The organism is Rossellomorea sp. QJM3NY_18, assembly GCF_056173145.1.
In genome coordinates this window covers 2335287-2796659 of the sequence record NZ_CM149659.1, presented here as the reverse complement: position 1 = coordinate 2796659, position 461373 = coordinate 2335287, and the positions used below count along the sequence as shown (strand labels likewise).

The following is a 461373-nucleotide window of genomic DNA, read 5'->3' as shown; positions in this document are numbered from 1 at the left end:
TTTACAAGTTCCATAAATATCTATTGTAGAAAACGAAAATCAGGAGTAAAATTAATCATCATCCTATTGAATAGTAACCTCTTGTGGTGACCCTAATGATGTGTGTCTGAACATCTGGTCATCACTTTTTTGAATTTTTGTAATGTTTTTTTAATCTTATTGAAACATTTTTACGTTTGAAACGTACTAATTAATATGGAATACAGGAGAAGGGGGAAGTGGATGAAAAAGAAAAAAAGTAGTGTGTTGATATTTTTCATAATGTGCATTCTGTGGTTAACGGCATGTCAGCCGGAAGAAACACAATCTTCCCCCTCAGAGAAAGAAAAGGCTCATAAGAAAGAAATGATGGTCAATATCCTTCCTGCAGAAGGATTTATAGAAAATGTCGGCTGGCTGTCCAGTTCAGAAATCCTTTCTGTACGGGAAAAGGATGGTATGACGTCCTTTTATATCTACAATGTGTATGACGGAAGCAATCAAAAAATTTATGATGTACAACCCTCTTATGTGAGCGCAAGCATCTCACCTGATAAGAAAAAAATACTCATTCATTCCTCTCCGGCATCCTATTCAGCCCAACTGACGATCATCAATAGATCAGGGGAAGTGCAATTTCAAAAGGACGTTCCTTCCTACGACTTGACTCATTCCTGGAATCCGTTCAATGATGATACTTTGTTAATCACGACTTTCAATGAAGATTGGAGCTTTCAGGTCTTTGAAATGAATATCGGGGACAGGACCATGGATCCCATTGAGGTAGAACAGCCGTTTGTTCAGTGGCAATCAGCATCCTCCGTCCTTTATCAGGATTGGAGCAAAGATGAAGTGAGCGTATCGGCACCCCTGATCGCTCAAAATATCCTCGATGGTAAGAAGGAAACGATCGTGGAGGATAGTATCCATTTCAATCAATTCAACGATTCTCTGTTAGCGGTCTTCCCACGAGAAGAAAATGGGCCTTTTACGTATCAGTTCATTCATTCCACCGGGGAAGTTCAGTCCGAATTTACAGTTGACCTCTTAAGCCGTTACTCTGATTGGTTAATCCCTTACTATGATATGATAGAAGGGACGGGGCGGTTGATTACGTTCGTTGCCAATGAACCAGGTTCCTTTGATACGTACTCGGGCACGTTTTCTTTAAAGGGGTGGGACACGAATTCCGGAAAGGAAGATGTCCTGTTTGATGATCTTCCTTTAGAACCCATAAAGTGTTCTCCTGATGGAGAATCCTGTTTATATGGAAATCAACTTGAAAAAGTAATCAATTTGAAGAACCCAAGTATCATCCAACTATTAAAAGAAGAAGGAGCAGATATGTAATGGCGATAGTCGATGTAACAGTAATACCAATCGGAACGGAATCTCCCAGCGTAAGTTCATATGTTGCGGATCTGCATGGGATCCTTAAGGGGTATGAAGAGGAAGGGAAGATCCGTTTTCAACTTACTCCCATGAATACTATTATAGAGGGGGAACTCCCCGTTCTTTTCCAAGTGATTCAAGATATTCATGAGTCCCCATTCCAACAAGGGATCCAGCGTGTGGCAACCAATATCAGAATTGATGACCGCAGGGATAAGCCATCCACCATGGAAGGAAAACTTTCTTCCGTCCAGCGTAAATTAGAAAAATAACGGATATAAAAAGAGTGGGCATCCATGCCCACTCTTTTTATAGGAACCGATCAAACTTCTTCACTTTCCAAAAGGACTTCACTTTTGTCGGGATAGGTTTTTTCGATGTGCTGCTCACCCCATGCACATAACATATCCAGAGGCTCTTTTAACGACCATCCGTACTCTGTCAGTTCGTACTCCACCTTTGGAGGGACCTGATTATAAATGATCCGGTTTATGACGCCATCTGCTTCAAGTTCCCTCAATTGCTGGGTCAGCATTTTCTGTGTTATTCCAGGCATCAAACGTTTTAGTTCACTGGTTCTTCGCTTGCTTTTAATCAAATGACAGAGGATGACGACCTTCCACTTGCCACCGATCACTTCCAAGGAAGCTTCTACGGGTATATTGTATTTTTTCATATCATTGCCTCCACATCTAAAGTCAAATATTATATAGAATCAGCTGCAAGGATAGGGAATATCCCATTTCCTTGAAGATATATTTCACCATTATTATAACGTACACATCCAAAAGGTCCATAGGGTACTTTTGGGTACCTATAGCGGGAGTGGGGAAAATTAAAAAGCCTTCCAAAACAAATTGGAAGGCTTTTTAATGTGTAACATTTTTTAATTAATGGCCACCTGGGTATCCAGAGTGAAGGACAGTCATAATTGTAAACCATCCAAAGACACCTAATGTCGCCAATGAGAAAAGGATTCCCATTGCATTCTTGTTTTTGAACGTGCTTACTACTGCGAATAAAGCTAATAATGTAACCAGTGAAGTAATAATTACAAGACCCATTTATATGACCCCTTTCATTAAAATGCGTTTTACTGATTCTATTGTAACACTATGTACATAAATGCACCCATTAACATTTTATAGGTTTTTCTCCTGTTTGTCGAGGTCAAAAAGTTTGACACTTCTATGTCGACCTCATTTTTATGATGACGGAAGTTCTGATACAATAAAAGTATCACAAATGGAGGTGGAAACGTTGCAATGGAAACAAATGCCCTTAGGCCCTCTGCAAACCAACTGTTATATCCTATGGAACGCCAATAATGATTGCCTGGTGATTGATCCCGGTGGAGAAGGGGATAAACTCATTCAATGGTTGGAGAATCAATCATTGTCTCCTTTAGCCATTCTTCTCACTCATGCTCATTTTGATCATATTGGAGCGGTTGATCAAATGAGGGACCACTTCAGCATCCCTGTATATGTACATGAAAAAGAGGCACAGTGGTTATTAGATCCTTCATTGAATGGATCACAGCTATTCATGATGGGCGAGCCCGTCAGACTGAAGCCAGCGGATTACATACTGACAAATGAAAAGAACTTGAAAATTGGTGACTTTCAACTGCAATTATTCGAAACACCTGGTCATTCACCCGGTAGTATTTCTTATTATGTACAAGAATGTGGAATCGTATTAGCAGGAGATACTTTATTTATGGGCAGTATCGGGAGATCTGATTTGCCGGGTGGAAACCAGAAAGAATTATTAACAAGTATTCATGATAAGTTATTGACCCTGCCGGAGGATACCACAGTCCTACCAGGTCACGGTCCTGAAACATCGATTGAAGCGGAAATGGATTCCAATCCTTTCTTGAACGGCTTCTAAATAAAAAAATCCCTTCAGCTACAAGCTGAAGGGATTTTTTCTAGTGTCCTCCTGCACCAGGAGTCATCATAAAGGTCGTCCAATAAGTAAAACCTGCAAAGAACACTGTTAAGTAGGCACCGAAAACATAAATATACATGCGTTCGGACAGTTTTAAATAGCTAAGCATAATGAAGAATCCGGTTTGGCCTAAAAAGATTAATGATGTCGTGGTCATATCACCAAGATAGAACATAACGGCAAAAATACCAGTCCAAAACCCAAGAACTCTAAACATACGATCCATATGTAACCCTCCTTTGCACCCTAAGTCCATCACTCAATATTATAAATGAATACTACCATAAAAGTAAATATGTGTTTGAAGTTAGTTTGTGACGAATGCTTGTTAACTAAACATGAAACTTTCATTTTCTCTATAACTTACGAATTATTTTAGATTAACTCATTTAATGTAAAAAAATAATCACAAATTCCCAAGTGATATTACTGTACAAAAGTTATACAATTAATATACAATATGTTTAATGAATAAGAAAGTTCAATTTAAAGGAGGTCAATAAAGTGAACAACCTGACATTTTTTACTTATCCAAGCTGTACCTCTTGCCGAAAAGCCAAAAAGTGGTTAACCGCACATTCCGTCGATTTTGATGAGAGACACCTATTTAGAGAGACTCCTACACATAAAGAGCTGATGGATCTACTATCCTTAACGACTGATGGACTTGATGAAATACTTGCCACAAGAAGCCAAACGTTCAAAGACTTGGGTAAAAACGTGGACGATCTGCCATTATCAGAAGTGATTAAACTAATCATCGATGAACCGAAACTTCTTCGCAGGCCCCTTTTGACAGACGGAAAAAAACTGGTCGTCGGCTACAATCCAGATGGCCTTCAGAGTTTGGCGAACAAAAACAGATCACTGAAGAAAAGCAGCTAGACGGTAATTGAAAAAGGCAGGCACTTGAAATTCAAGTGCCTGCCTTTTTCAATGGTTATAAGTTATCGGGGCTGAACGAGCCGTTTCCGCTTTTCGATTATCCAGCTGCGGGGCTTAGAGGCTCGAGGTCATAAGCTAAGGAACCCAAAAAGGCAAAGAACGCCTTTCCGGGTTCCTCATCTTATGCTTGTCGCCTCTGGGCAAAGCCCCTCCGCTGTTCGAGATGTCCAGCTGCAGGGGCTTGGGGCTCGAGGTCATAAGCCAAGTAACCTAAAAAGGCAAAAGGCGCCTTTTTTGGTTACTCGTCTTATGCTTGTCGCCCCAGTGCGAGCCCCTTCCGCTTTTCTTACTGGGCTAGCTGGATTCGAACCAACGCATGTCGCAGTCAAAGTGCGATGCCTTACCGCTTGGCTATAGCCCATTGAATCGTCTTTACAAAATATAGTATGGATGTATTTTGACGATCTATTCATGTATTGTTAAAAGTTATTAAAATGTTTTCGGAATGCATTGTCTGTTGTAATAATGGTTTGGTTGATATTGATAATAGTATCGGGGGCAACTGAAAGAGACTTTTAATTAAAAATTCTTTCAAAAAAAGAAGGATTTTGCCAATTAATGTCGTATATATACTTTAAGAAAACAGAAAGGTGGTGCCAATCCATATTTCACTCAGTCGAATCATTATCGGAAGTGATGATCGGAGAAGCGTTCAGCAATGATGCAACAGATGTTCATTTGATTCCCAGAACGAAAGATTACTTGATTCAATTCAGAAAGCTCGGGGTACTGGTTCCGTTCCAGACCATAGACCCGGATCAGGCAGACCGCTTGATTGCCCATCTGAAGTTCATGGCCTCCATGGATATCGGTGAAAAGCGTAAACCCCAAAGCGGCTCCTTCAGCCTTACCGTAAAAAACACACCCCTATCTCTCAGGATTTCCACCCTGCCAACCACCCATTTAAAAGAAAGTCTCGTCATTCGGATACTCCCACAAAAATACCAGATTCCCATTGAAAAAATGTCACTATACCCGTCATCAGCTAAAAAACTTCTTGCACTTCTTATGCATTCCCATGGGCTCATTCTGTTTACAGGACCGACCGGAAGTGGTAAAACGACCACTTTGTATTCCCTCGTGCACCATTGCTCCGTCGCCTTGAACCGGAATGTGATCACCCTTGAGGATCCCGTGGAGAAGCAGCATGATGAAATGGTGCAGATCCAGGTAAATGAAAAAGCAGGGATTACGTATTCCACGGGATTAAAAGCTATTTTGCGGCATGATCCCGATATCATCATGGTGGGGGAAATCCGGGACCGGGAGACGGCAGAGATTGCGATACGGGCGTCCCTGACAGGTCACCCAGTCATATTAATAGGACCATGCAAAAAAAGAATCAGTATTTGATTGTTAAAATATCTTTAATTTTAAGCAGGTTTTTTTATTAGTAAGTCACGATAAAAATTTACTTTTGCTCGATGTAATGTATAGGATTTTTTACGAAATAAATAGGCCCATCTATGATAGGCCCATTAAAAAAATAGGAAGGAATTTTGTATACTTGTGAAAAAGAAGGCTTTAAGACATTTCCCAATACTATATTATGCACCCAATGATTTAATGATTGGGTTTAAAATCAAAAACTTTTTTTAGGCACTTCGAAAGTATACTGTGTTTTGAATGATAATTATTAATAAAATTCCACTTCTTTAATCTCCAAACAATCGGGTTTCAACTGATCACTAACTCGATCCACAATGATTTTTTTTGTAAACATCTGTAGAAGCATTTTTTTCTCTAGAGCATCAAGTTGATTCCAGTTTGTTTTTATGTCCAGAAGAATTTCAGTAAGTTCCCCAGTATTCATTTTTTCTCCAGAAGGGTGGAGGGAGCTCAGCTGCTTATTTACATCTTCTTCTTTAGTATTTTCCTCTTCCATTCGAATAGAAAAATCTTCGTCACTGATCATTTCATTTACCCAAGCATATTGCCATTTTTTCCTTCGCTTCTCAATTTCCTTTAGTTCTTTATTTAACAAATTTAACTTATCTTTGGATTCGTCAATTTCATCCATTTTCGTAAGGTCATTAATGATTTCTGGATTTATTTCAAATGTATCCAGATACTTAATAAATTGAGTTTCTAAATAACGCTCAGACATTTGTCTCTGATCACATTCACCTACTCTACTATTGGAGCAATAATATGACCTTATTTTATATTCTGTAGAACCTCTTTTATAATTGCCATACTTCCCTGTAAGAGGAGAGCCACAACGGGCACATTTAGCAGTACCTGAGAATATAAATTTACTGGTAGCAGCTCTTGGGTGAATAACCCTTCTACTTTTTATAATACTTTGAACATTATTAAATACCTCTTTTGTGACGATAGGAGGATGTGTGTTTTCGACTTCAAAATAATTTTCTTTATTTACTCTATAGTTATATCTCATGGTCCCAATATATGTGGGGTTAGTAAGGACATATCTTATTTTAAAATCGTTCCATGGCGTATTTGTTTTCGTGCGGATTTGCAATCGATTTAATTCAACAGCGATACTTCTTGCACCTTTACCCTCAATGTAATAATTAAAGATCCTTTGCACAGTTAAAGCTTCTTCCTCATTTATTTTAAGTGACTTGTTTTCTTTATCTAGGTCGTATCCATATGGCGCCTGGTTAATCACCCAGTTCCCCTCACGAGCCTTTTGTTCCATACCCATGCGTATTCTTTCCCCGGTATTTTCTCGTTCCCATTGAGCTAATGCAGCTACTATCGTTATGAACATTCTACCCATTGCAGTGGTCGTATCGTATACTTCAGTGGCTGATTTGAATTTGCAATCATATTTATCGAAGGTCTCCAAAATGTTATATAGATCACGTACTGATCTAGTCAATCGGTCCAGGCGGTAAACCAAGACACAATCAATCAAATTTTGCTCAATGTGCTTCATCATTCGTTCCAGGTTTGGCCTGTTCGTGTCTTTTGCACTGTAACCATCATCAATATAGATTTCGAATATATCCCATCCCTGAGATACACAGTAGGCTTTCAGACGGTCTGTTTGGGCACGTATAGAATATCCTTCGGCGGCTTGTTCGGTAGTACTAACACGGACATATACAGCTGCTTTCATTCAATCACTTCCTTTAAAACTAAAATACTTGTAATTTAAGAACAATAAAATAGAGAGATTGGTAAATCAGTAAATGCTTCTTTGAATGTGATTCCTTCTAATGATTTGTTCTAATCGTTCTTCACATAGTTCTGGAGATACCAAGAACATATCTGACATTTGTTTAATCACATCTCGATCATTGATAGGAATGTATTTAATCATGTGGTAGGGGATAGCTGCATACTGAGTAAAGTGATGTGCATCCCATTCCTGGAGCTCTCTAAACGAAGCAGGCATAATGGTTTGAACGCCTGAATGTCTAAGGATATGGCACAACTCATGAAAGAAAATCTCCCTGTGTTTTTCTATCGGTTCCCTACTATCAATTACAATGTCTTGGTATCTACCAATCACGTGAAAGCTGCTTGGTATAGGCTTCTTCTTTACATAAATACCTAGGAACCTAGATATTCGTTCCTCACTAATTGAATTCGGATTTGTTATTCCGATCCTAGAATAGAACCGAGATACCCAATCTTCTAAACCGGTGGTCCTGTATGATAATTGGTACATTTTGCTCACCTCGGTAACATTATACAAACATACGTTCGTATTTACAACGATTTTAAACCCCTTCCAATATGGTAAGGGGTTTAAAATTAGTTTATTAGTCATGAAAAAATATCAGTTATCTAAAAGGTTTTCTACTTTCTCTTTACACTTCGAACAAGAAAGCTCATTCACATCTCTAAAATAAATTGCCTTCATTGCCTCTTTATCATCTTCATAAAAATCAGGAAAAGGAATTCCGCATTCTGTCACTTTAGAGTTTTTTATAGCATGTTTTTTGTTAGAAACAGGTCCTTCAATTACGGGGAAAAGCAAATTAAAACCTCCGAAATGATAAGAATAAGTATAGTAATAATTTTATCATGAGGCTATTAAATATTGGATTAAAATAGACAAAATGGTAATTAATGATCAGAGAAAATTAATAATTTATTTAATGGAATATTAAACTAATTACAATTCACTAAACTAAACAAGATAATATTAATGAAAATATGAAAATTTGCATCATTTTAGTAGAGAAACTTCGAATTCTCATAGGGCTTTTAACCCTACCTTTCCCAACTTCTGATTAAAAGGTATTAGGAAGAATCCCCCGAATTTGTTAAGTATACCAAAAAAGGAGGGTTCTCTATGAACTTGAAGAAAATTGTTTCAACTACTCTAGCTTTATCAATTTGTGTCGCACCAGCCATCGGATTAGCAAAGGTACAACCAACAGATTTTAACCACCACGATCATGACCACGCATCAGCAACAACTACTTACATTGACTCTTTACCAAAAGCTAAGGAATACGCACCTGACAAAGGTCCTGCTAAAGTTGAAAAGTCTACTAAAGTAGTAGAATTAGACGAGAAGGGTAAAGTGAAGAAATCATCGAATACCAAAAATACACTTTCAAATGAGAAGCAATCCATTCAAAAAGCAACAGCGGCAGCTAATAGAACAGTAACGGTCCTTGCAGTAGCAGATGAGGAGTATCGTGCTGCATATAGCGACTGGCAAAGTAGAGTACAACAGATCGTTGAAAATGCAGATGATGCATTTATTAGAGACCATGGAATTGACTTCCAAGTACAAGCAGTAGGAAATTGGACTTCGCAAGGTGGGAATAGCTCACAAATCTTATCAGATTTAAGTAGGGATTGGTCAGGATATAATTATGACTTTGTTGTAGGTTTCTCAAGAGATGCAAACTTTGAAGCCGGTGGAATTGCTTACGTCTATTCTTCTGATCCAGGGACAGCATTCAGCGTTAACTTAGATCAAGGTGTAACAAACACTTCTAAAGCAGCTCAACATGAATTCTCTCATAATTATGGGTTAGGCCATGATGCACAAGGTAGTGGAATTCGATGCATAATGAACTATGATTATTCATATTCAGTAGATTACTGGCACCCAGCTCATAATACACAGATTCAGAATAATAAAGTTTGGTATGGTCAGTAATTATTCATCAACCTTCCTCTTTTGAGGGAGGTTATTTTGTTTCAAAAGTTAATTTATATTTTAGATATGAATAAAAGAGGAATTAACCATAATTCTTAAATTTTTCGTAGAACCTAGATACATACTCTATTATTCAGTGATTCTGTATGTGAATTGGTACATTTTACTCACCTCGAAAACATCATTCAAACATACGTTCGAATTTTCGGTAAAAAAACCCCCAGCAATCTCTGGGGGTTTAAATTGAATCTTTATAAACTTTCGAATAATCTATTATCTTCTTTAATGAAACTTCAATATATTCTGGAACCGATTGTGTGTTGATAAAGTCTGTTGTTTTTATTATTTTGTCTAGTGTATCAATGCTTTTTAAAAGGTCAATATTCTCATCACTTATCAAGGCAGATCGAAGTTGATGAAGAATCGTAATCTCAATTTGATTTGAAAAAATAATTATACCTTCCAAAATTTCCTTATTTCCTTGTGTTATTTCATCAGCAATTGTTCCTAAATCATCTGAAAACTGAGTCAGTAATAAATAAATTTTTTCTACAGGAATTAAATTACTTTTTAACTCATCTTTAATTCTTGCTACTACAGAATTCAAATACTTTTCTTCTTTTTCAACGAGTTTGTCGTTTTGCATATTTATTTGGACTAAAGCAACATTATATGCAATAATCCCTCCAATAAGACTTCCTAAAACAGAACCAGTAATAGATCCGACTGAAGCCCACAAGGTATCCCAAGGTTTATCAAAATACGGAGTTAAGTAGTTTACTGTTAGAAAAAATGTTAAAAAGATACCAATACTAAATCCTAAACTTATTCCGGACCAAATCATTAATTTATTATTCATTATTTATAAGGTCCAATACTGTTCTTTTGAATAGTTCAATTTTATGAGAGATTGGTTGACCCTTAGAGTTTTCATTTTCATTAAGAACAATTTCAAGATCAATGCTTTTTACATCCCCTTCATCAGTGAAACAACTTTCTTTATCTTTAGTGGAAGATGAAGGGGATAGTTGCTTTAAATGTTCTGGTAACTCCTGCAGAGCCTCAAAAGTTGAGTTAGGATCTTTTTTATCAATTTTAGAAATTTCAGAAGGGATTTCTAATTGGTCTTTCACCTTGAAAAGAACCTTAATATGTCTTTGGACTTGATTGATACTATAGGTTTTACCACACTCTTCACAAAATAAACTGTCTCCAATATTATCAGGATCTAAATAAATCTTTGAATCTGTGCAAGATGTTCTAGAACATTCGAAAAAATAAATGACTTCAAGAATACCTTCCTCACCTGAAAAATAAATAAAAAATTTCACACTCTCGTTTACTTTTAATCCTTGCTCATAAGCAAATTTATAAGGACTTAGGTAACCTTTACTTTGAAGGGCGTGTCTTCTTATAAATAAATCAAACTCATCTACAGAAATATTAGGGAATATATATTGGACGTCGGTATTATTGTAAATATTCATTAATCTTCTGTAATACATATTCCTCCTTCTCCTTTCTATCTGGGGTTCGCATCCTATAATAATAGTGTACGATCAAAGTATCATGTCTAGACTCTAATCTAACTTGGACAAACTCCGGGTCTTCATTTTCAGTTGGATCTGAGATATACCAATGAAATCCGGCTTCTTGCATATCGTCACTCTTAAAAATTAATTCTTTAAGGTGCCAATAAACCTTTGAACCATATATCGGACTCTTGTCATCAGTTCTTGAGGACGCTTTTGTTAAGCGTCCTTCTCTAAAAATAAACCTAAATACCCATCCGTTACTAAAAAGAGTGTCAGCGCATGTTTGGGATATTTCCTGATATATCACACTTTTGATTTGTTGTATATAATCTTCCTCAGAAGGCAACCCTTTACCTTCTAGAAATTCCCTAATATCATTTTCTGTGTTTTCATGAACTTGGGCATTTAATATTTCTTCTGCTTCTGAACTTAAATCCTTAAAGAGACTAGAGATGGTCTCTTTGGGGTTTTCTTCATTTAAACCATTTATATTTAATCCTAATTCTTCAAAAAATGAGTAATTATTTTTTACCCCATTTAAGATATCCTTTAAATTAGATAAGACATCTAAAGGATCGTCATGGAATGAATCTAATAGCTTTTGATCAAATCTAAAAAGCACGATATTATTTTCTAAATTAATTGTAACACCTGAAAAGAAGTTATAGTATTCCCCATTGTTTTCCACCACACCAATTTTAAACAAAAAATGAATCGCTTTTACCTTATTGTCCCACTCAATGCGAGTACTGCACAATTCGTAATCGTTGGATCCTAGATTATTAATTAGTAGTTTATTAAAATTTAATTCACTTATATAGTGAAAAAAATCTTCCACTTCTTTAGGATTTTCAGATTTTAGTATTGGACTTAAACTTTCATTCTTGTAGATATAATGCCAATTGTTAATGGAATAAAAAAGCTGTGAAAATAGAAATTCATCAATTGCTTCTTTTGTGAAGGATGCAGTCGAACGCAACTCTTCTTTTATAATTCTTGAAATCGGGGTGTATCTATCTTCACCCGCATTTGGTATTATTCTTTTACTTCTTAACTTCACCTGGTTTTCTCTAAAGAACGTTTCAAAATCTTTTTTATGAATATTTCTCAAACTATTTTTAGCTAACATTTTAACAAACAATCCTTCCTTACTTAAGGTATATATGTAATGAGTTTAAGAAACGAGTAAACTTATCCTAACAATCCCAAATTAATAATCTTTAATCTACATGGGAGTTTTAATAAACCTCATCCCAAAAGTCATTCTCATGAACAATGAGTATCCCTGATCCTTCTCTTCTCATCTGCACAGCTTTTTCTACTTTCCTACCGTAACAAGAAAATGCCCAACAAGGATTTCCGTCTCCACCAACAATAAGGTAATCAGTCTTCTTAGTAATGCCTTTATTAAACGTACCACCTTTGGTAGTGATAAGTTCAGCTATTTCATTTCGAGTTGCCTGAGAAGAAGTACCGGTGAAGCAGAAGTTCTTTCCTGCAAACTCTATCTCAGGGCATACTGCACAGATCCCACTTACAGAATACTTTCCTTGCAATGTTTTAATTTCAAATTCATTTACATTGTAAGAAATTTTTGTATCAACGAAGTTGCCAAAGAAAGCCTTGAGCATGTGTCTTTCGTCTTCACTAATAACCCCATCTTCCCCAGCGCTAGTGAGCAGGCTGTCTATTTCATCAAATGGATAAGTACCTTTAAGGAAATCATGATCCTCTACCCAATTTGACAACTGATTGATTTCGATTTCAGTCAATTCGTTGTCTGCTAATAGTCCATGAAGGATACCTTCGAGTTGCTGAATTGAAGAAGTGATGAGATTATAATATTCTTTGAAATCGTCTTCTTTAATAACCTTGTGGCAAAGCCATAGGATGTCCTCGACTTCATCAGGTTCTAAAATGTTATCTTCCAGTGCATGATCAATAACAGGGATGATTTCAGAGAATGGAGATTTCTTTTGTAAATGCCTGTGCATACTGCACCAATGAATGACCTCCTCAAGCTCATCCAGATTTATTGCCTGATCTAACCGTATACCTTCAATCATGCCAATTAGAGTATTAATAGCCTTATGTACCTCTGCCTTCGAGGTGTATTTTCGATACTCGTGTATTTCCTTATAACTATTACTCATGACACTACCTCCTATTTTTTGAGATTTTATTTTTCTTAGCAGTTCAACGATACAAGGTGGTTATAGCTAAAGATGTATTAGTGAGAATTTATTTAATCGGGTGGAAAACTGTAGAAATGTAACACAAAATAATACTATATATACTATTTAACCAAATTACACCACATTTTTACAGGAGAATATTAGATTAATAGTAATTTTATGCTATATTTACATAGGTATTTAGAATGTAGTTTACGGAGGTTTAGATGTTTATTCAAATAGTTTCAACGTTATTTAGGGTTAATACTACATTTTTATTAGTATTTTTGGGTGTTTGCTCAATTATTTTTATTTACACTTATCTTACTAATACAAAGCATCAAAAGAAGCTGTATTCAAAAGAGATCACCTTACTACCTGATCTTTTAAAATGGATAACAATCATTATTGTGTATGCATTCATTATGTATAACTTAGTAGATTTAGAAATTAATTTAGAAAAAGATCAATCAGAAAGAATTTCTTTGATTAGCTTTTGGCTCATTATTATCACCGCCTTTATTGTTTTTCTTACAAGTTTAATAATTGAATTTGATGAAAATCGATTTAAAAAAATTCCTAGATTTATTTCAGGAATTTTATCGCAATGGTCGAAAATTACTTTTAGTATGCTTGCAATGGTGGTAGTAGCTGTTGCTTATGGATTCCTAACCAATGCAATAATGTACCTCTACTTTTTCTCCGCTAAAGCGCCAGAAGTTTCATCTACAAAACAAATATTATATGAATTTTATGATTTAGGAGTATCGGGTCCTTTTGTTACGATTTTTTTAGGATTTGGTTTGGTAGCGGTGCAAATTACAAATAAATTCTGGAATTTTATTATTGAGAATATTATTGCAGAGAAAGAATCAGTAGATATTCGACTTACTAGCGGAAACATAATTCGAGGAGTACATTTATACAAATCACCAATTGGTAAGTACATTTACGTAGGAAACAACAAGCACCATGCCTCTTCTTCACAGATTATTGCTATAAGTAAGAAAGAAATAGAAACAATTCTATTTAAGAAGGAATATAAAAATTACAGAGAAAAAAATAACATTATTATTCAAAATACCAAGAGGTGATCCAGAAAAGATGTGTTCATTCCAATCGATAAAGAATTTACTAAATATAGTAAGGATATGAAGAAAATAAAACTGTTTTAGGGGAATCCAAAAATGAAAAAGAAAAACAACTATCTATTTTTACTGTTAACCACCATTTTTATGGTGGGTTGTGCCGACGTAGAAAATGTACCTACTACTAAGGAAAAAACAGATCAAGAAGTACCCGCAGCAAATACAATTGAAAATAGTGAGAAAGCAGAAACCACTGCGGTTGAGGAAGAACCAGTAGAAGAGGAACCAACCAAAGAAGAAACACCAACTGAAACAAATGATGACCTGTTTTCAGGTTACAACCTTATAGAAGTTGATGGTGGTGATCTGTCTGGAAATCGTGAAGCTAATGTCGTAGTTGACATTGGTTTTGGGGCCCGTATATATTGGGCATTTACGAATGAATACGGCCAACTAGTACGTGTCATTGCTGACAAAATCATTATACAAGATGACAGTAACGAACCAGTATTGTCGTCTGGCAGATACTACTCTGATGAGGCAAAGGTACCTGGTGTTGAAAGTGACGTTTTAGATGAAGGCCATGTCATTGCCGATTCTCTTGGAGGAGTATCGAATGTTTATAATATTACACCCCAAGAAAGTACGCTCAACCGCCATGGTAATCAAGCCTATATGGAAGACGTAATCCGTAAAGCTGGAGGAGTCACTAATTTCGAAGCAATTATCACGTATCCAGATACTGAAACACAAATCCCTTCAAGTTATCAGTATACCTATACTTTAAACGGTGATGAGGTTGTTGATTCCTTTGACAATGTGAACCCTGATGAAGTAAATGAATCACTCGGACTAACAGAGAGTGAGCCTTCAGATTCAACTCCAACTAGTTCAGACACTAGCGGTGATATCTCAAGCGTTGATACAAACGGTAATGGCCAGGTTACAATTAAAGAAGCAGAAGATGCAGGTTTTACTATGCCAATAATGAGTGATCACTGGTTATATCCTTATATGCGGGATAATGATAATGACGGTATGGTAGGGGAGTAGGCTATATAGCCCGAAAGCCGTACCAGGAGCTATAAATGGTAGGTATCAAAGGGAATCTATGAAAGTGATGAGAGGAATTTGTACCATAAAAGTGATGAAAATCCATTGAATGAGGGATGACTTCAAAGCAACAGGTGAGAAGACTATGCTTCTTTAAAAGATAATATACTATTATTGAAGGTCAGGCGAACCTTACCATTTTCTCCACGCGCAATTGCCGATTAGTAGGAAGGGTATAAAATTGATTGCTTTCTTGGTGGAACATCAATGGAAAGCAAGGAAGTTTCTCGTTTACACGTACTACTTTTACAACTTGTCCTGTAGACAAAACTACTACAGAATCCAAAGGGAAAATCTCTAGCAGGAGACAGAATTCTTGAATGACCCCTTCATTAAACAAGTCCAAATCATTTGATAAGATAACTAAGGCTTCAGACGCATTAAATGCTGATCGATATGGGCGATTCAAGGTTAAAGCTGAATAGACATCCACAATTCCAAGGATTTGTGCTTCTAGTTTTATTTGCTCCTCAATTAGTCCTTCTGGATATCCCGACCCGTCATTTCTTTCATGATGGTATAATGCAAGTTCTGATACATTTAAGGAGAATTTATGATCTTTAAGTAGTTCAGACCCATTGATTGTATGAAATTTTATTATGTCAAACTGCTCTTCAGTGAGTTTCGATGGCTTTAGTAAAATATCCAACGGGGTCTGTAATTTCCCTATATCATGTAATAGGCAACCAGTTGCAAAATCCTCTTTATTAGGGATATTAAGCTTTTTCCCTAATAAAGCCCCAAGGATAAACACGTCCATAGAATGGTAAAAGGTATATAAATCATAGTTCATTAATTCTTCCATTAACCCACTTGTTTTAACTTGTCCCATGATTTTTAGAAAAAGTCTCTCTATCCATTCGTACGTCTCATTATTATTCAAAGCTGTTCCGTACCTGGACTCCTGACCACAGTGTATAAGACTGTTAAACAAAATTCTCTTATATTCAATTTCATCTTTCGATAAAATATCAGGTGTTATGTTAGAATCACCTACAATATTCACTTCATGAATATGAAACTTGTTCAACCTTTTAATCAGTTGGGAATCAATAATCTTTCCTTTCTTTACAATTAGAGAATTATCCCTGAATACATCCAAAGCTAAGACGTCACCTTCTCTTAACTCTTCAATTTTTTTCTGTTCAACTATTTTATTCATTAATCCACCTCTTATAATGGAAATTTAGGTATTATTACCCAGGTAATAATAACCATAAAAGGAGTATAGCACCAAAAATACAAAAATACAAATATAATGTTATAAAATAACAATATATTTACAAATGCCTTATTTGCTTAAGTGAATTATGTGCTAGGAACCCATTAGCAGCTTCGAGCAAAATTCTTATGTTGGTGGAGTATGCTTATTTGAAAGTACTACTCCTTAATCGTTTTATTCAAAAAAGCTCAGAGGAGATTCTCTGGGCCATTTTTGTACATTATTTGTCTTCTTTATTCCTTTGTTTCGCCTGAAACACTACATATTCAAAATGCTTCTTAATTTCTTCAATATCCTCCTGAGAAAGATCCTTCCATTTCTCAATATTAAAGAAACCAAATTGTTCTATGCCGTATTCTTTAACAAGCTTGTTTACTTCCTCAAGTGTATCTTCTTTGCCTATTGCTTTTTCTTCACGACCAAGTAGGAAATCAATCGAAACCTCAAAGTAATCAGCAATTTTCTTTAACATGTCATAATCTGGTTTTCGCTCATCCTTTTCGTAACGTGACAAGACAACATTTGAAACTCCTAATTTTTGAGCAAAGTCTTTTTGTGAAATATTTTCTCGTTCTCTCAACTGTTTTATATTACTTCCTAATGAAGACATCAGCTTCATTCCTTTACCGGTGTATTTATGTATATAGATTACCATTTACCAATGCGGTAAGAAATAAAGTTGACAAAATGGTAATATATTTGTTGACATTACCAAAAAGGTAATTTATTATATAGTTAAAGTTACCGATTCGGTAACAAGAGGAGGTGATTAAATGAAATTTCAAAGAAGGCTAATAAACTTTGAAAAGATAAAATCTTTAAGAGTAAATCAAAACCTTACTATTGACCATATGTCCAAGGTTCTTGGGTACGATGGGTACAACGCTTATTACTACAAAGAAAACGGAAAAAGAAAAATAAGTGCTGAAGAGATAGCGATCATCGCCAAAGTTTTAGGTGTACCAATCGAAACGCTTTTTTTTGAAAATGAAATTACCAATTCGGTAATTAAATTCAAGGAGGTAATTTAAATGAACCAACCATCAGAAGAAACAATCAAAAAAATCCTACGTTACTTTTTAAAAACATCAGTCCCAAGAATCATCGAAGAACGAAAACAAAAATCTGAAAAAGCAAGTTAACTTCATTTTATGAACTAAGCCTGAACATTGAAATCCATAAATAGGTAAAGGAAGGAGCAACCCTTATGAAAGTCATGGAAGGGGAGGAGCTTGCTAGTGCGAGAAGGCGCAAAGGTATAACACAACAACAGCTATCACTTAAGCTTCCAATTTCAAGAGAAAGCATTGCAAAGTATGAAACGGGGAGGCAGCGCTTCCCTAAAGATTTAAGAGCTCTAACAGCCGAAGCAATCGACGATGAAGAATATTACTTTGTCAGATGGAACGAGTCAGCCGGGGATGTATCAATACCCTATCTAAACGGAGAATTTATTGAACATCATCCTACAGCCATGATGCTCCTGGTCAAAAAAGAATCACTAGAAGCTTTGGATCATCTTGAAAAAGCATGTTGGTACAAGCCGGTGAGATCTCAAAGTGATTCAGAGCGAGAGGACATGAGAAAGGTTGCATTTGAAGTATTGGATGCTGCAGCCAGTATGATCAACTTGGTCGCTCTGATATCCAAAGAATATCAATTCTCCATGATACAGATTTTTAAACAATGGAGACTAACACTAAAGGCACGGAGGTTACAAAAATGATTACCCAAACATTCAAGAAAGAAGATTTACGCCAGGCAGCTCAACATCAAAGAGGGTCCTGGAACTCTATTCAGGCGATTGAAGAAAATATCCAAGAAGGAAAATATAAGGATGCCTTGTTATCTACAGTGGATCTACTCAACTCCATTAAAGAGCTTGATAGATTGGCAGAGAAAAAGGTAAAGCAGGATGAATTGCATCATATCACTCAAACATTTGTAAATGTCATGATGAACCGAAGCTAGGAAGGGGTGGAGGACATGAAAATCAAAGCAGGGGAATGGTTAAAGCTTTCAACATTTGAAAAAACACTTTTACTTAGAAACAAAACAAAAAAGCAGCAAGCTAAGGCAGGCACCAAAGCTTACTGCGTCTCACTATTTATGCGCAATTAGGATTATATAACGTGATTTAATGTACATGCAAATTTAATGCATTACCAATTTAAGGAGGTGAAGCAAATGCTTGAACATCCGGATATCACGAGAGTAGAGAAACATGGATACACCAATATGGTTTCTCAGCCGGAACACAATGGAATTGATTATTTCGGAAACGAAATTTTGGTTGGAGATTCAATTATAACGGATCCAGATAATGGAGAAGTCATCTTGGAAGAAAATTTAGAGGATTACTTGATTGAAAAATGTAAGTTCCATTTCTCAATAGCAGAGTAAAGACCTGTGCTGGCACACAGGTCTAGTTGGAAAGAGGGGTTGAATCCTCTTAAATGGAATTAAATTTATTTTACTGCACTTTGAAAACGAAATCAAATGGAGGGGAAAAAATGGCATCTGTATTAGCTACTACAACAGATATAGAACATAAAGAATGGCTGGAATTGAGAAGAAAAGGAATTGGGGGATCGGATGCCTCAATCATCCTTGGACTTAACAAGTATAAAACACCCTTTGAATTATGGCTTGAGAAGACTGGCCAGGTAGTTGTAGAGGAATCCTCAAGTGAGGCAGCCTATTTCGGGAATTTATTCGAGGATATGGTCGCAAAAGAATTTGAGGTTCGAATGGGAAAGAAAGTACGGAAACGAAATGCCATTCTGCAACACCCTGATCATTATTTTATTATCGCCAATATCGACCGTAAGGTGGTCGGAGAAGATGCTCTCCTGGAGTGTAAAACAGCTAATCAGTTTCTACTGAAGGAATGGGAAAGTGAAGAGATACCGGAGTCCTACTTGGTACAGGTACAACACTATTTAGGAGTACTGGGTTATCCAAAAGCATATATCGCGGTACTCATCGGCGGAAACAAATTTATCTGCAAGGAAGTTGAACGTGACGAGGAACTAATTAACATCATATTTGAAGCGGAAAAACACTTCTGGCAGTACCATGTGATCGAAGGAAACCCACCTGCATTAGATGGATCGAGTGCTGCTGAAAAGTATTTGAAAGATAAATACTCATCTGCAGAAAAAGGAAAGACGGTTGAACTGAAGGGAAGTCACAAAGATCGAATCCTTCAATACTTCGATCTAAAGAAAACAATTAGTGAACTCGAAAAGCAAAAGAAACATATCCAACATGACCTGCAGCATGAGTTAAAAGAAGCAGAATTAGGCTTCTGCTCAAACTACGAAGTAGCCTGGAAGCCGATTGAATCATATAGAGTAGATTCAAAGCTATTAAAAGAGAAGTTTCCGAATATATATAAAGAAGTAACCAAAAAGAGTGCTTATAGACGATTTGATATTAAGGAGGCTAAATAATGGCCACCAATCAATCTCTAAAAACGCAACTAGCGAACAAGAGTGGACAAGCTCCTTCTACCCAAGGATCCACTATGAAAGGGTTACTAGCGAGTCCCAGTGTAATTAAGCGCTTTGAAGAGGTATTAGGTAAACGAGCAACACAGTTTACCGCCTCGATCCTTAGTCTTTACAACAATGAAAAGATGCTACAGAAAGCTGAACCAATGTCGGTTATCTCTTCAGCGATGATTGCAGCTACATTAGACCTTCCAGTAGATAAGAATCTAGGATATGCCTGGATCGTCCCATATGGGGGCAAGGCGCAATTTCAACTTGGTTATAAAGGTTATATTCAATTAGCTCTTAGAACCGGACAGTACCGGTATATAAACGTCACACCGATTCATGAAGGGGAGTTGATTAAATGGAATCCCCTTACAGAGGAAATCGACATCGATTTTGAACGAAGAGAATCAGAAGCCGTCATTGGGTATGCAGCATATTTTGAACTACTAAATGGATTTAGAAAAACCGTCTACTGGACCAGAGAGCAAGTAGAAAAGCATCGGAAGAAGTTCAGCAAATCAGATTTTGGTTGGAAGAATGACTGGGATGCTATGGCCATGAAAACGGTACTGAAGAACCTCTTATCTAAATGGGGCATTCTATCAGTCGAAATGCAAAAGGCAGTAATTGAAGATAACGAGGATCGTGAACTAAAAGATGTTACTCCTGAAGAGGATGATAACACAATTGAATATGAGGTACAGGAAGAACAAACGAAAGAACCCGTAAAAGCATCTAAAGAGAAAAATGGCACGAAAGATTCAGCACAAGACACGATGGACATGAATTTTGATTAACCAAGAAGTGCCTTACAAAGTCCTTCTTCCAAGATGGATTTGGGAGAAGGCTCAAAGTAAGGAAGAGTTGAAACGACTTGTATTGGACTATATGAAGCGATATCCCCACTATCACGTAAAAGGTATTCAAGAGGGGAAAGCGATATGTGAGAGGAAGGAAGAGGAATTATGAAAGCAACTGGAATCGTGAGAAAGATTGATGAATTAGGTAGAGTGGTTATTCCAAAGGAGATTAGGAGAACACAGGGGTTGAATAGTGGAACACCATTAGAAATGTTTTTGGATCATGGCGGTATTGTCTTCAGACCTTATCAATCGGATGTAACCAAGAACAATACGCTCACATGGTTAGAAAACGCTTTGTCAGACGCAACGAACCACGAAGATAGGGAATCTATTTCAGCAGCAATTTCATACGTAAGACAAGCATAGAGGTGATTGTTTGAATTATCTAAAGGAACTCAAAGCTTTTAAGGATTGGTTGCTACTGAACGATCTTAATACCAGCGCAATTGCGTTATGGCACACACTGATGGCTATAAACAATATGGCTGGCTGGAAAGAACGATTCAATGCTCCCAACTCCACAGTAGAGAAATTGACTGGCCTTTCAAAGCAAGGGCTGGTCAATGCTCGAATAAAGCTTATCGAAAATGAACTGATTGAGTACGAAAAAGGTAAGAAAGGGAAAGCTCCCATCTATAAGGTAAAGTCATTGGTCAACTCAGTTGACCAATCGCTATACCAATCCGATACCCAATCCGTATACCAATATGGATACCAATCCGAGGACCAACAGTTGACCATACCTAAACATAAACAAAACAAAACGAAACTAAAAGAAGATGTAGTAGATGATGCCCCTGCATCACTTAATCCGTTTCAGTTTTACGAGCAAGAGGGGTTTGGGATCCTGGGTGGGTATATACCTCAAAAGATTGTCTCTTGGTGTGATGATCTCTGTGAGGAGTTAGTACTTGAAGCTATGAAGATTGCTGTAGAACAAGGGACGAAGAAATGGGGCTACGTTGAGGCCATTCTTAACAACTGGTCCCAAAAGGGGATTAAAACCCTGGATCAGTCTCGAGCTGAACAACAGAAATTTAAAGAGCAGAGGACCAAGCGAACGCCTGCAAGGAATGGCAAGGTGCGACCAATTCGCACTGAGAGATTGCCAGATTGGTTTGAGGAAAATAAGACTTCCACACAGAATCAACAAAGCGACTCTAGTGACTATGATTTTGAGAAAGAAAAGGCAAAGCTTGAAGCTGAGCTTTTAGCGTTTAAGAGGGGGTAATGAAATGGGTGTATTATATGATTCAATTAAGATTAGTCAGGAAAAGAAGTCCCAGGGGATGATCAGTGAGCTCTTAACCTTAGGAGTTACTGAAACCAAGAGAGGGACCAGCATTTATGACCTGAATTATTATGATTTAAGGCAAGAATTAGCCATCGCTAAATTTAGAAACAGGAATGTTGAGAGTTCTGAGAATGGGTGGTTTTGAGTAATGAAGATGATTCAGTTTACGGTCTATGGAACTCCCGTAGCCCAGGGGAGGCCAAGGTTTAGTTCTCAAGGAGGATATACCAGGGCTTATGATCCTAAGAAGTCTAAGGACTTTAAGAAGTATGTAAAATTGGTGGCTGCAGAACATCGTCCGAGGGAGATACTGGATGGGCCCATTCAATTGTTTATCAGAGTGTACAAGCCCACGCTAAAGAACTTCAGCAAAAAGAAATTAGCTGCAGCTGAAGCTGGTGAATTAAGGCCAGTGACAAAGCCTGACGTAGACAACTACGTGAAAGGAATCAAGGATGCTTGTAACCAGATTCTCTGGAAGGACGATAGCCAGGTAGTTGAGTTATTAGCAAGCAAGTGGTATAGCGAGACACCTCGAATTGAGATCATGGTTGTGCCAATTGGAGAATAAAAAAAGGGAGAAGCGACTTTTAATATCGTTTCTCCTTCCAATGAATTAGAAATTCTAAGATTTCTATGTACTAATTAATTGATGTAAGCATGCATTTGCTTTGAGTCAATCTTTTGTTGTAGCGCATCTTCAACCATTCTTATGAAATCTAGGGAAGTTCCAACTCTCTTTGAATCAATCAAAATATCTTGAAGCGTTTCTTCTGATAAAACAATTAATGAGTTCAAAAAAATCACCCTTTCCTACGGATGTCGAAATAACTATTTAAAATTATTTTACTGTTATTTACAGAATAATGGAATAGAATTGGATGATTTTATTTGTGATAAATGAACTATTTTACTTTTTGGATTTCTGATTTATGAACAAGTTCTATATTGGAGTAACCTTTAGCAATTTCAATGTATTCACTATCGTAAATCCAATGAACGGTATATTCTTCATCCTGGTACAGAACCTTATCGCCTATATTGAATATCATTTTAGTACCTCACAATTTTATTTATGGGTATATAATACCATTGCTATATTTTGGCCATTATATCGAAAATAGGCAGAATAGCATGGTGAGGTAGTATTTATCATAGTGGGACACAGTGGTTTGAAGAAAATATTCTTTTAGGCATTTTTGCACATTGCTCTTTATTTATCGTTACTCGGATGAACTTTTTCACTGAGGGTTGTGATTTCTTTAATAATAGTTTCTTTATATTTTGGACAGTTACAAGATTGATACTCTTTAAATAATGATCCTAGCTTTTTTATATATGTAAGGATTTCATATTCTTTCAATTGATATCACCCTCCACCAGTATAATTGGAAAAGGAGTGAAGAGTAAATTATTTACAAGAAGTAAATGTATTTTGAATTAAATAAAAAAAGCTAGGATCTCTCCCGGCAGTTTGGAATAGATTATTTCAGAGATGAATCTTAATTGTACCTTCTGCAATAAGTTTATCCAGATGATTCCTCAATTTAGTATAACTCTCAACTGCTTTTTCGATGGCAAGCAAAAGTGTCACACATGCAAATGGGAAATCAGTTGAAAAGAAGTTTTGGAGTTTAATATTATATAGGTCATTTACTACAAAGCTAAATGTTAAAAGTGCAGATATACTCCATAATAAGAAAGTTCGCTTAAGTTTAATAAATTTTTGTATATCATTTTTATCTTCTAATATGAGTATTCGAACTGTTAAATAAATAGTAATAGATATTGTAAATAGTACCAATGCAGAAGATTTGTTCTCTAATATTGAATTTAAAACATTAACATCTAGTATATTAAACATGCTTAACATAAGAATGATTGAGTAAAAAATACCAAACATTAAAAATGAGAAAATTTCAATTGCTATATGAACTTGGCTTAATCGAAAGGTGTATAACAACGTTTCTAACACTTCAATACACCTTTCAATAAATGAATAAGTACGATCGTTAAAACAGGTGAAAATTCGTAAAATTAATGGGATTGCAAATAAAGAAGGAACTGCCCAAAGATAGTCACCAGAGGGATAAATAGTATCGGTTTGTTGTATGAAGCCATTCACAAGAATTCCACCAAAAACATAAAAAAGAGCGCTTAAGATATAAACAATAATCAAAACACCTAACATAGTGAAGAGTCTAGCTACTAAAAGGTTTCCAACTCCTGGCTTTCTAAGAGCCTTAAGTTCAAATTCTTTAAAAGGTGACAAAATGTTTATTAGCAATAAAAGTATTCTGTTACTCATGTCAAGCCCCCAATCTTAATCAGTAATTTGTATATCGGCATTATAAAGGCAATATAAAGTGTGATAGTCACATTAATTGTGGAAATAAAAAAGAATTAATTTCGAGTGGAAAATATAAATCATATAGGAGGTAATTTGTGAGACTCTCAAACTTGAATATTAACCCTAGTACTTTAAAACTAGAAATTGATATAATGGATAAAGAAGGAAGTTTTGCTGTGGTGGTGTGTGATGGGAAAGCGAAATTAACTGCCTTACCTATTCATGGGGAAACAAAGATAGTAACCCACCAGGGAAAGGTGAAACGGGTTAAGTTTGATGAGGGGGAAGAGTTTTGATTAGCAAGGCAATAGAAGTGAGGCATAAAATATGTGCGAAAAAGTAACTTGTATCAATTGTTTAAACATAGAAGAACAATTAACTTCAAATAATATAACTTTTTACGATTTAGACACTCCTCCTATATCTATTATTGGATTTAATGAAGAGTTAATTTGTTCAGTATGTGAAGAATACCTTGAACCTGAAAGTTTTTATGTGTTCAATGAATATCTTGATGAATTATTTGAAAAAGCTGGTGAAAAGCTGGGAGAGGTTTTATCAGATGAAATAAATTATTGCTCTAGTTGTGAGGGAGCAGAAATCGAATATAGGAAACATGTATTTGAAAGAGAATTTGGAGAAGCGGAGGAAACAGGGTTAGATATTTATGATTTTCTATTTGAAAAAAATATATTTGAAGATGAACTGCGAAAAATTGTTATTAAAAACTTAGTTTGTAATTGCGGGTATGGAATACCAGATAGAGATGCCTTATCATTTTATTTTGATTTTACAGATAAAATTTATACGAGTAAGGATATAGACGAATTTTATGGAGTTGACATTGAAGAATTAAACTTACTAGGAGATATATACAATATTCATTTTTCAAAACAAGAGTTAGATGATTTTGTTGAATGTCTGTATAATTTACCATGGTTAGCTATGAAACATGAAACTGGAAAAAAAATATATAATTTACTTTTGCAACATTTTACTGCACCTAATTATGTTCTAGAAAAAGGTTCTATTGTTTATAGAGGAAGAAAAAGATTTACTGATCAAGTAAAATATACTAAAAAACAACTTTGGAATCCACCTCAAGGTCATGCTTCCCATGGGAGATATAATTCAATTGGCTTATCAGTATTTTATTGCTCGAATAAGTATAATGGGCTACCCTATGAGTTACTCCCTTCAAGAAATGAAAGAATAGACTTTGGTCATTTTGTTATAAACTCCGATTTAAAGTTATTAGATATTACAAATTTATTTCCAGAAGAGTTTGGTTCATATGTTTCATCCTCGAATAATGAAAGCAAACTATTAAAAAAGACATATTTATTTACAAATTTCATCAGTAATTGTTGCAATGAAATAGGCTATTCTGGAATTAAATATCAAAGTATAAGTAAACATGAAGATTACATCAACTTTGCAATTTTTGACATTGTACCCGAAAGAGAGCTTTCGATAGTAGAAGTGAAGAGTATTGGAACAGATGTAAATTATAAAATATTTTCGGACTAAATAACTTATGTTCTACCAGCCAACTGGAGGACACTAATCACTCACCAAGTTACTGGTGTTTTGATTGGTGTCCTTTTTATATTTAAAAGAGGTGATTGTATGGAAAACCTTCTTTTAAGCTATAGAGAGAATTTATCAAAAGCTAAAAAGATGATTAAAGAAGCTTCTGATAGAGATAAATCACTGCTTAATGGAATGATTAGAGACATGCAGTATGCTATTGAGTGGATGGAAACAGGTCGGCAGCCAGGAAATAAAAGAGGGGTGGAAAGGTTGGCTGCATATCAAAGAGAAAGATCTTTTGATCCATTATTAATGCAGAGATTTTTTAGGAGCCAAGATGAGACTTATATATGGGATGAAGGAGAAAATGAGAGTGTAATTTCATCTGCAGAACAAGAAATGATAGAAGATGCTTTATCTGTTCTTACGCCAAAAGAAAAAGAAGTTTACCTGATGTCTCGTGGACACTGCTTATCATTTAGTCAAATTGCTAACTACTTGTGCATTAGCTCGAGTAGTGTTCAAACAATGATTGAACGATCTGAAAAGAAAATTGCCAAAAGAAGATATGATAGTCTCTTCTGCTTAAGCAGTTGAGCCTATTTTTTTACATTGTTAAACGAACGTATGTTCTTTTATATTTATTGAAGTGAGAATGGAGTTGAAGTTTATGAGGACAAAGGACTTACATAATACAATTATATTAGGAGATTGCTTAGAGCAGATGAATCTAATTGAAGACAAGAGCATCGATATGATCTTATGTGATTTACCGTACGGAACCACCCGGTGTTCCTGGGACGAAATTATCTCGTTCGATAAACTTTGGGAGCAATATGAACGAGTTATAAAAGATAACGGAGCGATTGTCTTAACTGCTTCACAACCATTTACGACTAAACTAATTAGCAGCAACATGAAGTTATTTAGATATGAATGGATCTGGAAGAAAGGAAAGCACGTTACCGGTTTTCCGAATGCTAAGAGGATGCCAATGAAGAATCATGAAAATATTTGTGTGTTTTACAAACGTTTACCTACATATAATCCTCAAGGGATAATTCCTCTAGTACAAACAACGAGGAAAAAACGAAAGAGAGTATCAGATATAATGGCGAATACAGATTCATTGAAGAATGAGTATGTTACGACACATAAGAATTATCCTAGAAGCATTCTGGATTATTCTAGAGACTCAAAAACCAAACATCCAACACAGAAGCCGGTTGCTCTGTTTGAATATTTGATAAAGACATATACCCATAGAGGTGAAGTAGTTTTAGATAATTGCATGGGGAGTGGGACTACTGCTATTGCTTGTTTAAATACTGATAGGAAGTTTATTGGGATTGAGAAGAATGAGTTTTGGTATGTTGAAACTCTTGAGAGAATAAAATCGATGAATTTGTCGTAGGAAAGCCACTAACTTATATAAATAATAAATGAAAATGAGAGCTGCCTATACCGATATTAATAAAGAGAGGAGGAGAATATGGATTTTACTAACCAGCTTGGAAATTTAATCTCAAATGAAGTTAAGAAAATTAATTTATACTCATTACCACAGTACTCTTGGCTGATATTATTGTATTTTTTATCGATTAACTCTATATGGAATATGGTAGAGATTATTGCCACAAACTCCGGTCAGAAAGTAAACTTTATTCCACAACGAGTTTTAGAACTTAATGATATCATTATGAGGACAATAAACGAATGGTTGCCCTTTTTACTATTTTTAGGCATTGCATTTATGATAAGTGGAGTTTGTATAGCGGTGATACAATTTTTACCTTTTATTGAGGGGCAAAACTTTACATTTCACGGGGCATATGGATTAATAATAGGAATATGGATGATGGTAATAGGTTTTTCATTTCAAGTTTATTTAAACTTTCCTTTGGCATTTCCATTTATTATTCCTTTATCATTTTTAGTGATAGATTTTATTAGAAAAAAAGCAAAGATAGTTTACAACAAATAACTAATACTAAGCACCCTTTAGGGTGTTTTTCTTTTTGTTTTTTGTAGGAGGTGGTAGGTGAGATGGAGATGGCACGGATGACCGAAAAGCAGAGACGGTTTGCAGATGAGTACGTCCTAACTGGGAATATCTCAGCTTCTTATAAAATCGCCTACCCTAATGTAAAAAAGGATTCAGCTGCAAGAGCATCAGGAAGTAGGCTGCTAACAAAGGCTAACGTGAGATTTTATATTGATGAGCGATTAGAAGAATTGAAAAAGAAATCAATTGCTGAACAGGATGAGATCCTTCAATTTCTCACAGCTGTCATGAGGGGAGAGCATACAGAACAAATCCCGATAGGAATTGGTGAAGGAGCTCAACAACTAGAAGACAAGGATCCTTTCCTTAAAGATCGAGTAAAAGCAGCAGAGCTCTTAGGTAAAAGGTATGTCATGTGGACCGATAAGCAGCAGGTCGAAACCATTACTCCTGTTTTTGTAGAGGATGTACCTGATGAAGACTAAGCAACATAAAATCTCTATGAAAAAGAAGATAGGTGGAGGTTACAACCGGTTTTGGAATAACAAGCAGTTCTACCGGGTAGTTAAAGGTTCACGTGGTAGTAAGAAATCAAAGAATACTGCATTAAACTTCATCCACCGGATCATGAAGTACTCTTGGGCGAATCTCTTAGTTGTCAGGCGGTATTCCAATACCAACAAACAATCCACCTATACTGATTTAAAATGGGCAGCCACGCAATTAGGGGTTGCTCATTTATTTAAGTTCAATGAATCGATGCCAGAAATCACATATATGCCCACTGGCCAGAAAATCTTGTTCAGGGGTTTAGATGATGAATTGAAAATTACATCGATTACCGTTGATGTTGGGATATTGAGTTGGGCCTGGTTTGAGGAAGCTTATCAAATTGAAACCGAAGCTAAATTTCGTACTGTTGTTGAATCAATCCGTGGTAAATATGATGATCCGAACTTCTTTAAACAGATAACAGTTACTTTTAATCCTTGGTCTGAACGACACTGGCTTAAGAAAGTCTTCTTTGATGAAGAGACCCGGGAGAAAGATACATTTGCCATTACGACAACATTCCGTGTAAATGAATGGCTGGATGATGTTGACCGTGCCAGATATGAGGATCTTTATCGAACCAACCCTCGACGTGCGAGAATAGTCTGTGACGGCGATTGGGGAGTGGCTGAAGGGCTTGTATTTGATAACTTCCATGTGGTTGATTTTAATATTCAACAAAAGATCAAAGAGATTCAAGAAACGGCTCACGGAATGGACTTTGGTTTTACCAATGATCCTACATCCTTACCGAGCTCTGTTGTGGATCTTAAGAAGAAAGAGCTTTGGATCTACGATGAACATTATGAGAAAGCGATGTTAACCGAAGAAATATACAAGATGATCGTGAGTAAAGGACTTCTTAAATCAGTCATCACAGCTGACTCTGCTGAGAGGCGTTTGATACAGGAATTAATCAATAAAGGTGTTCGAAGGATGAGGGCTTCAGTTAAAGGGAAAGGTAGCGTGAATCAGGGGATATTGTTCATTCAAGGATTTAAGGTGTACATTCATCCAACATGTGAACACACCATTGAAGAATTCAATACGTACACGTTTGATCAAGATAAGGACGGTAAGTGGCTAAATACTCCGGTTGATGCAAATAACCATATTATCGATGCCCTCCGTTATAGCCTGGAGCAATACCATTTAGGAGTGGCAAAGAAAGACGATACTTATAATGCTTTAAAAGGATTAGGTTTATAGGAGGTTGAACATGAATCACGTTAATGATTTTGAGCTAGGAGTAGGAACGAGTGGTAATGCCGGAAAGAAGAGACGGTTTAGTAAAGAATCAAACATACAGTATACGTTTGATTCTGCAGAAGAGCTGGTGCAAGACACAAAAGAACTGTCTGCTATATTAAAACATCATATTGAACACCAACGTCCAAGGCTCACTGTCTTGGACGATTATTATCTCGGGGATAACACAACGATCTCTGCAGCCAACCGTCGGAAAGAAGATGACAAGGCCGATCACCGGGCCAAGCACAATTATGCGAAGTATGTTTCTAACTTCATGCAGGGCTTCTTTGTAGGTGCTCCTGTATCAGTTCGTCATAAGGATAAGTCCACTCAGGAAAAAATTAATGAAATCAACGAAACAATAGAAGATGCTGCACTGAATGCAGATATTGTTCTGGATTTATCAATCTATGGTCGGGCATATGAACTAATACATCGGAATCATCTGGATCAAACCAAAGTATATTTGTCTTCACCGTTAGAAACCTTCTTAATCTATGACACAACGATTGAGAAGAATGTTATTGCTGGGGTCCGGTACTTCTCTGTTGGTTATGGTGGCCAACGGAAAATTAAAGTCATCCTCTATACAAACAAGAAGATCCACACGTATTTCACCTCGAACATGGGTGACTATAATCTGACGCTTGATACTGAGGTTGATCATCCGTTCGCGGAAGTCCCGATTAATGAGCACAGTAACAATCGATTCCGGCAGGGGGATTTTGAGAATGTCCTGGACTTGATTGATTTATATGATGCAGCCCAATCTGATACAGCAAACTATATGACCGATCTAAATGATGCCATGCTAAAAATTCTAGGGAATGTAGATTTAGATCCTACTGAAGCGAAGAAGATGAAGGAGGCAAATATCATCTTCCTTAAGCCAACACAAAACGCTGACGGGGCTGAAGGACGAGTGGAAGCTGACTATATCTATAAACAGTATGATGTATCAGGAAGTGAGGCATATAAAGGCAGGCTACAAACGGACATTCATAAATTCACAAATACGCCAGACCTGAATGACGAAAACTTTGCCGGCCAACAAACCGGTGAAGCGATGAAGTACAAGTTATTCGGTCTGGAGCAAATACGAATCAATAAAGAACGATTATTTAAAAGGTCTCTTAATCGTCGTTACAAGTTGATAAACAATGTCATGCACCTAGCGAGCGAAGCAGGTAATGGTGAATTTGAAGGGTTGACCTATAAATTCACTCCTAACCTTCCTAAGAGCACTAAAGAGGCAGTAGATATGTTTAATGCACTTGGAGGAGAGCTGTCCCAGGAAACGAAACTGAAGATAATACCTATGATTGTAGAAAATCCAGAAGAGGAAGAAAAGAGAATTACAAGTGAAAGGGCAAAACAAAGACAATCGATGTCCTCCGAGTACATGAGGAATTGAGGTGGTTAAATGTCTGAAGAAGAAAGTTACTGGATAAAGCGTGAAAGAGAAAACATCAAGCGTGAACAAATGAAAGATGAAGAGGTATCAATAAAATTAAAAGAAATCATCGATCACGCTCTCCGCGAGGTAGAAAAAGAAATCAATGCCTATTACTCTCGATATGCAGAAAAAAATACGATCTCATTAATTGAAGCGAAGAAGAGAGTGTCCGAATTTGATGTTCAATCATTTGAAAGAACGGCTGCACGATATGTGAGGGAGAAGGACTTCTCTCCGAAGGCAAATAAGGAGCTCTACACCTACAATACAAAGATGAGGATAAACCGGCAGGAGCTTCTCATGATGTATTTAAATGCTCACCTGGTATCGATGACGAATGAGCAGGAAAAGACCTTTCAAGATTATTTGGAGCAGGCTGGAATATCTGAGGTACTGCGGCAAGCTGGAATCTTAGGAGTCAACATGGCGATCACCACACCAACTCTTAAATCGATTGTAGGAGCTTCGTTTTATGGTGCTAAATGGTCTTCAAGGATATGGGGAGATATGAAGGCTCTCAGAGAAGAGTTGGCCAGTATCATAAACAGTGCAATCGTCCGTGGTGTCCATCCAAATAGGTACATCAGAAATATTCGAGAACGATTTGATGTCAGTTCATTTGAGGCTAAAAGGCTATTAATCACTGAAACTGCCAGGGTTCAGGTAGAAGCACAAAAGCTATCCTATCAGGCAGTTTCTAATGATAATGAAGCTGAATATGAATATGTTGCTGTAATGGATGGGAAGACCACAAAGAAATGTAAACTCTTGAATAAGAAAAAATTCAAGGTGAAGGAAATGAAGCCAGGATTTAATGCTCCTCCCATGCATCCGTTTTGCAGGAGTTCAACGGCTCTTATTTTGGGAGACTGGAGAGAGGAGTTTTTCGCAAATGTGAAAGAGAAATACACCTTATAAGAATTTGTGTGAGCGCGTCTTTGAGCACCAGACGTTATAAACAGGCTTATTTGTTTTGACTAAAAACGTGTGAGGACGTTAACGGTGGGCACCTGCGTGTTGTTACGTGTTCATGGGTTAGGAGGAAATGAAAGTGACAGGACCAATTAATGTGTTTAATCCAGCAGCCTTTAAGAAACAGTTTGAACCTTTGAAACTAAACTTGCAGTACTTTGCCGAGCCGAATGAACCGCCAGTGGATCCGCCGAATCCAGATGATCCACCAAACGATCCACCGGCAAAGATTGAGCTTTCTGCAGAGGAACTTCAAAAGAAGATTGAGGCTGAATCAGATCGTAAGCTTGCAAAGGCTCTTGATAAAAAGCAGAAAGAATGGGAAATACAACTTGACCAAAAACTTGCTGATGCAAAAAAGGATGCAGAACAATATGCAAAGCTGTCTCAGAAGGAAAAAGAAGATGCTGATTATAAAAAGCGACTCGAGGCACTCGATAACCGAGAGCGTGAATTAAATACGAAGCAGCTTCGTTCTGAAGTTGAAACAGATTTAAAAGATGAGGGACTGCCGACTGCGTTTGCTGAATCTCTTATCAAGCTTGAGGACAACGAGAAAATTAAGGAAGCAGTAACCAGTATCAAAAAGGAATTCGATGCTGCAGTTAATAATGCAGTGAAGGAAAAGCTTCGTCAGGATCCTCCTGAAACAGGCGGTTCAAAAATAAACAATAGAAGCAATACTTCAAAAGCAGAAATGGCCAGGAAGAACAGAATCATTAAATAAGAGGAGAGAAATCATATGGGACCAAATCTATTAAAACTTAATCTACAGTACTTTGCACAAACATTTAGCCCAGATAACGTGATGGTTCACGAAGCGAAAGATGGGACAATTCCGGATAAGTACAACACCATGATCTTGAACGATGTAATGGAAAACTCCAAGATCATGCAGCTTGGTGTTTATGAGGAAATGACGGATAAAGAAAAGACATTCGAATACTTTGCTGAGGGACCAGGAGCTTACTGGGTAGGTGAGACTGAGAAGATTCAAACTTCAAAACCCACCTTGCTGCAAGTAAAGATGACGGCCAAAAAGCTAGGTGTCATTCTACCAGTTTCCCGTGAATATCTGCAGTACAGGGTTTCGAATTTCTTTGAAATTATGCGTCCAAAGATTGCAGAAGCATTCTATAAAAAGTTTGATGAAGCAGGAATTCTGAATGTGGCTAATCCATTCACTCAATCGATTGAACAATCAGTAACAACTGCAGAAAATATCGTTTATGACGGAATCACTTACGATAATATCCTGGCCGTAGAGGATGAGCTTTTCGAGAATGATGTAGAGCCTAATGCATGGATTTCAAAAGTACAAAATCATACTGCCTTACGCAATGCCCAAAAAGCTGAAAACGGAACATTACAATCATTGTATGATCGTTCAAACAACACGATTGATGGGATGCCAGCAGTAGATTTGAAATCTGCTAATCTTTCAAAAGGTACTCTTTACGCAGGTGATTTCGATCAATTGCGTTATGGGATTCCTTTTAACATTGATTACGCAATTTCTGAGGAAGCTCAACTATCGACCATTACCAATGCAGACGGGTCACCTATCAACTTATTTGAGCAAGAGATGGTTGCTCTACGTGCCACAATGGATGTGGGTCTAATGATCATTAAAGATGAAGCGTTTGCTAAATTAGTCTCGGGACCTGCCCCAACAGCATAATAACCATTTATCAAAGAGAGGATGATTAGGAATGTCTTACAAAGTAATCAGAGCTTTTAGAGATAAAGAAGATGATCACCGTGTTTATCGTAAGGGAGATACCTTCCCTGCTAAGGCTAAAGTGAGCAAGGAACGGATCTCGGAATTATTAAGCACAGAAAATAATGTAGGGAAGCCATTGATTGAGCAATTGGGAGTGGAGTCTGAAGAAGCTGACCAGGAGCCTGAAGAATCAAAACCATCTTCTGAAGAAAGTGAGTTTCCCAAACATACAGGCGGCCCATGGTACGTGTTGTCTAACGGAGAAAAGATTCAGGGGAAAGAAGAAGCTCTTGCCGCAGAAGCAGAATTGAAGTGATTGTATGTCTATCAGAGATAACGTAAAAGTCGTTGTTGGTGTTCAAGACAGCCTGCAGGATAGTGTAATCGATCGCCTTATCGCTAATGTTGAATCCCGGTTGAAGGTATGGCTAAAACAAAATGCAGGTCTGACAGCGATCCCTGAAGAGTTAATGTTCATTGTTGAGGAGCTGGTGGTGAATCGGTATAACAAAGTTGGAAGTGAAGGGATGAAATCAGAATCGATTGAAGGAAGGTCTGTTTCCTTTACGGAAGACGACTTTAAACCCTATCAGGCCATCTTAGAAACGTATATACCTAAAACTCAGGATGTAGGAAAGGTCATGTTTTTCTGATGCGGTACTCCGATCGGGTTACGCTTCATAAAGTTAATGGCCGTGCATATGATCCTTCTGTCGGAAAGACAGTTGTTAGAGTGGATGAAGGTGTTACATTACCCTGCAACACGTCTCCAATCAGCCTAGAAAGAGTTAAAGTTATTTTTGGTTCATTAGATAAACAAATCACCACAGTTAGGCTACAGAGACCGTACACGCTTGAAGTCGATAAAGCCATCATAAACGAGAAGAAATATAACGTTCTCGGACATGTTCCATACAAGTCTGAGAGCGTTTTATTTTTGGAAGGGGTGAGCGAGTGGACTTAGAGGGACTGGATGCCCTGCTTGCGAAACTTGATCGACTGGATAGGGATATTGAAGATGATGTCGGGAAAATCGTGAAGAACAATACGATTGAAATGACCGAGAAGGTAGTAAAGAATGCTGAATTTACTCAAGGTTATCAAACAGGCTACACCAAGAGAAATATTGAAACGAAGATAGTAAGTAATCTTGTCGGAAAGACAATTAGTAAATCAGAACACTCCGGCTATCTCGAATTTGGAACACGCTTCATGGATGCACAACCATTCGTATTCCCCGGATTCTATAATCAGAATAAACAATACCTTGATGACCTAAATAGACTTGTAAGGTAGGTGAGTAGATGAAGTCACCAAAGATTCAACTGTTCAATGCGGTATTCAACAAATCTCTTAACCTGGGATATGGCACATACGATTATCTTCCAGGCAAAGAGGAGGAAGTTCCTTATCCCTTTGTGCATGTAGCAGGTTCGATAGGTTCTGATGTCTTCAACAATAAAGAAGTGATCACTGGTAATCTATCGCAAACCATTCACGTTTGGGAAGTGGCAAATAATCGTATAAACTTTGCCGAAATGATTTACAATCTCGAAATGGCCTTACGCAGGTTGACGCAACTCGATAATTACTACGTAAGACTGGTTTCGCTTGATTCAAATGAAATTTTCGATAATACAACGACTGATAATCTGCTGCACGGAGTTATCCAGGCAGAATACAGAATTACCTAATAAGGAGGTAGAGGCATGGGCAACATTGCAAAAGGAGTACACAAGGTACTCTATTTTCGAAAACTTGGTGAGGCTGCAGAAGGAGCTAAGCTTGTTTTTCAAACGGAGCATTCAAAGTCTTATTCCCGGGATCGGGAGTCGACAGTAACCAAAGATGGAAGTGTTTCAGGCTCGGGAGCACTTGAGGATGAAGTAAGTATTTCGGCACTTCAAGCTGAAACAGATCCTACATTTACAATGCTGAGTGATTCCATTGTTGATGACTATCCAGTGGAGATGTGGGAAGTAGATTTGGCGGATAAAGTAGAGGATGAGACTAATCCCGGAACTTTTACTTTTGGGGCAGAATATCGGCAAGGTTACATTACTGAATGGGAAACTACGAATCCTGCAGAGGATGATCCGGAAGTCAGTGGAACATTTGTCACTCAATTTAAAAGACAAAAAGGGCGTGTCAATGTTCCGGAGAGCGATATTGAAACTTTAGGATACGTATTTCATGATGTGCTTGCTGAGGATCCTGCAGATGATGGATTGGGCACACCACCAGAAGCATAAAACTACCAAGGGGGGATAATCCCCTCTTTTTATTTTGACCATTTGAGGAGGAATAGATTTTGCATATAACTTTTAATGGAAGAGACATTGAATTATCATTCGGACTTCGCACCTTAACAACAATCGATCGGTCATTGGGATTGGAAGTAGAAAATGTGAGTCTTGGCCAGGGACTTGAAACGATGTTAGTGCCAGGGCTTCAGTCCGGAAATATCATTTGTTTGTATAAATTAATTCAGGCAGCCACAGCCCATGATAAGAAAAAGCCAACGTCAGATTCGGATTTTGAATCAATTCTGAACGACATAGCTGAAAGTGAGGGTCTGGAGGAATTCGCTCAGCAAGTTATGTTTGAATTGGGAAAGCAACCTATGACCCGAAAGCTCGTTCCAGAAGAGTTTCAAGAAGTGAAGGGTACGAACAGAATGAGCATGCAGAAAGAGGATTAACCTACGACGAGGTTGTCATCTACTCACTTCGAAAGTTGGGAATGGAACGATTGGTTGATGTAGAAGAAATGACATTGACTGAGTTTCATTATAAGCGCTATGCACAAGAATATAAGGAAATTGATGAGGAATACAGGTTGCACAAATTAGCATTCCTTATAAGGAACGCTAAAGCAAAAGTAAACAAAGGAACTGATAGGAAGCCCAAAGAAGAGTATGCCTTTAAAGAATTTGATGATTTCTTTGATTACGAATCGGTATTAAAATCCGTTGACAATGATTTCGAAATCAAAAGGTCTGTTGAAAAACCAACTAAGAAGTTATCACCTGCACAAATCGCTCTTTTAAGAAATTCTAGAAAGTGGTGAGGATTTGTCCAACTATTCCGTAGAGGCAGAATTGAAAGCGAATGTCACGAAATATAGGAACGCCATTCAGAAGGCAAGGGAAATAACTAAGCGATTTAAAATTGAGGCTGATAGTGCAGAAGACACGACTTTAAAGGCCGATATTAATCCACTTAAGCGAAACATTAAAAAAGCAAAAAAAATGATGGAGTCATTTACAAGGAAGAAAGCCGAAAAAGAAGTAGATGCTGATACAGTTAGCTTCTTCAAGAAGATAAACAATTTACAGGCGAAAGCAAAAGCACTGGTTCGAAATAAAATAATAGTTCGAGTGGAAGCCAGAGTAGACAAGTTTCAAAGTAGGATAGATAGAATAGCCAAAACAATGAGTTCCGTTGGTATAGTGGCTGGTAATGCACTACAGGGAGGATTGTTATCTGTTCTACCAGCAATAGTCCCGGTAATCGCTAGTTTAGCAGGGGGGTTAGGAGGACTTACAACCTCTTTTGCGGCAGCGGGAACAGGAGCTATTCTATTTGGTTCAGTTGCTACTTCAGCTTTAAATGATGTTTTTGAGGCTAACAAAACTATCAAGGATCTACGGAAGGAACTTGCCAACACAACCGATCTAGAGAAGCGTGCTGAGATTTTGAAAGAAATTGAGCAGGCTCAAGCAAGTTTATCTAAAGAACAGCAACGTGGTTTAAAAGCAGTCCAGTCCTTCAGTAAATTTTGGAGCAAGTTCTCCAAGCAATTTGAGAAACCAGTGATGGACATTTTTATCCGTAGCTTAGAACAATTGGAAACCTTGATTAAGAATCTAAAGCCGGCATTTGATGGTGCAATAAGTGCAGCTAATTCTCTATCTAAAAGCCTTGGTTTTTCAATGGAATCACAGGAATTTAAGGAGTTTATTGGTTTCTTGAACGATAATGTAGGACCTTCTATGACAGCACTTGGTAAGACCTTTGGGAATGTCATGAAGGGGATTATGAATTTAATGATTGCTTTCTCTCCACTTTCTCAAGATATGCAAGGAGGGTTAGTAGGTCTTACTGAAAAATTCGCGGCTTGGTCGGCTAAATTAAATGAGTCTAAGGGATTCCAAAACTTTATTAACTATGTAAAAGAAAACGGACCAAAGGTTATTGCACTTATAGGAAATTTGATTAGTTTCTTGATTCAGCTTGGTATTGGAATGGCACCACTCGGTTCTAAAATACTTGATTTAGTAAATGGCTTTTTGAGTTGGTCATCAGCGATGATGAAGGCTTACCCACTTATTGGTCAACTGATCGGTTGGGCAATTTCTCTGACTGGAGTACTTATCGCTGTTGTTCCAGCTGTGATTCTTTTAAGAACAGCCTTCGGTGGCTTTGTTGGAAAGATGATAGGTTGGTTACTCAAACTAAGCACTCGTGCATTAATCTGGGCAGCACGGATGGCTCTATCTTGGGTAATAGCCATGGGACCAATTGGCTGGGTAACTGCAGCAGTAATAGGATTGGTTGTATTAGTGATAGCAAACTGGGATAAAGTGAAGCAGTGGACATTGAAAATTTGGTCCTGGGTTTCAAATTTCATTCTGAAATCTTCACTAAAAATCCTAGGGTACATCAAGGGGAATTTCCCTGAACTGTATAACATTATTCAGTCGTATATGCAGATGGCACTTTCAATCATCCAAAATATATGGGGATTTATAGTAAACAGCTTCAAAAATACACTTAGTTTTTTGAAGGGGCTGGTTACTGGAGATTTTCGAGCGATGAAACAAGCGATATCAGATCAAATGCAAAATATGTTTAGAACGGTGTCTAATATATGGGGGAACATTACTGACTTCTTTGACAGTATCAATCTCTATGATTCTGGTAAAGCAATCATCCAGAGTGCAATTGATGGCTTGTCTGCAATGAAGGGGAAAATCCTTGGAGTGGTAGATAACATAGTTGGAGCCGTCCGGGACTTCTGGCCATTCTCTCCTGCTAAACGAGGGCCATTAAGTGATATTCACCGAATGGATTTTAAAGGACCGATAAGAACATCGATTGAAAGAGCAAAGTCACCACTGGTTCGTTCGACTGCAAAACTTGCTAATGGTGTAAGAGATGCATTTAGCCCGGACTTATCCGTAAATTCTTCACAAGTAAAATCAAGTTTAAAAGGTCTGAAAAGAAGTAGCACTGCTGAAGTTAGCAGCGCAGTTAATGCTCAAGTTCAAGTAACAACGAAGCAGCCTGTTACGATTAGTCTGAAATTAGGACGCCAAGTTTTCAAAGCTTTTGTAAGTGATATTACAGAAGTTCAAGAAAGAGAATTACACTCCGGAAATTAAAGGAGGTACTTTATGTATGAGTTTGTTGACCTAACGGAGCCTGGTACTTTAAGTACCTCTCTATCTATTCAAACCATTTTTAACGGAACAAATATTGATGAGGCACTGTCTGACCATTATGGAAGCTTTACAACGTTAACTGTATCAGGAAGAAGCAACGTGAATAATCGAATCAATGCGTTTGAAATACCAGGACGAGACGGACTTATGGAATCAAGCGAACTAACAAGTAATGAAAAAGAAATCACAGTTAAATATAAAATTACTGACAGGACAAATGAAGGCTTTCGTCAAAGGTATAACCGTTTAAATGCCTTCTTACAAGGATCAAAAAAAGAACTGGTATTTACAGATGAAAATGCTAGCTTTAATGCAACTATGTCTTCAAATGATGTTCCAGAAGAAGATTCAAATATTTTAATAGGGAGTATTACGTTCTTATGTTCGGATCCCAATAAATATGGAGGAGTAAAAAATCCTATCTTCACAAATTTAGACATTCCAATCATTCTTCATAATGGGGGGAATGTCTTGACTCCACCTACATTCCGATTTGTTCTTTCTAAACCAACTACGTTCCTGGACATCATTGGTGATGAAGACTACATGAGAATCGGTCGCCCGGTCACGGTAGACCAAACACCATTCCAAAAATACACAAAGATCATGACGGCAAACGGTGAAAATATGACAGGATGGGCCAATGCCTTATTCGCGCCTGATGGAGGAACCAATGGAGGAACATTGGTAGCAGATGGGCTAGACTACTATGCAACTAGTTATGGTTCAGGAAGCGCTTGGCACGGACCAACTAAAGCACGCTCTGTGAGCACAACGGCTACTGATTATTTAATCAGGGCTTTTTTTAATGTTGGAAATAATCCTTCCCAGCGAGCACGTACAGAAGTTTACTTATTAAATGCATCCAGTCAAGTGATGGGAAAGGTTTCAGTTGTTTTACGAAAATCTACAGGAGGTGTAGATGTAGAGATTAATCTCAGGAATGGAGCGAATTCAAAATACATCGTTTCGATGGACTGGACCTATTCCGATTTCTTTGGATATATGGATATTGAGAAAGAGGGAACAGAGTTTAAATTCTCGATTGCACAGCAAGGACTTCGAGAGGACGGTTCAAATTATACCAGACATAAACAAACGTTCAGTTATAACGATTTGAACAACGAATTCCAACAGGATTTGGCTGCTGTAGGGATGCATATTGGGACTCACGGCAATTCTCCTACACCATCAAAAGCCAGAATTCGCTTGATTGAAGTATATAAAATCAATACTCAAACTGAAGGAATCCCATATATCGGAGAAGCCGGGGATGTCTTTGAATTTAACCATAAGGAATCAAGAATCTATAAAAATGGTGATCGATTCACAGGGAAGGACTTTGGAGCGCGCTTCTTCCATCTGCAGAAGGGGGATAACGTATTTGTAGTGAACCCTTCGGATGTAGTTTCGGAAGTCCAGGCAATATGGAGGGATGCGTACCGATGAGCATCATACACATTCTTGATCATCAAAATAGCGAAATTGTAGGCTGGATTACGAATGTATCCTACGACAGTCATCAGAATTCCCTTGATAATAACGAGAAGTACGAATTTATCGCACCTGTGACAGAAGAAGATCTAGATAAGATTCAAGGGCGATCGCGACTCCTCATCCCGTCTGACGAAGGAGATTACAGGGAATTTATAGTATACGAGAAAGATGACTTAACCAAACAGGGAGAGATCGAAGTATATTCAGAAGCTTCCTATTACGATCTTCGAAAGCTAAAAACCATTCATCCAGAGGTAAGAGATGGTCAAACCGTAGAAGCTGCAGCGGCATTTGTCTTGCAGGGGATAAACGGGTGGGAGCTAGGAATAACTGAATATAGTGGGATTCGCAAGTGGACCATTGAGAAAGACCTGGATGCTTACGAAGCTTTAAAAGCGATTGCTTCTTTATTCAATTGTGAGATGCGCTTTCGTGTCGTTATATCCGGAAACAAGGTTATCGGTCGATTCGTCGATTTTGTGAAAAAGGTTGGCCAGGACTCTGGAAAAGAAATCGTGGAAGGCAAAGACCTCCTTGGCATTAAACGTAGACTTTTGGCTAAGCGAGTTGTTACCGCCCTGATCTGTCTTGGACCTAAAAGAGAAGACGGTAGCCAATTAAAAGTGACAGTAACGGATGAAGCTGCCTTCCAAAACTGGAATTGGCAGGGGCAACACCTTGTAGAAGTTTATGAACCACAATCTACTGACACAGAAATGACCGAGGAACGTCTGACTCAATTGGGAAAAGCTGAACTCAAGAAGAGAATCACCGCAGCTGTCGAGTATGAAGCGGAAGGCGCTGCCCTGGATCACATTTTTGGCTACGATCATGAAGTGGTCCATTTAGGGGACTCCGCCAAAATCAAAGATGAAAAATTTAATCCTCCTATGTACTTAGATTCGAGGGTTGTTTTTGTTGAACGTTCTATCTTCAATAAGTCAAAGAAGAAGTACAAGCTCGGTGAGGTCATTGAGTTTAAAAAAGAGGATGTATTTCGTGTCTGGAAAGACCTTCAAGCACTTTACGCCACTAAGGTTATTAAGTCTCACACACCTCCAGAAGGCAAAACAAATGTTATCTGGATTAAAACCGGGGGAAGTGTTGAGATTGCTCACACCTGGAATCCTGAAATCAATAAATGGGTTCCGACCGGTGGGAGCTTATATACATGGGTGATGTATGCAGATGACCAAAATGGAGCAGGAGTATCCTCTTCTCCAATGGGAAAATCCTATGTTGGTTTTGCCTACAATAAAACAGTAGAATTACCTTCTATGGATCCAACTGTTTACGAATGGATGTTGCTGAAGGGTGAACAAGGGGTACCGGGGCCTCCTGGAGAAGACGGTAATCCAACGTATACATGGATAAAGTATGCGGATGATCCAAATGGTACTGGCATGAGTGACAATCCATCGGGTAAAAAGTATGTTGGCTTGTCTCCTAATCAATCAACTGACGTGGAGAGTAATGTTCCCACTGATTATAAGTGGGTTCTGTTTAAAGGGGATAAAGGGGACAAAGGAGATCCAGGGGAACGTGGACTCCAAGGTTTACAAGGTCCTCAAGGAGACCAGGGAATCCCTGGAGTAAAGGGAGACACGGGGAAGTCCTCTTACACTCACGTTGCTTATGCTACCAACAGTACAGGAACAAGTGGTTTCTCTTTAAGCGACCCTGTCAACAAAACGTATATTGGTATCTATGTGGATCAGATAGCCACCGATTCAGGTGACCCCTCTAAGTACAGATGGACGCTCATCAAAGGAGAAAAAGGAGACCAAGGAACGCCTGGCCCAACCGGTGAGGATGGCTTAACGCCTTACCTTCATATCGCCTATGCAACTAATAGTATTGGAACAAGTGGGTTTTCGGTGAGTGAATCAACAGGAAAAACCTATATCGGCACCTACACGGATTATGAACAAAATGATTCCACCAGCCCTGCCGACTACAAATGGACGCTGATTAAAGGCGAAAAAGGGGATAAAGGAGATACGGGACCCCAGGGGCCGACAGGCCTCCAAGGTATTCAAGGACCTAAAGGAGAGCAGGGAATAAAAGGGGCTACCGGAGCTGATGGGAGAACGTCTTACACTCACATCGCCTATGCGAATAATTCTACTGGATCAAGCGGATTTTCTGTAGGTGATTCAAATGGGAAAACTTATATCGGTATGTATACAGACTTCACGGAAGCAGATTCTACCACACCAAGCCGATACAAATGGACTTTAATTAAAGGGGCAGACGGGAACCAGGGAATTCAAGGACCACCTGGATCTAATGGAAAGACCCCATACTTCCATACAGCTTGGTCAAACAATTCTACTGGAACAAGTGGTTTTTCTACCACAAGTGCTTCTGGAAGAACATATATAGGTACCTATACGGATTTCACTTCTGCTGATTCATCAGACCCTTCCAAATATACCTGGGCTCTTCTAAAAGGTGAAAAAGGGGATACTGGCGATCGTGGCCCTACTGGTCCAACAGGACCTGGGGGATCTCAAGGGGAGCCAGGGTTTAAATTGGATTGGGTAACTTCAGCTTATGGCAAAGTTGATGATCAAGGCAGGATTTATAAAAATGGCGGATCTTCTTGGTATGAAGGAGCTTATACAAAAGAAACGTACACAGATGGTGTGTTTTTAAGTTTCAAACCGAGGTATACTACACAATCTCTTATGTTTGGTATCCATGACGATGCCCCAAATGCAAACTATTATTATTATACGTCTGGTTATTTTATGTTTTATTTAGCATCTGACGGTACGGCAAGGTCTAGATATTCAGGGACAAATGAAATTAATCATGGAGCATTTTCTCCTGGAGATTCATTTGTGCTTGTTTATGATGGTGACTCCGTTAAGTATTACAAGAATGGAACATTACTTAGAACAGTCAGCACGATACCAGGCAGAAAGTTTAGTGCCATGTTATCAGGTTCTGGAAACAATTCTTCTTATCAACTTTACGATATTTATTTTGCTCCATCGGGGGGGAGAGGTCCTAATGTAGTCGATAACCATACGACTTTTGGAGTAGATTGGTTAGAGGCAAACATGATAAAGTCGCTGTATGGTTTAAATATAAATAATCAGTTTGTAGTTGATGGCTCGGGCAATGTAACATTAAAGGGGAAATTACAAGGTGTTACCGGTACATTTAGCGGAACCTTAACAACAAGCGATTCTTCTGGAGACGTAATAATTACGGGATCTAAGATAAAGTCCATTTTATCTAGGGAAGCTGTTGAGATAGCTTCTGGTCAGGCGTTATTCTATGGTGATGGTACATCCTATGATTCAGCGACTAAAAAATCACAAATACACAGCCAAGGATATTTTTTACAGTTTGGATCTAGGAACACTTCATTCACATATGACAGTATTTACAGTAATCAAAACTTTGATATTTCAGTAGGGAGTAGAAACTTCGAATTCTCTACTTCTGGTGCGCTTAATTTCTATGGTGGAGTGCAAATTGATCCATCTAGTGGGCATGGAAGATGGAAATCTGGGAATGGAAACTATATTTATCAGAATGGGGATGCATCAGGTAACAGAAGAGGATTAATTGATTTCTATATGGATGACACCATACCTTTTGAATTCTATTCAAAGTGGGATGATTACGGTCATGCTGCCATAAGGATGGGGAAAACAACCATCCAAGGATTGAACGGAAGCACCCCGGCTCTTCAAATCAGGAATGAATATAATACGTCTTATGCACGAATCGATGCTTCTGATTTTAGGACGGTTTCAGATGAGCGACTAAAAGAGAACATGATTGAGTTCGAAAAAAATGAGATCCTTCAAGAATTTTTAAACATCGCTCCGAAGCAATACAGCCTTATCTCAGACGATACTCACACCATGAGAATAGGACTGTCTGCACAGGAAGCTCCAGAAGAGCTAAGAAGTGATTTTGGAGATGAATTAGGCATCGACTTATATGCCATGAACACGTACCTGTGGAAAGTCTTGCAGGAAGCTGTCAGAGAAATCCATATGTTGAAACAAGGCTGGCACAGTCACATGAATTAGAGAAGGAGTGAACTGATGGAACAAAAACCATTAAGTTTAGAGGAAAAAGTGATTCTTCAGCTGCAAGCAAAGGTTGGCCAACTTGAAGGAAACTTAGCCTTTGTAAGAGCCGAGCTGCAAGAGTTTCAACAAAAGAACCAAGCCTTATCCCATGAGGTTGCTAAGTATCAAGGGAGAACATCCAATTCAGAAGAACCTACAGAACAAGATTAAGTCTAAGAAGGTTTATTTATTTTACTGACTGCTTTTAGAAGAATTCACAGATTTAATAATGATGGTGGTTTGTAAAGTGGAATAAATCAATCCTAGTAAAGTCAATATTATCCCACTAATTATGAATCGTTTTCTGTTTATTTCTTGACCAAGATGTGTGAAGTAATAATGAACTATTGAGCAGAACATCATTAAAATTAAGGAAGGTATGGTTTTTTTCATTGTTATCTCTCCTTTGATAAATGTTTTTGTTATTTTTCCCGATAACCCTGAAAATATTCGAAAGATGAAAGGAGGTGACCCCACTCATGATAAATAGAGAAGGGGGCAATGTCCATGTCAAATACGGTGGAGGTACATCATGAAATGAATCATTACGAGAAGGATATAGTGGAAATGAAGAGTGACATTAAAATCCTTGAAAAAGAAGTTAGTGATCTGAAAAGCACGACTACCCGGCATGAGGAGCAGATCACCACACTCAATAAAACACTTAACAAAATTGATGAAAACACGACCTGGATTAAAAGGAAAATAACTGGCGCGATCATAACGGCAATTAGCTCTGGGGTTATTGGAGGAGCAATTGCTATTTTTTATGGACTCATTCAGAAATAGAGGAGGAAAAGGAAATGAAAAAGGATATTTTCACATTGCTCGGAGGGTTCTTAACTTCCGTGTTTTTATTTCTTGGAACAATAGGGGTTAGTTTGGACTGGTTCAACCAGACAAGTATTGATGCTTTTGTATTCATGGCAGCGGCGGCAGCTTCACTTGTTTTGAACGTTTATGCCGTATGGAAGAACACTCATGTGCGCGATCGATTAAAAGAGAACGCACTTAAGAAACAAAATTTGATTAAGAAATGAGAGCTGCCTTTCAGGTGGCTCTTTTAATTTGAAAGGAGAGAATGTAAATGTCAACAATAGGTAACGACACGGGGCATGGAAGCGATACGTTTGATAGAACTGGCGGAAAAGGTGTCATTGTGAACGGAAAGGTCTATGAAGAGCACTCGTTTAATTCAAGGGTAACTGTAGCATTAGCAGCTCATTTAAAGAGGTGTGGTATTGGAGAAAAGAGAATCCAACAGCCAAATAAACCAGAAGTATCACTAACCAGGCGTACTGACTTTTACAATGCGGAAAATGTGGATGCAGTTATATCAAACCACGCAAACGCAAATAGAAATAAATCGATAAAGGGAATATGCGTCTTTGCTTGGCATAATCATCCTGAATCTCAGCGACTCCAAAAGCTTTTAATTGAAGAATACGAAAAGATGGGATTCGAAACTCATGGAAACGGAGATCACGAAAGTGAACTCGGTAGCTGGACGGACTTACACATTGTCAGAGAAACCAAGATGACAGCATGTTTAATTGAAAATGGCTTTATGACCAACCCGGATGACTTTAAAAAGATATTCTTAGATCCAGGTTACGCCGAGCGATGCGCTGAAGCACAAGCAAGAGCCTTATGCAGATTTTTCAAAAGGAAATACGTAGAAGTGGTTGCAAAGCCACAGCAAAAGGAGGAAGAAGAAATGATTAAAATGGCAGTAGTAGTCTATTCGGATGCAGACTTAAGCGTGGGGTACGATTTAGCGAATGAGAAGAAATGTGGTCTTTATAACCGAAAGTCTCTTGCGAATGAAAAACTGAAGATCAATGAACTCATGGTAGTCGGTGGACCTACTGAAGGATTGGAGAAAAAGACAAATCGTGTCATTGATCTTTCTGGTGTCAATCGATGGGATACCCGTAAGAAAGTTATCTCTTATTTAGGAAAATAATGATTATGTTACTTTATCATTGGTGAAAATATGAAAGAGCGCCTGTACAAACCTTCATAGCTTTTTTGTAGCCCTCTTCTTGCTGGAGAGGGCCTTTTATTTTCTAAGGCTCAATACCTTTTCAGTAATGTCTTTTTTGTTATCTATCGTTACACTAATAATTTCAACTTCAGGTAATCCCCTCTCATTTTTAATCTCTTTGATCCATTTATCAATCCAATAAGGAATGTGATTTATGGCCCGGGTGTGAAACTCCTTCCTTTTATGAACTTGTTTCTCGTCAATCACCAATCTTATTTCTGCAACGTGCTTCATTTTATTTCACCACCTCTAATGTACTATTTCTATATAAGGGGAAATTTCCCTTTTTTCTGGTAGGTTTAATATGAATAAAAAGTGCAGACTGGAGAATAATGATAATCAACATGAATTACAATGGCTCATAAGAAAAGCCCTTCTCAATTGAGGAGGGCACTTTTTATTTTCAACAACATTATCTAAGTTTCAATTAATATATGAATATTATCACTTAGTATTTTGGTGTTTTTGCCTTTTGCTTTATCCCTAAATTTCAATTACTAACAATTATCGACAAATATAACTAAAAGAATATATTATGGTCAATTTGAAAGGATTTTATAGTTTATTAACATATAAGTCTCTTAATTAATGGTTTTTCTAAAAATGTAAATTTTTTCTTTTGGAAATTTTATGATACTTTTTAACTATTCTTATGAAATGGGGGAAAAGAATTTGAGAAAAAAATATTTAACTGGAATTGGTATACTTGGGGTCGCTGCTACAATTGGCTTTTCAGGAATGGCATTTTCATCATCAGATGAAGTTGTATCTAAAAAAAATGCTAACGAAACTGATTTGGAAATAATTCAACATGATGAAATTCAGGCACAACTATTATCGTATAATTTTGAGGAGTCAGTTAAAGAGGCAGATTTAATAGTTAAACTTAAGATTAAAGATGTAGTAGGAGAATCTCATCCTGAAGGAGGAGTGCCAAAAACCATTTTCAATTCAGAAATTTTAAAAACATATAAATCTGATAATAAGGCTAAAGATAATATTAAAATTCTTCAAGAAGGTACCAAAGACGTTGTCTTTAATAAACAAGAACTCTATAAAGATGGAGAGGAGTTAATTCTATTCTTAAAGCAAGCTGTTGGTGAAGAGTTTGAGAATACATATTGGAGTATAGGGTCATATGGTACAGCTTATTTAGTTAAGAATAAAGAAGTTATAAAACAGGGGTTTAAAGATAAAACGTTAGAAAACATTGAAACAAATGTAGTTAATGATAAAGAAGCTAAAACTAATGCTAATGAACTCCATAGTAATTCTGGGGCAGCTAAACAACATTTTAAAGAGGATACATTTGGTAAAAAAATCGAACAAGAAGTTAAAAAATTAGAGAAAAATTAAGGAGGAATTAATCATATGAAAATTAGAAAAATTTTGTTATATTCATTTGTAGGAACAGCTTTAACGTTTACTCTACCAATGTCTACCTATGCACATAACCCCCCAAGAGGAAGCGAAACTGCAGGATACATAGTCAATGCTGACAAGCATGCTGGTGTGTCGAGCGATAGTTATTATATTTCAGATAATGGAGCAATGACTGTTAGTTCTGAACTAAGATCATATATTAGACAAGGAGAAGATATGTGGGATGGTTCAGCAGTTAGTTTTTATGAAAATTCATCTAGTGGTACTGGAAGAGTAACAGCTCATAGTGATCCTAATGTTGGTTACGTAGCTTATCATCGTACTCTTAGCACAAACTCAAGTGGACATATTTTGTCCTGGCTTATGGGTGTTAATTATTATAACTGGAAAGACCTGGATAATTCTAAAAAGAGAGTTTCAATTGGACATGAGTTTGGACATGCAGTAGGATTGCATGACTTAGAATTGGCGGAAAATCAACGATTATTGATGTATGGAAAGATAGGTAATACAACTAAACAATACGCTGTAACTTCATATGATAAAAAAGGTGCAACATATTGTGACGAATAAATAATCTATTAAGGGGTTTTATAATGAAGAAAGTATTTCTGCTTTCCATCATTTGTTTAAGTCTTGTTGGATGCAACTCAGAAGAGAAAAATCTTTATAAATATGACAATGATGAACTTCAAAGTAAGTTAATAAAACTGGATAAAGTAGACTACGATATTAAAACCCCTTCATTAATGCCTTTTAATGTAAAAGAAGAAACTATAGATACCAGTGATCGTAGGCTAATAACTATTACGTTCAAGGGAGAAAACGAAGAAAAATTAGATATTCAAGTGGCTAAACAACCGGATCCAGTTTATAAAGCAAGCGATGATGAGGAAATGGTAATGGTTGGTGATGAACAAGGTAAATATTTAATTCCTTCTGGTCGAAAAAGTATTATGGTACTAAAATGGAATATTAAAAATGTTGCATATGACATGGGGTATTATAATTTGGAATCTAACAAAGAAATCTCAAAAAAAGATTTCATCAAAATTGCTGAGTCATTTGAGGATTGATTTTTCACATTAATATAGCGACTTTATCTCTGTCGATATTCTAAGAGATAAAGTCGTTTTATTTTTGTTATTAATTCTTTTTGTTGTATTTGTACGTAATCTAATCCATTAATAATAATTAGGGGGGCCAATAAGGGGATCCCCTGCAGCTAAAGTCATCATTATTCATCTCACATTATTATTATAACCGTAACTTTCCCATCGAAAAAAATTTCCTGAATTCTCAGCTTAGTAAGTGGAGAAATTATTTATTTTTGATCCAGGAAATTAGCAATACTTCGTTTTATAAAGCTCTATTAAATAGTTCTAACTCAAATATTTTCAGTTAAGTAAAGTGTCACTAAAAAATGAATACTTCCTTACAATCTCCTCAAAAGTTCCTTCATCAATAATTGGAAGGTTTTCGGTATCAGGGCAATCAAAGTGTAAAATAGTGTTTGCATAGTTTAATGCTACTTTATCTTGTGGTTGGTAGAACTCCTTGCAGTGTTTACATCTAATTTTTTTTTTCATTACATACCTCCTCTCTATTAATTAGTAATTCTTGATACCAAACTCAAAACCCTTCAATGATTACAAATATATATGTAAAAAAGATTCTGAATAAATAATGCATGGTTCTATTATTATGACGAGTCACTTGGTGATTTCCACCTTGCATACAAGGGACGCAAAAGGAGCGATATACCGCTTGATGGAACTGGGGATTGAGTGGCATGACATCGAACAGACGCTTCTCGCGGTATCTGCTCAGAGGTTGTTGAAGCTCCTCTGTCCGATCTGCAAATCAGAATGTGGCGGTCAATGCCTTAGAGGGAAAAACCGTAACAGGGCATCTGTCTATGAAATCATTACGGGAAGTGCTTTGAAGGACGTACTGAAGGAGGCGAAGGGTGAGAGGGTAAAGCATCAGTACCGCACATTGCAGGCATTGATTTGTAAGGGGGTGGCACTCGGCTTTGTTTCAGAACATGAATATAGGAAATGGGTTCATGAAGAAAAACGATGATCAAGGTAAATTTCTGAAGAGGCTTGGGGATCTCCTTCAAAAAGGGTATTCCTTTACTGAAGCCATCGACTTTCTCTTGCTTCCCAAAGAAAAGAAAACCATCAAATTAAAAAAGAGATTGATCGGTTCCCTCCAAAAAGGAGAGTCCATCTCCTCCGTGATGAATAAACACCTTAACATCCCCGCTCATGTCAGCGCACAGATTTTTTTCGCGGAGCATCATGGCAAAATGGGCCACACCTTGTCAGAGGCAGGAAGCTATCTCATAAAGAGAAGAAAAAATCAGGAGCAATTGCAAAAGGTCTTTCAATACCCGCTCATGTTAATTTTTATGTCCATCATCATGATGGTCTTGCTTCGAAAGGTATTATTTCCAAGATTTCAGTCCCTTTATTCCTCGATGGGCTATGAACCTTCAGCCAAACTTACGTATCTTCTACACTTCATTGAGAACTTCCCCATGATTTTCTGTGCAGGTTTATTGTTTCTCCTTATCCTTACAATCGTTCTTTTCCTTTTCAAGAATAGAATTTCCCCTGTGAAACTCTCGGTTGTCTTATGTCGTATACCATTGATCTCCACTTACATGAAGCTTGGTCATTCCCACTTTTTTTCGAGGGAAATAAGCTTCCTGCTCTCAAGCGGAGTATCCATCACGGAATCCCTCCTCATCATCGAAAGACAATCATTCCGTCCGACCTTACAATACATTTCCAGCCATTGCATTAAACAACTTAAAGCCGGGAGTCCGTTTCATGATTGTTTTTTAACTATGCCTTTTTTTCAAGAAGAGCTGTCATTCGTTGTCCAGCATGGGCAGACGAACGGAAGATTGGCAGAGGAACTTCGTATTTACAGTGATATCTGCTTTCAGGAATTAGAGGAGAAAACACATGCCTGGCTCAAGTATATCCAGCCTGCAATCTTTACTTTTGTCGGTCTATTCATCATGGCGATCTATTTTTCCATCATGATGCCTCTCTTTCAGATGATGCAGGGAATCTAAAAAGAAATCCATAACCAGGAGGGGAAATATGCTTAAAAATGAAAAAGGATTCACCCTAATCGAAATGATGATCGTTTTGCTGGTCATTTCCGTTTTACTTTTCATTACGATCCCGAATGTCACGAATCAGAGTAATTCCATTAATTCTAAGGGGTGTGAAGCGTTTGTGCATATGGTGGAAGGGCAGATTGAAGCATATAAAATGGATGGGAATACTGATGCAGTGACCATTGATACCCTGGTTGCCGATGGCTATCTGAACGATGACTATAAAGCTTGTCCCGACGGAAGGGCCATCTCCATCGATACTGAGGGGAAGGTGGTGACAGCTGATTAATGATGGCATAAAAGCTGAAGCGGGATATACCCTGGTTGAAATGCTCATCGTCTTATTGATCTTTACCATATTATTATCATGGGTTGGTTTCTCCATCGTTCCTTTAAAAGATCATACTCAAAAGGATCTGTTCGTTTCTCAGCTTGAATCGGACCTTTACCAGGTCCAAAGTTACAGTATCAATCATCAAACACCACTCTTCCTCACTTTTTATCCATTTACAAATAAATATGTTGCTAAAACGGACGCTAGACAAACAATTGTTTCGAGAGAGCTTCCTGACGGTATACAGATAAATTCTACGAACAGCTTGGAAGAAATCACTTTTTATCCTGATGGAAATACAAGCCAATTTGGCAGGGTGAATTTCAAAATGGGAGATATCACCATGTCCCTGATGTTCCAAATTGGTCAAGGAAGATTTTATGTACAAGAATACTAAGGGTTTTTCATTACCGGAAACACTAGTAGCGTTTAGTTGTGTCCTCATGGTTTGCGGCTTGTTTATCCCCTTCCTCATGCATTATGCTTCCCGCCTTCAACAGCTCCAACGTGAAGTGGAGGCATTGAAATTTCTTCGTGAAGGGGTGGAGGAGGCAATCGTTACACATGAGTTTGTTGACCATGCAAGAACCTATAAGGGGGTCAGGTATGAGCTCGTTTGGGAAAGTGGGGGGAGTGGTGAAGCATGTGTGCGCTATGATGAAAAGACTGAGACGTTCCATGAAGTTTGTGTCGGGGCGGATGGATGAGAAGGGGTTCACATTGATTGAAGCACTGTTAAGCTTTAGTTTGTTTTGTATGATTTCCCTCAGTATTCCTCTGATGATGAAAGGTTTTTCGACAATCAAGCATGATTTGGTCCCTCCCCGTTATTATGAATGGAATTTATTTCATGAAAGTGTGAGAAATGAATTAAGGAAGGCAAATGATGTAAATGTATTGTCCAATCAGATCTCCTTCGTCATCGATGGAGAAACAATACTGTATGAAAAATATAATCAGTCCATTAGAAGGAGGGTGAATAATAGGGGTCATGAAATTGTCCTTCAGTCAGTGGACCATTTTACGTTTGATGTCATCCAACAGGGGGTGCATTTGAATCTTGAATTTGAAGGTGGAGAAAAAGTGGAAGGGAATTTCTTTTACTTTTCAGGGAATGAGGGGGGATCCTCTCCTTAACAATAGCGGGTTTATTCTCCCGTATACGCTGCTTCTATTGATGATTGTCCTGCTTTTAGCACTTGCATCAAAAGATTTGTTTATAAGTAAGTATCAGTATCTCTCTAATATGAAGAGTATCCAAGAAAGAAATGTAAGTGTCTCCCATGCCGTCTTATTGGAAATCAAGAATGGGTCCAACCCTTCAGGGCATGTGAAAACCAAATTTGGTGAGGTGTTGACCACCAGTCAGCTGCTAAACCCTCAAGAAGTACAATTGGAAGTGACATTTTCACGGGATAAGAAGGTTTTTCTTCCTGCGACGGTTGTGTATAATAGGGAAACAAAACAAATCATACGTTGGGAGTAGAATATGAAACCGATTTTCTTCATTGGCTTTATGGGGGTAGGAAAGACGACGATAGGAAAACGTATTGGAGACGTATTGAATCTTCCGGTCATTGATATGGACCAATACATTGAAAGAATTGAACAAAAGGCGATTAAAGACATCTTTCATCAGCATGGTGAAGCGTATTTCAGGGATCTGGAAACGAAGGTGCTCTTTGAATTACAAAGTGAAGAAGCCATTATCACGACTGGCGGGGGAGTGGTGGAAAGAAGGGCGAATCGGGATATATTACGGCAGAACGGCTCTGTGTTCCATTTAACATGCTCTTTTGATGCACTATGGGATAGGCTTGAGGGGGATGAGGATCGTCCTCTGGTACAAAATAATTCAAAGGACAAATTATTGGCCCTTTTCGAGCGCCGGTTTCCCCTGTATGAAAAAGGGAGCTCTGTAACCATTCAAACAGATTATAAATCAGTCGATGAAGTGGTTCAAGCGATATTGCCCTATATTGAGAGTTAGGTCGTATAATTTCCAGTCTAATGGTGATACTGATAAAAGCGGAAGGTGGTGCTTTTATGTCAGTAAATGATTATGTTAAGTTCATAACACAAACATTTGTCCAACATTATGAAAAATCACCCCATGAACGTAAAACATTAAAAAAGCAGAGGAAGAATGAGCGGGAACCATTCCTCTTCAGGTGGTTCGGCATCATTCCATATGCTTTCATGATCATGTTCAAGAAAAATAAATAGTGGATAAGGATTACCTTTATGGTAGTCCTTTTTTTGTAGTGGAAGGGGTATCAAACAAAGTTTGTTCCCCCTTGAATCCTCACTTTGACTGCTGTAGATAAAAAATACCGCCGTTTATGACCTCAATGATGATTTTCGGTTCGTACTGCTCCTTTAACGCCTGTTGTTCAAGAAAATAAGATTCAGGCTTTTCTTCCTGATCTCCATAAAAATGATCCAGAAGTTGAAGGTCCTCCTCCCAGGTTTTCCTTGCTTGTTCCGCCCATTCGACGGGCTCCCTTTTGATTTCTTCATAAAGATACGCCTGAATCCGGTTCACTCCGCTTTTCGGTTTGATGATCGGTGTCAAAGTGAATGAGAAGTCAGGAATCTTCGGCGTCAGATTTTTGGATAATAATGAGGAGTGAAAGTCCTCTTCTATGACGCCGTTGATCAGATTCAATCCGATACTCTTAATGCTGTCTTTCTTTCGATTGGATTGATAGGATATTTTAATATTCAGCCCGAGCCAAGGGTGCAGAGGGGTCTGCTGCCCACTCGGCGTGTACCGGTTCTCGTACAGTCGGATATACCCTGCCAAGTTCCGCGTTGAGTGAAAGATCTGATGTAGTCGCGGTGAACCAAAGTGAATGGGTTCTCCTTTCATATCTTCCGGTGCATGGTCAGGAATTGTGACGAGAGATAATGTCATAGGATTTGGGGTACCACCTGTTTTTTCGAGATAATGCCAGTAGAACGGACGGTTCATAAGCTCTTTATCCAAGTCGATGGTAAGCTGTACGGTCATATATCCATTCCCGTTCGCCACCATGTCACAGCCGTTGGCAAGGAAGTACCTCTCAAGAAATCGATGAATTTCGTGCTGCTGCATTGGATTTCTCCTCCTTTAATTGTTCTGCAAATTGAATCATACTCGTCAAATTTTCCATTTTGATCTTCATTTCCCCTTCTGTACGGGAGGAGGAGAGGATGTCTGTCACATGCTCTTCAAAATCCCTGAAATCAAGTCGCGTCAGGATTTCGTCCAATTGACCGATTACACGCTCAAAAAGATTGATCTTTTCATACAGAAGCTTCAGAATATGTTCTTCAACGGTGTTCTTTGTTGCGAAGTTATAGATGTGAACATCTTCCGTCTGGCCAAGTCGGTGCACACGGCCTATTCGCTGCTCAAGCCTCATAGGGTTCCAAGGAAGGTCGAAATTGATCACGTGATGGCAGAATTGTAGGTTGATTCCTTCCCCGCCGGCTTCGGTGGCGATCAGCACCTGGCCATGCTTCTGGAATAATTCACGCATCCAGTCTTTTTTACCACGTTTAAATCCACCCCTGAATGGGACTGAGCTGATTCCATGCTGTTTCAAAAACCATTGAAGATAGAGCTGTGTCGCCCGGTACTCGGTAAAAATGATTACTTTATCATTAATGGACTGCACGATTTCCAATGCTTTCTGAGCCTTGGAGTTCATTGTGACATTTTCTACCTTCTTCATCAGTGCACCAATTACCTGTTCAAAGGCTGGTGTAGGGGATTCCTTCTTTTCAAGCATATTCTTCAGGGTGTAAAAAACAGCTTCACGTGAGCTGCATGCTTCTCTTTGTAAAGTCAAAAGGGAGAAGGAGCTCGAATTGGCCCAGTCATCATATCGCCCCTTTAGCATATCTATACTGTCATACAAGTCCCTTTCGGCTTCATTGAAATCGATCAACACCGTCTTCACATGCCGCTTCGTCCATTCGATACCTGTATCACCACGTCTGTTACGGATCATCACTTTGTTGATGAGGCTTTTTAAATGTTCATCCTCCTGAAGCGAACGATCTCCTTTTTTATATCTGTCTGTAAATCCTGATTCATTCCCAAGATGACCCGGTTTCAATAAGGAAACTAGATGAAAGATTTCCTCTACACGATTTTGGATGGGAGTTGCAGTCAAAAGCAGGCAGAACTTTTTCTTTAGATTCTGCACAAATTCATAGTTTTTTGTTTTATGATTTTTCAGTTTGTGAGCTTCATCAATGATCACCAAGTCATAATCCTGCTCATACACTTTTTCACGGTGAGGACTTCTCTTCGCTGTGTCCATGGAAGAAACCACGATGTCACATTGATCCCACACATAGCTCTTTCGCTGGGGGACAGCGGGAATGAAGAACTTACTGTTCAATTCATAAGCCCACTGAGAAACAAGGGAGGCGGGAACAAGTATCAATACTTTTTTTACTAATCCCCTAATCATGTACTCTTTTAATATCAACCCTGCCTCGATTGTCTTTCCGAGTCCGACTTCATCTGCAAGGATGGCTTTTCCATTCATCGTTTCCACAACCTGTTTCGCTGCTTCCAGCTGATGAGGGAGCGGAGTGACGTTTGCCAAATGTTTCGGAGCCTGCAGGCCTTCAAAGTTCGGAATTGCAAGATGTTGCTCGAATTCGATGGCGAGCTTATAAAGTTCCCAGTTCCCCCATGGGCCATCGTTTTCGATTAAATTCTCGAGACCTTCTCCCCACTCTTCATCAAATATAACTTCAACATTCATCTGAAAAACATCTCCTTAATTCTTATAAAAATGATTGCTCAAAACTCGTATTTAATGGTAGGATGAAAATAGATTTTCAATTGTTAGAAAAACTCGAAAATCCGAACATTCACATTTACAACATTTCTTCTGTATATTTCTAGTATGACCAATTGTTTCAAGGAATATTGGCGAATGATGACAAGGGGAGAGACTGTGCATTCAGCGCCGAAGGAGCAAGCACGTTTAAGTGTGAATCTCTCAGGCAAAAAGACTCTTGTTGGACGCAACTCTGGAGAGTGTTTCCGTTATCAGGAAACCACCAAAGGGGAAAGCCGTTCTTCGGTAAACTTTCAGGTGCAAGGACAGAGAAAACTTCTTTATGAAAAGGGGTTTTTCTGTCCTTTTTTCATGGGATAAAACGTGGTTAAGGATTATGCATGTAAGAAAGATAAAGGGGGAAAAGTCATGTCAGAGTTAAAACAAACACCTTTATACGAAGTGTACAAAGAGTATGGAGGAAAGACCATCGACTTCGGTGGCTGGGCTTTACCAGTGCAATTCTCAAGTATTAAGGAAGAACATGAAGCGGTACGATCCCGGGCAGGACTATTCGACGTTTCTCATATGGGAGAAATTGAAGTGAAGGGTGAAGGGGCTCTTGACTACTTACAAAAAATGATGACAAATGATGTCTCCAAAGTGAAAGACGGAGGCGCTCAGTATACGGCTATGTGCTACGAAAACGGTGGGACGGTCGATGATTTACTTGTTTATAAGATAAAAGATAATGATTATTTGCTTGTTGTCAATGCAGCAAATATAGATAAAGATTTCAAATGGTTGAAAGAACATCAGACAGAAGAAGTTGAAATTAACAATATCTCGGAACAAATGGCACAATTGGCACTTCAAGGTCCGATTGCCGAAGAGGTGTTACAAACAATCACAAATGAACATACATTGGGTGACATCGGATTTTTTAAATTTCAGACTGAAGTGAACATAGATGGGAAGCACGCACTCGTTTCCCGTACAGGTTACACAGGGGAAGACGGGTTTGAGATTTACTGTGATGCAGGAGATGCGGCTGCGATCTGGAAGGCGATCCTGGCTGCCGGCAAGGAGCAGGGCGTCCTTCCATGCGGACTAGGTGCGCGTGACACCTTACGTTTTGAAGCGAACCTTGCCCTTTACGGACAAGAATTATCTCAATCGATCACACCGATCGAGGCGGGAATCGGTTTCGCTGTAAAAGTGAATAAAGAGATTCCATTCATCGGTCAGGAAGTACTGAAACGACAAAAAGAAGAAGGTGCCCCGCGAAAGATCGTCGGTATTGAAATGATCGACCGCGGCATCCCCCGTCATGGTTATAAAGTATTTTCAGGTGAAGAAGAAATAGGGGAAGTCACAACAGGGACACAATCGCCTACATTAAAGAAAAATATTGGATTGGCATTGCTTGATAAAGAATTCACTTCACTGGATACAGAAGTACAGGTTGAAATCAGAGGGAAAAAGCTTAAAGCGAAAGTGGCATCAACACCTTTTTATAAAAGACCAAAGAAATAGGGGAGGAATGACGGTCATGAAGCATCGTTATTTACCGATGACAGAGCAGGATCAAAGGGAAATGTTAGAACAAATAGGAGTAGACAGCGTTAACGATCTATTTGAAGATATTCCTGAACAGGTTCGTTTCAAAGGGGATTACAGAATCAAAGAAGCGAAGTCAGAAACGGAACTGGTAAAAGAACTGACTAAAATGGCAGCGAAGAATGCTGACCTGAAAAGTCATACATCGTTTCTCGGGGCAGGGGTCTATGATCACTACATGCCGATCATCGTGGATCACGTATTATCACGTTCAGAGTTTTATACAGCTTATACGCCATATCAGCCTGAAATTTCCCAAGGGGAGCTTCAAGCGATTTTTGAATTCCAGACGATGATTTGTGAGCTGACAGGTATGGATGTAGCGAACTCCTCTATGTATGATGGGGGAACGGCTCTTGCAGAAGCAGCAATGCTGAGCGCAGGCCAGACCCGTCGCAAGAAGGTCCTTGTTTCAAGCACAGTCCATCCCGAATCACGTGATGTTTTGCGCTCATATGCAAAAGGTCAGTATATCGAAGTGGTGGAGATTCCGCACACAGATGGTGTAACCGATGTGGAAGAACTTAAGAAATTAATGAGTGATGAGATTGCAGCGGTCATCGTTCAATATCCTAACTTCTTCGGGCGGGTCGAGGAGCTGAAAGCGATCGAAGAAGTGGCACACGGGGAAAAAGCGATGTTCGTCGTATCCTCAAACCCCCTTGCACTCGGGGCACTTACACCTCCAGGGGAATTAGGGGCTGACATTGTCATTGGGGATGCACAGCCATTCGGTATCCCGAGTGCCTTCGGTGGGCCTCACTGCGGATACTTCGCCGTGAATAAGAAGCTTATGCGTAAGGTACCTGGCCGCCTGGTCGGTCAAACTGTCGATGAAGACGGCATCCGTGGTTTCGTTTTGACTCTCCAAGCTCGTGAACAACATATCCGTCGTGACAAAGCGACATCGAATATCTGTTCCAATCAGGCATTGAATGCACTCGCGGCATCCGTCGCGATGACCGCACTCGGAAAACAGGGTGTCAAAGAAATGGCCATTCAAAATATCCAAAAAGCTCATTACGCCAAGGAAGCGTTGAAAGCGAAAGGATTCCTCGTCGCGTTTGAAGGACCATCTTTCAATGAGTTTGTCGTAAAAGTAAATAGGCCGGTCAAAGACATCAATCAAAAGCTACTGGGAAAAGACATGATTGGTGGATATGATCTTGGACTAATGGACGACAGCTTGACACAGCATATGCTGGTGGCTGTCACAGAACTTCGCAGCAAAGATGAAATCGATGCATTCGCAGCAGAATTGGGGGATTGTCATGAATAAGCAAGATCAACCTCTTATTTTTGAATTATCAAAAGAAGGCCGAATTGGTTACAGCTTACCTGAAATGGATGTACCTCAGGTAGATCTATCCGAGCTCCTTCCACCTGAGTATATACGCACAGAAGCACCGGAACTCCCGGAGGTCTCTGAACTCGATATCATGCGCCATTATACGGCCTTATCCAAACGTAATCACGGTGTGGACTCCGGATTCTATCCACTTGGATCCTGTACGATGAAGTATAATCCGAAAGTGAACGAAAACGTTGCACGCTTGAATGGATTTGCCCATATCAACCCGCTACAGGAAGCAGAAAGCGTTCAAGGTGCCCTTGAACTGATGTATGACCTGCAGGAGCATTTGAAAGAAATCACCGGTATGGATGAAGTCACACTTCAACCTGCTGCGGGGGCACATGGCGAATGGACAGGTCTTATGATGATCCGTGCCTATCATGAAGCGAATGGTGATACACACCGTACGAAGGTCATCGTACCCGATTCCGCTCATGGCACGAATCCTGCCAGTGCAACGGTTGCCGGCTTTGAAACCATTACCGTTAAGTCCAACGAGAATGGGCTCGTCGATTTAGACGATCTTAAGCGCGTCGTCGGGGATGACACGGCTGCCCTGATGTTGACAAACCCGAACACCCTTGGATTATTCGAAGAGAACATCATGGAAATGGCTTCCATCATTCATGAAGCTGGCGGTAAGCTGTATTATGACGGTGCCAATCTAAATGCGGTTCTATCGAAAGCAAGACCGGGGGATATGGGATTTGATGTCGTACATTTAAATCTCCATAAGACATTCACTGGCCCTCACGGAGGCGGTGGTCCGGGAAGCGGTCCTGTCGGAGTAAAGGAAGACTTGATTAAATACCTTCCTAAACCGGTACTTGTGAAAAATGGTGAAACATTCGAATTCGATTACAACAGACCTGAATCCATCGGCCGGGTAAAACCTTACTATGGAAACTTTGGTATCAATGTCCGTGCTTATACGTATATCAGGACGATGGGTCCGGACGGACTGAGAGCCGTAACGGAAAACGCGGTTCTGAATGCCAATTACATGATGCGTCGACTCGCACCTCACTTTGACCTTCCTTACGACCGTCATTGTAAGCATGAGTTTGTCATCAGCGGGAAACGTCAGAAGAAGCTCGGCGTCCGTACATTGGATATTGCGAAGCGACTACTGGACTTCGGATATCACCCACCGACCATCTACTTCCCATTGAACGTGGAAGAGTGCATGATGATCGAACCGACGGAAACAGAATCAAAAGAAACCCTTGATTCATTCATTGATGCCATGATCCAAATTGCCAAAGAAGCAGAAGAAACACCGGAAATCGTCCAGGAAGCCCCTCACACAACCATCGTGAAGCGTATGGATGAAACACTGGCAGCAAGAAAACCGGTACTGCGTTATACAAAAGAGAGCTAAACATACTATTTACATTGAAAGCCCTGCAGAAAAATCTCTGCAGGGCTTTTATTTGAGGGTCGGACCTTCGATATGTAGTGGTTGTGGAGGGGAATCCGGCCGATTTGGGTGATAATCCAGCCGGAAAATCAATGAAACCAGCCGTTTTGGTCGATAATCCGGCCGGTTAATCTGAAAATCCAGCCGTTTTCAGGAGAAAACCAGCCTAATACCATTTAATTCCATTAGCAGCACTAGAACAGTATCATCTCTTAAATGGTTCATGCACGAACACCCATCCCACCCAATAAAAAAAGATCGCCCCAGGGCGATCTCTCTGCATTATTTTTTATGCTTTACTTTCCCTGTCCACTTTTTGAATCCACCCTGTAATTGGTGAAGATTGCGGTAGCCTTTTTTGTGCAGCATTTGTGCTGCTCTTCCGCTGCGGAGTCCGCTTTGGCAATAAAGGTATACAGGTTGATCTGAGCGGATTTCCTTTTGTCTCATTTTGATCTGTGACAATGGAATATTCCGTGCACCGAGGACGTGACCGTTTTCAAATTCATTCGCTTCACGAACATCTATCAATTGAGCTTTACGATATCCTGCTCGAAATTCTTCCTCATTCAATGTATTCACGATTCTCTTTTGATAGAAGAACGTAAAAAGTGAATAGATGATGATTCCACCAAGTACGACTAAAAGAATATATAATCCTTCCATCATTCATGCTCCTTTCTACAAATGCGCTATCTTCTATTATATTCATGAAGTGAGTAAGAATCAAAACAAATTTATTATTTTACAGCAAACACTTTCCAATCTGTTTTTCTTTGTTTTTTCGATTGGATTTGATAGACTAGTAACGGACTTGAATGAAGATGGATTTTTACATATCAATATTAAACAGAAGACGTAAATGAGGTATGCTGCATGAAAAAGGAAACGTGGAGATTCATTGACTCCGGTAATTGTTCTCCCTCTTATAATATGGCTCTTGATGAGGCATTGCTTGATTGGCACAGTGAAGGGAAGATCCCTCCTACGATCCGGTTTTACGGGTGGGATCCAGCGACACTTTCCATCGGTTATTTTCAAAAAGTGAAAAAGGAAATCAATCTTGACGCCGTCAAAGAGCATGGACTTGGTTTTGTGAGACGGCCGACGGGAGGCAGAGGGGTTCTTCATGAACATGAATTGACGTACAGCGTCATCGTTTCAGAAGAACATCCGGAAATGCCGAGAACCGTCACAGAAGCGTACCGTGTCATTTCCGAAGGGATTCTGAAGGGATTTCAAGGTCTTGGTCTCGAAGCCTACTTTGCTGTACCAAGAACGGCGGAAGAGCGGGAAGGATTAAAAAACCCGCGTTCAGCGGTTTGCTTTGATGCTCCGAGCTGGTATGAGCTTGTCGTTGAAGGACGAAAAGTGGCAGGAAGTGCACAGACCAGGCAAAAAGGTGTCATCCTTCAGCACGGTTCGATTCTATTGGATCTTGACGAGGATAAACTGTTCAGCCTGTTTAACTACCCATCTGACAGGGTAAAAGAGCGTATGCAGCGGGCATTTAAAAGCAAGGCTGTTGCGATGAATGAAATCAGTTCCGTACCGGTCACGATGGATATGGCGAAAGAAGCATTCAAAAAAGGTTTTGAGAAAGGATTGAACATCCATCTCGAGCCTTATGAGCTCTCTGAAGAGGAAACACAATATGTTGTGGATCTTGCCGAGTCCCGATACGAATCTGATGAGTGGAATTTTAAACGTTAAAAAATTTTTTGTAGAAAAAAAGCGATGCTTGTCGCTTTTTTCCTATTTTACCAACGATAACGGTGCTTTATTTTATATCAAGTTCTAAATTAATAGAAATGGACGGAGTATTATATGATTTTCTATTCTTTTCTCCCGTTTTCTATTTTTATTGGCATATTAACCGTTTGACAAACAAATGACCTATTGACCCGAAACACAATATATGGTGTGTCGAATAATTTTTCGTACACAATATGTTGTGTTTATTTATTGCTTTTCCAGAATGGCTATGATATCTTAATAATTGATATAATACATCAGTGAAGAAAGCAGAAACTGAAACATTTGAGATAGAAGGAGTTGTCTTTATGACTGTTGCGTCGAAAAATACGATGAAATTAAACACCGAGAGATTAAATAAGGATATTGGATTGTTTCCTCAAGTACATCCCATTACACCGGATATGAAAACTACACACAAAGGTGTATCCCGTCTTGTCATGATCGATCGTTATTCGTTCAAAGACACGGAAAAGATCACTCTTTCCGAAGGAGATTTCGTGGTCCTCACCATCAAGGAAGATCCGAAGTTCCCTGCAAGGGGATTGGGCTACATATCAAGCATCGATTGGGAAACAAAAAAAGCATCTGTCTGGATCGAAGAAGAGTACAGAAGTGCCATCGATAAACCGGAGGAAATGGAGACGGGGATTGTCTCGAGGACACTCGATGTCATTGAAAAACCACTTGAAGTCTACTATGAACAAATTGCGAAGCGTAACGCAACAGGCTTGGCAGAAGTGGAAGAAACTCCTGAAAAGAGACAGGTTTGGTTTGAAAAATTCTATCATGAACTAGTGAACCTGCATTTTGTTCCTGCCGGACGGGTCCTGTACGGAGCGGGTGCAGGCACGGACGTAACATACTTCAACTGTTACGTGATGCCATTCGTACAGGATTCCCGCGAAGGTATTTCAGAACACCGCAAGCAGGTGATGGAGATCATGAGCCGAGGCGGCGGAGTCGGAACGAATGGATCGACGCTTCGTCCACGCAATACACTGGCGAAAGGCGTCAACGGTAAATCATCAGGCTCCGTTTCCTGGCTGGACGATATTGCGAAATTGACTCATTTGGTTGAGCAGGGCGGATCAAGACGTGGGGCCCAAATGATTATGTTAACCGATTGGCATCCGGATATTATCGAATTCATTACTTCTAAAATGCAAAACCCGCGTATCCTGCGTTATCTTCTGGAAAACACGGAAGATGAAACCATTAAAAAGGCGGCTCAGGAAAAGTTGAAATTCACCCCTCTTACAGAGCAAGAGGAAGCGATGTATCAAGGAATCCTGAACTACAGACAAATCCCCGGCTATGGTGGATTTGATGCGAAGATCCTTAAGAATGCAGAAGAAAAACTGCGCACAGGCGGAACGTACAGCGTCCATAATTCAGAATTCCTGACAGGGGCGAACATCTCCGTCTGCCTGACAAGCGACTTTATGGAAGCAGTGGAAAACGATCGTGATTATGAACTGCGCTTCCCAGATGTGGAAAGCTATAATGAAGAGCAAATGAAGTACTATAATGAAGAGTGGCACAATGTAGGCGATGTACGTGAGTGGGAAAAGCTCGGATATAAAGTGCGTACCTACCGCAAAATCAAGGCGAAGGAACTGTGGAACCTGATCAATGTGTGTGCAACGTACTCGGCTGAACCTGGAATCTTCTTTATCGATAACGCAAATGATATGACGAATGCGAAAGCATATGGGCAGAAAGTAGTCGCTACGAACCCTTGTGGCGAGCAGCCGCTTGCACCATATTCAGTATGTAACCTGGCAGCTGTCAACCTTGCCCGATTCGCCGATAAAGAAACGAAAACAGTTGATTTTGAAAAATTGAAGCGGACGGTGGAAGTAGGCGTCCGCATGCAGGACAATGTCATCGACGCGACTCCATACTTCCTGGATGAAAATAAGAAGCAGGCTCTCGGAGAGCGACGCGTAGGCCTTGGTGTAATGGGTCTTGCCGACTTATTGATCTACTGTGAAAAAGAATACGGTTCAGAAGAGGGCAACAGGCTTGTGGATGAAGTATTTGAAGTCATCGCGACAACCGCTTATCGTGCTTCTGTGGAATTATCGAAGGAAAAAGGAAGTTTCCCATTCCTGACTGGAAGCACCGATGAAGAAACGAAGGCCCTGCGTAAGGCATTCGTGGAAACAGGCTTTATGAAGAAAATGCCTGAAGACGTACGTCATGACATTGAAGAGTACGGGATCCGGAACTCCCATCTGCTGACGGTGGCCCCAACAGGTTCAACAGGTACGATGGTCGGGGTCTCGACGGGTCTTGAGCCATACTTCTCCTTCACCTATTACAGAAGTGGACGTCTCGGTAAATTCATTGAAGTAAAGGCGGATATTGTAGAGGATTACTTGAAGAGAAATCCGGATGCGGATGCAGACAATTTTCCGGAATGGTTCGTTTCTTCCATGAGCCTGGCTCCACAAGCACATGCCGACGTTCAATGCGTTATCCAGAATTGGATCGACAGCTCCATTTCGAAAACCGTTAATGCCCCTCGTGGTTATACGGTAGAACAAGTAGAAAAAGTATATGAGCGACTTTATAAAGGTGGAGCAAAAGGCGGTACCGTGTATGTGGACGGAAGCCGTGATTCTCAGGTGCTCACCCTTAAAGCGGAAGAAAACAGCTTTGATGATGAGAATGAACAGGATCAACATGATATTCCGACTGCCAAAAAGCCGATCGTCTTACTGGATACAATCCAGGACGTGCGTTCAACGGACGTGACCATCGGTTCTGAAGTGGGGAATACGTGCCCGGTCTGCCGTAAAGGTACGGTAAAAGATATGGGTGGATGCAATACTTGTACAAACTGCGGCGCTCAGCTGAAGTGTGGACTATAATCATTTAGATGCGCAGGAGGGGACTGGTTCCCCTCCTGTTTTTTTAGTCTAAAATCCTTCCAGGTGAATTAAAGATGTAGTAATACACTAAAAGGAGGGGAGCACTTGGACATAGATGGCGTATTTTCCGGTGGAGGTATAAAGGGGCTCGCCATGATAGGAGCATACCAGGCGGTTGAAGAGAAAGGATACACATTCAAGAGGCTGGCAGGAACCAGTGCAGGGGCTGTGATTGCTGCATTTATTGCTGCAGGATACTCAAGCCGTGAATTACTCAAAATCATGGACGATGTTGACTTGAAGAATCTGTTGGATTCAAACGCGGTCATTTCCCTGCCGATCCTTAAGTGGTTTCGGGTTTACTATCGTTTGGGATTATATAAAGGAGTGGCGCTTGAAAGCTGGGTGGAAGAAAAGCTAAAAGCAAGGGGTATTTATACGTTTGCCGATCTGCCCCCCGGGTCCCTCCGTGTCATTGCATCGGATTTATCAAACGGAAGAATGCTTGTCCTCCCCGATGACCTTGAGAAGTACGGAATACCGAAAGAAACCTTTCCTGTTGCCCGGGCGATACGGATGAGTGCGAGCCTTCCTTATTTCTTTGAACCTGTGAAATTACGTTCACTGGAAGGGACCAGTTTTATGGTGGACGGGGGAGTGCTCAGTAATTTCCCCATGTGGCTCTTTGACAGGGAAAACGTGAAGAAAATAAGGCCGGTACTCGGAGTGAAGCTTAGTCACGATTTGATAAGTAAGCCGAAAAAACCGATCAAAAATGCCATTGATTTATATGGAGCCCTCTTTACGACCATGAAAGACGCTCATGATTCAAGATATATTTCCAGAAAACTTGAAAAGAACATTATCTTTATTCCGACAGAAGGCGTCCTCACCACCGAATTCGAATTGACTCCTGAGCGGAAGATTGAACTCGTTCAATACGGGAAATCAAAGGCTGCAGCCTTTTTGCAAACATGGCCCCATTAATAAAACAATCGAGCTCCTAAAACGAAGCTCGATTGTTTTTTTTATTCTTTTTTCCTTCAATTACGGTTAGTTTGGCATTGGATTTTTTTCGTATCGAACGTTTTTTCGAAACACTGGATACTTGAGGCTTACTTGTAGACTTCTTCTTATGTCGCTTCTTTGATTGCTTGGCTGCTTTAACAAACGCTCTCTGTTCATTGCTATTTCCAGTCCGTCTTCCACTGAACCATTTTTTGTAAATGAAATAGATGATCCCGATGACGGCTGCTGTAATCAGCAATTGTCTTGCAAGACCTAAAGGATTTCCGAACAGGGAAGTTCCGAGCCCGATCATAGCCAACAATATGAGTGTGAAAACAAAGATATTACGAGCGTTCAACAAAGCCACCTCCTTACATCACTATCCATCTTAGATATTATCTATACTATTATTCTAGACCATTTCGGTCTTCTTTAACCGTATAAATTGTTTTTTTATTAGGGAATGAATGTGACAAACCCACTTCTTTTTTCTGAAACTTTAAAAGATATTATCTATTTTACTAAATATTGAAGAAAATCACTAGAGGGAGCGTTTCCTGAATGTTATTTCTCTACGTTCCTTGTCCCCGATCAATGAAATAAAAATAAACAATTCCATGCAAATGTTTCATACTATGGGACATACTACGAATGGAGGTGTTACAGATGGCAGAACAGAAAGGGCAACATGAGAAGGTCCAGGACGGGACGGAAGAGAGTAAAGAAAATCCACGGTTGGAGCAGAATCAAAGTGAAAAACCGCTTTCCTTCACGGCGATGGTGGTCGTGACGGGCTTTACTGCCGGGATGTTGTGGAGCGCGATTGCATACATTTGCCATTTCTTTTCCTTTACAAAAATCGAACCTAATATCATATTTGAACCTTGGGCAGTCGGGAACTGGGTGGACAAATGGATCGGAGTCGTTCTATCCATCGTAGCTTACGGTGTCATATCGATTGGGGTGGCTCTCATTTATTATGGCCTGTTACGAAAATTCAAGTCCATGTGGGTTGGTGCAGCGTATGGAATCGCTCTGTACCTGGCATTTTTTCTTTTGCTGAATCCACTTTTCCCAAGCATAAAATCCTTTACAGCCATTGATTATCACACATTGATCACAACGTTCTGTTTGTATATTCTTTACGGTGTATTTATAGGTTACTCGATTTCATATGAAGAAAATGAATTAAGGCATCAGGATGAAAAGGAAAAATCAGGGGAAGTTTCTCATTAATTAAGAAATGCTATTTATCAGACAATTAAGTAGGTATAGGTAAAAGGTTTATGTTAGAATGTTCATGATGAACATTCTATTTTTTTAGGAGTTTACATATGGTGAAAATCTTACTGTTAAATGGCCCCAATTTAAACCGATTAGGGAAACGGGAGCCTTCTATTTACGGTCATGTCACATTGGCTCAACTGGAAGCAACCTTGAAAAGTAAGGCAGAAGATGAAGGTTTTGAATTGTTTGCCGCTCAATCGAATCATGAAGGGGAATTGATTGACGTCATCCACAAGTCTGAAGATGAAGGATATGGGGGGATCATCCTGAACCCCGGTGCATTCACGCATTACAGCTATGCGTTAAGAGATGCAGTGGCGTCTGTATCCGTCCCGGTTGTGGAAGTGCATATATCAAATATTCATGCACGGGAAGAGTTCAGGCATCAGTCTGTCGTGGCTGCTGAGACGATTGGGCAGGTTGTCGGATTCGGCCTGTTTGGTTACGAGTTGGCCCTCAAAGCGATTATAAAGAACATTAAGGGAGTGGAACACGATGAAACTTGAACGATTACGTGAAACCTTTACAAAGAATGAACTTGACGGTATTTTATTGACGAGTACGTATAATCGCCGTTACATGACGAACTTTACGGGTTCTTCAGGAGTGGTGTTGATTTCAAAGGAGAAGGCATTATTCATCACCGATTTCAGATACATAGAACAAGCAACGGAACAGGCGGCTGATTATGAAATCGTGCAGCATACCGGTCCGATTCATGAAGAATTGGCAATACAGGTGAAGAACCTTGGTATTACGAAGCTTGGTTTCGAAAAGAACGACATGACGTACAGTGCATTCGAAAGTTACCGTGATGCAGTGAAGGCGGACATGGTGCCGGTATCCGGTTTAGTGGAAAAGTTACGCTTGATTAAGACACCTGAAGAGCTTAATATAATTAAGGATGCGGCGGATATCGCCGATGCAGCATTTAAGCATATATTAGATTTCATCAAACCGGGTGTGACAGAGTTAGAGGTTTCAAATGAATTAGAATTCTTCATGAGAAAGGCAGGAGCCACTTCATCCTCTTTTGATATCATCGTTGCCTCAGGTAATCGTTCTGCACTTCCTCACGGGGTGGCCAGTGATAAAGTCATTGAAAAAGGTGATTTTGTAACCTTGGATTATGGTGCATACTATAAAGGATACTGCTCCGACATGACACGTACTTTATCTGTTGGGGAACCAACCGAGAAATTGAAAGAGATCTATGATGTCGTCCTTCAATCACAGCTTCTTGCCATGGAAAAAATCAAACCGGGCATGACTGGAAAAGAAGCGGATGCAATCGCTCGTGATTACATAACAGAAAAGGGTTATGGAGAGTATTTCGGACATTCACTGGGGCACGGGATTGGTCTTGAAGTCCATGAAGGGCCAGGATTGTCCTCACGATCTGACGTGGTACTTGAGCCCGGGATGATCGTAACGGTCGAACCAGGTGTCTATGTACCCGGAGTTGGCGGCGTACGTATCGAAGATGATACACTCATAACGGAAGATTCCAATGAAACACTGACACACTCAACAAAAGATCTAATCATTCTACCATTTTAGTCCTTAAAAAGGCCTACTAGACAATAGGAGGAATACACATGATTTCAGTAAATGATTTTCGCACAGGTTTAACCGTCGAAGTCGACAACGGAATTTGGCGGGTAATCGATTTCCAACACGTTAAACCGGGAAAGGGAGCCGCGTTCGTCCGCTCTAAACTTCGTAACCTGCGCACAGGTGCCATCCAGGAAAAAACGTTCCGTGCCGGTGAAAAAGTAGGGAAAGCGCAAATCGACAACCGTAAAATGCAGTACCTGTATGCAAATGGTGACATGCATGTATTCATGGACAACGAAAGCTACGATCAAATCGAGCTTCCTGCTTCTACCATCGAATATGAATTGAAATATTTGAAAGAAAACATGGAAGTATCCATCATGATGTACGGAGCCGAAACGCTTGGTGTCGAGCTTCCAAACTCTGTTGAATTAAAAGTGACGGAAACAGAGCCGGGAATCAAAGGCGACACGGCTTCCGGTGGATCCAAGCCTGCTACTGTTGAAACAGGTTTAGTGGTGAACGTTCCATTCTTCGTGAACGAAGGGGACACATTAATCATTAATACAACGGACGGATCTTATGTATCACGTGGATAAAGAATAAATATGAAAAGCCTGAACGGGATACATCCCGTTCAGGCTTTTTTTGTCTCTCCGCTTCCATCCACTACCCCCAATGACCACCTCAAATCTTCCAACTCTATTGTCATAATCTTCATTCGCTAGAATACATTGTATTATCGGGAAGCATGTACAAAGGGTCCATGCCCGTCAACCCGAAGTGGAACAAGATTAGGAGGTCTCCATATGCATGAAGTTCTAGCCTTTCTACCCAGCACTATAACTGCCAAAGTCCTGTCCCTTCCACAAGATCTGATTGACCGGATAGAAGAAATCAGGGTTCGTACCAGCCGTGTATTAGAGGTAACGGCACGGGGGAAGCCATATTTCCTTTCCTATACGGTGACAAAAGAAGATAGTGAACAGCTCATTAACAAATTATCCCGCCATTCATTTTATACATTGGAAGAAGAGTTGAAGCGTGGCTATATCACGATTGAAGGCGGGCATCGGGTGGGGCTTGCCGGGAAGGTGATACTTGAAGGAGGAGTTGTGAAGGGAATCCGGAATCTATCTTCTTTTAACATCCGGATTGCCAGGGAAAAGATTGGCATAGCTCAATCCTTATTTCCATATGTGTATCGTGATGGCTGGAAACACACGATGCTGATCGGTTCTCCTCAGACGGGCAAAACGACTCTACTACGGGATCTGGCCAGGATGATTTCGACAGGCGTCCCTGAAAGAAATATCCCCCCGTTCAAAGTGGGGATCGTCGATGAACGATCAGAGATTGCCGGCTGCGTGAAAGGCATCCCTCAGCTGATGTTCGGTCCGAGAGTGGACGTGCTGGATGCCTGTCCAAAGGCTGAAGGCATGATGATGTTGATCCGTTCCATGAGTCCGGATGTCCTGGTCGTGGATGAAATCGGACGAGTGGAAGACGGTCAAGCGATTCAGGAAGCCGTGAATGCCGGTATAACCCTTGTCATGACGACGCATGGGTCTTCTTTAAGTGAAGTAAGAAAGAGACCTGTGATCAAGGATATTGTGAATCTGCAGACGATTGAACGATTCGTGGAACTGAGGAGGGGGGATGAACCGGGTAAGGTCCATGAGGTGTGGGACGAACACGGTCAATCTCTTCTGAAAAAAGTGAGTGTGACATAAATGATAAAACTTATTGGTGCTGTATTTATTCTCCTTTCCACTTCCTGGGCGGGGTTCGAAGCTTCGAAATATTTGACGGAAAGACCCAGGCAGCTTCGGCTGTTGAAGGTGGCCCTTCAGTCATTGGAAGCTGAAATCACCTACAGTCATACCCCATTGCATGAAGCGACCAGGAAGATTTCAAAACAACTGCAAAAGCCTGTTTCCTGGTTTTTTGAAACTTTCTCGAAGAAATTGACAGAGCAGGAGATCTCAGTGAAGAAAGCATGGGAAGAAAGCCTGAATGATATCTGGAAATTAACGGCTTTTAAAGCGGGTGAGTATGAAATCCTGAAGCAATTCGGAGAGAACCTTGGCAGACATGACATGATGACTCAGCAAAAACATATCCAGCTTGCACTCAAACATCTGGATAGGGAAGAAACGGAAGCCGTTGAAAAGCAGAAGAAATATGAAAAGATGACGAAAAGTTTAGGATTTCTATCAGGACTTTTGTTGATCATCCTACTACTCTGACTTGCGGACCGCATACGGGATGAGGCTTAGAAACCAGGAGGGAAACAAATATGGGAATTGACGTGGATATAATTTTCAAGATTGCCGGAGTAGGGATTGTCGTCGCCTTTTTGCATACGATTTTAGATCAGGTAGGGAAGAAGGAATATGCCCAGTGGGTGACGTTATTCGGATTCATTTACATCTTGTTCATGGTGGCTTCGATTGTCGATGATTTGTTCCAGAAGATAAAATCGGTCTTCTTATATCAAGGATGAGGGGGCGTCCGCGATTGAAATCATCCAGATTGTAGGTATTGCACTGGTAGCGACTTTTCTTGCTTTGATCGTGAAAGAACAAAAACCGAATTTTGCTTTCCTGCTCATTGTGTTTACAGGTTGTACGATTTTTTTATTTCTGATTGATCAAATTTATTCCATCATTCATATGATCGAGAAATTGGCTGCAAACGCAAATGTGAACATGGTATATGTGGAAACTATTCTTAAAATCATCGGCATCGCTTACATAGCGGAATTCGCTTCACACATTACGAAAGATGCCGGTCAGGGGGCACTGGCAGCGAAAGTGGAGCTTGCCGGAAAGATATTAATATTGGCAATGGCTGTTCCCATCCTGACAGTCATCATCGAAACGATCATCAATATGATTCCGACTGGATAAGTGAAACGTTAAGAGGTGAAACAAATGGTGCAATTATATCGGATACTCATCACAGCACTCGTTATCTTTGTCCTCGCAGCCTCAAGTGGACAAGCAGAAGAAGGAGATGAACAGAATCCTCCCGATACAAAGATTCAGCAGGAAATGATCGATGCGCAACTGGACCGGTTAGGGGTTGAAGAATTGACGGGATATTGGAATAGTATCGTGGATCAATACGGCGGCTATCTTCCAGAAAGTCAAAAAGGCAGTTTGATCGATTTCATGAAAGGCGAGAAAGAGTTCTCATTTAAAGCATGGTTCAGCGGAATCTTCAAATTTGCCTTTCAGGAGCTTGTGATGAATGGCAAGTTATTGGGTACCCTGATTATGCTCACAATCTTCAGCATGTTTCTCCAGTCCCTGCAGAATGCTTTCGAAGGAGGAAGCGTCAGCAAGGTGGCATACAGCATCATATTCATGGTGTTGATCATCATAGCCCTCAATAGTTTTCATGTGGCCATCGACTACACCCGGGATGCCATCTCCACCATGGTTCATTTCATCATCGCCCTTATCCCGCTGCTACTCGCCCTCATTGCCGCTTCAGGAGGCGTGGTTTCGGCAGCTTTCTTTCATCCCGTCATTATCTTCCTGATGAATACAAGCGGCTTACTCATTCAAAATGTCGTGCTGCCCCTCTTATTTCTTTCCGCACTTCTGAGCATTGTAAGCACCCTTTCCAGTCATTACAAAGTGACTCAGTTGGCTCAGCTATTGAGAACTTGGAGCATCGGTCTGTTAGGGGCGTTCATGACGGTCTTTCTTGGGGTGATATCCGTACAGGGTGCAACAGCTGCCGTGACGGACGGCATAACGATCCGCACAGCGAAATTTGTGACAGGCAACTTTGTTCCGGTCATCGGCAGGATGTTCACGGACGCAACGGATACCGTGATCAGCGCATCGGTTCTGTTGAAAAATACGGTGGGGATAGCAGGTGTCGCCATCGTATTGATCATTGCTGCCTTTCCCGCCATCAAGATCTTGATGATTGCATTCATATACAAACTGGCAGCCGCTCTCCTTCAACCTCTAGGGGGAGGACCGGTGATTAACTGCCTGGATACGATCGCAAAGAGTGTGATTTATGTTTTTGCAGCCCTGGCCATCGTGTCCTTTATGTTTTTCTTAAGTCTTACCGTCATCATTGCAGCGGGAAATATAACGATGATGATGAGATAAGGGGGTCCCGTCATGTCATTTCTAACCGATTGGATTACAAATATCATTATCTTTGTTCTCTTAGCCACCGTCATTGACATGCTGCTTCCAAGCTCCAACATGCAGAAATATGCCAAAATCGTGACCGGCTTATTATTGATTACCATCATCCTTACACCGCTCTTCAAATTGATGTCTACTGATTTTGATGAAGTGATGAGTTCCATCAATTTAAATGGTCCCATTCAGAATAAATCGATGGAAAATGAAATAGAAATGAAGAAAAAAGAAATACAAGCCTCACAACGTGCATATATTTTAGAACAGATGGCTGTCCAAATGAAACAACAAGCAGAAAAGGAGATGATGGATGAGCACGGCAAAGTCATTGAGAAGGTGACCATACAAGCTGATAACGTAGAGAATCTTCCCGACAGTATTACAGAAGTGGCAGTGATTGTGAAAGAAAAGGAAAGTGAAAAAGACAGCACCATTGAAACAATCCAAAACGTGGAGATCGATACGGGATCTGAAGCGAGAAAGAAAACATCCGGCGAAGATACGTCCCAACTGGCCTCCTTACTAGCCGAACAATGGAATCTAACACAAGACAAAATAATCATTACAGTTGAAGGGGGGACTGGGGAATCGAATGAACTTTAATAAAGGTCCGCTGAATATGTTGAAGGAATGGTTATCAAAGGAAGACGCGAACTCTCCGCCCAGAGGGGGAAAAGGAACAAGGCTGCATTACTTTATCATTGTGCTTCTCGTTGGAGTGGCCTTCATGCTGATCAGCAATCTGTGGAGCGGTGATCAAGGGCTCGAAGTTGCGAAGAAAGTGGATGGAGGTACCCCTGAAGAGGTGGCGGCATTCGGATCCGGTCAAAAGGAGTCGGATGGTTCCATGAGGGATTACGAAGATCGATACGAAAATCAGTTGAAAGAAGCCCTTGATCAAATTGTAGGGGTTAGCGATGTATATGTAGTGGTCAATGTGGAGGCAACGGAATCAAAAGTGTATGAGAAGAATGAATCGACAACAACACAATCCACTGATGAAGAAGATAAAGAAGGCGGAAAGCGGTCGATAGAAGATAAATCCCGTGAAGAAGAAATCGTCATTGTGAACAACGGTGAGAAAGAAGTTCCCATTGTGAAAGAAACAAAAAAACCTAAAGTCACCGGTGTCCTTGTAGTAGCAAAGGGAGCCGATAACATACAAATCAAAAAATGGATTATAGAGGCCGTCACCCGTGCCCTTGACGTTCCAAGTCACCGGGTATCGGTCCTGCCCAAACAATAAGGGGGAAATGATAGATGTTACTGAAAAAACAAACGGTTTGGTTATTAACGATGTTGAGTCTTGTGATTGTCCTTTCGGTGTATTACATTACATCACCAACACAACAAGCGACGGATATGGCTTATCAGGAAAAGGACGGGAAAGAGCAGGCAAAAGACGGTGATAAAGAGACGATGTCAGGCAATGACATGGAAGTCGTCACGGATGCAGCTGGAAATGAAATGTTCGAAGCATTGCGTATTGAAGTAACAGACCAGCGAGATCAGCTTCGTGAAGAGCTGGAAGCGAAGGTGGCAAACGCGGATGTATCAGCAGAAGAAAAGAGTGCAGCCTATGAGCAAATGGAAAACCTTCGTGAGTTGGCCATGACGGAATCGGTTCTTGAAACGATGATTAAAACAATGGGTTACGAGGATGCCCTTGTCAGAGCGAACGGAGAGAACATCCGGATCACAGTGAAATCAGACAAAGAGCACTCCAAAGCGGATGCCAATGAAATTATCCGCCTGGTCATGAGTGAAGTGGGACAAATGAAGCCGGTTGCAGTGGAATTCCAGCCAGCAAACTAAATGATCAATGACCTGATGCCGCCTAAAGCAGACCCTTTAGGCGGCATATTTATGTTCAGGCCGGCAAATACCCCCTTATGGTCATTTTTAACGGATAAATGAAAAATCCTTTTCTATTATTTTATTTTTTTGCGAAAAAGGTCTAGAATAGAGGTAGAGTTGTATGCGCTTAACAGGATGGTAGGAATCGCATATTGAATTTATACGTGGTATTATCGTATGATGTTAGTAGCTAGTCATAATTTTATAAACTATAAGAGGGGTGTCAACAGTGTTGAAAATTCAAGAAATTCGCGAAATAATCAAACTCGTAGATCAATCAAGTGTTGAAGAGTTTACATACGAGCATGATGGATCAAAGATCAATTTAAAGAAAAATAAGGGCGTGACCGTATCAGCCCAGCCACAAGTGATACAGGCAGTGGAAGAAGTGAAACCTGCTGCACAAGCCGTTCAACAAGCTCCTGTACAGGAAGCAGCCGCTCCTGCACAGCCAGAAAAAGAAGCTCCACAAGCTAGTGCAGAGGATGCAAACCTACATAAAATCACGTCTCCGATGGTCGGGACGTTCTATGAATCTTCTTCACCTGAATCAGGTCCATATGTAAAACTCGGGGATAAAGTTGATGAAAGCTCAGTCGTGTGCATCGTGGAAGCGATGAAACTATTTAATGAAATCGAAGCTGAAGCAAAAGGCGAAATCGTAGAAATTTTAGTAAAAGACGGTCAATTAGTGGAATATGGTCAGCCGTTATTCTTGGTTAAACCTGAATAAGGAGCGAAAATAGATATGATAAAAAAGGTATTAATAGCCAATCGAGGAGAAATTGCTGTACGTATCATTCGTGCATGCCGAGATTTAGGCATTGAAAGTGTAGCCGTTTATTCTGAAGCAGATAAAGAGGCACTCCATGTTCAATTAGCGGATGAAGCTTATTGCATCGGACCTACTGCATCGAAAGACAGCTACCTGAATTTCACAAACATCATTAGCGTGGCTAAACTGACAGATTGTGATGCCATCCACCCGGGTTACGGATTTCTAGCCGAGAACTCTGATTTTGCAGAGTTGTGCCGTGATTGCAACATCATCTTCATCGGTCCTTCACCTGAAGCCATCTCCAAGATGGGGACGAAAGACGTGGCCCGTGAAACGATGAGGGTAGCAGGCGTTCCAATTGTACCCGGTTCAAAAGGCATAGTGAAGGACGAAGATGATGCGGTTCAGCTTGCAGAATCCATGGGTTATCCCGTCATCATCAAAGCCACTGCCGGTGGTGGAGGAAAAGGGATCCGTGTCGCGAAAAGTCGGGAAGAGCTTATCAAAGGGGTGACGATCACCCAGCAGGAAGCCATGACCGCATTCGGAAACCCGGGTGTATATATCGAGAAGTTCATCGAAGACTTCAGGCACGTGGAAATTCAAGTACTCGCTGATAACTTCGGAAACGTGATCCACCTTGGAGAACGGGACTGTACGATTCAACGCCGCCTTCAGAAACTGATTGAAGAAACCCCGTCACCTGCTTTAACAGAAGAGAATCGTGTTAAAATGGGGGAAGCGGCAGTAAAAGCAGCCAAAGCGGTTGATTATACAGGTGCCGGCACGGTAGAATTTATATATGACTACGTGAATCAATCATTCTACTTTATGGAAATGAATACGCGTATCCAGGTGGAACATCCTGTAACCGAACAAGTAACAGGAGTCGATTTGATTAAGGAACAGATTCTCGTTGCATCAGGACAAAAGCTTTCCCTGACACAAGAAGAAGTGACGTTTACCGGCTGGGCCATTGAATGTCGTATTAATGCGGAGAATCCAGAGAAGAATTTCATGCCTTCAGCAGGCCGGATCGAAATGTATCTTCCACCGGGCGGCATTGGCGTAAGAGTCGACTCAGCCGCATATCCTGGTTATATGATCCCTCCATATTACGATAGCATGATTGCCAAAGTGATTACCTATGGCGCAACACGTGAAGAAGCTATTTCAAGGATGAAACGGGCTCTAAGTGAATTTGTGGTTGAAGGAATACACACAACCATCCCGTTCCATCTGAGACTATTAGAACATGAAACCTTTGTAGGTGGGGAATTCAATACGAAATTCTTAGAAAAATATGAAGTAATGAAATCCTAGTGTGAATTCAGGAGGTGCCTTACATGGCGGAAAATCAAAACCTTTTACAAATGTCTCACGGTAAAGACGGTCTTGGGAAAATTGAAATCGCACCTGAAGTGATTGAAGTAATCGCAGGAATCGCCGCGTCAGAAGTCGAAGGCGTATCTCAAATGCGCGGAAACTTCGCAACAGGTGTCGTCGAGCGACTCGGAAAGAAAAACCACGGTAAAGGCGTCAAGGTGGAACTGGCCGAAGAAGGAATCATCGTGGATGTATACTGCATCATGAAATTCGGTGTAGCCATCCCGACGGTCGCTCAAAAAATCCAGGACAATATTCGTCAAGCCCTGCATAACATGACTGCTCTCGAAGCAGACGAAGTGAATGTTCATATCGTAGGCGTTCAATTTGAAAATCAAAAGTTTGAAGCTGAAATTGAAGACGAAATGTAATGGAGAAGAACGGTCCTTTTAGGGGGCCGTTCTTTTTTGTGTCTGGAGGTGCACCTGGAATTCAAGTAAGTATGGGATTTTATGGGAAATGGCTGGATTATTCAGTAGATTGGCTGGATTTTTTCCTGAAATGGCTGGATTTCTATTGGTTTCCGCTGGATTTTTCATCAAAACGGCTGGAATTGCTGGGATTTCGGCTGGATTCTTTATTTGTATACGCTGTCCAGCTCCGCCTCCTTGTCCCTCGAGGTCATAAGCTAAATGGTCCATGAAGGCAAAGAACGCCTTCAAAGCCCATTCATCTTATGCTTGTCGGGCCAACCCAGTCGGCTCCGCTTTTCGAATTGTCCAGCTCCGGCGGGTAGTCCCTCGAGGTCATTTCTGAAAAATCCCCAAAGGCAAAAAGCGCCTTCAGGGATTTCCCGGAAATGCTTGTCGGGCCTGTCCAACCCGCCTCCGCTTTTCTTTTCAGAATATTGATTTTTTTAGATAGGCGTGCGTTATGCCCTTGGTTTGTGCTATTATCAAAGGTATGAAAATTGATGGAGTTAAAGGAGTAAATATAAGATGAAGAGAAGAGTTGCCCGTGAAAAGGCTTTACAGGCGTTATTTCAAATAGATATGAGTGGGATTGAGCCGGAGGTTGCGTTAAGGAACGTGCTGGAGGAAGAGGAGAAGATGGATGCCTATCTTGAGCAGGTTGTTCTCGGCTTCATCGAGAATCAGGAACGGATTGATGGACATATTCGTGAAAACCTGGAGAAATGGTCTTTTGACCGTCTGGCAAAAGTCGATCGTAATATTCTACGTTTAGGCGTGTTCGAGCTTCTGTTTGTAGAAGATGTTCCAAATAAAGTGGTCATTAATGAAGCGGTTGAAATTGCAAAGATCTTTGGTGATGATCAATCCAGTAAATTTATCAATGGTGTCCTTTCAAAGGTAAGTCAATCTTAACAATGTAAGGGGGCGAGTGAATGTCAGCTTCTATAATTGATGGAAAGCTCATTGCAGATCATTATCGGCAGCAATTAAAGAGTCAGATTGAACAGCTGAAGGAGCAGGAAGTCATACCTGGCCTGGCTGTCATACTGGTGGGTGATAACCATGCCTCCCATTCTTATGTGAAAATGAAGAGGAAGGCATGCAGTAATCTTGGGATCCATTCAGAGCTTTATTTATATGAATCCACTCTTACACAAGAAGAGTTGCTTGGGAAAATCAGAGAATTGAATGAACAGGATCATATTCATGGAATTCTCGTTCAACTTCCACTGCCGGAACATATCAACCCGATTACCGTGATTGAAACGATTTCTCCATCGAAGGATGTGGACGGCTTTCACCCAGTTTCCATTGGGAAAATGGTGACGAATCAAGATACATTCTATTCATGCACACCACTTGGAATCATGAAAATGCTTGAATATGAAAACATTTCGGTGGAAGGAAAACACGTCGTCATAATAGGTCGAAGTAACATTGTCGGAAAGCCGGCAGGTCACTTATTCCTGAATCGGAATGCCACCGTGACGTTCTGCCATTCGAAAACGGACAATATGTCTTCCTTCACAAAGCAGGCGGATATTATCGTTTCTGCCGTGGGCAAAGCGAATCTGATCGGGGCGGAAGACATCAAACCCGGGGCTGTAGTCATCGATGTAGGCATGAATCGCAATGAAGATGGCAAGCTGTGCGGAGACGTGAATTTTGCGGAAGTAAAGGAAAAGGCAGGTAAGATCACACCTGTTCCCGGTGGAGTTGGCCCGATGACGATCACCATGCTTCTCTATAACACCGTGAAATCTGCAGAATGGGCTTTCCGGAATCGCCAAAACGGTTAAAAAATAGTACAATATACGTAACATAAAAGGAAAGGGACGGCTAATCGCTGGTCCCTTTCCGTATTCCTGCACTTAAAATTCATTCAGTGCAAGGGACAAAGGAGTCAGTGAGCATGGAACTTGATCAATCACGTTATTTAACGGTACAAGCTCTGACAAAATACATAAAGCGTAAATTCGACAGGGACCCACATCTGTCCAACTTGTTTGTACGAGGTGAAATTTCCAACTTCAAAAGGCACTCAAGCGGACATATGTACTTTACTCTGAAAGATGAAAAGGCCCGGATATTGTCTGTGATGTTTTCAAGTCATAATCAATCACTGAAATTCAGGCCCGAAAATGGAATGAATGTATTGATCCGCGGAGATATTTCCGTGTATGAGTCAGGCGGACAGTATCAGATTTATGTGAAAGAAATGCAGCCCGATGGAATCGGTGAGCTTTATTTAGCGTATGAACAGCTGAAGGAAAAGCTCGAGAAAGCTGGTTTCTTTGAACAGGACCGCAAACGGATGATCCCTAAGTTTCCGAAGCGGATTGCCGTTGTCACCTCCCCGACGGGTGCTGCGATCCGTGACATCATCACAACGATCAAACGGCGGTATCCGATCGGAGAAATCCTCGTATATCCTGCTCTGGTCCAGGGCGATCAAGCGGCAGGCTCGATTGCCGGCGCGATGAGGAAAGTGAATGAGCACGGTGATATCGACGTGTTGATCATAGGCCGGGGTGGCGGTTCGATTGAAGAGCTGTGGGCATTTAACGAAGAAGTCGTGGCAAAAGCCATCGCCGAGTCAAAGGTTCCCGTCATCTCTGCAGTGGGACATGAAACAGACTTTACGATTGCCGATTTCGTGGCGGATCTCAGGGCACCTACGCCGACGGCTGCCGGGGAATTAGCTGTTCCACACATTGAAGATCTATTGGAAAGAATCATGAACCGGAAACTAAGGCTGATTAAATCGTTTAAAACAAAGCTGCAAAGTGAAAGAAGCCGCTTAAATGGATTAACGAAATCATATGCTTTGAGGAATCCAAGAAATCTCTATCAGCAGAAGATCGAGACCGTCGACCGGCTGACGGATCAGCTGCAAAGAAATATCAGCATACATGTGAAACAAAACCGGGATCGATTATCCGGGCTTCATTCAAGGCTCGAACGTGTTCACCCATCCCAAATCATCAAGGTGCAGCATGAACGGGTTTTATTTATGCAAGCAGTGCTTGAAAAGCAGTTTAAACAAGTGTTGAAAGAAAAGAATCACCGTTTCACTTCAGCACTGTCCACCTTACATGCCCTCAGTCCATTGAAAATCATGGACAGGGGATACAGCCTTGTTTACCGGGATGAAGACAAATTGATTAAATCATCTCAGCAAGTAAAAGCAGGCGACCGCCTCGAGATTAATGTCAGAGATGGAAAAATATATTGTGAAGTTGAATCCGTTGAGGAGAGTGAGCGAAATGGCAAAGTCTAAAGAAGAACTATCATTTGAAACAGCTATGGATCAGTTGGAAGAAATCGTGGAGAAATTAGAAGAAGGGGAAGTTCCCCTCGAGAAGGCGCTGGAATTTTATCAAAAAGGGATGGGCCTTTCGAAATACTGTCATGATACGTTGCAAAAAGCAGAAAATCAATTAACCAAAATGATGACGGATGAAGGGGAAAAATCCTTTGATCTCGATGAGGAGGAATAATACATGTTTCCTCCCATTACATTGAAAGAGTTTCAACAGGAGCATGGCGAATCGATCACCAACCATATGGTTGAGACCGTCGACGGCCTTAATATCCCCATTGTATTAAAGGAGGCCATGATTTATTCCCTCAAAGCAGGCGGGAAAAGGATACGTCCCATCCTCCTGCTGGCTGCAATAAGGACATTCAATCAAGATCCGATGCTCGGGCTTAATACTGCGTCCGCCCTTGAAATGATTCATACATATTCCTTGATCCATGACGACCTTCCTTCCATGGATGATGACGATTTAAGGAGAGGCAAGCCGACCAACCACAAGATGTTTGGGGAGGCAGCGGCGATTCTGGCAGGCGATGGTCTGCTGACATATAGTTTTCAGCTCATTGCAGAAGATAAAGCGTTAACAAATGACCAAAAGGTGAAGCTCATCGCCCTTCTCGCACGGTGTGCCGGTCCGGAGGGCATGGTCGGCGGTCAGGTTGCCGATATCGAAGGGGAGAATAAGCGGTTAACTGTACAGGAACTTGAAAACATTCACGTTCATAAGACAGGTAAGCTACTCATATTCAGCGTATTGGCCGGGGGGATCATTTCAGGGGCGTCAGAGAATGAACTCAGGCTACTTGAACGATTTTCCTACCATATCGGCCTCGCATTCCAAATTCAGGATGATATCCTTGATATTGAAGGATCTGAAGAAATGATTGGTAAACCGGTGGGGAGCGACGAGTCGAAACATAAGAGTACGTATCCAAGCCTTTTGACGATGAAAGGTGCGAAGGAGAAGCTTCAATTTCATCTGGACGAGGCGTTGACGGCCCTTGCTGACTTGCCCGTGGACTCCGGCCTGTTGGCAGAAATTGCCCGATTGATCGTTTCCCGGAATCATTAAAACATTCTATATTTGAGCTAGTGATTTAACATATGTTATAATATGATTAGAATAAATTTTGGGGTGGTGCAGTATTCTAGTCAGTCCACCAATCCTGAAGGTGGGCCTAAAAATCCACTAAAGGGCACATCGATGAAGTTCCTGGAATTGGCTTGAGGCGCCCAGCTTTGGGTCATATCTGGGAGTAAGGCTTGAGGGCGATCCACAATGGCATGTGGGCGTTGACCCGCGAGCCGCGGAGGCTTTGTTTCTTATGCTGGCTTCAAAGCATATGCAATAAGAACAAAGTATGAACCTGCGATGTGATGATTCACTAGCAGCGTAGCCTGCCTTGAGTGAAGAGAGAGGGGATTATGGTTACAGGGTACACATCAGTTGGCCATTGATATGTGCTTTTTCGCCCATATGAAATCCTCTTTGCAAAAGAGGCTAAGGATTGTGTTAAGGACTGTTGAGGAAAACTCCTAGACTGTTCATATTCGGACATATAAAGAGGATTATAGTGCGGACTAAGTGGTAATCCAGTCTAGCTTGTGGTGACGCGGCTAAGTCGGGTTTAATGGGAAACCGCCGGTATGGCAACATCCGGTACCTGATTGGGAAAACCTACTGGACCTAAGCTGCAATTTTTACTCTTTATATGACCCCCCAATTACATATAACCAAACTATTTACACAGTAGAAACGGTGTGTTTAAACGATAATGAATGAAACAGTGAAAAACTCAATAAAATGGAGTGTCAGCATTGCCGTTATCACATTTGTGTTAGCGGCTATTTTTTCAGTTACTTCCAATATGGTTTTAAACGGAGTCGCGTGGTTCACCGGGCTCGTAGTCGTGTTGATCATCGTCTTCATCGGGATCTTTTTTGATATGCTTGGAATCGCTTCAACGGCTGCTGATGAAACCCCTTTTCATGCTATGGCGGCCAAAAAGGTGTACGGAGCGAAATATTCAATCAAAATTGTACGGAACGCAGATCGATTCGCAAGCTTCTGTAACGATGTGATCGGTGATATTTCAGGGATCATAAGCGGGACCGCATCAGCCATTGTCCTGGTCCAATTGGCGGTTTCCTTTCACCTTAAGGGAGGGTCCTTGAAGGAGTATATCATAAGTGTAACCCTGACAAGTATCATCGCTTCCTTGACAGTCGGAGGCAAAGCGCTTGGAAAAACGTTTGCTATCACCTATTCTAAGGATATAATATTTAGAGTTGGTAAAGTTCTACAATTCCTTGAAGATCGATTTCATATCGTACTAATCAAAGATAAAAAAGACAAAAAAGATAAAAATAAGAAAAAAGGTTTTAAACGTGAGAAACAAAATATTTAGTGATGAAAGTGAGTGGACCCCATGGATCTATTATCAATAAAAGAGCCTTCTTTTCTAAAGAGCATGTCGAATGAACAATTAGAAGAGCTCAGCCAAGAGATTCGCCAATTTTTAATCAAGAATCTATCCAAAACCGGCGGTCATATTGGTCCAAACTTAGGGGTGGTCGAATTAACCGTTGCCCTTCATAAGCATTTCTCAAGTCCAAAAGATAAAATCCTTTGGGATGTTGGTCACCAATCGTATGTCCATAAGATATTAACCGGCAGGGCCTGTCAGTTTGATACCCTCCGTCAATATAAGGGGTTATGCGGTTTTCCGAAACGGAATGAAAGTGAGCATGATGTATGGGAAACCGGACATAGTTCCACTTCATTATCGGCAGGCATGGGTATGGCCATCGCGAGGGACGTCAAGAAAGAAGATTCATATATTATCCCGGTGATCGGTGATGGCGCCTTGACTGGCGGAATGGCACTTGAAGCACTTAATCACATCGGTCATGAAAAGAAGGACATGATCGTTGTACTGAATGACAATGAAATGTCCATCGCTCCAAATGTAGGGGCCCTGCACAGTGTACTTGGCCGATTGCGTACGGCCGGGAAATACAACTGGGTGAAGGATGAAATGGAATATATCCTTAAGCGCATCCCCGCTGTTGGCGGCAAATTAGCCAGTACAGCAGAACGGGTAAAGGACAGCTTAAAGTATTTATTCGTTTCCGGGATGTTCTTTGAGGAGCTCGGTTTTACATACCTTGGACCGATTGATGGACATGATTATAATGATCTCGCTGAAAATATTCAATATGCCAAGAAAACCAAAGGCCCCGTCCTATTACACGTGATCACGAAAAAAGGAAAAGGGTTTCATCCCGCAGAGTCGGACAAAGAAGGAACCTGGCACGGTACCGGACCTTACAAAATCGATACCGGGGATCTGATCAAGCCTGTGAATGCACCTCCTTCATGGAGTGGCCTTGTCAGTGAGACGGTTCGAAGGATTGCGCGTGAGGATGAACGAATCGTGGCCATTACTCCTGCTATGCCGGTCGGCTCCAAACTTCTCGGATTTGCGGAGGAATTCCCTGACCGGATGTTCGACGTGGGGATTGCCGAGCAGCATGCCACCACGGTCGCTGCCGGTCTTGCCACTCAGGATATGAAGCCGTTCTTAGCCATATATTCTACCTTCCTGCAACGAGCGTACGATCAGGTGGTTCACGATATTTGCCGCCAAAACTTAAACGTCTTCATCGGGATCGACCGTGCCGGATTGGTCGGAGCAGACGGGGAAACCCATCAAGGTGTATTCGATATTGCCTTTTTAAGACATTTACCGAATATGGTGATCATGATGCCGAAAGACGAAAATGAAGGGCAACACCTTGTCAATACGGCACTTCAATATAATGACGGTCCCATCGCTCTGCGCTATCCCCGCGGAAACGGATATGGAGTACCGATGGACGGGGAACTTTCAACGATCCCGATTGGAACGTGGGAAATATTGAAACAGGGAACGGATGCAGCGATCCTGACTTTCGGAACGACGATCCCGATGGCTATGGAAGCGGCAGCAGACCTTGAAAAACAAGGACTTTCGGTTCGGGTTGTAAACGCACGTTTCATCAAACCGATGGATGAGATCATGCTGAAAAGGATCCTGGAAGAAGAGATGCCAGTGCTGACGATCGAAGAAGCGGTTCTTCAAGGCGGTTTCGGAAGCGGTGTTCTTGAATTCGCACAGGAACAGGGCTTCCATGACGCCGTGATCGACCGCATCGGTATTCCTGATTACTTCATCGAGCATGGCAGCGTGAAGGAATTATTGAACGAAATCGGCATGACCAAAGAAAACATTGTGGATCGCATCTTAACGATCACACCAAAAAAACAAAAAAGGGCTTAATGATGAAAGTAAAAAAACAACGAGTAGACGTACTTCTGGTAGAACGAGGATTAATTGATACAAGAGAAAAGGCTAAGCGGGCTGTCATGGCGGGTCTTGTCTATTCCAATGAAATGAGGCTGGACAAGCCGGGGGAAAAAGTAAGTGAGGATATCCCCCTTACGATGAAGGGGAAAGTGATTCCTTATGTGAGCCGTGGCGGTTTGAAGCTTGAGAAAGCCCTCCAGGTCTTCGATGTGGATGTGGACGGTAAAGTGATGATCGATATCGGTGCTTCCACTGGCGGGTTTACGGATTGTGCCCTCCAAAATGGCGCAAAGATGTCCTATGCCCTTGATGTAGGATATAACCAATTAGCCTGGAAGCTAAGACAGGATGATCGGGTCGTGGTCATGGAAAGGACGAACTTCCGATACGTGACCCCGGCGGATCTCCAAGGGGAAATGCCAAGCTTTGCTTCCATCGACGTATCCTTCATCTCCCTTTCTTTGATATTGCCTGTCCTGAAAACCTTATTGGTTCCTGGAGGGGATTGTGTCGCTTTAATCAAGCCGCAATTCGAAGCGGGTAAGGACCAGGTCGGGAAAAAAGGAATTGTAAGAGATCCTGCCGTGCACAAAATGGTCATCGAAAAAATCATGACATTGGCGATTAAAGAAGGCTATCATATAGCAGGCCTGTCTTACTCCCCCATTACAGGCGGGGATGGGAATATAGAATTCCTCATTCATCTGAAATGGCCGGGGCACGAGGGTGAAGGGGAGTCCCTTCTTACCACCACACCGGATGACGTGATCGAGGAAGCGCATAGTCAATTTAAAGCTAAAACACAACAGTAAAGACAGGGTCACTCTTCTTAGGAGAGTGGCTTTTTTCATGGAAGAGAATTAATGTATACCGGAAATGTGTTGGAAGCAAAGTCGATACTCCCTCCAAAAGGTAGAAGTCTTATGCTTGTTGCCCCAGAACGAGCCGCCTCCGCTTTTCATTGTCCAGCTCCGGCGGCTAGAGGCTCGAGGTCATAAGTCAAGTAACTCAAAAAGGCAAAGAGCGCCTTTCCGGGTTACTTGCCTTATGCTTGTCGCCCCAGAACGAGCCCCTTCCGCTTTTCTTTTTTATTGTACTTCCCAACGAAATAGGCTAACATAAGCGTAGAGGTATATTTATACAGGCTTTAATCCAATGTAAGAGGTGTATGTTCTATGATGAACAAAGGACAAAGACATATTAAAATCAGGGAAATTATTACGAATAGAGATGTGGAAACGCAGGATGAGCTGGTGGAAAGCCTGAAGAATGCAGGATTTAATGTGACGCAGGCAACTGTATCCAGGGATATCAAGGAGCTCCATCTTGTGAAGGTTCCGCTGATGGATGGCAGATACAAATACAGCTTGCCGGCTGATCAGCGCTTTAATCCACTTCAAAAGTTGAAGCGTACACTGACGGATGCGTTCGTGAAAGTGGATCAGGCAGGGCATATGCTGGTGATGAAAACGTTACCTGGAAATGCAAATGCCATCGGGGCTTTAATCGATAATCTAGATTGGGAAGAGATTCTTGGAACCATCTGCGGGGACGATACCTGTTTGATCATTTGCCGGACGGAAGAAGAAACGAAAGTCGTTTCAGAACGATTTTTAGATATGCTGTAACAATTAATTTCATGGGGCTTATTGACGGCCCTTCATACAAAATCCAATAGGAAGCTTTTCTTTTTCGAAATTTTGAGGGGAAAGTTCCTTTTTATTTGAGGTGAATGTTTTGCTACAAGAACTATCAATCAAAAATTTCGCCATTATCGATTCCCTTTCCCTTTCGTTTGAAGAAGGATTGACTGTATTATCAGGTGAAACGGGCGCGGGTAAGTCGATCATCATCGACGCCATTCATTTACTGGTTGGCGGCAGAGGATCCTCTGAGTATGTACGGCATGGGGAGAAGAAGGCTGAAATTGAAGGGTTATTTATTCTTGATAATGAAACACATCCCTGCTTTCAGAAAGCAGCAGACTTCGGAATCGAGGTCGAGGAAGGTATGATCGTCCTCAGAAGGGATATCTCGAGCACGGGGAAAAGTGTTTGCAGAATTAATGGCAAGCTGGTGACGATCGCCATCATGAGGGAAATCGGGGCATCCCTTATTGACATCCACGGGCAGCACGAACATCAGGAACTCATGAATGAAAGCCTTCATCTTTCCTTATTGGATCAATTCGGGGGGAAGAATATTGCCTCCGGATTATCCGGTTATGGACAAGTCTATAAAGAGTATCTATCCATCTATAAGCAGCTGAAAAGATTGAATGAAAATGAACAGGAGATGGCTCATCGTCTGGATCTTATTCAATTTCAGCTGAAAGAGATCCACGATGCGAATCTTCAGCTCAATGAAGATGAAGAGCTGCAGGATGAGAAGCGGAAACTGATGAACTTTGAAAGGCTATTTGAAGCGCTTCAAACCTCTTATGACAGCATACAAGGGGAAAGGAAGGGGATGGACTGGGCAGGACTCGCCATGAGCCATCTTGAAACCGCTGCAGAAGTCGATTCTCAGTATGAGAAGACGCTTGAATCCGTATCGAATGCGTATTATATTCTTGAAGATGCCGCCAATCAAGTCAGGGGAGGACTGGATCAGCTTGAATTCGAGCCGAATCGACTGGACCTGATTGAGGCGAGATTGAATGAAATCAACGGTCTTAAGAGAAAATACGGATCAACGGTAGAAGAGATTCTTGCCTATAGTTCTAAGATCGAAGAAGAAATTGAAACAATTCTGAATAAAGATTCCCATGTTGAACAATTACAAAGTAAATTACAGTCACTTGAAAAAGATTTATCCCTCGAGGCGAAAAATCTTTCCGATACAAGAAAAATGTGGGCGAAGAAATTGACCGCGAGTATCCATGAACAGTTAAAGCAGCTGTATATGGATAAGACGAAATTCGAAGTCCGGTTTGTAAAAAGCGGGGAAAATGAATCCTTTTCCTTTCAAGATTTCAAAAAGGATGGTTGGGATACGGTTGAGTTTTATATCTCCACCAATCCCGGAGAGCCGTTGAAGCCGTTATCGAAGGTGGCTTCAGGTGGGGAACTGTCACGGATCATGCTTGCCCTTAAGACCATTTTTTCAAAGCATCAAGGGATTACCTCGATCATTTTTGATGAAGTTGATACAGGTGTGAGCGGCAGGGTCGCCCAGGCAATCGCTGAAAAAATCTATCAGGTTGCCGTGCATTCACAAGTGATGTGCATCTCTCACTTGCCTCAGGTGGCAGCCATGGCCGATTGTCACTTGTTCATTTCGAAAAAAATGTCAGGAGGCAGGACGAGCACGATGGTGAAACGTCTTCAGGAAAAAGATAAGATCAGGGAAATTTCCCGTATGATTTCGGGTGTGGAAATAACCGATCTGACTTTGGAACATGCAAAGGAATTACTTCAATTGGCAGGTTCCATTAAAGAGACATGAAAAGCTATCCAATTCGGGTAGCTTTTTTTTCATGATTACCAGTTATAAATGTAGTCTTTAAAGGCAAAATTAAAACTGTAGCCGATAGTAAGTGTTTGTGGATTAGAAGCGAGGAGAGTGAATATATTGAGTTTAGATTGGTTAAGAAAATGTATAGGTGGAATTCTCCTTGTTTCGCTTTGTCTTATTGGTTTTTACAAACCGGTTCAACAATTTATCAATACTCCGAACTCTGTAAGGATGATGGAAGGGGATCAAGTTGCTCTCCCTAAAGCTGCATCCGTCACGACCATGGGTTCGTCGCATAATGAACATGTTCAAGTGGAAGAAGGGAAAGGTCAGCTCTCCATCCAGGGAAGTTCTGTAGGTAAGGACGAAGTGGTTTTCGAGCTTGCCGGCCTGCCCATAAAAAAGGTCGATGTAGAAGTACTGAAAGATTTCAAAGTGATTCCCGGTGGACAATCCATTGGAGTCAAATTAAATACTGTTGGGGTGTTGGTGGTTGGGCATCATCTGGTGGAAACAGATGGTGGGAAAATGTCACCCGGCGAAAAAGCAGGTATTCAGGTAGGGGACATGATTACTGAAATTAATGGAACGAAAATTGAAGAACTTGCCGATGTTGCCCCTTTTGTTCAGAAGGCAGGCGAAGAAGCGAAATCTCTTGACGTCGTAATCAAGCGGGATCAAAAGACAGTAAAGACACAATTGCTTCCATTGAAAGAAAAAGGGGACAAAAACTATAAGTTAGGCCTGTATATCCGTGATTCAGCAGCAGGTATCGGTACGATGACATTTTATGATCCAAAGTCCAAGAAATACGGAGCCCTCGGCCATGTGATTTCCGATATGGATACAAAAAAACCGATTGTCGTTGAAAACGGGGAAATCGTGAATTCGGAAGTCACTTCGATTCAAAAAGGGACGGATGGAAAACCAGGAGAGAAACTGGCCCGCTTTTCTTCTGACCGGAACGTCATTGGTAATATTAAGCGGAACAGTCCTTTTGGAATTTTTGGTGAATTAAATCAGTCCATTGAAAATGAACTGATGGATAAGCCAATGCCCATCGCGCTATCTCATCAAGTGAAAGAAGGACCGGCACAAATATTAACTGTAGTGGATGGGAAAGAAGTTGAAATGTACGATATTGAAATCGTCAGTACCATCCCGCAGAAATATCCCGCAACAAAAGGGATGGTCTTGAGAGTGACGGATCCCGAGTTGCTCAAGAAAACAGGTGGAATCGTACAGGGGATGAGCGGGAGTCCGATTATCCAAGATGGGAAGGTCATCGGGGCTGTCACCCATGTGTTTGTCAATGACCCGACGAGCGGATACGGGGTACACATTGAATGGATGCTGAGTGAAGCAGGAATCGATATTTATAAAAAAGATCATAACCGGGCAAGCTAAAAGTGGAAAACCCTTACGAAAGTACCGAAACCGGGTACTTATAAGGGTTCTTTTTTTTGAAGTGCCATGGGGCATCCCGGAATTCTTACTCACATCCGTTTGCCAAAGAGAGCTCATCCTTGATAAAATAAAGATTATTCGACAAAACGAATCAGGAATATCGAATAGGGTCGAAATATAAAGAAATCGTTAGAAAAACAAAGAAAATATAATAATTTTCAAGTTTTTTTCAAAAATAAAAGGAATTTAGGTTGCATTGTCGAAAAAGTAATTTAGAATAAAATTACAGAGATGAATTAATTAGGATTGAGGAGGAAACCTGTAGTGAAATCGATTAAAGTATGTGTTGTGGATGATAACCGTGAGCTGACGTCTTTATTGGAGGACTACATTGCTTCGCAAAATGATATGGAAGTAGTGGGGATTGCCCATAATGGTCAAGATTGTTTAGATTTATTAGATGAAGTTGATCCGGATGTCCTTGTCCTTGATATCATCATGCCTCATTTGGACGGACTGGCAGTGCTTGAACGCCTTCGTGAAAAGAAGGGCATCCCCAATGTCATCATGCTTACGGCCTTCGGACAGGAGGATGTGACGAAGAAAGCTGTCGACCTTGGAGCTTCTTATTTTATTTTAAAACCATTCGATATGGAAAATCTAGTAAGTCATATTAGACAAGTCAGCGGTAAATCAAACTCAATCATCAAAAAACCTTCCTCATCCAGAATGAATACAGAACAAAAACCTAGAAACCTGGATGCAAGTATCACCAGCATCATCCACGAAATCGGCGTGCCGGCACATATTAAAGGATACTTATATTTACGTGAAGCGATCTCTATGGTGTATAACGATATCGAGTTACTCGGGTCCATCACAAAGGTCCTATACCCGGATATTGCCAAGAAATACAATACGACCGCATCACGTGTGGAACGGGCGATCCGTCACGCCATTGAAGTGGCCTGGAGCAGAGGGAATATTGATTCCATTTCTTCTTTATTCGGATACACCGTCAGCATGTCAAAAGCAAAACCGACCAATTCGGAATTCATTGCCATGGTAGCGGACAAACTGCGCCTTGAGCATATGGCTTCTTGAAAGCGTAAGGAATAATACAAGCATCTTTCAAATTTTCACATGACTATCCCTCTGATTATTCGGGTCAGGGGGTTTTTGTTTGCTCATTTTCTTCTGTTTGTCCTTCCAAAGCGTCATCAAACCCTATTACAATCGCCTCTTTTATTCAAAAATGGTGGTTCGCCCTTACAGCCTGTCCCCTGCGTCATAAGATAAAGTGTAGTACAAAAACAAAATAGGGGGAGGTGAGACTATGGGATACTACCGTGATAATAACGATGTAGGAGGATCCTATGACCGTTGCAGAAACAATGACGTAGCAGGGGCTTCCGACAACAACTTCAGAGTGCCTGTTAAAGCTTATATCAGAGGAGAAGATTTCTGCAGAGCCGTTCGCCGTTGCAGGGATAATGATGTAGCCGGTGAAATGGACAACCGTCGCAGATGCCGTTGCCGCTGGTTCTAATCAAGTGCCACCACAAAACGCGAAAAACCCTGAGTTTCTCAGGGTTTTTTTGAAGATAGGTGTAAAAAGGTTCATCCTTTGAGTAGAAACTAAATAAGTATATAATGGAGTCAGTCAATTAAATTCTATAAGTGAAAGAGTATACATAAATAGAAAAAGCGAAGGAAGTGAACGTATGACGCTGATTTTTGCTCACCGTGGATCTGCAGGTACTCATCCAGAAAATACAATGGAAGCTTTTTATGAAGCGGAAAGAGTGAAGGCTGACGGAATCGAATTGGACGTTCAGCTGACAAAAGACGGAGAAATTGTCGTCATACATGATGAGACCGTCGACAGGACGACCAATGGAAAAGGGTTCGTCAAAGATTATACGTTAAAAGAAATTCAAAGGCTCCAGGCGAATTTTAAATTCAAGAGTAAACTATTCAAGAAAAATCGCGTCCCGTCATTGAGGGAGGTCTTTCAGTGGCTAAAGGGAAATGAACTCCTTTGTAACATCGAGTTGAAAAACAGTATCATGGATTATCAAGGTCTGGAAGAAAAGGTGATCGGACTGATCAGGGAATTCGGATTCGAGGACCGGATCATCATCTCTTCTTTTAATCATTATTCGATTGTGGCCTGTTACAGTCTGGAACCTGCGGTGGAAATCGCGCCGCTTTACTCATCACGCATATTCATGCCCTGGATCTATGCCCAGTCATTAAGGGCGAAGGCGATACACCCCAACCTGAAAGCAGTAACGGATGAAATAATTATTGAAGCAATGAGTAATGGGGTTGGCGTCAGGCCTTACACGGTGAATAAAGTGGAGCAAATGGAGAGACTGTTACATGTAGGGTGTACGGCAATTGTCACGGACTATCCTGAAAAGGCATGGAAGCTGAGAGAAAATAAGAAAGGCTAGCGCATACAAAGCGCTAGCCTTTCTTGTTGAATCGGGACTGAACTTTATTTCGTTTTCGATCACGATGCAGGACGAAACCTGCAATGAAACCCAAACCGCAAACAAAAAAAACTAACCCGATAATGAACTGAAGCCAAAGATAAGGGATCGGAGGCTGCAGGATTCCAAAAAGCATATCTCTCATCAACTTAATTCCAAGAGCTGCGAATGCTCCGGGGATCAACATGATAATCAGGGCAATAAGACGGACCATGAGATGCATAACTCCTTTTCGTTTCCATACTAAAATTCTAACTCCAAGCAGAGAATTGTCAAGTTTCGAAAAGTAGTGTAACATTATGGATGTGAAAAATATTGCAGGTCTCGGGGTGAAGAAAGTTGCAAGAGGTTCTAATTGTCGGCGGTGGTAAGGGTGGAACAGCCATCCTGCAGATCCTCCACGAAGTTTCCGTCATGAAAGTGATTGCCGTTGTAGATTTAAATGATAACGCTTCAGGTATTAAGCTCTCAAAGGAACTTGGCATCCCTGTTGGTACAGATTGGAGACCGTTCCTCAGTGACTCCGTAGACATCGTCATCGAGGTGACCGGTGAACAGGAAGTGTTTGAGCAGATAAGGGATCATCGTGGAAAGAATACAGTCTTGATCCCTGGAAGCGTGGCTTTCCTTATTTCGAAGCTCCTTGAAGAAAAAGAAGATTTAATCCATCAATTGACGAGCGAGTCCTTTAAGAGGGATCTTATCTTTAATTCAACGGATGATGGAATGGTCGGGATCGATGATCGAGGCCTCGTCATGCTATTTAATAAAAGCGCTGAGCGTATGATCGGAAAGAGTCAGGAAGATGTGATGGGCCTTCATATTTCTGAAGTGATACCTGAGAGTAAGCTGACCAGAACGATCGAAACAAGACGGACAGAAATCAATCAGGAAGTGATACTCGGGAACGGATTGAAGATCATCTCCAATCGGATTCCAATGATCACAGAACAGGATGAAATCATCGGTGCCTTTTCAGTGTTTAAAGATATCACAGAAGTGGTGAATCTGGCAGAGGAGATAACCAACCTCAAAGAAATTCAGACGATGCTCGAAGCCATCATCCATTCCAGTGACGACGCAATCTCAGTCGTTGACGAAGAGGGTAAGGGGATCATGATTAACCCGGCTTACACCAGGATCACTGGACTTCCCCGGGAAGAAGTGATCGGGAAGCCTGCGACGGCGGATATTTCTGAAGGGGAGAGTATCCATTTGAAAGTGCTGCAAACACGGAGAGCGATCCGTGGGACGAGGATGCGGGTAGGCCCCAACCGTAAAGAAGTCATCGTGAATGTAGCACCCATCATCGTGAACAACAAGCTAAAGGGAAGTGTCGGTGTCATTCATGACATGTCGGAAATACAATCTCTTACCCAGGAATTGGACCGGGCGAGGAGAATCATCCGAACGCTGGAAGCGAAGTATATGTTCGAGGATATCATTGGTGACTCAGAGGAAATGATGATCCCCATCGAGCAAGCCAAACTGGGCGCGAAAACCCCTGCTACCGTTCTTCTTCGCGGAGAATCAGGGACTGGGAAGGAATTATTCGCCCACGCCATACATAATGCGAGTGACCGTAAATTCAATAAATTCCTCAGGGTCAACTGCGCCGCATTATCGGAGAGCCTTTTGGAAAGCGAACTATTCGGGTATGAAGAAGGTGCCTTTTCCGGTGCAAAGCGCGGTGGAAAACGTGGCTTGTTCGAAGAGGCGAATAATGGGAGTATCTTCCTCGATGAAATAGGGGAATTGAGTGCCAATACACAAGCTAAATTATTGAGGGTCCTGCAGGAAAATGAAATCGTGAGGGTTGGAGGGACAAAATCGATCCAAATCAATGTCCGTGTCATTGCTGCGACCAACGTAAACCTTGAAAAGGGAATAGCCGATGGATCTTTCAGGGAAGATCTGTATTATCGCCTCAACCGGATGCCAATTCAAATCCCTCCGTTAAGGCAGCGTAAATCCGATATTCCGCTCATTTCTGAAGCCCTGATTGCAAAGATCAATCAGGACTACGGAAGAAATGTCGAAGGAGTGACGGCTGCAGCCATGAACAAGCTGATGAATTATCATTGGCCGGGGAATGTGCGTGAGCTTGAGAACGTGCTGGGAAGAGCCATCATTTTCATGAACTACAATGAAGTCCAAATCGATGGCAAGCATTTACCTCAATTAGAAAACACAGCTAAACCCTTTGTCAACGTAGCTGAACTTCCGTATCAAGGAGCGGAAGATCTTGCATCCCAAGTGGAAAAGTATGAAAAAAATATAATTCAAAACGTTTTAGAGCAGAATAATGGTAATAAAACGGCTACTGCTAAAGCATTAAATGTATCAGTGAGAAACCTATATTATAAAATTGAAAAATATAACATTGAAATAAATAGCATGAAATAATTTGCAGAGTGAGAAATAGTTTGCAGGGTCTATTTTAACTTTATAAAGCGTTTTCAGGCTTTTAAAGTTGGCACGCTTCTTGCATGTAGTTGTATGGGAACATAATAACAGAAAAAAGGGGTTGAAACGACATACATGAATCTACAATCTTTAGTGGAAAAAGCAACCCGAATTGAAAACTCCACTGTAGCAGTCGCTGCTGCAGAAGATAAAGAAGTCCTTGTGGCTGTTTCCATGGCGGTTGAAAAGAAGATGACTGACTTTTTACTGTTCGGGGATAAAGAAGAAATCATCTCCATATTGGAAGATGTTGCCCCGCAGCTGATATCTCACAGCAGTATAAAAATCAAGCATGCCTTCTCTCCTCAAAAAGCAGCGGAGCTTGCCGTGAAGGCTGTAAAGGAAAATGAGGCAAGTACTCTTATGAAGGGGAACGTCCCTACTGCTGTCATCTTGAAAGCAGTCTTAAATAAAGAATGGGGACTTCGTACTGGTAAGGTTTTGTCACATGTGGCAGCATTTGAGGTCCCCGGGTTTGAAAGGCTGACTTTTATTACGGATGCAGCAATGAATATCTCTCCTGACCTGCAGCAAAAGGCGCAAATCATTGAAAATGCCGTCGGGGTTGCCCGTTCAATCGGTGTGGACATGCCGAAAGTAGCGCCAATTGCCGCTGTGGAAGTGGTGAATCCAGCGATGCCGGCTACAGTCGATGCGGCTTCCCTCACCATGATGAATCAGCGGGGGCAGATTCGAAATTGCACGGTCGATGGCCCACTGGCCCTTGACAATGCCGTTTCCCACCATGCAGCAAAGCATAAAGGGATCGAAAGTGAGGTTGCGGGACAGGCGGATATCCTGCTCGTACCGACGATCGAAACAGGAAATGCCCTGTACAAATCCTTGATCTATTTTGCCAAGGCGAAAGTAGGGGCAGTCATAGCGGGAGCAAAAGCACCAATCGTTTTAACATCCAGAGCAGACAGTGCAGAAAGTAAATTATATTCATTGGCACTGGCTATATGCTCTGCTTCTAATAAATAATCATTTAATGATAAAAATATAAACCTACAGGGGGAAATAATAATGAAAATTTTCAGCTATATGGAACAATATGACTATGAGCAATTGGTATTCTGTCAAGACGAAGCTTCAGGATTAAAAGCAATCATCGCGATTCATGATACGACACTTGGACCTGCCCTTGGTGGAACCCGTATGTGGACGTACGAATCGGAAGAAGCAGCGATTGAAGATGCCCTGCGCCTTGCAAAAGGGATGACATATAAGAATGCAGCGGCCGGTCTGAATCTAGGTGGAGGGAAGACGGTTATCATCGGTGATCCCCGTAAAGATAAGAACGAAGAAATGTTCCGTGCGTTCGGTCGTTATATTCAAGGTTTAAATGGACGCTATATTACTGCTGAAGACGTGGGAACAACAGTTGCCGATATGGACTTGATCCACGAAGAAACGGATTATGTTACAGGGATTTCACCTGCGTTCGGTTCATCCGGTAACCCGTCTCCTGTGACTGCTTATGGAGTATATCGAGGAATCAAAGCGGCAGCGAAAGAAGCGTTCGGTACCGATTCACTGGAAGGGAAGACAATTGCTGTACAAGGGGTCGGGAATGTTGCGTACAATATGTGCCGCCACCTGCACGAAGAAGGGGCGAACCTGATCGTGACGGATATCAACAAAGAAGCTGTTCAACGTGCCGTTGATGAATTTGGTGCGAAAGCAGTGGACATCAATGATATTTATGGTGTGGATTGTGACATCTTTGCTCCATGTGCACTGGGTGCGATCATCAATGATGAAACGATTCCACAGCTAAAGGCGAAAGTTATTGCTGGAGCAGCAAATAACCAATTGAAAGAAACTCGTCATGGTGACGCTATCCATGAAATGGGTATCGTTTATGCACCTGACTACGTTATCAATGCAGGTGGAGTCATCAACGTAGCAGACGAATTATACGGCTATAACAGTGAAAGAGCGATGAAGAAAGTGGAGCAGGTATATAACAATGTAGAGCGAGTGATTGAGATCGCTAAACGTGACAATGTCCCAACATATGTTGCTGCTGACCGTATGGCGGAAGAGCGCATCGAAAAAATGCACCGTTCAAGAAGTCAGTTCCTGCAAAATGGACACCATATTCTTAGCAGACGTGGATAAATAGATGAAAGAACGCTTTACTTTGTGAAAAAGTGAAGCGTTTCTTCCCGGTTTAGGGGAACATCGAACAGAGTAAGGGGTTATCTATCATAGGGGGAAATTCTTTCATGCAAACATTACAATACAGCTGCCCAAATGGAGGTAACAACAGTGCAGGAAAATAAACATCGAATACTAGTCATTAATCCTGGCTCGACATCAACCAAAATTGGTGTCTTTGATGATGATCGCTCTATATTCGAAAAGACGATCCGTCATGATTCAGAAAAGATTAATGAATTTGCAACGATTATCGATCAATATGAATTCAGGAAGCACACCATTCTTCAGACATTGGATGAAGAAGGGATCAATATTTCAAAGCTGAGTGCCGTATGCGGCCGCGGGGGACTTCTAAGACCGATAGAAGGTGGCACCTATTTAGTGAATGATGACATGCTAAAGGATCTGAAAGAAGGATTCTCTGGTCAGCATGCGTCTAACCTTGGGGGCATCCTGGCATTTGAAATCGCCTCAGGATTAAATATTCCTTCTTATATCGTCGATCCCGTTGTCGTGGACGAGCTGCAGCCCCTTGCCCGGGTTTCTGGATTCTCACTCATTGAAAGAAAGAGTATTTTCCATGCGTTGAATCAGAAAGCGGTCGCAAGAAGAGTGGCGAAACAAATCGGGAAGAAATATGAAGACCTTAATCTGATCATCACTCATATGGGTGGTGGTATCACTGTAGGGGCTCATCGGAATGGAAAAGTCGTGGATGTGAATAATGGTCTCCACGGGGACGGACCATTCAGCCCTGAAAGAGCTGGAACCGTTCCTGCAGGCGATCTGGTTGACCTTTGTTTCTCAGGAGACTATTACCGTGATGAAATCATGAAGAAACTTGTCGGTCAAGGCGGCCTGGTCGGTTATCTTAATACAAATGATGCCGTAAAGGTAGAGAAAATGATAGAAAATGGTGACGAAAAAGCCAAAGCCGTCTATGATGCCATGGCGTATCAAATTGCGAAAGAAATCGGATCGGCAAGTGCGGTTCTGAATGGCAAAGTCGATGCCATTGTGTTAACCGGAGGACTTGCGTACGGCAAGGATTTCGTCAAAGCGATAAGTGAACGAATCAACTGGATAGCGGATGTCGTTATTCAACCAGGAGAAAATGAACTGCAAGCTCTTGCTGAGGGGGCTTTAAGAGTCTTACGGGATGAAGAGGACTATAAAGTATACCCGGGAAATGTAAAAAAAGAAGCAAGAGTATAAGAGCAAGGGGGACTTAAGATTGGCAGAAGAATATGATTTAGTCATTCTCGGTGGGGGTACAGGTGGTTATGTTGCTGCCATCCGTGCTTCTCAACTTGGGTTGAAAACAGCAATCGTTGAAAAAGGAAAGCTTGGAGGGACATGCCTACACAAAGGATGTATTCCGAGTAAAGCTCTTCTTCGCAGCGCTGAAGTATATGCGACAGCGAAACACAGTGAAAATTTTGGCGTGAAGATCAATGGAGTGGAACTTGACTTCCCTAAGGTCCAGGAAAGAAAAGAAGGAATCGTCGAACAACTGCATAAAGGGGTCCAACATCTGATGAAACAGGGTAAGATCGATGTCTTCGAAGGACTCGGCCGTATTCTCGGACCTTCCATTTTCTCACCGATGCCGGGAACCATTTCCGTGGAAATGAACAACGGCGAAGATAACGCGATGCTTATTCCCAAAAATGTTATCGTGGCAACAGGTTCAAGACCACGTTCACTGCCAGGTCTTGATATTGATGGTGAATATGTTTTATCTTCTGATGAAGCGCTTTCACTCGAAGTACTTCCGAAATCGATCATCATCGTTGGCGGCGGCGTCATCGGAATCGAATGGGCTTCCATGCTTTCTGACTTTGATGTCGATGTCACAGTTGTTGAATACGCTGATAAAATCGTACCAACGGAAGATCATGAAATTTCAAAAGAAATGCAGCGCCTCATGAAGAAAAAGGGTGTTAAAATCGTGACAAGTGCAAGGGTGCTTCCTGAATCCTTAAATAAAGGGGACGGAGAGGTTTCAATAAACGCGGAGCATAAAGGAGAAGAAAAATCCTTTACTGCAGAGAAGATCCTCGTATCTGTAGGCAGACAAGCGAACGTCGAAGGCATTGGCTTAGAAAACACAGATATTAAGGTGGAAAAGGGCTTTATTGAGGTGAATGATTTCTTTCAAACAAAAGAATCTCATATTTATGCGATAGGAGATGTCATCGGTGGACTTCAATTAGCTCATGTTGCATCTCACGAAGGAATCACAGCAGTGGAACATATGGCGAATGAGAATCCTCATCCGATCGACTATTCCCTCATTTCAAAATGCATCTACAGTAATCCTGAAATTGCAAGCGTAGGGATCTCGGAGCAGGAAGCGAAAGAAAAGGGATACAATCTTAAGGTCGGTAAATTCAGCTTCAGAGCGATCGGAAAAGCGCTTGTATACGGGGAATCCGATGGTTTTGTGAAGATCATCGCAGACAAAGATACCGAAGACATCCTAGGCGTCCATATGATTGGTCCGCATGTAACGGACATGATTTCAGAAGCGGGACTTGCTAAAGTATTAGATGCAACACCGTGGGAAATCGCCCATACCATCCACCCTCACCCTTCCCTGTCAGAAGCGATCGGGGAAGCCGCTCTAGCTGTAGATGGAAAGGCAATTCACTCTTAATAAGAAAATTCAGGAAAGGTAGAGATCTTCTCTACCTTCCTAACCATTAGATTGTGTAGGAGGTAAATAAAATGGCTGAGAATCGTCATGAAGCGTTAGGACTTTCAAATGAGAAAGTATTAGAAATGTATGAAACCATGCTGCTTGCCAGAAAAATCGATGAGCGCATGTGGTTACTGAACCGTTCGGGTAAAATCCCATTTGTTATTTCATGTCAGGGGCAGGAAGCGGCTCAAGTTGGTGCTGCATTCGCCCTGGACCGTGAAAAGGATTATGTGCTGCCGTACTATCGTGACATGGGTGTTGTATTGACATTCGGAATGACGGCCCAGGAATTGATGCTATCAGGTTTTGCGAAAGCAGAAGACCCGAACTCAGGCGGTCGTCAAATGCCTGGTCACTTTGGGCAAAAGAAGAATAATATCGTAACGGGTTCATCTCCTGTGACGACTCAAGTGCCTCATGCCGTTGGTATCGCTCTGGCCGGTAAAATGGAGAAGAAAGATGTTGTGACGTTTGTCACGTTCGGAGAAGGGTCTTCCAACCAGGGAGATTTCCATGAAGGGGCAAACTTTGCAGGTGTACATAAACTTCCTGTTATTTTCATGTGTGAAAACAATAAATATGCAATTTCGGTTCCGATTGAAAAACAATTGGCGTGTGAGAATGTGTCAGACCGCGCCATCGGTTACGGAATGCCTGGAATCACAGTGGATGGAAATGATCCAATCGAAGTATACAAAGCCGTGAAGGAAGCCGCTGATCGTGGACGTCGCGGAGAAGGCCCAACGCTTGTTGAGACGGTGTCTTATCGATTGACTCCCCACTCCTCTGATGATGATGACAGAAGCTACCGCTCACCGGATGAAGTGGCAAAAGCGAAAACGAACGATCCGATCATCACATTTGGTGCTTATCTGAAAGAGACAGGCGTTATGAATGATGACATTGAGAAAGAAATCAATGATCGTATTATGAAGCTTGTAAATGAAGCAACGGATTATGCAGAAAACGCTCCATATGCTGAAGCAGAATCAGCTATGAAGTATGTTTACGCAGAAGAGAAGTAAGGGGGAATTCAATCATGCCAGTAATTTCATACATTGATGCCGTAACCATGGCAATAAGAGAAGAAATGGAACGTGATGAGAAAGTATTCGTTCTTGGTGAAGACGTAGGGAAAAAAGGTGGAGTATTTAAAGCGACTCACGGTTTGTATGATCAATTTGGTGAGGACCGTGTCATTGATACGCCACTTGCTGAATCAGCCATTGCCGGAGTCGGGATCGGAGCGGCCATGTATGGTATGAGACCGATCGCAGAAATGCAGTTCGCTGATTTTATCATGCCTGCCGTAAACCAAATCGTCTCTGAAGCGGCTAAAATTCGTTACCGTTCGAATAACGATTGGAGCTGTCCGATGGTCATCCGAGCTCCTTATGGCGGTGGAGTGCACGGAGCGCTTTATCACTCACAATCCGTCGAAGCCGTCTTTGCCAATCAACCCGGATTGAAAATTGTGATGCCTTCGACTCCGTATGATGTGAAAGGCTTATTGAAAGCGGCCATCCGCGACGAAGATCCGGTACTATTCTTTGAACATAAGCGAGCTTATCGTCTGATCAAAGGAGAAGTGCCTGAGGATGATTATACGCTTCCAATTGGAAAAGCTGATGTGAAGCGTGAAGGGGAAGACATTACAGTCATCACATACGGCTTATGTGTTCACTTTGCCCTTCAAGCGGCTGAAAAACTGGCTCAGGACGGAATTGAAGCACATATCCTGGATTTACGCACCATTTACCCGTTAGATAAAGAGGCAATCATTGAAGCAGCGTCTAAAACAGGTAAAGTACTTCTTGTGACTGAAGACAATAAAGAAGGAAGCATCATGGGTGAAGTTTCTGCGATCATCGCTGAAAATTGCTTGTTCGAGCTTGATGCCCCGGTAAAACGCCTTGCAGGTCCAGACGTTCCTGCTATGCCGTATGCACCGACTATGGAAAAATATTTCATGATCAACCCGGACAAAGTAGAAAAAGCAATGCGTGAACTTGCAGAATTTTAATCACAGTCAACACCAATTAAACCAAAGCAGTAGGGAGGGTTCCTCATTGGGTATTGAAAATATGAAAATGCCTCAGCTAGGGGAAAGTGTTACAGAAGGTACAATTAGTAAATGGTTGGTGTCACCTGGTGATACCGTTAATAAATACGATCCGATTGCAGAAGTTCAAACAGATAAAGTAAATGCAGAAGTGCCATCTTCATTCTCGGGTACCATTAAAGAATTAATTGCTGATGAAGGGGACACTCTTGAAGTCGGGGAAATCATTTGCTCCATCGAGATTGAAGGTGGAGGCGCAGCCCCTGCTGAAGAAACTCCGAAAGAAGAGCCTAAAGAGGAAGCGAAAGGGTCGGCACCCGCTAAGCCTAAGGCACCTTCAAGAGATAGCGGAAATAAAGCAAGGTATTCTCCAGCCGTATTAAAGCTGTCCCAAGAGCACGATATCGATTTGAATCAAGTGGAAGGCACCGGAAACGGCGGCCGGATCACCCGTAAAGATTTAAAGAAGATCATCGAATCAGGCTCAATCCCGAAAGCTGGAGATGCACCTGCACTTAAGAATGAAGCTCAGGCTCCACAACAAGCGCCGGTAAAAGAATCTGCACCAGAACAACCGGCTAAACAACAAGCATCTGCAGCGACTGTTCCTGTCGTCCCTGGTGATATTGAGATCCCGGTTTCAGGCATCCGCAAAGCGATTGCCTCCAACATGGTACGCAGTAAACATGAAGCGCCTCATGCTTGGACGATGATGGAAGTGGATGTAACCAACCTTGTTGACTACAGGAATTCACTTAAGACAGAATTCAAACAGCGTGAAGGATTCAATCTGACATTCTTCTCATTTTTCGTGAAAGCTGTCGCCCAGGCTCTTAAAGAGTACCCACAAATCAACTCCATGTGGGCTGGAGACAAAATCGTTCAGAAGAAGGACGTCAATCTTTCCATTGCAGTAGCCACAGATGATGCACTTTATGTTCCTGTGATTAAGAATGCTGACGAAAAAACGATCAAAGGAATCGCAAGAGAAATCACCGAGCTTGCAGGAAAAGTCCGCAGCGGTAAATTGACCTCCCAGGATATGCAGGGCGGAACATTTACGGTGAATAATACAGGGTCATTTGGCTCGGTACAATCGATGGGTATCATCAATTATCCACAGGCCGCGATCCTTCAAGTGGAATCGATCGTAAAACGTCCTGTTGTCATGAATAATGGGATGATTGCCGTCCGTGATATGGTGAACCTATGTATGTCACTCGATCACCGAGTACTTGACGGATTGGTATGTGGAAGATTCCTTCAGCGCGTGAAAGAAATCTTAGAAAACACTTCGAAAGAAAATACATCTGTCTATTAATAATGATAAGGACTGACCCTGAGAGGTTGGTCCTTATTTTTTTGTGCAGCTAGATAGAATGACTTATTAAACAAGGTTCGTACTCACTGAAACCCGGGAAAAACCACCTGAATATAACTGGAAGAATATTTTAATATGACATTTCAATTTACTATGTAGGTCGTATTTCTGGTTCTTCATTAAGAATATTCCCCCTATGAAACTTCTCGCTCATTTTTTCTTTCCTTCACTTATTAAAAGAGGCATAACCTCCACTTTCATCCTACTAAATCTGAGGATTACTCTGGAATATTCCTGAAGTTATATTATAAGAGTGCCTTTATCCTTATGAAAAAAACGGGATTCGTGACTTTTCAACCAATTACTGAATTTTCAGATTTATTTCGACAGTAACTTACAACATTTTACATATACACTTGGTTATCTTTGGTTTAACACCTACTATTTTCCAAGGTTGGTGTTCGAAGGAGGTGACGGGTGAATAGAGTTATAAAAAGACTGGGAGGGAATTAGATGTCAGGAAGAAAACGTAAGGCAAGATGGTTATCCATTGTACTCACCTTAGTCATGTTTGTCCCCTTGATGTTTCCATTCTATGCAGGGGCGGCGAATACCTCACAAGCGGCTCTATCGAAAGAAAAGCCATCCACATCAGCGAATGAGTCAGCAAAAGTAAGTCCACAATCAAAAATCACAACCACATTACAAGAACAATTTAAGAAAAAGGAACAGGTCACATACTTAGTGAAATTCAAGGATAAGGTAGATACGGAAGCAGTATCTAAAAAGGCGGCTGAAACAGCGAAAAAGCAGAAACTGTCTGCTAATAATAAGAAATTATTAAAACGGAATATGGTCGTCTCAGAGCTTCGCGCTAAAGCCCTTGAATCTCAAGCAGAAGTGAAAGAATACTTAGCGAAAGAGAAGAAGTCAGGTGCAGTAAAGGAAATCAAAGACTTCTATGTTGTAAACGGAATGGCCGTTACAAGTACGAAGAAAGTCATGGAAAAGATTTCAACCTTTGCGGAAGTGGAAAAAATCCTGCCAAATGAAACGAGACAAATTATCCAGCCGGCAAAGGCAAAAGCCTCTTCATCTGCAGTGTTGGATAAAGAAGCCCCAAAAACCCCGGCATCGATCGAGTGGAATATCGATCGGGTTGGAGCGCCGGCGGTCTGGGAAATGGGAATCGATGGAGCAGGAACCGTCATCGCCTCCATTGACACCGGGGTACAGTGGAATCACCCGGCATTAAAAGAAAAATATAGAGGGTATGACCCTCAGAACCCGGATTCACCGGACAACGAATTCAACTGGTTTGATGCAACCGCAGGACAGAGTGCGCCGTATGACGATCAGGGTCATGGAACACACACTGTCGGTACCATGGTCGGGTCTGAGCCTGATGGCAGCAATCAAATCGGGGTAGCGCCGGGTGCCAAGTGGATCGCGGTCAAAGCGTTCACGGCCGATGGCGGGACGGATGTAGACTTACTGGAAGCGGGAGAATGGATTCTGGCACCTAAAGACGCTGAAGGAAATCCTCATCCTGAAATGGCTCCAGATGCTGTCAATAACTCATGGGGTGGTGGAGCCGGCCTCGATGAATGGTACCGGGATATGGTCAGTGCGTGGAGAGCGGCAGAAATATTCCCTGAGTTCTCTGCAGGAAATACAACGCTATTCAATCCGGGAGGACCAGGATCGATTGCGAATCCGGCTAACTACCCTGAGTCATTCGCAACAGGTGCAACGGATATCAACGATCAATTGGGAAGCTTCTCATTACAGGGACCTTCTCCTTATGAGGAAATCAAGCCTGAGATTGCCGCACCGGGAGTAAATATCCGATCTTCCGTTCCAGGTGGCAATTATGAAGGAGGCTGGAATGGAACATCGATGGCTGGACCACACGTAACGGCAGTCGCTGCCCTGTTGCGACAAGTGGATGCAAGCTTAACGGTAGATGAAATCGAAGAAATCCTTATGTCCACCGCTGTCCCTTTAACAGACGGAACATTCCCGGAATCTCCAAATAACGGGTATGGACACGGCTTGGTCAATGCGTTTGATGCTGTATCCTCCGTCATGAGCGGAATCGGAAAGGTGAAAGGACAGGTTTCAAAAGAAGGCGATGACACGGAAGCTCCTGTCATCAGTCATGAGGCACCACAAGAAGCATTCAAAGAAATGAATCTGCCATTACGGGCAGAAGCAAGTGATAATGTAAGTGTGACAAATGTTACCCTGAATTATCAAAATCAGGACGGTGAATGGGTAGAAGTCGAAGCAAGCAGAACTTCAGGCGACTACACATCCGGAACGTACGAAGCGGTCATCCCGGGTGAGGATCTCACAGGAGATCAGGTCACGTACAAGTGGGTTGCAACGGACTTCGGTGGTAATGAAGTCGAATCTGAAAGTTATACGGTGACCCTGTTACCGGGTATCACAGTTGGATATGAGCAGGACTTTGAAGGAGATCCGACTGGCTGGACATCGTACGGTCCAGGGAACAGCTGGGAGTGGGGCGTACCGGCAAATGGCCCTGGAAATGCTTCTTCAGGGGAAAAAGTATATGCCACCAACTTAGACGGAACGTATGACAATAGTGCGAATATGTCACTTCAGATGCCTCCTATCGATTTACCTGAAGGAGAGAGCTTCCTGCAATTTAAACAGTGGCATGAACTGGAACGCAACTATGACTACGGCCATGTGTTTGTATCCACTGATGGTGAAGAGTGGACACAGGCACTGCGCGTGAATGGAAATACTGAAGGATGGGTAGACGGTGAAGTGGATCTGAGTCAGTATGCAGGTCAACGTGTATACATTGCCTTCAACGTTACCTCCGATGGAAGTGTCACAAAACAAGGCTGGTACCTTGATGATGTGAAGCTTAGCGCGGAATCAAATCTTCCAGCCAAGAAAATGAATCTTGGTCTGAAATCGAAGGATGAGAAATCATCTTCTGTATCGAAAAAGCCAAGTGTAAATCCAGCTAAGATTACAGTGAAAAATGACGTGAAGAAAGATGATAAGACGGATGAATCAGGTCCAGCTCCTGTCCTTCTTCCGCTACAAGCAGAGGTAAGTGTATTGGAAACGGGTCGTTCCGTTTATACAAATCCTGCAGATGGATCATATGAAATGACTCATGCAGCAGGTGAATTCACATTGCAGGCATCCACATACGGTTACAGATCCGAAACACAAAGTGTGACGATTGAAGCCGATCAAACATCTACGGCCAACTTCACCCTTGAAGAAATCCCTCAAGGGAATATTACCGGAACCGTCACGAACGAAGTAACGGGAGAACCGGTTGAAGGAGCAACGGTCTTCGTTCTTGAAGATGCCGTAGTAGAGCCGGTTGAAACAAATGCCAATGGAGAATATGAATTAGAAGCTTACGAAGGGGACTACACCCTTAAAGTGGTTGCGCCTTACTATTACAGTAAGGAAATGAGCGTCACAGTGGAAGGCGGGGAAGTCACAACCGCCGATGTATCCTTAGAACCATTCATCGGCTATCCAGGAGAAATAGGGTACGATGATGGAACAGCAGAAAATGCACGGGCATTCTATGATGCTGGTAACGGCTGGGCTGTGAAAATGTCCCTTGAAGAAGGCAATGACACGGCACTGGTGACAGGCGGACTATTCCGCTTCTGGGACACAGAGTGGCCTGTGCCAGGAGGAACAGAATTCCAGGTTGCCGTCTATGACGCTTCTGGACCAGACGGGGCACCAGGTAAGAAAATCGCTGGTCCATTCGATGGAACCGCGTTGCGTAATGGTGAATGGACGCATGTGGATCTCAGCGAGCACGGCATCATGGTCGAAGGTGATTTCTATATGGTGTACATCCAATCTGCACCAAATCCAAATGCACCAGGCCTTGGAACGGATGAAGATGGAGAATATGCCGCAAGGAGCTGGCAGTTCGTCGGTGGAGCCTGGTCACTGGCACCGGAAGATGAAGGGAACTATATGATTCGCGCAACTGTGAATTATGAAGTGACGTCACCAGTCATAACTTCACCGAAGGATGGATCTTTCACGAATAAGGATTCCGTTACGGTTGAAGGGACTTCTGCACCGACTACGACCGTTCATCTCTTTAATGGAGAGGAAGAAGTAACGACAGCCGATACTGGTGAGGATGGAACATTCTCTGCTGATGTCTCCCTCCATGATGGTGAGAATGTATTAACCGCAAAGGCAGCGACTGAACAGGGCATGACGGGGCCATCGGAAGCAGTGACGGTAACACTTGATCAAGTGAAGCCGGAACTCGCCATCACATCACCGGAAGATGACATGAAAACAAATCGTGAAGCTATCACGGTTAAAGGAACCATCGCGGATGAAAATCTTGCATGGGTGAAAGTGAATGGTGGGAAAGCTACAGTTAAGGACGGAGAGTTCAGTCATCGAATTCTACTGAATGAAGGAGAAAATGTCATTGAGGTACTCGCGAAAGATAAAGCAGGAAACAAAAAGAAACAAAGAGTGACAGTACTAGCGAAATTCGGTGACATTGAAATTGACAATCTTCTTCCCGCAGAAGATAAAGAACTGAAGAAGGGCGAATCCGTCAAGATCGAATTTGACAGTGAGCCGGGATTGGACGCGACATTTGTCATTCAGATGCCTCTGACAAATGCACGATCCCAAGTGACAAATGCCACTGAACTTCCAATGATGGAAACGTCAGAAGGTCATTATGAAGGTTACTATACGGCCACCTCGAATGTAAAGGCGCCGGGAGCCGTGATTGAAGTGAAGATTTCCGATGATTATGGAAATGTAACGACTCAGCGTGCTGAAGGTAAATTGTATATCAATTCAAAAAAATAAGCATAGTGGGAAGAAGAGTTGGGCCGTCCAACTCTTCTTCTTTTTTATACTCATTTTTCTGAGAGATTGAAGAAAGCCGTTTTTTTTTATATACTAAAATAGTATTAGTATAAACATTTTGAATTTTCAAAGGAGACGCTTGTTTATTTAGAAAAATTTTTATGAAACGTTATGTAAACGATTACAAAAATGATTTGCGGAAGAGGGGTATTATGAAGCTTAGTGATATGAAAAGTCAATCATTCAGTCGTCATACACTGTCAGAATGGCAGGAAGCTGCTGAAAAAGCGTTAAAGGGGAAGGGAATAAGTTCCTTACATACAAGCACATATGAAAATATTGATCTTAAACCATTATTTTTAGCGGAAGACGCACCTCAAATTGATAGGGTGAAAGATTATATCCCGAATATTGATGACAAATTGGAACGAACTCATAAATGGTACATTGCCCAGCCAATCAAAAGGGAATCCTGGGGAGAACTCTCAGCAGCCGTGAGGGATGCATTGTCCCGGGGGCAAAACTGTCTGTCGTTTTCCATTGGGGACCTGGACAAGGCTCAGGACCTCGTGCCATTCATGAACGATATGGGAGAATTTGATGCTCCTGTTTTTTCGATTGATCAGGCTACATCAATAGCCATCCATGGTATGAAGGACATTCCGGAGAAGATGGAGACGACAGGCGTTATTGGATACGACCCCATCTCAGAGGAAGGATGGAACGATGAAAGCAGATTGGAACGGTGGCTGAATGTTGTCGAAGGATCGACTATGGATCTGACAGGGGTTAAAGCCCTGATTGTGAATTCAGCTCCCTATCATAATAAGGGAGCAAGTGGGACACAGGAGCTTGCTTATGCACTGAGTGAAGGCGTTGCTTATTTGGAGGCTGTTCAGGATAGAGGGTGGGAAATCGAGAAGGCTGCCCAAACCTTACACTTCCATTTTTCAATAGGAAGTCATTTCTTTATGGAAATCGCGAAAATCAGGGCATTTAAGAAACTGTGGCAGGGAGTCTTAACCTCTTACGGCTTGAATGAACAAAGTATCGTAAAATCCATCAGCATCAGTGCAGAGACCTCCCGATTCAACAAATCGGCCCTTGATTCCTATGTCAACATTTTACGCGGAGGTGGGGAAGCATTCTCTGCTATCCTCGCAGGGGTCGATTATCTTGTCGTAGCCCCGTTCAATGAGGTGAGCGGCGAATTGACTCCCCTTGCTGAAAGGATTGCCAGAAACACTCAACTTGTCCTGGGGGAAGAAGCCCATTTGAATAAGGTCCTGGACCCTGGTGGCGGTTCTTATTATGTAGAGTGGCTTTCAGATGAAGTAGGAAAGCGTGCATGGAAAGAATTCCAGCAGGTTGATAAAGAGGGTGGGATCCTTGCCCTCCTTGCTAATGGATCGATAGAAGAGAAGATAAGAGTAGTAAGGGACGCCCGCATCAAGGACCTGGCCACCCGGAAGAACTCCATGATCGGGACGAACATCTATGCAAATCTGGAAGAGACCCTTCCGATTTCTCCAGCAGCGGGAGAACGGCTCTCTCTTCCTTTTGAAAGAGTAAGAGAGCGGGCACAGAAACTCGGAGATCATCCCACTGCAGGCCTGATCGGGTTAGGCGAACTGAAAACGTATAAGCCCCGTGCCGACTTTGTAAAAGGATTTTTAGCGACGGGAGGCATTCAGACGCATCAAAGTACGGATTGCTTCTCCAAGGAAGATATCCTGCAATTCGTGGAAGAAACCCGGTATCCGTACTATGTGGTGTGCGGTAAGGACGAAGAATATCTCCATAAACTTTCAATGATCACTGAAGCCGTCCATCTCGTTGATTCTTCCATTGTGATTGACTTGGCGGGCAGAATTCCTGAGGAAAATAGAAGTGAATGGATCCTTAAGGGATTGAACGGTTCCATTTACAACAAACAAAACATACTTGAAAAACTTGATGCACTATTAACGATTTGGGAGGAGGGGAAAGAAAATGAGGAAGCCTGATTGGCAACAAATTAACCCGTATTCGAATGTGGGGGCAGCGGGGGACCTTCCTCTTACCGGCACTCCCTACGAAACGAATGAAAAAATCGATATAAAAGCTTTATATACAGAAAGAGACTCGGAAAATATTTCGCATGGAGAAGATTTACCCGGCCTCGCTCCGTACACTAGGGGGCCGTATCCGACGATGTATGTGAATCGTCCTTGGACGGTCAGGCAGTATGCGGGATTTTCAACCGCTGAAGAAAGCAATGCTTTTTATAGAAGAAATTTAAGTATGGGGCAGAAAGGGTTGTCGGTGGCATTTGATTTGGCGACTCACCGCGGATATGACTCGGATCATCCAAGGGTTGTAGGGGATGTTGGTAAAGCGGGCGTCGCCATCGATTCCATCCTGGACATGAAGATATTGTTCGACGGGATCCCCCTTGATCAAATGTCCGTTTCCATGACGATGAATGGGGCTGTTCTGCCTATCCTTGCTTTTTATATCGTGACGGCAGAAGAGCAGGGTGTGTCGAAGGAGAAGCTTTCCGGTACGATCCAGAACGATATCTTAAAGGAATACATGGTAAGGAATACGTACATCTATCCACCTGAAACGTCCATGAACATCATCGCGGATATTTTCGAGTATACATCCAAACATATGCCGAAATTCAACAGCATCAGCATTTCCGGGTATCATATGCAAGAAGCCGGGGCACCTGCTGATATTGAGCTTGCTTATACGCTGGCGGATGGTCTCGAGTATGTCAGGACCGGACTTCAGGCAGGGATCGACATCGATTCCTTTGCACCGAGACTTTCATTCTTTTGGGCCATCGGCATGAACTATTTCATGGAAGTGGCCAAGATGAGGGCGGCCAGGAGGATTTGGGCGAAGATGATGAAGACATTCAACCCCCGGAATCCTAAATCGATGGCGCTCAGGACCCATTCCCAAACATCCGGATGGAGCTTGACGGAACAGGATCCTTATAATAATGTCATCCGTACGTTACTCGAAGCCCATGCAGCTGCGATGGGTCATACGCAGTCGCTCCATACGAATGCCCTTGACGAAGCGATTGCCCTGCCGACAGACTTTTCGGCGCGTATCGCGCGCAATACCCAGCTTTATCTTCAAGAAGAAACAGGCATAACGAAAGTGATCGACCCATGGGCCGGTTCCCACTATGTCGAGACGCTGACTCATCAACTGATGGAAAAGGCATGGGAGCATATTGAAGAAATCGAAGAACTCGGAGGCATGACGAAAGCAATCGAAACGGGCCTGCCAAAGATGCGCATCGAGGAAGCTGCTGCCAGAAGACAAGCAATGATCGATTCAGGGGACGAGTCCATCATCGGAGTGAATAAATACCGTCTGGATAAAGAAGATCCGATTGAAACACTGGACATCGATAATACGGTGGTCAGACAGAAGCAGATCGAACGGATCCAGAAGTTGAAAGAAGAACGAAATGAAGATAAAGTCACTGAAACTCTGGAAACTTTGACGCGAACTGCAGAAACAGGCGAAGGGAACCTCCTTGAAAAAGCCGTAGATGCGGCAAGGGCACGTGCCACTTTAGGAGAAATCTCCGATGCAATAGAAAAAGTTTCCGGAAGGCATAAAGCGACGATCCGGAGTATAAGCGGGGTGTACAGTGCGAATTTCTCAAATGAACAGGAAATCAACGTCGTGAAAGAGATGACGGAAGAATTTCTGGAGAACGAAGGAAGAAGACCCCGTATCCTCATTGCCAAGATGGGGCAGGACGGCCATGACAGGGGCGCGAAAGTAATCAGCACGGCATTTGCCGATCTTGGATTTGACGTTGATATCGGGCCATTGTTCCAAACACCTGAAGAAACAGCTCTTCAGGCCGTTGAAAACGATGTGCACGTCATCGGGGTAAGCTCATTGGCCGCCGGTCATAAAACGCTTCTGCCTCAATTAGTTGCGGAACTGAAGAAACTTGGAAGGGAAGACATCCTTGTCGTCATCGGCGGGGTGATTCCAGCGAAAGACTATGATTTCCTTTTAACCAATGGGGCATCTGCCGTCTTTGGCCCTGGAACGATCATTCCCGTAGCCGCACAAAAAGTGATCAAAGAAATTTATGAAGTGCTCGGCTATGAGGAAGTGGCTGAATAATGACAGATCATCAGTCGGGACGAAAGAAGAGGTTTGTGAAAAAGAAAAAGGATCCCGTTTCGATCAGTGACTTAAAGAGTGGGGTCCTGAACGGTGACCGCAGTCACTTAGCGAAAGCCATCACGTTGATAGAGAGCAATGCGGAAGAGCATTATGCGTTGGGACAGGAGCTACTTCAAGAACTCCTCCCCCATACCGGTAAAAGCTTCCGGATCGGGATTACTGGTGTGCCTGGAGCGGGGAAAAGTACGTTTATCGAACAATTCGGGGAGATGTTGTGTAACGATGGACACCGTGTTGCCGTTCTCGCCATCGATCCAAGCTCCTCTATTTCAGGTGGCAGCATTTTAGGCGATAAAACGAGGATGGAGCAGTTATCGAAGAATCCCCGTGCCTTTGTCAGGCCCTCCCCAACGGCAGGGACGCTTGGAGGAGTCCACCGGAAAACCAATGAAACCCTCCTCTTATGCGAGGCCGCAGGGTATGACCTCATCATCATAGAGACCGTTGGGGTCGGTCAGAGTGAAGTCATGGTCAGACAGATGGTTGATTTCTTCCTGCTGCTCGTCATTACGGGAGCGGGAGACGAGCTTCAGGGAATGAAAAAAGGAATCATGGAGCTTGCCGACGTGTTGCTCGTCAACAAAGCAGATGGAGAGAATAAGCCTCTCGCGGAAAAGACGAGGAGGGAGCTCAATCAAATCCTTCACTTCCTGATTCCTGCCACAAAAGGCTGGAGTTCAAAGGCTTATACCTGTTCGGCATTGAAAAATGAGGGATTGAAGGAACTTTGGGATGTGGTCCAACAATTCGAAGATCAGACAAAAGAACAGGGTGTATTCCAGGAAAGAAGGCTTCTCCAGAAACAGGAATGGTTCCATACGATGCTGAAAGAAAGAATACTGTCAGACTTCTTCTTCCATCCGCACATCAAGTCATCTCTCCCCCGCCTGGAAGACAGGGTGAGAACTGGGGATTTTACCACTTCCCAAGCGGTGGAAGAATTGTTGACACAATATAAACAAGCGATACTCGATGGGAATCGTTCATTTTGATTGAAAGATAGGGTTTGAAATTGTTATGATAGGGGTATATCAGATCTTCTTGTTTTTTGTGAGATATGATTAAGTCAGCGATTAAAGGAGAGTTCAAGCATGGATATAGATTTCAATTTATTTATGAACGACGTTGTCCGCCAGGCCCGTCAAGAAATCGAGACAGCAGGGTATACGCAATTGACAACAGAAGAAGAAGTGGACCAGGCTTTTTCTAAAGAAGGTACAACACTGGTCATGGTCAATTCTGTTTGTGGATGCGCAGGAGGAATCGCCCGTCCCGCAGCCGCTCATTCCATTCACTTCGATAAGCGTCCGGATCAATTGGTCACGGTTTTCGCCGGACAGGATAAAGAAGCGACTGCGAAAGCACGCAGCTATTTCACAGGTTATCCGCCATCCTCACCGTCATTCGCCCTATTGAAAGACGGAAAACTACTGACGATGGTTGAAAGACACGAGATCGAAGGACATGATCCAATGTCCGTTGTAAACAAACTTCAATCATACTTTGATGAGTATTGCGAAGAGGTATAAAAAATTTCGTCAAGTTTCTTACTGTTAGAGTGAGAAACTTGACGTTTTTTTTATTTTTGGAGGATTACTTATTATGCATATATCATGCATAAAATACACCAACCACTATTGTTAATCCAACTGAAATAGTCAATACCAACATATTAATTTTCAGAAAACATAATTATTTATCGATATTTATAAAAAGTATTGCATAAATATTGAACTCTGCTACAATACGAATATAGTAATTAATATACATTATATATTATATTTATACATTTAAACTCAGGAGGAATCACAATGAAAAAGCTATTATCTCTCGTATTAGTATTAATCCTTTCTACTACACTTGCAGCATGCGGCTCAGGAGAAGACAAGCCTGCTTCCGGGGAATCCAAGAAATTGATCATGGGGACGTCGGCAGACTATAAACCGTTTGAATATGTCGACACGGCCCACAGCGACAAAATCATTGGGTATGATATTGATCTTGCCAATATGCTCGCAGATGAAATGGGATACGAAATCGAAATCAAGGATATGGAATTCAGCGGATTAATCTCCGCCCTGAAAACGGGGCAGGTGGATTTTGTCCTTTCTGCCATGACACCTACGCCGGAACGACAAAAGAATGTTGACTTCAGTGATGTCTACTATACGGCTAAAGATATGATTATCTCGACAAAAGAAAGCGGCATTCAAAGTGAGAAAGATCTGGATGGGAAAACGGTAGGAGTTCAATTAGGCTCGATTCAACAGGATGCTGCAGAAGAACTTTCAAAATCGATCAAGCTGAAAGTGGACACTCGTGATCGTATTCCTGAACTGATCCAGGATCTTCAAAATGGACGCTTCGACGCCATTATCATCGAAAATACAGTGGCAAACGGTTATTTGGACAAGAATGACGAGCTTCAAGGAAATACGATGAATGTAAATGAAGAAGAGGCAGGTTCTGCGGTTGCCCTTCCAAAGGACAGCGAGCTGACAGGTAAATTCAATGACGCATTGAAGAAGATTAAAGACAGTGGAGAATTGGATAAACTCGCTGAAAAATGGTTTGACGGAGAACAGTAGATCGATGAAGGGCTAACCTCTAATCCGGTTAGCCCTTCCTATTACATGACATTACAACTTTGGAGGGGATCAATATGCCACTAGATTTTGAACAACTGATTCCTTCGATCCCCTTTATTTTGGAAGGATTGAAGGTCACACTTAAAATTGTCGCGTTAGCAGGGGTGCTCGGGTTCGTGTTCGGTATTCTTCTTGCCCTTTGTAAAATTAGTTCCATCAAACCTTTAACCCTGCTTGCGGATCTTTATACATCGATATTCAGGGGAACTCCCCTCGTCCTTCAACTGATGATCATCTTCTACGGATCTCCTCAGCTTTTCGGGACACAGATTGAACCGTATTACGCAGCGATCCTCGCTTTTTCCCTTAATTCAGCTGCCTATATTTCCGAAATCATCCGTGCCGGGATCAATGCAGTGGATAAAGGGCAAACGGAAGCGGCGATGGCTCTTGGAGTGCCTTACCGATTGATGATGAAAGACGTGATCCTGCCTCAGGCGATCAAGAATATCCTCCCTGCGTTGATGAACGAATTCATCACGCTTACAAAGGAATCTGCCATCGTCACGGTGATCGGTGCTGCAGATGTGATGAGACGTTCATACATGGTTGGAAGTGACTTGTATTCCTTCTTTGAACCGCTTTTATTCGCAGGTCTGATTTATTATGTGCTCGTTATGATTCTGACTTTACTAGGGAAAGTGCTGGAAGGGAGACTGCGTGGAAATGATTAAAGGAGAACAGATAACCAAGTCGTTTGGAAAGCTTCAGGTATTAAAGGGAATCGATTTCTCGGTTGAGAAAGGTGAAGTCGTCGCATTGATCGGTCCATCGGGTTCAGGGAAATCCACTTTATTGCGGTGTTTGAATCATCTTGAAGAACCTACATCGGGATCGATTTACTTTGAAGAAGCCCTTGTGAAGGGGAAAGCCATCAATAAGGTAAGACAAGACGTCGGCATGGTATTTCAACATTTTCACCTCTTTCCTCATATGACCTCATTGGAAAATGTCATTTACGCCCCAATGAAAGTGAAGGGCATGACCAAAGGGGAAGCTGCGAAATTAGGGACGGACCTCCTGACTAAAGTCGGTCTGAAAGAAAAGTGCAACGAATACCCGAACCGTTTATCAGGCGGACAGAAGCAGCGTGTGGCCATTGCAAGGGCACTTGCAATGGAACCGAAAGTCATGTTATTCGATGAACCTACGTCAGCCCTTGATCCCGAAATGGTGAAAGAGGTTCTGGATGTCATGAAATCACTCGCTCACACAGGGATGACGATGATCATCGTGACCCATGAAATGGGCTTTGCAAGAGAGGTGGCGGACAGGATCCTCTTCATCGATGATGGTAAGATCATTGAAGAAGGAGAACCGCAGGCCTTTTTCTCCAACCCGCAAAGTGACAGGGGAAAAGGATTCCTTGAGAAAATATTATAATGGTGAGGGGTTAACGGAAGAAATCGTTAATCCCTCTTTTTATGTTCATCACTGTTTGTGGTATCCTAGAGTAGCTAAAAAATGAAGTAGTTAGGAGAAAGTTGAATGTTTCGAATCGGATATCGGACACTTAAGACAGGAATCGGCACCGCGGCTGCCATCAGCATCGCCCAGTGGTTCCACCTGGATAATTTCGTATCAGCCGGGATATTGACGATCCTGTGCATTCAGAATACGAAGAAGAAATCGGTGAATGCATCATGGAGCCGTTTTTTGGCGTGTGTGATTGCCATGGTTTTTTCTGCCGCCTTTTTCGAATTCCTTGCCTATAACCCGGCGGTCATCGGTTTGCTGCTTCTTGTGTTCATTCCCATCACCGTAAGCTTGAACATCAAGGAGGGGATTGTCACAAGTTCCGTCATCATCCTTCATGTATACTCAGCGGGACATGCCACCCTTGGCCTTTTTGAAAATGAGCTTGGGATCATCGTGATCGGGATCGGGATTGCACTCTTGATGAATCTGTATATGCCGAGCGTCGATAAAAAGATGATTCAATATCAGGAGAAAATTGAAGCGAACTTTTATAAGGTTTTCTGTGAAATGATCAACTATCTAAAGACAAATGACAGCAATTGGGACGGCAGGGAAATCACAGAAACGGAGCAATTACTCAAAGAGGCAAAGACGATTGCCTTTAAAGATGTAGAAAACCACTTTTTAAGAGATGAGAACTTATACTATTTATATTTCAAAATGAGGGAAAAACAGTTTGAAATCCTTCAGCGCATCCTGCCGATTGCGACAAATATATCGTTAACCGTCGAGCAGGGCCATCGCATCGCAGATTTCCTGGAAGAACTGAGCGATCATATCCATCCGGGGAATACGGCGCTCTTTTACTTGAAAAAACTGTACGATATGAAAGTGGAATTCGAGCAGATGGAGCTGCCGAAAACGAGGGAAGAGTTTGAAACACGTGCTGCCCTTTATCAATTTGTTCAGGAAATGGAACAGTATCTCCTCCTGAAAAGCTCGTTCAAAGGAATAAAAAAGGAGGAAAGTGAAGCAAACTACACCTAAAACATGAAAAGGTGATAGTATGCGTTTACTTCTTGCCATCATATTGTTTGCTTCACCCATATGGCCACTCGGGAGGAACCCTATCCCGGGAGATCCATTTATCATCGTCAACAAGGAAACGAACCAATTGGCGTATATAGACCATGGGAAGATAAAGGCTACCTTTCCCGTCGCTACTGGGAAAACGACTGAGCTCACTCCGGAAGGGTTGTTTAATGTCACAGTGAAAGCCAAGAACCCCTATTACCGTAAGAAGAATATACCTGGCGGGGACCCGAGAAACCCCCTCGGGACCAGGTGGATCGGTTTCGATGCAGAAGGGACCGATGGCAGGATTTACGGAATCCATGGGACGAACAGGCCATCGAGCATAGGGAAGTATATTTCCAATGGATGCATCCGGATGCACAATAGGAACGTGGAATATTTGTTTGACAAAGCACCAATCGGCACCAAGGTACTCGTGGTGAAAACGAAGAAAAGCTTCAATCGGTTGGGGAAAGAATTTGGGGCACTAAAATAAAGAGGAGCTGCTGATCGATGGATTCGAAAAGCAGCTCCTTTTAGTTACTATTTTTATAATAAGAATGTCAGTCCTGCCATGATCGTTGTTGCAATCATCGCAAACAACATAATAAATACAATGATCTTTTGCATTTTTTTATTACCCATCGTATCGCTCCATTCTCCCACATGAGCGTGAGATAATTTTCAATTCTATTTTAACGTGAATATTGAGAGAAGACAACCACCGGAATAAAAGAAAACGCTTTAATTATTCGTCTCTATAGGAGGAAATTCGACAACAAGTATGGAATACTATATGGGTGGAGCATGCAAACAACAGGGGGATGATAGGGATGAAAAAGGTAGATCATATCGGCATAGCGGTTTCATCAATAGACAATGTTCTCAAATTTTATGAAGATACTCTCGGTCTTTCACTACTGAAGATCGAAGAAGTTGAGAATCAAGGTGTCAAAGTAGCATTCATGGATGGTGGAAATCTTAAGCTCGAGTTACTGGAGCCACTACATAAAGAAAGCCCGATTGCGGCATTCATAGAAAAAAAGGGTGAAGGGATTCACCATATAGCCTTCGGTGTAGAAGGAATCGAGGAGCGCATCATAGAGCTCCAGACCAAAGGGGTACGGATGATCAACGAAATACCAAAGCCTGGTGCCGGCGGGGCATCTGTTGCGTTCATGCATCCGAAATCGGCCTACGGCGTTTTATACGAGCTTTGTGATAAATCCAACATCAAAGGGGAGTAATCATAATGGATATTTATGAGAAAATCAATGAATTATACGACCGCAGAAGAGAAGTGGAGCTTGGCGGCGGAGATGAAAAAATAGACAAGCAGCATGAAAAAGGAAAGCTGACAGCAAGGGAACGAATCGATATCCTGGTTGATCCTGGTAGCTTTGTGGAGTTGAACCCATTCATCGAGCACAGATGCTCAGACTTTGGACTTGAAGGGGTACAGGGCCCTGGTGACGGGGTCGTGACAGGGTACGGAAAAGTAAACGGGAAACCGATTTACTTATTCTCCCAGGATTTCACGGTGTTCGGCGGGGCACTTGGAGAAATGCACGCGAAGAAGATTTCCCATGTGATGGATCTTGCTGTCAAAAATGGTGCTCCGTTCATCGGATTGAATGATTCTGGCGGGGCAAGGATTCAAGAAGGTGTCGTTTCTTTGGATGGCTATGGACATATCTTCTATCGAAACGCCGTTTATTCAGGGGTGATTCCGCAAATATCCGTCATCATGGGCCCTTGTGCCGGTGGGGCGGTTTACTCACCTGCCATCACGGATTTTGTCTTTATGGTGGATGAGACGAGCCAAATGTTCATCACCGGACCTAAAGTCATTGAAACCGTGACAGGGGAAAAAATAAGCTCGGAGGATCTCGGTGGGGCAAAGGTTCATAACTCCATCAGCGGAAATGCCCATTTCAGGGGGAAAACGGAGGAAGAGGTGTTACAAGAGGTTCGAAGATTATTAACATACCTGCCTCAAAATAATGAAGAGAAGCCCCCTCGCCTGGATGTGGATGAAGACGATGATTACCGTGCCAACTTAACGGACCTGATTCCATTTGATGCGATTCGTCCCTATGACGTCCGTACCGTCATCAATGAAATCGTAGATGAAGGAAGCTTCATGGAGGTTCAGAAGGAATTCGCCAAAAACATCGTTGTGGGGTTGGCCCGCATAAAAGGCGAAGTCGTCGGACTTATATGCAATCAGCCAAAGTTCATGGCGGGTGGTCTTGATATCGATTCTTCCGACAAAGCCTCCCGTTTCATCAGGTTCTGTGATTCCTTCAATATTCCTCTCATTACGTTTGAGGATGTTACGGGTTTCTTCCCTGGGATCAAGCAGGAACACGGAGGAATCATCCGTCACGGGGCCAAGATTCTATACGCATATTCTGAAGCGACGGTCCCTAAAATGACCGTGATTCTAAGGAAAGCGTATGGTGGAGCGTATGTGGCACTGAATAGTAAATCGATCGGTGCGGATCTGGTCTTTGCCTGGCCGAATGCGGAAATCGCCGTCATGGGGCCTCAAGGAGCCGCAAATATCATTTTTGCCAGGGAAATTGCATCGAGCGATAACCCTGAAGAGCTAAGGGAACAGAAAATCGAAGAGTATCGTGAAAAATTCGCGAATCCATATGTCGCCGCGTCCCGTGGAATGGTGGATGATGTCATCGATCCCCGTGAAACCCGGATTAAATTGATTCAAGGGTTGGAAATGATGAGAAACAAACGGGAAGAACGTCCGAAGAAAAAGCACGGCAATATCCCATTGTAAAAGGTGTACCATTTGTTGAACCCGGCTATTCACGCTATACTATAAATGTGAATACATATTTGTGGAGGTTACTAAATGATTAATGAAGAACGTTTATTAAATGAATTCCTGGAATTGGTCCAGATCGATTCTGAAACGAAAGAAGAAGCGGAAATCGCGAAAGTATTAACAAAAAAATTCTCCGATCTTGGAGTAGAGGTATTCGAAGACGACACGATGGGGGAAACGGGCCACGGTGCCGGCAACCTGATCTGTACATTAAAAGGGAATAAAGATGGGGTAGATACCATTTATTTCACTTCCCATATGGATACAGTAGTCCCTGCTAAAGGGGTAAAGCCCACTCTTAAAGAAGATGGCTATATTTACTCAGATGGGACAACCATCCTGGGAGCCGATGACAAAGCCGGTCTTGCCACTATGCTTGAATCCGTGCGTGTCCTTAAGGAAAACAATATTTCCCACGGTGACATCCAGTTCATCATCACAGTAGGGGAAGAATCAGGTCTCGTTGGAGCAAAAGCCCTTGATTCCTCACTTGTTAAAGCGAAATACGGTTTCGCCCTTGATAGTGACGGAAAAGTCGGAAACATCATCGTAGCAGCACCGACACAGGCAAAAGTGATGGCGACGATCTACGGAAAAACGGCACACGCAGGCGTAGCTCCTGAAAAAGGTGTTTCTGCCATCACGATTGCAGCGAAAGCCATCTCTAAAATGCCACTTGGCCGTATCGATGAAGAAACGACTGCAAACATCGGCCGCTTCGAAGGCGGGAAAGCAACGAATATCGTATGCGAACAAGCTGATATCCTTGCTGAAGCCCGTTCACTGGTTCCTGAAAAAATGGAAGCACAGGTAGAAAAAATGAAAGTTGCCTTCACTTCCGTTGCTGAAGAAATGGGCGGTAAAGCAGAAGTCGAAGTTCAGATCATGTACCCAGGCTTCAAGTTCAAAGACGGTGACGAAGTAGTCGAAGTGGCAAAACGTGCGGCGAAGAAAATCGGTCGCCCGAGCGAGCTTCTTACAAGCGGAGGCGGAAGCGACGCCAACGTCATCGCCGGATTCGGAGTACCGACCGTCAACCTGGCAGTAGGCTACGAAGAAATCCACACCAAAAGCGAAAGAATGCCAGTAGAAGAACTAAACAAACTCTCTGAAATGGTAATAGCCATCATACAAGAAGTCGCTGGGGAATAGAAAAGCGGAGGGGGCTTGCTCTGGGACATACCGGAAAGGCGTACTTTGCCTTTTTGGTAGGTTTGACTTATGACCTCGAGCCTCTAAGCCCTGTAGCTGGACAAATAGAAAAGCAGAAGGGCTTTGCTAAGAGGCGACAAGCATAATATATCCAAATGTCCACGAACCAAAGGTAACCCCTTCGGTTCGTGGACATTTCTTCATTCATATTAGCACCTACCTTTCTGAAATATGGTACATTAGTAGTATACATATCCGAAATGCGAGAGGGGACGTTATACATTGCCGAAAGTAGTTGTATTTCATGCCGGAAAAGAAGAATATGCTCTACCGATTGAGAACGTAGTATCCATTGAAAAGGTGGAGGAGATCAGGGCGATCCCTCACTTACCCCCATTTGTCCTGGGACTTGTAAAGGTCAGGGGAGAGCTGATTCCGGTCCTTGATTTAGGGAACATCCTATATAACACCCCTGCGATTGCTGAAAAAGGAATGTTTCTCCTCGTCGTCCAGACGAAAACGATGCAGGTCGGTTTGGTCGTGACCGAAGCAAAGGAAATCCTTGAAGTGCCCGATGAGTCGATTACAAATGTCGGTTTACTTGCTTATTCGAAAACAACCTATTTTTCAGGGATCATCAATCTTGAAGATTCTCTTTTAACCCAAATCGATCCCGATGTTTTAGTAGAGAGCTTAGAAGGTATAAAAGAAATAAAGGATTATGTGGACGAGCAAAAAACACATCAAAACTAGACAAAGAAAGCCGCGATTGAAATGAACTCACACTATCCCAAAAACGGACGAGTGATCCTTCATGTTGACATGAACAGTTTTTATGCCTCTGTAGAAATGGCCTATGATCCTACTCTGCGGGGGAAACCCCTGGCTATAGCCGGGAACCCCCAGGAAAGACGGGGCATCATCGTGACATGCAGCTACGAAGCCAGGGGCTTTGGAGTGAAAACGACGATGCCTCTTTGGGAGGCAAAAAAATTATGTCCGGATCTGGTTATCATGACACCCAACTTCGACCGTTACCGTGCCGCCTCCAAAGGAATATTCGATATCCTCAGACAATATACAGAATTAGTGGAACCCGTTTCGATTGATGAAGGGTATCTGGATATAACGGATTCCTTCGAGAAAGGAACTCCATTACAAATTGCCTCAGACATCCAGGCCCAGATCAAGGGTCAGTTAGACCTTCCTTGCAGTATAGGTGTGGCGCCCAATAAATTCTTGGCGAAAACGGCTTCAGATATGAAGAAGCCTATGGGAATCACCGTGTTGCGTAAAAGGGACATCCCGAATAGGCTGTGGCCGCTCCCCGTCATTGAAATGCACGGGATCGGTCAGAAGACTGCCGAGAAGCTGAATTCAATCGGTATTCATACGTGCAGCGACCTTGCCCATGCCAACGATATCCAGTTGAAGTCACTGCTCGGGATCAACGGACTCCGTCTTAAAGAGCGAGCCAATGGAATCGACAGAAGGAATGTGGACCCAGAGTCGATTTATGATTATAAGAGCGTGGGCAATTCCACTACCTTGCCTAAGGATACAACGAATCAGCATGAGCTTTTAATGGTTGTCGAAACGCTGTGTGCGAAGGTGTCGTCGCGACTTCAACAAAAAGATGTACTTGGTACGACGATCCAGCTGATGATCCGGGATAAATCCAGGAAGACCATCACAAGAAGCAAAAAGGTTGCAAACCCCATCTATAGAAAAGAAGACTTATTCCACCATGCGAAAGACTTATTCCTGAAGCATTGGGATGGGGATCCCGTCAGGCTCCTGGGGGTCACGGCACAGGATGTAGTGGAGAAAAGCGAAGCCACGGAACAGCTGGACTTATTTTCTTATAAGAAAGTCGCCGAAAAGGAACCACTCTACAACGTATTATCCAAGCTCCATGACAAGTTTGGGAAGGATTCCATCTCTCAAGGGATTAAAGCCAAGAATAAGAAAAAGTCTTATGACCAGAAACAGGACACAAGCTTCAACAAAGACTTTTTACGGGAATGACAGTTGTAAAAGGGGATACCTTATAACAGTAACGTACTTCTCAATCGGATTATTTGCATCAGTGACCCATTCTTGTTAGATTGAAAAAGACTTCGGTCATTGATTTGATGAAACGGAAGAAGTAATAAAATCATGATTCTTTAGATGAAAGGATGTTGATGTTATGGCTCAGGAAATTGGTGTTATCGGATTAGCCGTTATGGGAAAAAACTTGGCATGGAATATTGAAAGCAGGGGGTACTCTGTTTCTGTTTACAATCGTTCCAGTGAGAAAACGGATGAAATGATGAGCGAATCGAAGGGCAAGAATGTCAATCCTACATATACAATCGAGGAATTCGTCAACTCATTGGAAAAACCTCGGAAGATTCTTCTGATGGTCAAGGCGGGAAATCCGACTGATGCGACCATCGAACAATTAAAACCCTACCTTGAAAAAGGTGACATCCTGATCGATGGGGGAAATACGTTCTTCGAGGATACCCGTCGCCGCAATCAGGAACTAAGCGAACTTGGCATCCATTTTATCGGGACGGGTGTGTCCGGTGGGGAGGAAGGCGCCCTGACAGGTCCATCCATCATGCCTGGAGGACAGAAGGAAGCATATGATCTCGTGGCACCTATCCTGAAAGATATCGCAGCGAAGGTCGACGGAGATCCTTGTACGACGTATATCGGTCCCGATGGCGCAGGTCACTATGTGAAAATGGTGCACAACGGCATTGAATACGGAGATATGCAGCTGATCGCGGAATCCTACTTCCTGATGAAAAATGTCCTCGGCTTAAGTGCGGAAGAACTGCATGAAGTGTTTGCCGACTGGAATAAAGGCGAGCTTGACAGCTATCTCATCGAAATCACAGCAGATATCTTTACCAAGAAAGATGAAGAAACCGGCAAGCCGATGGTAGATGTCATCCTCGATAAAGCAGGTCAAAAGGGGACGGGTAAATGGACAAGCCAAAGTGCGTTGGATCTAGGTGTTTCCTTACCTATCATCACCGAGTCTGTCTTCGCCCGTTTTATTTCAGCGATTAAAGATGAACGTGTCAAAGCGAGTAAGATGTTGAAAGGCCCCGATACGAAACCATTCGATGGCGATAAAAAAGCATTGGTCGAATCGATTCGCAAAGCCCTTTACATGAGTAAGATCTGTTCATATGCGCAAGGATTCGCCCAAATGCGTTCTGCGTCTGATGAGTACAAATGGGATCTCGAGTACGGTGATATCGCCATGATCTTCCGCGGAGGGTGCATCATCCGTGCACAGTTCCTGCAGAAGATTAAAGAAGCATATGACCGTGAGTCCAATCTCACTAACCTTTTACTCGATCCTTACTTCAAAGAGATCGTCGAAAGCTATCAATACGCACTCCGCGAAGTTATCAGTGTAGCCGTCCAGAATGGCGTACCGGTTCCCGGCTTCTCGGCAGCCCTATCTTATTATGACAGCTACCGTACAGAAACGCTTCCTGCGAATTTGATCCAGGCGCAGCGGGACTACTTCGGTGCTCATACCTACGAACGTGTGGATAAAGAAGGCATTTTCCATACGGAGTGGATGAAATAATTGAATGATTTAAGCCCCTTTCTGATGAAGAGAGGGGCTTTTAATTGTGAAAAAAACACTGAGTTTTCTGAGAAGATACTCCATAATGAGCTGGTATATGTTACCATTATATTACATATTCAGATAGGGGTGGCGAGATGCTTCAATCGATTAAAGAAAATATAGCCAAAGTCATGATTGATAAAGAGAATGAGATAGAATTAATGATCATTGCCTTATTGAGCGACGGTCATGTATTGTTGGAAGATGTACCGGGAACGGGGAAGACCACCATGGCAAAATGCTTTTCAAAGAGTATTGATGGAACCTTCAACCGTCTGCAATTCACCCCGGACACCCTCCCTTCCGATATTGTCGGGCAGGAATACTTCGACGTGAAAACGAGTGACTTTAAAGTCAGGAAAGGACCGGTATTCAATAATGTCCTTCTTATTGATGAAATCAACCGGGCAGTACCCCGTACTCAGTCGGCACTACTCGAGTTAATGGAAGAAAAGACAGTGACCCTTGGTGGAGTCACCTACCATTTACCACAACCTTTCTGCGTCATCGCCACTCAGAACCCATTTGACTCCGTCGGTACGTTCCCACTGCCGGACGCACAGCTTGATCGCTTTCTATTGACGATCAAACAGGGATATCCGTCTCCTGAAAAAGAAAAAATGATGTTAAGAAGATTCCGTTCGTCCAATCCCCTTGAAACCATCGGGAGTGTCATTTCCATTGATGATATTATCCAGTTAAAACAGAGTGTAAAAGATGTCCTTGTCTCGGAAGAAATAGAGGATTATTTGATGGACATCGTTCAACAGACCAGGAAGCATAACTATGTGGATGTCGGGGTGAGTCCTCGTGGATCTATTGCCTTCATGAGGGCGATTCAGTCAAGGGCCTTCCTGTACGGAAGGGATTTCTGCACGCCGGAAGATGTGAAGGCATTGGCACTGCCTCTATTGGCTCACAGAATTTCCTTGAATGTGGAGGGGGAAGTGAAGTCATCGAAAGAAGCAATCATACACGAAATCCTTGACCTCACTTCCGTCCCGGTCGAAACACCATGAAAGTCCATAAAGAACCACCCTTTATCTTCGCGCCACTGGTCTTGATCTTGAACGTGATCCTCATCATCATCAGCAGTTTCGCAGGGTATAATTTCCTTGTGTTTCTTTTCTTCCTGATTCTATCTTTCGCTCTATTCTCGAGGATCTACTTGAACATCCAGCATACTAAAATCTCGTGGAGCGTAAAGAAATACCATGAAGCCTCAAGCATCGACGAAGCGGTGACCTGCTATATTGATATCAGGAATGATTCTGTACTCCCTTTGTATCGTCTTAAAATGAACATAGAGACGAGAAGTGATCATGACCTCGTGTTCACAAGCATTGATGGTGAGAGCAGCATGTACTCACTGTCCCTGGACCTCCCGGCTAAATCTCAAAAGACGATACCTGTTGTCCTAAAGGGAAAAGGCAGGGGGAACCACCGCTTGAGCAATCTTGAATTTATCCTGGGAGATCCGCTGTCCCTGCGAGCGTATCGTATGGAATATGGGGAGGACGAACTCCCCTCATTCAAAGTTCTTCCCCGGATAGGAAAGATCTATGACTTGAAGCTGAAATCCATGCTTCAGGGATATAAACAGACCACCTACTCCCTGTTTCTGGATGAGACGAGCATCATAGGGACCAAAGAGTATGAAAACGAAAGTTTCAGGCACATCCACTGGCTTGCGACAGCCAAAGAAAACAAGCTTCTTGCAAAAAAATACCAGAAAGTCCACGGAGATATCTATTCCATCTTCCTTAACATGGTCGGAGCGGGTCAGTTTCACCTCAGAAAGGATATGGAGGAACTGATTGAGTACACCGTATCGGTCTGCCTGTATTTGATTAAAGAAGGATGCAAGGTGGAACTGTGGATTAATTATGCCACCGAACAACATGACGTCTTGCGCCTCAGAAACGACCTTGACCGCACACAACTGAGGAAGCTTGCCGAGACGCTTGCAGTCATCGATCCAAATGGGAGATTCTTCTCAACCGACCGCTTTTATCAACTTTCACTGAAGGCGAAAGACAGCAAGTCACTCGGCTTGGTCATCGGAACTCCGCCTGAGCCGACAAGGCGTGAACAGCTTTTGCATATCAAACGGTGAGAGAGGAATGAGAGGAGGTTGTCATGTTGAAAAGAGTAGGGATAACATTTCTTTTTATTTTTGTCTGTGCAGTTGCAAGCTTGGTTTTGATGGAAGTCTTTAATGATACGACTGAAAAGATCAAAGGGTTTTACTATGTAGAGGATAACGGTGGAGAAAGGGATCTCAATCTGGGTCCCGGGAAAGAAGGCAGAACGATTTCTGACAGGCGACTCGATAAGCCGATCGTTGTGGATGAATATTTACCATGGTTCGTCGACCCTTTTTCAGGTGAAATCGGATCTGAGAAAAGTTTTATAGATGTAGTAAAGGAATACGGGATCTTCGTGGTTCTAACGGTTGCTTGCCTCTTCTGGTATCTTCGCCATAAGAAAAAAAGGAAAGTGATAAAAAAAGAATTTCCAGAAACATCGGTCAACCGGCATGCCGTTAACCATGATCAATTAGCCCGTGAAGAGGAGACCTCCTTTACCCTCTCTGATGAGAAGTTGAATGAAATCCGTCAGATGCTGAAAGAATGGGAGAGTCATTTAAACATCCTAAACAGGAAAAAGAACCACGAAACGATCCAGGAATGGTTCAAACGGATCAAGGGACCTGTAGACATCATTCCCATTTATGAAAAAGTTCGCTATGGAGAGAAGGACTTCTCCACGCACGAGTTGGATTTACTTAGGAAGATGTTAAAATAGCTCCCTTTTTTGAGGGGGGGGCAAGTGATAAAAGCGATCCATGCACTTTCGAGAGAATTACAAAAGGATGAATTGGCCGGTTTGAAACAGATTTCTTTGATTTTCTGCACGGGTTTGAAATAATGAAACTAGCATCAAGAAAAGAGGAGGCATTTCAATGAGTCAAACCAATACATCGACAGATCCATTATTTAGACCATTCCATAGTGAGAAACTACAGTTATCCAACCGCACAGTGATGGCGCCAATGACACGGGGCTTTTCGCCAAATGGGGTCCCGGGTGATGACGTTGCCGCTTACTATCGCCGCAGAGCTGAAAATGGTGTTGGATTGATTGTCACGGAGGGAACGGGAATCAATCACCCCTCTTCCGTTTCAGGAGCGAGCATCCCTCTGTTCCACGGTGAAGAATCACTGAATGGATGGGAAAACGTCGTAAAGAAAGTCCATCAAGCAGGAGGAAAGATCGTTCCACAGCTTTGGCATGTGGGGATGACCCGTAAAAAGGGGGAGCTTCCAAATGAAGAAGCGTTTCCTGTTGGACCATCAGGACTAAGTCTTTCAGGTGAAGAAATCACGGAGCCTATGTCGGAAGAGGAAGTCGTCCAGATGGTGGAAGCGTACGCCCAAGCTGCTGCAGATGCGAAACGCATAGGCTTCGACGGCATAGAATTGCACGGGGCACATGGATATTTAATCGATCAGTTTTTCTGGAAGAATACAAACCGTCGTACTGATCGTTATGGAGGAAATCTGGTCGGTAGAACCCGGTTTGCCGTCGAGGTGGTTGAGGCCTGCCGACGCGAAGTGGGACCCGATTTCCCGATCATTTTCCGTTTTTCACAATGGAAAATGAATGATTTCAACGCAAAGCTTACAACGACGCCAGATGAGCTGGAGCGTTTCCTGGAGCCTCTTGTGAAAGCAGGCGTGGATATTTTCCATTGCTCGACACGCCGTTTCTGGGAGCCTGAATTTGAAGGATCTGACTTGAATCTCGCCGGCTGGACGAAAAAGCTGACAGGTAAACCCGTCATATCGGTTGGATCGGTTGGACTGGATGGAGAATTCACGAGCTTCTCGGGGGCGGATACGACTAGCCTGGATGGTCTGATCGAGAGGCTGGACAGTGGAGAGTTCGACTTGGTCGCAATCGGACGCTCACTCCTTCAGGACCCTGAATGGGTGAGGAAAGTGGAAGATGGCAAGGCGGATGACCTGCTGCCGTTTGATAAGGAAGCGCTAAAAAAATTGTATTAAGATAGTACTAGGTGTCTCTTTGAATGAGGCACCTTTTTTTGTGTTTACATTAAAAGAACTCCCCGGCAATTAGCCAGAGAGTCCTATATCTAACGTTTACCCGATCATTTCATCAAACAACAGCACGCGTGCGGGTGATGCATCGGTGTTTTGAATTTTTAGTGGTGCCGCCACCATGAAGTATTGGCCGGCTTTGATGTCCTTCAACTGAAGGCCTTCCATGATGATGACGCCGCTTCCCATCAGGCTGCGGTGAGTCGGGTGACCTTCCTGGGCCCGCTCGATTCCAAGGGCATCGATCCCGACGCCTGCAATCTTTTTCTCAGCAAGATATGCGGCAGCGTCTTCTGCTACATAGATGAAGTCAAAGTTGAATTCCGTATCCCATGAATTCTTTGTTTTGAAGAGGATGAAGTCATTCTCTTCAATCTCTAATCCTTCAATATCCTTCAGGCTGATTTTTTCATCGGCTTCCGTTACATCAAATACTTTAACAGGGCGAACGAGCTTCTCGATATCGATGGTTTCAATCGTTTCGCCGTCGTTGATCATGTGAAGGGGAGCGTCGACATGAGTCCCTGTATGAACATCAATGGAGAGTCTTGACTCCGTCACATGGCCGTTCGTATTTGTTTCAATCGTTGGTTGCTTTTCAGGTTTGTTTTTGTACACGGGCATCCCGTTAAAGATCGGGGCAGTTACGTCATAAATTTTCATTGGTTCCACACCTTTCTTAGCATTGGTCTACATCGAGGTTGGCAATCGGCCACCAGGAGAAGCCGTCTTTTGCAAGCAGGTTGTCAGCGGCTTTTGGTCCCATTGAACCTGCTTCATAGTTAGGGAATTCTCCGTCACGTGTATGTTCCCATACTTCAGAGATCTTGTCGACGAATGCCCAGGACAATTTCACTTCATCCCAATGGGTGAAGTTCGTGGCATCACCGCGAAGACAATCGAATAGAAGCTTTTCATATGCCTCAGGTGTGTTCATTCCATCCACGCTGTTGTTGGCAAAGTTCAGTTTTACTGGTGTCGTTTCGATATTCTGTCCGGATTTTTTCACATTCAGGTGCAGGGTGATCCCTTCTTCCGGCTGGATGTGAATAACCAGCAGGTTCGGTGCCAGTGGCTTGTCCGGGTTGTAATACAGGTTCATAGGGATATCTTTGAACTGGATGACAATTTTCGTTGACTTGGTCTCCATTCTTTTTCCGGTACGGATATAGAACGGGACACCTGCCCAACGGAAGTTATCAATCATCAATTTACCTGCTACATAGGTTTCCGTATTGGACTGATCATCGACGTTTTCAGCTTCGCGGTAACCAGGAAGTTCTTCATTTCCTGCTTTACCAGGACCGTATTGGCCTCTGACGAAGTAATCCTTGACTTCATCCTGTTCAAATGGACGAAGAGATCGCAACACGCGTACTTTTTCACTGCGGATTTCGTCCGTCGTCAATTTGATCGGGGGCTCCATGGCAAGTAATGCAACCATTTGAAGCAGATGGTTTTGAACCATATCGCGAAGGGCCCCGCTTTTTTCGTAATAACGGCCGCGGTCTTCCACACCAAGCTCTTCGGATGAAGTGACCTGGATATTGGAGATATAGCGGTTATTCCATAATGGTTCAAACATCGCATTGGAAAAACGGATGACTTCGATGTTCTGCACCATTTCTTTACCAAGATAGTGATCGATACGGTAAATTTGGTCTTCTGAGAATGATTCGCGGATCTGGCTGTTCAATTTTTCCGCTGAAGGCAGGTCGTGACCGAATGGTTTCTCAATCACAAGTCGCTGGAAGCCTTTTGTATCGGTTAAGCCTTGATTTTTCAACTGCTCTGTAATCGTTCCGAAGAATTCAGGAGCCATCGCCAAGTAGAAAACGCGATTGCCTTCTAATTCATATGTTTCATCGAGCTCATCGGATAAGTTCTTCAATGCTTTGTAAGAATCACTGTTAGACACATCATTCGGCTGATAATAGAAATGTGACACAAATTCATCGATGTTTTCATCGCTGCCTAACGCTTTATGTACCGATGTCTTTACGTGCTCCTGGAATTCTTCATTTGACCATTCGCGTCGTGCCACACCTACGACGGCAAATCGCTTTGAGATTTTTCCTTTACGGAACAAATGATAAAGGGACGGATATAGTTTTCTTTTCGCTAGATCACCTGTCGCTCCAAAAATCGTAATCAGAGATGTTGGTGTTGTTGGATTATTCAATGTCATGACCTCACTTTATCTTGTTGTAACCCTTATTTATGCGTTTCTTCTTATTTAATATCCTATACAATTACTTAATTTTAAAGACTTCTGTTTCATTTAGCAAATTATATGCTGAGGACGGAATGATGAAAACGTTTTATGTTTTGTGTAACCTTCTTCGTCATTATGTTGGCTTTAATTTTCATTCTTATGACTCATTTTCCGGGAAAGGGTAAAAAGCCGGGGATTATGCTAAAATGGAGACAGAATAGCTCATCTGAGGAGTGATGACAGTGGAATTATTATTTCTGGGTACGGGTGCAGGGGTACCGGCCAAGCTCCGCAATGTGACCAGTGTCGCTTTGAAATTACTTGAGGAACGTGGGGCAGTTTGGCTATTTGATTGTGGGGAAGCGACCCAGCATCAAATTTTACATACAAGCTTGAAACCAAGAAGGATCGAAAAGATTTTCATTACCCATCTGCATGGTGATCACATATACGGGCTGCCGGGGTTACTCGGGAGCCGTTCCTTCCAAGGAGGGGAAACAAAACTGACGGTATATGGTCCTAAGGGGATCAAAGAGTTTATCGAGGTTTCCCTCTCAGTTAGCAGGACCCACCTTCAATATCCCCTTGAAGTGGTGGAAATCAAGGAAGGGGTCATCTTTCAAGATGAAGGGTTCAGTGTAGAAGCCAGGGGACTCGACCATGCTCTTCCTACTTTCGGCTATCGTGTACTTGAAAAAGATAAGCCAGGTGTCCTTCAAGTGGATCAATTACGTGAAAGGGGCGTTCAACCAGGGCCCCTCTATAAGAAATTAAAATCAGGTGAAACGGTTCGTCTGGAAGACGGGAGGGAGATTGAAGGAAAGGATTTTCTCGGACCTTCGATTCCTGGACGGGTGGTCACGATCCTTGGAGATACAAGGTTTTGTTCCAATGCGGTGGACCTTTCTAAGGATGCAGATGTCCTGGTTCATGAAGCGACCTTTAACCGGGATCAAGAAGAGATGGCCCGGGAGTATTATCATTCCACGACAAAGCAGGCTGGAGAGACCGCTCTTCTAGCCGGGGCCCGACGCCTTTTCCTGACCCATATTTCTTCCCGCTATGCAAAGGAGTCATGGGAAGAATTGGAGAAGGAAGCAAGGGACGTCTTCCCGGAAAGCTATATGGCAAGGGATTTCATGGAGTACGTCATACCTTTAAAGAAATAGGGTGGGAATAATGAAGGAAATCTATATCGTACGTCACGCGAAAGCGGAAGGACAGCCCTTTCATGCACCGTTAACGGAGGAGGGGAAACGTCAGGCACGTCAATTAGCGTCATTTTTAGAAAATCGATCCATTCAAGCGATTTATTCAAGCCCTTTCATCAGGGCACTGGACACCATCGCTCCTTTTGCTGAACGCTCCGGCCTCTCCATACGGGAGGACGACAGGCTGGAAGAAAGGGTGCTGAGCGATCAGGATCTTCCTGATTGGATGGAAAAGTTGAAGAGGAGTTTTGAGGATTTTTCTCTCTCATTACCTGGTGGAGAATCCAATCAAATGGCGATGGAACGGGCAAGGTCCTTCATCGATGAAGTGATGGGAAAAGAAGAGGAACACATTGTCTGTGTGAGTCATGGTAATTTAACGACGCTCATCCTCAGGTTATTTGATGAAAGCTATGGCTACAATGAACTGTTCGCTCTATCCAATCCCGACGTCTATATCGTCGGGCTGGAAGGAGACCTCCCTTCTGTACAGCGTGTTTGGGAGTAGGGAATGCCGTTTAAACAGAAAAAGGGGAATCGAGATGAATTCATTTACATTTGAACATATTTATAATCCGGGGCATATTATAGCCGAAAACGCTCTTTATCGACATATTCATTATCCGGAAATGCTGACGCGGTATGATAGTAACTTTCTAGCATTTAAGAAACAGCCGACACTTGAAGAATTTATTGAAGCCGCCCGTTCTTTACGGGAATTCCATCAGGCAAAAGGCCAGAAGCATGTAAAGTTTCTTCTTCCTCAAGATCACAAACCTTCGCAAGAACTAATGGATTATTGTAAACAAGAGGGATATGACGTCGGATTCAATGAACTTTATTCCATTGCACCAAATCAGTTCCCATCGATGGATGTGAATCCTGATATTGAGGTCAAGGAAGTGGGCAAGGAAGAACTCCAAGATTATCTTTCTTTTCAGTATGAGCAGGATATGGACTATGGTCGGGATTTTGCCGACCAAAAGGTGGATATGCATAAGCGGAATTTTGAAAATTCCCGTATCATGCAGCTTCTGGCTTTCTATAAAGGGGCGCCGGCCGGATCCGTGGATGTGATCATCGAAGAAGATTCAGCGGAAATAGACGGATTGATGGTTCACGAATCGTTTCAAAAGAAAGGGATCGGAAGCAGACTGCAGCGGTTTGTCATGGAACGGTTCCCTGACAAGTTTATCATTCTGGTGGCGGACGGGGAAGATACGCCAAGACGGATGTACCAAAAGCAGAATTACCGTTGTCTAGGGTTCAGATATGAAGTACAGAAGGTGTATGAATAAATAAAACAAGAGGGTGGACTTCTGGTCCCCCCTCTTGTTTTTCGTATTTTTTATTTCCAGCCGCGCTCATACTGTTTAGGTGCTTCGATTTCAACACCGAGTTCTTTGGCCGCTGTTCTTGGCCAGTAAGGGTCCCGAAGCAGTTCCCGTGCAAGGAGGACGAGGTCCGCCCGGTCATTTTGCAGGATTTCTTCCGCCTGGATGCCTGTTGTAATCAGTCCGACAGCTCCCGTGTCAATGCCTGCCCCGTTCTTGATGGTCTCGGCAAGCTTCACCTGATAGCCGGGGAATACCGGGATGCGTGCAGGTACAAGGGCGCCGGAGCTTACATCGATCAAATCGACGCCTTGCTCTTTCATCCATTGTGCAAATACGACATAGTCTTCGACGTTCAAGCCTTCTTCGTTATAATCTTTGGCAGATACCCTCACAAGGAGTGGTCCGTCCCATACTTGTTGAATCCCTTCAATGATTTCACGGAGGAACCGGTAGCGGTTTTCTGCCGATCCACCATATTCATCGTTTCGTTTATTGGACAGGGGGGAGAGGAACTCATTGATGAGATATCCGTGGGCTCCGTGAATCTCAATCACATCAAAGCCTGCTTTCTTCGCTCTTTCAGCCCCCTTGATGAATGCCGTGATGGTTTCTTTTATATCATCCGCTGTCATTTCAACGGGGGTTTTCATATCATCATTGAATGGAATGGCAGATGGAGCGAGGATGTCTCCTTCAAGGACCGCTTTTCTTCCGGCATGGGCTAGCTGGATGCCGGTCTTTGCCCCCTGCTCCTTCATCAGATCCACCAACTCTTTTAAGCCTTCGATATGTTCGTCATCCCAGATTCCTAAATCCTGTGGGGAGATTCTTCCCTGTGGTGTAACCGCTGTTGCTTCCAGGATGATGAGTCCGACTCCGCCGACAGCACGGCTCGTGTAGTGGGTGCGATGCCAGTTTTCGACTTTTCCATCTTCATGGTGGGAAGAGTACATGCACATGGGTGCCATGACGATTCGGTTCTTTATTTCAACATTTTTTAACGAATATGGTTCGAATAGCTTTGCGTTCATTTCCAATCACCTTTCCATGAGGAATTTATTTCGGGTTTCTAAACAGTAATTCATCATGAGTATATCAACAACACTTTTGCCGGAAAAGGAATGTGCTCTATTTTCTCTTCTTCCTTAGCTCTTTCAAAGAACTTCTTTTTTGCTTTGATGGTATCACTGAAACGGGATCCCCGCGAACCATGATCGGCTGTAGGTTTATTTTTTTAAAGAATTCTCCTTTAATTCATGTCCGAGTGTTTGAGAGCGGTTATTTGCGGAAGAAATGCACTGGAAAAAGGCATCCCTAACTTGATGGTCCTCAAGCGCAGCGATTCCCGCTTCGGTCGTTCCACCTGCACTGGTAACATTCCTTCTTAATTCCCATGCTTCCAATCCGGATTCCGAAAGCATGGCGCTTGCCCCGGCGATCGTCTGGGTAACAAGGCTTTCAGCGAGGTCCTCTTCCAGTCCCAATTCTACTGCAGCATGTTTCAGTATTTCGGCTACGTAATAGATATAAGCAGGTCCGCTCCCTGATAGAGCCGTGATCAGGTCCAATTTCTCTTCTTCTACCTCCGTTGCTATGCCGACAGACTGAAATAGTGTTTTCGTCCATTCCTTCTGGGAGGGTGAGAGATACTGATTAAAAGCTACCGCCGTTGCTGACTTCCCCATGGCTGCACTTGTATTCGGCATGGCTCTCGCGATGGCTCCCTTAAAGTCCAGCCTGTCGCTTATATGCTCCATGGTGATGCCTGCCAGTACAGAGATGATCAGCGTATTCTTGGAAAGGTAGGGTCTGACAGAATCTGCTGCTTCATGAAAGTCCTTTGGTTTCATGGCGAGGATGATGACATCATATCGTGACGCCCGGTTTACCTTTCGGATACAGAATTCATGCATGATTTTATTTAAACGCTCGTGATTGGCACGATTGGTTACATATACTTCTTCATTATTCAATACTCCCGCTTTCAATGCGCCGCTTATTAAAGCATGAGCCATCGACCCTGCTCCGATAAATAATGTCTTCATTCGCTCATTCCCCCTTCTGTTTTTGAAAAAAACAGACCCTTTCATCCATAAAGGACGAAAGGGTCTCGCTTCCGTGGTACCACCTTGTTTTGTCCATTTTCCACGAAGAAGATGAACACACTCCAATTCCATTAACGCTGGACGACGTTCTGTTTTAAGACGCTCAAAAGGCAGGTTCACAAATAGAGAGGACGACGGTGCCTTTCAGCCGGTGGGCACTGATCTCTGACATCTTCTATTCATTACTAGTCTTTCTCATCGCTTTATTCTATATCATTATGTAATGGGTGATGAATGGATTAAATCTATATTATAGGTGATTATCGTAGAAATACAGCTTATCTGTCAAGGGATTATTTTTAGTATATTCACACTTTTTAAAAATGACATCATGCTGAAAAAAATGTACACTAGGTAATGAAGGATCATTCATTTTCTGGAAATGAGTGACAAAACGGGAAGATACCATGTTGGCTTTCCCTTTTTATTATGAAGAATGTGGTGAAAATATGACAACTTTAGTGAATGATATCGCAAAAATCACACTCTCCACCCCTTTTGCCGTAGGAGATGTGAATGTTTATTTAGTCAAGGGGGATGCCTTGACCCTGGTAGATGCAGGCCCTCTTACAGATACGGCCTGGACGCAGCTGACTGAACAATTGTCCCTTTTAGGGTATACACCTCAGGATATCGAACAAATCGTCCTGACCCATCATCATCCCGATCACGCAGGCCTGCTTGATCGTTTCTCATCCGACGTCACAGTATATGGTCACACGTATAATCGATTCTGGCTCAAGCGTGATGATCACTTCCATGAAGAGTATGACCGTTTCTTCACGAAGCTTGCCATGGAATCAGGGCTGCCTGAAGAGTATCTCCCGGCCATCCCCAAGTTCAAGAGTCCATTGAAATTCATGGGGGACCGACAGCTGGATGTGGCGATAGCAGAAGGGGATAGCGTTCCCGGAATGGGAGGGTGGTCGGTCATTGAAACCCTTGGTCACGCCCAGAGTCACTTATCCTTTTATAGGGAACGTGATGGCGTTCTGATAGCGGGCGACCACATTCTCGCCACTATTTCTCCCAACCCCCTCATTGAACCGCCATTTGAAGGGGAGATGGAGCGTACAAAGCCATTGCTGCAGTATAATGCTTCATTGAAAAAACTTTTTGATTTTCCAATTTCCCTTGCCTACACAGGACATGGAGACAACGTTACGGATGTTCATGGGTTGATTCCGAGGAGATTAGGGAAACAGGAAGAAAGAGCAAGAGATGTATTCGGCATGATTAAAGGAAACCGCGTGACCGTATTTGAGATATGCAAGAGGTTATTTCCCTCCGTGTATCGGAAGGAGCTCGGTTTGACATTGTTCGAGACCATCGGGCAATTGGATTATTTGGAATCCAATCAATCTATACGGAAAGAAAAGCATGAAGGAATCTATTATTATTTTGCTTAGGAAGATGTGACTGACATGAACAGTAGAATCAAAGGGAAAACGATTATCATTACCGGTGCCTCGGGAGGAATCGGGGAGCAAATGGCCATAAAGGTTGCGGAGAATGGCGGGAACCTTGCGTTGATTGCACGCCGTGTCCATCTGCTTCAAGCATTGAAGGAAAAGCTGACAACAAAATTCAACTGTAAGGTGGAAGTATATCCTTTAAACGTAACGGATTATGATCAAATCCCCCGCGTTTTCACTACCATCAGGAAGGACTTTGGATCGATCCATGCCTTGATCAATAACGCAGGTTATGGAATCTTCCAGGAAGCACACGTTACTTCCTTTCAAGATGTAAAAGGGATGATGGATGTGAATGTTCTTGGACTGATGGCATGTACAGGGGAAGTCCTTCCTTATATGCGCGAACAGGGATTTGGCCACATCATCAATATCGCATCTCAGGCAGGGAAGTTTGCCACTCCGAAATCAAGTGCCTATTCCGCTTCCAAGCATGCTGTCCTTGGGTATACGAACAGTGTAAGGATGGAAGCGAAACGATACGGGGTGAAGGTGACGGCGGTGAACCCCGGACCAATCGCCACAGACTTCTTCTCCATTGCCGATGAAACCGGCACGTATGTGAAGAATGTGGAGAAGTTCATGCTTGATCCTGCATTCGTCGCGGAGACGGTAGTGGATTCACTTTTTACCAATAAAAGAGAAATCAACCTGCCCCGATGGATGAATATAGGAAGTAAGTTCTATCAATTATTCCCATCTTTTGTCGAAAAAGTGGGAAATAACCTTTTTTTCAAAAAATAGTGAAACCAAATAGTACCATCGATCGTCTAATCTAATAAGGGGGGAGTCTATGAAGAAATGTTTGAGTGTTATGATACTTTGTTCCTGTATACTATTCACTGGCTGCGGGCCGTCGACATCGGTCAATTCATCTCAGGGCAGCACAAATTTCATAGGCTTTGTCACCCAATTGGAAAACAATCAGGTGCTGATCAATGATGTTTGGTTTTCTTTCACTCAACAAACTGTCATGTTGACAGATCATGATAAAAAACTTCATAAAGAAGATATAGAGATGGGTAAAAAAGTGAATGTAATCTTTAATGGGGAGATGAAGGAATCCTATCCCAGGAGAGCTTCGGCGGACCAACTGGTATTTCTGACAGACAAAGAAAGCAAAATCGAAGAGACTGTCGTGAAATTAGTCATGAGCGATCCCCGGTTTTCACAGGTGGTCATCCAATCCATCGAAAAAAATCCCACCGGCCTCTATTCGTTACGATTCAAAGATCTTTCCCTCGACCGTGATGTCCATGTAATGGTGAATGTGGAGAATGAAAGGGTCATTGTTCCGATACATACTTCTACCAAATAAGAAAGCGTTGATTTCACCTCAACGCTTTCTTTTCTTTTTTTGAGATTATACGGGACGGAAGAAGGGTATGCATCAGAGAGTGAGAAATATTTTACGTTTTTCCAGACGAAACGGGTAGAATTTTTGTTTCAGAGGAAAACTATGATTATTGTCGGAAAAAGGATGTGGATGTATGATAGGGATTCTTTTAGCCCTGATCCCCGCGGTCGCGTGGGGAAGTCTTGTGTTTGTAAGTGTAAAACTTGGAGGGAATGCTTACAGTCAAACGGTTGGGATCACGGTTGGTTCACTGCTGTTTGCGATTGGCGTCTTCTTCATCAAGTCCCCTGAGTTAACGTTATTTGTCTGGGGCATCGGGTTTATTTCCGGCGTCTTTTGGGCTGTCGGGCAAGTGAACCAGCTGGCAAGTGTTAAATTCATCGGCGTTTCGAAAACCGTGCCGATCTCAACGGGGATGCAGCTGATCGGAACGACGCTCTTTGGTGTTCTGGTATTTAAAGAATGGAAGGCGACTGAAACGATTCTCCTTGGAAGCGGGGCGGTTCTGGCTCTTATCATCGGTGTCGTTCTCACCTCATTCACACAGAAGTCCGAAGGGGATGAAGGCTCTCAATTGAAAAAAGGTCTGTTGACGCTGCTCCTTTCCAGTTGTGGATACATAGCTTATGTCGTCATATTAAGATGGTTTGATATTGACGGATGGGAAGCGATTTTACCACAGGCAATCGGTATGTTCATCGGAGCCGTTGTCATCACATTCAGGCATAAGCCATTTAACAAATACACGGTTCGAAATATTTTAACCGGACTTATGTGGGCATCCGGGAATCTCGGATTGCTCCTTGCCCTGCCCCGGATCGGTGTGGCGACAAGCTTCTCCCTGTCCCAAACGGGAATCGTCATTTCCACTCTCGGTGGTTTGTTCTTCTTAGGGGAAAAGAAATCGAAAAAGCAGATCCTCCTCGTCATTGCAGGGTGTGTCCTGATCATCATCGGCGGGGTTCTATTGGGCTTTACGAAAGATTAAGGAGGAATTGAACATGTATACAGATTTAACGGATAAGGTTGTCATCATCACGGGTGCCGCTACTGGTATAGGTAAGGCGATTGCTAAACGGTTTGCCTCTGAAGGCTGTAAAGTGGTCATTAATTATTTCAAAGAAGAAGAAAACCCTGAAGGACTGGTAAAGGAAATCGAAGAAGCAGGTGGGACTGCCTCCATCATTCAAGGGGATGTGTCAAAAGAAGAGGATGTCCAGGAGTTTGTCCGATTTGCTCATGAGACGTATGGCCGTCTGGATATCTACGTAAATAATGCAGGAATCGAAAATGAGGTTCCGTCTGAAAACCTGCCGATTGAAGATTGGCAAAGGGTCATCAACACCAACTTGACAGGTACATTCCTCGGATGCCGAGAAGCGGCGAAGTACATGCTCGAACATCACATCAAGGGATCGATCATCAATGTATCGTCTGTCCATGAAATTATCCCGTGGCCTCACTTCGCTCATTATGCAGCCAGTAAAGGAGGAGTGAAACTGCTGATGGAAAGCCTGGCGCTGGAGTTTGCACCAGATGGGATACGCGTGAACAATATTGCTCCAGGAGCCATTGATACACCGATCAATGCCGAGAAATTTTCCGATCCGGAAAAGAAAAAGGGAGTGGAGAAACTCATTCCCCTCGGCTACATCGGAGAACCTGAACAGGTCGCTTCCTGCGCCGTATTTCTAGCCTCTGATCAGGCAAGCTACGTCACGGGTACGACGCTCATCGCCGATGGGGGCATGACGAAATACCCGGGATTCCAAGCTGGAAAAGGTTGATGTATGAAAGGATAAGTCCAAAATCAAAAAAATGATTTTGGACTTATTTTTTTTACTCTGATTTTGCTGTACGTCACCCTTTGTGCCAATCATCGTATGCTTGTCGCCTCTGCCCAAGCCGCCTCCGCTTTTCTTGATGTCCAGCTCCGGCGTCTAGAGGCTCGAGGTCATAAGTCAAACCTGCCAAAAAGGCAAAGGGCGCCTTTCCGGCAGGTTCGTCTTATGCTTGTCGCCTCTGTCCAAGCCGCCTCCGCTTTTCTTGTTATTTTCTCTATTACCATTTATTTAAGTTGAAAGGGAACGTATATTCGGTTAGAATCATAGATATACTGTACAAGAACGTTTGTTCTGTTTTTAGGTAGGATGGAGGATGAGGATATGACTGTCGATTACAGTGTGCTGCCACACCACAAGATTTTGTGCATCGATATGAAGAGCTTTTATGCTAGCTGTTCGGCTGTCATGGAAGGGCTGGATCCCCTTGAATGTCACTTGGCTGTAGTGGGGGATAAAAGTCGGCAGGGAAGCATCGTCCTGGCGGCCTCACCCAGGATGAAGAAGGATTTTGGAATCAAAACGGGTTCGAGGATGTTTGAAATTCCAAACGACCCGAGAATCCAGCTTGTAGAGCCGAAAATGGCGACGTATGTCCGGATCTCCACGGAGCTGACCCGCCTGTTTCATCGTTATGTGCCAAAGGATGCCATCCACACGTACAGCGTGGACGAAAGCTTCATCAAGATTGATGGGGCGACGGGTCTCTGGGGGGACGCGGCCACCATCGCCGGCAAAATCAAAGACGATATGGAAAGGGAATTCCAGCTTCCCTGTGCCATCGGAATCGGCCCTAATATGCTCTTATCCAAGCTGTGCCTGGATCTTGACGCTAAGAAAAAGGGAATCGCCGAGTGGACCTATGAAGACGTCCCCGAAAAGCTGTGGCCTCTCTCGCCGCTGCGCGAAATGTGGGGGATTGGAGGACGTCTTGAGAAGACCCTCAATCGCATGGGCATCTTCTCCATCGGGCAATTGGCGAAGTATGACCTGGAAAAGCTTGAGGCGAAGTTCGGTGTGATGGGGAACCAGCTTTATTACCATGCATGGGGGGTGGACCTCTCCGAAATAGGGGCACCGATCATGGATGGGCAGGTCAGCTTCGGCAAGGGTCAGATCCTGCTGCGGGATTATAAGGAGAGAAAGGAAATCAAACGCGTCATTTTAGAAATGTGCGAAGAGGTCGCGAGACGTGCCCGGACCCATCGCAAGGCCGGGCGGACCGTGAGCTTCGGAATCGGCTACAGCCACGAAGAATTCGGAGGGGGATTCCACCGGTCGCGAACGATGGAAGAACCGACCAATATCACCATGGATCTGTACCGGGTGTGCCTGGAACTATTCGAAGAGAACTACAATGGGAAAACCGTACGGAAAATTAATATCGCCCTTTCGAATATTGTAGAGGACGGAGCGCTGCAGGTTTCCCTGTTCGAACCTGACCGGTGGGAGAAACGGGAACTCGGGTATGTAGTGGACCACATCCGGAATAAATATGGTTCAGGCGCCCTTCTCCGCGCCATCTCCTACACTGAAGCGGGAACGGCAAGGCATCGGGCCCGTCTGCTCGGCGGACATAAATCATAATGAATAACAGGAGGTGAAGAGAATTGATCCGGGATCGAGGAAGAATCAAATGGACATCCATGATGCTCCCCGAGCACGTGAAGCTCCTGAGGGATTGGGCAAAGGAAGATACACACGAAAAGAGGATCGAACTGGATGAACAGGAGCTCGACAGGATGAATGAAGTCGTGGCTGAAGCGATGGAGTTTGGTAGAATGGTATCGATCACCCATTATGCGAAGCACCGTCATCAATTATCAATCGGAACCGTTCATCATGTCGACCCATTGGACGGGAAACTGCACGTCGTAGACAGGTTCGAAGACGTACACTATATTCCACTGGCAAGCGTTGTGGATATTCGCTTTTTCGACTGATTTCCAAATGAAAAGAGAGACTTCGGGTGAAGTCTCTCTTTTCGTTCCATTTACTCTTCGTCCAATACCTTTTCTGCACGAACACATGATTCAAATTTCCCTTTGTGAGAAGCGTCGCAAAACGGCATGTTGGTTGATAGACCGCAGCGGCAAAGAGTAAACACTTGTTTCGTTGGAAATACATTTCCATCAGCATCGATCAGTTCCACATCGCCGCTTACGCGAAAAGAACCGTTATCATTCACTTTAATTTGAGCTTTTGTCATGAAAACCCACCCTTTCTAGAAAATACAAAAGAATCCCCACTATCGATAGTAAGATGAAAAGAGTAAAAAAGCAATATTCTAAAAGGAACAAATGAAATGTGGTAGGATAAAGGACAGAGGAGGTCGTCAAATGAAAATCCAACTAACGAACGAAGCAATCCAAAAGATCGAGGATAAAATAGAAAACAAACAAGGTCACCTGAAACTAAAATATGATACAGAAGGCTGCGGCTGTGTGGTGAGTGGCATTCCTACCCTGTGGTTTGTCCATCACCCTGTGGAGGGGGAAGATATCAAGATCGACACGAACAGTTATCCAATCCTAGTAGAAAAATCAAAGATGGTCTTTCTTGACGAAGAGCTGAAAATCGATTTTTCTTCCCAAAGCAATACATTCCAATTAAAAAGCCCCGCTCAAATCATCAATGGGAGAATGAACTTTTTGATGTACCCTGAGGAATAGAACACAAAAGCTCCGGTGCATGCCGGAGCTTTTATGTTCTTAAAACCAAAAATACGCCCAAAATATAACCATGAAACCGAAAAACGAAAAAAGGAGAGTTCCTGTAAAAAACGGGGAGCGGACCGGCTTGAAAATCCGTATCGGAGAAGAGAGCCCGAATTTTTTCAAAAACAACAAGTCTGTATTCATATTGAAATGAGCATGGTAGGGGATCACCCAGATGACAAATAGGAAGACGGTGCAAGAAATGAACAGGGCATCCAAAAAAGCCAGGTGGAAAAAGGAATAGACAGAAAGAAGAAAAAGAATTTCAATGAAAAGGGTAAGGGAGAAGAGGAAGAGCTGCTGACGAAAGGCGGTTAATTTGACAATGAAATAGTCCTCAAATCTTCCCCACAAAAAAGCGAAGAGGGCGATAAGCGCGATCCCTCCAAAGATATTCCCGAAGGCCAATGCAATCTCTCTCATAAAATCCACCCCATGTAAAAAACTAGTTATATAAATATTAACATATAATTCCAGTTTATTGGGTAATTAATGGAGATTATCCATTAATCACCCAACAGCTCTTCAAACATCCCCGCCAAAGAAACCCCGGTTTTCCATCCATCCAGTCCACTCTCTACAGACCAGCAAGCAGACAGAATTGAATGACAAAATCCATACTGAAGCAATCGCTCATAAGAGAGGGAAAGCAGGGACGCGATTGTCTCAGTTCTATATCGGAGGAGCTCTAACGGCGCATCCCATTTCTCCCATTCATTCAACATAAACTGGATGCAGTCATATTCCCGCTCTCCGATAAGCCCCTTAGGGTCAATGGCGGTCCAACCGGAAGAAGCGGAGTAGAGTATGTTTCCGTGATGAAGATCACCGTGAAGAAGATAGAGGTCTGTGGGCGTATTCAGCAACTCCGGATAAAGCGCTTCAGCTTTCACGACGAGCTCCGGAGGAATGGGACCGGTTCCTCCATTAAACCGTTCCCGTAACCTCCCGATTCCCTTTGACCAGCATTGAACCGTGGGATAAGAATGAGAACTGACAGGCTTATGCCAAAGTCCCTTGGCAATATGGGTGAAGATAGAGAGGACCTCTTCTTCATCCTCAATAGAGAGAAGGGAAGGTCCCGGCATGAGTCGATCTAAAAGGATCCAGCCTTCTTCCTTACTGCAGTCGAGCATCTTCACCATTCCCTTTCCCTGGAAATCCTGAAGCGCATGAAACTCATTGGAAAAATCATTGTTCGGATACCCGACCTTTAAAACGGCATTCTGTTCACGCCCGATCTGAACCGGCACTACAAAATTATAGCTTAATGAAAAAGGTTCACTGTAGGTTAAATCGAATCGCTTTTTAAATGAGTCCAGTAGACCTGCCAAGTGGGATAACCACTCTCGACCGGAATCGCCATACATGGTTTGCATTTTTAATTTGAAATCGGTTGGAATCATGAGATCTCTCCCTTGTCGGTTGGTACAAACTGCTCCAGAAAACGTTGGATTACTTCCTCATATTGTTCAGGGTTGTCATTGTATGACTGGGCATGGGTCCCGTGGAAATCGAGGAACAGCTTCTTTGGCCCCTGCTTTTTTTCGAAAAGATCCTTTGTCATTTGAGGCAGGATGAAGTCATCATTCTGGCTGTGGATAAATAACACAGGTTTCCGGATGTTTTGAACAACCGAAACAGGAGATAAATCCTTTAGTGTGTATCCTTGTCGCAGCTTCAGCATACCGTCCACGAGGGGAAGGAGGAACTTTGCCGGCATCTTCACTTCCGCACGCATACGATAGGCAAGCTGTTCACCGAAGTCAGAGAAGGGACAATCGGCAATATAAAAATCAGCGCGGTCCTCCACACTTCCTGCATAGAGGATCAAAGTCGCAGCTCCCATCGATTCGCCGTGGATTCCGAAGAATACATCGTCTCCTTCACGACGGATCAGTTCATCCACAACAGCCTTCAGATCAAATTTTTCAAAATACCCGTAGCTTGTCGTCTTACCACCGGATTCCCCGTGACGCCTGTGGTCATAAATCACGGCATTGAAACCCTGTTTGATGAACAGATTCATATATTTAATCGAATTCCATTTATTCTCCGTCACCCCATGGGAAAAAATCATAAATTTTTTATGAGGGTGGGGGTTCACGAAAACCGCCTTTATGTCATATCCGTACTGGGAAGGGATCATTACTTCTTCTTTAGGGAGGGAATCATATTCATCTTCGATCACACGGGTCGATTCCGTTTCACGTGAACGAATGAAGTCATCCCCTTTTTTTGGTAAATACATAAATCGATTGGTTATATAAACCCCAAGCAGCCCGATAGAAGAAAGGGTACCGCCCAGAATCGCAAGTTTTTTTCGCATATCATCACCTCAAGGAGCATCGTTTACACATATTGTAGCAAAAGAAGGAAAAAAGAGGAATTTTAAAAGCATAATAAAAAAGTGCCTCAAAAAGAGACACTTTTTTCACGGTGAATAAGAACTGACGCTTACGACTTGGCATTTTGTCCTTTAGCAGGATGAATGGCTTTATCCAGTTCTTCTTTCGCCATGGTGTTAGAAACCGTATCTGCATTCGGTTTGCCTTTTTGACTGAATCCTTTATCGCGTTTTTGGCTCATGTGACTCATCTCCTTAAAGGTTATCCCCTTTAGAATGCTCGGAGGAGAAAGGACATATGCACTACTGATTCAATTCATAAAGGCGATAATAACCGCTTTCCACAGGACGGCTGATATGAGGTTTCACGACGTCGATGGCAAGGGCGAGTTTCTCAAGGTCAACCCCTGTGGAAACCCCCATTTCCGCAAGCATATACACGACATCTTCAGTCGCAACATTCCCTGTTGCACCGGGGGCGAAAGGGCAGCCTCCGAGTCCACCTGCACTTGTGTCAAAGCGGTCGACTCCCGCTTCGAGCGACGCAAGGATATTAGCGAGCGCCATCTTACGGGTGTCATGGAAATGTGCCGTAAGCAGTGTGTCGGGTAATTCTTGTTTTAGTAATGAAAAGAGATGATAGGCTTCAGACGGATTGGCCCGTCCGACCGTATCGGCGACACTCAATTCATCCACACCTAATGAAACGAATTCCTGACAAAGGGAAAGAGTATCTTCAGGTAAGATCTTCCCTTCATATGGACAGTGGAAAGCGGTCGAAATGCAGGCTCTCACGAAATAGCCCTTTTCTTTCAGCTCCGCAATGAGAGGAGCCAGTCCTTTCATGGCTTCCTCAGTGGTTTTATTAATGTTTTTTTGATTGAAGGAATCGCTGACACCGACAAAGACGGCTACAGAACGGCATCCTGTTTCATATACCCGCTCGATCCCCCTTTTATTTGGTGCAAGAACGATATCTCGTGAATCCATTGTCATGCAGGCATCGACAATCTCACCGGCATCCTGCATTTGTGGAACCCATTTAGGGGAAACAAACGAAGTCAGCTCCATTTCTTTCACACCTGATTGTTTCAACCGATGGATAAATTCTTTTTTAACGTCCGTCGGAACAAAGTTCTTTTCATTTTGCAAGCCGTCTCTCGGACCTACTTCAATGATCGTGGCTTTTTTAGGTAAATTCATCATTTCACTCCTCCCTCTTTCATTTTAAGAAAATTTCGACATATAAATCAATATAAAAATTTTTTGACGAATTTAGAGGAATTTAACCGCTTACATAGAATGAGTTAAAGTGGAACTATTTTATAAGCTATGAATAGGCAAGCACATCAGTCAGAAGAGAAAGGGAGGAAGAACGATGTCGAATGAAGTTGTCATTGTGAGTGCAGTACGCACGGCCATCGGAAGCTTTAACGGATCTTTAAAAGGTATTTCCGCTCCGGAACTTGGAGCGATTGTCATTAAAGATGCCCTGGAGAAGGCTGGTTTAAGCGGGAATGATGTTGATGAAGTGATCATGGGGAATGTGTTGCAGGCAGGGTTGGGACAGAACCCGGCTCGTCAAGCATCCATCAAAGCTGGACTGCCTGAACAGGTACCGGCCATGACGATTAATAAAGTGTGTGGATCAGGATTAAAAACGGTTCATCTCGCAACGCAGGCAATCCTTTCCGGGGATGCAGATATCATCGTTGCAGGTGGAATGGAAAATATGAGTCAGGCTCCATATCTGCTGCAGGGAGCAAGAGAAGGATACAAAATGGGGGACCAGAAAGTCGTCGACAGCATGATATCAGACGGTTTATGGTGTGCCTTTAATGATTACCACATGGGTGTGACGGCAGAAAATCTATGTGACCGTTACTCTCTCTCACGGGAAGAACAGGACGAATTCGCTGCATGGAGTCAGCAAAAGGCAGCAGCAGCCATAGAATCCGGCCGATTTGATGATGAAATCGTCCCGGTTTCCATCCCGCAGCGAAAAGGGGATCCGGTTGTGTTCAAACAGGATGAATTCCCGCGTAAAGGGTCAACGGCCGAGAAGTTATCGGGACTTCGGGCTGCCTTCAAAAAAGATGGCTCTGTGACAGCCGGTAATGCATCGGGCATCAATGATGGGGCCGCTGCCGTTGTCGTCATGTCCAGGAAGAAAGCAGACGAACTTGGCATCACGCCTCTCGTGACGATCAAAGGGAACGCCAATGCAGGTGTAGATCCAAGCGTCATGGGAATCGGACCGGTTGCCGCCGTGAAAAAAGTATTGGAAAAAACGAAGATGACTATAGAAGACATGGAATTGATCGAAGCGAATGAAGCATTTGCCGCTCAATCATTGGCGGTGGATAAAGAACTTCAATTCAAAAAGGATGCCCTTAATGTAAACGGGGGAGCCATTGCACTTGGTCACCCGATTGGAGCCAGCGGTACACGGATCCTTGTGACACTAATCCATGAAATGAAGAAGAGAGGCGTCCAAAACGGACTCGCTACTCTTTGTATCGGTGGAGGTCAGGGAGTAGCAACAGTGGTTGAACTTCATAAATAAGGAATGGGAAAATCCAGATTCGAGGAGGGAATACAATGAAAGAAGTATACACTTCATATGACGAAGCGGTGGCAGACATTCACGATGGAGCAACATTGATGGTTGGAGGATTCGGTCTGTGCGGAATCCCTGAAAAACTCATTCTTGCCCTTGTGGAAAAAGGGGTGAAAAACCTGACCGTCATTTCAAATAACTGCGGGATAGACGATTGGGGCTTGGGTTTATTACTGAAGAATAAGCAGATTGATAAGATGATAGGTTCCTATGTTGGGGAAAACAAAGAATTTGAACGTCAGGTATTATCAGGTGAGCTTGAAGTGGAATTGGTTCCCCAAGGGACGCTTGCTGAGAAAATCCGAGCAGGTGGCGCAGGGATACCTGCATTCTACACGCCTGCTGGAGTCGGGACACCGGTAGCGGAAGGAAAAGAAACCCGCACATTTAACGGGAAAGAATATTTACTGGAAGAAGCCTTTACGGCGGATTTCTCACTTGTCCGGGCGTGGAAGGCCGATAAGATGGGGAATCTGATTTACAATAAAACGGCACAGAACTTTAACCCGATGATTGCAGCGGCGGGGAAAGTGACGATCGCCGAAGTAGAAGAACTTGTTGAAATCGGGGACATCAACCCGAATGAAGTGCATACACCAAGCATCTATGTGCAGCGTCTGATACAGGCCGAGCAGGAAAAACGGATTGAAAGAAGAACAATGAGACAAGCATAGAAGGGAGAGTGGAACGGGATGGATCGTGCCAAAATGCGTGAAAGAATTGCAAGAAGAGCGGAAAAGGAAATTGAAGATGGTTTCTATGTCAACTTAGGAATCGGAATGCCTACGCTGGTAGCCAACTACATTACAGAAAACAAACAGGTTGTCCTTCAATCTGAAAATGGTTTACTCGGAATCGGACCATATCCGGATGAAAATGAAGTCGATGCCGACCTCATCAATGCCGGAAAAGAGACCGTTACAGCGATTCCGGGCTCCTCTTACTTTGACAGCTCGGAGTCATTCGGAATGATCCGCGGAGGGCATATCAACATCGCCATCCTTGGTGGAATGGAAGTAGCCGAAAACGGGGACCTTGCCAACTGGATGATCCCGGGAAAAATGATCAAAGGGATGGGCGGAGCGATGGATCTTGTTCACGGAGCCCAGCGCATCATCGTCATCATGGAACATGTCAATAAGGCTGGTGAAAGCAAGATCCTGAAAGAATGCACCCTTCCTCTGACAGGAAAAGGCGTCGTTGACCGCATCATCACGGATCGCGCCGTGATGGACGTCACGGAAGAAGGATTACTGCTTCGCGAAGTAGCGAACGGCTTCTCTGTGGAGGATATCCAATCATCCACGGATGCGACGTTGATCGTCGGGGACGACGTAGTACTCGAAGCCTATTGATGGAGAAAGCCGGTTAGAAGGGGAGAGAACCTCTTTTGACCGGCTTTTTTTGAGCCTGCCTTTTGACTAAAGTGGAAAAAAGATTTATAACTATGACAGATAGGGGGAATCAGTACATGTCCAAGAAAAAGAAACAGGAAGCCGAATTGACGTTGAAAAATTCCATCAACGGGGACCTCTTCGAACAACTGAAGCAAAAGAAGGCAGAGCTTGAAAAAGTTGAGTCTGTGAAAAAGGAAGAAGAGCGCCTCCGGAAAATTGAAGAGAAAAAACAGCGTGAGAAGAATAAAAGTTTCGAAGAGCTGTTGAATGAAAGCAATTTGAATTGGAAGAACTACAAAGATTGAAGAGGGATGTGATAGTGGTACCCCATCAATCAGACTGGCAGGAGAAATTTGAAAAAGAAAAACGCAGTCTGAATAAGCTCCTTCCTGAGGCAACCATCCATCATATCGGTTCAACTTCCGTACCGGGCTTGGCTGCTAAACCAATCATAGACATAATGATAGAAGTACCAAGCTTAGAGAGCGTTGATGAACGTAGAGATCAATTCAGCCAACTGCATTTTGTGGGAAAGGGAGAGAATGGCATCCATAACCGCCGCTACTTCTATAAAGGAGAAGGGAATGAAAGAACCGTACATCTTCATATTTTTCCTTATGGAATCGATCATGTAGTCAGGCACTTGGCGTTTCGTGATTATTTGAGGGAATTTAACGGGGAAGCAAAACGGTATGGTGACCTGAAATCAATGCTTGCAAAGAAGTTCCCGCACGATATGGAGGGCTACATTCAAGGGAAGGATCAATTTGTGAAGACCCTTGAGAAAAAGGCGTTAAGCTGGTATGAAAAAAATAAGCGGGCAGGGAACCAATAAACCCTGACCCGCTTATTTTTGTGTCACTCAGTCCCTATGTTGATCATAACGTGATAATTTGGTTAACTGTTTTAACATGTCAAGCTCTTCGGAAGATAAAGATCCCGCATTCACAGCATCGATATTCTCCTGAAGCTGTTGAACGGAGCTTGCTCCCGGGATGACAGCACCCACCGAGTCATGAGCGAGAATATATTGCAGGGCAAGTTCGTTCATTGAACGGTTGTCCCCCAGTTTCCCATGGATAGACTTGAGTGTTTCTTCAAGCTCTTGATAAGAGTAGTCCAGATAGCCATCTTCCTTCATTTTCGCAGAAGCTTTGGAAAGCATTTTTTCAGAAAGAAGCCCTTTGGCCAAAGGTCCCCTGGCTACAATACTCACCTTATTTTCATCCAGCAGATCCCTCCACTCTTCCGGACGACGATCCAGTAAGCTGTACTGCATCATGACGCTATCAATGGAAGATGAACTTAGAAATCGCTTGATGACATTCGGGCGGATGGAAGAGATGCCGTAATAACGAATCAGTCCTTCCTTCTTCAAATCTTCAAACGCTTCGATTGTTTCTTCAAACTCATCTTCGATCGTCCCACCGTGAAGCTGGTAAAGATCGATATAGTCCACTTTCAAGCGTGAAAGGCTATCCTTAACGGCAGTCTTGATATAGGATTTGGAAGGATCCCAGCGCCAGCCGTCTTCCACGTCATCCCAACGGTTACCCACTTTTGTGGCCAGGATGATGTCGTCCCGGACATCACGAATGGCGTTGCCGACGATTTCTTCATTTTGCCCAAAGTCATATAAATCAGCAGTATCAAGATAATTGATTCCATTTTCTAAAGCGTGCTGCACAATTTCCTTCGCGGCGCTTTCTTCGGTTCCAAGGGACATACAGCCGAGTCCCATCTTTGAGACTAATAAATCAGAGTTTCCTATCCGTCTTTTTTCCATGGTATCCGTCCTTTCGACATTAGCACTCTCTATTATATTAACGAAAGTGAGGACGAATAAACAAAGAAAACGGTCGGATTCAACGATTGGCGTCGATCCATGCTTTCACAGTGGAATAGGTTAGACTATATTCCTTCAGCTTTGCCTTGATTTCCCATGCTTTCCCTACCAGGATGATCCGGTCCTTTTCAGCAATCACCTTCAAGGGTTTTCACCTCGATCCTCGAATGGGATATGGTAAAATGTATGAGGACAAAGGCAATGACAGAACAAGGAGAGTTGAACGATGAAAAAATTTGAAGAAAAGACCATCAACACAGAAACGATCTATCAAGGGAAAATCATTGATCTTCAAGTGGATGAAGTCGAGCTTCCAAACGGCAAGACATCCAAGCGGGAACTGATCAAGCACCCCGGGGCTGTAGCGGTCATCGCATTGACACCGGAAGGGAAAATGGTGATGGTGGAGCAGTACCGTAAAGCGTTGGAGAAATCCATCATCGAGATACCTGCCGGAAAGCTTGAGCCGGGTGAAGAGCCTGATAAAACAGCCCTGCGTGAACTGGAAGAAGAAACAGGGTATGGATGTGAAAATCTGGAGCATCTTATCTCATTTTATACTTCACCGGGATTTGCGGATGAGCTCGTTCACTTGTATATCGCTCACGATATCCATCCCATCTTGGAGTCGAAAGAAACGGATGAAGACGAATTTGTCGAATTGATTGAGGTGACAGTGGAAGAGGCACTGCAGCTCATTAAAGATCAGCGGATTTATGATGCAAAAACGGCTTATGCGGTTCAGTATCTGCAACTGGAGAAGTTGGGGAATAAGAGTTGATGTGAAGAAAGCTGGACTCCCGTTGAGAGGGGTCCAGCTTTTTTGGATGGAAATGTTTAATCCAGGTCTCCAGGAACTAGAGAATACACACATGTGTCACGTGCATCCGTCCCATTTTTATCAAGATGGTCATTCCTTATAATCCCCTCAAGCAGGAACCCCAGCCTCTCAGGCACCCTCCGCGAAGCATTGTTTCTCTCATCACAACGGATTTCCACACGCTTACAGGAAAGGTCGTGTAGGGCGAAATGGGTCAACGCCTCCACGGCTTCCACGATATACCCCTTTTTGGTGTGCCGTGAGTTGAGCCAATACCCGATTTCCACTTTAGGTACATCCCAATCGATGCGGTGAAGACCTGTGGATCCGATGAATTCATTCGTTTCTTTCAAATAGATATGTAGTCGGATATCGGTCTTCTTAATGAAATCTGCATAGGATTCCCGGACGCCTGCCTCCACCTCTTCAAGGGTCTGTTCTTTCCGGGCGAAGGGGAGCCATGGTTGTAACTCATTCCGCGAATCTGCAATGGCATGAAACACGTCTGTACCGTCACCGGGCATGCATGGCCGAATGAAAAGGCGTGGAGTTTCGATCCTGGAGGGGAATTCGATTAAACTTGGTTTGGTCATACTATATTCCTCCCATTGGGGTTTCTATGATTATACGTTTATCCCTATGGAAGTTCAATAGAATAGAATAAACGTCTTCCACCTTACATATAGATTAGTAATCGATATCTAGGAGGAGCACTGTGATGCGCAAAAAAATGTCAAATTCAAATCCACTCGTTCAGCATGTACAAGCACATTCCTCAATCTATTTATTTATCATTACATTGTTTTTAATGGGAATCATTTTTGGTGCGATTGTTGTGAATTCTTTATCATTTGCCCAAAAGGAGGACCTTTATTTCTATTTAAGTAAGTTCTTTAGTGAGATGGAGGATGGAAGCATGACGTCAGCGGAAGAGCTCTTCCGTCAAAGTTTCCTCCATAATGTGAAGTATCTCGGATTGATGTGGCTCCTCGGGATCTCGATCATCGGGCTGCCCCTCATCTTCGTTCTATTGTTTATGAAGGGTGTCGTAGTTGGCTTTTCTGTCGGGTTTCTTGTGAATCAAATGGGCTGGAGCGGATTTTTATTGTCTTTTGTGAGCGTGCTGCCACAAAATATTATCATCATTCCGGCATTTATCTTCATAGGTGCAATCAGCGCGAACTTCTCCCTGACGTTGATCCGGAAGATCTTTATGAGGCAGACGTCGTCCATGCAGTTCCAGATGATCCCTTTTTTGTCCAGATACGTCATCTTCATGGTGGTGGCCATCGGAATCGTCACCATTGCCGCTAGTATTGAAGCCTATCTTTCACCTGCTTTAATGGAAGCGGTCATAGGGAAAATAAAATAAAATGATTCTTATATAAGAATCATTTTATTTTTTTGATTATAATTATTTTATTTTGCTTATTCCTCCCTTTTTGATATAATAGTAAAGAAATTGACGAGGGAGGAGAGGACTATGGAAAGCCGCATTGAACGAATAAAAAAACAGCTTCATTCTGCCAGCTACAAGCTTACGCCACAGCGCGAAGCTACGGTACGCGTGTTATTGGAACATGAAGAAGATCACCTCAGCGCCGAAGATGTATACCTCCTCGTTAAGGAAAAATCTCCGGAAATTGGACTGGCGACCGTATATCGTACATTGGAATTGCTGTCTGAACTGAAAATTGTAGATAAAATCAATTTTGGCGATGGTGTATCGCGATATGACCTCAGGCAAGAAGGGGCAGCCCACTTCCATCACCATTTAGTATGCATTGAATGTGGAGCTGTCGATGAAATTCAAGATGATCTTTTAGAAGACGTGGAAACGATTGTCGAACGAGACTGGAAGTTTAAAATAAAAGACCACCGCCTCACCTTTCATGGCATTTGTTCCAGATGTCAGGATAAAGAAGAGGATCCAGAAGAATAAGATGATGCCGGAAAGCCTTAAAGACCCCTGTGTTGTTTCTAGAATCGGAAACATCCCATACATACTCTTTAAGGCTTTTTTCATACCCTCCCGGAATTTTTCGCGGTTTCTGACTCCATAAGGTATAAAACAATTCAAAATCGTCATAGCTTGTATTAATAAGCAAGCGAATATGGAGGACGACAGGATGATAAAAGGGGTTCAAGTGGTATGGCAGACCATTAAGGTGTTTATTTTATTTACTGGCTCAACGATTTTGTTTTACTATGGTATCATGTGGATAAGCGAAGAATACGAAGGTTATCACAAATATGATGAGCCAGAGGGAGCAGCGGTAAAGGTTTATTCTTCCGTGACAGAGGAAGAAAGCCATTGGTATGACCGATTATTATTTTTTTATATGAACGGGGAGTAATGCAGTGTGGAAGACCATATTCAAGATTTCATGCACTTTTTAATAGTAGAAAAAGGGCTTGCAAAAAATACGATCGAGTCGTATCAACGCGATTTGAAGAATTATGCTTTATATTTATCGAAGGTTGAGGAAGTGGCGGAATTGAACACCGTTTCAAGGGTGAATATTCTGCAGTTTCTCGGCCATTTGAAAAACCAGGGGAAATCTTCAAAGACCGTTGCCCGTCATGTGGCATCGATCAGGTCTTTTCATCAATTCCTATTGAGGGAAAAGGCGACGGAACAGGATCCGACGGTGCATATCGAGACACCAAAGACCGAGAGGACACTCCCAAGGATCCTGAGCATCGCTGAAGTTGAAGCTCTACTCGAAGCCCCGGAAGAATCGACACCTTTAGGGATGAGGGACAAGGCGATGCTTGAGCTTCTTTATGCGACGGGGATACGGGTAAGCGAGCTTATCCAGCTTCAATTGGAAGACGTCCATTTGACCATGGGATTTGTCCGGTGCATCGGAAAAGGGAACAAAGAGCGGATTATCCCGATCGGGCAGACGGCCATGGATGTCCTCGAGAAATACTTAAGTGATGCACGTTTGAAATTACGGAGCAAGAAGCACCGTGATGATCATTTGTTTCTGAATCACCATGGAAAAGGGCTGACAAGACAAGGCTTCTGGAAGAATTTAAAGGCCCTTGCCAAGAAAGCCAATATTGAGAAGGATTTGACGCCTCATACGCTTCGTCATTCATTTGCCACTCATTTATTGGAGAATGGGGCGGATCTCAGGGCGGTTCAGGAAATGCTCGGTCATGCAGACATTTCCACGACCCAAATCTATACACATGTGACGAAAACACGCTTAAAGGATGTCTATTCGCAATTCCATCCCAGAGCTTAATAGAATGAAGGGGGATTCCATAAAGAAATTACGTTTCTTTAAGGGATCTCTCTTGTTTTTTTTGAAAGGGAAAAGTAAAATATAGATGTCAGACTTCTGACGTTAAATCCTGTCGATTGCTTCAAAGTGGATAAGGGTAAGATACGTTTGAAGGTCGAAAATGTAACCGCTTTTTTAAAAAATGGATTAATATATAGGAGGTTTATTATAATGAGTAACTATACATACAAACGGGTTCACTTGATCGTAATGGATTCTGTCGGTATCGGCGAAGCGCCGGATGCAGAACTGTTCAACGATAAGGGATCAGATACGCTCGGTCATATTGCTGAACACGTGAATGGATTGAATATGCCGAATATCGGGAAGCTCGGCCTTTCCAATATTAAAGAAGTAACAGGTATTGAAAAGGCAGACAAACCTCTTGCATACTACACAAAAATGCAGGAAGCATCAGTCGGGAAAGACACGATGACCGGCCATTGGGAAATCATGGGTCTGAATATCGATAAGCCGTTCAAGACATACCCGGATGGTTTTCCTGAAAAATTGATCCAAAGACTTGAAGCCGAAACAGGCAGGACGATCATTGGAAACAAGCCTGCCAGTGGCACGGAAATCATTGAGGAACTGGGAAAAGAGCATATGGATACAGGAGCTCTCATTGTGTATACATCTGCAGACCCCGTTCTTCAAATCGCAGCTCATGAAGATATCATCCCGATTGAAGAGCAGTACAAAATCTGTGAGATTGCCCGTGAAATCACGAAAGAAGAGGAATACCTCGTCGGACGTGTGATCGCCCGCCCGTTCGTGGGTGAACCAGGAGAGTTCAAACGGACATCCAATCGCCACGACTATGCGTTGAAGCCATTTGAACGTACGGTCATGAATGAAATGAAAGATTCTGGCCTGGACGTAATCGCCATCGGAAAGATTTCAGATATTTACAATGGTGAAGGTGTGACGGATTCTATCCGTACGAAGCATAATATGGACGGAATGGACAATTTCATTAAAACGTTCAATCAGTCCTTCACGGGTCTCAGCTTCCTGAATCTCGTGGACTTTGATGCGTTATATGGACATCGTCGTGATCCCAAAGGATACGGGGAAGCATTGGAAGAGTTCGATGCGAGACTGCCGGAAGTGTTCGATAAAATGACGGAAGATGATCTTCTCATCATCACGGCCGATCATGGAAATGACCCTACTGCCCCGGGGACAGACCATACGAGAGAGTATGTTCCACTTCTTGTTTATTCAAAACGATTTAAAGAGGGGAAGGAACTGCCGATCTCCGAAACATTCGCAGATATCGGGGCAACGGTTGCTGATAACTTTAATGTAAAAATGCCGAAGTTCGGACAAAGCTTCCTGACGCAATTGAAATAAGAAAACGAAAAATACAAGCAGGAGAGAGGGATGAAGCGGAAAGCTCATTACCTCCTCTTTACGTTGAAAAGGAGTAATAAGATGAATTACGAAAACATCCAAAATGCAGCAAATCATTTGAAAAACCAATATACAGGACAGCCTAAGGTCGGATTGATCCTTGGATCAGGACTTGGTGTACTGGCAGATGAAATCCAAAACTCAGTGAAGATCCCTTATAAGGAAATTCCTGATTTCCCTGTTTCAACAGTAGCGGGTCATGCGGGACAGCTTGTGTTCGGACAATTGGCCGGACAGGAAGTCGTCGCCATGCAAGGGCGTTTCCATTACTATGAAGGGTATGGATTCGATAAAGTGACATTCCCAGTACGCGTCATGAAAGAGTTGGGCGTGGAAGTGCTGATTGTGACAAATGCAGCAGGCGGAGTGAACGAAAGCTTTCAGGCAGGGGATCTGATGCTGATTACCGATCATATCAACAATATGGGAGGCAATCCCCTTATCGGAGCGAATGATTCCCGTCTAGGGCCGAGATTCCCGGATATGTCAGAGGCATATTGCAAAGAACTCCGTCAAAAAGCGAAAGAAATCGCCGGGAAATTATCCATTGAAGTGCAGGAAGGGGTCTATGTAGGAAATACCGGCCCTACTTATGAAACGCCTGCTGAAGTTCGCCTTGCCCGTACCCTGGGTGGAGATGCCGTCGGAATGTCAACGGTTCCTGAAGTCATCGTGGCCCGTCATGCAGGAATCAAGGTATTGGGGATTTCATGCATTTCAAATATGGCTGCCGGAATCCTGGACCAGCCCCTTTCCCATGATGAAGTCATGGAAACAACGGAGATGGTGCGTGCCAATTTCCTTTCATATGTAAAAGAGATCGTGAAATCATTATAAACGCTGATTAATACTAGAAGAGTGGGTGAAGGCAATGAGAATGGTTGACTTAATAGAGAAAAAACGTGAAGGAAAAGAATTATCTACGGAAGAAATCAAATTCATCGTTGAGGGGTATACAGACGGAAGCATCCCGGATTATCAGGTAAGCGCCCTGACGATGGCGATTTTCTTTAAAGATATGAGCGATAGAGAAAGAGCAGACCTGACGATGGCCATGGTGGAATCAGGCGATCAAATTGATTTGTCCGCCATTGAAGGGATCAAAGTGGATAAGCACTCTACAGGAGGAGTCGGTGATACAACGACACTTGTTCTTGGACCACTTGTGGCATCTGTTGGTGTCCCTGTAGCGAAGATGAGTGGAAGGGGTCTTGGTCATACCGGGGGAACCATCGATAAGCTTGAATCCGTAGAAGGATTCCATGTGGAAATCGAAAACGACGAGTTCATCCGCCTGGTGAACAAGAATAAACTTGCCGTCATCGGTCAAAGCGGTAACTTGACACCTGCCGATAAAAAGCTGTATTCCCTGCGTGATGTCACGGCTACGGTCAATAGCATCCCTCTGATTGCAAGCTCGATCATGAGTAAAAAGATTGCGGCAGGTGCCGATGCCATCGTCCTTGACGTGAAAACCGGTGCAGGTGCCTTCATGAAGACGCTGGACGATTCAAAGGACCTTGCCAAAGCCATGGTAAGCATCGGAAATAACGTCGGACGAAAGACGATGGCCGTCATTTCCGACATGAGTCAGCCCCTTGGTTATGCCATCGGGAATGCCCTGGAAGTGAAGGAAGCGATCGATACGTTAAAAGGGGAAGGGCCTGAGGACTTAACGGAACTTTGCCTGACTCTTGGAAGCCATATGGTATTCCTGGCGGAGAAAGCTTCAACGTTAGAAGATGCAAGAGCATTATTACAAAGAGCGATTGAAGACGGTTCAGCTCTTGAGAATTTCAAGGTATTCCTCGAATCACAAGGTGGAGATCCATCCGTTGTGGATGAACCATCCAAACTGCCTCAAGCAAAGTACAAGATCGAGCTTGAAGCGAAACAGGATGGCTATGTGTCTGAAATCGTGGCCGATGCAGTCGGAACGGCTGCCATGTGGCTTGGAGCAGGCCGTGCAACGAAAGATTCTGTGATCGACTTAGCCGTCGGTCTTGAACTTCGCAAGAAAATTGGTGATGAGGTCAAAGCGGGAGATTCCCTTGCCACGATCTACAGCAATGAAGAAAACATCGACAATGTGAAAGAGAAGCTTTATGAGAGCATTAAAGTGACATCTGAACATGTGGATGCACCAACGTTGATTCATACTGAAATCACGGGTTGATTATCAATTTGAACGAGCCTTTGCCGAAGGGATTATTTCTCTTCGGCAGGGGCTTTTTTTTGTGTGGAAAACGGATTTTTGATTTCTATTTATTTCAATAAAACGCAATAAACGATGATAATGACCCAATAAGTTTTATAATGACTTTTTACCAATGATTGTATAAAAATGATGCGGTTGGAAAAAATGGATCTATGAGTATTGAATAATAACGAGATTTTGATTGGAGGACAGTTGGATGAAACGTTTTGCGTATATAGTGGTGACATTTGTTTTAACAGCTTTTCTATTTCCTTCTATGGGTTTTGCCCAGGAGAAGAAGTCGGAGCTCGCCGACGTGGCAAAATCAGCCATTTTGATTGAGCGTGATACTGGAGCGGTGCTTTATGAGAAAAACAGCCATGAAAAGCTGGCACCTGCGTCCATGACCAAGATCATGACCATGACCCTCATCATGGAAGCCCTCGAAAAAGGTCAAATCAAGTGGGATGACAAAGTGCGTGCGAGTGAGTACGCTGCATCGATGGGCGGATCACAGATCTTCCTGGAGCCGGGTGAAAGCATGTCTGTAGAAGAAATGCTGAAGGGGATTGCCATTGGATCGGCCAATGACGCCTCAGTCGCGATGGCGGAGCATATTGCAGGAAGTGAAGAAGCATTCGTTGAAAAAATGAACAAAAAGGTGAAGGAGCTCGGGTTAAAGGAAACTAACTTCAAAAACCCGACAGGTTTACCATCCAAAGATCATTACAGCTCGGCCCATGATATGTCCATGATGGCGAAGGAACTTCTTAAATATGATGGAATCACAAAATTCACAGGCAGCTATGAATCCTATTTACGGGAAGGGTCTGATAAAAAATTCTGGCTTGTGAATACGAATAAATTAGTCCGTTTTTATGACGGGGTGGATGGTTTGAAAACAGGTTTCACGAACGAGGCGAAATATTGCCTGACGGCGACGGCAAAGAAAGACAATATGAGAGTGATTGCGGTCGTGTTCGGTGCCCCGACACCAAAGGAACGGAACAATGAGGTGAGTAAAATGCTTGATTATGCCTTCAATCAGTATTCAACCAAACCTCTCTTTAAAAAAGGAGATTCTCTTGCTAAGGTGAAGGTCTCAAAGGGTAAGGAAAATAAGGTGGATGCCGTAACGGATGAGCCCATATCCCTCCTTACCCAAAAAGGTGAAAAGTTAGATGGGATCCAGCAGAAGATCATCTTATCGAAAGACTTGAAAGCTCCGATTAAAAAAGGAGACAAAGTCGGGACAGTCGTGGTGATGAATAAAGGAAAAAAAGTAGTGGTAAGCACTCTCGTTGCCAAGAAAAATGTAAACGAGGCAAGCTGGTGGGAATTATATAAAAAATCCTTTGGTCTTTTTACGAAGGTAGGGAAGTAATGGGCCTCAGAAAATAACCTCTAATTATGACGAATTCCTTCTAGTTTTGTCATGGAGAAGGAATTTACTAAAAGAATAGCGAAATGACTCACTATACGACAGAGAAGGAGGCTTTCTGATAGTGAGTCTTGCTATTAACTTAGAAGTCAAAAAAGATGTACTGTGTGTCCGTTTAAGTGGTGAGTTGGACCATCACACCGCCGATGAACTCAGGGGAAAAGCTTCAAGTCTGATTGAAAGTGAGAATGTGAAGCATATCATCTTGAATTTAGAGGAATTAAGCTTTATGGATAGTTCCGGATTGGGTGTCATTTTGGGCCGATACAAGCAAATCAAGCAAAAGCATGGAGAAATGGTGGTATGTGCGATATCCCCTTCTGTAAACCGATTATTTGAAATGTCAGGGTTGTTTAAGATCATTCGTCTTGAACCGTCTGAAGAAAACGCATTACAAAGATTGGGGGTCGCATGACATGAGAAATGAAATGAATATTCAATTCAGTTCTTTAAGCCAAAATGAATCTTTTGCCCGTGTGACTGTAGCATCATTTATTGCCCAACTCGATCCGACCATGGATGAGTTGACTGAAATCAAGACCGTCGTCTCAGAAGCCGTGACCAATGCCATCATTCACGGGTATGATAACAGACCGAATGGGACGGTTTATATTTCCGTGATCATGGAAGAGGATGGGTTTATTGATATGACCATCCGTGATGAAGGGATCGGAATTGGAGATGTGGAAGAAGCCCGTCAACCACTCTTTACCTCCAAGCCGGAGCTTGAACGTTCTGGTATGGGATTTACAATCATGGAGAATTTCATGGATGAAATAGAAGTGTCATCACACCCAGGTACAGGCACCACGGTAAGGCTGAAGAAGCACTTGACCAATAGTAAAGCGCTATGCAATTAAGGAGTCGTGCCCATGGATGTCGAAGTGAAAAATGAAAAGGAACAGACCTTTTTGAAAGATCACGAGGTGAAAGACCTGATAAAGAAAAGTCAGGAAGGTGACCAGAGCGCCAGGGATTTGATCGTCCAGAAGAATATGCGCCTCGTATGGTCCGTCGTCCAACGTTTTCTCAATCGTGGTTATGAGCCGGATGATCTCTTTCAAATAGGCAGTATCGGGTTGCTGAAATCAGTGGATAAGTTTGATTTAAGCTACGATGTCAAGTTTTCGACTTATGCGGTTCCGATGATTATCGGAGAGATCCAGCGTTTCATTCGGGATGATGGGACAGTGAAGGTGAGTCGTTCCCTGAAGGAAATGGGGAATAAAATCAGGAAAGCAAAGGATGAGCTTTCCAAGAAGTTCGGCAGGGTCCCGACCGTCAGCGAGCTTGCCGATCATCTTGAGTATTCCGTTGAAGAGGTGATCATGGCCCAGGAAGCGAGTCGTGCCCCATCTTCCATTCATGAAACGGTATATGAAAATGATGGAGATCCCATCACGCTTTTAGATCAGATTGCCGATAATTCGGATAATAAATGGTTTGACAAGATTGCCCTGAAAGAAGCCATCCGGGAATTGGATGATCGGGAGCGGCTGATCGTATATTTAAGGTATTACAAAGATCGGACCCAATCGGAAGTAGCGGATCGGCTGGGGATTTCCCAGGTTCAGGTATCAAGGCTTGAGAAGAAGATTTTACAAACGATGAAAGAACATATGCATACAGAGTCATAGGCAAGATAACCTTGAGGATTCAATTTTTGAATCTTCAAGGTTATTTTTTTGATTGAAATTGTTTCCATAAACTATTCGCTCCAGTCCTTCCCATCACTTCCGCCCCTACGTTGGGTTCAGTTAATTCTCCTCATCGTCCCCGTGGTCATTACATAAATAAATCACGTTAATCCATACTATTGGTACGTAGGGAAAATCATGTTTTCGGGAAGTGAACTGCATGGAAGGTATTTTGTATATACGCTTACGTCATCGAGTGCAGGTAAGGGAAGAGAGCATGGTCAAGCTTTCTCAGCTGGCGCAAATCATAGCATCTGAAACAATTGTAGAGGATATAAGGGAAATCCCGATTCATCAAGTGACCCCATCAGATAAGAATATAGTGGTGGTCGACGTCATGAAGGTCATCAGTGAGGTATGCAAAGTATACCCAGACCTGGATATTCAAACGATCGGGCCTACTCAAAGTATTATAGAAGTGATCTATGAGAAAAAGAAAGTCTCTCTTCCTTTATTCATTGGCGTGTGGTTACTATTATTCATCGGTGCGGCCCTGGCGATAATGAATTTCCATGAAGATGTAAGTATGAGAGAAGTTCATCAAAGGCTGTATCATTTTGTGACAGGAGGAGTGGACCCCCATCCTTTATTGTTCCAGGTTCCTTACTCGTTTGGCTTGGGCCTTGGGATGATCTTGTTTTTCAATCATGTGTTTCGAAAAAGACTCAATGAAGAGCCGAGCCCTCTAGAGGTTGAAATGTTTAATTACCAGCAGGATTTAGATCAATACGTGATTATGCACGAAAATAAAGAAAGTCAGAAGAAACTGGATGACCATTAATATATTGATCACCGTATTTATTGGATTTGCCGGGGGGCTTGCTGTAGGCTCGGGTTTCGTTGCATTTTTAACCGTATTGGGTATCATTCCCCGGTTAACTCAATTGACCAAAACAATGAAAATGATTCATTACTATGAAATGGCTGTCATTACCGGGGCTCTTGCAGGAGGGTTCATCAGCCTGAATGATTACACTCTCCATTTCTCTCCGCTCGTCCTTATCCCCCTCGGTCTCATGAGCGGGGTGTTCATCGGACTGTTGGCTGCTGCGTTGACAGAAGTATTGAATGTGTTTCCCATTTTGGCCAAACGAATCGGGATTGATGGAGAAATTGTGATTCTGATCATGGCGATCGTGTTCGGGAAGATTTTCGGTTCTTTATTTCATTGGCTCTACTTGGTTTATCAATAATTTGCAAGAGGCAGGGGTTTCATATGGACAACAAAAGGAAAGTGATCCTGATAACAGATGGGGATGAATACGCCAAGCGCGCTATCGAATGCGTGGCGAAAGAGTATAGGGGAAGGTGTATCTCAAGCTCTAAAGGAAATCCCTCTGTGTTGTCGGGACCTGAAATTGTAAAGCTGATTCAAAGAGCCAAAAACGACCCTGTCTTTGTGATGTTTGATGATAGTGGATTTATTGGGGAAGGTGCAGGTGAAAGGGCGCTTAAGTATGTGGCGAATCATCCGGATATAGACGTGCTCGGAATTATTGCGGTAGCAAGTAAAACCAGGCAGGCGGAATGGACCAGGGTGGATGTCTGCATTGATAAATTCGGGGAGTTGACTCCATACGGGGTGGATAAATTTGGTGTACCCGAAATGGATGTAGGCAGATTGACGGGAGATACTGTTTATTGTCTTGATGAACTGGATGTGCCGGTGATTGTCGGAATTGGTGACATAGGGAAAATGGCAAAGCGGGATCATTACTCCCAAGGCGCCCCCATTACGAAACAAGCAGTGGAAATCATCTTAGAAAGGAGTGGGTACCATGCCTCAAAAGACGAAAGAAACACCGATTTCTAAAGATTTAAAAGTCATTGAAGATTATATGAAAAAACACGTAGGATTGAACACAAGTTTTGACATCGGTGTCCGTAAGTTGATGATTTTGAAAAAAGGTGTCCATTTTTATTATATAAATGGGCTTACGGATGCATCATACATTATTGAAATTGTAGAAGAACTTGTGGAAATCAACGATCATGAGCGGGCCACAAGCCGATTATATGATATTGTACATAATCGACTTGTGCATCAATCCGTCGAACCGGTTAAAACGATTGAAGAGGCAGTAGATGAAGTACTTTCCGGTTTAATTGCCGTATTTGTTGAAGGATATGAAGAAGCGCTGATCGTAGATGTCCGAAGCTATCCGGGAAGGCAGCCGTCGGAACCTGATACAGAGAAAGTTGTCCGCGGTTCTCGTGACGGTTATGTGGAGAATATCATCGTCAATACAGCCTTAACAAGAAGAAGAATAAGAGATCCCAGGCTGAGGTTTGAAATATTCCGAATCGGAGAGCGTTCCAAAACGGATATTTCGATTGCATATATTGATGATGTGGCAAATCCGAGTCTGATTGAAGTGATCAAGAAAGAATTGAAAAGTATAAAAATCGATGGTTTGACGATGGCGGATAAAACGATAGAAGAGTTTCTGGTGAAACAAGGGTATAATCCATATCCATTAGTCAGATATACAGAAAGAGCGGATGTGGCTGCGACACACCTATTAGAAGGGCATGTGTTGATCTTTGTCGATACATCCCCAAGTGTCATCATCACCCCTACCACGTATTTTCATCACCTGCAGCATGCGGAGGAGTATAGACAATCACCGGCCGTAGGGACTTTTGTGAGATGGACTAGATTCTTGGGAGTGCTTGCTTCCCTTTTCCTGCTTCCATTATGGTATCTGTTTGTACTTGATCCATCACTCCTGCCGGAAGCCATCAAATATGTCGGTCCCCAGGAACAGACCAATATCCCGGTCATCGTTCAATTATTCATCGCTGATCTTGGGGTGGAGATGTTCAGGATCGCCGCCATTCATACTCCGACCCCGCTCTCGACGGCCATGGGTTTGATCGCCGCCGTATTGATCGGCCAGATTGCCATCGACGTAGGGTTATTCCAGCCTGAAGTAATCTTATATGTAGCGGTAGCTTCGATCGGTACGTTTGCAACCCCGAGTTACGAATTGAGTGTGGCCAATAAGATGGCAAGGCTGTTTCTCATGGTGATGGTTGCATTCTTCCATATTCCCGGGTTGATGATTGGAAGTACCCTGTATATTCTATACGTAACGAATATTAAATCTCTCAATACACCGTATCTATGGCCACTCCTGCCTTTCAGTCCGAAGGCATTTATGCAGATTCTCGTCAGGAAGTCGGTACCGGGATCAAAAACACGACCAAGTATCGTCCAACCGCGAAATAAATACAAACAGCCTGCGAAATCTTAGAATATTGCAACAACTCTTGTTCTATGGTAAATTACGTTTAATTAGTAGTGGACTATAGAGGGGATTGTGACGTTACATGCATCTTCATGGATCAGCAGAAATAAAAAACGGTAGCTTAATGATAGGAGGGGTCAGTACCTTAGACCTGGCAGCTCAATATGGTACGCCCCTTTATGTGTATGACACGAAACTTGTCAGAGAGCGTGCAAGAGGGTTTAAACAAACATTTGAATCCCTCGGGGTGAAGGCGGAAGTTGCCTATGCCAGCAAAGCATTCTCCTGTATCGGGATCTTTCAGGTAATGGATGAAGAAGGATTGTCCCTGGATGTCGTTTCTGGAGGAGAGCTATTTACGGCTCTGAAGGCAGGATTTCCTCCAGGACGAATCCATTTTAATGGAAATAACAAGTCACGGGAAGAACTAATGATGGCCATTGAACATAAGATCGGCTGTATCGTCGTCGATAATTTTCATGAGCTGGAGCTTGTGAGTGAATTGTCACGGTCCCTTGAAGAAGGCACAAGGGTGCTGTTAAGAGTTACTCCAGGGATCGAAGCTCATACTCATGATTATATCCTGACCGGACAGGAAGATTCGAAATTCGGATTTGATTTAGAGAATGGTCAGGCCGAGAAAGCGATGAAATCAGCATTGGATTCCGAAACCATTGAATTGTTGGGCCTGCACTGCCATATTGGTTCGCAGATTTTTGAAACGACGGGCTTCATTCTCGCTGCAAGGAAAATCATTGGGAGTGTCGCCAGGTGGCGTTCTCAATACAGCTTTGATCCAAAGGTCATTAACCTGGGTGGGGGCTTTGGGATTCGATATACGAAAGATGATGATCCAATCCCTCCGGCTCAATATGTGAAAGAAATGATAGCTGCAGTGAAAGAGGAAGTGGAGAAATACAATTTAGTGATGCCTGAAATCTGGATTGAACCAGGGCGGTCACTCGTAGGTGATGCAGGTACCAGTCTCTATACATTGGGATCGCAGAAAGATGTTCCAGGCGTCCGGAAATATGTAGCGGTTGATGGAGGAATGAGCGATAATATCAGACCTGCCCTATACAAGGCGAAATATGAAGCGATCATAGCGAATAAAGCCGACCGGATTTGTGAAGATACGGTTTCCATTGCAGGGAAATGCTGTGAGTCCGGAGACATGTTGATATGGGACTTACCACTTCCTGTCCCTGAAGACGGGGATATTCTCGCCGTATTCTGTACAGGTGCATACGGGTATTCGATGGCGAATAACTATAATCGGATTCCACGGCCGGCCGTCGTATTTGTCGAGGACGGAGAAGCCAGGTTAGCCCTCCGAAGGGAGACTTATGAGGATCTAATTACACATGATGTAAAGTTTTAAAGACATGTAATGTAGTCTTTAAGTATCTCGAACTTAAAGACTACTTTTTTGCAATCTGGATTACATACTTTAACAAATTTCGATTTTACTATACAATAACTATGACATAAACGAATAGAGTGAAGAAAAAGGAGTCAGTCATGAAGATCAGTAATAAAGCATTGTTCTTGTTATTAATCGTCGCGGGTCTGGTATGGGGAGTCATCTACTGGACGTTCATCGCTGGAAACTAAATTGATTAGGATTTGCTTAATAAAAGTAAATTTAGTAAGATAAATAAACGTTCATATCAATTAAATTTCTAGTTTTTGTCTATAATAGGAAATATAGATTAGACATAAAACATGACGAGGGGTAAATATGTTAATTCGGTATAAAAAGACGTTTGAAAAGATTGCCATGGGATTATTATCTTTCATGCCAAATGAAAAGGATTTGAAGAAGCTTCAACAGACGATGAAGCAATACGAAACTGAAGAAAATTGGCAGCTCTTTTTATGGAAAGAAGAGGACATAGTAGGTTTAATCGGCGTATACAAAACAGAAGGTACATTAGAGATTCAACATATATCAGTCAATCCATCACATCGTCACGAAGGAATCGGCAAATCCATGGTGAAGCATCTCAGGGATATGCACGCCGAGCTTGAAGTGAAGCCCAATTCAGACACCGCATCATTTTTTGAGAAATGCGATGAAATGGGTGAGGACAACGAGGTACAAGAACAATAAAGAGGCAGGCCGCCTATTCTGGTGGCCCGCCTCTTTTTTTTCGCAAGGCATTTTGCCGCTCTGTTATCACATCAGTGCGGTCCCTGAGGGAATGGCGGTGAATGAGCGCTGAATTCGTGAGGTCACTCTCTGAACACCAGATGTAGCCATTTTTCCTGCACCGCAATTGAACCTGATCTGAAAGTGAAGCATCCGTTAAAGGCAGGATAATACTGTGATATGGTTGATTTTCGCTGATTTGGTGAATGGTTTCCTCAATCATTGCTTGAAGCTTTCTGGAATGAATTCCGAGAAGGGTCAGTTCTTGGTGATTACTCTTAATATTCTTAATAGCTTTACTGAACGTTCTGACCGCACCTGTCTGGTTGCCTCTTCTATAATGATAAAAACCAACCGCCACCTGGATCAGACCCACCCAGTGAGAAGCCCTGTTTGCCGGATCGACTTCTTTCCAATATTCTTCTAGTACTTCATGGCATTCAAAATAATCACGATTTCCATGGAAGTACATTAAGTATTCGATGTAGGCTTCCGGATAAACCATAAGATCCCTCCATAAGACGCAAAGTAGTTAAATTGTAGCACAATCCCTCGCCAGAACGACAGGAAAGCCTGTAAATACAAAACTTTCTATTGGAGAAAAGAAGTCTTTCTACTATACTATTAAGTAGCATTCTTGCAAGATTGTTATAAGAAATTTGGTGATAAAGTGGAATACAATGTGAAGATTGACGCTTTTGAAGGTCCTATGGATCTTCTTTTGCATCTGATTAACTCGTTAGAAATTGACATATATGATATTCCTATGGCTCAGATCACGGAGCAATATATGTTATATGTACATACGATGAAGAATTTGCAACTGGATGTTGCCAGTGAATATCTAGTGATGGCAGCTACGTTACTCGCCATAAAAAGTAAAATGCTCCTTCCTAAACATGATGAGGGAAAGATGAGCGATGAAATCGAATTTGAAGAGGAAGATCCCCGGGACGAACTGGTGGAGCGGTTAATTGAGTATCGTAAATTTAAAGAAGCAGCGAATGAACTGAAGCTTCGTGAGGAAGAGCGGGGGCAAGTGTATACCAAGCCTCCAAGCGACCTTTCAGAATTCAGTGAAGAGGTCGATTTGAAGAATACTGAAGTTCAGGTATCTTTATATGATATGCTTGGAGCTTTTCATAAATTATTGAGAAGGAAAAAACTTCAACGACCCGTTCAAACGAGAATTACTAGACAGGAAATATCCATTGAGAAAAGAATGAATGATATTCTGGAAAATTTACAGAATCTAAAAAGTCGCACATCCTTTAAAAATCTTTTCCCCTCTGATAGCAAAGAGCATCTCGTGGTGACGTTCCTTGCTGTGCTGGAATTAATGAAGCGGAAACAAATCATTGTCAACCAGGATAAAAACTTTACGGAAATATTTGTAGAAGCAGGAGAGGAGGCTGGAATGGTTGAGCAGTATTAATTGGAAAGGGGTCCTTGAAAGCTTATTGTTTGCAGCGGGGGACGAAGGTCTATCACTGAAACAGGTCTGTTCTGTACTGGAAATCGAAGAACAGAAAGCAAAGGATGTCCTTGAAGACTTGAAGAATGATTATGAGAATGATTCCAATAGAGGCATATACATCATTGAAATTGCAGGAACCTTTCAATTAGTGACCAAAAAAACAAATGCCGACTACTTAAAGAAGCTGGTAGAATCACCCCATGTCAGTTTCCTTTCACAGGCAGCCCTTGAAACCCTTGCGATTATTGCGTATAAACAACCAATCACGCGGACGGAAATCGAGCAAATCAGAGGCGTCAAGACGGAGCGTCCCATTCAGACCCTTACGTCAAAAGGGCTCGTTAAAGAAGTGGGCAGGGCGGAAGGGACCGGCCGTGCATTCTTATTCGGTACAACGAAAGAATTTCTGGACTACTTCGGCCTGAAAAGCATCGAGGAACTTCCGCCTCTTCCTGAGAATATTGAAGATGAATTCGCCCAGGACGAAGCCGACCTGTTCTTTGAGAAGTTTCAGGAGACGATGGAAACGAACGAATAGAAGAAAGTTTATGAACAGGCAGAACTGTGAAGATACAATGACAGTCCTGCCTGCTTTATGTTCGACAGGGGGATCAAAAATTCAAGTACCCGGACACAGCCTACGGTAGCTGTGTTTTTTTGTTTTGGCTACGTCCATTGGAGATAAACACTTCCCCTTTATAATCCGGCCCTTTGCTTTCGAGATTTCACTCATATTACCCCTTGTCCTCTCATAAACTTGTACAAACACGTTAGATTTAAAGGAGTAGATGGGTGTGAATCGAAAGAGATCGAAATTTTACATATATTATTTCCTTATATGTGCTTTTCTGTTTGTATCTGTTTCCAATAAGGTTCAGGCTGCACCTTCAGTCAGTGCACAAAAAGCAATCCTAATGGATCAGGAAACAGGGCGCATTCTATATGAAAAGGATGCCCATACTCAAAGTCGCATTGCAAGCATCACCAAGATCATGACAGCGATCCTTGCCGTGGAGTCTGGAAAGATGGACCAGAAAGTAACCGTATCACAGAACGCAGCAGGCACGGAAGGTTCTTCCCTTTACTTGAAGGCAGGAGAGAAGATAAAACTTGAGGATCTCGTATACGGGTTGATGCTCAGGTCAGGGAATGATGGGGCAGTCGCCATTGCAGAATTTGTAGGAGGAAGCCTGGACGGTTTTGTATATATGATGAATGAAAAAGCGAAGGAAATCGGGATGGAAAATACTCATTTCTCCAATCCCCACGGACTGGACGACCATGAAGATCACTATTCGACTGCGTATGATATGGCCGTTCTGGCACGATATTCAATGGAAAACGATAGGTATAAGGAAATTGCGGGCACCAAAGTCCACACAGCACCGAACCCTGATGAGAAGTGGGACCGCAAGTGGAAAAACAAAAATAGACTGCTGACGGAATTATATAAATATAGTACAGGAGGGAAAACGGGTTATACGAAACTGGCAAAAAGAACGCTCGTTTCCACCGCTTCCAAGGATGGGGAGAATCTGATTGCCGTGACCCTGAACGGCCCCGATGACTGGAACGATCATATCGGAATGTTTGAATACGGATTTAAACACTATGATTATAAAATCGTTCTCGACAAAGGCAGAATTGAAAAAATGGATGATGAAATCTATAAAGACCATGCCTACCTGAAACGGGAGTCTGTGTTACCGTTGACAGATGATGAAGTGGATAAGGTCAAAGTGGAGTATAAGATGTTGAAGCCGAAAGAGGAATGGTTAAAGGGTCAGCATGTGCCTGGGGTAGTCGGGAAGGCAGTAGTTTATCTAGGGGATAAGGAAGTAGATACCCTTCCCGTTTTTTATAAAACATCAGACGAAAATAAAGAAGAAAAAAGCTGGTGGAAATTTTGGGCATATTCCTTCGAATCCATCATTGGGGTACGTGACCATGGTTAACTTGATATGGGTGGGGATGACCATTATCGGGTTGATATTCGCGATTATTAACGGGAAAATGGCCGAAGTGAATGAAGCCATTTTTACTTCAGCAAATGAAGCTGTCACCTTATGCATTGGATTGGTCAGTGTATTGGTGTTTTGGCTGGGGATTATGAGAATCGCCCAAGAAGCAGGTTTACTTGATAAATTGGCAAAGTTATTCAGGCCATTCGTGAAGAGGCTGTTTCCGGAAGTACCTGATAACCATCCGGCAATGGGCTATATCCTTTCCAATATGATGGCCAATATGTTCGGTTTGGGAAATGCTGCGACCCCACTCGGGATCAAAGCCATGGAGCAGTTAAAAAGCTTAAACGGGGGAAGGGATGTTGCAAGCAGGTCGATGATCACATTCTTGGCGATCAATACCTCAAGCATCACGATCATTCCGACAACGGTGATCGCGATCCGTATGAAATATGACTCTGCTTCGCCAACTGAAATTGTAGGACCGACTCTGATTGCCACGATGCTATCCACCATTGGTGCGATTCTGATCGACCGTTATTTTCATTATAGGCGAACCCGTCGAGAGGTGAAGTAAATGCAATGGATATCCACCATTTCCTTATGGCTGATTCCCATCATGATTGGGTTTATATTAATCTATGGGACCATCAAAAAGGTCCCGACGTATGAAACGTTTGTGGACGGAGGAAAAGAAGGGATTAAAATAGCCGTATCCATCATTCCCTTTCTCATTGGGATGCTTGTGGCCATCACCATTTTTCGGGAATCAGGTGCCCTTGAATTCTTTGTTGGTCTTATCCGCCCTGCTTTGCTTGCACTGGGTATCCCCCCGGAAATCGTTCCTCTGGCCATCATCAGGCCGATTTCCGGAACCGCTGCCCTCGGCATGATGAGTGATATCATCGCCACCAACGGGCCCGATTCGTTCATCGGAAGACTCGCTTCCACCTTACAGGGCAGCACGGATACAACGTTATATGTACTAACCGTATATTTCGGTGCAGTTGGAATCCGGAAAATGGGGGATGCCCTGAAAGTGGGTCTCCTGGCCGATCTCGTAGGAATAGCAGCCGCCATCTTCATCGTCACCATCATGTTTTAATGATTGGCTGTCATTGTAACTTTATGGTTTTGACAAAGCGAGAAGTAGTTGATTTTCGCTCCAATCAACTTTTTAAAGTGAGTTTTTCCCCTAAACTCAAAAATGTCATGTTTGATTCCGATCACATCACGCTCTAAAGAGTAAAGTGATTTATTATAACAAGTGTAAAATCCTCTTTATCATTACTGAGTTTATAAAAACCTCTAGCTCTGCCACCAATTGCTTATTTAAAGGGTGAGGGGAACTGCGTAGAATCCTACGGAAAACGGGCGTGTCGAGACCCCGGAAGCGAACTGTGCTGAGGAGGCTCGGCCGAACGTCCGTGGAAAGCGGAGCAGTTCCCCTCACCCTAAAGCACACACCTGTTGCAGAGCATTTAGGAACATAATCTAAAGCTTTAATGATCAGCCTCACCTTGCAGGAAAGATGAAAAGGCATAAAGGGATCGACTGAATTGGTCGATTTTCCTTTATGCCTTTCTATTTTGCCTGGATTGTGTAATAATTCATGAAGGTAAATGTATTGAAAATTAAATGAGGTGAAAGACCGTGGAACGATTACAGAAGGTAATTGCTCACAGTGGCGTGGCATCACGCCGTAAAGCAGAGCAATTAATTATAGAAGGTAAAGTAAAGGTCAATGGGAAAGTCGTAAAGGAACTTGGAACGAAGGTGTCACACTCCGATCGCGTTGAGGTGACGGGCATTCAAATCGAAAGAGAAAATAAAGTATATTATTTGCTCTATAAACCAAGGGGGGTCATCTCTGCTGTAACCGACGATAAAAATCGTCAGGTAGTAACGGACTTCTTCCCTGAAATCGAGGAAAGAATTTATCCTGTCGGCAGACTGGATTATGAAACTTCAGGAATCCTTCTGTTAACCAATGATGGCGACTTTGCCAATTCCCTGATGCACCCAAGCAATGAGATTGAAAAGACATATGTGGCAAGATTAAAAGGGATCCCGCCTAAATTTAAGATCCGCGAGCTTGAAAAAGGAATTAAATTGGAAGACGGAATGACCGCACCGGCTAAAGTGAAAGTCCTGAGTATCGATAAAAAGCAGGGGAAATCAATCGTGGAAATCTCGATTCATGAAGGAAGAAACCGTCAGGTCCGCCGGATGTTCGAAGCCCTGGGTTATCCTGTTCAAAAGTTGAAACGAGAAAGATATGCATTCCTCTCGCTCCACGGCTTGAATGCGGGTGAGGGAAGAGAACTGACACCACATGAAGTGAAACAATTAAGGACGCTTGCTGAAACAGGCAGCATCCACTAATGTCCCTCCTGGAAAGTGTCACATATCCTTCATATAATTTACATTAACTTTAAAGTGATAAATGATATAATGAGAAAGGAATTTTACCCTGAAAATCATGGGATATTTCTCTGCTCATTATGAGGATATGCAACCATACATTATGGCAGGGACTGATTTCATAAGTGGACTCTTATGACTTCAGGCCCTTTGCTACTGTAAAGAGAGAAAAACTTCTCCATTCTTGAGAACGATTTCAATTTGGGAGGCACAGGTAAATGATTAAGAAAAAACGCAGATTGCTCATCCGGACCATTATTCTCATTGTGCTGACTTCTGCAGTTGCGTATACCCTTTATGCAAACTTTACGAAGGATGAAAGAGGAATGTTAAAGGAAGGCGACAAGGCACCTGACTTTGTTCTAACCGATATGGAAGGGAATACACACCGCCTTTCCGATTATGAAGGAAAAGGAGTCTTCTTGAACTTCTGGGGAACATGGTGCAAACCGTGTGAAAGGGAAATGCCTTTTATGAACAATCAATTTAAGAAGTATCAGGATCAAGGCGTACAGATTTTAGCTGTAAATGTAGGGGAATCCGATTTTCTCATTAACCGATTCGTTTCAAAACATGGGTTAGAGTTCCCTATAGTAGTAGACAAAGAAGAGGAAGTGCAGAATGCATATGGGATCGATCCACTCCCGACGACGTTTCTGATTAACCCTCAAGGAGAAATAGAAAAGATCATAACAGGTACGATGACAGAAAACGATATCATTGAAGATTTAGAGAGCATCAAACCGTAAGGCAGTTTAACTTGAAATAAGGAGTTTTAGCATGAAAGAGATTAAATGTGTATGCGGTCATGTGAATCCAATTGGTACCGTTCTCTGTGAATCCTGTGGACGGGCTTTAACGGAGGAAGCAAAGAATGAAATGCTCCATGACATGCGTTACGAGGGGAGTGCAAGACGTTCCCAAACGTATAATAAATCGATTATAGATAAGATTTGGAATTTCTTTTCATCTGTGAAAGTGGGCGTGTGGTTAATCGTCACCACGCTTATTGCTTCAGCAGTGGGAACGATACTGCCCCAGGAACAGTATATTCCAAATGGTCAGCCTGCAGATGAATACTATGAAGATGTCTATGGTTTTTTCGGAGAACTATACTATACGGTAGGTTTCCATGATCTATATAGCTCATGGTGGTACTTGCTATTAATTGCATCCATTGGTGTTTCCCTCGTCATATGCAGCCTGGACCGGGTGATTCCCCTCTATCGAGCCTTGAAGAACCAACGTGTCTCAAGGCATGTCGGCTTCTTGAAACGTCAAAGGATATATGGGAAAACGGACACGACCGAATATCATGAATCCCTCGGCAAAATAAAAGAAAAGCTGACCCGGAAAAAATATAAGATCCGGGAAGAGGATGGAAATATCCTTGCAGAGAAGAACCGTTTCTCAAGATGGGGTCCCTATGTAAATCATATCGGTCTTATCATCTTCTTATTCGGAGGCATGCTTCGATTCGTCCCGGGGATGTACATCGACGAAACGGTGTGGATCCGTGAAGGAGAAACGAGAGCGGTTCCGGGTACGGACCAGGAATATTACTTAGAAAACAAAGGATTCACCCTGGAGACATACGACAAGAATAAGGATAAAGAAGTATTCGGTGAAGCGATTGACAAAAACGGGACTATCGCGAAGAATTTCCAATCGGATGTGATCCTGTATAAGGAATCAGGAGATCGCGTTCCCGGTCAAAAGGCAGAACGCACGAAAGAACAGGAGGATTCCATTAAAGTAAACCATCCTCTTAAATTCGGGAATTTTGCTGTCTACCAAACAAGTTATAAACTGGATGAATTCAAATCCATGTCATTTACCCTGGATAATAAAGAGTCAGGGGAAAGCTTCGGTAAATTCACAGTCGATTTATTCGATCCGCAAAATGCGTATACGTTTGAAGATGGGTATAAAGCAGAACTTATGGGATATTATCCGGACTTCTCGGGGTTCAACGAACAGGGTGAACCGCAAACCAAATCTCCCCTGCCAAATAATCCGGCATTTCTGTTTAAATTATTCTCACCTGAAAAGCCCGAAGGTGAAATCAGTTTTGTAGGAATCCGAAAAAACCTTGAGCCCTTAGGTGAAAATGCCTATAAATTGTCATTTGCAGGTGTCGAGACGAGAGATGTATCGGCCTTAACCGTACATAAAGATCTTACCCTCTGGATCCTGGCTCTTGGAGGAGCAATCTTCATGATCGGTGTTATACAGGGTGCCTACTGGCATCACAGAAGGATCTGGATCAGGCGGAGTGATGATGGGGATGGACTCATCGTAGCCGGACATACGAACAAAAACTGGCATGGTTTGAAAAATGAAATCAGCCTTGTATTGGAAGGCACTGGAATCAATGAGCCTGTCGATCAACAACAAAAGGACGATGTAAGGAGGAATGAGGATGTCAACGACAACAATGGCAGAGTGGAGCAGTAATTTACTTTACGTATCCTTCATCATGTATTTGATTGCGACTCTGTTTTTTGGCGGGAGTATCCGTCAAAAGAATACAACGGAAACGAACCAGAAGAAATGGGGCTTTATCGGGATTGCTTTAACCCTTGTCGGATTTGCCTCTCAATTGGGGTACTTCTTTCTTAGATGGGGCGCTTCGGGACATGCACCTGTAAGTAATTTATTCGAATTTACGACCTTTTTCGGTATGATGCTTGTCGGAGCCTTCATCATTCTTTACTTTATGTATAAGACGACGATACTTGGTGTCATTGCACTGCCATTCGCCCTTTTGGTGATTGCATACGCCAGCATGTTTCCAAAGGACATCAGTCCACTCATCCCTGCACTTCAAAGTGATTGGTTGAAGATCCACGTCACAACCGTTTCGGCAGGGGAAGCGATTCTTTCCATCAGCTTCGTGGCAGGACTGATCTACTTACTGAAATCAGTTCAGCATACAAAAGGCAGCAGGCAGTCATTCTGGCTCGAAACCGTGATGTATTCACTGGTTATCGTACTGGGGTTTGTTGTCGCCTCGACGGCATTTACCCTTGGGCATTACGAAGCGAACTTTCAATACGTGAATCAACAGGGTGAAGAGGCGGTTTCTGAATACACCCTCCCTGCCCTGGTAGGTCCGAATAAAGGTGAACTATTAAGCGAAGACGTGATGGAGCCGCTCGTTGAAATGCCTGCTCTCATCAATGCGAAGAAATTAAATACCGTGATTTGGTCATTTATGATCGGAACAGTCATTTATCTTCTTCTCCGCTTGATCTTCAGAAAGCGGATCGCTGCTAAGATGCAGCCGCTTGTAAAGAATGTGAACCTCGACCTGATGGACGAAATCGGTTACCGTTCTGTATTGATCGGCTTCCCGGTATTCACTCTTGGGGGACTCATCTTTGCCATGATCTGGGCACAGATCGCCTGGACCCGCTTTTGGGGATGGGATCCTAAAGAGGTCTGGGCATTGGTTACATTCTTATTCTATGCAGCCTTTCTCCACCTCCGCATGTCTAAAGGCTGGCATGGCGAGAAATCGGCATGGCTTGCTGTTGTTGGGGTTGCGATCATTCTATTCAACCTTATAGCGGTTAATCTAATTATTGCAGGGTTACACTCATACGCTTAATCAATCGTAAGGAAAGGAAGGAGCTGACAACCATGAGAATACAATTCTCTTCCCAGTCAGCTTCTTTTTTTATACAAAATAGAGGATAATATAGTGTAAATATACAAAGGGGGATGTACCCATGGAAGAAAATATTCGCATTCTGGTTGTAGATGATGAAGATCGAATCAGAAGACTGCTAAAGATGTATTTAGAAAGAGAAAACTATGAAATCGATGAAGCGGAGAATGGAGAACAAGCGTTGGAAATGGCTCTCGAACAAAACTATGATTGCATCCTATTGGATATCATGATGCCTGGAATGGATGGAATCGAAGTGTGTCAGCACCTTCGGGAAAGCAAGGCGACCCCCGTCATCATGCTTACTGCCAAGGGTGAAGAAGTGAATAGGGTACAAGGTTTCGAAGTCGGGACCGACGACTATATCGTAAAGCCTTTCTCACCCCGTGAAGTGGTTCTCAGAGTGAAGGCACTTTTACGACGCTCCACAAAATCAAGTTTCATTCAGACGGATGCAAAAGCAAAGGACCTGATCGTTTATCCCCATCTGACAATCGATAATGATGCACACCGGGTATCGGCGGATGGAATCGATGTCAATTTGACCCCTAAAGAATATGAACTCTTATATTTCCTTGCGAAAGCTCCTGATAAAGTATTTGATCGTGAGCACCTTCTGAAGGAAGTATGGCATTACGAATTCTTCGGTGATTTGCGTACGGTGGATACTCATGTGAAACGATTAAGGGAGAAGCTGAACAAAGTGTCTGAAATGGCAGCTAAAATGATCGTAACCGTATGGGGAGTGGGCTATAAATTCGAGGTAACAAATGAATGAGGCTTTGGCGTAGTGTAGTAGGGAAACTGTGGGTGACCATCCTGCTTCTGGTTTCCTTTGTATTATTTATACTTACCATCTTATTGCTGGAATTTTTTCAGAATTATCATGTAGGTGTAGTGGAGAAAGAGCTGACCCATACGGCTGAAAAAGTAGCCAGGGTCATCGAGAATCATAATGATCTGACCATCGGAATGGAACTGGGGAAAGAAATCATCGATGAACCTGTGAATATCATCATTTCCCTGGATCAAAACCAATCTTTTTATTCTCAAGACTCGACTGTCTTTCAAAAGAAGATCCACCAGTATATCTCGAAGGATAACAAGCTACAGTCAGTCAAATCAAAGGAAATAACCGTTAAAAAAGAGGTTGAATTATCCAAGGAGTCGTCTAATCGATATGAGAATGTCATCGTAGTCGGGACGCCCCTTCATATTAATGGGGAAGATGGAGCCGTTTATCTCTATCAGTCCCTTGGGGTAATCAAAGATACGACACGACAAACCACCAAACTGATTCTGCTTGCGGCAGGGATTGCCATCATTCTTACGACCATCTTTGCCTTTTTCCTTTCCACACGTATCACTGCACCGCTCCGGAAAATGAGGGAAGCGGCTTTCGAAGTAGCAAAGGGGAAGTTCGATACAAAGGTACCGATCCTGACGAAGGATGAAATCGGTGAACTTGCTACAGGCTTCAATCAAATGGGAAGGCAGTTGAAGTTTCATATCAATGCACTCAGTCAGGAAAAAGAACAGCTTTCATCCATTCTCAGCAGTATGGCTGATGGTGTGATCACCTTTAATCGGGACGGGACCATCCTGATCACGAACCCCCCTGCAGATCGTTTCCTACAACACTGGTATTACGAACAAAGTGAAGAGGGTGAAGAAGCGATACCGACGACTGTAAGAGAGTTATTGCAGAGTGTGGTCGTAACTGAAATGGAACAAACTGATGAACTGAGTCTGCAAGGGCGATCCTACGTAGTGATCGTGAGCCCCCTATATAATAATAACAATATCAGGGGAGCGGTCGCGGTAGTTCGTGACATGACCGAAGAGCGGAGATTGGATAAGCTTCGGAAGGATTTCATCGCCAACGTCTCCCACGAATTGCGCACACCCATTTCCATGCTGCAAGGGTATAGTGAAGCGATCGTGGATGATATTGCAGGATCGGAAGAAGAGAAGAAAGAAATTGCCCGCATCATCTATGATGAATCGCTACGCATGGGAAGGCTCGTGAATGATCTCCTGGATCTTGCCCGCATGGAAGCCGGGCATATCACCCTGAACAAGGATGTCATCGAAGTGATGCCTTTCACGGAAAGAGTGACAAACAAGTTCATCGGATTGGCCAAGGAAAAAAAGGTTTTCATCTACTTTGAAAGTGATGTGGAGATGAATAAAGAAATCATTATGGACCCCGATCGAATTGAACAAGTATTAACGAATCTCATCGATAATGCTTTGAGGCATACGCCAACGGGAGGGGAAGTGACGGTTTCCCTGACGAAAAAAAAAGGCGGATATCTGTTCCATGTCAAAGACACGGGTTCCGGCATACCTGAAGAAGATCTTCCCTTTGTATTCGAGCGTTTTTACAAGGCGGACAAAGCCAGAACAAGAGGGAAGTCGGGAACAGGTCTCGGCCTCGCCATCGCTAAGAATATCATTGAATCCCATAAGGGGCATATTCAGGTGCAAAGCAAAGTCGATCAAGGGACAACCTTCACTTTCTTTCTCCCTATTTAGCCAATTATCGATCATCTCCATAGAAACATGACGATTTTTCTTGTTACATGGGAAACATTCTTTATTTTTTGTTTTATTTCAAGAAGGTTGTTGAAAAAGAGAAAATGGGCCAGCAGGGTGATTCTCCCTGCTGGCTTTTTCCATGCTATTTCCCGTCAATCTGGGTCTTTCCTTTTCACCTGAATAATACTATATTGATAGTGTGTAACTTTTTTACATATAAAACGACTAATAATCTGACGGGGAGGGAATAAAGTGAACTCCGTTTTTGAGAAATTATACTCTGCTTATCATCAGGATGTATTTCAATTCCTCATATACATCGTACAAAATAAACAGCAGGCTGAAGACCTAGTTCAAGAAGTCTATATAAGGGTGCTTAAATCTCATGAGAATTTCGAAGGGAAAAGCTCCGAAAAGACCTGGCTTTTTTCCATTGCGAAAAATGTAGCGATTGATCATTTCAGAAAACAAAAAAACTGGAAAAACCGTATTCTGGATAAATTCGATTGGAGTCGCAATGAAATAACAGACGACGGGGCACTTCCCGAAGAGATCGCCGTTGCCAATGAAGAGATCCAAGTGTTGTATGAATGCTTAAAATACTGCACAACGGACTTTCGAATGGTCATCATCATGCGTTACTTACAGGAACTTTCAATCACCGAAACCTCTGAGGTGCTTGGCTGGTCAGAAAGCAAAGTGAAGACGACCCAGCATAGGGCCATCAAATGGTTGAGAATTGAAATGAATCACCGGCTCCCAAAGGAGGAAAGAGACATTGAACAAGTCAGAATGGAAAGATCGTGATATTGAGTACCTCATCAAAAAGCTTCCTCAAATCAAAGATGACCGAACTTCTCAATATATCCAAGCAAGAATGGAAAGTCGAAAAAAGAAAAGTCAAGCTTCATTCAAACGATTCATACCGGCAGTTGCTGCACTTGCCGCCATATTCATCATGGTCCTACTCGCTCCCACCGTTCTAAATCAACTAACGGAAACCAGCATGGACAAACCTGAAACGGGAACGGCCGATTCAACGGGAAGCTCTGAAAATAATATGGAAATGGCTTCCCGGGAGAAGAAAACAGAACTTCCTCCCGAATCGAGGAAAGAAGAGAAAGTCGCTGTGACGGAAGATAATCAAAAAGAAAACAACAAGCTGACAATGTCTGAAGACCCTCAAGAACCTAAAAAAAGGCTTTCTCTCTATGAAGATGACATAAAGGGAAAGGAATTATATAACTTTGGACTTGTTTCACCGGATGCAGTACCCATACCTGTATCGATTGTCGAAGAACAGAAAAAAGAAGACTGGTTAACAAGACATGAACAAATTGCCGAGAAGCTACCTGAAACGGACTGGGGACTTGAAGACTACCTTCCTTTAAATGGCGACGTGTCTTTCGACAAAAATAAGGTCATCTTCACTCTCCGGCCTGATCACTCTTACAGTGGCAGCAGTGCAGTCGAATACGCATTTTATCACTCTCTTCAATATTCATTCCAACATAAGGGTTTAGAAGAGGTCGTACTGAAAAATCAGGACGGCTCGGTCCCTCAATTCAGTTCCATGGGAGAATTCTCAAGTGTTGATTTGAATGAAAATACACACAGTGCATACTATCTATACTCGCCAAATGGAAAGGACCGATTCCTAGTTCCGGATAATATAAACAGAGGGGGGACCAAGGAGGCAATCCAGGCAATGAAAAGTGCAGAGAAGGGCCTCTTTCAAAGTGTCATCCCGAAAGAGATCAATTTCATTGTGGCAGAAGCAGATGAAGTGGTAACCATCAGTTTCTTAAACGAATTGGATTTGACCTCTTTAGACGAACAAACCGCACAGGAGATGATTGAAGGGATATTACTGACAAGCAGGAGTTCCGGATATGAGAGCGCCCGGTTTGAAAACATCAAACAGGATAGCTGGAACGGTTTCGACTTTACAGGACCTATCAAGACACCGATCAGCCCGAATAAAAAGAGCTTACTAAACTAAATAACATGCATAAGGCCAGAAACGGATTTGACCTCCGATTCTGGTCTTTCCTATTTTTTAGCCATGAGATGAATATTTGCCTCATACAAAGACAAACTACTCAAAGGAAAAATATCTCAAAAAGTATGCTGGTGCATGTAATGAGGGGGAAAAGGTTAGAATGGTGTAATACATATAGAAGTCGAGGTACATCTGTCAATAAGAGCGAAGGAGGACAAGCATGATTTTCGATTATGCAAGAAGGCTTTTCATCGTTTTTCTTTTAACGTTATGTGTATTCATGATGTTCTTAAACGGTAATGAGGCAAAAGCAGAGGGGGATAAGGTATCAGGGGACACAGCTTCCTGGACATTTCCCGTAGAAGGCATGGTAACAGATTCATATGGTACCCGGTCGGGTTCTCACAAAGGCATGGATATCGGAGGGGAAGCCGGGTCGCCTGTGTATTCTGTCGACAAAGGAAAAGTGATCAAATCCTATCTTTCAGAGAGCTATGGTCATGTTGTATTCATCAGGCATGAAAATGGATATGAAACCGTCTATGCCCATCTTCAAAGCAGGCTTGTGGATGAAAATCAGGAAGTGGCACAAGGTCAACAACTTGGACGATTAGGGAATACGGGAAGATCAACGGGGGCCCATCTTCACTTTGAAGTACATAGGGGGGAGTGGACGATTGATAAAGAAAATGCAATCGATCCCTATCGTGTTTTCGGTCATGGGGAAGTCGGGCAGCTTGTATTTGCGAAAGAGCAGGATCCTTTCCAGATAGTTGGTGTCGCAGGTAATCTGGAATCGCCTCCTGATGAGAGGGCAGAAGAGGGGGTGCATATCGTACATGAAGGAGAGACCCTTTGGGGGATTTCCCGACAATACGATTTGTCAGTTGAAGATATAATGCAGGAAAATGCATTGAAGAGCTCCGAGTTAAAGGTCAATCAGAGATTGATGATACGGGGGTCATCCCCTGAAGGGCAGTACGTAGTGAAGCAAGGGGACACGCTCTATTCCATCTCTATGGTAGAGGGGATCGATATGGATGAACTGGTCTCGAAGAATGATTTGAACCCGGCAACGGCGATATATCCTCAACAGGTGCTCAAGGTGGATTGAGTACGTCCTGAACAACGTGGAAAAGGGGTATCACCTAATTAGTTCGAATTCGAACTGTTTTTCTTCACATAACCCTCAACTTTATGTATAATGAGAATGTATAAAAAAATAAAGATTCGTCTTCGGGGCAGGGTGAAATTCCCTACCGGCGGTGATGAAACCACGTGTTTCTAAGCCCGCGAGCCTTTTGGGGCAGGATTTGGTGCAATTCCAAAGCCGACAGTATAGTCTGGATGGGAGAAGATGAAGGTGATGGCCACAACGTTTAGAAAATGGGAAGCTAAACGTTTATTAGGGTATGCCTTTCATTCTCCGGGATATATATATCCGGGAGTTTTTTAATGCTGCCTTTGGCTTGAACCGTCTTCGATTTGAGATGAATCTCCTAAAGGAGAGAGAGTTATGAAAAAAATGAATACGCGCATGTTTGTCACAGTTGGTATGCTAAGTGCCATATCGTATGTACTAATGTTATTCAACTTCCCAATTCCACCATTTCCAAAGTTTCTAATGGTTGATTTCAGTGATGTACCAGCATTGATTGCGACGGTCACACTGGGACCGCTTGCAGGAATATTGGTTGAACTGTTTAAAAACGTGATCGATTATGTCATGACTGGAAGCGACACAGGTGTTCCGATTGGTCATGCAGCCAATTTTATTGCGGGAGTTCTTTTGATCCTGCCGACGTATTACATCTATTCACGTTTTCAATCGAAAAAAGGTCTGTTGATCGGACTGATCACAGGTACCGTCGTCATGAGTATAAGCATGGGGATCTTGAATTATTTCGTGTTCCTGCCTGCTTATAAATACTTCATGAACTTCGAGCTTCCTGCTGAAATTATCATTACCGGAATCGTTCCATTCAACATCTTGAAAGGGATTTTGGTTACATCCGTATTTACCTTACTGTTTGTCCGCCTTCAAGGCCCGCTATCAAGGCAAGCGGCCTTAAACAAAGCGGCATAGTGATCATATAAAATAAACCCCTCAACTATATTGAGGGGTTTTTCTATTGAGATGACTTACCATAAAAAAAGGCTAAGAAGAATAGATCTTCTTAGCCTTCATCCTTACTATTCAAATTTCAGTGCATCTCCGTCGAATGGTTCGTCAGATACTTTAATGGAATCTGTCGGGCAACCTTCGAATGCATCGATCATATCATCTTCCAATACGTCAGGAACTTCAACCGTTCCCTGGTTATCATCTAATGTTACAAATGCAATACCTTCATCATCATAATCGTAAATATCTGGAGCGGCAGCCCCGCAAGCTCCACATGCAATGCATGTATCCTTGTCAACGATCGTATATTTTGGCAAAGAAAAAACCTCCCGAATAAATAATTCTATATAATTCATCATTATACACAATGTCAATTTGTGAAAAATCACTTAATGTTTATTTTATAGAGGATTGAGTGACTTTTCAATAGTTAGGTGCTTTCTTTTTATTTTTATCCTATATAAGAAAAACAAAACATGGTGAAAAGCCAATTTCATGGTACAATATTTGACAATAACCTACATATTAAGGAGTAGAGAATTGACCTATCTTCATTATGTGATCCTATACTGTTTTTTGCAAATTAGTGGAGAACGTTCCGTTTACTCGGTATTTCATATTTTAAAAGGAAAGAAGTCATCCCAATCCATTCAGGATGCACATATTTTTCATCTGCAACCATTTTTCCTTTCATTACCTAAGCTGAAGCGGCCCTTTTTCAATCAAAAGGTAAAGGAATTGGAGAAAGAAGGATGGATCACTTTTGGTGAAAGCGATAATGCCCAAGTGTCACTCGAAGGATCCAAAGCCGTGAAAGAACATTTTCTGGGTGATCCTTTCCCTTCAGATATGAACGGGCTCATATATGGTGATCAAACCCGTCTATTCTGGATGAGATTGAGCCTTCTGGTTCAAGTGCTTTCCAATGCCAAACAACAGGAAACACTCTATTATCCGGTTCAGCGGAACAAACATACTCAGGAATGGGTAAAGGATTGTATCAGGACCCACCCTAATCGTGACCATCTCTCGTCCCAGCTGTATAAAGAGCTGACCACCCTGTTGAATACTCAAGGGAATGATCCATCATTATTGGTCTATCGATTAACCGGATATCGAGACTACGGGTGGACGGAGTTTCAGGTGGCAGAGAAAAAAGGAATGGATCCAGAAGAGTGCAGATTCAGATTCCTGAATTTGCTCCACGGTATGCTGACAGAAATAGAAAAGGACCCTGAAGGCTATCCTTTATTATATTCGATCAGCTTGAAAAGTGAGCACAGACAGAACTTGACCATATCGACCAGCAAGACTTACGACTTATATAAGAGGGGGCATACCCTCGAAGAAATTGCACAGATTCGTAAATTGAAACTCAATACCATTGAAGATCATGTCATCGAGTTGATTTTAACAGAAGAAGATTTGGCCATTGAACCCTTCATTACCAGGGAAGAATACGTAAATGTACTGAAAGTGATGAAGGAAGCACAAACGAAAAGACTTAAGCCCATTAAAGAAAAGCTCCCTCATTTGACTTATTTTCAAATCCGGGTCGCAATCGCAAAGGCAGGTGAAACACGTGAATTTGCAACGAGAACTTAAAGAAAGATTCGGTTATTCTTCCTTTAGGGAAGGGCAGGAAGAAATTATCCATTCCGTACTGAATCATCAGGATACGGTTGCTATGCTTCCGACAGGAACAGGGAAGTCGCTGTGTTATCAGCTGCCTGGATATCTTATGGATGGGCATGTGTTGATTATTTCTCCCCTGCTCTCTTTAATGCAGGATCAAGTGGAACAGATGAAAGTGATGGGGGAAAAGCGGGTTATCGCACTGAATTCTTTTTTGCCCTATATGGAAAGAAGAGACGCTTTGCAACAATTACATCTGTATAAGTTCATCTTCATTTCCCCTGAAATGTTAATGAATCGAGGGGTCATATCCTCCCTTCAATCATTGGATATCTCCCTATATGTGATTGATGAAGCCCACTGTATATCTCAGTGGGGACCTGATTTCAGGCCGGATTATCTAAAGCTCGGGGATCTGAAGGAGCTGCTCCGTAACCCGACCACCCTGGCATTGACGGCAACGGCGACAAAGGAAGTCAGGGAAGACATCAAGCAGGTGCTTCAAATGAATCATGCTGTTGAAATGGTTTATTCAGTCGATCGCGGGAATATTGGATTATTTGTTAATAGGGTAGCCGGACAAAGTGAAAAGCTGAATACTTTGTTAGAGTGTGTGAGAGCGTGGTCGGGTCCGGGGGTAGTATATTTCTCAAGTAAACGTATGGCTGAAGATGTTGCCCTCTGGCTTTCAGAGAAAGGTGTGGCAGATGTTGCCCACTACCACGGGGGAATGGAGCAAGAGGACCGGATCTTAATTCAGCAGCAATTCCTTTCGGGAAAACTGAGAATGATCTGTGCAACCTCAGCGTTTGGGATGGGAGTGAATAAAGAAAATATCCGATTCGTCATTCACTTTCATTTCCCATCCAGCATCGAAGCGTTTTTACAGGAAATTGGAAGGGCGGGCCGCGATGGGGAGAGTAGTGTTTCTGTCGTGTTATACTCAGAACAGGATCTTTCCTTGCCCTTACATCTCATTGAAAGCGAGCTGCCCGAGGATGATCAGATTCGAGGTTTTATTAACGAAAGCAGAAAGGGTCATTCGAAGGAGTTAATCGAACAGCTGCAGCTTACAGAGGTGCAGTATCGATTCCTTACGTATTACATAGATGAGTTGACCCGGGGAATGCCATTTGATCAAGATAGATTACTAGAAAAAGTGAAACAAATCCGGAATAATCGTTTACAATACAAGAAGGAGAAGCTGTACTCCATGATCAACTGGCTTCAAGCCTTTACATGCAGACGGGAGAAGCTGCTCGATTATTTCAATGAGAAAATGAATGTGGATCATCCATTTTGTTGTGATGTATGCGGTGATTCACTCGATGATTTCAAGACCAAGCCTTTCGCGTTAAATAGAGAAGAAACCGGTGTGACAAACTGGGAGAAAAGGTTAGAAAATTTATTATTAGGATAAGTGGTAACAATGCAGAAACAAGGGGAAATCATTCAACAGCTCACTAAGAAACAATTAACTTTCCATTTGTATTTTACTCAATTTTTACTATTAACGATTGCCTGTGTATTAGGTATATTTTTATTTGACGCAACGTCTGAATTCTGGAAACAGCTCAGGTTTTCCCCCATCATTTTTACGGTCGGGATGACGAGCGGTCTCCTGATCGTCATGATCGATATCCTCCTGATGAAGGTGTTACCTGCTAAATACTATGACGATGGCGGGATCAATACACGGATATTCACTAATCGAAGCATCTGGGAAATTGCCCTTTTAGCTTTTTTTATCAGTGTAAGTGAAGAGGTATTATTCAGGGGTGTGCTTCAATTTCATTTTGGACTGGTCATCTCAAGCATTATTTTCGCACTCATTCATTTCAGGTATTGGGCTCACTGGTTTTTAATCATCAATATAGTACTGCTCAGCTTTTGGATCGGTTTCATTTATGAATCCACAGATAATTTATTGGTTACGATCATCATGCACTTTGTCATCGATTTTTTACTCGGCTTACACATGCGTAAGAATGGAAGACAAAGAAGTAAAGAAGGGATGTCACATGAGTAAAGACCCATATCGAGATCAGGCAGCGAAACGGAAGATAAAAATTGAACGAGTCCCTGAGGAACCACCCGCCAAAAAAAGGGAGCCGCTTCCGCCAAGAAGTGAGCTGCACAGAGAAAAACATCAAAAGAACAAATGGAAAATGAAATATCCTGTAATCAGTATGCTGCTCTTATTTTTTATTTTATTGCCTCTGACTGTTTTTGGCATTTACTCTTTTTACGATCACAGAAATGGTCCCCTGGTCGTCATGTCGGAAGATGTAGATGACGTGGTTGAAGTCCGTTATGATCAAGAAAATGAACAAGAAGAAAGTGAGGCTGCCGTGGCCCCTCAAACGGAAGAAGAGCCTCCTGAAAAGGAACAGAAAAAGGTATCATCGAAAGAGTCCGCTTCCTCTTCGGGTGAGAAGAATCAACAAGCCTCGGGGCCACCACCTAAAGAAACGGTAGAAGAAAAGCCGAAGGAGCAGATTAAAAAGGAACCAAAAGAAGAACCACAGGAAATAGAGAAAGAAGAACCAAAGGTCAAGGTTGTGTATCATACGGTTAAACCAAAGGAAACCTTGTACCGGATCGCCATGAATTACTACCATTCCCCATCTGGCGTTGATCGGATCAAAGAATGGAATAAGATTCAGGATACTGAAATCCAAACAGGCCAAGTGTTGGAAATCCCGTTGGATCAATAAAACATCCTCCCCATCATATGGGGATGGGTGTTTTTTTATGGGGAATTTACATTTATTTGCAACAATCATCTTTAGGATATAACATTACGTATCCATTTTAATATGCTGATTCTATCTCACTGGACATGCTCATACATTATAAGGAGGGAAGGGGTGTATATAGATGGACCGGGGAGGAAAGGGATTTGGGGAATGGACAGATCAAGCAACGGAGCAAATGCTCTATAACCTGATTGAAAAAAAACAAAAATTTGATAAAGCGAAGGCCCTTCACCTTTATGCATTATGGGGGGCAATGTTTGCATCCTTCTTTTTTCTGTATTATTTGACGAAATTCGTGTTAGGCCCTTATTCATACTCGTTTGCTGCGATGTTCTCTATCTTTGTATCTGATTCCATTCATTTATTCATGGCACTGTTTCTGGTTGTGCTATTCGGAGCTGCAAAAATATTATATGAAAAAAAGGAAAAGAAAGAGAAAGAATATCATGCATTAAGATGCGAAGTCATCGATCGCAGTAAAGATTTATGGAAAGAAGAAGCGTGGAAAAAGAGGCATCATGTATACGATAAAATGAAAAAAGAATGGGATATCAATCTATTTCATGGCAGTAAATAAGAATCCAGTGCTTCATGGAAGCACTGGGAGTGTATGATGACAGGCATGCACTTATCTCACACTTGCCATGGCCACGGTGCATCTTTCCAATCCCACGGGTAATTGGAGTAGCTGTACCCATAATGGGTCAGGGGACCGAACTCCTTTTCAAACTTCTTTTTAATTTGTTTTCGCGTTTTTACATACATATTGTACTGTGAGATGGCTTCATAGTCTTCCGGGTGGGTGTCCAGGTACAGAGTGAGATCGACAATGACGAAATCGATCGCCTGCAATTCTTCCAACACGTCATAATAATGGGCGGGAAGTTGTTTCATATGGGATCATTCTCCCTTCGTTTTTTCGTAGGGACTATAATACGGATCATAAAATACTTTCCACAACGTCCCCTTCTGCAATGCCTCTTTAGGTGAATATTGTTCCAAATTAGGGGGCTGAAACCCAAGATACAGGTTTGGGGGAGTCGAATATACCTTCCGTGTAATCGGCTTACACGGATCATTTGGACTTATATACGGATAATATGCTTTATAGAACTCATGCATACGGATACCTCCTTTAAATGAATTCCTTCGTAACAACATATGATAGGAGGAATGGGAACATGTTATTTTATATAAATTCATAAGAATGAAGGGAAATACAAGGGAAATGTTGAATACTTAAGGTGTAGGAAATTAATGATGAGGTGGTCAAATGTTTGTTAAAAATGCCATGATACCGAAACACAAATGCTATGTGGTGGATGGAAACGATTCAGTTGAAAAGACGCTGACGGTGCTTGAACACCATAAAATCGATGGGGTACCTGTCCTTTCGAATGAAGAGTTTAAAGGCGTAGCGACCCGTTATAATATCTATCAAAGCTTCTTCCTTTCCGGAATGGACAAGGAAACCTTTCTCAAAGAGAAAAAAGTCAGTGATATCATAACAGATTCGGACAAATATATGACCGAAAAGGATGTATTTGAAAATGCATTGATCGAATTAAAAGATTCGCCGATCCTCCCGGTGGTAGGCGAAAATAATAAGTTCCTGGGACTCGTTACACGCTTTGACGTCCTGGATCAATTCAGAAGTGCATTCGGCATGGATCAGAAAGGAGTACGCATCGCTTTCTCTTCTGTAGAAACGGAAGGACGGATCGCGAGGCTCGGTGACATCATCCAACAACATTCAGAATCGGTGATATCCCTAGTAACGTTCGATGAATCGGATAAATTGTTACGTCGTATTGTCCTCAAGGTGGAAAAGAAGGACAATATGGATAAATTCCTTCATAAGTTAGAGAAATCGGGATTCCGAATTCTCGATATACATGAAGATGAATAATTGAATAAATCCCTGTATGAAAAAAAATCCTTCTCATAAGATTTATGGGAGGGATTTTTTTGATCAATCATTTTGTGAAACTGATAATTACGTTTCTTTTAGGGTATCTATTCATTACATGGTTTCCGGCATCCGAACGATTTACAAATCCTGAATTCATTGTGGAGATGGTCCTCAATCCGGTACAGTTCTTTGCAGCGTCCATTGCTTTTATGATGGGGATATTGATCCAGGTGAATGTACTGAAAGCTGAATTCTATTCTATCCTACAATTATGGAATGGAAAACTACATAAAGAATCAATCCTCATTCCATTTCACTTAGCGGTGATCTGCGTGTTGAGCGGGTATGGCATATGGCAAACCATGATTTTTTCCTGTTCAGCGATTTTTTATGGTATCATTTCAATAGATTTTCGCCGTCAAGGAGGCCACAATGCTTGAATTTTGTATTATTTTATTGGCAGGGGGAGTAAGCCTCCTCTTTTATATGTTATATGAAGCCCGACGTAACGTTGTAAAGATTGAAAACGTTAAGCTGCCCTCTTATCCTGAACAAATGAAGCCCGTATCCCTTTTTTTCATTTCCGATATACATAAACGGGAAATTTCAAATGAAATCATCGAAGACGTGAAGGGAAAAACGGATCTTGTCATCATCGGAGGGGACCTTTTGGAAAAAGGGGTGCCTTTTTCAAGGGTCGAACGTAATCTCGACAAACTCCTGACATTGGGGAGCGTTTATTTTGTATGGGGAAATAATGATTATGAAGTGAATACAAGCAGGTTAAAACAGATATTCAAGAAAAAAGGAATCATCGAAATCGTCAATTCTTCAGTGAAAGTGAAGATTCATAATGGTGTCATCAACTTGATAGGAGTGGACGACGCAAGTACCCAACGGGCAAATTATGAGGCTTCACTTGAACGGGTACACCCTGATGAATTCAATCTTTTGGTCAGTCATGATCCAAGACTTGTGAATCAAGTTCAGAAAAAGGACGGAATCGATTTCATGGTAAGCGGTCATACGCACGGGGGGCAGATTCGCCTGTTCGGTTGTGGGATGTATAAAAAAGGAAGACTTGAAACTCTCCCGGAGACCACCCTATTAGTAACAAATGGCTACGGGACAACCGCCATTCCTTTACGACTGGGTGCCCCGGCCGAAACCCACTTGTTGGTGATGGATAAAGAATGAAATGAACAAATGTTATCCATTACCTATACAAGTTTTACACAATAAGGTTTCTCTATTATAATTTTAGAGAGATGAGAAATACTTGGGGGACTATTTATGAGCGATGAAAAGAAGTTGGAAGGCAAATACAATATTAAAGCTGTGTCTACCATTTTAGGGATTCAACCGGGAACATTGAGGGCATGGGAGAGAAGGTATCAGATCATTGCACCTGTGCGGAATGAATCCGGGCACCGTTTGTATACCGAACAGCATTTAAATATATTGAAATGGCTTGTTGAAAAGGTGGATCAAGGCTTTACCATCAGTCAAGCCGTTGCGTTACTGGACAAACAGGAACTGGAAGAGAATGAAATCACATCCTCCGAACAAAAGGATCGCACCCAAACGATTTCCGATGATCTCTTAAAGGCTTTATTAAGTTTTGATGAAACAAAAGCCCATGAATTGATCAACCAGTCGTTTACGGTGTATACGATTGACAAGGTGGTCATCGACATTCTCGGGAGCCTCCTGGTAAGGATCGGGGATTTATGGGAAAATGATGAAATCACGACGGCCCATGAGCATTTTGCCACTTCCATCCTCAGGTCCCGGATCGGTATCATCATGCATTCATTCCCGCATAACGGGATATTACCCAAGGTAGTGGCTGTCTGCGGCCCTGGGGAATGGCATGAATTAGGATTATTGATCTTCACTCTTTATGTACGAAGAAAGGGGTTTGAAGTCATCTATCTGGGATCGAGCATAAAAGAGAATGATATTGACGTCGTACTGGATGAAGTGGATCCAAAGTTTTTATTCTTCTCATGCACACTGCTTGAAAACGTTGGTAACCTCCTTTCCCTCGTTACGTCCTTAAAGAACGAGCGAAAAAACCTCGTGATCGGAATGGGCGGATTCGCAGTTGATCATTTGTCCAAAGACGTAAAGGCAGAATTTGATGAACACATCGTGGGACAATCGAAATCCGAATGGGAACAATGGCTCAAAAGTAAATTATAAGTGGAGTATGCACTGTTTTTTGCCCCTTACATAGTATGATGATAAATCGTTACACTCTAGGGGGTACGAAGATGAAGCTCGAAAGAATTTCGGACAATAAAATAAAATTTTCCATTAGTGTAGAAGAGTTAGAACAAAAAGGCTTGTTTGAACAAGACCAATGGAAAGATTCCTATATGTGGCATGATCTGTTCGAAGACATGTTAGATGAAGTACAAGGGAAGTTCGGCATTGAAACGCAGATGGAAATCACAGTGGAGATCGAATCATTTGATGATCAGGAAATCTGCTTGATCCTCACGTTAGAATCAGAAGATGACTTTTCTGACTGGGAAGAAGGTACCGAAATGATGAAATCCATGAATGATCACGATGTTCTCGTGTATTTCGATGATTTCGAAGACTTACTCAACCTTCTTGAACGGATCAATAAGATGGGAAAGTTGAGCCATTCCCTCACTCAATGCAGTATTTTTTATTATGAAAAAAAGTATTACGTACTTATAGAGAATTTGCTTGAAGGCGACAGCTTCGTCCTTGAAGCAATTTGCGTAGAATATGGTCAACACTCGACGATCACGAAGCATATCCTCATGGAATATGGCCGAGTTGTGTTACAAAGGGATTCCATCGAAAAGATATTGTATTATTTTTGACTAGTTGATACTGGTATTGAATCTACCCCCTTTAAATATATGTTTTATACTGGAACTCATCAGTTTTTGCACTCTCAGGGTCAATCTTGGGGGTGTTTTTTGATTGGTTGGAAGCGTGTCCAGCTCCGGCGGCTAGTCCCTCGAGGTCATAAGGTCAATAGTCCAAGAAGGCAAATACCGCCTTCCCGGCCCATTGACCTTATGCTTGTCGGGCCTGACCAAGCCGCCTCCGCTTTTCGATGTGTCCAGCTCCGGCGGCTAGAGGCTCGAGGTCATAAGTCAAACCGGCCAAAAAGGCAAAAAACGCCTTTGTGTCCGTTTCGTCTTATGCTTGTCACCTCTAAGCAAGCCGCCTCCGCTTTTCGATGTGTCCAGCTCCGGCGGCTAGTCCCTCGAGGTCATAAGGTCAATAGTCCAAGAAGGCAAATACCGCCTTCCCGGCCCATTGACCTTATGCTTGTCGGGCCTGAACAAGCCGCCTCCGCTTTTCGATGTGTCCAGCTCCGGCGGCTAGTCCCTCGAGGTCATAAGGTCAATAGTCCAAGAAGGCAAATACCGCCTTCCCGGCCCATTGACCTTATGCTTGTCGGGCCTGAACAAGCCGCCTCCGCTTTTCGATGTGTCCAGCTCCGGCGGCTAGTCCCTCGAGGTCATAAGGTCAATAGTCCAAGAAGGCAAATACCGCCTTCCCGGCCCATTGACCTTATGCTTGTCGGGCCTGAACAAGCCGCCTCCGCTTTTCTTAAATGATAGCGTTTTCAAAAAAATGCTTCATATTGAATTTTCCTTCTTTGCAAGTGGAAATCAAACGTGTATACTATGTCATGAAAGCGGACGAGCTTCCGCTAAACAGTGAAGGATACTGGGAGGTTTACATACATGGTAGCCGAAAAGGGGAAAGAAAATCACCAAGCAGAAGAGCAGCATGATGTGCTGAAATCTACACAAACGGTTATTCATCTTGCACTTGATAAATTAGGGTATTCAGAAGAAGTTTATGAATTATTAAAAGAACCAATTCGTATGTTGACGGTTAAAATACCAGTCCGGATGGACGATGGAAAAGTAAAGGTGTTCACGGGCTATCGTGCCCAGCATAATGATGCGGTCGGACCGACAAAGGGCGGGATTCGCTTTCATCCGAACGTTTCGGAAAAGGAAGTCAAAGCGCTTTCCATATGGATGAGCTTGAAATGCGGAATCGTCGATCTTCCATATGGGGGAGGTAAAGGCGGGATCATCTGTGATCCACGGGATATGTCATTTAGGGAGTTAGAGCGTTTAAGCCGTGGATATGTGCGTGCCATCAGCCAAATTGTAGGACCGTCGAAAGACATTCCTGCACCGGATGTTTTCACCAACTCGCAAATCATGGCATGGATGATGGATGAATACAGTCGGATTGATGAATACAATTCTCCAGGATTCATTACCGGAAAACCATTGGTGCTGGGAGGATCCCATGGCCGTGAAACGGCAACTGCCAAAGGGGTGACGATCTGTATCCATGAAGCGGCGAAGAAAAAGGGCATCAAACTCGAAGGAGCAAGGGTAGTCGTTCAGGGGTTCGGGAATGCCGGAAGCTTCCTTGCCAAATTCATGCATGACGCCGGTGCGAAGGTGATCGGGATATCTGATGCCTACGGCGGCCTGCACGATGTGGACGGATTGGACATCGATTATTTGCTGGACAGACGCGACAGCTTTGGAACGGTCACGAAGCTGTTCAATAATACGATTACAAATGAAGAGCTACTGGAGCTTGATTGTGATATTCTAGTGCCTGCTGCTATTGAAAATCAAATCACGGACAAGAATGCCCACAATATAAGGGCTAGCATCGTCGTCGAAGCGGCCAACGGACCGACAACACTGGATGCGACGAAGATCTTGACGGAACGCGGAATTCTATTGGTACCTGATGTGTTAGCGTCGTCAGGTGGAGTGACGGTTTCGTACTTCGAGTGGGTTCAGAACAATCAGGGGTATTACTGGACAGAAGAAGAAGTGGAAGAGAAACTCGAAAAGATCCTGGTCAGCTCTTTTAATAATGTGTATGAAACGTCACAAACAAGAAGAGTGGATATGAGGCTCGCCGCCTATATGGTTGGTGTAAGGAAAATGGCGGAAGCCTGCAGGTTCAGAGGGTGGATTTAGCGATATATTAAAAAGGGTAGGGTGCATGGCATCCCACCCTTTTTTCTATTGGAATCACATTCATTGCTGCCCATAATATGAGTGTGGATCCCGGGAGACCGAGGGCTCCTTTTTGACCTGGACGCAATCTTATTCCATAATAACTGAGTAAAGACTTTTTAAAAATCTGAAGTGTGCGGATGAACTTGATCATTCAGATAGAGGAATTGAAGGAGTGTCTGAATTTGAAAATGGAAGAATGCATTATTGTAGGCGGAGGACCATGCGGGTTGTCAGCTGCCATTAGTCTGAAAGAAAAAGGGATCAATCCTTTGATCATCGAAAAAGGGAATATCGTCAATGCGATTTACCACTATCCTACCCATCAAACCTTCTTTTCGTCGAGTGAGAAGCTTGAGATCGGTGATGTGCCTTTTGTCATTGAAGAGCATAAGCCGAGAAGGAATCAGGCATTGGTGTATTATCGCGAAGTGGCGAAGCGTAAAAAGCTGAGGATCAACCGATTTGAAACCGTTTATAAAGTAGAGAAGCACGACGGTAGCTTTACGGTGACTACTTCTAAGGGCCATTACGAAAGTAAGTCGATTGTCATCGCAACCGGATACTACGATAACCCGAATTATATGGAGATCCCGGGAGAGGAACAAGAGAATGTGTTTCATTATTTTAAAGAAGCCCATCCTTTTTTTGATACAGATGTGGTTGTCATCGGAGGGAAAAACTCCGCGGTTGATGCTGCTCTCGAATTGAATAAAGCGGGGGCTAGGGTCACCGTTTTATACCGTGGAAGTGAATATTCCAAAAGTGTCAAGCCATGGATTCTCCCGAATTTTGATGCCCTTGTAAGAAACGGTGAGGTCACGATGGAGTTTCAGGCATGTGTGGATGAAATAAACGGGGATTCGGTACTTTACAACGTTAATGGAGAAAAGAAAGAAGTTATGAGTGATTTTGTGTTTGCCATGACCGGCTACCATCCGGATCACAGCTTCCTGACGAAGATGGGAATCGAAATCGATAAGAAAACAGGTCGTCCTGCCCATGATCCCGAAACGATGGAAACAAATGTAGACAGCGTCTATATTGCAGGTGTGATTGCTGCAGGAAACAATGCCAATGAAATCTTTATTGAAAACGGTCGTTTGCATGGAGGACTGATTGCTGAATCCATCACTGGAATGAAAAAATAGAATGAAGAATGAGAAAGAGGCTCACTCATGAGCCTCTTTCTTTCGTCTATATTACTCGTGATCTTTTACTAATTTTTGAAAATCGCTTCCAATTCTTTTATGTCATGTATTTGGGAAAGGGCGACCACAAGCTTGATTCTGGCCTTTTGTCCATTTAGACCGTTTGAGAAGATGACCCCTTTTTCCTTCAGTTGTTTTCCACCACCGGAATATCCGTAAATGTCCTGGACAATCCCGTTGAAACATCTGGACACCAATACGACGGGAATATTCGATTTTAACAGTTCCTCGATGCCCGTCACCGTTTCCGGCGGGAGATTCCCCTGACCCAATGCTTCGATGACGACCCCGTCATACTGAAGATCCTTAATGGCCCTCAGTAATCCTGAATCCATCCCTGCGTATGCCTTTATGAGTGTCACCCTTTTAGAAATATCGCATACCTCGTAGTGTTCGTTCGAGGTAGGCTGGTGATGAAAGAGGACACCTCTTTTCGTCACGATCCCGATCGGTCCATACTGTGGGCTCTGAAAAGTGGATACATTGCTTGTATGGGTTTTGGTCACATTTTTTGCTGAATGGATCTCGTCGTTCAGGACAACTAAAACCCCTTTGTGCATGGATTTATCGTCCGCCGCTACCCGGACGGATGATATCAGATTATATAAACCGTCGGCACCTATTTCATTGCTTGATCTCATGGCTCCTGTCACGACGATCGAGATGGGGAGGGAGAGGGTCAAGTCTAAGAAATACGCTGTTTCTTCCAGTGTATCTGTACCGTGGGTGATGACGACCCCGTGGAATGGCGTTTCCTGATATTTTGCTTCGATGATCTCTTTCAGCTGCTGCATATGCTCCGGCGTAATATGAGGGGAAGGCAGATGGAATGCTTCTTCGACCGTTAAATTTGCCAGGCTTGAAACGATGGATGTCTGTACCGAAAGCGGGTTTTCTTTTCCCGGTGTAACGGCTCCGGTCTGTTCGTCTTCCATCATCGAGATGGTACCGCCTGTATGTATGACTAAAATATCTTTCTTCATCATTCATTCCTCCAACCATTTAAATTCCTATTTCCAATCCTACATTAACATGATACGATTAAGAAAACCGAAAGAAAAGAGGACTTTTTATGCTGGTGATTTTATCAGCGGGTATAGCACCAGGATTAGCATTGTTAAGTTACTTTTATTTACGGGATCAATATGAGGCCGAACCCATTACATTGGTGTTTAAAACGTTTATGTACGGGGCCCTTATTACCTTCCCGATTATGTTTTTACAATATGTCCTGGAAGTGGAAGGGATCATTGATTCTAATTGGTCCACTGCCTTCATTTCCTCCGGGTTCCTCGAAGAATTTTTTAAGTGGTTTATTTTGATGTTTGCAATCTTCCAGCACGTGGACTTTAACGAACCATACGACGGTATTGTGTATGGAGCCAGTGTTTCTCTTGGGTTCGCAACAGTAGAAAATATATTATATTTGATCGCCAATGGCGTTGAGCATGCATTTGGTAGGGCGGTACTCCCTGTATCGAGTCATGCCCTTTTCGGGGTCATCATGGGATACTATTTAGGAAAAGCCAAGTTCTCATCCCGAGAAGAAAGGCATAAATGGCTTTTTCTGGCCATCTCAGTGCCTATCTTGTTGCATGGAACCTACAATTATATTTTCCTTGCTGAGAAAAACTGGGTTTACTATATGGTTCCGTTCATGTTTTTCTTATGGTGGCTGGGATTAAAGAAAGTGAAGAGTGCCCACCAGCTTACAGAGAAGAAGTACAAAAGGGAATTGAAGAAAGAAGTCATTTAAAGACGCTCACGATAAGGGGCGTCTTTTCCATTGAATGAGAAGAACCCCCGCTAAATGCGGGGGTTCGATTTATTTATAGGCAGCAGCAAGATCGGTTTTGGGGGATTCTTTTCGCTTCACTTCATCAATTTTGTTCACAAACATCTGAAATACTTTTCTTTTTTCATCCAAGTCGCGTATGTATTCTTTCAGTTCACTATACTTTTCTTCAAATGGTTTATGATACATTTCCCTGATATTTTCAATGATTTCTTCATTCACCGTGGATTGAATGACCTGCTTTGTAATTCCATATTTATAGGAATAGACTTTCAATTCTTTTTTTACTTCCTCATAGTCAGTATTGATTTGATCCAATACCTCCGAAATATCCTCTTTCCACTCATCCAAAGATTTCGCTAAATAATCCTCCATCATGACCCTCCTGTTTGAATTAATAAGTATCCCTAAATTTATTATAACCTTGCTTGTTTACATCTTTTTTGCTGAGACATTACAGTGTCTTATCAAAGTAGTTCACTTCTGCAGGCACTTTTCCCAGTTTTAAATTTTTAATGATTCCACTTGTATAAAATGGGAGCCTCTACAAAAACTAGAGTTAATGTTAATTGAAGATATGGAGGTTAAGGCATTATGAATAGTCGTTTCAAATGGGTTTCTACTTCAGTCGTCATGGTGCTTATGTGTTCTCTTCTTATGATCTCTTCTGAAGGGGAGAAGGCAGACGCTTTTACAAACCAGGTAATTCAGCATGGCGCAACGGGTGAGGATGTAATTGAGCTTCAATCCAGACTTCAATATATCGGATATTATAACGGCGATATTGATGGTGTATTTGGATGGGGGACCTATTGGGCACTCCGAAACTTTCAATATGAGTTCGGTCTTCCAATCGATGGCCTTGCCGGTGCGAAAACGAAAGAAAAACTTGTAAAGGCATCGAAGTACAATAAGGAATATGTGAAAAATCAAATTGAAAAAGGCAATAACTTCAGCCATTATGGCGGGACAGATTTAGATAAACAAAAAGGTGGGGGAGGGGGAAAGGCTCCTGCTCAAAACAAGCCGGCCCCGTCTAAGCCTACGGCGGTGAATACACCGAATGGATTTTCCCAAAATGACATCCAGCTGATGGCAAATGCAGTCTATGGAGAGTCACGCGGTGAACCGTATGAGGGGCAAGTCGCTGTTGCCGCAGTCATTCTTAATCGGATAGACAGCTCTGCTTTTCCAAATACGGCAGCAGGGGTGATCTTTGAGCCGGGCGCCTTTACAGCCGTGGCTGATGGACAAATCTGGCTGACGCCTAATGAAAAGGCGAAAGAAGCGGTTTTAGATGCAATAAATGGTTGGGATCCTTCGTCCAGTGCCCTATATTACTTTAATCCTGCGACAGCAACAAGCAAGTGGATTTGGTCGCGTCCACAAATCAAGAAAATTGGTAAACACATATTCTGTAGTTAAAGAGGTGAAGTAAATTGCTACGTGTCATTCTAATTACGGTGCTTGTCCTCGGTGTAGCCGGAACCGCTTTTTGGGGGTACCAGGAACATCAGGAGAAGAATGCGATACTGATCAATGCAGAAAATAACTATCAACGGGCGTTTCATGAATTAACCTATCAAGTGGATCTGCTTCATGACAAAATCGGTTCCACTCTTGCCATGAATTCAAGAAAATCACTGTCACCGGCACTTGCCGATGTGTGGAGATTAACCTCACAGGCTCACAGTGATGTTGGGCAGCTACCTTTGACGCTGCTGCCGTTTAATAAGACGGAAGAATTCCTGAGCAATATCGGTGACTTCAGTTATCGAGTAGCTGTAAGGGATTTAGATAAAAATCCTTTAACGGATAAAGAATATAAGTCATTGGAAAACTTGTATGAACAAAGTGCTGATATACAGAATCAGCTAAGAAAAGTACAGCATCTTGTCATGGAGAACAATTTACGATGGATGGATGTTGAACTTGCGTTGGCATCAGGGAATGAACAGGCAGATAATACCATTATCGATGGCTTCAAGACCGTCGAGAAAAATGTATCCGGATATGATGAAGCGAACTTTGGAACGACCACCTTCGTCAATACGGAGAAAAAAGATCAAAACTTTAAAAAGTTAAAGGGGAAAGAGATTTCCAAAGAGGAAGCAGTCAAGATATTACGAAGATATTCCGGTATCCCGAAATCAAAGGATGCAAAAGTATCAAAAAGCGGGAAAGGGGCCGATTACAAGTTCTATAGTGTATCGATCGGAAATGGAAATACGGAAGCGAGCATGGATATCACCCAAAAAGGCGGGTATCCGATCTGGTATATCAATAATCGCAAAATCAAGGAACCGAAGATCAGCTTGAACAAAGCGGCTGAAAAAGCGACGACTTTCCTGAAGGAAAATGATTTCCAAAAGCTTGAGATGTTTGAGAGTGCACAATATGATAACATTGGTATTTTCACATACGTGACGGTCCTGGATGGCGTAAGAATTTATCCTGACTCAGTCAAAATAAAAGTAGCTCTGGATAATGGACAGATTGTCGGATTTGCTGCTGAAGAATACTTAAAGAATAATCATGAAAGAGAGGTTCCTAAAGCTTCTATTACCAAGGCAGAGGCGAAAGAAACGACGAATCCCAAGCTGAAGATAATGGAAGAGCGTCAAGCGGTGATCGTGAACGACCTGAATGAAGAAGTGCTATGCTATGAATTCATGGGCATGCTAGGTAAAGATACCTATAGAATATTCATCAATGCAGACACTGGAGAAGAAGAAAAAGTAGAAAGGCTCAAAAAAGCTGAGCCCATTTATGAAGAAGTCGTTTAACACTTAGAGGGACGGACCTCCAAATTTGGAGGTCCGTCCCTCTCTTGTTGGAAAATTCAGAATGGAGTTAAAAAAGGTATGGAAAGGTGAGGGATCTCGTGACATAATATAGATACATATTATGGGAAAGTGGGAATTTCGGACTATGATAAAAGCAGGTACCACATTGCAATTGGAGCCTATACATAATGAAACATTTGATCGATATAGATGCAGGGTGGTCGAACTTTCCGACGAGGGGATTTTTATTGATTATCCTATCCATACCAAAACGGAGAAAGCCGTTTTTTTAATCGATGGAACACAGATGAAAGCAAGCTTCACCCTCAATGAGCAGACGGTTCTGATGTTTGAAACGGAAGTGATTGGCCGTAAATTATCCAAGATACCGATGATCCACCTGCATTATCCAGGGGACGAAGGTCTAATTAAAGTCCAAAGAAGACAATTCGTCCGTGTCGAAGCGAGTACCGACATTTCATTAAAGATCAATGGTCAGTTTCATCCGACAATCACGGAAGATCTCAGTGCAGGGGGTTGTGCTGTGGTGGTGAGAAAAGGGATGGATTTGAAAAGTGGCATCAAGCTATCCACAATCATCGTCCTGCCGATGCAGACAGGGGAGTGCCGGTATGCAGAAATCGAAGGAAAGGTGATCCGAGTCTGGGAGAAGGAGCATAAACAGATTGCGAGCATCGAGTTTGTTCACTTAACTGAGAATCAGAGACAACTTATTTTAAGATATTGTTTCGAAAGACAGCTTGACTTAAGAAAAAAAGGCTTACTTGAATAAAAAACCAAAATGTACACATACTTTTTCTTAGAACGGAAAAAGGGTGATCTTGGTGAAAACGGTAGAAAGAATTCTAATAAAATTAGCCATCATACATGTCATATTATTAATAGCGGTCCAGTTTGTATTCCATCAATTTAACTTCCTTCCCGAGCTGCATAAGCTCGTTTTCTACGAAGGGGTGGAGAAAATGGAGTACAGTGAAATTGTCGAAACCCTATCACGTTAGAGCAGGAGATGGATCCCTGCTCTTTTTTTTGGAAGAATATCTTTAAAGAAAGAATCTATAAACGAAAAATGAGATTTATGTTAAAATGGGTAAGAAAATTAATAGGAATTTAAGTAGGTGGATGAATTGAAAAAATTAAGAATTGCAATCGATGGTCCTGCAGCAGCAGGGAAAAGCACTGTTGCAAAGATTGTGGCAGGGAAATTATCTTATCTTTATATTGATACTGGGGCAATGTACCGGTCTTTAACGTATAAAGCTTTGAGCAACAACGTAGACTTGCATGATGAGAATGAATTGAATCAACTATTGTCCGAAACGACGATCGAACTTGAACCTTCAGCAGAAGGCCAGCTTGTATTCCTGGACGGGACCGATGTAACAGATGAAATCCGCCAGGCTTCCGTGACCAATTCAGTGTCTCATGTGGCAGTTCATTCCGGTGTGAGGGAAGAAATGGTGAAGAGACAGCAGCTGCTTGCGAAAGAAGGCGCCGTTGTGATGGACGGAAGGGATATCGGCACTCATGTCATCCCTGATGCAGAAATCAAGGTTTTCTTACTCGCGAGCGTGGACGAACGTGCCCAAAGGAGACATGAAGAGAACCTCTCGAAGGGATATCCGAGTGACCTGGAGCAATTAAAAGAAGAAATCGCCCGCCGAGACAAAATTGATTCAGAAAGAGAAGTGGCTCCTCTGAAAAAAGCCGAAGATGCAACGGAAATAGACACCACTTCCCTTTCCATATCAGAAGTGGTGGACCAAATCATGTTGTTAGTAGAAAGGAAAGGTTAAAGTGAACTTATATACCTTTGCCAGAGGTCTAGTTAAGTCAATCCTTTCACCATTGTATCGAATTGACGTGAAAGGGTTGGAGCATTTCCCGAAAGATGGAGGGGTTCTACTGTGCTCCAATCATATTGATAATCTGGATCCGCCAGTTGTCGGGATTTCAGCACCTAGACCTGTGGCCTTCATGGCTAAAGAAGAGCTCTTCAACGTACCCGTATTAGGGAAATTGCTGCCTGATTTACGTGCATTCCCTGTAAAAAGAGGCATGAGTGACCGTGAAGCACTCCGAAAAGGTTTACAGGTACTGAAACAGGGAGATGTTTTAGGACTGTTTCCAGAGGGTACAAGAAGTAAGACAGGGCAAATAGGCAAGGGATTGGCAGGAGCAGGCTTCTTTGCTCTTCGTTCTGAAGCTTACGTGGTACCCTGTGCCATCATCGGTCCATACAAGCCATTCAGGAAATTGAAGGTTGTATTCGGGCCACCGATCCCGATGGATAGTATCCGTGAGGAAAGACTAAATGCGGAGAAAACCACGGAAATTATTATGCAGCATATTGAAAACTTGATACATGAGCATCAATAATATAAGGTTTCCCGCTTGACAAAAAGTAGTATTTATTAGAAGTTAGTAGAAAGAATATTTTAAATTGCGAAGTCTCAAAATAATCAAAATCTTTGCAGTCATGGATTAAGGAGGAGTACATAATGGAAGACATGAATGGAATTGAAGTGAAGAATCTTGAAATTGGTGAAAAAGTAAAAGGGACAGTCACTAAGGTTGAAGAAAAACAAGTCTTAGTCGACGTTCAAGATAGTAAAGTGGATGGCATCATTCCAATTAGTGAACTCTCAAGCCTTCACATCGAAAAAGCTTCTGATGTAGTCAGTGAAGGGGATGTACTTGAGTTAATCGTGACAAAAGTGGAAGAAGAATTGTTGGTTCTGTCTAAGCGTAAAGTGGATGCGGAAAAAGCATGGGAAGAAATGAAGGTCCGCTTTGAAAATGGAGACGTCTTTGAAGCTGAAGTGAAAGACGTTGTGAAAGGCGGTCTTGTCGTTGATCTAGGAGTAAGAGGATTTGTTCCGGCCTCATTGGTGGAAGATTACTATGTCGAGGATTTCTCCGATTATAAAGATAAAATGTTAACCTTCAAGATCGTTGAACTGGATCAGGAAAAAAATCGTTTGATCCTTTCCCACCGTGCAGTGGTCGAGGCAGAGAAGCAGCATCAGAAGAAGCAGCTGCTGACAGATATCGAATCGGGTGCAGTCCTTGAAGGGACAGTCCAACGTATCACCGATTTCGGTGCCTTTGTAGATATTGGTGGAGTGGACGGACTTGTCCATATTTCCCAACTCTCCCATGAACATGTAGAGAAGCCTTCTGATGTAGTGACAGAGGGACAAAAAGTACAGGTGAAGGTCCTGAGTGTCGATCGTGACAACGAACGGATTTCTTTATCCATCAAAGAAACCCTTCCTGGACCATGGAGTGATATCTCCGATAAGGCCCCTAAAGGAACTGTGTTGGATGGGGTCGTAAAACGCCTTGTATCTTACGGTGCATTTGTAGAAGTATTCCCTGGGGTTGAAGGACTTGTTCATATCTCTCAAATTTCACATAAACATATCGGTACTCCACACGAAGTGCTTCAGGAAAACCAGGATGTAAAAGTGAAGGTGCTAGACGTGAATGAAAATGAACAACGCTTATCTTTAAGCATCAAGGCACTTGAAGAAAAAGAGGATGAAGTAACGGATTACGAAATGCCTCAAGAAAGTACCGGGTTCCAATTAGGTGAAATGATCGGAGACAAACTAAAAGATCTTAAGTAATGGTGATGAATTGTGACGAGAGCTCAAAGAAAGCAAGACCACATTAATTATGCAATATCCACCGGTCAACAGCGGAAGACAGGTTTTGATGAAGTGGCTTTTGTTCACCAAAGCTTACCGAATATAGCAGTAGATGAGGTTCATCTGCAGTCTGAAATTGGCGAACTTATATGGAGTTCGCCAATTTTCATAAATGCTATGACTGGTGGAGGTGGAGAAACCACTACAAAAATCAATCAGGAATTATCGATTCTTTCCAGGGAAACGGGGCTGGCAATCGCAGTAGGATCCCAAATGTCAGCTCTTAAAGACCCTGCTGAACGAAAAACGTATGAAGTCGTCCGGAAGCACAACCCGGATGGGATGGTCTTCGGGAATTTGGGAAGTGAGGCAACAGTTCAACAGGCAAGGGATGCCGTTGAGATGATTAGAGCCGATGCCCTGCAGATCCATTTAAATGTGATTCAGGAATTGACGATGCCTGAAGGGGACCGTGACTTCCGGGGGGCCTTGGAAAGGATACAGAACATTGCGGAGAATCTTTCAGTACCTGTGATTGTGAAAGAGACGGGGTTTGGCATAAGTAAAGAGGCTGCCGAATCCTTGTCCCGTTCAACGATTTCTGCCATCGATATAGGCGGATTCGGCGGAACAAACTTCTCGAAAATCGAGAATCAACGGCGAAAGCGTATGTTGGATTTCTTCGATGAATGGGGTATTCCCACTGCCATTTCAATAGCTGAATGTTATGCCGCCTCGGATAAGCCGATCCTCGCATCCGGAGGGATCCAAAATAGCTTAGACATCGTTAAGTCTTTAGGATTAGGGGCATCTGCTGTAGGGATGGCCGGCGTCATCCTTAAGCATCTCCTGGAATCGGGTTTGAAGGATACCATTGATGAAGTGAATCAAATTCATACGGATATTCAGTTTTTAATGTGTGCGCTCGGGTGTAAACGGATTGACGATCTTCATAAGGTTCCCATGGTGCTATCGGGCAACGTGTGCCATTGGCTAGAGAAGAGAGGGTTGAACCCCGGTGCATATAGCAATAGAATGTTTGATATGTAAAAAGAACGAATTCTCAAGATGGAGAATTCGTTCTTTTTTTGTTGTTTCTGGTTCGATATAATAGGATATTTTTGTTAAATGGCTGGATTTCAACGTAAAACGGCTGGATTAATGCTCAAAACGGCCGGATTCCTTCCCATTTCCGCTGGATTATCATCCAAAACGGCTGGATTTTTGAGCATTTCGGCTGGATTACTACCGAATGATGGCTAGTAGCAATTGATATCGTTTAGACTTGTCGCCTCTGACCAAGCCGCCTCCGCTTTTAACGTTTAGCTTTTTCCGTTCCTTCAAGGCTTGTTGCTCCGTTGTAGTGTAAGCCCTGGTCACGGTCTGATTCCACGCGTTTGCTCTGTTTCAGTTTCTTCTCTTGTCGATCTTTGCCCACTTGAAAACACCTCCTTTCTTTATTTTTTCTTTGGAAAGTTGATTCATACATGAATGAGATACATAAAGATTTTCCATAATGTAGATAATAGGAGGGAGAGTGTGCTGATGGATGGCATTTTGTATTTATGGGTACTGTGGGGAATGTGGGTATATACGACATTTATTTTGAAAAAGTCGCATCCGGACCGTTTTCGTTATTCGTTTCTTTGTTTATTGCTCATATGTGTCTTTCCATATGGCATGATGGCCGGTTCTGTAGAAGTGTCATTTTCTGTTATTGTACTTGCACTCATTTGTATTGTTTATATACGAAATTTAAGCTTGAGAGAGAAGTTATATATGCTTGCAGCTGTTCTCTCGATGGGGATGACTTATGCAGGTATCGCATTGATTTCCATTTATGACCCGGTACTTATGTTTATAGATCGGGATATCATCCTTTCTTTGTCGGTGGTACTAGTAGGCATTCTATTCTACAGTCACTCCTCCCTATACAGGCTTCGTCTCATTGCGGTCGCTTTAAGCAGTGTCACCGGCGACTTTTTTCTGAGCGTTCCATTAAACAAGGTTGGATTTTACTATTCGATCGGGGGGGCTGCTTACCTTGACGTGCTTGCTTTAACCATCGGGCTTTTATCAGCCTTAAAAATAGTAATGGAAATAAATCAGGCTGTTCACATCAAGACTCAAACAAAAAAGGGGGAAATGAAGAATATATGAATGTGTATGTGTATCCTGTAATCTTTGGCGTGGTGATGGGGACCCTGACAAGGATCTATATGCTTCGCACTGACTATCGCCAATATCCAACCTATCTGCATGGAAAAATTATACATATAGCCCTTGGGTTCATTGCGGCGGGACTTGGCACCATTGCGATTCCTGCTTTACTGGAGGAAAACTTCACGGCGATAACGTTTTTGACGGTGGCGGCTTCTCAATTCCGGGATGTGAGAAACATGGAGAGAAACACGTTGACCGAGCTGGACGCTTATGAACTTGTCCCTAGAGGGGCTACTTACATTGAAGGGATCGCCATTGCATTTGAAAGTCGAAATTACTTAGTTATTTTTACTTCTCTTCTTGCTACGATCGCTTACATCGTTTTTAATATTTATGTCGCTTTAGGGATCAGTGCGATCTGCATGGTGCTTGCTCATAAATTAATGGCCGGCGGTAGGTTGAAGGATATCGTTGATATTGAATATGTGAAGCCTCGTTTTGATGGAGCGGGATTATATGTTGATAATATTTACATCATGAATATAGGCCTTAAAGTAAGGCAGGAAGAGATCCTCCGATATGGGATGGGGTTCATCCTTTCACCCAAATCGTTTGATGCAAGGTCGACACTCGCCAATCTTGGTCAACGTCAGGCCATTCTCCATGATATGTCCACTTCACTCGGGATCTTTAAGGACTCTGGGACTCCTGCTTTGACACCTCTCGCCAAGAGGGATTTAGATGATGGAAGAATCGGGGTATTTGTCCTTCCGCAGCGAAAGGACGTAGAGAAAGCCATTGCTATTCTTGGGCAGGTACCAACCCTCGAAAATGCTATAAGGATGCCGTCTGAGTCGAAAGCGAATCAGGAGGGGAGTAAGTTAAAATGAGTACGACCATACAGAAATTCATCCTCGCAACAGTCACGACCGCACCTGAAAAAGTACCGAGTGGAACAAGTGTGTTCTATTGTAAAACGGATGATGAATTACAAAAAATCTGTGCAAACCTGGAAGCCATTCTGGACGGGATTGCCCATGAATTAGATGAGGGACTGTTCATCATCGTAAAACATTGATTGCCAGTTTATTCTTTTACTGATAAAATAGTAAAGTTAGAGGGGACTGTCCCATAAGGAAACATACCTTAAGGGCCGGTCCTTCTTGTGCCAGTTTATGATAATGATTGAACAGGCTTAAAAAGAGGAAATGTAAGAACGAAACAACTTCTTACAGAAAGGGTGATGAACGTGACAAAACCAGTAGTAGCAATCGTAGGGCGTCCGAACGTCGGGAAGTCCACGATCTTTAATAGAATTGTTGGTGAAAGAATATCCATCGTTGAAGATGTACCTGGTGTAACAAGGGACCGTATATATAGTTCTGCTGAATGGCTGACGCATGAATTCAATATCATTGATACAGGCGGGATTGAACTGGGAAATGAACCATTCCTGGATCAAATCAGACAGCAGGCTGAAATTGCGATTGATGAAGCCGATGTCATTGTGTTTTTGACGAATGGCCGCGAAGGCGTCACAGCCGCTGATGAAATTGTTGCCAAAATTCTTTACAGATCAAAGAAACCGGTCGTATTAGGGATAAACAAAATCGATAATCCTGAAATGAGGGAAATGATTTATGATTTTTACTCTTTAGGATTTGGTGAGCCTTATCCTATTTCAGGTTCTCATGGGCTTGGTCTGGGAGATCTACTCGACGATGTCGTCAAGAACTTCAAACAGGAAGAGGAAGAGGATTATGCGGAGGATGTCATCAAATTTTCTTTGATCGGTCGTCCGAATGTAGGGAAATCTTCTTTAGTCAACGCTTTATTAGGGGAAGACCGTGTTATCGTCAGTAACGTAGCAGGCACGACGCGGGATGCCATTGACTCCTCCTATACGTATGATGGACAGGACTACGTCATCATTGACACAGCGGGTATGAGGAAAAAAGGGAAAGTGTATGAAACCACTGAAAAATATAGTGTGTTAAGAGCTCTCAGGGCCATTGAGCGATCAGATGTGGTCCTTTCACTCATAGACGGTGAAGAAGGAATCATCGAGCAGGACAAGAAAATCGCAGGGTATGCACATGATGCCGGTCGAGCTGTCGTCATTGTCGTGAATAAATGGGATGCCGTGGATAAAGATGAGAAAACCATGATAAAATGGGAAAAGAATATCAGGGAACATTTTCAATTCCTCGATTATGCACCAATCGTCTTCCTTTCTGCGAAAACAAAGAAGCGCATTCACACATTGCTGCCGATCATCAATACGGCAAGTGAAAATCACGCCATGCGTGTACAGTCCAGTGTGCTGAACGAAGTGGTCATGGATGCTGTTGCCATGAATCCGACACCGACTGATAATGGCAAGAGATTACGGATATACTATGCGACACAAGTGGCTGTTAAGCCTCCTACTTTCGTTGTGTTTGTCAATGACCCTGAATTAATGCACTTCTCTTACGAACGATTCTTGGAGAATAGAATCCGTGATGCATTTGGATTTGAAGGAACCCCTATTCGTATTATTGCGCGTGCTAGAAAATAATAAGGTGGGTGTAAAAATGAAAAGTTCAAAAAATGTAACGGTAGTCGGAGCAGGAAGCTGGGGCTCGGCTCTAGCGATGGTGCTGGCTGATAATGGATTGGAAGTAAGGCTATGGGGCCACAAAAAAGAACAAATCGATGAAATCAACTCTAAGCATACCAATCAAAAGTATTTGAAAGAAATCGAGCTCCCTGAATCCATTATAGGGTATCATGACCTCGGGGAGTCATTGGATGGCGTTGATACCATCATTCTGGCTGTTCCAACGAAAGCGATCCGCGGGGTCCTGGGGCAGATTCAAGAGGTTCAACGGGCGCCATTGACCGTGGTCCATGTTAGTAAGGGAATTGAACCTGATTCCCTCCTCAGGATTTCAGAATTGATCGAAGATGAAATGGCGCCTGAGAATTTACATACAGTAGTGGTATTATCAGGACCAAGCCACGCTGAAGAAGTGAGCTTAAGGCATCCAACCACTGTGACCGTTTCGTCTAAGGATATGAAGGCGGCTGAAGAAGTTCAGGACCTGTTCATGAACATGAACTTTCGTGTATACACAAATCCCGATCTCCTCGGTGTTGAAATTGGTGGGGCATTAAAGAATATCATCGCCCTTGCTGCCGGAATTACAGACGGTTTGGGGTACGGAGATAACGCCAAAGCGGCTCTGATTACACGAGGGCTTGCTGAGATTGCCCGTTTAGGAACGAAAATGGGGGCAAATCCTCTGACGTTTTCAGGGTTAACTGGAATCGGCGACCTCATCGTGACGTGTACAAGTGTGCATTCGAGAAACTGGAGAGCCGGGAATATGCTCGGGAAGGGCCATAATCTGGATGAGGTCCTGGCCAACATGGGCATGGTCGTAGAAGGGGTACGCACCACGAAAGCGGCCCATCAGCTGGCTGAAAAGTATGAAGTGAAAATGCCGATTACGGATGCCCTTTACGATGTCCTCTTCAATAAAGTCGAGGCGAAAGAAGCGGTTGATCACTTGATGGGTCGCGGGAAAACGAATGAAATGGAAGACCTTGTGAATATTCTGGGTGAACGCTTAACTTGATCTGACAATATAGGCAGGCTGGAATGATTTTTTTGCTGAATGCACAATTATTCCTCGATTTATAGGCATTCGAGGATGCGAACACTGATCTCTCTGCATACACTGTCATGAATATATACAGCTTTGCCTATGGATGGGTAGGTCTCCCTTATTAGAGCTTCTCTTAGTATGTTGACGTCTATGATGTTGAAATACTTGAGAAGCTTTTTTTTGATTTTCATCCATAAGTCCCTCCCTAAGGATTGTCACAGATTATTGAACAACCATTCTTTTCTATTCTTCAGTAAAAGTCTTATGATATAATACATTCGATAACAGGAGGGATGAACTTTGGATTCGATGATGAAGATGTGGATTTCGTTTGCCTCAATGGGATTCATGCTTTTTGCCATATTAACGATTTATTTCAGCAGATACAAGATCAAGCAGAAATTCCTGCGTTTTATCACAGCTTTCATGGCTTACATACTGATGATCGCTGGTGGGCTCATGATGATTTATATAGTATTAAGCGGACCTACCAATTAGGACCGCCCGATTGAAAGGACGTTTTAGATTGAAGCGCTTTAGTATAACAGCACTACTCCTCATACTAACCATGACCATACTTTCCGGTTGTTTGTATCCGGATGAAGAATTAAGTCAGAATCAGATTCCTTATGAAACCCAGGTTAAGGCTGTACAAGAGGCAGTGGAAACCTATCAGAAAGACAATAGCGGACTGCTTCCAATTAAGACCCGGGATCAGGATACTCCCATCTATCAGAAATATCCGATTGATTTTAGGAAATTATCCCCCAGATACTTACCTGAAATCCCGGGGAATGCTTTTGAAAATGGCGGAATTTTTCAATATGTTCTGATAAATGTGGAAGAAAAGCCCGAAGTCAAGATATTCGACCTTCGAATGGCTGAACAAATAAGAGAATTGAACATCAGGATCCAGGCCCAAGACTACCCTCCGTTCAATAAAGAAGTAGCACACAATGTTTATACCCTGAATTATAAGGAGCTTGGCTATGACGGGGAAGTCTACGTGAATAGCCCTTATTCCAATAAAAATCTTCCCCTTGTCATCAACGGGGATGGAGACATTTTTGTGGATTACTCAATGGATTTATTTGAAGAACTCAATTCGGTAGATAAAGAATATAAAAAAGGTGAAGATATCCGGAATTTACTTGTAAAAGACACATACTTTGTTCCTGCATATTCTTTACCGTATACGGTCGATGAAAATAACGAACCTGTCTTTATGACAAAATAGGCATAACCCTTTTCTTACAAAATATATTGTAAGGGAAGGGTTATTATTTTTATGTCATCCTTTATAGGGTTATTTCATCAAAACAAATGATCATAAATGCTAAAGACATAATAAATTTTTCACTTTTCATCATAAGGGGGGAAAAAAAGCATATTAATAGTCATAAGTCATTGGGACAACATCATAAATATAGAGTGTGAGACACAGAATACACGGATGAAACATCCCTGGAATATAAGATGGGAGGGAATCTCTTGGAAAGAGTCGATCTATTTAAAGACATTGCCGAAAGAACAGGCGGAGATATCTATTTAGGTGTGGTGGGAGCAGTCAGAACAGGAAAATCAACATTCATCAAGAAATTCATGGAACTTGTCGTCCTTCCTAACATCGCAAGTGAGTCAGAGCGTGCAAGAGCGCAGGATGAATTGCCTCAAAGTGCGGCGGGCAGGACGATCATGACGACTGAACCGAAATTTGTTCCGAATCAAGCCATCTCTGTTCATGTCGATGAAGGCCTCGAAGTGAATATTAGATTGGTAGATTGTGTGGGATATACGGTCCCGGGTGCGAAAGGGTATGAAGATGAAAATGGACCCAGGATGATCAATACTCCATGGTATGAAGAACCTATACCATTCCATGAAGCGGCAGAGATCGGGACCAGGAAAGTCATCCAGGAGCATTCTACGATCGGAGTGGTTGTGACAACGGACGGCTCCATCGGGGAAATTGGAAGAGGGGACTACATTGAGGCGGAAGAGCGCGTCATCGAGGAACTGAAAGAAGTAGGTAAACCATTTATCATGGTCATCAACTCGGCGAGGCCGCATGCTCCTGAGACAGAAGACCTGAGAGTGAAACTTCAAGATAAGTATGACATCCCTGTCCTTGCCATGAGTGTGGAGAGCATGAGGGACTCAGATGTTCTCAATGTACTTAGAGAAGCGTTATTTGAATTCCCGGTATTAGAAGTGAATGTAAACCTTCCAAGCTGGGTAATGGTATTAAAGGAAGATCACTGGTTAAGACAGAACTACCAGGAAGCCGTGAAAGAAACAGTAAAGGATATTAAGCGCCTCCGGGATGTCGATCGGGTTGTCCACTACTTCAGTGAATTCGATCATATCGAACGTGCGGGACTTGCCGGTATCGATATGGGTCAAGGGATTGCTGAAATCGACCTGTTCGCCCCGGATGAACTGTACGACGAAGTTCTGAAGGAAATTGTAGGAGTGGAAATCCGCGGGAAAGATCATCTCCTGGAATTAATGCAGGATTTCGCTCATGCGAAAGCCGAATATGATCAAATTTCGGATGCCCTGAGAATGGTGAAGCAGACAGGATATGGAATTGCTGCTCCATCACTGAACGATATGAGCCTCGATGAACCTGAAATCATCAGGCAGGGAGCAAGATTCGGTGTCAGCTTGAAAGCGGTGGCTCCATCCATCCACATGATCAAAGTGGATGTCCAATCTAAGTTTGAACCGATCATCGGGACAGAAAAACAGAGCGAAGAGCTTGTGCGCTACCTGATGCAGGATTTTGAAGATGATCCGCTGTCCATCTGGAACTCCGATATTTTCGGAAGAAGCTTGAGTTCCATCGTAAGAGAAGGTATCCAGGCGAAACTCTCCCTGATGCCTGAAAACGCAAGATATAAACTTAAAGATACATTAGAAAGAATCATCAATGAAGGATCGGGTGGATTGATCGCCATTATATTATAAATGTCTTTGACCTTCTTAGGAGGGTCATTTTTTTGTCTTTCTTTTTTTAAGCGATTCACGCTCTGACTGTAGGATTTTTCACATTGTATAATTATAAATTTTCAGTAGTTTGAAAGAAGGTTGTCGAAACGACGTCAGATGCATTGAACACTTGGTATATATGGGTTTGTGGTAGGGAATGCTCAAGAAGGCTGCCATCTTGGAAGGTATGCAAATCTGCTGAGAAACGGGTATGGATGTTTACGGGATTCCAAGGATGGGAAGTAAGATAGAGTACCTGACAGATGAGGGTATTGGTTGCAGTCATCCGAAAGAAGTGATAGGTTGATTAGAGTGCGAGAATAAAGGCATGGAGGGTGATTCTATTACATTTGTGTTGCAAATAAGAAAAGATTCCCATTATTTCTTGATTTGTTCTTGCTAAGGTTAATCTATTGTGATAATCTTTTAACAGAATTGTTGTTGAATATTGATTCAGCAACGTTTTCAAGCGTTTTTTCTACACATCATGTATAGAATTCGCTAAAGTTGTTTACTAATGATATTAAAGTAAATGAATCATGACTGAGACATTTCCTTGGGAGGAGGTGAATGGCATGAACAAGACAGAACTTATCAATGCTGTTGCAGAAGCTGCTGAGTTATCTAAGAAGGACGCTACTAAAGCGGTTGACGCTGTTTTCGATACAATTCAAAATTCACTTGCAAATGGTGATAAAGTACAATTAATCGGATTCGGTAACTTCGAAGTACGTGAGCGTGCAGCCCGTAAAGGTCGCAACCCACAAACAGGTGAAGAGATCGAAATCTCAGCTAGCAAAGTACCTGCTTTCAAACCAGGTAAAGCGCTTAAAGAAGCTGTAAAATAATTACATACTTTGAGCGTAACGGGAAGGTCGCATTTTTATGCGGCCTTTTTGTTTTTTTACTATTAGTATGAAATGTTCTCCCGAAAATTATGTATGAAGTTTTTTTCTTTTATTGTTGGATTTATATTAATATAAAACTTCTAAAGCACTAGTCTTTGATGACATTATGGGCTTGTGCTAATATTAACAATGTTACTATTTCTTTAAGTTATTTTAGGAGGACAACATTATGGCACAAGTCAATCATGGCCAAATTGAAGAAGCAATTCGATTAATATTAGAAGCTATTGGAGAGAATCCTAGTAGAGAAGGCTTATTAGATACGCCAAAGCGAGTGGCGAAAATGTATGCAGAAGTATTTTCAGGACTCGATCATGATCCGAAAGAATACTTTGAAACGATATTCAGTGAAGAACATGAAGAACTGGTGCTAGTGAAGGATATTCCATTTTATTCAATGTGCGAGCATCACCTTGTCCCATTCTTCGGAAAAGCACATGTTGCTTATATTCCAAGGGATGGTAAGGTGGCAGGTTTAAGTAAACTTGCAAGGGCAGTTGAATCCGTTGCCAAACGCCCTCAGCTTCAAGAAAGAATTACATCGACAGTGGCGGATACGATCATGGAAACCCTTCTTCCTCACGGTGCCATGGTAGTCGTTGAAGCGGAGCATATGTGCATGACAATGAGGGGCGTGAAGAAACCGGGCTCGAGTACAGTGACAACAGCTGTAAGAGGTACGTTCAAAGAAGACGCTCAGGCACGAAGTGAAGTTCTTTCTTTTATAAAGAATTAGGAGTGACGACGAATGAATTCAAATGATTATATTGTCATCAAAGCAATTGAGGACGGCGTGAATGTGATCGGACTGACAAGAGGGACGGACACCCGGTTTCATCATTCAGAGAAGCTGGATAAAGGCGAAGTGATGATCGCCCAATTCACCGATCACACATCTGCCATTAAGGTAAGAGGGAAAGCGACGATCGTCACCAGTTACGGCGAGGTTGAGAGTGATAATAAGAAATAATCTTCTATTCTGCTATTGGCTGATAGAAAAAAATAAAGGAGGGACGGACTAAGGAGTTTTAGGCTTCGTGGTCGTCCCCTTTGTTATAATCTCATCAAGGGGTGTAAGACTCATGCTCCCTATTGTGGAGGATTTTATGGTATAATATTTAATGCTGAAATTTTTAGACCGATACATAGTAGAAATGGGGATTACAGGGTATGAAATTCATTGATTGTAACCATCAAGCGAATATCATTCATCAATACATAGAAGAGCAGTTGCATCACTCTTATCTAAAGGAATATATCGATCAACCGTATATTGACCGGGACCGGATCTGTTTTCTGCTCCTGCCTTTCGTAAGCGAAGGACGGACGATGAGTAAAGAAGCTGTACAGTGGATTTCGACTGCCATGTTATTGCAGATAGCCCTTGATACACATGAAAAGGTTACAATCTCTGAACGTGATTCCTTAAAGGAAAGGCAGCTGACCGTACTCGCTGGAGTGTACTTCAGCAGCCTCTATTACAAAATCCTCGCAGAAACAGATGATGTAGAACTTATCTCACATTTAGCAAAAGCGATTAAAGAAATAAATGAAAGCAAAATTTCCATATACAAGGACGAACATAAGAGCATTGCTGAACTCATGAAGAAGTTAAAAACCAGAGAATCAGCGATTGTGTCCAACTTCTATCGTTCCTTTGAAGATAATAAATGGATTGGGATCGTTGAAGAAGCCCTGCTTTATAAGAAGCTCGTTCAGGAGAAAATCAGTCTCGGACATTCGCAGTATACAAGTTTTATACGGGCTTTGACCACTTTGTCCAACCGAATTGATCCGGATGCACCGGACTTCCACTTAACGAATGAAGAAAAGGGTCATCTCCTATCTCAAATAAATGAACTCATAGAAGTGACAAAGCGAAAGGTCCAAACGCAGTTAGAGGCCATTGAGCCGGACACGCCCTATTTTAAGAAGCTTATTGTAGAACTGATACCTTATGTGGAGCCTGAACCAATGACCAAACTATACGCGGAAGAAGGGTAAAACGACATGCAGCAGTCGAAAGAACAAAAAGTCCACGGAGTATTTGAAAAAATTTATTCCAATTATGATAAGATGAACTCCGTCATCAGTTTCCAACAGCATATAAAGTGGAGGAAAGATACCATGAAGCACATGAAAGTGAAGCCTGGCTCCAAGGCCCTTGACGTTTGCTGCGGTACTGCGGACTGGACATTGGCCATCGGGGAAGAAGTTGGTGAGTCCGGCAGTGTGATGGGTCTTGATTTCAGTCAAAATATGCTTTCAATCGGTAAAGAGAAAGTCAAAGAGTCCCACCTGAACAATATCGAACTGATTCATGGGAACGCCATGGAGCTCCCTTTCGACGATAACACGTTTGATTATGTGACCATTGGCTTCGGTTTGCGAAATGTTCCCGACTATCTCCACGTCCTGAAGGAAATGAACCGCGTAGTGAAACCAGGAGGGATGGCCGTCTGCCTTGAAACCTCCCAGCCGACCATGTTCGGATTCAAGCAGATGTATTATGCATATTTCCGTTTTGTGATGCCCCTGTTCGGGAAGATTTTCGCCAAGAGCTTTAATGAATATTCCTGGCTACAGGAATCTGCCAGAGATTTTCCGGGCATGAAGGAGCTTGCACAGATGTTTGAAGAAGCTGGCTTTAAAGACATACATGTGAAGCCATATAGTGGCGGGGTTGCTGCTATGCATTCCGGCAGAAAGTAAGAAATTCGTAAATTAGGTGGAAAAACTATGAAGCTAAACAGGATGTATTCGTTTCTTAAAACGGATATAGATGAAATTGAAAAGGAATTGGAAGTGGCGATCGAGTCAGAATCCCGGCTTTTACAAGAGGCCTCCCTTCACCTTCTCCAAGCAGGTGGGAAGAGGATCCGGCCGGTATTTGTATTGCTGTCTGCGAAATTTGGACAATATGATATTAATATTGTGAAAAATGTAGCGGTAGCATTAGAGCTGATGCACATGGCTTCCCTCGTACACGACGATGTGATCGACGATGCAGAGTTAAGAAGAGGAAAGCCGACGATTAAAGCCCAATGGGATAATCGTATTGCGATGTATACAGGGGATTATATTTTTGCACGGGCCCTTGAATATATGACATCTATAAAAGTTCCTGAAGCACATCAGATTTTATCACATACACTGGTAGAATTATGTAAGGGCGAAATCGCTCAAATTGAAGATAAATATCGATTTGATCAGAACCTGCGGAATTATCTTTTACGGATTAAAAGGAAAACCGCCTTGCTTATTGCCGTAAGCTGCCAGCTTGGTGCTATTTCTTCCGGAGCTCCTGAAGAGATTCACAGGCGCCTTTACCGATTCGGTTACAATGTGGGGATGAGCTTTCAAATCACGGATGATATCCTGGACCTTACAGCAAGTGAGGAAGAACTGGGGAAACCTGCTGGCAGTGACTTGTGGCAAGGGAATATCACCCTTCCGATTCTGTACGCCATGGAAAACCCGGATTTGAAATCCAAGATTGAAAGAGTGTCGGAATATACCACTCCCGACGAAATGAAAGAGGTCATATCCTCCATCCTGGCTACCGACGCCATTGACCGGTCCCATGAGCTCAGCAGAATGTATCTGGATAGAGCCCTGAAGGATCTTGATCACCTTCCATATAACAGGGTAAAGAAAAGCCTTAAAAATATTGCAAACTATATAGGCAAGAGAAAATATTAAGAAAATTTAAAATGGAAACGTTGCCAAAACCCCCAATCAGTGTTACTATTTTTCGTGGGATGTCCTTAGGACTTCCATACATACATATTAGGAGTGGGGAAGATGGAAAAGACTTTTTTAATGGTAAAGCCGGACGGCGTACAAAGAGGATTAATCGGTGATATCGTATCACGTTTTGAAAAGAAGGGGTTTCAATTAGTCGGCGCCAAGCTTATGAGCATTTCAAACGAGCTTGCCGAAGAGCATTATGGTGAGCATAAGGAAAGACCATTCTTCGGGGAACTTGTTGACTTTATTACTTCTGGACCTGTCTTTGCAATGGTTTGGCAGGGTGAAAACGTCATCACGACTGCACGTGGCATGATGGGGGCCACTAATCCCAAGGATGCCGCTCTTGGTACGATCCGCGGTGATTTCGGTCTGACTGTCGGCAAGAACATCATCCATGGTTCCGACTCTGCTGAAAGCGCTGTAAGAGAAATTGGTCTATTCTTCAAAGAAGAAGAACTGGTTGAATATTCCAAGTTAATGAATGAGTGGGTTTACTAATAGCCCTTTGATATTTAGAAGCAGGTCGCGATTTGCGGCTTGCTTTTTTCTATGGATAAAGGTTTAACTTTTCCCTGAAATGTTCGATATAGATAATATAGCTTTATACCTTTATCGCAGCAAAGAGAGTGTGGATTCAAATGTCAAATGATTATAGTGAATTTATTCAAGGGATTAAACGAAGAACGGGTATTGATCTTTCCCTTTATAAAGAAGCCCAGATGAAGAGGAGGCTGACGGCCCTTTATGAAAAGAAAGGGTATGGAAGTTTTCAGGAGTTCTTTGGTGCGTTGAATCGGGATAGAGAAGAAATGGAAGGGTTTCTGGACAGAATGACCATAAACGTGTCAGAATTCTTCCGTAACTACAAGCGTTGGGAAATTATGGAGACAAAGATCCTCCCCCGACTGTTAGATGGGAATGCAACTTTGAAAGTATGGAGCGCAGCATGCTCAACCGGCGAAGAACCTTACACCCTTTCCATGATGCTGTCGAAGTATATTCCCCTTTCAGGCGGTTCCATCACGGCCACAGACATAGACAAAAATGCACTTCAACGGGCCATGAACGGGGTCTATCCGGAAAGGTCATTATCTGAAATCCCGGAAGAAATGAAAAAAATCCATTTCATCCAGGAAGGACCTTTGTTTAAACTGAAGGACGAAGTAAAGAGAACGGTGACCTTTAAGCAGCAAAACCTGCTTTCGGACCCATTCGAAGGGAAATACGACTTGATCGTGTGCAGAAATGTAATGATCTATTTCACAGAAGAGGCCAAAAACCTTCTTTACCATAAATTCAATGCCTCACTAAAGCCCGGCGGCGTCCTCTTCGTAGGCAGCACAGAACAAATCTTCAACCCATCCCAATACGGCTTCGAAACAGAAGACACCTTCTTCTACAAAAAAATATAAACAATGACGATGTCAATCCGCATAACTTGAATCACTTCTTTCTTCCCTTGGGGTTATAAAAAAGTGAACTTTCAAAATATGGTGGATTCACATCGTTTTATATTTTTTAGGAAAATAGAATATTAGAAAAGTTTTTAAACGTAAGGACTAGGAAAGAATATAAATTCTATGTTATATTGGTACATAATTCTTTAACGAGTTGAAGGGGGAAAGTAAATGAGATACTTAACATCTGGAGAATCACATGGACCACAGTTAACGACCATCATTGAAGGGCTACCGGCAGGAATGCCGCTTGAAGCTGAAGATATAAATGAAAACCTGGCAAGAAGGCAGAAAGGCTATGGACGCGGACGAAGAATGCAGATTGAAAAGGATCGTGCCTCGATCGTCGGCGGTGTGAGACATGGATATACTCTTGGTTCTCCTTTAGGATTGGTTGTGGAGAATAAAGACTGGACTCACTGGAGGAAGGTGATGGGAATCGAGCCCCTTCTTGAAGGCGGAGAAGAAGAAGTGAAGAGAAAGATCTCGAGGCCGAGACCAGGGCATGCGGATCTCGTTGGCGGAATGAAATATGGACATAGAGATCTCAGGAATGTCCTGGAACGTTCATCTGCCAGGGAGACGACTGTAAGGGTGGCAGCAGGAGCCGTTGCTAAGAAGCTATTGAAGTTATTGGATATTGAAGTTGTCGGACATGTCCTTGAAATCGGAGGCATTAAAGCAGAAAAGCTTCATTATGATTCTATAAATGAATTGAGAGAGATCACAGAAGAATCTCCTGTTCGCTGCCTGGATGAAGAGGCTGCCGGGAAAATGATGAACCTGATAGATGAAGCGAAGCAGAATGGGGATTCCATCGGAGGGGTCGTAGAAGTCATCGTTGAGGGGATGCCTGCAGGTGTGGGCAGTTACGTTCATTATGACCGTAAGCTTGATGCGAAAATTGCTATGGCGGTCATGAGTATCAACGCATTTAAAGGCGTCGAATTCGGCTTGGGCTTTGAAATGGCAAGAAAGCCGGGAAGTGAAGTGCATGATGAAATAGCATGGAGTGAGGAGCTTGGGTACTACCGGAAAACGAATCGCTTAGGAGGATTTGAAGGAGGTATGACAACGGGTATGCCGATCCGTGTCAAAGGGGTCATGAAGCCGATCCCTACTCTGTACAAGCCTCTTCAGAGTGTAGACATCGAAACGAAGGAACCCTTTAAAGCAAGCATCGAGAGATCGGATAGTTGTGCGGTTCCAGCTGCAAGCGTAGTAGCAGAAGCCGTAGTGGCATGGGAACTTGCTGCTGGCATCGTCGAACAATTCAATAGTGATCAATTTGACAAACTTCGTCAGGATATCGACAGACAACGTCAGGATTCAAAGGAGTATTAATGAAATGAAACAGGTAACCATTCAAACTGCTTCCAAGACATATGACGTGAATATTGGAGTGGAGATGACGAATGAAATTGTTTCTTTTATTAAGAAGTCCTTCCCTGATGTATCAAAGCTATGGCTCATTGCCGATGAAACGGTTTTTAAGCTTCATGGGCAAGCTTTCTCTGATGATCTCGGTCAGTCCTTTGATGTAACCATTTATCAGGCTCCCAAAGGGGAAAACGCAAAGAACTTTGCCACATATGAAGAAGCGATAACACACGGACTCAAACATCATGTAGATCGTAAATCCATCGTGATTGCTTTCGGTGGCGGTGCCATTGGTGATCTTGCGGGCTTTATCGCATCCACCTATATGAGGGGAATCCCTTTCATCGGAGTACCGACAACGATACTGGCCCATGACAGTGCCGTAGGAGGGAAAGTGGCGATCAATCACCCGCTGGGGAAAAATATGGTCGGTCAGTTTTACCAGCCGGAAGGCGTATTCTTTGATTTGAACTACTTTTCGAGCCTTTCCGAAACGGAAATACTATCGGGATTCGCTGAAGTGATCAAACATGCCTTCTTATCTGATCAGGAGTTCTTACGGAATCTCATGCATTCTTTCCGATCACCTGCAAAACTGGATGAAAGCTTTTTAACAGATTGCCTGATTAAGGGAATACAGGTAAAGGGAGATATTGTATCAAAAGATGAACGGGAGTCAAATATCCGGGCATTCTTGAACTTCGGGCACACTTACGGGCACGCAGTTGAAAGCGCAAGCGGCTATGGAAATCGAACCCACGGGGAATCGGTCATGATCGGGATGGTCTATGCTTTGTATCTCAGTGAACGCTACTGCAAACTGTCCTTTGATATGGAGAGGTTTATAGGGTGGATCAAGTCTCTTGGGTACAATCTGAAGGTTCCTTCCAACATCGGTTTTGATACATTATATGAGGGGATTAAGCGTGATAAGAAGTCCCTGAACGGCAATCCGGTTTTCGTGTTGTTGAAAGATATCGGTGAACCAGTGATGGCAGATGTTACGGAAGAGGATTTAAAACAGGCGGATGCATACATTCGACAGTTATAGATCCCGGCGCTAAAGAGACTATAGAATACCAAGAAAAAAGGGAGAGTGGAAGAATGATCAGGGGAATTCGAGGTGCCACTACAGCAGATCGTGATAATGAAAAGGAAGTTCTCCTTTCAACTGAAAGTCTCTTAAAGGAAATGATTTTACATAATAATATTACGGCAGAAAATGTCGCATCCGTTTTTATTTCTGCAACAGATGACATTACGAGCGTATTTCCAGCTAAAGCATTAAGGGGACTCGAAGAGTGGATATATGTCCCCGTTATGTGCATGCAGGAATTGGACGTGCCTGATGGACTGTCCCGGTGCATCAGAGTGATGATCCACTACAATACATCAACACCTCAAAGTGACATCCAACATATTTATATGAAAAATGCAGTCAGCCTTCGCCCTGACTTGAAGAACAAATAAGCGGCCATTATGAAAACGACTGAAAGGAAGTTAAACATGAAGTGGAAATCCCAGATTCAAAATCTTAAAGCATACCAGCCTGGAAAAACGATGGATGATGTAAAAGAGTTATTCAATCTTGAGAAAGTAGTGAAGCTTGCATCGAATGAAAATCCCTTCGGATGCTCCAGAAACGTTGAAACCTATCTGAAAAACAGTGCTCTTTCCCATGCGCTCTATCCTGACGGTTATGCGAAGGAGTTACGTTTTAAGATGGCAGAACATTTATCTGTGGAACCTGGACAGTTGTTGTTTGGAAATGGCTCGGATGAAGTGATCGAGATCATCTCCAGGGCTTTATTGGATGGTGGTAAAAGTACGGTAATGGCAGCCCCTACTTTCCCACAATATAAGCATAATGCCATCGTTGAAGGAGCAGAGGTCCGTGAAGTTCCCCTGGATGCTGCAGGAAGGCATCAACTGGACAAAATGCTGGGAGAAATTGATGACACCACTTCGGTCGCCTGGTTATGTTCGCCCAATAATCCAACAGGGGAATATATCCGAAATAGTGAACTCATTTCCTTCTTGGACGCTGTCCCTTCCCATGTACTTGTCGTTTTGGACGAAGCGTATTATGAATATGTAGTGGCGGAGGATTATTATGATTCTTTGGAATTGTTGAAGTCATATCCTCAACTATTGATTACACGCACCTTTTCAAAAGCATACGGACTGGCAGGGTTTAGAGTGGGCTTCGGGATCGGGAATAAAGACGTGATCGGGAAACTGGAGCCGATCCGTGAACCTTTCAATAACAATTCACTTGCTCAAGGAGCGGCCTCAGCGGCCATCGATGATCAGACCTTTATCGAGGAATGCAGGAGTGAGAACCGAAAAGGACTTCAGCAGTATTACAGCTTCTGTGAGCAAAACGGCCTCGCTTATGTCCCATCGCAAGCGAACTTCGTATTGATCGACTTTGGCGTAAGTGGAGACGAGGTATTTCAATACTTGATGAGCAAGGGCTATATCGTCCGGTCCGGAGAAGCACTGGGATACCCTCATTCTGTCAGGATAACAGTAGGATCCTATGATCAAAATGAAGAGGTCATCGATAAAATGACAGAATTTCTGGCACTTCAGAAACAAGAATGATGAGCGGTCGGAGGGGCGTTGTCCCTTTCCGGCTTTTTTAAAATCAGATGTTGGAGGAGAAACGATGATTGGAACAGTGTTGATCATTGGGATGGGGCTGATCGGGGGATCCCTTTCCCTCTGCATAAAAAAAGAACACCCACATGCCAAAATTATTGGTCATGATGTGAACCATAAAGAATTGAGGTTGGCGAAATCACTGGGGGTAATCGATGAGATGTCCCTTTCATTACAGACTGCCGCTGAACAAGCAGATCTCATTATTATCTCTACACCTGTTTTTCAAACAGAAAAGATCATCGCACAATTTGAATCCCTTTCCTTGAAAGAAAGAGTTTTGATCACCGATACAGGCAGTACAAAAGAACAGATAATGAGCTCATCGGAAAGACTGACCAAAAACGGGATTCAATTTATCGGGGGCCACCCAATGGCTGGCTCTCATAAGAGCGGCGTAGCAGCTGCGAAAGAAATCCTATTTGAAAATGCCTTTTATATGCTTACGCCGGGTTCCGGTGTGACAGAGGAAAACGTCTGTAGGCTTCAAGTCTGGCTGAGGGGGACACATGCGAAATTTTTAATAGTAGAGCCAAGGGAACATGATGAGTTAACGGGGATGATCAGCCACTTTCCCCATATTGTTGCGGCTTCACTGGTTCACCAGGCGAAGGGCTCTTCGACTGAACACCCCTATTTGAGAAGGCTTGCTGCAGGAGGCTTTCGTGATATAACCCGAATAGCCTCATCCAACCCAACAATGTGGAAAGACATCACCATTCAGAACAGAGGGGTCCTGCTTTCTCTCTTAAAGGAGTGGAAAGTAGAGATGGATGAGGTCGTATCGCTCATCGAAATGAATGATTCACAGAAAATATACGATTATTTTAATGATGCGAAGACATTCAGGGATGATCTCCCTATCTTAGAAAAAGGGGCCATTCCTTCATTCTATGATTTATTTGTGGATGTCCCCGATTATCCAGGGGTGATCTCCGAAGTAACAGGGTATCTTGCACAGGAGAAAATCAGTTTGACGAATATCAGAATAATGGAAACGAGAGAAGATATATACGGAGTATTAGCGATCAGCTTTCAAACGTTGGAAGATAGAGAAAGAGCTTTGCACTGCTTAAGAGAGCAAACAAATTATGAACTATTCTTAGGATAAAGGGTGATAAGGATGGAAGCGAAGAAAAGACTGTCAAATCCAAACAGTGGTTTGAATGGAGAGCTTCACGTACCCGGGGACAAATCGATATCCCACCGCTCCATTATGTTTGGATCGGTTGCTGAAGGCAAAACGGTTATACATAACTTTCTTATGGGGGAGGATTGTTTAAGCACGATTTCCTGCTTTCGTAAATTAGGCGTTGAGATAGAGGTCTCTGAAGGTGAAGTGATCGTGTACGGTAATGGGTGGGATCACTTGAAAGAGCCCGTTGACATTCTTGATGTGGGAAATTCAGGGACCACGACCCGTCTCATTATGGGAATTCTGGCAGGAAGGCCATTTCATTCGGTTCTGATAGGTGATTCCTCGATTGCAAGAAGGCCCATGAAAAGAGTGACAGAGCCCTTAAAGCAATTCGGGACAGTGATAGATGGCCGTTCCGGAGGCAACTTCACGCCAATATCCATTAGGGGCGGAAATCTGAAAGGAATTCATTATTCTTTACCTGTGGCAAGTGCCCAGGTGAAATCCGCTCTCATTCTGGCCGGGCTTCAGGCTGAAGGAATGACTGAAATAGTCGAAAGAGAGCAAACGAGGAACCATACAGAAAAGATGATCGTCGAGTTTGGTGGAACGATCGAGAAGCACGGAGATACCATTAAAGTAAAGGGAGGACAGGTATTGAAAGGCACGGAAATCCTTGTACCTGGAGACATTTCCTCAGCTGCCTTTTTCATGGTGGCCGCAGCCATCGTTCCAGATAGTAGAGTATTGTTGAAGAATGTCGGGCTAAATGAAACGCGAACCGGTATTGTGGAAGTGATGAAGAAAATGGGTGCGTCCATTGAGGTCATGGAGCAATCAACCGAAGGTGAACCGGTCGGTGATATTATGGTGCATACGTCCAAACTTACAGGAATTGAAATCGGAGGGGACCTGATTCCTTCTTTGATCGACGAAATTCCCATCATTGCCCTTTTAGCTTCACAAGCGGACGGGAAGACCGTCATCAAGGATGCCGAGGAATTAAAAGTGAAGGAAACCAATCGAATCGATGCTGTTGTGAAGGAGCTTGGAAAGCTTGGTGCAAACATACAGGGTACAGACGACGGGATGATCATCGAGGGGAAAACCCCTTTACGCGGTGGAGAAGTCCATTCCTGGGGCGACCACCGGATTGGCATGACTCTGGCAGTCGCTTCCCTGTTAACGGACTCAGATGTATATTTAGAAGATGCAGAGGCCGTGAGGATCTCGTATCCGACTTTCTTTGAACACATCAACAAACTGTTGGCGAACTGAATCAATAATGTGAGAGGTGGTTGGTCTTAGGGCTAAATCCGCCTCTCTTTTTAATGAGTGGGTGGCATGAATTCATCCTTCCCTTCATAGCTTGTCTATAAAGGAAGGTGATGACGGGTTGAGCACCTATATCATTGAAAACGCCAATTGGGTAAAGGACACCAAGCATACTCACTCTTCACTATTGATAAAAGACGGCAGGATTTCAGCCATCAGGAACAGCTTTCAGTACTACAAGTACATGAAAATGGATGTTTCCCTTTTTTTGATGACACCCGGACATGTCATGTGTGACTTAATGGTACCCCAAGGGAGTGATTTTTCCACCGTAAAGAACTATTACCTTGACGAATTTATAAAAAGAGGGTGTACCACGGTTTTAACGGCTTTTTCAATACAGTATGAGTATGAATTTCTTAAACGATTAAATGAACGGAAAACATCGTTGCTCAACAGTCCCATTGATTATACGATAGGATTAAAAATATCTGCGAATCTGATTACCCCGAACATCATACGGGCATGTAAGCGGCATAAAGTTCCTGTCATCTGGATCGATCTGGACGAAGCAGCTGTATTAAGAGACATTCCGTGGGGATGGATCAAAGGATTATTGTATGATTACCCTATTACTTTTGTCCCTTTTTTTACGACAGACATAGACAATAAAACCAAAATGAAGCATCTTAAAATATGGCAGAATTCGATGAAAAGCGAGGGTATTCCCCATATTCCTGCTGAAATCCCCGAAAAAGAACCACTGAAATTAAGCATATTGAAGAAAATTGGAATATATCCCCTTAGAGGAAATTTTTTGGTTGGTGGAGAAATATGTTATAACCTCTATATGAAGCCTGAAGGCGAGTTGGGTGCTGAGCCATTATCATTTCATTATGATCATCATGTGCTAAAATGTACTATGAACAAAGGGAAATATCATTATATAAATAATCGAGGTCATTTTTATCCTGGAGCTGGTGAAGAACTGATCATACAAACCCCGGGATATTTTACTTAATTGAATACAAGCTTTTTTATAGAAAGGGATTGACCATGTCATACGCTGAACAAATGTTATCATCTTTAAATGAAGGAAATTTAGAAGAAGCAAAGAAACAATATAATCAAGTGCTGAAATTTGGGAGTCATGAAGAAAAATTCAGTCTTGCCGAAGAATTACATCATCTGGGTTTTCTGGAGGAAGCAAAAGAGCTGTACGGGAATCTCCTTCAATATTATCCGGGTGAGGGTGAGCTTCTCATTGAACTGGCGGAAGTGCTGGTGGAGATGGATAAAGAAGAGGAAGCCATCGAGACGCTTGCAGAATTGGATGAGAAAGACCCCACCTATCCAAGGTCACTTCTTCTTTTAGCAGATCTTTATCAAATGGAGGGTTTGTTTGAAGTAAGCGAACAAAAGCTTCTTCAAGCTAAGAGGTTATTGCCCGATGAACCTGTCATCGATTTTGGACTGGGGGAATTGTATTCTGAAACGGGCAGATTCCTGGAAGCGATCAGGCATTATCAGATCCTCATCGAAAAGGGGACGACTGAACTTGGAGGAACCAATGTCCACCAGAGATTGGCCGAGGCCTATAGTGTAGGAGGAGCATTCGAAGAAGCTTTGACCCATTATGAAAAAGCTCTTCAAGAACATCTGGAAATCAATACACTGTTCGGCTATGCCTTTACAGCCTATCAGGCAGGTTATTACGAAAAGGCGATTGAAAAATTCGTTTCCGTCAAGGAACTGGATCCTGAATATCATTCTGTCTATTTACTATTGGCGAAGTCGTATGAGCGTGAAGAAAAGCTTCAAGAGAGCCTGGAAGCCGTTCAGGCAGGTGTGAAGCAGGATGAATACAATAAAGAACTGAATGTATTCGGAGGCAAGATTTCATTGAAGATGGGACTTGAAGAAGAAGCAGAAGCGTTTCTTCGGGAAGCCCTGGCCCTTGACCCCGGATATGTGGAGGCTGCCCTTATCATCAATAAATTGTTCTTTACACAGGACCGGTATGAAGATGTGCTGGAAATCGCCCAGATGCTGACGGTAGAAGGAGAAGAAGAGCCTCAGATCAATTGGGATCTGGCAAAAGCCTATGAAGGGCTTGAACAATATAATCATGCATTAAAACAATACCGTATTGCATATACTTACTTTAAGAATCATCAAGAGTTTTTACTAGAGTTCGGACAATTTCTAGTAGAAGAAGGACTCAGGGGTGAAGCAGTAGAAGTATATAAACACCTGATTGAAATGGATCCTTCAAATGATGAGTGGCAGGACCTGATTGAAAGATTACAAGACTGATCAGTGACGGTGGGTCTAAGGGACTTGGACGTTAGGAAATGAATATGGCTAAGGGCTTATGAATGAGACCTAAACTTTATGATGAAAGAAAAACGGACCTTTTAAAAAGGATTCTGCAGAGGAGGGAAAACCATGACCACCCCTGTTTCTGTCAACGAGAAGAAAGAATTTATCCGCTGGTTTTTGAACCGATATCAATTAAAACGAAGAGAATGTGTGTGGATCTTAAATTATCTGATGAGTCATGACCAACTAATGAAAAAGGTTCACTTTGTCGAAGAATCCCAGTACTGTCCGAGAGGCTTGGTGATGTCGACCCATTGTGTCGAAGATGTTCCATTCCGGTTCTATAAAGAGAATATCATGACAACGGACGCAGAAAAGTCCTTTCATGATATCCGATTGAACAAGGATGAAGACATTTACATTCAGCTAAACTTCAGTAAGGCAAATTCCAGTTATCAATTTGCAGCCGTACTGGAAGAAAATCCGTTTATGCCGAAATACTTACTGATCAATGAAAAAGACAGAATGGTAGCTGAACGGTTTCTAGAGGACAGCCTGCAGACCTTCAGGAAGGACCGCTTGTTAAAGGCCATCGATTTAGCATTGGATACCGGTGACAAAAAGGCTTTCAATAAATTGACCAAAGAATTGAATAGCCTTACCTGATAAGTCGAATGAAGAGAAACGCCCTCTCTTCATTCGATTTTTTTATTGTCTTTTTTAGATAGTAAGATTAAGAATGGTGCATACTATGAACGAGGCTCTTTACGTGTCCTGAGTGGTTTATCCCCATTAAGTATACCTATCCCGGGGAGTATTTCACCAGGGAGCACGTTTTATATGTAAAGCGCTTGTATAAAAAAAGTGAAATCGCTTTATATGAGATGATATAAAGTGATAAGATGGGAAGTGGAAAATGAAAGAAAAAAAGTGAGGGTTATACATGAATTGGAACGTAAAAGATATTGAAGTGTTCGAAGCCGAAAAAGCATATGTAGATACGGCTGTCATTCCCGTTATCCCTGTTGATTTCGGGAAGGATATAAGAGTCTCAGCAGCACAATCAGAGTTTATCAATCTACTCACTCTGCACCTGGAAAGGCAATTCAAGGGTAGAATGATGATGATCCCTTCATTTACGTATAGGATGTCATCATCGGTGGATCGCGAGGTATCCGAATTATCCCAATGGGCAAGAGAATTAACCGTGAGCGGTGTGAAGCATGTCTTCTTTCTGACTTCAGACAGCGGGTGGAAAAAGGTCGAGGATAAACTCGGAGAAGGCTTGATATGGGTCCCATCCATTCCTCTTGAAAACCTGGACGAACAATATAAACATTCGATTATGGAAGATCAGGTAAAGCAGCTGTTAAATGTGATTGTACAAAAATGGCAAAAAAATTCATAAAAACTTCACATTGTTTCCATCTTTTAGATACGAGAGTTATTGACCTTGTATAGAGTTTAATATATCATAGTTATGTCCTAGTTTTATATTTGTGCGAAATATGTCCGACGGACTTACCTTACGATAGAGGGGGGAAAAGGATGAGCAAACATCGTGTATCTAGACGTCAATTCCTTAACTATACACTTACGGGTGTAGGCGGTTTCATGGCGGCGGGAATGTTAATGCCGATGGTTCGCTTTGCAGTGGATCCAGTGTTGAAAACGGAAGCTGCGGGAGATTTTAGAGCGACTAAGCAAAAGGTTTCAGAATTATCGAATGAACCAGTACGTGTCGATTTCTCATATGAGCAAAAAGATGCGTGGTACACATCAGAAGTTACACAAACCGCTTGGGTATATAAGAACAAAGAAGACAAAATCATTGCTCTTTCACCGGTTTGTAAGCACCTCGGTTGTACAGTTAACTGGAATGGGAATCCGGATCATAAAGAAATGTTCTATTGCCCATGTCATGGTGGAATGTATCACAAGAACGGTGAGAATGTACCAGGTACACCACCGACAGCACCGTTGGATTCATATCCGACAAAAGTAAAAGATGGAATTCTTTATCTTGGACAACCAGAACCAAATAAATTTGTTAAGTAAGGGGGCGTAATCTGTGCTGAACAAGATCTATGATTGGGTTGACGAGCGTTTAGACATTACGCCTTTGTGGCGCGATATCGCGGATCACGAAGTTCCTGAACATGTAAACCCTGCGCATCACTTTTCTGCGTTTGTTTACTGCTTCGGAGGATTGACATTCTTCGTAACCGTCATCCAAATTTTATCCGGAATGTTCTTAACGATGTACTATGTTCCAGATATTAAAAACGCTTGGGAATCTGTGTATTATCTGCAAAATGAAGTTGCATTTGGACAAATTGTCCGCGGAATGCATCACTGGGGAGCCAGTTTGGTTATCGTAATGATGTTCTTACATACACTACGCGTCTTCTTCCAAGGTGCATACAAAAAACCTCGTGAATTGAACTGGGTTGTTGGGGTTCTTATTTTCTTCGTTATGTTAGGGCTTGGTTTCACCGGCTATTTACTGCCTTGGGATATGAAAGCGCTATTCGCGACGAAAGTAGGTCTTGAAATAGCAGGGGCCACTCCATTTATCGGAGATCAGGTGAAAATGTTATTAGCGGGAGATGCTCACATCGTCGGGGCACAGACTCTGACTCGTTTCTTCGCTATTCACGTATTCTTCCTGCCTGCTGCTCTACTTGGTTTGATGGGAGCTCACTTCCTGATGATCCGTAAGCAAGGTATTTCCGGACCACTATAAGAAACAATTGTAAATGATTAACCTAATAAAAGGAGGGGGACACTATGCATCGAGGAAAAGGGATGAAGTTTGTAGGGGACTCCCGGGTTCCTGCAGACAAAAAGCCGAATATACCGAAAGACTATTCGGAGTTCCCTGGTAAAACAGAAGCTTTCTGGCCGAACTTCTTATTGAAGGAGTGGCTGGTAGGAGCTGTTTTCCTTATCGGTTATCTTTGTTTAACGGTTGCTCATCCATCACCGTTAGAACGTATAGCCGATCCGACAGATACTGGATATATTCCATTACCTGACTGGTATTTCTTATTCTTATACCAATTACTTAAGTACACATATGCATCTGGACCTTATAATGTTATCGGAGCGTTCGTCATTCCTGGAATCGCGTTTGGGGCACTTTTACTTGCACCATTCATAGATATAGGACCTGAACGCCGTCCAACAAAACGTCCTTTTGCAGTAGGATTCATGTTATTGGCACTTGCAGCTACGTACTTCCTGACTTGGGAATCCGTTGCGACCCATGACTGGGAAGCGGCTGAGGAACAAGGGAAGATCCGTGCTGAAGTGGATATCGATAAAGAATCTGAAGGATATAAGATTTTTTCTGATCAGAAGAATGGTTGTATTAACTGTCATGGTGAGAATTTGCAGGGTGGGGCGGGTCCTTCCTTAATCGGAACGGGTCTTGCACCTGAAGAAATTGCGAAGATCGCTAAAAACGGTAAACCACCGGGCATGCCTGCAGGTTTATTTAAAGGGACAGATGAAGAGTTGAAGAAACTCTCTGAATTCATTTCTGGTTTAGAAGAATAATATTGAAAAAGGGCCGGCATCTGTCGGCCCTTTTTTTCTACTTGAAAGAGAGGTGCAAACATGCTCTGGATCATGACGATACTAAGAAATAAAACCTTTTTATGGTTGTTGCTATTAGTGAATGTATTCGGTACCATCTATGGATACATATGGTATATGTCACAGCTCCGAAATACTCCTCCCCAGTTTTTACTGTTTGTCCCGGATAGTCCGACAGCCAGTCTATTTTTTTGTTTCGTATTGATCGCGTTTATACTGAATCGTAATTGGCCGATTTTTGAAGTGCTTGCCATCATCACCCTGTTTAAATACGGAGTTTGGGCAGTGATCATGAACCTGTTGACCCTCATGGTATCGGGTGATTTGCCTTGGGAAGGATATATGCTGATGGCTTCACACGCGGCAATGGCCGTGCAGGGTATCCTATATTCCTCGTTTTACCGGGTGAAGTTGTGGCATATTGCCGCAGGGGCTGTCTGGACCGTCCATAATGATATCATCGATTATGTTTACATGCAGTTTCCTGTATATTCAAGACTCTATATGTATATTCAGAATATCGGATATTTCACTTTCTGGCTCAGCATCATCTCCATCGCCATTGCATATTATTTCACGCAGAAAACAAATCGTCTCTCTCTTGACTATAAGTTTGACTGATTTATGGTCTACTCTTGTCCACCCCTTCATACACTTTATTAGTAGTTTTAGGGGGGACAAGTATGAAATTAATCCAATTTTTTATCACGCTTTTCTTATTTCTCATTTTAGTACCTCACCCATTAATCGCTGTAGAATCTCCGTCTCCAATCAACGAGCTCGATGATATATCAGATCAGGCTTTACAGATGACAAAGGCAGGCAGGTATGAAGAAGCCAAGCATCTATTAGTTTATTTCTCCGAAGAATTTGCCTCTTTGAGTGTCCAACAGTCCTTCTCGATGGATGAGCTTAGAATTCTTACCATTTCACATAATCTTGCATTGGAAAGTATCAACCATTCCTCCCTTGCTCTTGAGCAAAAGGTGAATGCCGTTACGAAGTTCCGACTGGTGATGGATGCATTAAACAGTCAGCATCAGCCTTTATGGGTTGAAATGGAAGACCCGATCATGGAAGCCTTTAATGGTGTAAAGGTTGCAGCGGAAAACGGAAATGTTGATGAATACCAAACGACATTGAATGTGTTTTTATCAAAATATAATATCATTCAACCGAGTATTAAATTGGATATTCCAGTTGAGCGGGCTCAATCACTGGATGCAAGGATCACTTACTTGGATCACTATCGTCAGGATGTGCTGGAAGGGGAACAAACGATGAGTGAGCTGACGGCTTTGGAAACGGATCTACAAAAACTATTCGAGAACATGACAGAGGATGAAGCGGATCCTTCCCTTTGGTGGGTCATCATTTCGACGGGCAGTATCATTGTATCTACATTATCTTATGTAGGTTGGAGAAAATATAAGGGACAGGATGAAGTGAAAAAGTCCGAACGTCAAAAAAATTGACAGTACGAGGATGGCGCTATAAAATTTAGGTAATCTATACATCTGGAGGTTTTAGCGATAATGGCAGGATTTTTGATTTACTTTTTACTGATTGCTCTTATTCCAATAGGAGCACAGATGCGTGTAAAGAGTACGTTTAAGAAATATTCAAAAGTGGCCACGACTTCGGGTATGACCGGCAGGGAAATGGCCAGAAGGATTCTTGATGAAAATGGTTTGCACAATGTAAAAGTTGTGGAAGGCAGAGGGTTTCTGAGTGATCACTATAATCCGATGACGAAAACCGTAGCGTTATCACCTGATAACTACCACGGGCACTCGGTCGCCGGGGCGGCAGTGGCTGCGCATGAAGTAGGACACGCCATACAGGACGCTGAAAGCTATGCATTTCTAAGATTCCGCCATGCTCTTGTACCGGTAGCGAATATCGGTTCTAATATGTCCTGGATCTTCTTGATGATCGGCATTTTCACTCAATTAACCGGTATGTTCCTGCTTGGGATCATTTTAATGGCCGCAGGGGTTGTGTTCCAATTGATCACGCTTCCTGTTGAGTTCAATGCATCATCGAGGGCGATGAATCAAATCGTTTCCATTGGCTTGATCCGCAATGAAGAAGAGCGTCATGCCAGAAAAGTGCTGAACGCAGCAGCAATGACGTATGTAGCCGCTGCAGCAGTGGCCATCATTGAACTGATAAGACTGGTACTTATTTTCACCGGGATGAATGGTGACGATTAAGAATACAATAAAGCAGCCGGACTCGGAGGATCCTCCGAGTCCGGCTGCTTTTGGTTTGACGTACGATTCCCTCTAGTCCAGTATAGGGTTTTTATCTGCATCGAGTGTGAATCCTTCGCCGAGAACGTCATGGACCACGGTGACGGATACGAAGGCGTGAGGATCAACGCTTGTAATGATGTTTTTCAGTCTGACGATTTCATTTTTCCCGACTACGCAGTAAAGAACTTCCCGCTCTTGTTTCGTAAACGAGCCGTGGCCGCGTAATACGGTCACTCCCCGGTCCATTTTCTCATTGATGACAGTGGCGATTTCTTCATTGCGTTCTGAAATGATCATGGCCCCCCTGGCAGAGTAAGCCCCTTCCTGCATGAAATCGATGACCCTTGCAGCCACAAAAACAGCTACCAGCGTGTACATCGCTTCCCGGTATTCCAAATACGTAATGAGTGAGACGCCGATGACGACGGCATCAAACATGAACATCGTCTTTCCCATGCTCCACCCTATGTATTTGTGGGCAAGTCGGGCGATGATATCCACCCCGCCTGTCGTACCTCCGTATCTGAAAATGATCCCCAGTCCTATTCCAATGAAAACACCCGCAAATAAGGCCGCGAGAAAAAGATCCCCTTCGAGGTTGATGGTCATTTGATACCGTTGAAAAATCCATAGAAATACGGATAGAGCTACAGTCCCGATCACAGTATAATAGAAAGCTTTCTTCCCGAGGAGCTTCCATCCCAGGAAGAATAGGGGTATATTTAAGGCAAGGTTGGAGTACGACGGATCAATATCAAATAAGAAATAAAGGATGAGCGTTATTCCCGTGAATCCACCTTCAGCCAGTTTATTTTGGATATTAAAATGTACGAGTCCAAAAGCAAATATAGCCGACCCTAATAAGATGAACAATATATTTTTAATGCGTAATCCCAACATCTGTGTTTCCCTCCTTTTATAGTATTATCTAAGTTGACAGAGACATTATATAAGAAGAAAAACAAACTGGCAACGAAGACTTTCAAAATCAAACGTAATATTTGTCAAACGGGAAGGATTTAGCTAACATGATAGGAGATAATGAAGGAGTGAGACTTCTTATGGATAAAAATAAAACGATGAATCAATTACAAAAAGAAGTGGACCAATACATAAGTCAATTCAAAGAGGGTTATTTCAGTCCATTGGCGATGGTAGCGCGTCTTACCGAGGAGCTTGGTGAATTAGCGAGAGAAGTAAATCATTACCATGGTGAAAAACCAAAGAAACATACAGAAAAAGAAAACACGATTGAGGAAGAGCTGGGGGATCTGTTGTTTGTCGTTATCTGTTTGGCCAACTCCCTGGATATCAGCCTTGAAGAAGCCCACAATACAGTAATGCATAAGTTTAATACAAGAGATAAAGATCGATGGACCAGAATCGAAAGTGGGGATGAAGGTGGAGCAAATTAACATCACGATTGCAGGACCGAGAGGAAGAATGGGGAAGGAAGCTGTTCAATTGGTGAAGGACACCGAGCATTTTACTCTTATTAGCGTAATCGATCACAAGAAGGAAGCGGATCTGGATGTGCCGGTGTATTCAGATATAGAGGCATGCTTTCAAGATGGGGCGCCTCATGTGTTGATTGACTTGACGACGCCTGAAGTCGGGTATCATCATACGAAAACGGCCCTGGAATATGGGGTCAGACCTGTTGTCGGGACAACGGGTTTTTCTGCAGATGAACTGGAAGAATTGAGGGAACTGGCAGAATCCAAGTCACTTGGATGCATCATTGCTCCCAATTTTGCGATTGGAGCCGTGCTCATGATGAAATTCTCTCAGATGGCTGCAAAATATTTCGATGATATTGAAATTATTGAACTGCATCATGATCAAAAATTGGATGCACCATCCGGTACGGCCGTGAAAACGGCAGAAATGATCAGGGAAGTGAGGCAATCGAAGGAGCAGGGGCATCCTGATGAGAAGGAAACACATAGCGGTGCCAGGGGAGCGAATGTAGATGGGATGCATATTCACAGTGTACGCCTCCCAGGACTCATCGCACATCAACAGGTAATGTTAGGAGCAGAGGGACAAACATTGACGATACGCCATGATTCCTTTAACAGAGGAAGTTTCATGTCGGGAGTGAAGGTTTCTGTGGACACGGTCATGAAACTGGACACATTAGTGTATGGACTTGAAAATATATTAGACTAAAGGGTGAGTGTTATGAATATTGCGCTGATTGCTCATGATAAGAAAAAAGATGATCTTATTCGTTTCGTGCTTGCATACAAGTCAATCATAGAGAAACACTCCCTCTTTGCCACGGGGACAACGGGAAAAAGAATCGGAGAAGAAACGGGTTTATCCGTCCATCGATTCCGTTCAGGCCCTTTGGGAGGAGACCAGGAAATAGGTTCTTACATCGCCAATAATAAAATGGACTTTATCCTCTTCTTCCGGGATCCCCTGACCGCACAGCCCCACGAACCTGACGTGACGGCCCTGATCAGGCTTTGTGATGTGTATTCAGTACCGCTCGCGACCAATATGGGTACTGCTGAAGTGCTGGTAAGAGGTCTTGACAGAGGGGATATTGCGTGGCGGAGTGTAGTGAAGGAAAAGGAGGAGTAATGTGGACCAACAAATAGATATCCTTGCGTTTGGAGCACATGCAGACGATGTGGAAATCGGTATGGGAGGGACCCTGGCGAAATATGCTGCTGAGGGAAAGAATATTGTCATCTGCGATATTACAGAGGCAGAGCTGTCTTCCAATGGGACGGTTTCTTTGCGAAAAGAGGAAGCGCTTAGGGCAGCAGACATATTAGGGGCATTTAAGAGAGTGACCCTCGATATACCCGACCGGGGAATATACATAACGGACGAACACATTGAGAAAGTCGTCAACTTGATTAGAACGTATAAACCGAAAGCAATATTTGCTCCCTATGACCAAGATCGCCATCCTGATCATGGAAATGTTTCCCGACTGGTGAAAGAGGCATTTTTCTCTGCGGGAATCCGGAAGTTTCATTCCGAAACCCCGGTCCATAAAACGCCTCACCTCTATTTCTATATGATCAACGGTTTTCATAAACCTCAATTTGTTGTGGATATCGAGCCGTATATGCAAGCAAAGATTGCGAGCCTTCGAGCATATGGAAGCCAATTCTCTAAAGGATCCGACGGAGTGTCGACTCCTTTAACAGACGGATATATCGAAGCGGTTGAAGCAAGGGAGAGAATGATGGGGAAAGATGCGGGACTCCGCTATGCAGAAGGATTCTTTTCCTATAACACCCTTATCTTGCATCATGATTTGTTAGGAGATTAAGTGTATGAAGAAGTTGAAGATAGGAATTACCTGCTATCCGACGGTCGGAGGATCAGGAGTAGTGGCAACCGAGCTCGGGAAATTACTGGCTGAGAAAGGCCATGAAATACATTTTATTACCTCGAGCATTCCGTTCAGATTGAACAAAATGTATCACAATATTTATTTTCATCAAGTAGAAGTGAGTCAATATTCAGTGTTTCAATATCCTCCTTATGATCTTGCATTGGCGAATAAGATGGCGGAAATCACGGAACGGGAAAGCCTGGATATCCTGCATGTGCATTATGCGATTCCCCATGCTGTCTGTGCCATATTGGGGAAACAAATGTCCGGGAAAGACGTGAAGATCGTCACCACCTTACACGGAACGGATATTACGGTTCTTGGGTACGATCCATCTCTGACAGGGGCCATTCGCTTCGGTATTGAAAAGTCGGATGTCGTGACGGCGGTTTCTTCCGCTTTAGTAAAACAAACCCATGATTTGATCCAGCCTGATAAAGAGATCCAAACGGTTTATAATTTTATTGATGAGAGGGTATACAGGGAAGTGGATTCCAGTCATCTAAGAAAAGAATATGGAATCAAGGATCATGAAAAAGTCATCATCCATGTATCAAACTTCCGTGGTGTGAAAAGGGTGACCGATGTAGTCGCTTCCTTCAACCTCATCCAGAAGGAAATTCCATCCAAGCTTCTCCTTGTAGGGGACGGACCTGAAATGACACTCATATGCAAGCAGGTAAAGGAGCTTGGATTAGAAGATCGTGTTTTATTCCTTGGAAAACAGGATAATCTGGAAGAACTTTATTCGATCAGTGATATCAAACTATTACTTTCAGAAAAAGAGAGCTTCGGCTTAGTCGCACTCGAAGCGATGGCTTGTGGTGTTCCAAGCATCGGCACGAATGTAGGCGGTATCCCTGAAGTGATCGAAGATGGATACAACGGATTTATCTGTGAAATCGGAAACGTCAAACAAATTGCCGGGAAGGCATTGCAATTGATGAAGGACGAGAAGCTCCACATGGAATTATCGAAGAATGCCCTCCAAACGGCACGGACGAAATTTCACTCGAGCAAAATAGTCGAACAGTATGAACAAATCTATAAGAATCTTTTGTGAACTGTCAGGGATCCTTTAGTCGATTCAAGTAAAGCAGGTGTTAAGAATGTTACCAATCATATTCCAACAAGCTGTTCCCATATTGAAAAATCTTGAAAAGGCAGGGTTTGAAGCTTATTTCGTTGGAGGATCTGTCCGGGATCACTTACTTGGCAGAACGATCAATGACGTAGATATCGCCACTTCTGCCTACCCGGAAGAGGTAAAAGCAATCTTCCATAGAACGATTGATCTCGGTATTGAACATGGGACGGTCCTCGTTTTGGAAGAGGGCAGAGAATATGAAATCACCACGTTTAGGGCCGAGTCTTCCTATACGGATTATAGAAGGCCAGATAAGGTAGAATTTATCCGTTCACTAGACGGGGACTTGAAGCGCCGGGATTTCACCATGAACAGCATGGCCATGAACTGCGATGGCACTATCATAGATCCTTATCATGGTAAAGAAGACATACATAATAGGTTGATACGGACCGTAGGCTCACCGGAAATGAGGTTTACTGAGGATGCCTTGCGCATGATGAGGGCAGTCCGGTTTGTCAGTCAGCTCGGCTTCAGTCTCGAATCATCTACATTAATCAGCTTAAGGGAGCACTCGAGACTTCTGGAGCATATAGCAGTTGAACGAAAAACAATGGAATTCGAGAAAATACTGGCTGGCCTATGGAAGCAAAAAGGGCTGAAGCTCCTTGTGGACACCCATTTGTACAAGGAGCTTCCCTATCTAGGTGGATACGGTGCACAACTCAAAGCGTTAGCAGACCTCCCTGGTTTGGACACATTAAATAAAGATCAAGCCTGGCTTCTCTTACTGACTTATATAGGGGAGGTAGATGTGCAGGGCTTTCTGAAAGGGTGGAGACTTCCTTCCAAAATGATCAGGGTCCGTTCCAAAGAACTCGATATTTTAAAGGAAAGGAAAACTGGATGGACAAAGACATTATTATATCGTGCCGGTCTCGAAGTAGCACTTAATGTTGAAAAAGTATACGGATGCATGGAACCTTCATCAGACTTTTCGGTGGAAAGAGTAATGGAGCAATATCGCAACCTCGCAATCTCGTCCAGGCAAGAACTAGATGTAACAGGTACGGACTTAATGGCATGGGCTGACCAAAAGGGTGGTCCATGGGTGAAAGAACGATTGCTTGAAATTGAATCAGCTATCATTAATGAGACAATCCCCAATGATAAAGAAGAGATAAGGAGGTGGCTCACAGAATGCAATCGACTATAAGAAAAAAAGTCCTTCAAGCGCTATTCGAATCGGATCAGGAATTTTTATCCGGACAAGCCCTTGCTGATATAGCGGGTTGTTCGCGTACTGCAATCTGGAAACATATCGAAGAGCTTCGTAAAGAAGGTTTTGTATTGGAAGCGGTAAGGAAAAAAGGATACCGGATCATAGAGACGCCTGATAGTGTCACAGAAAGTAAAATACGTTTAGGCTTACAAACCCTGACGCTAGGGACCTCGATCCATTATGAAGAATCTGTTCCAAGCACCCAGAGGATCGCTCATACCCTTGCAAGTAATGGAGCGGAAGAAGGTACATTGGTGATTGCAGACGAACAGACTGCCGGAAGAGGCAGATTGATGAGGGAGTGGCACTCCTCGAAAGGTACCGGTATTTGGATGAGCTTAATCTTAAAGCCGCACCTTCCACCTCAAAAAGCCCCACAATTCACACTTATAGCTGCCGTGGCCGTGGTCCAGGCGATCGAGGAGGTTACCGGCCTCCATCCACAGATCAAATGGCCAAACGACATACTCATTGAGGGGAAAAAGGTGACGGGCATCCTGACAGAACTTCAGGCTGAATCGGATAAAATTAATTCCATCATTATCGGGATAGGGATGAATGTCAACCAGACGAAAGACCATTTCCCCGATGAGATTCAAAAGATTGCAACGTCGCTATCCATCGAAGAAGGCAGAACCTTATCAAGATCTGTCATTGTTCAAGGATTACTGGAACGGATAGAGGCGTTGTATTCACTTTACATGAAAGAAGGATTCACACCAATCAAGCTTTTATGGGAAAGCTATGCCATCAGTATCGGGAAGAAGATCCGGGCAAGAACCATCAGTGGAACCATTGAAGGCAGAGCGCTCGGAATCACGGATGAAGGCGTACTGAAGATCGAAGACGCAGGCGGGACGGTCCATCAGATCTACTCCGCCGATATTGAAGTAAATGTTTGAACTTGCAGCGGGATGGAAATCTGTGTAGCCATGCCGTTCTTTTATGGTATAATCCAATTGGGCAGTATCCTTGGAACTGCACCTGATAGAAACGTACATTTGATTTTCAATACTATTTCTGCCTTGATCCATTGTGGACTGGGACAGAGGGTCGAAACAATGATATAAAACACTTATGATCCTTCTGTCATTTTTTTCAGGAGGTTTTTTTATTTTCGTCATGAAAGTGCTTTCATTCCGTTTCGTCACCTCTGACTGAAAAGAAGGAGGATAACATGAAACAAACAACAGATTTTCATAATATGAAGATTGAAAAAGAAAAGATTGCCATGGTTACAGCTTATGATTATCCAAGTGCGAAAGTAGCCGAGGAAGCGGGTATCGATGTCATTCTGGTGGGGGACAGCTTGGGCATGGTCGTTTTAGGATATGACTCTACGGTACCTGTGACGGTATTCGATATGATTCATCATACGAAGGCCGTAAAAAGAGGGGCATCGAATACGTTTATCGTGACAGATATGCCGTTTATGTCGTATCACCTATCGAGGGAAGAAACCCTTAAAACGGCGGCGGACATCCTTCAACAGGGAGGGGCCCATGCCGTAAAGGTCGAAGGAGGCGCCCACGTCATCGATCGAATAAGGGACCTTACAAGTGCGGGAATTCCCGTGGTGGCCCATTTAGGATTGACTCCTCAATCCGTTGGGATACTTGGAGGATATAAAGTTCAGGGGAAGACAGCAGACACAGCAAAGAAATTGATCCAAGATAGTATAAAATGTGAAGAGGCAGGTGCCTTCGCCCTGGTACTTGAATGTGTACCGAAGCAAATCGCAAAGGAGATATCAGAAGCCTTAACGATTCCGACGATCGGCATCGGTGCCGGAGTTAACACCGACGGTCAGGTTTTAGTGTTCCATGACCTTGTGACGTATGGTGTGAACCGCGTCCCTAAGTTTGTCAAACAATATGGGAATGCATCAGACGTCATGCATGACAGCCTAAAGAGCTATATTGATGAAGTAAAGGGTAAGAGCTTTCCAACAGATGAACATTCCTTTACTATGCGGGATGAGGAACTTCATTCTCTTTATGGCGGGATGAACAAATGAACGTCATAACAAAGATAAGTGATTTGAGACTGAGTATAGAATCGTTGAAAAAAACGGGGAAGACGATTGGATTCGTTCCTACAATGGGATTTCTTCATGAAGGGCATTTGACCCTGGCGAAAGAAGCAAGAAGTCAAAATGAAATCGTCGTGATGAGTATTTTTGTGAACCCCCTGCAGTTCGGGCCAAATGAAGACTTTGACCGCTATCCCCGTGATGTGGAAAGGGATACGGAGTTAGCAAGGACGTCAGGGGTGGATATCCTTTTCATTCCTGAAGTGGCTGACATGTACAGGGGGAGTCAGTCAGTGACTATGATGGTGAAAGAGCGTGTAGATGTACTGTGCGGCCGGAAGAGGGAAGGTCATTTTGATGGAGTTGTGACTGTCCTGACGAAATTGTTTCATCTTGTGCAGCCTACCAGGGCCTACTTTGGCCAGAAGGATGCCCAACAAGTCGCAGTGGTAGAAGGCTTGGTGAGCGATTATTTCTTTCCTGTTGAAATCATCCGTGTCCCGACCGTTCGGGAAGAGGATGGACTGGCGAAGAGTTCGAGAAATGTCTATCTGTCTGAAGAGGAAAGACAAGTTGCCCCTTTCCTATATAGAAGTTTGAAAGAAGCGGCTAAAAGTATTGAAGACGGAGAGAGGACTCCGTCTGTCATTACGGGGAGGATTTCTAAAATCATTCAAGCAAACACTTCTGGTACCATTGATTATGTGGAAGTGTATTCATACCCGGAGCTTGAGGAACTGAAGCAGCTGGAAGATGACATCATCATAGCTATAGCTGTTCAATTCCAACAAGCCAGATTAATAGATAATATAATCATCAATGTACAACCGGAGGAGGATTCACATGTTTAGAACGATGATGAGTGGAAAAATTCATAGAGCGACTGTAACCGAAGCAAACCTTGAGTATGTCGGGAGCATTACCATCGATCAGGATATTCTGGATGCTGTCGGAATGATGGCTAATGAAAAGGTTCAGATTGTCAATAACAATAACGGTGCACGCCTGGAAACCTATATCATACCGGGTGAAAGAGGGAGCGGCGTCATCTGTCTGAACGGGGCGGCTGCAAGACTCGTGCAAAAAGGAGATATTGTCATCATCATATCGTATAAACTGGTTGCTGAGGAAATGGTTCATAACCATATCCCGAAAGTGGCGATCATGGGAGAGAATAACAGGGTGATCGATATGATCGGAACAGAACCGGAAGCGACAATACTATAATAAATGGGCAAGTCTTCTAATTTGGGAATAGGAGACTTGCTTTTTTGTTTGTGGTACACTTATTTAGAAAATCATAAGAGTAGGATCTATATAAAGGCAGTGAATAACATGTACCCATTTAAATTGGTTGTCATAGACTTGGAAACAACAGGAAATTCCCCTAAAAAGGGAGAAAAAATCATTCAACTATCAGCGGTAATAATAGAAGGCGGGAAAATCATCGATCAATTTACATCCTTCGTATCTCCGGGAAAACCCATTCCTGCATTTATAGAGGAGTTAACCGGGATCAATGATGACATGGTGAAGGACGCGCCGTCCTTTCATGAAATTGCACCGAAAATCCTGGAAATATTGGATCATGGTATCTTTGTCGCTCACAACGTCCAATTTGATCTTTCATTTCTTCAGGCAGAACTGGAAGAAGCAGGGTATAACCCATTTAAGGGACCTGCCTTTGATACAGTGGAACTTGCAAAGGTAGCTTTACCATCGGCGGACAGCTTTAAACTGACGGAGCTATCCAATACATTGAATTTGAGCCATGTCAGGCCGCATCAGGCAGACAGTGATGCTTATGTGACAGCTGAAATCCTTCTTTATTTTATCGAAGAACTTTCAAAGCTGCCCCTGGTCACACTTGAAAAACTTCATAAACTCTCGAATCACTTGAAGAGTGATCTTGATTTGTTATTTGACAGCATCGTGACAAAGAAACAAAAACATGTAGAGGATCTCTCAGAAGAACTGGAGGTATACCGGGGTCTTGCCCTTCGTAAGAGAAACCGCTTGCTGACAACCGATGAAGAGATCGATTTTAACACACCCGATATAGAAGGACACCTGGCGCAACTTGTTCCTTTCTATGAAAAAAGAGAGCAGCAAATGGAAATGATGAAAGAAATAGGACATGCCTTTGATGAATCACAGCATGTGGTCATCGAAGCTGGTACCGGTGTTGGAAAGTCACTGGGTTACTTGTGGCCAGCTGTTCTGTTTGCCAAACGTACTCACGAAAAAGTCGTCATCAGTACATATACCATTCAATTACAAGAGCAACTGCTTCATAAAGAAATTAAATTATTGGAGAAAATCAGTCCAACCCCATTCAGGACGGTTCTCTTGAAGGGGAAGAATCATTACATAAATCTGTTTAAATTCGAACAGTCCTTGAGGGAAGATGAGTCCCAGTACGATGTGATCTTGACAAAGATGCAGATTCTTGTATGGCTGACACGGACCGAGACCGGGGATATGGATGAATTGAACCTCACTTCCGGGGGGCAGTTGTTTTGGAATCGATTAAAACACGACGGCTGGCACCTCACCCAAACAAAAGATCCCTGGGTGGGAAAGGATTTCTATCTTGCTGCAAGAAAGAATGCCCAGGAAGCAGATATCATCATCACAAACCATTCGATGCTTTTAACCGATATGGTGAGGGAGAGCAGCATGCTTCCTCCCTACGATTATTTAGTGATCGATGAGGCCCATCATTTGGAAAAATCAGCACGACAGCATCTGGGGGTAATCATGGATTATCTCTCCATTAAGTTCAGCACGTCACAATTAGGGATGTTGGATCATAAACAACTGTTTTACCGGCTGGATCAACTTCTTTCGAATCACTCAGTGGATTTGATTACCCATCCCTTTGAATTGGATAAGATCATCGGTCAGTTTTATATGGATCTGGAAGAAGCCTTTTCCGTATTGACAAATGTATTCTATAAAAAGGCTAAAAAGAGAACGGGGATACAGAAGATCCAGCTGCGCATTACCGATGAAATGAAAAACAGCAGTTATTGGCAACCTGTCATTATGTCAATGGAACGCGTGATTTCAGGAATGAAGCATATTGAAAGGGAGTTTCAGCGGGTGCTGGATACCATCAAGGAAAAGAAAATCAAACTCCTTGATAAAGAGAAGGCATTAATTGAAGAATTTTATAGCTTTTTGGTGGATTTGACAGAATTGAGAACGAATTTTCAGACAGTGTTTCTAAAAGACATGAACAACCATGTTCTCTGGCTTGATGGAGACACAAGGTCACTGCCGAACAGCCTGACCATCCAGGCTCAGCCGATCACAGTCGACGGGAATCTTCAGAGTGAGATTTTCGGCAAGAAGAAAAGTGTGGTGTTGACATCTGCCACGTTGACCGTCAGCGGATCATTTCATTATTTCTTGAATGAAATCGGACTTACAGACAATGTGAAAAAGTTGCAGCTAACTTCCCCCTTCGACTATCGTGAGGTCTCAAGGCTATTCGTTCCGACGGATGTACCTGAAATTCAACAGGTTCAAAACGAGGAATATATTGAGGCGATCAGCTCCCATTTGATAGGGGTCGCCCAGGCGACAAAAGGGCGAATGCTCATATTATTCACGTCCTACGATATGCTGAGGAAAACATATGAGCTCATGAAAGACAGTGGCTTATTGGAAGAATATGTGTTAATGGCACAGGGTATCACATCAGGTAGCCGCACCCGGTTGACCAAGAATTTCCAACGTTTCGATAAGGCGATATTATTTGGGACGAGCAGTTTCTGGGAAGGGGTGGACATTCCGGGGGAGGACCTGTCCTGCCTTGCCATGGTGAGACTGCCGTTTTCCCCGCCCGATGAGCCGGTCAATCAGGCGAAATCGGATATCCTGAAAGCCAATGGGAAGAACCCGTTTTCTTCCCATTCCTTACCTGAAGCCATCATTCGCTTCAAGCAAGGGGTAGGAAGGCTGATCAGAAGAAGCAGTGATCGGGGGATCGTGATTGTGTATGACCGGAGAATCAAGACAACAAAGTATGGTAAAGCATTCTTACAGTCGATTCCATCAATGGAAGTCAAAGAAGGCGATCTATTTGATCTGGTTTCCTGGATTGAAGATTGGCTCTGAAATCCTTTGAAACTTCAGTGATAAAATCTCCCCTTTAACACAATCTAAAGGGTAGAGGTGAAACTGGAGGATTGTAAATGAAAGTGATACTAATGGCCATGCTGTCTTTTCTCCTGATGACGTCAGAGGCCTTTGGAATGAAAGTTCCCAAGGTGGATCTACATGTGTCCCAAGAGGAATATGCGATTAGTTTCCTCCCTGTTCAAAAAGGGGAGGTCGCTGTCCTTCACCTGGCATCTGGCAATCATTATTTGATCAATACAGGAACATATAAGGACCGAAGACAACTTTATTATTATTTCAATCAAATTCATATAGACAACATCAAGGGTTTGATCATTACGGAGAAGAGTGAAGTGGATGGAAGAATGATTGCTGAACTGGTTGAAAAGTTCGGCATTGAAGAAATCGTGGCAGGGAAATCCCTCGAACCATTTATGCCGAAACAAGTCTTGCGATTCATTCATACCATACAAGAGGACCAGACCTTTGCATTCTCTGATGAATTAACCATGAGGGCTGTGCACGAAGGAAATGAAAAGAGTGAAGGATTGGACTTTTCCATCACCTTTTTTCAGTATCGCTTTCTCTGGATGAGTTCTCAATCATCACATGCTGAAGGGGTATTACTCAAGAAACCATTGGAAAATGTTAACATCGTTAAACTGCCTGTCCCTGCCAAAACAGAAGGCATGTCTCCAAAGCTTCTTAAGCATGTTGACCCACAAACCGCCATTCTTTATCGTTCTAAAGAAAGGTTCCTGAATAGTGAAATGCTTGAAGCCATCAACGAAGCATGGATCGATCTTTACTTAACGGGTCAACACGGGTTGATAGCTGTAAAAATTAACAGGAGAAACTACGAGGTGCTCACGTTTGATCAGGAAGATGGAGTATTCAAGGAGGGAGGCTGACAGTTCAGCCTTCCATGTGTGATTTCATCATCGTTTTTATGATATCCCCCTACCAAGGCAGCCTCTTATGTTGTTATAATATGTGTAGAGTTTTTCACTTGAAATAGGATAGTAGTTAAAAGGAGGAGCAATATGGAAAGTCGAATTGAAGTTCTTTCCACAGTCCGTATCGAATATACGGATAACTTATATAAAGTGGTTGATACATTGAATAGAACGTTAAAAAAAGATGATTATATGTTTGGTTTAGCACTAGATCCGGAAGATCAGAATCAAGCAGTATTAACAATTTATCGTACATAAAGAGTGATTGTAATGAAAAAATGGATAACCATCATCGTACTATTGTTCATCGTCATTGGAATATCGGCCTCCGTCATACTGTATCAAGTTTCCCGGAACCCTCTCGATCATCAGAGAGACCTTGCCCTCAAGCGGGTAAAAGACGAAACTGCCATCGTGAAAGTGGAGGACACGAGCTTTTATAATGGCTCAAAATCCTATGTAGTGGTAACGGGTGAAAACGAACAGAAGGAAAAGCTGGTCGCATGGGTTCCCGATAAGAAAGGGAAAATTATTGAGAAAAAATGGGCGAATGGCATTACAAAAGATCAGGCGATCAATAAACTAAATGATGAAAAGAAACCGAAAGAATTATTATCGGTCCGTCTAGGGTATGAATCTGTCGGTCCGGTATGGGAAATGACCTACTTAGATCAACAAGACAATTTAAATTATTATTATCTGCTGTTTTCTTCAGGGGAATGGTGGAGAAAAATTGAAAATTTATGATCAGGGGGAACACGACAAATGAAATTCACATTAGCTGATAGAGTCAGTGCATTAACACCATCCACGACGTTAGCGATCACGGCTAAAGCGAAGGAAATGAAGTCACAGGGAATCGATGTCATCGGTTTGGGTGCCGGAGAACCGGATTTTAATACACCGGAACATATCATCAAGGCTGCCTATGAGTCCATGACGGAAGGTCATACGAAATATACTCCGTCCGGAGGGATGGCCAAACTGAAAGAAGCGATCATCCATAAGTTTGAAACCGATCAGCACCTGACATACAAACCATCAGAGATCATCGTGACAAGTGGGGCAAAGCATGCTCTATATACATTATTTCAAGTTCTATTAAATGAAGGGGATGAAGTCATCATCCCCACACCATACTGGGTCAGCTATCCTGAACAAGTGAAGCTTGCCGGTGGTACTCCTGTTATAGTTGAAGGAAAAGAAGAGAATGAGTACAAAATCACTCCACAACAACTGGAAGAGTCGGTCACTTCGAAAACGAAAGCAGTCATTCTCAACACACCAAGTAACCCTACAGGTATGCTGTATTCCCGTGAAGAGCTTCAGGGCATCGGGGAAGTTTGCTTGGAAAAGGGAATCATGATCGTGTCAGATGAAATTTATGAGAAGTTGGTTTATGGTGGGAACACCCATACTTCCATCGCAGAATTGTCCCCGGAATTGAAAGATCAAACCATCGTGATCAACGGAGTCTCTAAATCACATTCCATGACAGGTTGGAGAATCGGGTATGCAGCAGGAGACGAATTGGTCATCAAAGCGATGACCAATCTTGCCAGCCATTCGACTTCCAACCCTACCACGACCTCACAGTACGGGACCGTTGCAGCTTATATGGGGGATCAGAAGCCTGTAGAGGATATGAGAGAGGCGTTCGAAGATCGCTTAAACATTGTGTTTGATAAATTGAACCGTATTCCAGGGTACCATTGCTTGAAGCCTCAAGGTGCTTTCTATCTGTTTCCGAATGTGTCAGAAGCCGCAAAGAAAACAGGCTATAACACTGTTGATGAATTTACTAAAGCCCTACTGGAAGAGGCGAAGGTAGCCGTCATCCCGGGTTCAGGTTTCGGGTCAGACAACAATATCCGTCTTTCATATGCCACAAGTCTTGATGCCCTTGAAGAAGCAATCGAGCGCATGCATGAATTTGTTGTCAATAAAAGCAAGTAGTACAGGGGACCCGCAGACCGTATGCCGGTCTGCTTTTTCCTTAAAATCATCTCGTTTTGCTCTATCTGTTGCGACGGGATAATGGTAAATGTATAATAAATAACGATACATAAGCGTCTTAGTTTTTTTGGAGGGAAAAAAATCGTGAAAACTACTATATCTCAAGTAAGTAAGTTCGTTGGTGAAGAAGTAACCATCGGGGCGTGGCTTGCCAACAAACGTTCAAGTGGGAAAATTGCCTTTCTACAGCTTCGTGACGGTACTGGATTCATTCAAGGTGTTGTCGTTAAAAGTGAAGTGGAAGAAGAAGTCTTTCAAAAAGCAAAATCATTGACTCAAGAAACGTCTCTATATGTAACAGGAACGGTTTCTGAAGATTCCCGTTCACCGTTCGGATACGAACTACAAGTGAAGAGCGTGGAAGTGATCCACGAAGCCGTGGATTATCCAATCACACCGAAGGAGCATGGAACAGAATTCCTGATGGACCACCGCCACCTTTGGCTTCGTTCCCGCAAACAGCATGCCGTGATGAAAGTGCGGAACGAAATCATCCGTGCTACATATGAATTCTTCAATCAAGAAGGATTCGTCAAGGTGGATCCACCGATCCTCACTGGTAGTGCACCGGAAGGAACGACTGAATTATTTGCTACTAAATATTTTGAAGAAGACGCATACCTTTCCCAAAGCGGACAGCTTTATATGGAAGCTGCAGCCATGGCACTAGGGAAAGTATTCTCATTCGGTCCAACATTCAGGGCGGAGAAGTCAAAGACCCGTCGTCATCTGATCGAATTCTGGATGATCGAGCCTGAAATGGCATTTTATGATTTCAAGGATAACCTGGAAGTACAGGAGCAGTATGTTTCTTATATCGTCCAATCCGTACTGGATAACTGTAAGCTTGAATTAGATCGCCTCGGAAGAGACCTGTCTAAACTTGAGCAGATCAAAGCTCCGTTCCCACGCATCACGTATGACGATGCCCTGAAATTATTGCATGAAAAAGGCTTTGATGATATCGAGTGGGGAGATGACTTTGGCGCTCCGCACGAAACAGCCATTGCTGAAAGTTACGATAAGCCTGTGTTCATCACACACTATCCGACTTCACTAAAACCTTTCTATATGCAGCCGGATCCGGATCGTGATGATGTGGTATTATGTGCTGACTTAATCGCTCCAGAAGGGTATGGAGAGATTATCGGCGGTTCAGAACGTATCCATGATGCAGAGCTGATGAAAGCGCGCATTGAAGAGCATGAACTGGCTACAGACGCATACAAGTGGTACCTGGAATTAAGAGAATATGGGTCTGTTCCTCATTCCGGCTTCGGTCTTGGACTTGAAAGAACAGTAGCCTGGATCAGCGGAGTAGAACACGTAAGGGAAACCATCCCATTCCCACGCCTACTAAACCGTCTGTATCCTTAATTATCTAAACATAGAGCTGGCTGGATTGCTTAAGAGCATTCCAGCCGGTTCTTTTCTTTTGTTACTGTCGTTAGGATCTTAATTTAGAGCATATGGGCTTTGGCTAATGTGAGAACCACTGCTCCATTTGATTTCAAATTCTTATAACATCCTGGTTTTTGAATTTGAAATTCTGTGCAAATGGATCTTTTTTAGGTATGTTTATAATTTGACAGTCAGTATGTAGAAGCACAGAGTAGATTGAAGCGGAAGGCACTTGACTCCTGCGGGAAATTGAGGAAAGGTCGAGACCCCGCAGGGCAAAGCCCGAGGAGGCTCGACTTCCTCCCCGCGGAAAGCAAGTGCCTGGAGCGGAAAGGAACGGTCGACGTTTTACACTAAACTTGGAAATAAATGAATCATGAGATCTTTTGTTTTTCCAACTTTCTTCTAATCCATAACCATGTCCACATATATTGAATCATGATATACTAATGAGTGAGGTGTACTGAATATGGATTATAAACAATTAATGGTGTCCTGGATCGAAGAGGGGACACTGAACATCCCGCAATTATTATTATCAAATTACCATACACTCGGTTTAAATGAATCAGAGTTTGTCCTGCTTTTGCATATTTACGGCCACTTGGAAAAAGGAAACTATTTTCCGACACCGGAAGAGCTTTCAAGGCCAATGAGCATTTCCAGTGAATTTTGCTCATCCTTATTACGAAGGCTCATTCAACAACGATTTTTATCGATTGAAGAAGGTTCATCAGCAGAAGGAATTCTATTTGAGAAGTATTCTCTCAATCCTCTATGGGAAAAGATGGCGGAATTCGTCATCCAGGATTCGAAAATGAAACAAATGCAGCAATCGATGGAAGAAGAAGCGGATATCTATACGACATTCGAACAAGAATTCGGCCGTCCTCTTTCTCCATTGGAATGTGAGACCCTGGCCATGTGGCTGGATCAGGATGATCACAATGCCATTATCATTAAAGCAGCATTGAGGGAAGCGGTCATTTCAGGGAAGCTCAACTTCAGATACATCGATCGGATTCTTTTTGAATGGAAGAAAAATGGTGTGAAAACCATTGAAGATGCACGAAACCAAAGTCAGCGCTTCCGGTCTCACCAAAAACCGGCAACTTCGAATGAATCAGCTTCTTCTTCAAAACGAAAATCAGTACCATTCTATAATTGGCTTGAGCAATAAAACAATGAAAGGGGACTGACTCTCACATTTTAAGGGTTGGTCTCTTTTTTTTGATACAAATCTTTCTTTGGGTTGGAGGTAGCAGGATACATGTTAAATAAAAAACAGATACACATTTGTCTCGATGAAATGAGGAAGATGTTCCCCGATGCACATTGTGAACTCCGTCATGAGAATCCTTTCGAACTCGTCATAGCAGTCCTTCTATCGGCGCAGTGCACGGATGTCCTTGTGAATAAAGTGACAAAAGGTTTATTTGAAAAGTATAAAAGACCTGAGGACTATCTGGAGGTCACGTTGGAAGAACTTCAACAGGATATACGCTCTATCGGTCTCTATCGAAATAAAGCTAAAAATATCCGCAAATTATGTGAAATCCTCCTTACTGAGTATGGGGGAGACGTGCCGGATAGACATGAAGAATTAGTGAAGCTTCCCGGGGTGGGCAGAAAGACGGCAAACGTCGTGGTTTCCGTTGCCTTTGGAGAACCTGCCTTAGCAGTCGATACCCATGTTGAACGCGTTAGTAAAAGATTGGGGATCTGCAGGTGGAAAGACAGCGTATTGGAAGTGGAAAAAACGTTAATGAAAAAAATTCCGAGAGAAGAGTGGTCCGAAACCCATCACCGGTTGATTTTTTTCGGGAGATATCACTGCAAATCGCAATCTCCTCAATGCGAGGTTTGTCCCTTGGTGGACCTGTGCAGGGAAGGTCAAAAAAGATTGAAGAAAAAGGGCAGCATATGAGTGGCAGCGTCTTTAACATCCCGATAGAATTGAGAGATCCATTTTTCTATTCCGATGATAGAGTAAAGATCGATGAGTCTCATATGGAACCTTGTGAACCATTTTTTGCATATGAAATCCTTTATTACAATGGGAGGGGGGCAGATTCGCTGCCCTGGCAGGTTCAAGGTGCATGGATGAAAGACATCCTCATGGAGTGGAAAAAAGAAGAGGACCATCTTAAAGGACTATTCAAAAGCCGCTCAAAAGGCATAGTAGAGTGGATGAGAAAAAGCATCTGTAGGTTTTATGTGCTTTTGTATTGGAGCAATAAGCATCCGGTTAATTTGAATCATTGGCAGTCATCAATTGACCACTTTTCCTTAAAGCCTGTTAATGTCATTGAACGTTTAACCTTCATCAGAAATAATCCGGCACTCTATCATTCATTTATTCAGCTGTCACAGCTTTTTGAAGAACAACATAAGCAATATGCCAAGTATCAGGCGCTTAAATCAACCAACAAATAAATAAGGCAACGAGAGAATTCTCTCGTTGCCTTATTTTTATTCTTGATCTCTTCTAGGTTCTGATTGAGTAGCTGGTGTACCAGTGCCATCCCCGGTTCCGGTTCCTGCCCCGGTATCATCTCCGGTTCCGGTTCCACCATCACCGGTTCCGGTTCCACCATCACCGGTTCCAGCGTCACCGCCATCGCCTGTTCCTCCGTCTCCGGTCCCGTCTCCTTCAGGAGGAGGAGTGGTGCCATCCTCGTCACCTGTAGTACCGCCATCGTTGCCGGAGTTATCATCATTTCCGTTTCCTTGACCGTTTCCGTTCCCTTGGTCATTTCCTGTCCCTTGATCATTTCCTGTCCCTTGATCATTTTCGTTTCCTTGACCATTGTCATTGTTGCCTTCATTGTCTTCTTCAGGTTTTCCTTCATCCTTTTTATCCGTTTTTACTTCTACGTTTACGGATGCAGGGTTACTTCGTTGATCACCTGAAATGGCTACAACTTCAAAGCTGAAGGTCCCTTCGGATTGAATGTTTTCGACATTTAATCCTTTTTTATCTGTAGTCGTCAAGACTTGATTCGCTTCCCCATTGATGGATACGGAAACCTCAAACTGAACGTCTTTCTTCTTCCCGTAATCCCATGCAAGGGTGATCGTTTTATCCTTCTTATTAAACTTACCTTTCAGTTTAGAAGGAGCATCGATTTTATCGAATTCCTTGGAAACCTTGGAAGGTTCCGTTCCCTTAACGAACAGCTCTGTGATGATTTTATCATCAGGCGTATATTCGCTTGGCAGTCTCGCAGGATCGCTTCCCAATTCCACTTTTGATTCCACTACGCTGTCAGGCTTTTTAAAGTCAGCTGTATCGACACCATCATGAACATAGCTCATCAAATCACTTACTATATACTGCGCGACATGTCGATCGGTAGGTGAAAGCGGAATGGATTGAGTCTTGTACCCGGTCCAGACGGCTGCCGTGTAATTTGTTGTATAGCCTACGAACCATGAATCAGGTGCTCCCGATTTAGCGATTCCGTATTTATCACGCTCTTCTTGGGAATAATTGGTTGTACCGGATTTGCCTGCCATCGGTAATCCGGGGACTTTAGCGAATTTACCCGTACCTTGAGGGTGATCGATGACGCTTTTCAGCATATCGGAGATCATATAAGCCGTGTATTCCTTCATCGCCGGTTCCGGTTTATTTTTATTCTTAATTTCTGTTTCACCGTCACGGAGGACGACTTTCGTTACAGTGTGAGGCTTATTATAAACCCCTTCATTACCGAATGCAGCATACGCGCCAGCCATTTGTACGGAGTTTACACCAGGTGAAACCCCTCCAATGGAGGCAGATTCATAGTAATGATCGAACTTCAGTCCCAGTCCATTGACGAAATCGGCTGCTTTCTCAGCACCAACTGCCTGGAAGGCTTTTAAAGCTGTTATATTCCTGGAATCCCACAATCCTTCACGGATGGTGATCGGTCCTTTGAATTGACCGTCGTAGTTGTTGATTTCCGTTCCGTTTGAATATTCATAAGGCTCATCTTTTAAAATATGGTAGGTTGACCATTTTAGATGTTCGATGGCAGGAGCGTAATCAAGCAATGGCTTGATGGTCGATCCCGGCTGACGTTTTGAGTCGATGGCATAGTTAAAGCCACGCTTGACTTCGGGATCTTGTTCTCTTCCGCCCCCAATGGCCCTGATTTCACCGGTTTTCGTATCCATGAGGGTTACACCGGCCTGCATTGGCTCTTCGGCATTTTCCGGATAGCTGAAACTCGTGTTTTCACCTGCCAGGATTTCTTCCAGTCGTTTCTGTGCATCCGGGTCGACAGTAGTATAGACTTTTAACCCGTCAGAGAATAAATTGTAATCTCCCATTTTCTGAACTTCATCTATCACAGCATCCACAAACGCAGGATACTTATTTCCATTTTTCTTTTCCACATCTTCAGCCGATACGAGCCCTTTTGTAATCGGGACGGCTTGAGCGGCTTTCTTTTCTTTTTCCGTAATTTTACCGTGCTGAGCCATTAATGACAAAACGATATTACGTCTCTTTTCTGCACTCTCAGGGTGCTTAAGAGGGTTATAATTATTCGGACTTTGAGGAAGTCCCGCAATCAAAGCTGCTTCGTGCAGTTTGATATCCTTGATGTCTTTCCCGTAATAATGATCAGCAGCTGTCGCCATACCATTAATGCCGTCGGACATATATACCTTATTGAAGTACATTTCAAAGATTTCTTCTTTTGTATATTCCTGCTCCAGTTTCAAAGCAAGCCATGCTTCCTGTGCTTTTCTCTTTAAGGTTTTCTCAGGGCTTAAAAAAGAACCCTTGATGACCTGCTGTGTGATTGTAGAAGCACCTTCTGAACCGAATCCCCCGGTTACATTGGCAATGATTGCTCCGCCCAAACGGATCAGATCGATCCCGTTATGCTTATAGAATCGGTTATCCTCCGTAGCAATGACAGCGTCCTGCATGACCTGAGGGATGTCATCGAAGTTTGCGTACTCCCGTTTTTCTTTTCCTACAGTTGTGATCAGGTCTCCGTTCATATCATAAATTTCAGATGCAATCGGATCCTTCAGTAACTTTTCATCCAGTTTTGGTGCGCTTGATGCGTAATAGGCAAATAAACCTGCACCTGCGAGCATCCCGATGATCCCGATAATAAATAATGATATAATGACGCGCTTAACCATAGAGCCTTTTTTCTTGCCCTTAGGTGATTTGGACTTCTGTTGGGCCAGGCGTTTTTCTTCCCTTGACTTATATTGACCAGCCATATTGTTTCCTCACTTTCAATCTTCTGTGTTTTTAGTATTGTCTAAGATTCAAAATATACTACTCATAATGAGATAAAATATAGATTAACTCATTTTTCTTAAACTAAAAATATAACTGATGGACTATTTTTAAATAATCGACCCTTGGATGGAGTCCCAATGGAATGGAAAACCCTTTCTCTTCCATTTCCTCCCGCTTGATTGATTTTCTTCCGCCGCCTGCCATGCGGTCCCAGTATACACGCAGTGCTTCATAGGGGAGGAGGAATACCTCTTCTGAGACGGAGAACCTTATAAGTACAAAAGTGATGCCGTCCTGCTTATGGACTGTTTCCATGTGAAGAATCTGGTGTTCATGAAAATTTTGAAGGGGAAAAGATGTCTTATTTTTCGTTTCCTTCGCTTCAAAATCAATGTATCTTCCTTTATAAACCCCGTTATAGTCTGTCGTTGACGGCTGCTTAAAGTACGCTTCCTTAATGACAGCGGCACTCCTTGAAGGATAGTGAACATCCACAATTTGAACAGGTGTGGGTTTTTTATGAATCACCGCTTTTTGAAACGTCAAATAATATTGATTTGTTTCATTGATATCTTCTTCCAGTGTCATCCCTCTGTTGCTATACGATATTTGTTTCGGTTTTCCTTTTGGTTTTTTTGAGGGTAATGTCGCTTCCACATATTTCTTACCATTGGGATAATGGAATTTCATGGTAATTCACCTCGCAGACTAATCTATATCATAACAGAAACCACTCCATTTTGTGTGAATAATTGTTTACAAATCTCCTCATTCTAGACTAGAAGGGAAGGAGGGATAAAAAGGATGAAAAAATTCAGCAATACTTATCGCTTTATACCCTATATACCTGAACTTAAACGTAGAAATGATTGGATACAATGTGTAAATCAACTTGTGAATCGATACAATCAGGATAATATATCGCGCACGAAAGCTTATCAGGCATTTTTTCTCCTTCATCCTGAGATCAAATGGTCGTTCCTGGCCTCTATGGTATCGAGGAATGCAGGATGGAATATGACCGATTTGAAGGGGGAGATCTTCCAGGGCCTTTTGAGCCGCAAGACTTGCGATATTCTATTTGAGACCTATGAAAGAGCGAATTGGAGCATCTTTCAGGATGCTTTCCCGCAACTCCTTCTCTATCATTATTCGACGTTATATGAGAAAAAAATGTTTCATTTCTTTAAAGATTTTCATATTTCACATTTTATGGAAGACGAATGGAACCGCTTCTGGGAGGAAAGGGATGAAAGGCGATTGGTGCAGTCACTCATCATAAACGAACAGCACCTCATCCAGGGACCTGTCATCGAACATGATCTTTATAAGAGAAGGGTATTTGGCACGTCGCTCTTCTTTATTGAAGATCACCTGCATTTCAGTTCCGTGCTTTTCCCGACTTTATCTGGAGATCTTTATGGGGCAAGTGTACAGGGTTTCAGAAAAGTTGAAAATAGAATCAAATTGGGCAACATCTTATTTGAACTCTTGTTTCATCCTGATTACCATTGTTTTTTTCTTGAGTTTGCTTTAAGAGTCGAGCATACAGGTTCCAGGACGGATTACGAGAAATACTGCCGTGGAGTACCTGATACGAATACACCTGTTCTTAAAAAGGCATACGGAGAGATAACCCATAATTGGGCTCATCACAAAGACTGGTCCGTGGGCAAAATCATGGATGGAAACTGGTATAAAAAACAGGACCTCCCGGACGATGTGATCATGACAAAGTGGTTTTTCCATAAGCAACAGCAGCTTAAGAAAATGGCAGTTGCCAAAAAGTTTTTCAAGGGGATATGGCCAATTCGAAAGAAAAAGAAGATGCGGACATTTTGAGTAACCGCATCTTCAAAGCCGCCTCCGCTTTCTGACCAGTCCAGCTCCGGCGGCTAGACCCTCGAGGTCATAAGTCAAACCATCCAAAAAGGCAAAGGGCGCCTTTCCGGATGGTTCGTCTTAAGCTTGTCGGGTCTGACCAAGCCGCCTCCGCTTTCTTATTAGTCCAGCTCCGGGGCTTAGAGGCTCGAGGTCATAAGTCAAGAACACCAAAAAGGCAAAGGGCGCCTTCCCGGTGTTCTCGCCTTATGCTTGTCGCCTCTGGGCAAAGCCCCTCCGCTTTCTTAGGTTGAAGGTCTATTTTCGCCTTCTAGTTTAGGGTTGCCTTTGGATGCTTTGGTTTCGGCTGGTTGTTGTTTGGTTTGTTTGTTTTTAGGATTTTTCATTGAGTAACACCTCCACTCCTAGTATTTTGAGTTTTGGTACCTTTTATTCAAGAGCTGTCGAAACTTCATTTTCTATATGTCCTTTTTGCACTTTCTTTGGCGAAACGCTTCTAGTTTTGTCAGAGGGGAAGGGAAAGGAAAAGGGGCGGAGAATTACTGTATTAATCCAAAAAAAAGGTGGGAGGATTCACATGCTTCCAAAACAAGATATTATGTTAAAGTTAGCTGAAATTGAAGAAAGCCTCAATCAGTTGGAACAGAGCCTGCATGACCGAATCTCAGTCGAAGAGCATGAAGGATTGAGTACCTTATCCGATCAGATACAGAAAATGGACAATCAATTAAGTTCAATGGAGAGAAAAACCGGTTCTAAAACGGTTCTTATGAAGAATAGAGAAAAGTCCTATGTCTTACAAAAACTTGAATTATCCTTTAAGACGTCTTAAACTGATTTTATAAGAAAGTAGCATGGTGCTACTTTTATTTTTTGTCTAGATTTTACATGGAGGGCTTTTTTTGAAAGAATTGAAACAAGTAACGGAAGAGCTTCTCGTGCTGGTCGAGAAGATGATGATTGAATATAAAAGCAGACGCGAGTCAGGTGAAAAAGGGGACTTTTATACTGAAGTGAAGCCGTTTGCGGACGAAGTGAAAGAAAAGAATGACCGATGGAAGGACCTGTCCCTGAATTGGATCAAAGAAACTAAGCCGAAGCACATCCATTTCCCTCAGATTCTCAATACTTTCGATAATATAGAAATGTTATCGGTCCATTGCTTTTTTCCTGAATCCAGTTACAACCGGTTTATCAGTCATTATCAATCTGTTTCGTACGTTCTCGGGACAGAGCTCGATGAACTTAATGAAAAATAAGAGGCTGCCCTTGGCAGCCTCTTTCTTATGGAGTTGAAATAGCATTTTCTTCTTTTGTATTGATCTCTTTCGCTAACCCTCTGTAGTGATGAAAGGAGATTTCATTTGAAATATAAAGTTTTTTGGCCAGTGTAAGAAGTTCTTGTTGGTCGGTTGCTTGATACTGTTTACTGCTTTCATATCTTTTCAGCAATTCGTTAAGGTTCATCTTGATTCCTCCCAATACACATATTTCATATGAATGATAATAGCTCTCTATCTACCCTCATCCTATCATAGAAAACCCTTTCTTTAAGTTGTAAGAATAGTGTAACTTCCGACATTTTTCTTAAGGGTTGTCGAAAGATCTTTATGGGTTCTTTCACCATTTTTCCGAATGTACATAAAGTATAGTAACCACTAAAAGTAGGGGGGCTAAGTATGAATTCTTCACCTTTTTCGAGACAGATGCGATATCAGCCATACCCATATCACCATTCGCAGCATCAGAATATGGGTATGATGGTGAACTATCCTGTTCAAGGAATGAGACCACCGAATTATGGACCTTATCAACCCAATTTTTTACCACAGCCGGATGGACCATATACAGGTGCCGCGAGTCAGATAAATCAATATCAGCAGATGAATCAGCCTCAGAAGATGAATCCATATTTTGAAAATCCTCTTCAGCACAAAGAGTATAATCCATATCAAATGAAAGCGATGGAACAGCAGTCATATGCGAATCCCTACCCGAAAGCATCTTTTATGGCGAAACCTTCTTCAGGTGGGGTAAGTGGCATCATGAACTCCTTTAAGTCGCAGGACGGATCGTTGGACTTCAACAAAATGATGAATACGACTGGACAAATGATGGGTGCCATCAATCAAGTTTCTTCTCTTGTAAAAGGCTTAGGCGGGATATTTAAATTCTAGACAAAAAAGGAGCTGCACTCCCGGAGGCCACTGAAAAAGCCCCTTCTTTACTAAACAGCGTATCTTTCTTCGAGAAATCGAAGAAAGATACGCTGTTTTCTTGTAAAATGAAGATATTACATAAAAGTGAGGGATTGGATGCTTGACCATCAGTTATCAATGAACGTAAGTCAATTTGGGGGATTATATGATGTGGTTGTACCTCAAAATCACCTTCTTCGTAAAATCAATAACCTTGTGGACTTCTCCTTTATCTATGACGAATTAAAGGATAAATATTGTCATACGAATGGACGAAACGCCGTCCATCCTATTCGCATATTTAAATATCTTCTTTTAAAAACTATTTATACGTTATCCGACGTTGATCTTATTGAAAGAACCAAGGTGGATATGTCTTTTAAGTTTTTCTTAGAAATGGCACCGGAAGATGATGTGATTGATCCAAGTTTATTGGCCTACTTTCGACGTAAGCGACTGGAGGACGAAGACTTATTAGACACATTGATTAACAAGACGGTTGAAATCGCTCTTGAAAAAGGAGTGATTCGATCCAAGTCGGTCATTGTAGACGCTACTCATACGAGTTCCCGATATAATCAGACCTCCCCTGTCGAAGTATTGAGAAATCGTTCGAAAAAAGTGCGGAAAATGATTTATACAATCGATGAAACGATGAAGGAAAAGTTCCCGACTAAACCGACGGAGGATACGATTGAAGCCGAGTTGGAATATACTCAAAAGCTTGTGGAAGTCATTGAAAAAGAACCAAGATTAACCGAATTTCCGAAAGTAAAAGAACCATTAAATTTACTCAAAGAGACTGTGGAAGATGATTTATTGGAACTTCAACAGTCGGAAGATCCCGACGCACGAGTCGGTCATAAATCAGCGGATTCCTCCTTCTTCGGATACAAAACGCACTTAGCCATGGTCCAGGAGCGAATCATAACCGCCGCGACGATTACAACAGGTGAAAAAACGGATGGAAAAGAGTTACCTACGTTAATTGAAAAAAGCAAAAAAGCTGGAATTGAAGTGAAAGAAGTCATTGGTGACGCGGCTTATTCTGAGAAGAAAAATCTGACGTACGCGAAAGAAAATGAGTTTGAGTTAATCGCGAAGCTCAACCCTTCTGTCTCTCATGGGTATCGAAAAAAAGGAGAGGAGTTTGAATATAATAAAGATGCCGGCATGTACGTTTGTCCTGCGGGGCATATGGCGATAAGGAAAGCACGACAAGGGAAGAAAAACCAATCCACCAATCAAACGGATACATACTATTTTGATGTGGAAAAATGTAAAAGTTGTCCTTTTCAAGAAGGGTGTTATAAGCTCGGAGCAAAAACTAAATCCTATTCGGTTAGTATTAAATCAGAAGAACATACTAAACAAATCGAATTTCAAAATAGTGAACATTTTAAGGAGAGAGCAAAAGAACGATACAAAATCGAAGCAAAGAATAGTGAACTAAAACACAGACACGGTTATGAGATCGCCTCATCGTCGGGTCTAAAAGGCATGCGTATCCAAGGAGCCATGGCCATATTCACCGCCAATATAAAACGAATCATAAAATTAATGGACTAATAGAAGGGAGAAAGCTTCCTTTTTAGTCAAAAAAAACGGCCCGTTTGGAGAAATTCACTCCAAACGGGCCGTTTTTTATTTTACTATCTCTGAGAGGCCATAGTTCTTCAGTGGCCTCCACTCCCGCAGCTCCTTTTTCATTTACTCAATTTGTATTCGCTTCCCTGATTCCTTGTTCGCTTTTACTGATAATAAACCATCTTTATAAGAAGCTTTCACATTCTTTTCGTTAACGGTTCTTGGAAAGGATACCGTCCTGCTGCTTTTTCTCATGGATTGCTTCCTTCTGATTGTCTGGTGATTTTCATTTTCTTCTGAATATATTTCTTTATGGGTCACAGAGATCGTGATGTACTGAGGAAACACATCGAGTTGTATTTGCTCTCTGTTTACACCGGGAAGTTCCGCAGTGACGAGGTAATGATCGTCAGTTTCACTCAATTCAACGGGGAATGAGCCAAATGGGTTGACAGAAGATGTGAAGAATTCATCGATACTTTGTAACATGCCTTTCATCGGTCTTTCATGAAAGAATTCATTCATGGAATGCATCAGGTCACCAAAACCGCCTTTATTTGAATCCTTGGACATGGGTATGCTCCTTTCACGCAAACGTATTCATACTAGTTTATGGCCCACTCAAGAAAATGTGCATTTGTCCTATGTAACCTTTGGAAAAAAAAGAGAGAGTATTCCTTCCCTCGAGCTCATTCACTTTTTGAGAAAGGATGAATATGGAAAGGTGGTTTTTTTACTTTAGTTTCGAACATAGATTCGGTAAAATAAGTAGGAGAGGTGATAGACATGTTCAAGAAAAATAACCTTCAGCAGTTGATAGAATTTTTTAAGAAAGATCCGGATTTCAATAAACAGATTGTTCATTGGCATACCATTGATGAAAAACCTGCCCAATTGGTAGACTTGCCACTTGAAATAAATGAAAGAATTAAAGAAGCGTTGCATAAGAGAGGGATGGAAAAACTTTATACCCATCAACGTTCAGCCTTTAGGCTTGCAATGGAAGGGAAAAGCTTCACAGCCGTCACACCAACCGCTTCTGGTAAGACGCTTTGCTATAATCTTCCGGTGCTTCAAACCATTCTGGATAATCCGGATTCCCGGGCCTTATACATTTTCCCTACGAAGGCACTTGCACAGGACCAGAAGAGTGAGCTGAACGAAATCATCGCAGAGGCCGAGGTTTCCATCAATAGCTATACATATGACGGGGACACGTCTGCAAATATCCGTCAAAAGGTGAGGAAAGCGGGGCATATCGTCATCACAAATCCTGATATGCTGCATTCGGCCATCCTTCCTCATCATACGAAATGGGTGTCTTTGTTCGAGAACCTGAAATACGTCATTATCGATGAACTTCATATATATAGAGGGGTGTTTGGCTCCCATGTCAGCAATGTGATCAGAAGATTGAAACGCATTTGTGAATTTTATGGAGCTTCACCCGTATTCATTTGCACATCTGCAACGATCGCCAACCCAAAAGAACTGGCAGAGCAATTAACAGGAACGGAAATGAATTTAATCGATAATAACGGGGCGCCAAGTGCAAAGAAACACTTCGTATTCTACAATCCACCCATCGTCAATAAACCCCTCAATATCCGTCGGAGTGCGACTCTGGAGGTGAGGAGGATCGCTGGCGAACTATTGAAAAATAAAGTGCAAACCATCATATTCGCGAGAAGTAGGGTCCGGGTGGAAATCATTCTTACGTACTTACAAGAATTGGTGAAAAGTCAATTAGGTGCGAAATCCATCAGAGGTTATCGGGGAGGGTACCTTCCCACCCAGCGAAGAGAAATTGAAAAAGGCTTGAGGCAGGGTGATATATATGGGGTTGTCAGTACAAATGCCCTTGAATTGGGTGTCGACATCGGCCAATTGCAAGTATGTATCATGACGGGATATCCCGGCACGATCGCAAGTGCCTGGCAGCAGGCAGGAAGGGCGGGGAGAAGACATGGTGAGTCCTTGGTCATCATGGTGGCGAGCTCCAGTCCACTGGATCAATTCATCATCGAACACCCGGATTATTTCTTTGAGCAGACTCCTGAAACCGCGCGGATCAATCCTGATAATTTAATCATTCTCATTGATCATATCAAGTGTGCTGCTTATGAGTTGCCTTTCAGGGAAGGGGAACAATTTGGCAGACATGAAATGGAAGATATACTGGAATTTCTCGTAGAAGAGCGGGTCGTTCATAAAAATGGTGACAAGTGGTATTGGATGAACGATGTTTTCCCTGCACATAACATCAGCCTTCGATCGGCGTCACAGGAAAATGTTATCATCATTGATCAAACCGATATTTCATCCGTGAAGGTAATTGGGGAAATGGACCGTTTTTCGGCCATGACATTATTGCATGATGAAGCGATTTATTTACATCAAGGTGTTCAGTTTCAGGTTGAAAAGCTCGACTGGGAAGAAAAAAAGGCGTTTGTACGGGAGGTCGATGTCGATTATTTTACGGATGCCAACCTGGCTGTACAATTAAGGGTGCTTGAAACCGACAAAATGAGAGAATCAGACATGTTCGATGTGGCATACGGGGATGTAACCGTTCAAGCGATGGCCACGATATTCAAAAAAATAAAATTCGACACCCATGAAAATATCGGTTCAGGTCCGATTCATCTTCCAGAAGAAGAGCTCCATACGAGTTCGAGCTGGATATCGTTAAAAGACGCAGCCTCTTTCAGTCAGGAACGACTTGAAGAGGGACTTATCGGGGTTTCCCAAAGCCTGAAATCGATCATCCCTTTGTTTGTCATGTGCGACCCAAGCGACATTTTCGTTGTGCCACAAATCAAGGCCGCCCACAATGAACTGCCCACCATCTTCATTTACGACCGGTATCCGGGCGGAATCGGGCTAAGTGAAAAAGTATATGAACAGATAGAGAAGATTCTCCTTGAGTCATATTCCATGATAGAACGATGCCCATGTCAAAGCGGCTGTCCTTCCTGCATCGGGATGGAGCATTCCATGGATACGGCCAAATTCGATTCATTGAAACTTCTTCGTCAATTCCTTCAATGAAAAATGGAAGGGGGGAACCGATATGTCAGTGAAAAATAAATTAGCTAGAATGAAAAAACATATTATCCGGGAAGAAGACGGGGAGCCTGCAGCACAAACGGAAGACCATTCATCAGATTTGCCCTTTTGGGAACTATGGAAAGAAAATGGAACAACTGCGTATTATATTGATGATGATTTCTGCCTGGTTAAGGAAAAGCGCTATCCCATTCATCACCAACATGGGGATTACACGTTTAAAGATTTTATAAAAGCCGTAAATGCCTGGCAGGGGTTTACAGGGGACCATCCCCTATCTTCTAAAGGGCTTCACCCTGAAGATATGTTTTTTTTCGATACGGAAACGACCGGACTTGGTGGGGGAGTAGGAAATACCATCTTCCTATTGGGACATGGAAGGGTGACTGATAAAGAAGTGATCGTGACACAGCACTTCCTGCCTCAGCCGGGAAGTGAAATCCCTTTATATCACAGCTTCTTGAGCAATGTAGATTATAATACGCTTGTAACGTACAATGGGAAGGCATTTGATTGGCCTCAGGTTAAGACAAGGCATACCCTTATTAAAGATCATGTACCCAACCTGCCTGCATTCGGGCATTTCGACCTTTACCACGGTTCCAGAAGACTCTTTAAGCATAAATTGGACTCCGTCAAGCTCATGAACGTCGAACGGAATATCCTTGGGTTTAACAGAGTCGATGATGTGCCCGGGTACCTTGCTCCGATGATCTATTTCGATTATATCGAGCGTAAAGATCCTGAAGGTATCTTCAAGGTCATGACCCATAACGAACTGGATATCTTATCCCTCATCACCCTATATACTCACCTGACGTTCCAGCTATTGAACGTTCATGACAAGGCGACCGGGCATGAACGATTCGAAGTCGGAAGATGGCTCGAATATACGGGTAACAGGAAAATAGCCAAGGAACGCTACGAGGAAATCATTAAAGAGAATGAAGACCCAAACTTTAAGGCAGTACATCAGCTTGCCCTTCAATATAAAAAAGAAAAACAGGAAAAGAAGGCGATTGAGTTGTGGGAAGGGATTTATGAAAACGCACCTGTTACCATACGGAAAGTTGTTCTGTTGGAATTGGCCAAATTGTATGAGCATAAAACGAAGGATTTAAAACGGGCTCTGGAGATGTGCCATCGACTTTTGGACTTGACTGATAATACAGGGGGAACCAAAACTAAGGACCTCACAATAATAGGGAATCTGAATCATCGCAAGGCTCGGATAGAGGATAAAATAGACAAAAATATAGGTTATGTATCCCGGAAGAGCAAACAGTAATATTTTTAGCGTGAAAGTGGTTCCATCTCCTTATTTTTATATTGAGAATTTTCTAAAGTAGATGTAAAATAATTAATTGTGTTGAAAATTTTTATTGAAAAAAGGAATGATGAAAATGAACCGTGCCATCTTAATTTTGTTCTTTGTGGTCATTGGTTTAACAGCCTATGTTTTTACCAATTATTCACAAAGTTTATATAGCTTAATGTAAGTCTTCCGAAATAACTTCCTAAAAATAGGTATTTTCATTAGTACATGTACCCTCTCCTCTTCATAGGCTATTAATGTAGCAACCAAGAGATGAAAGGAGAGCGTTACGATGTATTGTAGACCAAGACCTAATCAAGTGCTTCCTGCAGTTATGCACCCGACGAAATGTTGTGTGAATCACAACATGACTACCTATGAGGTGCCTCATATTCACCCGACACACACAACCAATGTGAATAATGTTATGTATCAACATAAACATTATTTCCCTCACACTCAATCACAAGTAGACAGTGTGTCCCACCAACAGATTAATTGTGGTGGCGGACCAGGAGGACCTCAAGGACCAGGAGGCCCTGTCGGCCCGGGATTCGGCCCTCGTCCAAGACCGCCATTCGGACCTTACGGAATGGGAAGATAATAGAATTAATGATGTCAGAGGGATGCCTCTAAAAGACTGGATTCAGTGATGTAGATCACTTTTCTAAGGAGAACACAGTCTTTATGCAGGCATCTCCTCTTTTTCATGCTGAGAGATCGCAACATGGATATTTCCCCATCTCAGAAATCCGTTAAATATGATACAATAGATTGAGAAGGTTTGGGGTACACTAGTAAAGAGAACCAAAGGTGCCCAAAGTTTATTAAAGGGGTTTTCCATGTGGGGAATGTTGCATGCATTGCTGGATATAAATCCTTTGAATTGGGAATTTTCAAGCAGGATGACAAAGCGGTTTATTACATAAAGCAAGCATTAAAGAAAGAATTGGTATCACTCCTGGATGAAGGATTGGAATGGGTGCTCATCAGCGGGCAGCTTGGCGTAGAGCTGTGGGGAGCGGAAGTTGTGTTTGAACTTCAGGAGGACTACACTGAGCTTAAACTGGCCGTGTTGACCCCTTTTATTTCTCAGGAGGAAAACTGGAACGAACAGAATAAGGAATACTATGAACTGATTCTTTCTCAAGCCGATTTTGTCGAAACCATCTCGAAAGATCCTTATAAGAGTCCTCAGCAGTTTCGCAACAAGAATCAATTATTTTTACACAAAAGCCATTCATGTGTGATTCTATATGATGAGGAAAAAGATGGTTCGCCTAAATATTTCTATGAAGAAGCGAAAAAAAAGAAACAGTCCGACCCATCTTTTGATCTCAGGGCTATCAGCTTCCATGATTTACAGTGGATCGTTGAGGAGGAACAGTGGAAGACAGACTGAAGAATTATGACTTAATCCGGCTTTTCATGGGAAACAGAATCACTGAAGGATGAAATACGATTGACAAATGGATGGTTATTTGAAAAAATAATAGTGATAAATATAGAGGTGAATAAGAATGATCTCAGATAAAGTGAAGTTAACGGCAAAGGATATTCTCGAGAAAGAGTTCAAAAGTGGTATGCGAGGGTATAAGCCGGAAGATGTGGATAAATTTTTAGATTTGATTATTAAAGACTATGAAACCTTTCATCAAGAGATAGAAGACCTACAGCAGGAAAACCTGCGACTGAAAAAGCAGGCAGAGGGTGCTCTGAAGCAACAGCGCTCAACGGCTCCGCCTCAACAGACCGGAACCACGAATTTCGATATTTTAAAGCGTTTATCGAATTTAGAGAAACACGTTTTTGGTAACAAATTATACGACTGATATTTCCAGTTGAATTATTGGGGGGATTACCGTATAATTAGGTATTGCTGATCCTTAATGGTGTTTGGGTAATCGCTGCAACGATTCGTTGTAGAGGAAAGTCCATGCTCGCACGGTGCTGAGATGCACGTAGTGTTCGTGCCTAGCCAATTCATAAGCTAGGGCAGTCCAACCCGGGCTGACGGCAGGGAAAACACCTACGTCCTTTACGGATATGGTGTGACTACTTTGAAAGTGCCACAGTGACGAAGTCCTGTTAGAAATGGCAGGAGTGGAACGAGGTAAACCCCACGAGCGAGAAACCCAAATTTGGTAGGGGAATCCTCTCGAAGGAATTGAACGAAGAGAGGGACAAAGGAATTTCCTTTGTAGATAGATGATTACCACCCGAGTACGAGACGAATAGTCGCCTGCAGTACAACGGAACAAAACATGGCTTACAGAACACTATTACGGGATAAGAGCAATATGGATTAAATAATGCAAGTGACTGATACATGCAGGTAATACACTGCTCTTTTGTATCAGTCCTTTTTATTTTACAGGAAACAGGACCATACTAGTGATAGTTGCATATTTATGAACGGGGTGACAAATATGAGTACATATACATTGATCGCAACGGCAGCAATGGGCTTAGAATCCATTGTTGCCAAAGAAGTGAAGGAATTGGGGTACGAATGTCAGGTCGATAATGGAAAGGTCATCTTCGAGGGAGATGAAACGGCCATTGCACGTGCCAATATGTGGTTGAGGACCGCTGATAGAATTAAAATCCTTGTTGGTGATTTCAAGGCTTATTCCTTTGATGAACTATTTGAAAATACAAAGAAGCTTCCTTGGGAGGAATTTCTCCCTGTAGACGCAGAGTTCCCTGTGCAGGGGAAATCTGTTAAATCAAAACTATACAGTGTTCCGGACTGTCAAGCTATCGTGAAAAAAGCAATTGTAGAACGGCTTCGTACTGCTTACAAGCGAACGTCATGGCTGGACGAAACCGGCCCTCTTTTCAAGATTGAGGTGGCCATTCACAAAGATGTGGCGAGCATCACCCTTGATACAAGTGGTCAAGGTCTCCATAAACGTGGATATAGAATCGGACAAGGTGAAGCGCCTTTAAAGGAGACGCTAGCTGCTGCCCTTATTCAATTAACGACCTGGAATCCTGACCGTCCCTTTATGGATCCATTCTGCGGGTCCGGGACCATTGCCATCGAAGCTGCGCTGATCGGGCAAAATATCGCTCCCGGATTCAATCGAGAATTTCTGTCAGAGGAGTGGCCGTTGATGCCTGCCGACGTGTGGGAGAAAACACGTTTGGAAGCCGAGGGTTTGGCTAACTATGATCAGCCTCTTGAAATACTCGGTACGGACATCGATCATCGAATGATTGAAATTTCCAAAGAGAATGCTTTAGAAGCAGGACTTGGAGACCTGGTGAAATTCAAGCAAATGCAAGTCCGGGATTTCACTTCGGAATTAGAGTACGGCATCATCGTCGGGAATCCTCCATACGGAGAACGTCTGGGTGAACGTAAAGAAGTAGAGAAGATGTATCAAGAAATGGGAAGAGCCTTTGAAAAACTGGATACCTGGTCTGTATACATGCTGACTTCCCATGAAAACTTTGAACAATGCTACGGGAAACAAGCCACAAAAAAACGAAAATTGTTCAATGGATTCATCCGGACAGACTATTATCAATTCTTCGGGCCACGCCCCCCAAGAAAGTGATATTATAGGATTGTTGGAAAAAGATGATGAAGTTCAGAATAACCCTCTCACTTCCTGCGTATAATAGTTCTATCATTTTTAGAGGAGTGAAAGAGGATGGACCATTCTTTCATCGATTTCCACAAAATCTATCAGGCCTTACAAAACTCTATTTCTTCTATTTCAGGTGAAGAAGCGGAGGCCGTACCACTGGACCTCCATGAAGCATCAAAAAACCTGGATCAGGCATTTCAATATGAATTATTGAAAAAAAAGAGAATATACGGCTGAGTGCACTCTCGAAAAGCTAGGGACATCCATACAACTGGTAGACTCACCCTTTGTATGGAGAGTCCCTTTTCTTTTGGGTGTAGATCATGTTGAGCTCATGAGGTAAAATATCCATTATCCTTATTCATTAAAAAAGAATTCTAGTAAAGTAGAAATATTGTGTCGTGCAGGAGGTCCATATGAGAAGAAAATTACCATTTGAACTAACCAAGGAGCAATCCTTTTATGAAGCATTATCCGATTGGGTCGGGGATGTTTTTTATGATGTATTGCCAGATAAGGGATTTGATTTGCGGGATGAACAGGTTTTTATGGCCTTTCAACTTAATCAGGCATACAAGAATAAGCAGGTCATGTTTGCCGAAGCAGGTGTTGGCACGGGGAAAACCCTTGTGTATCTGTTATATGCCCTTTCCTATGCAAGGTATACGGGAAAGCCTGCCATCATCGCTTGTGCAGATGAAACCCTAATCGAGCAGATCGTCAAAAAAGAAGGGGATATAGAGAAGCTTGAGAAAGCCCTGGATCTGGATATCGATGTCCGCCTGGCAAAATCGAGGGAGCAATATCTTTGTATCAAGAAATTAGAAGAAAATGCTTCTCAAAATGATGTCTATCAGGATATGTGGGAAGAATTGCCGGGCTTCGTCCATGACAATTCCTCCATGAGAAGCTTCAGTCATTACGGGGATCGGAAAGAATATGCCAGCTTGTCAGATGAAGAGTGGAATTCTGTAGGCTGGGATTCCCTTCAGGACTGCATGTCCTGTGCCTATCGTCATCGCTGCGGACTGACGCTTCATCGTGAGCATTACCGGAATGCGGCTGACTTGATCATCTGTTCTCATGACTTCTATATGGAACATATCTGGACGAAAGACAGCAGAAAGCGGGAAGGTCAGCTGCCGCTCCTTCCGGAAGCAAGCTCAGTCGTCTTTGACGAAGGGCACCTATTGGAATTTGCCTCACAGAAAGCGATGACCTACCGGATGAGGATGGAGACACTTGAAGGACTGTTAGAAAAGCTGTCTTCATCTGATATGAGGGAGGAGACTCTTTATATCATTGAAGATATCATGGTCGACAACGAAAAGTGGTTCGAGCTTCTTGAGAAAGAATCCAAAGGGGAATCTGGATCCGATAGGCAGTACATCCTTCGTTCAGAAGCGATCTTGAAGCAGGCCAGGTCTCTTACGGAAAAAATCGAGAACCTGCTGAATGAACTTGTTTTTGAAAGCGAAATGTACGTAATGGATGATTATTTGTTAAAAGTGGTGGAGGAATACCTGGAGCAGATTCAGTATTCATTAAAACTGTTTTTAGATGATGAAAAAGGAATCTACTGGCTGGAAACATCAGAGGAAGAACATACCTTTGTGGTAATGCCGAGATTAGTAGAGGAAATCTTAAAAGAACACGTTTTCAGTCAAAATATCCCATTTATCTTTTCTTCTGCAACCCTTTCCTATGATGGTGACTTTTCTTATGTGTCACGATCACTGGGAATTGAAAAATATGAAAAATTTTCAGTGGAATCCCCTTATGAATATGAGGATATGATGAAAGCACATATTCCCCCTTTGGATTCCGGTGTTCATTCGAAAAATCAATATATTTGGGATAAATTACAGAATAATCAAGGAAGATCATTGATTCTTTTTACCTCCAAGGATGAGATGAACGCCTTTAGGTCGTATCAGATTCAACAGGCGGATCAAAACTGGAGTGTCATCTATGAAGGTGACCGTGAGATCAGTGATACGGTAGAACAGTTCCAGCAGGAAACGTCTACGGTCCTTTGTTCCTATCATCTATGGGAAGGATTGGACGTGCCAGGGGAGTCCCTTTCACAAGTGATCATTTATTCCCTTCCATTCCCGCCGAAAGACCCCGTCTTTGATGCGAAACGAAAGCATGCCACCCATTCCGTGGAAGAAGTGGATCTTCCTTACATGATCCTTCGCTTGAGACAAGGAATCGGACGTCTGATTCGGACAAGTGAAGACAAGGGGAGCATCCACGTGCTGTTGAATGATGACGAAATCTCATACAGAGAATTGGCAGAGTCCGTCCTGCCCGTTGGAATCGAAGTGTTGAACGCATAAAAGAGTGTACTGAAACCGCCTGAATGGGCGGTTTTTTCGTAATATGATAAAATAGATTGAATGTTAAAAAAAGGGGGGCTTTTTGAATGAAAGAATCAGTATTAGAGACAAAAGATCAATTTCATGAATATGTGAAAAAAATGTCTGCCTACAACGAAGCACTTGGTTTGATGTTCTGGGATTTGCGTACCGGCGCTCCAAAAAACGGGGCAGAACAACGGTCAGAAGTGATAGGGATGCTTTCATCTGAGCTGTTCGAGATGTCCACTTCCAATGAAATGGCAGCTTACTTAGCGAAACTATCTCCAAAGATGGATCAATTGGATTCTATGACACAAAAATTAATAGAAGAGTGTCAAAAAGAGTATGATCGAAATAAAAAGATTCCCGCTTCTGAATACAGGGAATACGTGGTATTACAGTCGAAAGCGGAAGGTAAATGGGAAGAAGCGAAAGAAAAAGCGGATTTTGATATGTTCAAGCCTTATTTAGAAAAGCTTGTGGCACTCACAAAACGCTTCATTGATTACTGGGGATACGAAGATAATAAATACGATACATTATTGGATATGTATGAGCCGGGTGTGACGGTAGATGTATTGGATAAGGTATTTGGGGATCTTCGTGATCAAATCGTCCCACTTGTACATAAAATTTCTAAATCGGAAAATAAACCAAAAACCGATTTCCTTTTTGAACACTTTCCAAAGGAACGTCAAAAGGATTTCAGTTTGAAAATCCTTGAACAAATGGGGTATGATTTCAATTCAGGAAGACTGGATGAAACGGTTCACCCGTTTGCGATTGGTTTGAACCCTGGCGATGTAAGGGTAACAACTAAATATGACGAAAAGGATTGGAGAACAGCCGTCTTCGGAACGATCCACGAGGGGGGACATGCCCTGTATGAACAAAACATTTCAAAGGATTTGATGGGCACACCCCTCTGCACGGGAACATCCATGGGAATCCATGAGTCTCAATCCCTGTTTTATGAAAATTTTGTAGGGAGGGACCATTCTTTCTGGAAGCAAAATTATTCGTTATTGAAGGATTACTCAAAGGGACAGTTTGATTCTGTTGGATTGGATGACTTTTACAGAGCGATCAATGAATCGAAGCCTTCACTGATCCGGATCGAGGCAGATGAATTAACATATGCCCTGCATATCATCATCCGTTATGAAATTGAAAAAGGATTGTTCAATGATGAGATTGAGGTGAAAGATCTCCCTGAAATCTGGAATCAGAAATATGAAGAATACTTAGGTATCCGCCCTTCCCATAATGGAGAAGGTGTCCTCCAGGATGTCCATTGGGCCGGTGGAAGCTTTGGTTACTTTCCGTCATACGCGCTCGGTTATATGTATGCTGCACAGTTAAAGCGTGCGATGTTAGAAGATATTCCTCATTATGAAGAGCTCCTTGAAAAAGGGGATCTTGCTCCCGTGAGAGAATGGTTGACTGAGCATGTTCATCAATGGGGCAAGATGAAAAAACCGCTTGAAATCATCAGGGAAGTGACCGGAGAAGGGCTTAATGCCCAATACTTGGCCGATTATTTAACGGAGAAGTATTCAAGGGTATATTCCTTAAATTAAACACTGGAGGCAAAAATCATGGATATTAATGTAGCATCACTAGAGGATAAATTGCTTGTTGGAATCGGCTGGACAGGTCCATATGGAAGAGGGTCCGAGATCCCGAGACTATTCACTAAGTTTCAACAGATGATCCCATCCATTCATCATATAAATGGAGATGAATGCATATACGCACCTTTCCATGATAGGGCGACTGATTTTACGTACTATTGTACCGTTGAGGTTGATCGCGTGGAGAAGCTTCCACCGGGGTTAGTCGAACTGTCACTCCCTGCTGGCGATTATGCACACGCACTTTATGAAGGTCTGTCGACAGAAGTGGAACAAGCCTATTTCGCCATCTTTAATTGGATTAAAGAAAATGGGTTTGAAAAAGATTACTCTAGACTGAGTGTCGAGAAGTACCTATCTCAGGACCGTGAAATCAACGAAACGGAAGATAGAAGGAAATTAGAGCTGTTTGTCCCAATTAAACAGAAATAGAAATGAGGCTGCTTCATTTGAAGCAGCCTCTTCTTATGCTTGTTACCACATTCTATAACCTTTAGATGCGGGTGGGGCGTTTTGGATCATGTCGATGAATGGGACGGTGTAGGCGACGAGGATGAGAGCGACCAGGATGGTTAACCAGATCCGCCAGTTCTCGAGAGCCATCGGTGTCCTTTCGGCTGTATCAGCCGTTTCACCGACAGGAAATTCCTCATCTCCTTTTGGAGCGAAGAATGCAAGGTTGATAAAGATGTATAGAACAAGAATGATTCCCATAAACAGGATCGTGCCCCCGATCGCCTGCGCGATTTGGTATGGAATCCAATCCAGTGCCTGTGGTGCATCCCCATAAGTGGAGTAAGAAGATCTTCTTGGTGCACCCAGTAATCCAACCGCATGCATAGCGCCAGACATGATGCTCATTCCGACCGCCCATACGATAGCCTGCACGATGGCCAGTTTGTTCATCGCTTTCGTTAAGACACGCCCGGTCAGGTGAGGGACAAGCCAATAAGCAATCCCAAAGAAGGTCAAGACGACAGATGTGGCGAGGGTTAAATGAAAGTGACCGGTGACCCAAATCGTGTTATGGATCACCTGATTCATTTGATTGGATGCATTGATCAATCCGCCGGCTCCTGCAGGGATGAAAGCAACCATTCCGATGAACGGTACTGTAAATCTGGCGTCACCCCATGGCAGCTTCTTGAACCATCCGAATAATCCCGTAGCGCCCTTGGATCTCCCGTACATTTCAAAAGTTGCAAACAAAGAGAATGCTGTCATCAGGGAAGGGATGACTACCATGAACGTCAGGGTCACTTGCAGGAATTTCCAATAAGCATCAATTCCCGGCTCCACTAATTGATGGTGAAAACCGACCGGTATCGAGAATAGAAGGAAAAGGATAAAGGATAGTCGTGCCAATGAATCTGAAAAAATTTTCCCACCAATGATTTTCGGAATGATCACATACCATGCCATATAAGCCGGCAGCAGCCAGAAATAGACGAGTGGGTGGCCGAAATACCAGAACAGGGTACGACTGACAAGAACGTCGACCCTGTCCACCAGACCAAGGGACCAGGGAAGGAGCTGAAATAGAACAGTTCCTGCAACGCCGATGGTGGCAACAATCCATAAGACGGTGTTGATGATGCTCATGAAAGTTAACAAAGGGCTCGGTTGTCCGGGATGTTCTTTTCTCCAGCTCATATATTTCATGATCATCCCTGATCCTCCAAGCCAGCTGCCCACCACCACGAAGGTCAATCCTAAATAAAAGATCCAGTGGGCTTGGAGTGGAGCATAAAATGTATAAAGGACCGTAGCTTCATTTAATAGAATCATGACTGCTGCCATGATGGTTCCAAGAAGCATGACCCAGAATCCTAACCACCCCATAAAGCGGGATTTTCCAGAGTAAGTCCCTGAAGTCCGGGAAATGGCCGCATGCTGGAATCCGAGTATAAAGAATGTCGTCAGTACCAATCCGAGTAATACCCCGTGAACAGTCAATACTTGATAATAACCAATCCCTGCAGGCAAAGTGAATCTGCCTGAGCGGACCAAAACCTGTAACAGGCCGGCGAGTCCCCCTAATGCAAGAGCGGCAAATCCAACGTAAATATGGGCCATGGCCAGTGTAGCATCCTTTTTATCAATTTTTACAAATGGTTTCATCTAGTCCACCACCCTTAACATAGATTTCATCGTGTGATGACCTACACCACAGTATTCATTACAAACAATGAGGAACTCTCCAGATTTGTCGAGTGTTGTTGTGTATTCACTGACAAACCCCGGTTCAAGCATCATATTGATATTGGTTCCTGCCACTTCAAACCCATGAACAACATCCTTGGTTGTGGCCGTGATTTTCAGTGTAGATCCTTTAGGGATTTCAATTTCCCCAGGGGAATAAAGGAAAGCTGAAGCCACAAATACCAACTCATAATCCCAAGCCTTTCCTTCCACTTTTTTAAGTCCAGGTTCGTTAAATGGAGCTATTTTGTCCACCTGTTCCGGATTGACGTAGGCCTTCGCGCTTGGAGGCTGATGCCCCTGGTGAAAAGCACTGATTCCCAATATGATTAAAAATAAGATAAGAGACCCTGATCCAAGCGTCAACCACCATTTCTCATAGCGATGCATATGCATATAAATCACTCCTTAAATTAAAAACGATTAAGAAATAACAAAAATACCCCAAGCCATGTAAGGACTAAAAAACCTCCTAAAAATAAAACTGAAGTGAATGTGCCTTTTAATGAGGTGGACTCCTTCATTTTGACTTCCGTTTTTTGATGTAATTCCGGTTTCCCCATTCCTCTCATTCCTTCCATCAATTATTCACTGATTTGATACTTCAATCATAAGCGGGTACACTTCTTGAATCTGTGATAAATATCACACTTAAAGGGGTGGTATGTGAAATATATGTGAAGTGATTGAAAAATAGGCAATCGGGTGTGTTCATTTGTGTGAACCTGATGCATAAAGTGTAGGAATGAAGAGGAAGGTGACGATCAAATGGAAAAGTATTATTGTAAACAGTGCTGTCAAATCTTCTCTGATAAAAAAATCTGTCCTCAATGCCAGCTGCCGGTGGAAGCGAAGATACATATCGAGGTCCATCATCAACAAGGGAAAAAGGATCATCGGTGAGACTTTGAAGACATGCTGTGCTAATATAAAGAAGATTCGAATAATAGATAAGGCGGTGGAGAATTTGTTTGTTCCTTCATTTTCATTGAAAGGTAAATTGGCCGTTGTCACAGGTGCAGGCCGGGGAATTGGACGTGCCCTTAGTATTGGATTAGCGGAATCTGGGTCCGATGTAGTCCTGTTGTCAAGAACGAGGGATGATTTAGAAGAAACGGCAAGTGTAATCGAGAAGCTTGGAAGGAAGGCTCATATCCTCCCGACAGATGTGACATCACGTGACGACATAAACAAAGTGATCACCTACATAGAAAATCATGGCTTGTCCATCGATATTTTGATTAATAATGCAGGGATGAATATACGTTCAGCAGCGCTTTCGGTAACGGATGAGGAATGGCAGAAAATCATGGATACGAACTTGAAATCAGCCTTTATGATGAGCCAGGAAGTGGGAAGGCATATGAAAGAGAGGGGCCGGGGGAAAATCATAAACATTGCATCCGTCGCCGGCCACGTTGCCCTCAGGACCGGGGTCGTATATGCTTCCACGAAAGCGGCCATGATTCAAATGACGAAGGTATTAGCCATGGAATGGGGAAAATACAATATTAATGTAAACAGTATCGGTCCATGGTATTTCAAGACACCTTTAACGAAGGAACTTCTGCAAAATGAAGAGTATGTAAATGATATACTGGCAGTGACTCCTTTAAAAAGGATCGGTGAGCTCGAGGAATTGGTGGGCCCGGCGGTCTTCCTTTCATCAGATGCCTCAAACTATATTACCGGACAAACCCTTTATGTAGACGGTGGGATGACGATCAACGGTTTTTGAATTGTTCCAGGATAAAAGGCTAACCTCTCTTTAAAGGTTAGCCTTTTATCCATTTGCTATTCAATCATCAGTATCACTAAAAAGTCGCCGACATTTTCAATGGAAATCGGCAGTTTCAAAGCTTTGTCAAAGCCATACATTTTCGATTGCCCCACAATGACGGTCGGCGGTGTGATGTCCAGTGAATGGCCGGCTTGTGCGAGGAGAGTAGCAAGATTCCCTGCAATCATATTCCCGAGTTCGCCCGCGAAAGATTCAAGCATTTCACCTTCCAGGGGCATTCCGAACATGGATGCTCCCAAACCTTGAAAGCCCTCTTCTTCTCCATCAATGATCATCCGTCCTCTTACGTCACCCGTAAACCCGATGAGTACACCAATCTTATGCTGACTAAACGGCTCTGACAGCAATGTGGGCTTTAAAACAGTCACACGCAAAGGGATGACCCCTTTAATGGCTTCTACTGAACTATTAAGTATATCGGTGACACTTTTAGTTAAAATCATGTCGTATCCTCCAGTATTTTGTCACAATAATCATACCATATGTACTAGGGATAAAGGATGGTATTTTCACGCGCTGTTCATACTAAAGAACTATTTTTTGGGGTGGGGGTTTATAAATAATAGAAAAACAAAAGGTCATACATGATTTATGGGCATGTGGAAAAGCTATCCTTATATGGAAGTGTAAGGAGTGGTTGTGCATGCCAAAAATACTCTCAGTGGAAACAGAAGTTCCGCCTGTGAAAATCACGCAAAATGAAGCCGCAGAGTTTGCGAAGCAATTGTTTTCTTCGAGTTTTAGAGACATAGGACGTCTCATAAGTGTGTTTCAAAACGGCGAAATAGAAAGCCGTTATTTTGTGAAGGATTTGGAATGGTTTTCGAAGGATCATACCTTTAAGGAAAAGAACAATGAATTCATCCACCATGCCGTAGAATTGGGGAGTAAAGTGATCCATAAGAGTCTTTCCCGTCATAGGCTCACATTGGAAGATATCGATGCCATCATCACCATATCAACATCGGGTCTTTCAACCCCGAGTCTGGAAGCGCGAATCATGAATAGGCTGCCGTTTTCCCCCCATATAAAACGAATTCCCATTTGGGGATTGGGTTGTGCAGGGGGAGCGAGCGGTCTGTCGCGGGCGTATGAGTACTGCTTAGCCTTTCCACAGGCCAATGTTCTTGTTCTTTCAATCGAACTGTGTTCATTGACTTTTCAGCACGGGGATCGATCAAAGAGCAATTTGATCGGAACGTCCCTTTTTGCTGATGGTGTGGCATGTGCCCTTGTTTGCGGAGATGAAAGTCCTTTATTAGAGAGCGTCGTGCATCCATTACCAAGGATCTTTGCGACTCAGTCGACGCTGCTTGAGGACTCCTTGGATGTCATGGGATGGGAAGTAAAGGAAAATGGATTATATGTGGTATTTTCAAAGGATATTCCGACACTTGTGAAAAATTGGCTCCGCCCGAATGTAGAGGGGTTCATTGAAGCGAACGGGGTTAATCTCCGGGACATTAAGCACTTTGTGGCCCACCCGGGTGGAAAGAAAGTGATCGAAGCATACAGGGATGCTTTAGGGATGGATGAAAATATGACAATCGAATCGATGAAGGTGTTGAAGGAATATGGGAACATGTCCTCTGTCACGATTCTTTATGTCCTCAAAGAATTTATGGAAAAAGGCTGTGAACTGGGGGATATCGGCCTCGGCACTGCTTTGGGACCGGGGTTCAGTTCTGAGCTTTTGTTGATGAGGTGGGAATGATGCTATACTTTGTATTGTTTTTCTCGGTGTTGATGATTCAAAGACTGGTTGAACTGTCTATTGCAAGATCAAATGAAAAGTGGATGAAGGAGCGGGGGGCCAAAGAATACGGGCAGTCTCATTATAAGCTGATGGTCGTCATCCATATTGCATTTTTCATTTCCCTGCTCATTGAAGGAGGGATCTTTCACTCCGGGGTCAATCACTATTGGCCGTTATTACTTGGCGGTTTTATCCTGACTCAGCTCGGGAGGATCTGGTCGATTGCTTCTCTCGGAAAGTATTGGAACACTAAAATCATCGTCCTCCCACAGGCTGAAGTCGTAGCGAAAGGTCCATATAAACTTTTGAAGCATCCGAATTATCTGATTGTAACGCTTGAGTTTCTGATTGTTCCATTACTCTTTCATGCCTATTGGACCCTTTTAATATTTGCATTATTAAACCAATTCATTCTTTCTATCCGAATCCCACTGGAGGAACACGCCCTAAAGGAAGAGACGGAGTATGAGAAGGTCCATCTCAATACGAAGGGATGGATTCCCATATTCAAAAAAGAAAAATGATTTTCTTATTGAAAATGATTATCAATTTTGATAAGATTCTAATTGAAGATGAAAATTATTCTCAAGTACAAGTATCATTACAAAAGGGTGGGGACAAGAATGGTATGGTTTTTGATATTGTTTACTGTAGTAGCGTATGGCTTCATGATGAAGTATGTTTTATCTAATGTAGTGAAGAATCCGGCACAACGGAAGAACATATCTTCATACCAGACGAACTCGAAATCTTTTGTTCGATCAAACTTAATCGCAACGGAAACCACACGATAAACAGGGCCTTCTTCTTCGGAAGAGGCTTTTTTTGTCTTTGTTAGTAAAAATGACAGCTATTATACTTGGACCGTTCCTTTCCGCTTCAGGCACTTGCTTTCCTCGGGGAGGAAGTCAAGCCTCCTCGGGCTTTTGCCCTGCGGGGTCTTGACTTTTCCTCTATTTCCCGTAGGAGTAAAGTGCCTTCCGCTCCAATCCACTCTGTGCTTCTACAATTGAGAGATAAGATTAGACAAATACCAATAATGATTCAATTGATCACACGTAAAACCGTGACTTAGTTATTTTTAGAAACATGCTTCTATATTGCCTTTCCCCCTCATCCAATCATCCGCATATACTGTTATCATTCTCAAATCCCCCTTTCCGATATGATTTCATAGAGAATTTGATTCAAATACGATAAAATAAAAACGTTATCATTCTTCTTAAGTGCAGAAAGGAATTAGATTAGACTATGAGCCAGATTAAGCATACAAGTACACATTTACATAATACGTTTAAACAGCTAACGGCTTACTACGACATTTTCCTCCAGAACGGGGATGGGGAAAGGGCCGGAAAGGTGGAACGGTTGGCTGAAAAGTTGAAAAATCATGAATTGATCCTTGCTTTTTGCGGTCATTTTTCCGCTGGAAAGTCCACGATGATCAACCGGTTGATGGGGGAAGACATCCTTCCATCCAGTCCGATTCCAACCAGTGCGAATTTGGTGAAGGTTCATCACGCACAAACGGACTTTGCGAAAATTCATTATCATCAATCCCAGCCTCTATACTTTAAGGCACCGTATGATTTTGAGACCATAAAGGAATTTTGCAAAAACGGGGAAGACGTGTACTCTGTGGAAATCGGACGGAAAAATAGTGAAGTGCCTGAAGGGGTTTCTGTTTTGGATACCCCGGGAGTTGACAGTACGGACGATGCCCACAGGCTGTCTACGGAATCGGCGATCCATCTTGCTGACGCAGTCTTCTATGTAATGGATTATAACCATGTCCAATCACAGGTGAATTTTGAGTTCACCAAGGAAATGGTGCGTCATGGTGTCAAACTGTATCTGATTGTGAACCAGATCGATAAGCATCAGGAGGAAGAATTGTCTTTCACCCAGTTCCAGGAAAGCGTCAAGAATTCATTCGCCTCTTGGGGTGTAGTACCCGATGGGACGTTTTTTACAAGTTTGAAAAATCCCGATCATCCCTGCAATGACCTTGAAAACTTGGAAGCACTGATTGATAGCGTGGTTAAAAAGAAGGATGAATTGATTGAAGCATCGGCAGTCTCGGCTATTTCACAATTGCGATCTGAACATGAGAAATGGTATGAGGAGGAACTTGAAAAACTTGAGGATAGAGCCCAGGATTTCTTTACAGAGGAAGAATGGAAAAATAAAGACTCCATTCTTCAAAAAGAAAAAAGGCTCGTTGAGACCCTGGCAAAAAATGATATGAGATCCATAAAAGATCAATTCGAAGAAGATCGAAGAGAGATCCTCAAAAATGCTTATTTAATGCCTTTTGAAACAAGAGAATTAGCGAAGGGATTTCTGGAAAGCAGACAACAGGACTTTAAAGTCGGCTTCCTGTTCTCCAAGCAGAAGACAGAAGAAGAAAAAGCAGTGAGACTTCAAAAATTCAAGGACGATATCAATTCCCGGATCGAATCTCAACTTGAATGGCACTTAAAGACTCTTGGTAAAAACATAGTGAAAGAATATATCCCTTCATCTGATCAACGCGTGGAATGGGATCGATTGAACCTTGAAGTGGACGATCAATTCCTTGTAGGTTTAATTAAACAGGGGGCAGGAGTTTCGAGTGATTATGTTCTTCAATACTGTGATGATCTTTCAGAGGAGTTAAAAAGGAAAGCCAGAAATGAAACGAACGGGTTGATTGAGTCACTGATAACGGAAATGGAAAACTCATCGCCGGAAGAGCATGCTGGCATGGAAGAAGAACTCGAGGAGCTACAGAAAAAAACAGGCATCATTTATCAATGGAATTCACTGGATGAAGAGAAGGACGCCCAAATCAGAAGGTTGAACAAAGCTGAAGTTGATCCAAAGCGTGCGGAGACGATTATTGCAGAATGGACCTTGAAATGGAAAGAGAGAGAGGAAAACTTTACACTTGCGTCCAACGTGGTTCTGGATCGTAAAGAGGGCACGGGACGTGAGCGTGACGTAAACCAATCCCAGGACATCACGGAGCAGGTCTCGTCAAAAGAAGAAGCGATTCAACGGTTAGAAACGATGGCGAATGTGTTCAGGAAGTACAAAGGGTTTAACAACATGGCACATCTATTGGACGGTAAGAGAGAGCGCCTCTCGAATCAATCCTTTACCATCGCATTATTCGGTGCCTTCAGTGCCGGTAAATCATCGTTTGCCAATGCCCTGTTAGGAAGAAAAGTACTTCCGGTGAGCCCGAATCCCACTACAGCGTCCATCAACAGGATCAATCCGGTATCGGAGGGGTGTGAGCACGAAACGGCCCACGTACAAATCAAATCCGAGGAACAGCTATTGTCAGACATTAATCATTCCCTTTCTTTTTTTAAACGGAATGCATCTTCTCTGGCCGAAGCCACGGGACTGATTCCTGATTTATCGACTGATGGGAGCGGGAAAGAAAATGTCCACCTCTCTTTCCTTCAAGCCTTTCTAACAGGGTATCCTTTATTTAAGGAAACCCTTGGCAGGCGGAGGAAGGTCGATCTTGAAGAATATAGAGGGTATGTAGCAGATGAGGCGAAAGCTTGCTTTGTGGAGGCGATCGATCTCTATTTCGATTGTGATATTACAAGACAGGGGATCACCCTCGTCGATACACCGGGAGCTGATTCCATCAATGCCCGACATACCGGTGTTGCTTTCGAATATATCAAGAATGCCGATGCGATTCTTTTTGTGACCTATTATAATCACGCATTTGCCAAGGCAGACAGGGAATTCCTCATTCAATTGGGGCGTGTGAAAGACACCTTCGAAATGGATAAAATGTTTTTTGTCGTCAACGCCATCGACCTCGCAAGTGATGAAAAGGAAAAAAATGAAGTCATTGATTATGTGGAAGACCAATTGATTCAATATGGAATCCGTTTTCCAAGGATTTTCGGAGTATCATCTCTGCAGGCATTTAAAGATTCCGATTCTCATCATTCTGGTATGGATGTATTCAAGAAGGAATTCCAAACCTTCATACAGAATGAATTAGTGAGCATGAGTATCGAATCCGCACTTGGTGAGTGGGAGAGAGGGTTGAAACGTTTTCAACAATATCTCCACTCGGCTTCAAGCGAAAAGACGTATAAACAATCAAGGAAGCAGGAGCTTTTGGAGCGGAAGTCTAAGATTGTTTCCCTTATTGATAACGTATCCCAGGAACCCCTTACAGTAGAGATGATGCAGGAATCAAAGGAGCTCGTCCACTATGTGAAACAAAGAGTGTTTTTCAGGGTCTCGGATTTCTATAAGGAAGCATTTCATTCCGGATTATTTCTCCAATATCCATCCCAGTCCCAGGCAATCGGTGAAGGATTAAAGGAATTTTTATCAAGTATCGGGTTTGATCTGGCTCAGGAAATGCGGGCTACCTCACTTCGGATTCAGCAGTTCATTCAGAAGCAGCTCAGAGATCAATGGGGTGTCCTGGAAGAAAAAATCCAGCGGGTTGAACAAGATCTGGTCCTATCCCCAATGGATTATAAAAATGAAACGACCATCGAATTTGAGAGCGCATTTAACCAAACGGAACTGCGACCATTCGAAGAAGCTTTTTCAACATTCAAGAATCCAAAGCAATTCTTTGAAAAAGGCGGAAAGAAAGTGGTTCAGGAAAAATTGGAGGCATTGCTCCAAGAACCTGCAGACACTTACCTGACACAAGAACAGGCAAGGTTGGACACATGGGGCCAAACCTATTTGGAAGAACAATTCAAGTTGCTTAAAGATGAGTTGCTAAGTCAGGTGATCGATCAAATTACATCTTATCTGGAAGCCCTCGATACCGTACAGGACCTGGATCAGCTGAAGCGGGATTTAAAACAGCTCGAGAAGGTTTAAAGAAAAAGGAGGACATTCACTGTGAATCCTTATCATTGCTGTGCTACCTGTGTTCACATTCAAGGAGTGAAAAAAGAGCAGAAGACATCCTATTATTGTTCAAGACTGGGCTATGAGACCAAAACCACCTATCAGTTTTCCTGTTGGGAACCGAAGGAAGAAGTACTGAAATTGATGAAGAAGAGGGGGATGAAATCATGAGTGTGCTGGTAGATGCGGACTGGCTTAATGAACATATGGACGATGGGAATCTCAGAATCATCGATTGTCGTTTTTCGTTAGGGAATCCAGCAGAAGGCCGGGAAAGTTACAATGAGAGCCATATTCCCGGTGCCATCTTTTTTGACCTTGAAAAGGATTTATCCGGGTATGTGAAGAAGCACGGGGGACGACACCCCCTCCCGAATATGAAGAATTTCCTGCGCAAGGTGGAGGATGCCGGGATCGATAATCATACAACCATCGTAATCTATGATGAAAAGGAAGCGGCTTTTGCGGGCAGATGCTGGTGGTTGTTCCATTATATCGGTCATGAAAATGTCTATATCCTGAGTGGTGGATTTGCCGCGTGGAAGAAGGGTTCCGGAAAGACGGAGTCCACCGTTCCCCATTATCCGCCAACAAACTATCGTCCGAGCGTTAAAGACGACATTTTGGCCACTGTGGATGAAATACAATGTATCGCAAACGGAGATAGGAAGACCCTGTTGATTGATTCGAGGAGCAGGGAACGGTTCTCTGGTCGGGAAGAACCGATTGACCGGATACCGGGCCATATTCCCGGCGCGATCAACCTTCCATGGACGGAAGGGATGAATGATGGGTATTTCCTTGGGCCCGATAAGCAGAAGGAACGTTTCTCGAAGCTTAAAAAAGATGACCCCATCATTGTCTATTGTGGATCTGGTGTAACAGCAACACCAAATTTCATCGCACTCAAGGAAGCTGGATTTACCGATGTGAAGCTCTATGCAGGGAGCTATAGCGATTGGGTTTCATACGAAGAACACAAAGTGGAAACAGAATAATGCCGGGTAGCTAATTGTAAGTGGTTCATCTCTTTTCCAATTAGCTATTTATGCTGATATGTTATACTTTAAAAGGTATGTACGAAACGACGTGTTTAGGAGTGGATGACTTGGAAAATAAAAATGAGCATTTATTATTAATAGATGGAATGGCATTATTATTTCGATCTTTCTTTGCAACGGCCGTAACGGGCCAATTCATGATGAACTCAAAAGGCCTCCCGACCAATGGGGTCCAGGGGTTCATGAAGCACCTGCTGATGGCTGCGGATCATGTGAAGCCTACACATATCATTGTTTGCTGGGATATGGGGAGCCAGACGTTCCGTAATGAAGTGTTCAACGATTATAAATCGAATCGGAATGCACCGCCTGTCGAACTGATCCCTCAGTTCGACCTTGCAAAAGAAGTGGCCGAAGGATTTAATCTCTCCAATGTTGGCGTGGTGGGCTATGAAGCAGACGATTGTATAGGGACCCTGGCTAAGCTCCATCAATCCGAACGCAAAGTGTCCGTTCTAAGCGGAGACCAGGATCTCCTGCAGCTTCTTGATGACAACATCGACATCATGCTGCTGAAAAAAGGTTTTGGGAATTATCAGACATATACGAAAGACCTCTTTGTTGAAGAAAAGGGCATTACTCCGGAGCAATTCATCGATGTGAAAGCACTGATGGGAGATACAAGTGACGGATATCCCGGGGTAAAAGGAATCGGGGAGAAAACAGCCATGAAACTGATTCAACAATATCACGATATATCCGGTGTACTGGCCAATCTTAATCAATTGACGCCTTCTCAACGTAAGAAGATTGAAGAAGATATGGACATGCTGCATGTTTCAAGGAAACTGGCTGAAATTCATTGTGAAGTACCACTTTCTGTTTCAGTTGAAGAAGCGAGATGGGATCATGTATCACATGATACACTTACGCTTGTGGACGAATTAGAGCTTAAAGTTCTTAGAAGGTTTTTAGTAGGTTCGAATGTGTTGGCGGCTTCAAGCTAAACCTGCCTAAACGTGATAGAAGTGTCAGGAACCCAGCCCTGACACTTTTTTGTTGTAGATTATTTTTTATTCGTTTTTTTAGCTGCATTTTCTAATGCGCTTTTCGGTTCGGCCGCGAATTCAGCATCTTGTGAAATTCCTTGCGGGTTTACGCTTTTAGCGCTCTTCCCTTTGTTTTTATTGTTCCCTTTAGTCATACATAAGACCCTCCTTTAGTGTGATCATTACTATTTTGTCTTTGTTACATACAATTATCCCATGTACAGAGAATATTAGGACACACTACGAATAAGGGAGGTGTTAGGGTGAATAAAGGAATCATTACGGCACTGATTAGTATCGCGTTAGCCCAAGGTTTGAAAATCCCGCTGCACTTTTTGAAAAAGAAGGAGTGGAAGCCTGAGCTGTTTTTTCAGACGGGGGGAATGCCGAGCTCACATAGTGCCGGAGTGGCATCTTTGACGACATTCATTGCGTTAAAGAGAGGGGTAAGAACGATTGATTTCGCTCTTTCCTTCATCTTTGGTCTGATCGTCATGTACGATGCCCAGGGGATTCGCCGCCAAACCGGTGAATTGACCCTTAAAGTAAATAGTCTCGATGAGCTTGTCAGGAAGGCGCATGAAAAGGAAACCGTTGAATTCGAGGAGAAGAAACCTAAGAGACTGAAGGAAATGCTCGGACACCAGCCCCAGGAAGTGGTAGGCGGCGCATTGCTTGGTTCCCTTCTTGGCTTCATTGCCTTCTTGTTTTCCAAAAAGGATAGGCAAAAGAAAAAATTTTCTGTAAGATAAGAGAAGACAAAGTGGCGATAAGGTGAGGAGAAACGTGAAAAAGACAACAGAGGAATTTCTCATAGATCTAGAAAATAAAGGATTTAAATTTCAGGAAGACGCGATTGGCTTCATCTATTTCGGCAAAAAATACACAGACGCCCCGGATGAACTGGTCAATAGTGCCATTGAAATCACTTTAAAAGCACAGAAACAATTTGACAGCAGTTTCTATATGTCCATATTAGAGAGACTCCACTCCCAGAAAATCTCCTCTAGAAAAGAAGCATTGAGGTGGATGGAGAAACAGGGATTGGCATAACCGAAAGACCATCAGAAGGGCATCGTATCCTTTCTGATGGTCTTTTTTAAGTAGTGTTTGTAGTTGGGATCACTTTTAGTTCAGATGAATGGCTTTACGGGCGAGCTCATCAGCTGCTTTATTTTCCTTGCTTGGTATCCACTTGACAAAGAAAAGGTTGATTTGCTTCGTCAAGCTCAATATATCGCGAAGCAGTAATTTATATTGTGCATTGCGTACAAACTCTTTCTCAATCGCATGAACGACCGCTTGAGAATCACTTTTCAACCATACGGTATCTGTCTGCTTCTCCAAACAGATTTCAAGTGCTTTTTTGCAGGCGAGGAATTCAGCTTCATGATTGTCCATGATCCCTAAAGGAATCGAATGTTTTTCCACCTCACCGTTGTATTTGATGAAAATACCGGCTCCACTTGGTCCGGGGTTCCCGGCACTTGCCCCATCGATATATACTTCTAACAATTGTATTCACCTCGTACATATTCATAATATAAATATAGTAGCATATAAAGAGGGATGAAGGAGGATGCTCGATGATATGCTTTTCACTGGGGTACTCTCTATATACATAGCAAAAGCCGGGTGAAATGCATACACCCGGGCTTCGGTCATCCCATATTCTTTGGAAATCGTTTAGCGAGATAGCCAAACGGGGTATCCATAAGGGAAATCACCCATTTGAGAAGGTAGGTTGTAATGAAAATCTCGAACCAGACGTGGATCGGATATTCACCAAGGAAGGCGATGCTTGTGAAGACGAGCGTGTCCAAAAGTTGACTCACCATTGTACTCCCGTTATTGCGGATCCAAAATTGGGCATCTGTTGGGAATTTCTTCTTCAGATACGTAAAGATATACACGTCCGTAAACTGACTTACAAGATAAGCGGCAAGGCTGCCAAGGGCAATCCGCGGGATGATGCCGAAGATCGTCGCAAGGGATTCTTGGGCGAAATCGTCAGGATGTGGTTGAAATATGAGCGCCAGTTGCATAATAATAGTCATAACGATCAACGTGAAGAATCCAAGCCAAACCGCTTTCTGTGCATCTTTTTTACCATATTTTTCGTTCAGGATATCTGTCACCAGAAAGGCGGAACCGTACATGGCATTCCCGAGCGTCGCAGTCAGACCAAAGATTTCAATTGTCTTGACGACCTGAAGATTTGCAAGTATTGTCGAGATCCCTATCCAAACGAATAGTCCGGTTCGTCCAAACATGCGATACATGATAAGTAAACATGAGAATGTAATGAGTACGAAAACAAGTCCAAACCATATATTAAACATAAAAAGTCCTCCTATCGTTCATAAGTGAATGAAACAATAGTCCTCATTATACAAATAAAAATGATTTTGAACAATAAAATGGAGTTAAGGGAGTGAAAGACGAATGAAAATAAAAATCAAATTTAAATATAAAAGCAAAACGGCTTCCGATATATGGTTTGAATCCGGTTTTTTCCAGCGGAAAGAAACACTGATTCATGTAGATGATCTAATGAAATCGGGTAGAGTCATCGATCTTGAAATCATTGATGAAATGGGGAACTCTTGGACAAGGAAAGAATACATCAAATTGAATCAGGAGTTAGAAAAGGAACCCGAAAACATTGTGGTGTTCTTTGATGGCGGATTTGATAAGGAAACGAACTATGCGGGTGCCGGAATCGTCATCTATTACGATAAAGGCGGGGAATCATTTCGAATCAGAAAAAATGCCCTTCTCGAAGAAATCGAAAATAATAATGAAGCTGAATACGCTGCATTACATATCGCAATCGGTTTGCTTGAAGAAATCGGGGTTAAAAATGCACCTTGTACGATCAAAGGCGATTCCCAGGTGGCAATAAAACAGCTGGGGGGAGAGTGGCCTTGCTATGAAGAGGGTTTAAGCAGATGGCTTGATCGGATTGAAGGATTGATTCAAAAGCTTGGGCTGAAACCCAACCTGATTGTCTTGAACAGGAAAGACAACAGAGAAGCCGATAAGCTTGCCAATCAGGCATTGGAAGGCATTAAGGTGCACAGTAATAAACGATTAGAATAATTCTTCTGTGTATTATATACTCTAATAATACAATGAAGATTAGCTGTGCGTGAAAAAATCTAGGAGTGATCTCATGAATCGAAAAGAAGTGGTGGATAAAGTGGATGAGCTTATAGACACCTACTGTAACGACTGCTTACTGAAAGCACACTTTCGCAAAGAGTATGGCAAAACGTATGCTCACCGCTTTTGCATAGAACAATGCACCATTGGGGAACAAATCCGTCATTACGGAGAATATTTGAACAAAAACGAGGCATATCAAAAGTAAAGGGCAGCCATTCTAGGCCGCCCTTTATCATTTTGATCTATTGTATTGTACGATTATAATTTAACTACGTTTGCAGCTTGTGGTCCGCGATTTCCGTCAACAACATCGAAAGAAACCTCTTGACCTTCTTCTAATGATTTGAATCCTTCACCTTGAATCGCTGAGAAGTGAACAAATACATCGTCTCCACCTTCAACTTCGATGAATCCAAAACCTTTTTCATTGTTGAACCATTTTACTTTACCATTTTGCATATTAGAATCCTCCTAAATCGTTCAAGCACAGCTGTGCCTCTGGAAAATAGTTTTCACGAAATGAGTGATCCTTATAGCTTTTAGAATAAGCCTAAAAATCGTTCATTTCAATGATGTCTTTACTATACAATATGACGTTTTTTGAGTCAACATTCGTCATATTTATTTAGGGTTTAGTCGACGGTGAAGAGATGAAGGTGAAGATTTGAGTTGAGCGGCGTTCCGTGTCCGGGTTGTATTCATCCGGTAGTTATAGTAAACTTTTAATGATATTTATGGGAATTTGGAGGGTAAAAAATGCCTACACCAAGTATGGAAGATTATATAGAACAGATTTATATGTTAATTGAGAATAAAGGTTATGCCAGAGTATCGGATATAGCAGAAGCTTTATCTGTCCACCCCTCCTCAGTTACCAAAATGGTGCAGAAGTTAGATAAGGACGATTATCTCATTTATGAGAAATACCGCGGTCTTGTTCTGACTCCAAAGGGAAATAAAGTAGGTAAACGTTTAGTATATCGACATGAGCTATTGGAACAATTCCTTCGTGTCATTGGAGTAAAAGAAGAACATATTTATGAAGATGTGGAAGGAATCGAACATCATTTAAGCTGGGATTCCATCGATCGCATCGGGGATCTCGTACAATTCTTCGAGGAAGAAAAGAGCCGGGTAGAAGGACTGCGGACGATTCAAAACCGCAGTGAATAATGATTTTATCCATTTACTAAAAGCGACGAAAAACATAAGACAAGGGTAAAGGACTTTCATTTTAGATGAAAGTCCTTTTTGAATATGCGGTTCAGAAATCAGAATATAGAAGGATAGTCGTTAAAAGTTCCATCCTCGACTGACAGACTGGATAGCTCCGTTTCTCCCCATTCATTCTCATTGAGTGTGACGCCATGAAGTAAACCAACAGACGCTTCCAATACGGCTTTCCGGTAGGAAATGATGCGGCCGGAAGAGGTTTGGAAGCTTATAATGTCTCCATGATAATTCCGTTGTACATTGGATATTTCTTCCATATCTATCACCTTTTCTATTCAGACTTTAAAATTAGTATGAACAAATCAGAAAGAAAACATAATTCTACCTGTAAGATGATTTTAAGTTTACATAATAATATTATGTACATATATAGATTTCATGTCCTTTCATGCAGGAATTAAGGACATGGACTGAGAATATAGAACAGTATAGAAAAAATGCAGAGGTGTACATATGAAAAGTTCAGAATGGCATACAAGTGCCAATACCCGTTGGGAAGATAATGCCGATCATTGGCATTCTAAAAGCGTTGAAATGTGGACAACTGGGAGCAGAAAGGCCGTCATCCCTTTTTTTCATGATCACGCAGGGAAAGCAAGGATCGTTGCGGATTTAGGCTGTGGCGATGGATATGGGTCTTATCTGTTGGTTGAAAAAGGATATATGGTCACAGGGATGGATTTCTCTAGAAACATGATTGATATTGCAAAGAAGCAGGAAAGGGAAAACCTGTCCTTTGTTAAGGGGGATTTGAATTCCCTCCCGTTCCAAGACGGACAATTTGATGCTGTAATGGCGATCAATTCAGTGGAATGGACTGAAAATCCTTTACACACATTGAATGAGATTGAACGGATAGTGGGTAAGGATGGTTTTATTTGCATCGGCCTATTGGGACCAACCGCTCATCCAAGGGAAAATGCCTATCCCCGTCTTCAAGGTAAGGAGGTCATCTGCAATACAATGATGCCTTGGGAACTGGAGAGGCTGGCTCAAGACAAAGGATGGAAGAAGGTCGCTGAAGACTGGATCTACAAAAAAGACGTGAAACCCACGCACACAGACAATCTCTCCAATGAATTAAAGCAGGCTTTGACCTTTACGACATTATTTATGTTTCAAAAATAAAACATGATCGATTCTCATCATCCTGAGAATCGATCATGTTTTGCTATTTCCCATCCCCATCAGTCTGGATGGCCACGTTGGAGATAGGTAGCGAGAGAAGAGCAAAAGTATTCATTTATAGTGTAAAATAAAGATACAATAGAAAGAAACAAGCTGCGGTGACTCTAAATTTGAAGCTGAGAGGGTGAACTTCCATGACTACAATAAAGAAAAAAATATTATCAGATATTGAGATAGCTCAACAATCCACATTACTTCCGATCGTGGAGATTGCTAAAAAAATCGGCCTGACAGAAGATGACGTGGAACTTTACGGCAAATACAAAGGAAAGATATCCTTTGATGCGATACATAAACTGAAAGACCATTCACAGGGGAAATTAATCCTGGTTACATCGATCAATCCAACGCCTGCAGGTGAAGGAAAGTCTACGGTGACAGTGGGACTCGGGGATGCTTTGAACCGATTAAATAAAGAGACCATCATTGCCATGAGGGAGCCTTCCCTGGGACCGACGATGGGGATCAAAGGGGGAGCAACAGGGGGCGGTCATTCACAAGTGCTGCCCATGGAGGACATTAACCTCCACTTCACTGGTGATATCCATGCCATTTCTACAGCCAATAATGCCCTTGCTGCCTTGTTGGATAATCATATTCATCAAGGAAATGAATTGAATATCGATCAAAGAAGAGTGGTATGGAAACGTTCGATTGATATGAATGATCGTTCCCTTCGCCAAATCATCGTTGGTTTGGGCGGACCCGTACAGGGGATTCCGCGGGAAGACGGATTTGATATCTCTGTAGCGTCTGAAATCATGGCTGTTCTCTGTCTATCCCAGAGTATCGGAGAATTAAGAAAAAGGCTCGCTCAGATGGTCGTCGCCTATAACTGGTTAAAACAACCGGTGACCGTCCGGGATCTCGGTGTGGAAGGGGCTCTGACGTTATTGCTGAAGGATGCACTCAAGCCTAACCTCGTCCAGACGATCGAGCATTCCCCTGCTCTCATTCACGGCGGTCCGTTTGCCAATATAGCTCACGGCTGCAATAGTGTCATGGCGACGAAAACAGCTTTGAAGCTTGCTGATTATGTGGTGACTGAATCCGGATTCGGGGCAGATTTAGGAGCAGAAAAATTCCTGAATATCAAGTCCCGTGCTGCAGGTAAATTTCCCGATGCCGTAGTTCTGGTTGCCACCATCCGAGCCTTGAAAATGCATGGAGGCCAGTCGAAAGAGGAACTTCAAAAAGAAAATCTTCCGGCCCTGGAAAAAGGATTGTCCAATCTGAAGAAGCATATGGAAACCCTGGAACAATTCAATGTTCCATTTGTCATTGCCATCAACAGGTTCGTAACAGACAGTGACCATGAAATCGATGCCTTGATCAAGTGGTGTGAAAACCAGAATAAAAAGGTTTCATTAACTGATGTATGGGCTAAAGGCGGAGAAGGTGGAATCGATTTAGCACAGAAGGTCTTAGAGGAGATAGAAGGGAATAAAAAGGAATTCTCTCCCCTTTATGAGCTGTCAGATTCCCTGCAAAAGAAAATTGACACCATAGCCAAAAAAGTATATGGCGCAAGTGGAGTGGAGTATACGGTCAAAGCGAGAAAACAGTTGGAAGAATTCGAATCGCGAGGCTGGGGCGTTCTCCCGATCTGTATGGCCAAGACGCAGTACTCCCTCTCTGATGACCCCTCAAAACTCGGCCGTCCTGAGAATTTCACCATCACGATTCGCGAACTGAAGCCAAAGATCGGAGCAGGCTTCATCGTTGCTTTGACGGGAGAAGTCATGACGATGCCTGGATTGCCGAAAAAACCGGCAGCGTTCGGAATGGATGTAGATGAAGACGGCAGGGCAGCCGGACTGTTTTAAAGATGAATGATGGAAAGGAGTGGCGAAGATGTTTGACCCTACAGCATTTGATAACTTGAAGGTTATCTTTGAAGGAGCAGTCTACGATCTTGACTTAACAGGGGATATTCAGATACTCGATCGGAAGGATTTGTTTGATTTTGCTCATTATGAGCGCTGTTATCAAATTCATTATTCACTTCCTTACAAAAAAACGCTTTCAATCGAATTTCATCTGAAGGCGGATATGGGACATTTCCTGGCAGAAAGAAAGATGATGACTGAAAAGAATACGGCGGGAGCGGATATACTCATCGTCTATAAAGGTGATGAAAAACTTCAACGTCATATGGAGATCCTAGAAGAAGCCTGGGGAAAAGATAAACACTGGGAGTGGAAAGAAGTGAAGTCCTCCGTTAAACCGACCTCATATGAGGGGATCTTATCCTTCAATCGGGTGATTACGGAAGAAATGGTCGATGATGTATTACAGATGATATCATTCTCTGTAGACACACTGAAACAACTGGACCGAAAGGACTTCTAGTCCTAAGTTGAGCTCATATAAATAGAAAAAAGGGGAATTTTTCATGAGAATAGCATGGGTAACAGATAGTACTGCTTTTGTTCCAAATCAATCGGGGAGTGGGGAAAACGACATCTATGTTGTTCCCATGAGCATCCTGTTCGGGGAGAAGGAGTATATGGACGGTATTGACCTGTCCCCTGAAGAATTGTTCGCTAAATTAAGGAACGAAAAGGTGGAAGTGAAAACCTCTCAGCCTTCAATCGGCAGGTTTAAGGAATTATTCGAACAGCTGTCAAGGGACTATGACCATATTTTCTCCATCCATGTTTCGTCACATTTCAGCGGGACTTTTTCGTCTGCTTATCAGGCTGCGGAACTACTGAAGGACACCACTCCGAATATTAGTTGCATTGATTCAAAGATCCTCTCCAATCCTTTGACAGAATTGATTGAGTACGGTCAACGCTTATCGAAGGAAGGAAAAGATCCCCTTCAGATAAAAGAAGCGATTGAAGAAAGAATCAACTCATGTGAGACGTATGTGATGGTTGGGAGCTTGGAACAGCTACATAAAAGCGGAAGGATGGGCGGTTTATCATTCTTTCTGGGGAGCGTCCTGAAGATAAAGCCCATGCTTTCCATTGAAGATGGTAAGCTTAAAGTGGAAGACAAGGTAAGGAGCATAAAAAAAGGCTTAATCAGCATGAGCCATCAGTTGGATCTCGCTCTCACAAATAGGAGCATAAGGAAAGTATCTGTATTACACGGGTTAAATCGGGAGGATGCTTTAGAATGGATGGATCAGCTGAGACAAGCTTATCCTGAAATTCAATTTGGAGCCTATCCCCTCGGGGCAGTGATCGGTGTACATGCCGGTGAAAACACAATCGGTATAAGCTGGTTTTCAGAAAAAAATTAAAAAACCAAAAAAGGAGTGATGTGTAGATTCAGGCATCCACTCCTTTTTATTCTGAAAGTAGAACATCATTTGGTACAATGGAAGAGAAGGTGGAAATATGGAACGTAAAGAGCTGGACCAAGTAATAGACTATTTAAAACAAGAGTACATAGGTGAATCAACCGGACATGATTGGTATCATTTAGATCGAGTGAGAAAACAGGCTCTTAGAATTGCAGAAAGAGAGCAGGTTTCCCAGACGTATATCATTGAGCTTGCAGCACTGCTTCACGATGTGCCGGACGAGAAATTCGTAAACGAAGAAGAAGGAAAAAAAAAGCTGGATCATATCCTGACGAATCTCACACTCAACGAATATGAAAGAGAGTCACTGGAATCGATCATCTATTCCATCTCGTATAAAGGTGGTCATGAAGCGGAATTGACTACCATTGAAGCGAAAATCGTCAGGGACGCCGATCGCCTTGATGCCATCGGGGCGATCGGCATCGCCAGGACATTTGCTTATGGAGGCAGGAAAGACAGAGCGATGTATAACCCTCATTATCATGTGAGGGAACACATGACCTTAGAGGAATACAGAAATGGGGATAGCTCCAGTATCCATCATTTTCACGAAAAATTACTGAAGTTGAAAGATTTAATGTGCACGGCAACCGGCAGGATGTTGGCGGAAGAACGCCATGAGTTCATGCTCCGGTTTCTAGAGCAATTTAATAAAGAATGGACTGGTCAAGAATGAGAATGTTAACAGCTGAGAATCTTTCCAAAACCTATGGGGAGAAGACTCTGTTTAAAGATATATCCTTTTCCATTACGGAGAAGGAAAGAGTCGGACTGATCGGAGTGAACGGTACAGGTAAATCAAGTCTGTTGAAGCTGATTGCAGGAATGGAAGAATATGATACCGGTGAGCTTTCAAGGCCTAACGACTATCATATTGCCTATCTTCAACAGGAACCCGCATTTGATGGGGAATTAACCGTGCTTCAACAAGTATTCCGGGGAGAAGCGAAGATCATCCAGGCTATGAGAAACTATGAAACGGTGCTAATGGAGATGGAGAAGAACCCGGAAAGTCCAAAGGTACAAGATGAATTATTCGAGGCACAAAAGGTAATGGATCTCCTCAATGCCTGGGACGCAAGTGCAAATGCTAAAGCCATATTAACGAAGCTTGGCATTCAGGATTTCGGGAAGAAGATGAATGAACTATCCGGCGGGCAAAAGAAGCGGGTGGCACTGGCAGGGGTCCTTATTGAAACTCCGGACTTGCTTATATTGGATGAACCGACCAACCATCTGGATTTTCAGTCCATCAAGTGGCTGGAGGACTATTTGGGGAAATATAACGGATCAGTGTTACTCGTGACACATGACCGGTATTTCCTCGACAAAGTGACAAATCGGATCTTTGAATTGGATGGAGGCAGCCTATATGCCTATAAAGGGAATTATGCTTCTTTTATTGAAGCCAAAGCTTCTCGTGAAGAAGTGGAACGCCAATTATCCGAAAAACAGCAGAATCTTTACCGGAGAGAGCTTGCATGGATGAGAAGGGGAGCTAAAGCCCGGACCACGAAACAAAAGGCCCGTATCCAGCGATTCGAACACCTGGAAGATACAATGTCGTCCGGTCCTTCCAATGGACAAGTAGATATGTCGATTGGGGGAAATCGTTTAGGCAAGCAGGTGTATGAGTTCAAGGGCGCGTCAAAACACTTTGAAGACAAGCGAATACTAAACGAATTCTCATTCCTGATCAAGCCTAAAGACCGAATCGGGATAGTAGGGAAAAACGGCAGCGGAAAATCAACCTTCCTTAATCTCCTTGCAGGAACGGATGATCTGACAAGTGGGGAATTGATCAAAGGGCAGACCGTCAAGATCGCCTACTATACCCAGGGGCATGAAGAATTGGATGAGAATATGAGAATGATTGAATATCTAAGAGAAGAGGGTGAGTACATTACCACGGATAAGGGAGAGCAAGTTTCCGTTACGTCCATGCTCGAAAGATTCCTTTTTCCAATGAGCACCCATGGGACATTGATCCGAAAACTGTCCGGCGGTGAAAAACGAAGACTCTTCCTGCTGAAACTATTAATGTCAAAACCAAACGTCCTTCTGCTGGATGAGCCTACCAACGACTTAGACACAGAAACCCTGACAGTGCTTGAAGATTATATCAATGAATTTTCAGGTGTAGTGATCACTGTTTCCCACGACCGATACTTCTTGGATAAGACAGCAGATCAGTTGTTAATATTTAATGGGGACGGTCAGATCGATTTCTATTACGGGGAATATACAGAGTATCTTGAGAAGAGTGAAGCTTTAAGTAAGAAGCAGCTGACGGATTCAATGAAAGAACCAGTCCCTGTTAGAGAAGTGAAGGAGAAAGAGAAAAAAAGGCTCTCTTATATGGAGAAAAGAGAGTGGGATGAGATTGAAGATAAGATGGCAGACATTGAAGCAAAAATAGAAAAAGCGGATGCCGAGCTCCAAAAAGTCGGCAGCAATTTCGAACGGGCACAAGAGTTGATGAATGTAAGTGAAAAGCTAAATGAAGAACTGGAAAGGCTCATTGAGAGGTGGACCTATCTCTCAGAATTTGCCGAATAAGTCGCTTTTCTTAAGACAACAAGAATACTGTGTTAAAATGGAAGGTAAATGAACTGTTTAGAGAAAGGGGTAACAATCTTGAGGATCGTATCAATTGAACCTACTCCAAGTCCGAATACGATGAAAGTTCTTCTCGATCAGGAAATGAAGGCCGGGAAGAGCAACAATTATAAAAAAGATGAAGCGGAGGGGGCTCCTCCCGTCATCAAAGAGATCTTAGCCATTGAAGGTGTTAAAGGTGTATACCATGTTGCCGACTTCCTGGCCGTCGAACGGAATGCTAAATTCGATTGGCAAGAGCTTTTGCCACAGGTGCGAAAAGCATTCGGTGAAGATACAGCTGATGGGGAAACGGGAGCCCACATGGAGGAACATTTTGGTGAAGTGAATGTCAGTGTGCAGATGTTCAAAGGAATTCCGATGCAAGTAAAAGTGACAGATGGGGAACAAGAAAAACGTTTTTCCCTGCCTTCTTCATTCCTTGAAGCGCTTGGTCAGGCTCAAAAAGAGGGGGATAATGTCGTCCTTCTTAGAAAGTGGAAAGATTATGGCATCCGTTACGGTGATCTTGATGAGATCGGCAGCGACGTGACGGAAGAATTAGTTGCAGCCTATCCTTCTGAAAGACTTTCCAGGCTTATCGTGGAAGCACAGGAAACAACCGATGCCAAGGGACCCCTCATTTATAAGAAAAAGCAAAAGGTGACCGTCGAGGATTTTGAAGCGCCGGAATGGGAAACCAGGTATCAGAAACTGGATGCGATGGAGGATCCTGCATTGGGTGACTTACCTCTACTTCAGAAAGCGCTCGAGGACGAGAAAGTATCGATCCGCAGATTATCCGTTGTGTACCTTGGAATGATAGAAGATGAAAGAGTCCTTCCACTGTTGTACAAGGGATTGCGTGATAGGTCCGTAACAGTGAGAAGGACGGCGGGTGACTGTCTTTCTGATCTGGGATTTCGAGCGGCGATCCCGGAAATGATTGCAGCCTTAAAGGATAAGAGTAAGCTGGTTAGATGGCGCGCGGCCATGTTTCTTTATGAAGTCGGTGATGAATCTGCCTTGCCTGGTTTAAAAGAGGCGGAAAATGACCCTGAATTTGAAGTGAAGCTTCAAGTGAAAATGGCCATCGAACGAATTGAGGGCGGCGAAGAAGCAAAAGGATCGGTTTGGAAACAGATGACGGAAGCACGTCATCAATAAACAGGAAAGGATTGATTATGCATGTCTATGGCATATGAAGAATATATGAGACAGTTGGTTACGCCGATGAGGCAGGAATTGACGCAAGCAGGGTTTAAAGAGCTTGGTACAGAAGAGGAAGTCGTGAATTTCATGGAAAAAACGGAAGGAACGACCCTCGTCGTCGTTAATTCTGTTTGCGGGTGTGCAGCTGGTCTAGCACGTCCTGCTGCCACTCAATCCGTCATGAATAACGATAAGACCCCTGACCATCTTGTTACGGTTTTTGCAGGACAGGACAAAGAAGCGACTGCCAAGATGAGAGAATACTTCGACGGTTATGAGCCTTCCTCTCCATCCATGGCTTTGCTTAAAGGAAACAAGGTCGTTCACTTTATCCCCAGGGAAGAAATTGAAGATCACGATATTTCTTCCATTATTTCAAACCTGGTGACTGCGTTTAATCAAAACTGCTAGCAGTTCATCAAAAAAGAGCGGGTGACAGAGTCACCCGCTCTTTTTTTGTGGTAGGATAATGAAAAGATGATAGAAAAACGAATATCTAAAGGAGAATCACTAACGTGTTTGTCACCACTTGTGGAAGAACCAATCAGAACGTAATAGATAAAGCGCATAAGGCATCCGATCTCCTTTCTATACCATATATACCCAGGGGAAAAAGATCGATCCGTCACCATATGGAAAAAGCTGATGGGGACTGCCTCGTCATCGGGAAAGAGCGGCTGGAACTTCATACGCGGGAAGGGAAGGGAGAGCCATTCTTTTTCCATCCAAATTCCGCATCTTTCCGGATCAAGAGGCTTATGAGAGGGGAGAAGGATCCACTCATAGAAGCGGCGGACCTTAAGGAAGGCATGAGCTTTCTGGACTGCACCCTTGGACTTGCTTCAGATAGTATTATTGCGAGTCATATCGTAGGGGAGGAAGGGTCGGTAACAGGGATTGAAGCGAATAAATACATTGCCCATATCGTTCATCATGGACTTCAGAAATGGAACTCTCCGCTTCCTGCGTTAAATCGGGCCATGAAACGTATAAACGTTCTCAATGGACATTTTTATGAAGAACTAAAGAAATTCAGGAATGACGCATTCGACGTCGTGTACATCGATCCGATGTTTGAAGAAGCATTGACCGACTCCCATGGAATCAATCCCATCAGACAATGGGCAAGCTATACCGGCGTTACAAAAGAAGGAATAGAAGAAGCGAAAAGAGTGGCCAAAAAGCGGGTCGTATTAAAAGAACACTATCAATCACCCCTATTCGAAGAAATGGGCTTTGAAGTAATAAAAAGGCCATCAGCCAAATTTCACTTTGGAGTCATCCGGTTATAAATGGCTTTGTTGGCATAGATAGTTGTGATTTTTACACATTCTATGATTTGCAGATGCTCTGTCATTGAATGTGTGCTGGAGTGTGAAGAGTATATTTTGACAGAGCTAAATGGTACATAAAAACAGTGTAGATAAAGAGCATTAGTTTATAAGCTACAATCAGTCAGTACAACCATTAGATAATGAGTTGGATGTGAACAACCCTGACACTTCTTTAAAGTAAAATTCTTACGCTTTGACAGTTGATTGGAGCGGAAGGTGCTCGACTCCTGCGGGAAACATCGAAAAGCGGAGGCGGCTTGTTCAGCCCCGACAAGCATAAGATGAATGGGCCGGGAAGGCGTTTTTTGCCTTCTTGGACCATTTAGCTTATGACCTCGAGGGGCTAGCCGCCGGAGCTGGACAAGGGTAGGACACCACTTGAAGCCGAGGAGGCTCACCGCCAGCCCCGCGGAAAGCGAGCACCTGGAGCGGAAATCAACCACTACTCGCTTCATCAAAATGCTACCATGTTTACGTAAACAATCAATAAAATAGACAGGCATCCATCGCCTGTCTAATCTCATAAATATTAATCAGTGAATCCCAGTACAATAAAATAACCTAACAGAAGTATGTATCCGATATTGATCATAATTCCAGTATCCATCTAGTTATCCTCCTTACAAAGTATCCTCATTAATATACTACCACATAAAGATTTTTATATCCTACAAAAAAATGAAACCTTTTTCACTTTTTAATCGTAAGAAGTAGTATAATAATAGACGTAATACATAGGAAAGGACGTTATCTATGTCGATCTGGCTCAAGAAATCGTTTTTTATCTTATTATCAATCCTGACATTTGGACTTGTTTCACCATCACAAGCCTTCCTGAATGAAGAAAATCATGCCCTTGCAAAGAATAATGGCAAGCCTTCCACCGTGGAGTCGACTCCAGAGGAAACAAGAGAAGAAGAGGCTGCCCTAACCTATGATGTATTTATAGAAACGATGCTGGTACAAGCAGAAAAAAATGCATATGAAAAATTCGGGACCAAGATCAAGCCTGTCATAGAGGACGAATTCAGATCGTTAATCCTTCCAAAGATTGAAATTGCGATAGCGGATACAGCAGCTCAATTTCCGGAAGAAGACTTAACGTCCCTTACCATTTCAGAAGTACCTCAGTATGCTAAAACAGAAAAGATCTTTCATATCTATGATGAGCGTTCGGGTGAAGATATCATTCGTTTTCATGTAAGAAAAGACCATCCACCAAAAGATGGATATTATTTCAACTTTCACTACCATACGGTACATGACCAATTCCAGGCACATCATGAACTCGGAAGCATTTTCTGGGATAAAAACACTCCTCCTCAATGGATGAGCGTGTCCTGATCTACCATATATCAAAACAGATAAAACAAGTGCGTGGATGAGCGTGCTTGTTTTTTTGCTCATTTTTAAGAAATGGAAATAATACTCTCTGAAATCGGGTCTATCATTATGGTAAAATAGTAATAAATGCATCACCGTTGCATCATAAGAAAAAGGAGGGATTAAAGTGAAACGCACCTTCATCATCCTTCTGATTACAGTAACTCTTGTGATTGTCTGGACCCACACAAATGCTAATTACGACGGTACCCTCCTAAAACACTCGCCCCTTAAAACGCAAGTAAACCTTCAATCCAGTAATCAGCTCGAAAATATGATCCTCTTACCAGAATCAACGTTTGATCAAGAAGAAGCCGGTGAAATGATCAAAAGACTGGATCATATTCCTACGTCGCTGTTGGAGTCCGCCGAATCGCAGGATATCAAAATTCGATTATTCCAAAACAAATTAACCGATTTTTCTACGACAAGTCACTTGAAAGGAGTCACCCCGAGAGGGTACACTAATAAAAGTATTACGTGGGATGATGTCCCTGGGATAGGTGGTTCAAAGCTTGTATTAGTAAAGATCGGTCATAGCGGGAAAGGAAAAGGGCACAACTCATATAATCTGGAACTTCATGAGTTCGCCCACAGCATTGATCGGTACGTCTTAACGGACCTGTATTATGAGCTGAAATTCTTACCCCTCTGGAAAAGGGAAGCACCACGGGTTTTCCCTGATGAAGAGTATTTCCTTCAATACAAAGAAGAATATTTTGCTGAAACATTTGCTATGTACTATTTGAATCCCGAAACTAGGAATCTACTTAAGCAAAAGGCACCCGCAACATATCGATTTTTTAAAGAACTATAAACTAGTAAAAGGTGTGGTCACTGTGAAGCAGTATTTAGACTTGTGCAAACATGTGCTGGAATATGGGACAAAGAAAGAGGATCGGACGGGAACAGGGACGATCAGTACGTTCGGATATCAGATGCGTTTTGATTTACAGGAAGGATTCCCTCTCGTTACAACGAAAAAACTGCATGTGAAATCGATCATTCATGAACTCCTCTGGTTCTTAAAAGGAGATACGAATGTAGCTTATCTTCAGGAGAACGGGGTACGCATCTGGAATGAGTGGGCTGATGAAAACGGTGAATTGGGACCTGTATACGGGCATCAATGGCGGTCATGGTCCGGTGCAAATGGAGAAACCATCGACCAGATCTCGAACCTAATCGACACGATCAAGAATAATCCTGATTCAAGACGAATGATCGTGAGCGCTTGGAATGTAGCTGATGTGGATCATATGGCTTTGCCTCCTTGTCACTGCCTGTTCCAATTCTACGTGGCAGATGGTAAATTATCCTGTCAGTTATACCAACGATCTGCCGATGTATTCCTTGGAGTTCCCTTTAATATTGCATCGTATGCTCTACTAACGATGATGGTGGCACAGGCTTGTGATTTAGAGGCAGGGGAGTTCGTTCATACATTCGGCGACGTGCATATCTATCAAAATCACCTTGATCAAGTAAAGTTACAACTATCAAGGGATCCGAAACCACTGCCGACGCTAACGATCAATCCCGAAGTCAAAGACATCTTCGGTTTCAGCTTCGAAGATTTCAAACTTGAAGGATACGATCCCCATCCGCATATCAAAGGAGTCGTGAGTGTATGATTTCGTTTATATGGGCGATGGATCAGAACCAGCTGATCGGGAAAGATAATGGACTGCCTTGGAGACTGCCTGAGGATCTGAAATTCTTCAAGAAGACGACGAACGGACATGCAATCGTAATGGGGAGAAAGACATTCGATTCCATCGGTAAGCCATTGCCTAATCGTGAAAATGTCATTTTGACCAGAAATACAACATTTCAACAAGAAGGATGCCTTGTCATGCATTCTGTAGAGGAAATTGTGGAGTGGTCTAAAGAAAAAGGCGGAGAAATCTTTATCATGGGTGGAAGAGAAATATATAAACAGTTCGTCCCCCATGTAGAAAGACTATATGTTACACAGATCCATCATGAATTCGAAGGGGATACGAACATGCCCCGCATCCCCTGGGAAGAGTTTACCTGCATTTCTTCTGAAAAAGGGATAAAGGATGAAAAAAATCCTTACGACTACGAATTTAAGATCTATGTAAGAAAATAAGAGAGATAATAAAAGTCCAGCCAGTGGCTGGACTTTTATTATGGGTCGAATCTTACACATAGAACAAGATACAGAAATACATAAAACCGCTTCCGGCAAGGACGAACAGGTGCCAGATGGCGTGATTATAAGGAAGTTTGTTCCACACGTAGAAGACAGCACCGACGGAGTACATGATCCCTCCTGTTAAGAGAAGCCCGAATCCTGCCCCTGTCAAACTAGCGTATAAAGGTTTAATCGCAATGATCACGAGCCAGCCCATCACAAGATAGAATAGGGTGGATACCACCTGATAGCGTTGAACAAAATAACACTTGAACACAATCCCCACTAAGGCAAGTCCCCACACAATCCCAAATAAAGTCCATCCTAATGCACCTCTCACACTGACAAGCATAAATGGCGTATACGTTCCAGCAATAAGGACATAAATGGCCGAATGATCCAAGATCGCAAATAGATTTTTCACCTTTGAGGGCTTAAAGCTGTGCAAGAGTGTCGAAAATAAGTAAAGAAGAATCATGGAAGTCCCGAATATCGAGAAGCTGACAATGTGCCAGGCAGATCCTTCATGAACGGCAAAAATGATTAACATCACTAATGCCGGAATGCTGAGAATCAATCCGATACCATGGGTGATGGCATTCGCAACTTCTTCTTTCCAATTGGAAAAATCGAAATCATATGTCAAAGTGTTTTCATCCTTTCTACGATCGTCTGATTGATCGCTTAACGATTTGCATATATTCATGATAATCCTCTTTAAGCTATTGTGCAATCATCAACATAGTAAAGGAGTAAAGTGTAATGGTTGGATTCCGGTGCAGAATGATGTATATTCCTAAGTAAAGAAACGATGACGAGGTGGCAAATATGTGCGGAAGATTTTCTTTGACGACCCCTTTAGAAGAATTGATAAAACACTATTTGATTGATGAATACCTTGAAGATTGGCAGCCGAGATACAATATCGCTCCATCTCAGAACGTCCTTTCCCTTATTTCTCACAAGGGGAAGAGGAGAGCGGGTGAAATCACTTGGGGGCTTGTTCCGCATTGGGCTAATTCCTCTAACTGGAAACCATTGATCAATGCCCGTAGTGAAACGCTCCTTGTCAAACCCAGTTTTAAATCCCTTGTGCATTCAAGGAGGATGGTGATCTTTGCCGATGGTTTTTATGAATGGAAGAAGGATGAATCAGGGAATATTCCTGTAAGGTTCCAATTGAATGAAGGAAAGCCATTTGTATTTGCCGGGTTATGGGACAGGAATGGAGAGGTCACCACCTCGACCATTCTGACTACCGAAGCGAATTCCCTGGTGGGAGATGTTCATGAAAGAATGCCAGTGATGCTTACAAACAGCGAGGATATCGAGAAATGGCTCAACACAGAGGAATACTCCTTTGATCAAGCTGCTTCCGTTTTAAAGCCAATCCCTGATGAATGGATGAAAGGGTACCAGGTATCCAGTGTCGTGAACTCCCCCAAACATGATACAGCAGAATGTTTAGTCCCGGTTTCAACAGGAGTATAAAAATTTTGGCACTTTCGCATGATTAGACATTTTATGCGGTTATAAATAGGGTATAATAGAAGAATAAACGGGTGAAAAAGAGGATTGATACTTTGCTGACAAAAACCATCGAGTTCAAATCAAAGTATGGACGGAAGGTCAAAATCTCAGAAGTTCCTGTATTGAAGAAAGACAGCCCTCTCTACCTAAGGGTAAATCTTAGGCTTCATCAATTTATCACTAAAGTGGTGAATCATAATGAGCCTAAGACCATCTTCAGCTTTAGAGAACATTTAAAGAGAACGACGAAATGGTCAGAGTACGAAGAGATTTATCAATCAGAAGAGTTAAAGAATAATGCATAAGCTTTACTTGGCTCTGATCCTAAAGGCATAGAGATGCCCTTGGATCAGACCTTTTTGTATGACTTCCATTCTATTTGGGGTATATTCCGACATTTATTCATCGATCCAATTGGCTAATGAGTTAAATGCTTGCTATCTATTTAAATCCTCAGCGATTAACGATATAATACTTATGATATGGGAGATAGGATGTGGCAAAATTGACCAAAATTAAGATTGTAACAGATTCGACAGTTGATTTATCTGATGAAGTCGTAAAAGAATTGGATATTCATGTGGTTCCTCTGTCCATTTCAATTGATGGGGAAACATACTTAGATAGAGTAGATCTTTCACCTTTAAGCTTTTTAGAAAAAATGAAGGCTTCGAAAGAATTACCAAAAAGCTCTCAACCGCCTGCAGGGTCATTTGTTGAACTGTATGATAAATTAGGTAATGATGGATCACGCGTTTTATCCATACATATGACCGGTAATATGAGTGGGACCGTTCGATCGGCAGAGTCTGCTGCAGACATGTCGACAGCAGATGTGACGGTTGTGGATTCACGTTTCATTTCAAAAGGATTGGCCTTTCAGGTGATTGAAGCCGCCAAACTTGCTCAAGAAGGAAGGTCTATGGAAGAAATCCTTGCAGCCATCGAAGAGATCCGTTCCAATACAAAATTGTTTGTCGTGGTAGACACCCTTGAAAACCTTGTGAAAGGTGGGAGAATCGGGAAAGGGCGTGCCATGATCGGTTCCCTGCTCAATATCAAGCCGATCGCATCATTGGAAGGAGCAGAGTATACTCCGGTTGCGAAGGTTCGAAGTCACTCACAGGTAGTGAAGTATTTAACTACACAATTTGTAGATGACGTGAAAGGAAAGACCATACGGGGGGTTGGACTCGTCCATGCAGATGGAATGAATCTGGCTCAAAATCTGAAAGCCAAGATCATAGAGAAAACTGGATACGATCAAATCGAGATCGCTCCGACAACGCCTATCATCAGCACTCATACAGGTATCGGGGCCATCGGTTTCATGTATTACACAGACTAATGAACAAAAGACGAAGGGGAATCAATCCTTTCGTCTTTTTTTATGAAAAAGACAGCAGGAAAACCTGCTGCCTGATATCATGAAGGCATCGGAGTAGGGGTGGGCTTGGCGTATCCTTCTTTATACTGTTCATCTATAAATGTTCTGATTTGTTTAATGGAATCACCATTCTTATATTTTACGATGGATTCAGCCGCGATTTTCAAGCAAAGCTCACATCTGGTACCGTGGTCGTCCCACACCACTTTGTCACCCTCCGTTTTATAAACAAAGCAATTCAGGTTGCTTTCGTGCCCGGCTGAATCCCCGCATCCGCAATAACAAGGAATATATTTTAGAAGCTCAGGGTTTTTAGCTGCGGAGGAATAGATGAGTTTCATATTGTCATCCTTATCGTCAAGAAAAGAAGGAAGGGTCTCGACAGAAGCGGTTTCTTCCCTAATGTCCCCGTTAGCCGCAGTATGATCCTTGTGCGTATCTTCATTCTGATCACTGGAACAACCGGCAAGGAACCCTAATAAACCAATCAAACATGTGAAATACAAAAAGACATTTTTCTTCATTCCAATCACCTTTCATTTTAGATATATTCGTATTGTACCATGGTAACCATAACGGGTTCGTCCCGGTTATGGTTGATTTTATGAATATTATTGCCACCTCATAACTACATCCAACATATCATAGAAATATAATAGGCAAGAAAGGCACAAATAGAATGGGGAACGACAGCATTTCCTCCTTAATATAGAGGATGTTTGATGAAGGGAAGTGTATGTGCTTGTCTGATAAAAAAAAAGTGTTAGTGATTTCAGATTTTGGAATCGATGATATCGTCGCAGTACTGTATGCTTACTATAGCGATACGATTGAAATCGTTGGGATTGTTTCGGACTACGGGAATGTTTCCAGAGAATCCGCATTGAAAAATGTAAAATACCTGCAAAGCATTACGGGGATAACAGATATCCCGGTTATCGGTGGTGCGGTCTCTGCCTTGACGGGTACCCGGCCGAAGTTCTATCCGGAAGTTCATGGTGTGGCTGGTCTCGGACCGATCATACCTGGTGAAATTGAATTCAACCCTTCGGATATTAGTGAAAATTTCTATCAAATCAAGGAACTAATTAATCAATATTCAGGGGAGCTCTATATCTATTGTGCAGGTCGATTAACCTCATTGGCAACCGCCTTTATTTTATATCCTGAAACGATGAAGAAAGTGAAAGAATTTTATGTGATGGGAGGGGCTTTCAATGTTCCTGGAAATGTCACCCCGACCGCAGAAGCCAATTTCTATGGAGATCCTTATGCTGCGAATATCCTGATCCAGCTTGCCCCGAAGAAAATTCACCTCGTTCCATTGGATGTTACAATGTATGCACTCATAACCCCCCACATGATCGATCAACTCCATGAATTTTATCTGAAATCAAATGATAAGGTTGGCCAGATTATTAAACCAATGGTTGATTATTATTACGGGTTTTATAAGAAGACCTATCCAGATATTACTGGAAGTCCTCTGCATGATTTAGTGGCTATGTGGGCCCTTGCTGATGGCGGGAAGATGATATTCGAGGAAGTCCCGATACGGGTTGCTGTCAATACGGGTTGTACGTTTGGCCAAAGTATCGGGGATTTTAGGAAATCAACGGATAAAGAACCATGGCGGATTCATAAAATTGCAAAACAATTCCATTACGGACAATTTATTAAGGAAGTATTCTCCACTTTACAATCAGGACCAAGCCGTCAGGAATGAGGATGACCGATTGATGAGTGTATTAATGTTTTACAGGTAAAGAACCGTGATATAATAATTAAAAGAGTAAGCGAGGTGACACATATGAAAAAAATGTCCATTCTCATGCTCGCTTTTGTTTTTTTCCTGGCAGGGTGTTCGTTAGAAGATGCTGCTGATCACATTACAAGGGAAGTATCCAACTGGGATAAAGAAAGTCCCAATGAAACATTTATACCGAAGAACTTGAAGGTGGTTTCAATAGGAGATTCATTGACTCAAGGTGTCGGTGACAGTACGAAAAGTGGTGGGTATGTTCCTTATTTGGAAAAAAGCCTTGAATCATTAGATGGTGTAAAGGATGCCCAATTTCATAACTACGGAGTCAGGGGAAACCGTACCGATCAATTATTGAAAAGACTAAAGAAGGAAGATGTGAAGTCTTCCATTGAGGAGTCTGATTTAGTGATGATCACTATCGGCGGAAACGATGTTATGAAAATTTTTCGTGAAAATTTATCACACTTGAAGTTAGAGGTATTCCAGGAGGAGAAACGTCAATATCAACTCCGGTTACAAGAGATCATTGAAACGATCAGAAGTTATAACCCCGATGCAGGCATTGTCCTGGTCGGTCTGTATAATCCTTTTAATACTTGGTTTTCGGATATTGATGAAGTCAATCAGGTGATTCACAATTGGAATGAAGCAAGCATACAGGTACTGACGGGTTATGATAAGACGTTATTCGTGAAAATTGAGGACTTATTTATTGATGCAGGAGATACTCTATTGTATGAAGACTACTTTCATCCAAATGATGAAGGGTATAAATTGATCGCAGACCGAATGTTTACGGATCTTGCAAAAGGGGAAACATTAGCTACATTGACAGATAGAAAAGATTCTGTTGAGGAAGAGGAGCAGCCGTCATGAAGAACAAATGGAAGGTAGGGTTCTTTGTCCTTTTAGGTATGATCATTTTGGGATTCGTCATCATTGTGTCCATGATCTTTATGCCTGTAAAGGATGATGCACTGCCTGACGACAACAAAAATACAGATCAACAAGTAGGATTTAATGTAGAGACCAACAAGAAAGATTTAAATCTTATTATTGAACATTATATTGAAGAAGAAGGGATGAAAGGGCCGGTGGATTACGATGTTCAGCTGAAGGATGATGTTGAACTCCTTGGATCGGTCCCTGTCTTTACTTCAGATTTGGACTTTAAATTGAATTTCGAACCGAAGGCATTGGACAATGGGGATATTCTGTTAAAACAAAAATCGATTTCAGTAGGTTCACTGAATCTCCCGGTCAACTATGTACTGAAAGTGATCAGAGATTCTTATAATTTCCCGGACTGGGTAAAGATTCAACCCAATGATGAATTGATTTACGTCTCACTCCAAGACATGAAACTGAAGAGTGATGTGGAAGTACGGGCAAAAGAATTCGATTTGAAAGAAGATAATATTTCATTCAGATTACTCGTCCCTGTCGACCGCGCACAATAAGAAAAAGGTGGCTTCCTGATGGAGTCACCTTTTTTGTATGGTAAATTTTTATCCTTTCAATAGTATGGCTTCCAGTTCCGGTGTTCCATTGGCTAATCCCAAGGCAACGATCGTGTAGGCCTGATTAGGGCTCAGCTTCACATCCGGGACGCTCAGTACACTGTTTTTACTTCCGGCGACCCTCGCCTCGAGATTGACGGTCATTGGAGTCAACCCAAGATAATCGGTCGCTTGTTTAAAGGATATATCCGGGAATATGACATCCCCGCCTTTCACAGCTATATCAACTGCAGGGGCATCAGGGGAAAGATGAATGAATTTCACCTTTGTTTCTCCACTAGGCACTGTTGGATCATCCAGATAAGGAAGTAATTGCATCTTATTAAGTGTCCCGACAGCTGCAAGGGTGTAAATCTTTCCTGGATCGATTTTTACTTTTTTACTAATGACCGTTGTCACACTTGTACCTGCAGGATATACATCAATATGATATTTCCCGGCCGGCAATGTTAAATAATCGCTCACATCTTTAAAGGCTACATCCCGTAATACACGGTTTCCGTTTACATATACATCTACATTCGGTGCATCAGGGACCGCATGTAATACACGGACATACGAAGGCTGAATGGAGGTTGTCATGTCAGCTCGCTGCGCCTGCATGGCAAGCCTCATATATTTAAGATGTTTCTGGTAGTAATGAACGTGCATGGACGGATCAGAATATTTATAATAACCGGATAACAAGTCATACATCGCAGCTTTCGTCAAATAATCATGTTGGCTCATCCGTATCTCTCCCTTAACAGTATTAACACAATAGAATATGCCGGGGAGAAAAAATGGTGAAAACACCTATTTTTATAAAAATCAGAAATATAGCTTGCAATCCTTATGAAAATATTGGATAATGAAAGTACTAATTGAGAAAGTGGGTGATGTCATATGAACCTATCATTAATTGAGCAAAAGGCTAATGTAAATACGTATTATATCGGTTCTGCACGTCAACTCACTTTAAACGGGATTCTTTGATTTTTTTCATTTCTTCTATCGTGAAAAATCCGTTGACGTGTCGAACCACTCAACGGATTTTTTATTTTGGGAGGAAACAAGTTGAATACTAAAGAAACAGTTTTTGAAATGATGAACCACCTGACAGAAGAAGGCTTTATATTGGGAAGGGTTGTGACTGAACAAAGGGGTGCCTTTATGGTCATGACAAGAACAGGGGAAGTGTTAAGTAAGATTTCAGGGAAACTCAGGTTTGACACCGTTCAGCGCGAAGACCTACCCGCCGTAGGTGACTGGGTACTTTTAAGAAAAAAAGGGGCGGTCATTGAAAGAGTGCTGCCCCGGACGAGTAAATTTTCAAGGAAAAAAGCAGGAAATGAAGCAGAAGAACAAATCATTGCTGCAAATATCGACACAGTCTTCATCCTATCTTCACTAAATGATGATCTTAATAGTAAACGTATGGAGCGCTATTTACTTCTATGCTGGGAAAGCGGAGCGAATCCTGTCATCGTCCTGACAAAATCGGATACGTGTTCCGATCTAGAAGAAAAGAAAATAGAAGTGGAGAATACTTTGCTTGGGGTGAAAGTCGTTACCATAAGCGCCGTCAGTCGAGAAGGGATCGAGGACCTGATGCCTTATTTAGCTAAAGGGCAAACCGTCGCCCTCGTCGGTTCTTCAGGGGTGGGGAAATCCACACTGACCAATCTGCTTGTAGGATATGACGTCCAGAAGACAAAGGAAATCAGGGAATCCGATGATAAGGGCCGCCATACAACGACCCATCGGGAACTGTTCCTGTTAGAAAATGGTGCTGCCATCATTGATACACCGGGGATGAGAGAAATCCAGTTATGGCAGGGGCAGGAAGGATTGTCCACGCAATATAACGACATTGAGGAATTATCCCTTCACTGCCGATTCAATGACTGCCAACACGAAGATGAACCAGGCTGCGGGATTCGCATGGCCATTGAAGAAGGAAGCCTTTCAGAGGAGAGGCTCGAACACTATCAGAAGCTCCAAAGGGAAATCGCTTATATGGAAAGACGGGGAAATAAGCGGTTAGAATCTTTGGAACGAAAGAAGTGGAAAAGTATCGGGAAGCAGAGAAAGCTTAAATAAAGGACTTAGAAGAGTGACCCTTTGGGCACTCTTTTTTAGTCAAGGTGAGGATCGATTCCAAGCTATTTGCTTTCCCTTTTTATCGGGAATGCGTTAAAATCGCATACAAAGGGAATAGTGAAAGAGAATGTTTTGGAAAGGATGATGATCATGTCAGAAACTGATGCGTATCAAAAAGCCACGTTTGCTGGAGGGTGTTTTTGGTGCATGGTAAAACCATTTGATGAACAGCCTGGAATTGGCAGTGTGACATCCGGATACACAGGGGGACACGTTCCAAATCCATCTTATAAAGAAGTATGTTCAGAAACGACAGGTCATTATGAGGCCGTTCAAATTGAATATGACCCATCTGTTTTTCCTTACGAGAAGTTATTGGAACTGTTCTGGCAGCAAATCGACCCGACGGATCCAGGCGGTCAGTTCTTTGACAGGGGTCAATCATATAAGACGGTCATTTTTTACCATGATGAAGAGCAGAAAAGGCTGGCAGGGGAATCGAAGGAAAGACTGGGGAAGTCTGGGATCTTTTCCAAGCCCATCGCCACAGAGATTTTACCTGCCAAGCAATTTTATCCTGCAGAAGAATACCATCAGGACTATTACAAAAAGAACCCGGGGCATTATCAACGATACAGCAGGGGATCTGGAAGAGTTGCATTTATTGAAAATCATTGGGGGGATAAGAATGAGTAAAGATGATCTAAAGAAAAAACTGACACCCGAGCAATATGATGTCACTCAGAACAATGGGACGGAGCCGCCGTTTAGAAATGAGTATTGGAATACGTCTGAAGAGGGCATCTATGTCGATGTCGTCTCGGGGAAGCCTCTTTTCAGCTCGAAGGATAAGTATGATGCCGGCTGCGGTTGGCCAAGTTTCACCAAACCCATCGATGATGAGGAAGTTTCAGAAAAGGAAGATAGAAGTCACTTTATGGTGCGGACAGAAGTAAGAAGCAAAGAAGCCGATTCTCACCTGGGTCACGTGTTCAATGATGGACCCGGTCCGACAAAACTCCGTTATTGTATCAATTCGGCGGCACTCAGGTTTGTCCCCATCGACAAATTGGAAGAGGAAGGCTACGGAGTATACAAGAAATTATTCTAACATAGTGAATCGGTGTGGAAACATTCACATATGTGCTAAAATAGACTTTTCATGTTTACTTTGAGTTACATATGTGTATATAAAAATATGAAGAGGAAGGTGAATGATGATGCTTAAAAAGTTTTTTGGTAAAAAAGAAGAAGCTCCTAAAACAATCAATGCTGTAGCACCTTTAACCGGTACCGTAAAGTCACTTGAAGAAGTGCCGGACCCTGTATTTTCACAAAAAATGATGGGGGATGGAATCGCAATCGATCCGACAATAGGAAAAGTCGTTTCACCTGTAGACGGTGAAGTCATGCAGCTTTTCCCGACGAAACACGCAGTTGGGATCAAAGCGAAAAACGGCGCTGAAATCCTGATCCATATCGGACTTGAAACGGTTTCAATGAACGGTGAAGGGTTTGAAGCGCATATCTCAGAAGGTTCAAAAGTGAGTATCGGAGATCCACTGATAACGTATGACCTGGAACTTGTAAAAGAAAAAGCGAAAAGCACCATCACACCCATCATCATCACAAACGGCGATGACATGGGAGATCTTGTGAAAAAAGACGTGACCAGTGTGACAGCAGGACAGGAAGAAGTATTGGAGATCTCTTCGAAATAGTGAAGAGAGGAAAGACCGGCGAAGATGCCGGTCTTTTTATATTGGGTGATCTTACGAATTGACCACTATATCCCTCATCATATATTCGTAAAAAGGTGCCTTCAAATAAAATGGGCAAATGCACAAACACATTCTAGGTGAATGACATAGAGTATAAGGTAAATAAATAAATTTTTTGAGGAGTGATGGGTATGAACTATGGTTATGGTTGTGATCCATGTTATCAAGGTGGATATGCTTATCCGGTTGCCGGTTGTGGCGGTAATGGTTTTGCATTGATCGTTGTGTTATTCATCCTGTTGATTATTATTGGAGCCGTTTGTTACTGCGGACATTAATCCTTTAAAGGATATTTGAAAATAATGATGAAAAAAAGAGCTGTCACTCAAGGACAGCTCTTTTTGGATTATATTTTAAAGCTTGAAATTAACTCTTTCAGTTTTTCAGCTTGCTGGGAAAGTTCTGATGCACTAGCAGTGACTTGTTCCATGGCAGCAGATCCTTCCTCTGATGCAGCGGCAGTGGTCTCGGTGTTTGATGCGGTGGTTTCTGCAATTTCATTTACATGGGCAAATGAAGTGGCCACCTCTTGACTGAGATTCAGTGTTTCCTGAATATGGTCGACCATTTCATCCACGACTACCGTTGTTTTCGTCGTTTGACTCAGGATGTCTTCAAGGGATGCATTGGTTTCATTGGTGATTTCAACACCTGCAATGACTTCTTTCACTCCATCAGAGTTTTGCTTGATGATGATATTGACTTCTTCCTGGATGCTGTGGACGATTTCCGTTACACCCTTGGCAGCCTGTCGGGATTGTTCAGCAAGCTTTCTGACTTCATCTGCTACAACCGCAAATCCCCTGCCGTGTTCCCCTGCCCTGGCTGCTTCAATGGCAGCATTCAGTGCGAGAAGGTTGGTTTGTTCGGCAATGTCAGTAATGGTTCCAATAATAGTGGTGATTTGCGTTGAACGTTGTCCCAATGCTTCAACGGTTTCACTTGTGTTGGACATGGTTTCTTCAATGCTCATCATTTTAGTTGAAGAGGCGTGGACGGTTTTTCCGCCTTTTTCAGCAACGACTCTCATATCACGAGCGGTTTGTCTGACAAGTTCTGCCTGGTTGAATAAGAAGCGTGCTGCCTCCTCCAAGCTGTTCATTTTCTCTAATGAAGAGGACATGCGATGTGTTGTCTGGTCACTTCCTGCTGCAATTTCACTCGATGTTTCCGCAATGGACGTAATCGTGCGCGATGTTTCCTCTGCAGATGCGAGAAGCTCCTGGCTGCTTGCAGATACGTTTTCTGCCATCTCAGAAACCTTCTTTACAAGGATGGCAATGCCGGCGATAAGCTGATTCGTATCAGAGGCCAGGTCAGCCAACTCATCTTTTGATTTTACATGGATCCGTTTCGTTAAATCTCCACCTGCATTGGCAATCTCTAAAATAGATGTACTGATTTTCTTTGTATTGGTTTTAATCGTATGAGATAAAATGATTCCAAAGAATACCGCTAAAAGAACGGCGAATGCCGATAAGCCGATGGTGACGATTTGCGACAGCTGGACTTGACGGGTCAGAGAATCGATCCGGTCATCCAGATCTTTTTGTTGGTCGATGACGATCATATCTACATATGAACGGATGCCGTCCAGATATTTTTTACCTACTCCTGTTTCGACGAGGTTCGCAGCCTTTTCGAGACCTTTATCTTTCCTGGTCTCGATCACCCGATCGACAAATTGCATCCAGAATCCATATTGGGCTTCAATTTTTCCCATCTTTTCAATCTGTTCAGGGTCATCTTTCAAGAGCGAATTCAAGTCTTTGAGTTGACCTTCCACTTCTTTTTTTCCATTTTGATAGGGTGCAAGAAAGCCTGTCGCACCTGTAATAACGAAGCCTTGTTCCCCAATTTCAATATCATTTAATACTTTTGAAAGATCCTTTAATTTGGTGTCGACTTTCATATCATATGTAATCAACGTGTCGATCTCTTTCTTGAGCTTCATCATATTGAAGTAAGAAGTAGACGCGAGGACCAACAGAACAATGGTCAAAAGCCCGAATGACAGGACGACTTTTCCCCTTATGGTACGAAAATAAGAGAATATACCCAAGGTCCTTTTAGTTCTTTCATTTTTCATTTTCTTTCTTTTTGGTGCTTTTAGTTTTTTTTCTCTAATCTTTTTCACCGTTTCCCCCTCCTGAAGATAAGCAAAAAGTAGCATCATAGGATGAACTTACCATTATTTTATACATATCGACCTAATATATCTAGTCAATTCGGAAAATTTTGTCGAATTTTTGAGAGTTTTAGTATATTTCAATCATGAATAAATAGTAAACTCTCTTTCTATCGTTGCCTGATTCCAGCGGAAATCCAAAGATAAGATGATTTTTTAATAAAAAATGAAAGATTCGGCTTTTCAGACATATGAATAATGTATGGGAAATCTTGAAAAGCATCCAGATGAGCGAATCGAAAGAGAGTATGAATCTGATTCTTTCAGGAGGGGGAACAATGCCTCATTCGCATTTAATAAAACCGATGATTGGGGAGCAATATCCAACGATTGATTATGGAAAGGGTGTTTTTTTGTATGACACCGACGGCAAGGAATATGTAGATGCCTGTTCTGGAGCGGTGACGGCAAATTTGGGACATGGTATGGAAGAAATTCTTCAATCAATCGTGAATCAAGGAAACAAAGTGGCGTTTGTGTATCGATCTCAGTTCAGCAATCAGCCGGCAGAGGAGTTAGCCTCCTTTTTGAATGAGAAAACAGGTTATCCCTGGACCTTCTTTGTAAATAGTGGATCAGAGGCAGTGGAAACAGCCATTAAGATCGCCATTCAACATTGGCAGGAGAAAGGGAAGCCGCTGAAAAGGAAGATATTATCACGTTGGCTCAGTTATCATGGAATCACTTTTGGGGCCTTATCTGCTTCAGGGCATCCAACAAGAAGGGAACGGTTTGATTCGTTTTTGGGGGACTGGCCAACCATCGAACCGCCTTATTGTGCTCACTGTCCATTTGGTAAGACTTACCCTTCATGCGGGTTGGCATGTGCGTCCCAACTGGATACCATGGTAACGAGAATAGGGGCTGAAAATATAGCAGCGTTTATAGCAGAACCGATCATTGGAGCGGCAGGGGGGGCAATCACCCCTCCAAAGGGATATTATGAACGGATTAAGGAAATCTGTGGAGCCCATGACATCTTGTTCATTTCCGACGAGGTGATGACCGGATGCGGGAGGACGGGAACCTTCTTAGCGCTAGAACACTGGGGAGTAAAGGCAGATATAGTAGCAGTCGGTAAAGGTCTGAGTGCCGGATATGCCCCGATTGCTGCAACCCTCATTTCAGAGAAGATCATGGAACCGATCGTACATGGAAGTAAAGTGATCATGAGCGGCCATACCTTTAGTGGGAATCCCATGTCAGCGACTGCTGCATTGGCCGTTCTTAAGCTGATAGATTCAGAAAAGATCATTGAAGGAGTCGATCAGAAAGGGACCTATTTAAAGAATCTCCTGGAAAAATGCAGAACTGAATTTTCTTTTATTCAGGACATCAGGGGAAGGGGCCTCATGTGGGGGATTGAATTTGATGAGCGGGGTGCGGGATTTACGTCTTTCATCGTTCAGAATGGAGTGGATAACGGAATTTTATTATACCCTGCTTCAGCCGGGATTGATGGCAGGAAGGGCTCTGCCATCATGATGGCACCACCATTGAACAGTACGAAAAGAGAGCTTGAGGAGATGGTTAAAAGGTTGAGGAGAACTTTTCAAATGGCAGCAGAGAATTGGAAGGTGACTTAGATGTCTGCACATCACAATAAAATGAGGCTTTATGAAGAAATCCTGCCCTTTTTTCATGATGAAATGACGATGATGTTTGGAGGGTTTGGAGGGGTTGGCTCCCCGCCTACCATGATAAGCCATCTTCTGGAGTGGGGGGTGAAAGATCTTACCATCATCGGAAACGACACAGGCTTCCCCCACATCGGCATCGGTCAATTGGTTGCTCAAAATCGAGTGAAGAAAGTGATTGCTTCACACATAGGCTCTAATCCGATTGCAGGAAGGTTAATGAGCGAAGGGAAGCTTGAAGTTGAATTTTCTCCACAGGGTATCTTAGCTGAAAGAATCAGGGCAGGGGGAGTGGGATTAAAAGGGATCATTAGCGACATAGGGGTGGATGACCCATATTTGAACAAAGGGAAGACTTTCGTTGAAGTAGAGGGTGAACGCTTTGTATTCGAGACGGCATTGGTTGCTGAAGTGGGTATCGTTTATGCGAAGAAAGCCGATACTTTCGGGAACCTTGTCTATGACAAAAGCGCAAGAAATACGAATCCCCTTATCGCAATGGCCTCGGATATTACGATCGTCGAGACGGAGGAAGTGGTTGCTTACGGAGAGCTGGATCCTGAAGAAATTGTCACTTCAGGGGTATTTGTGGATCATATCGTCTTGTCTAAAGGAGTCGATTGGAAATGGGCCTGGGAAACGAATTGAAGGAAAAGATGGCAAAACGTGCAGCGCTTGAGGTGAAAGAAAATATGATTGTGAATCTCGGGATCGGGATTCCCTCCCTCGTTCCAAATCATCTACCTCAAGGATTTCCGGTCATATTTCAATCTGAAAATGGAATCATTGGCATCGGTCCTGCACCAGTGGAAGACCATGAAGATGAAAATTTGTGTAATGCAGGAGGGTTCCCGGTTTCGTTGATGGAGGGGGGATGTTATACAGATAGCTCCATCGCTTTCGCCATGATCCGCCGGGGCAAAATCGATTTAACGATACTTGGATCCCTGCAGGTCAGTGAAAATGGGGATCTTGCCAATTGGATCATCCCGGGCAAAAAGGTTCCGGGGATGGGAGGAGCAACCGAACTTGCCTCCAAAGCAAAGAAAGTCATTGTACTCATGACCCACTTAGACAAGAACGGCGGCAGCAAAATCGTGAGGGAATGTACCCTTCCATTGACGGCGCGCCGCTGTGTTTCGATGATTATCACTGACCGTGCAGTATTCTCACTTGAAGATGATCAATTAATCCTGCGTGAGATATTCAATCCTTACACATTGAAGGACATAGAGGAGACGACAGAAGCCCGTTACATCTTAAGCCCTGATATCAAGTTTATAGGGTAGGGGGAGGAAATCATATGGACACTCATCGCCTCATAAAAAAAGTAATAGAAGAAAAAAAGAAAAGAACGATCAAGCTTCTGCAAAGATTGGTCCAAGAGGATAGTGTCAGGGGAAACGAATCAATGGCACAGGCGATCATGATAGAAAAGTGCAGAAAGCTTGGTTTGGAGCTGGACATTTGGGAAATAAACGAGAGTGATATAAAGCATCATCCTTTTTACAAGTGTGACCGGAAAAACTTTAAAGGTAACCCCAATGTGGTAGGGGTCTTAAAGGGCACAGGCGGGGGGAAAAGCCTTCTATTAAATGGACATATTGATGTTGTACCGGAAGGGGATCGAAAAGATTGGGTCCATGATCCATATAGTGGATTCATCAATGACGGGAAACTTTACGGGCGGGGAGCAACGGATATGAAGGGCGGTTCGGTTGCTTTGCTTCTCGCCATCGAAGTGATAAAGGAGTTGAATATTCAATTAAAAGGGGATGTCATTTTTCAAAGTGTCATAGAAGAGGAAAGCGGGGGGACGGGAACCTTAGCCGCATTAATTAGAGGCTATAAAGCGGATGCTGTCATCATTCCTGAGCCGACCAATATGAAGATCTTCCCTAAACAGCAAGGGTCCATGTGGTTCCGTCTAAAGGTAAAGGGGAAATCTGCACATGGGGGAACCAGGTATGAAGGGGTAAACGCTATAGAGAAAGCGTATAAGGTCGTTCAAGCTCTCCAGCAATTGGAGAATGCACGTAACGAGAGGGTGGATGATCCATTATATGGAAATATTCCGATTCCATTACCGGTTAATATCGGAAGAATCGAAAGTGGAAAATGGCCATCTTCCGTTCCGGACACAGCTATCATTGAAGGCAGGATAGGAGTGGGACCCTGGGAGACACTCCAGGAAGTAGAACAGGAATTCACAACCGAAATTTCCAAGCTGAAGTCAATCGATGCATGGTTTGATGAACACCCTGTTGAGGTGGAATGGTTTGGCGGGCGCTGGCAGCCAGGCAATCTTCCAAGTGACCATGAACTAGTAAACACCCTGTCAAAGCATGCTAAAAAGGTCATGAAGTCTGATCCAATCATCGAAGCCTCCCCTTGGGGAACGGATGGGGGAATCCTGTCTCAAGGGGGCAATATGCCTGTGGTGATTTTTGGACCGGGAACGACTGAAGTGGCCCATGATGCAAATGAATACATTGAATTAGAAAGGGTTTACCAATCGGCTGAAATTTTTTCTCTCTTTATGGTTGATTGGTGTAATAAACCCTCATGATTTTTATCACAATGGGGTAGAAGGTAATAAGGTGCAAAACCCATGCGACGAGAGAGGACTGGTAATGATCCGGACATTCCGGTACAAAAGAATGAGTTTACACACCCATCTGTTTCATCACCTTAGACAGGAACAACTCACTTGATTCAAGTATGAGGTTGTTCCCTTTTTAAGGTGGTTTGTTTCATAACTTATCTCATGCCCTCATATGTTTGTTAAAAAGGGGCTTAAAAGAATGCAGACATATGAATATATACAACAACCAAAAGTGGAAGCGGCCATTTATAAAGATGACTATAATCGGAGACTCCGGGTGGATGAATTCAGGGGGAATGCAGGAAGGCTATTGGAGTACATGGAAAATATGGCTGAGCCCCATCGGTTCGAAAAGATCATTGTGAAGGCAAAGTCAAATCAGGTTGCCCACTTGGTAGAAAAAGGGTTTATTGTGGAGGGGGGAGTAAACGGTTACTTTAGGGGAGATAGGGCCTTCTTTATGAGTAAATTTCTGACGGATGATAGAAGGAATAGTTCTAATTGGAGAAAAGAGGATGACATTCTTCAAGCGGTTCAACAGCTTGATAGAAAACCCATGGAAGGATCAGGATTGATATCTGTAGCCACCGGGGGGCATGCAGAGAAATTAGCAGATCTGTATCAAGAAGTGTTCACGCTTTATCCTGTACCATTACAAGATCCCGATTATATAAAAGAATCCATGAAAAATGGGACAATCTTTGTGTACATCGAGGAGGATGGAAGGATAATCAGTGCTGCTTCTGCTGAAATATCTTTTTCCAACAAGAATGCTGAACTAACGGATTGTGCTACGAGATCTTCTCATCGTAAAGGCGGGTATATGAAGCATCTGCTAAGGAAATTGGAAGGTGAACTGATTAAACAGAATATTTATTGTGCTTATACGATAGCAAGGGCTCTTTCATTCGGGATGAATGCAGCATTCCATCAGCTTGGATACAGGTATGGTGGGAGACTGGCGAATAATTGCATCATCTTTGACAAAATGGAAGATATGAACATTTGGGAAAAGGATTTAAGTGAGAGGTAGAAGAAGTCATATTGGCAGTACAAGAGTCTTGTGGAACGAAACTTTTTGGAAAGTTGGTGGAGTAGATGAAAATGAATCTCTATAAACCAAAAAGGGATTGGAAGGATATTGAACTTTGGGAAGATGTGACGGATGAACAATGGAATAACTGGTTATGGCAACTGACAAACACAATCAGAACCCTTGATGACTTGAAGAAAGTGGTGAACTTGACGCCGGAGGAAGAAGAAGGGGTCAAAATTTCAACCAAGACCATTCCGTTAAATATTACTCCTTACTATGCATGGCTCATGAATGAGGAAGATCCCCGCTGCCCGATCCGGATGCAATCCGTTCCGATTGGCCAGGAAATCCATAAAACAAAGTATGACCTGGAAGACCCATTACATGAAGATGAGGATTCACCGGTCCCCGGGTTGACACACCGTTATCCGGACAGGGTGTTATTTCTCGTAACCAATCAGTGTTCCATGTACTGCAGATACTGTACGAGAAGGAGGTTTTCGGGACAAATCGGAATGGGTGTTCCGAAGAAGCAGCTTGATGCGGCCATTGAATATATAAGGGATACGCCGAGCGTAAGGGACGTACTGCTTTCTGGCGGGGATGGTCTCTTGATCAATGATCAAATACTCGAGTATATATTAAAGAACCTGAGAGACATACCGCATGTCGAGATCATCCGGATTGGAACGAGGGCACCTGTCGTGTTTCCACAACGGATCACTGAAAACCTGTGTAATATATTGAAGAAATACCATCCGGTTTGGTTAAATACTCATTTCAATACATCCATTGAAATCACGGAAGAGTCCAAGAAGGCATGTGAGATGCTTGTGAATGCAGGGGTTCCTGTAGGAAATCAAGCTGTGATCCTGGCAGGCATCAATGACAGCGTCCCGATCATGAAGAAGCTTATGCACGATCTGGTTAAAATTCGCGTGCGTCCGTACTATATTTATCAATGTGATTTATCGGAAGGGATCGGCCATTTCAGGGCACCTGTCAGCAAGGGGCTTGAAATCATTGAAGGATTGAGGGGGCACACATCCGGTTATGCCGTCCCGACCTTTGTGCTGGATGCTCCTGGAGGCGGAGGTAAAATATCCCTTCAACCGAATTACCTGATATCCCAAAGTGCTTCGAAAGTGGTCGTAAGGAATTTCGAAGGTGTCATCTCCACTTATCCGGAACCGGAGGAATACGTAGCCGGAAGGGCAGATGAATACTTTAAAGAAGTTTATCATGATGAAGAAATCAAAGAACCTACCATTGGTATCGCCGGATTGATGAATCAAACCCATTCTTCCCTCACGCCAGCTGGTCTCAAGCGCTTGGAGCGTCGCAAGGAATATCAGGAGAACCCGGATCACAATTCTCTCAAGGACTTCAGGGGAAAAAGGGATCAGCTTAAGGAAAAGAAGCATAAAGCAATGCTTTCAAAAATGAATCAAGACAAAAATGATGATAAGGAAGAAACCATCAATGGCTAAAAATACGGCAAAGGTGTGCGAATGGTGTGAAGAGAACACGGCTCATGCTCATCAATCAAGTGTGTATTGGGAGCTGCCTGATGGCTCACGGGCGGTTCAGATTGCGAATGTCCCGAGCCTCTCTTGCAGTCATTGCGGGATGGACTACCAGGAAGAATCCATCATCAATGAGATTGAAGACCAATTGATGCTGATCGATACGAGGTTAATTGATAAAGTGATTCCTTATAAAGACTTAATGGCACTTCCCCGCTTACTAAAGAAGAATTATTTTCGATTTTAGCAGGTGGAGTCCACGATATGTTCTTATTTGAAGCAAACACTTTACGAATTCATCTTCTTCCGCTATCCTTTTAGAAAAGAAAGCACAAGGGCAGGTGGAAGAGATGAGAAAATCCTTTTATCACTACTTAATGAAATACAGGCAACCTACTGCCAAGGATGAAATAACCCGTTTTGCGAATTCAGCTTATGATGATCACAGCTTTCCGAAACAGTCCGGGCAATACCATGAAATCAGCTCCTATCTCGAAATGAATGGGCACTATCTTGAAAGTATGTCCATCTTCGACATGGCCTGGGACCAGTACCAATTAGAAGAAAAAAATTAATGATACACCCTAGCCAATGGACTGACATTTGTTTCCCGCAAACGTCGGTCCTTTTTTAAAAAGTCCCGCGGTCTTTTTGATTCGTTTTTAGCCATCGCATGAAAACATTTCTTACCCTAAAAAAAGATAGTCAGGGATTTCGTGTATACCGATATGATTGTTATTGCATATCATATAAAAAAGGCGATTAAGGGTGAGGGGAGAATGAAGAAACGAAAAGAGCCTAGATTCAGAGTTGGGGAAACGGTAGTCGTCACAATCTATGGTACCGTCGGGAAAATCACCGACATTAAAAAGATTGACGGAGAGTTTTTATATGAGGTTAACGAAAGTGAAGGATTATTCAAGGAAAAAGCATTAGAACTGCTTGATTCTTATGATGGATATATTTTTGAACAGGAACAGATCGATATTGAATACAAATTTTTGTTTGGAGACCTTGTCATTGTAAAGGGATACGAAGAGGATCTCTTTAAAGTGGTGGGTTTCAGAACAGAAATATGGCGATATAAAGATGATGCGTGGGAAGACGTGATCTATGAATTAATGAGGATCACGGACGGTGAATGGCTGGAGGCAGACGAAGATGAAATTACCCTGGTTGCCGATGAAGAGCAGGCAGAAGCTTTCATAAAGAAATATGGGTTCGTCTTCCCGCAAAAAAAAGAAGGTAAATCAAAATCGCTCCATTCACCTGCTTACCCGAAGCCAACCTGGATTGATCAGCTCCTTGATCATTACAATGACTACAAAACACTGTACCTATTATTCAATGATAGTAAATACAAGAACAAAATGGATTATGTGTTAGAGCAGTTGAAAAATCATACAAACACACAGTCTATCGTTAAAGAGAAGGAATAAGCCACATAATATAAAGAAAAATGGGAACGCTTATGCCAAGGAATGATAATAGTATGACACGAAGGATCCATTGCATGCCTGAAACAATGATCCCTTCTCCATTCTCCAGGTCTCTTACCATTGATTTCGTTTTTTGGGTAAATGTATGTAACATACTATCGCTCCTCTACCTTTGATGATAAAGTCTATGCTTGTCTTTAAAGTGTTATGAAAACTTTTTTCTCCTGGCATAACCGGGATAGTATTGTCATAAATTGAGAATCAAAGGGGGCGATCACATGCGGGAGATAGAAGTCTTTATCGACACTGAGGAAATTGCTGATTTCTTTATGAAAGAACTGATCCAAAGAGGGTATGCAGCATCAGAAGATGAGCTGGAAGAAATAGCGGATATCACATTCGAGTATCTGATTGCCAAATGTATCATTGATGAAGAATGGGAAGATGAGGCTTAAACTCTTTTCACCCATGGATATGGATTTCACTTAGTATGCCAACGACCATTCATATAACGGGGATTGACTCTGATGTGTCGCTCATACCTTCTTTCATGAAGGAAGGGGGGCACATTATTTTGAGTCAATCCCTCTTTAGTTTCAGAAGAATAGTCGTTCTTGCTTTCCATTTCTGGGTCATAGAGAAATGATGAGGGATCGTCATCGTCAAAAGGGGCGACATCACCTCAATCGGTTGCTCTTTAAACCAATCTGTCGACGAAGGATCGTCATAATGGATATTTTCCCAGACAGCTCCTAGTGCAGGGCTGAATAGATGCTTTCTTTTCTTCACCCTCGAGTAAATATGGGGCCAATAATCCTCCCTGGATCCCGTATGTGGATGGTGAAGGGAGAAAGATAATGCAGTCGGGAAAATAATCGGATGGAATAATACCCTATATAACTTCTTACCTAATTGAATTCTGCGATCCACTTTCTCAAAGTGAGAAACGGAAAGTCCGGCCAGGGAGTATGTGGAGTGCTTGCCATAAGGAAATAGTATGGAAGTGAATTCCAGACGGTCCTGTAGGAAAAACTTCCACTTGTCAATTCCCATATTAAGATTGGGTCTGGATAATATTTTGTTTTGAATCAGGTGCTGCTCATTCATAATGAGTGCGGTCGTCAACACAGGGTGATTCCCCGTCTTGAGATAATCTGCCCATATCTTCCACATGAATACCGAAACGTGGAACTTTTTGAGGAGGTGAAAGGGGCGGCGGCCGGTTAATTTCCAGTTTTCATAAAGTAATAGTTGGGGGTAAGCATCGTCAAAGATAGCTGCATTACATCGTTCCAGAAACTCGAATAGAGATTGTTGTTCGTTGGCACTCATTACATGTGAGAGCAGATCGTTCTGGATATCTGTCATATGATAACCGGCATTTCTCGATACCATGTGGGCGAGAAAAGACCAGTGAAGTTCAGGGTGTTTTTTGAATAAATCGAGATAGGAAGAAGTTCTTGTCAGGTTATTGACATTCCCTTTTTTTACTTTGATGGAAATTTCCCTGAACAAAGCTTGATCTTCAGGAAAATAGACATCGGGTACCGGTTCCTGCTTCATTTCGTCGTAAAGCCTGCAAACCGCCTGAACATCGAGAAGGGGGGATATATTCTTTCGTTTCCCGGGTTTGAATAGGTTTGAAAAAATTTGAAACGGTGAATAACCCAAGTAATCACACCTCTCAAAAAAAGATGATATAATTTTTTGTGTGAAACTAATCTTTGAAGTGAATCGTATATATAAATACAAATGAAGGAGAATCACTATTTGGGAGGTTTATTTATGTTAAAGAAGATCATTAAGAGTTTATTAGGCTCAAAGCGTCACCACTACAGCTCCAGTGACGCCTGGAAAAAATATAAATCACCGAAGCATAAACATTTCGGACACCATCACTATAAAAAGCATAAGAGCAAAAGTTTTTTCTCCAGTTTCTTTAGCAGTTGAAGGGGCAAGGGAGTATAGATGATTCATGTTCTATTTCGCAGACTCGTCGATGCATTTGAACATACCTGGAAACCGGGAGATAGGGTCGACGAATACCAAATCATCCGTTTAGTTGGGAAAGGAAGCTATGGTACGACTTATTGTGTCTTGCTCCCTAATGGAGACGAAGCCATTTTGAAACGAATACGCCCTTACAAGAAGTTATTTTCCAATCACGTCCAATATGTCCGGAATGAAAGGGATGCACTGGAAACTTTAACTCACCCCCACTTCCCTGCATTCATCATGGCTGGCGATTATAAGGGGATTTCCTATCTTGTCATGAAAAAAATGAGTGGTCGTACTTTTGAGGAATTGATTTTTCAAGAAGGAAAAAAGTATTCAGAGGAAGAATCTTTAAGAGTAGGTTTGCAGGTAATAACATTAGTGGACTTCATTCATCAAAATGGGTATGTACACCGGGATTTAAGGATTCCTAATATTCTTTTTGATGGTGGTGCCATTCATATCATCGATTTTGGTCTTGCGTGTGAAATAGGGACAGATTCAACTATCCTGGAAGCTCATAAGGATTATATGAGGGATAAATCGAAGAAAAGTGATTATTACGCAATTGGTCATTTTCTATTATTTTTATTTTATTCTTCTTATGAGCCAGGGAGTAATAGGGATAAAGGTTGGGAAGAGGAGCTTCCTATTCATCATGATACGAAAGCCATTCTGAGAAAACTTCTGCAAATCGACGAAGAATATCATGATGCCTCGGAGTTGATCGGGGATTTAATAAAGGTGATTCATATATTACACATACAATAAACGAGGAGGAATTTTCATATGTCATTTTTTAACAAAGTATTTGCTTCAATCGGTATTGGAGCAGCCACAGTGGATACTAAATTGGAGAAATCGAGCTACGTTGCAGGGGAGACGGTAAACGGGGTGGTGGAAATTACGGGGGGAAGCACGGAGCAGAGTATCGATGCCATCTATTTAACCCTTTTCACTACATATATTCGGGAATCGGATGACAAGAAATATACAGATTACGCCCCAATTCAAAAGGTGCAAATATCCAATCCATTCACCGTTTTGGAAAATGAAAAAAAAGAATTTCCATTTACCTTCACCCTCCCCTTTGAAACTCCGATCACATATGGGAACACCAGGGTGTGGGTAGCTACGGGTGTGGATATCAAAAATGCAGTAGATCCAAAAGACAAAGACTATATTGAAATCGTGCCGAATCACTTGACGAATGCCATCTTGACTTCTGTACAGGAGCTCGGCTTCAGAATTCGCACAGTGGAATGTGAAGAGGCGCCCAGACGCTACAGAGGGAGATATCCTTTCATTCAGGAGTTTGAGTTTGTACCGGTGAATGGACCATATCAACGTAAATTGGATGAACTTGAAGTGATGTTCCTGAATCAATCGGAAGACCAGGTAGAATTGCTTCTGGAAGTGGACAGACGGGCGAGGGGGCTGGGGGGATTCCTGGCGGAAGCTCTCGAAATGGATGAATCCATGGTCAGGGTGACCATAGGCTCGTCCGATATTCCCCATTTAGCATCGAAACTTCAACAAGCCATCGACAAATTTGCGTAAATAATCCATTCGACAAAGATTCCTATGAATCTGAGAAGGATTCGACACGCTGTTTGTGTAATTGTATGAGTACAACATAATGACGGAGGGGTGCTCATGCCTTTACTTGAAAAAATCATTCGTCCTAAGCTTTTGAGATCGACCTATGACGTGACCATTTTCCAAACCCCTAATTATGGGGAGGACAAAGGGTACGAGGAGGTTTATCGTATCTCGGTAGAAGCAAATAATCATGAAGAAGCCCTGTATCAGACATTCAGGACGTTTAATGTACCAGACTTGGTTCCAAAGGATTATCAAGGCAGATATATTGCTACACGTGACATCGTCTTCATTGATGAAGGACGGAGGGGCCACCACTATTATCGTCTCCAGCCAAATGGCTGGAAGAGGGTGAACCGGATCGTCATTCATTAGATAAAGGTAAGTTCGAAAAAAGGAAAGGATCTGCCTCAGTGGCCGGATTCTTTCCTTTTTTATAAGTCCTTACATGTTATGTCCAGGACCATTTTTTCTATTTCTACCTGTATTCTCTTTCCCGTGTGCATTATGCTCGGCATCTAATGCTTCTTTTGGGATATGATTATTTTTCTTAGGGGCATTGATTCTATTTCGGTGTTTTTTTCCCATCCGTGTGTCCCCCTTTGTTATGATTTAAGTTTTTCGGTTCTTGAAGAGGTTGGTTGTGTCCCCGACCGGGTAGAAGGGTTGGTCTCATTTGCATGTTGTACTGCTTGCTTCAGTTTTTTGCTCATTTGTTCTTTAGCCATGGTTAATCACTCCTTCTGCCTTTATTTTGACCTCGCAAACAGCATTTTATCCTTCCATTTCCTAGCGTTGCATATGTCCGAAAAAAGGATTACAATGGTCTTTCAACAGTCTTGATAGGAGGAATAGTTAGTGAGTATACATATTAATGCGAAAGAAAACGAAATTGCAGAAACAGTTCTTTTACCTGGGGATCCACTTAGAGCAAAATACATTGCAGAAACGTTCTTAGAAGATGTAACATGCTACAACGAAGTCCGTAATATGTTTGGATACACAGGAACGTATAAAGGAAAAAGAATTTCGGTGCAGGGAACTGGAATGGGTGTCCCGTCGATTTCAATTTATATTAATGAATTGATGCAAAGTTATAACGTTCAGAACCTGATTCGTGTCGGTACATGTGGTGCCATTCAAAAGGACGTGAAAGTACGTGACGTCATCCTGGCAATGACATCATCCACTGATTCTCAAATGAATAAATTAACGTTCAATGGGATCGATTATTCTCCAACAGCGAACTTTGATCTATTAAAACGTGCATATGATGCAGGAGTAGAAAAAGGACTTAATCTGAAGGTAGGAAACGTATTCACTGCTGACATGTTTTATAATGACAATGCGGAGCATGAAAAGTGGGCTCAATATGGTATTCTTGCCATTGAAATGGAAACGTCCGCCCTTTATACATTGGCAGCTAAATATGGTCGAAATGCACTTTCGGTTCTGACTGTAAGCGACCATATCCTGACGGGGGAAGAAACCTCTTCAGAAGAGCGTCAAACGACTTTCAATGAAATGATCGAAGTGGCTTTAGAAGCGGCCATTCAAGAATAATTTATAGAGGCAATATGAAAAAACTGCTTACACTCCCGAGTCGGGTTTATAGGCAGTTTTTCATTTTGTGAAGTTTCTCCTGCTTACATATAGCACTGGACATGATAAGATGGAGAATGGAACCATTATAGAGAAACTAGGTGAAAGTATGAAAAAGATCATCTTCGTAACTGCTGCCTCCCTGGTTATGTTATCAGGTTGTTCGCAAGTAGAAGAGTGGTCAGACGAAATATTTGGCCAAAAACAGCAAGAGACACAGGAAAAGGAACCAAAGGTCCAAACACCTGACAACGGGCAGGATGAACAAGCATTGCCGGAACAGCAGCCTTCCGAAGAAGCGGATCCGAAAGAGTTGCAATTAGAGTCCCAATACTTCAATGACGTAAAAGTCGTGGACGGGAAACAGGTTATTCAAAATCCCTCCAATTTATTAGCATTGGTAAATAAGGAATATGCATTAGATGAATACAAACCTGCAGATTTAGTCCGTCCAAACGTTCCATTCGTATTCGGGGATGAGGACCTTGAAAAAGCGCACCTACGTAAAGAAGCTGCAGAGCAGTTGGAAAAAATGTTCGCAGATGCCAAAGCAGGAGGGGTATTCTTGACGGCCATTTCAGGTTACCGTTCATACGAATACCAAAAAATGCTCCTGGATAGGGAAATAGCCCAATTCGGTGAAGAAAAGGCAGTCATGGCCGTTGCGCCTCCGGGACAAAGTGAGCATCAATCAGGATTGGCTATGGATATTTCCAGTCAAAGCAACCAATTTCAAGTAAATATAGAATTTGCTGATACGAAAGAAGGAAAATGGCTGGCAGAGAACGCATATAAGTACGGGTTCATTCTTCGCTACCCCGAAGATAAGGTATCCATTACCCAATATCAATATGAACCTTGGCACTATAGATATGTTGGGATGGACGCCGCTAAAGTGATTCATGAAAATGATTGGACACTTGAAGAATACTTTAATAATGTAAAGAAAATCTAATGATGATAAAGGGTCAGGGCCTATGGTTCCTGACCCTTTTTTAGATGGGGATTTAGGGATGCTAAGATCTTTCTGCCTCAAAAGGGATGAATTCCCTTCGCCTTGTTCTCTTTTTTTGTATTTCCACATACAACAGTAATAAGGGATGTCCAAATTTGGAATGGGTGGGTGGATGGTATGATGAGGGTGTTTAGTATAATCATCATTGGCAGTGTTTTCGTCGGGATAGGCATCAATCAATTTTTCGTCCCCCATCATTTTCTCGATGGGGGCATGATCGGGATCGGTTTGATTGCCCACTATTGGCTTGGTGTGAAACCCGGTCTTACCATCATTCTCCTCAGTATCCCCCTTTATCTGCTTGCCTTCTTTAAAGATCGAATCCTTTTTTATAACAGTATTCATGGGCTATGGTTGTCCTCTTTGATGATTGATTACTTTTATCAATGGCATACCCTCATACTCCTTCCTCCACTAATGAGTGCTTTTTTTGGTGGTGCTTTTGTCGGGATCGGAATAGGCCTCATGTTAAGGGGGAATTCCGCTACGGGTGGATCTGATTTATTGGCACAGTTAATTGGAAAGAGTTTTGGATGGAATGTCGGTAAGCTGATCTTTGCCTTTGATAGTGTCGTGCTTATGGCGGGCTTCCCCATTATTGGAGTGGAAGCATTTTTATATTCTTTGTTAGCTGTAAGCACGGTGGGGTTTTTTACGACGCTTTTGACGCATCATAATGGAGAAGATGGATTTTCCTTTCGCTAACATGGAAAAGCTGATAGAATAAAGAAGTTATGAGCTTAAAATTGCTCAGCGGAATGTTTCATGATATTCTAAACGAAAATTCACACAAGATACATAGCAACGAAAGTGGTGGAAGCTTTGGAACAAGATAAGACAGAACAGTCACAACAAGAAACCCAGTCAAGTTTTATAAAAATGAAAAAATTCAAATTCGTCATGCTCCTTTTTTTCCTTGTATTCCTAACGGCAGGAATTACAACATTTGCATTGGCGTTTGGAGATGAAAAGGCAGTTAATGTAGGGGTTACCGAACGATCGGAATTTCAGAAGCTGTATGAAGCCTATGATAAGTTGAACCAGAATTATTACAAGGACCTGGATCAGGACAAACTTGTAAACGGTGCGATCAATGGGATGATCGATAGCGTCGGTGATCCTTATTCCGATTATATGAACGAGGAAGAGGCGAAGAAGTTCCAGGAAAGCATTTCTTCTTCGTTTGAAGGAATCGGAGCAGAGATTCAGGAGAAAGAAGGCTATATATCCATCGTTTCTCCAATTAAAGGTTCCCCTGCAGAAAAAGCCGGCCTGCAGCCGAACGACATCATCACGAAGGTAGATGACAAAAGCATTCAGGGTATGTCTGTGACAGATGCCGTTCTCCTCATTCGTGGAGAAAAAGGCACAAAGGTAACGCTGACCATTCAACGGCCAGGCCAGGATAAACCGATGGAGGTCACCATCACCAGAGATGAGATTCCGATTGAAACGGTTTATGCAGAGATGAAAGATAATGGTGTAGCTGAAATCCAAATCACGAGTTTTTCAGAAAATACGTATAAAGAACTGACAGAAGCGTTAAATGAAATGAACGATAAAGGCATGAAGAAACTCGTTCTGGATCTTAGACAAAATCCAGGTGGATTACTTGATCAAGCTGTTAAGATCTCGAATCTGTTTGTGCCTGAAGGGGAAGTCTTATTCCAGGTGAAAGACAGTAATGGTAAAGTGGAAAAGTATGTGTCAGAATCAGGTCAGAAGGTAGAAGTCCCTACAGCCGTACTGGTTGATGGAGGAAGTGCAAGTGCTGCAGAAATTCTATCAGCAGCCGTAAGCGAATCCAATGATATACCTTTGGTTGGAACGAAGACCTTCGGTAAAGGGACCGTCCAAACGGCAGAAACCTTCAAAGATGGCTCAAATATGAAGTTTACCACGGCTAAGTGGCTGACGCCTGAAGGAAATTGGATTCATGAAAAAGGCATCAAGCCAGATGTCGAAGTGAAGATGCCAGATTATGCCCAGCTTCCATACATCAATCCAGACAAGGAACTAAAGGAAGAAGATTTATCAGATCAGGTGAAAACCGCAGAGCAAATGCTCGAAGCTCTGGATTTAGATCCCGGGAAAGTAGACGGTTATTATGATGCTGATACAACGGCAGCTGTTAAGGAATTCCAAGGGGAAAATGACCTCGAAGAGACAGGTACACTGAACGGGGAAACCATCTTAAAGCTTATGACCGACCTAAGAGAAAAGCTGAAGGAAAACGATCCTCAACTGAAAAAAGCGATTGAAGTGTTAAATAAAGATCAATAAATTCAAGGTCTCAGGTGGTTTCACCTGGGATCTTTTTTATTAGGTAGCTTCAATCGTCTTGGTTCCTTGCCTGGCGTAGATTGTCCCGTACCTTATCCATTCGTGATGTACGTTGTGTTCCTATTCACTTTCTAATAAAATATGTATAGGGATCAATGGAAAGGAAGATTACATGAAAAAAGATGTTTATATATTATCCGGATTTCTTGGAAGTGGAAAAACGACTTTACTTAAACAATTGCTGAAATCCTTAAAGGATCATGATAAAAAAACCGCGGTATTGATGAATGAATTAGGAAGTGTATCCATCGATAGTGATGCGGTGGATGATGACACTGCATTGCGTGAACTTCTTGATGGGTGTATTTGCTGTACCATTTCAGAGAAATTGGAGTCACAGCTCCAGGAACTTCTGGTGAACGAAGACTTTGATGTACTGGTCATAGAAACAACAGGTGCTGCACATCCAGTTGAGGTGGTCGATTCCATTCTGTCCCCTCTGTTCGCCGATCGTTTTGAGTTCAGAGGAATCGTTACAATAGTGGATGGCCTTCAATGGCGTAATAGAGGGGACTTCAGTCCGGCTGTCTTACATTTGATGAGAGAACAAATCCGTCATGCCCAGTTTATTATAGCGAATAAGATGGACTTGCTTACTGAAATGGAACGAGGGACATTCTCTTACGAACTGCAGCAAATTAATCAAAATGCCAAGGTGTATTTAACGAATTATTCTCAGGTATCCATGGAAGATATTCTATCTTTAAGTGCACAACAAGAGGCAATATCATACGACCGGGCCGCCATTGGGGACCATCTGACTCTGCAGGCGGTCGTCTATACGTTCAGCGGTAATGTAAATGGAGAAGCCTTTGAAGAATGGGTGAAAACCCAGCCGGATTCCATTTACAGAATGAAGGGGTATGTTCCATTGCAAGGAAGGAACTATCCAACATTGTTTCAGTATTCATACTGCATGCCGCTCTTTATGCCCGGAGATATGAAATACCCTACCAACTTCGTCATAATCGGAGAAAATTTACATAAAGAAGAAATAGTACAGTCTTTAAAGAAGATTGACCTGACGAAATAATTTGGAGGGGTGGGGGAGTCCTAATATGGTTTTTTTATTGTTTAGTGTAGAACTCATATTATTCATTGCTGGGGTATACGTTTTCAGTATCCATGAAACCAAACAAGTTTTAACCATTGACAATATCGAATAAAATGTATATTATTTAATAGTTAACTTAGTGAAGTATTTATTGAGTGTAAGAAAGGTCGATTTTTAGTGGGAAAAGAATTGTTCGAGCTAGAAGGGCTGTTCAGGTCCGTTTTTAGAATGATGAAATCAGATATTCGAACCATCTTTGGAGAATTTATTTCAAATGGGGAATTCCGGGTGCTTCAACTCATCAGGGAAAATGGTGCACTGAAATCCTCGGAAATTTCAAAGCGAATGGAAGTCTCCGCAAGTCACATTACGTCCATTACAGATACACTAGTGGAAAAAGGCTATATTACAAGACAGCGATCCAGTGAAGATCGTAGAGTCGTAGAGTTGGCCGTTACTCCTCAAGGAGTGGAAGTGCTGGCACAATGTGAAGAGAAGAAGTCGCACTATTTTCAGCAGTTATTCCAAACCTTTGAAAAAGAGGAGATCGAGCACCTGATCGAACTGTTTGAGAAACTGTTGAGTTCATCCGTTCGTAAGTAATAACTTGTTTCAAGATAATGTCCTGTAAATGTCACTGTTCTGCTTCGGAAACAGAGTTGTTCAGCCATATATTAACAGGAATGAAAAAGGGTTGACCTTTAGAGTGGTCATCCCTTCTATTATGCTCATTTACTTAAGTTGGTTAATTATTCATACTATAAATATTGAGGGAGACAGAGAATATGGAGCATTTGGAACATCGAAAAAAAGTACTGATCATGATTGCGATCATGTCAGCCATGTTATTCGCCGCATTGAATCAAACCATTGTGGGGACCGCATTGCCTAAAATCATTTCTGAAATCGGAGGTATGGATTATTATAGCTGGGTATTCACCATCTTCATGTTAACCAGCTCCATAACAGCCATATTGGTCGGTAAATTATCTGATATGTATGGAAGGAAGCCTTTTATCTTACTTGGAATTGGAGTCTTCATGATCGGTTCGTTCTTAAACGGATTATCTGCTTCCATTATACAGTTAATCATTTTCCGTGGGATTCAAGGATTCGGGGCGGGGATGATCATGTCCACAGCCTTTACCGCTGTCGGGGACTTATTCTCGCCCCGAGAAAGAGGGAAATGGCAGGGACTGATGAGCAGTGTGTTTGGTTTAGCCAGTGTATTCGGTCCGACACTTGGAGGCTGGATCGTCGATAATGCCGATTGGCACTGGGTCTTCTGGGTATTCCTTCCGGTAGGATTCATCGCATTTGGGATGATTTATAAAATGTTTCCTTCACAAGAACAGAATAGAGGCCTGAAAGTGGATTACCTGGGATCCATCATGCTAACTTTAACGATCATTCCGTTATTACTCGCCTTTACGTGGGGTGGAAACGATTATGAGTGGGTTTCCCTTCAAATCATTGGACTACTGACTACCTCGGTTGTAGCACTGATCCTATTCATCATAACGGAAAAAAGAGCAAGTAATCCTGTACTTCCACTACAATTGTTTAAAAATAAGATCTTCACCCTTTCAAATATCATTGGATTCATTCTCGGAGCCGGGATGTTCGGGGCCATTATGTATATGCCGTTCTTCATTCAAGGCGTAATGGGTACTTCCGCGACGAAATCCGGGCTTGTGATGATGCCCATGACATTGAGTATGGTATTTGCCAGTACGATCGGGGGACAAATCATTACGAAGACAGGGAAATATAAGTTTCTGGCACTGATCGGTCTGTTCGTCATGAGTATGGGTATGATTCTTTTATCCTTCATGGATACGAATACGACAAACGCCAGAGCCCTGGTGAATATCATTATAGTAGGAACGGGACTTGGCCTGAGCTTCCCTGTCTTTACACTGACGGTTCAAAACGCAGTGCAGCATAAATTTCTTGGAGTTGCCACTGCTGCAACACAATTGTTCAGACAAATCGGCGGAACTATAGGGGTGGCGATCATGGGAACCGTGATGAATTCTTCCATGACTTCAAAGATGACAGAGAAAATGTCTTCAGTAAAAGACTCTCCATTACTGACAGATCCTGAAACTTCTGGTGTTATGAAGCAGCTTCAAGACCCTCAGAACATCATGAACGGTGGGAAATTAAAAGAGCTTCAATCAACATTGCCACAGGAATTCCAAGGGATCTATGCATCCATCCTGGAAGGTGTAAGAGAATCATTGAGTTATGCGTTAACGAACGTCTTCTTTATTGGAGCCATGATTCTCCTTGTTGGATTTGTGTTAACCTTCTTTATGAAAGAGATCCCATTAAGGATGTCAAATAAAGATGCTACAGAGGAAGAAAAGGAAACAGAGCTTAAAGAAGCTTCCAATCACTAAAATCCTTTAGATAAAAGAGGGTAACCGTGTCTGCTGATAGTAGCAGGCATGGTTACCCTCTTTCTGATTATGACATTGTACTTTCTCCAAATTTCTTAAAGGTCATTTCATCTTCCACCAAGCCGCAAGCCGCACATTGAACTTTTAACTGGGGTCCGTTGTAAGCGAGGTGAAATGGCTCGAGCTGATTTTGCTCGTAATTCTGAACGACTTCTCCTGAAGCAGGATCAAGTTTCACACTCTGAGGTACTTGTTGTATAATATTAAATCGGGTTCGATTCGTTTTACAGCTGGGACAGCGATAGGGTGTAGTCATTGATATCACCTTTCTTCATTTTTTTTTAGTATGGATAAAGAATAAAGATTTTATGTAAAGGATGATTGAATATGTCAGTAGTATTCAACGATTTGCTTGTATCTTACAGACAAATATGGAAAAACCGCGTATTAACAAACGATGCCGTTTTATCGGAACAAGTCTTGAAAGAAGCCATTAAACGTGAATTGGAAGATGCCAATAGTCACCCAAGGGTTCGTAAGTCCATTGAAATTAAATATTTTTCAGCAACTAAAAGAATTATTGAATCCGATTTGCCAAACGAAGCTAAAGTCCGGCTAATTCAGTTACATATCGAAATGTATGCACAATTAATGAAAGAACAGAATCTCTGATCAAGAAGCAAATCTGAGCAGTTATCTTTCTTTTATACCTTAATGGGTATATAATGAAGGGAGATTAATGAAAAGGGTGATACCATGCCTCTACTAACATTATTATTAGTCAGTGTACTCTCATATATGATGTATTATCGATATTTTCCCGTACGAACTAAACGGTGGAATTCCCTTGATGTGACAGCAAAACATGTAGTAGTGGATGTCAGGGATTATCAGGACTCGTCTAAAGGAGATTGCGAAGAGGTCATAGCCTTACCTTGTGGATACATCCGAAGATATGCAAGTGATATTCCTGAAAGGCCTGTCATTGTGATGGGAAGCAATTTCGTCGAGTGTAATGTGGGTGTGAGACAATTAAAACGGCTCGGCTTCGATGTGAAGGGATATCTGCTCATCGGATCTGACAAAAAATGCAATGAGTACCTTTCTTTGGAATGAAATCCTTCCTGCTTTGAAATGTTACTGTAATATCCGTTACATTGGATGAGTTGCTAAAAACCTGTCAAGAATCAGATACCGGTAATAATTAGTTGCTGCATCCAATTCGTTCAGCTGTTGGAAATGTAAGTAAATCATTTAAAAATGCTTTTCTTCCTACTAGAATCAATAGTTACTATCTTACTATAAGGAAATTGTCTTTCAAAATAGAACAATTGATTACTAGTTACCAAGTTATCCCGTAAATGTAACAAAAACAGGGTGGTATGATGAATGTGCAGCAAAGAAAAACACATTCACTGAGGAGGAATTCATTTTTATGAATAAGAAAATGATGGTTTCAGCAGCAACAGCATTAACATTATTAGCAACTCCATTCGCAGCAGGTAAAGCTGACGCTGCAGCACCGTGTCCAGCACAAGGTGAGGTTGCTCAAAAAGTGAACGCCTTTAAATATAATGGTAATCAAGAAGATCTAAACAAATATGTACAAGATGTTCTATCAAAATACCAAATCAACGGCCAAAATATAAATGTACAAGAATTATTGAAAGGACAGGCTCCAAAAGCAGAGGCGGCTGCACCTGCTCCAGCTAAGGAAGCACCAAAAGCGGAAGCTCCTGCACCGGCAGAAGCACCAAAAGCAGAAGCTCCTGCACCTAAGTCGGAAGCACCTGCTCCAGCTCCAACTTCAAATAAGCAAAAACAACAATCAGAGCAAGCAACTGAACAATCTGGTCAACTAAGTCAGTTTGAACAAAAAGTAGTGGAATTGACTAACCAGGAACGTGCAAAACAAGGGCTTCCAGCTCTTAAAGTAGATGCAGAATTAAGCAAGGTAGCACGTGAGAAGTCCCGTGATATGCAAGCGAACAACTACTTCTCTCATACAAGCCCTACGTATGGTTCACCATTCGACATGATGAAGCAGTTTGGTATCGAGTACAGCTCTGCAGGTGAAAACATCGCTATGGGTCAACAGACTCCTGAAGAAGTAGTAGAGGCATGGATGAATAGTGAAGGTCACCGTAAAAACATCATGAGCTCAAACTACACTCACATCGGTGTGGGATATGTAGAGAACGGTAACTACTGGACTCAACAGTTCATCGGTAAGTAATTTTATGAACAAAAGCAGTCTCTCTTTGGAGAGGCTGCTTTTTTAGTTTCCCTTAATAATATGATTGCATACGCGACATTCTTTATAGCAGGTTGAACGAAATGTGTAAGAGCTTAGATTTGCATTTCCCGATAATCATTCATACTATTGAAATATAACGAGTACGTGGAGTGAGCTTGATGAAACAAGATAAAGTTGTCCTCATAACGGGCGGATCAAAGGGAATCGGAAGAAAGACGGTGGAGGAATTCTCTAAACAAGGATACAGGGTCATCCTGAACTATAGAAGCGATGATTCTTTTGTGGAGAAGTTGGTTTCTGAATTAACCCAGTGCTACTCCAATTCCATCATCCCGATCAAAGGGGATATTTCCGTACCGGAAGAATGTGAACGGATGGCATCAGAGATCTGGGGTAAGGTGGAGAGCGTCGACATCCTGATTCACAATGCCGGACCCTATGTAAAAGAAAGAAAATCATTTGCCGATTACTCCCCTGAGGAATGGAATTATATTGTGAATGGGAATTTAAATAGTGTATTTTACTTATCCAGGTTATTGATCCCGAAGATGCGTGAAAAACAATGGGGAAGGATCATCACATTTGGATATGACAGGGTCGAATCAGCACCGGGCTGGATTTACCGTTCTGCATTCGCTGCAGCTAAAGCCGGCCTCGCTTCCTTCACAAAAACAATTTCAATTGAAGAAGCGCATAACGGCATAACGGCAAATATGGTCTGTCCGGGTGACATAGTAGGTGATTGGAAAGAAAGAGAAATTAGAATTGCGAAAGAACAACATGATTCACATACACCGATTGGCCGACCCGGTACAGGAGAAGATCTCGCAAGGATCATTTCATTCCTCTGTCAGGAAGAATCTGATTTCATTACCGGTTCTATCATTCCCGTAACAGGTGGTAAGGATGTACTTGGAAAGGTATTTCATCAATAAAGAGCAAAGGCAGTGATTCAGTCCGTTGCTCTTTCAGTCACTAATTTCTTATACACTTTTAATGACTATATTGTTTTCTGTATTTCTTTTGTATAGATAGGAGCCGACCTGACAAAGTAACCGCGCCTGCCGTTAAGCCCGATGTAAGCCCAAGCCAGTAGCCGTACGGTCCGAAATTTGTGTAGTTGGCAAGAAAATATCCTAATGGTAGTCCGATCACCCAATATGATACAAGAGCCATGATAAAGGTGATATTGACATCCTTATATCCTCTAAGCGCACCTTGGACGGGGGCTTGTATCGCGTCTGAAAGCTGGAAGAATACGGCATATAATAAGAAGTGTCCCGTTAATTCTAATACATACGCATCATCTGAGTATAGATAGGCGATTTCAGAACGGAAGAAGAGTAATATGACTCCATATATGACAGCTAAAAGCAATGCAAAGCTCACACCCATCCAACTGTAAACCTTTGCATCACGAAGCCTCTTTGCACCGACCTCAAAGCCTACAACGATGGTCAAGGCCATAGAGATGCTCAGTGGGATCATATAGAGGAAGGATGCAAAATTGATCGCTGCCTGGTGAGCCGCGATTACCACTGTATCGTAATTGCTCATCAACAAAGTGACGGCTGAAAAAATGCTGACTTCGAAGAAAATGGATAAACCAATCGGTACACCGATCACAAAAATTTCTTTCCACTTAGCAAGGTCAGGCTTATGGATGGTCCGGAAAATATTATATTGGCTAAAAGGACCTTTCGTATGGACGACCCAGAAGGCGATGAGTGTAATCAGCCAATAGGTGATGGCAGACGCAACACCTGCACCCACTCCTCCAAATGCAGGAAGTCCCAACTTACCAAAAATAAGAAGATAATTGAACACGACATTAATCGGCAGGGACATGAGAGTAATGAACATGGTCACCCTCGTCATCCCCAGGGCGTCGATGAATGATCTTAGTACATTATAGATAAATAAGGGAATCATTCCGAACGAGAGGGCAATGAGATACTCTTTCGCCACAATACGGACTTCCGGTTCTATATTCATCCCGTTTAATATCGGATTGAGGGCAAGTCCCCCAATCACCATGACGATAAGGGATAAAGCGATGGCTGCATATACACCTTGAAGCACAGTACGGGGAACTTCTCTCTTATTGCCGTGTCCATTCAACTGGGCGACGATTGGCGTCACGGCCAAAAGGATTCCGCTTAATCCTGTAAAGACCGGTACCCAAAGAGAAGAGCCAATCGCAACACCCGCAAGATCAATGGGAGAATACTTCCCTGACATGATCGTGTCGAAGAAATTCATGGCAAACATCCCAAGCTGCGTCACAAGGATGGGGATGAGTATGATGGACAGCTGTTTGATCTTATCTTTCATTGTATGAGTTTCTCTCATTGGACGTACTCCTCCTGTATGCCTTCAGATACTGCATGGTGATTTCACTATCATACTGTACCATATTTTCATGGGGATAGAGAGTGAAATATGCTTACCAAACGAGCACTCATTATGGATTAAGGGAAATGACCTTATGGGAGGGAAAGAATGACTAAACAATGGCAGGACTGGATTTGGATAGTGTTTATCATTTGGTATGGGGTGGGGATTATCCTGGTTTCTTTCGACTGGCTGCCTCCGTCTCTACAATGGGCAAATGCCGTCTTCTTATATTTAGCAGGGATATTGGCCATTCTTTATGCAATGAAGAGGTTCGAGACCAGAGCCGGGCTGATCATTTCTTTAGGCATCATGTTGCTTACGATTTTCGCCGAGAGTTTAGGCGTCCATTACGGTCTGATATTCGGGTCTTATCATTATAAAAAGGATTTTGGTTTTCAATTATTCGATGTCCCAGTGACAATTGGCTTCGCCTGGGTCATGGTGGTATTCACCAGTATGGCACACTATGAGTTCTTCTTTAAAAGGACGAAGACAATCGGGGGAGCGTTAGTATATAGTACGGTGACCTCTCTATTAGCGGTGACAATGGATTTGATCATCGACCCCGTTGCCTTTAAAGGCAGGGAATACTGGATATGGGATCAAGGGGGACCGTACTATGATATCCCCACTCAAAACTTCTTAGGGTGGTTTTTTGTTTCTTTTTTCATTCAATGCTTCTTGTATGTATGGGTCAAGCAAGAAATTTTCACTACCAAATGGAGCAACCGGATGAGGAGGTTATACTTCCTTGTGATCTTGATGTTTATGGTGACGGCTATGGTGGAAGGGCTATGGCTTGCCGTTCTTGTCACTTCATCAATTTACGCGGCATCGCTCATTCTTAGGACACGATTGGAGAAGGTAACATGATTGAACCGAAAAAAAGTAAGAGATTTCAACAACTGCTGTCGGGCTATCTTACTTATCAGCTCAAGAAGCACTTTTATCGTGTGTGGATCGAAGACCAACGAGATTCGTTTCAACAGGGTTCAGGCCATCTGGTACTTACCAATCATTCAAGCTGGTGGGATGGTTTGATGGTCTTTTACATAAATCATCATGTAATAAAGGAAGACAGCTTCGCAATGATGAGCCAGAAAGGAATGGAGGATTTCTCTTTCTTTCAGAAAATCGGCGCATTCTCTGTTAATCCCCATTCTCCCAAAGACCTGGTCACCTCATTGAAATTTGCTGAGAAGTGTTTACAAGAGAAGAAAACGGTCTGGATCTTTCCTCAAGGGAAGGAAGAGCATCTTGAAAAGAGACCCTTATCCTTTATGAGTGGACCCGCTTATTTGTACGAACGGAATCCGGAAATCACTGTTACGATGGTCACATTTTATTATACTTTTCGTCATGATCAAAGACCCGAGTTGTTCATCCGGATTAGCCAGGAAGACATGTTTACAAGTCAGAAGTCAACACGGGCAGAGCTGTCAGGTCACTTAAGAATGGGTTTGGAAACCAGGCTGGATGACTTGAAAAATGATATTATCCATGAAAACATATCCGCATTTGAATTGTTGATTAAAGGATTTCCGACCAATAGTGAGTGGTTGAGTTTTTGGAAGGGAAGAAAGTAGGGGTGGAGAGAAAATGAATTATTATATACTGATCACATTCCTATTTGTACTGGCTACGTTTATCAATCTACTGTTTTTACCAAAACTATCCCGTAAGTCGGCTGTAAGTGACTTGGTGTCAGTCCTGGTTCCAATGAGAAACGAGGAAAGGAATGTAGAAGGACTGATCGAAAGTATCAAAAAGATCACCCATTCCCCCGCTGAATTTATTTTATTGGATGATGGGTCGACGGATCACACAAGAGACCTCCTGACACATCTTACATCAGGCGATCCCCGTTTCAGGATCATCGATGGAAAGCCCCTCCCAAAAGGATGGGTGGGAAAGGTCCATGCCTGCAACGAGCTTAGTCGGCATGCCTCAGGTTCGTATTATCTATTTCTGGACGCCGATGTGAGGGTTTCACCCTCCATCATTGAAAAAGTACTGTACCAAATGGAACGGTATGATTCCGGGCTTGTAACGGGATTTCCCCAATTTCCCATACCGACCTTTCTCAGTAAAATGCTGGTGCCGTTTCAGCATTTTCTCGTCTATTTTCATCTGCCACTCGCCGTGGCAAACCATACGACCAGAAGTGCATTCACGGCAGCCCATGGAGCTTTTATGTTTTTCAAGAAGGAAGCATACGAGGATTGCGGTGGACATGAGGCTGTTAAGTCGTCTCTTCTTGAGGATGTTCATATCTCCAGGAAGGTAAAGGAAAACGGGTGGAAGGTGACACTCGTCAATAATAGCTTTGAGGTGACCTGCCATATGTATGAAACGAATAAGGAAGTATGGGAAGGATTTCTGAAGAATATTTATATAGGCACTGGAAGAAGTCCGATATCGGTTATCCTTCTTTCCCTATTTTATACCGTTTTCTTCATACTCCCTCTGCCTTTAGCCCTTTATGGTTTGATTTCGGGGGAGTGGGGGTACGTTCTTCCATTGATGGGAATCTGGGTGCAAACTTTCATGATCGACATCGCTTCCAATCAATCAAAGTGGCATTTTCTATTGATTCCTATCGCTTCCATCTTCTTTATCTTCATCATGTGGGCGTCTATGCTGAGGGGATTGAAAAATCAGGGATACACGTGGAAAGGAAGGACCTATTCATGAAGAATATCATCATCATTGGCGGGGGATTAGGGGGATTGTCTGCAGCGATATCCCTTCAAAGTAAAGGATATAACGTTACGGTCGTAGAACAGAACCATCACACCGGTGGGAAAATGATGCGGGTTGAAATCGACGGCTACTCCTTTGATTTTGGCCCGAACACGATTACGATGCCTCACGTCTTTCAATCAGTGATCAATGATGCAGGAGGGGACTCCTCTCGTTATTTTGAATTTGAAAGACTCGTGAAACATACGAAAAACGTTTTTCCGGATGGAAGGGTCCTCTATCAATCAGCCGACCCCGAAGAAATGATGAACGGGCTTAAAGGGATCGATCCTTATGGGGCAGCCCATTATACAGAGTATTTAAAAGAAGTAGAAAAGCTTTATTCATTAGCCGAGAGAGGATTTTTTTACCGGGTATTTGGTTCATGGAGGGATTATCTTTCACCCAGTCTTTCCTATAGCTTTGTGAAGGTCCGTCCCTTTGAGAAAATGGATCATTTTCATAGAAGGTTCTTTCAAGATGAAGAAGTGTTGAAAGTGTTCAATCGGTATGCGACGTATATTGGCTCATCACCTTATGAGTGCCCTGCCACCTTTTCATTGATCGGTCATCTTGAGATGAAAGACGGGGTGTATTATACAAAAGGTGGAAACCCGAGGATTGCAGAAGGGTTTAGTCGTTTCTTCCAGGAACTCGGTGGAAGGATACGTTTGGGAATACGAATGAAAGAGATCGTGGTGAAGGGGAAAAAGGCAGTCGGTGTGATAACAGAAGATGGAGAATTTCTTCCTGCTGATGACGTGATCGTGAATGGGGATTTCATCACGGCTACGAAAGAATTGATCAAGGAGGGGGATCGACCGAGTCATCCTGACGGCAAGCTTGACTCATTTGAACCTTCGATATCGGCTTTCGTTATTCTGGCTGGACTCAGTAGCTTTCAAGATTCCATTCATCATCACCAGGTATATTTCACCGGGGATTATCATAAGGAATTCACAGAAATTTTCTCCGAAAAAAAGCTCCCGAGTGACCCCACGATCTATATCAGCCATTCGGCGGCGACAGATTCAAGCGTCACAAAGGGAAGTAATTTGTTTATCCTTGTCAATGCACCCGCCATTGAATTGACAGATGAACAAGTTCAGTCGTATAAAGAGAAGATTTATCATAAATTAGAAGAAAAGGGACTGTCCATAAAGGAATCACTGGAAGTGGAGAAAATCTACACACCGGACACCATAAAACATAAATTCTCTGCCTATAAAGGCTCGCTTTACGGCCTTGCCTCCCACCGCATGACCGAAGCATTTCTTCGTCCTTCAAATATCAGCAAGGATATTAAACATCTCTTCTACACAGGTGGAACGACACACCCAGGGGGAGGATCCCCGATGGTGACGATAAGTGGAAGAAATGTAGCCAATTATATCTTGAAAAGGGATAGGGGCAATATATCCCGGTAATTCTCATGAATAGAAAGAGTCCTTGAAGGTTGAAAAGGGTCTCTTCTCTTTTTGTCAAATTTTCGTGGTTCTATCCCGCCTGTATTTTTGGTAAAGTGTATAATGGTTAGAGAGAAGGAAATCAGAATATGAGTTAGGAGTTTATACATATGAAGAAGCGTATATTATTTACAGGCGGAGGATCAGCTGGTCACGTCACGGTTAATACAGCACTGATTCCACACTTTGAAAAAGAAGGTTGGGACATAACGTATATAGGTTCGGAAGATGGAATCGAAAAGGAAATCATTACTGAACAATTTCCCCATATCCCGTATAAAAGTATCTCAAGCGGGAAGCTTAGAAGATATTTTTCCTGGAAAAACTTTTCAGATCCGTTTCGAGTGATGAAAGGAGTGTTTGACGCACTATCCGTCATCAGGAAAACGAAACCGGACATCATCTTTTCCAAAGGAGGATTCGTTTCCGTCCCGGTCGTGATGGCCGCTAAGATCGCAAAAGTTCCTGTAGCGATCCACGAGTCCGATGTGACTCCGGGACTTGCCAATAAATTAGCCGTCCCATTTGCAACGAAAATATTTACCACCTTCCCAGAAACGGTCCAATCCCTTCCAAGTGAAAAATCATTATGCGCAGGAGCCATCATCCGAGAAGAATTATTTACGGGTGATGCACGAGAAGGAAAGAGATTAACCGGTTATTATGAGGATAAACCCATTTTAATGATCATGGGAGGAAGTCTTGGAGCAAGAAAAATCAATGAAGCGGTAAGAGGGAATCTGGAAGAGCTGCTTTCTGCCTTTCAAATCATTCATATTTGCGGAAAAGGAAATGTGGATGAAAGCCTTGTACAAAAAGGGTATCGTCAATACGAATTCATCAAGGGTGAACTGCCTCATTATCTGGCAATGACGGATTTCGTGATCTCTCGTGCCGGTTCAAATTCAATCTTTGAATTCCTGGCTTTAAAGAAACCGATGTTATTGATCCCCCTCTCAAGAGAAGCGAGCCGTGGAGATCAAATTCTCAATGCCAACAGTTTCGTGAAACACGGTTATGCGATAAAGCTGGAAGAAGAAGAATTGGACGAAAAGAGCTTCTTGGCGGGAGTCAATGAGCTTAAGGCAAATCGTGACATAATGATCCGCAATATGGAAAAAGGTGAAAAAGCCTACACCATCCAGGATATGTATGAGGTACTTTCGTCCATGTCCCGATAAAGAGTCATTGGACTCCCCATCAAGCATATAGTATACAAATGGTTGAAGGGGAGAAGTGGAATGGCCTATCAATTTTCAAAAGGATGGTATCTTCAAGAACTTAAAAAGATGGGAATCAATCATCATCCTTTAGAAAAAAGGAAATTGGAGAATTATAAAACATTTGTGGTAAGAAACCTGTATTTCGAGAAAATAGCTAAACAAAAATAAAAACCGGAGCTGACAGTATCGGTGCTGATCTTGGAATGTAAGATAAGGCATCATTACAGTCAGCTTCGATTTATTTAGCGGATTTTGGAGGGTAATAATCATTTCATGGGATTTTCATTTAATTTTCATGTTTGAGGGTTATAGTAAACGTATAATTCTTAATGATAATAGGAGAAAGTAAATGGAATCCAAATCGAAAGTCAGCCATCCATCATTTTTATCGAAATTCATCCCAAATCCAAAGGAACGAAAAAATGTCATCTTTTATTTGGGATTAAACACCTGTCTAACGGCTGCAGGAATTCTCCTCATTTCTGCTTATCAGGAAGTGCTCATGGGTATGAATGAGGAATCCTACAAGGAATTCCTCAAACAGTTCGGGTCCGCAGCAAGAATTATTTATTTTGTCGTCCTCAGTATCTTTCCGATATTCCTGTTATTGAAATGGAAAGGGTTGAGAGGGTTAAAGTGGAAGGATATTGAAATAAAACGCCTTGTCCAATTTGCAGGAAAGCTGTTGAGGAAATGGCACGTCCCCTTAGCGCTATTGGCAACGGCAGGTGTAGTGTTACACGGAATTCTGGCAATCGTCAGAGATTTCCATTGGGACTTCACAAATATAACAGGGATCCTTTCGAGTATCGCGCTCTTCTTCCTTGTAGGCATGGGATTTAAGCGTTTCAAAAGAAAGGACCGAGAATGGCATTTGAAACTTGCCATCACCTTTACTATATTTTTTATGATCCATGCCTCCTTTTAATCCGACTTAACAAAAAGGTTATCACAATAGGTAAATGCCTATGTGATAACCTTTTTCTGTCTTTACGCTTCAAGCGCCTGCTCTTCTTCCGGGGACTGCTGAAGCTGATATAAATAAAGGGTGTACAAATCTTTCGGAATCTCATACAGATCATACACGTCTTCTTGAGCATTTAATTGATCATAGAGAGATTTCCTTGATTCGTTTGCTTTTACGACATAAGGCAGCTTTTCTGCGGCTTTTTGTGAACGGGTATTCACCTTTCTGATTCTCATAAAGATGGTTTCCATGCCCAGTTCAAAAAATAACTCGGAAAAAAATGCATCCTTCGCCGGCTGGTTATACCCTTTGCCATGAAACGGCTTCCCGAGCCAAGTACCAAGGAACCCTGCATTTTCCTGGATGTCGAATAAATTAATCGTTCCGATAGGGTTGCCCCACTCGTCCAAAATCGTCCGGGAAATAAGTTCTCCCCGTTCTTCTGCTTCAATGGTTTGTTTTGTCAGAAAAAGAAGTTCATCATAGGAATACGCTTTTTGACGCACAAAAGGGAAGACATCCGGGTGCGCCATCAGGTCATAAAGTTCATGACACTCATGTAATTCACGTTTCTTGATCATAGTAGACCCTCCTTGAGGGCAGTCTACTCGCGTACGATCCCACCCTCGAAATTTTTAAATGGTAACTAAAAAATTTCGGGGTGGGAATCGAACCCACTAAGACCAGTCAAGAAACTGGTGGCGCACCTTTTGCCTTCCCTTCATTACAGTCGCTCATTATATAAAATAAATCGCGTTTTTGTAATCGGAAATATATTATCCATCTGTATCATATACGAAATATCTCAAAAAGGAAATAGGTAAAATGCTGATTTTTGAAGAAAATTTTTAACAAATTTCTACACGTTTTGATAAGCTATTTCCCCATTGACGAATGTCAACATAGGCTTTGCCATAAAGTGGAATGGGTGGTGGCTCCAAAGGACCAGATCGGCATCCTTATTTACTTCGATACTGCCGATCCTGTCAGATACACCAAGGTTTCTGGCAGGAGCAATGGTGATCCCTTCCAATGCCTTCTGTTCCTCCAGTCCTTCACGCACGGCAATCGCCGCACACATGTTCAAATACTGGATGGGGGTGTAAGGGTGGTCGGTCGTAACCGACACTTCGACACCGGCTTCCGTCAATTTCTGGTAGGTGATCCAGCTCTTGTTCTTAAGCTCCACCTTCGAGCGTCTTGTAAACGTCGGACCTACAGAAACTTTTAAGTTCCTTCCTTTCAGTTCATCTGATATGAGGTGACCCTCAGTGCAATGTTCAATCCGGAGGTCGAGATTGAATTCTTCAGCGAAACGCACTGCGGATAAGATATCGTCTGCCCTGTGAGCATGGATCCGCACAGGGATTTCCCGTTTCAAGGCAGATACTAAAGGTGCAACTCTCAGTTCCTCTGGCTGATCACAATATTTAGCAGAGAAAAACGCTTCCCTGAGCATCCCCATGATCCCCATCCTTGTAATGGAATCATTGTTTCCAGTGCTATGGATTCGTTTCGGATTCTCGCCTAAAGCGATTTTCAATCCGGAGGTTTCTTTGATAAGCATGGACCTGATGTTAGAACCATGTGTTTTGATCACCGCTGTGGTACCCCCGATCACATTCGCGCTTCCGGGCATGACATTCACAGTGGTGACGCCATATTTAAGGGCGTCTTTAAAGCCCGGGTCCAATGGGTATACACCGTCGAAGGCCCTGATATGAGGGGTCATCGGTTCGATGGTTTCATTGGCGTCGTTACCTGCCCAGCCTGTACCTTCGTCGTAGAGGCCTAAATGAGTGTGGCAATCAATGAATCCGGGAAAAAGGAATTTCCCCTGACAATCGTACACGGAAGAGTGGTGGAATCCATCCACGTCATGGGAGTATATTTGTTTGATTTTTCCGCCTTTTATGAGTAAAGCTCCATTATGAATAGGCTTTGATGTAATGGGATAGATGGTTACGTTTTTTAAAAGTATGGAATTCATCGTTTTTCCTTTCGTGAGGCTTGTTTCCTTCTTATTTTAAACAATTTTCAGTAAAAAAAGAAGTTAATCCATTCTTTTATTTCTTCTATTTGAATAAATCAGATAAAAAAGGGTTGAGAGAACAGCTATTAAACTGAGGGGTTTAATATAGCGAGTCCCGATGACTTCAATATGCTCCCAGTGTGTACCCAGCTCCATCCCGATGATCATAAACAACAATGTCCAGGGGAGCATAGCTGCAAACGTGTACAGAGTGAATGTAGAGAAGGGCATGCGGCTTATGCCGGCGGGTATACTGATGGCATGCCTTACGATTGGTATAAAACGTGCCGTGAATATGACGATCGTCCCATGCTTCTCAAACCATTTCTCTGCTGCAAGAATGTGTTTTGAATGAATGAACAGATATTTTCCGTATTTTTCAAAAAACGGTCTGCCTCCATAATAGCCAAGCCAGTAAAGAAACAACTGAGCTACGGTCCCACCGACGACACCGCTGATGAAGGCTCCAATAAATGTAAGTTTTCCGGCGTTTACCATAAAACCTGCATAGCTCAGGACAAGCTCGCTCGGGATGACTTCAATCATGAGTGCGAAAGAGATTCCCGCATATCCTAAATCGGTTAAAAATGTAAGGACGTGTAAAATCCATTCATGGTTCATATTTATCCTCCTACATGAATCCTGAGTATTGAAGAATGAGAATCAAGAGACCCAAAGCCCAAACGTAATAGGAGAATATTTTCAGAGAGTGCTTTTTTAAGAAATTCACCATGGTCATAATGGCGAAATAACCGAATACTGCAGCGCTGACTGTTCCGATGGCTAAACTTGAGAAAGGGATCGCTTCAGCCCCGCCACCGATCATTTCTTTTCCTTGAAGCACGATACCTCCAAGAATGGCAGGGGTAGAAAGGAGGAAGGAGAAATAGGCTGCTGTCTCTCTGTCCAATTTCCTGAATAATCCGGCTGCTATCGTTAAACCGGACCTTGAAAGGGCGGGAAATATGGCAGCAGCCTGGAAGCTGCCAATCACCAAAGCATCTGTATAAGAAAGATCATCCAACTTCTTGTAGCCTTTCTTTACGCCGTCAGCGACATACATAATGCACCCTGTCACAAGAAACTCCCAACCGATGGTAGCCCCTGTCTTTGATATAGCGTCAAAATAGTCTTCGAACATAAATCCTATAATGACAGCAGGGATGGTCCCGATGATGAGGATCCAGGATAATTTACTGAATGGGTGCCTCAACATGTATAAAAGTTCCTTCTGATAAACGACAAAGACGGCAATCAAAGTACCGATATGAAGCATCGTATCCAGGAAGAGCCCGGCTTCTTCCAGTCCGAAAGCAAGTCTGCCGAGATAAAGATGCCCGGTGCTTGAGATCGGAAGAAACTCTGTTAACCCTTGTATAACGCCGAGGATAAAAGCCTCGATTTTGTTCACATTCACCACTGCCTTTCTTCAAGAACTCTAAGGACAAACTCCTCTTCTAAACGTATATTCCGATTCGTCCCATTTCATGAGGGTTGTCATGAAGAAACAAAAAAGGCCCCGTAAAAAAAATCTCAAAAATGGGTGAAACTTTATGAATGCAAGGACGTAAATATAGATGAGGATACAATCAATAAGGAGGAATTGGCATGCCGACAAAAGATGAAAGAATGATGGCAGCTCTTATCTATATATCAAGCTTCTTCACCGTATTCATCGGTCCATTGATCATTTGGCTCATTAAAAAGGACGAATCGGAGTTCGTGGATTTCCATGGGAAGGAATACTTGAATTTTCTCATTTCATACGCCGTATACGGGTTTGTAAGCAGCATCCTCATGGTGGTACTAATCGGATTTGTCTTGGCTCCCGTCGTAGGGGTGCTGGCACTGATCTTCACCATCCTGGGTGCGGTAAAGGCATACGAAGGTGACTATTACAAAATCCCGACAGTCTTTCGATTATTGAAGTGAACAAAGAGGTTGGGAAATATCTAAATTCATTTCCTTTAAAGACGACAATCAATAAATTAGTCAGGATCACTTGTTTCACCGCTATTGATTTCCGTGCAAGACTTCGCTTTCCTCGGGCGGAAGGCAAGCCTCCTCACAGCTGACGCTCCTGCGGGAAACGCTGGACAGGTGAGACCCCGCAGGGCAAGAGCCCGAGGAGGCTCACCGCCAGCCCCGCGGAAAGCGAGCACCTGTAGCGGAAATCAACCACTACTCACTACATTAAAAGCAACAATATTTATGTAAGCAGCTATATGATAAATCCGAACGATTTCGATTTTTTCAAGAAAAATTTCGAATGATCATTCGGATTTTCTTTTAACTAAAAAACTTTTGTCCAAGCCTCTTTTCCTTTTTAAAGACAGAACGAGGAATGAGAAGTTGACAAAACGTTCATTAACTTTATAATTTTATAAAACTATCATCTCTAAAAAGGAGAATGTATCCCTATGACGAGGATTGATAATAAAGTAAGACTGCTGAAGCTTATGAGTATTTTAAAAGAAGAAACGGACGAACATCACGAGCTGAACCTGGATGACATCATTCTTCGCTTTAAACAGGCATATGGACCGGAATTAAAACTTAATAAGAATTCCTTAAAGGATGATCTGGATCATCTCATCCGCCATGGGTTCGATGTGACCATCAATCAGGAAAAGGATGGACTGCCTAAATATTACAGCCATCAATATCGGTTGTTCGAGTTATACGAACTCCGCATGCTCATGGATGCAGTTGTTTCTGCCAAATTCATTTCGAAGAAGGAAACGAGGCAGTTGACAGGGAAGATAAAGCAACTGACAAGTCATCAACAAGGGAAGAAGTTACATAATGAAATCCAAATCGATTCTTCCATTAAAAGTGAAAGTCCCTTTATTCGCCGCACCATCCATGATATCCATGAGGCGATTGCAGAACGAAGGATGATCACATTTCAATACGGGCGGTATGATGTCAACAAACGGTTTAACCTGAGTCATGAAGGCCGGCTGTATAGGGTGAAACCGTATGCTCTTGCGTGGGCGAATGATTTTTATTATCTTATTGCTTACTATTTTGAAGCGGACGAAATACGTCACTATCGGGTCGATCGACTTCGTAATGTTGAGGTGCTTTCGGAAACATATCCATATGAAGGCTTCGATGTATCCAAATACGTCCAGTCAACCTTTCATATGTTTGCCGGAGATGAAGAGTGGATCAAGATTAAGTTTCATAACAATCTCATCAATGTGATGATCGATAAGTTTGGGAAAAATGTCCATATTCAAAGGCACGGTGAGGACCATTTTATATTGTCCACCAAAGCCCGGGTAAGTACCGGTCTCGTAAACTGGATATTCACATTTGGAAGTCAGGCTGAAGTAATCTCTCCTCCTTCCCTCGTGGAAACCGTCAAAGCAGAAGTGAATAAACTGTATACTTTATATCAAGAGAAATAATGAGAGGCAGGAAAAAAACTAAATCCATTTCCTATCAAGACGAACAATGTTAAGGTCACTTGGTACACCGCTATTGATTTCCGTGCAAGACTTCGCTTTCCTCGGGCGAAAGGCAAGCCTCCTCACAGCTTTCGCTCCTGCGGGGTCTTACCTATTCCGCTTTTCCCGCAGGAGTCTTCGTCTTGCACTCCAATCAATAGCTAGATCCTGCTATATACAAGAAATATTCTTTGGCAATAATAATAAAAGTCACGTTTCACCGAGGCTGTCATTCATACACATATCATTATTTCCTAGTGAAACACTTAAGCTTGGAAAGTTGATTGGAGCGGAAGTTGCTCGACTCCTGCGGGAAACGCTGGACAGGTGAGACCCCGCAGGCGCAGCCGAGGAGGCTCACCGCCAGCCCCGCGGAAAGCGAGCAACTGGAGCGGAAATCAACCACTACTCACTTCATCCAAAAGCAACAGTATTTATGTAAACAACTAAATGATATATCCGAACGATTTAGAATTTCGATGATCGTTCGGATTTTTTTATGTCTTTTTCACTTGCGAAAAAAATTCTCATGGAAAAGTGAACGATTTCTTCTTTCAGCCGTCTTATAGTTGAAAAAGTTAAGGGAGGAAGAAAAAATGAACGAATTACAACAAGCGTTACAAGCCATCAATTGGGGACTTATTGCTCCTGTTATCGTTATTCAACTCATTCTTATGATAGTGGCATTGATCGACGTATTCCGAATAAAATCCACAAATGGACCAAAATGGCTTTGGGTATTAATCATCATTTTTATTAATATTGTTGGACCGGTCATCTACTTCATCTTCGGAAGGAGACAGAATGGATGAACGTCTTGGAAGTAACGTCTTTAGAAAAGAGATATAAGGAAAAGCTTGCGGTTGAAAATATTTCCTTTCAGTTGAAATTTGGGGCTTGTACTGCTTTGCTCGGTCCGAATGGAGCCGGCAAAACGACGACTTTAAATATGCTTGCAGGATTAATTAAACCAACGGCAGGGACGATCATGGTTCCTGATTCCCCTGATGATATCCGTAATATGATCGGATATCTGCCTCAATATCCCTCCTTTTTTGAATGGATGACCGGAAAGGAGTTCCTGATCTTCTCCGGTGAAATTGCAGGAATGAAGAAGGTTGACGCAAAGGGGAGAACAGAGGAACTGATCACTTTAGTCGGTTTGGAAGAAGGGAAGAATCGGAAGGTGGGTCAGTACTCCGGCGGAATGAAACAACGTCTTGGAATCGCTCAGGCTCTCATTCATAAACCTAAACTCATCATCCTTGATGAGCCGGTATCAGCCCTTGATCCATTTGGCAGGAGGGAAGTTCTTGACTTATTAAAGACATTGAAGAAGGAAACGACCATTCTGTTTTCGACCCACATCCTAAATGATGCAGAACAAATTTGTGATGATGTCCTTTTTCTTCATGAGGGCGTGCTGATCGAGCAAGGGACAATCCAGGAAGTGAAGGCAAGGCACCATAAATTAAGATTGACTTTGCATTTTAATGAGGATAGCCATAAGTATATTCCAATCTTAAAAGAAAAAGAGTGGATTCATAATATGATGTCAGACGGGAAGGAGCTTTCCTTTGAGGTGTTTGATCTGGACCGGGATAGAGCGAGGATTTTTTCGATGATCTCTGAGTATGGATGGGGCGTGACCAAATTTGAAAGTAGTGAACAAAGTCTGGAAGAGGTCTTCATGGAGGTGATGAAAAAATGAAAATCGGTTGGGTATTATTCAGAAAAGAAATGCTCGAGCTCATCCGTAATTATAAAATGATCTGGATGCCATTCGTTTTCATTCTATTTGGTTTGATGGAACCGTTAACGGCCTATTATATGCCTGAAATATTACAATCAGTCGGAGACTTGCCCGAGGGTACGGTCATATCCATACCGACCCCTTCAGCGGGTGAAGTACTTCTGTCCATACTGAATCAATTCAGCACCATGGGTGTCCTGGTCATCGTATTGGGGTTCATGGGGACCGTGGCAGGGGAAAGGAAAAGCGGTAACGCTATCTTGGTACTTGTGAAACCTGTTCCTTACAGTTCGTATATATTCTCCAAGTGGTCAGCGGCACTAGTGCTTGTATGGTTGTCGTACAGCCTTGGGATGCTTTCGGGTTTGTATTATATTCACCTGTTATTTGATGGAGTCGACTTACACACATTCATTCAGGGGTTCCTGGTTTACGGCCTGTGGCTGACCTTTATCATGACATCGGTGATTTTCTTCAGCAGCCTCGTTCAAACGCCGGGCCTTGCTGCCTTTTATACAATCGCATCCACCATGCTGATAACCTTCTTCTCAGGATATATGACGAAAACATTAAAATGGTCGCCGGGTCAGTTGACCAACTATGTAAACGATCTGTTCCTTCAAGACCGATGGACAGAAAATCTCTCAGGAACAATCTACCTGACCCTGGCCATATGCCTGACCATCCTCATCATCACTCCGATCCTCTCCAGAAAAAAAGAACTGAGCTGACGTCATGGCGTCAGCTCTTTCCTGAAGAGGGACGGACCTCTTGGATGATTAGAAAAGGATTTCAATGATTAATGTCGAATGGTGGTAGAAGGAGGAAGATAGAAAATGTTCCATCGTGCTGGCATCATCCTCATTGAAAATGGCAGTCTGGCAGTCATAAAAAGAATAAGGAATGGTTGTGTATATTATGTGATTCCAGGTGGAGGCATGGAAGGAGGGGGAACCGGAATTGAAACGGCGATTCGGGAAGCGAAGGAAGACTTTAAATCAACGTTTCGGAACTGAAAATCGCGTTGACCTTCAAGCAGAATAATACACATTCTTATTATTTTGTGGGAAAATATAATGGCTTATTTGGCTCAGGAAAAGGTGAAGAATACGATTTTACCAGTAATAGAGGGAAATATATTCCATGCTGGGTTCCGATAGAGGAATTGTCCGGGAAAAATTTGTACACTCTCTGGAAGTAAAACAATTTATATTACAGCAAAGGGCAGGTGGTCAAGAAGATGATGATTAGCGAGACAGGACTGGTCCTCGAAGGTGGCGGAATGAGAGGGATCTACACGGCGGGAGCCCTTGAATTTTTCTTGGAGAACGAAATTGAATTCCCTTATGTCATTGGAGTTTCTGCAGGTGCATGCAATGCCGCGTCATATTTGTCCAAACAAAATGGCCGCAACAAAAAGGTGAATGTAGATTTCATCCGAGACCCTAAATACTTATCATGGCGGAACTATTGGAAAACGGGCGAACTATTTGGGATGGACTATGTCTTTGATGAAATACCGAATAAATTGGTCCCCTTCGATTACAAAGCCTTTCACTCCAACCGAACGGAATTTGTAGTCGGGACAACCGACTGTCAAACAGGAAAACCAGCCTATTTCTCAAGGAAGGATTATGGAGAAGATCTTCTCACGATCATCCGCGCATCAAGCTCTCTTCCATTTGTTGCTCCAATTGTTGAATTCGCTACCCGACACCTCCTTGACGGGGGCATAAGCGATCCGGTTCCCATTGAAAAAGCCGAGACGGACGGATTCAAAAAAAATGTGGTCATCCTGACCCGAAATAGAGGATATTACAAAAAGCCTTCAAGATTTTCTTTCCTGGTGAGAAGAAAATATCCTCAATATCCAGAGTTGCACAAAACATTGATGAACCGATATATGCGTTACAATCAAACAATTAAAGAAATTGAAAGAAAAGAAAAACATGGAGACGTTTTGATCATCCAGCCTCAGCATCCACTTAAAGTAAGCCGGATTGAAAAGAATCCTCAAAAACTGGACGAATTGTACTGGCAGGGATATCATGACGCAGAATCAAAATGGAAGCAGTTAGCGGAATGGAACCAAACGGGGAAGCTGGTCCACTCCTAAAAACGTCAGGAATGGATAGAACCATTCATTAGTGAAAAGAGTTCTGTTTCATTTTCCTGACATTTGGTCTTTTTACGGATTTTTCACATACATATGATAGAGATTCCTTGAAAGGACGAGCATTCTATGAACCTCTATCAAATATACAAAAATGAACAATATACGTTGCTTTTTAGAAGTGTCATGTATTTTCTCATTGGAGTGGGGATGCTTGTAGTGACACAGCAATTATATTATTTTCCCCTGCTGATCTTCATCCCGGCGTTATCAAATCTGTATCTCAGCTATAGTCTGAAAAAGGAACTTAAGAAGGCAAACCGTCTGTATTATGAAAATTTGCCGGTCTCTCTGCATTCACTTGTAGGGGTTCATACAAAGGAAGGCTCCTATTATTTAAAAACCAACGGATGGTCACACTATTTTATTCAACGTACATCCATGATCAATAATCCTAAGCATTACTTGTTTCATAGAAAGCATAAACCGCCACTTTCATTTTCGAAGTGGAGCAGAACCATAAAGATCGATCATCCGGAGAGAAGAATGATGTTCCAACTGAAATATCAAAGTGCGACCGCCATCGAGTGGGAGAATGAAGGTGGGGACACGATCCTCATCTATAAAGGAAACAAGAGATGGATCTTGAACTATCAAGAAAAAAATTATCTATCCTTACAAAAGGGATACCTCCCTCAAAGTGTTCAACGACTGTTCGATTCCCACCATAGTTACGTTTCATTTTACGAAACATACAATGATGATTTGGACTGGCTCCTGATCTTTCTATGGTACGTAGACAGTGATTATTTTCTTACATCGTAGCTCATTCTTTTTATGGATTTGGATACAATATTGAATGAAGAATGGAACACAAAGAAAGAAACTTGCTTCTACTAAATAGAGGCATTTTTTTATAGGGTGAGTTTCTCATCCTGAATTCTAAAAATTAGGACAAAAATCTTTTTTTAATGCGTCTTACATGATTTTATTTACGAAACTATGATAGAATAATGATAATCGAATAGGTTTCCTTCGGGGCAGGGTGAAATTCCCTACCGGCGGTGATGAGCAAATGCTCTTAGTCCGTGACCCGGCTAATACATATTAGACGGTGGATTTGGTGAAACTCCAAAGCCGACAGTGAAAGTCTGGATGGGAGAAGGAACGGCAGCATTTAGTTGATGGATAGGATAGGAGTCCGGTCAGTGTTCGTGGATGATTTTTCCTTTCTGAAACATTAGATCAAATGCTTTATTTAGTCATGCCAACTTCCCCCAAGTAAAACGTTACTTGGGGTTTCTTTATTTTTGAATAGTATTTTTGAAAGAAGGGAGGTACATCAATTGAATCATACCCATTATATGAAGCTTGCTATTTCAATGGCAGAGGCAACCCTTGGCCAGACCTCTCCAAATCCTGTGGTAGGGGCTGTTTTGGTCAAAAATGGAGAGATTGTCGGGGTTGGTGCTCATCTGAAGGCGGGAGAAGGTCATGCAGAAGTGAATGCCATTAAAATGGCAGGAGATAAAGCGAAAGGAAGCGACATTTACGTTACCCTTGAGCCTTGTTCCCACTATGGGAAAACACCTCCCTGTTCTCAAGCGCTGATCTCAAACGGGATAAAGAGAGTCCACATCGCCACCCTGGATCCCAATCCTCTAGTGGCTGGTCGGGGAATTCGACAATTAAGGGATGCAGGCATTGAAGTGGTGGTGGGCGAGCTTGAAGAAGAAGCCCTGGAACTGAATAAGCATTTTTTTCACTTCATTCAAAATGGTACTCCATATGTCACGCTAAAAACAGCGGTTACATTAGATGGAAAAACCGCATCTGCTTCGGGAGACAGTAAGTGGATTACATCCGAAGCCTCAAGAACCGATGTCCACTATGATCGTCACAGGCATGACGCGATATTAGTAGGAGTCAATACCGTCATTCAAGATAACCCACACCTTACCACCCGTTTGCCCCAAGGTGGAAAAAACCCCATTCGAATAATATTAGATACCTATTTGCGTACACCGATCCACTCTCATGTAGTAGAGGATTTAGAAAGCAGGACCATCATCATTACAGGCATTTCGGTCAATGATGAACAGAAGAAGCCCTATATCGATCGAGGATGTGAAATCATTTCCCTTACCGACGAAAAGATAGGCATTCGCACCGTCCTGAAAGAACTAGGTTCCCGAAAGATTGCATCCCTTTACGTAGAAGGTGGTTCTACTATACATTCCGCCTTTTTGGAGGAAAGAGCTTTTCAGGAAATGATTATGTATATGTCTCCGAAGCTTGTGGGTGGAAGTGCTGCCTTCACGAGTTTTGGAGGTAAAGGATTTCCAACCATTGCAGAAGGATTGGAAATGGAAATCGCAAGCCTCGATCGTGTAGGACAGGATATCAAAATTGTCGCACGGCCAAAACGGGCACCTTTGTGAAAGGGGGAGAAGGATGTTTACTGGAATCATTGAAGAAATTGGATCGATCGAACACATGAAGAAATCATCTTCTTCCATGGAACTGACGATTGCAGCGAGCCGAATCCTCGAAGATATCCATATAGGGGACAGCATCAGTGTGAACGGGGTTTGTTTAACCGTCACTGCATTCAGCTCCAGCAGGTTTCAGGCCGATGTCATGCCTGAAACGTTTGAAGGGACCACCTTACGGACCCTTACCCGTGGTTCGAAGGTGAACATGGAAAGAGCCATGCCGGCAAATGGGCGTTTCGGCGGTCACTTCGTCAACGGACATGTAGACGGGGTCGGTACCATTTTGAGAGTAGAGAAAGTGGAAAATGCATGGTATATGGACATTTCCATTCCTGAACATCAGAGCCATTTGTTCATCATGAAGGGTTCGGTCGCAATAGACGGCACCTCCCTAACTGTGTTTGGTGTGAAAAATAATACAATTACCATTTCGCTCATCCCTCAGACAAGAGGAGACACAGTACTTGGTGGAAAGAAAGTAGGGGACCTTGTCAATATTGAATGTGATGTAATGGCGAAATATTTTCAACGTTTCTATGAAGCGAAGGAACAGTCTAAGAGTACTTCAAGCAGCATCAGCTATGATTTTTTATCTCAAAACGGTTTCGCTGACTAAGAGGAGGGGTTACCCCATGTTTAATAAGATCGAAGAAGCTCTGGAAGATTTACAGGCAGGTAAAGTCGTCATCGTAGTGGATGATGAGAACCGTGAGAATGAAGGAGACTTCATTGCCCTGGCGGATAAAGCCACGCCTGAAGTCATAAATTTTATGGCAAAAGAAGGAAGAGGCTTGATTTGTGCCCCTATAACAGAGGAAATAGCACATAAACTGAAGCTCTCGCCGATGACAATGTCAAATACTGACCCACATGGCACGGCCTTCACCATCTCAGTTGATCATAAAACGGCAACGACCGGCATTAGTGCATTTGAAAGATCGACCACCATACAGGAATTATTGAACGAGAATTCAATACCGGAGGACTTTAAACGACCCGGTCACGTATTTCCCCTTGTCGCCAAAAATGGAGGGGTTCTAAAACGGGCAGGGCATACAGAAGCAGCCATCGATCTGGCTGTTCTGGCAGGTGCACAACCATCCGGAGTCATCTGTGAAATCATGAATGAAGATGGAACGATGGCAAGGGTGCCTGAATTAATGAAGCTCGCTGAAAAATGGGATTTAAAGATCATTTCCATTGAAGATTTGATCAGGTATAGAAGAAAAAAGGAAATGCTTGTGACAAGGGAAGTGGAAATTGAGCTCCCAACTGAGTTTGGAAACTTCAAAGCGGTTGCTTACACAGAAAACCTTACAGGAAAAGAACATATCGCCCTTGTAAAAGGGGAATGGTCAGAGGGGGAGGATGTACTCGTGCGTGTACACTCCGAATGCCTGACAGGGGACGTCTTCGGTTCCAATCGTTGTGATTGTGGACCGCAGCTCGCTACAGCCCTTACCCAGATTGAAGAAGAAGGAAAAGGTGTCCTGCTTTACATGAGGCAAGAAGGCCGTGGGATTGGATTGATAAACAAACTGAAGGCTTATAAGCTCCAGGAAGAAGGGTATGACACTGTTGAAGCCAATCAAAAACTGGGCTTTGGTGACGATTTAAGGGAATACGGAATCGGAGCGCAGATTCTGAGAGATTTAGGTATAACCAAGATGCGTCTATTGACCAATAATCCGAGAAAGATTGCCGGGATCAACGGATACGGTTTAGAAATTGCAGATCGGGTGCCGATCCAGATGCCTTCAAAATTCGAGAATGAAAAGTATTTAAAAACAAAGCACACTAAGCTCGGGCACTTACTTAAATTTTAGGAGGAATACACGATGAAAACCATTTATGAAGGAAATTTAGTAGGATCAGGATTAAAAGTTGCCATTGTCGTTTCGCGTTTTAATGAATTCATCACATCCAAGCTCTTGGGCGGAGCGGAAGATGCCTTGAAGCGACACGGAGTTGAAGAAGGGAATGTCTCCGTCACGTGGGTTCCAGGTGCATTTGAAATTCCCATGATCGCCAAAAAACTGGCGCGTTCTGGTAAATACGATGCCGTTGTGACCTTGGGAACGGTCATCCGAGGAGCCACCGCTCATTTTGAATACGTAAGCGGAGAGGTTGCTAAAGGTGTGGCCAATCTTAGCCTGCAGGAAGACGTACCCGTCATATTTGGGGTCTTAACGACTGATACAATCGAACAGGCAATCGAAAGAGCCGGCACAAAAGCCGGAAACAAAGGATGGGAAGCGGCGGTATCGGCCATCGAAATGGCAAATTTGATCCGTGAAATAGATAAATAAGGGTTTGGACGAGTCTCCTACACTGGAGACTCGTTTTTTTGAGGGACGGACCTACTATTGGTGTTTATGAAGTTTGGCAGAGAAGTGCTCAAGTAAGTGAATTATGTGGAATCATTTGTTAATTGGCTGAATTAATCATGAAATCGGCTGGATTAATGGTTATTTCCGCTGGATTATTTACGGAATCGGCTGGATTATCAGTGAAATCCGCTTGATTCTACCCCATTTCGGCCGGATTCCCGTCGAGGATCTGCAACTGCTCCCACGTTTCGGCCGTATTCCCACCCCGGATCAGCAACGGCCCATCATTTTAGGACACACTCCAAATAAGAAGCTAATATTATCAACTTTCAATGGTTTACCCCCTCGAGATACATGAATCCCCCATTCCACACCCACCAAAATACATGTTGGCAAACGTCAGACCTTTTGCTAGAATAGTATTTTGTGGCTCCCCTTTATTAAGGCAGGAGCGGGTAGGGAGAGGGCAGTTTTATAGGAAGATTATAATATGAAAGCACGTGGAGGTATTTTTCAGTTAAAAAATCACGGTACTTCGATGAAACAGGAGATGATGGCAGGTGCGATCGGTTACTTTACGATTGTCTACATTATTGCTGTAAATGCTTTAATTCTTTCTGAAGCTGGAATTCCATTTGAAGGGGCAGTCATGGCAACGATACTTGCTTCCTTCGTTGGGTGTTTGGTGATGGCCTTTTGGGCAAATGCGCCGATCCTTCTGGTTCCAGGCATGGGAATTAATGCAATGTTTACATTCACCCTGGTAAAATCGTCGGGCCTCTCGTGGCAGGAAGCATTGGCTGTCATAGTGATTTCAGGAATACTCTTTATGATCATTGCATTTACAAAGCTTTCTAAAGTATTATCGGAAGCCATCCCCAAAACATTAAAAGAAGCCATAACTGTAGGGTTAGGGATGTTTTTAATGTTTATCGGTCTTGAAAAAGGCGGTCTCATTCAAAGAGGCGACAGTGCCATCATCATGATCGGTGATTTTGGGGAGCTAAAGGTGTTAGCCACGGTGCTGACATTCCTGGTGACGATTTTTCTTTTCATTCGTAATGTAAAAGGTCAATTTTTATGGAGTATCGCATTTGGTACAGTGCTGGGATTCATCTTTGGGATTGAGCCTTCCATCCAATCAAGCTCTTTCCATCTGAGTGAATACAGTCAGGTATTTGGTCAAATATCGTTTAGTGCCATTATGGAAATTCCGTTTTGGATTGCGGTTTTTTCTGTCACGATGGTGCTGGTATTTGAAAACATCGGTCTCGTTCATGGTCATACGGATATGATCGATCAACCGCATAAATATTCTAAAGCCTTTCAAGCTAATGCTTTTTCTGCATTCACATCAGGGTTTTTCGGAACGAGTCCGACAGTCTCGACGGTGGAAAGCGCAGCAGCCATGACGGCAGGCGGCCGGACTGGGTTGACAAGCTTGACTACGGGCGTATTATTTTTGGGATCGGTGTTGTTCATTCCGTATTTAAAGTGGATTCCGGATCATGCCATCGCCCCGATTCTCATCATCATCGGTGGTTTGATGATTCAAAATATACGACATATGGATCTTCGTGATCTGACAGAGGCGTTTCCCGCTATTTTCATCATTGCGATGATTCCGTTTACGTACAGTATAGCGGACGGGATCGCCATCGGCTTTATTCTGTATCCAGTATTAAAATTGGCTACAGGGAAGGCGCGGGAAGTTTCCATTCCTCTATATATCATCGCTGCTCTGTTTCTGATGAATTTCTTTGTTCATTCGATTCATTAAAGCGATTCAGAACGTAAGAGAGAGAGGCCCATCACCTTAGTGATGGGCCTCTCTGCTTTATTACTATTGGGGTCTTCACTTCCTTATTTTACAACTAATGTCAAATTACGTGGACTTTCCACATATTTCTTGTTACTATTAAAGAAAAAATATGAATCTTTTTAACTATTTTTCCAAATGTTGAACAGGAACGCAGGAGTGATTTTGATGGAAGTATTTGTAGCCCGACAGCCAATTTTTAATCGTAATCAAGAAACGGTGGCGTATGAACTTCTATACCGAAACAATGAAATCAATATGTTTCCATCGATTGACGGGGATCAGGCAACCGCTGACGTTATCATTAACAGCTATTTGAATATCGGACTGGAAAGCCTTTCAGCAGGCAAACCTTGTTTTATTAATTTCACAGAGAATTTATTAAGGCTGAGAGTCCCGACTTATTTTAATCCGAGGGAGATCGTTGTGGAGATTCTCGAGAGTGTGGTTCCGGGTCCTGATGTGCTGGTCGTTTGTCAGGAATTAAAAGACTTGGGGTATAAGATTGCGTTGGATGATTTTATATTCAATGAACTGAATCCATATTTCAGGGAATTGATGAAACTGGCGGATTATGTGAAGGTGGATTTCATGAATACAACTGATACGGAGCGGGGAAGCATTGAGGTTCTTTCTAATTTACTGGGTTACAGGCTCCTTGCTGAAAAAGTGGAAACCGATGACCAGTACAAAGAAGCGTTGGGGAAAGGATATCACTTCTTTCAGGGCTATTTCTTCAGTAAGCCGAAGATCATCGCCACTCAGGATGTCCCGACTTATTTTCATTCGTATTATACCATCATACAAAGCCTGGAAATGACGGAACCTAACATTGAAAGGATCAGTCAATTGATCGAACAGGATCTTTCCCTATCATATAAATTATTGAAATTGATCAACTCTCCGGCTTATCGCCCGAAACATAAGATTCATTCCATCCGTCAGGCCATTGTTCTGTTAGGTCTTGTGGAAATCAAGCGATGGATCTACATTTTGGCAGTCAGGGAACAGGTGGGGAAGAAGAGACAATTGGACAATGAAGTGATGACATTATGTTTGACGAGGGCGAAGATGTGTGAGATGCTCGCAGAAAAGCACAACCGGGCACCCAGTAAATCAAGTTACTTCCTGACAGGTATGTTTTCCTTGATGGATACTATTCTTTCCATGCCGATCGATCGCATATTGATGGATTTACCTTTGAATGATGAGATTTGCGATGCTTTAAAGGGGTCAGTTAATGACCTTAAGAAGATATTGGAACTCGTCGTCTCCATTGAACAGGCGAATTGGACAGAGATCGAGATGAAAATGACAGAGTTGAAATTAAACAAAAGGGAAGTGATGGAGAGCTATCATCATTCCTGCAAATGGACGGAAGAGCTTCTGAATCATGAAGTAACCGAGATGACTTAATGCTACCATACTGGTTTATATTCCCCTGGGCTAAGATATTTTCTTTGGGGTTTGATATACCTTTTCAATTCCATGAGCAGTAGCCGCTGCAATTGCTTTGAATAAATCTGACGGCCCACATCTGCTGGGAAAGGGTAGATTCCAATCGTATTGAAACGCACCCGAAAGAGACCTTCATGTACGAGGTCTTTTTTGTCGTTGAAAATGCGGGCGAACACAGTGACATCCCTTGACTGAAATTCATCATCCGCTTCTTCCACCTTATGGACTTGAAAACGAAAACGGTATTCTTCCTTCATCATCATCACCACATCCATTGTCTCGAAGTGATCCATATAATTCAACTATGAACATGTCTTATTTTTGAAAATGAGGGGATAGGATTGCGTAATGAGCTTGTTTGTGGCAAGCTAAGACTATTATGAATAGTTTACTAGTAAATTACCGTGGAGGGATTCACGATGGACTTGAATCTAATAAAATGTCATGGCTCTGGAAATGACTTTTTACTTATTGATGAAATGACAAATGGATATGATTTTACGGAAGAAGCCAGACAAAATCTTGCCCTGGCTCTATGTGATCGTAAGTCTGCCTTCGGGGCAGATGGGATTTTATTTGTATTATCAAGCGAAAATTGTGATGCCAGAATGCGGGTCTTCAACGCAGATGGTTCTGAGGCTTCAATGTGTGGGAATGGCCTGCGATGTGTCGGCCGCTATGTATGTGAGCTTCTTGATAAAGAGACCATCGTTGTCCAAACGATGAAAGCGGATCTTCGTGTGTCTTCACAGGAATCCATTTTCGAAAACATCCCGACATATAATGTTGAAATTTCCCCTGTTCTTTTTCAACTGGATCAACTGCCAATGAACATCGATCGTGAAACGATGGTGAATGAAAGCATCCCTGAAATCTCCGATCATTTAACCTTTTCTGCCCTGGCAGTGCCGAACCCACATTTGATAAGTGTCGTCGGCACAGAGCATATCCTCTCGAACGAGCAGAAATCCATTGCTGAAACAGTGAATGGACCCAATAACCTGTTTCCTGATGGAGTCAATGTAAGTTTTGTACACCCACTGGAAAAGGGGTCCATCTATGTTCGTACGTATGAAAGAGGTGTCGGTTTCACAAATGCGTGTGGGACAGCCATGTCTGCTTCCAGTCTTGTAACATGCTTACTTCAGCAAAATGAATTCGGTCAGGAAATCGATGTATACAATAACGGGGGGAAAGTCCGTGTCGTCGTGAACGAATTGGATGATGGACGCTATAACATGGAGTTGATTGGAAATGCAACGTATCTTTATCAATCCCAATTAGAATTGTCTCTTTCTAATCCCGAGCAGTATCATGAAGTGTCAAGACAGGAATTTACTGAAGAGGGTATGTATGAGCACTTACAAAACCATGCCAAGTCAATCGTGGAAAGCAAAGTGTTCATGAGTGCATAGTTAACCATGGATAGTCAAAGAGGGTGCCCCTATGATTTCGGGGTACCTTCTTTTTTAGTTTTGGCCTGATTTTTCAAAAAATCAATCACTTTGTCAAATGGCTGGAATTTTTTAACCTGATCAAAGCCGGTAAAAGGACATCCTTTCTCATGAAATCTTCTTAAGACTACGTCAAAGGTAAATTGTTCAGGATCGAGATCTTCATTCACTTCATCCCACCATAGGGGAGTGGCGACCAAAGCCTCTTCATTCCCTCTCAATGAATAGGGGGCGATGATGGTTTTACCTTCCGCGTGTTGGATATAATCCACGTACAGTCTGCCTTTCCGGTTCTTTTTTAACCGCTCGGTCGTGAAATCCCCCGGATCATTGCTCACAAGGTAGTGAGCAATGAATTCTGTAAATAAGCCTGTGTCTTTCCATTTGTATCCTGGAGGGAGGGGGATATATACTTGAAGCCCCTTATTTCCCGATGTTTTGACAAAGCTCTTGAGATTCAAACCGTCAAATAATCCTTTCATGATGGTGGCTGCTTTAACGGCCAATGAAAAATGATCACGGCTTGGTGGATCTAAGTCAAAGACTACCTCATTGACGAATTCTTCCCCTGCTTTTTGAAAGGGGACATGAAATTCAAGGGCCAGCTGATTTCCAAGCCATATCAACGTTTCAAGGTTATTGCACAGGGTGTAATGAATTTGATCCTCTTGGTATGTTTCAACAAATGCAGGAGAATAATCAGGAGTGTTCTTTTGGTAAAAGGATTCACCGAAAACCCCATGGGGAAATCGAATGCAGGTTAAGGGCCTGTTCTTTAAGAATGGCAAAATCACCACAGACATCTTTCGGAGGAATCGGATATAATCCAGTTTCGTCATGGAAAACTCCCGAAACAAAATCTTTTCCGGGTGAGTGATATCAACCTTACTTGGAAGAGAGGCTTCGTCCATCATAAATTGGTCAAGTGTGCATGCTTCCGGAGGAATGGAAAAAAGGAATTGTTTAAAATGGGGTTCCCGAAGCTTTCCATCCTGCCAATGCAGATATAGTATTTCTACGGTGATGGCCGGATCTATGTAATAAAGAGAATGTTCCTTACCTGTACTGTTTTGCTTAATTGTCGTTTTCACCGTTCTTTTTTCCTCAGCAGAAAGACCGAAATGGAATAAGCCGATCGGCATGATTTGTCCGTTATCATATACGCCGATGTGAAAATAATCATTCGCATCATCCAGGGCGGTGATAAAGCATTGGCAATGTTTCCAGTTCTTACATTTGATCCAATTAGCACTCCGTTTCCCCGCGTCCCATTTACTCTGGTCCCTCTTCGCGACAACCCCTTCCCCTTCATCATTTAGAACGAGCTCCCACACTCTCTCAAGGTTTTTGTAAAAAGGAACCATTTGCAAAGTCGATGGGTGAGAAGGATCAGGCTCCAATGGTAAATGAAGGCGGGTGAACACCTCTTTCAGTTTTTCTTTTCTCGTAAGATAAGGTTCCTGGATATATGATTTCTTCTCAGACTGAAGTAAATCAAATACGAGGAAAGTAACAGGTCTACTGGAAGCGGCCTGTAGTATTTTTTGATCATTCCGCATCCTCCCCCTAACCTGAAGTTCCTGGAATTCGGTGCTGAAAGAGGAGCGTAATAATGCGACCTCTCCATCTAAAATGAGAGGGAGGGGGAAGGCACGTTCATCCAGTAATTGTTGAATTTGCCTCTTTATCTCAGGGAAGTGACTCAGAAGTTCTTTCCCATTACGGCTTTGAAGGCTGATTTGATCAGAGGATTGAACAGATAAAATGCCACGGAAGCCATCATATTTCACCTCATAAAGCCAGCCATTACCTGAAGGAAGTTCATGACGCAATGTAGGGAGCATCGGTTTCATTTGTTTCACCTCTTTTTTTAATAGTAGTGTGTCCGCTTAGGACTCGGATTATTTCCAGATGTTTAAAGGGATGAAGAAAGTGTGGGAACTAAATGATATGGATAAGGGATTAGTTTATGTAAAGGAGGGTATTGAAAGATATGCATACTATTTGGAAAGGTTCCATCAGCTTTGGACTGGTGAACATCCCCATTAAACTTCATTCTGCTACAGAAGACCGGGATATTAAGCTCCGTTCACTTCATAAAGAATGTCATACACCCATCAAATACGAAAAAGTATGCCCAGCTTGTGAAATGGAACTGGATCAAGCAGATATTGTAAAAGGTTATGAAGTGACGAAAGGCAAATTTGTCGTCCTTGAAGATGAGGAATTGAAAGAGCTGAAGGAAGCAAATGGTGATAAGGCTGTAGAGATTGTGGATTTTATTAAGATGGAGGAAATCGATCCGATTTTCTTTGATCGAAGTTATTTCGTTTCACCGAACGACGGCGGAAAGAAAGCCTATTCCCTTTTGAGAAAAGCGCTTCAGGAATCAGGGAAAGTAGGGATAGCCAAAATCACGATGCGGTCGAAGGAACAGCTTTCCATCGTCCGTGTATACGAGCAAACTCTCGTCATGGAAACCATTCATTATCCCGATGAGGTAAGAGGAACCGGCGATGTCCCGAATGTGTCTGAAGGAGATGAAATCACCGAAAAGGAACTAGAGACCGCTACCATGCTCATTGATCAACTGACGACTGAATTCCAACCGGAGAATTATAAGGATCAGTATCGTGAACGATTAAGTCAATTGATAGAATCAAAACAAACAGGGGAAAAGATGGTCACATCTAAAGAAAGAGAACCGAAAGAAAATGTAACGGATCTAATGGCGGCCCTTCAGGCATCCATCGATTCGTCCAAGCCTAAAAAGGCAAAGAAACCAACTAAAAAGAAAACGACTTCTAAGAAAAAAGCTCAGTAGAAGGCGTGAGTCAGGAGAGAGGGAGAAGTCTTGAAGGAGAAACATATTGAACAAGGCGTCTTTGTCGCTGTATCCCTGTTGTGTTTGATTGTATTCACCTGGGGATTTGTATCGATCGTGGAAGAATGGAAAGAAAATGAGATCGCCCAATTTGATAATGGTGTATTCGAAATCGTCAGAGGGACAATTTCACCTAAATTAACGGAGATCATGACTTTCATCACTTTCTTAGGGGGGATAAAAGGTATCACCATTTTCACCGGGTGTGCAGTAATCATCCTTCTATTTATGAAGAAATATCCACTTGCTCTGTTTGTATCGATCACCATCCTCTCCGGTGCGGGATTCAATGGGCTTCTAAAATGGATATTTAAACGGGACCGCCCCGATATTGAAGCATTGATCCAACAGGGTGGCTACAGTTTTCCGAGTGGTCATTCTATGAGCTCTTTCATATTTTATGGTTCACTTGCATTCATTCTGTTCCGTGCCCTGGATCGTAAACGGTATAAATGGGCTAGCGTGATACTGGTCGCCATGCTTGTCCTGCTGATTGGAATGAGCAGGGTATACCTTGGGGTTCATTATCCAAGTGACATCGTTGGCGGATACACAGCAGGCGGTGCTTGGCTGACCCTTTGCATCACGATATATATGTATTTCTACAAACGCAAGCATTGGAGAGAAGATGAAGATATGCATGTGAAAAACGCTCAGGAGACCTGAGCGTTTTTGTATTAAAACAAATTAAAGATATATGGACCGATGGAAGTGACGTATAGAAGAATATAGATCCCCATGAAATAGAATACTCCTCCGAATGTACCCCAGTCCGGATCTCTGCCAACTTTCCAAAGAAGTGCAGTAAGGATGCTTAATATCACCAATAAGATATATTCGCTTCCCGAAAATGTGAGATAGCCGGGAGCGGAAAAATAGAAATAATCTCCCATCGCTTTACTGATGAATGTCAGTGGCATAAGGACGAATAGGATGATCGAGGCATATTCAACCCAGTTGATTTCTTCTTTTTCAAACATATTCGGTTTGAACATATAAAGAAGAATCAAGACAAACAGCGAAGGAAGTACCCAATAAAACGAAACCAATATGGTGATTAAACTGCTGAAAAGCATGAGAACCGAGTTATTCAAGGCTTCTTTTACACTTCGTTTCGACCATTCCGTACTTTTGGCAATGGCTTTTTCATCCTGAGAGGCGCCAAACAATTCATAATAGTCACCCCCATAGTCGAGCCAGGCAATACTTTTGTCCGTTATCTGAATGGGTGAATACGTAAAATGCTTGCTTGTACTGACGGGTGTGGCCACAAAATGATTGGAATCGCTGAAAGGCGCAACGTACAGACTGATGGTGTGTTGACCTCCTACCTTGTGGCTCTCGGATGTGAAGAGGATGGACGATTTTCCATCGAAGTCAGCAAACTGTACGGACCTAGGACTTTCCAATTTGAACCCTGAGTGGTCATTCGTGAATTCAATCTGTTCAGGCTTAATAATAGACGTTCCTAAATCGTCTATGGACGTTTTCAATTTCCATATCTTATAGGACAATGTACCTTGAGCACGCATATCTTCATTGTACAAAAGAGTCAACTGATTGTTTTCTTTTATGAAAGAAAGCCCATTAACATGATGATTCGTTGCTGTATTGACAATCGCAAACGGCTCCTTCACCAATTGTAATCCTTCATCCATGTAGTAAAGATGGGAATGCGTATCATCCTGCCTTATTTGTAATACGGTACTTCCATCGTTTTCCACATAAGCATCAAGGACTTCACCAGGGAATCGGTAAACTTCTTTGCTGGATAAATCATTTGGAGAAAGAGAATACAGAACCTCTTGTTTCCAGTAATAGATGGTGTTTGATGAAGTGCTGATCCCCGTTACTTCATCATCTATGGTCTTGACACCGTCAGCATCGGAAGAAATGACTTGCTCATCCTTCACTTGTATGACCTTATTTCCATCCGTCCAAAAAGGCTTCCCCCTTGTAACGCTTGAGTTCAGTGAACCTTCTTTCCTTGGGTTAAGTGATTCATCGAAAGAAAACTGATCTACCTTTCCGTTACTTGCTAAGAACAGTCGCTCCTCGTTATAGAAGACAAGTGGACGTTCTTCAGAGGAATAGCCCAACGGCATCGATCTGCTCCAATCGGGATCCGGCTGTTGTTTAACGTCCACAAGTTGGTTAAAGAAAAGTGCACCAATCAATAAAAGAATTAACACGGTTGGTATTCCAAATGTTTTTAATTTTGCTCTCACAGTCATTCCCCCTCATTCTCTCTCTTTAATATGTGAGTACATTTTAGAATTTTACCACAATTCATATTATTGTTCACCAGAATTTTCCTTTAGGGACGTAAACTTTTGTATTGACTTTTGTTTTTTGAGAGTTTACAATGATATTGAAAATCATTCTCATTAAACAAAAGAGTTCCCCCTCTTTCAGATAGAGAGAATGGTTCATGATAACCCCCTTTTATTAGATCGTAAAGACAGGCCTGAAGCGGATGCTTCAGGCCTGTCTTTTTCTTGCATTTCATATCATCATGTCGTAAATTGTTAAAGGATGTTTATTTACGGGGAGGGATAAAAGGAAGTGAATCATAAAAATGATAGACGGTTTCGGATCGCCAGCCACGAAGCATTAATTGGTGTTGCACTCGTTCTGATAAATTTTTTATGGTGGTATGGATTTGCTTTTGGACTCGGTGGGCAGCCTGTATCAGATTACGATTGGATCTTTGGGATGCCGGCATGGTTCTTCTATAGCTGTATCATGGGTTTTCTTCTTATGGTGTTTTTAGTGATTGTTGTCGTGAAATACCTTCTGACTGATATTCCTTTTGGCGACGAGGAGGATGATCATGAATAGTATGGCTATGATTCCCTTATTTGCCTTTTTGATTTTGATTTTTTTAGTGGGGATTTATACGGCTAGAACCGTTAGCAGATCAGATTCCTTTGTACAGGAATATTTCCTCGGGAGCCGACAACTCGGAGGATTTATCCTCGCGATGACGATGATCGCTACATACGGTAGTGCCAGCAGCTTCATCGGTGGTCCGGGTGCTGCTTATACATATGGGTTATCGTGGGTGCTGCTTGCCATGAGCCAGGTTGTGACAGGATATTTTGTACTTCTTATACTCGGTAAAAAGTTTGCCATCATGTCAAGGAAGTATAAAGCCGTTACATTGATCGATTATTTACAGGGACGATACAGAAGCAATAAGATAACGGTCCTGTCGGCCATCAGTATCATCTTGTTTTTATTCTCAGCAATGATTGCCCAGTGGGTAGGAGGGGCACGTTTAATTGAATCATTAACGGGATTAAGCTACCAAGCCGCTCTGTTCCTGTTTGCCATATCCGTCCTGGTTTATGTTACGATCGGCGGTTTCCGCGCGGTTGCCATCACAGATGCGATCCAGGGAGTTGTCATGCTTGGAGGGACCTTGATCCTCCTAGTTGCTACCATCATGGCAGGTGGTGGCATGGAAAAGATTATGATGGAATTGCAGGCTGAAAATCCTAATTTACTAAGTCCTCATGGGCCGAACGGTGAACTGAGCGCAAGATACATTTCGTCCTTCTGGATCTTGGTTGGAGTGGGAGTCGTTGGACTTCCCCAAGTAGCCGTAAGGGCCATGAGCTATAAAAATTCCCGTTCCCTGCACAGGGCTCTAATTATCGGCACGATTGTCGTAGGTTCGATCATGCTTGGGATGCATCTCATCGGTGTTCTTGCAAGAGTGGTCCTGCCGGGGATCGAAGTGGCGGACAAAGTCATGCCTCTCCTTGCTTTGGAGGTACTCCCCCCGTGGCTTGCGGGGATTGTACTGGCGGCTCCTATGGCAGCCATCATGTCGACGGTGGATTCGTTGCTGTTGATTGTATCATCAGCTATCGTTAAAGATGTTTATATGAATTTCATCAATAAGGATGCAAAAGAGAAACAGATCAAGACGATCAGCTTTTGGGTGACGAGTATAACAGGTATACTGGTTTTCCTGATGGCATTAAGCCCGCCTGAATTGATTATCTGGCTTAATTTATTTTCTTTCGGTGGCCTTGAAGCAGTCTTTATATGGCCAATCGTACTCGGGCTGTACTGGAAAAAGGGGAATAGTGCTGGTGCGCTTGCTTCCATGGTTTCAGGACTGATGGCATATATTTTATTTCATAGCTTTGCACCGAACTATCTGGATATGAATACGGTCATCTTTCCAATTATCATCTCCTTCTTCATGTATGTATTGGTTTCCCTGATTACTCAATCGAAACACCGGATGGATGGGTTTAATTAATCTGTGATTCCATGATGATAACCATTGTTTGAACCAATTAGCACAAGATGGAATAGAATATTTATTAAATGGTTGACATCGTGAGAAAAAGCGATTAGTATAATAAACAATTAATTAAATGAGCGAATGGCTTTGACGAAGAGGAGTACCTATAATCGACACTGCAGAGAGCTGGTGGTTGGTGTGAACCAGTGTGATCGGTCTTAGGGAATGGACTTCCGAGCTTCCAAACCGAAACCTTACGGGAGTAGGCTTTGGCGAATGTCTTATCGTTACAAAAGACGCGTATTAGAGCATTCTGCTCCGATACGATTGAGTGGACTGTAATAGCAGTCAACAAAGGTGGCACCACGGGTATCCCGTCCTTTCTTTTTTAAAAAAGGATTAGGATAGGGATGCCCTTTTTTTATAATTTCATAATGATAAATCGTTGAATAAGAGGAGTACATTCAAGTGATGCATAACAGGGAGTTAAGGACAGTGAGACCTTAGCATGATAGCTTGTCTGGAATGGACTTATGAGAGATGATCTGAAGGAAGTAGGGTCATACGGATTTCCACCGTTAAAAGGATAGAGTATCGGGTGATCAACCCCGTACTTGAATCAAGAGGGGATGTATGTTATATCCCAATAGAGGTGGCACCGCGGTCAGCATCGTCCTCTATGAGCAGATTTTCTGTTCATAGGGGACTTTTTTTATGGGCTTTTTAAGAGATAAAAGCGAATTGGAGGATTATTAATGATGAAGCATCAAGATTTGAACTATGTCGTGAAAGAATTGAATGGTGATATGTACACACCTATATCACTCTTCCAATCCTTAAAGGGGAAAAAGAAATTTTTATTGGAGAGTTCGCTGAAACATGAACAATCCGGACGCTACTCTTTTGTGGGTAGCGATCCGTTCTTGGAATGTAAGGCATATGGAAATACCGTACAGATTATAAAAACGTCTACCGATCAATTAGAGGAGCGAATAGGGGACCCCATTGAGATGATTCAAACCCTTATTCCCCACTATCATTTAGAAGAAGCACCCTTTCCTTTCACAGGTGGGGGGATTGGATATTTTGGGTATGATGTGATCAGGCATTACGAGGAAATCGGAATCACCCCCGATGACGAATTGAAGATGCCGGACATTCATCTAATGTTCTACGAAAAGGTCATCGTCTTCGATCATCTTGAGCATAAAGTATACATCATCGTCATGAATGAATGGACAGAAGAAATGGATGTGGATCTTCAGGAGAAAGTGAAAGAAACCGAAGACGAGCTGACAAATGTGTATTTGGACACAAACAAAGAAAAACTGGACCGTCTTTCCTTTCATGCCCGAACGTCAAAAGATGAATACATGGAGAGAGTGGAAAGAGCGAAACAGTCGATACAGGAAGGAGAAATCTTTCAAGTGGTGCTTTCTCAAAGACTGCAGGCATCCTTTTCCGGAGATCCTTTTACATTCTATAGAGGCTTAAGGCAATCAAATCCGTCACCATATATGTTCTTCATCGACTTTGAAGAGTACGTCGTATTGGGGGCATCTCCAGAAAGCATGCTGAAGGTACAGGGCAGTCAGATCACAACCAATCCCATTGCCGGTACAAGGCGCAGGGGGAATACAGCTGAAGAAGATGGAAAGCTTGAGAGGGAGCTGCTGGCGGATGAAAAGGAAATGGCTGAGCATCGAATGCTTGTAGACTTAGGCAGGAATGACCTGGGAAGAATTTGTGAGATCGGATCCATCCGGTTAACCAAATACTTAACCATTGAGAGGTACAAATATGTGATGCACATCGTTTCAGAGGTGAAGGGTAAATTGAAGGAAGATATGCCCCCCCTTGAAGCATTAACAGGCTGTTTACCTGCAGGAACAGTGAGCGGGGCACCGAAGATCAGGGCAATGCAGATCATCAATGAACTTGAAACGACGAAACGTGGAGTATACTCTGGTGCGGTCGGATATATCGGGGTTAACGGCAATCTGGACTTTGCCCTGGCGATCCGCACAATGGTCGTCAAAGATGGCGTTGCCAATGTTCAAGCAGGGGCAGGCATCGTGTATGATTCAGATCCGGAATGTGAGTATGAAGAAACGCTGAATAAAGCGAAATCATTATTGGAGGTGACGGGATGATTCTACTCATTGATAACTATGATTCGTTTACCTATAACCTATATCAATATATTGAAGAACTTGGTGAAAGGGTAGTGGTCAGACGGAATGATACGATTTCGTTGGAAGAAATAAAAAAACTGAATCCTTCAGGGATCATCCTTTCCCCTGGACCCGGGAAGCCTGAAAACGCGGGTATTTGCACCTCGATTATACAGAATCTTCACGCTAGTGTGCCGATTCTCGGTGTTTGTCTCGGTCATCAGGCAATCGGTGCAGCCTTTGGGGCAACCATTGAAGTAGCAGAAAAGGTCATGCATGGAAAGACCTCACTTATCAAACATAGTGGTGAAGGGATATTTGAATATTTGCAACAACCGTTGGAAGTGATGAGGTACCATTCACTGGTCATCAAAAAAGGGACTCTGCCAGAACCACTGGAGACGGTTGCCCTTTCCATGGATGACGGGGAAATCATGGCCATCAAGCATATGAGATTTCCTTTGTTTGGGGTTCAATTCCATCCAGAGTCCATCGGGACGAAAACAGGAAAGAAAATCATTCAAAACTTTTTAGACGAGATGAGAAAGGGGAATAACCGTGAAAAGCTATCTACAAAAGCTGTCTGATGGTCATTCATTAGAACGAGATGAGATGAGAGGAGCCGTTCAGGAATTATTCAAGGAAGACACGACCGAGAGTCAAATAGCATGTTTCTTGACCCTTTTGAAAATGAAGGGGGAAACGGTGGGGGAAATGACAGCCCTGGTTGAAGTGCTTCGAGAGAAAGCATTGCCCGTAACCAGCACAGTAAAGGGTGTATTGGATAACTGCGGGACAGGTGGGGATGGATCTCAGAGCTTTAATATCAGTACAACAAGCGCATTCGTATTGGCAGGAGCCGGCGTCAAAGTCGCAAAGCACGGAAATAGGAGCATATCAAGCAAGACGGGTAGTGCAGATGTATTAGAACATCTGGGCATCTCATTGGATTTCGGGGCAGATGAAGTGGAAAATCTCCTGAATGAAACCAATATCGCATTCCTCTATGCCCCCCATATCCATTCGGGACTGAAAAAAATCATGAAGGTCCGGAAAGAATTGAAAATCCCGACCATCTTTAATCTGATTGGTCCATTAACGAATCCTGTTCAATTGCAAACACAGCTGGTCGGGGTGTACAGAAGAGATAGGCTTGAAACGATGGCAAATGTTTTACATGAATTGGGAAGAAAGCGGGCAATCGTCCTGAATGGGGCGGACTATATGGACGAAGCGTCACTTGCAGGTGAAAATCATCTTGTCCTTTTGGAGAATGGTGAAATCAGCTCTTTTACATTATCTGGGGACGAGGTCGGGCTCCCATCTTATACTCTTGAAGAGATAAAGGGAGGAGATGCAAGGGACAATGCCCGCATCTTACAGGACGTTCTACAAGGAAAAGAAGGAGCCTATACGGATACGGTCCTATTCAACGCAGGAATCGCTTTAGTCGCCCATGGTAAAGCTTCGACCTTCGCAGAAGGTGTAAAGCTGGCTAGGGAAAGTATAGGAAGCGGACGGGCAAATGAAGCGCTATCATCCCTTATACACTATAGCCGACAACGAAGAAAGCAGGTGATTTGAATGACAACCATTTTAGAAACCATCATTGAAAAGAAGAAAGAAGAAGTGAAGGAGTTAAAACAATCCGGATATACTACCTTTCAGTATCAAGGCACCCACAACAATTCGTTATACGAAACTCTTAAATCTGCTTCGTCCCTACAGGTGATAGCAGAAATCAAACGGGCTTCTCCATCTAAAGGAGATATTCGAACCGAAGTGGATCCGGTGACACAAGCCGCTATCTATGCAGAAGCTGGAGCATGCGCCATTTCTGTTCTGACGGATACACCATTTTTCAAAGGGAGGATGGAGGATCTTGCAAATGTTAGAAGAGCCGTATCGATCCCGATTCTGTGTAAGGACTTTATCATCGATGAAATCCAGATCGATCGTGCAAGGGATGCAGGGGCGAATGTGATTCTGTTAATTGTGGCCGCCTTGGATTCCTTCAGGTTGAGAGAGTTATTTTCTTATGCCTCAAGTCTAGGACTGGAGGCTCTTGTAGAAGTTCATAATGAGGAGGAAATGATGAAAGCTCTGGAACTTGGTGCTACTATAATCGGAGTGAATAATCGTAACCTGAAAACCTTTGAAGTGGGTCTTCACATTACTGAAACTCTGGCATCGATGGTGAAGGGCAGGGAAGTCGTGCTCATAAGTGAAAGTGGGATCAGGGATGAGGCGGATTCAAGGAGAGTGAAAGATGCAGGGGCACAAGGGGTCCTCGTCGGGGAAACGTTAATGAGGAGTAAAGATCCCGCAGCTACCCTCTCCGCTCTCAAGGTTGAAAAAGGTGAGATGAAATGACGAAAGTCAAAGTGTGCGGCATCAGAAGACAGGTAGAAGCTGAGTGGGCATTAAATGCGGGAGCTGATGCCATAGGGTTTGTGTTTGCCGAGAGTGAAAGGAAAGTCGATGTTGAGAAAGCCGCACAGATCAGCAAATCTCTTCCTCCAGATCTATTGAAGATCGGTGTGTTTGTAAATGAATCAAAAGAAAGACTGGAAGAGATCTTTCATCTTGTGCAGCTCGATTATGTTCAGCTCCACGGGGATGAATCAGTGGAATTCTGTGAAACTCTCAATATTCCTTTTATCAAGGCGATCTCGGTGAAGGAAAGAAATGATATAGAAGGTATCGAGGAATTTCCGGGAGAGATGGTTTTGTTGGATAGCGGAAAGGGACCCCATCGTGGTGGCAATGGCACCACATTCAATTGGGATTATGCACATTCCATCAACATTCATCAGCAGCTGATTCTTGCAGGGGGATTAAATCCGGACAATGTCAGGGAAGCCATCACAAAGGTCCGTCCCTATATGGTGGATGTCTCGAGTGGGGTTGAGACGGATGGAGAGAAGGACCGGTTAAAGATGGAGGCATTTATAAGGGAAGCAAAGTCGGTGCTTGTATAAAATGAAAACAGTGAATGGAGGAAGAAGAATGTTATATGCACAACCAGATCATAAAGGCCTATTCGGTCAATTCGGAGGAAGGTTCGTTCCTGAGTCATTGATGAAAGCCGTTCAGGAACTCGAGGCCGCTTACGATGAAGCAATCAATGATGTACGTTTTCAAGAAAGGCTCGAAAGTTACTTAAAGGACTATGTAGGAAGGGAGAATCCTCTCTACTTTGCAGAAAACCTCACCAGGCAGATAGGGGGAGCCAAAATCTATCTGAAGCGGGAAGATCTGAATCACACAGGTGCCCATAAAATCAACAACACGATCGGGCAGGCACTCCTTGCTGAACGAATGGGGAAAAGAAAAGTCGTAGCAGAAACAGGAGCAGGTCAACATGGGGTAGCAACCGCCACCGTATGTGCCCTATTAAACCTTGATTGTGTCATTTTCATGGGTGCGGAAGATATCCGAAGGCAGAAGCTGAATGTATTCAGGATGGAGTTGCTCGGAGCAAAGGTAATCAGCGTCACCCAGGGAAGTGCCACATTGAAGGATGCCGTGAATGAAGCGCTCCGTTACTGGGTTGCCAATGTTGAAGACACTCACTATATAATGGGGTCCGTTTTAGGTCCACACCCATTTCCGAAGATGGTCCGGGACTTCCAAAGTATCATTGGAAAAGAAACGAAGAAACAATTTTTTGAGAAAGAAAAATGTCTTCCAAATGCCATTGTGGCATGTGTCGGAGGAGGAAGCAATGCCATCGGAATGTTCCACCCGTTTATTGAAGACAAAGAAGTGGACTTATACGGTGTCGAGGCAGCCGGAAGTGGTATTGAAACAGAGAAGCATGCTGCCACTTTAACGAAAGGCTCAGTGGGAATCCTTCATGGAAGCATGATGTATCTCCTTCAGAATGAAGAAGGGCAGGTTCAGGAAGCCCATTCCATTTCTGCAGGTCTTGACTACCCTGGTGTAGGACCTGAGCACAGCTATTTAAAAGAGATTGACAGAGTCCGTTATGCATCTATATCTGACAGCGAAGCGCTGGAAGCATTTAAACAATTATCACAGACGGAAGGAATCATTCCTGCACTCGAAAGCTCCCATGCCGTTGCCTATGCAGTGAAATTGGCAAAAGGCATGACAAAGGATCAATCAATCGTCATATGTCTATCCGGGAGAGGAGATAAAGATGTTGAACAAGTAAAAGAGTTATTGGGAGGTAGTCAGCATGGGTAAATTATTTCTGGAAAGCAAACTTGAAGCTGAATTAAAGCGGGGGAATAAGCTGTTCATTCCCTATATAATGGCGGGAGATGGTGGCATAGACACATTGATAACAACTTTAAAGAAACTTGAAGAAGGTGGTGCGACGGCCATTGAAGTTGGGATTCCGTTCTCTGATCCCGTTGCCGATGGACCGACGATTCAAGAAGCTGGTAAAAGAGCATTGGAGAAGGGGACCACACTTCGAGACGTTTTCGATGTATTGACTCAAGGAAGAAAAGAAGTTGGAATTCCCCTGATATTTATGACGTATATCAATCCGATTTACAAATATGGTGTAGAACGCTTCTTCGACGATTGTAAAGAAGCTGGTGTGGATGGAGTGATCATTCCTGATCTGCCACTGGAGCATTACGATTTGGTTAAGCAGCCTTCGAAGGAAAAAGAAATAGCCATCATCCAATTGGCAACCCTCACCAGCCCTTTGGAAAGAGTGAAGGAATTAGCCTCTGTGACAGAAGGGTTCCTCTATGCCGTCACGATTAATGGAATCACCGGAACAAGAGACGGGTTTGCCGAGAATATATCCCGTCATTTAAACAAGCTTAAGAGCAACAGTCCGGTGCCGGTTCTGGCGGGATTTGGGATATCGAGCCCCGATCATGTCCGCAGCATGAGTGAAAGCTGTGATGGGGTAGTGGTCGGAAGTAAAATTATAGACCTTATTCAAAAAGACTCATTTGATGAAATCAGGGAGTTAATCGGAGCATCAAAGACAGGAGCATTTCACTCGTGAATTCATACAGAAACAGCCGATCCTTATAGGGTCGGCTGTTTCCTTAACATGATGAATTATTTTACACCTTTTATGGAGACAGTCAGTGCAGGACTTACATCTTTATAGGATAGAGATATATTTTTAAAGCCGGTTTCCTGTAGAGCCTGTGAAATTTCTTCACCATAGCGTCGAGTCTTGCTGTCCCGCTCTTCATCTCCCCGGGGCTGAACGGTAATGAGGAGGGTGCCACCGGTTTTAAGCATCTTGTATAAATGGCTGAGTGCCTGCTTCTGATCATTCCATAATGGGTAATTATTAACGGAAAAGATTCGATCGTATTGAGCATCGTTTAAGTCGAATTGACTGATATCCTGAACAAACAGGCGAACCCTGCCTTTCTCTATAGCTTTCTGATTCTTGTTTTCAGCCGCTCCTTTCATTGTTTCTGAAAGATCGACCCCGTCCACAAAGGTATCAGGGAATCGAGTGGAAATGCGCTTAATACAATATCCCGGCCCATATCCGATTTCAAGAACGCGATCGCCATTTTCGATGGACAGTTGTTTGATGGACCAGTTGTTGATCTTCCGATTGTCAAACTCCATTACTTTCCCCACAAACCAGCCCAGGATTCCTTTCGGGCGTTTAAATTGTTTCTGTAGCGTAAACAACAGGGCATCACCTCATTTCCTTTATTTTAAAATGAACGTTCTATTTTTCGATTTTCCACGAAACCTTTGAAGTAAAACCTTTACTGAAATGTTGCGATTCTTTGGAAAAGTGGCATAATATAATCAAATCTAATTTGCGTTGAGGAGTTGAGTACATAGTGAAAGCCCTTATCAGAGAGCAAAGGAGGATGAAATGAAGATTGTCATTGTATCCGACACCCATATGCCTAGGAAAGGAAGAAGCTTGCCTGACCCTCTTCAAAAAGACCTAACGGATAGTGACCTCATCATACATGGGGGTGATTTTCAGACCCTCGATGTGTTTGAGGCATTTAAGAGGTACGGGGAACTGATTGCTGTTAGTGGAAATGTTGATAATGTAGAACTTCAATCCCTGCTTCCAAAAAGAATGATCATTGAGAAGAAAGGCCTGAAGATCGGCATTGTGCACGGGGACGGAAAGGGGAAAACAACTGAAAAAAGGGCTCTGGAAGCCTTTGACGATGTTGATGTGGATGTAATCATCTTCGGTCACTCCCACATACCCTATTCCCGCTTTATGAAAGGAGTCCTTTTATTCAACCCAGGCTCTCCCACGGATAAACGGAAGCTACCATATTATTCCCACGGTGTATTGACAATCGAAGACACCTGGAAGATCGAGCATATATTTTATAAATAAAAAAGGGCTGGGACAAAAGTGTTTACTAAAAGAAAATCCGGACGATCATTCTAAATCGTTCGGATTTATCGTTGGTTGTTTACGTGTATACTGTGGCTGTTGGATATAGTGAGTAGTGAGTTGATTTCCGCTCCAGGTGCCCGCTTTCCGCGGGGGTGGCGGTGAGCCTCCTCGGGCTTTGCCCTCCGGGGTCTCACCTGTCCAGCGTTTCCCGCAGGAGTCGAGCACCTTCCGCTCCAATCAACTTTCCAAGTGTAGTGTTTCACTATAACATTGTAGTGTCCACCATTATACAACAACCCTTTTTCTATTAGTTGCAGTGACAGCTTCCTGTTAGTAATACAAATATTCTTTCTTACATGGTGTAAATAACCCATTCTGTTAAGCTACACCCCTAATGATCGAACAATGGAAAACAATAGTCTGTGTATGAATAACTACCTTGGTGAAACTGGCCTATTGCTAAAGCATATTCAGTGTAAATAGCAGGATCTAGCTTTTGATTGGAGTGCAAGACGAAGACTCCTACGGGAAAAGCGGAATAGGTAAGACCCCGCAGGAGCGACAGCGACGAGGAGGCTTGCCTTCCGCCCGAGGAAAGCGAAGTCTTGCATGGAAATCAAAAGCGGTGTCACAAGTGATTCTAACTAATTTATTGTTGTTCGTCTTTAGAGGAAATAGATTTAGTTATGTCATAGCTTCTTTCTTCATTATTTAATGGGATATTGATAATACTCTTGACTATAGAAGGTTTGAAATCCGCTTGATTCATATAGATTCAGAGCCTTGCTGTTCGTCGCAGCCACATCCAGGTAAATATCATCGGTCCACTTGGATTCCTGCATCACGACCTGTGACAATGCTTTTCTTCCGATTCCCTTTCCTTGAAAAGATGGGAAGACGGCAAACCCATAAATAAAACTTTTTTTGTTCGCACGTTGAACCCTTATCTTACCAACCACTTTTTCATCTTGGATGATCATAAGATTTCCTTCCCTGGACTCTTCGAATAGCCTCTTGGTATAGGATTCAGCATCACTTCTGACAACCCCGAAACAGGTTTCATCCAGGTCGATGATGGTATCAATATCATGTGCATCCGCCGTTTTTATACCGACAGAATGGTCGATGACTAACTCTTTCTTATTCCATTTCATTTCATACTCAGTGAAATCATACGCAGCACCAGTATGCGATATAAACCCTTTACCAGACGTCGATGATCCCGGAATATTGAGTAAGAGCTTATTGACCGTCCGGGGTTTTAAAGATTGGAGTGCTTTTTGAAACAGTTCTTGAAACAGGTGCTGACGACGAAAATCAGGATGGATCATCCCACATATTTCGTACGAATCGCCAAATCCGTAAATTCCTAAAAATCCGATCAGACGATCCTCGTTATAAAGAAGGAAATCATCTTGATCGTGCTTTCTTTTTTTTAGCATTTCCCAGTTTAATTTTAAGTTTATCTCTTCAAAATTCTCGCAGACATTCTGAAGATCTTTTATATCTTGAAGTTGTTTAGAAGTAAGCATTCATTATCCCCCTTTTCCCAAAAGAGAAAGAATTTTCTTACTTGATTTTATTTTATGAGCATTATTTATACAAGAGAATTTTGATCTTTCATTGAAAAAAGAGGTTGGGACCAATGAGTTTAGTTAAAAGAAAATCCGAACGATTATTCGAAATCGTTCGGATTTATTATTTAGCTGTTTACGTAAATACTGTTGGTTTTGTATGTAGTGAGTAGTGGTTGATTTCCGCTCCAGTTGCTCGCTTTCCGCGGGGCTGGCGGTGAGCCTCCTCGGGCAAAAGCCCTGCGGGGTCTCACCTGTCCAGCGTTTCCCGCAGGAGTCGAGCAACTTCCACTCCAATCAACTTTGCAAGCGTAAGTGTTTCACTATTCCATGGTAGAGTCCCCAATTGCATACACCAACTCTGATTCTATTAGTACCAATGATCAATTACCGTTACTTATACAAATTCTCTTTCTTACCTGATGTGAAAGACTCATATGCTCGGAATGATCGAACAACCGAAAACTATAAGTCTTTGTATGAATAACAACCATGGTAAAACGGGACTGTTAAAATTTTTCTAAAGTTTATACACTGTAAAGAGCAGGATCTAGCTTTTGATTGTAGTGCAAGACGAAGACTCCTACGGGAAAATCAAAAGCGGTGTAATAAGTGATTCTACATAATTTTTTGATTGTTCGTCTTTAGAGAAGAAGGATTTAGATATGTCCCAGTCTCTCCATATCATTCCTTATCCTGTATACGCTGAATCACTTCATGAAGTTCATCAGGCTTAAGGAATTCAAGTGGGGAAAATCCTTTTTCAAACATGACGGACTCGCTTTCAATCATCAGGACATATCGACCGTTCACTTTCGCCAAGTGAATGCTGTCTCCAAAATCTGAAAGAAGGGCTTTTACCGAAACATGGTCAAGCTTCACTTTCAGTTCCACTTCAGGGGATTGCTCGATAATTTGTGAAGTGGCTTCCACCACCTGTTCCGTCGTGAATCGTTCCTGCAGTTCTCGCTTTGGGCTGATGGCCCATTCTTCTACGGCTTCTTCAAATTCCACCCGTTCGTCACTTTCTTCAGCATATGTTTCTGAAATATGTTCTTTTACCATTCCGTACACTTGGGATTTCACGATTTCGGGCATGGACTTTTCATATTCCACCCATTTCAGGAAATCTTCAAAGTATCTGGCGTGTGATGCTTGATGAATTTTGATTTCCGCAGAATCCATCATTCCTTCTTCAGGCATATAGGGATATTGGATGGATTTCATGTTTTTCGTCGTGATCGCCATTTCTACATTATGAATCAGGGTTGCTTCATCCGTAATGGTGGCGACCTTTGGTTCGAAATCACATTTCATTATGAATAAAAAGGGATCATCAAAAAATTTGGTGAGTTTTGCGGTGGCTACTAGAAATGCCCCACCTCGAATAGCACTCGCTTCTATGTACATTTGAACAATTTGATCACATGCTTCACGAAAATCTTCTTTACTTTCAGCATAACGGGTTCGATGAAATAAATTGTAGTTTGGATTCGATGTAAGCTCATGACCTGGTTCTACAACAAAGCGGCCAATTTTAGTGGGAGCGGACTCTGACTTGGAGTGTCTGTCCACCTTTCGCTTGACGATCTTCGTCAGTTCACCGTCCAGAAAGCTTTTGAGGGGGCTTTCCTCATACTCACCCCCGGTCAAGGTTTGAAAGTGCTTATGTCGTTTATCTGCTTCTTCGCCTTTTCCTTCTACCTGGATTAAATAAAATGAAAGATGCTGTATGGTAAAATCCATGATTTGTTCTCCTGACCTGATTAGATTCGATTTCTTTTAATTTCACATTCATTGTTACAGTATAGAAAAGCACAAAAGGTTCGTCAATTGACTTATGAAAGGGGAGTATTGAGAGATACTATTTATTAGCTTGATAAAACGTAAGGTGGTGAGCTTGGTGAGTAATGAATCACTTTTCACATTAGTGAAAAAAGGAAATAAATCTTCGTTCTTTGCGATGGTGGGGAATGGCATCCTTGCAATCGCAAAGGGGGCGGCATTCTTTATCAGTGGAAGTGGGGCAATGTTTGCCTCTGCCATGCACTCGTTAGCCGATACTGTCAATCAAGGGTTTGTGTTTATTGGCAGTGTTCTTTCAGAGAAGAAGCCGACAGAAAAGTTCCCGACAGGTTTTGGGCGTGTCATCAATCTGTTTTGCATGATTGCGGTCATCGTTGTTTCGGTCATGGCTTATGAAACGATTCGTGAGGGGTTTCATCTACTCAAACATCCCGCTGAAGTCAAAGGGATATGGATAAATGTATCCGTGTTACTCTTGAACATCCTCATTGATGGAACGATCCTCTTTAAAGTGATGAAGGAAATCAGTCAGGAAGCCCGCGTGGAGAGCAGGGGTGCTGGGATTGTGACCGGTGCGTTCAAGCATGTAAAACGGGCAGCGCCCCCAACAAGACTTGTGTTTTATGAAGATTTAGTGGCTGTATCCGGTGCCATTCTTGCTTTGACAGCGGTTCTTGTATCTTATTTCTCTCCGTTTCAACTATTGGATGGGATTGTGACCATAATGATCGGATTCCTGATGGTGGGGGTTGCCTTCAGGGTCGGGTATGACAATATGGTTGGTCTGATAGGGGTTGCTGCACCAAAGGAAGTAGAGGACCGGATTGCTTCTGCCATCTTTGAACATGAGGCAGTCATCGATATCTTTAAGATGAGGATCACACAGGAGGGTCGTTATTACCACGTTGAATCATATCTTGAATTGAAAAAGGGGTTACCCCTATCAGAAGCGGATGATATTAAGTTTGCCATACAGGATCAATTAATAGCGGATCCCGATATAGCTGATGTTACATTAGGAATCATAGAAGACAATGGTATTCAGGAGTGGAAAGGGACTGATATACCCGAAATTCCATAGTGATCATCCGGCTGATGATTTCAGCCGGATGATGTAGATTAATTTTGAATGAATTTTTCAAACACAAACCCAAAATCTTTAAGGGTTAATTCTTTCTTCTTGTCCGACAGCCAATTGAAGGCATATTGATTGACCTCTTTAAACTGCTCAACAACATTTACGCCATCTGTCTTTACTTGTCCCAATGTTGAGGAGGCAAGTTGGAGGCTTTCATTGGCAAAACCGGAATAAATACTATTGTCAGTAGTGATTTCACCAATTTTTATAAGGGACTTATATAGATCTTTCACTTCTGCTAAATGTTTTTTATGAACATCGATGGAGTAGATTTCCGAACCGATCTTAAACTTGATTTCGACATCCAGATCTACTGTTCCCGCCGTTTCAAGTAGGACATTCGAAAGGTGATACTTGTAATAATCCAAGCGGCGGAGCACCCGTTTCTTGCTTGCTGCACTCGTCCCATCAAGGTGAATGAGAGCTTTGTTTGTAAAGCAGTATTCATCGGACTTGGATTTGATTAGGAAGTAAATCTTCTCTCCATCTTCATGCATAATGTAATCATCTGAATCGGCTTTATCATAATCCTGGGGCTTTATGACTGTGCCGATATCACTTAAACCTAATACGTCTGAAGCAACTTTTCCAAACATGCTTTCAAATCCTTTCGATTTTGATTGTTTTCTTTCTTACCATGAGATAAGACTTCATTAGTATATCATAGATTAATAGAAGGTAAGGGAATTACTGGAAGATTCTAATTTAAAGCTTATGGTTTGGGTGATGCATTCCGTTCATACTATAATAAAGAAAATCATAGAATAGATTATCGTAAAGGGGGGGAATAGAATGGATATGGACGATCTGCTGATGCGTTTCAAAGATAGAACGCCTAAAGTGTTAGGAAGTGAAACATTTTCTGAATATGCTATTCTACTTCCTTTAATCGAAGTGAAAGGTGAGATTCATGTTCTCTTTGAAGTCCGTTCATTGAATATGCGGAGACAACCGGGGGAAATCTGCTTTCCGGGTGGGAAGATCGACCGGAGTGACTCTGATGAAAGGGCAGCTGCTTTAAGGGAGACGTCAGAGGAATTGGGCATACAAGAACATTCCATCTCGGATATTTATCCTCTCGATTATATCGTCTCCCCATTTGGGACAATCATCTACCCTTTTGTAGGGAAGCTGAATATATCATTGGAAGAGCTCCGCCCGAATTCTGCAGAGGTGGAAGAGATTTTTACAACCCCGCTCTCTTACATGCGTGAAAAAGAACCGGAATTGTATAATATCAAATTTAAAATGGAACCGGAGGAGAGCTTCCCATACAAACAAATTCCAGGTGGGGAAAACTACGACTGGCAGGCAAGAAACATGAAAGAGCATTTCTACTACTATCAAGACAAAGTCATCTGGGGCCTCACCGCCCGCGTCCTCCATCACTTTATAAAACTTATATCATAGTACTTTATAGTCATGTAAAACAAAAAAAGATCAAAAGAAATTCTACATTTACCTGTACAGATTGACATACGTTTCGTTTTCATACTTTTTTCGATAGGGCAATCTGTCGGAGAAAGTATTTTTGTATGTCAATATGTAGCAAATTGAATGGTTTGTAAATGGTTAGGAGGAGGTAAAGAGAAGTAACAGAAAGACGATAGAAAAAGGAGAGGGGAATCATTATGATCATTCGTGCTAAATGCTGGAGGATGTTAAGCGTACAGGAAAAATTGTTTATTTTGAAGGCCGTATGTAATAAGCATCTCAAAAAGTAGTATTCGGATAATATAACCGATTTGTACATGCCACAGCTTCTTGTCTTAGGTCCACTTACAATGGTGGTACGATCAAATCAGGAATGTAAGGTTTGCAAATGAAGAGTGACGTAAAGCAATCCCACCCCATGTGATGATGGAAATTACATGGAGGCCGTTGATCCAGCCACCTTCCTATTCTTTTTCTGGAAATATGCCCTTACCCAGTGAACTTGTGATCCCCAAAATAATCCTTCCAACCCGGATCATTCTAATCTTTCAATCGTCCCATTTTTTAAAATGCTTCTTACCAAAAGACCAATAAAATGTTTCTGGCGTATTTTATTGGTCTTTTGGTAAGATATATAGTGCACATACATATAAGGGGGACAACTAGTGAAAGCGTTACTTACAGTCATGATCGCTGGTCTATTTTTTACTATCCTTTTAAGCGGATGCAATCGGAATGCAGCCGACATGGTCGTCAATGGTAGTGTAACGGTAAATGAAGAAGCTGAAACACTTACATTTTCCGGAGTATTAACGGATGAAGATTTAGAACCGGATACTCCTTTTCTTGCCCGTTTTTTCCTGCAGGGCAAAACGATCAAAAATGCACTGGGAACCGACTTGATCTATACGGATGAAGAACTGAAGAGCCGTAAAGAGGGAGAGGCTTCTAAAGAGTATAAAGTAGAAAAAACAGTAGAAATAAAAAAGATTGAAGAGATCGATAAGATCATACGCGAAATTAAAAACGAAGATAAAAAATCTGTCACCATCGAAATCGTAAATGACAATGGCCGCATTGATGATAAGGTTCTTCATGAGATTAAAAAGGAGTAGGGTCGTTAAATCAACCCTGCTCCTTTTCTATGTATGACGGCTTATTTAGGATTCACTGGTCTTTTTAATGCATAAAGATCGTCTTCAAGTAGAAGCATTTTATCCATCAATACGTCTTTGGAATCCATCACTCCTTTATTATATAAGAAGGGACCGATTTCTTTCATGAAGAAGTCAAACCAATTTTCAGCTCCTAAATCCCCGATTTCATCCCCTGTTTGTTCATAGTAAAAGCTCTGTATCCTCCCAATCATTTCATCCTTTTGTTCTTTAGGTATCTTTGTAAACATCATGAGTACCCCTCCAGTTTTGTTTCTTCCATCCTAACATAAGAGGTCCTGCCAGGGAGAGGTATAAAGAAATTCATCGGTCAAGGAATTGTGGATTCTTTTCTAAAAATAAAGGGAATTTCCAGACAGTAGCCAATATAGTAAGAGAAGACCATGAGGGGGACTTATAATGGAAATGAACTCAATCTATTTAATCAAAGAAAAAAACGGGATGAAAAAGGACTTTTCGCTCCTTCTTTCCATGATGGACTATGCCAGATTGACCTCCATTCAAGAAGTGGAAAATTTGCCGGTTGAAATGCTTGATTACCGTTGTCATGATGAAGCGAATTCCATTGGGATGTTGCTTGCTCATTTTGACGCTGTAGAAAAGATTTATCAGGCATTGACATTTGAACAATTGACTGATGATGAAATAGAAGCATATGCGACGGAATTGGAACCGGCATTAAGTTTAGGGAGCAAGGCAGCCGAGAATATAAAAGGAAATTCTGTGGAGTACTACCTGGAAAACCTTCAACTCACAAGAAAGCATACTATCGATCAATTTAAAAAATTGGACGAAGAATGGCTATATGAAGAAACAGAATGGTGGTACGGGGAAAAAGGTAATAATTTCTTTAAATGGTTTCATGTTTTTGAAGATGAAATCAATCATAGGGGTCAAATAAGAATGATCAAAAAGTTATATGCAAAAGAAAATCAACCCACTGTATTAGAGTAGGTTAGACTATGTTTTTTACAATTAGACCCATTCCTGCCTTGAGTTTTGAAGGGGAATCTGTTATAGTAAAGATAATTATTTTTGTTCAAGATTAATATACATGAATGAAAAACATTCGTCTTGAATTTTATTAATCAGAGCAGGAATATAAATATTTTTACGTGCAACTGCACTAGGAGGTACATGTTTTATGTTACAAGGTAAAGTTAAATGGTTTAACGCTGAAAAAGGTTTCGGTTTCATCGAAGTTGAAGGTCAAGACGATGTTTTTGTTCACTTCTCCGCTATCCAAGGTGAAGGATACAAATCATTAGAAGAAGGTCAAGACGTTACATTTGAAATCGTTGAAGGCGCTCGTGGACCACAAGCGGCAAACGTTCAAAAGTAATTCAACCGTATAATTTCAAGCAGGGTACGTCAGCTGACGTACCCTGCTTTTTTGCTCTATATAAGAGTCGATGTGGACAATCAGGTAAAAAGTTCTATAATGAAATAGATGTTATAACATTGTTTATGGAGGATGATCGTGTTGGTGGCAAAAGAAAGTAATATGAAACTGGCACTTGCCGGCTTATTGTTAGGGATACTCATGTCAGCCATGGATAACACCATCGTAGCAACGGCATTGGGATCCATCGTTTCAGATCTTGGTGGACTGGACAAGTTTGTATGGGTCACAAGCGCATACATGGTAGCAGTCATGGCCGGGATGCCGATTTTTGGTAAGCTGTCTGACATGTATGGTAGAAAGAGATTTTACATATTCGGTCTCTCCATTTTCTTAATTGGTTCTGCACTGTGTGGAATAGCACAGGATATCGTTCAGTTAAGTATATTCCGGGCCATCCAAGGAATCGGTGGTGGAGCTTTGCTGCCAATCGCCTTTACCATTGTGTTTGATTTATTCCCACCTGAAAATCGAGGAAAGATGACAGGACTACTGGGTGCAGTATTTGGATCCGCTTCAGTATTCGGGCCATTGATTGGGGCATTTTTAACGGATCACTTAAGTTGGCATTGGATCTTCTACGTCAATGTACCAATTGGTCTCCTATCGCTCTTCTTTATTACAACGGCTTATAAAGAATCCCCACAACGATCAGATCAGCGAATTGATTGGGGAGGGGCGATAACTCTTGTTATAGCGGTTGTCAGTCTCATGTTTGCCCTGGAATTCGGCGGAAAGGAGTTCCCTTGGGCATCGTGGCAAATCATTGGATTGTTTGCATCCTTCTTTATCTTCTTTATCAGTTTCTTATGGATCGAACGAAAAGCATCTGAACCGATTATTTCATTTTGGATGTTCAAAAGTCCATTGTTTGCGTCAGCGCAGGCCCTCGCTTTTCTGTATGGGGCTGCGTTCATTATCTTGACCATATTGATCCCGATCTTTGTTCAAGCTGTATATGGTGGATCTGCAACTAACGCCGGATTGATTTTGACTCCATTGATGCTCGGTTCTGTAGCAGGCAGTGCCGTGGCAGGCATCCGGATGACGAAAACAAGTTATCGTAATATCATGTGGGTTTCCATCATTTCCTTTATCGCAGGCATGGTGTTACTCGCGACGATGGGGCCAGATACGAATAGATGGTTGTTGACGCTCTATATGATCATAAGTGGTTTTGGTGTAGGTTTTTCATTTTCATTACTGCCTAATGCAACGATCCATAAGCTTGATCCGCGTTTTAGAGGGTCTGCCAACTCGACGAACGCCTTTTTCCGTTCACTGGGGATGACCATCGGGATAACCGTCTATGGAACGCTGCAAACAAAACTCTTTGCCTCTAATCTTGAAAATGCCTTCAAGAGACATGAAGAAGGAGGGGGCTTCCAGGGTGATCCAAGGAGTATTTTTGAACCTGAAATGCGTGAAAAGATTCCGAATTTTGTTCTTACTAAAATCACTAACGCTATGTCTGATTCCATTACAACCACTTTTGCCTATGCATTGATCCCTCTTGGGATTGCATTAGTGTTTGTGTTCCTTATGGGAAAATCAAGACTTGAGGTTTCAACTGATTTGTCTTCTGAGAAAATGAAGGAATAGAAAAAATGCCCATTCTTACCTGTTCAAATTTTTACATATCGGGTACAGATAGGGAATGAACCTGTGCATTGGAGTGTTTAGTTTGTGGAAAAATGCTAAGAAATTTTTTATTTTTATAGGGGTATTCCTGGGGATAAGTCTCTTATTGAGTATTATTACAGGTCTGATTATCACCTATATGTACGATGGTACCGGTTATAAGGGTTCTCCAGTGATCGGAACCATGATAAATGGAGCTTCAGCTGTAATTGCCGTATTGGTCGCATACAAACCGTTCAAAAAGAGCGGTGCACATAAAAGGTAGCAAATCACTTTTTGCTCCATGAATAGAACGAATGATGAACCTTCCCGGAGATTTCGGGGAGGCTTTTTAATGGCAATAATTATTATTAAATGTATCCATACATAATGAAAGAGACCAGTCGCTGACTGGTCTCCTTTTAAGTATCGGTATTTATTACTATGTTAGATTATTTATTTTGTTGGTTTTGTTGGTTTTGTTGTTTAGCAGCTTTTTTCGCTCTTTCAGCAGCGTTTTGCTCTTGAGCAAATTCTGCTTCATTTTTTTGTTGCTGTTGCTTGTTGTTGTTATTGTTCGTCATCATGATCACCTCCCTCTACATTAATTTGCCCGGATATGAAAAAAAAATACTCAAAATATTACTTTTTTAAAATTCTTGGTAAAATAGAGATACCAAATAGAGAGTGGGGAACGTACATGAAACAAATTATTGCAATGGGTGGTGGAGGTTTCTCAATGGAACCTGATAACCTGTTATTGGATCAGTACATAATAAATCAGTCAAGGGCATCCCAGCCAAAGGTGTGTTTCCTTCCGACAGCCAGCGGGGATGCAGAAGGTTATATCGAACGTTTTTACAAAGCTTTTACATCCCTTTCGAGTGAACCTTCTCATCTATCTTTATTCAAGCCCTCTACCAGGGATTTAGAAGGGTTCCTGCTTGAAAAAGACATTATTTATGTAGGAGGGGGCAATACGAAGAGCATGCTTGCCTTATGGAAAGAGTGGGGGATTGACGCGATTCTAAGGAAGGCGTGGAAATCAGGAACCATTCTCGCAGGATTGAGTGCAGGCTCGATTTGCTGGTTCGAAGAAGGAACCACCGATTCATACGGAGATGGACTAGAGACCATTAAGGGACTGGGTCTGATAGAAGGCAGTCACTCCCCTCATTATGACGGAGAAGTAAACCGTCGTCCCCTGTATCATTCTTTTATTGAGAGTGGGGAATTGAAGACAGGCTTTGCGGCTGATGATGGAACAGCTTTGCATTTTATTGAAAGAGGACTTGCCAAAGTCGTGAGTTCAAGACCACATGCATCAGCCTACCGGGTAGAGAAAAAAGATGGCGTGATTGAAGAATACAGAATCCCGACGAACTATTTGGGAAATTCGATGTGATTGCTAAGAAAACTGCATAATCCGGTGACCCTTTTCATAGGGATAGTGATGAGTCTTTTTTTCAGGGAGGAGAATCATCATGAATGAGGATAAACGCAACATGGCCGGTGATTTAGTAAAGAACACATCGAAGCAGGCAAGTGAACTCCTGAACAAAACAGCAGATACAGCAAATGGGATCATCAAGAGTGTGAGCGGTGAAGGTGGGTTGGTGGGGAAAGTGACGGATACATCGGCAGACTTTGTGAAAAACGTAAGCAACACAGGAAATAAGGTGGTCGGGAAAACTGTTGATACAGCAAGTAAAGCCGTAAAAGGTGCATCCAATAAATTATTTAAAAAGAAATGAGGCATTGACAGAAGCAATCTCCTGTATGAGAGATTGCTTCTTTTTATTTGATTCAGAACTCAGAATGAATGCTATGATAAAATAAATCATGGATGTAAATAATGAAGGGGAGTGAAACAATGGTTCAGTTTCGAAAAATTCCAGCTGCAGATACGTATTCGATAAGACAACAAATTTTACGACCCACACAAACAATGGAAGAATGCAAGTATGAAGGAGATATGGATGAATCCACCTTCCACATCGGTGCACTGGATGGGGATAAGCTGATCTGTATAGGGTCCTTCTATCAAAAAGCGCATGAGGGATTGGAAGGGGGGCTGCCTTATCGTTTAAGGGGTATGGCGACTCTTCCTGATTATAGATCAAAGGGAATTGGAAAACAGCTCATTCAATACAGTGAAGGTATCCTTACAAGCGAAGGCTGCGATTTATGGTGGTGTAATGCCAGGACTTCAGCTGCCCCATACTATACAAAATTGGGACTGACACAGTCAGGTGGTATTTTTGAAATAGAACCTATAGGTCCTCATGTGATTATGTTCAAAAAAATGTAAGAACGGTATAACCTTCTACTAAAAAACAACCGGGCAATGGCCCGGTTGTCTCCAGCGTTCACTCCTGTATGGAAGATCTTCTCAGTTTTATGAACTTCACTAAATTCAATACAATCGTTTTCGATACTGCGTAGGTGGGTACGGCTAAGATCATACCGAGTATTCCAGCTAAGTTACCTGCAACAAGTAATAATATGATGATCGTCGCAGGGTGGGTATCCAATCGTTTACCTAAAATGAGGGGGGAAAGAAGATTCCCTTCAATTTGCTGTGCAATCGTGACCACCACTACGACAAGTATCGCCTTTGTCGGTGAGTCAAACAACGCGACGATGATGGCCGGTGCTGCGCCGATGAACGGTCCGATAAACGGGATGATGTTTGTGACGGCTCCTATCAGTGCCATCACAAGTGCATAAGGCAACCCAATGATCAGATAACCGATGAAGGTAAGTGTCCCGACAAATGAAGCGACTGTCAATTGCCCCTGTATGTACGCGGCAAGTGTTTCACTCGTATCCTTCAATGTGTTGATTCCTTCCTCACGGTATGCAGGCGGCAAAAATTTCGAAATGGCCTTCGGGAATTTATGACCGTCCTTAAACATGAAGAATAGCAGAAAAGGTACGGTCACAATGAGAATGGTGATGCTTGTCAACACACTCAATAATCCCTTCAAGGCAGTAGTGATATTATCAGGCAAGGTATTGGCGAAATCCACGAGCTGATTCTCGATATCTTTCAGGGATACATAATCCTGATTCATCATCCATTTAAACTGCTCTGTTTCAGACAAGTATTCAATGAAGTTCCTTGTTTGCTTTGCATACTCAGGCAGGGCGTTGAATAACGCAGTCACCTGATTGGTAATGACAGGTGCGATATTCCCGATGATCAACACCAACGCCCCGATGATCGCAGCATAAAGTACGATGATGGCAATCGTCCTCGGCAGCCTTGCTTTCACCAGAAGATTGACTAAGGGATTCAGTAAAAAATATAGAAACCCTGAAATGATGATCGGGAAAAATAGAGTAGATGCAAAAACGACAATGGGTTCAAATAGAAAGGAAATCTTTGTTGATACATAAATAATGGTAAGAATGATAAGTATTTGTAAGCTCCACGAATACATTTTTTTCTTGGTCAACCTGTTCACCTCTGCTTATCGACTAGTTTATCTGATTAAGTATATCAAAAATGGGAGGGGAATCCCTACTAATATCTGAGTTAACCGAGAATTATTTTTGAGGAAGAGCATATAAGGCACAATGAATCCATCATAGCACTGCCTATAAAAATGCATAATGGCACCATCTTTGGGGAGCATAGTAAAAAAATGATTCTGACTGAAGGTGCAAATATGAGTTCCTTTAACAATAAGAATAGAAGAAAGCCGAAGCAGCTCCTTTCAGTAAAAGAAGAAGTTGTCATTGAAGCCCTAACAATGGACGAGAAGGTGTACTATTTTCAGGAAGGTCTTTTTCACACGGATGACCTGAAAATAAGAAACTTGACCTTTAATGAAAAAAGAATGACCATCCTTTTTTTAGATTCTGTCATTGATAATAGAAGCCTACAGACATATATCATCCAGCCCCTCCTAGAAAAAGAGGGCGGAACGATTCAAGATTCCGTAAGCAGTAATAGTGTGAAAGAAACGATTCATTTAGAAGAGGCATTAAGTTCTATGGTGGATGGACACTGTATCATCTTACAGGAAGATAGTGAATGGATTACGTTCATAAGTATGCCAAAGATTCCTTCCAACCGGAATGAGCCGATTAATGAGAAGGTGATCAGGGGATCACATCAGGGGTTCAGTGAAAATATTTCGGAAAATATCCACCTTATCCGTGAAAGAATCTCGAGTCCGAAGTTGACTGTGAAACATTCGAGTGTAGGGGAGACGACAAGAACGAAGTATTCACTTGTTTATTTATCCGATCTGACGAATATGGAGATAGTGAACACCATAGAGCATCGAATCAGCTATATTGAGAGCGATTCGATACAATCACCCGGGTATTTTGAAGAATTTCTGGAAGATAATTCTTTTTCCCCATTTCCACAGTTTTTGAATACGGAACGTCCGGACCGTGTGGTGGGAAACCTTATGGAGGGAAGAGTGGCCATGGTGATGGAAGGAAGTCCGACTGTGCTTATTTTTCCTGTGAACTTTTTCAGCTTTTTTCAAACAACGGAGGATTATAATAATCGCGCATTCATTGGGTCCTTTATTCGTTTCATCAGGTTGATCAGCTTTATTGCCACCCTTTGTTTACCGGCTTTTTATATCGCCGTCATTTCCTATAATTATGAGATCATCCCTGTTGAAATTATCTTTTCGATAAAAAGCTCACTTGAATACGTGCCGTTTCCACCATTGATTGAGGCGGCGATCATGCAGCTTACATTGGAATTGCTGCGTGAGGCAGCGATACGGCTTCCCAATCCGATTGCCCAAACCATCGGGGTTGTAGGAGGTCTGGTCATTGGGACGGCTGTTGTAGAAGCCAACCTGGTTTCTAATACGATGGTTATTGTCGTGGCGATCACAGCGATTTCTTCTTTTGTCATTCCTTCAAATGAGTTGAGCACTTCTGTGAGGATATTGGGATTCCCTCTTATGGTAGCTGCAGCACTATTCGGCGTGCTTGGAATTGTCATCGGACTGATGCTCCTCTTAATCCACATGTCCAATCTGAAGTCGGTGGGCCATCATTATTTATACCCGGTAGCCCCTCTTGATGTTAACGGACTGAAAGATACGTTTATTCGGCTTCCTGTATGGCTGATGAAAAAGCGGCCAAAGGATTTACGGTCACTATACAGATGGAAAACGTCGGATTCCCGGGGATGGAAAAAAAATGAAGATGCAGACTAACCTCACTTCCATCCAATTAATATTCTTTATTATTCAAACCCAAATCGGAGTAGGGATTCTCGGACTTCCATTCAGCGTATTTTCTGTTTCGAAGGCAGATGCGTGGATCTCTGTATTGCTTGCCGGTTTCATTGTACAGATCCTCATCGTACTCTTCTGGGTATTGGGGAGAAGATTTCCTAAGAAATCCCTTTTTCAGTATTCCCGACAACTTTTGGGTAAAGTTGCAGGATCGATGGTGAATATTTCTTTTATTATTTATGGGGTTCTGGTCACGGCGTTAATATTGATGTACTCGACCGCTATCATAAATACGTGGGTGCTTCCCCTTACACCAAAATGGATCGTCACGTTTTTATTGATTTTTACTGGAATTTACCTGGGGAAGGAAAAGGTTGCTGCAATTAGCGATGTATATGTAGTGGTATCGAGTCTAATCTTTTTTCTTCTCCTGATTTCTGTGGTGGTGTTGGCCACTTATCCCGTCGAATGGAGATATCTATTACCAATCGGGCAATCCGGTGGTATGCAGATTTTAAAGGGAGCAAAAGAAGCATACTTTTCAATGTTAGGGTTTGAATTGCTGCTATTTCTGTTTCCGTATTTTCAACACAATGGTGAACGTTCTGTCTTGTATTCAGCATTGATTGCGAACCTGTTTGTGACACTGACTTATACGTTTCTCACCATCGTCAGCCTTATTACCTTCAGTCCTGAAGAAATAGTCATCGTTCCCCAACCGGTTCTTTACTTTGTAAAATCCCTTTATTTACAGATAGTTGAGAGGATTGATTTAGTATTCATGTCATTATGGGTCGTCAATGTCATCACCTCCCTGACAAGTTATCTTTTTTTATCTACAGAAGGGAGTATTCATACGTTCAAGTGGTTTAAACGTAAACGGTACATTTATACTATGTTATTTGGAATGATGGCGTATGTCATTGCATTAATTCCAGGTAAAGAAGGAGAAATGGAGATCTATAATAAAATGGTGATCAATCTTTCGTATCTCTATATTTTGGTGATACCTGTTTCGTTATTAAGCATTTCATATCTTTTCAAGAAAGCAGAAAGAGGGGAAGACGCATGAAAAAACAATGGATCATCATCAGCATTCTTATTGTTATGCTCCCTTTCTTAACTGGCTGTTGGGATCAGCGGTTGCTTCGAAATGGAAGGCTTGTTTTTTCTTCTTCTTTTGATTTGTTGGATGATGAAACGATCCGATCCACTGCGATCATCCGGGATTTCAAGAATGGAACCCCTACAAATACAATGGTCCAGGGCGAAGGGAAGACCATACGTGAAACACGGATGGTAATGGACAGAAAGATTTCCGGGGCATTTGAGCCGTCGAAAAACCGGATATTTTTATTAGGGGAAGAACTAGCCAAAAAGGATATTTATAAGTTTTTGGATATTTTTTACCGTGATCCAAATAGTTCGATTTCAGCAAAACTTGCCGTGGTGGAAGGGGATGGAGAAGACATCCTCTCTAAATTGAGTGAAAAAAACGTGCTGATCTCAGAGTTTTTGATTGAATTACTCACGAGTGCTGAGTCCGCCACGGGCGTTCCGAAACAGAATTTACAAACGGTCTGCACATTTATGTTCGATGAAGGAAAGGACTTTGCCCTGCCTCTCTTAAAATTAAAGGATGGCGAGGTCATATTAGACGGTACGGGTATTTTTCATAAGAATTCATTATCTGGTGTTTTAACGTTTAAGGAATCATCATTATTCCTGATCATGAACAACAAAAGGGCAAAGCTTGCCCGTTTTATATCCAAAATTGATAATGATAAACGTCTGAACGTGGATAATTATATTACCTATAATGTTAGAGAATCCAAGGCAAAGCTCAAAATCATTTCAGATGCACCGGATAATATAAAGGTGGGGATTGACGTGGCCATGGAAGTATCAATCGTCGAATTCCCCCAGGATAAATTAACCGATAAGAAGAAATTAAAGAAACTCAATGATGAGATTTCAAAGAAATTAACAGAAGATGCAGAAGAGATGATTGAGAAGATTCAATTGGCAAACTCAGATTTATTCGGAATTGGCAGGGAGCTGATGGCGTTCCATCCCAAAACGTGGGAAAAAATAAATTGGGATGAAGCTTATCCTGAAATCACAATCGTACCAACCATAAAAGTCGATATTATAGGGCACGGGATCATAAACTAAAGGTCCAGCACATTTAAGTACTGGACCAAGTTTCATGATCAAGAGACAATCTTTAAGCCGATGATGCTTCCAACAATACAGCAGATGAAAAAAAGCCTTTTTACATCCTTTGTTTCATTGAAAAAAATCATCCCCATGAGCACAGCACCTGCAGAACCGATGCCGGTCCAAATCCCATAGCCTGTGCTTACGGGAATATCCAGCAGGGATAGAGACAACAGGTAAAAGCTCATGGCTCCCGCTGTGAAACTGATCAAGGAAGGGACAAATCTTTTATATCCTTCTGAAAGCTTCATGAATGTCACCATGATCACTTCGGAGAACCCTGCAAAGATGAGAAACACCCAAGCCATCAGTAGCCACCCCCAGTATCTGTTTCTTCTTTATCACTCATCTTTAGTCCAATGACTCCAAAAATGAGTAAAGAGATGAATGCAATCTTCAATATACTCATCCCATCATTCAAGAACAGCATACCAACCACAGCCGTGCCTGCTGCACCGATACCCGTGAAGACGGCATATGCTGTCCCGATTGGCAGGAGTCTCATTGATTGAGAAAAAAAGTAAAAACTCACTAAAATGAGGAATGCCGTAATGATACTGGGCACCGGTTTTGTAAACCCTTCTGAAAGGGATAATCCGGTTGCCCAGCCAATTTCAAGAATTCCCCCAATAATCACATATAGCCAGCCCATGATGCTACTCTCCTTTTCGGCTTGATATTCCAAGTGCATAAACTTTCCAAGCCGATTCGATTCGTTGTTGAAATATTTTATCCGTGTAATAGTGATGCTCCAGAAAGACACCGTCAACCAGACATAAAAACGACGCCACAAATTCATCCTCCGTGACCCCTTGAAACATTTCTTGGTTAACGCCTTCCTTGTATACCGAGACTAAGATGGATGTGGTAACCTTTTCGAAGTGAATGAATTGCTCCTGTATTAAATCCTTAAACTGTTCAGGAGGAAAGAATGTTACCCTTTTCCACAGTAAAGCTTCTTTCGTTGTCATCAAACGGTGACAGAACAAATCGAAAAGCACCTTGATATTTTTAAGGGGTTCTTGATGATTCATGGTACCTTCCGCTTTTCTGTACGCTGTCACTTCTGATACAATCAAGTCCTCTATTACTTCGATAAAAAGATCCTCTTTACTGCGAAAATGATTATAAATAGAAGGTTTTTTAATTCCGACCTCCTTTGCGATTTCTGCTAAAGATGTATCTTCATAGCCCTTTTGACCAAATAAATCCAGAGCCACATTTTTTATCAGCCGCTTATTATCATTCACGATGATCCCTCTCCCTTAAACTAACTAACGGTCGTTAGTTTAATTATAAAACCCATTTCAGCAAAATGCAAGTAACAAAATGGTCACTCTTTAATAATACACTCGAATGATCACCCTATCCCATACATATAATCTTCTGTTGATTTTAAACGGGGGGAAGGGGATTCGCATGAAAATCTTATGGTGGAAAACGACGATTCTCAGTGTATTGGTTTTAACGCTGGTGTGTTTATTGATTTTGAAAATAGTGGTTAGTACGAAGGGTGACTGGGTAGTAATCGAAGAGAAGTACTTTCCCGCAAGAGATGGACACGGTCCGTTAGGAATCAAGACGGGGAAACAACTTAACCCCCCACAAAATGGTTCCTCATGTGCCATGAAATTTGATAATGGTCATACGTATTCAGTGGATTGCGAAGAATATCTTGATTACAACATCGGGGAGGAGGTCAGAATAGTCTCGATTGATAATAATGAGGTAAAACTAAGAAGGAAGTAATTGTGTTAGGATAAAACCATAATACTGAAAACAATTATGATAGGAATGATCATGCATATGACGAAAAGGGACCTTGTGCAATATTTTATTGTTAATAAAGATTTATCGATGTCGAAAGGGAAGACCGCTGCTCAAGTGGCACATGCCGCCACATTGAGTACATTGACGATGATGTCAAAGGATTCTCCTTTCCAAAACAGGCAGGCGGATTTTATAGAATGGGTGCAGACGGGCATGAAAAAAGTGGTTTTAAAGGGGAAAACAGCAGAACTGGAGAAGTTAGAGAAGAAAGGATATTTCAGCATACATGACAGTGGGTTAACTGAAATAAAAGAAGGGTCCTTGACTGTAACAGCACTACCTCCGATGGGAAAAGATGAAGCTAAGGAAATGGTCGGTCATTTGTCTCTATTAAAAGATTAGATCAACGTATGTCAATACATACCGTTATAAACCGTTGCCAATATCGCAAAAAAGCTGATCAGATGAGGTTCTGATCAGCTTTTCTATAGAGATAAGCGTTTATTTTAATGTATCTAGATACGCATAATATGCGGCTAGTTTTTCATTGTTGTTGGCAGCTTTACCGTTTCCCTTTAATGATTTACCTATTGCAAAGTATTCTTTATGAACAGGTAAGACATGAACGGTAACAGCTGGTCGACCTCTATGCCTGAAACCCTTAGGTACGTGAAGCATGGAAAAACGTTTCATAAGTTTGCCTCCTTTAAGGAGAGAGCCATTCTACCCATCTAGTACTATTTAAGTAGAATCTATGATTGTCTAACGATAACATATATGATTACTTGACTCAACTTTCTGATATTATATACAATTATCAGATCAAACTATTTGTAAAGTACCCCCATGAAGGAATGGATGGATTCGTATTTTATAGTGAAGATGATGGATCATCTTTCAGCGCATTCAGATTTTAACAACTTTGGGAGGTATTTATAAGTATGAATATAGACGAAGTACTAGAAGATACCATAGAACTTGGACAAGAAGATATCAATCGCCCCATCTATCGCGTCGACATCGATAAACTATTAGAAGTAACAAGTGATATATAAGAGGAGTTCCATATAGAGAAAATGAAGAAGGCAGGCCCTATAGAAGGGACTGCCTTTTTCATATTCCAAACTGATTTTGCCCGATGTTCAGTCGTGTCTTTTATGTTTATTAAGTAATTCCTTCATCATATTGATGATGGTTGCTTTCTCACTCTTATCGAATGTGCGGGTCCATCCAGATAGAAGGGTTTCCTCTTCAGTTGACAGGTCTCGTTGCAATCCATCTACGAAAATTTCTTTGATTTCGTCTGTTCCATATTTAGGGTTTATCGTTTCATGTCTCATCGATTTACCTCCTTGCTTCTTCTTCTTCCTTATTTTCCCCAAGTCAAATAATTCAAACATCTTAGTGCTTTCGAAGTGTTATGCGATGAAGGGTTTAAGGGAAGAATAAAGAAAAAAAGTATAGGAGATTCTTATGTCGCTCCCTCTCTTTATTACCGTATTGATCATGTTGATATACATTTCTCTCTTTATGAAGAAGAAACTAACATTTACTGCTAACTTCATTCAATTTATGGTGTTATCCATTATTTCCACTAATTATATTACCATTATGACGAATAACCTAGAATGGATGAACGCTTCCGTGGATGTCACTCAGTTCATCAGTCTGCTCATTAACCGGGAATGTATTTTACCTTTGGTGGGTGTGATCATGGTGAATGGGTACTTGAATTATAAAAAGAGAAGCGAAAAAATGCTTTGTTATATAAGTCTTTTGTTTTTTATCAGTGTATTGGACGTCCTTCACCTGTATTTTCAATCTCTATCCTATCCGGATTGGAGTCTTTTTAATACAGTCATCGTCAATGGGGTGTATTTAGTATTCTGTATATGGATGGGGAAGGGACTATACTATTTCCAGAAGAAGGAGGAGGGAAGGCATGGACAGGGTATATGAGAGATCCTTTGATTTGAATGAATGGTTCATCATCATTAGTCTGGTCAGTCTTCTTTTGTTGATATGGGTAACTCCAAAAATCTTCTCCTTCCTTGAAGGGACGAGTTATTTCATTTATGGAATATCCGTGGGCATGTTCTATGATCATACCATCAGCATCCCGCCATGGGACTTTTATGATGTAAACGATAGTTCTGCCTATCAGGGGATAGATTTTATCAGTTATATTATGTATGGACCCTATAGTTATTTTTTTATTTATATCTATCGTAAACTGAGAATTACGGGGATTATGAACCTTGCATACATATTGATCTGGACCGCGTTCTCCCTCTTAATGGAGTGGTTTACAGTGAAGATCGGAATCTTCCACTTTGACAAGGGATATAAGATGTATTGGTCCATCCCTATCTATATGGCAGTTCAAAGTATTCAACTTCTTGTACATCATCAAATAAGAAAAGAAAGCCAATAGTTTTCAAATAGAAAGAGGTTGGGACAAAAATGTTTAGTGAAAGAATATCCGAACGATCATTCGAAATTCTTTTTTGAAAATCGAAATCGTTCGGATTGATCGTTTTTGATTTAGTGAGTAGTGGTTGATTTCCGCTCCAGGTGCTCGCTTTCCGCGGGGCGTGAGTTGAGCCTCCTCGGGCTTTGCCCTGCGGGGTCTCAACTTTCCCGCGTTTCCCGCAGGAGTCGAGCACCTTCCGTTCCAATCAACTTCCGAAGCGTAAGTCTTTTACTAAACATTGTTATGTCGAGATTGCTTTCCATTGGATACACTAACTCACTAACTCTTTTTCTATGAGTTGCAGTGACTGATGACCGTTACTTATACAAATTCTCTTTCTAACCTAAGTGAATGACTCATTCTGCGCCGACACATCCCAAATGATCGAACATTCGAAAACTATAGTCTGTACATGAAATGGCCCTTATATTATTGCTAAAGCAGATTCAATGTATATATCAGGATCAGCTATTGATTGGAGTGCAAGACGAAGACTCCTACGGGAAAAGCGGAATAGGTGAGACCCCGCAGGAGCGAAAGCGACGAGGAGGCTCGCCTTCCGCCCGAGGAAAGCGAAGTCTTGCACGGAAATCAATAGCGTTGAAGCAAGCAAGCCCAACTAATTTTTGATTGTTCATCTTTAGAGGAAATGGATTTAGTTATGTCCCACCCACTTTTTTAGACGGAGAGGACCACTTCGTATTGAGTGAAGCCGATATCTTCCAGAGCTTTTTTCAGGCTTGCGCTTGTTTTCAGATCCTCAAAAGTAATGCCGAGGTTCCCCAGTGTATGAGCCACTTCTGGCCGGATACCGGTTAAGACGGATTGAACACCCATCATTTTTAGCGCATAGATGATTTGATAAATATTATGGGATACCATCGTGTCCATGATGGCAACACCGGAAATATCTATAAATAGATAGTCTAATTGAAGATCAGAGCTTTTTTTCAACGCCGTTTCCATGATGGCATTTGCTCTATCGGTATCAATTTCCCCGATAAGGGGCAGAATCGCAATCTTTTCTGCGATGGGTACAACCGGGGCCGAGAGTTCATCCATGGCAGTGTGGATGAGGGCGATCTGATCCTTTTGCTGAGTGCTGGATAATTCGTTTAACAGGTACGCAATTTCATCAAGAATGGGATTGATTTCTTTATTTACTTGAAGCATAAGGGAGGCTGAGATTTGATTATCCTTCAATTGATCAATGAATATATCCCAAATGGCAGTACGGAAACCTGATAGGGTTTTTAGGGCTTCATTGAGAGGTATTCCATTCTCAAGAGCCGCTTTCCCCACTTTATCAGTCCATTCCTTTACTCTTAATGATGATTCTACTTTGTCTTCGTACAAAGATTGTCCGAGGATTTCGATTAATTGCTTGCGCCATTCGGTGACTTGTTCCATCTTCAGTCCCGATAACGTAAGCTGATCAGAAAAATTCTGTTCCTGGTAGCGAATAACACCTTGAGCGATTTCGGATTTATGGGAAACAATTTGTTTCCCAAAATAAAATAATTCGTCTCTCATTTTCTTCAGCCAACTCCTTATACTGCATGTGTATTTATTCTAGTACGAAATAATCTCTATTAATGGTAATATAGTATATCATAGAATCTGATGAAATTATACTTTTCTCTAAAGAGGAACATCCCGTTCAGGCATATGAGGAGAAACTTTTTTTTGATTATATTATAGTAAAAGGGAATTGAAATCCGCCTATGACGAGGGGTGATTTACTTGCGTATCATTTTGTTCGATGGCATATGCAATTTTTGCAATAATAGTGTCCGGTTTATCATCAAGCGTGATGCAAGAGGGGCATTTCGATTTGCCTCGCTACAAAGTGAGACAGGACAGAAGTTATTAGAGAAGCATAACATACCTAAAACGACGGACAGCTTCGTATTGGTTGATGGGGATCATGCTTCCATTGAATCAACAGCAGCCTTGAAAGTATGTTCTGAACTGATTTGGCCATGGAAAATTTTCGGTCTGTTTCTCGCCATTCCGAAGCCTTTAAGAGACAGCATATACAGGATTATTGCAAGAAATAGATACAAATGGTTTGGGAAACAGGAATCATGCATGATTCCTTCAAAGGAAATTCGGGAACGATTCATAGAATAAGCACAATTGAACTGGGAAATAGGATGAGGAAAAGAATCACACAAATTGAATAGACCCTGGACGAGTTCCAGGGTCTATTTCCCAATTAAACAATAAAAGTCTTACTCATTTTGAATCGTTTTAACGGACACCTTTCTTCCTGAACGGGGTCCATCGAATTCACAAAGGTATATACCCTGCCAAGTCCCCAATAATAGATCACCATTTGACACGATGATCGTCTGACAATGGCCGACGGTACTGGTTTTCAAATGCGCAGCTGTATTTCCTTCACCATGAAGATCTGACGTGTGGTTCCATGGGTAAAGTTCGTCTAATCGGCGAATGAAGTCGGTTTTCACATCGGGATCGGCATTCTCGTTTACCGTGATACCGGCTGTTGTGTGTAAGGACTGCACCGCCACAAGACCTTCTGTCATTCCAGACCGGTTAATGATGTCTTGTACGTAACGAGTAATGTCGATCATTTCATCACGCTTCTTGGTATCAATGGTTAATGTTTTGATCATAATTAAACCCTTCCCTTATTAGACCTATTCGTTTACATTCCACAATAGGTCCAAGTTAAAACCTGTTTTTATTAAGGGGGACACGGCCGATGACGTTGGCCACATTGTCCTCACCTATTTGTTCTAACGTAATCTCCGTTACCTCCGTATGATAGCTTTCCCTCCAATCCTTATACTTTTTAAGGGCAGTGATATATTCTTCTCTGTTTCCTGGCCGTCCAAGTGTGATGTGGGGCGAGTATGTAAAATGGGGATCCCGATAAGGCGCCAGTATTCCTTTATACAACTCATCATGTAATTCTATAAGAAAGTCGTTGCCTTTTTTTACATTCAAGAATAAAAATTCCCCGCCGAAACCTGTCACATCCTTTAAGGTCAGGCTGAATGGAGAAATATGCTTCGCTACTGATTCTATATGAGCCAGTATTTCACTTTGGGGAATAAAAGATTCAAAAGGAAAAACGAGTGTAATGTGGGGAGGGATTTTATCCGACAGAGGGTCATATCGGTTTCTGATCTCCTGGATTTTCTCAACTGAATGAAATGAAGGGAAGATATGGATTGCTCTTTTCATCATGATGCTCCTTTACTGGCAAGGTGATTCTTGACTTTCAATGAGTGTATACGATGTGCGATCGAATGATGCCCTGAAACATCTTCCTTCTTTTGTTTTATAGAGAGCCTTATAGATTTTTCCTCGGCTCTTTGTGGTATGGGTCTGAATGATTCCCACAACGGTCGAATCCGGTGCCACCGTACGAATGGAGGATTGAATACTGCTGTGCAAAATACTCCGTTTGTATCCGTATACCACAATGACAAAAGCTATAAGAAAGATGAACATCCACCTTAATCCCATTAATAAAAATGTCTTTTTCACGATTCAGCCCCCATCTTCCTTATAGCTATTTCTTTCATTTTTTTCGAATGCTTCCCTAACGTAACTTTTCGTATAGACGCTTGGCCAGAGATAGGGCCGCTTCATTATCTCCATGGAGACAAATCGTGTCTGCCTGGATGGGCACGGTTTTCCCATCAATGGAGATCACCTCTTGTTTTTCTACCATCCGAAGAACTTGTCTTTCCACTTCATCCCCGTCATGAAGGACAGCATGAGGAAGAGAGCGGGGAGTTAATGTACCATCGGATTGATAGGCACGATCGGCAAATACTTCATGTGCCACATGCAAGCCGACTTCTTCACCAGCCCTTGTAAGTTCACTTTGTGAGAGGCCGAATAAAGTGAGGGTGGGGTCAAGGTCGTAAACGGCTTCAGCAATCGCTTTAGCCAATGTGAAATCCTTTGCAGCCATATTGTATAAGGCTCCATGTGGTTTTACATGTGAAAGTTTCCCGCCTTGCGATTTTATAAAAGCATATAATGCCCCTATCTGGTATTGAATGAGAGCATAAGTCTCTTCAGGCGAGATGTGCATCATTCTTCTTCCAAATCCCTGGATGTCTGGCAGCCCGGGATGCGCCCCCATTTTCACTTGATGCTTCAATGCGTTTGCAACAGTTTGTTTCATCACCAGGGGATCTCCCGCATGAAAACCGCAAGCGATATTGACGGATGTAACATAGTTCATCATTTCTTCATCTTTTCCTATCGTATATGCACCAAAACTTTCCCCTAAATCACAATTTAAATCAATTTTCATTTTTTCATCCTTTCGAGCATGAGAATGTATTGTAACATTCTGAATTCTTCTTCATGATATCATAAAAGTATGTCCATTTGTCTGTTCGGGAAACAGTCTGTTAATAAAAACATGAATTTTCTCATCAAATTTTAATCTTGTTTTAATTGAGTTCACTTTTTCAGGCGTTACAATGAATCTTGCTTATGAATAAGGATTTATCACTCCCTAAACAGAATGAAAGTGGGGTAGCTTTCTAATCTGTTTAAATCTTTATTATGTAAGACCCATTCTAATTTCTTTCCTTTGAAGACAAAAGCCTTGCTGAAGCTTTTGTCTTCTTTTTTTGTATCTATAGAATCAAAAAAATAGACAGGGAAGTTGTTCTCCGCCTGTCAGTGGTTATGTTGCCCGTTATTGGGTTTTAGTTTCATTTTATAGAGCCATTCTTTCATTTTTCCTGCATTTCTTTTCCTCTCTGGCCGATTCTCCATAATCCTGGTTCGTAACAGGTAATAAACCAATTCTTCCGACAGGACGATAAGGATAAAGAAAGAAACAATCACCACGATCCAAGTCATACATTTCTCCCCCTTTTGCTTTCTAACTATGTTTATGGATATATCTACCACATTATGAAGAGAATGAAACATTATATGGAATAACAAACAGAGTAATGCAGATGATTATAATATAATTATGTAAATTGGTTTATCTCTTAATGAAAACTCACCTTTTTCTCATTTTATTTTAATGATACAGGAGGAAAATGAGGGTAGTGATAAAAGGGAGGTTAGAACCATGTGGATTCGAATTATTCCTATTTTATTTTTCAGCTTTACGGCAATAACATTAATGACGTATCAAGGCATTGAAATATTCCATGCCCTAAACGATTTTATTTTCAACAAAAATAAATTAAAATAAAGGGTATTAAGATTTAGAGCGGGTGATTGTGTGAAAAGAATCTTAGTCATTGAAGATGAAAAAAATCTATCCCGATTCATTGAATTGGAACTGAAATATGAAGGATACGAAGTCGGCCTGGCCTATGACGGGAGAGATGGTCTCGATCAAGCCCTAAACGAAGAATGGGACATCATCCTCCTTGACCTGATGCTCCCCGGATTGAATGGATTGGAAGTGTGCAGAAGAATCAGGCAGGTCAAAGCCATCCCGATCCTGATGATTACGGCAAGGGACAGCGTAATGGACCGGGTATCAGGGCTTGACAGCGGGGCGGATGATTATATCGTCAAACCCTTTGCTATTGAAGAGTTGTTAGCAAGGCTAAGGGCTGTGTTCAGGCGCGCCGTAAAAGAGGAAGCTACACAACAGACCACGTTTCATTATCGGGATATCATCGTATACAAGGAATCCAGGCAAGTTTTTAAGCTTGAAGATGAAATTGACGTAACCAAACGGGAGTACGACCTTTTACTTGCTTTTTTAGAGAACAAGAATATTGTGTTGACCCGTGAAGTCCTCCTCAATAAAGTATGGGGTTACGACACTGAAGTAGAAACGAATGTTGTAGATGTCTACGTAAGGTACTTAAGGAATAAAATAGATTCTAAAGACGAAGAGAGTTATATCCAGACCGTCCGTGGGACCGGCTATGTGATGAGAACATGAATACATTCATCAATCGCCTTAAGCCTTCTTCTCTTAAGGTGAAGTGGGCATTAGCAGCCGGGTCAGCTATATTCCTTGCCTTTTTTTTATTCAGTTTTTTTCAATATCATGCCATTAATAAATGGATGATTGATGAAGAAGAAAGTAATTTCGGCCGGGTCTTGGATGAAATTACTGTCTTCTTTAAACAGAGAGGGAACGATATCCAGCTCCAGGACATTTATGATAGCCGGGATCTAATGAAACAAATAGCCGAAAAAGACCAGACGATACGGATATTGGATCGTCATGGGGAACAAGTATTGGAAATCAGGGGTGAAAATGAGTCTGCCTTCTATGTACCATTTCAACCTGTCAAAGATAAATCCGTGGAACTTATAGAATCTGAAGGAAAGAAAATGCTCATTGGGCGTTCACCCATCAAATCAACTCGATTTAATGGATATGTAGAAATCATACAGCCATTGAACCGTTATGAAAACATCATGAAAAATCTTTTTTGGATGATGACAATTACGGGTATCCTTGCTCTTCTGATTAGTGCGGTCATAGGTTATTCTATGGCGAAAAGCTTTGTCCGCCCATTGAATAAACTTTCTGAAACAATGAGGTCCATCGAAAGAAAAGGATTTCACGAAAGAGTAGAGATTGTTAAGGCCCATGATGAAATCAGTGACTTATCTCAGATCTTTAATAAAATGATGAGTCAGATCGAAAAATCGTTTCAACAGCAACAGCAATTTGTGGAGGATGCTTCACATGAATTGAGAACACCCATTCAGGTACTTGAAGGGCATCTTGCATTATTGAATCGTTGGGGGAAAAAGGATCCAACCATACTGGAGGAATCTTTACAAGTATCATTAGATGAACTTGAGAGAGTGAAGCGGCTTGTAGGTGAATTGTTGGAGCTTTCCAGAGCGGACCGGGAAAAATTCGATTTGGAAAATGCCAGGGCAAATGTTCAGAAAATAGTGGATAAAGTGATGAGGGACTTTAGGTTTCTTCATCAGGAATACACTTTTTCTTGTTTTGATGATTTAAACCACGAAGCGGTGGTAACCATCATGCCGAGGCACTTGGAGCAGATCATGATCATCCTGTTGGATAATGCCGTGAAGTATTCTGATGAACATTCGACCATAGAAGTGAAGCTAATGGACTCTCAGGAAGACGTTATCATCGAAGTCAAGGATGAGGGGATTGGTATTCCTGAAGAAGATCTTCCGAAAATATTTGACCGCTTTTATCGTGTGGATAAAGCAAGAAGCCGCGAGAAAGGTGGATACGGGCTGGGACTCGCCATCGCTTCGAAGTTGGTCCAAAACTATGAAGGTGACATCACGGCCAGTGGAAACCATCCTGATGGGACCGTCATTCGCCTATCCCTTAAACAAATCCATTGAATTTACAGATAGACGTCTCAATATTTTTCTGAGACGTCTATTTCTGTGTACTGCATGTCAATGCTTTTAGGGATTTTCAGTTCCAGGATCCCTTCTTTATATTGAGCGACAGCACCTTTTTTCTTTACCAGACAAGGGAGGGTGATCACTTGTCTTTCCTCACAGCCGGGTATGTTCTCAATGATTGCCTGATTTGACGTGTGAAAAATCTTCAGATGCTTCATCCACTCCTCATTCGGTACCTGGAAACGAATATAGATATCTTCAAAGGTTTCGAACACACTGGTAGGAATGGCGGAAGTAGATCTGGATTCTTCCTCGCGTTTCGTTTGCTGCCCCTGATTGCCCATCGGATTCATAAAGGATTGTGCCCCATTCATCATATCATTCGGATTCATCATGCTATCCCAACCGTCAGGAAACATCTTTTTCATCATTCCTTGAATATAGTTATCCATTTCTTTAGGGTTCATTTGATTCATTTGATCTTTCATGTTTTTATTGAAAGGGAATAAACTCCATGGGAACATGTGAACCACCTCACTTTAAACATAGTAAATAACCCTTTTGTTTCCTTCTGGTTCTATCCTATGCATTGGGTGGGCGATGAGTTCATTTTTGGAGATGCAAGAGGATGTTGCGACTGAAAAAGCTTTGTCTATGACTCTATAAACATAGAACTAAACAAAAAATCGTAGAAAATGACAAAAAATATTTGGTTTTTTTAGGTAACAGTAGTAAGATGGTTTATGAAAAAAGTACCCTGACATAGGGATACAAGAAGGTGAAAGAGAAAGCGCTTAATAAAATATTATTTCAGAATAGTCGTTATACGGAAAGGTTTTCATGTAAAATATTATGGGAATATAAGTAATATTCGCATTATACGTACGGAAAACAAAATTTTGAGAAATTTGTTATAAAGACTTTATCTTACTACTGCACAGTGATAAAATATCCTTGTAAGCGTTTTTATGTATTAAAAATTACTATTCTTGCATAATGAATACCGTTGATTAAATTGTAAGAATACATGATACCCAAATTATACTAACTGGCAAAATAGTTGGAGGTTTTTCACAATGAAAAAGCAATCTGCAAAAGGGGAACCGTGGCAATCGTTTTACGGACCAAACCTTGGTTATGTAATGGAGGTTTATGAACAATTCCTTGAAGATCCATCAGAAGTAGATCCTGAATTAAAGGAATTATTCGAACAATGGGGGCCTCCCACCGTTGAAGACGTAAAGGTGATCGCGAGCGCCCAACACGGTGATTCATCGTTTACACTGCCCGAACAGCCTACTGCATTGAGTAAAATGGTGGCTGCGGTTAAATTAGCAGATAATATTCGTACATATGGTCACTTAGCTGCGGATATTAATCCCCTGAATGACCGGAATAAGGATACAAGAAGAATTGAACTTTCTGAGTTTAATCTAACAGAAGAAGATTTAAAGCAAATACCTGTTGATTTCTTATGCCCTAATGCACCTTCTCATATAAAAGACGGTCTTCAGGCCATTCAGCACTTAAGACAGGTTTACACAAATAAGTTGGCATTCGAATATGCTCATGTTCATGAGCTTGAAGAGAAAAATTGGTTAAGGGAAAAGATAGAGTCGGAATCCTATTTCCCTCCACTTTCTAAAGAAAAGAAAATTTCGTTATTAAAGCGTCTTGCCCAAGTGGACGGATTTGAGAAATATGTTCATCGTACCTTTGTTGGTCAAAAGCGCTTCTCAATTGAAGGATTGGACACGATGGTTCCATTACTGGACGAGATGGTTCGTTATTCTGTTGAATCAGGTGCTAAAACCGTCAATATCGGAATGGCTCATCGAGGACGTCTGAATGTTTTGGCACATGTCATCGGGAAACCATACGAAATGATCTTCGCAGAATTCCAACACGCTCCGAGTAAGGACTTAATTCCTTCTGAAGGATCAATCGGCATCACATTTGGATGGACGGGAGACGTTAAGTATCATTTGGGGGCAGACCGTGAAATTTCTCCACAGCAGTCACCGACAGCCCGTGCACGGGTGACGCTTGCCAACAACCCGAGTCACTTGGAAGTTGTCAGTCCGATCGTTGCAGGGTACACACGTGCAGCCCAGGAAGTCCGTGAAGATAAAGGCTATCCTGAGCAGTCTCCTGAAGCATCATATGCAGTCATGATACATGGAGATGCTGCCTTCCCGGGTCAAGGTGTCGTTGCCGAAACGTTAAATATGAGTCAACTGCGCGGATACAATACAGGTGGATCGATTCACCTCATCGCCAACAACATGATTGGTTTCACAACTGAAAGCCGTGATTCACGTTCGACAAAGTATGCATCGGATACGGCCAAGGGCTTTGAAGTGCCAATTGTGCATGTCAATGCGGATGATCCGGAAGCCTGTCTTGCTGCAGCAGTCCTTGCCTATGAATATCGTAAAACATTCGGTAAAGACTTTGTCATTGATTTAATCGGCTACAGACGTTTTGGTCATAATGAAATGGACGAACCGATGGTAACGAATCCATTGATGTATTCAGTCATTCAGGATCATCCAAATGTTAAGAAGATGTATGCTGACAAACTCATCTCAGAAGGTATCGTAACAGATGCTGACGTCGAGAAAATGGATACTGAAATCGAAGAAGAATTGAAAGCGGCGTATGAAAAAGTACCTGCCAAAGACGATGATCCCGATACGGTCCTTGCTCCACCAGAGTATGTTGCCAATGGCCTGCCTGAAATCAATACAAGCGTCGATTTCAAAAAGCTTGAAGGGCTGAACAGTGAATTGCTTCAATGGCCTGAAGGCTTTAATGTGTTCAAGAAATTAGAACGTATTTTAAAGAGGCGCAGCCAGGTATTTGAAGGAAAAGGAAAGATCGATTGGGCACATGCCGAGACTCTTGCCTTTGCATCCATCTTAAAGGATGGCACCCCAATACGATTGACTGGTCAGGACTCCGAACGTGGTACATTTGCTCAGCGCCATCTTGTACTGCATGATGAGAAATCCGGAGAAGAATATATTCCTTTACACAATCTTGAAGATAGTCATGCATCGTTTGTCGTTCTTAACAGCCCTCTTACAGAGACTGCGGTTGTTGGATATGAATATGGGTATAATGTCTTTGCTCCGGAAACCCTTGTTCTATGGGAAGCTCAATTTGGTGATTTCTCCAATATGGCACAAGTGATGTTTGATCAATTCATTTCAGCCGGTCGGGCGAAATGGGGACAAAAAACAGGTCTTGTCATGCTCCTTCCCCATGGATACGAAGGACAAGGTCCTGAACACTCAAGCGCTCGTTTAGAGCGATTCTTACAGCTGGGTGGGGAATATAATTGGACAGTAGCCAATTGTTCCACTGCAGGTCAGTACTTCCACATTCTAAGACGTCAGGCAGCCATTTTACAGAAGGAAGAAGTCAGACCTCTGGTTATTATGACACCGAAAAGCTTGCTGCGAAATCAATTTGCAGCGGTCACAGCCGAAGAGCTTGCCAATGGGGAATTCCATTCGGTCCTTGAGCAGAAGGGTCTTGGAGAAAACCAAGATGCGGTTGAGCGCGTTGTATTATGCAGTGGGAAAATGGCAATTGATCTAGAAGAAAAGCTTCAAGATATCGAGGATAAAGATTGGTTACATGTTCTTAGAATAGAAGAAATTTATCCTTTCCCTAAAGGAGACATCACATCTATCTTAGAAAGGTATCCAAACCTCAAAGAATTGGTTTGGATCCAAGAAGAGCCTAAGAATATGGGTGCTTGGACATTTGCAGAATCACGACTTCGTGATATAGCTCCTGACGGTGTGGAAGTGTACTATGTAGGACGTCGCAGACGTTCCAGTCCTTCAGAAGGTGAACCAACTGTACACAAAAAAGAACAATCACGAATTATTAACGAAGCGTTAACTCGATAAGAAAGAGGAGGACATCACAGTGGCAGAAATTAAAGTTCCAGAATTAGCAGAATCAATTACAGAAGGTACGATTGCACAATGGCTCAAACAACCGGGTGATTATGTTGAAAAAGGCGAATATATCGTCGAGCTTGAGACGGATAAAGTAAATGTTGAAGTCATTTCAGAAGAAGCAGGTACGATCCAAGAGCTAAAAGCAGATGAAGGGGATACTGTTGAAGTCGGGCAAGTGATTGCCATTGTTGGTGCAGGAGGAGAAGCTCCGGCCCCTTCCACTTCTGAAGCGAAGGAAGAAGCGCCTGCTTCAAAGCAAGAAGAGAAGGCAGAAAACACATCCGAAGAAGCGCCATCCAAAGAAGACAAAAAGAATCGTCCAATCGCTTCACCGGCAGCTCGTAAGCTAGCACGTGAAAAAGGCATCGACCTTTCTGATGTTCCAACAGATCCCCTTGGCCGTGTGCGCAAGCAGGACATTGAAGCCTACAGCAATAAACCGGCTGAAGCTCCTTCTAAACCTTCTGTGCAAGAGAAGAAGGCTCCTGCTAAGAAAGATGATGGAAAGCCAGTGGTACGTGAGAAAATGTCCCGTCGCCGTCAAACGATTGCAAAACGCTTAGTCGAAGTTCAGCAAACAGCTGCCATGCTGACGACATTCAATGAAATTGATATGAGTAAAGTCATGGAGTTACGTAAACGTAAAAAGGACAAATTCTTTGATGACCATGATGTAAGACTTGGTTTCATGAGTTTCTTTACAAAAGCAGTGGTAGCAGCGCTTAAGAAGTACCCTTATGTGAACGGTGAAATTGACGGGGATGAAATCGTCCTTAAGAAATTCTACGATGTCGGCGTAGCCGTATCCACGGATGATGGATTGGTTGTACCTGTCGTACGTGACTGTGAACGTAAGAACTTTGCAGAAATTGAAGGGGAAATCATGGAACTGGCTACTAAGGCCAGAAACAACAAGTTATCCCTTGGTGACCTGCAAGGAGGATCATTCACCATTACAAATGGTGGGGTGTTCGGTTCATTACTGTCAACACCGATCTTAAATGGACCACAGGTTGGAATTCTTGGGATGCATAAAATCCAACTTCGTCCTGTAGCCATTGATAAAGACACAATGGAAAATCGTCCGATGATGTACATTGCTTTATCATATGATCATAGAATCATTGATGGAAAAGAAGCTGTTGGATTCCTGGCAATGGTTAAAGACTTACTTGAAAACCCTGAAGATTTACTTCTTGAAGGGTAAGCAACTCTGATTGAATAATAATAGATGAATGTTTGGCTGATTCATATGACCCCTTGTGGTATATGAGTCAGCTTTTTTTTCACGTATTTTCACCAAATACATAAAATATGGTTAAATAAAATAAAGTTGCTTTTAGGAAACTTATGGACAATAATCGGAGAGGGTGGGGGAAATGAACGCTTATCACTCAAAAAAAGTGCTTTGGTACTCTTATTTATTCCATAAGATCGGACTTCTCGATCGCGATCAATTTAAGCAAATAGAGGAATATCATGGATTTAAAGTCGTAAAAAAAGACAGACTCAAATGAACTTGAGTCTGTCATCAATTTGTATCTCAGGGGGTGAGATAAGTTGATTTTCAATTTTTTTGTTTATTTAAAGCGTCAAGATTTCCTAAAAGGTTTCAATCCACGGTTACGAATTTCTTTCTTAAGAAGCGATATCCAGTCTTGATCATTCCCTTGTTTCTCAGCATCACGATAAGCTGCCACCAACTGTTCATTACTTAAGATTTTCATGACCAACCTCCCAGGAAATGTATAAAATATAGAATTTTCTATATTTTCTATTTATTCTACATAGAAAACATTCATTTGAAAAGTGTTTTTTCATAATTTCCGTCTAAAGTTGTATTTTTAGTTGTTTTGGTGAATTTGGTTTAAAGAAGACGTTTTTTGTCTATATAATCCGGTTATACCATGTAGGACTTGTTGGATTTTGTCGACAACGGGGCACCGACTATTTAACTTGTTTTTAACAGGTATGTGTTGATTAGTTTGAAAATTTAAATTTTTGTGATAATATACACGCATAAGGAACTGAAATTTCACCTCTTGAATCACTTAGGGTAGGTTCCAATTTATAAGGGGTCATAACAAAGGGGGAAAATCACTTGTCGGAGATTTTACACACTACAGTAGGGGATCTTCTTGAAGAAAAAGCACGTATTCAGCCGGACATTGAAGCGGTTGTCTATGCTGACAGGGGGTTGAGGTGGTCATATCACGAATTTAACCAATTGTGCAGACAGGCTGCAAAAGGCTTCATGAATCTTGGTATGAATAAAGGAGATCATATCGCCATTTGGGCATCAAACACCCCTGAATGGTTAGTGAGCCAGTTCTCCACCGGGAAAATGGGTGCAGTACTGGTCACAGTGAACACAAATTATCGAAGTGCTGAATTAGAATATTTGCTAAGACAATCTGACAGTCAGACCATTATTTTGATGGAAGAATTCAGAGGTGCGTCATATATAGACATGCTCTATGAAATCTGTCCGGAATTGAAATCTTCCGAGCCGGGGGAATTAAAAAGTGAAAAACTGCCTTTCTTAAAAAATGTGATTGTTTTAGGGAAGAATTCCTATCCGGGTACATATAGCTGGCAGGATATTATGGAGAAAGGGAAAGAAGTGGAAGATAAAGAGCTTGATGAAAGACTTTCCAGCCTATCTCCTCATGATGTCATCAATATGCAATATACGTCAGGGACGACAGGGTTTCCGAAGGGGGTCATGCTCACTCACTCCAATATCGTAAACAACGGGCATAATATTGCCGGATGCATGAGACTTGGTAATGAAGATCGTTTATGCATTCCAGTCCCTTTCTTTCATTGCTTCGGATGCGTGCTGGGGGTACTTGCTTGTGTTTCCGTAGGGGCCACAATGGTCCCGTTACAGGAATTCGATCCCCGTCAGGTCCTGAAGACGGTCCAGGATGAAAAGTGCACAGGCCTTCATGGAGTGCCTACCATGTTCATTTCCGAGTTAAATCTCCCGGATTTCGATCAATATGATCTATCCCATCTTCGCACGGGTATCATGGCAGGCAGTAATTGTCCGATTGAAGTGATGAAAGGGGTCATGGAAAAAATGGGAGCAGATGAAATCACGATCGCATATGGCCAGACTGAGTCATCCCCCGTGATCACCCAGACACGCACCCATGATCCGATTGAATTAAAGGTCGAAACCGTTGGGAAATCCTTGCCGAATGTCGAAGTGAAAATTGTAGAGCCCGGTTCAAATCGGGAAATTCCATATGGAGTCCAGGGAGAATTATGTACCCGTGGATATCACGTCATGAAAGGGTACTATAAGAATGAAGAAGCGACAAGGCTTGCCATTGACGATGAAGGCTGGCTCCATACGGGTGATTTAGCCGTTATGGATGAACATGGATATTGCAGGATAACAGGAAGATTAAAAGATATGATCATTCGAGGTGGTGAGAACATTTACCCGAGAGAGATTGAAGAGTTCCTCTATTCCCATCCTAAGGTGTTGGATGTACAGGTCATTGGGATTCCAGATGAGGTTTATGGTGAAGAGGTCATGGCCTGGATCATTCTGAAGGAAGGACAGACTGCGACTTCTGAAGAGATCAGAGAGTATTGCACCGGTAAGATTTCGCGGCATAAAATCCCAAGATATATTGAATTTACAGATTCCTACCCAATGACTGCCTCCGGTAAAATCCAAAAATTCCGATTAAAAGAGCAGGCGAAGCAAACCGCCATTCAAAAAAAGTAATTAAAAAATTGTAAGCGTTTCCCTGTAAAGTATGAGGATGGGACATAACGAAATCCAGTTCCTCTAAACATGGAAAATCAAACAATTAGTTAGGATCACACGTTAAACCGCTGTTAATTTCCGTGCAAGACTTCGCTTTCCTCGGACGGAAGGCAAGCCTCCTCACAGCTGACGCTCCTGCGGGGTCTTACCCATTCCGCTTTTCCCGTAGGAGTCTTCGTCTTGCACTCCATTCAACAGCTTGAACCTGCTATATACATTGAGTGCTTTTGAAAGAATAATATAAGCCCCGGTATATCAGAGCAGTATGGTTCATTTACATTAGGTAAGAAATAGTATTTGTATGATTAACTGATACGTCTCTGAAACTAATAAAATAAGAGTTAGTGTATGTAATGATATAGCAGTTATAGTGTGAACCTTACGCTTTGAAAGTTGATTGGAGTAGAAGGTGCTCGACTCCTGCGAGAATTGCGGGAAAGTTGAGACCCCACAGGGCAAAAGCCCGAGGAGGCTCAACTCACGCCCCGCGGAAAGCGAGCACCTGGAACGGAAACCAACCACTACTCACTACATCCAAAGCATAAACATGTACGTAAACAACCAAATAATGAATCCGAACGATCTCGATTTTCAAAAAAGAATTTCGAATGATCGTTCGGATTTTCTTTTTAACTAAACACTTTTGTCACAGCTGCGTCCTTTTTTAATGATTTTTCGTATAATGAATGTAGCGTATACTGAAATATCAAAGCTCATTTGATAAAATATAAGAAAGCTAGTTTGAATGATTAACTATAACAAAGTTGTGTTAACAAAGGGAAGGGGTAACATGGTGTACGTTTTTGTCTATGGTACGTTAAGAAGACATGAGAGTAATCATTCTTTATTAAAGGATGCTTCATTGGTGCGGGAACAAGCCTGGGTAGAAGGACTTCTATATGAAACGAATAGAGGCTACCCAGCCCTTAAAGAAGGTAATGGAACGGTCTATGGAGAATTATATAAGATCGACTCCAACATCTTATTGGAGATCGATGAACTTGAGGATTTCCTGGAAGATCGTGAGGAGAACCTATTTATCCGAAAGCTTAAGGAAGTTGAAACAGACACCGGAACCCGGGAAGCATTTGTCTTTTATTCCGAACATAAAGCATTATTTCAACAAGAAATTCCTTCAGGAGATTGGAAGGTCCATCAATTTCTTAAGGGGAAACCTGAAAGAACCCTATATTTCGCATACGGATCATGTATGGATGATGATCGATTTAAAAAAGCTCAGGTCGATCATCATTTCAAGAATTGCCTTGGAGCAGGGCTGTTGAAAGGGTATACAATGAAGTATCTCTTTCAGGTACATGATGGAGGCCGTGGAGATATCATAGAAGATGGAGGAACGATGGAAGGGATTGTATATGATCTCCCTAAAGAGGCAGTAGAGTACCTGTTTACCAGGGAGGGGGTCACCCCGGGTTGGTACAGAGCGGCATTCATAGACCTACTGATTGACGGCAAACCGCATAATGATGTACTGACCTTTATTGTAAAGGTAAAATATGATGAAACGTGTCCCCCCGATCATTACGCCAGGGAAATCCTCAGGGGCAGCCGTCCACATGTAAGTCAGTCATACCATGAAAAACTACAAAAACAGTTAATGGAAATCGGTATGACGAAAGAACAAGTGGAGAATCTCCTGGAGTCAATTTAAGGTGCGGACGCTTCATGAATCAGTAGTGCTTTTCATCTAAATCAGCTTCGGTATTAATAAGTGACCAGCTGGGTCCCTGGGGATACACAAATTGTAGTGTGTGAAAAGAGGTGTGTGATGGACTTTTTACTTCATTTGGTTGATCAATTTGGTTATATTGCCATGTTCCTATTTAGTTGGGTCGTGTTTGTGGGTTTACCGGTACCAAACGAACTGGCTGCCGCATTAGCCGGATATCTTTCTGAATGGAGACATTTTAATCCGTACACCTCTTTTTTCTTTATGTATAGTGGATTGATCTCCTATGGAATCTTTGCCTTCATGAATGGAAGGTATCTTGGTACTAAGTTAACATCCCGGATGAGGAATGGAAACAAATCCAAGAAACTCATTGAAAATGGAGAAGTTTGGCTGAATAAATATGGTCCATTGGCGATTTCGTTCAGCTATTTTATACCAGGTGTCCGGTTATTCATGCCATATATTGCAGGTACAACCAGAGGGATCTCCCTCATGAAATATCTTCTTTATGCCCTTCCATCAGCTTTCGTATGGGGAATCATCTATTTTCAGATTGGCCGTTACTTCCCTAAGAGCTTTCAAGCACTGTTAGAGGAAGTGAGCGTAAAAGCGGGGATTGTTTTTGTCATCCTATTGATTGCACTGATTATTTACGGACTCTTCTTCACCATGAAAAAAAGCACCAATACAACAAAGTGGAAAAAAGTAAGGTATCGGAAATAAAAAAAGACGGATGGAAGTATTTCCATCAGCCTTGTTCATCTATTATAATCGTGAAATACTTACCGAATACTCCTATCGCCTTAACCGTGGTTCTGGAACCATTCTCATCCTCATAGGTCTTCCCGATTGTGTTAAACAGCAAGTACCCATTCTTAATATTTGATCCGGTTTCGATCAGCGTTGTATATGAATTCCCCTCCACTTTTTTGGTGCAAGTTATCGAAGCATGGCATTCGATATCATATTCATTTAAAAGCCAAGAGTAAAACTGTTCTTCATTCGGCCGGTGGGTACTCATATAAAAAAACAGAAGGATGGGGAAAACCATCCCTATTCTGATTAATCCTTTTTTCACGAATATCGAACCTCTCCCAATATATTATCTCCTATAATATACCATATAACAGTTGCTGGGTGTGACAAAATCCATAAAAAGTCGACAAAAAACTATCAAACGAGTGCCTGATACCGGTTCAGTCGTTTTCTGATTTAGATAGTAGTTGAACTAATGCGCCTGTAAGAATATACTAGTAGCATAGTTCTATTGAAAAGGAGGTTATCGACTTGATCCATAAAACTTGGACGGAGAAACATTCGAATAAAAAGATAAAGTGTGTACATACGGACGCGAAGAAATATACAGTTGCGAATGTCCTTACAGTTGGAAAAGAATACGAAGTGAAAAACGAATCAGAAGAATACTACTTCCTCATTGATGAAAGTGGCAAAATGGGAGGATTCTACAAAGAATACTTCGAAGAGGTCTAAACATCTTCCAGCTGATTTTTTCCTGTACGGAAGAAATCAGCTTTTTTCATGTTAATTTATTCGTAATCTTCATATTAGTAATGCATTGTTCAACGTGCTTGAAAATTGGGATGGATGGGGAGACGGCAAATGCAGCAATCATTTAGTAAACGGGTGGTAACTCTACAGGACATGTCATCACTGAAAGAACTATTTATGAACTATGAACTAAAGGCATTTGGAGAAAGGCAAACCAGCGAAGAAGAAATACATGAGATGGTTGAATCGATTCCAGAAACGGATCGGATAGGTCTTTGGCATAATGGGGAATTAGCTGCCCTTTCCATTTTGACTGAAAAAGATCATCGCCTGCCCTCTTTAATTCTTGCTAACCCAAATGAACATATGGGTCACTACATAAAGGAGATGGTAAAAGAATTAGTATCATCCGCTATCGAAAAAAAAATGAAAAGCGAAAACAAGACGATCATCCTATCCGCAAATCTTGAAGTAGAGAAAAAGACTTTCGAACAATGTGGGTTTACTGCAACCCGATTTTGGTTTCAGATGAAAAAGGATCTTGAAGATTTGACGATTACCTCCATTCCTTCTTCTTATCAAATTACAATTTTCAATCCCGATACTGAAACTCATTGTCTTCATGAACTTTTTGAAGAGGTTTTTTCGGATCATTTTGATTATCACCCGACTGAATTGGATGAATTCAAGAAGCGTTTTCTTCGCCCTTCTTTCGATCCTACTCTTTGGTATCTATTAAAAGAAGGAGACAATCTCATAGGATTTATCCTTTGTTCTGTCAATGAAGAGACCAGGATGGGGGAGGTCTCTCATCTGGGTATCAAGAGAAACTTGCGTCGCATGGGACTTGCCCATCATTTACTTTATTACGCATTTGGCAAGCTAAAAGAACGTGGGATGAAATCAGCAGCACTATCCGTAGACAGTGACAGCTACACCGATGCCACCATTGTCTATCAAAAAGCCGGCATGTATGTCTATAGGGGATTCACCCGATATGATCTGAACGTATAAAAGCTTACCACACCCGGAAATGGGTGTTTTTTTCTTGACCTGCTAAAAAAATAAATTTGTGCAGACCCTTTGCAGTGTAAGCGCTATTACATGTAGAATGACTAGTATGTGAATTGGAAAGGATGTCAAAGCATGAATTTGGAAAGACGACTACCGGAATCGGTCACTCGTATAATAAATGAAAGAAAACAAGCTTTCGCTCGTACTGAGAACCCTTCATTGATCAGGGAAGGGGGATATACGGCCAGTGAAAATTATATCATCGAAGACAGCATCATCTCCCTTTCCATTGGAAAAAACCTTCTCCTTAAAGGACCAACGGGATCAGGAAAAACAAAGCTGTCCGATACATTATCATCGATATTCTCTCAGCCGATGCATAGTATCAACTGCTCGGTTGATCTCGATGCAGAAGCATTATTAGGATATAAAACGATCAGCGAAAGGGATGGGAAAAATACCATCGATTTCATTGAAGGACCTGTGATTCAAGCAATGAAAAATGGTCACCTGCTCTATATCGATGAAATCAATATGGCCAAACCTGAAACATTGCCGATTTTAAACGGTGTGTTGGATTATAGAAGAAGCATTACGAACCCTTTTACAGGTGAAGTCGTGAAAGCTGCTCCCTCATTTGGTGTTATAGCAGCCATTAATGAAGGGTATGTAGGTACGGTTCCGTTAAATGAGGCCCTTAAAAATCGTTTTGTTGTCATAGACGTACCTTATATTGAAGGAGAAACGCTGAAGAGTGTCATTGAAAGTCAAAGTAGGCTTACGGATGACAAGCTCATCGGCCAATTTGTAGACTTGTCTTCGGATTTACTGATCCAGGTAAAAAATGGACAAATTTCAGAGGAAGCAGCTTCCATACGTGCTCTCCTTGATGCCTGTGACTTGGCTTTGTATCTCCCTGCCAAGCGTGCGATACAGAGGGGAATTGTTGATAAGCTTGAAGATGAACGTGAGAAAGCGGCTATTCTGAATATAGCAGAAACCTTATTTGAATGAGGGATTTGTAATGCACCGATTTATTCAATTTAATGATGAAAACATTGATTCATTTTTAGTGATGGAAATGGCGGATCTTACTAAGACACTGTCTAAGAATGGGGATATGAACCTGAAATATGGTCCGTTTTCTTATTTGGACTATAAAGAGGAAACGGTCTATGTCAGTCATTTCTGGGATCATCGAAAAAGAGATGACGAAGTCCATGGGTTGAAAAGTGATATCTACTTGAGGACCATCGGTAATCTCCATGAAACGGTCATAGAAGATGTGATAACATACATTGAAAAAGTAAAAACCACTTCGGTCCCACGATTTGCAAAGCAATTGTTTGTCATCGGGGAAGAGATACGATTAGAGGAAATTTGCAAATCCAAACGCCCGGGCACCAAGAAATCATTTGACACCAGAAGAACATTATACCGTCAACACTTTGAGGCCCAGCTTAAAGTGAATCTGACGAAAAGCGTGTTCACCGATGCTCTGTTCAATTCGATTTACCTCCTTCTACACGCCCAATCCCCCTTGGAACAACCGGTGAAGATTAATGAGGATATTGACCTGGCCATGCCGTTCATTCATGGCCAGATTACCCGATTTTATGAAACCCGTCAGACAAAGGATGTCGTAAAGGTAGCTTTGGAGATTGTAGAGGTTGTGGATGAAATTGTTCAAAAAGATATGTTGAATGAATACTTCCATCTGCCAGTGGACGTGTATGAGATAGAAGAAACATACGGTGAAACATTTGATGATTTAAAAAGGAAAGACCCTCTAGAGAATCATGATGTGCTGGAAGAAGAAAGCACAGGGGAAGAAGAAATCCTGGATGAAGAATTCCGTACTTGGCACAGGGAAACAAGTGACAAAGGGGAATCCTTCCTGCAGTTCGATCTGGATCAAGGTTCTCAATCCGACCTGATGGGAGAAGGTGTCCGTGAAGGAGATGATGCTGATCAGGCATTGGCAATGGTTCAAGGCTCTATGCAGGAGACAGAAAGGGAGCAGTACCATAATGTGAAAGCCGAGGAGCAGGAGAGGGAAGAGTCAGGAGGGGGAGAAAGTGAGTATGGAAAGGACAATCGCTTCGCAGTACCTCACTTTCTTACACCGTCTGTTCCCACTTCTGAAGAAAAGCTTGAGTATAATCAGAACAAAGGAATGATTGCTCCATTTCAAAAAAAGCTTCAGAAGATGATTGAGAAAACACTGGAACATAAGCGTATACAGCCGCGCAGCGATCTGCATTTCGGCAGATTGAATAACAAGTTATTACGGTTCATAACCGATGATAATCCAAGACTTTTTTACAAAAAGCAGAATCCTTCCTCAGAGATAGATGCAGTGTTTTCTCTACTGGTCGATTGTTCAGGCTCCATGTTTGACAAAATGGATCAAACGAAGCTAGGTATAACGTTGTTTCATGAATCCTTAAAATCAGTCAGGGTACCACATGAAGTCATCGGCTTCTGGGAAGATACGAATCGTGCGACCAAAACCAGTCAGCCGAATTACTTAAACCCTGTGTTGGATTTCCATACCTCTCTGAAACCAGGCAGTGGTTCTGAAATCATGCAGCTTCAACCGGAAGAGGACAATCGGGATGGTTTTGCCATTCGTTTGATGACAGAAAGAATTCTGATGCGGAATGAAAAACAAAAATTCCTTCTTGTTTTTTCAGATGGTGAGCCTGCAGCCATGGAGTACGAACAGAATGGAATTGTCGATACTCACGAAGCAGTATTGGATGCAAGGAAAAAGGGAATCGAAGTCATCAACGTGTTTTTGTCAAACGGTGAAATCGATGAGTCCCAAAGAAAAACCATACAAAATATTTATGGGAATTACAGTATCCTTGTTTCAAATGTGGAAGAACTCCCGGAAGTATTATTCCCATTACTCAGAAAGCTCCTGTACAAGAGTATATAAATGTTTAAAAGAGGTCGGGGCATAAATCCATTTCCTTTAAAGACGAAAAATCAAAAAATTAGGGATCACTTGTTACATCGCTTTTGATTTCCGTGCAAGACTTCGCTTTCCTCGGGCGGAAGGCGAGCAACTGGAGCAGAAATCAACCACTAATCACTACATCCAAAAGCAACAGTACTTACGTAAACAGTTAAATGATAAATCCGAACGATTTCGAATTCAAAAGTGAATTTCGATGATCGTTCGGATTTTTTTCACTTAACACTTTTGTCCCAGTTTCTTTTCTTCCCCTTCCTTGAAATCCATTATCCTGGTTTAAATGATTCAATGAATGGGATAGATTTTAATCTCCAAGGAAATTTCTGTATACTAAAGGAAGATGAGAGTCGTTTAACTGTTATGATGTGTTGGGAAGATGAGTCTTTTTTTATACAAAAGGGTAGGTTAGTAAATAAACATGATAGGGAAGAAGAAAGTAGTGTACAAGGGAGGAAGGGACAGATATGGATGAGTTGGATATGCATCATATTTTCGAACTGGGTCTTATATTAGTCATGATCGCAGCCGGTATTACGGCGATTTCCAAAAAACTCAAGCAACCTTATCCGATTGCTCTCGTGATTGTTGGGGCGCTGATCGGTTTATTCAATATACCTGTTTTGGAGCCGCTTAAAGCCTTCATTACCGAAGGAGAAATCTTTAATTTCGTCATAATTACCCTTTTTTTACCTGCTCTATTGGGAGAAGCGGCATTGAAGCTTCCCTATTCCCATCTAAGGGCTAATAAAGAACCGATCATCGCTTTGGCTTTCGGAGGCACGCTGATATCATTTTTAATCATCGGTTTTTCAGCGTATTATTTCTTTGATTTCTCTATTCAGGCAGCTTTTGTGTTTGGAGCCCTGATGAGTGCAACAGATCCTGTCAGTGTATTAAGCATATTCAAGAGTGTGGGCGTTAAGAAGAGATTGGCCGTTGTGATTGAAGGTGAAAGCCTATTCAATGATGGTTTAGCTGTTGTATTATTCAATATTTCCGCCTTTTATCTTGTATCATATATCGATGCCGGATGGGCGGGTCTTGGAAGTGGATTGTGGGAGTTCATCAGAGTGGTCTCATTAGGGGTGATCATAGGTGGTTCCCTGGGGTATGCCTTTTCAATATTAACGAAGTACTACGATGACTATCCCCTTGAAATCATTTTTAGTGTCATCCTATTTTACGGTTCCTTCCTACTGGCGGAAAGTGTTCATGCTTCAGGGGTCATCGCCGTGGTCATTGCAGCACTGATATTTGGGAATTTCGGCGGGAAGATCGGGATGAGTCCCACTACCAAATTGAATATCAACAGTTTTTGGGATGTTGCTGCATTACTTGCGAATTCTCTGGTTTTCCTAATGGTCGGCCTCGAGATAACAAGGATCGACCTTCTCGAGAAGTGGCCATACATATTCGCAGCCATACTTATCGTATTAGTGGCAAGGAGTATAGCCGTTTATACAAGCTTGTCCCTTATCGGAAACTTTCCGCATATGTGGAAGCACATATTGAATTGGGGAGGTTTGAAAGGATCTCTCTCGATTGCTCTTGTACTGAGTCTGCCACGGGACTTCCCAGGCAGGGAGGACGTGTTGATTCTCGGCTTTAGTGTTGTATTATTCAGTCTGGTTGTCCAGGGACTTACCATCAAACCGTTAATCAATGTACTGGGCATTAAGCCAAAAGAAGAAGGTCATGAGGAATTCGAGAAATTACTTAGTCAGCTTCATCGTTATGAAACGGCAATATCAGAAATTCATCGTGTGAAACAAAAGCTCTATATTACAGACCCAATTTCGAAGGAGCTCATTGATACATACCAAAAAAGAATTGATATGCTCAAAGCACAATTGGATGACTTATTTGACCGCAACCCGGTACTAAAAGAAAACCAGCTCGCCACCCTCAGGAAGCACGCCATGTATGCAGAATATGAGGCAGTTGCAAAGCTAGAAAAAGAAGAAATCATCAGCAGTGCTATTGCAGAGAATGAATATGACAGCATAACGGACAGCATCGTGCACAACGAGGAGAAATGAATGAAGTAATGTTGATGAAGAATCAGTAGTAATGGACCAAGGGCCCTTCATATATGAAGGGCCCTTGGTCCTGTTTTACCCATCGAAAGAATGAAATTCTTGTCTTATCAAGGTAAATCATAATGATAAAGGTAACATGATCATGTTAAATTCTAGCGTTTCAAGATACTCTTGAAATGGGAGAATGTATCGAAACTTGCTTTGCCATGATACGCACCCATTCCGCTTGCGCCAACTCCACCGAAAGGAAGATAGTGAGATGTCATGTGATTAATTGTATCATTGATAGCGCCACCTCCAAATGAGATATTCGTCAATATTTCATCCTGGAGGGGTTCATTTTCAGAGAATAGATAAAGTGCCAACGGCTTCGGACGCTTCTTAATTTGATCAATCACTTCAGAAGTGTCTTCATATTCAATGATCGGGAGGATCGGTCCGAAAATTTCATCCTGCATGATGGGATCTTCCCATGAAATAGAATCTAGAATCGTTGGTTCAATGACGAGATTATGACGGTCTGAATCTCCACCGGTAACAATGGTTCCATTGTCCAGAAAGCTTTTCAGGCGATCAAAATGCCTTTCGCTAACAATATGGCCAAAGTCTGGGTTATGAATGATCTTCTCCCCGTAACTAGCTTGGATGGCTCCTTTCATTTTCTCCAACAGCTCGTTCTTTACGTCGCGATGGACGAGAACATAATCCGGAGCGACACATGTTTGACCCGCATTTGCAAATTTTCCTCTTGCAATTCGTTTCGCCGCTTCATCAATGTCCGCATCCGAATGTACAATCGTCGGACTTTTACCACCAAGTTCAAGGGTGACTGGTGTTAAATGCTTGGCTGCAGCTTCTGCTACGATTTTCCCGACACCAGTGCTTCCTGTGAAGAAAATGTAATCGAAATTTTCCTCAAGCAATGCAGTGCTTGTCTCAACTTCTCCTTCAACGACATGGAGATACTCTTCCTGGAAGTGATCATTGATCATGCCTGCAAGCAGTCTTGAAGTGTTCGGGGTCAACTCCGATGGTTTCAGGACAGCGGTATTGCCGGCAGCGATCGCTCCAACAAGTGGTGCCACGGCAAGTTGGAATGGATAATTCCAAGGGGCGATGACAAGGATCGATCCATAGGGCTCTGGATAAATGAAGCTCTTTGCCCCTCGATGTGTATCAGGTGTATGAACTTTTTCAGGTGATGCCCATCCAGTAAGATTCTCTAAGGTAAAGTCAATCTCACTAAGGACAAGGCCGATTTCTGCTCGCTTAGCTTCTATTTCCGGTTTATTCAAATCTTTCTTTACAGCATTTATGATGTCGTTTTCATGCGTTTGGATAAGATCCTTTAACTTTGTCAAAGCTTCTATCCTGAAGTTGATATCCTTTGTCATACCGGTACGAAAAAATGATTGCTGTTTATTGATAAGTTCTTGATAGTTTTCCATAGTAAAAACTCCTCTTCTTTTTGATGACAGGTAACACTTATGCTTTTCCCGTTTTGTCCCGCAGGTACTCTTGGGAACTATTTCTTGTGCTTCAATAAAATTGTGTGCAATTTATTGAGGTATCAATTATTTGCATGTGGAGAATGATAGTATAATCAAATCGGATATGCAAGACATATGATTTAGGAATCGAATGAGGGAGAAAGTAAATGTGGGTATAAAATCAAATGGCCATTCCGCCATAAGATTCGCAGGAATGGCCAGAGCTCATATTTTATTACTCTCTTTACTTTCTGATTTCGATGAGTTTTTGTTTTAGATCATTTTCCATTGTGACCATTTCCTGTTCGGCCTGTTGTCGCTTTTGTCTGCCTTCTGCCTGGATGGCCAAAGTTTCTTCTATCGTGGAGATCAGGTTTTCCTGGGTTTTCTTCAGGGTGTCGATATCTATAATTCCCCGTTCGTTTTCTTTAGCGGTCTCGATGCTGTTTGTTTTGAGCATCTCGGAATTCTTTAATAGCAGCTCGTTCGTCGTGCGTGATACCTGCTTTTGAGCGGCTACAGCCTTCTGTTGATTCAGAAGGGTAAGAGCGATGGCAATTTGATTCTTCCAAAGAGGAATCGCAGTTAGGACAGAAGCTTGAATTTTTTCTGCCAATGCCTGATTCGTATTTTGTATCAAACGGATTTGAGGGGCGGATTGAATCGTCATTTGCCTGCTCAGTTTCAAATCATGAATTCGTTTATCCAATCGATCAAGGAACTGCATGGTATCATTGACTTCCTGGTAGATCAGCTCATCATCGGTTTCTTCTGCTTTCTTACGCAAAGAAGGAAGGAGATTGTGCTGGATTTCTTCCCGTTTGATTTCAGCAGCGGCAATATACATATTAAGGGCTTGAAAGTAGTCTTTATTTTTTTCATATAAGGTTTCCAATAATCGGTTATCATCGAGCAAGGTCTTTTTCGAATGCTCGAGTCTGACTGAAATCCGATCAATCTGAGATCCGATTTTTTGGTATTTAGAAAGCACTTCCTGTAAAGAAGATGAAACTTTCCGGAAGAGCTTTTTAAATACGCCTTTCTGCTTCGTGTTAAGCTCATCGGGATTCATTTGCTCGAGCTTTTTCATTAAATCGCCTAACACGTCACCGATCGGGCCGATATCCCGTTTTTGCACATGATCTAACATTGAATGGGAGAATGACGATAATTGAGTTTGGGCTGCTGTTCCATATTTAAGGATGGCTTCATAGTCCTTGTAGTCGATTTGTTCTGCTAATTGTTTGGCTTTTTCCTGCTGTTCTTTAGGCAAACGGTCAAGTAACAGGGGAGACTTTGTTTGTTCGTTCACAGCAGGCATTTCTTCCCCGAACGGGTTTGAAAGCAATAGATCCAATTCTGATTGTTCATTTCGTTGTTCCATCATAAAACCTCCGACATTTATTTGAGATCTTTTTTGTGTGTTAAGTGCTGATTGGCGAAATTAAGTTCAAATTGCAGGTGATCCATGTCATCTGCCAACACTTTCTGTAAATCATTTTCCAAGGAACCTGTTAAATCATCCAGTGTCGTACGGGTTTGCTGGAGAGACAGGAAGGTTTCTTTATTTTTACCAGGCTGGGAAGCCAGGAACGTATACTTCTCCGTAATTTCAACGACAGAGTCTAAATGGTAGAAGAAGAAGGACTCAGCTGAAAAAAATCTCTTGGGCTCTTTTCTTACAAGGTGATAAATTCTTCTGCTTAATCGGTTGATCTCAAGGATCTGCTTAAAAGCTCCGAGCGATCTTACCCTTAACTGCTGACGTTGCAGCCGTTTTACCTTTTCTTTCGCTTCTTTTAAATTTCTGTTTATATATCGAAATTCCTGTCCGGAAAGACCATTTTTATTCAACCACCATTTTTTTTGAAGAATCTTAACGATCATGAAAAAGAGTCCCCCCGTACCTACACCCGATAAGAGTGTAAGAGGAAATCCCATGTCAAAGAGGAGTAAGTAAGCGATAAAACTGCTGGTCCCAACACTGAAAGAGATGACCGTCCTTAATAAAAATTGCAGAAATGTGTTCATTTCATCTACCCCTTAATAAAGATGCTTATCATACTTACGTTTCGTCGTGTAAAAGGTTTCATATTCATACTCTCATTTTAGTGGAAACGGAGGGAAAATGGAAATAAAGTATCAGTGGTGGAAGAAAAATCGGGGAAATATGTAAGGAATTAGCATCATTCTTTCAATTTCTTAACATTTTTATATTGAATGATTATAGGAAATCCATTTTTGGTAGAATGGGTAAGTGAGACCAATGACAAGACAGGTGTGTGGATATATGAAAAAGGTTATTGTGCTGATCTTACTTTGCTTCATTACCCCAAGTGTTTCAGCTCAACAAAATGCAGTAAAAAAACCAGGAAATATTTATAGTGATTCGGCTATTATAATAGATTCAAAAACCGGAAGCATCCTATACTCTAAAAATGGTACCAAACGAATGAACCCTGCAAGTATTACAAAAATTGCCACAGCGATTTATGCGATTCAGCATAGCAATCTCGGTGACCAGGTGGAAATCAGTGAGAAGGCAAGCCGTACCGAGGGTTCTACTGTTTATTTAGCTGCCGGTGAAACGCTGTCCATGGAGCAGCTGCTTCAAGGACTGATGGTGAACTCCGGGAATGATGCCGCCGTTGCCATCGCTGAACATACAGAAGGTTCTGTAGAACAGTTTGTCGATAAATTGAATCTCTTTCTTAAGGAGGAGGTGGGGGTCCGGGATACACATTTTGAAAATCCTCATGGACTTTATGGGGAAAATCATTATACAACCGCCTATGATATGGCTGAAATTACAAGCTATGCGTTACAGAATGAACAGTTTAGGAAGTTGTTTGATATAGACTCCCTGGACTGGAAGGCTGAAGGATGGAGTACCACGCTTTATAATCATCACAAGATGGTGAAGGGGGAAATTCCCTATCCTGAAGTGACGGGAGGTAAGAATGGGTTTATAGACGAATCCCGTCACACCCTGGTGACGTCAGCAGAAAATGATAAACTCTCGCTCGTGGTGGTTACGATGAAAGCACAGTCCAAAAGAGCCATTTATTCGGATACGAAGAAACTGCTTGATTATGGGTTGAATCAGTTTGAAAGGAATTATATCCCTAAGGAGACCGTCTTTCAATTGGACGGCACTTCTTATGATTTGAAAAAGGATATTCCATTTACCCAGCCTGTAAACGGGAAGATCACACAGAAACTTGCCCCAAGTGGGGAGTTGACCCTTTATAACCAGGATCATGAAGAAATGCTGTCAACCACTTTGACACCGGTGAAAGGAACACCCGTAACCCACACCGAAGCAGTTGCTTCGAGTGAGCACAAGGGGCTGTTATTCGGGAAGGAGTGGAGCGGGAAACTTTTATTTTACCCATTTATCATTTACATGGCCCTTCTATTCATTGCAGGGACGACCGTGTTTCTGTCAGGGTCTTTCAATAAGTAAGGGTTGAATATAGTACAAAAGGGAGCCGGCCGGCTCCCTTTTGTTATTGACTTTCCTGTTTTTCTAATGCTGGTTGCTGATGGTAAAGGGTCTTGCCGATCAGGGTCTGCAAGATGAGGAATGCGCCTCCGACCGTCCAATATAATGGAAGTGCAGCAGGTGCGTTCAGTGAGAAGATGAAGATCATGACCGGGGACAGAAGCCCCATTATTTTCATCTGTGCCTGCTGCTCTGCAGGGATGTTCATCAAGGAAACGCGTGATTGGGCCAGGTACACAACCCCGGCAATAATCGCCATGATATGGTCCGGTTGTCCAAGGTTGAACCATAGGAAAGAGTGACTGGCAATTTCTGAAGATGAGCGGATCGCATAATAGAGTCCAATCAGGATGGGCGTCTGGATCAATAAAGGCAAACATCCCATGTTGAGAGGATTTACACCGTTTTTTTGATAGAGCATCATTAATTCCTGCTGAAGCTTTTTCTGGTCTTCTTTATCCTTCGTTTCTTTGATTTTTTTCTGAATCGCAGACATCTCAGGTTTGATCAAGGCCATTTTCCCTTTCATATCCTGTTGATTCTTATACGTTTTAAGCATAAAAGGCAGAAGAACAAGTCGAATAAGAAGGGTGATCACGATAATGGCCACGCCAAAATTCCCGCCAAGAAAGGTTCCTATTTCATGAATGAGAAATGAAAATGGATTGACAAGATAATCATGAAAGAATGCTCCATCAGTGGTGGCAGACTGGCATCCAGTCAATGCGAATATTAGTAAAACGAAAATGAATAAAAATTTCTTCAATGTTTTTTCCTCCTCTATTTATATGCTTTTCTTTTACATATATACAGAAGAGGATTCTTCATCATTATCAGTATGATAGAATTGAAACTTCATACAAGTCGTAAACCAGACCCTGACAGGTAAGGCCTCATTTTCTGCGACCTGCCTGACAATGAGGTTGTTTCCTTCCAGTTTTTTATCATAATATTGTGTATAGAGATGGAATGGTGATGGACACCGATCCCAGATCAATGCCAATATGAATAAAAATACGATACTGACATGCAAAGGACTTAAGTAAAAATCCAATAAGTCTTGTACAATAATGAATGTCAATGGAGAAGACTCCTTTTCCTATTCTAGTTGCATCAATAATAAATGAATGATCATTTTATCACCTTTACAGTATACTGCGAAATGCGGTTAGAATCCATGGTAATTCTTTATACGATATTGTGAACAAGTAGTTTCAGTGAAAAAGATTACTTTGAGAGCATGTTAAAAAGGTCTCTATGTGGCAAACCACTTTAGAGACCTCTCATTTCTATAATATTGCGCTAATCGACAACGATATAAGCAATCATCGGACCATTATTCTCGATGGTTTCATGCATTTTACAAATAAGCCTGTATGTTCCTTCCTTTGAAAAGGTTACATCTACCACGGTCTCTTTCCCTTTTTTCACAGTACCTTTAACATCCGTGCCCTCGATGTAAAAAGGGTGTTCCATGCCGTTTACTCCGTAAATGCGCAGTTCGACCTCTCTGCCTTTTTCCACGACAATTGTTCCAGGGTCCCACCGATATGCTTCGATTTCCTTGCCGTCGGCTGTTTTCGATTTGAACTCGCCTGTCACAAGCTGAATGACTTGTTTTTCTCCCGTTTTCTCCGATAGTGAAACTGTCGGGTATGAGTTTTTTGAAGATAACGACCAAATCGTACCGACTGTAATCACCAGGATTGTCACTAAAATGGCAATGATGGAACCTTTCTTTAATACAATGAACTTCATATGATTTCCCTCCTCATCAGACAGCAGAGTACTTTTCTATTAAACCTATGCTTGTACTGTAGGGAACTTGTCAATAATTTTATAGGAGGGATAAGTTAAATATTTTTCTTTCTGGTCCATTTTATGTACAATTTGGACATGGTAGCAAGGAGGGTGAAGCATTGGATACTACATGGAGAGTTATAACGACCAAAAGTGATGCAGAGCCATGGTGGTTTTTTGAAGGCTGGGAAAAGGATATCAGAAGTGATTGGACGTTTGATAGCAGAGATGAAGCTATGGATACATTTCTAACGGAAATGAAACGATTCAGTGAACGTTATCCAAAGGCAAAAACGAAGAAATTTCACTCCATAGCATTTTGGGATCCGAAAGAAGTGTATTTTTGTGAAGCCTGTGATGATGATCTGCAGGTCTATTACGGATTGGTCATCTTTGAGAACGATCAGCCTATGGAGATCAAGGATGACTCGATCATCACGGAAATCTCCAATAGAATGGAACAATAGGTCTATCCAATATGGATAGACCTGTTCCCGTTATTAATCGATAACACCCGTACGGATGATTTTGTTATTCACTTTCACATCAAAGGTAGCCTCTTTATACAGTTTGTCCCACTGCTTCCTTGTCAAATCCTCGTGTCCCCTGACGCTCCTGTACTCCATTCCAAACCCAATCGGATCTGTTCCTTCTTCCTGAAGCATGAGGAGGGTATCCTTAATGTTTTTTTCAATATATTTCTCAACTTCCTCTTCAACCAATTGCATGGCCTTTGGTTTAGACAGCTTCAATTCTTCGGTCATTTCAAGTATTCGGGACTCAAGGTTCAATTCGACCTTGAATGAAGCCCGCTCTTTTTTTTCTGTCTGAATCGTATGGGAAGATTTAATGCTGTCGATCATCATATACACTTTGTTGCTATCGGGAGCTGCAGGTAGGCGCGATAAGTAAGGCTTGAACTTATCTAGAGGTAATTCAACCTCTACACTGCCTGCGTTGTAGTCTTCCATCAAAGAACGGATGAAGAAGATCCTGTCTTTATTAATTTCTTTAATGAACTTATCTCTTGTGAATAATGCGAAGCCATCTACCCCGACTTTTCCATTTGCCGCCTTCAATAATGGAAGGATGGGGTCTTTACCAACGCTTCCGTAATCAGTGATGAATTCCTGGAGGGTTGGGGAAACAATCATCTCTGTTTCTACGTTCTGCCTGACTAAATTGTAAAGGTAGGTCCCCCTATTTGAAGGTCTTTCATCCGTCTGAAACCTCAATACTTCTTCAGCCGTCTTATCGGCGATCGTTAAATACACCATATTACCGATTGCGGAATCTCTTTCAAGTGTATCCACGAGGTGAGAAATCCCTCTGGCTGCAAGCTCCCGGCCGTATACGACGATCCTCAACTGGCCGGACACAAGTTTGTGATCAGACTCTAGATTTTGTGATAGCCTGATTCCTTTACTGGTTTTAGACGTGGTGGAGAGGACCTTTTCAACATCCTCCATGCCAGGGTTGAACTGGTAGAGCACGAGCGTCCCCGTGATTTTGTCATCTTCAGCCTGGTCATACCCGACGGCTGTGATCAGACCGAGCTTTTCTAAATATTTCGTCTCCACACAGCTGCTCAAGAAAAAAGAAGGGAGACAGACCAAAATAAGTAACATGACTTTATTCATTTATCTACACCTATTTTCTTGTTCCCGATATGTTTTAATTTGACCAGGATAAAGAGGAGGACGGGATACATAAAAGACAGAAAAAAACTTGCAGTACCCACTTTATCCGTGATGGTATTCATCGTTACCCTTTCATGAACGAATAGTGATAATATCCATAAGAGGGCTGCAAAGAGATAGATGGCTTTTTTCTGAGAAAAATGAAATACTCTCTTCATTCCCCTGGTCGCTACCCAAAAGTACAAGCATATGTTCGGAAGGATGACTAACATCCAGAAGGATACGGCAATAAATTCAAAGCGCTCCAGGTTTGGAATCCTCAAGATTTTGAACATGGATAGAACTGGCCAGATTGTCTTTAACAAAGCGTCCTCTGAGAAAAAACCAATGCTAACAACGGTCACCACCGTGAATAAAAAGGTTGAATACCCGGTGCCGATGAGGGCATACTTTAACACTTTTTTCTTTTCCTTTATATAAGGATAGACAAATAATACTAAATCAAAGCCAATGATGGTAAAGCTCGTCTTATAGACACCCATCATGATTTCCTTGGGAGAGGAAGTCAAGACTGGCAGAAGGTGATTGAAGTCCATGAATTTAACCGGGGTATATATCATGAATAATAGCCAAAATGCCAGGATCAAACCTAAAAACGCAATTCCCACTACCACTCTGATCCCTCCAAGAACGCCATAAACGAGTAAGAATATGAGCAGTCCCATCAATAGCCAAGTCGGCATTCTCGGGAAGATCCAAGCTTGTACCATTTCGATGTAATTCATCAGGATGACATACGTCACGCTCAGGTAAAACAGGATATAAAGTACATTCATTCCTTTACTGATCCATTTTCCGAATATGTCCATATGGATCCCATATAAATCTGCACTATCATAGTTTTCTAGGGTTTTAATCATGAGAAATAACACAAATGAAACAAGAATGCCGGCAATAATCACCGAGATCCAAGCATCCCTATTCGCTTCCATATAGATGATCCTTGGTAATCCGGCAATACCGACCCCGGTTTGGGCGGTATGTAAAATAAACATAAGCAAAAATGCATTAAACATCAGCCGTTCTTTAGGATTCACATTAATTTCCATACACTTCACCCTCTACTCATCGACGTCTTTTTTCATTTTTGCTTTTTTAATCGGGATGCGTCCCTTGTCAATGGGATGGTTGGAAACGGGACGTTTGACTAAATACTGATATGGCATCCGGAATATACTGTACTTCAAATCAGAAAATCTGAAAGGATAGATGGGAGACAAATAGGGTCTTCCCAATGTGGTGATCTTCAGTAAATGAATCAATATAAAGCAAAAGCAAAACATGATTCCGACCCCGCCATATAATCCTGCCATGATGATGATTGGGAATCGTATGATCCGAACGGCGGTCCCAATGGCGTAGCTTGGAGCTGTAAAGGATCCCAGAGCGGAAATCGCAATGATGATGATCAGGATATTACTGGTGAATCCCGCCTGAACTGATGCCTGGCCGATGACAATACCACCCACGATCCCCATCGTCTGTCCTACCTTGGTTGGTAATCTGGCTCCGGCTTCTCTTAACAATTCAATGATAAATTCCAACAAAAGTGCTTCGAAGACCGGGGGGAAGGGCACATTTGACCGTGACTGTCCCAATGACACTAATAGAGCAGAAGGAATGACTTCGTAATGATACGTTAGGACCGCTACATATGCCGGAGTCAAAAGAATTGAAAAAAAGATCGCTACAAAGCGGATCATCCGTAGAAATGTACCCATATTCCATCTCATATAAATATCTTCGGTAGATTCAAAGAAATTTATGAACGTGGAAGGTCCGATGATCGCCGTGGGACTGCGATCCACAAGTAAGGCGATCTTGCCGTGAAGAAGGGAGATGGTGCACCGGTCAGGCAGCTCCGTCGTGATGAATTGCGGGAAGAAGGTAAAAGAATTATCTTCAATCAATTGAGCAAGTACAGTTGAATCCACAATGCTGTCAATTTCAATATCTGTAACCCGTTGTCTGAACGTATTGACGTTTTCTTCCTCGGCAATGTCCTTAATATAAACCATTTGAACTTTTTTCTTCGTTCTTGACCCCACCATAAAGGTCTCAACGCATAATTTAGGATCGTTGATGTTTGAGCGAATCAAATTGAGGTTCTTAGTTATGGATTCAGTGAATGAGATTTTCGGCCCGAACACCAATGATTCGGTTTCCGCCTTTTCAAGTGCCCGGGTGCCTTTATCCGCCACATCCGCTAATACCCCGTGGGTATCCCCCTCTACAAAGATATAAGCGGTCCCGTTCACAAGATTATCGACTACATCAGTAATGGAATTGGTTGTTGTAAGCTTTGCAATATTAATCGTGTCTTTAATCAGGCGATAGTTCAGCTCTTCATTGGATTCTTCGAGGGGTCTGACAATACTATCCTGCATGGAAGTAATGTTAATCAGATCGTCAAAATAAGCCACTGCGATTTTTTGATCCCCTTTTGTGATGACTCTGAATACTAAATCTTCACTATCGCTCACCAAACCAAGCAATTCCTTATGGAAGTCCTCAATATCAAAGCTGTGGGGAGAACCTTGATCTATACTCTTCTTAACTTCTCTTCGTTTGAACACACACTTCAACACCCTAAAACCTTAATTTAATGATTAGATTTCCCATGTAACCGTTTCTTACTCATTGAAAGGGCCTATTTGGATTTATAAAACGATATACATAAAATAAGATGTTCATGGGAACGGTAGAACTGGAGGTGATTTCGATGAGTAACAGGAAGAAGGATGCTTCTAAAGCCACTTTGGGTTCTGCTCAAGTAGAAGGGCAGGGCACGACAAGTCAAGAAATGCCAGGCGGGGTGAAGGCGTCATCCTCAAGGAGCAAAAAGAAAAAATGATTCATTCTTTCCATCTTTACATAAACCCATACTTAAGTGAGGGTATATTAAAATGGAGTCAAGTATGGTATAATGGAAATAATCGATGCATTTTATCCGATTATTTAACGTACAATTATTGACCACATACTATTTGCAGCATAAATTACCACAATCAATATTTTCCTGTTAGAAAGCTTAGCAAGGAAATCCTACTTATCTTAAAGGAGGACGTTCAATGGCTTTTGGTCGTAGAAATCAAGTTGAGGAAGAAATAAAAACAGAGGAAACAAAGATTTGGGCTTGTTCCGCTGAAGGTTGTAAGGGCTGGATGAGAGACAATTTCAAAAGTGAAGATACACCTAAGTGTCCGCTTTGTAAAGAAGATATGGTGACTTCCACTAAAGTACTCCAAGTGGTGGATAATCCCCATCCAACAATGAAATCATCCTGATTGAACGTAGAGAACCAATCCCCTGATTGGTTCTTTTTTCAGTCCTAATCGTAACTCTTTTTTTGAATTGCAAAAAAATGATTAAACTCTTTTTTTACATTTGAATAGTATGTAATGTATTTATGTATTAAAGGAGGGAGCATCATGTCCAAGAAAGAGAAAGAAGAGAAAAGTACTTCCATTGAAAATGAGCGTAAAGAAACTGTGTGGGACGGTTTTTGGAAGCTGACCAAACCAGTTGACGAAAATAAGGAAGAAAAAACATTTAGATGGTTCTGATTCATTGAAGAGGCTGTACATGCGAATATGCATGTACAGCTTTTTTACGTTTAACCTAATCGGGTTGAGGTATAAACAAGAATATACCTAACAATAAGGAGGAAGTGTCTAATGAAGATATCGAATGTTCGATTATATGACGGCCATGAATATACAAACCCCACTAAGAAATATAGTGTAACGATCGAGGAGGGGAGAATAAGGGAGATCACAGAAGGGGAAAGGCAAAACGACACGAAGGAAGAAGTCGATGGGATGGAGAGAGTGCTGTCCCCGGCTTTTCATGATTCACATATGCACTTTTTACGATATGGTTTAATGAAGAGGGAACTGGACCTTAGACATGTGACGAGCTGGGATGAAATGAAAAAGGAAGTTCTTGAATATTATCCTGAGATGGAGAATGGGGATTGGATTGTAGGAAGAGGCCTGGATGATAGTGAGTTTAAGGATCGAAATAATCTTTTGACCGGTAAGGATCTGGATGAACTGCATTTACATACGTATATGTTTTTTCTTCATCAGGACGGCCATGAGTGCATTGTGAATCATAAGGTCATGGAATTATTAAAGGACGAAGAGGAATTTAACGAAATCCCAGATGCTTTTAAAGAAAAAGATGACAGTGGGGAATGGACAGGTCGTTTCAAGGATAGTGCCGTTCATTTCATCAAACATCATTTCCGGAGCAGAAGCAGTGAGGATGCCAAGGATGCAATCAAACATGGAATCCCTCATATGCTCAAGCATGGGATTACAACCATTCACACGGACGACCTGAATTTCATTGGTTCATATGCACGATTGTGGACGGCCTATACCGAGTTGGAAGAAGAAGGGGAATTACCTTTAAGAGTATATTTACATCATTACATCTTTAAAAAGGAACATCTGCAGGATTTTCTTGAGCAACATCCTCATCGCACAGGTGAAGGTACAGAGCATGTTAAGGTGGGGGCTGTGAAGATTTTCCTTGATGGGACTCAACGCCTTCATACCTCTGCCATGAGGATACCTTATAAGGACCGGCCTGATACAAATGGCATCTTGATCTATTCCCAGGAAGAGTTGAATGAGCTGGTAAGGCTGGCAGGTAATAATGGCATGCAGGTGGCCATGCACGCCATCGGTGATCAAGCAGTTGAACAGGCGATAACTGCACTCGAACAGAAAGAAGCGCGAACCGATACGTATCATCACAGGATCATCCATGCTCAAACCTTGGGGGAGGACTTACTGTATCGCTTGGAAAAAATCAAACCCACCATTGAAACTCAGCCTTCTTTCTTGATGGGGGAATGGAACCAAAAAGTAAAATGGGTAGGAGAAGAGCTTGCTCCCTACTGCGATGCATTTAAAAGTATCGTAAACCGTGGAATCCCTTATACATTAAGCTCCGACTTGCCTATTGGTTCCATTGATCCCTTCGAGGGCATGTTTGCAGCGGTGAACAGGACAGATCTTTCCGGAAATCCAGCAGGCGGCTGGCAACCACAGGAAAAGCTGACAGTGAATGAAGCCTATCGGGGATATACGTCCATGCCTACGATCATCGAATTAGATGAACCACATAATTCAGGAACACTATCAGAAGGAGAACGTGCAGATTTCATCCTGCTGGATCGGCATCCCATGGAGGTTTCTAGTGATGAATTAAATAACATCAAGGTTATAGAAACGTGGCATAATGGTAAGAAGGTTTATTCGTTATAATTATATGGAAACGCCCCCTCAAATCGGAGAGAAAGAGGGGGTTTTTTGTGTGAACTTTGGACTTCCTATTGGCACCTCCGCTTTTCTTTAATACAATATAGGGACAAGAATATCATTAGGAGGGAAGATTGTGATCTCAGAAGCAAAAAGAGTATTAAAGCAATACTTTGGTTATGATGAATTCAGGGATGGTCAAGCAAGCATCATTCAATACATATTAGACGGAAAAAACACAGTCGGCATTATGCCCACTGGCGGTGGGAAATCACTTTGTTACCAGATTCCCGCACTGATGCTCGATGGCGTGACCCTGGTGATCTCGCCCCTTATCTCCCTGATGAAAGACCAGGTGGATTCATTGATTCATCAAGGGATTCCCGCTACCTATATTAATAGTACCCTTTCAACCAGTGAAGTAGAGAATAGATTGGAAGAGATATCATCAGGGGAATACAAGCTAGTTTATATTGCTCCCGAGCGATTGGAATCTTATGGATTCATTCGTTTCCTCAATACATTGCCCATTCCCCTTGTAGCTGTTGACGAAGCCCATTGTTTATCCCAATGGGGCCATGATTTTAGACCAAGCTATTTAGGGATCTACAACGCAGTGAACCAACTACGTTCAAACCCGTCGATTCTTGCTCTTACAGCAACTGCCACTCCCCAGGTGCAATACGATATTCTTCATCACTTGCATATTCCGGAAAAATACAAAGTATTAACTGGATTCCAGAGGACGAACTTATTTTTCCAAGTGGTAAAAGGAGAAGATCGTAAACGTTGGGTAGAAAAATATGTAAAAAAGAATAATCAGCATTCAGGTATTATCTATTGTGCGACACGGAAAGAAGTTGAAAACCTTTATACGTTTTTTGAGAAAAAAGGAGTATCCGTCGGTAAATATCATGGCGGGCTTTCTGATACATTAAGGCAGGACCAGCAGGAGGCTTTCCTGAATGATTCCATTACAATCATGATAGCGACCAATGCGTTTGGCATGGGAATTAATAAGTCGAATGTCCGATTCGTGATTCATTATCAAATCCCGAAGAATATGGAGGGATACTATCAAGAGGCCGGCAGGGCAGGTCGTGATGGAGTAGATAGCGAATGTGTCTTATTGTTTTCTCCTCAGGATATCCAAACGCAGAGGTATATCATTGATCAAAATATCATCAATCCTGAATTGCATCAGAATGAGATGCAGAAATTACGTGACATGGTTGATTTTGTTCATACCGAATCATGTTTACAGAACTACATTCTGGCATATTTCGGGGAACTCGTAGAAGAAGCCTGCGGCCATTGCAGCAATTGCCTGGATGAGCGAGAATCCGAGGATGTTACAAAGGAAGCACAAATGGTATTATCTTGTATGATGAGGATGAATGAGAGGTTTGGAACCTCCCTAATCAGTGGTGTGCTGACGGGATCAAAGAATAAGAAAATAATTGAATGGGGATTTGACCGGCTATCTACCTATGGATTAATGAAGGATCAATCTCAGAAAGAAGTCGGACTGTTCATCGATTATTTGATTTCTGAAGGGATCATCCAGGTTGAAGGTGGCAGCTTTCCTGTTCTGAAAGTGTCATCCAAGGGAAAAGAGGTATTAATGGGAGAAAGAACCGTATCCAGAAAGGTACAGCCTACGGTTTCTGCCATTATCCCGAAAGAAGATGGTTTATTTCAGACCCTTAGAGCCCTCCGGAAATCAATTGCAGATTCAGAAGGGGTCCCGCCTTTTGTTATTTTCTCGGATAAGGCATTACAGGATATGTGTGTGAAGATGCCGAAAACCTCAGAAGAATTTCTTCAGGTTAGTGGAGTGGGGGAAAGTAAGAAGGAGCGCTATGGAGAAATGTTCATTGGGAAAATATCAGCTTTCTTAGAAGAGAATCCAACACATCAAGTGGAGACAGTCAAACCTGCACCTGCCCGTAAGGTAAACAAATCTGATACGGCATCCTATTTGATCAGTTATGCCTTATTTAAGGATCACAAAGGAATTAAAGAAATTGCGAAAGAGCGGGGTATGAGTACGGCTACGATTGAAAATCATATTATCCGTACTTATCAGGAAGGCATACTTGATGATTGGAGCATCCTATTTACAGAAGAAGAGGAAAGCCTGATAGAAGAAGCCGTTTCACAGGCAGGGACAGACTTGTTGAAACCAATAAAAGAAGAGCTACCGAAAGAAATCAGCTATTTTCAAATCAAAGGGTATTTAGTGAAGAGCGGACAAAGTTCATAGCTCTTGTCACATATAACAAAAAAGCAGATGCCGATTTATCGGCATCTGCTTTTTTAATTTATATCTTGTTACGCCTTCATGGCAGCCTTCATTTCCAGGAATTCATCGTAGGTTGTTTCTTTATCGATGACACCATCTTCGGTGATTTCGATGATCCGGTTCGCAATTGTGTGAATGAACTGATGGTCATGGGATGCGAAAATCATTGCCCCTTTGAAATTGATCAATCCGTTATTCAATGCCGTGATGGATTCCAAATCCAAGTGGTTGGTAGGTTCATCTAGTAGAAGAACGTTTGACCCGCTAAGCATCATCTTGGATAACATACAACGAACTTTTTCCCCTCCGGAAAGAACACTCGGCTTCTTCAATACTTCTTCCCCTGAGAAAAGCATGCGACCCAGGAATCCGCGAAGGAATGTTTCACTCTCATCTTCCGGTGAGTACTGGCGTAACCAGTCCACAAGGGAAGGTTCGTTTCCTTCAAAATACTTGGAGTTTTCATTCGGGAAGTAAGCTTGGGATGTCGTAACTCCCCACTTGAATGTTCCACTATCAGGTTCCATTTCCCCTGCAAGGATTTTGAAAAGAGTGGTCTTGGCAATTTCATTTACTCCGACAAGAGCGATTTTGTCTTCTTTATTCAGGATAAAGGAAACATTGTTTAAGACCTTCACTCCATCAACCGTTTTTGTAAGACCTTCAACACGCAGAACATCGTTTCCGATTTCACGCTCCGGCTTGAATTGTACGTATGGATAACGACGTGAGCTTGGCTTGATGTCATCCAATGAAATTTTCTCCAACGATTTTTTACGTGAAGTGGCTTGTTTCGATTTAGATGCATTTGCACTGAACCGGGCAACGAATGCCTGAAGCTCTTTGATCTTTTCTTCCTTCTTCTTATTCTGATCCTGAGCCATTTTCAGTGCTAATTGACTGGACTCATACCAGAAATCATAGTTCCCGACATACACTTGGATTTTTCCAAAGTCCAGGTCGGCAATATGTGTACATACTTTATTTAAGAAGTGACGGTCATGTGATACAACGATGACTGTGTTCTCAAAATTGATCAAGAAGTCTTCTAACCACTGAATCGCTTGGATGTCCAAGTGGTTGGTAGGCTCATCGAGTAAAAGGACATCCGGCTTGCCGAATAGTGCTTGTGCTAATAATACTTTTACTTTTTCTCCACCGGTCAGTTCGGACATTTGTTTCGTGTGAAGGTCTTCGTTGATTCCTAATCCTTTTAGTAGGATAGCCGCTTCTGATTCAGCTTCCCAACCGTTAAGCTCGGCGAATTCTCCTTCTAATTCTGCCGCTCTCATGCCGTCTTCATCAGAAAAATCTTCTTTCATGTAGATGGCGTCTTTTTCCTGCATGACTTCATATAAACGGGTATGCCCCATTATGACAACTTTCAGCACTTCATATTCTTCATATTCGAAGTGATCCTGCTTTAAGACAGCAAGTCGCTCGCCTGACCCCATTGAGACGTGGCCGGTCTGCGCTTCGATTTCTCCTGAAAGAATCTTTAAAAATGTTGATTTACCAGCACCGTTTGCTCCGATAAGTCCGTAGCAATTCCCTGGATTAAACTTTATATTCACGTCTTCGAATAACTTTCTATCACCAAAACGTAAGCTTACATCTGATACTTGAATCATATGTGAAATACCTCCTAATACTCAATCTAAAAGATTATAACACGCAAGTATGCTAAAAAGATAGAGTGTTAGCAGGAACAGTGATAAATTTACGGGGGTTTTACATAAGGATGGAGAGGATTTTAGAAAAAGAAAAGGGGCTCATGTGGGAATAGGTTATTATTTTATATGGGGGGATTTTTGGCTCATTTCCCCTGGGAACCTTTCAGCTCCTGCTGAAAGGCGAGGGAAACGTTCGTTTCCCTCGAATGAGCCAAAAATCAATGCTCTGTAGTAATTTATACTTTCTGTTGGTTTGTGTGCTATGATAACAAAAAAACAAACAGGTGATGACGTAATGATAAGGTTTATGAAGCGGGTGCGGTTTCTTTTTAATGTTCGGAGATCGGTTCCGTTTTTGGTTGATTTTTTTCGTTCCAGTGATGTTTCACCGGTGAAGAAGGGTTTATCCGTGGGGTTGGTTGCTTTTTATATCTGGTTGCCGGTGGACGTGATCCCGGATGTGTTTCTATTACTGGGGATCGTCGATGATCTGGCGGTGTTTACCTTCATTCTTCAACTGATGGTAAAGATGGCTCCTGAGGAGTTACAAAAAAAATATGAGTTAAAGAAGTGACAGAAAAGAAAAAACCGAAACCGACCAAAAAATGGGCATCCGGATTCGGTTTTTTCTTTTGATTTTTTCATCTCTATCCCATACACTGTAATTACACTAATTCCAATCAGAAAGGTATGAATTAATATGAGTACAGCTCCAGCCAATTCAATACCAAGACCATTAGTTCAATTGAATCAATGGTTCATTGTATCAACTGTTGCTATTTCATGGTTGATCCAAATAGAATCTCTCTTACTGCTTCCGTTCTTTGTCGGAATGTCAGCTTTACTTTTTAAATATAATCCCGTCATGAAGGCAGGGAAGTTATTCTTAAAGAAAGAACCTTCTGCATATCCACCTGAAGATGCTGAGCAGCAACGGTTCAACAATATCATTGCTGTCAGCTGTCTAGGAGGCGCCATCATAAGTAGCCTGGCAGGATGGGATACGGGGGTTTATCTCTTCTCAGGATTGGTTTTCGTGGCTGCATCCGTCGCTCTTGCAGGCTTCTGCATAGGATGTTTCATTCGCTTTCAATGGAAAAAGTTCCAATATAAACGTTCATTACAGTAACCTATTGACAATAGATGGAATACGTCGTAAACTAATCTTGAATTTAAATAGTGTATACAAAGGGAGTATGTTATATGTTAGGTGTCGTTCTTAACTAACCGTGAAATGAATACGGACATTTTGCAGGCAGTGGTCTTTTTAATTCAGGCTACTGGATCAGCTTATTTAGCTGTGCCTTTAAAATGTAGTTAAGAACAATGGTCATAGCATACTCAAACCCTTAATCAGGAGAGCTGTGTCTTTGTGCACAGCTCTTTTTTTGTGCACATTTCCGCAAATGAGGACTTCTTTTCACATAGTTGTTTGGAAGACTTTTACTGTTTGCGTTTACACGTGAGCTATTATGATGGGGAGGATTGTATACGAGTGAAGGAAGACCACGATGGACATTGTTCGTTGTGGTCTATTTTTGTATATTCGGAGGGAAATGGAATGAATGAAAAAACGTTTCAAACACTTGAATTTAACTTAGTGAAAGAAGAACTTATGAGGTTTGCCCTGACGGAAGAAGGTAAAAAGGAATTATTGAACTTACGGCCATCCACAAATATCCGTCAAATTGAAATGCGCCTGGATGAGGTAACGGAAGCTGTCCACATTTTAAAGAAAAGTGCCAGTGTACCGATTCATGCTTTAGATGGGGTGGAAAGCATCATGGCGAATCTGAATAAAGGGGTGCCCCTGAGGCCGGATCAGCTCACAAGTTTATATTATTTTCTCGATGCATGTAAAAAGCTGAAAAAATACATGGAGGATAAACAATGGCTCGCACCCAGAGTTTCATCCTATGTCTATTCAATTGAAGATATCCCCGATCTCGGGGAGGAAATCAACAGATGTATCAGGAACGGCAGAGTCGACGATTATGCGAGTAAAGAATTGTTGAGGATCCGAAAGCAATCGGGAATTCAGGAAGAACGGTTAAAGGATAAAATACAATCGATTGTTAAATCGTCTAAATACAAATCCTACCTTCAAGATGCGATCGTAAGTCAACGAAACGGTCGATATGTCATTCCAATCAAGAAAGAATTCAAGGGGAAGATGAAAGGTGCCGTTCTGGATTCCTCAGCATCGGGTTCAACCCTGTATATCGAGCCGGAGGAATTAAGCAAACAACAGGACCAGCTCCTCACTTTAAAACTCGAAGAAGATCATGAAATTGAAAATATTCTATGGACATTAACTGGGTTGGTGCAAACATACGAGCCACAATTAATGCTTGCGGTTGAAACGATGGTCCATTATGATGTGTTGTTTGCCAAAGCAAAATATAGTCGCTCATATGGTGGGTTGAAGGCTGTTGTGAATGAAGAACAGAGGATTCACTTGATCAATGCGGTTCATCCCCTATTGGGGAAACAGGCAGTCCCTCTATCCATCAAGATGGGGGAGGGATTTCATGCATTGGTCATCACTGGCCCCAACACCGGTGGGAAAACCGTAACCATAAAGACGGTTGGGCTCCTTACCCTCATGACCCAATGTGGTTTGCATATTCCTGCAGCCGAAGGCAGTGAGATCAGTATTTATCAGCAAATACTTCTGGACATCGGGGATGGGCAGAGTCTTCAACAAAACTTGAGCACATTCAGTTCACATATAAAAAATATTATCAACATATTAAAGGATACAAACGACCGGTCACTTGTTCTGTTGGATGAACTTGGCTCCGGTACAGATCCTATGGAGGGAATGGGTCTTGCCACGGCTATCCTGAATCAATTATATGAAAAGGGCGCCACACTGATTGCCACTACTCATTATAGTGAAATCAAACATTTTGCAGAAGAGCATGAAGGCTTTATGAATGGCAGTATGGAATTTAATATCGACACTTTGCAGCCAACATATAAACTGATTGTCGGTCAAGGTGGGGACAGTCAGGCATTTTCTATAGCGTTGAAGCTTGGGATGCACCCGGAGATCATTGAAAAAGCACATGAAATCACCTATAAGACGAAGAAAATCTATAGTCTGGGAGAAATCGACTACGGTGTGAAAAAGGAAATGGAGAAGCAGATCATCGTAAACAAACATAAAAAAAGGAATCACGTAAAAATCCAGAAAGAAAAAAGAAACATTATCTCCTTTACCAAAGGAGATAATGTCAAGATTTCCCCAGAAGGAGAATTTGGAATTGTATATGAAGGCCCTGATGGTGTAGGGAATTACACCGTACAGATCAAAGGGGAAAAGCGATCTGTAAGTCATAAACGGCTCCGTCTGTATGTATCTGCCCTGGAGTTGTATCCAGACGATTACGATTTCGATATTATCTTCAATAGCAAAGAAAATCGTAAAAAGGATAAACTCATGGGGAAACGTTTTGTAGAAGGCTTGACAATCGAACATGAGGAGTGATCGAAAAAACGTACTCAAGACTAAACTTGAGTACGTTTTTTTATCTAAGATTCTTCAAAAATTCTAAGACATATGTGTCAACACAAAGGAAAGAATGATTCCCAGGGAAGAAAGGAAACCGACAATGGGGCCGCCTTCCTCATATGCTTCCGGCATCATCGTTGAAGAGGCCATAGCGAGCAGCCCTCCAGCCCCGAACGCTCCGATTATATACGAAGTGCTTTCGGGGGCATCCTGCAGTAATACATATCCAAACAACGAACTGAGAGAAGAAAGAATGACAACACTTCCCCATAAGTAAAGGATTTTCTTCGTGCTGTAATGATCGAGCTTTAAGCCTATACTGCTGGATAAAGATTCAGGCAAATTACTGATGAATATAGCGATGATGAAGACCCATTGCATGGATTGACTTCCAATAAAGCTCACACCGATGATGATGGATTCCGGTATGGCATCCATGATGGTACCCACATAAATGGCGAGCCCCGAGTGGCCGTGGGGATTCTTCTTCGACCGTTTTCTTTCGCTTCCACCTTTTTTAGAAATGAATATTTCAAATAGAGTAAAGATGAGGGCACCCAGAAGGAACATGGAGATGAGATAAATCGGATCCGCTTTTCCCTCTGCTTCACTTAAGAGATCAAAAGTGGCGGATCCAATGATCAAACCTGTACCTAATGCCATAATAAACGCTACAACTTTCTTTGGTATATGAAGATATAAGGCCATAAATGCCCCGATCAAGAGGGAGAGACTGGCTACCCCTCCCCATAAAGCTGCCTGGAACAATGATCCTACCTCCCTTAATCGTTTTCATATCGAGTTTTCCCTAATTGAGTAATGGATTAAACATTTTCTGATCTCGTGAATAGATCCAGAGAGCATTGGGGAAAGTAAGATTGAATAAATTTCAGGAGGCAAAGAAATGAAAAAATATCTATTGATTACAACGATTGGATTACTGTTCATGATCACTGCTGCCGGCTGCGGAACAAGCAATAACATGAATGAAGAAGGACAGCAAATGAACAACCGTAATCTGGAGAGAGTGAACTACAAGAATGATCAGGCGAACCGGGATTATGTGAACGAGGGGACGATGAGAGAAAATTACTCCCTTGCTGACAGAGAAGCGGGTAAAGTGGCAGAACTTAATGAAGTGAAAAGTGCTTATGTCCTGACGACTGAGCAAAATGCATACGTTGCTGCTGTATTAGAAGACCAGAAGAATGGGAACGTTTCAAAGGAATTGGAAAAGAAAATCTCAGATCAAGTGAAAAAAGAAAATGGCAGTATCAACAATGTGTACGTGTCAACAAATCCTGATTTCGTAGACCGAATGAGAGGGTATGCCGATAAAGCCAGAAATGGGAAACCGATTGAAGGATTTGGTGAAGAAATAGCGGATATGGTAAAACGAGTATTCCCGAATAGAGGATAATGCTTCAGTAAAAAAGTCGAACTCCGTTTCGGCTTTTTTTATTTATCCATAGGAAATGTTCGAATTATTCAGTATACTATTTAGAGTAACGAAATAGATTTAAGGGAGAGATGGAAGTGGCCCAAACAGCTTCAAAAACGGTAGTGAATCCTACTATTTATGGAATTCTATTAGCCATCAGTTCGGGTCATTTTATCAATGACACACTCCAGGCTGTCGTACCAGCTATGTTCCCGATCATTGAGAAGTCATTGGAGCTGAGTTATATGCAAATCGGCTGGATTGCCTTCTCGCTCAATATGACATCTTCTTTATTACAGCCGGTCTTCGGATTTTATGCCGATATACGTTCGAAGCCGTACTTACTTCCATTGGGGATGTTGTCCAGCTTAGCAGGGTTGATCGGTTTTTCCCTATCCGGTCATTTCATTTGGATCATCGTTTCAGTATTATTTATCGGATTCGGCTCTGCCATTTTCCATCCTGAAGGCTCAAGAGTGGCTTATATGGCTGCCGGAAATCGAAGGGGACTGGCTCAGTCGATTTATCAGGTCGGTGGAAATACCGGCCAGGCGCTCGCCCCGTTGATTACTGCTTTTGTCTTTGTCCCTTTTGGTCAAAAAGGAGCCTTATCGTTTACTATTGTAGCCATTATTGGAGTCGTAGTCTTGTTCCGGGTATCTAATTGGTATTCAAATCAATTACGTTTCAATGAAATGAATATGAGGAAAAAGAGTGAAGATGGAAGAAAAACGCCTATAAACCCGAAAATTAAGTGGGCGATGGTGTTTGTTGTATTTCTCGTGTTTGCAAGGTCATGGTACGGAGCAGGGTTATCAAATTATTATCAATTTTATTTGATTGAGGACTACGGTCTTACCATTAAAAAAGCCCAGGCATACATATTTGCTTTTATGTTTGCAGGAGTCATGGGTACCTTCCTTGGGGGTCCTCTTGCCGATCGTTTTGGCAAGAGGAACATCATCTTCTTTTCTATGATCGGTGCTGCACCTTTGACACTTGCTTTACCTTATTTACCGCTCTCCATTGTCTTTCCATTTATTTTTTTCATTGGCTTTATTTTATCGTCTAGTTTCAGTGTTATCGTGGTGTATGCACAAGAGCTGATGCCAAAAAAAATCGGGATGGTGTCCGGCTTGACCGTTGGTTTGGCATTCGGCATGGGTGCTGTCGGGGCAGTTATCTTTGGAGGATTGGCCGATCTTTACACCATCCGATTCGTGATGATCCTATGCAGCTTCCTTCCTCTACTCGGGATGATGACATTCTTCCTTCCTTCAGACGAAGAAGTAAGAAACTTTCATAAATAACAAAAGAGGTGATCCCGTCCAAACGGAATCACCTCTTCGGTTTTTAAGAAAATGCAAAGTAAATGATGAATAACCCACAAAGGATGTACATGATTGGATGAACTTCTTTCCATTTTTTCAAGGAAATCATCGCAAATGGATAAAGAATGAAACCTAATGCGATCCCTGTTGCAACACTGAAGGTTAAAGGCATCATAATAATCGTTACAAAAGAAGGAATGACCACTTCAAGACGATTCCAATTGATATGCCTGACTTCCGTAGCCATCAATGCACCGACAATAATAAGTGCAGGGGCAGTCACTTCTGGAGTGATGACCGATAAGATGGGGGAAAAGAACAGGGCGACGGAGAAACAGATGGCAATCACGATAGACGTGAATCCGGTTCTTCCCCCGACGGCCACCCCGGCAGAGGACTCTACAAATGATGCTGTCGTTGAGGTCCCAAATATCGCTCCTGCCACTCCCGATGCAGAGTCAGCCAGGAGAGCGCGGCCTGCGTTCGGAATCTGATTATCCTTCATAATCCCTGCTTGACTGGCGACCGCAATCAAGGCACCTGCCGTATCAAAGAAAGCCACAAACAGAAAGGTAAAGATGACCGCCATGATTTCAAGAGTGAATATATCCCCTAAATGGTTGAATACCACTCCGAATGTCGGCTCGAGACTCGGAACACCACCAATAATGGAGTGAGGCACGGAGATTTGTCCCGCGACCATCCCAATGATGGTCGTTGCAACCATCCCATAGAATATCCCGCCTTTAATTCCCTTCACCAACATCATCAGGGTAATGATAAAACCAAACACAGCAAGTAGTGTCGGTGGGGAAGAAAGGTTCCCAATCGATACAAATGTTTCAGGGTTGGCAACGACGAGCCCTGCATTTTTAAAACCAATGAATGCCACGAAAAAACCGATGCCGCCGGCAATGGCAAATTTTAAATCCTGCGGGATGACATTGATGATCTTTTCACGAATTTTCATGACACTTAAAATCATAAAGATGATGCCTGCAATAAATACTCCTGTCAGGGCAATTTCCCAGTCCACTCCCATTCCGATACATACCGAAAAGGTAAAGAACGAGTTGAGTCCCATGCTGGGGGCGATCCCGATCGGAAAGTTTGCCAGTAGACCGATTAACAGTGATCCAACTATCGCTGATAGAGCGGTCGCTGTAAATAATGCCCCTTTATCCATTCCGGCCTGACTCAGGATGATGGGGTTCACAACAAGAATATAAGCCATCGACAGGAAAGTCGTGACACCTGCTAACGCTTCTCTTCTATAATTTGTCCCTCTTTCAGCAAATTGAAAGAATGTTTTCATACTTAACCCTCCGTGTAGATAAAATAAAAAAACTCCGGTGACTGAATCAACCAGAGTGTATCTACAGGATAAAATAATTCCATTGGTCATACTTTATCTTGTAGACAAGCCATTTAAGGTAGCTGGTAGAAACGTTCAAGCCATATTCTTGAACTTATACAAGGTGCATCTTTATTTGGTATAATTGAATTAGGAGAATCATAACAACTGACTATCTTCCGGTCAATGGAACCGGTAAAAGTTCGTGAATTCATTATTTTCTAAATTGATGATTTATTATTAAAAATAGCATACGCCCTATACATCATTCCTGAAAAAAGCTATATTTAGTGGATACAAACAATGAGTAGAGAAAACGTAAGTTAATACGTGAATAAATATTGGAGGAATAAATATAATGTCTTCTTTAAAACCAGGTACAGTAGAGGATTTATACGTTGATCACGAAGTGCCATACGGTTTCTTTCTAACGAATGATATCGATCGTGTACTTCTGCATCACTCTGAAATAACTGAAGAAATCCAAGAGGGAGATACGGTGAAAGTATTTCTTTATCATGATAAGGACGTGCGCTTGACAGCGACCATGCGAATCCCTAAAGTGCAAGTCGGTGCATACGGTTGGGCAGAAGTAGTGGATAAGAGGGAAGATTTAGGCGTATTTGTGAATATTGGATTGCCTAAGGATATTTTGGTCTCATCAGATGATCTTCCAAAATTCCAGGAGCTTTGGCCGAACCCTGGCGATCAGCTGTTTCTTACCTTAAATCGCGATAAGCAAGACCGGTTATACGGAAGATTGGCCACTGAAAACATCATTGAACAGGTATCAAGAAGAGCATCCGCTGAAATGATGAATGCCAAAGTGCAGGGAAGGGTTTATCGACTTCTGAGAGTAGGGACTTTCTTTTTATCTGAACAAGGATATCGCTGCTTCGTTCACATGAATGAGCGAAAAGCGGAGCCAAGACTCGGGGAACTGGTTGAAGGAAGGGTCATCGACGTGAAGGATGACGGAAACCTGAATGTTTCGTTCTTACCATTGAAGCAGGATAAAATGCAGGATGATGCTGAAGTCATCCTTGAGTATCTGGCAGTTCGGAACGGTGCGATTCCATTTTGGGATAAGAGTCAGCCGGAAGAAATCAAAGATCGATTCAATATGAGTAAAGCATCCTTTAAACGGGCTCTTGGAAAACTGATGAAAGATAATAAGGTGTACCAGGAAGAAGGCTGGACGTATCTAAGGAAATAAATGATCTCAACATGAAGAAGAGTGCTGACAAATTGTCAGCACTCTCTTCTATATTCAGTATGATCCGTTTTGCTTGACCTGATGACGTTCCTTCTTTGTTTGGACCGGTCTAATCGGTAAAAGTGATCCGACAAGGGCGATAATGGCACACCCAATGAGTACGTGTGAATAGCCATTCAAAGCAATCGTAGACAGCACTCCGAACACAACAAGGTCCAAGCCTGAATCCACAATGGACAGAAGGGAGATGGTCGTCGCTCTGATCCCGGACGGAATTAAATCATTGCTTAATTGTGAATAAATCGGGTAACGGACTGCCCGGACAAGCCTTAATAAGAAAAATGAACCTAATACAATCCATAAAGAAGACCCGAACAAGCCGGATATGAGTAACCCCGCTGCCGCTGATAAACCAGATATATTCATGAGCATCACCCTGGAATAGCGTGCTGTCATCCAACCGATTGAATTCGATGCAATATAGCCAAGAATGGCAGAAACTGCATAAAAGACTCCAATCAAGTAGACGGGCACCCCAGCATCCTGTAAAAGCGGTTGATCAAAGTATTGGTAAACGGCACCAGCCGGAATGAAGACCAATGTTACGTTTAAAAACATCAACAATAACTGGGGTGCCTGGCGTATCACCCTGATACCACTCTTTATTTGGGAAAAAGGGTTTTCTTTCTGAAATGAATCAACAGACGGCTGCTTGACTGAAAGGATTAAGAATAGTTCTATTAAGTGAAAGACTAAACCCAGTAAGATGAGCAGAGTGAATTGACTCTCCGCCAGATCCCTCGCCAAATAGGAACCGAAAAGGACGGCAATCAGCATACTGATAAACGAGGCTGATTGAATCTTTCCCATGGCATGATCCATTCGATTTTCTTCATTTGACTCTTTGAGGGAATCATAGATTAATGCCTCATCGGCTCCGGAAAAAAAGGTTACGCTGAATCCATTGATGAAGCTGTATAAGAAGAACATCCAAGGTTCATAGGCGAATAAAAGCAGTGTGATACTAAGGAACTTAAGTAAAGAACCGAATAGAAAAGAATATTTGGCACCAAACCGATCTGCAAATATTCCAGTCGGTACCTCCCCGAGTAATACGGCACCGCTCCAGAACATGAGCACAATTAAAATATCAGAAGAGGTTAACCCTCTTTCGAAATAGAATAACGTTAGTACGGGTTGAAGAAAACTGATTGTGCCAAAAAAAGAAATCCAAAATAACACCCGAATGTTATGGGCTGCAAGTGTTTGTTTCGTCATAATTTGTCTCCTGCTTCCTGTGTTTTTATATTTCCCGGAAGAAGGAGCGTCGTTTCGTTAATCCAGAACGTTCACTCCTTCTTGGAATAGTGAAAGTGTTTTGAATGTTTTTTGCATGATATTTCCTCCTCGTATTTTATGAATCAAGTGTAGCATAAGCAGGAGAAAAAGAAGAAGTTTTTATTCGATATTATCCTTTATTCGCAGAAAGGGGCGTGGGTCAATGAAAGAGGTTGTTATAGACGTATTGCAGTCCAGAGGGACCTATTATGAGATTGGTGTTCAATTCGGTAAGGAACTCCGTCAGTCGCCACTCTATTCCCACCATCAAAAGAGACGAAAGAAGTCATTGAGAGATTATAATGTAAAGATGGATGAAGCAGAGAGACTACTCCGACATTTCGCACCCGGATTATGGGATGAATTAAATGGACTATCCTATGGTTTACAGTGGTCATTGGCTGATACCATACATGAATATTCGGGCTTTCAACAGGAGTGGGTGAATTCAGGTTGTTCGTCTTTGGCGAAGGATGGAATTTATGTGAGGAATTATGATTATCACCCGAAAACGTATGAAGGCAGGCTGATACTTGTGAAGCCTGCGGGTGGATATGCATCTATCGGATTTTCAGGAAGGGGAATCGGACGAATAGACGGGTTGAACGAAAAAGGATTGGCAGTCGGTTTTCATTTCGTGAATCGAATAAAGCCGGGAGAAGGGTTCATTTGTACAACGATCGCCCGCATCCTTCTGGACACATGTAAAAATACAGACGAAGCCATCGAAGTGTTGCGCAGGCTCCCACACAGACACAGTTTTAACTATTCTCTATACGACCAAAGTGGCAAAGCTGCCGTGGTAGAAGCTTCTCCGAGAGGTATAGGGGTGTATCACCATTCAACCTTAAGTTGTACCAACCATTTTCAGATGAATCATATGAAAAAGGATAACAGACATTATTTAAAGGACTCTCAAAAGAGGCTGGATATATTACGGACCGTGCAGGAAAAGGCATTAACTATGAAGGAGGCATTCAACCTGTTTAACCGAGGAGACAGCCCGATTTTCAAGAAAGCGTATGATGCTTGGGCAGGAACGATTCATACATGTGTCTTTCAATGTGAATCACTGCGATGCTTAATCGGATTTGGAGAAAGTTCCAATGGAGTGGTGGTGGACTTTCAAGATTGGATCAGGGGAAGTGATATTCCCATCCGGAAAATTTCAGGGGAGTTCGATACAAACGAGCCGTTCTTATTTATGGAAGAAGTGCAGGAATAAGGGGGGAACCGAGCAAATCAAGGGATTTACGGCTTAACATTGTGGAGGACTTCCTCGGTTCTTATTTTTAAAATGTGCCTATTCATAAAAATGTATGAGCGGTTCTAAATAAAAAAACTCCTTTCTATAGCCATTAGTTTGGCAAAAGGAGTTTTTCATGCTATTAATTGTTTTTCCAATTTCCATCTATGAATTCATCGCGCCCAGACTTTGCGCGATCTTGATTGTATTCCTCTGGATTCGTTTTATAGAATTTTTGATGGTAGTCTTCTGCCGGATAAAAGGTTGTGGCAGGAAGGATTTTGGTGACGATTGGCTTTTTGAATCGTCCGCTTTCTTCTATCGTGTTTTTGGACCCCGCAGCTAATTGTTTCTGGTGTTCATTGTGATAGAAGATAGCTGTTCGGTACTGTTCGCCGCGATCATGGAATTGACCACCATCATCAGTCGGGTCGATCTGGGGCCAGTATAGCTCCAATAGCCTTTCGTAAGGAAACAGAGCGGGATCAAAGGTGATCTGAACCACTTCATAATGCCCGCTGTCACCGGCTTTAATATCCTCATACGAAGGGTCTTTTAGATGACCGCCCGAATATCCCGATACGACATCAATGATCCCTGGCAGCTCATCGAACGGCTTTACCATGCACCAAAAACACCCTCCTGCAAAGGTAGCGACTTCTCTATCATTCATTTAATAAACCTCCTGTACCATATGTAAAGCAGTAAAGCGATAGCTTGAACAGATTCTACCACGAAAGCATCAAAGGAACAATCAAAATACCTTGTCTAAAGGAGATGCTACTATTATTACGAACAGCCAATTCTACAATTTTCAACAATTTCATGAAAATACATTTCCTAACCAAGGGAATTTGTGTATAATTCTTTTGAACGGAACAATTAAATAAGTTACGAGATCAGGTGAAGCGGTAGATATGAACTCTTCTTAGCTTCTTAATAGGGAAGTTGGTGTAAATCCAACGCGGTCCCGCCACTGTAAATGGGAGTGAGCTGAAATTATACCACTGTGCAGACATGTACGGGAAGGTGTCAGCAAACTATGACCATGAGCCAGGAGACCTGCCTGATTTTAATCGCACCAAATCTACGCGGATAGAAAGGTGTAATATGCATGTTTCATGTAATGAAAACCTTTTTATGCATCTTACACAACATCTCTAGTCCACTGGAGATGTTTTTTTGTCTGTCAATATGTTGAGAAACAGGGGGAATAAGGAAATGAAACACACATTAAAGGCCTTACTTGCATTGTTAGTAGCCATCGGATTCTTGACAGCATGCGGAACGAATGACGGCGATCAAACGAAGAAAAAAGAAACAGCAGAAGTTACTCAGGATGGATCCGGGTATCCTTTATCGTTGGATGACGCGCTTAATAATAAAGTCACGCTGGAAGAACAACCTAAACATATCGTTTCATTAATTCCGAGTAATACTGAGATTTTATTCGAGCTTGGGCTAAATAAGGAAATTGTCGGTGTCACAGATTTTGATAACTTTCCGAAAGAAGCCGCCGATAAAGAAAAAATCGGTGGAATTGAGTTTAACGTAGAGAAAATCGTCAGCTTAGATCCAGACCTGGTTCTTGCCCACGAATCTACTGCAAAATCAGCAGAGGAAGGTTTGAATCAGTTGAAAGATGCCGGAGTGAATGTATTCATCGTCCAAGACGCTAAAAGTTTTGAAGAAGTATATAATACAATTCAGGATATCGGGACACTTGTCGGTAAGGAAAATCAGGCGGAGTCCGTTGTTTCTGAAATGAAGTCAGATTTGGATTCCATTCAGGAAAAAGCAAGTGAAGTATCCGAAAAGAAGAAGGTCTATGTGGAAGTTTCACCTTCACCTGACATTTATTCAACAGGTAAGAATACGTTCATAGATCAAATGCTTTCAATGGTCAATGCGGAAAACGTGATGAGCGATCAAGAAGGTTGGGTACAGGTGAACCAGGAAGCTGTCATTTCGTCAAACCCTGACGTAATCATCACTACATATGGTTATTACAGTGAAAATCCGAAAGAACAGATAATGGGAAGAGAAGGATGGGAAGATGTGACGGCAGTTAAGAATGGAGATGTTCACGATGTCCATTCAGATTTAGTCACAAGGACCGGTCCAAGATTGGTTGAAGGAGTAGAGGAAATTGCAAAATCGATCTATCCAGAGGTATTTGCAGAATAAAATAGGGATTACATACGGATTGGCAGGGCTATTCATACTCACAGCGATGCTTGCAGGCATTTCGATCGGTACGATATCGATTCCACCGATGGATATTGTATACATCGTAGGTTCGAAGTGTTTCGGTTTTCAATTACCTGATACGGTCGATCCCATGTTTGTGAACATCGTATATACCATCCGACTCCCGAGAGTATTGTTGGCTCTATTGGTCGGAAGCTCCTTAGCCATTGCAGGGGCGTCTTTTCAAGGGCTATTACGTAATCCTCTGGCTGATCCATATACACTGGGTGTGTCTTCAGGAGCTTCGGTAGGGGCAGTTATCACATTGTTTTTCCATTGGAGTATTCCGTTCATCGGGAAGTTTACGCTTCCCTTTTTCAGTATTGTTTGTTCAATCATCACCGTATTTCTCGTTTTATGGTTCGCCCAAAAGGTTGAAAAGACCATGAAGGTCGAAACCATTATATTGACAGGAATCATCTTCAGCTCGTTTCTTGGCTCGGTGATTTCATTGATGATCGCACTCACAGGTGAAGAACTAAGGCAGATCATCGGCTGGCTTCTTGGAAGTGTATCCATGAGAGGATGGGATTATGTTGCGATCATCTTGCCTTTTTTTCTCATTGGAGTGGGGTTACTCATTCTAAACGGCAAGGAATTGAACGGGATGAGCTTCGGGGAAGAACAGGCCCGTCATATCGGTATCTCGGTTCAAAAAAGGAAGCTGATCATTTTGATTGCCGGAAGCATCCTGACGGGGGCAGCAGTCTCCGTATCGGGAACGATCGGATTTGTTGGACTTGTGATTCCTCATTTTCTGCGAAGAATAGTAGGACATGATCATTTGCATTTACTTCCCCTATCAATCCTTGTGGGTGGAGGGTTCCTCGTTCTCGCAGACCTGCTTTCCAGAACGATCATCGCTCCGACCGAACTTCCGATTGGAGTGATTACCGCCTTGGTCGGCGCACCGATGTTTGCTTATATTCTTTTAAAGAAAAG

Annotated in this window: 506 protein-coding genes, 1 tRNA gene, 1 other RNA gene, 1 pseudogene, 6 riboswitches and 2 other annotated features (1 of these 517 cut by a window edge); of the genes and pseudogenes, 401 read left to right on the top strand and 108 right to left on the bottom strand. The window is 42.3% G+C overall.

All coding sequences use genetic code 11. The features are described from left to right. Positions 1 to 222 precede the first annotated feature (222 nt). Together AC0VXY_RS14490 and AC0VXY_RS14485 are read left to right on the top strand one after the other, a co-directional pair. Positions 223 to 1329 carry a YqgU-like beta propeller domain-containing protein gene (locus AC0VXY_RS14490; protein WP_475525651.1) on the top strand — a complete coding sequence of 369 codons (1107 nt, stop codon included), beginning with the start codon at positions 223 to 225 and terminating at the stop codon, positions 1327 to 1329. Further along, positions 1329 to 1643, top strand: coding sequence for an MTH1187 family thiamine-binding protein (locus tag AC0VXY_RS14485; protein ID WP_435990151.1), 315 nt, complete (start codon positions 1329 to 1331; stop codon positions 1641 to 1643). Before AC0VXY_RS14490 ends, AC0VXY_RS14485 begins: the two co-directional genes overlap by 1 nt. A 50-nt stretch (positions 1644 to 1693) precedes the next feature. On the opposite strand, the gene AC0VXY_RS14480 is transcribed toward AC0VXY_RS14485, so the two are convergent. Both AC0VXY_RS14480 and AC0VXY_RS14475 read right to left on the bottom strand, forming a co-directional pair. Further along, positions 1694 to 2047, bottom strand: coding sequence for a winged helix-turn-helix transcriptional regulator (locus tag AC0VXY_RS14480; protein WP_034757670.1), 354 nt, complete (start codon positions 2045 to 2047; stop codon positions 1694 to 1696). A 214-nt stretch (positions 2048 to 2261) separates the two neighbouring features. After that, positions 2262 to 2435, bottom strand: coding sequence for a DUF2759 domain-containing protein (locus tag AC0VXY_RS14475; RefSeq protein WP_034757672.1), 174 nt, complete (start codon positions 2433 to 2435; stop codon positions 2262 to 2264). A 196-nt stretch (positions 2436 to 2631) separates the two neighbouring features. On the opposite strand from AC0VXY_RS14475, the gene AC0VXY_RS14470 reads away from it, so the two are divergent. Continuing rightward, complete coding sequence (locus AC0VXY_RS14470; RefSeq protein ID WP_475525649.1) at positions 2632 to 3267, top strand: MBL fold metallo-hydrolase; 636 nt, start codon at positions 2632 to 2634, stop codon at positions 3265 to 3267. A 40-nt stretch (positions 3268 to 3307) separates the two neighbouring features. On the opposite strand, the gene AC0VXY_RS14465 is transcribed toward AC0VXY_RS14470, so the two are convergent. Beyond that, on the bottom strand, positions 3308 to 3553 hold the full coding sequence (locus tag AC0VXY_RS14465) for a DUF2626 domain-containing protein (protein WP_034757675.1): 246 nt from the start codon (positions 3551 to 3553) through the stop codon (positions 3308 to 3310). 278 nt (positions 3554 to 3831) lie between these two features. Between AC0VXY_RS14465 and AC0VXY_RS14460 the strand changes: the two genes are divergently transcribed. Further along, a complete protein-coding gene (locus AC0VXY_RS14460; RefSeq protein WP_475525648.1) occupies positions 3832 to 4212 on the top strand; it encodes a Spx/MgsR family RNA polymerase-binding regulatory protein in 381 nt (126 codons plus the stop codon). A gap of 349 nt (positions 4213 to 4561) precedes the next feature. Here the strand turns inward: AC0VXY_RS14460 and AC0VXY_RS14455 are convergent. After that, positions 4562 to 4633, bottom strand: a tRNA-Gln gene (locus AC0VXY_RS14455). Between the two features lie 197 nt (positions 4634 to 4830). Between AC0VXY_RS14455 and comGA the strand changes: the two are divergent. Continuing rightward, positions 4831 to 5589 (top strand): annotated as a pseudogene (gene comGA / locus AC0VXY_RS14450) (competence type IV pilus ATPase ComGA); the annotation flags it as partial. A gap of 319 nt (positions 5590 to 5908) precedes the next feature. Here the strand turns inward: comGA and AC0VXY_RS14445 are convergent. The 3 genes from AC0VXY_RS14445 to AC0VXY_RS14435 all read right to left on the bottom strand — a co-directional run bounded on the left by AC0VXY_RS14445 (position 5909) and on the right by AC0VXY_RS14435 (position 8227). After that, on the bottom strand, positions 5909 to 7360 hold the full coding sequence (locus AC0VXY_RS14445) for a recombinase family protein (protein WP_475525647.1): 1452 nt from the start codon (positions 7358 to 7360) through the stop codon (positions 5909 to 5911). A 66-nt stretch (positions 7361 to 7426) separates the two neighbouring features. Continuing rightward, positions 7427 to 8017 carry an ImmA/IrrE family metallo-endopeptidase gene (locus tag AC0VXY_RS14440; RefSeq protein ID WP_475525646.1) on the bottom strand — a complete coding sequence of 197 codons (591 nt, stop codon included), beginning with the start codon at positions 8015 to 8017 and terminating at the stop codon, positions 7427 to 7429. Between the two features lie 9 nt (positions 8018 to 8026). Next, entirely contained in the window at positions 8027 to 8227 is a 201-nt protein-coding gene (locus AC0VXY_RS14435; RefSeq protein ID WP_475525645.1) for a hypothetical protein, read from the bottom strand. Between the two features lie 318 nt (positions 8228 to 8545). Between AC0VXY_RS14435 and AC0VXY_RS14430 the strand changes: the two genes are divergently transcribed. Next, positions 8546 to 9367, top strand: coding sequence for a zinc-dependent metalloprotease (locus tag AC0VXY_RS14430; protein WP_475525644.1), 822 nt, complete (start codon positions 8546 to 8548; stop codon positions 9365 to 9367). 238 nt (positions 9368 to 9605) lie between these two features. Here AC0VXY_RS14430 and AC0VXY_RS14425 read toward each other — a convergent pair whose 3' ends face one another. The 4 genes from AC0VXY_RS14425 to AC0VXY_RS14410 all read right to left on the bottom strand — a co-directional run bounded on the left by AC0VXY_RS14425 (position 9606) and on the right by AC0VXY_RS14410 (position 13055). After that, positions 9606 to 10226 (bottom strand): hypothetical protein, encoded by a 621-nt coding sequence (locus AC0VXY_RS14425; RefSeq protein ID WP_475525643.1) that lies wholly within the window; start codon positions 10224 to 10226, stop codon positions 9606 to 9608. Continuing rightward, complete coding sequence (locus AC0VXY_RS14420) at positions 10219 to 10854, bottom strand: hypothetical protein (RefSeq protein WP_475525642.1); 636 nt, start codon at positions 10852 to 10854, stop codon at positions 10219 to 10221. Before AC0VXY_RS14420 ends, AC0VXY_RS14425 begins: the two co-directional genes overlap by 8 nt. Next, positions 10838 to 12031, bottom strand: coding sequence for a type II toxin-antitoxin system Phd/YefM family antitoxin (locus AC0VXY_RS14415; RefSeq protein WP_475525641.1), 1194 nt, complete (start codon positions 12029 to 12031; stop codon positions 10838 to 10840). The genes AC0VXY_RS14420 and AC0VXY_RS14415 overlap by 17 nt, the downstream gene beginning before the upstream one ends. A gap of 109 nt (positions 12032 to 12140) precedes the next feature. Further along, positions 12141 to 13055, bottom strand: coding sequence for a BRCT domain-containing protein (locus AC0VXY_RS14410; protein WP_475525640.1), 915 nt, complete (start codon positions 13053 to 13055; stop codon positions 12141 to 12143). 248 nt (positions 13056 to 13303) lie between these two features. Between AC0VXY_RS14410 and AC0VXY_RS14405 the strand changes: the two genes are divergently transcribed. Together AC0VXY_RS14405 and AC0VXY_RS14400 are read left to right on the top strand one after the other, a co-directional pair. Beyond that, on the top strand, positions 13304 to 14170 hold the full coding sequence (locus AC0VXY_RS14405) for a hypothetical protein (RefSeq protein ID WP_475525639.1): 867 nt from the start codon (positions 13304 to 13306) through the stop codon (positions 14168 to 14170). A 93-nt stretch (positions 14171 to 14263) separates the two neighbouring features. Next, positions 14264 to 15217 carry a DNA/RNA non-specific endonuclease gene (locus AC0VXY_RS14400; RefSeq protein ID WP_475525638.1) on the top strand — a complete coding sequence of 318 codons (954 nt, stop codon included), beginning with the start codon at positions 14264 to 14266 and terminating at the stop codon, positions 15215 to 15217. Positions 15218 to 15398: 181 nt separating this feature from the next. On the opposite strand, the gene AC0VXY_RS14395 is transcribed toward AC0VXY_RS14400, so the two are convergent. Continuing rightward, on the bottom strand, positions 15399 to 16439 hold the full coding sequence (locus tag AC0VXY_RS14395; protein ID WP_475525637.1) for an HD-GYP domain-containing protein: 1041 nt from the start codon (positions 16437 to 16439) through the stop codon (positions 15399 to 15401). 280 nt (positions 16440 to 16719) lie between these two features. Further along, on the bottom strand, positions 16720 to 17109 hold the full coding sequence (locus AC0VXY_RS14390; protein WP_475525635.1) for a helix-turn-helix domain-containing protein: 390 nt from the start codon (positions 17107 to 17109) through the stop codon (positions 16720 to 16722). A 163-nt stretch (positions 17110 to 17272) separates the two neighbouring features. Between AC0VXY_RS14390 and AC0VXY_RS14385 the strand changes: the two genes are divergently transcribed. The 12 genes from AC0VXY_RS14385 to AC0VXY_RS14330 all read left to right on the top strand — a co-directional run bounded on the left by AC0VXY_RS14385 (position 17273) and on the right by AC0VXY_RS14330 (position 22730). Next, positions 17273 to 17530, top strand: a complete 258-nt coding sequence (locus AC0VXY_RS14385; RefSeq protein WP_475525634.1) for a helix-turn-helix domain-containing protein — start codon at positions 17273 to 17275, stop codon at positions 17528 to 17530. Positions 17531 to 17706: 176 nt separating this feature from the next. After that, positions 17707 to 18225: a helix-turn-helix transcriptional regulator gene (locus AC0VXY_RS14380; RefSeq protein WP_475525633.1), complete on the top strand. Its 519-nt coding sequence runs from the start codon at positions 17707 to 17709 to the stop codon at positions 18223 to 18225. Next, positions 18222 to 18470 carry a hypothetical protein gene (locus AC0VXY_RS14375; RefSeq protein WP_475525632.1) on the top strand — a complete coding sequence of 83 codons (249 nt, stop codon included), beginning with the start codon at positions 18222 to 18224 and terminating at the stop codon, positions 18468 to 18470. Before AC0VXY_RS14380 ends, AC0VXY_RS14375 begins: the two co-directional genes overlap by 4 nt. A 15-nt stretch (positions 18471 to 18485) precedes the next feature. Then, complete coding sequence (locus AC0VXY_RS14370) at positions 18486 to 18620, top strand: hypothetical protein (RefSeq protein WP_475525631.1); 135 nt, start codon at positions 18486 to 18488, stop codon at positions 18618 to 18620. A gap of 66 nt (positions 18621 to 18686) precedes the next feature. Then, the gene (locus AC0VXY_RS14365) at positions 18687 to 18902 is read left to right on the top strand and encodes a YqaI family protein (protein ID WP_475525630.1); all 216 of its coding nucleotides are present in this window, start codon (positions 18687 to 18689) and stop codon (positions 18900 to 18902) included. Positions 18903 to 19012: 110 nt separating this feature from the next. Further along, complete coding sequence (locus AC0VXY_RS14360) at positions 19013 to 19954, top strand: YqaJ viral recombinase family nuclease (protein ID WP_475525629.1); 942 nt, start codon at positions 19013 to 19015, stop codon at positions 19952 to 19954. Further along, the gene (locus tag AC0VXY_RS14355; RefSeq protein WP_475525628.1) at positions 19954 to 20799 is read left to right on the top strand and encodes a recombinase RecT; all 846 of its coding nucleotides are present in this window, start codon (positions 19954 to 19956) and stop codon (positions 20797 to 20799) included. The genes AC0VXY_RS14360 and AC0VXY_RS14355 overlap by 1 nt, the downstream gene beginning before the upstream one ends. Then, the gene (locus tag AC0VXY_RS14350) at positions 20792 to 20971 is read left to right on the top strand and encodes a hypothetical protein (RefSeq protein WP_475525627.1); all 180 of its coding nucleotides are present in this window, start codon (positions 20792 to 20794) and stop codon (positions 20969 to 20971) included. Before AC0VXY_RS14355 ends, AC0VXY_RS14350 begins: the two co-directional genes overlap by 8 nt. Beyond that, positions 20968 to 21231, top strand: a complete 264-nt coding sequence (locus tag AC0VXY_RS14345; protein ID WP_475525626.1) for an AbrB/MazE/SpoVT family DNA-binding domain-containing protein — start codon at positions 20968 to 20970, stop codon at positions 21229 to 21231. Before AC0VXY_RS14350 ends, AC0VXY_RS14345 begins: the two co-directional genes overlap by 4 nt. 10 nt (positions 21232 to 21241) lie before the next feature. Beyond that, positions 21242 to 22096, top strand: a complete 855-nt coding sequence (locus tag AC0VXY_RS14340) for a DnaD domain-containing protein (RefSeq protein WP_475525625.1) — start codon at positions 21242 to 21244, stop codon at positions 22094 to 22096. Between the two features lie 4 nt (positions 22097 to 22100). Next, the gene (locus AC0VXY_RS14335) at positions 22101 to 22304 is read left to right on the top strand and encodes a hypothetical protein (RefSeq protein ID WP_279724296.1); all 204 of its coding nucleotides are present in this window, start codon (positions 22101 to 22103) and stop codon (positions 22302 to 22304) included. Between the two features lie 9 nt (positions 22305 to 22313). Further along, the gene (locus AC0VXY_RS14330) at positions 22314 to 22730 is read left to right on the top strand and encodes a RusA family crossover junction endodeoxyribonuclease (protein ID WP_475527871.1); all 417 of its coding nucleotides are present in this window, start codon (positions 22314 to 22316) and stop codon (positions 22728 to 22730) included. Between the two features lie 74 nt (positions 22731 to 22804). Here the strand turns inward: AC0VXY_RS14330 and AC0VXY_RS14325 are convergent, their stop codons facing one another. From AC0VXY_RS14325 to AC0VXY_RS14315, 3 genes are all read right to left on the bottom strand, one after another. Then, complete coding sequence (locus AC0VXY_RS14325) at positions 22805 to 22957, bottom strand: hypothetical protein (RefSeq protein ID WP_475525624.1); 153 nt, start codon at positions 22955 to 22957, stop codon at positions 22805 to 22807. A gap of 415 nt (positions 22958 to 23372) precedes the next feature. Beyond that, complete coding sequence (locus AC0VXY_RS14320; RefSeq protein WP_475525623.1) at positions 23373 to 23522, bottom strand: hypothetical protein; 150 nt, start codon at positions 23520 to 23522, stop codon at positions 23373 to 23375. 126 nt (positions 23523 to 23648) lie between these two features. Then, a complete protein-coding gene (locus AC0VXY_RS14315) occupies positions 23649 to 24467 on the bottom strand; it encodes a hypothetical protein (RefSeq protein WP_475525622.1) in 819 nt (272 codons plus the stop codon). A 137-nt stretch (positions 24468 to 24604) separates the two neighbouring features. On the opposite strand from AC0VXY_RS14315, the gene AC0VXY_RS14310 reads away from it, so the two are divergent. The 25 genes from AC0VXY_RS14310 to AC0VXY_RS14190 all read left to right on the top strand — a co-directional run bounded on the left by AC0VXY_RS14310 (position 24605) and on the right by AC0VXY_RS14190 (position 47007). Beyond that, the gene (locus AC0VXY_RS14310; protein WP_475525621.1) at positions 24605 to 24805 is read left to right on the top strand and encodes an XtrA/YqaO family protein; all 201 of its coding nucleotides are present in this window, start codon (positions 24605 to 24607) and stop codon (positions 24803 to 24805) included. A gap of 31 nt (positions 24806 to 24836) precedes the next feature. After that, a complete protein-coding gene (locus tag AC0VXY_RS14305; protein WP_475525620.1) occupies positions 24837 to 26039 on the top strand; it encodes an RES domain-containing protein in 1203 nt (400 codons plus the stop codon). A gap of 99 nt (positions 26040 to 26138) precedes the next feature. Beyond that, positions 26139 to 26639 (top strand): sigma factor-like helix-turn-helix DNA-binding protein, encoded by a 501-nt coding sequence (locus AC0VXY_RS14300; protein WP_475525619.1) that lies wholly within the window; start codon positions 26139 to 26141, stop codon positions 26637 to 26639. A gap of 127 nt (positions 26640 to 26766) precedes the next feature. Then, entirely contained in the window at positions 26767 to 27456 is a 690-nt protein-coding gene (locus AC0VXY_RS14295; RefSeq protein WP_475525618.1) for a DNA-methyltransferase, read from the top strand. 78 nt (positions 27457 to 27534) lie between these two features. Then, on the top strand, positions 27535 to 28026 hold the full coding sequence (locus AC0VXY_RS14290; RefSeq protein ID WP_475525617.1) for a hypothetical protein: 492 nt from the start codon (positions 27535 to 27537) through the stop codon (positions 28024 to 28026). A 62-nt stretch (positions 28027 to 28088) separates the two neighbouring features. Then, entirely contained in the window at positions 28089 to 28532 is a 444-nt protein-coding gene (locus tag AC0VXY_RS14285; protein WP_475525616.1) for a terminase small subunit, read from the top strand. After that, the gene (locus AC0VXY_RS14280) at positions 28522 to 29808 is read left to right on the top strand and encodes a PBSX family phage terminase large subunit (protein WP_475525615.1); all 1287 of its coding nucleotides are present in this window, start codon (positions 28522 to 28524) and stop codon (positions 29806 to 29808) included. Before AC0VXY_RS14285 ends, AC0VXY_RS14280 begins: the two co-directional genes overlap by 11 nt. A gap of 10 nt (positions 29809 to 29818) precedes the next feature. Continuing rightward, a complete protein-coding gene (locus AC0VXY_RS14275) occupies positions 29819 to 31264 on the top strand; it encodes a phage portal protein (RefSeq protein WP_475525614.1) in 1446 nt (481 codons plus the stop codon). A 9-nt stretch (positions 31265 to 31273) separates the two neighbouring features. Then, positions 31274 to 32224: a minor capsid protein gene (locus AC0VXY_RS14270; protein WP_475525613.1), complete on the top strand. Its 951-nt coding sequence runs from the start codon at positions 31274 to 31276 to the stop codon at positions 32222 to 32224. Positions 32225 to 32357: 133 nt separating this feature from the next. After that, positions 32358 to 33005, top strand: a complete 648-nt coding sequence (locus AC0VXY_RS14265) for a DUF4355 domain-containing protein (protein ID WP_475525612.1) — start codon at positions 32358 to 32360, stop codon at positions 33003 to 33005. Positions 33006 to 33020: 15 nt separating this feature from the next. After that, positions 33021 to 33959, top strand: coding sequence for a phage major capsid protein (locus AC0VXY_RS14260; protein ID WP_475525611.1), 939 nt, complete (start codon positions 33021 to 33023; stop codon positions 33957 to 33959). Between the two features lie 31 nt (positions 33960 to 33990). Further along, the gene (locus AC0VXY_RS14255; RefSeq protein WP_475525610.1) at positions 33991 to 34317 is read left to right on the top strand and encodes a hypothetical protein; all 327 of its coding nucleotides are present in this window, start codon (positions 33991 to 33993) and stop codon (positions 34315 to 34317) included. A gap of 4 nt (positions 34318 to 34321) precedes the next feature. Further along, entirely contained in the window at positions 34322 to 34654 is a 333-nt protein-coding gene (locus tag AC0VXY_RS14250) for a phage head-tail connector protein (protein WP_475525609.1), read from the top strand. Between the two features lie 301 nt (positions 34655 to 34955). Beyond that, on the top strand, positions 34956 to 35297 hold the full coding sequence (locus tag AC0VXY_RS14245; protein ID WP_475525608.1) for an HK97-gp10 family putative phage morphogenesis protein: 342 nt from the start codon (positions 34956 to 34958) through the stop codon (positions 35295 to 35297). Between the two features lie 8 nt (positions 35298 to 35305). Then, a complete protein-coding gene (locus tag AC0VXY_RS14240) occupies positions 35306 to 35695 on the top strand; it encodes a hypothetical protein (protein ID WP_475525607.1) in 390 nt (129 codons plus the stop codon). A gap of 15 nt (positions 35696 to 35710) precedes the next feature. Beyond that, positions 35711 to 36253, top strand: coding sequence for a phage major tail protein, TP901-1 family (locus AC0VXY_RS14235; RefSeq protein WP_475525606.1), 543 nt, complete (start codon positions 35711 to 35713; stop codon positions 36251 to 36253). Between the two features lie 59 nt (positions 36254 to 36312). Beyond that, the gene (locus tag AC0VXY_RS14230) at positions 36313 to 36702 is read left to right on the top strand and encodes a tail assembly chaperone (protein ID WP_475525605.1); all 390 of its coding nucleotides are present in this window, start codon (positions 36313 to 36315) and stop codon (positions 36700 to 36702) included. A gap of 50 nt (positions 36703 to 36752) precedes the next feature. Then, complete coding sequence (locus AC0VXY_RS14225; protein WP_475525604.1) at positions 36753 to 37070, top strand: hypothetical protein; 318 nt, start codon at positions 36753 to 36755, stop codon at positions 37068 to 37070. 4 nt (positions 37071 to 37074) lie between these two features. After that, complete coding sequence (locus AC0VXY_RS14220; protein ID WP_475525603.1) at positions 37075 to 39387, top strand: phage tail protein; 2313 nt, start codon at positions 37075 to 37077, stop codon at positions 39385 to 39387. Positions 39388 to 39399: 12 nt separating this feature from the next. After that, positions 39400 to 40896: a distal tail protein Dit gene (locus AC0VXY_RS14215; RefSeq protein ID WP_475525602.1), complete on the top strand. Its 1497-nt coding sequence runs from the start codon at positions 39400 to 39402 to the stop codon at positions 40894 to 40896. Continuing rightward, a complete protein-coding gene (locus AC0VXY_RS14210) occupies positions 40893 to 44999 on the top strand; it encodes a phage tail spike protein (RefSeq protein ID WP_475525601.1) in 4107 nt (1368 codons plus the stop codon). The genes AC0VXY_RS14215 and AC0VXY_RS14210 overlap by 4 nt, the downstream gene beginning before the upstream one ends. A gap of 15 nt (positions 45000 to 45014) precedes the next feature. Next, positions 45015 to 45212 (top strand): hypothetical protein, encoded by a 198-nt coding sequence (locus tag AC0VXY_RS14205; protein ID WP_475525600.1) that lies wholly within the window; start codon positions 45015 to 45017, stop codon positions 45210 to 45212. A 336-nt stretch (positions 45213 to 45548) separates the two neighbouring features. Continuing rightward, positions 45549 to 45830, top strand: coding sequence for a hemolysin XhlA family protein (locus AC0VXY_RS14200; protein ID WP_475525599.1), 282 nt, complete (start codon positions 45549 to 45551; stop codon positions 45828 to 45830). Positions 45831 to 45844: 14 nt separating this feature from the next. Beyond that, entirely contained in the window at positions 45845 to 46081 is a 237-nt protein-coding gene (locus tag AC0VXY_RS14195) for a PTS mannose transporter subunit IID (RefSeq protein WP_475525598.1), read from the top strand. Positions 46082 to 46128: 47 nt separating this feature from the next. Further along, a complete protein-coding gene (locus AC0VXY_RS14190; protein WP_475525597.1) occupies positions 46129 to 47007 on the top strand; it encodes an N-acetylmuramoyl-L-alanine amidase family protein in 879 nt (292 codons plus the stop codon). A 96-nt stretch (positions 47008 to 47103) separates the two neighbouring features. On the opposite strand, the gene AC0VXY_RS14185 is transcribed toward AC0VXY_RS14190, so the two are convergent. Then, a complete protein-coding gene (locus AC0VXY_RS14185; RefSeq protein WP_475525596.1) occupies positions 47104 to 47322 on the bottom strand; it encodes a hypothetical protein in 219 nt (72 codons plus the stop codon). A 423-nt stretch (positions 47323 to 47745) separates the two neighbouring features. On the opposite strand from AC0VXY_RS14185, the gene AC0VXY_RS14180 reads away from it, so the two are divergent. The 3 genes from AC0VXY_RS14180 to AC0VXY_RS14170 are packed head-to-tail and all read left to right on the top strand — an operon-like array spanning position 47746 to position 49547. Continuing rightward, positions 47746 to 48444, top strand: a complete 699-nt coding sequence (locus tag AC0VXY_RS14180) for a hypothetical protein (RefSeq protein WP_475525595.1) — start codon at positions 47746 to 47748, stop codon at positions 48442 to 48444. Between the two features lie 15 nt (positions 48445 to 48459). Further along, positions 48460 to 49044: a hypothetical protein gene (locus tag AC0VXY_RS14175; RefSeq protein ID WP_475525594.1), complete on the top strand. Its 585-nt coding sequence runs from the start codon at positions 48460 to 48462 to the stop codon at positions 49042 to 49044. A gap of 23 nt (positions 49045 to 49067) precedes the next feature. Continuing rightward, entirely contained in the window at positions 49068 to 49547 is a 480-nt protein-coding gene (locus tag AC0VXY_RS14170) for a hypothetical protein (RefSeq protein WP_475525593.1), read from the top strand. Between the two features lie 321 nt (positions 49548 to 49868). Here the strand turns inward: AC0VXY_RS14170 and AC0VXY_RS14165 are convergent, their stop codons facing one another. Then, complete coding sequence (locus tag AC0VXY_RS14165) at positions 49869 to 50060, bottom strand: hypothetical protein (protein WP_475525592.1); 192 nt, start codon at positions 50058 to 50060, stop codon at positions 49869 to 49871. Between the two features lie 115 nt (positions 50061 to 50175). Here AC0VXY_RS14165 and AC0VXY_RS14160 point away from each other — a divergent pair, with 115 nt between their 5' ends. From AC0VXY_RS14160 to AC0VXY_RS14120, 9 genes are all read left to right on the top strand, one after another. Further along, complete coding sequence (locus AC0VXY_RS14160; RefSeq protein ID WP_475525591.1) at positions 50176 to 50556, top strand: ATPase, T2SS/T4P/T4SS family; 381 nt, start codon at positions 50176 to 50178, stop codon at positions 50554 to 50556. After that, positions 50540 to 51562, top strand: coding sequence for a competence type IV pilus assembly protein ComGB (gene comGB, locus AC0VXY_RS14155; RefSeq protein ID WP_475525590.1), 1023 nt, complete (start codon positions 50540 to 50542; stop codon positions 51560 to 51562). Before AC0VXY_RS14160 ends, comGB begins: the two co-directional genes overlap by 17 nt. 28 nt (positions 51563 to 51590) lie before the next feature. After that, the gene (gene comGC, locus AC0VXY_RS14150) at positions 51591 to 51899 is read left to right on the top strand and encodes a competence type IV pilus major pilin ComGC (protein ID WP_475525589.1); all 309 of its coding nucleotides are present in this window, start codon (positions 51591 to 51593) and stop codon (positions 51897 to 51899) included. Then, positions 51892 to 52341 carry a competence type IV pilus minor pilin ComGD gene (gene comGD / locus AC0VXY_RS14145; protein WP_475527870.1) on the top strand — a complete coding sequence of 150 codons (450 nt, stop codon included), beginning with the start codon at positions 51892 to 51894 and terminating at the stop codon, positions 52339 to 52341. Before comGC ends, comGD begins: the two co-directional genes overlap by 8 nt. After that, positions 52325 to 52651 carry a hypothetical protein gene (locus tag AC0VXY_RS14140; RefSeq protein WP_475525588.1) on the top strand — a complete coding sequence of 109 codons (327 nt, stop codon included), beginning with the start codon at positions 52325 to 52327 and terminating at the stop codon, positions 52649 to 52651. Before comGD ends, AC0VXY_RS14140 begins: the two co-directional genes overlap by 17 nt. Next, positions 52599 to 53081 (top strand): competence type IV pilus minor pilin ComGF, encoded by a 483-nt coding sequence (gene comGF / locus AC0VXY_RS14135; protein WP_475525587.1) that lies wholly within the window; start codon positions 52599 to 52601, stop codon positions 53079 to 53081. The genes AC0VXY_RS14140 and comGF overlap by 53 nt, the downstream gene beginning before the upstream one ends. A gap of 109 nt (positions 53082 to 53190) precedes the next feature. Next, positions 53191 to 53430 (top strand): hypothetical protein, encoded by a 240-nt coding sequence (locus tag AC0VXY_RS14130; RefSeq protein ID WP_475525586.1) that lies wholly within the window; start codon positions 53191 to 53193, stop codon positions 53428 to 53430. A gap of 3 nt (positions 53431 to 53433) precedes the next feature. Then, a complete protein-coding gene (locus AC0VXY_RS14125; protein WP_475525585.1) occupies positions 53434 to 53934 on the top strand; it encodes a shikimate kinase in 501 nt (166 codons plus the stop codon). Positions 53935 to 53990: 56 nt separating this feature from the next. Next, positions 53991 to 54170 carry a YqzE family protein gene (locus AC0VXY_RS14120; protein WP_034757956.1) on the top strand — a complete coding sequence of 60 codons (180 nt, stop codon included), beginning with the start codon at positions 53991 to 53993 and terminating at the stop codon, positions 54168 to 54170. 79 nt (positions 54171 to 54249) lie between these two features. On the opposite strand, the gene AC0VXY_RS14115 is transcribed toward AC0VXY_RS14120, so the two are convergent. Continuing rightward, on the bottom strand, positions 54250 to 55041 hold the full coding sequence (locus tag AC0VXY_RS14115; protein WP_475525584.1) for a YqhG family protein: 792 nt from the start codon (positions 55039 to 55041) through the stop codon (positions 54250 to 54252). Then, complete coding sequence (locus tag AC0VXY_RS14110; RefSeq protein WP_435990162.1) at positions 55010 to 56710, bottom strand: DEAD/DEAH box helicase; 1701 nt, start codon at positions 56708 to 56710, stop codon at positions 55010 to 55012. The genes AC0VXY_RS14115 and AC0VXY_RS14110 overlap by 32 nt, the downstream gene beginning before the upstream one ends. A 174-nt stretch (positions 56711 to 56884) precedes the next feature. Further along, a riboswitch (glycine riboswitch) is annotated at positions 56885 to 56976 on the top strand. 3 nt (positions 56977 to 56979) lie between these two features. After that, positions 56980 to 57060: riboswitch (glycine riboswitch) on the top strand. A gap of 97 nt (positions 57061 to 57157) precedes the next feature. Here AC0VXY_RS14110 and gcvT point away from each other — a divergent pair. The 3 genes from gcvT to gcvPB are packed head-to-tail and all read left to right on the top strand — an operon-like array spanning position 57158 to position 61083. Further along, positions 57158 to 58264 (top strand): glycine cleavage system aminomethyltransferase GcvT, encoded by a 1107-nt coding sequence (gcvT, locus tag AC0VXY_RS14105; protein WP_475525583.1) that lies wholly within the window; start codon positions 57158 to 57160, stop codon positions 58262 to 58264. A gap of 16 nt (positions 58265 to 58280) precedes the next feature. After that, positions 58281 to 59627 carry an aminomethyl-transferring glycine dehydrogenase subunit GcvPA gene (gene gcvPA, locus AC0VXY_RS14100; protein WP_475525582.1) on the top strand — a complete coding sequence of 449 codons (1347 nt, stop codon included), beginning with the start codon at positions 58281 to 58283 and terminating at the stop codon, positions 59625 to 59627. Beyond that, entirely contained in the window at positions 59620 to 61083 is a 1464-nt protein-coding gene (gene gcvPB / locus AC0VXY_RS14095; RefSeq protein ID WP_475525581.1) for an aminomethyl-transferring glycine dehydrogenase subunit GcvPB, read from the top strand. Before gcvPA ends, gcvPB begins: the two co-directional genes overlap by 8 nt. Before the next feature lie 321 nt (positions 61084 to 61404). On the opposite strand, the gene AC0VXY_RS14090 is transcribed toward gcvPB, so the two are convergent. Continuing rightward, positions 61405 to 61788, bottom strand: coding sequence for a rhodanese-like domain-containing protein (locus AC0VXY_RS14090; protein ID WP_034757979.1), 384 nt, complete (start codon positions 61786 to 61788; stop codon positions 61405 to 61407). Positions 61789 to 61998: 210 nt separating this feature from the next. Here AC0VXY_RS14090 and AC0VXY_RS14085 point away from each other — a divergent pair, with 210 nt between their 5' ends. From AC0VXY_RS14085 to AC0VXY_RS14075, 3 genes are all read left to right on the top strand, one after another. Then, positions 61999 to 62835 (top strand): lipoate--protein ligase family protein, encoded by an 837-nt coding sequence (locus AC0VXY_RS14085; RefSeq protein ID WP_475525580.1) that lies wholly within the window; start codon positions 61999 to 62001, stop codon positions 62833 to 62835. 350 nt (positions 62836 to 63185) lie between these two features. Next, entirely contained in the window at positions 63186 to 65756 is a 2571-nt protein-coding gene (locus AC0VXY_RS14080; protein WP_475525579.1) for a vitamin B12-dependent ribonucleotide reductase, read from the top strand. Positions 65757 to 65861: 105 nt separating this feature from the next. After that, a complete protein-coding gene (locus tag AC0VXY_RS14075; protein WP_435990168.1) occupies positions 65862 to 66743 on the top strand; it encodes a patatin-like phospholipase family protein in 882 nt (293 codons plus the stop codon). Between the two features lie 16 nt (positions 66744 to 66759). Here the strand turns inward: AC0VXY_RS14075 and AC0VXY_RS14070 are convergent, their stop codons facing one another. After that, the gene (locus AC0VXY_RS14070) at positions 66760 to 67122 is read right to left on the bottom strand and encodes an SA1362 family protein (RefSeq protein ID WP_435990169.1); all 363 of its coding nucleotides are present in this window, start codon (positions 67120 to 67122) and stop codon (positions 66760 to 66762) included. Between the two features lie 308 nt (positions 67123 to 67430). On the opposite strand from AC0VXY_RS14070, the gene AC0VXY_RS14065 reads away from it, so the two are divergent. The 30 genes from AC0VXY_RS14065 to AC0VXY_RS13920 all read left to right on the top strand — a co-directional run bounded on the left by AC0VXY_RS14065 (position 67431) and on the right by AC0VXY_RS13920 (position 93210). After that, positions 67431 to 68000, top strand: a complete 570-nt coding sequence (locus AC0VXY_RS14065) for a YqhR family membrane protein (RefSeq protein ID WP_435990170.1) — start codon at positions 67431 to 67433, stop codon at positions 67998 to 68000. 98 nt (positions 68001 to 68098) lie between these two features. Then, positions 68099 to 68557, top strand: a complete 459-nt coding sequence (gene aroQ / locus AC0VXY_RS14060; RefSeq protein ID WP_475525578.1) for a type II 3-dehydroquinate dehydratase — start codon at positions 68099 to 68101, stop codon at positions 68555 to 68557. Then, complete coding sequence (locus AC0VXY_RS14055) at positions 68547 to 69611, top strand: M24 family metallopeptidase (RefSeq protein ID WP_475525577.1); 1065 nt, start codon at positions 68547 to 68549, stop codon at positions 69609 to 69611. Before aroQ ends, AC0VXY_RS14055 begins: the two co-directional genes overlap by 11 nt. Positions 69612 to 69649: 38 nt before the next feature. Beyond that, positions 69650 to 70207: an elongation factor P gene (gene efp / locus AC0VXY_RS14050; RefSeq protein WP_435990173.1), complete on the top strand. Its 558-nt coding sequence runs from the start codon at positions 69650 to 69652 to the stop codon at positions 70205 to 70207. 210 nt (positions 70208 to 70417) lie between these two features. Continuing rightward, positions 70418 to 71341: a stage III sporulation protein AA gene (gene spoIIIAA / locus AC0VXY_RS14045; RefSeq protein WP_435990174.1), complete on the top strand. Its 924-nt coding sequence runs from the start codon at positions 70418 to 70420 to the stop codon at positions 71339 to 71341. Next, positions 71342 to 71857: a stage III sporulation protein SpoIIIAB gene (gene spoIIIAB / locus AC0VXY_RS14040; protein ID WP_435990175.1), complete on the top strand. Its 516-nt coding sequence runs from the start codon at positions 71342 to 71344 to the stop codon at positions 71855 to 71857. It abuts the gene before it with no gap. Between the two features lie 50 nt (positions 71858 to 71907). Beyond that, positions 71908 to 72114 (top strand): stage III sporulation protein AC, encoded by a 207-nt coding sequence (gene spoIIIAC, locus AC0VXY_RS14035; protein ID WP_034758004.1) that lies wholly within the window; start codon positions 71908 to 71910, stop codon positions 72112 to 72114. A gap of 13 nt (positions 72115 to 72127) precedes the next feature. Further along, positions 72128 to 72520, top strand: a complete 393-nt coding sequence (spoIIIAD, locus tag AC0VXY_RS14030) for a stage III sporulation protein AD (RefSeq protein WP_094075148.1) — start codon at positions 72128 to 72130, stop codon at positions 72518 to 72520. Between the two features lie 15 nt (positions 72521 to 72535). Next, positions 72536 to 73744 carry a stage III sporulation protein AE gene (gene spoIIIAE / locus AC0VXY_RS14025; RefSeq protein ID WP_475525576.1) on the top strand — a complete coding sequence of 403 codons (1209 nt, stop codon included), beginning with the start codon at positions 72536 to 72538 and terminating at the stop codon, positions 73742 to 73744. A gap of 12 nt (positions 73745 to 73756) precedes the next feature. Beyond that, a complete protein-coding gene (gene spoIIIAF / locus AC0VXY_RS14020; protein WP_475525575.1) occupies positions 73757 to 74386 on the top strand; it encodes a stage III sporulation protein AF in 630 nt (209 codons plus the stop codon). Beyond that, positions 74376 to 75029 (top strand): stage III sporulation protein AG, encoded by a 654-nt coding sequence (spoIIIAG, locus tag AC0VXY_RS14015; RefSeq protein WP_435990178.1) that lies wholly within the window; start codon positions 74376 to 74378, stop codon positions 75027 to 75029. The genes spoIIIAF and spoIIIAG overlap by 11 nt, the downstream gene beginning before the upstream one ends. Positions 75030 to 75043: 14 nt before the next feature. After that, positions 75044 to 75598 carry a SpoIIIAH-like family protein gene (locus tag AC0VXY_RS14010; RefSeq protein ID WP_435990179.1) on the top strand — a complete coding sequence of 185 codons (555 nt, stop codon included), beginning with the start codon at positions 75044 to 75046 and terminating at the stop codon, positions 75596 to 75598. Positions 75599 to 75869: 271 nt separating this feature from the next. Next, positions 75870 to 76373 carry an acetyl-CoA carboxylase biotin carboxyl carrier protein gene (gene accB, locus AC0VXY_RS14005; protein WP_475525574.1) on the top strand — a complete coding sequence of 168 codons (504 nt, stop codon included), beginning with the start codon at positions 75870 to 75872 and terminating at the stop codon, positions 76371 to 76373. Positions 76374 to 76388: 15 nt separating this feature from the next. After that, complete coding sequence (accC, locus tag AC0VXY_RS14000; protein WP_475525573.1) at positions 76389 to 77741, top strand: acetyl-CoA carboxylase biotin carboxylase subunit; 1353 nt, start codon at positions 76389 to 76391, stop codon at positions 77739 to 77741. 23 nt (positions 77742 to 77764) lie between these two features. Further along, positions 77765 to 78175 carry an Asp23/Gls24 family envelope stress response protein gene (locus AC0VXY_RS13995; RefSeq protein WP_475525572.1) on the top strand — a complete coding sequence of 137 codons (411 nt, stop codon included), beginning with the start codon at positions 77765 to 77767 and terminating at the stop codon, positions 78173 to 78175. After that, on the top strand, positions 78175 to 78447 hold the full coding sequence (locus AC0VXY_RS13990) for a hypothetical protein (RefSeq protein WP_475525571.1): 273 nt from the start codon (positions 78175 to 78177) through the stop codon (positions 78445 to 78447). Before AC0VXY_RS13995 ends, AC0VXY_RS13990 begins: the two co-directional genes overlap by 1 nt. Positions 78448 to 78742: 295 nt before the next feature. Beyond that, the gene (gene nusB, locus AC0VXY_RS13985; protein ID WP_475525570.1) at positions 78743 to 79129 is read left to right on the top strand and encodes a transcription antitermination factor NusB; all 387 of its coding nucleotides are present in this window, start codon (positions 78743 to 78745) and stop codon (positions 79127 to 79129) included. Between the two features lie 20 nt (positions 79130 to 79149). Next, a complete protein-coding gene (folD, locus tag AC0VXY_RS13980; RefSeq protein WP_475525569.1) occupies positions 79150 to 80016 on the top strand; it encodes a bifunctional methylenetetrahydrofolate dehydrogenase/methenyltetrahydrofolate cyclohydrolase FolD in 867 nt (288 codons plus the stop codon). 113 nt (positions 80017 to 80129) lie between these two features. Continuing rightward, entirely contained in the window at positions 80130 to 81497 is a 1368-nt protein-coding gene (gene xseA, locus AC0VXY_RS13975) for an exodeoxyribonuclease VII large subunit (protein WP_435990186.1), read from the top strand. Further along, positions 81484 to 81717 (top strand): exodeoxyribonuclease VII small subunit, encoded by a 234-nt coding sequence (gene xseB, locus AC0VXY_RS13970; protein WP_475525568.1) that lies wholly within the window; start codon positions 81484 to 81486, stop codon positions 81715 to 81717. Before xseA ends, xseB begins: the two co-directional genes overlap by 14 nt. Before the next feature lie 3 nt (positions 81718 to 81720). Then, the gene (locus AC0VXY_RS13965) at positions 81721 to 82611 is read left to right on the top strand and encodes a polyprenyl synthetase family protein (RefSeq protein WP_475525567.1); all 891 of its coding nucleotides are present in this window, start codon (positions 81721 to 81723) and stop codon (positions 82609 to 82611) included. A gap of 703 nt (positions 82612 to 83314) precedes the next feature. After that, a complete protein-coding gene (locus tag AC0VXY_RS13960; protein WP_435990189.1) occupies positions 83315 to 83947 on the top strand; it encodes a hypothetical protein in 633 nt (210 codons plus the stop codon). Between the two features lie 21 nt (positions 83948 to 83968). Further along, positions 83969 to 85861 carry a 1-deoxy-D-xylulose-5-phosphate synthase gene (gene dxs / locus AC0VXY_RS13955; RefSeq protein ID WP_475525566.1) on the top strand — a complete coding sequence of 631 codons (1893 nt, stop codon included), beginning with the start codon at positions 83969 to 83971 and terminating at the stop codon, positions 85859 to 85861. Positions 85862 to 85863: 2 nt separating this feature from the next. Continuing rightward, positions 85864 to 86700, top strand: coding sequence for a TlyA family RNA methyltransferase (locus AC0VXY_RS13950; protein WP_475527869.1), 837 nt, complete (start codon positions 85864 to 85866; stop codon positions 86698 to 86700). 366 nt (positions 86701 to 87066) lie between these two features. Continuing rightward, the gene (gene ahrC / locus AC0VXY_RS13945; protein WP_060672439.1) at positions 87067 to 87516 is read left to right on the top strand and encodes a transcriptional regulator AhrC/ArgR; all 450 of its coding nucleotides are present in this window, start codon (positions 87067 to 87069) and stop codon (positions 87514 to 87516) included. A gap of 109 nt (positions 87517 to 87625) precedes the next feature. Then, complete coding sequence (gene recN, locus AC0VXY_RS13940; protein ID WP_475525565.1) at positions 87626 to 89335, top strand: DNA repair protein RecN; 1710 nt, start codon at positions 87626 to 87628, stop codon at positions 89333 to 89335. Between the two features lie 126 nt (positions 89336 to 89461). Then, positions 89462 to 90751, top strand: a complete 1290-nt coding sequence (spoIVB, locus tag AC0VXY_RS13935; protein WP_475525564.1) for a SpoIVB peptidase — start codon at positions 89462 to 89464, stop codon at positions 90749 to 90751. 324 nt (positions 90752 to 91075) lie between these two features. After that, positions 91076 to 91855 carry a sporulation transcription factor Spo0A gene (spo0A, locus tag AC0VXY_RS13930; protein WP_435990193.1) on the top strand — a complete coding sequence of 260 codons (780 nt, stop codon included), beginning with the start codon at positions 91076 to 91078 and terminating at the stop codon, positions 91853 to 91855. 232 nt (positions 91856 to 92087) lie between these two features. Then, positions 92088 to 92300 carry a hypothetical protein gene (locus AC0VXY_RS13925; protein ID WP_279724248.1) on the top strand — a complete coding sequence of 71 codons (213 nt, stop codon included), beginning with the start codon at positions 92088 to 92090 and terminating at the stop codon, positions 92298 to 92300. Positions 92301 to 92475: 175 nt separating this feature from the next. Then, positions 92476 to 93210: a glycerophosphodiester phosphodiesterase gene (locus AC0VXY_RS13920; RefSeq protein WP_475525563.1), complete on the top strand. Its 735-nt coding sequence runs from the start codon at positions 92476 to 92478 to the stop codon at positions 93208 to 93210. Between the two features lie 13 nt (positions 93211 to 93223). Here the strand turns inward: AC0VXY_RS13920 and AC0VXY_RS13915 are convergent, their stop codons facing one another. Beyond that, the gene (locus AC0VXY_RS13915; protein WP_060672228.1) at positions 93224 to 93463 is read right to left on the bottom strand and encodes a DUF2627 domain-containing protein; all 240 of its coding nucleotides are present in this window, start codon (positions 93461 to 93463) and stop codon (positions 93224 to 93226) included. A 125-nt stretch (positions 93464 to 93588) separates the two neighbouring features. Between AC0VXY_RS13915 and AC0VXY_RS13910 the strand changes: the two genes are divergently transcribed. The 18 genes from AC0VXY_RS13910 (at position 93589) to AC0VXY_RS13825 (ending at position 118683) form a co-directional block, all read left to right on the top strand. Further along, on the top strand, positions 93589 to 95655 hold the full coding sequence (locus AC0VXY_RS13910) for a sigma-54 interaction domain-containing protein (RefSeq protein ID WP_475525562.1): 2067 nt from the start codon (positions 93589 to 93591) through the stop codon (positions 95653 to 95655). A gap of 135 nt (positions 95656 to 95790) precedes the next feature. Further along, the gene (gene yqiS / locus AC0VXY_RS13905) at positions 95791 to 96699 is read left to right on the top strand and encodes a phosphate butyryltransferase (RefSeq protein WP_435990197.1); all 909 of its coding nucleotides are present in this window, start codon (positions 95791 to 95793) and stop codon (positions 96697 to 96699) included. A 42-nt stretch (positions 96700 to 96741) separates the two neighbouring features. Continuing rightward, positions 96742 to 97839 carry a branched-chain amino acid dehydrogenase gene (gene bcd / locus AC0VXY_RS13900; RefSeq protein WP_034758065.1) on the top strand — a complete coding sequence of 366 codons (1098 nt, stop codon included), beginning with the start codon at positions 96742 to 96744 and terminating at the stop codon, positions 97837 to 97839. 135 nt (positions 97840 to 97974) lie between these two features. Next, a complete protein-coding gene (buk, locus tag AC0VXY_RS13895; protein ID WP_475525561.1) occupies positions 97975 to 99096 on the top strand; it encodes a butyrate kinase in 1122 nt (373 codons plus the stop codon). 19 nt (positions 99097 to 99115) lie between these two features. Further along, positions 99116 to 100540, top strand: a complete 1425-nt coding sequence (gene lpdA / locus AC0VXY_RS13890; protein WP_475525560.1) for a dihydrolipoyl dehydrogenase — start codon at positions 99116 to 99118, stop codon at positions 100538 to 100540. Between the two features lie 71 nt (positions 100541 to 100611). After that, on the top strand, positions 100612 to 101610 hold the full coding sequence (locus AC0VXY_RS13885) for a thiamine pyrophosphate-dependent dehydrogenase E1 component subunit alpha (protein WP_435990200.1): 999 nt from the start codon (positions 100612 to 100614) through the stop codon (positions 101608 to 101610). A gap of 14 nt (positions 101611 to 101624) precedes the next feature. Then, the gene (locus AC0VXY_RS13880; protein WP_060672234.1) at positions 101625 to 102608 is read left to right on the top strand and encodes an alpha-ketoacid dehydrogenase subunit beta; all 984 of its coding nucleotides are present in this window, start codon (positions 101625 to 101627) and stop codon (positions 102606 to 102608) included. 46 nt (positions 102609 to 102654) lie between these two features. After that, positions 102655 to 103968, top strand: coding sequence for a dihydrolipoamide acetyltransferase family protein (locus AC0VXY_RS13875; RefSeq protein ID WP_475525559.1), 1314 nt, complete (start codon positions 102655 to 102657; stop codon positions 103966 to 103968). A gap of 513 nt (positions 103969 to 104481) precedes the next feature. Then, on the top strand, positions 104482 to 108834 hold the full coding sequence (locus AC0VXY_RS13870) for a S8 family serine peptidase (RefSeq protein ID WP_475525558.1): 4353 nt from the start codon (positions 104482 to 104484) through the stop codon (positions 108832 to 108834). Between the two features lie 227 nt (positions 108835 to 109061). Then, a complete protein-coding gene (locus AC0VXY_RS13865) occupies positions 109062 to 110840 on the top strand; it encodes a methylmalonyl-CoA mutase family protein (RefSeq protein ID WP_475525557.1) in 1779 nt (592 codons plus the stop codon). After that, complete coding sequence (gene scpA / locus AC0VXY_RS13860; RefSeq protein ID WP_475525556.1) at positions 110827 to 112983, top strand: methylmalonyl-CoA mutase; 2157 nt, start codon at positions 110827 to 110829, stop codon at positions 112981 to 112983. Before AC0VXY_RS13865 ends, scpA begins: the two co-directional genes overlap by 14 nt. Next, positions 112983 to 114038, top strand: a complete 1056-nt coding sequence (meaB, locus tag AC0VXY_RS13855; RefSeq protein ID WP_435990205.1) for a methylmalonyl Co-A mutase-associated GTPase MeaB — start codon at positions 112983 to 112985, stop codon at positions 114036 to 114038. Before scpA ends, meaB begins: the two co-directional genes overlap by 1 nt. Before the next feature lie 99 nt (positions 114039 to 114137). Beyond that, positions 114138 to 114575, top strand: a complete 438-nt coding sequence (locus tag AC0VXY_RS13850) for a BrxA/BrxB family bacilliredoxin (RefSeq protein WP_034758093.1) — start codon at positions 114138 to 114140, stop codon at positions 114573 to 114575. Positions 114576 to 114857: 282 nt separating this feature from the next. After that, a complete protein-coding gene (locus AC0VXY_RS13845; RefSeq protein WP_435990206.1) occupies positions 114858 to 115634 on the top strand; it encodes a transporter substrate-binding domain-containing protein in 777 nt (258 codons plus the stop codon). A 74-nt stretch (positions 115635 to 115708) separates the two neighbouring features. Next, entirely contained in the window at positions 115709 to 116368 is a 660-nt protein-coding gene (locus AC0VXY_RS13840) for an amino acid ABC transporter permease (RefSeq protein WP_435990207.1), read from the top strand. After that, entirely contained in the window at positions 116361 to 117077 is a 717-nt protein-coding gene (locus AC0VXY_RS13835) for an amino acid ABC transporter ATP-binding protein (protein WP_475525555.1), read from the top strand. The genes AC0VXY_RS13840 and AC0VXY_RS13835 overlap by 8 nt, the downstream gene beginning before the upstream one ends. A 105-nt stretch (positions 117078 to 117182) precedes the next feature. Then, positions 117183 to 118160, top strand: coding sequence for an aromatic acid exporter family protein (locus tag AC0VXY_RS13830; protein ID WP_475525554.1), 978 nt, complete (start codon positions 117183 to 117185; stop codon positions 118158 to 118160). A gap of 19 nt (positions 118161 to 118179) precedes the next feature. After that, entirely contained in the window at positions 118180 to 118683 is a 504-nt protein-coding gene (locus tag AC0VXY_RS13825; protein WP_475525553.1) for a L,D-transpeptidase, read from the top strand. 53 nt (positions 118684 to 118736) lie between these two features. Here AC0VXY_RS13825 and prli42 read toward each other — a convergent pair whose 3' ends face one another. After that, on the bottom strand, positions 118737 to 118832 hold the full coding sequence (prli42, locus tag AC0VXY_RS13820) for a stressosome-associated protein Prli42 (protein WP_475525552.1): 96 nt from the start codon (positions 118830 to 118832) through the stop codon (positions 118737 to 118739). Positions 118833 to 119020: 188 nt separating this feature from the next. Here prli42 and mce point away from each other — a divergent pair, with 188 nt between their 5' ends. From mce to AC0VXY_RS13770, 10 genes are all read left to right on the top strand, one after another. After that, complete coding sequence (mce, locus tag AC0VXY_RS13815; protein ID WP_475525551.1) at positions 119021 to 119434, top strand: methylmalonyl-CoA epimerase; 414 nt, start codon at positions 119021 to 119023, stop codon at positions 119432 to 119434. Positions 119435 to 119439: 5 nt separating this feature from the next. Next, positions 119440 to 120987, top strand: coding sequence for an acyl-CoA carboxylase subunit beta (locus AC0VXY_RS13810; protein WP_435990212.1), 1548 nt, complete (start codon positions 119440 to 119442; stop codon positions 120985 to 120987). 75 nt (positions 120988 to 121062) lie between these two features. Continuing rightward, a complete protein-coding gene (locus AC0VXY_RS13805) occupies positions 121063 to 122187 on the top strand; it encodes a tripeptidase T (RefSeq protein WP_435990213.1) in 1125 nt (374 codons plus the stop codon). Positions 122188 to 122469: 282 nt separating this feature from the next. Beyond that, a complete protein-coding gene (locus AC0VXY_RS13800; protein WP_435990214.1) occupies positions 122470 to 122940 on the top strand; it encodes a chemotaxis protein CheW in 471 nt (156 codons plus the stop codon). Positions 122941 to 122961: 21 nt separating this feature from the next. Continuing rightward, positions 122962 to 124215, top strand: coding sequence for a DNA polymerase IV (locus tag AC0VXY_RS13795; RefSeq protein WP_475525550.1), 1254 nt, complete (start codon positions 122962 to 122964; stop codon positions 124213 to 124215). 163 nt (positions 124216 to 124378) lie between these two features. Beyond that, positions 124379 to 125785 (top strand): NADP-dependent phosphogluconate dehydrogenase, encoded by a 1407-nt coding sequence (gene gndA, locus AC0VXY_RS13790; RefSeq protein ID WP_475525549.1) that lies wholly within the window; start codon positions 124379 to 124381, stop codon positions 125783 to 125785. 137 nt (positions 125786 to 125922) lie between these two features. After that, positions 125923 to 126846: an AAA family ATPase gene (locus tag AC0VXY_RS13785; RefSeq protein ID WP_435990217.1), complete on the top strand. Its 924-nt coding sequence runs from the start codon at positions 125923 to 125925 to the stop codon at positions 126844 to 126846. Continuing rightward, positions 126843 to 127943, top strand: a complete 1101-nt coding sequence (locus AC0VXY_RS13780) for a DUF58 domain-containing protein (protein WP_475525548.1) — start codon at positions 126843 to 126845, stop codon at positions 127941 to 127943. The genes AC0VXY_RS13785 and AC0VXY_RS13780 overlap by 4 nt, the downstream gene beginning before the upstream one ends. Before the next feature lie 23 nt (positions 127944 to 127966). Beyond that, the gene (locus AC0VXY_RS13775; RefSeq protein ID WP_475525547.1) at positions 127967 to 128635 is read left to right on the top strand and encodes a hypothetical protein; all 669 of its coding nucleotides are present in this window, start codon (positions 127967 to 127969) and stop codon (positions 128633 to 128635) included. 157 nt (positions 128636 to 128792) lie between these two features. Further along, on the top strand, positions 128793 to 129896 hold the full coding sequence (locus tag AC0VXY_RS13770; RefSeq protein ID WP_475525546.1) for an NADH:flavin oxidoreductase: 1104 nt from the start codon (positions 128793 to 128795) through the stop codon (positions 129894 to 129896). Between the two features lie 96 nt (positions 129897 to 129992). On the opposite strand, the gene AC0VXY_RS13765 is transcribed toward AC0VXY_RS13770, so the two are convergent. Together AC0VXY_RS13765 and zwf are read right to left on the bottom strand one after the other, a co-directional pair. Further along, positions 129993 to 130613, bottom strand: coding sequence for a cyclase family protein (locus AC0VXY_RS13765; protein WP_475525545.1), 621 nt, complete (start codon positions 130611 to 130613; stop codon positions 129993 to 129995). A gap of 16 nt (positions 130614 to 130629) precedes the next feature. Next, positions 130630 to 132138 (bottom strand): glucose-6-phosphate dehydrogenase, encoded by a 1509-nt coding sequence (gene zwf, locus AC0VXY_RS13760; RefSeq protein WP_475525544.1) that lies wholly within the window; start codon positions 132136 to 132138, stop codon positions 130630 to 130632. A 269-nt stretch (positions 132139 to 132407) separates the two neighbouring features. Here zwf and rnz point away from each other — a divergent pair, with 269 nt between their 5' ends. The 3 genes from rnz to AC0VXY_RS13745 are packed head-to-tail and all read left to right on the top strand — an operon-like array spanning position 132408 to position 134674. Continuing rightward, positions 132408 to 133334 carry a ribonuclease Z gene (gene rnz, locus AC0VXY_RS13755; RefSeq protein WP_435990223.1) on the top strand — a complete coding sequence of 309 codons (927 nt, stop codon included), beginning with the start codon at positions 132408 to 132410 and terminating at the stop codon, positions 133332 to 133334. A 10-nt stretch (positions 133335 to 133344) separates the two neighbouring features. Continuing rightward, positions 133345 to 133884, top strand: coding sequence for a histidine phosphatase family protein (locus AC0VXY_RS13750; RefSeq protein ID WP_475525543.1), 540 nt, complete (start codon positions 133345 to 133347; stop codon positions 133882 to 133884). A gap of 34 nt (positions 133885 to 133918) precedes the next feature. After that, on the top strand, positions 133919 to 134674 hold the full coding sequence (locus tag AC0VXY_RS13745) for a GNAT family N-acetyltransferase (protein ID WP_475525542.1): 756 nt from the start codon (positions 133919 to 133921) through the stop codon (positions 134672 to 134674). A gap of 50 nt (positions 134675 to 134724) precedes the next feature. On the opposite strand, the gene namA is transcribed toward AC0VXY_RS13745, so the two are convergent. Then, the gene (namA, locus tag AC0VXY_RS13740) at positions 134725 to 135744 is read right to left on the bottom strand and encodes an NADPH dehydrogenase NamA (RefSeq protein ID WP_475525541.1); all 1020 of its coding nucleotides are present in this window, start codon (positions 135742 to 135744) and stop codon (positions 134725 to 134727) included. 195 nt (positions 135745 to 135939) lie between these two features. Next, positions 135940 to 136758 (bottom strand): pyrroline-5-carboxylate reductase, encoded by an 819-nt coding sequence (gene proC / locus AC0VXY_RS13735; RefSeq protein WP_435990227.1) that lies wholly within the window; start codon positions 136756 to 136758, stop codon positions 135940 to 135942. 509 nt (positions 136759 to 137267) lie between these two features. Between proC and AC0VXY_RS13730 the strand changes: the two genes are divergently transcribed. The 7 genes from AC0VXY_RS13730 (at position 137268) to AC0VXY_RS13700 (ending at position 143434) form a co-directional block, all read left to right on the top strand. Beyond that, the gene (locus AC0VXY_RS13730; protein ID WP_475525540.1) at positions 137268 to 138227 is read left to right on the top strand and encodes an MBL fold metallo-hydrolase; all 960 of its coding nucleotides are present in this window, start codon (positions 137268 to 137270) and stop codon (positions 138225 to 138227) included. A gap of 15 nt (positions 138228 to 138242) precedes the next feature. Continuing rightward, the gene (locus AC0VXY_RS13725; RefSeq protein WP_435990229.1) at positions 138243 to 139037 is read left to right on the top strand and encodes an SDR family NAD(P)-dependent oxidoreductase; all 795 of its coding nucleotides are present in this window, start codon (positions 138243 to 138245) and stop codon (positions 139035 to 139037) included. Between the two features lie 49 nt (positions 139038 to 139086). Beyond that, positions 139087 to 139611: a DUF3221 domain-containing protein gene (locus AC0VXY_RS13720; protein ID WP_475525539.1), complete on the top strand. Its 525-nt coding sequence runs from the start codon at positions 139087 to 139089 to the stop codon at positions 139609 to 139611. Positions 139612 to 139786: 175 nt separating this feature from the next. Continuing rightward, positions 139787 to 140638, top strand: a complete 852-nt coding sequence (locus tag AC0VXY_RS13715) for a GRP family sugar transporter (RefSeq protein WP_435994473.1) — start codon at positions 139787 to 139789, stop codon at positions 140636 to 140638. Between the two features lie 13 nt (positions 140639 to 140651). Next, the gene (locus tag AC0VXY_RS13710) at positions 140652 to 141437 is read left to right on the top strand and encodes a glucose-1-dehydrogenase (RefSeq protein ID WP_435990231.1); all 786 of its coding nucleotides are present in this window, start codon (positions 140652 to 140654) and stop codon (positions 141435 to 141437) included. A gap of 378 nt (positions 141438 to 141815) precedes the next feature. After that, a complete protein-coding gene (locus AC0VXY_RS13705) occupies positions 141816 to 143078 on the top strand; it encodes a Y-family DNA polymerase (protein WP_475525538.1) in 1263 nt (420 codons plus the stop codon). 23 nt (positions 143079 to 143101) lie between these two features. Then, complete coding sequence (locus AC0VXY_RS13700) at positions 143102 to 143434, top strand: YolD-like family protein (RefSeq protein WP_475525537.1); 333 nt, start codon at positions 143102 to 143104, stop codon at positions 143432 to 143434. Positions 143435 to 143484: 50 nt separating this feature from the next. On the opposite strand, the gene AC0VXY_RS13695 is transcribed toward AC0VXY_RS13700, so the two are convergent. After that, positions 143485 to 143700 (bottom strand): CDGSH iron-sulfur domain-containing protein, encoded by a 216-nt coding sequence (locus AC0VXY_RS13695; RefSeq protein ID WP_034758155.1) that lies wholly within the window; start codon positions 143698 to 143700, stop codon positions 143485 to 143487. A gap of 130 nt (positions 143701 to 143830) precedes the next feature. Here AC0VXY_RS13695 and AC0VXY_RS13690 point away from each other — a divergent pair, with 130 nt between their 5' ends. Then, a complete protein-coding gene (locus AC0VXY_RS13690; RefSeq protein ID WP_336200136.1) occupies positions 143831 to 144163 on the top strand; it encodes an iron-sulfur cluster biosynthesis family protein in 333 nt (110 codons plus the stop codon). A gap of 551 nt (positions 144164 to 144714) precedes the next feature. On the opposite strand, the gene AC0VXY_RS13685 is transcribed toward AC0VXY_RS13690, so the two are convergent. The 4 genes from AC0VXY_RS13685 to AC0VXY_RS13670 form a co-directional block, all read right to left on the bottom strand. Next, positions 144715 to 145587 (bottom strand): aminoglycoside phosphotransferase family protein, encoded by an 873-nt coding sequence (locus AC0VXY_RS13685; RefSeq protein ID WP_475525536.1) that lies wholly within the window; start codon positions 145585 to 145587, stop codon positions 144715 to 144717. Positions 145588 to 145610: 23 nt separating this feature from the next. Continuing rightward, positions 145611 to 146537, bottom strand: a complete 927-nt coding sequence (locus tag AC0VXY_RS13680) for an alpha/beta hydrolase (RefSeq protein ID WP_475525535.1) — start codon at positions 146535 to 146537, stop codon at positions 145611 to 145613. Between the two features lie 128 nt (positions 146538 to 146665). After that, positions 146666 to 146797, bottom strand: a complete 132-nt coding sequence (locus tag AC0VXY_RS13675) for a hypothetical protein (RefSeq protein ID WP_258261711.1) — start codon at positions 146795 to 146797, stop codon at positions 146666 to 146668. 61 nt (positions 146798 to 146858) lie between these two features. Beyond that, complete coding sequence (locus tag AC0VXY_RS13670; protein ID WP_435994475.1) at positions 146859 to 147758, bottom strand: hydroxymethylglutaryl-CoA lyase; 900 nt, start codon at positions 147756 to 147758, stop codon at positions 146859 to 146861. A 175-nt stretch (positions 147759 to 147933) separates the two neighbouring features. On the opposite strand from AC0VXY_RS13670, the gene AC0VXY_RS13665 reads away from it, so the two are divergent. The 5 genes from AC0VXY_RS13665 to AC0VXY_RS13645 all read left to right on the top strand — a co-directional run bounded on the left by AC0VXY_RS13665 (position 147934) and on the right by AC0VXY_RS13645 (position 151407). Then, complete coding sequence (locus AC0VXY_RS13665) at positions 147934 to 149121, top strand: acetyl-CoA C-acetyltransferase (RefSeq protein WP_475525534.1); 1188 nt, start codon at positions 147934 to 147936, stop codon at positions 149119 to 149121. A gap of 35 nt (positions 149122 to 149156) precedes the next feature. Continuing rightward, the gene (locus AC0VXY_RS13660; protein ID WP_475525533.1) at positions 149157 to 149849 is read left to right on the top strand and encodes a CoA transferase subunit A; all 693 of its coding nucleotides are present in this window, start codon (positions 149157 to 149159) and stop codon (positions 149847 to 149849) included. 18 nt (positions 149850 to 149867) lie between these two features. Continuing rightward, positions 149868 to 150530: a CoA transferase subunit B gene (locus tag AC0VXY_RS13655; RefSeq protein WP_435990240.1), complete on the top strand. Its 663-nt coding sequence runs from the start codon at positions 149868 to 149870 to the stop codon at positions 150528 to 150530. A 116-nt stretch (positions 150531 to 150646) separates the two neighbouring features. Beyond that, positions 150647 to 150877 carry a YqkE family protein gene (locus AC0VXY_RS13650; protein WP_435990241.1) on the top strand — a complete coding sequence of 77 codons (231 nt, stop codon included), beginning with the start codon at positions 150647 to 150649 and terminating at the stop codon, positions 150875 to 150877. Beyond that, a complete protein-coding gene (locus AC0VXY_RS13645; RefSeq protein ID WP_475525532.1) occupies positions 150856 to 151407 on the top strand; it encodes a GrpB family protein in 552 nt (183 codons plus the stop codon). Before AC0VXY_RS13650 ends, AC0VXY_RS13645 begins: the two co-directional genes overlap by 22 nt. A 27-nt stretch (positions 151408 to 151434) precedes the next feature. Here the strand turns inward: AC0VXY_RS13645 and AC0VXY_RS13640 are convergent, their stop codons facing one another. Both AC0VXY_RS13640 and mciZ read right to left on the bottom strand, forming a co-directional pair. Beyond that, positions 151435 to 152358, bottom strand: coding sequence for an aldo/keto reductase (locus AC0VXY_RS13640; RefSeq protein ID WP_435990243.1), 924 nt, complete (start codon positions 152356 to 152358; stop codon positions 151435 to 151437). 79 nt (positions 152359 to 152437) lie between these two features. Further along, on the bottom strand, positions 152438 to 152563 hold the full coding sequence (gene mciZ / locus AC0VXY_RS13635; protein WP_435990244.1) for a Z-ring formation inhibitor MciZ: 126 nt from the start codon (positions 152561 to 152563) through the stop codon (positions 152438 to 152440). Between the two features lie 81 nt (positions 152564 to 152644). Between mciZ and AC0VXY_RS13630 the strand changes: the two genes are divergently transcribed. Further along, a complete protein-coding gene (locus AC0VXY_RS13630) occupies positions 152645 to 153199 on the top strand; it encodes an NUDIX hydrolase (RefSeq protein ID WP_435990245.1) in 555 nt (184 codons plus the stop codon). Positions 153200 to 153255: 56 nt separating this feature from the next. Here AC0VXY_RS13630 and AC0VXY_RS13625 read toward each other — a convergent pair whose 3' ends face one another. Beyond that, a complete protein-coding gene (locus tag AC0VXY_RS13625; RefSeq protein WP_435990246.1) occupies positions 153256 to 153831 on the bottom strand; it encodes a GNAT family N-acetyltransferase in 576 nt (191 codons plus the stop codon). A 125-nt stretch (positions 153832 to 153956) separates the two neighbouring features. On the opposite strand from AC0VXY_RS13625, the gene spoIIM reads away from it, so the two are divergent. The 17 genes from spoIIM (at position 153957) to AC0VXY_RS13540 (ending at position 168649) form a co-directional block, all read left to right on the top strand. Further along, entirely contained in the window at positions 153957 to 154610 is a 654-nt protein-coding gene (gene spoIIM, locus AC0VXY_RS13620) for a stage II sporulation protein M (protein ID WP_435990247.1), read from the top strand. Positions 154611 to 154721: 111 nt separating this feature from the next. After that, on the top strand, positions 154722 to 155180 hold the full coding sequence (gene fur, locus AC0VXY_RS13615; protein WP_034758188.1) for a ferric iron uptake transcriptional regulator: 459 nt from the start codon (positions 154722 to 154724) through the stop codon (positions 155178 to 155180). A gap of 187 nt (positions 155181 to 155367) precedes the next feature. Further along, on the top strand, positions 155368 to 155595 hold the full coding sequence (locus AC0VXY_RS13610) for a YqzK family protein (protein WP_435990248.1): 228 nt from the start codon (positions 155368 to 155370) through the stop codon (positions 155593 to 155595). 6 nt (positions 155596 to 155601) lie between these two features. Continuing rightward, a complete protein-coding gene (gene xerD / locus AC0VXY_RS13605) occupies positions 155602 to 156495 on the top strand; it encodes a site-specific tyrosine recombinase XerD (RefSeq protein WP_435990249.1) in 894 nt (297 codons plus the stop codon). Between the two features lie 210 nt (positions 156496 to 156705). Further along, complete coding sequence (deoB, locus tag AC0VXY_RS13600; protein ID WP_435990250.1) at positions 156706 to 157890, top strand: phosphopentomutase; 1185 nt, start codon at positions 156706 to 156708, stop codon at positions 157888 to 157890. 81 nt (positions 157891 to 157971) lie between these two features. Continuing rightward, entirely contained in the window at positions 157972 to 158787 is an 816-nt protein-coding gene (locus AC0VXY_RS13595) for a purine-nucleoside phosphorylase (RefSeq protein ID WP_435990251.1), read from the top strand. 34 nt (positions 158788 to 158821) lie between these two features. Then, the gene (locus AC0VXY_RS13590) at positions 158822 to 160126 is read left to right on the top strand and encodes a pyrimidine-nucleoside phosphorylase (protein ID WP_475525531.1); all 1305 of its coding nucleotides are present in this window, start codon (positions 158822 to 158824) and stop codon (positions 160124 to 160126) included. 238 nt (positions 160127 to 160364) lie between these two features. Next, complete coding sequence (locus tag AC0VXY_RS13585; protein WP_435990253.1) at positions 160365 to 161531, top strand: D-alanyl-D-alanine carboxypeptidase family protein; 1167 nt, start codon at positions 160365 to 160367, stop codon at positions 161529 to 161531. A 121-nt stretch (positions 161532 to 161652) separates the two neighbouring features. Continuing rightward, positions 161653 to 162003, top strand: coding sequence for an anti-sigma F factor antagonist (spoIIAA, locus tag AC0VXY_RS13580; protein WP_435990254.1), 351 nt, complete (start codon positions 161653 to 161655; stop codon positions 162001 to 162003). Between the two features lies 1 nt (position 162004). Next, complete coding sequence (gene spoIIAB, locus AC0VXY_RS13575; protein WP_034758205.1) at positions 162005 to 162448, top strand: anti-sigma F factor; 444 nt, start codon at positions 162005 to 162007, stop codon at positions 162446 to 162448. Between the two features lie 12 nt (positions 162449 to 162460). Beyond that, a complete protein-coding gene (gene sigF, locus AC0VXY_RS13570) occupies positions 162461 to 163225 on the top strand; it encodes an RNA polymerase sporulation sigma factor SigF (protein ID WP_435990255.1) in 765 nt (254 codons plus the stop codon). 220 nt (positions 163226 to 163445) lie between these two features. Continuing rightward, the gene (locus tag AC0VXY_RS13565; RefSeq protein WP_435990256.1) at positions 163446 to 164066 is read left to right on the top strand and encodes a stage V sporulation protein AA; all 621 of its coding nucleotides are present in this window, start codon (positions 163446 to 163448) and stop codon (positions 164064 to 164066) included. After that, a complete protein-coding gene (locus AC0VXY_RS13560) occupies positions 164056 to 164478 on the top strand; it encodes a stage V sporulation protein AB (RefSeq protein ID WP_435990257.1) in 423 nt (140 codons plus the stop codon). The genes AC0VXY_RS13565 and AC0VXY_RS13560 overlap by 11 nt, the downstream gene beginning before the upstream one ends. Before the next feature lie 23 nt (positions 164479 to 164501). Next, positions 164502 to 165098, top strand: coding sequence for a stage V sporulation protein SpoVABEA (gene spoVAEA / locus AC0VXY_RS13555; RefSeq protein WP_475525530.1), 597 nt, complete (start codon positions 164502 to 164504; stop codon positions 165096 to 165098). Beyond that, positions 165064 to 166542, top strand: a complete 1479-nt coding sequence (locus AC0VXY_RS13550) for a spore germination protein (RefSeq protein ID WP_435990259.1) — start codon at positions 165064 to 165066, stop codon at positions 166540 to 166542. The genes spoVAEA and AC0VXY_RS13550 overlap by 35 nt, the downstream gene beginning before the upstream one ends. 76 nt (positions 166543 to 166618) lie before the next feature. Continuing rightward, positions 166619 to 167917: a diaminopimelate decarboxylase gene (gene lysA / locus AC0VXY_RS13545; RefSeq protein WP_435990260.1), complete on the top strand. Its 1299-nt coding sequence runs from the start codon at positions 166619 to 166621 to the stop codon at positions 167915 to 167917. Positions 167918 to 168277: 360 nt separating this feature from the next. Then, the gene (locus AC0VXY_RS13540) at positions 168278 to 168649 is read left to right on the top strand and encodes a GNAT family N-acetyltransferase (protein WP_475525529.1); all 372 of its coding nucleotides are present in this window, start codon (positions 168278 to 168280) and stop codon (positions 168647 to 168649) included. Positions 168650 to 168662: 13 nt separating this feature from the next. Here AC0VXY_RS13540 and AC0VXY_RS13535 read toward each other — a convergent pair whose 3' ends face one another. Beyond that, positions 168663 to 169193 (bottom strand): DUF309 domain-containing protein, encoded by a 531-nt coding sequence (locus AC0VXY_RS13535; protein WP_475525528.1) that lies wholly within the window; start codon positions 169191 to 169193, stop codon positions 168663 to 168665. A gap of 165 nt (positions 169194 to 169358) precedes the next feature. Here AC0VXY_RS13535 and AC0VXY_RS13530 point away from each other — a divergent pair, with 165 nt between their 5' ends. From AC0VXY_RS13530 to AC0VXY_RS13460, 15 genes are all read left to right on the top strand, one after another. Beyond that, on the top strand, positions 169359 to 170123 hold the full coding sequence (locus AC0VXY_RS13530; protein WP_435994477.1) for a segregation/condensation protein A: 765 nt from the start codon (positions 169359 to 169361) through the stop codon (positions 170121 to 170123). Further along, a complete protein-coding gene (gene scpB / locus AC0VXY_RS13525) occupies positions 170110 to 170703 on the top strand; it encodes an SMC-Scp complex subunit ScpB (protein ID WP_435990263.1) in 594 nt (197 codons plus the stop codon). Before AC0VXY_RS13530 ends, scpB begins: the two co-directional genes overlap by 14 nt. Before the next feature lie 256 nt (positions 170704 to 170959). After that, positions 170960 to 172120 carry a D-alanyl-D-alanine carboxypeptidase family protein gene (locus tag AC0VXY_RS13520; protein ID WP_475525527.1) on the top strand — a complete coding sequence of 387 codons (1161 nt, stop codon included), beginning with the start codon at positions 170960 to 170962 and terminating at the stop codon, positions 172118 to 172120. Further along, positions 172113 to 172706 carry a nucleoside recognition domain-containing protein gene (locus AC0VXY_RS13515; protein WP_060672297.1) on the top strand — a complete coding sequence of 198 codons (594 nt, stop codon included), beginning with the start codon at positions 172113 to 172115 and terminating at the stop codon, positions 172704 to 172706. Before AC0VXY_RS13520 ends, AC0VXY_RS13515 begins: the two co-directional genes overlap by 8 nt. After that, entirely contained in the window at positions 172707 to 173234 is a 528-nt protein-coding gene (locus AC0VXY_RS13510) for a spore maturation protein (RefSeq protein WP_034758235.1), read from the top strand. A 548-nt stretch (positions 173235 to 173782) separates the two neighbouring features. After that, a complete protein-coding gene (locus tag AC0VXY_RS13505; RefSeq protein ID WP_435990265.1) occupies positions 173783 to 174514 on the top strand; it encodes a pseudouridine synthase in 732 nt (243 codons plus the stop codon). Positions 174515 to 174774: 260 nt separating this feature from the next. After that, positions 174775 to 175302, top strand: coding sequence for a thiol-disulfide oxidoreductase ResA (gene resA / locus AC0VXY_RS13500; protein WP_475527868.1), 528 nt, complete (start codon positions 174775 to 174777; stop codon positions 175300 to 175302). A 31-nt stretch (positions 175303 to 175333) separates the two neighbouring features. Beyond that, the gene (resB, locus tag AC0VXY_RS13495) at positions 175334 to 177010 is read left to right on the top strand and encodes a cytochrome c biogenesis protein ResB (RefSeq protein WP_435990267.1); all 1677 of its coding nucleotides are present in this window, start codon (positions 175334 to 175336) and stop codon (positions 177008 to 177010) included. After that, positions 176991 to 178166: a c-type cytochrome biogenesis protein CcsB gene (gene ccsB, locus AC0VXY_RS13490; protein WP_435994479.1), complete on the top strand. Its 1176-nt coding sequence runs from the start codon at positions 176991 to 176993 to the stop codon at positions 178164 to 178166. Before resB ends, ccsB begins: the two co-directional genes overlap by 20 nt. 121 nt (positions 178167 to 178287) lie before the next feature. Further along, entirely contained in the window at positions 178288 to 179004 is a 717-nt protein-coding gene (locus tag AC0VXY_RS13485) for a response regulator transcription factor (protein ID WP_034758246.1), read from the top strand. Then, positions 179001 to 180764, top strand: a complete 1764-nt coding sequence (locus AC0VXY_RS13480) for an ATP-binding protein (protein WP_475525526.1) — start codon at positions 179001 to 179003, stop codon at positions 180762 to 180764. Before AC0VXY_RS13485 ends, AC0VXY_RS13480 begins: the two co-directional genes overlap by 4 nt. A 255-nt stretch (positions 180765 to 181019) precedes the next feature. Further along, entirely contained in the window at positions 181020 to 181574 is a 555-nt protein-coding gene (sigX, locus tag AC0VXY_RS13475; protein ID WP_475525525.1) for an RNA polymerase sigma factor SigX, read from the top strand. Then, positions 181546 to 182769 carry a hypothetical protein gene (locus AC0VXY_RS13470; RefSeq protein ID WP_475525524.1) on the top strand — a complete coding sequence of 408 codons (1224 nt, stop codon included), beginning with the start codon at positions 181546 to 181548 and terminating at the stop codon, positions 182767 to 182769. Before sigX ends, AC0VXY_RS13470 begins: the two co-directional genes overlap by 29 nt. Before the next feature lie 220 nt (positions 182770 to 182989). Then, the gene (locus AC0VXY_RS13465) at positions 182990 to 183883 is read left to right on the top strand and encodes a peptidoglycan DD-metalloendopeptidase family protein (protein WP_475525523.1); all 894 of its coding nucleotides are present in this window, start codon (positions 182990 to 182992) and stop codon (positions 183881 to 183883) included. Between the two features lie 114 nt (positions 183884 to 183997). Further along, a riboswitch (FMN riboswitch) is annotated at positions 183998 to 184132 on the top strand. Positions 184133 to 184285: 153 nt separating this feature from the next. Beyond that, the gene (locus AC0VXY_RS13460) at positions 184286 to 184855 is read left to right on the top strand and encodes an ECF transporter S component (RefSeq protein WP_475525522.1); all 570 of its coding nucleotides are present in this window, start codon (positions 184286 to 184288) and stop codon (positions 184853 to 184855) included. 107 nt (positions 184856 to 184962) lie between these two features. Here AC0VXY_RS13460 and AC0VXY_RS13455 read toward each other — a convergent pair whose 3' ends face one another. Next, positions 184963 to 185211: a ferredoxin gene (locus tag AC0VXY_RS13455; RefSeq protein WP_034758261.1), complete on the bottom strand. Its 249-nt coding sequence runs from the start codon at positions 185209 to 185211 to the stop codon at positions 184963 to 184965. Positions 185212 to 185434: 223 nt separating this feature from the next. On the opposite strand from AC0VXY_RS13455, the gene AC0VXY_RS13450 reads away from it, so the two are divergent. The 5 genes from AC0VXY_RS13450 to AC0VXY_RS13430 all read left to right on the top strand — a co-directional run bounded on the left by AC0VXY_RS13450 (position 185435) and on the right by AC0VXY_RS13430 (position 189865). Continuing rightward, entirely contained in the window at positions 185435 to 186499 is a 1065-nt protein-coding gene (locus AC0VXY_RS13450; RefSeq protein WP_475525521.1) for a YpbB family protein, read from the top strand. After that, the gene (locus AC0VXY_RS13445) at positions 186477 to 187949 is read left to right on the top strand and encodes a RecQ family ATP-dependent DNA helicase (protein ID WP_475525520.1); all 1473 of its coding nucleotides are present in this window, start codon (positions 186477 to 186479) and stop codon (positions 187947 to 187949) included. Before AC0VXY_RS13450 ends, AC0VXY_RS13445 begins: the two co-directional genes overlap by 23 nt. A 9-nt stretch (positions 187950 to 187958) precedes the next feature. Beyond that, the gene (locus AC0VXY_RS13440; RefSeq protein WP_475525519.1) at positions 187959 to 188558 is read left to right on the top strand and encodes a lysostaphin resistance A-like protein; all 600 of its coding nucleotides are present in this window, start codon (positions 187959 to 187961) and stop codon (positions 188556 to 188558) included. Next, a complete protein-coding gene (locus tag AC0VXY_RS13435; RefSeq protein WP_475525518.1) occupies positions 188551 to 189246 on the top strand; it encodes a LysM peptidoglycan-binding domain-containing protein in 696 nt (231 codons plus the stop codon). Before AC0VXY_RS13440 ends, AC0VXY_RS13435 begins: the two co-directional genes overlap by 8 nt. A gap of 163 nt (positions 189247 to 189409) precedes the next feature. After that, a complete protein-coding gene (locus AC0VXY_RS13430; protein ID WP_435990277.1) occupies positions 189410 to 189865 on the top strand; it encodes a DUF2663 family protein in 456 nt (151 codons plus the stop codon). Positions 189866 to 189921: 56 nt separating this feature from the next. Here the strand turns inward: AC0VXY_RS13430 and AC0VXY_RS13425 are convergent, their stop codons facing one another. Both AC0VXY_RS13425 and AC0VXY_RS13420 read right to left on the bottom strand, forming a co-directional pair. Beyond that, positions 189922 to 190182 carry a spore coat protein CotJB gene (locus tag AC0VXY_RS13425; RefSeq protein WP_435990278.1) on the bottom strand — a complete coding sequence of 87 codons (261 nt, stop codon included), beginning with the start codon at positions 190180 to 190182 and terminating at the stop codon, positions 189922 to 189924. A 6-nt stretch (positions 190183 to 190188) separates the two neighbouring features. Further along, positions 190189 to 190410 (bottom strand): spore coat associated protein CotJA, encoded by a 222-nt coding sequence (locus AC0VXY_RS13420; RefSeq protein WP_435990279.1) that lies wholly within the window; start codon positions 190408 to 190410, stop codon positions 190189 to 190191. Positions 190411 to 190561: 151 nt separating this feature from the next. Between AC0VXY_RS13420 and AC0VXY_RS13415 the strand changes: the two genes are divergently transcribed. From AC0VXY_RS13415 to AC0VXY_RS13385, 7 genes are all read left to right on the top strand, one after another. Next, positions 190562 to 191197 (top strand): CBS domain-containing protein, encoded by a 636-nt coding sequence (locus tag AC0VXY_RS13415; protein ID WP_475525517.1) that lies wholly within the window; start codon positions 190562 to 190564, stop codon positions 191195 to 191197. A gap of 59 nt (positions 191198 to 191256) precedes the next feature. Then, positions 191257 to 191640, top strand: a complete 384-nt coding sequence (locus tag AC0VXY_RS13410) for a hypothetical protein (RefSeq protein WP_435990281.1) — start codon at positions 191257 to 191259, stop codon at positions 191638 to 191640. Then, positions 191633 to 192397 carry a metallophosphoesterase gene (locus AC0VXY_RS13405; RefSeq protein ID WP_435990282.1) on the top strand — a complete coding sequence of 255 codons (765 nt, stop codon included), beginning with the start codon at positions 191633 to 191635 and terminating at the stop codon, positions 192395 to 192397. Before AC0VXY_RS13410 ends, AC0VXY_RS13405 begins: the two co-directional genes overlap by 8 nt. Before the next feature lie 96 nt (positions 192398 to 192493). Beyond that, on the top strand, positions 192494 to 193405 hold the full coding sequence (locus AC0VXY_RS13400) for a MerR family transcriptional regulator (protein ID WP_475525516.1): 912 nt from the start codon (positions 192494 to 192496) through the stop codon (positions 193403 to 193405). 71 nt (positions 193406 to 193476) lie between these two features. Beyond that, positions 193477 to 194061: an adaptor protein MecA gene (locus AC0VXY_RS13395; RefSeq protein ID WP_435990284.1), complete on the top strand. Its 585-nt coding sequence runs from the start codon at positions 193477 to 193479 to the stop codon at positions 194059 to 194061. A gap of 879 nt (positions 194062 to 194940) precedes the next feature. Next, positions 194941 to 196218, top strand: coding sequence for a Glu/Leu/Phe/Val family dehydrogenase (locus tag AC0VXY_RS13390; RefSeq protein WP_435990285.1), 1278 nt, complete (start codon positions 194941 to 194943; stop codon positions 196216 to 196218). Positions 196219 to 196442: 224 nt separating this feature from the next. Then, positions 196443 to 197408: a YpdA family putative bacillithiol disulfide reductase gene (locus tag AC0VXY_RS13385; RefSeq protein WP_435990286.1), complete on the top strand. Its 966-nt coding sequence runs from the start codon at positions 196443 to 196445 to the stop codon at positions 197406 to 197408. 68 nt (positions 197409 to 197476) lie between these two features. Here AC0VXY_RS13385 and AC0VXY_RS13380 read toward each other — a convergent pair whose 3' ends face one another. After that, complete coding sequence (locus tag AC0VXY_RS13380) at positions 197477 to 198454, bottom strand: asparaginase (protein WP_435990287.1); 978 nt, start codon at positions 198452 to 198454, stop codon at positions 197477 to 197479. Positions 198455 to 198540: 86 nt separating this feature from the next. Here AC0VXY_RS13380 and prsW point away from each other — a divergent pair, with 86 nt between their 5' ends. Further along, the gene (prsW, locus tag AC0VXY_RS13375; protein WP_435990288.1) at positions 198541 to 199224 is read left to right on the top strand and encodes a glutamic-type intramembrane protease PrsW; all 684 of its coding nucleotides are present in this window, start codon (positions 198541 to 198543) and stop codon (positions 199222 to 199224) included. 69 nt (positions 199225 to 199293) lie between these two features. Here the strand turns inward: prsW and AC0VXY_RS13370 are convergent, their stop codons facing one another. After that, positions 199294 to 199638, bottom strand: coding sequence for a hypothetical protein (locus AC0VXY_RS13370; RefSeq protein WP_034758298.1), 345 nt, complete (start codon positions 199636 to 199638; stop codon positions 199294 to 199296). 258 nt (positions 199639 to 199896) lie between these two features. On the opposite strand from AC0VXY_RS13370, the gene sleB reads away from it, so the two are divergent. The 9 genes from sleB to AC0VXY_RS13325 all read left to right on the top strand — a co-directional run bounded on the left by sleB (position 199897) and on the right by AC0VXY_RS13325 (position 206986). Continuing rightward, positions 199897 to 200688, top strand: coding sequence for a spore cortex-lytic enzyme (gene sleB, locus AC0VXY_RS13365; RefSeq protein WP_435994481.1), 792 nt, complete (start codon positions 199897 to 199899; stop codon positions 200686 to 200688). 14 nt (positions 200689 to 200702) lie between these two features. Then, positions 200703 to 202049: a germination protein YpeB gene (gene ypeB / locus AC0VXY_RS13360; protein WP_435990289.1), complete on the top strand. Its 1347-nt coding sequence runs from the start codon at positions 200703 to 200705 to the stop codon at positions 202047 to 202049. 121 nt (positions 202050 to 202170) lie between these two features. Continuing rightward, positions 202171 to 202842 (top strand): flagellar brake protein, encoded by a 672-nt coding sequence (locus AC0VXY_RS13355; RefSeq protein ID WP_475525515.1) that lies wholly within the window; start codon positions 202171 to 202173, stop codon positions 202840 to 202842. Positions 202843 to 202894: 52 nt separating this feature from the next. Further along, on the top strand, positions 202895 to 203071 hold the full coding sequence (locus AC0VXY_RS13350; protein WP_435990291.1) for a YpfB family protein: 177 nt from the start codon (positions 202895 to 202897) through the stop codon (positions 203069 to 203071). 126 nt (positions 203072 to 203197) lie between these two features. Further along, positions 203198 to 203866, top strand: coding sequence for a (d)CMP kinase (cmk, locus tag AC0VXY_RS13345; protein WP_435990292.1), 669 nt, complete (start codon positions 203198 to 203200; stop codon positions 203864 to 203866). A 1-nt stretch (position 203867) separates the two neighbouring features. Beyond that, positions 203868 to 204449, top strand: coding sequence for a lysophospholipid acyltransferase family protein (locus tag AC0VXY_RS13340; protein ID WP_435990293.1), 582 nt, complete (start codon positions 203868 to 203870; stop codon positions 204447 to 204449). Positions 204450 to 204568: 119 nt separating this feature from the next. After that, positions 204569 to 205702: a 30S ribosomal protein S1 gene (rpsA, locus tag AC0VXY_RS13335; RefSeq protein WP_435994483.1), complete on the top strand. Its 1134-nt coding sequence runs from the start codon at positions 204569 to 204571 to the stop codon at positions 205700 to 205702. 12 nt (positions 205703 to 205714) lie between these two features. Next, on the top strand, positions 205715 to 206773 hold the full coding sequence (fni, locus tag AC0VXY_RS13330) for a type 2 isopentenyl-diphosphate Delta-isomerase (protein ID WP_475525514.1): 1059 nt from the start codon (positions 205715 to 205717) through the stop codon (positions 206771 to 206773). Between the two features lie 78 nt (positions 206774 to 206851). Then, positions 206852 to 206986 carry a hypothetical protein gene (locus AC0VXY_RS13325; protein ID WP_475525513.1) on the top strand — a complete coding sequence of 45 codons (135 nt, stop codon included), beginning with the start codon at positions 206852 to 206854 and terminating at the stop codon, positions 206984 to 206986. Between the two features lie 52 nt (positions 206987 to 207038). Here AC0VXY_RS13325 and AC0VXY_RS13320 read toward each other — a convergent pair whose 3' ends face one another. Then, positions 207039 to 207161 carry a YpzI family protein gene (locus AC0VXY_RS13320; protein ID WP_435990295.1) on the bottom strand — a complete coding sequence of 41 codons (123 nt, stop codon included), beginning with the start codon at positions 207159 to 207161 and terminating at the stop codon, positions 207039 to 207041. A gap of 107 nt (positions 207162 to 207268) precedes the next feature. On the opposite strand from AC0VXY_RS13320, the gene AC0VXY_RS13315 reads away from it, so the two are divergent. The 32 genes from AC0VXY_RS13315 to AC0VXY_RS13160 all read left to right on the top strand — a co-directional run bounded on the left by AC0VXY_RS13315 (position 207269) and on the right by AC0VXY_RS13160 (position 235243). Beyond that, a complete protein-coding gene (locus tag AC0VXY_RS13315; RefSeq protein ID WP_475525512.1) occupies positions 207269 to 207883 on the top strand; it encodes a YphA family membrane protein in 615 nt (204 codons plus the stop codon). Further along, a complete protein-coding gene (locus tag AC0VXY_RS13310) occupies positions 207880 to 208776 on the top strand; it encodes a YIEGIA family protein (RefSeq protein ID WP_435990297.1) in 897 nt (298 codons plus the stop codon). Before AC0VXY_RS13315 ends, AC0VXY_RS13310 begins: the two co-directional genes overlap by 4 nt. Continuing rightward, positions 208773 to 208964: a capping complex subunit for YIEGIA gene (locus AC0VXY_RS13305; RefSeq protein WP_435990298.1), complete on the top strand. Its 192-nt coding sequence runs from the start codon at positions 208773 to 208775 to the stop codon at positions 208962 to 208964. Before AC0VXY_RS13310 ends, AC0VXY_RS13305 begins: the two co-directional genes overlap by 4 nt. A gap of 171 nt (positions 208965 to 209135) precedes the next feature. Then, a complete protein-coding gene (der, locus tag AC0VXY_RS13300) occupies positions 209136 to 210446 on the top strand; it encodes a ribosome biogenesis GTPase Der (protein ID WP_435990299.1) in 1311 nt (436 codons plus the stop codon). Between the two features lie 16 nt (positions 210447 to 210462). Then, the gene (locus tag AC0VXY_RS13295) at positions 210463 to 211509 is read left to right on the top strand and encodes an NAD(P)H-dependent glycerol-3-phosphate dehydrogenase (RefSeq protein WP_435990300.1); all 1047 of its coding nucleotides are present in this window, start codon (positions 210463 to 210465) and stop codon (positions 211507 to 211509) included. Between the two features lie 339 nt (positions 211510 to 211848). Further along, positions 211849 to 212037, top strand: a complete 189-nt coding sequence (locus AC0VXY_RS13290; RefSeq protein WP_435994485.1) for a DUF2768 domain-containing protein — start codon at positions 211849 to 211851, stop codon at positions 212035 to 212037. A 70-nt stretch (positions 212038 to 212107) separates the two neighbouring features. Then, complete coding sequence (locus AC0VXY_RS13285; RefSeq protein ID WP_475525511.1) at positions 212108 to 212776, top strand: hypothetical protein; 669 nt, start codon at positions 212108 to 212110, stop codon at positions 212774 to 212776. A gap of 254 nt (positions 212777 to 213030) precedes the next feature. Continuing rightward, the gene (gene spoIVA / locus AC0VXY_RS13280; protein WP_435990302.1) at positions 213031 to 214509 is read left to right on the top strand and encodes a stage IV sporulation protein A; all 1479 of its coding nucleotides are present in this window, start codon (positions 213031 to 213033) and stop codon (positions 214507 to 214509) included. Positions 214510 to 215105: 596 nt separating this feature from the next. Beyond that, complete coding sequence (locus AC0VXY_RS13275) at positions 215106 to 215378, top strand: HU family DNA-binding protein (RefSeq protein WP_034758336.1); 273 nt, start codon at positions 215106 to 215108, stop codon at positions 215376 to 215378. A 229-nt stretch (positions 215379 to 215607) separates the two neighbouring features. Then, complete coding sequence (gene folE / locus AC0VXY_RS13270) at positions 215608 to 216174, top strand: GTP cyclohydrolase I FolE (protein ID WP_435990303.1); 567 nt, start codon at positions 215608 to 215610, stop codon at positions 216172 to 216174. A 12-nt stretch (positions 216175 to 216186) separates the two neighbouring features. Continuing rightward, positions 216187 to 216408: a trp RNA-binding attenuation protein MtrB gene (gene mtrB / locus AC0VXY_RS13265; protein ID WP_034758340.1), complete on the top strand. Its 222-nt coding sequence runs from the start codon at positions 216187 to 216189 to the stop codon at positions 216406 to 216408. Positions 216409 to 216608: 200 nt separating this feature from the next. Further along, a complete protein-coding gene (locus AC0VXY_RS13260) occupies positions 216609 to 217442 on the top strand; it encodes a heptaprenyl diphosphate synthase component 1 (protein WP_475525510.1) in 834 nt (277 codons plus the stop codon). Positions 217443 to 217448: 6 nt separating this feature from the next. Then, a complete protein-coding gene (locus tag AC0VXY_RS13255) occupies positions 217449 to 218150 on the top strand; it encodes a demethylmenaquinone methyltransferase (RefSeq protein WP_435990305.1) in 702 nt (233 codons plus the stop codon). A 27-nt stretch (positions 218151 to 218177) separates the two neighbouring features. Beyond that, positions 218178 to 219140 (top strand): heptaprenyl diphosphate synthase component II, encoded by a 963-nt coding sequence (hepT, locus tag AC0VXY_RS13250; RefSeq protein ID WP_435990306.1) that lies wholly within the window; start codon positions 218178 to 218180, stop codon positions 219138 to 219140. Positions 219141 to 219242: 102 nt separating this feature from the next. Beyond that, positions 219243 to 219689 carry a nucleoside-diphosphate kinase gene (gene ndk / locus AC0VXY_RS13245; RefSeq protein ID WP_034758349.1) on the top strand — a complete coding sequence of 149 codons (447 nt, stop codon included), beginning with the start codon at positions 219243 to 219245 and terminating at the stop codon, positions 219687 to 219689. Between the two features lie 140 nt (positions 219690 to 219829). Next, the gene (locus tag AC0VXY_RS13240; RefSeq protein WP_435990307.1) at positions 219830 to 220603 is read left to right on the top strand and encodes a CheR family methyltransferase; all 774 of its coding nucleotides are present in this window, start codon (positions 219830 to 219832) and stop codon (positions 220601 to 220603) included. A 216-nt stretch (positions 220604 to 220819) separates the two neighbouring features. Continuing rightward, positions 220820 to 221992 (top strand): chorismate synthase, encoded by a 1173-nt coding sequence (aroC, locus tag AC0VXY_RS13235; protein ID WP_475525509.1) that lies wholly within the window; start codon positions 220820 to 220822, stop codon positions 221990 to 221992. A gap of 4 nt (positions 221993 to 221996) precedes the next feature. Beyond that, positions 221997 to 223079: a 3-dehydroquinate synthase gene (gene aroB / locus AC0VXY_RS13230; protein WP_475525508.1), complete on the top strand. Its 1083-nt coding sequence runs from the start codon at positions 221997 to 221999 to the stop codon at positions 223077 to 223079. A 53-nt stretch (positions 223080 to 223132) separates the two neighbouring features. After that, the gene (aroH, locus tag AC0VXY_RS13225) at positions 223133 to 223498 is read left to right on the top strand and encodes a chorismate mutase (protein ID WP_475525507.1); all 366 of its coding nucleotides are present in this window, start codon (positions 223133 to 223135) and stop codon (positions 223496 to 223498) included. Between the two features lie 36 nt (positions 223499 to 223534). Then, positions 223535 to 224635, top strand: coding sequence for a histidinol-phosphate transaminase (gene hisC / locus AC0VXY_RS13220; RefSeq protein WP_475525506.1), 1101 nt, complete (start codon positions 223535 to 223537; stop codon positions 224633 to 224635). 64 nt (positions 224636 to 224699) lie between these two features. Beyond that, entirely contained in the window at positions 224700 to 225803 is a 1104-nt protein-coding gene (locus AC0VXY_RS13215; protein WP_475525505.1) for a prephenate dehydrogenase, read from the top strand. Between the two features lie 12 nt (positions 225804 to 225815). Next, a complete protein-coding gene (gene aroA / locus AC0VXY_RS13210) occupies positions 225816 to 227108 on the top strand; it encodes a 3-phosphoshikimate 1-carboxyvinyltransferase (RefSeq protein WP_475525504.1) in 1293 nt (430 codons plus the stop codon). Between the two features lie 118 nt (positions 227109 to 227226). Next, positions 227227 to 228126, top strand: a complete 900-nt coding sequence (locus AC0VXY_RS13205) for a hypothetical protein (protein ID WP_475525503.1) — start codon at positions 227227 to 227229, stop codon at positions 228124 to 228126. Between the two features lie 53 nt (positions 228127 to 228179). After that, positions 228180 to 229421, top strand: coding sequence for a tetratricopeptide repeat protein (locus tag AC0VXY_RS13200; protein ID WP_475525502.1), 1242 nt, complete (start codon positions 228180 to 228182; stop codon positions 229419 to 229421). Positions 229422 to 229553: 132 nt separating this feature from the next. Then, entirely contained in the window at positions 229554 to 230093 is a 540-nt protein-coding gene (locus AC0VXY_RS13195) for a ReoY family proteolytic degradation factor (RefSeq protein ID WP_435990316.1), read from the top strand. A gap of 277 nt (positions 230094 to 230370) precedes the next feature. After that, complete coding sequence (locus AC0VXY_RS13190; RefSeq protein ID WP_475525501.1) at positions 230371 to 230835, top strand: YpiF family protein; 465 nt, start codon at positions 230371 to 230373, stop codon at positions 230833 to 230835. 140 nt (positions 230836 to 230975) lie between these two features. Continuing rightward, positions 230976 to 231485 carry a QcrA and Rieske domain-containing protein gene (locus AC0VXY_RS13185; RefSeq protein ID WP_034758386.1) on the top strand — a complete coding sequence of 170 codons (510 nt, stop codon included), beginning with the start codon at positions 230976 to 230978 and terminating at the stop codon, positions 231483 to 231485. Positions 231486 to 231498: 13 nt separating this feature from the next. After that, entirely contained in the window at positions 231499 to 232173 is a 675-nt protein-coding gene (qcrB, locus tag AC0VXY_RS13180; RefSeq protein ID WP_032087896.1) for a menaquinol-cytochrome c reductase cytochrome b subunit, read from the top strand. Positions 232174 to 232217: 44 nt separating this feature from the next. Further along, complete coding sequence (locus AC0VXY_RS13175) at positions 232218 to 232988, top strand: c-type cytochrome (RefSeq protein ID WP_435990318.1); 771 nt, start codon at positions 232218 to 232220, stop codon at positions 232986 to 232988. Between the two features lie 60 nt (positions 232989 to 233048). Next, the gene (gene lhaT / locus AC0VXY_RS13170; RefSeq protein ID WP_435990319.1) at positions 233049 to 233648 is read left to right on the top strand and encodes a lipoprotein heptaprenylglyceryl N-acetyltransferase LhaT; all 600 of its coding nucleotides are present in this window, start codon (positions 233049 to 233051) and stop codon (positions 233646 to 233648) included. Between the two features lie 62 nt (positions 233649 to 233710). Then, the gene (gene ypjB / locus AC0VXY_RS13165; RefSeq protein WP_435990320.1) at positions 233711 to 234502 is read left to right on the top strand and encodes a sporulation protein YpjB; all 792 of its coding nucleotides are present in this window, start codon (positions 233711 to 233713) and stop codon (positions 234500 to 234502) included. Between the two features lie 60 nt (positions 234503 to 234562). Continuing rightward, positions 234563 to 235243 carry a zinc metallopeptidase gene (locus AC0VXY_RS13160; protein WP_435990321.1) on the top strand — a complete coding sequence of 227 codons (681 nt, stop codon included), beginning with the start codon at positions 234563 to 234565 and terminating at the stop codon, positions 235241 to 235243. A 72-nt stretch (positions 235244 to 235315) separates the two neighbouring features. On the opposite strand, the gene AC0VXY_RS13155 is transcribed toward AC0VXY_RS13160, so the two are convergent. Beyond that, on the bottom strand, positions 235316 to 236185 hold the full coding sequence (locus AC0VXY_RS13155; RefSeq protein WP_258261624.1) for a YitT family protein: 870 nt from the start codon (positions 236183 to 236185) through the stop codon (positions 235316 to 235318). Positions 236186 to 236286: 101 nt separating this feature from the next. Here AC0VXY_RS13155 and AC0VXY_RS13150 point away from each other — a divergent pair, with 101 nt between their 5' ends. The 19 genes from AC0VXY_RS13150 to AC0VXY_RS13060 all read left to right on the top strand — a co-directional run bounded on the left by AC0VXY_RS13150 (position 236287) and on the right by AC0VXY_RS13060 (position 253984). Further along, positions 236287 to 236700 (top strand): nucleotide pyrophosphohydrolase, encoded by a 414-nt coding sequence (locus AC0VXY_RS13150; RefSeq protein WP_435990322.1) that lies wholly within the window; start codon positions 236287 to 236289, stop codon positions 236698 to 236700. Next, positions 236687 to 237457, top strand: a complete 771-nt coding sequence (dapB, locus tag AC0VXY_RS13145) for a 4-hydroxy-tetrahydrodipicolinate reductase (protein ID WP_435990323.1) — start codon at positions 236687 to 236689, stop codon at positions 237455 to 237457. The genes AC0VXY_RS13150 and dapB overlap by 14 nt, the downstream gene beginning before the upstream one ends. Positions 237458 to 237469: 12 nt before the next feature. Then, entirely contained in the window at positions 237470 to 237877 is a 408-nt protein-coding gene (mgsA, locus tag AC0VXY_RS13140; RefSeq protein ID WP_475525500.1) for a methylglyoxal synthase, read from the top strand. A gap of 1 nt (position 237878) precedes the next feature. After that, positions 237879 to 238580, top strand: coding sequence for a bacillithiol biosynthesis deacetylase BshB1 (gene bshB1 / locus AC0VXY_RS13135; RefSeq protein WP_475525499.1), 702 nt, complete (start codon positions 237879 to 237881; stop codon positions 238578 to 238580). A 4-nt stretch (positions 238581 to 238584) separates the two neighbouring features. Continuing rightward, a complete protein-coding gene (bshA, locus tag AC0VXY_RS13130; protein WP_435990326.1) occupies positions 238585 to 239709 on the top strand; it encodes an N-acetyl-alpha-D-glucosaminyl L-malate synthase BshA in 1125 nt (374 codons plus the stop codon). A gap of 46 nt (positions 239710 to 239755) precedes the next feature. Next, positions 239756 to 240949: a CCA tRNA nucleotidyltransferase gene (locus AC0VXY_RS13125; protein WP_475525498.1), complete on the top strand. Its 1194-nt coding sequence runs from the start codon at positions 239756 to 239758 to the stop codon at positions 240947 to 240949. Then, entirely contained in the window at positions 240934 to 241917 is a 984-nt protein-coding gene (locus AC0VXY_RS13120) for a biotin--[acetyl-CoA-carboxylase] ligase (RefSeq protein ID WP_475525497.1), read from the top strand. The genes AC0VXY_RS13125 and AC0VXY_RS13120 overlap by 16 nt, the downstream gene beginning before the upstream one ends. 275 nt (positions 241918 to 242192) lie before the next feature. Further along, entirely contained in the window at positions 242193 to 243032 is an 840-nt protein-coding gene (panB, locus tag AC0VXY_RS13115; protein WP_435990329.1) for a 3-methyl-2-oxobutanoate hydroxymethyltransferase, read from the top strand. Next, positions 243029 to 243898: a pantoate--beta-alanine ligase gene (panC, locus tag AC0VXY_RS13110; protein WP_475525496.1), complete on the top strand. Its 870-nt coding sequence runs from the start codon at positions 243029 to 243031 to the stop codon at positions 243896 to 243898. The genes panB and panC overlap by 4 nt, the downstream gene beginning before the upstream one ends. Further along, complete coding sequence (gene panD / locus AC0VXY_RS13105; protein WP_435990331.1) at positions 243891 to 244274, top strand: aspartate 1-decarboxylase; 384 nt, start codon at positions 243891 to 243893, stop codon at positions 244272 to 244274. The genes panC and panD overlap by 8 nt, the downstream gene beginning before the upstream one ends. A 108-nt stretch (positions 244275 to 244382) precedes the next feature. Next, positions 244383 to 247172 (top strand): ATP-dependent DNA helicase DinG, encoded by a 2790-nt coding sequence (dinG, locus tag AC0VXY_RS13100; protein WP_475527867.1) that lies wholly within the window; start codon positions 244383 to 244385, stop codon positions 247170 to 247172. 77 nt (positions 247173 to 247249) lie between these two features. Then, entirely contained in the window at positions 247250 to 248086 is an 837-nt protein-coding gene (locus AC0VXY_RS13095) for a hypothetical protein (protein WP_475525495.1), read from the top strand. Between the two features lie 132 nt (positions 248087 to 248218). Continuing rightward, a complete protein-coding gene (locus AC0VXY_RS13090; protein WP_079533122.1) occupies positions 248219 to 248389 on the top strand; it encodes a YpmA family protein in 171 nt (56 codons plus the stop codon). Positions 248390 to 248401: 12 nt separating this feature from the next. Beyond that, positions 248402 to 248878, top strand: a complete 477-nt coding sequence (locus AC0VXY_RS13085; protein WP_475525494.1) for a cell wall elongation regulator TseB-like domain-containing protein — start codon at positions 248402 to 248404, stop codon at positions 248876 to 248878. An 18-nt stretch (positions 248879 to 248896) separates the two neighbouring features. Continuing rightward, positions 248897 to 250087 carry a pyridoxal phosphate-dependent aminotransferase gene (locus AC0VXY_RS13080; protein ID WP_435990335.1) on the top strand — a complete coding sequence of 397 codons (1191 nt, stop codon included), beginning with the start codon at positions 248897 to 248899 and terminating at the stop codon, positions 250085 to 250087. A 144-nt stretch (positions 250088 to 250231) separates the two neighbouring features. Further along, on the top strand, positions 250232 to 251524 hold the full coding sequence (gene asnS, locus AC0VXY_RS13075) for an asparagine--tRNA ligase (RefSeq protein WP_258261610.1): 1293 nt from the start codon (positions 250232 to 250234) through the stop codon (positions 251522 to 251524). Positions 251525 to 252017: 493 nt separating this feature from the next. Then, a complete protein-coding gene (locus AC0VXY_RS13070) occupies positions 252018 to 252728 on the top strand; it encodes a DnaD domain-containing protein (protein ID WP_475525493.1) in 711 nt (236 codons plus the stop codon). A 90-nt stretch (positions 252729 to 252818) separates the two neighbouring features. Further along, positions 252819 to 253475 (top strand): endonuclease III, encoded by a 657-nt coding sequence (nth, locus tag AC0VXY_RS13065; protein ID WP_475525492.1) that lies wholly within the window; start codon positions 252819 to 252821, stop codon positions 253473 to 253475. Then, entirely contained in the window at positions 253472 to 253984 is a 513-nt protein-coding gene (locus AC0VXY_RS13060; protein WP_475525491.1) for a YpoC family protein, read from the top strand. Before nth ends, AC0VXY_RS13060 begins: the two co-directional genes overlap by 4 nt. A 36-nt stretch (positions 253985 to 254020) precedes the next feature. Here AC0VXY_RS13060 and AC0VXY_RS13055 read toward each other — a convergent pair whose 3' ends face one another. Together AC0VXY_RS13055 and recU are read right to left on the bottom strand one after the other, a co-directional pair. After that, positions 254021 to 256780 (bottom strand): transglycosylase domain-containing protein, encoded by a 2760-nt coding sequence (locus AC0VXY_RS13055; protein ID WP_475525490.1) that lies wholly within the window; start codon positions 256778 to 256780, stop codon positions 254021 to 254023. Positions 256781 to 256883: 103 nt separating this feature from the next. Next, on the bottom strand, positions 256884 to 257492 hold the full coding sequence (gene recU, locus AC0VXY_RS13050) for a Holliday junction resolvase RecU (RefSeq protein WP_435990340.1): 609 nt from the start codon (positions 257490 to 257492) through the stop codon (positions 256884 to 256886). Between the two features lie 114 nt (positions 257493 to 257606). Between recU and AC0VXY_RS13045 the strand changes: the two genes are divergently transcribed. The 3 genes from AC0VXY_RS13045 to AC0VXY_RS13035 all read left to right on the top strand — a co-directional run bounded on the left by AC0VXY_RS13045 (position 257607) and on the right by AC0VXY_RS13035 (position 259903). After that, the gene (locus AC0VXY_RS13045) at positions 257607 to 258644 is read left to right on the top strand and encodes a DUF2515 family protein (RefSeq protein WP_475525489.1); all 1038 of its coding nucleotides are present in this window, start codon (positions 257607 to 257609) and stop codon (positions 258642 to 258644) included. Positions 258645 to 259221: 577 nt separating this feature from the next. Further along, complete coding sequence (locus AC0VXY_RS13040) at positions 259222 to 259476, top strand: hypothetical protein (RefSeq protein WP_435990342.1); 255 nt, start codon at positions 259222 to 259224, stop codon at positions 259474 to 259476. Between the two features lie 70 nt (positions 259477 to 259546). Next, positions 259547 to 259903 carry a YppE family protein gene (locus tag AC0VXY_RS13035; RefSeq protein ID WP_435990343.1) on the top strand — a complete coding sequence of 119 codons (357 nt, stop codon included), beginning with the start codon at positions 259547 to 259549 and terminating at the stop codon, positions 259901 to 259903. Positions 259904 to 259928: 25 nt separating this feature from the next. Here AC0VXY_RS13035 and yppF read toward each other — a convergent pair whose 3' ends face one another. Beyond that, positions 259929 to 260111: a YppF family protein gene (gene yppF / locus AC0VXY_RS13030; protein WP_475525488.1), complete on the bottom strand. Its 183-nt coding sequence runs from the start codon at positions 260109 to 260111 to the stop codon at positions 259929 to 259931. A gap of 212 nt (positions 260112 to 260323) precedes the next feature. Between yppF and AC0VXY_RS13025 the strand changes: the two genes are divergently transcribed. Both AC0VXY_RS13025 and AC0VXY_RS13020 read left to right on the top strand, forming a co-directional pair. Next, positions 260324 to 260821, top strand: coding sequence for a YppG family protein (locus AC0VXY_RS13025; RefSeq protein WP_475525487.1), 498 nt, complete (start codon positions 260324 to 260326; stop codon positions 260819 to 260821). 138 nt (positions 260822 to 260959) lie between these two features. Then, entirely contained in the window at positions 260960 to 262411 is a 1452-nt protein-coding gene (locus tag AC0VXY_RS13020) for an IS1182 family transposase (RefSeq protein WP_475525486.1), read from the top strand. A gap of 141 nt (positions 262412 to 262552) precedes the next feature. On the opposite strand, the gene AC0VXY_RS13015 is transcribed toward AC0VXY_RS13020, so the two are convergent. After that, the gene (locus AC0VXY_RS13015; RefSeq protein ID WP_435990345.1) at positions 262553 to 263002 is read right to left on the bottom strand and encodes an Hsp20/alpha crystallin family protein; all 450 of its coding nucleotides are present in this window, start codon (positions 263000 to 263002) and stop codon (positions 262553 to 262555) included. 213 nt (positions 263003 to 263215) lie between these two features. Here AC0VXY_RS13015 and AC0VXY_RS13010 point away from each other — a divergent pair, with 213 nt between their 5' ends. The 11 genes from AC0VXY_RS13010 to AC0VXY_RS12960 all read left to right on the top strand — a co-directional run bounded on the left by AC0VXY_RS13010 (position 263216) and on the right by AC0VXY_RS12960 (position 274841). Then, a complete protein-coding gene (locus AC0VXY_RS13010; protein WP_475525485.1) occupies positions 263216 to 265480 on the top strand; it encodes a DEAD/DEAH box helicase in 2265 nt (754 codons plus the stop codon). Between the two features lie 49 nt (positions 265481 to 265529). Further along, entirely contained in the window at positions 265530 to 266786 is a 1257-nt protein-coding gene (locus tag AC0VXY_RS13005; protein ID WP_475525484.1) for a ribonuclease H-like domain-containing protein, read from the top strand. Positions 266787 to 267105: 319 nt separating this feature from the next. Continuing rightward, entirely contained in the window at positions 267106 to 267417 is a 312-nt protein-coding gene (locus AC0VXY_RS13000; RefSeq protein ID WP_475525483.1) for a CotD family spore coat protein, read from the top strand. A 240-nt stretch (positions 267418 to 267657) separates the two neighbouring features. Further along, positions 267658 to 268215, top strand: a complete 558-nt coding sequence (locus AC0VXY_RS12995) for an SLOG family protein (RefSeq protein WP_475525482.1) — start codon at positions 267658 to 267660, stop codon at positions 268213 to 268215. Between the two features lie 118 nt (positions 268216 to 268333). Next, positions 268334 to 268645 carry a cell division regulator GpsB gene (gpsB, locus tag AC0VXY_RS12990; protein ID WP_475525481.1) on the top strand — a complete coding sequence of 104 codons (312 nt, stop codon included), beginning with the start codon at positions 268334 to 268336 and terminating at the stop codon, positions 268643 to 268645. 60 nt (positions 268646 to 268705) lie between these two features. Then, positions 268706 to 269090, top strand: an RNA gene (rnpB, locus tag AC0VXY_RS12985) — RNase P RNA component class B. Positions 269091 to 269242: 152 nt separating this feature from the next. After that, positions 269243 to 270379: a THUMP domain-containing class I SAM-dependent RNA methyltransferase gene (locus tag AC0VXY_RS12980; protein ID WP_475525480.1), complete on the top strand. Its 1137-nt coding sequence runs from the start codon at positions 269243 to 269245 to the stop codon at positions 270377 to 270379. Positions 270380 to 270475: 96 nt separating this feature from the next. Continuing rightward, positions 270476 to 270649 (top strand): hypothetical protein, encoded by a 174-nt coding sequence (locus tag AC0VXY_RS12975; RefSeq protein WP_475525479.1) that lies wholly within the window; start codon positions 270476 to 270478, stop codon positions 270647 to 270649. A gap of 179 nt (positions 270650 to 270828) precedes the next feature. Then, entirely contained in the window at positions 270829 to 272754 is a 1926-nt protein-coding gene (locus AC0VXY_RS12970; RefSeq protein ID WP_475525478.1) for an ATP-dependent DNA helicase, read from the top strand. Positions 272755 to 272840: 86 nt separating this feature from the next. Then, the gene (locus AC0VXY_RS12965; RefSeq protein ID WP_475525477.1) at positions 272841 to 274355 is read left to right on the top strand and encodes a carboxypeptidase M32; all 1515 of its coding nucleotides are present in this window, start codon (positions 272841 to 272843) and stop codon (positions 274353 to 274355) included. An 18-nt stretch (positions 274356 to 274373) separates the two neighbouring features. Next, positions 274374 to 274841: a GyrI-like domain-containing protein gene (locus AC0VXY_RS12960; RefSeq protein WP_435990353.1), complete on the top strand. Its 468-nt coding sequence runs from the start codon at positions 274374 to 274376 to the stop codon at positions 274839 to 274841. A gap of 42 nt (positions 274842 to 274883) precedes the next feature. Here AC0VXY_RS12960 and AC0VXY_RS12955 read toward each other — a convergent pair whose 3' ends face one another. Beyond that, positions 274884 to 276530: a b(o/a)3-type cytochrome-c oxidase subunit 1 gene (locus AC0VXY_RS12955; RefSeq protein ID WP_475525476.1), complete on the bottom strand. Its 1647-nt coding sequence runs from the start codon at positions 276528 to 276530 to the stop codon at positions 274884 to 274886. Beyond that, positions 276531 to 277007 carry a cytochrome c oxidase subunit II gene (locus tag AC0VXY_RS12950; RefSeq protein ID WP_475525475.1) on the bottom strand — a complete coding sequence of 159 codons (477 nt, stop codon included), beginning with the start codon at positions 277005 to 277007 and terminating at the stop codon, positions 276531 to 276533. Between the two features lie 372 nt (positions 277008 to 277379). Here AC0VXY_RS12950 and AC0VXY_RS12945 point away from each other — a divergent pair, with 372 nt between their 5' ends. Further along, on the top strand, positions 277380 to 277514 hold the full coding sequence (locus AC0VXY_RS12945; protein WP_435990356.1) for a hypothetical protein: 135 nt from the start codon (positions 277380 to 277382) through the stop codon (positions 277512 to 277514). Positions 277515 to 277578: 64 nt separating this feature from the next. Continuing rightward, on the top strand, positions 277579 to 278349 hold the full coding sequence (locus AC0VXY_RS12940; RefSeq protein WP_435990357.1) for an SDR family NAD(P)-dependent oxidoreductase: 771 nt from the start codon (positions 277579 to 277581) through the stop codon (positions 278347 to 278349). Positions 278350 to 278405: 56 nt separating this feature from the next. On the opposite strand, the gene AC0VXY_RS12935 is transcribed toward AC0VXY_RS12940, so the two are convergent. Next, complete coding sequence (locus tag AC0VXY_RS12935) at positions 278406 to 278855, bottom strand: chemotaxis protein CheX (protein ID WP_475525474.1); 450 nt, start codon at positions 278853 to 278855, stop codon at positions 278406 to 278408. 200 nt (positions 278856 to 279055) lie between these two features. Here AC0VXY_RS12935 and AC0VXY_RS12930 point away from each other — a divergent pair, with 200 nt between their 5' ends. From AC0VXY_RS12930 to AC0VXY_RS12905, 6 genes are all read left to right on the top strand, one after another. Then, positions 279056 to 280126, top strand: a complete 1071-nt coding sequence (locus tag AC0VXY_RS12930; RefSeq protein ID WP_475525473.1) for a type III polyketide synthase — start codon at positions 279056 to 279058, stop codon at positions 280124 to 280126. Further along, positions 280126 to 280692, top strand: coding sequence for an isoprenylcysteine carboxyl methyltransferase family protein (locus tag AC0VXY_RS12925; RefSeq protein WP_435994489.1), 567 nt, complete (start codon positions 280126 to 280128; stop codon positions 280690 to 280692). The genes AC0VXY_RS12930 and AC0VXY_RS12925 overlap by 1 nt, the downstream gene beginning before the upstream one ends. A 727-nt stretch (positions 280693 to 281419) precedes the next feature. Continuing rightward, positions 281420 to 285031, top strand: a complete 3612-nt coding sequence (locus AC0VXY_RS12920) for a dynamin family protein (protein WP_475525472.1) — start codon at positions 281420 to 281422, stop codon at positions 285029 to 285031. Positions 285032 to 285052: 21 nt separating this feature from the next. Next, positions 285053 to 285232 (top strand): hypothetical protein, encoded by a 180-nt coding sequence (locus AC0VXY_RS12915; protein ID WP_435990361.1) that lies wholly within the window; start codon positions 285053 to 285055, stop codon positions 285230 to 285232. Then, positions 285229 to 286059, top strand: coding sequence for a sulfurtransferase (locus AC0VXY_RS12910; RefSeq protein WP_475525471.1), 831 nt, complete (start codon positions 285229 to 285231; stop codon positions 286057 to 286059). The genes AC0VXY_RS12915 and AC0VXY_RS12910 overlap by 4 nt, the downstream gene beginning before the upstream one ends. Positions 286060 to 286136: 77 nt before the next feature. Next, positions 286137 to 287069, top strand: a complete 933-nt coding sequence (locus AC0VXY_RS12905; RefSeq protein WP_435990363.1) for a 5'-3' exonuclease — start codon at positions 286137 to 286139, stop codon at positions 287067 to 287069. 59 nt (positions 287070 to 287128) lie between these two features. On the opposite strand, the gene AC0VXY_RS12900 is transcribed toward AC0VXY_RS12905, so the two are convergent. Next, the gene (locus AC0VXY_RS12900; protein ID WP_098440074.1) at positions 287129 to 287266 is read right to left on the bottom strand and encodes a small, acid-soluble spore protein L; all 138 of its coding nucleotides are present in this window, start codon (positions 287264 to 287266) and stop codon (positions 287129 to 287131) included. 108 nt (positions 287267 to 287374) lie between these two features. Between AC0VXY_RS12900 and AC0VXY_RS12895 the strand changes: the two genes are divergently transcribed. Both AC0VXY_RS12895 and AC0VXY_RS12890 read left to right on the top strand, forming a co-directional pair. Then, positions 287375 to 287863 (top strand): divergent PAP2 family protein, encoded by a 489-nt coding sequence (locus AC0VXY_RS12895; RefSeq protein ID WP_060672394.1) that lies wholly within the window; start codon positions 287375 to 287377, stop codon positions 287861 to 287863. Between the two features lie 34 nt (positions 287864 to 287897). Continuing rightward, complete coding sequence (locus tag AC0VXY_RS12890) at positions 287898 to 288164, top strand: DUF6123 family protein (protein ID WP_435990364.1); 267 nt, start codon at positions 287898 to 287900, stop codon at positions 288162 to 288164. A 75-nt stretch (positions 288165 to 288239) separates the two neighbouring features. Here AC0VXY_RS12890 and AC0VXY_RS12885 read toward each other — a convergent pair whose 3' ends face one another. Next, a complete protein-coding gene (locus AC0VXY_RS12885) occupies positions 288240 to 288626 on the bottom strand; it encodes a reverse transcriptase-like protein (RefSeq protein ID WP_435990365.1) in 387 nt (128 codons plus the stop codon). Positions 288627 to 288772: 146 nt separating this feature from the next. Then, positions 288773 to 289453, bottom strand: a complete 681-nt coding sequence (locus AC0VXY_RS12880) for a queuosine precursor transporter (protein ID WP_475525470.1) — start codon at positions 289451 to 289453, stop codon at positions 288773 to 288775. Between the two features lie 103 nt (positions 289454 to 289556). On the opposite strand from AC0VXY_RS12880, the gene AC0VXY_RS12875 reads away from it, so the two are divergent. Next, on the top strand, positions 289557 to 290213 hold the full coding sequence (locus AC0VXY_RS12875; protein WP_475525469.1) for a reverse transcriptase-like protein: 657 nt from the start codon (positions 289557 to 289559) through the stop codon (positions 290211 to 290213). 73 nt (positions 290214 to 290286) lie between these two features. Continuing rightward, on the top strand, positions 290287 to 290484 hold the full coding sequence (locus tag AC0VXY_RS12870; RefSeq protein ID WP_435990368.1) for a zinc-finger domain-containing protein: 198 nt from the start codon (positions 290287 to 290289) through the stop codon (positions 290482 to 290484). A gap of 53 nt (positions 290485 to 290537) precedes the next feature. On the opposite strand, the gene cspD (AC0VXY_RS12865) is transcribed toward AC0VXY_RS12870, so the two are convergent. After that, on the bottom strand, positions 290538 to 290738 hold the full coding sequence (gene cspD, locus AC0VXY_RS12865; RefSeq protein ID WP_435990369.1) for a cold-shock protein CspD: 201 nt from the start codon (positions 290736 to 290738) through the stop codon (positions 290538 to 290540). Between the two features lie 297 nt (positions 290739 to 291035). Between cspD (AC0VXY_RS12865) and mntR the strand changes: the two genes are divergently transcribed. After that, the gene (mntR, locus tag AC0VXY_RS12860; RefSeq protein ID WP_034758545.1) at positions 291036 to 291452 is read left to right on the top strand and encodes a transcriptional regulator MntR; all 417 of its coding nucleotides are present in this window, start codon (positions 291036 to 291038) and stop codon (positions 291450 to 291452) included. Between the two features lie 98 nt (positions 291453 to 291550). On the opposite strand, the gene AC0VXY_RS12855 is transcribed toward mntR, so the two are convergent. Then, positions 291551 to 291769 carry a DUF3892 domain-containing protein gene (locus AC0VXY_RS12855; protein WP_475525468.1) on the bottom strand — a complete coding sequence of 73 codons (219 nt, stop codon included), beginning with the start codon at positions 291767 to 291769 and terminating at the stop codon, positions 291551 to 291553. A 196-nt stretch (positions 291770 to 291965) separates the two neighbouring features. On the opposite strand from AC0VXY_RS12855, the gene AC0VXY_RS12850 reads away from it, so the two are divergent. The 13 genes from AC0VXY_RS12850 to AC0VXY_RS12790 all read left to right on the top strand — a co-directional run bounded on the left by AC0VXY_RS12850 (position 291966) and on the right by AC0VXY_RS12790 (position 304662). Next, entirely contained in the window at positions 291966 to 292640 is a 675-nt protein-coding gene (locus AC0VXY_RS12850; protein ID WP_475525467.1) for a class I SAM-dependent methyltransferase, read from the top strand. Positions 292641 to 292834: 194 nt separating this feature from the next. Next, a complete protein-coding gene (locus AC0VXY_RS12845) occupies positions 292835 to 294526 on the top strand; it encodes a formate--tetrahydrofolate ligase (protein ID WP_435990372.1) in 1692 nt (563 codons plus the stop codon). Positions 294527 to 294554: 28 nt separating this feature from the next. Continuing rightward, complete coding sequence (locus AC0VXY_RS12840; protein ID WP_435990373.1) at positions 294555 to 295052, top strand: hypothetical protein; 498 nt, start codon at positions 294555 to 294557, stop codon at positions 295050 to 295052. A gap of 43 nt (positions 295053 to 295095) precedes the next feature. Beyond that, positions 295096 to 295953 carry a DegV family protein gene (locus AC0VXY_RS12835; RefSeq protein WP_475525466.1) on the top strand — a complete coding sequence of 286 codons (858 nt, stop codon included), beginning with the start codon at positions 295096 to 295098 and terminating at the stop codon, positions 295951 to 295953. Positions 295954 to 296050: 97 nt separating this feature from the next. Then, positions 296051 to 296695 carry an HD domain-containing protein gene (locus AC0VXY_RS12830; RefSeq protein WP_475525465.1) on the top strand — a complete coding sequence of 215 codons (645 nt, stop codon included), beginning with the start codon at positions 296051 to 296053 and terminating at the stop codon, positions 296693 to 296695. After that, on the top strand, positions 296692 to 298578 hold the full coding sequence (locus AC0VXY_RS12825; RefSeq protein ID WP_475525464.1) for an ABC-F family ATP-binding cassette domain-containing protein: 1887 nt from the start codon (positions 296692 to 296694) through the stop codon (positions 298576 to 298578). The genes AC0VXY_RS12830 and AC0VXY_RS12825 overlap by 4 nt, the downstream gene beginning before the upstream one ends. 78 nt (positions 298579 to 298656) lie before the next feature. After that, complete coding sequence (locus tag AC0VXY_RS12820) at positions 298657 to 299784, top strand: conserved virulence factor C family protein (protein ID WP_475525463.1); 1128 nt, start codon at positions 298657 to 298659, stop codon at positions 299782 to 299784. A 21-nt stretch (positions 299785 to 299805) separates the two neighbouring features. Then, positions 299806 to 300240 carry a BrxA/BrxB family bacilliredoxin gene (locus AC0VXY_RS12815; RefSeq protein ID WP_435990378.1) on the top strand — a complete coding sequence of 145 codons (435 nt, stop codon included), beginning with the start codon at positions 299806 to 299808 and terminating at the stop codon, positions 300238 to 300240. A gap of 104 nt (positions 300241 to 300344) precedes the next feature. After that, complete coding sequence (locus tag AC0VXY_RS12810; RefSeq protein ID WP_435990379.1) at positions 300345 to 301121, top strand: class I SAM-dependent methyltransferase; 777 nt, start codon at positions 300345 to 300347, stop codon at positions 301119 to 301121. Positions 301122 to 301916: 795 nt separating this feature from the next. Continuing rightward, the gene (locus tag AC0VXY_RS12805) at positions 301917 to 302507 is read left to right on the top strand and encodes a YpjP family protein (RefSeq protein WP_435990380.1); all 591 of its coding nucleotides are present in this window, start codon (positions 301917 to 301919) and stop codon (positions 302505 to 302507) included. Positions 302508 to 302673: 166 nt separating this feature from the next. Continuing rightward, positions 302674 to 303363 (top strand): anthrax toxin lethal factor-related metalloendopeptidase, encoded by a 690-nt coding sequence (locus AC0VXY_RS12800; RefSeq protein ID WP_435990381.1) that lies wholly within the window; start codon positions 302674 to 302676, stop codon positions 303361 to 303363. Between the two features lie 22 nt (positions 303364 to 303385). Then, complete coding sequence (locus AC0VXY_RS12795; protein ID WP_435990382.1) at positions 303386 to 304180, top strand: thymidylate synthase; 795 nt, start codon at positions 303386 to 303388, stop codon at positions 304178 to 304180. Further along, positions 304177 to 304662: a dihydrofolate reductase gene (locus tag AC0VXY_RS12790; RefSeq protein WP_435990383.1), complete on the top strand. Its 486-nt coding sequence runs from the start codon at positions 304177 to 304179 to the stop codon at positions 304660 to 304662. Before AC0VXY_RS12795 ends, AC0VXY_RS12790 begins: the two co-directional genes overlap by 4 nt. Before the next feature lie 52 nt (positions 304663 to 304714). On the opposite strand, the gene trhA is transcribed toward AC0VXY_RS12790, so the two are convergent. After that, positions 304715 to 305413, bottom strand: a complete 699-nt coding sequence (gene trhA / locus AC0VXY_RS12785; protein ID WP_435990384.1) for a PAQR family membrane homeostasis protein TrhA — start codon at positions 305411 to 305413, stop codon at positions 304715 to 304717. Between the two features lie 122 nt (positions 305414 to 305535). On the opposite strand from trhA, the gene AC0VXY_RS12780 reads away from it, so the two are divergent. From AC0VXY_RS12780 to AC0VXY_RS12770, 3 genes are all read left to right on the top strand, one after another. Beyond that, entirely contained in the window at positions 305536 to 306198 is a 663-nt protein-coding gene (locus AC0VXY_RS12780) for an SOS response-associated peptidase (RefSeq protein WP_475525462.1), read from the top strand. A gap of 71 nt (positions 306199 to 306269) precedes the next feature. Next, the gene (locus AC0VXY_RS12775; protein ID WP_435990386.1) at positions 306270 to 306542 is read left to right on the top strand and encodes a DUF2535 family protein; all 273 of its coding nucleotides are present in this window, start codon (positions 306270 to 306272) and stop codon (positions 306540 to 306542) included. Between the two features lie 200 nt (positions 306543 to 306742). Continuing rightward, positions 306743 to 307585, top strand: a complete 843-nt coding sequence (locus AC0VXY_RS12770) for a DegV family protein (protein ID WP_435990387.1) — start codon at positions 306743 to 306745, stop codon at positions 307583 to 307585. 77 nt (positions 307586 to 307662) lie between these two features. Here the strand turns inward: AC0VXY_RS12770 and AC0VXY_RS12765 are convergent, their stop codons facing one another. Continuing rightward, positions 307663 to 308148: a PCYCGC motif-containing (lipo)protein gene (locus AC0VXY_RS12765; protein WP_435990388.1), complete on the bottom strand. Its 486-nt coding sequence runs from the start codon at positions 308146 to 308148 to the stop codon at positions 307663 to 307665. A 218-nt stretch (positions 308149 to 308366) separates the two neighbouring features. Between AC0VXY_RS12765 and AC0VXY_RS12760 the strand changes: the two genes are divergently transcribed. The 3 genes from AC0VXY_RS12760 (at position 308367) to AC0VXY_RS12750 (ending at position 310849) form a co-directional block, all read left to right on the top strand. Then, positions 308367 to 309350, top strand: a complete 984-nt coding sequence (locus AC0VXY_RS12760) for a nucleoside hydrolase (RefSeq protein WP_475525461.1) — start codon at positions 308367 to 308369, stop codon at positions 309348 to 309350. Positions 309351 to 309434: 84 nt separating this feature from the next. Then, positions 309435 to 310265: an SGNH/GDSL hydrolase family protein gene (locus tag AC0VXY_RS12755; protein WP_435990390.1), complete on the top strand. Its 831-nt coding sequence runs from the start codon at positions 309435 to 309437 to the stop codon at positions 310263 to 310265. Next, complete coding sequence (locus AC0VXY_RS12750; protein WP_435990391.1) at positions 310262 to 310849, top strand: YpmS family protein; 588 nt, start codon at positions 310262 to 310264, stop codon at positions 310847 to 310849. The genes AC0VXY_RS12755 and AC0VXY_RS12750 overlap by 4 nt, the downstream gene beginning before the upstream one ends. A 48-nt stretch (positions 310850 to 310897) precedes the next feature. Here the strand turns inward: AC0VXY_RS12750 and AC0VXY_RS12745 are convergent, their stop codons facing one another. Further along, the gene (locus AC0VXY_RS12745) at positions 310898 to 311638 is read right to left on the bottom strand and encodes a DUF4397 domain-containing protein (protein WP_475525460.1); all 741 of its coding nucleotides are present in this window, start codon (positions 311636 to 311638) and stop codon (positions 310898 to 310900) included. 354 nt (positions 311639 to 311992) lie between these two features. Here AC0VXY_RS12745 and rsgA point away from each other — a divergent pair, with 354 nt between their 5' ends. From rsgA to AC0VXY_RS12720, 5 genes are all read left to right on the top strand, one after another. After that, positions 311993 to 312991: a ribosome small subunit-dependent GTPase A gene (gene rsgA / locus AC0VXY_RS12740; protein WP_475527866.1), complete on the top strand. Its 999-nt coding sequence runs from the start codon at positions 311993 to 311995 to the stop codon at positions 312989 to 312991. Between the two features lie 150 nt (positions 312992 to 313141). Beyond that, positions 313142 to 313687, top strand: a complete 546-nt coding sequence (msrA, locus tag AC0VXY_RS12735; protein WP_475525459.1) for a peptide-methionine (S)-S-oxide reductase MsrA — start codon at positions 313142 to 313144, stop codon at positions 313685 to 313687. Further along, positions 313680 to 314102 (top strand): peptide-methionine (R)-S-oxide reductase MsrB, encoded by a 423-nt coding sequence (msrB, locus tag AC0VXY_RS12730; RefSeq protein ID WP_475525458.1) that lies wholly within the window; start codon positions 313680 to 313682, stop codon positions 314100 to 314102. The genes msrA (AC0VXY_RS12735) and msrB overlap by 8 nt, the downstream gene beginning before the upstream one ends. A 109-nt stretch (positions 314103 to 314211) precedes the next feature. Then, complete coding sequence (locus AC0VXY_RS12725) at positions 314212 to 314712, top strand: PTS sugar transporter subunit IIA (protein WP_475527865.1); 501 nt, start codon at positions 314212 to 314214, stop codon at positions 314710 to 314712. A gap of 191 nt (positions 314713 to 314903) precedes the next feature. After that, positions 314904 to 315050 (top strand): YjcZ family sporulation protein, encoded by a 147-nt coding sequence (locus tag AC0VXY_RS12720; RefSeq protein WP_082386316.1) that lies wholly within the window; start codon positions 314904 to 314906, stop codon positions 315048 to 315050. A gap of 68 nt (positions 315051 to 315118) precedes the next feature. Here the strand turns inward: AC0VXY_RS12720 and AC0VXY_RS12715 are convergent, their stop codons facing one another. Continuing rightward, entirely contained in the window at positions 315119 to 316909 is a 1791-nt protein-coding gene (locus tag AC0VXY_RS12715; protein ID WP_435990396.1) for a methyl-accepting chemotaxis protein, read from the bottom strand. A gap of 329 nt (positions 316910 to 317238) precedes the next feature. On the opposite strand from AC0VXY_RS12715, the gene AC0VXY_RS12710 reads away from it, so the two are divergent. From AC0VXY_RS12710 to AC0VXY_RS12670, 9 genes are all read left to right on the top strand, one after another. Next, the gene (locus AC0VXY_RS12710; RefSeq protein WP_475527864.1) at positions 317239 to 318546 is read left to right on the top strand and encodes an aspartate aminotransferase family protein; all 1308 of its coding nucleotides are present in this window, start codon (positions 317239 to 317241) and stop codon (positions 318544 to 318546) included. Next, entirely contained in the window at positions 318547 to 319245 is a 699-nt protein-coding gene (locus AC0VXY_RS12705; RefSeq protein WP_475525457.1) for a 3-oxoacid CoA-transferase subunit A, read from the top strand. Then, entirely contained in the window at positions 319224 to 319886 is a 663-nt protein-coding gene (locus AC0VXY_RS12700; protein ID WP_475525456.1) for a 3-oxoacid CoA-transferase subunit B, read from the top strand. The genes AC0VXY_RS12705 and AC0VXY_RS12700 overlap by 22 nt, the downstream gene beginning before the upstream one ends. A 14-nt stretch (positions 319887 to 319900) precedes the next feature. After that, positions 319901 to 321166 (top strand): peptidase, encoded by a 1266-nt coding sequence (locus tag AC0VXY_RS12695; RefSeq protein ID WP_435990400.1) that lies wholly within the window; start codon positions 319901 to 319903, stop codon positions 321164 to 321166. A 235-nt stretch (positions 321167 to 321401) separates the two neighbouring features. After that, a complete protein-coding gene (gene ablB, locus AC0VXY_RS12690) occupies positions 321402 to 322235 on the top strand; it encodes a putative beta-lysine N-acetyltransferase (RefSeq protein WP_475525455.1) in 834 nt (277 codons plus the stop codon). A gap of 65 nt (positions 322236 to 322300) precedes the next feature. Beyond that, positions 322301 to 323728 carry a lysine 2,3-aminomutase gene (kamA, locus tag AC0VXY_RS12685; RefSeq protein WP_475525454.1) on the top strand — a complete coding sequence of 476 codons (1428 nt, stop codon included), beginning with the start codon at positions 322301 to 322303 and terminating at the stop codon, positions 323726 to 323728. Then, on the top strand, positions 323721 to 324011 hold the full coding sequence (locus tag AC0VXY_RS12680) for a YokU family protein (RefSeq protein WP_435990403.1): 291 nt from the start codon (positions 323721 to 323723) through the stop codon (positions 324009 to 324011). The genes kamA and AC0VXY_RS12680 overlap by 8 nt, the downstream gene beginning before the upstream one ends. A 103-nt stretch (positions 324012 to 324114) precedes the next feature. Next, a complete protein-coding gene (locus AC0VXY_RS12675) occupies positions 324115 to 324339 on the top strand; it encodes a YozE family protein (protein ID WP_435990404.1) in 225 nt (74 codons plus the stop codon). 204 nt (positions 324340 to 324543) lie between these two features. After that, positions 324544 to 325203, top strand: a complete 660-nt coding sequence (locus AC0VXY_RS12670) for a hypothetical protein (RefSeq protein ID WP_258261539.1) — start codon at positions 324544 to 324546, stop codon at positions 325201 to 325203. Here AC0VXY_RS12670 and AC0VXY_RS12665 read toward each other — a convergent pair. Beyond that, positions 325187 to 325357, bottom strand: a complete 171-nt coding sequence (locus AC0VXY_RS12665; RefSeq protein WP_435990405.1) for a hypothetical protein — start codon at positions 325355 to 325357, stop codon at positions 325187 to 325189. The two genes, AC0VXY_RS12670 and AC0VXY_RS12665, sit on opposite strands and share 17 nt — an antisense overlap. Positions 325358 to 325481: 124 nt before the next feature. Between AC0VXY_RS12665 and AC0VXY_RS12660 the strand changes: the two genes are divergently transcribed. Further along, on the top strand, positions 325482 to 325658 hold the full coding sequence (locus AC0VXY_RS12660; protein ID WP_435990406.1) for a YozD family protein: 177 nt from the start codon (positions 325482 to 325484) through the stop codon (positions 325656 to 325658). A 124-nt stretch (positions 325659 to 325782) separates the two neighbouring features. Here the strand turns inward: AC0VXY_RS12660 and AC0VXY_RS12655 are convergent, their stop codons facing one another. Further along, positions 325783 to 326874, bottom strand: coding sequence for a DUF2515 family protein (locus AC0VXY_RS12655; protein ID WP_475525453.1), 1092 nt, complete (start codon positions 326872 to 326874; stop codon positions 325783 to 325785). 297 nt (positions 326875 to 327171) lie between these two features. Here AC0VXY_RS12655 and AC0VXY_RS12650 point away from each other — a divergent pair, with 297 nt between their 5' ends. The 3 genes from AC0VXY_RS12650 (at position 327172) to AC0VXY_RS12640 (ending at position 329175) form a co-directional block, all read left to right on the top strand. Further along, a complete protein-coding gene (locus AC0VXY_RS12650; protein ID WP_475525452.1) occupies positions 327172 to 327969 on the top strand; it encodes a serine/threonine protein kinase in 798 nt (265 codons plus the stop codon). Positions 327970 to 327987: 18 nt separating this feature from the next. Beyond that, entirely contained in the window at positions 327988 to 328758 is a 771-nt protein-coding gene (locus AC0VXY_RS12645; RefSeq protein WP_435990409.1) for a sporulation protein, read from the top strand. 96 nt (positions 328759 to 328854) lie between these two features. Then, entirely contained in the window at positions 328855 to 329175 is a 321-nt protein-coding gene (locus tag AC0VXY_RS12640; RefSeq protein ID WP_435990410.1) for a YodL domain-containing protein, read from the top strand. A gap of 69 nt (positions 329176 to 329244) precedes the next feature. On the opposite strand, the gene AC0VXY_RS12635 is transcribed toward AC0VXY_RS12640, so the two are convergent. Together AC0VXY_RS12635 and AC0VXY_RS12630 are read right to left on the bottom strand one after the other, a co-directional pair. After that, on the bottom strand, positions 329245 to 329388 hold the full coding sequence (locus AC0VXY_RS12635; protein WP_435990411.1) for a hypothetical protein: 144 nt from the start codon (positions 329386 to 329388) through the stop codon (positions 329245 to 329247). A gap of 17 nt (positions 329389 to 329405) precedes the next feature. Continuing rightward, positions 329406 to 329528, bottom strand: a complete 123-nt coding sequence (locus AC0VXY_RS12630) for a hypothetical protein (protein ID WP_261750612.1) — start codon at positions 329526 to 329528, stop codon at positions 329406 to 329408. Between the two features lie 130 nt (positions 329529 to 329658). Between AC0VXY_RS12630 and deoD the strand changes: the two genes are divergently transcribed. The 7 genes from deoD (at position 329659) to AC0VXY_RS12595 (ending at position 337219) form a co-directional block, all read left to right on the top strand. Beyond that, the gene (gene deoD, locus AC0VXY_RS12625; protein ID WP_034758629.1) at positions 329659 to 330363 is read left to right on the top strand and encodes a purine-nucleoside phosphorylase; all 705 of its coding nucleotides are present in this window, start codon (positions 329659 to 329661) and stop codon (positions 330361 to 330363) included. Between the two features lie 148 nt (positions 330364 to 330511). Then, complete coding sequence (locus tag AC0VXY_RS12620) at positions 330512 to 331357, top strand: M15 family metallopeptidase (RefSeq protein WP_475525451.1); 846 nt, start codon at positions 330512 to 330514, stop codon at positions 331355 to 331357. A gap of 177 nt (positions 331358 to 331534) precedes the next feature. Next, positions 331535 to 332122 (top strand): YitT family protein, encoded by a 588-nt coding sequence (locus AC0VXY_RS12615; RefSeq protein WP_475525450.1) that lies wholly within the window; start codon positions 331535 to 331537, stop codon positions 332120 to 332122. A 117-nt stretch (positions 332123 to 332239) separates the two neighbouring features. Further along, positions 332240 to 333700 (top strand): lmo1851 family serine protease, encoded by a 1461-nt coding sequence (locus tag AC0VXY_RS12610; protein ID WP_475525448.1) that lies wholly within the window; start codon positions 332240 to 332242, stop codon positions 333698 to 333700. Positions 333701 to 333872: 172 nt separating this feature from the next. Continuing rightward, positions 333873 to 334793, top strand: coding sequence for a CobW family GTP-binding protein (locus AC0VXY_RS12605; RefSeq protein ID WP_475525447.1), 921 nt, complete (start codon positions 333873 to 333875; stop codon positions 334791 to 334793). 249 nt (positions 334794 to 335042) lie between these two features. Beyond that, the gene (locus AC0VXY_RS12600; RefSeq protein ID WP_475525446.1) at positions 335043 to 335417 is read left to right on the top strand and encodes a MarR family winged helix-turn-helix transcriptional regulator; all 375 of its coding nucleotides are present in this window, start codon (positions 335043 to 335045) and stop codon (positions 335415 to 335417) included. A 182-nt stretch (positions 335418 to 335599) separates the two neighbouring features. Beyond that, positions 335600 to 337219: an MDR family MFS transporter gene (locus AC0VXY_RS12595; RefSeq protein WP_435990417.1), complete on the top strand. Its 1620-nt coding sequence runs from the start codon at positions 335600 to 335602 to the stop codon at positions 337217 to 337219. Positions 337220 to 337286: 67 nt separating this feature from the next. Here AC0VXY_RS12595 and AC0VXY_RS12590 read toward each other — a convergent pair whose 3' ends face one another. Further along, the gene (locus AC0VXY_RS12590; protein WP_224519717.1) at positions 337287 to 337535 is read right to left on the bottom strand and encodes a DNA alkylation repair protein; all 249 of its coding nucleotides are present in this window, start codon (positions 337533 to 337535) and stop codon (positions 337287 to 337289) included. Between the two features lie 71 nt (positions 337536 to 337606). Between AC0VXY_RS12590 and AC0VXY_RS12585 the strand changes: the two genes are divergently transcribed. The 4 genes from AC0VXY_RS12585 to AC0VXY_RS12570 all read left to right on the top strand — a co-directional run bounded on the left by AC0VXY_RS12585 (position 337607) and on the right by AC0VXY_RS12570 (position 340411). Further along, positions 337607 to 337891 carry a hypothetical protein gene (locus tag AC0VXY_RS12585; protein WP_475525445.1) on the top strand — a complete coding sequence of 95 codons (285 nt, stop codon included), beginning with the start codon at positions 337607 to 337609 and terminating at the stop codon, positions 337889 to 337891. A gap of 84 nt (positions 337892 to 337975) precedes the next feature. Continuing rightward, positions 337976 to 338335, top strand: coding sequence for a hypothetical protein (locus tag AC0VXY_RS12580; protein WP_435990419.1), 360 nt, complete (start codon positions 337976 to 337978; stop codon positions 338333 to 338335). Positions 338336 to 338654: 319 nt separating this feature from the next. After that, positions 338655 to 339455: a CAP domain-containing protein gene (locus AC0VXY_RS12575; protein ID WP_435990420.1), complete on the top strand. Its 801-nt coding sequence runs from the start codon at positions 338655 to 338657 to the stop codon at positions 339453 to 339455. Positions 339456 to 339634: 179 nt separating this feature from the next. Further along, on the top strand, positions 339635 to 340411 hold the full coding sequence (locus AC0VXY_RS12570) for an SDR family oxidoreductase (RefSeq protein ID WP_435990421.1): 777 nt from the start codon (positions 339635 to 339637) through the stop codon (positions 340409 to 340411). Positions 340412 to 340469: 58 nt separating this feature from the next. Here AC0VXY_RS12570 and AC0VXY_RS12565 read toward each other — a convergent pair whose 3' ends face one another. After that, complete coding sequence (locus AC0VXY_RS12565; RefSeq protein WP_435990422.1) at positions 340470 to 341828, bottom strand: MATE family efflux transporter; 1359 nt, start codon at positions 341826 to 341828, stop codon at positions 340470 to 340472. 150 nt (positions 341829 to 341978) lie between these two features. On the opposite strand from AC0VXY_RS12565, the gene AC0VXY_RS12560 reads away from it, so the two are divergent. The 7 genes from AC0VXY_RS12560 to AC0VXY_RS12530 all read left to right on the top strand — a co-directional run bounded on the left by AC0VXY_RS12560 (position 341979) and on the right by AC0VXY_RS12530 (position 348232). Beyond that, positions 341979 to 342746: a carotenoid biosynthesis protein gene (locus AC0VXY_RS12560; protein WP_435990423.1), complete on the top strand. Its 768-nt coding sequence runs from the start codon at positions 341979 to 341981 to the stop codon at positions 342744 to 342746. Then, complete coding sequence (locus AC0VXY_RS12555; RefSeq protein ID WP_435990424.1) at positions 342743 to 343459, top strand: lysophospholipid acyltransferase family protein; 717 nt, start codon at positions 342743 to 342745, stop codon at positions 343457 to 343459. The genes AC0VXY_RS12560 and AC0VXY_RS12555 overlap by 4 nt, the downstream gene beginning before the upstream one ends. Before the next feature lie 13 nt (positions 343460 to 343472). Beyond that, positions 343473 to 344567, top strand: coding sequence for a glycosyltransferase family 2 protein (locus AC0VXY_RS12550; RefSeq protein ID WP_435990425.1), 1095 nt, complete (start codon positions 343473 to 343475; stop codon positions 344565 to 344567). Then, positions 344564 to 346042, top strand: a complete 1479-nt coding sequence (locus tag AC0VXY_RS12545; protein ID WP_475525444.1) for a phytoene desaturase family protein — start codon at positions 344564 to 344566, stop codon at positions 346040 to 346042. Before AC0VXY_RS12550 ends, AC0VXY_RS12545 begins: the two co-directional genes overlap by 4 nt. 149 nt (positions 346043 to 346191) lie before the next feature. After that, entirely contained in the window at positions 346192 to 347262 is a 1071-nt protein-coding gene (locus AC0VXY_RS12540) for an undecaprenyldiphospho-muramoylpentapeptide beta-N-acetylglucosaminyltransferase (RefSeq protein WP_475525443.1), read from the top strand. A 60-nt stretch (positions 347263 to 347322) separates the two neighbouring features. Next, positions 347323 to 347472, top strand: a complete 150-nt coding sequence (locus tag AC0VXY_RS12535; protein ID WP_435990428.1) for a YflJ family protein — start codon at positions 347323 to 347325, stop codon at positions 347470 to 347472. Positions 347473 to 347653: 181 nt separating this feature from the next. Beyond that, a complete protein-coding gene (locus AC0VXY_RS12530; protein WP_435990429.1) occupies positions 347654 to 348232 on the top strand; it encodes a hypothetical protein in 579 nt (192 codons plus the stop codon). Between the two features lie 62 nt (positions 348233 to 348294). Here AC0VXY_RS12530 and AC0VXY_RS12525 read toward each other — a convergent pair whose 3' ends face one another. The 4 genes from AC0VXY_RS12525 to AC0VXY_RS12510 form a co-directional block, all read right to left on the bottom strand. Next, positions 348295 to 348852, bottom strand: coding sequence for a GNAT family N-acetyltransferase (locus AC0VXY_RS12525; protein WP_435990430.1), 558 nt, complete (start codon positions 348850 to 348852; stop codon positions 348295 to 348297). 278 nt (positions 348853 to 349130) lie between these two features. After that, positions 349131 to 350261 carry an amidohydrolase gene (locus AC0VXY_RS12520; protein ID WP_475525442.1) on the bottom strand — a complete coding sequence of 377 codons (1131 nt, stop codon included), beginning with the start codon at positions 350259 to 350261 and terminating at the stop codon, positions 349131 to 349133. A gap of 63 nt (positions 350262 to 350324) precedes the next feature. Next, positions 350325 to 350924 (bottom strand): undecaprenyl phosphate transporter UptA, encoded by a 600-nt coding sequence (gene uptA / locus AC0VXY_RS12515; protein ID WP_475525441.1) that lies wholly within the window; start codon positions 350922 to 350924, stop codon positions 350325 to 350327. A gap of 10 nt (positions 350925 to 350934) precedes the next feature. Then, the gene (locus tag AC0VXY_RS12510) at positions 350935 to 351714 is read right to left on the bottom strand and encodes an undecaprenyl-diphosphate phosphatase (protein WP_435990433.1); all 780 of its coding nucleotides are present in this window, start codon (positions 351712 to 351714) and stop codon (positions 350935 to 350937) included. Positions 351715 to 351911: 197 nt separating this feature from the next. Between AC0VXY_RS12510 and AC0VXY_RS12505 the strand changes: the two genes are divergently transcribed. The 14 genes from AC0VXY_RS12505 (at position 351912) to AC0VXY_RS12440 (ending at position 365684) form a co-directional block, all read left to right on the top strand. Further along, complete coding sequence (locus AC0VXY_RS12505; protein ID WP_435990434.1) at positions 351912 to 352235, top strand: DUF4870 domain-containing protein; 324 nt, start codon at positions 351912 to 351914, stop codon at positions 352233 to 352235. Between the two features lie 488 nt (positions 352236 to 352723). Further along, the gene (locus tag AC0VXY_RS12500) at positions 352724 to 353719 is read left to right on the top strand and encodes a helix-turn-helix transcriptional regulator (RefSeq protein WP_475525440.1); all 996 of its coding nucleotides are present in this window, start codon (positions 352724 to 352726) and stop codon (positions 353717 to 353719) included. Between the two features lie 635 nt (positions 353720 to 354354). Beyond that, entirely contained in the window at positions 354355 to 354570 is a 216-nt protein-coding gene (locus AC0VXY_RS12495) for a PLD nuclease N-terminal domain-containing protein (RefSeq protein WP_435990435.1), read from the top strand. Next, positions 354567 to 355469 (top strand): ABC transporter ATP-binding protein, encoded by a 903-nt coding sequence (locus AC0VXY_RS12490; RefSeq protein WP_435990436.1) that lies wholly within the window; start codon positions 354567 to 354569, stop codon positions 355467 to 355469. Before AC0VXY_RS12495 ends, AC0VXY_RS12490 begins: the two co-directional genes overlap by 4 nt. After that, positions 355466 to 356242 (top strand): ABC transporter permease, encoded by a 777-nt coding sequence (locus AC0VXY_RS12485; RefSeq protein ID WP_475525439.1) that lies wholly within the window; start codon positions 355466 to 355468, stop codon positions 356240 to 356242. The genes AC0VXY_RS12490 and AC0VXY_RS12485 overlap by 4 nt, the downstream gene beginning before the upstream one ends. Positions 356243 to 356347: 105 nt before the next feature. Beyond that, positions 356348 to 356527: an NUDIX hydrolase gene (locus AC0VXY_RS12480; RefSeq protein WP_435990438.1), complete on the top strand. Its 180-nt coding sequence runs from the start codon at positions 356348 to 356350 to the stop codon at positions 356525 to 356527. A 227-nt stretch (positions 356528 to 356754) separates the two neighbouring features. After that, a complete protein-coding gene (locus tag AC0VXY_RS12475; RefSeq protein ID WP_435994491.1) occupies positions 356755 to 357627 on the top strand; it encodes a patatin-like phospholipase family protein in 873 nt (290 codons plus the stop codon). Positions 357628 to 357753: 126 nt separating this feature from the next. Next, entirely contained in the window at positions 357754 to 358449 is a 696-nt protein-coding gene (locus AC0VXY_RS12470) for a hypothetical protein (RefSeq protein ID WP_435990439.1), read from the top strand. 202 nt (positions 358450 to 358651) lie between these two features. Then, positions 358652 to 358795, top strand: a riboswitch (FMN riboswitch). A 175-nt stretch (positions 358796 to 358970) separates the two neighbouring features. Next, a complete protein-coding gene (ribD, locus tag AC0VXY_RS12465) occupies positions 358971 to 360065 on the top strand; it encodes a bifunctional diaminohydroxyphosphoribosylaminopyrimidine deaminase/5-amino-6-(5-phosphoribosylamino)uracil reductase RibD (RefSeq protein ID WP_475525438.1) in 1095 nt (364 codons plus the stop codon). 13 nt (positions 360066 to 360078) lie between these two features. Beyond that, complete coding sequence (gene ribE, locus AC0VXY_RS12460; RefSeq protein WP_475525437.1) at positions 360079 to 360735, top strand: riboflavin synthase; 657 nt, start codon at positions 360079 to 360081, stop codon at positions 360733 to 360735. Positions 360736 to 360751: 16 nt separating this feature from the next. After that, positions 360752 to 361945 carry a bifunctional 3,4-dihydroxy-2-butanone-4-phosphate synthase/GTP cyclohydrolase II gene (locus tag AC0VXY_RS12455; protein ID WP_475525436.1) on the top strand — a complete coding sequence of 398 codons (1194 nt, stop codon included), beginning with the start codon at positions 360752 to 360754 and terminating at the stop codon, positions 361943 to 361945. Positions 361946 to 361957: 12 nt separating this feature from the next. Next, positions 361958 to 362428 (top strand): 6,7-dimethyl-8-ribityllumazine synthase, encoded by a 471-nt coding sequence (gene ribH / locus AC0VXY_RS12450; protein WP_475525435.1) that lies wholly within the window; start codon positions 361958 to 361960, stop codon positions 362426 to 362428. 511 nt (positions 362429 to 362939) lie between these two features. Beyond that, positions 362940 to 364229: an NCS2 family permease gene (locus AC0VXY_RS12445; RefSeq protein ID WP_475525434.1), complete on the top strand. Its 1290-nt coding sequence runs from the start codon at positions 362940 to 362942 to the stop codon at positions 364227 to 364229. 207 nt (positions 364230 to 364436) lie between these two features. Beyond that, positions 364437 to 365684 (top strand): EAL and HDOD domain-containing protein, encoded by a 1248-nt coding sequence (locus tag AC0VXY_RS12440; RefSeq protein WP_475525433.1) that lies wholly within the window; start codon positions 364437 to 364439, stop codon positions 365682 to 365684. 2 nt (positions 365685 to 365686) lie between these two features. Here the strand turns inward: AC0VXY_RS12440 and AC0VXY_RS12435 are convergent, their stop codons facing one another. Beyond that, positions 365687 to 366019, bottom strand: a complete 333-nt coding sequence (locus tag AC0VXY_RS12435; RefSeq protein WP_475525432.1) for a hypothetical protein — start codon at positions 366017 to 366019, stop codon at positions 365687 to 365689. 126 nt (positions 366020 to 366145) lie between these two features. On the opposite strand from AC0VXY_RS12435, the gene dapF reads away from it, so the two are divergent. Continuing rightward, positions 366146 to 367141: a diaminopimelate epimerase gene (gene dapF / locus AC0VXY_RS12430; protein WP_435990447.1), complete on the top strand. Its 996-nt coding sequence runs from the start codon at positions 366146 to 366148 to the stop codon at positions 367139 to 367141. Positions 367142 to 367170: 29 nt separating this feature from the next. Here the strand turns inward: dapF and AC0VXY_RS12425 are convergent, their stop codons facing one another. Next, positions 367171 to 369033, bottom strand: coding sequence for a DNA ligase D (locus tag AC0VXY_RS12425; protein ID WP_475525431.1), 1863 nt, complete (start codon positions 369031 to 369033; stop codon positions 367171 to 367173). A gap of 140 nt (positions 369034 to 369173) precedes the next feature. Here AC0VXY_RS12425 and ku point away from each other — a divergent pair, with 140 nt between their 5' ends. Beyond that, positions 369174 to 370004 (top strand): non-homologous end joining protein Ku, encoded by an 831-nt coding sequence (gene ku, locus AC0VXY_RS12420; protein WP_475525430.1) that lies wholly within the window; start codon positions 369174 to 369176, stop codon positions 370002 to 370004. Between the two features lie 30 nt (positions 370005 to 370034). Continuing rightward, positions 370035 to 370730 carry a phosphatase PAP2 family protein gene (locus AC0VXY_RS12415; protein WP_475525429.1) on the top strand — a complete coding sequence of 232 codons (696 nt, stop codon included), beginning with the start codon at positions 370035 to 370037 and terminating at the stop codon, positions 370728 to 370730. A gap of 11 nt (positions 370731 to 370741) precedes the next feature. On the opposite strand, the gene AC0VXY_RS12410 is transcribed toward AC0VXY_RS12415, so the two are convergent. Further along, a complete protein-coding gene (locus tag AC0VXY_RS12410) occupies positions 370742 to 372292 on the bottom strand; it encodes a hypothetical protein (protein ID WP_475525428.1) in 1551 nt (516 codons plus the stop codon). Positions 372293 to 372629: 337 nt separating this feature from the next. Between AC0VXY_RS12410 and AC0VXY_RS12405 the strand changes: the two genes are divergently transcribed. From AC0VXY_RS12405 to trpA, 9 genes are all read left to right on the top strand, one after another. Beyond that, a complete protein-coding gene (locus tag AC0VXY_RS12405; RefSeq protein WP_435990452.1) occupies positions 372630 to 372905 on the top strand; it encodes a YhdT family protein in 276 nt (91 codons plus the stop codon). Continuing rightward, positions 372898 to 374340, top strand: a complete 1443-nt coding sequence (gene panF / locus AC0VXY_RS12400; protein ID WP_475525427.1) for a sodium/pantothenate symporter — start codon at positions 372898 to 372900, stop codon at positions 374338 to 374340. The genes AC0VXY_RS12405 and panF overlap by 8 nt, the downstream gene beginning before the upstream one ends. Positions 374341 to 374463: 123 nt before the next feature. After that, positions 374464 to 374710: a binding site (T-box leader), on the top strand. Positions 374711 to 374761: 51 nt separating this feature from the next. Further along, positions 374762 to 375006 (top strand) — a binding site (T-box leader). Between the two features lie 74 nt (positions 375007 to 375080). Beyond that, entirely contained in the window at positions 375081 to 376478 is a 1398-nt protein-coding gene (gene trpE / locus AC0VXY_RS12395; protein WP_475525426.1) for an anthranilate synthase component I, read from the top strand. Beyond that, positions 376475 to 377086 (top strand): anthranilate synthase component II, encoded by a 612-nt coding sequence (locus AC0VXY_RS12390; protein WP_435990455.1) that lies wholly within the window; start codon positions 376475 to 376477, stop codon positions 377084 to 377086. Before trpE ends, AC0VXY_RS12390 begins: the two co-directional genes overlap by 4 nt. Further along, positions 377058 to 378083 carry an anthranilate phosphoribosyltransferase gene (gene trpD / locus AC0VXY_RS12385; RefSeq protein ID WP_435990456.1) on the top strand — a complete coding sequence of 342 codons (1026 nt, stop codon included), beginning with the start codon at positions 377058 to 377060 and terminating at the stop codon, positions 378081 to 378083. The genes AC0VXY_RS12390 and trpD overlap by 29 nt, the downstream gene beginning before the upstream one ends. After that, the gene (gene trpC / locus AC0VXY_RS12380) at positions 378084 to 378872 is read left to right on the top strand and encodes an indole-3-glycerol phosphate synthase TrpC (RefSeq protein WP_475525425.1); all 789 of its coding nucleotides are present in this window, start codon (positions 378084 to 378086) and stop codon (positions 378870 to 378872) included. Next, entirely contained in the window at positions 378869 to 379480 is a 612-nt protein-coding gene (locus tag AC0VXY_RS12375; protein WP_435990458.1) for a phosphoribosylanthranilate isomerase, read from the top strand. Before trpC ends, AC0VXY_RS12375 begins: the two co-directional genes overlap by 4 nt. A 28-nt stretch (positions 379481 to 379508) precedes the next feature. After that, positions 379509 to 380711, top strand: a complete 1203-nt coding sequence (gene trpB, locus AC0VXY_RS12370; protein WP_475525424.1) for a tryptophan synthase subunit beta — start codon at positions 379509 to 379511, stop codon at positions 380709 to 380711. After that, positions 380704 to 381495, top strand: coding sequence for a tryptophan synthase subunit alpha (gene trpA, locus AC0VXY_RS12365; protein ID WP_475525423.1), 792 nt, complete (start codon positions 380704 to 380706; stop codon positions 381493 to 381495). The genes trpB and trpA overlap by 8 nt, the downstream gene beginning before the upstream one ends. Positions 381496 to 381551: 56 nt before the next feature. On the opposite strand, the gene AC0VXY_RS12360 is transcribed toward trpA, so the two are convergent. Then, on the bottom strand, positions 381552 to 382148 hold the full coding sequence (locus tag AC0VXY_RS12360) for a class I SAM-dependent DNA methyltransferase (RefSeq protein ID WP_475525422.1): 597 nt from the start codon (positions 382146 to 382148) through the stop codon (positions 381552 to 381554). A 193-nt stretch (positions 382149 to 382341) separates the two neighbouring features. Between AC0VXY_RS12360 and AC0VXY_RS12355 the strand changes: the two genes are divergently transcribed. Beyond that, complete coding sequence (locus AC0VXY_RS12355; RefSeq protein ID WP_475525421.1) at positions 382342 to 382830, top strand: metallophosphoesterase family protein; 489 nt, start codon at positions 382342 to 382344, stop codon at positions 382828 to 382830. Positions 382831 to 383540: 710 nt separating this feature from the next. On the opposite strand, the gene AC0VXY_RS12350 is transcribed toward AC0VXY_RS12355, so the two are convergent. Then, the gene (locus AC0VXY_RS12350; RefSeq protein ID WP_475525420.1) at positions 383541 to 384365 is read right to left on the bottom strand and encodes a GNAT family N-acetyltransferase; all 825 of its coding nucleotides are present in this window, start codon (positions 384363 to 384365) and stop codon (positions 383541 to 383543) included. A 726-nt stretch (positions 384366 to 385091) separates the two neighbouring features. After that, a complete protein-coding gene (locus tag AC0VXY_RS12345) occupies positions 385092 to 386153 on the bottom strand; it encodes a DUF3900 domain-containing protein (protein ID WP_475525419.1) in 1062 nt (353 codons plus the stop codon). Positions 386154 to 386310: 157 nt separating this feature from the next. On the opposite strand from AC0VXY_RS12345, the gene AC0VXY_RS12340 reads away from it, so the two are divergent. Next, on the top strand, positions 386311 to 387294 hold the full coding sequence (locus tag AC0VXY_RS12340) for a cation diffusion facilitator family transporter (RefSeq protein ID WP_475525418.1): 984 nt from the start codon (positions 386311 to 386313) through the stop codon (positions 387292 to 387294). Positions 387295 to 387332: 38 nt separating this feature from the next. Here AC0VXY_RS12340 and AC0VXY_RS12335 read toward each other — a convergent pair whose 3' ends face one another. Further along, positions 387333 to 387947: a PH domain-containing protein gene (locus AC0VXY_RS12335; RefSeq protein WP_435990466.1), complete on the bottom strand. Its 615-nt coding sequence runs from the start codon at positions 387945 to 387947 to the stop codon at positions 387333 to 387335. Between the two features lie 196 nt (positions 387948 to 388143). On the opposite strand from AC0VXY_RS12335, the gene AC0VXY_RS12330 reads away from it, so the two are divergent. Both AC0VXY_RS12330 and AC0VXY_RS12325 read left to right on the top strand, forming a co-directional pair. Beyond that, the gene (locus AC0VXY_RS12330) at positions 388144 to 388761 is read left to right on the top strand and encodes an NUDIX hydrolase (RefSeq protein ID WP_475525417.1); all 618 of its coding nucleotides are present in this window, start codon (positions 388144 to 388146) and stop codon (positions 388759 to 388761) included. Between the two features lie 689 nt (positions 388762 to 389450). Further along, entirely contained in the window at positions 389451 to 389900 is a 450-nt protein-coding gene (locus AC0VXY_RS12325) for a hypothetical protein (protein WP_475525416.1), read from the top strand. A gap of 41 nt (positions 389901 to 389941) precedes the next feature. Here AC0VXY_RS12325 and AC0VXY_RS12320 read toward each other — a convergent pair whose 3' ends face one another. Continuing rightward, entirely contained in the window at positions 389942 to 390193 is a 252-nt protein-coding gene (locus AC0VXY_RS12320) for a DUF2164 domain-containing protein (protein WP_397550298.1), read from the bottom strand. A 166-nt stretch (positions 390194 to 390359) separates the two neighbouring features. Between AC0VXY_RS12320 and AC0VXY_RS12315 the strand changes: the two genes are divergently transcribed. The 4 genes from AC0VXY_RS12315 (at position 390360) to AC0VXY_RS12300 (ending at position 393268) form a co-directional block, all read left to right on the top strand. Continuing rightward, on the top strand, positions 390360 to 390914 hold the full coding sequence (locus AC0VXY_RS12315; RefSeq protein ID WP_475525415.1) for a DinB family protein: 555 nt from the start codon (positions 390360 to 390362) through the stop codon (positions 390912 to 390914). Positions 390915 to 391104: 190 nt separating this feature from the next. Next, entirely contained in the window at positions 391105 to 391302 is a 198-nt protein-coding gene (gene cspD, locus AC0VXY_RS12310; protein WP_032088076.1) for a cold-shock protein CspD, read from the top strand. 141 nt (positions 391303 to 391443) lie between these two features. Further along, positions 391444 to 392964: an MDR family MFS transporter gene (locus AC0VXY_RS12305; RefSeq protein ID WP_435994493.1), complete on the top strand. Its 1521-nt coding sequence runs from the start codon at positions 391444 to 391446 to the stop codon at positions 392962 to 392964. Positions 392965 to 393109: 145 nt separating this feature from the next. Next, positions 393110 to 393268, top strand: coding sequence for a hypothetical protein (locus AC0VXY_RS12300; RefSeq protein ID WP_156029999.1), 159 nt, complete (start codon positions 393110 to 393112; stop codon positions 393266 to 393268). A gap of 166 nt (positions 393269 to 393434) precedes the next feature. Here AC0VXY_RS12300 and AC0VXY_RS12295 read toward each other — a convergent pair whose 3' ends face one another. After that, the gene (locus AC0VXY_RS12295; protein WP_435990470.1) at positions 393435 to 393569 is read right to left on the bottom strand and encodes a hypothetical protein; all 135 of its coding nucleotides are present in this window, start codon (positions 393567 to 393569) and stop codon (positions 393435 to 393437) included. A gap of 113 nt (positions 393570 to 393682) precedes the next feature. On the opposite strand from AC0VXY_RS12295, the gene AC0VXY_RS12290 reads away from it, so the two are divergent. The 3 genes from AC0VXY_RS12290 to AC0VXY_RS12280 all read left to right on the top strand — a co-directional run bounded on the left by AC0VXY_RS12290 (position 393683) and on the right by AC0VXY_RS12280 (position 395293). Continuing rightward, complete coding sequence (locus AC0VXY_RS12290; RefSeq protein ID WP_475525414.1) at positions 393683 to 394387, top strand: Type 1 glutamine amidotransferase-like domain-containing protein; 705 nt, start codon at positions 393683 to 393685, stop codon at positions 394385 to 394387. Positions 394388 to 394466: 79 nt separating this feature from the next. Continuing rightward, positions 394467 to 394736 carry a hypothetical protein gene (locus tag AC0VXY_RS12285; RefSeq protein ID WP_475525413.1) on the top strand — a complete coding sequence of 90 codons (270 nt, stop codon included), beginning with the start codon at positions 394467 to 394469 and terminating at the stop codon, positions 394734 to 394736. 119 nt (positions 394737 to 394855) lie between these two features. Further along, entirely contained in the window at positions 394856 to 395293 is a 438-nt protein-coding gene (locus tag AC0VXY_RS12280) for a GNAT family N-acetyltransferase (RefSeq protein WP_475525412.1), read from the top strand. A 58-nt stretch (positions 395294 to 395351) separates the two neighbouring features. Here the strand turns inward: AC0VXY_RS12280 and AC0VXY_RS12275 are convergent, their stop codons facing one another. Beyond that, positions 395352 to 396443 carry an AI-2E family transporter gene (locus AC0VXY_RS12275; RefSeq protein ID WP_435990474.1) on the bottom strand — a complete coding sequence of 364 codons (1092 nt, stop codon included), beginning with the start codon at positions 396441 to 396443 and terminating at the stop codon, positions 395352 to 395354. A 189-nt stretch (positions 396444 to 396632) separates the two neighbouring features. Between AC0VXY_RS12275 and AC0VXY_RS12270 the strand changes: the two genes are divergently transcribed. From AC0VXY_RS12270 to AC0VXY_RS12260, 3 genes are read left to right on the top strand one after another with little or no spacing between them, the layout of a single operon-like run. After that, a complete protein-coding gene (locus tag AC0VXY_RS12270; RefSeq protein ID WP_475525411.1) occupies positions 396633 to 398180 on the top strand; it encodes a spore germination protein in 1548 nt (515 codons plus the stop codon). Then, positions 398164 to 399273, top strand: a complete 1110-nt coding sequence (locus tag AC0VXY_RS12265; RefSeq protein ID WP_475525410.1) for a GerAB/ArcD/ProY family transporter — start codon at positions 398164 to 398166, stop codon at positions 399271 to 399273. The genes AC0VXY_RS12270 and AC0VXY_RS12265 overlap by 17 nt, the downstream gene beginning before the upstream one ends. Beyond that, entirely contained in the window at positions 399270 to 400376 is a 1107-nt protein-coding gene (locus tag AC0VXY_RS12260) for a Ger(x)C family spore germination protein (protein WP_475525409.1), read from the top strand. The genes AC0VXY_RS12265 and AC0VXY_RS12260 overlap by 4 nt, the downstream gene beginning before the upstream one ends. A gap of 38 nt (positions 400377 to 400414) precedes the next feature. Here the strand turns inward: AC0VXY_RS12260 and AC0VXY_RS12255 are convergent, their stop codons facing one another. From AC0VXY_RS12255 to AC0VXY_RS12245, 3 genes are read right to left on the bottom strand one after another with little or no spacing between them, the layout of a single operon-like run. Further along, a complete protein-coding gene (locus AC0VXY_RS12255; RefSeq protein WP_435990478.1) occupies positions 400415 to 400729 on the bottom strand; it encodes a DMT family transporter in 315 nt (104 codons plus the stop codon). Beyond that, a complete protein-coding gene (locus tag AC0VXY_RS12250) occupies positions 400729 to 401073 on the bottom strand; it encodes a DMT family transporter (protein WP_435990479.1) in 345 nt (114 codons plus the stop codon). Before AC0VXY_RS12250 ends, AC0VXY_RS12255 begins: the two co-directional genes overlap by 1 nt. Positions 401074 to 401077: 4 nt before the next feature. Beyond that, positions 401078 to 401671: a TetR/AcrR family transcriptional regulator gene (locus tag AC0VXY_RS12245; protein ID WP_475525408.1), complete on the bottom strand. Its 594-nt coding sequence runs from the start codon at positions 401669 to 401671 to the stop codon at positions 401078 to 401080. 169 nt (positions 401672 to 401840) lie between these two features. On the opposite strand from AC0VXY_RS12245, the gene AC0VXY_RS12240 reads away from it, so the two are divergent. After that, positions 401841 to 402170: a hypothetical protein gene (locus tag AC0VXY_RS12240; RefSeq protein ID WP_435990481.1), complete on the top strand. Its 330-nt coding sequence runs from the start codon at positions 401841 to 401843 to the stop codon at positions 402168 to 402170. 57 nt (positions 402171 to 402227) lie between these two features. Next, positions 402228 to 402593 carry an aminoacyl-tRNA hydrolase gene (locus AC0VXY_RS12235; protein ID WP_475525407.1) on the top strand — a complete coding sequence of 122 codons (366 nt, stop codon included), beginning with the start codon at positions 402228 to 402230 and terminating at the stop codon, positions 402591 to 402593. A gap of 99 nt (positions 402594 to 402692) precedes the next feature. On the opposite strand, the gene AC0VXY_RS12230 is transcribed toward AC0VXY_RS12235, so the two are convergent. Together AC0VXY_RS12230 and AC0VXY_RS12225 are read right to left on the bottom strand one after the other, a co-directional pair. Further along, the gene (locus tag AC0VXY_RS12230) at positions 402693 to 402884 is read right to left on the bottom strand and encodes a hypothetical protein (protein WP_435990483.1); all 192 of its coding nucleotides are present in this window, start codon (positions 402882 to 402884) and stop codon (positions 402693 to 402695) included. A 449-nt stretch (positions 402885 to 403333) separates the two neighbouring features. Further along, complete coding sequence (locus AC0VXY_RS12225) at positions 403334 to 403531, bottom strand: hypothetical protein (RefSeq protein WP_435990484.1); 198 nt, start codon at positions 403529 to 403531, stop codon at positions 403334 to 403336. A 133-nt stretch (positions 403532 to 403664) separates the two neighbouring features. On the opposite strand from AC0VXY_RS12225, the gene AC0VXY_RS12220 reads away from it, so the two are divergent. Both AC0VXY_RS12220 and AC0VXY_RS12215 read left to right on the top strand, forming a co-directional pair. Then, entirely contained in the window at positions 403665 to 404150 is a 486-nt protein-coding gene (locus AC0VXY_RS12220) for a hypothetical protein (RefSeq protein ID WP_475525406.1), read from the top strand. Further along, positions 404134 to 404625: a hypothetical protein gene (locus tag AC0VXY_RS12215; RefSeq protein ID WP_475525405.1), complete on the top strand. Its 492-nt coding sequence runs from the start codon at positions 404134 to 404136 to the stop codon at positions 404623 to 404625. Before AC0VXY_RS12220 ends, AC0VXY_RS12215 begins: the two co-directional genes overlap by 17 nt. 717 nt (positions 404626 to 405342) lie before the next feature. Here AC0VXY_RS12215 and AC0VXY_RS12210 read toward each other — a convergent pair. Further along, entirely contained in the window at positions 405343 to 406197 is an 855-nt protein-coding gene (locus AC0VXY_RS12210) for an STAS domain-containing protein (protein ID WP_475525404.1), read from the bottom strand. Positions 406198 to 406407: 210 nt separating this feature from the next. On the opposite strand from AC0VXY_RS12210, the gene AC0VXY_RS12205 reads away from it, so the two are divergent. Beyond that, a complete protein-coding gene (locus tag AC0VXY_RS12205; RefSeq protein WP_475525403.1) occupies positions 406408 to 406797 on the top strand; it encodes a thiol-disulfide oxidoreductase DCC family protein in 390 nt (129 codons plus the stop codon). A gap of 101 nt (positions 406798 to 406898) precedes the next feature. Here the strand turns inward: AC0VXY_RS12205 and AC0VXY_RS12200 are convergent, their stop codons facing one another. The 5 genes from AC0VXY_RS12200 to AC0VXY_RS12180 all read right to left on the bottom strand — a co-directional run bounded on the left by AC0VXY_RS12200 (position 406899) and on the right by AC0VXY_RS12180 (position 409527). Beyond that, a complete protein-coding gene (locus AC0VXY_RS12200) occupies positions 406899 to 407306 on the bottom strand; it encodes a secondary thiamine-phosphate synthase enzyme YjbQ (RefSeq protein ID WP_475525402.1) in 408 nt (135 codons plus the stop codon). A gap of 55 nt (positions 407307 to 407361) precedes the next feature. After that, a complete protein-coding gene (locus AC0VXY_RS12195) occupies positions 407362 to 407883 on the bottom strand; it encodes a 2'-5' RNA ligase family protein (RefSeq protein WP_435990490.1) in 522 nt (173 codons plus the stop codon). Between the two features lie 9 nt (positions 407884 to 407892). After that, positions 407893 to 408186 carry a hypothetical protein gene (locus AC0VXY_RS12190; protein WP_475525400.1) on the bottom strand — a complete coding sequence of 98 codons (294 nt, stop codon included), beginning with the start codon at positions 408184 to 408186 and terminating at the stop codon, positions 407893 to 407895. A gap of 55 nt (positions 408187 to 408241) precedes the next feature. Further along, a complete protein-coding gene (locus AC0VXY_RS12185) occupies positions 408242 to 408967 on the bottom strand; it encodes a LamB/YcsF family protein (protein ID WP_475525399.1) in 726 nt (241 codons plus the stop codon). A 374-nt stretch (positions 408968 to 409341) separates the two neighbouring features. Beyond that, the gene (locus AC0VXY_RS12180; protein ID WP_435990493.1) at positions 409342 to 409527 is read right to left on the bottom strand and encodes a hypothetical protein; all 186 of its coding nucleotides are present in this window, start codon (positions 409525 to 409527) and stop codon (positions 409342 to 409344) included. A gap of 376 nt (positions 409528 to 409903) precedes the next feature. Here AC0VXY_RS12180 and AC0VXY_RS12175 point away from each other — a divergent pair, with 376 nt between their 5' ends. Both AC0VXY_RS12175 and AC0VXY_RS12170 read left to right on the top strand, forming a co-directional pair. Then, positions 409904 to 410581 (top strand): response regulator transcription factor, encoded by a 678-nt coding sequence (locus AC0VXY_RS12175; RefSeq protein ID WP_435990494.1) that lies wholly within the window; start codon positions 409904 to 409906, stop codon positions 410579 to 410581. Continuing rightward, on the top strand, positions 410578 to 411987 hold the full coding sequence (locus AC0VXY_RS12170; RefSeq protein WP_475525398.1) for a HAMP domain-containing sensor histidine kinase: 1410 nt from the start codon (positions 410578 to 410580) through the stop codon (positions 411985 to 411987). Before AC0VXY_RS12175 ends, AC0VXY_RS12170 begins: the two co-directional genes overlap by 4 nt. Positions 411988 to 412004: 17 nt before the next feature. On the opposite strand, the gene AC0VXY_RS12165 is transcribed toward AC0VXY_RS12170, so the two are convergent. Next, on the bottom strand, positions 412005 to 412517 hold the full coding sequence (locus AC0VXY_RS12165) for an Hsp20/alpha crystallin family protein (RefSeq protein ID WP_475525397.1): 513 nt from the start codon (positions 412515 to 412517) through the stop codon (positions 412005 to 412007). Positions 412518 to 413069: 552 nt separating this feature from the next. Between AC0VXY_RS12165 and AC0VXY_RS12160 the strand changes: the two genes are divergently transcribed. The 3 genes from AC0VXY_RS12160 (at position 413070) to AC0VXY_RS12150 (ending at position 417487) form a co-directional block, all read left to right on the top strand. Next, positions 413070 to 415916 (top strand): 2-oxoglutarate dehydrogenase E1 component, encoded by a 2847-nt coding sequence (locus AC0VXY_RS12160; RefSeq protein ID WP_435990497.1) that lies wholly within the window; start codon positions 413070 to 413072, stop codon positions 415914 to 415916. 19 nt (positions 415917 to 415935) lie between these two features. After that, positions 415936 to 417177: a 2-oxoglutarate dehydrogenase complex dihydrolipoyllysine-residue succinyltransferase gene (gene odhB / locus AC0VXY_RS12155; RefSeq protein ID WP_435990498.1), complete on the top strand. Its 1242-nt coding sequence runs from the start codon at positions 415936 to 415938 to the stop codon at positions 417175 to 417177. A gap of 172 nt (positions 417178 to 417349) precedes the next feature. Continuing rightward, a complete protein-coding gene (locus tag AC0VXY_RS12150; RefSeq protein WP_475525396.1) occupies positions 417350 to 417487 on the top strand; it encodes a hypothetical protein in 138 nt (45 codons plus the stop codon). Positions 417488 to 417562: 75 nt separating this feature from the next. On the opposite strand, the gene sda is transcribed toward AC0VXY_RS12150, so the two are convergent. Further along, entirely contained in the window at positions 417563 to 417697 is a 135-nt protein-coding gene (gene sda / locus AC0VXY_RS12145) for a sporulation histidine kinase inhibitor Sda (protein ID WP_034758885.1), read from the bottom strand. Between the two features lie 383 nt (positions 417698 to 418080). On the opposite strand from sda, the gene AC0VXY_RS12140 reads away from it, so the two are divergent. From AC0VXY_RS12140 to AC0VXY_RS12130, 3 genes are all read left to right on the top strand, one after another. Continuing rightward, positions 418081 to 419715 (top strand): AMP-binding protein, encoded by a 1635-nt coding sequence (locus AC0VXY_RS12140; protein ID WP_475527863.1) that lies wholly within the window; start codon positions 418081 to 418083, stop codon positions 419713 to 419715. An 832-nt stretch (positions 419716 to 420547) separates the two neighbouring features. Beyond that, positions 420548 to 421426 carry a gamma-glutamylcyclotransferase family protein gene (locus tag AC0VXY_RS12135; protein ID WP_475525395.1) on the top strand — a complete coding sequence of 293 codons (879 nt, stop codon included), beginning with the start codon at positions 420548 to 420550 and terminating at the stop codon, positions 421424 to 421426. Positions 421427 to 421543: 117 nt separating this feature from the next. Continuing rightward, positions 421544 to 422170 carry a DedA family protein gene (locus AC0VXY_RS12130; protein WP_475525394.1) on the top strand — a complete coding sequence of 209 codons (627 nt, stop codon included), beginning with the start codon at positions 421544 to 421546 and terminating at the stop codon, positions 422168 to 422170. A 25-nt stretch (positions 422171 to 422195) separates the two neighbouring features. Here the strand turns inward: AC0VXY_RS12130 and AC0VXY_RS12125 are convergent, their stop codons facing one another. Then, the gene (locus AC0VXY_RS12125; protein ID WP_435990501.1) at positions 422196 to 422525 is read right to left on the bottom strand and encodes a hypothetical protein; all 330 of its coding nucleotides are present in this window, start codon (positions 422523 to 422525) and stop codon (positions 422196 to 422198) included. Positions 422526 to 422734: 209 nt separating this feature from the next. Between AC0VXY_RS12125 and AC0VXY_RS12120 the strand changes: the two genes are divergently transcribed. From AC0VXY_RS12120 to AC0VXY_RS12100, 5 genes are all read left to right on the top strand, one after another. Continuing rightward, entirely contained in the window at positions 422735 to 422938 is a 204-nt protein-coding gene (locus AC0VXY_RS12120) for a DUF6501 family protein (RefSeq protein WP_475525393.1), read from the top strand. Positions 422939 to 423067: 129 nt separating this feature from the next. Next, positions 423068 to 423970, top strand: a complete 903-nt coding sequence (locus tag AC0VXY_RS12115) for a GNAT family N-acetyltransferase (protein WP_475525392.1) — start codon at positions 423068 to 423070, stop codon at positions 423968 to 423970. A 132-nt stretch (positions 423971 to 424102) separates the two neighbouring features. Continuing rightward, positions 424103 to 424984, top strand: coding sequence for an ATP-binding protein (locus AC0VXY_RS12110; protein ID WP_475525391.1), 882 nt, complete (start codon positions 424103 to 424105; stop codon positions 424982 to 424984). 10 nt (positions 424985 to 424994) lie between these two features. Further along, on the top strand, positions 424995 to 426914 hold the full coding sequence (locus AC0VXY_RS12105) for a hypothetical protein (protein WP_475525390.1): 1920 nt from the start codon (positions 424995 to 424997) through the stop codon (positions 426912 to 426914). A gap of 503 nt (positions 426915 to 427417) precedes the next feature. Then, positions 427418 to 428992: a cation:proton antiporter gene (locus AC0VXY_RS12100; protein ID WP_475525389.1), complete on the top strand. Its 1575-nt coding sequence runs from the start codon at positions 427418 to 427420 to the stop codon at positions 428990 to 428992. A 152-nt stretch (positions 428993 to 429144) separates the two neighbouring features. Here the strand turns inward: AC0VXY_RS12100 and AC0VXY_RS12095 are convergent, their stop codons facing one another. From AC0VXY_RS12095 to AC0VXY_RS12085, 3 genes are all read right to left on the bottom strand, one after another. Then, positions 429145 to 430440, bottom strand: a complete 1296-nt coding sequence (locus tag AC0VXY_RS12095) for an aldehyde dehydrogenase (RefSeq protein ID WP_475525388.1) — start codon at positions 430438 to 430440, stop codon at positions 429145 to 429147. Between the two features lie 286 nt (positions 430441 to 430726). After that, a complete protein-coding gene (locus tag AC0VXY_RS12090; RefSeq protein ID WP_475525387.1) occupies positions 430727 to 431869 on the bottom strand; it encodes a toxic anion resistance protein in 1143 nt (380 codons plus the stop codon). 14 nt (positions 431870 to 431883) lie between these two features. Further along, positions 431884 to 432513 (bottom strand): 5-bromo-4-chloroindolyl phosphate hydrolysis family protein, encoded by a 630-nt coding sequence (locus AC0VXY_RS12085; RefSeq protein WP_475525386.1) that lies wholly within the window; start codon positions 432511 to 432513, stop codon positions 431884 to 431886. A gap of 259 nt (positions 432514 to 432772) precedes the next feature. Between AC0VXY_RS12085 and AC0VXY_RS12080 the strand changes: the two genes are divergently transcribed. Next, complete coding sequence (locus AC0VXY_RS12080; protein ID WP_475525385.1) at positions 432773 to 433948, top strand: D-alanyl-D-alanine carboxypeptidase family protein; 1176 nt, start codon at positions 432773 to 432775, stop codon at positions 433946 to 433948. 43 nt (positions 433949 to 433991) lie between these two features. Here the strand turns inward: AC0VXY_RS12080 and yidC are convergent, their stop codons facing one another. The 3 genes from yidC to AC0VXY_RS12065 all read right to left on the bottom strand — a co-directional run bounded on the left by yidC (position 433992) and on the right by AC0VXY_RS12065 (position 435745). Continuing rightward, complete coding sequence (gene yidC / locus AC0VXY_RS12075) at positions 433992 to 434753, bottom strand: membrane protein insertase YidC (RefSeq protein ID WP_475525384.1); 762 nt, start codon at positions 434751 to 434753, stop codon at positions 433992 to 433994. A gap of 33 nt (positions 434754 to 434786) precedes the next feature. Further along, the gene (locus AC0VXY_RS12070) at positions 434787 to 435068 is read right to left on the bottom strand and encodes a hypothetical protein (RefSeq protein ID WP_430339427.1); all 282 of its coding nucleotides are present in this window, start codon (positions 435066 to 435068) and stop codon (positions 434787 to 434789) included. A gap of 221 nt (positions 435069 to 435289) precedes the next feature. After that, positions 435290 to 435745: a cupredoxin domain-containing protein gene (locus AC0VXY_RS12065; protein WP_435990512.1), complete on the bottom strand. Its 456-nt coding sequence runs from the start codon at positions 435743 to 435745 to the stop codon at positions 435290 to 435292. Positions 435746 to 435906: 161 nt separating this feature from the next. Here AC0VXY_RS12065 and AC0VXY_RS12060 point away from each other — a divergent pair, with 161 nt between their 5' ends. After that, positions 435907 to 436254: a DUF1033 family protein gene (locus AC0VXY_RS12060; protein ID WP_435990513.1), complete on the top strand. Its 348-nt coding sequence runs from the start codon at positions 435907 to 435909 to the stop codon at positions 436252 to 436254. A 33-nt stretch (positions 436255 to 436287) separates the two neighbouring features. Here AC0VXY_RS12060 and AC0VXY_RS12055 read toward each other — a convergent pair whose 3' ends face one another. Genes AC0VXY_RS12055 through AC0VXY_RS12045 form a run of 3 tightly spaced genes read right to left on the bottom strand, consistent with a single transcriptional unit; the run spans position 436288 to position 440063 of the window. Further along, positions 436288 to 437427, bottom strand: coding sequence for a Ger(x)C family spore germination protein (locus AC0VXY_RS12055; RefSeq protein WP_435990514.1), 1140 nt, complete (start codon positions 437425 to 437427; stop codon positions 436288 to 436290). Beyond that, positions 437424 to 438536 (bottom strand): GerAB/ArcD/ProY family transporter, encoded by a 1113-nt coding sequence (locus AC0VXY_RS12050; protein ID WP_435990515.1) that lies wholly within the window; start codon positions 438534 to 438536, stop codon positions 437424 to 437426. Before AC0VXY_RS12050 ends, AC0VXY_RS12055 begins: the two co-directional genes overlap by 4 nt. 12 nt (positions 438537 to 438548) lie before the next feature. Continuing rightward, a complete protein-coding gene (locus tag AC0VXY_RS12045; RefSeq protein ID WP_435990516.1) occupies positions 438549 to 440063 on the bottom strand; it encodes a spore germination protein in 1515 nt (504 codons plus the stop codon). Between the two features lie 146 nt (positions 440064 to 440209). Here AC0VXY_RS12045 and AC0VXY_RS12040 point away from each other — a divergent pair, with 146 nt between their 5' ends. The 5 genes from AC0VXY_RS12040 to recQ all read left to right on the top strand — a co-directional run bounded on the left by AC0VXY_RS12040 (position 440210) and on the right by recQ (position 445026). After that, a complete protein-coding gene (locus AC0VXY_RS12040) occupies positions 440210 to 440341 on the top strand; it encodes a YuzL family protein (RefSeq protein WP_435990517.1) in 132 nt (43 codons plus the stop codon). A 217-nt stretch (positions 440342 to 440558) separates the two neighbouring features. Next, positions 440559 to 440774, top strand: a complete 216-nt coding sequence (locus AC0VXY_RS12035) for a cold-inducible protein YdjO-related protein (RefSeq protein WP_435990518.1) — start codon at positions 440559 to 440561, stop codon at positions 440772 to 440774. 144 nt (positions 440775 to 440918) lie between these two features. Next, positions 440919 to 441053, top strand: a complete 135-nt coding sequence (locus AC0VXY_RS12030; protein WP_435990519.1) for a hypothetical protein — start codon at positions 440919 to 440921, stop codon at positions 441051 to 441053. Positions 441054 to 441164: 111 nt separating this feature from the next. After that, positions 441165 to 442766, top strand: coding sequence for an amidohydrolase (locus AC0VXY_RS12025; RefSeq protein ID WP_475525383.1), 1602 nt, complete (start codon positions 441165 to 441167; stop codon positions 442764 to 442766). Between the two features lie 130 nt (positions 442767 to 442896). Next, entirely contained in the window at positions 442897 to 445026 is a 2130-nt protein-coding gene (recQ, locus tag AC0VXY_RS12020; protein ID WP_475525382.1) for a DNA helicase RecQ, read from the top strand. Between the two features lie 68 nt (positions 445027 to 445094). Here recQ and AC0VXY_RS12015 read toward each other — a convergent pair whose 3' ends face one another. Next, entirely contained in the window at positions 445095 to 446696 is a 1602-nt protein-coding gene (locus tag AC0VXY_RS12015) for an ABC-F family ATP-binding cassette domain-containing protein (protein WP_475525381.1), read from the bottom strand. Positions 446697 to 447033: 337 nt separating this feature from the next. Between AC0VXY_RS12015 and AC0VXY_RS12010 the strand changes: the two genes are divergently transcribed. The 3 genes from AC0VXY_RS12010 to AC0VXY_RS12000 all read left to right on the top strand — a co-directional run bounded on the left by AC0VXY_RS12010 (position 447034) and on the right by AC0VXY_RS12000 (position 450231). Next, positions 447034 to 447312, top strand: coding sequence for a YkvA family protein (locus tag AC0VXY_RS12010; RefSeq protein WP_435990523.1), 279 nt, complete (start codon positions 447034 to 447036; stop codon positions 447310 to 447312). A 126-nt stretch (positions 447313 to 447438) separates the two neighbouring features. Then, positions 447439 to 447867, top strand: a complete 429-nt coding sequence (locus AC0VXY_RS12005) for a DUF4395 domain-containing protein (RefSeq protein WP_435990524.1) — start codon at positions 447439 to 447441, stop codon at positions 447865 to 447867. A 432-nt stretch (positions 447868 to 448299) separates the two neighbouring features. Then, positions 448300 to 450231: an endonuclease MutS2 gene (locus AC0VXY_RS12000; RefSeq protein WP_475525380.1), complete on the top strand. Its 1932-nt coding sequence runs from the start codon at positions 448300 to 448302 to the stop codon at positions 450229 to 450231. 63 nt (positions 450232 to 450294) lie between these two features. Here the strand turns inward: AC0VXY_RS12000 and AC0VXY_RS11995 are convergent, their stop codons facing one another. Beyond that, a complete protein-coding gene (locus AC0VXY_RS11995; protein ID WP_435990526.1) occupies positions 450295 to 451023 on the bottom strand; it encodes a ZIP family metal transporter in 729 nt (242 codons plus the stop codon). A 136-nt stretch (positions 451024 to 451159) separates the two neighbouring features. Between AC0VXY_RS11995 and AC0VXY_RS11990 the strand changes: the two genes are divergently transcribed. Together AC0VXY_RS11990 and AC0VXY_RS11985 are read left to right on the top strand one after the other, a co-directional pair. Next, entirely contained in the window at positions 451160 to 451675 is a 516-nt protein-coding gene (locus AC0VXY_RS11990) for a YhcN/YlaJ family sporulation lipoprotein (RefSeq protein WP_475525379.1), read from the top strand. A gap of 110 nt (positions 451676 to 451785) precedes the next feature. Then, positions 451786 to 453006, top strand: a complete 1221-nt coding sequence (locus AC0VXY_RS11985; RefSeq protein ID WP_475525378.1) for an MFS transporter — start codon at positions 451786 to 451788, stop codon at positions 453004 to 453006. A gap of 43 nt (positions 453007 to 453049) precedes the next feature. Here AC0VXY_RS11985 and AC0VXY_RS11980 read toward each other — a convergent pair whose 3' ends face one another. Beyond that, positions 453050 to 454342, bottom strand: coding sequence for an NCS2 family permease (locus AC0VXY_RS11980; RefSeq protein ID WP_475525377.1), 1293 nt, complete (start codon positions 454340 to 454342; stop codon positions 453050 to 453052). 81 nt (positions 454343 to 454423) lie between these two features. After that, a riboswitch (purine riboswitch) is annotated at positions 454424 to 454524 on the bottom strand. Positions 454525 to 454739: 215 nt separating this feature from the next. Here AC0VXY_RS11980 and AC0VXY_RS11975 point away from each other — a divergent pair. Next, entirely contained in the window at positions 454740 to 455597 is an 858-nt protein-coding gene (locus AC0VXY_RS11975) for a CvfB family protein (RefSeq protein WP_435990529.1), read from the top strand. A gap of 54 nt (positions 455598 to 455651) precedes the next feature. Here the strand turns inward: AC0VXY_RS11975 and AC0VXY_RS11970 are convergent, their stop codons facing one another. Then, positions 455652 to 456875 carry an MFS transporter gene (locus tag AC0VXY_RS11970; protein ID WP_475525376.1) on the bottom strand — a complete coding sequence of 408 codons (1224 nt, stop codon included), beginning with the start codon at positions 456873 to 456875 and terminating at the stop codon, positions 455652 to 455654. Positions 456876 to 457098: 223 nt separating this feature from the next. Between AC0VXY_RS11970 and AC0VXY_RS11965 the strand changes: the two genes are divergently transcribed. Continuing rightward, complete coding sequence (locus tag AC0VXY_RS11965; RefSeq protein ID WP_475525375.1) at positions 457099 to 458160, top strand: C45 family autoproteolytic acyltransferase/hydolase; 1062 nt, start codon at positions 457099 to 457101, stop codon at positions 458158 to 458160. A 163-nt stretch (positions 458161 to 458323) separates the two neighbouring features. Here AC0VXY_RS11965 and msrA (AC0VXY_RS11960) read toward each other — a convergent pair whose 3' ends face one another. Continuing rightward, on the bottom strand, positions 458324 to 458854 hold the full coding sequence (msrA, locus tag AC0VXY_RS11960) for a peptide-methionine (S)-S-oxide reductase MsrA (protein WP_475525374.1): 531 nt from the start codon (positions 458852 to 458854) through the stop codon (positions 458324 to 458326). Between the two features lie 211 nt (positions 458855 to 459065). Further along, positions 459066 to 459265: riboswitch (cobalamin riboswitch) on the top strand. A 137-nt stretch (positions 459266 to 459402) separates the two neighbouring features. Here msrA (AC0VXY_RS11960) and AC0VXY_RS11955 point away from each other — a divergent pair. Both AC0VXY_RS11955 and AC0VXY_RS11950 read left to right on the top strand, forming a co-directional pair. Next, a complete protein-coding gene (locus AC0VXY_RS11955) occupies positions 459403 to 460368 on the top strand; it encodes an ABC transporter substrate-binding protein (protein ID WP_475525373.1) in 966 nt (321 codons plus the stop codon). After that, a protein-coding gene (locus AC0VXY_RS11950; RefSeq protein WP_475525372.1) for a FecCD family ABC transporter permease crosses the window boundary here: on the top strand, positions 460331 to 461373 show its 5' portion. It continues 16 nt past the right edge of the window; 1043 of the gene's 1059 nt are visible here — the first part of the coding sequence; it begins with the start codon at positions 460331 to 460333; the stop codon falls past the right edge of the window. The genes AC0VXY_RS11955 and AC0VXY_RS11950 overlap by 38 nt, the downstream gene beginning before the upstream one ends.

Excerpts from the sequence above, each read along its gene's own strand:
- AC0VXY_RS14490 (WP_475525651.1), top strand. The coding sequence starts at position 223 with ATGAAAAAGAAAAAAAGTAGTGTGTTGATATTTTTCATAATGTGCATT.
- AC0VXY_RS14485 (WP_435990151.1), top strand. The coding sequence starts at position 1,329 with ATGGCGATAGTCGATGTAACAGTAATACCAATCGGAACGGAATCTCCC.
- AC0VXY_RS14480 (WP_034757670.1), bottom strand. The coding sequence starts at position 2,047 with ATGAAAAAATACAATATACCCGTAGAAGCTTCCTTGGAAGTGATCGGT.
- AC0VXY_RS14475 (WP_034757672.1), bottom strand. The coding sequence starts at position 2,435 with ATGGGTCTTGTAATTATTACTTCACTGGTTACATTATTAGCTTTATTC.
- AC0VXY_RS14465 (WP_034757675.1), bottom strand. The coding sequence starts at position 3,553 with ATGGATCGTATGTTTAGAGTTCTTGGGTTTTGGACTGGTATTTTTGCC.
- AC0VXY_RS14445 (WP_475525647.1), bottom strand. The coding sequence starts at position 7,360 with ATGAAAGCAGCTGTATATGTCCGTGTTAGTACTACCGAACAAGCCGCC.
- AC0VXY_RS14440 (WP_475525646.1), bottom strand. The coding sequence starts at position 8,017 with ATGACTAATAAACTAATTTTAAACCCCTTACCATATTGGAAGGGGTTT.
- AC0VXY_RS14430 (WP_475525644.1), top strand. The coding sequence starts at position 8,546 with ATGAACTTGAAGAAAATTGTTTCAACTACTCTAGCTTTATCAATTTGT.
- AC0VXY_RS14425 (WP_475525643.1), bottom strand. The coding sequence starts at position 10,226 with ATGAATAATAAATTAATGATTTGGTCCGGAATAAGTTTAGGATTTAGT.
- AC0VXY_RS14420 (WP_475525642.1), bottom strand. The coding sequence starts at position 10,854 with ATGAATATTTACAATAATACCGACGTCCAATATATATTCCCTAATATT.
- AC0VXY_RS14415 (WP_475525641.1), bottom strand. The coding sequence starts at position 12,031 with ATGTTAGCTAAAAATAGTTTGAGAAATATTCATAAAAAAGATTTTGAA.
- AC0VXY_RS14410 (WP_475525640.1), bottom strand. The coding sequence starts at position 13,055 with ATGAGTAATAGTTATAAGGAAATACACGAGTATCGAAAATACACCTCG.
- AC0VXY_RS14405 (WP_475525639.1), top strand. The coding sequence starts at position 13,304 with ATGTTTATTCAAATAGTTTCAACGTTATTTAGGGTTAATACTACATTT.
- AC0VXY_RS14400 (WP_475525638.1), top strand. The coding sequence starts at position 14,264 with ATGAAAAAGAAAAACAACTATCTATTTTTACTGTTAACCACCATTTTT.
- AC0VXY_RS14395 (WP_475525637.1), bottom strand. The coding sequence starts at position 16,439 with ATGAATAAAATAGTTGAACAGAAAAAAATTGAAGAGTTAAGAGAAGGT.
- AC0VXY_RS14390 (WP_475525635.1), bottom strand. The coding sequence starts at position 17,109 with ATGTCTTCATTAGGAAGTAATATAAAACAGTTGAGAGAACGAGAAAAT.
- AC0VXY_RS14385 (WP_475525634.1), top strand. The coding sequence starts at position 17,273 with ATGAAATTTCAAAGAAGGCTAATAAACTTTGAAAAGATAAAATCTTTA.
- AC0VXY_RS14380 (WP_475525633.1), top strand. The coding sequence starts at position 17,707 with ATGAAAGTCATGGAAGGGGAGGAGCTTGCTAGTGCGAGAAGGCGCAAA.
- AC0VXY_RS14375 (WP_475525632.1), top strand. The coding sequence starts at position 18,222 with ATGATTACCCAAACATTCAAGAAAGAAGATTTACGCCAGGCAGCTCAA.
- AC0VXY_RS14370 (WP_475525631.1), top strand. The coding sequence starts at position 18,486 with ATGAAAATCAAAGCAGGGGAATGGTTAAAGCTTTCAACATTTGAAAAA.
- AC0VXY_RS14365 (WP_475525630.1), top strand. The coding sequence starts at position 18,687 with ATGCTTGAACATCCGGATATCACGAGAGTAGAGAAACATGGATACACC.
- AC0VXY_RS14360 (WP_475525629.1), top strand. The coding sequence starts at position 19,013 with ATGGCATCTGTATTAGCTACTACAACAGATATAGAACATAAAGAATGG.
- AC0VXY_RS14355 (WP_475525628.1), top strand. The coding sequence starts at position 19,954 with ATGGCCACCAATCAATCTCTAAAAACGCAACTAGCGAACAAGAGTGGA.
- AC0VXY_RS14345 (WP_475525626.1), top strand. The coding sequence starts at position 20,968 with ATGAAAGCAACTGGAATCGTGAGAAAGATTGATGAATTAGGTAGAGTG.
- AC0VXY_RS14335 (WP_279724296.1), top strand. The coding sequence starts at position 22,101 with ATGGGTGTATTATATGATTCAATTAAGATTAGTCAGGAAAAGAAGTCC.
- AC0VXY_RS14330 (WP_475527871.1), top strand. The coding sequence starts at position 22,314 with ATGATTCAGTTTACGGTCTATGGAACTCCCGTAGCCCAGGGGAGGCCA.
- AC0VXY_RS14315 (WP_475525622.1), bottom strand. The coding sequence starts at position 24,467 with ATGAGTAACAGAATACTTTTATTGCTAATAAACATTTTGTCACCTTTT.
- AC0VXY_RS14305 (WP_475525620.1), top strand. The coding sequence starts at position 24,837 with ATGTGCGAAAAAGTAACTTGTATCAATTGTTTAAACATAGAAGAACAA.
- AC0VXY_RS14300 (WP_475525619.1), top strand. The coding sequence starts at position 26,139 with ATGGAAAACCTTCTTTTAAGCTATAGAGAGAATTTATCAAAAGCTAAA.
- AC0VXY_RS14295 (WP_475525618.1), top strand. The coding sequence starts at position 26,767 with ATGAATCTAATTGAAGACAAGAGCATCGATATGATCTTATGTGATTTA.
- AC0VXY_RS14290 (WP_475525617.1), top strand. The coding sequence starts at position 27,535 with ATGGATTTTACTAACCAGCTTGGAAATTTAATCTCAAATGAAGTTAAG.
- AC0VXY_RS14285 (WP_475525616.1), top strand. The coding sequence starts at position 28,089 with ATGGAGATGGCACGGATGACCGAAAAGCAGAGACGGTTTGCAGATGAG.
- AC0VXY_RS14280 (WP_475525615.1), top strand. The coding sequence starts at position 28,522 with ATGAAGACTAAGCAACATAAAATCTCTATGAAAAAGAAGATAGGTGGA.
- AC0VXY_RS14275 (WP_475525614.1), top strand. The coding sequence starts at position 29,819 with ATGAATCACGTTAATGATTTTGAGCTAGGAGTAGGAACGAGTGGTAAT.
- AC0VXY_RS14270 (WP_475525613.1), top strand. The coding sequence starts at position 31,274 with ATGTCTGAAGAAGAAAGTTACTGGATAAAGCGTGAAAGAGAAAACATC.
- AC0VXY_RS14260 (WP_475525611.1), top strand. The coding sequence starts at position 33,021 with ATGGGACCAAATCTATTAAAACTTAATCTACAGTACTTTGCACAAACA.
- AC0VXY_RS14255 (WP_475525610.1), top strand. The coding sequence starts at position 33,991 with ATGTCTTACAAAGTAATCAGAGCTTTTAGAGATAAAGAAGATGATCAC.
- AC0VXY_RS14250 (WP_475525609.1), top strand. The coding sequence starts at position 34,322 with ATGTCTATCAGAGATAACGTAAAAGTCGTTGTTGGTGTTCAAGACAGC.
- AC0VXY_RS14240 (WP_475525607.1), top strand. The coding sequence starts at position 35,306 with ATGAAGTCACCAAAGATTCAACTGTTCAATGCGGTATTCAACAAATCT.
- AC0VXY_RS14235 (WP_475525606.1), top strand. The coding sequence starts at position 35,711 with ATGGGCAACATTGCAAAAGGAGTACACAAGGTACTCTATTTTCGAAAA.
- AC0VXY_RS14215 (WP_475525602.1), top strand. The coding sequence starts at position 39,400 with ATGTATGAGTTTGTTGACCTAACGGAGCCTGGTACTTTAAGTACCTCT.
- AC0VXY_RS14210 (WP_475525601.1), top strand. The coding sequence starts at position 40,893 with ATGAGCATCATACACATTCTTGATCATCAAAATAGCGAAATTGTAGGC.
- AC0VXY_RS14205 (WP_475525600.1), top strand. The coding sequence starts at position 45,015 with ATGGAACAAAAACCATTAAGTTTAGAGGAAAAAGTGATTCTTCAGCTG.
- AC0VXY_RS14200 (WP_475525599.1), top strand. The coding sequence starts at position 45,549 with ATGTCAAATACGGTGGAGGTACATCATGAAATGAATCATTACGAGAAG.
- AC0VXY_RS14195 (WP_475525598.1), top strand. The coding sequence starts at position 45,845 with ATGAAAAAGGATATTTTCACATTGCTCGGAGGGTTCTTAACTTCCGTG.
- AC0VXY_RS14190 (WP_475525597.1), top strand. The coding sequence starts at position 46,129 with ATGTCAACAATAGGTAACGACACGGGGCATGGAAGCGATACGTTTGAT.
- AC0VXY_RS14185 (WP_475525596.1), bottom strand. The coding sequence starts at position 47,322 with ATGAAGCACGTTGCAGAAATAAGATTGGTGATTGACGAGAAACAAGTT.
- AC0VXY_RS14180 (WP_475525595.1), top strand. The coding sequence starts at position 47,746 with ATGGGGGAAAAGAATTTGAGAAAAAAATATTTAACTGGAATTGGTATA.
- AC0VXY_RS14175 (WP_475525594.1), top strand. The coding sequence starts at position 48,460 with ATGAAAATTAGAAAAATTTTGTTATATTCATTTGTAGGAACAGCTTTA.
- AC0VXY_RS14170 (WP_475525593.1), top strand. The coding sequence starts at position 49,068 with ATGAAGAAAGTATTTCTGCTTTCCATCATTTGTTTAAGTCTTGTTGGA.
- AC0VXY_RS14165 (WP_475525592.1), bottom strand. The coding sequence starts at position 50,060 with ATGAAAAAAAAAATTAGATGTAAACACTGCAAGGAGTTCTACCAACCA.
- AC0VXY_RS14160 (WP_475525591.1), top strand. The coding sequence starts at position 50,176 with ATGACGAGTCACTTGGTGATTTCCACCTTGCATACAAGGGACGCAAAA.
- comGB (WP_475525590.1), top strand. The coding sequence starts at position 50,540 with ATGAAGAAAAACGATGATCAAGGTAAATTTCTGAAGAGGCTTGGGGAT.
- comGC (WP_475525589.1), top strand. The coding sequence starts at position 51,591 with ATGCTTAAAAATGAAAAAGGATTCACCCTAATCGAAATGATGATCGTT.
- AC0VXY_RS14140 (WP_475525588.1), top strand. The coding sequence starts at position 52,325 with ATGTACAAGAATACTAAGGGTTTTTCATTACCGGAAACACTAGTAGCG.
- comGF (WP_475525587.1), top strand. The coding sequence starts at position 52,599 with ATGATGAAAAGACTGAGACGTTCCATGAAGTTTGTGTCGGGGCGGATG.
- AC0VXY_RS14130 (WP_475525586.1), top strand. The coding sequence starts at position 53,191 with ATGAAGAGTATCCAAGAAAGAAATGTAAGTGTCTCCCATGCCGTCTTA.
- AC0VXY_RS14125 (WP_475525585.1), top strand. The coding sequence starts at position 53,434 with ATGAAACCGATTTTCTTCATTGGCTTTATGGGGGTAGGAAAGACGACG.
- AC0VXY_RS14120 (WP_034757956.1), top strand. The coding sequence starts at position 53,991 with ATGTCAGTAAATGATTATGTTAAGTTCATAACACAAACATTTGTCCAA.
- AC0VXY_RS14115 (WP_475525584.1), bottom strand. The coding sequence starts at position 55,041 with ATGCAGCAGCACGAAATTCATCGATTTCTTGAGAGGTACTTCCTTGCC.
- AC0VXY_RS14110 (WP_435990162.1), bottom strand. The coding sequence starts at position 56,710 with ATGAATGTTGAAGTTATATTTGATGAAGAGTGGGGAGAAGGTCTCGAG.
- gcvT (WP_475525583.1), top strand. The coding sequence starts at position 57,158 with ATGTCAGAGTTAAAACAAACACCTTTATACGAAGTGTACAAAGAGTAT.
- gcvPA (WP_475525582.1), top strand. The coding sequence starts at position 58,281 with ATGAAGCATCGTTATTTACCGATGACAGAGCAGGATCAAAGGGAAATG.
- gcvPB (WP_475525581.1), top strand. The coding sequence starts at position 59,620 with ATGAATAAGCAAGATCAACCTCTTATTTTTGAATTATCAAAAGAAGGC.
- AC0VXY_RS14090 (WP_034757979.1), bottom strand. The coding sequence starts at position 61,788 with ATGGAAGGATTATATATTCTTTTAGTCGTACTTGGTGGAATCATCATC.
- AC0VXY_RS14085 (WP_475525580.1), top strand. The coding sequence starts at position 61,999 with ATGAAAAAGGAAACGTGGAGATTCATTGACTCCGGTAATTGTTCTCCC.
- AC0VXY_RS14080 (WP_475525579.1), top strand. The coding sequence starts at position 63,186 with ATGACTGTTGCGTCGAAAAATACGATGAAATTAAACACCGAGAGATTA.
- AC0VXY_RS14065 (WP_435990170.1), top strand. The coding sequence starts at position 67,431 with ATGGCAGAACAGAAAGGGCAACATGAGAAGGTCCAGGACGGGACGGAA.
- aroQ (WP_475525578.1), top strand. The coding sequence starts at position 68,099 with ATGGTGAAAATCTTACTGTTAAATGGCCCCAATTTAAACCGATTAGGG.
- AC0VXY_RS14055 (WP_475525577.1), top strand. The coding sequence starts at position 68,547 with ATGAAACTTGAACGATTACGTGAAACCTTTACAAAGAATGAACTTGAC.
- efp (WP_435990173.1), top strand. The coding sequence starts at position 69,650 with ATGATTTCAGTAAATGATTTTCGCACAGGTTTAACCGTCGAAGTCGAC.
- spoIIIAA (WP_435990174.1), top strand. The coding sequence starts at position 70,418 with ATGCATGAAGTTCTAGCCTTTCTACCCAGCACTATAACTGCCAAAGTC.
- spoIIIAB (WP_435990175.1), top strand. The coding sequence starts at position 71,342 with ATGATAAAACTTATTGGTGCTGTATTTATTCTCCTTTCCACTTCCTGG.
- spoIIIAC (WP_034758004.1), top strand. The coding sequence starts at position 71,908 with ATGGGAATTGACGTGGATATAATTTTCAAGATTGCCGGAGTAGGGATT.
- spoIIIAF (WP_475525575.1), top strand. The coding sequence starts at position 73,757 with ATGTCATTTCTAACCGATTGGATTACAAATATCATTATCTTTGTTCTC.
- spoIIIAG (WP_435990178.1), top strand. The coding sequence starts at position 74,376 with ATGAACTTTAATAAAGGTCCGCTGAATATGTTGAAGGAATGGTTATCA.
- AC0VXY_RS14010 (WP_435990179.1), top strand. The coding sequence starts at position 75,044 with ATGTTACTGAAAAAACAAACGGTTTGGTTATTAACGATGTTGAGTCTT.
- accC (WP_475525573.1), top strand. The coding sequence starts at position 76,389 with ATGATAAAAAAGGTATTAATAGCCAATCGAGGAGAAATTGCTGTACGT.
- AC0VXY_RS13995 (WP_475525572.1), top strand. The coding sequence starts at position 77,765 with ATGGCGGAAAATCAAAACCTTTTACAAATGTCTCACGGTAAAGACGGT.
- AC0VXY_RS13990 (WP_475525571.1), top strand. The coding sequence starts at position 78,175 with ATGGAGAAGAACGGTCCTTTTAGGGGGCCGTTCTTTTTTGTGTCTGGA.
- nusB (WP_475525570.1), top strand. The coding sequence starts at position 78,743 with ATGAAGAGAAGAGTTGCCCGTGAAAAGGCTTTACAGGCGTTATTTCAA.
- folD (WP_475525569.1), top strand. The coding sequence starts at position 79,150 with ATGTCAGCTTCTATAATTGATGGAAAGCTCATTGCAGATCATTATCGG.
- xseA (WP_435990186.1), top strand. The coding sequence starts at position 80,130 with ATGGAACTTGATCAATCACGTTATTTAACGGTACAAGCTCTGACAAAA.
- xseB (WP_475525568.1), top strand. The coding sequence starts at position 81,484 with ATGGCAAAGTCTAAAGAAGAACTATCATTTGAAACAGCTATGGATCAG.
- AC0VXY_RS13965 (WP_475525567.1), top strand. The coding sequence starts at position 81,721 with ATGTTTCCTCCCATTACATTGAAAGAGTTTCAACAGGAGCATGGCGAA.
- AC0VXY_RS13960 (WP_435990189.1), top strand. The coding sequence starts at position 83,315 with ATGAATGAAACAGTGAAAAACTCAATAAAATGGAGTGTCAGCATTGCC.
- dxs (WP_475525566.1), top strand. The coding sequence starts at position 83,969 with ATGGATCTATTATCAATAAAAGAGCCTTCTTTTCTAAAGAGCATGTCG.
- AC0VXY_RS13950 (WP_475527869.1), top strand. The coding sequence starts at position 85,864 with ATGAAAGTAAAAAAACAACGAGTAGACGTACTTCTGGTAGAACGAGGA.
- ahrC (WP_060672439.1), top strand. The coding sequence starts at position 87,067 with ATGAACAAAGGACAAAGACATATTAAAATCAGGGAAATTATTACGAAT.
- AC0VXY_RS13925 (WP_279724248.1), top strand. The coding sequence starts at position 92,088 with ATGGGATACTACCGTGATAATAACGATGTAGGAGGATCCTATGACCGT.
- AC0VXY_RS13920 (WP_475525563.1), top strand. The coding sequence starts at position 92,476 with ATGACGCTGATTTTTGCTCACCGTGGATCTGCAGGTACTCATCCAGAA.
- AC0VXY_RS13915 (WP_060672228.1), bottom strand. The coding sequence starts at position 93,463 with ATGGTCCGTCTTATTGCCCTGATTATCATGTTGATCCCCGGAGCATTC.
- yqiS (WP_435990197.1), top strand. The coding sequence starts at position 95,791 with ATGAATCTACAATCTTTAGTGGAAAAAGCAACCCGAATTGAAAACTCC.
- bcd (WP_034758065.1), top strand. The coding sequence starts at position 96,742 with ATGAAAATTTTCAGCTATATGGAACAATATGACTATGAGCAATTGGTA.
- buk (WP_475525561.1), top strand. The coding sequence starts at position 97,975 with ATGGAGGTAACAACAGTGCAGGAAAATAAACATCGAATACTAGTCATT.
- AC0VXY_RS13885 (WP_435990200.1), top strand. The coding sequence starts at position 100,612 with ATGGCTGAGAATCGTCATGAAGCGTTAGGACTTTCAAATGAGAAAGTA.
- AC0VXY_RS13880 (WP_060672234.1), top strand. The coding sequence starts at position 101,625 with ATGCCAGTAATTTCATACATTGATGCCGTAACCATGGCAATAAGAGAA.
- AC0VXY_RS13870 (WP_475525558.1), top strand. The coding sequence starts at position 104,482 with ATGTCAGGAAGAAAACGTAAGGCAAGATGGTTATCCATTGTACTCACC.
- AC0VXY_RS13865 (WP_475525557.1), top strand. The coding sequence starts at position 109,062 with ATGAAAAGTCAATCATTCAGTCGTCATACACTGTCAGAATGGCAGGAA.
- scpA (WP_475525556.1), top strand. The coding sequence starts at position 110,827 with ATGAGGAAGCCTGATTGGCAACAAATTAACCCGTATTCGAATGTGGGG.
- meaB (WP_435990205.1), top strand. The coding sequence starts at position 112,983 with ATGACAGATCATCAGTCGGGACGAAAGAAGAGGTTTGTGAAAAAGAAA.
- AC0VXY_RS13850 (WP_034758093.1), top strand. The coding sequence starts at position 114,138 with ATGGATATAGATTTCAATTTATTTATGAACGACGTTGTCCGCCAGGCC.
- AC0VXY_RS13845 (WP_435990206.1), top strand. The coding sequence starts at position 114,858 with ATGAAAAAGCTATTATCTCTCGTATTAGTATTAATCCTTTCTACTACA.
- AC0VXY_RS13840 (WP_435990207.1), top strand. The coding sequence starts at position 115,709 with ATGCCACTAGATTTTGAACAACTGATTCCTTCGATCCCCTTTATTTTG.
- AC0VXY_RS13835 (WP_475525555.1), top strand. The coding sequence starts at position 116,361 with ATGATTAAAGGAGAACAGATAACCAAGTCGTTTGGAAAGCTTCAGGTA.
- AC0VXY_RS13830 (WP_475525554.1), top strand. The coding sequence starts at position 117,183 with ATGTTTCGAATCGGATATCGGACACTTAAGACAGGAATCGGCACCGCG.
- AC0VXY_RS13825 (WP_475525553.1), top strand. The coding sequence starts at position 118,180 with ATGCGTTTACTTCTTGCCATCATATTGTTTGCTTCACCCATATGGCCA.
- prli42 (WP_475525552.1), bottom strand. The coding sequence starts at position 118,832 with ATGGGTAATAAAAAAATGCAAAAGATCATTGTATTTATTATGTTGTTT.
- mce (WP_475525551.1), top strand. The coding sequence starts at position 119,021 with ATGAAAAAGGTAGATCATATCGGCATAGCGGTTTCATCAATAGACAAT.
- AC0VXY_RS13810 (WP_435990212.1), top strand. The coding sequence starts at position 119,440 with ATGGATATTTATGAGAAAATCAATGAATTATACGACCGCAGAAGAGAA.
- AC0VXY_RS13805 (WP_435990213.1), top strand. The coding sequence starts at position 121,063 with ATGATTAATGAAGAACGTTTATTAAATGAATTCCTGGAATTGGTCCAG.
- AC0VXY_RS13795 (WP_475525550.1), top strand. The coding sequence starts at position 122,962 with ATGAACTCACACTATCCCAAAAACGGACGAGTGATCCTTCATGTTGAC.
- gndA (WP_475525549.1), top strand. The coding sequence starts at position 124,379 with ATGGCTCAGGAAATTGGTGTTATCGGATTAGCCGTTATGGGAAAAAAC.
- AC0VXY_RS13785 (WP_435990217.1), top strand. The coding sequence starts at position 125,923 with ATGCTTCAATCGATTAAAGAAAATATAGCCAAAGTCATGATTGATAAA.
- AC0VXY_RS13780 (WP_475525548.1), top strand. The coding sequence starts at position 126,843 with ATGAAAGTCCATAAAGAACCACCCTTTATCTTCGCGCCACTGGTCTTG.
- AC0VXY_RS13775 (WP_475525547.1), top strand. The coding sequence starts at position 127,967 with ATGTTGAAAAGAGTAGGGATAACATTTCTTTTTATTTTTGTCTGTGCA.
- AC0VXY_RS13770 (WP_475525546.1), top strand. The coding sequence starts at position 128,793 with ATGAGTCAAACCAATACATCGACAGATCCATTATTTAGACCATTCCAT.
- AC0VXY_RS13765 (WP_475525545.1), bottom strand. The coding sequence starts at position 130,613 with ATGAAAATTTATGACGTAACTGCCCCGATCTTTAACGGGATGCCCGTG.
- zwf (WP_475525544.1), bottom strand. The coding sequence starts at position 132,138 with ATGACATTGAATAATCCAACAACACCAACATCTCTGATTACGATTTTT.
- AC0VXY_RS13750 (WP_475525543.1), top strand. The coding sequence starts at position 133,345 with ATGAAGGAAATCTATATCGTACGTCACGCGAAAGCGGAAGGACAGCCC.
- AC0VXY_RS13745 (WP_475525542.1), top strand. The coding sequence starts at position 133,919 with ATGAATTCATTTACATTTGAACATATTTATAATCCGGGGCATATTATA.
- namA (WP_475525541.1), bottom strand. The coding sequence starts at position 135,744 with ATGAACGCAAAGCTATTCGAACCATATTCGTTAAAAAATGTTGAAATA.
- proC (WP_435990227.1), bottom strand. The coding sequence starts at position 136,758 with ATGAAGACATTATTTATCGGAGCAGGGTCGATGGCTCATGCTTTAATA.
- AC0VXY_RS13730 (WP_475525540.1), top strand. The coding sequence starts at position 137,268 with ATGACAACTTTAGTGAATGATATCGCAAAAATCACACTCTCCACCCCT.
- AC0VXY_RS13725 (WP_435990229.1), top strand. The coding sequence starts at position 138,243 with ATGAACAGTAGAATCAAAGGGAAAACGATTATCATTACCGGTGCCTCG.
- AC0VXY_RS13720 (WP_475525539.1), top strand. The coding sequence starts at position 139,087 with ATGAAGAAATGTTTGAGTGTTATGATACTTTGTTCCTGTATACTATTC.
- AC0VXY_RS13710 (WP_435990231.1), top strand. The coding sequence starts at position 140,652 with ATGTATACAGATTTAACGGATAAGGTTGTCATCATCACGGGTGCCGCT.
- AC0VXY_RS13705 (WP_475525538.1), top strand. The coding sequence starts at position 141,816 with ATGACTGTCGATTACAGTGTGCTGCCACACCACAAGATTTTGTGCATC.
- AC0VXY_RS13695 (WP_034758155.1), bottom strand. The coding sequence starts at position 143,700 with ATGACAAAAGCTCAAATTAAAGTGAATGATAACGGTTCTTTTCGCGTA.
- AC0VXY_RS13690 (WP_336200136.1), top strand. The coding sequence starts at position 143,831 with ATGAAAATCCAACTAACGAACGAAGCAATCCAAAAGATCGAGGATAAA.
- AC0VXY_RS13685 (WP_475525536.1), bottom strand. The coding sequence starts at position 145,587 with ATGCAAACCATGTATGGCGATTCCGGTCGAGAGTGGTTATCCCACTTG.
- AC0VXY_RS13680 (WP_475525535.1), bottom strand. The coding sequence starts at position 146,537 with ATGCGAAAAAAACTTGCGATTCTGGGCGGTACCCTTTCTTCTATCGGG.
- AC0VXY_RS13675 (WP_258261711.1), bottom strand. The coding sequence starts at position 146,797 with ATGAGCCAAAAACGCGATAAAGGATTCAGTCAAAAAGGCAAACCGAAT.
- AC0VXY_RS13670 (WP_435994475.1), bottom strand. The coding sequence starts at position 147,758 with ATGAATTTACCTAAAAAAGCCACGATCATTGAAGTAGGTCCGAGAGAC.
- AC0VXY_RS13665 (WP_475525534.1), top strand. The coding sequence starts at position 147,934 with ATGTCGAATGAAGTTGTCATTGTGAGTGCAGTACGCACGGCCATCGGA.
- AC0VXY_RS13660 (WP_475525533.1), top strand. The coding sequence starts at position 149,157 with ATGAAAGAAGTATACACTTCATATGACGAAGCGGTGGCAGACATTCAC.
- AC0VXY_RS13655 (WP_435990240.1), top strand. The coding sequence starts at position 149,868 with ATGGATCGTGCCAAAATGCGTGAAAGAATTGCAAGAAGAGCGGAAAAG.
- AC0VXY_RS13650 (WP_435990241.1), top strand. The coding sequence starts at position 150,647 with ATGTCCAAGAAAAAGAAACAGGAAGCCGAATTGACGTTGAAAAATTCC.
- AC0VXY_RS13640 (WP_435990243.1), bottom strand. The coding sequence starts at position 152,358 with ATGGAAAAAAGACGGATAGGAAACTCTGATTTATTAGTCTCAAAGATG.
- AC0VXY_RS13630 (WP_435990245.1), top strand. The coding sequence starts at position 152,645 with ATGAAAAAATTTGAAGAAAAGACCATCAACACAGAAACGATCTATCAA.
- AC0VXY_RS13625 (WP_435990246.1), bottom strand. The coding sequence starts at position 153,831 with ATGACCAAACCAAGTTTAATCGAATTCCCCTCCAGGATCGAAACTCCA.
- spoIIM (WP_435990247.1), top strand. The coding sequence starts at position 153,957 with ATGCGCAAAAAAATGTCAAATTCAAATCCACTCGTTCAGCATGTACAA.
- fur (WP_034758188.1), top strand. The coding sequence starts at position 154,722 with ATGGAAAGCCGCATTGAACGAATAAAAAAACAGCTTCATTCTGCCAGC.
- AC0VXY_RS13610 (WP_435990248.1), top strand. The coding sequence starts at position 155,368 with ATGATAAAAGGGGTTCAAGTGGTATGGCAGACCATTAAGGTGTTTATT.
- deoB (WP_435990250.1), top strand. The coding sequence starts at position 156,706 with ATGAGTAACTATACATACAAACGGGTTCACTTGATCGTAATGGATTCT.
- AC0VXY_RS13595 (WP_435990251.1), top strand. The coding sequence starts at position 157,972 with ATGAATTACGAAAACATCCAAAATGCAGCAAATCATTTGAAAAACCAA.
- AC0VXY_RS13590 (WP_475525531.1), top strand. The coding sequence starts at position 158,822 with ATGAGAATGGTTGACTTAATAGAGAAAAAACGTGAAGGAAAAGAATTA.
- AC0VXY_RS13585 (WP_435990253.1), top strand. The coding sequence starts at position 160,365 with ATGAAACGTTTTGCGTATATAGTGGTGACATTTGTTTTAACAGCTTTT.
- spoIIAB (WP_034758205.1), top strand. The coding sequence starts at position 162,005 with ATGAGAAATGAAATGAATATTCAATTCAGTTCTTTAAGCCAAAATGAA.
- sigF (WP_435990255.1), top strand. The coding sequence starts at position 162,461 with ATGGATGTCGAAGTGAAAAATGAAAAGGAACAGACCTTTTTGAAAGAT.
- AC0VXY_RS13565 (WP_435990256.1), top strand. The coding sequence starts at position 163,446 with ATGGAAGGTATTTTGTATATACGCTTACGTCATCGAGTGCAGGTAAGG.
- AC0VXY_RS13560 (WP_435990257.1), top strand. The coding sequence starts at position 164,056 with ATGACCATTAATATATTGATCACCGTATTTATTGGATTTGCCGGGGGG.
- spoVAEA (WP_475525530.1), top strand. The coding sequence starts at position 164,502 with ATGGACAACAAAAGGAAAGTGATCCTGATAACAGATGGGGATGAATAC.
- AC0VXY_RS13550 (WP_435990259.1), top strand. The coding sequence starts at position 165,064 with ATGCCTCAAAAGACGAAAGAAACACCGATTTCTAAAGATTTAAAAGTC.
- lysA (WP_435990260.1), top strand. The coding sequence starts at position 166,619 with ATGCATCTTCATGGATCAGCAGAAATAAAAAACGGTAGCTTAATGATA.
- AC0VXY_RS13540 (WP_475525529.1), top strand. The coding sequence starts at position 168,278 with ATGTTAATTCGGTATAAAAAGACGTTTGAAAAGATTGCCATGGGATTA.
- AC0VXY_RS13535 (WP_475525528.1), bottom strand. The coding sequence starts at position 169,193 with ATGGTTTATCCGGAAGCCTACATCGAATACTTAATGTACTTCCATGGA.
- AC0VXY_RS13515 (WP_060672297.1), top strand. The coding sequence starts at position 172,113 with ATGGTTAACTTGATATGGGTGGGGATGACCATTATCGGGTTGATATTC.
- AC0VXY_RS13510 (WP_034758235.1), top strand. The coding sequence starts at position 172,707 with ATGCAATGGATATCCACCATTTCCTTATGGCTGATTCCCATCATGATT.
- resB (WP_435990267.1), top strand. The coding sequence starts at position 175,334 with ATGAAAGAGATTAAATGTGTATGCGGTCATGTGAATCCAATTGGTACC.
- ccsB (WP_435994479.1), top strand. The coding sequence starts at position 176,991 with ATGGCAGAGTGGAGCAGTAATTTACTTTACGTATCCTTCATCATGTAT.
- AC0VXY_RS13485 (WP_034758246.1), top strand. The coding sequence starts at position 178,288 with ATGGAAGAAAATATTCGCATTCTGGTTGTAGATGATGAAGATCGAATC.
- AC0VXY_RS13480 (WP_475525526.1), top strand. The coding sequence starts at position 179,001 with ATGAGGCTTTGGCGTAGTGTAGTAGGGAAACTGTGGGTGACCATCCTG.
- AC0VXY_RS13465 (WP_475525523.1), top strand. The coding sequence starts at position 182,990 with ATGATTTTCGATTATGCAAGAAGGCTTTTCATCGTTTTTCTTTTAACG.
- AC0VXY_RS13460 (WP_475525522.1), top strand. The coding sequence starts at position 184,286 with ATGAAAAAAATGAATACGCGCATGTTTGTCACAGTTGGTATGCTAAGT.
- AC0VXY_RS13440 (WP_475525519.1), top strand. The coding sequence starts at position 187,959 with ATGCAGAAACAAGGGGAAATCATTCAACAGCTCACTAAGAAACAATTA.
- AC0VXY_RS13435 (WP_475525518.1), top strand. The coding sequence starts at position 188,551 with ATGAGTAAAGACCCATATCGAGATCAGGCAGCGAAACGGAAGATAAAA.
- AC0VXY_RS13430 (WP_435990277.1), top strand. The coding sequence starts at position 189,410 with ATGGACCGGGGAGGAAAGGGATTTGGGGAATGGACAGATCAAGCAACG.
- AC0VXY_RS13425 (WP_435990278.1), bottom strand. The coding sequence starts at position 190,182 with ATGAAACAACTTCCCGCCCATTATTATGACGTGTTGGAAGAATTGCAG.
- AC0VXY_RS13420 (WP_435990279.1), bottom strand. The coding sequence starts at position 190,410 with ATGCATGAGTTCTATAAAGCATATTATCCGTATATAAGTCCAAATGAT.
- AC0VXY_RS13415 (WP_475525517.1), top strand. The coding sequence starts at position 190,562 with ATGTTTGTTAAAAATGCCATGATACCGAAACACAAATGCTATGTGGTG.
- AC0VXY_RS13405 (WP_435990282.1), top strand. The coding sequence starts at position 191,633 with ATGCTTGAATTTTGTATTATTTTATTGGCAGGGGGAGTAAGCCTCCTC.
- AC0VXY_RS13400 (WP_475525516.1), top strand. The coding sequence starts at position 192,494 with ATGAGCGATGAAAAGAAGTTGGAAGGCAAATACAATATTAAAGCTGTG.
- AC0VXY_RS13395 (WP_435990284.1), top strand. The coding sequence starts at position 193,477 with ATGAAGCTCGAAAGAATTTCGGACAATAAAATAAAATTTTCCATTAGT.
- AC0VXY_RS13390 (WP_435990285.1), top strand. The coding sequence starts at position 194,941 with ATGGTAGCCGAAAAGGGGAAAGAAAATCACCAAGCAGAAGAGCAGCAT.
- AC0VXY_RS13380 (WP_435990287.1), bottom strand. The coding sequence starts at position 198,454 with ATGATGAAGAAAGATATTTTAGTCATACATACAGGCGGTACCATCTCG.
- prsW (WP_435990288.1), top strand. The coding sequence starts at position 198,541 with ATGCTGGTGATTTTATCAGCGGGTATAGCACCAGGATTAGCATTGTTA.
- AC0VXY_RS13370 (WP_034758298.1), bottom strand. The coding sequence starts at position 199,638 with ATGGAGGATTATTTAGCGAAATCTTTGGATGAGTGGAAAGAGGATATT.
- sleB (WP_435994481.1), top strand. The coding sequence starts at position 199,897 with ATGGTGCTTATGTGTTCTCTTCTTATGATCTCTTCTGAAGGGGAGAAG.
- AC0VXY_RS13355 (WP_475525515.1), top strand. The coding sequence starts at position 202,171 with ATGGGAAAGTGGGAATTTCGGACTATGATAAAAGCAGGTACCACATTG.
- AC0VXY_RS13325 (WP_475525513.1), top strand. The coding sequence starts at position 206,852 with ATGGCTGGATTTCAACGTAAAACGGCTGGATTAATGCTCAAAACGGCC.
- AC0VXY_RS13315 (WP_475525512.1), top strand. The coding sequence starts at position 207,269 with ATGGATGGCATTTTGTATTTATGGGTACTGTGGGGAATGTGGGTATAT.
- AC0VXY_RS13310 (WP_435990297.1), top strand. The coding sequence starts at position 207,880 with ATGAATGTGTATGTGTATCCTGTAATCTTTGGCGTGGTGATGGGGACC.
- AC0VXY_RS13305 (WP_435990298.1), top strand. The coding sequence starts at position 208,773 with ATGAGTACGACCATACAGAAATTCATCCTCGCAACAGTCACGACCGCA.
- AC0VXY_RS13295 (WP_435990300.1), top strand. The coding sequence starts at position 210,463 with ATGAAAAGTTCAAAAAATGTAACGGTAGTCGGAGCAGGAAGCTGGGGC.
- AC0VXY_RS13290 (WP_435994485.1), top strand. The coding sequence starts at position 211,849 with ATGATGAAGATGTGGATTTCGTTTGCCTCAATGGGATTCATGCTTTTT.
- AC0VXY_RS13285 (WP_475525511.1), top strand. The coding sequence starts at position 212,108 with ATGACCATACTTTCCGGTTGTTTGTATCCGGATGAAGAATTAAGTCAG.
- AC0VXY_RS13275 (WP_034758336.1), top strand. The coding sequence starts at position 215,106 with ATGAACAAGACAGAACTTATCAATGCTGTTGCAGAAGCTGCTGAGTTA.
- folE (WP_435990303.1), top strand. The coding sequence starts at position 215,608 with ATGGCACAAGTCAATCATGGCCAAATTGAAGAAGCAATTCGATTAATA.
- mtrB (WP_034758340.1), top strand. The coding sequence starts at position 216,187 with ATGAATTCAAATGATTATATTGTCATCAAAGCAATTGAGGACGGCGTG.
- AC0VXY_RS13260 (WP_475525510.1), top strand. The coding sequence starts at position 216,609 with ATGAAATTCATTGATTGTAACCATCAAGCGAATATCATTCATCAATAC.
- AC0VXY_RS13255 (WP_435990305.1), top strand. The coding sequence starts at position 217,449 with ATGCAGCAGTCGAAAGAACAAAAAGTCCACGGAGTATTTGAAAAAATT.
- hepT (WP_435990306.1), top strand. The coding sequence starts at position 218,178 with ATGAAGCTAAACAGGATGTATTCGTTTCTTAAAACGGATATAGATGAA.
- ndk (WP_034758349.1), top strand. The coding sequence starts at position 219,243 with ATGGAAAAGACTTTTTTAATGGTAAAGCCGGACGGCGTACAAAGAGGA.
- AC0VXY_RS13240 (WP_435990307.1), top strand. The coding sequence starts at position 219,830 with ATGTCAAATGATTATAGTGAATTTATTCAAGGGATTAAACGAAGAACG.
- aroC (WP_475525509.1), top strand. The coding sequence starts at position 220,820 with ATGAGATACTTAACATCTGGAGAATCACATGGACCACAGTTAACGACC.
- aroB (WP_475525508.1), top strand. The coding sequence starts at position 221,997 with ATGAAACAGGTAACCATTCAAACTGCTTCCAAGACATATGACGTGAAT.
- aroH (WP_475525507.1), top strand. The coding sequence starts at position 223,133 with ATGATCAGGGGAATTCGAGGTGCCACTACAGCAGATCGTGATAATGAA.
- hisC (WP_475525506.1), top strand. The coding sequence starts at position 223,535 with ATGAAGTGGAAATCCCAGATTCAAAATCTTAAAGCATACCAGCCTGGA.
- AC0VXY_RS13215 (WP_475525505.1), top strand. The coding sequence starts at position 224,700 with ATGATTGGAACAGTGTTGATCATTGGGATGGGGCTGATCGGGGGATCC.
- aroA (WP_475525504.1), top strand. The coding sequence starts at position 225,816 with ATGGAAGCGAAGAAAAGACTGTCAAATCCAAACAGTGGTTTGAATGGA.
- AC0VXY_RS13200 (WP_475525502.1), top strand. The coding sequence starts at position 228,180 with ATGTTATCATCTTTAAATGAAGGAAATTTAGAAGAAGCAAAGAAACAA.
- AC0VXY_RS13195 (WP_435990316.1), top strand. The coding sequence starts at position 229,554 with ATGACCACCCCTGTTTCTGTCAACGAGAAGAAAGAATTTATCCGCTGG.
- AC0VXY_RS13190 (WP_475525501.1), top strand. The coding sequence starts at position 230,371 with ATGAATTGGAACGTAAAAGATATTGAAGTGTTCGAAGCCGAAAAAGCA.
- AC0VXY_RS13185 (WP_034758386.1), top strand. The coding sequence starts at position 230,976 with ATGAGCAAACATCGTGTATCTAGACGTCAATTCCTTAACTATACACTT.
- AC0VXY_RS13175 (WP_435990318.1), top strand. The coding sequence starts at position 232,218 with ATGCATCGAGGAAAAGGGATGAAGTTTGTAGGGGACTCCCGGGTTCCT.
- lhaT (WP_435990319.1), top strand. The coding sequence starts at position 233,049 with ATGCTCTGGATCATGACGATACTAAGAAATAAAACCTTTTTATGGTTG.
- ypjB (WP_435990320.1), top strand. The coding sequence starts at position 233,711 with ATGAAATTAATCCAATTTTTTATCACGCTTTTCTTATTTCTCATTTTA.
- AC0VXY_RS13160 (WP_435990321.1), top strand. The coding sequence starts at position 234,563 with ATGGCAGGATTTTTGATTTACTTTTTACTGATTGCTCTTATTCCAATA.
- AC0VXY_RS13155 (WP_258261624.1), bottom strand. The coding sequence starts at position 236,185 with ATGTTGGGATTACGCATTAAAAATATATTGTTCATCTTATTAGGGTCG.
- mgsA (WP_475525500.1), top strand. The coding sequence starts at position 237,470 with ATGAATATTGCGCTGATTGCTCATGATAAGAAAAAAGATGATCTTATT.
- bshA (WP_435990326.1), top strand. The coding sequence starts at position 238,585 with ATGAAGAAGTTGAAGATAGGAATTACCTGCTATCCGACGGTCGGAGGA.
- AC0VXY_RS13125 (WP_475525498.1), top strand. The coding sequence starts at position 239,756 with ATGTTACCAATCATATTCCAACAAGCTGTTCCCATATTGAAAAATCTT.
- AC0VXY_RS13120 (WP_475525497.1), top strand. The coding sequence starts at position 240,934 with ATGCAATCGACTATAAGAAAAAAAGTCCTTCAAGCGCTATTCGAATCG.
- panB (WP_435990329.1), top strand. The coding sequence starts at position 242,193 with ATGAAACAAACAACAGATTTTCATAATATGAAGATTGAAAAAGAAAAG.
- panC (WP_475525496.1), top strand. The coding sequence starts at position 243,029 with ATGAACGTCATAACAAAGATAAGTGATTTGAGACTGAGTATAGAATCG.
- panD (WP_435990331.1), top strand. The coding sequence starts at position 243,891 with ATGTTTAGAACGATGATGAGTGGAAAAATTCATAGAGCGACTGTAACC.
- dinG (WP_475527867.1), top strand. The coding sequence starts at position 244,383 with ATGTACCCATTTAAATTGGTTGTCATAGACTTGGAAACAACAGGAAAT.
- AC0VXY_RS13095 (WP_475525495.1), top strand. The coding sequence starts at position 247,250 with ATGAAAGTGATACTAATGGCCATGCTGTCTTTTCTCCTGATGACGTCA.
- AC0VXY_RS13090 (WP_079533122.1), top strand. The coding sequence starts at position 248,219 with ATGGAAAGTCGAATTGAAGTTCTTTCCACAGTCCGTATCGAATATACG.
- AC0VXY_RS13085 (WP_475525494.1), top strand. The coding sequence starts at position 248,402 with ATGAAAAAATGGATAACCATCATCGTACTATTGTTCATCGTCATTGGA.
- AC0VXY_RS13080 (WP_435990335.1), top strand. The coding sequence starts at position 248,897 with ATGAAATTCACATTAGCTGATAGAGTCAGTGCATTAACACCATCCACG.
- AC0VXY_RS13070 (WP_475525493.1), top strand. The coding sequence starts at position 252,018 with ATGGATTATAAACAATTAATGGTGTCCTGGATCGAAGAGGGGACACTG.
- nth (WP_475525492.1), top strand. The coding sequence starts at position 252,819 with ATGTTAAATAAAAAACAGATACACATTTGTCTCGATGAAATGAGGAAG.
- AC0VXY_RS13060 (WP_475525491.1), top strand. The coding sequence starts at position 253,472 with ATGAGTGGCAGCGTCTTTAACATCCCGATAGAATTGAGAGATCCATTT.
- AC0VXY_RS13055 (WP_475525490.1), bottom strand. The coding sequence starts at position 256,780 with ATGGCTGGTCAATATAAGTCAAGGGAAGAAAAACGCCTGGCCCAACAG.
- recU (WP_435990340.1), bottom strand. The coding sequence starts at position 257,492 with ATGAAATTCCATTATCCCAATGGTAAGAAATATGTGGAAGCGACATTA.
- AC0VXY_RS13045 (WP_475525489.1), top strand. The coding sequence starts at position 257,607 with ATGAAAAAATTCAGCAATACTTATCGCTTTATACCCTATATACCTGAA.
- AC0VXY_RS13040 (WP_435990342.1), top strand. The coding sequence starts at position 259,222 with ATGCTTCCAAAACAAGATATTATGTTAAAGTTAGCTGAAATTGAAGAA.
- yppF (WP_475525488.1), bottom strand. The coding sequence starts at position 260,111 with ATGAACCTTAACGAATTGCTGAAAAGATATGAAAGCAGTAAACAGTAT.
- AC0VXY_RS13025 (WP_475525487.1), top strand. The coding sequence starts at position 260,324 with ATGAATTCTTCACCTTTTTCGAGACAGATGCGATATCAGCCATACCCA.
- AC0VXY_RS13020 (WP_475525486.1), top strand. The coding sequence starts at position 260,960 with ATGCTTGACCATCAGTTATCAATGAACGTAAGTCAATTTGGGGGATTA.
- AC0VXY_RS13015 (WP_435990345.1), bottom strand. The coding sequence starts at position 263,002 with ATGTCCAAGGATTCAAATAAAGGCGGTTTTGGTGACCTGATGCATTCC.
- AC0VXY_RS13010 (WP_475525485.1), top strand. The coding sequence starts at position 263,216 with ATGTTCAAGAAAAATAACCTTCAGCAGTTGATAGAATTTTTTAAGAAA.
- AC0VXY_RS13005 (WP_475525484.1), top strand. The coding sequence starts at position 265,530 with ATGAAAAAACATATTATCCGGGAAGAAGACGGGGAGCCTGCAGCACAA.
- AC0VXY_RS13000 (WP_475525483.1), top strand. The coding sequence starts at position 267,106 with ATGTATTGTAGACCAAGACCTAATCAAGTGCTTCCTGCAGTTATGCAC.
- gpsB (WP_475525481.1), top strand. The coding sequence starts at position 268,334 with ATGATCTCAGATAAAGTGAAGTTAACGGCAAAGGATATTCTCGAGAAA.
- AC0VXY_RS12980 (WP_475525480.1), top strand. The coding sequence starts at position 269,243 with ATGAGTACATATACATTGATCGCAACGGCAGCAATGGGCTTAGAATCC.
- AC0VXY_RS12975 (WP_475525479.1), top strand. The coding sequence starts at position 270,476 with ATGGACCATTCTTTCATCGATTTCCACAAAATCTATCAGGCCTTACAA.
- AC0VXY_RS12970 (WP_475525478.1), top strand. The coding sequence starts at position 270,829 with ATGAGAAGAAAATTACCATTTGAACTAACCAAGGAGCAATCCTTTTAT.
- AC0VXY_RS12965 (WP_475525477.1), top strand. The coding sequence starts at position 272,841 with ATGAAAGAATCAGTATTAGAGACAAAAGATCAATTTCATGAATATGTG.
- AC0VXY_RS12960 (WP_435990353.1), top strand. The coding sequence starts at position 274,374 with ATGGATATTAATGTAGCATCACTAGAGGATAAATTGCTTGTTGGAATC.
- AC0VXY_RS12955 (WP_475525476.1), bottom strand. The coding sequence starts at position 276,530 with ATGAAACCATTTGTAAAAATTGATAAAAAGGATGCTACACTGGCCATG.
- AC0VXY_RS12950 (WP_475525475.1), bottom strand. The coding sequence starts at position 277,007 with ATGCATATGCATCGCTATGAGAAATGGTGGTTGACGCTTGGATCAGGG.
- AC0VXY_RS12945 (WP_435990356.1), top strand. The coding sequence starts at position 277,380 with ATGGAAAAGTATTATTGTAAACAGTGCTGTCAAATCTTCTCTGATAAA.
- AC0VXY_RS12935 (WP_475525474.1), bottom strand. The coding sequence starts at position 278,855 with ATGATTTTAACTAAAAGTGTCACCGATATACTTAATAGTTCAGTAGAA.
- AC0VXY_RS12930 (WP_475525473.1), top strand. The coding sequence starts at position 279,056 with ATGCCAAAAATACTCTCAGTGGAAACAGAAGTTCCGCCTGTGAAAATC.
- AC0VXY_RS12925 (WP_435994489.1), top strand. The coding sequence starts at position 280,126 with ATGCTATACTTTGTATTGTTTTTCTCGGTGTTGATGATTCAAAGACTG.
- AC0VXY_RS12920 (WP_475525472.1), top strand. The coding sequence starts at position 281,420 with ATGAGCCAGATTAAGCATACAAGTACACATTTACATAATACGTTTAAA.
- AC0VXY_RS12910 (WP_475525471.1), top strand. The coding sequence starts at position 285,229 with ATGAGTGTGCTGGTAGATGCGGACTGGCTTAATGAACATATGGACGAT.
- AC0VXY_RS12905 (WP_435990363.1), top strand. The coding sequence starts at position 286,137 with ATGTACGAAACGACGTGTTTAGGAGTGGATGACTTGGAAAATAAAAAT.
- AC0VXY_RS12900 (WP_098440074.1), bottom strand. The coding sequence starts at position 287,266 with ATGACTAAAGGGAACAATAAAAACAAAGGGAAGAGCGCTAAAAGCGTA.
- AC0VXY_RS12880 (WP_475525470.1), bottom strand. The coding sequence starts at position 289,453 with ATGTTTAATATATGGTTTGGACTTGTTTTCGTACTCATTACATTCTCA.
- AC0VXY_RS12875 (WP_475525469.1), top strand. The coding sequence starts at position 289,557 with ATGAAAATAAAAATCAAATTTAAATATAAAAGCAAAACGGCTTCCGAT.
- AC0VXY_RS12870 (WP_435990368.1), top strand. The coding sequence starts at position 290,287 with ATGAATCGAAAAGAAGTGGTGGATAAAGTGGATGAGCTTATAGACACC.
- cspD (WP_435990369.1), bottom strand. The coding sequence starts at position 290,738 with ATGCAAAATGGTAAAGTAAAATGGTTCAACAATGAAAAAGGTTTTGGA.
- mntR (WP_034758545.1), top strand. The coding sequence starts at position 291,036 with ATGCCTACACCAAGTATGGAAGATTATATAGAACAGATTTATATGTTA.
- AC0VXY_RS12855 (WP_475525468.1), bottom strand. The coding sequence starts at position 291,769 with ATGGAAGAAATATCCAATGTACAACGGAATTATCATGGAGACATTATA.
- AC0VXY_RS12850 (WP_475525467.1), top strand. The coding sequence starts at position 291,966 with ATGAAAAGTTCAGAATGGCATACAAGTGCCAATACCCGTTGGGAAGAT.
- AC0VXY_RS12845 (WP_435990372.1), top strand. The coding sequence starts at position 292,835 with ATGACTACAATAAAGAAAAAAATATTATCAGATATTGAGATAGCTCAA.
- AC0VXY_RS12840 (WP_435990373.1), top strand. The coding sequence starts at position 294,555 with ATGTTTGACCCTACAGCATTTGATAACTTGAAGGTTATCTTTGAAGGA.
- AC0VXY_RS12835 (WP_475525466.1), top strand. The coding sequence starts at position 295,096 with ATGAGAATAGCATGGGTAACAGATAGTACTGCTTTTGTTCCAAATCAA.
- AC0VXY_RS12830 (WP_475525465.1), top strand. The coding sequence starts at position 296,051 with ATGGAACGTAAAGAGCTGGACCAAGTAATAGACTATTTAAAACAAGAG.
- AC0VXY_RS12825 (WP_475525464.1), top strand. The coding sequence starts at position 296,692 with ATGAGAATGTTAACAGCTGAGAATCTTTCCAAAACCTATGGGGAGAAG.
- AC0VXY_RS12815 (WP_435990378.1), top strand. The coding sequence starts at position 299,806 with ATGTCTATGGCATATGAAGAATATATGAGACAGTTGGTTACGCCGATG.
- AC0VXY_RS12805 (WP_435990380.1), top strand. The coding sequence starts at position 301,917 with ATGTCGATCTGGCTCAAGAAATCGTTTTTTATCTTATTATCAATCCTG.
- AC0VXY_RS12790 (WP_435990383.1), top strand. The coding sequence starts at position 304,177 with ATGATTTCGTTTATATGGGCGATGGATCAGAACCAGCTGATCGGGAAA.
- trhA (WP_435990384.1), bottom strand. The coding sequence starts at position 305,413 with ATGAATATATGCAAATCGTTAAGCGATCAATCAGACGATCGTAGAAAG.
- AC0VXY_RS12780 (WP_475525462.1), top strand. The coding sequence starts at position 305,536 with ATGTGCGGAAGATTTTCTTTGACGACCCCTTTAGAAGAATTGATAAAA.
- AC0VXY_RS12765 (WP_435990388.1), bottom strand. The coding sequence starts at position 308,148 with ATGAAGAAAAATGTCTTTTTGTATTTCACATGTTTGATTGGTTTATTA.
- AC0VXY_RS12755 (WP_435990390.1), top strand. The coding sequence starts at position 309,435 with ATGAAAAAAATGTCCATTCTCATGCTCGCTTTTGTTTTTTTCCTGGCA.
- AC0VXY_RS12750 (WP_435990391.1), top strand. The coding sequence starts at position 310,262 with ATGAAGAACAAATGGAAGGTAGGGTTCTTTGTCCTTTTAGGTATGATC.
- AC0VXY_RS12745 (WP_475525460.1), bottom strand. The coding sequence starts at position 311,638 with ATGAGCCAACATGATTATTTGACGAAAGCTGCGATGTATGACTTGTTA.
- rsgA (WP_475527866.1), top strand. The coding sequence starts at position 311,993 with ATGATGAACCACCTGACAGAAGAAGGCTTTATATTGGGAAGGGTTGTG.
- msrA (WP_475525459.1), top strand. The coding sequence starts at position 313,142 with ATGTCAGAAACTGATGCGTATCAAAAAGCCACGTTTGCTGGAGGGTGT.
- msrB (WP_475525458.1), top strand. The coding sequence starts at position 313,680 with ATGAGTAAAGATGATCTAAAGAAAAAACTGACACCCGAGCAATATGAT.
- AC0VXY_RS12725 (WP_475527865.1), top strand. The coding sequence starts at position 314,212 with ATGCTTAAAAAGTTTTTTGGTAAAAAAGAAGAAGCTCCTAAAACAATC.
- AC0VXY_RS12720 (WP_082386316.1), top strand. The coding sequence starts at position 314,904 with ATGAACTATGGTTATGGTTGTGATCCATGTTATCAAGGTGGATATGCT.
- AC0VXY_RS12710 (WP_475527864.1), top strand. The coding sequence starts at position 317,239 with ATGCCTCATTCGCATTTAATAAAACCGATGATTGGGGAGCAATATCCA.
- AC0VXY_RS12705 (WP_475525457.1), top strand. The coding sequence starts at position 318,547 with ATGTCTGCACATCACAATAAAATGAGGCTTTATGAAGAAATCCTGCCC.
- AC0VXY_RS12700 (WP_475525456.1), top strand. The coding sequence starts at position 319,224 with ATGGGCCTGGGAAACGAATTGAAGGAAAAGATGGCAAAACGTGCAGCG.
- AC0VXY_RS12695 (WP_435990400.1), top strand. The coding sequence starts at position 319,901 with ATGGACACTCATCGCCTCATAAAAAAAGTAATAGAAGAAAAAAAGAAA.
- ablB (WP_475525455.1), top strand. The coding sequence starts at position 321,402 with ATGCAGACATATGAATATATACAACAACCAAAAGTGGAAGCGGCCATT.
- kamA (WP_475525454.1), top strand. The coding sequence starts at position 322,301 with ATGAAAATGAATCTCTATAAACCAAAAAGGGATTGGAAGGATATTGAA.
- AC0VXY_RS12680 (WP_435990403.1), top strand. The coding sequence starts at position 323,721 with ATGGCTAAAAATACGGCAAAGGTGTGCGAATGGTGTGAAGAGAACACG.
- AC0VXY_RS12675 (WP_435990404.1), top strand. The coding sequence starts at position 324,115 with ATGAGAAAATCCTTTTATCACTACTTAATGAAATACAGGCAACCTACT.
- AC0VXY_RS12670 (WP_258261539.1), top strand. The coding sequence starts at position 324,544 with ATGAAGAAACGAAAAGAGCCTAGATTCAGAGTTGGGGAAACGGTAGTC.
- AC0VXY_RS12665 (WP_435990405.1), bottom strand. The coding sequence starts at position 325,357 with ATGTTACATACATTTACCCAAAAAACGAAATCAATGGTAAGAGACCTG.
- AC0VXY_RS12660 (WP_435990406.1), top strand. The coding sequence starts at position 325,482 with ATGCGGGAGATAGAAGTCTTTATCGACACTGAGGAAATTGCTGATTTC.
- AC0VXY_RS12650 (WP_475525452.1), top strand. The coding sequence starts at position 327,172 with ATGATTCATGTTCTATTTCGCAGACTCGTCGATGCATTTGAACATACC.
- AC0VXY_RS12645 (WP_435990409.1), top strand. The coding sequence starts at position 327,988 with ATGTCATTTTTTAACAAAGTATTTGCTTCAATCGGTATTGGAGCAGCC.
- AC0VXY_RS12640 (WP_435990410.1), top strand. The coding sequence starts at position 328,855 with ATGCCTTTACTTGAAAAAATCATTCGTCCTAAGCTTTTGAGATCGACC.
- AC0VXY_RS12635 (WP_435990411.1), bottom strand. The coding sequence starts at position 329,388 with ATGGGAAAAAAACACCGAAATAGAATCAATGCCCCTAAGAAAAATAAT.
- AC0VXY_RS12630 (WP_261750612.1), bottom strand. The coding sequence starts at position 329,528 with ATGGCTAAAGAACAAATGAGCAAAAAACTGAAGCAAGCAGTACAACAT.
- AC0VXY_RS12620 (WP_475525451.1), top strand. The coding sequence starts at position 330,512 with ATGAAAAAGATCATCTTCGTAACTGCTGCCTCCCTGGTTATGTTATCA.
- AC0VXY_RS12615 (WP_475525450.1), top strand. The coding sequence starts at position 331,535 with ATGATGAGGGTGTTTAGTATAATCATCATTGGCAGTGTTTTCGTCGGG.
- AC0VXY_RS12605 (WP_475525447.1), top strand. The coding sequence starts at position 333,873 with ATGAAAAAAGATGTTTATATATTATCCGGATTTCTTGGAAGTGGAAAA.
- AC0VXY_RS12600 (WP_475525446.1), top strand. The coding sequence starts at position 335,043 with ATGATGAAATCAGATATTCGAACCATCTTTGGAGAATTTATTTCAAAT.
- AC0VXY_RS12595 (WP_435990417.1), top strand. The coding sequence starts at position 335,600 with ATGGAGCATTTGGAACATCGAAAAAAAGTACTGATCATGATTGCGATC.
- AC0VXY_RS12590 (WP_224519717.1), bottom strand. The coding sequence starts at position 337,535 with ATGACTACACCCTATCGCTGTCCCAGCTGTAAAACGAATCGAACCCGA.
- AC0VXY_RS12585 (WP_475525445.1), top strand. The coding sequence starts at position 337,607 with ATGTCAGTAGTATTCAACGATTTGCTTGTATCTTACAGACAAATATGG.
- AC0VXY_RS12580 (WP_435990419.1), top strand. The coding sequence starts at position 337,976 with ATGCCTCTACTAACATTATTATTAGTCAGTGTACTCTCATATATGATG.
- AC0VXY_RS12575 (WP_435990420.1), top strand. The coding sequence starts at position 338,655 with ATGAATAAGAAAATGATGGTTTCAGCAGCAACAGCATTAACATTATTA.
- AC0VXY_RS12570 (WP_435990421.1), top strand. The coding sequence starts at position 339,635 with ATGAAACAAGATAAAGTTGTCCTCATAACGGGCGGATCAAAGGGAATC.
- AC0VXY_RS12565 (WP_435990422.1), bottom strand. The coding sequence starts at position 341,828 with ATGAGAGAAACTCATACAATGAAAGATAAGATCAAACAGCTGTCCATC.
- AC0VXY_RS12560 (WP_435990423.1), top strand. The coding sequence starts at position 341,979 with ATGACTAAACAATGGCAGGACTGGATTTGGATAGTGTTTATCATTTGG.
- AC0VXY_RS12555 (WP_435990424.1), top strand. The coding sequence starts at position 342,743 with ATGATTGAACCGAAAAAAAGTAAGAGATTTCAACAACTGCTGTCGGGC.
- AC0VXY_RS12550 (WP_435990425.1), top strand. The coding sequence starts at position 343,473 with ATGAATTATTATATACTGATCACATTCCTATTTGTACTGGCTACGTTT.
- AC0VXY_RS12545 (WP_475525444.1), top strand. The coding sequence starts at position 344,564 with ATGAAGAATATCATCATCATTGGCGGGGGATTAGGGGGATTGTCTGCA.
- AC0VXY_RS12540 (WP_475525443.1), top strand. The coding sequence starts at position 346,192 with ATGAAGAAGCGTATATTATTTACAGGCGGAGGATCAGCTGGTCACGTC.
- AC0VXY_RS12535 (WP_435990428.1), top strand. The coding sequence starts at position 347,323 with ATGGCCTATCAATTTTCAAAAGGATGGTATCTTCAAGAACTTAAAAAG.
- AC0VXY_RS12530 (WP_435990429.1), top strand. The coding sequence starts at position 347,654 with ATGGAATCCAAATCGAAAGTCAGCCATCCATCATTTTTATCGAAATTC.
- AC0VXY_RS12525 (WP_435990430.1), bottom strand. The coding sequence starts at position 348,852 with ATGATCAAGAAACGTGAATTACATGAGTGTCATGAACTTTATGACCTG.
- AC0VXY_RS12520 (WP_475525442.1), bottom strand. The coding sequence starts at position 350,261 with ATGAATTCCATACTTTTAAAAAACGTAACCATCTATCCCATTACATCA.
- uptA (WP_475525441.1), bottom strand. The coding sequence starts at position 350,924 with ATGAACCATGAATGGATTTTACACGTCCTTACATTTTTAACCGATTTA.
- AC0VXY_RS12505 (WP_435990434.1), top strand. The coding sequence starts at position 351,912 with ATGCCGACAAAAGATGAAAGAATGATGGCAGCTCTTATCTATATATCA.
- AC0VXY_RS12500 (WP_475525440.1), top strand. The coding sequence starts at position 352,724 with ATGACGAGGATTGATAATAAAGTAAGACTGCTGAAGCTTATGAGTATT.
- AC0VXY_RS12495 (WP_435990435.1), top strand. The coding sequence starts at position 354,355 with ATGAACGAATTACAACAAGCGTTACAAGCCATCAATTGGGGACTTATT.
- AC0VXY_RS12490 (WP_435990436.1), top strand. The coding sequence starts at position 354,567 with ATGAACGTCTTGGAAGTAACGTCTTTAGAAAAGAGATATAAGGAAAAG.
- AC0VXY_RS12485 (WP_475525439.1), top strand. The coding sequence starts at position 355,466 with ATGAAAATCGGTTGGGTATTATTCAGAAAAGAAATGCTCGAGCTCATC.
- AC0VXY_RS12480 (WP_435990438.1), top strand. The coding sequence starts at position 356,348 with ATGTTCCATCGTGCTGGCATCATCCTCATTGAAAATGGCAGTCTGGCA.
- AC0VXY_RS12475 (WP_435994491.1), top strand. The coding sequence starts at position 356,755 with ATGATTAGCGAGACAGGACTGGTCCTCGAAGGTGGCGGAATGAGAGGG.
- AC0VXY_RS12470 (WP_435990439.1), top strand. The coding sequence starts at position 357,754 with ATGAACCTCTATCAAATATACAAAAATGAACAATATACGTTGCTTTTT.
- ribE (WP_475525437.1), top strand. The coding sequence starts at position 360,079 with ATGTTTACTGGAATCATTGAAGAAATTGGATCGATCGAACACATGAAG.
- AC0VXY_RS12455 (WP_475525436.1), top strand. The coding sequence starts at position 360,752 with ATGTTTAATAAGATCGAAGAAGCTCTGGAAGATTTACAGGCAGGTAAA.
- ribH (WP_475525435.1), top strand. The coding sequence starts at position 361,958 with ATGAAAACCATTTATGAAGGAAATTTAGTAGGATCAGGATTAAAAGTT.
- AC0VXY_RS12445 (WP_475525434.1), top strand. The coding sequence starts at position 362,940 with ATGAAAGCACGTGGAGGTATTTTTCAGTTAAAAAATCACGGTACTTCG.
- AC0VXY_RS12440 (WP_475525433.1), top strand. The coding sequence starts at position 364,437 with ATGGAAGTATTTGTAGCCCGACAGCCAATTTTTAATCGTAATCAAGAA.
- AC0VXY_RS12435 (WP_475525432.1), bottom strand. The coding sequence starts at position 366,019 with ATGGATCACTTCGAGACAATGGATGTGGTGATGATGATGAAGGAAGAA.
- dapF (WP_435990447.1), top strand. The coding sequence starts at position 366,146 with ATGGACTTGAATCTAATAAAATGTCATGGCTCTGGAAATGACTTTTTA.
- AC0VXY_RS12425 (WP_475525431.1), bottom strand. The coding sequence starts at position 369,033 with ATGAAACCGATGCTCCCTACATTGCGTCATGAACTTCCTTCAGGTAAT.
- ku (WP_475525430.1), top strand. The coding sequence starts at position 369,174 with ATGCATACTATTTGGAAAGGTTCCATCAGCTTTGGACTGGTGAACATC.
- panF (WP_475525427.1), top strand. The coding sequence starts at position 372,898 with ATGAATAGTATGGCTATGATTCCCTTATTTGCCTTTTTGATTTTGATT.
- trpE (WP_475525426.1), top strand. The coding sequence starts at position 375,081 with ATGATGAAGCATCAAGATTTGAACTATGTCGTGAAAGAATTGAATGGT.
- AC0VXY_RS12390 (WP_435990455.1), top strand. The coding sequence starts at position 376,475 with ATGATTCTACTCATTGATAACTATGATTCGTTTACCTATAACCTATAT.
- trpC (WP_475525425.1), top strand. The coding sequence starts at position 378,084 with ATGACAACCATTTTAGAAACCATCATTGAAAAGAAGAAAGAAGAAGTG.
- AC0VXY_RS12375 (WP_435990458.1), top strand. The coding sequence starts at position 378,869 with ATGACGAAAGTCAAAGTGTGCGGCATCAGAAGACAGGTAGAAGCTGAG.
- trpB (WP_475525424.1), top strand. The coding sequence starts at position 379,509 with ATGTTATATGCACAACCAGATCATAAAGGCCTATTCGGTCAATTCGGA.
- trpA (WP_475525423.1), top strand. The coding sequence starts at position 380,704 with ATGGGTAAATTATTTCTGGAAAGCAAACTTGAAGCTGAATTAAAGCGG.
- AC0VXY_RS12355 (WP_475525421.1), top strand. The coding sequence starts at position 382,342 with ATGAAGATTGTCATTGTATCCGACACCCATATGCCTAGGAAAGGAAGA.
- AC0VXY_RS12350 (WP_475525420.1), bottom strand. The coding sequence starts at position 384,365 with ATGCTTACTTCTAAACAACTTCAAGATATAAAAGATCTTCAGAATGTC.
- AC0VXY_RS12345 (WP_475525419.1), bottom strand. The coding sequence starts at position 386,153 with ATGGATTTTACCATACAGCATCTTTCATTTTATTTAATCCAGGTAGAA.
- AC0VXY_RS12335 (WP_435990466.1), bottom strand. The coding sequence starts at position 387,947 with ATGTTTGGAAAAGTTGCTTCAGACGTATTAGGTTTAAGTGATATCGGC.
- AC0VXY_RS12330 (WP_475525417.1), top strand. The coding sequence starts at position 388,144 with ATGGATATGGACGATCTGCTGATGCGTTTCAAAGATAGAACGCCTAAA.
- AC0VXY_RS12320 (WP_397550298.1), bottom strand. The coding sequence starts at position 390,193 with ATGATGTTTACAAAGATACCTAAAGAACAAAAGGATGAAATGATTGGG.
- AC0VXY_RS12315 (WP_475525415.1), top strand. The coding sequence starts at position 390,360 with ATGGAAATGAACTCAATCTATTTAATCAAAGAAAAAAACGGGATGAAA.
- cspD (WP_032088076.1), top strand. The coding sequence starts at position 391,105 with ATGTTACAAGGTAAAGTTAAATGGTTTAACGCTGAAAAAGGTTTCGGT.
- AC0VXY_RS12295 (WP_435990470.1), bottom strand. The coding sequence starts at position 393,569 with ATGATGACGAACAATAACAACAACAAGCAACAGCAACAAAAAAATGAA.
- AC0VXY_RS12290 (WP_475525414.1), top strand. The coding sequence starts at position 393,683 with ATGAAACAAATTATTGCAATGGGTGGTGGAGGTTTCTCAATGGAACCT.
- AC0VXY_RS12285 (WP_475525413.1), top strand. The coding sequence starts at position 394,467 with ATGAATGAGGATAAACGCAACATGGCCGGTGATTTAGTAAAGAACACA.
- AC0VXY_RS12280 (WP_475525412.1), top strand. The coding sequence starts at position 394,856 with ATGGTTCAGTTTCGAAAAATTCCAGCTGCAGATACGTATTCGATAAGA.
- AC0VXY_RS12270 (WP_475525411.1), top strand. The coding sequence starts at position 396,633 with ATGATTCTGACTGAAGGTGCAAATATGAGTTCCTTTAACAATAAGAAT.
- AC0VXY_RS12265 (WP_475525410.1), top strand. The coding sequence starts at position 398,164 with ATGAAGATGCAGACTAACCTCACTTCCATCCAATTAATATTCTTTATT.
- AC0VXY_RS12260 (WP_475525409.1), top strand. The coding sequence starts at position 399,270 with ATGAAAAAACAATGGATCATCATCAGCATTCTTATTGTTATGCTCCCT.
- AC0VXY_RS12255 (WP_435990478.1), bottom strand. The coding sequence starts at position 400,729 with ATGGCTTGGGTGTTTCTCATCTTTGCAGGGTTCTCCGAAGTGATCATG.
- AC0VXY_RS12250 (WP_435990479.1), bottom strand. The coding sequence starts at position 401,073 with ATGGGCTGGCTATATGTGATTATTGGGGGAATTCTTGAAATTGGCTGG.
- AC0VXY_RS12240 (WP_435990481.1), top strand. The coding sequence starts at position 401,841 with ATGAAAATCTTATGGTGGAAAACGACGATTCTCAGTGTATTGGTTTTA.
- AC0VXY_RS12235 (WP_475525407.1), top strand. The coding sequence starts at position 402,228 with ATGACGAAAAGGGACCTTGTGCAATATTTTATTGTTAATAAAGATTTA.
- AC0VXY_RS12230 (WP_435990483.1), bottom strand. The coding sequence starts at position 402,884 with ATGAAACGTTTTTCCATGCTTCACGTACCTAAGGGTTTCAGGCATAGA.
- AC0VXY_RS12225 (WP_435990484.1), bottom strand. The coding sequence starts at position 403,531 with ATGAGACATGAAACGATAAACCCTAAATATGGAACAGACGAAATCAAA.
- AC0VXY_RS12220 (WP_475525406.1), top strand. The coding sequence starts at position 403,665 with ATGTCGCTCCCTCTCTTTATTACCGTATTGATCATGTTGATATACATT.
- AC0VXY_RS12215 (WP_475525405.1), top strand. The coding sequence starts at position 404,134 with ATGGACAGGGTATATGAGAGATCCTTTGATTTGAATGAATGGTTCATC.
- AC0VXY_RS12210 (WP_475525404.1), bottom strand. The coding sequence starts at position 406,197 with ATGAGAGACGAATTATTTTATTTTGGGAAACAAATTGTTTCCCATAAA.
- AC0VXY_RS12200 (WP_475525402.1), bottom strand. The coding sequence starts at position 407,306 with ATGATCAAAACATTAACCATTGATACCAAGAAGCGTGATGAAATGATC.
- AC0VXY_RS12195 (WP_435990490.1), bottom strand. The coding sequence starts at position 407,883 with ATGATGAAAAGAGCAATCCATATCTTCCCTTCATTTCATTCAGTTGAG.
- AC0VXY_RS12185 (WP_475525399.1), bottom strand. The coding sequence starts at position 408,967 with ATGAAAATTGATTTAAATTGTGATTTAGGGGAAAGTTTTGGTGCATAT.
- AC0VXY_RS12180 (WP_435990493.1), bottom strand. The coding sequence starts at position 409,527 with ATGACTTGGATCGTGGTGATTGTTTCTTTCTTTATCCTTATCGTCCTG.
- AC0VXY_RS12170 (WP_475525398.1), top strand. The coding sequence starts at position 410,578 with ATGAATACATTCATCAATCGCCTTAAGCCTTCTTCTCTTAAGGTGAAG.
- AC0VXY_RS12165 (WP_475525397.1), bottom strand. The coding sequence starts at position 412,517 with ATGTTCCCATGGAGTTTATTCCCTTTCAATAAAAACATGAAAGATCAA.
- AC0VXY_RS12160 (WP_435990497.1), top strand. The coding sequence starts at position 413,070 with ATGAAAAAGCAATCTGCAAAAGGGGAACCGTGGCAATCGTTTTACGGA.
- AC0VXY_RS12150 (WP_475525396.1), top strand. The coding sequence starts at position 417,350 with ATGAACGCTTATCACTCAAAAAAAGTGCTTTGGTACTCTTATTTATTC.
- sda (WP_034758885.1), bottom strand. The coding sequence starts at position 417,697 with ATGAAAATCTTAAGTAATGAACAGTTGGTGGCAGCTTATCGTGATGCT.
- AC0VXY_RS12135 (WP_475525395.1), top strand. The coding sequence starts at position 420,548 with ATGGTGTACGTTTTTGTCTATGGTACGTTAAGAAGACATGAGAGTAAT.
- AC0VXY_RS12130 (WP_475525394.1), top strand. The coding sequence starts at position 421,544 with ATGGACTTTTTACTTCATTTGGTTGATCAATTTGGTTATATTGCCATG.
- AC0VXY_RS12115 (WP_475525392.1), top strand. The coding sequence starts at position 423,068 with ATGCAGCAATCATTTAGTAAACGGGTGGTAACTCTACAGGACATGTCA.
- AC0VXY_RS12110 (WP_475525391.1), top strand. The coding sequence starts at position 424,103 with ATGAATTTGGAAAGACGACTACCGGAATCGGTCACTCGTATAATAAAT.
- AC0VXY_RS12105 (WP_475525390.1), top strand. The coding sequence starts at position 424,995 with ATGCACCGATTTATTCAATTTAATGATGAAAACATTGATTCATTTTTA.
- AC0VXY_RS12100 (WP_475525389.1), top strand. The coding sequence starts at position 427,418 with ATGGATGAGTTGGATATGCATCATATTTTCGAACTGGGTCTTATATTA.
- AC0VXY_RS12095 (WP_475525388.1), bottom strand. The coding sequence starts at position 430,440 with ATGGAAAACTATCAAGAACTTATCAATAAACAGCAATCATTTTTTCGT.
- AC0VXY_RS12090 (WP_475525387.1), bottom strand. The coding sequence starts at position 431,869 with ATGATGGAACAACGAAATGAACAATCAGAATTGGATCTATTGCTTTCA.
- AC0VXY_RS12085 (WP_475525386.1), bottom strand. The coding sequence starts at position 432,513 with ATGAACACATTTCTGCAATTTTTATTAAGGACGGTCATCTCTTTCAGT.
- AC0VXY_RS12080 (WP_475525385.1), top strand. The coding sequence starts at position 432,773 with ATGAAAAAGGTTATTGTGCTGATCTTACTTTGCTTCATTACCCCAAGT.
- AC0VXY_RS12065 (WP_435990512.1), bottom strand. The coding sequence starts at position 435,745 with ATGAAGTTCATTGTATTAAAGAAAGGTTCCATCATTGCCATTTTAGTG.
- AC0VXY_RS12055 (WP_435990514.1), bottom strand. The coding sequence starts at position 437,427 with ATGAATAAAGTCATGTTACTTATTTTGGTCTGTCTCCCTTCTTTTTTC.
- AC0VXY_RS12050 (WP_435990515.1), bottom strand. The coding sequence starts at position 438,536 with ATGGAAATTAATGTGAATCCTAAAGAACGGCTGATGTTTAATGCATTT.
- AC0VXY_RS12040 (WP_435990517.1), top strand. The coding sequence starts at position 440,210 with ATGAGTAACAGGAAGAAGGATGCTTCTAAAGCCACTTTGGGTTCTGCT.
- AC0VXY_RS12035 (WP_435990518.1), top strand. The coding sequence starts at position 440,559 with ATGGCTTTTGGTCGTAGAAATCAAGTTGAGGAAGAAATAAAAACAGAG.
- AC0VXY_RS12030 (WP_435990519.1), top strand. The coding sequence starts at position 440,919 with ATGTCCAAGAAAGAGAAAGAAGAGAAAAGTACTTCCATTGAAAATGAG.
- AC0VXY_RS12025 (WP_475525383.1), top strand. The coding sequence starts at position 441,165 with ATGAAGATATCGAATGTTCGATTATATGACGGCCATGAATATACAAAC.
- AC0VXY_RS12015 (WP_475525381.1), bottom strand. The coding sequence starts at position 446,696 with ATGATTCAAGTATCAGATGTAAGCTTACGTTTTGGTGATAGAAAGTTA.
- AC0VXY_RS12010 (WP_435990523.1), top strand. The coding sequence starts at position 447,034 with ATGATAAGGTTTATGAAGCGGGTGCGGTTTCTTTTTAATGTTCGGAGA.
- AC0VXY_RS12005 (WP_435990524.1), top strand. The coding sequence starts at position 447,439 with ATGAGTACAGCTCCAGCCAATTCAATACCAAGACCATTAGTTCAATTG.
- AC0VXY_RS12000 (WP_475525380.1), top strand. The coding sequence starts at position 448,300 with ATGAATGAAAAAACGTTTCAAACACTTGAATTTAACTTAGTGAAAGAA.
- AC0VXY_RS11990 (WP_475525379.1), top strand. The coding sequence starts at position 451,160 with ATGAAAAAATATCTATTGATTACAACGATTGGATTACTGTTCATGATC.
- AC0VXY_RS11985 (WP_475525378.1), top strand. The coding sequence starts at position 451,786 with ATGGAAGTGGCCCAAACAGCTTCAAAAACGGTAGTGAATCCTACTATT.
- AC0VXY_RS11980 (WP_475525377.1), bottom strand. The coding sequence starts at position 454,342 with ATGAAAACATTCTTTCAATTTGCTGAAAGAGGGACAAATTATAGAAGA.
- AC0VXY_RS11975 (WP_435990529.1), top strand. The coding sequence starts at position 454,740 with ATGTCTTCTTTAAAACCAGGTACAGTAGAGGATTTATACGTTGATCAC.
- AC0VXY_RS11970 (WP_475525376.1), bottom strand. The coding sequence starts at position 456,875 with ATGACGAAACAAACACTTGCAGCCCATAACATTCGGGTGTTATTTTGG.
- AC0VXY_RS11965 (WP_475525375.1), top strand. The coding sequence starts at position 457,099 with ATGAAAGAGGTTGTTATAGACGTATTGCAGTCCAGAGGGACCTATTAT.
- msrA (WP_475525374.1), bottom strand. The coding sequence starts at position 458,854 with ATGAATGATAGAGAAGTCGCTACCTTTGCAGGAGGGTGTTTTTGGTGC.
- AC0VXY_RS11955 (WP_475525373.1), top strand. The coding sequence starts at position 459,403 with ATGAAACACACATTAAAGGCCTTACTTGCATTGTTAGTAGCCATCGGA.